The 461,373-nt window shown below is 50.7% G+C and carries 443 protein-coding genes, 1 tRNA gene, 3 rRNA genes, 5 pseudogenes, 1 riboswitch and 1 other annotated feature (2 of these 454 cut by a window edge); of the genes and pseudogenes, 381 read left to right on the forward strand and 71 right to left on the reverse strand.

Annotation, left to right across the window (positions count from 1 at the left end; translation table 11 throughout):
• On the forward strand, positions 1-700 hold the 3' portion of the coding sequence (locus NSQ22_RS05420; RefSeq protein WP_008878778.1) for a quinone oxidoreductase. 275 nt of this gene lie to the left of the window's left edge; 700 of the gene's 975 nt are visible here — the last part of the coding sequence; its start codon lies beyond the left edge, outside the window; it ends in the stop codon at positions 698-700.
• Positions 701-901: 201 nt separating this feature from the next.
• Here the strand turns inward: NSQ22_RS05420 and NSQ22_RS05425 are convergent, their stop codons facing one another.
• Positions 902-2,059: an aminotransferase A gene (locus NSQ22_RS05425; RefSeq protein WP_029760386.1), complete on the reverse strand. Its 1,158-nt coding sequence runs from the start codon at positions 2,057-2,059 to the stop codon at positions 902-904.
• A gap of 156 nt (positions 2,060-2,215) precedes the next feature.
• Entirely contained in the window at positions 2,216-2,443 is a 228-nt protein-coding gene (locus tag NSQ22_RS05430; protein WP_008878776.1) for an IDEAL domain-containing protein, read from the reverse strand.
• A 192-nt stretch (positions 2,444-2,635) separates the two neighbouring features.
• On the opposite strand from NSQ22_RS05430, the gene corA reads away from it, so the two are divergent.
• The 4 genes from corA (at position 2,636) to NSQ22_RS05450 (ending at position 6,212) form a co-directional block, all read left to right on the forward strand.
• Positions 2,636-3,628 (forward strand): magnesium/cobalt transporter CorA, encoded by a 993-nt coding sequence (corA, locus tag NSQ22_RS05435; protein ID WP_011887069.1) that lies wholly within the window; start codon positions 2,636-2,638, stop codon positions 3,626-3,628.
• 68 nt (positions 3,629-3,696) lie between these two features.
• On the forward strand, positions 3,697-4,347 hold the full coding sequence (locus NSQ22_RS05440) for a glycoside hydrolase domain-containing protein (protein ID WP_008878774.1): 651 nt from the start codon (positions 3,697-3,699) through the stop codon (positions 4,345-4,347).
• Positions 4,348-4,638: 291 nt separating this feature from the next.
• Positions 4,639-5,820: a GGDEF domain-containing response regulator gene (locus NSQ22_RS05445; protein WP_008878772.1), complete on the forward strand. Its 1,182-nt coding sequence runs from the start codon at positions 4,639-4,641 to the stop codon at positions 5,818-5,820.
• Between the two features lie 260 nt (positions 5,821-6,080).
• Positions 6,081-6,212, forward strand: coding sequence for a hypothetical protein (locus NSQ22_RS05450; RefSeq protein ID WP_255350167.1), 132 nt, complete (start codon positions 6,081-6,083; stop codon positions 6,210-6,212).
• 229 nt (positions 6,213-6,441) lie between these two features.
• Here NSQ22_RS05450 and NSQ22_RS05455 read toward each other — a convergent pair whose 3' ends face one another.
• Both NSQ22_RS05455 and NSQ22_RS05460 read right to left on the reverse strand, forming a co-directional pair.
• Positions 6,442-6,876, reverse strand: coding sequence for a YkyB family protein (locus NSQ22_RS05455; protein WP_008878771.1), 435 nt, complete (start codon positions 6,874-6,876; stop codon positions 6,442-6,444).
• 57 nt (positions 6,877-6,933) lie between these two features.
• Complete coding sequence (locus NSQ22_RS05460; protein ID WP_008878770.1) at positions 6,934-7,803, reverse strand: metallophosphoesterase; 870 nt, start codon at positions 7,801-7,803, stop codon at positions 6,934-6,936.
• Between the two features lie 260 nt (positions 7,804-8,063).
• Between NSQ22_RS05460 and fadH the strand changes: the two genes are divergently transcribed.
• From fadH to cbpB, 5 genes are all read left to right on the forward strand, one after another.
• Positions 8,064-8,831: a 2,4-dienoyl-CoA reductase gene (gene fadH, locus NSQ22_RS05465; protein ID WP_008878769.1), complete on the forward strand. Its 768-nt coding sequence runs from the start codon at positions 8,064-8,066 to the stop codon at positions 8,829-8,831.
• A gap of 285 nt (positions 8,832-9,116) precedes the next feature.
• A complete protein-coding gene (locus NSQ22_RS05470) occupies positions 9,117-10,334 on the forward strand; it encodes an EAL-associated domain-containing protein (protein WP_029760387.1) in 1,218 nt (405 codons plus the stop codon).
• Between the two features lie 48 nt (positions 10,335-10,382).
• Positions 10,383-10,616 carry a hypothetical protein gene (locus tag NSQ22_RS05475; RefSeq protein ID WP_008878766.1) on the forward strand — a complete coding sequence of 78 codons (234 nt, stop codon included), beginning with the start codon at positions 10,383-10,385 and terminating at the stop codon, positions 10,614-10,616.
• A 119-nt stretch (positions 10,617-10,735) separates the two neighbouring features.
• A complete protein-coding gene (gene abbA, locus NSQ22_RS05480; protein ID WP_008878765.1) occupies positions 10,736-10,933 on the forward strand; it encodes an antirepressor AbbA in 198 nt (65 codons plus the stop codon).
• A gap of 103 nt (positions 10,934-11,036) precedes the next feature.
• Positions 11,037-11,513, forward strand: a complete 477-nt coding sequence (cbpB, locus tag NSQ22_RS05485; protein ID WP_008878764.1) for a cyclic-di-AMP-binding protein CbpB — start codon at positions 11,037-11,039, stop codon at positions 11,511-11,513.
• On the opposite strand, the gene NSQ22_RS05490 is transcribed toward cbpB, so the two are convergent.
• On the reverse strand, positions 11,470-12,213 hold the full coding sequence (locus NSQ22_RS05490) for a sulfite exporter TauE/SafE family protein (RefSeq protein ID WP_011887074.1): 744 nt from the start codon (positions 12,211-12,213) through the stop codon (positions 11,470-11,472). The genes cbpB and NSQ22_RS05490 overlap by 44 nt on opposite strands.
• 118 nt (positions 12,214-12,331) lie before the next feature.
• On the opposite strand from NSQ22_RS05490, the gene NSQ22_RS05495 reads away from it, so the two are divergent.
• The 7 genes from NSQ22_RS05495 to NSQ22_RS05525 all read left to right on the forward strand — a co-directional run bounded on the left by NSQ22_RS05495 (position 12,332) and on the right by NSQ22_RS05525 (position 17,526).
• On the forward strand, positions 12,332-13,204 hold the full coding sequence (locus tag NSQ22_RS05495) for a LysR family transcriptional regulator (RefSeq protein WP_008878762.1): 873 nt from the start codon (positions 12,332-12,334) through the stop codon (positions 13,202-13,204).
• 73 nt (positions 13,205-13,277) lie between these two features.
• Positions 13,278-13,988, forward strand: a complete 711-nt coding sequence (dapD, locus tag NSQ22_RS05500) for a 2,3,4,5-tetrahydropyridine-2,6-dicarboxylate N-acetyltransferase (protein WP_008878761.1) — start codon at positions 13,278-13,280, stop codon at positions 13,986-13,988.
• A gap of 56 nt (positions 13,989-14,044) precedes the next feature.
• Positions 14,045-15,178, forward strand: coding sequence for an N-acetyldiaminopimelate deacetylase (locus tag NSQ22_RS05505; protein ID WP_008878760.1), 1,134 nt, complete (start codon positions 14,045-14,047; stop codon positions 15,176-15,178).
• 54 nt (positions 15,179-15,232) lie between these two features.
• Positions 15,233-15,475, forward strand: coding sequence for a YkuS family protein (locus NSQ22_RS05510; RefSeq protein WP_008878759.1), 243 nt, complete (start codon positions 15,233-15,235; stop codon positions 15,473-15,475).
• 202 nt (positions 15,476-15,677) lie between these two features.
• Entirely contained in the window at positions 15,678-16,241 is a 564-nt protein-coding gene (locus NSQ22_RS05515; protein WP_236934121.1) for a peroxiredoxin, read from the forward strand.
• 59 nt (positions 16,242-16,300) lie between these two features.
• Positions 16,301-16,756, forward strand: a complete 456-nt coding sequence (locus NSQ22_RS05520) for a TlpA disulfide reductase family protein (protein WP_008878757.1) — start codon at positions 16,301-16,303, stop codon at positions 16,754-16,756.
• 107 nt (positions 16,757-16,863) lie between these two features.
• Complete coding sequence (locus tag NSQ22_RS05525; protein ID WP_029760390.1) at positions 16,864-17,526, forward strand: TrkA family potassium uptake protein; 663 nt, start codon at positions 16,864-16,866, stop codon at positions 17,524-17,526.
• A 255-nt stretch (positions 17,527-17,781) separates the two neighbouring features.
• Here the strand turns inward: NSQ22_RS05525 and rnjA are convergent, their stop codons facing one another.
• From rnjA to NSQ22_RS05540, 3 genes are all read right to left on the reverse strand, one after another.
• Positions 17,782-19,449, reverse strand: a complete 1,668-nt coding sequence (rnjA, locus tag NSQ22_RS05530) for a ribonuclease J1 (protein ID WP_011887078.1) — start codon at positions 19,447-19,449, stop codon at positions 17,782-17,784.
• Positions 19,446-19,661, reverse strand: coding sequence for a DNA-dependent RNA polymerase subunit epsilon (locus NSQ22_RS05535; protein ID WP_008878754.1), 216 nt, complete (start codon positions 19,659-19,661; stop codon positions 19,446-19,448). The genes rnjA and NSQ22_RS05535 overlap by 4 nt, the downstream gene beginning before the upstream one ends.
• 140 nt (positions 19,662-19,801) lie before the next feature.
• Positions 19,802-19,942, reverse strand: a complete 141-nt coding sequence (locus NSQ22_RS05540; RefSeq protein WP_165478173.1) for a hypothetical protein — start codon at positions 19,940-19,942, stop codon at positions 19,802-19,804.
• Between the two features lie 183 nt (positions 19,943-20,125).
• Between NSQ22_RS05540 and NSQ22_RS05545 the strand changes: the two genes are divergently transcribed.
• Entirely contained in the window at positions 20,126-20,902 is a 777-nt protein-coding gene (locus tag NSQ22_RS05545; protein WP_008878753.1) for a Cof-type HAD-IIB family hydrolase, read from the forward strand.
• A gap of 184 nt (positions 20,903-21,086) precedes the next feature.
• Here NSQ22_RS05545 and def (NSQ22_RS05550) read toward each other — a convergent pair whose 3' ends face one another.
• Entirely contained in the window at positions 21,087-21,641 is a 555-nt protein-coding gene (gene def, locus NSQ22_RS05550) for a peptide deformylase (protein ID WP_008878752.1), read from the reverse strand.
• A 506-nt stretch (positions 21,642-22,147) separates the two neighbouring features.
• Between def (NSQ22_RS05550) and pdhA the strand changes: the two genes are divergently transcribed.
• The 5 genes from pdhA (at position 22,148) to NSQ22_RS05575 (ending at position 27,517) form a co-directional block, all read left to right on the forward strand.
• Entirely contained in the window at positions 22,148-23,257 is a 1,110-nt protein-coding gene (pdhA, locus tag NSQ22_RS05555; RefSeq protein ID WP_008878751.1) for a pyruvate dehydrogenase (acetyl-transferring) E1 component subunit alpha, read from the forward strand.
• Positions 23,258-23,260: 3 nt separating this feature from the next.
• Positions 23,261-24,238 carry a pyruvate dehydrogenase complex E1 component subunit beta gene (gene pdhB / locus NSQ22_RS05560; RefSeq protein ID WP_008878750.1) on the forward strand — a complete coding sequence of 326 codons (978 nt, stop codon included), beginning with the start codon at positions 23,261-23,263 and terminating at the stop codon, positions 24,236-24,238.
• Between the two features lie 74 nt (positions 24,239-24,312).
• Positions 24,313-25,623 carry a dihydrolipoamide acetyltransferase family protein gene (locus NSQ22_RS05565; RefSeq protein ID WP_008878749.1) on the forward strand — a complete coding sequence of 437 codons (1,311 nt, stop codon included), beginning with the start codon at positions 24,313-24,315 and terminating at the stop codon, positions 25,621-25,623.
• Positions 25,624-25,627: 4 nt separating this feature from the next.
• On the forward strand, positions 25,628-27,040 hold the full coding sequence (gene lpdA, locus NSQ22_RS05570; protein WP_008878748.1) for a dihydrolipoyl dehydrogenase: 1,413 nt from the start codon (positions 25,628-25,630) through the stop codon (positions 27,038-27,040).
• A 234-nt stretch (positions 27,041-27,274) separates the two neighbouring features.
• A complete protein-coding gene (locus tag NSQ22_RS05575; protein WP_008878747.1) occupies positions 27,275-27,517 on the forward strand; it encodes a hypothetical protein in 243 nt (80 codons plus the stop codon).
• Between the two features lie 121 nt (positions 27,518-27,638).
• Here the strand turns inward: NSQ22_RS05575 and NSQ22_RS05580 are convergent, their stop codons facing one another.
• Positions 27,639-28,016 carry a DUF1885 family protein gene (locus NSQ22_RS05580; RefSeq protein ID WP_008878746.1) on the reverse strand — a complete coding sequence of 126 codons (378 nt, stop codon included), beginning with the start codon at positions 28,014-28,016 and terminating at the stop codon, positions 27,639-27,641.
• Between the two features lie 200 nt (positions 28,017-28,216).
• Here NSQ22_RS05580 and NSQ22_RS05585 point away from each other — a divergent pair, with 200 nt between their 5' ends.
• A complete protein-coding gene (locus NSQ22_RS05585) occupies positions 28,217-28,342 on the forward strand; it encodes a GapA-binding peptide SR1P (RefSeq protein WP_008878745.1) in 126 nt (41 codons plus the stop codon).
• A gap of 114 nt (positions 28,343-28,456) precedes the next feature.
• On the opposite strand, the gene NSQ22_RS05590 is transcribed toward NSQ22_RS05585, so the two are convergent.
• A complete protein-coding gene (locus tag NSQ22_RS05590) occupies positions 28,457-29,929 on the reverse strand; it encodes an aminotransferase class I/II-fold pyridoxal phosphate-dependent enzyme (RefSeq protein ID WP_008878744.1) in 1,473 nt (490 codons plus the stop codon).
• A gap of 155 nt (positions 29,930-30,084) precedes the next feature.
• Between NSQ22_RS05590 and NSQ22_RS05595 the strand changes: the two genes are divergently transcribed.
• The 4 genes from NSQ22_RS05595 (at position 30,085) to NSQ22_RS05610 (ending at position 32,564) form a co-directional block, all read left to right on the forward strand.
• Positions 30,085-31,044, forward strand: a complete 960-nt coding sequence (locus tag NSQ22_RS05595) for a nitronate monooxygenase family protein (protein WP_060475714.1) — start codon at positions 30,085-30,087, stop codon at positions 31,042-31,044.
• Between the two features lie 16 nt (positions 31,045-31,060).
• Positions 31,061-31,369 carry a UPF0223 family protein gene (locus tag NSQ22_RS05600; protein WP_011887084.1) on the forward strand — a complete coding sequence of 103 codons (309 nt, stop codon included), beginning with the start codon at positions 31,061-31,063 and terminating at the stop codon, positions 31,367-31,369.
• An 84-nt stretch (positions 31,370-31,453) separates the two neighbouring features.
• Complete coding sequence (locus tag NSQ22_RS05605) at positions 31,454-31,669, forward strand: hypothetical protein (protein ID WP_008878741.1); 216 nt, start codon at positions 31,454-31,456, stop codon at positions 31,667-31,669.
• Between the two features lie 100 nt (positions 31,670-31,769).
• On the forward strand, positions 31,770-32,564 hold the full coding sequence (locus NSQ22_RS05610; RefSeq protein WP_008878740.1) for an inositol monophosphatase family protein: 795 nt from the start codon (positions 31,770-31,772) through the stop codon (positions 32,562-32,564).
• 180 nt (positions 32,565-32,744) lie between these two features.
• Here NSQ22_RS05610 and NSQ22_RS05615 read toward each other — a convergent pair.
• Positions 32,745-34,081, reverse strand: a pseudogene (locus tag NSQ22_RS05615) (IS1182 family transposase); the annotation flags it as partial.
• A gap of 98 nt (positions 34,082-34,179) precedes the next feature.
• Positions 34,180-34,353 (reverse strand): DUF5325 family protein, encoded by a 174-nt coding sequence (locus NSQ22_RS05620; protein ID WP_008878739.1) that lies wholly within the window; start codon positions 34,351-34,353, stop codon positions 34,180-34,182.
• Between the two features lie 118 nt (positions 34,354-34,471).
• On the opposite strand from NSQ22_RS05620, the gene typA reads away from it, so the two are divergent.
• The 3 genes from typA (at position 34,472) to NSQ22_RS05635 (ending at position 37,049) form a co-directional block, all read left to right on the forward strand.
• On the forward strand, positions 34,472-36,316 hold the full coding sequence (gene typA / locus NSQ22_RS05625; RefSeq protein ID WP_008878738.1) for a translational GTPase TypA: 1,845 nt from the start codon (positions 34,472-34,474) through the stop codon (positions 36,314-36,316).
• A gap of 120 nt (positions 36,317-36,436) precedes the next feature.
• A complete protein-coding gene (locus NSQ22_RS05630; protein WP_029760397.1) occupies positions 36,437-36,745 on the forward strand; it encodes a YlaH-like family protein in 309 nt (102 codons plus the stop codon).
• A gap of 19 nt (positions 36,746-36,764) precedes the next feature.
• Positions 36,765-37,049, forward strand: coding sequence for a hypothetical protein (locus NSQ22_RS05635; RefSeq protein WP_008878736.1), 285 nt, complete (start codon positions 36,765-36,767; stop codon positions 37,047-37,049).
• Between the two features lie 52 nt (positions 37,050-37,101).
• Here the strand turns inward: NSQ22_RS05635 and NSQ22_RS05640 are convergent, their stop codons facing one another.
• Entirely contained in the window at positions 37,102-37,302 is a 201-nt protein-coding gene (locus tag NSQ22_RS05640; protein WP_008878735.1) for a YlaI family protein, read from the reverse strand.
• 333 nt (positions 37,303-37,635) lie between these two features.
• Entirely contained in the window at positions 37,636-38,229 is a 594-nt protein-coding gene (locus NSQ22_RS05645; protein WP_008878734.1) for a YhcN/YlaJ family sporulation lipoprotein, read from the reverse strand.
• A gap of 134 nt (positions 38,230-38,363) precedes the next feature.
• Here NSQ22_RS05645 and NSQ22_RS05650 point away from each other — a divergent pair, with 134 nt between their 5' ends.
• Positions 38,364-39,695 carry a PhoH family protein gene (locus NSQ22_RS05650; RefSeq protein WP_008878733.1) on the forward strand — a complete coding sequence of 444 codons (1,332 nt, stop codon included), beginning with the start codon at positions 38,364-38,366 and terminating at the stop codon, positions 39,693-39,695.
• Between the two features lie 93 nt (positions 39,696-39,788).
• Here the strand turns inward: NSQ22_RS05650 and NSQ22_RS05655 are convergent, their stop codons facing one another.
• Positions 39,789-40,295, reverse strand: coding sequence for a hypothetical protein (locus NSQ22_RS05655; RefSeq protein WP_029760398.1), 507 nt, complete (start codon positions 40,293-40,295; stop codon positions 39,789-39,791).
• A 164-nt stretch (positions 40,296-40,459) separates the two neighbouring features.
• Here NSQ22_RS05655 and NSQ22_RS05660 point away from each other — a divergent pair, with 164 nt between their 5' ends.
• The 3 genes from NSQ22_RS05660 to pyc all read left to right on the forward strand — a co-directional run bounded on the left by NSQ22_RS05660 (position 40,460) and on the right by pyc (position 45,586).
• Positions 40,460-40,747, forward strand: a complete 288-nt coding sequence (locus NSQ22_RS05660) for a YlaN family protein (RefSeq protein WP_008878731.1) — start codon at positions 40,460-40,462, stop codon at positions 40,745-40,747.
• 124 nt (positions 40,748-40,871) lie between these two features.
• Entirely contained in the window at positions 40,872-42,083 is a 1,212-nt protein-coding gene (locus NSQ22_RS05665) for an FtsW/RodA/SpoVE family cell cycle protein (protein ID WP_011887087.1), read from the forward strand.
• A 59-nt stretch (positions 42,084-42,142) separates the two neighbouring features.
• Positions 42,143-45,586: a pyruvate carboxylase gene (gene pyc / locus NSQ22_RS05670; RefSeq protein WP_008878728.1), complete on the forward strand. Its 3,444-nt coding sequence runs from the start codon at positions 42,143-42,145 to the stop codon at positions 45,584-45,586.
• 86 nt (positions 45,587-45,672) lie between these two features.
• Here the strand turns inward: pyc and NSQ22_RS05675 are convergent, their stop codons facing one another.
• Positions 45,673-46,626: a heme A synthase gene (locus tag NSQ22_RS05675; protein ID WP_041264307.1), complete on the reverse strand. Its 954-nt coding sequence runs from the start codon at positions 46,624-46,626 to the stop codon at positions 45,673-45,675.
• A gap of 388 nt (positions 46,627-47,014) precedes the next feature.
• On the opposite strand from NSQ22_RS05675, the gene cyoE reads away from it, so the two are divergent.
• The 8 genes from cyoE (at position 47,015) to NSQ22_RS05715 (ending at position 53,813) form a co-directional block, all read left to right on the forward strand.
• Positions 47,015-47,938, forward strand: coding sequence for a heme o synthase (cyoE, locus tag NSQ22_RS05680; RefSeq protein ID WP_008878726.1), 924 nt, complete (start codon positions 47,015-47,017; stop codon positions 47,936-47,938).
• 75 nt (positions 47,939-48,013) lie between these two features.
• Entirely contained in the window at positions 48,014-49,084 is a 1,071-nt protein-coding gene (gene coxB / locus NSQ22_RS05685) for a cytochrome c oxidase subunit II (protein ID WP_008878725.1), read from the forward strand.
• Between the two features lie 22 nt (positions 49,085-49,106).
• Entirely contained in the window at positions 49,107-50,975 is a 1,869-nt protein-coding gene (gene ctaD, locus NSQ22_RS05690) for a cytochrome c oxidase subunit I (RefSeq protein WP_008878724.1), read from the forward strand.
• Positions 50,975-51,595: a cytochrome c oxidase subunit III gene (gene ctaE, locus NSQ22_RS05695; protein WP_008878723.1), complete on the forward strand. Its 621-nt coding sequence runs from the start codon at positions 50,975-50,977 to the stop codon at positions 51,593-51,595. The genes ctaD and ctaE overlap by 1 nt, the downstream gene beginning before the upstream one ends.
• Before the next feature lie 4 nt (positions 51,596-51,599).
• The gene (gene ctaF, locus NSQ22_RS05700; RefSeq protein WP_008878722.1) at positions 51,600-51,932 is read left to right on the forward strand and encodes a cytochrome c oxidase subunit IVB; all 333 of its coding nucleotides are present in this window, start codon (positions 51,600-51,602) and stop codon (positions 51,930-51,932) included.
• A gap of 105 nt (positions 51,933-52,037) precedes the next feature.
• On the forward strand, positions 52,038-52,940 hold the full coding sequence (gene ctaG / locus NSQ22_RS05705; RefSeq protein WP_008878721.1) for a cytochrome c oxidase assembly factor CtaG: 903 nt from the start codon (positions 52,038-52,040) through the stop codon (positions 52,938-52,940).
• A gap of 47 nt (positions 52,941-52,987) precedes the next feature.
• Complete coding sequence (locus NSQ22_RS05710) at positions 52,988-53,443, forward strand: DUF420 domain-containing protein (RefSeq protein WP_008878720.1); 456 nt, start codon at positions 52,988-52,990, stop codon at positions 53,441-53,443.
• A 76-nt stretch (positions 53,444-53,519) separates the two neighbouring features.
• Complete coding sequence (locus NSQ22_RS05715; RefSeq protein WP_008878719.1) at positions 53,520-53,813, forward strand: Asp23/Gls24 family envelope stress response protein; 294 nt, start codon at positions 53,520-53,522, stop codon at positions 53,811-53,813.
• 38 nt (positions 53,814-53,851) lie between these two features.
• On the opposite strand, the gene NSQ22_RS05720 is transcribed toward NSQ22_RS05715, so the two are convergent.
• The gene (locus NSQ22_RS05720) at positions 53,852-54,211 is read right to left on the reverse strand and encodes a YugN family protein (protein ID WP_008878718.1); all 360 of its coding nucleotides are present in this window, start codon (positions 54,209-54,211) and stop codon (positions 53,852-53,854) included.
• Between the two features lie 174 nt (positions 54,212-54,385).
• Here NSQ22_RS05720 and NSQ22_RS05725 point away from each other — a divergent pair, with 174 nt between their 5' ends.
• From NSQ22_RS05725 to NSQ22_RS05755, 7 genes are all read left to right on the forward strand, one after another.
• A complete protein-coding gene (locus NSQ22_RS05725) occupies positions 54,386-54,811 on the forward strand; it encodes a CBS domain-containing protein (RefSeq protein WP_008878717.1) in 426 nt (141 codons plus the stop codon).
• Between the two features lie 127 nt (positions 54,812-54,938).
• On the forward strand, positions 54,939-55,946 hold the full coding sequence (locus NSQ22_RS05730) for a CAP domain-containing protein (protein ID WP_008878716.1): 1,008 nt from the start codon (positions 54,939-54,941) through the stop codon (positions 55,944-55,946).
• A gap of 80 nt (positions 55,947-56,026) precedes the next feature.
• Positions 56,027-56,410 carry a YlbD family protein gene (locus NSQ22_RS05735; protein ID WP_029760406.1) on the forward strand — a complete coding sequence of 128 codons (384 nt, stop codon included), beginning with the start codon at positions 56,027-56,029 and terminating at the stop codon, positions 56,408-56,410.
• A 12-nt stretch (positions 56,411-56,422) separates the two neighbouring features.
• Positions 56,423-56,656, forward strand: a complete 234-nt coding sequence (locus NSQ22_RS05740) for a YlbE-like family protein (RefSeq protein WP_008878714.1) — start codon at positions 56,423-56,425, stop codon at positions 56,654-56,656.
• A gap of 40 nt (positions 56,657-56,696) precedes the next feature.
• Entirely contained in the window at positions 56,697-57,068 is a 372-nt protein-coding gene (locus NSQ22_RS05745; RefSeq protein ID WP_008878713.1) for a hypothetical protein, read from the forward strand.
• A 259-nt stretch (positions 57,069-57,327) separates the two neighbouring features.
• Positions 57,328-57,774, forward strand: a complete 447-nt coding sequence (locus tag NSQ22_RS05750) for a YlbF family regulator (RefSeq protein ID WP_008878712.1) — start codon at positions 57,328-57,330, stop codon at positions 57,772-57,774.
• Between the two features lie 19 nt (positions 57,775-57,793).
• Positions 57,794-58,063, forward strand: coding sequence for a YlbG family protein (locus tag NSQ22_RS05755; RefSeq protein ID WP_008878711.1), 270 nt, complete (start codon positions 57,794-57,796; stop codon positions 58,061-58,063).
• Between the two features lie 52 nt (positions 58,064-58,115).
• Here the strand turns inward: NSQ22_RS05755 and NSQ22_RS05760 are convergent, their stop codons facing one another.
• On the reverse strand, positions 58,116-58,505 hold the full coding sequence (locus tag NSQ22_RS05760) for a hypothetical protein (RefSeq protein ID WP_008878710.1): 390 nt from the start codon (positions 58,503-58,505) through the stop codon (positions 58,116-58,118).
• A gap of 140 nt (positions 58,506-58,645) precedes the next feature.
• Between NSQ22_RS05760 and NSQ22_RS05765 the strand changes: the two genes are divergently transcribed.
• Genes NSQ22_RS05765 through coaD form a run of 3 tightly spaced genes read left to right on the forward strand, consistent with a single transcriptional unit; the run spans position 58,646 to position 59,937 of the window.
• On the forward strand, positions 58,646-58,813 hold the full coding sequence (locus tag NSQ22_RS05765) for a hypothetical protein (protein ID WP_190300625.1): 168 nt from the start codon (positions 58,646-58,648) through the stop codon (positions 58,811-58,813).
• A 55-nt stretch (positions 58,814-58,868) separates the two neighbouring features.
• Positions 58,869-59,477: a 16S rRNA (guanine(966)-N(2))-methyltransferase RsmD gene (gene rsmD, locus NSQ22_RS05770; RefSeq protein ID WP_008878709.1), complete on the forward strand. Its 609-nt coding sequence runs from the start codon at positions 58,869-58,871 to the stop codon at positions 59,475-59,477.
• Positions 59,443-59,937 carry a pantetheine-phosphate adenylyltransferase gene (gene coaD / locus NSQ22_RS05775; RefSeq protein ID WP_008878708.1) on the forward strand — a complete coding sequence of 165 codons (495 nt, stop codon included), beginning with the start codon at positions 59,443-59,445 and terminating at the stop codon, positions 59,935-59,937. Before rsmD ends, coaD begins: the two co-directional genes overlap by 35 nt.
• Before the next feature lie 123 nt (positions 59,938-60,060).
• On the opposite strand, the gene ylbJ is transcribed toward coaD, so the two are convergent.
• Positions 60,061-61,296 carry a sporulation integral membrane protein YlbJ gene (gene ylbJ, locus NSQ22_RS05780; RefSeq protein WP_008878707.1) on the reverse strand — a complete coding sequence of 412 codons (1,236 nt, stop codon included), beginning with the start codon at positions 61,294-61,296 and terminating at the stop codon, positions 60,061-60,063.
• 131 nt (positions 61,297-61,427) lie between these two features.
• Between ylbJ and NSQ22_RS05785 the strand changes: the two genes are divergently transcribed.
• Positions 61,428-62,207, forward strand: coding sequence for a patatin-like phospholipase family protein (locus NSQ22_RS05785; RefSeq protein WP_008878706.1), 780 nt, complete (start codon positions 61,428-61,430; stop codon positions 62,205-62,207).
• Positions 62,208-62,212: 5 nt separating this feature from the next.
• Positions 62,213-63,232: a SepM family pheromone-processing serine protease gene (locus NSQ22_RS05790; RefSeq protein WP_008878705.1), complete on the forward strand. Its 1,020-nt coding sequence runs from the start codon at positions 62,213-62,215 to the stop codon at positions 63,230-63,232.
• Here the strand turns inward: NSQ22_RS05790 and NSQ22_RS05795 are convergent.
• On the reverse strand, positions 63,205-64,425 hold the full coding sequence (locus NSQ22_RS05795; RefSeq protein ID WP_011887093.1) for a nucleotidyltransferase: 1,221 nt from the start codon (positions 64,423-64,425) through the stop codon (positions 63,205-63,207). The genes NSQ22_RS05790 and NSQ22_RS05795 overlap by 28 nt on opposite strands.
• Before the next feature lie 348 nt (positions 64,426-64,773).
• On the opposite strand from NSQ22_RS05795, the gene NSQ22_RS05800 reads away from it, so the two are divergent.
• From NSQ22_RS05800 to pyrE, 54 genes are all read left to right on the forward strand, one after another.
• A complete protein-coding gene (locus tag NSQ22_RS05800; protein ID WP_008878703.1) occupies positions 64,774-65,316 on the forward strand; it encodes a YceD family protein in 543 nt (180 codons plus the stop codon).
• 149 nt (positions 65,317-65,465) lie between these two features.
• Complete coding sequence (gene rpmF / locus NSQ22_RS05805; protein ID WP_011230605.1) at positions 65,466-65,639, forward strand: 50S ribosomal protein L32; 174 nt, start codon at positions 65,466-65,468, stop codon at positions 65,637-65,639.
• Between the two features lie 156 nt (positions 65,640-65,795).
• On the forward strand, positions 65,796-66,551 hold the full coding sequence (locus tag NSQ22_RS05810; RefSeq protein ID WP_008878701.1) for an enoyl-CoA hydratase/isomerase family protein: 756 nt from the start codon (positions 65,796-65,798) through the stop codon (positions 66,549-66,551).
• 70 nt (positions 66,552-66,621) lie between these two features.
• The gene (locus tag NSQ22_RS05815) at positions 66,622-67,200 is read left to right on the forward strand and encodes an RsfA family transcriptional regulator (protein ID WP_008878700.1); all 579 of its coding nucleotides are present in this window, start codon (positions 66,622-66,624) and stop codon (positions 67,198-67,200) included.
• Positions 67,201-67,297: 97 nt separating this feature from the next.
• Positions 67,298-68,188: a 2-dehydropantoate 2-reductase gene (locus NSQ22_RS05820; RefSeq protein WP_008878699.1), complete on the forward strand. Its 891-nt coding sequence runs from the start codon at positions 67,298-67,300 to the stop codon at positions 68,186-68,188.
• Complete coding sequence (locus NSQ22_RS05825; protein ID WP_339264307.1) at positions 68,181-68,567, forward strand: DUF3397 domain-containing protein; 387 nt, start codon at positions 68,181-68,183, stop codon at positions 68,565-68,567. The genes NSQ22_RS05820 and NSQ22_RS05825 overlap by 8 nt, the downstream gene beginning before the upstream one ends.
• Positions 68,568-68,640: 73 nt before the next feature.
• Complete coding sequence (gene bshC / locus NSQ22_RS05830; protein ID WP_081157219.1) at positions 68,641-70,269, forward strand: bacillithiol biosynthesis cysteine-adding enzyme BshC; 1,629 nt, start codon at positions 68,641-68,643, stop codon at positions 70,267-70,269.
• 279 nt (positions 70,270-70,548) lie between these two features.
• Positions 70,549-71,481 (forward strand): 16S rRNA (cytosine(1402)-N(4))-methyltransferase RsmH, encoded by a 933-nt coding sequence (gene rsmH, locus NSQ22_RS05835; protein ID WP_008878696.1) that lies wholly within the window; start codon positions 70,549-70,551, stop codon positions 71,479-71,481.
• Positions 71,482-71,531: 50 nt separating this feature from the next.
• Positions 71,532-71,888 (forward strand): cell division protein FtsL, encoded by a 357-nt coding sequence (gene ftsL, locus NSQ22_RS05840; protein ID WP_008878695.1) that lies wholly within the window; start codon positions 71,532-71,534, stop codon positions 71,886-71,888.
• Between the two features lie 6 nt (positions 71,889-71,894).
• Positions 71,895-74,105 (forward strand): PASTA domain-containing penicillin-binding protein, encoded by a 2,211-nt coding sequence (locus NSQ22_RS05845; RefSeq protein ID WP_011887097.1) that lies wholly within the window; start codon positions 71,895-71,897, stop codon positions 74,103-74,105.
• A gap of 71 nt (positions 74,106-74,176) precedes the next feature.
• The gene (locus tag NSQ22_RS05850; RefSeq protein ID WP_008878692.1) at positions 74,177-76,111 is read left to right on the forward strand and encodes a stage V sporulation protein D; all 1,935 of its coding nucleotides are present in this window, start codon (positions 74,177-74,179) and stop codon (positions 76,109-76,111) included.
• 112 nt (positions 76,112-76,223) lie between these two features.
• Positions 76,224-77,693, forward strand: coding sequence for a UDP-N-acetylmuramoyl-L-alanyl-D-glutamate--2,6-diaminopimelate ligase (locus NSQ22_RS05855; RefSeq protein WP_081157220.1), 1,470 nt, complete (start codon positions 76,224-76,226; stop codon positions 77,691-77,693).
• Positions 77,690-78,157, forward strand: a complete 468-nt coding sequence (locus NSQ22_RS05860; protein WP_008878689.1) for a hypothetical protein — start codon at positions 77,690-77,692, stop codon at positions 78,155-78,157. The genes NSQ22_RS05855 and NSQ22_RS05860 overlap by 4 nt, the downstream gene beginning before the upstream one ends.
• A complete protein-coding gene (gene mraY / locus NSQ22_RS05865; protein WP_008878688.1) occupies positions 78,142-79,116 on the forward strand; it encodes a phospho-N-acetylmuramoyl-pentapeptide-transferase in 975 nt (324 codons plus the stop codon). Before NSQ22_RS05860 ends, mraY begins: the two co-directional genes overlap by 16 nt.
• Positions 79,117-80,472, forward strand: a complete 1,356-nt coding sequence (murD, locus tag NSQ22_RS05870) for a UDP-N-acetylmuramoyl-L-alanine--D-glutamate ligase (protein ID WP_029760420.1) — start codon at positions 79,117-79,119, stop codon at positions 80,470-80,472.
• 52 nt (positions 80,473-80,524) lie between these two features.
• Positions 80,525-81,625, forward strand: a complete 1,101-nt coding sequence (gene spoVE / locus NSQ22_RS05875) for a stage V sporulation protein E (RefSeq protein WP_008878684.1) — start codon at positions 80,525-80,527, stop codon at positions 81,623-81,625.
• 247 nt (positions 81,626-81,872) lie between these two features.
• Positions 81,873-82,658, forward strand: a complete 786-nt coding sequence (divIB, locus tag NSQ22_RS05880; RefSeq protein WP_029760421.1) for a cell division protein DivIB — start codon at positions 81,873-81,875, stop codon at positions 82,656-82,658.
• Positions 82,639-83,343 (forward strand): DUF881 domain-containing protein, encoded by a 705-nt coding sequence (locus NSQ22_RS05885; protein ID WP_008878682.1) that lies wholly within the window; start codon positions 82,639-82,641, stop codon positions 83,341-83,343. Before divIB ends, NSQ22_RS05885 begins: the two co-directional genes overlap by 20 nt.
• Before the next feature lie 26 nt (positions 83,344-83,369).
• Positions 83,370-84,089, forward strand: coding sequence for a DUF881 domain-containing protein (locus NSQ22_RS05890; RefSeq protein WP_008878681.1), 720 nt, complete (start codon positions 83,370-83,372; stop codon positions 84,087-84,089).
• A 1-nt stretch (position 84,090) separates the two neighbouring features.
• A complete protein-coding gene (locus NSQ22_RS05895) occupies positions 84,091-84,453 on the forward strand; it encodes a small basic family protein (RefSeq protein WP_008878680.1) in 363 nt (120 codons plus the stop codon).
• Between the two features lie 190 nt (positions 84,454-84,643).
• Positions 84,644-85,912, forward strand: a complete 1,269-nt coding sequence (gene ftsA, locus NSQ22_RS05900) for a cell division protein FtsA (protein WP_008878678.1) — start codon at positions 84,644-84,646, stop codon at positions 85,910-85,912.
• 26 nt (positions 85,913-85,938) lie between these two features.
• On the forward strand, positions 85,939-87,072 hold the full coding sequence (gene ftsZ / locus NSQ22_RS05905; RefSeq protein WP_008878677.1) for a cell division protein FtsZ: 1,134 nt from the start codon (positions 85,939-85,941) through the stop codon (positions 87,070-87,072).
• Positions 87,073-87,296: 224 nt separating this feature from the next.
• Positions 87,297-88,205: a sigma-E processing peptidase SpoIIGA gene (gene spoIIGA, locus NSQ22_RS05910; RefSeq protein ID WP_008878675.1), complete on the forward strand. Its 909-nt coding sequence runs from the start codon at positions 87,297-87,299 to the stop codon at positions 88,203-88,205.
• Positions 88,206-88,255: 50 nt separating this feature from the next.
• Positions 88,256-88,975 carry an RNA polymerase sporulation sigma factor SigE gene (gene sigE, locus NSQ22_RS05915; protein ID WP_008878674.1) on the forward strand — a complete coding sequence of 240 codons (720 nt, stop codon included), beginning with the start codon at positions 88,256-88,258 and terminating at the stop codon, positions 88,973-88,975.
• 121 nt (positions 88,976-89,096) lie between these two features.
• Entirely contained in the window at positions 89,097-89,876 is a 780-nt protein-coding gene (gene sigG / locus NSQ22_RS05920) for an RNA polymerase sporulation sigma factor SigG (protein WP_008878673.1), read from the forward strand.
• Positions 89,877-89,971: 95 nt separating this feature from the next.
• Complete coding sequence (locus NSQ22_RS05925; protein WP_008878672.1) at positions 89,972-90,214, forward strand: YlmC/YmxH family sporulation protein; 243 nt, start codon at positions 89,972-89,974, stop codon at positions 90,212-90,214.
• A gap of 132 nt (positions 90,215-90,346) precedes the next feature.
• Positions 90,347-91,171, forward strand: a complete 825-nt coding sequence (gene pgeF / locus NSQ22_RS05930) for a peptidoglycan editing factor PgeF (protein ID WP_011887105.1) — start codon at positions 90,347-90,349, stop codon at positions 91,169-91,171.
• Positions 91,168-91,842: a YggS family pyridoxal phosphate-dependent enzyme gene (locus NSQ22_RS05935; RefSeq protein ID WP_008878670.1), complete on the forward strand. Its 675-nt coding sequence runs from the start codon at positions 91,168-91,170 to the stop codon at positions 91,840-91,842. The genes pgeF and NSQ22_RS05935 overlap by 4 nt, the downstream gene beginning before the upstream one ends.
• A gap of 12 nt (positions 91,843-91,854) precedes the next feature.
• The gene (locus NSQ22_RS05940) at positions 91,855-92,286 is read left to right on the forward strand and encodes a cell division protein SepF (RefSeq protein WP_008878669.1); all 432 of its coding nucleotides are present in this window, start codon (positions 91,855-91,857) and stop codon (positions 92,284-92,286) included.
• A gap of 3 nt (positions 92,287-92,289) precedes the next feature.
• On the forward strand, positions 92,290-92,562 hold the full coding sequence (locus NSQ22_RS05945) for a YggT family protein (RefSeq protein ID WP_008878668.1): 273 nt from the start codon (positions 92,290-92,292) through the stop codon (positions 92,560-92,562).
• 120 nt (positions 92,563-92,682) lie between these two features.
• Positions 92,683-93,456 (forward strand): RNA-binding protein, encoded by a 774-nt coding sequence (locus tag NSQ22_RS05950; RefSeq protein ID WP_339264316.1) that lies wholly within the window; start codon positions 92,683-92,685, stop codon positions 93,454-93,456.
• A gap of 76 nt (positions 93,457-93,532) precedes the next feature.
• Complete coding sequence (locus NSQ22_RS05955) at positions 93,533-94,045, forward strand: DivIVA domain-containing protein (RefSeq protein ID WP_008878666.1); 513 nt, start codon at positions 93,533-93,535, stop codon at positions 94,043-94,045.
• Positions 94,046-94,135: 90 nt separating this feature from the next.
• Positions 94,136-94,359 (forward strand) — a binding site (T-box leader).
• A 55-nt stretch (positions 94,360-94,414) separates the two neighbouring features.
• Positions 94,415-97,189, forward strand: a complete 2,775-nt coding sequence (gene ileS / locus NSQ22_RS05960; protein ID WP_060475723.1) for an isoleucine--tRNA ligase — start codon at positions 94,415-94,417, stop codon at positions 97,187-97,189.
• Between the two features lie 30 nt (positions 97,190-97,219).
• Positions 97,220-97,459 (forward strand): hypothetical protein, encoded by a 240-nt coding sequence (locus tag NSQ22_RS05965; protein WP_063192337.1) that lies wholly within the window; start codon positions 97,220-97,222, stop codon positions 97,457-97,459.
• Positions 97,460-97,748: 289 nt separating this feature from the next.
• Entirely contained in the window at positions 97,749-99,617 is a 1,869-nt protein-coding gene (locus NSQ22_RS05970) for a hypothetical protein (protein WP_339264320.1), read from the forward strand.
• Positions 99,618-99,724: 107 nt separating this feature from the next.
• Entirely contained in the window at positions 99,725-100,051 is a 327-nt protein-coding gene (locus NSQ22_RS05975; protein WP_087959979.1) for a transposase, read from the forward strand.
• Positions 100,048-100,920: an IS3 family transposase gene (locus tag NSQ22_RS05980; RefSeq protein WP_157663112.1), complete on the forward strand. Its 873-nt coding sequence runs from the start codon at positions 100,048-100,050 to the stop codon at positions 100,918-100,920. The genes NSQ22_RS05975 and NSQ22_RS05980 overlap by 4 nt, the downstream gene beginning before the upstream one ends.
• Positions 100,921-101,106: 186 nt before the next feature.
• The gene (locus tag NSQ22_RS05985; RefSeq protein ID WP_339264323.1) at positions 101,107-101,661 is read left to right on the forward strand and encodes a hypothetical protein; all 555 of its coding nucleotides are present in this window, start codon (positions 101,107-101,109) and stop codon (positions 101,659-101,661) included.
• 137 nt (positions 101,662-101,798) lie between these two features.
• A complete protein-coding gene (locus NSQ22_RS05990; protein ID WP_025039346.1) occupies positions 101,799-102,194 on the forward strand; it encodes a hypothetical protein in 396 nt (131 codons plus the stop codon).
• 108 nt (positions 102,195-102,302) lie between these two features.
• A complete protein-coding gene (locus NSQ22_RS05995) occupies positions 102,303-104,324 on the forward strand; it encodes an ABC transporter permease (protein WP_327993625.1) in 2,022 nt (673 codons plus the stop codon).
• Positions 104,308-105,174 (forward strand): ATP-binding cassette domain-containing protein, encoded by an 867-nt coding sequence (locus tag NSQ22_RS06000; RefSeq protein WP_014195391.1) that lies wholly within the window; start codon positions 104,308-104,310, stop codon positions 105,172-105,174. The genes NSQ22_RS05995 and NSQ22_RS06000 overlap by 17 nt, the downstream gene beginning before the upstream one ends.
• Positions 105,167-105,799 carry a hypothetical protein gene (locus tag NSQ22_RS06005; RefSeq protein WP_011230643.1) on the forward strand — a complete coding sequence of 211 codons (633 nt, stop codon included), beginning with the start codon at positions 105,167-105,169 and terminating at the stop codon, positions 105,797-105,799. The genes NSQ22_RS06000 and NSQ22_RS06005 overlap by 8 nt, the downstream gene beginning before the upstream one ends.
• A gap of 258 nt (positions 105,800-106,057) precedes the next feature.
• A complete protein-coding gene (gene lspA, locus NSQ22_RS06010) occupies positions 106,058-106,549 on the forward strand; it encodes a signal peptidase II (RefSeq protein ID WP_078172617.1) in 492 nt (163 codons plus the stop codon).
• Positions 106,550-107,464 carry an RluA family pseudouridine synthase gene (locus NSQ22_RS06015; RefSeq protein ID WP_099232893.1) on the forward strand — a complete coding sequence of 305 codons (915 nt, stop codon included), beginning with the start codon at positions 106,550-106,552 and terminating at the stop codon, positions 107,462-107,464. It begins immediately after the preceding gene.
• Between the two features lie 183 nt (positions 107,465-107,647).
• Entirely contained in the window at positions 107,648-108,187 is a 540-nt protein-coding gene (gene pyrR, locus NSQ22_RS06020; RefSeq protein WP_081157225.1) for a bifunctional pyr operon transcriptional regulator/uracil phosphoribosyltransferase PyrR, read from the forward strand.
• A gap of 156 nt (positions 108,188-108,343) precedes the next feature.
• Positions 108,344-109,645: a solute carrier family 23 protein gene (locus NSQ22_RS06025; protein WP_081157226.1), complete on the forward strand. Its 1,302-nt coding sequence runs from the start codon at positions 108,344-108,346 to the stop codon at positions 109,643-109,645.
• Between the two features lie 161 nt (positions 109,646-109,806).
• Complete coding sequence (locus NSQ22_RS06030; RefSeq protein ID WP_008878659.1) at positions 109,807-110,733, forward strand: aspartate carbamoyltransferase catalytic subunit; 927 nt, start codon at positions 109,807-109,809, stop codon at positions 110,731-110,733.
• Positions 110,696-111,982, forward strand: a complete 1,287-nt coding sequence (locus NSQ22_RS06035) for a dihydroorotase (protein WP_008878658.1) — start codon at positions 110,696-110,698, stop codon at positions 111,980-111,982. The genes NSQ22_RS06030 and NSQ22_RS06035 overlap by 38 nt, the downstream gene beginning before the upstream one ends.
• Position 111,983: 1 nt before the next feature.
• Positions 111,984-113,078: a carbamoyl phosphate synthase small subunit gene (locus NSQ22_RS06040; RefSeq protein WP_081157227.1), complete on the forward strand. Its 1,095-nt coding sequence runs from the start codon at positions 111,984-111,986 to the stop codon at positions 113,076-113,078.
• A complete protein-coding gene (carB, locus tag NSQ22_RS06045; protein ID WP_081157228.1) occupies positions 113,071-116,268 on the forward strand; it encodes a carbamoyl-phosphate synthase large subunit in 3,198 nt (1,065 codons plus the stop codon). Before NSQ22_RS06040 ends, carB begins: the two co-directional genes overlap by 8 nt.
• Complete coding sequence (locus NSQ22_RS06050; protein WP_008878655.1) at positions 116,265-117,038, forward strand: dihydroorotate dehydrogenase electron transfer subunit; 774 nt, start codon at positions 116,265-116,267, stop codon at positions 117,036-117,038. Before carB ends, NSQ22_RS06050 begins: the two co-directional genes overlap by 4 nt.
• Positions 117,035-117,976, forward strand: coding sequence for a dihydroorotate dehydrogenase (locus NSQ22_RS06055; RefSeq protein WP_008878654.1), 942 nt, complete (start codon positions 117,035-117,037; stop codon positions 117,974-117,976). Before NSQ22_RS06050 ends, NSQ22_RS06055 begins: the two co-directional genes overlap by 4 nt.
• Entirely contained in the window at positions 117,948-118,667 is a 720-nt protein-coding gene (gene pyrF / locus NSQ22_RS06060; protein WP_008878653.1) for an orotidine-5'-phosphate decarboxylase, read from the forward strand. The genes NSQ22_RS06055 and pyrF overlap by 29 nt, the downstream gene beginning before the upstream one ends.
• Positions 118,664-119,287 (forward strand): orotate phosphoribosyltransferase, encoded by a 624-nt coding sequence (pyrE, locus tag NSQ22_RS06065; protein ID WP_008878652.1) that lies wholly within the window; start codon positions 118,664-118,666, stop codon positions 119,285-119,287. The genes pyrF and pyrE overlap by 4 nt, the downstream gene beginning before the upstream one ends.
• 351 nt (positions 119,288-119,638) lie before the next feature.
• Here pyrE and NSQ22_RS06070 read toward each other — a convergent pair.
• From NSQ22_RS06070 to NSQ22_RS06085, 4 genes and pseudogenes are all read right to left on the reverse strand, one after another.
• Positions 119,639-120,042: pseudogene (locus NSQ22_RS06070) on the reverse strand (immunity 70 family protein).
• A gap of 136 nt (positions 120,043-120,178) precedes the next feature.
• Positions 120,179-120,391 (reverse strand): hypothetical protein, encoded by a 213-nt coding sequence (locus tag NSQ22_RS06075; RefSeq protein ID WP_131261675.1) that lies wholly within the window; start codon positions 120,389-120,391, stop codon positions 120,179-120,181.
• A gap of 2 nt (positions 120,392-120,393) precedes the next feature.
• A pseudogene (locus NSQ22_RS06080) lies at positions 120,394-120,957 on the reverse strand (histidine phosphatase family protein).
• A 106-nt stretch (positions 120,958-121,063) separates the two neighbouring features.
• Positions 121,064-122,803 carry an NFACT RNA binding domain-containing protein gene (locus NSQ22_RS06085; protein WP_008878648.1) on the reverse strand — a complete coding sequence of 580 codons (1,740 nt, stop codon included), beginning with the start codon at positions 122,801-122,803 and terminating at the stop codon, positions 121,064-121,066.
• A gap of 260 nt (positions 122,804-123,063) precedes the next feature.
• Here NSQ22_RS06085 and NSQ22_RS06090 point away from each other — a divergent pair, with 260 nt between their 5' ends.
• From NSQ22_RS06090 to spoVM, 17 genes are all read left to right on the forward strand, one after another.
• On the forward strand, positions 123,064-125,736 hold the full coding sequence (locus tag NSQ22_RS06090) for a calcium-translocating P-type ATPase, SERCA-type (protein WP_339264329.1): 2,673 nt from the start codon (positions 123,064-123,066) through the stop codon (positions 125,734-125,736).
• A gap of 90 nt (positions 125,737-125,826) precedes the next feature.
• Positions 125,827-126,702, forward strand: a complete 876-nt coding sequence (locus NSQ22_RS06095; RefSeq protein ID WP_099232880.1) for a YicC/YloC family endoribonuclease — start codon at positions 125,827-125,829, stop codon at positions 126,700-126,702.
• Positions 126,703-126,758: 56 nt separating this feature from the next.
• Positions 126,759-127,022: a DUF370 domain-containing protein gene (locus NSQ22_RS06100; protein WP_008878645.1), complete on the forward strand. Its 264-nt coding sequence runs from the start codon at positions 126,759-126,761 to the stop codon at positions 127,020-127,022.
• Positions 127,023-127,033: 11 nt separating this feature from the next.
• The gene (gene gmk / locus NSQ22_RS06105) at positions 127,034-127,651 is read left to right on the forward strand and encodes a guanylate kinase (protein ID WP_011887111.1); all 618 of its coding nucleotides are present in this window, start codon (positions 127,034-127,036) and stop codon (positions 127,649-127,651) included.
• A 2-nt stretch (positions 127,652-127,653) separates the two neighbouring features.
• Complete coding sequence (gene rpoZ, locus NSQ22_RS06110) at positions 127,654-127,854, forward strand: DNA-directed RNA polymerase subunit omega (protein ID WP_008878643.1); 201 nt, start codon at positions 127,654-127,656, stop codon at positions 127,852-127,854.
• Positions 127,855-127,903: 49 nt separating this feature from the next.
• Positions 127,904-129,109, forward strand: coding sequence for a bifunctional phosphopantothenoylcysteine decarboxylase/phosphopantothenate--cysteine ligase CoaBC (gene coaBC / locus NSQ22_RS06115; RefSeq protein WP_087959931.1), 1,206 nt, complete (start codon positions 127,904-127,906; stop codon positions 129,107-129,109).
• Positions 129,106-131,511 (forward strand): primosomal protein N', encoded by a 2,406-nt coding sequence (gene priA / locus NSQ22_RS06120; RefSeq protein ID WP_081157089.1) that lies wholly within the window; start codon positions 129,106-129,108, stop codon positions 131,509-131,511. Before coaBC ends, priA begins: the two co-directional genes overlap by 4 nt.
• Positions 131,512-131,527: 16 nt before the next feature.
• On the forward strand, positions 131,528-132,001 hold the full coding sequence (def, locus tag NSQ22_RS06125; protein ID WP_099233553.1) for a peptide deformylase: 474 nt from the start codon (positions 131,528-131,530) through the stop codon (positions 131,999-132,001).
• Positions 132,002-132,007: 6 nt separating this feature from the next.
• Positions 132,008-132,967, forward strand: coding sequence for a methionyl-tRNA formyltransferase (gene fmt, locus NSQ22_RS06130; RefSeq protein WP_011887115.1), 960 nt, complete (start codon positions 132,008-132,010; stop codon positions 132,965-132,967).
• Complete coding sequence (rsmB, locus tag NSQ22_RS06135; RefSeq protein ID WP_029760440.1) at positions 132,954-134,288, forward strand: 16S rRNA (cytosine(967)-C(5))-methyltransferase RsmB; 1,335 nt, start codon at positions 132,954-132,956, stop codon at positions 134,286-134,288. The genes fmt and rsmB overlap by 14 nt, the downstream gene beginning before the upstream one ends.
• A 3-nt stretch (positions 134,289-134,291) precedes the next feature.
• Complete coding sequence (gene rlmN / locus NSQ22_RS06140; RefSeq protein ID WP_008878636.1) at positions 134,292-135,392, forward strand: 23S rRNA (adenine(2503)-C(2))-methyltransferase RlmN; 1,101 nt, start codon at positions 134,292-134,294, stop codon at positions 135,390-135,392.
• Between the two features lie 5 nt (positions 135,393-135,397).
• Positions 135,398-136,147 carry a Stp1/IreP family PP2C-type Ser/Thr phosphatase gene (locus NSQ22_RS06145; RefSeq protein ID WP_008878635.1) on the forward strand — a complete coding sequence of 250 codons (750 nt, stop codon included), beginning with the start codon at positions 135,398-135,400 and terminating at the stop codon, positions 136,145-136,147.
• Between the two features lie 5 nt (positions 136,148-136,152).
• A complete protein-coding gene (pknB, locus tag NSQ22_RS06150) occupies positions 136,153-138,150 on the forward strand; it encodes a Stk1 family PASTA domain-containing Ser/Thr kinase (RefSeq protein WP_081157112.1) in 1,998 nt (665 codons plus the stop codon).
• Between the two features lie 4 nt (positions 138,151-138,154).
• Positions 138,155-139,036 (forward strand): ribosome small subunit-dependent GTPase A, encoded by an 882-nt coding sequence (rsgA, locus tag NSQ22_RS06155; RefSeq protein WP_029760443.1) that lies wholly within the window; start codon positions 138,155-138,157, stop codon positions 139,034-139,036.
• A 3-nt stretch (positions 139,037-139,039) separates the two neighbouring features.
• On the forward strand, positions 139,040-139,696 hold the full coding sequence (rpe, locus tag NSQ22_RS06160) for a ribulose-phosphate 3-epimerase (RefSeq protein WP_029760444.1): 657 nt from the start codon (positions 139,040-139,042) through the stop codon (positions 139,694-139,696).
• A 146-nt stretch (positions 139,697-139,842) separates the two neighbouring features.
• Entirely contained in the window at positions 139,843-140,490 is a 648-nt protein-coding gene (locus NSQ22_RS06165; RefSeq protein WP_008878631.1) for a thiamine diphosphokinase, read from the forward strand.
• Between the two features lie 81 nt (positions 140,491-140,571).
• Positions 140,572-140,652, forward strand: coding sequence for a stage V sporulation protein SpoVM (spoVM, locus tag NSQ22_RS06170; protein WP_035497997.1), 81 nt, complete (start codon positions 140,572-140,574; stop codon positions 140,650-140,652).
• A gap of 39 nt (positions 140,653-140,691) precedes the next feature.
• Here the strand turns inward: spoVM and rpmB are convergent, their stop codons facing one another.
• The gene (rpmB, locus tag NSQ22_RS06175; protein ID WP_008878630.1) at positions 140,692-140,877 is read right to left on the reverse strand and encodes a 50S ribosomal protein L28; all 186 of its coding nucleotides are present in this window, start codon (positions 140,875-140,877) and stop codon (positions 140,692-140,694) included.
• Positions 140,878-141,106: 229 nt separating this feature from the next.
• On the opposite strand from rpmB, the gene NSQ22_RS06180 reads away from it, so the two are divergent.
• The 91 genes from NSQ22_RS06180 to NSQ22_RS06630 all read left to right on the forward strand — a co-directional run bounded on the left by NSQ22_RS06180 (position 141,107) and on the right by NSQ22_RS06630 (position 229,149).
• Positions 141,107-141,469: an Asp23/Gls24 family envelope stress response protein gene (locus tag NSQ22_RS06180; RefSeq protein ID WP_008878629.1), complete on the forward strand. Its 363-nt coding sequence runs from the start codon at positions 141,107-141,109 to the stop codon at positions 141,467-141,469.
• A gap of 17 nt (positions 141,470-141,486) precedes the next feature.
• On the forward strand, positions 141,487-143,157 hold the full coding sequence (locus NSQ22_RS06185; RefSeq protein ID WP_060475736.1) for a DAK2 domain-containing protein: 1,671 nt from the start codon (positions 141,487-141,489) through the stop codon (positions 143,155-143,157).
• Between the two features lie 64 nt (positions 143,158-143,221).
• Positions 143,222-143,884: an L-serine ammonia-lyase, iron-sulfur-dependent subunit beta gene (gene sdaAB / locus NSQ22_RS06190; RefSeq protein WP_011887118.1), complete on the forward strand. Its 663-nt coding sequence runs from the start codon at positions 143,222-143,224 to the stop codon at positions 143,882-143,884.
• Between the two features lie 74 nt (positions 143,885-143,958).
• Complete coding sequence (gene sdaAA, locus NSQ22_RS06195) at positions 143,959-144,840, forward strand: L-serine ammonia-lyase, iron-sulfur-dependent, subunit alpha (protein WP_029760446.1); 882 nt, start codon at positions 143,959-143,961, stop codon at positions 144,838-144,840.
• Positions 144,837-146,885: an ATP-dependent DNA helicase RecG gene (recG, locus tag NSQ22_RS06200; protein ID WP_099232874.1), complete on the forward strand. Its 2,049-nt coding sequence runs from the start codon at positions 144,837-144,839 to the stop codon at positions 146,883-146,885. The genes sdaAA and recG overlap by 4 nt, the downstream gene beginning before the upstream one ends.
• Before the next feature lie 222 nt (positions 146,886-147,107).
• Positions 147,108-147,704 (forward strand): transcription factor FapR, encoded by a 597-nt coding sequence (fapR, locus tag NSQ22_RS06205; RefSeq protein WP_008878624.1) that lies wholly within the window; start codon positions 147,108-147,110, stop codon positions 147,702-147,704.
• On the forward strand, positions 147,688-148,674 hold the full coding sequence (plsX, locus tag NSQ22_RS06210) for a phosphate acyltransferase PlsX (RefSeq protein WP_008878623.1): 987 nt from the start codon (positions 147,688-147,690) through the stop codon (positions 148,672-148,674). The genes fapR and plsX overlap by 17 nt, the downstream gene beginning before the upstream one ends.
• Positions 148,675-148,691: 17 nt before the next feature.
• Positions 148,692-149,636: an ACP S-malonyltransferase gene (gene fabD, locus NSQ22_RS06215; protein ID WP_060475738.1), complete on the forward strand. Its 945-nt coding sequence runs from the start codon at positions 148,692-148,694 to the stop codon at positions 149,634-149,636.
• The gene (gene fabG / locus NSQ22_RS06220) at positions 149,636-150,379 is read left to right on the forward strand and encodes a 3-oxoacyl-[acyl-carrier-protein] reductase (RefSeq protein WP_008878621.1); all 744 of its coding nucleotides are present in this window, start codon (positions 149,636-149,638) and stop codon (positions 150,377-150,379) included. Before fabD ends, fabG begins: the two co-directional genes overlap by 1 nt.
• Before the next feature lie 59 nt (positions 150,380-150,438).
• Positions 150,439-150,672: an acyl carrier protein gene (locus tag NSQ22_RS06225; RefSeq protein ID WP_008878620.1), complete on the forward strand. Its 234-nt coding sequence runs from the start codon at positions 150,439-150,441 to the stop codon at positions 150,670-150,672.
• 179 nt (positions 150,673-150,851) lie between these two features.
• A complete protein-coding gene (gene rnc, locus NSQ22_RS06230) occupies positions 150,852-151,592 on the forward strand; it encodes a ribonuclease III (RefSeq protein ID WP_008878619.1) in 741 nt (246 codons plus the stop codon).
• A gap of 157 nt (positions 151,593-151,749) precedes the next feature.
• The gene (smc, locus tag NSQ22_RS06235) at positions 151,750-155,313 is read left to right on the forward strand and encodes a chromosome segregation protein SMC (protein ID WP_339264335.1); all 3,564 of its coding nucleotides are present in this window, start codon (positions 151,750-151,752) and stop codon (positions 155,311-155,313) included.
• Between the two features lie 18 nt (positions 155,314-155,331).
• Positions 155,332-156,321, forward strand: coding sequence for a signal recognition particle-docking protein FtsY (ftsY, locus tag NSQ22_RS06240; protein WP_029760451.1), 990 nt, complete (start codon positions 155,332-155,334; stop codon positions 156,319-156,321).
• Between the two features lie 218 nt (positions 156,322-156,539).
• The gene (locus NSQ22_RS06245) at positions 156,540-158,108 is read left to right on the forward strand and encodes an IS1182 family transposase (RefSeq protein ID WP_087959916.1); all 1,569 of its coding nucleotides are present in this window, start codon (positions 156,540-156,542) and stop codon (positions 158,106-158,108) included.
• A gap of 228 nt (positions 158,109-158,336) precedes the next feature.
• Positions 158,337-158,669, forward strand: a complete 333-nt coding sequence (locus NSQ22_RS06250) for a putative DNA-binding protein (RefSeq protein WP_008878616.1) — start codon at positions 158,337-158,339, stop codon at positions 158,667-158,669.
• Between the two features lie 13 nt (positions 158,670-158,682).
• Positions 158,683-160,023: a signal recognition particle protein gene (ffh, locus tag NSQ22_RS06255; protein WP_029760452.1), complete on the forward strand. Its 1,341-nt coding sequence runs from the start codon at positions 158,683-158,685 to the stop codon at positions 160,021-160,023.
• A gap of 94 nt (positions 160,024-160,117) precedes the next feature.
• Positions 160,118-160,390 carry a 30S ribosomal protein S16 gene (rpsP, locus tag NSQ22_RS06260; RefSeq protein ID WP_008878614.1) on the forward strand — a complete coding sequence of 91 codons (273 nt, stop codon included), beginning with the start codon at positions 160,118-160,120 and terminating at the stop codon, positions 160,388-160,390.
• Between the two features lie 11 nt (positions 160,391-160,401).
• Complete coding sequence (locus tag NSQ22_RS06265; protein WP_008878613.1) at positions 160,402-160,638, forward strand: KH domain-containing protein; 237 nt, start codon at positions 160,402-160,404, stop codon at positions 160,636-160,638.
• Between the two features lie 47 nt (positions 160,639-160,685).
• A complete protein-coding gene (locus tag NSQ22_RS06270) occupies positions 160,686-161,072 on the forward strand; it encodes a YlqD family protein (RefSeq protein WP_008878612.1) in 387 nt (128 codons plus the stop codon).
• A 15-nt stretch (positions 161,073-161,087) separates the two neighbouring features.
• Positions 161,088-161,606 (forward strand): ribosome maturation factor RimM, encoded by a 519-nt coding sequence (rimM, locus tag NSQ22_RS06275; protein ID WP_035499067.1) that lies wholly within the window; start codon positions 161,088-161,090, stop codon positions 161,604-161,606.
• Positions 161,606-162,340 carry a tRNA (guanosine(37)-N1)-methyltransferase TrmD gene (trmD, locus tag NSQ22_RS06280; protein WP_029760454.1) on the forward strand — a complete coding sequence of 245 codons (735 nt, stop codon included), beginning with the start codon at positions 161,606-161,608 and terminating at the stop codon, positions 162,338-162,340. The genes rimM and trmD overlap by 1 nt, the downstream gene beginning before the upstream one ends.
• Before the next feature lie 136 nt (positions 162,341-162,476).
• Positions 162,477-162,827 carry a 50S ribosomal protein L19 gene (gene rplS, locus NSQ22_RS06285; protein WP_029760455.1) on the forward strand — a complete coding sequence of 117 codons (351 nt, stop codon included), beginning with the start codon at positions 162,477-162,479 and terminating at the stop codon, positions 162,825-162,827.
• Positions 162,828-162,929: 102 nt separating this feature from the next.
• Positions 162,930-163,481, forward strand: coding sequence for a signal peptidase I (lepB, locus tag NSQ22_RS06290; protein ID WP_339264340.1), 552 nt, complete (start codon positions 162,930-162,932; stop codon positions 163,479-163,481).
• Positions 163,482-163,493: 12 nt separating this feature from the next.
• Entirely contained in the window at positions 163,494-164,360 is an 867-nt protein-coding gene (gene ylqF, locus NSQ22_RS06295; protein WP_029760456.1) for a ribosome biogenesis GTPase YlqF, read from the forward strand.
• 92 nt (positions 164,361-164,452) lie between these two features.
• A complete protein-coding gene (locus tag NSQ22_RS06300) occupies positions 164,453-165,232 on the forward strand; it encodes a ribonuclease HII (RefSeq protein WP_108437728.1) in 780 nt (259 codons plus the stop codon).
• Positions 165,233-165,313: 81 nt separating this feature from the next.
• Complete coding sequence (locus tag NSQ22_RS06305; RefSeq protein ID WP_339264342.1) at positions 165,314-166,867, forward strand: flagellar hook-length control protein FliK; 1,554 nt, start codon at positions 165,314-165,316, stop codon at positions 166,865-166,867.
• Positions 166,864-167,151 carry an EscU/YscU/HrcU family type III secretion system export apparatus switch protein gene (locus tag NSQ22_RS06310; protein WP_029760459.1) on the forward strand — a complete coding sequence of 96 codons (288 nt, stop codon included), beginning with the start codon at positions 166,864-166,866 and terminating at the stop codon, positions 167,149-167,151. The genes NSQ22_RS06305 and NSQ22_RS06310 overlap by 4 nt, the downstream gene beginning before the upstream one ends.
• Positions 167,152-167,266: 115 nt before the next feature.
• Positions 167,267-168,427, forward strand: a complete 1,161-nt coding sequence (sucC, locus tag NSQ22_RS06315) for an ADP-forming succinate--CoA ligase subunit beta (protein WP_008878603.1) — start codon at positions 167,267-167,269, stop codon at positions 168,425-168,427.
• A gap of 17 nt (positions 168,428-168,444) precedes the next feature.
• Positions 168,445-169,347 carry a succinate--CoA ligase subunit alpha gene (sucD, locus tag NSQ22_RS06320; protein ID WP_008878602.1) on the forward strand — a complete coding sequence of 301 codons (903 nt, stop codon included), beginning with the start codon at positions 168,445-168,447 and terminating at the stop codon, positions 169,345-169,347.
• 67 nt (positions 169,348-169,414) lie between these two features.
• The gene (gene dprA / locus NSQ22_RS06325) at positions 169,415-170,296 is read left to right on the forward strand and encodes a DNA-processing protein DprA (protein ID WP_029760460.1); all 882 of its coding nucleotides are present in this window, start codon (positions 169,415-169,417) and stop codon (positions 170,294-170,296) included.
• 78 nt (positions 170,297-170,374) lie between these two features.
• Entirely contained in the window at positions 170,375-172,450 is a 2,076-nt protein-coding gene (topA, locus tag NSQ22_RS06330) for a type I DNA topoisomerase (protein ID WP_029760461.1), read from the forward strand.
• Between the two features lie 93 nt (positions 172,451-172,543).
• Complete coding sequence (xerC, locus tag NSQ22_RS06335) at positions 172,544-173,446, forward strand: tyrosine recombinase XerC (protein ID WP_029760462.1); 903 nt, start codon at positions 172,544-172,546, stop codon at positions 173,444-173,446.
• 24 nt (positions 173,447-173,470) lie between these two features.
• Positions 173,471-174,013 (forward strand): ATP-dependent protease subunit HslV, encoded by a 543-nt coding sequence (hslV, locus tag NSQ22_RS06340; protein ID WP_008878596.1) that lies wholly within the window; start codon positions 173,471-173,473, stop codon positions 174,011-174,013.
• Between the two features lie 18 nt (positions 174,014-174,031).
• Positions 174,032-175,426 carry an HslU--HslV peptidase ATPase subunit gene (gene hslU / locus NSQ22_RS06345; RefSeq protein ID WP_011887132.1) on the forward strand — a complete coding sequence of 465 codons (1,395 nt, stop codon included), beginning with the start codon at positions 174,032-174,034 and terminating at the stop codon, positions 175,424-175,426.
• Positions 175,427-175,442: 16 nt separating this feature from the next.
• Positions 175,443-176,222 carry a GTP-sensing pleiotropic transcriptional regulator CodY gene (gene codY / locus NSQ22_RS06350; protein WP_008878594.1) on the forward strand — a complete coding sequence of 260 codons (780 nt, stop codon included), beginning with the start codon at positions 175,443-175,445 and terminating at the stop codon, positions 176,220-176,222.
• A 205-nt stretch (positions 176,223-176,427) separates the two neighbouring features.
• Complete coding sequence (flgB, locus tag NSQ22_RS06355; protein WP_029760463.1) at positions 176,428-176,817, forward strand: flagellar basal body rod protein FlgB; 390 nt, start codon at positions 176,428-176,430, stop codon at positions 176,815-176,817.
• A 3-nt stretch (positions 176,818-176,820) separates the two neighbouring features.
• Positions 176,821-177,273, forward strand: a complete 453-nt coding sequence (gene flgC, locus NSQ22_RS06360) for a flagellar basal body rod protein FlgC (protein ID WP_029760464.1) — start codon at positions 176,821-176,823, stop codon at positions 177,271-177,273.
• Positions 177,274-177,292: 19 nt separating this feature from the next.
• Positions 177,293-177,589, forward strand: a complete 297-nt coding sequence (fliE, locus tag NSQ22_RS06365) for a flagellar hook-basal body complex protein FliE (RefSeq protein ID WP_029760465.1) — start codon at positions 177,293-177,295, stop codon at positions 177,587-177,589.
• A gap of 95 nt (positions 177,590-177,684) precedes the next feature.
• Positions 177,685-179,268 carry a flagellar basal-body MS-ring/collar protein FliF gene (gene fliF / locus NSQ22_RS06370; RefSeq protein ID WP_029760466.1) on the forward strand — a complete coding sequence of 528 codons (1,584 nt, stop codon included), beginning with the start codon at positions 177,685-177,687 and terminating at the stop codon, positions 179,266-179,268.
• A gap of 12 nt (positions 179,269-179,280) precedes the next feature.
• Complete coding sequence (fliG, locus tag NSQ22_RS06375) at positions 179,281-180,300, forward strand: flagellar motor switch protein FliG (RefSeq protein WP_008878589.1); 1,020 nt, start codon at positions 179,281-179,283, stop codon at positions 180,298-180,300.
• Complete coding sequence (gene fliH, locus NSQ22_RS06380; protein WP_008878588.1) at positions 180,284-181,063, forward strand: flagellar assembly protein FliH; 780 nt, start codon at positions 180,284-180,286, stop codon at positions 181,061-181,063. The genes fliG and fliH overlap by 17 nt, the downstream gene beginning before the upstream one ends.
• A 19-nt stretch (positions 181,064-181,082) precedes the next feature.
• Entirely contained in the window at positions 181,083-182,354 is a 1,272-nt protein-coding gene (gene fliI / locus NSQ22_RS06385; RefSeq protein ID WP_008878587.1) for a flagellar protein export ATPase FliI, read from the forward strand.
• A 28-nt stretch (positions 182,355-182,382) separates the two neighbouring features.
• Positions 182,383-182,829, forward strand: coding sequence for a flagellar export protein FliJ (gene fliJ, locus NSQ22_RS06390; RefSeq protein WP_011887136.1), 447 nt, complete (start codon positions 182,383-182,385; stop codon positions 182,827-182,829).
• Entirely contained in the window at positions 182,830-183,441 is a 612-nt protein-coding gene (locus NSQ22_RS06395; protein ID WP_339264349.1) for an MgtE protein, read from the forward strand. It abuts the gene before it with no gap.
• Complete coding sequence (locus NSQ22_RS06400) at positions 183,438-184,820, forward strand: flagellar hook-length control protein FliK (protein ID WP_029760467.1); 1,383 nt, start codon at positions 183,438-183,440, stop codon at positions 184,818-184,820. The genes NSQ22_RS06395 and NSQ22_RS06400 overlap by 4 nt, the downstream gene beginning before the upstream one ends.
• 11 nt (positions 184,821-184,831) lie before the next feature.
• On the forward strand, positions 184,832-185,260 hold the full coding sequence (gene flgD / locus NSQ22_RS06405) for a flagellar hook assembly protein FlgD (protein WP_029760468.1): 429 nt from the start codon (positions 184,832-184,834) through the stop codon (positions 185,258-185,260).
• Positions 185,261-185,276: 16 nt separating this feature from the next.
• Positions 185,277-186,071: a flagellar basal body rod protein FlgG gene (gene flgG / locus NSQ22_RS06410; protein WP_008878581.1), complete on the forward strand. Its 795-nt coding sequence runs from the start codon at positions 185,277-185,279 to the stop codon at positions 186,069-186,071.
• Positions 186,072-186,115: 44 nt separating this feature from the next.
• Positions 186,116-186,340 (forward strand): flagellar FlbD family protein, encoded by a 225-nt coding sequence (locus tag NSQ22_RS06415; RefSeq protein WP_008878580.1) that lies wholly within the window; start codon positions 186,116-186,118, stop codon positions 186,338-186,340.
• The gene (gene fliL, locus NSQ22_RS06420) at positions 186,327-186,755 is read left to right on the forward strand and encodes a flagellar basal body-associated protein FliL (RefSeq protein ID WP_029760469.1); all 429 of its coding nucleotides are present in this window, start codon (positions 186,327-186,329) and stop codon (positions 186,753-186,755) included. Before NSQ22_RS06415 ends, fliL begins: the two co-directional genes overlap by 14 nt.
• A 27-nt stretch (positions 186,756-186,782) precedes the next feature.
• On the forward strand, positions 186,783-187,787 hold the full coding sequence (gene fliM, locus NSQ22_RS06425; protein ID WP_008878578.1) for a flagellar motor switch protein FliM: 1,005 nt from the start codon (positions 186,783-186,785) through the stop codon (positions 187,785-187,787).
• A complete protein-coding gene (gene fliY, locus NSQ22_RS06430) occupies positions 187,777-188,961 on the forward strand; it encodes a flagellar motor switch phosphatase FliY (RefSeq protein ID WP_029760470.1) in 1,185 nt (394 codons plus the stop codon). Before fliM ends, fliY begins: the two co-directional genes overlap by 11 nt.
• Before the next feature lie 25 nt (positions 188,962-188,986).
• Positions 188,987-189,346, forward strand: a complete 360-nt coding sequence (locus NSQ22_RS06435) for a response regulator (protein ID WP_008878576.1) — start codon at positions 188,987-188,989, stop codon at positions 189,344-189,346.
• A gap of 23 nt (positions 189,347-189,369) precedes the next feature.
• On the forward strand, positions 189,370-190,023 hold the full coding sequence (gene fliZ / locus NSQ22_RS06440) for a flagella biosynthesis regulatory protein FliZ (protein WP_339264354.1): 654 nt from the start codon (positions 189,370-189,372) through the stop codon (positions 190,021-190,023).
• The gene (gene fliP, locus NSQ22_RS06445; protein ID WP_008878574.1) at positions 190,016-190,684 is read left to right on the forward strand and encodes a flagellar type III secretion system pore protein FliP; all 669 of its coding nucleotides are present in this window, start codon (positions 190,016-190,018) and stop codon (positions 190,682-190,684) included. The genes fliZ and fliP overlap by 8 nt, the downstream gene beginning before the upstream one ends.
• A gap of 15 nt (positions 190,685-190,699) precedes the next feature.
• The gene (fliQ, locus tag NSQ22_RS06450) at positions 190,700-190,969 is read left to right on the forward strand and encodes a flagellar biosynthesis protein FliQ (RefSeq protein ID WP_008878573.1); all 270 of its coding nucleotides are present in this window, start codon (positions 190,700-190,702) and stop codon (positions 190,967-190,969) included.
• A 6-nt stretch (positions 190,970-190,975) separates the two neighbouring features.
• Complete coding sequence (gene fliR, locus NSQ22_RS06455) at positions 190,976-191,749, forward strand: flagellar biosynthetic protein FliR (RefSeq protein WP_339264356.1); 774 nt, start codon at positions 190,976-190,978, stop codon at positions 191,747-191,749.
• A gap of 1 nt (position 191,750) precedes the next feature.
• The gene (flhB, locus tag NSQ22_RS06460) at positions 191,751-192,833 is read left to right on the forward strand and encodes a flagellar biosynthesis protein FlhB (RefSeq protein ID WP_339264358.1); all 1,083 of its coding nucleotides are present in this window, start codon (positions 191,751-191,753) and stop codon (positions 192,831-192,833) included.
• 18 nt (positions 192,834-192,851) lie between these two features.
• Positions 192,852-194,894, forward strand: a complete 2,043-nt coding sequence (flhA, locus tag NSQ22_RS06465; protein WP_060475752.1) for a flagellar biosynthesis protein FlhA — start codon at positions 192,852-192,854, stop codon at positions 194,892-194,894.
• Entirely contained in the window at positions 194,891-196,006 is a 1,116-nt protein-coding gene (gene flhF / locus NSQ22_RS06470; protein ID WP_087959934.1) for a flagellar biosynthesis protein FlhF, read from the forward strand. Before flhA ends, flhF begins: the two co-directional genes overlap by 4 nt.
• Positions 196,000-196,863, forward strand: a complete 864-nt coding sequence (locus NSQ22_RS06475; protein WP_087959935.1) for a MinD/ParA family protein — start codon at positions 196,000-196,002, stop codon at positions 196,861-196,863. The genes flhF and NSQ22_RS06475 overlap by 7 nt, the downstream gene beginning before the upstream one ends.
• 9 nt (positions 196,864-196,872) lie before the next feature.
• Positions 196,873-197,919 (forward strand): chemotaxis response regulator protein-glutamate methylesterase, encoded by a 1,047-nt coding sequence (locus NSQ22_RS06480; RefSeq protein WP_339264361.1) that lies wholly within the window; start codon positions 196,873-196,875, stop codon positions 197,917-197,919.
• A gap of 13 nt (positions 197,920-197,932) precedes the next feature.
• Entirely contained in the window at positions 197,933-199,939 is a 2,007-nt protein-coding gene (locus NSQ22_RS06485) for a chemotaxis protein CheA (RefSeq protein ID WP_339264362.1), read from the forward strand.
• Positions 199,940-200,132: 193 nt separating this feature from the next.
• Positions 200,133-200,570, forward strand: a complete 438-nt coding sequence (locus NSQ22_RS06490) for a chemotaxis protein CheW (RefSeq protein WP_008878565.1) — start codon at positions 200,133-200,135, stop codon at positions 200,568-200,570.
• Between the two features lie 23 nt (positions 200,571-200,593).
• Positions 200,594-201,226 (forward strand): chemotaxis protein CheC, encoded by a 633-nt coding sequence (locus NSQ22_RS06495; protein WP_029760477.1) that lies wholly within the window; start codon positions 200,594-200,596, stop codon positions 201,224-201,226.
• On the forward strand, positions 201,223-201,720 hold the full coding sequence (locus NSQ22_RS06500) for a chemotaxis protein CheD (RefSeq protein WP_081157103.1): 498 nt from the start codon (positions 201,223-201,225) through the stop codon (positions 201,718-201,720). The genes NSQ22_RS06495 and NSQ22_RS06500 overlap by 4 nt, the downstream gene beginning before the upstream one ends.
• A gap of 30 nt (positions 201,721-201,750) precedes the next feature.
• On the forward strand, positions 201,751-202,512 hold the full coding sequence (locus tag NSQ22_RS06505; RefSeq protein WP_081157104.1) for a FliA/WhiG family RNA polymerase sigma factor: 762 nt from the start codon (positions 201,751-201,753) through the stop codon (positions 202,510-202,512).
• A gap of 19 nt (positions 202,513-202,531) precedes the next feature.
• Positions 202,532-202,777 (forward strand): hypothetical protein, encoded by a 246-nt coding sequence (locus tag NSQ22_RS06510; RefSeq protein ID WP_081157105.1) that lies wholly within the window; start codon positions 202,532-202,534, stop codon positions 202,775-202,777.
• A gap of 8 nt (positions 202,778-202,785) precedes the next feature.
• Positions 202,786-203,367, forward strand: a complete 582-nt coding sequence (locus tag NSQ22_RS06515) for a hypothetical protein (RefSeq protein ID WP_029760478.1) — start codon at positions 202,786-202,788, stop codon at positions 203,365-203,367.
• A 153-nt stretch (positions 203,368-203,520) separates the two neighbouring features.
• Complete coding sequence (gene rpsB, locus NSQ22_RS06520) at positions 203,521-204,228, forward strand: 30S ribosomal protein S2 (RefSeq protein ID WP_011887147.1); 708 nt, start codon at positions 203,521-203,523, stop codon at positions 204,226-204,228.
• Between the two features lie 157 nt (positions 204,229-204,385).
• Positions 204,386-205,270 carry a translation elongation factor Ts gene (gene tsf / locus NSQ22_RS06525; protein WP_029760479.1) on the forward strand — a complete coding sequence of 295 codons (885 nt, stop codon included), beginning with the start codon at positions 204,386-204,388 and terminating at the stop codon, positions 205,268-205,270.
• 71 nt (positions 205,271-205,341) lie between these two features.
• Positions 205,342-206,064, forward strand: coding sequence for a UMP kinase (gene pyrH / locus NSQ22_RS06530; RefSeq protein WP_008878557.1), 723 nt, complete (start codon positions 205,342-205,344; stop codon positions 206,062-206,064).
• 2 nt (positions 206,065-206,066) lie between these two features.
• Positions 206,067-206,624 (forward strand): ribosome recycling factor, encoded by a 558-nt coding sequence (gene frr / locus NSQ22_RS06535; protein WP_008878556.1) that lies wholly within the window; start codon positions 206,067-206,069, stop codon positions 206,622-206,624.
• A gap of 81 nt (positions 206,625-206,705) precedes the next feature.
• Positions 206,706-207,479 (forward strand): isoprenyl transferase, encoded by a 774-nt coding sequence (locus NSQ22_RS06540; RefSeq protein ID WP_008878555.1) that lies wholly within the window; start codon positions 206,706-206,708, stop codon positions 207,477-207,479.
• Positions 207,476-208,270 (forward strand): phosphatidate cytidylyltransferase, encoded by a 795-nt coding sequence (locus NSQ22_RS06545; protein WP_008878554.1) that lies wholly within the window; start codon positions 207,476-207,478, stop codon positions 208,268-208,270. Before NSQ22_RS06540 ends, NSQ22_RS06545 begins: the two co-directional genes overlap by 4 nt.
• A 20-nt stretch (positions 208,271-208,290) precedes the next feature.
• Positions 208,291-209,439, forward strand: a complete 1,149-nt coding sequence (dxr, locus tag NSQ22_RS06550) for a 1-deoxy-D-xylulose-5-phosphate reductoisomerase (RefSeq protein ID WP_029760481.1) — start codon at positions 208,291-208,293, stop codon at positions 209,437-209,439.
• Between the two features lie 2 nt (positions 209,440-209,441).
• On the forward strand, positions 209,442-210,707 hold the full coding sequence (gene rseP / locus NSQ22_RS06555) for an RIP metalloprotease RseP (protein ID WP_171355341.1): 1,266 nt from the start codon (positions 209,442-209,444) through the stop codon (positions 210,705-210,707).
• Positions 210,708-210,735: 28 nt separating this feature from the next.
• Positions 210,736-212,439 (forward strand): proline--tRNA ligase, encoded by a 1,704-nt coding sequence (locus tag NSQ22_RS06560; protein WP_029760482.1) that lies wholly within the window; start codon positions 210,736-210,738, stop codon positions 212,437-212,439.
• A gap of 106 nt (positions 212,440-212,545) precedes the next feature.
• Positions 212,546-216,850, forward strand: coding sequence for a PolC-type DNA polymerase III (locus tag NSQ22_RS06565; RefSeq protein WP_108437947.1), 4,305 nt, complete (start codon positions 212,546-212,548; stop codon positions 216,848-216,850).
• Between the two features lie 198 nt (positions 216,851-217,048).
• The gene (gene rimP / locus NSQ22_RS06570) at positions 217,049-217,522 is read left to right on the forward strand and encodes a ribosome maturation factor RimP (protein WP_008878548.1); all 474 of its coding nucleotides are present in this window, start codon (positions 217,049-217,051) and stop codon (positions 217,520-217,522) included.
• Positions 217,523-217,546: 24 nt separating this feature from the next.
• Positions 217,547-218,698 carry a transcription termination factor NusA gene (gene nusA / locus NSQ22_RS06575; RefSeq protein WP_008878547.1) on the forward strand — a complete coding sequence of 384 codons (1,152 nt, stop codon included), beginning with the start codon at positions 217,547-217,549 and terminating at the stop codon, positions 218,696-218,698.
• A gap of 12 nt (positions 218,699-218,710) precedes the next feature.
• The gene (locus tag NSQ22_RS06580; protein WP_060475757.1) at positions 218,711-219,001 is read left to right on the forward strand and encodes a YlxR family protein; all 291 of its coding nucleotides are present in this window, start codon (positions 218,711-218,713) and stop codon (positions 218,999-219,001) included.
• Positions 218,991-219,293, forward strand: a complete 303-nt coding sequence (locus tag NSQ22_RS06585; RefSeq protein WP_008878545.1) for a YlxQ family RNA-binding protein — start codon at positions 218,991-218,993, stop codon at positions 219,291-219,293. Before NSQ22_RS06580 ends, NSQ22_RS06585 begins: the two co-directional genes overlap by 11 nt.
• 19 nt (positions 219,294-219,312) lie before the next feature.
• Entirely contained in the window at positions 219,313-221,520 is a 2,208-nt protein-coding gene (gene infB, locus NSQ22_RS06590) for a translation initiation factor IF-2 (protein WP_029760485.1), read from the forward strand.
• Positions 221,517-221,795, forward strand: coding sequence for a DUF503 family protein (locus NSQ22_RS06595; protein WP_008878543.1), 279 nt, complete (start codon positions 221,517-221,519; stop codon positions 221,793-221,795). Before infB ends, NSQ22_RS06595 begins: the two co-directional genes overlap by 4 nt.
• A 15-nt stretch (positions 221,796-221,810) precedes the next feature.
• A complete protein-coding gene (rbfA, locus tag NSQ22_RS06600; RefSeq protein ID WP_008878542.1) occupies positions 221,811-222,197 on the forward strand; it encodes a 30S ribosome-binding factor RbfA in 387 nt (128 codons plus the stop codon).
• Positions 222,198-222,250: 53 nt separating this feature from the next.
• The gene (gene truB / locus NSQ22_RS06605; RefSeq protein WP_008878541.1) at positions 222,251-223,159 is read left to right on the forward strand and encodes a tRNA pseudouridine(55) synthase TruB; all 909 of its coding nucleotides are present in this window, start codon (positions 222,251-222,253) and stop codon (positions 223,157-223,159) included.
• Positions 223,160-223,194: 35 nt separating this feature from the next.
• On the forward strand, positions 223,195-224,181 hold the full coding sequence (gene ribF, locus NSQ22_RS06610; protein WP_029760486.1) for a bifunctional riboflavin kinase/FAD synthetase: 987 nt from the start codon (positions 223,195-223,197) through the stop codon (positions 224,179-224,181).
• Positions 224,182-224,268: 87 nt separating this feature from the next.
• Entirely contained in the window at positions 224,269-224,538 is a 270-nt protein-coding gene (gene rpsO / locus NSQ22_RS06615; RefSeq protein WP_008878539.1) for a 30S ribosomal protein S15, read from the forward strand.
• A gap of 137 nt (positions 224,539-224,675) precedes the next feature.
• Complete coding sequence (pnp, locus tag NSQ22_RS06620) at positions 224,676-226,844, forward strand: polyribonucleotide nucleotidyltransferase (protein ID WP_008878538.1); 2,169 nt, start codon at positions 224,676-224,678, stop codon at positions 226,842-226,844.
• A gap of 87 nt (positions 226,845-226,931) precedes the next feature.
• On the forward strand, positions 226,932-227,915 hold the full coding sequence (locus NSQ22_RS06625) for a polysaccharide deacetylase family protein (protein WP_008878537.1): 984 nt from the start codon (positions 226,932-226,934) through the stop codon (positions 227,913-227,915).
• A complete protein-coding gene (locus NSQ22_RS06630) occupies positions 227,902-229,149 on the forward strand; it encodes a pitrilysin family protein (RefSeq protein ID WP_029760487.1) in 1,248 nt (415 codons plus the stop codon). Before NSQ22_RS06625 ends, NSQ22_RS06630 begins: the two co-directional genes overlap by 14 nt.
• An 80-nt stretch (positions 229,150-229,229) precedes the next feature.
• Here NSQ22_RS06630 and NSQ22_RS06635 read toward each other — a convergent pair whose 3' ends face one another.
• Entirely contained in the window at positions 229,230-229,472 is a 243-nt protein-coding gene (locus NSQ22_RS06635; protein ID WP_011887158.1) for a YlmC/YmxH family sporulation protein, read from the reverse strand.
• 193 nt (positions 229,473-229,665) lie between these two features.
• Between NSQ22_RS06635 and dpaA the strand changes: the two genes are divergently transcribed.
• From dpaA to NSQ22_RS06810, 35 genes are all read left to right on the forward strand, one after another.
• Entirely contained in the window at positions 229,666-230,568 is a 903-nt protein-coding gene (dpaA, locus tag NSQ22_RS06640; protein WP_008878534.1) for a dipicolinic acid synthetase subunit A, read from the forward strand.
• A complete protein-coding gene (locus NSQ22_RS06645) occupies positions 230,568-231,176 on the forward strand; it encodes a dipicolinate synthase subunit B (protein ID WP_008878533.1) in 609 nt (202 codons plus the stop codon). The genes dpaA and NSQ22_RS06645 overlap by 1 nt, the downstream gene beginning before the upstream one ends.
• Positions 231,177-231,293: 117 nt before the next feature.
• Complete coding sequence (gene asd / locus NSQ22_RS06650) at positions 231,294-232,340, forward strand: aspartate-semialdehyde dehydrogenase (protein ID WP_223812956.1); 1,047 nt, start codon at positions 231,294-231,296, stop codon at positions 232,338-232,340.
• A 20-nt stretch (positions 232,341-232,360) separates the two neighbouring features.
• Positions 232,361-233,608 (forward strand): aspartate kinase, encoded by a 1,248-nt coding sequence (dapG, locus tag NSQ22_RS06655; protein ID WP_011887160.1) that lies wholly within the window; start codon positions 232,361-232,363, stop codon positions 233,606-233,608.
• A 5-nt stretch (positions 233,609-233,613) separates the two neighbouring features.
• Entirely contained in the window at positions 233,614-234,489 is an 876-nt protein-coding gene (dapA, locus tag NSQ22_RS06660) for a 4-hydroxy-tetrahydrodipicolinate synthase (RefSeq protein WP_008878529.1), read from the forward strand.
• A gap of 181 nt (positions 234,490-234,670) precedes the next feature.
• Positions 234,671-236,341, forward strand: a complete 1,671-nt coding sequence (locus tag NSQ22_RS06665) for a ribonuclease J (RefSeq protein WP_060475759.1) — start codon at positions 234,671-234,673, stop codon at positions 236,339-236,341.
• A 117-nt stretch (positions 236,342-236,458) separates the two neighbouring features.
• A complete protein-coding gene (locus NSQ22_RS06670; RefSeq protein WP_008878527.1) occupies positions 236,459-237,196 on the forward strand; it encodes a ClpP family protease in 738 nt (245 codons plus the stop codon).
• Positions 237,193-237,417 carry a YlzJ-like family protein gene (locus NSQ22_RS06675; protein WP_008878526.1) on the forward strand — a complete coding sequence of 75 codons (225 nt, stop codon included), beginning with the start codon at positions 237,193-237,195 and terminating at the stop codon, positions 237,415-237,417. Before NSQ22_RS06670 ends, NSQ22_RS06675 begins: the two co-directional genes overlap by 4 nt.
• Positions 237,418-237,525: 108 nt before the next feature.
• Positions 237,526-239,862 (forward strand): DNA translocase FtsK, encoded by a 2,337-nt coding sequence (locus tag NSQ22_RS06680; RefSeq protein WP_171355345.1) that lies wholly within the window; start codon positions 237,526-237,528, stop codon positions 239,860-239,862.
• Positions 239,863-240,071: 209 nt separating this feature from the next.
• The gene (locus NSQ22_RS06685) at positions 240,072-240,803 is read left to right on the forward strand and encodes a GntR family transcriptional regulator (protein ID WP_029760491.1); all 732 of its coding nucleotides are present in this window, start codon (positions 240,072-240,074) and stop codon (positions 240,801-240,803) included.
• 79 nt (positions 240,804-240,882) lie between these two features.
• A complete protein-coding gene (locus NSQ22_RS06690; RefSeq protein ID WP_008878522.1) occupies positions 240,883-241,977 on the forward strand; it encodes a BMP family protein in 1,095 nt (364 codons plus the stop codon).
• 309 nt (positions 241,978-242,286) lie between these two features.
• The gene (locus NSQ22_RS06695; RefSeq protein ID WP_008878521.1) at positions 242,287-243,816 is read left to right on the forward strand and encodes an ABC transporter ATP-binding protein; all 1,530 of its coding nucleotides are present in this window, start codon (positions 242,287-242,289) and stop codon (positions 243,814-243,816) included.
• A complete protein-coding gene (locus NSQ22_RS06700) occupies positions 243,813-244,859 on the forward strand; it encodes an ABC transporter permease (protein ID WP_008878520.1) in 1,047 nt (348 codons plus the stop codon). Before NSQ22_RS06695 ends, NSQ22_RS06700 begins: the two co-directional genes overlap by 4 nt.
• Positions 244,860-245,819: an ABC transporter permease gene (locus NSQ22_RS06705; protein ID WP_008878519.1), complete on the forward strand. Its 960-nt coding sequence runs from the start codon at positions 244,860-244,862 to the stop codon at positions 245,817-245,819. It begins immediately after the preceding gene.
• A gap of 164 nt (positions 245,820-245,983) precedes the next feature.
• Complete coding sequence (locus NSQ22_RS06710; protein WP_011887165.1) at positions 245,984-247,282, forward strand: pitrilysin family protein; 1,299 nt, start codon at positions 245,984-245,986, stop codon at positions 247,280-247,282.
• Positions 247,263-248,552 carry a pitrilysin family protein gene (locus NSQ22_RS06715; RefSeq protein ID WP_339264375.1) on the forward strand — a complete coding sequence of 430 codons (1,290 nt, stop codon included), beginning with the start codon at positions 247,263-247,265 and terminating at the stop codon, positions 248,550-248,552. The genes NSQ22_RS06710 and NSQ22_RS06715 overlap by 20 nt, the downstream gene beginning before the upstream one ends.
• Positions 248,553-248,609: 57 nt before the next feature.
• A complete protein-coding gene (locus NSQ22_RS06720; RefSeq protein WP_029760492.1) occupies positions 248,610-249,326 on the forward strand; it encodes an SDR family oxidoreductase in 717 nt (238 codons plus the stop codon).
• A gap of 63 nt (positions 249,327-249,389) precedes the next feature.
• Entirely contained in the window at positions 249,390-249,638 is a 249-nt protein-coding gene (locus NSQ22_RS06725; protein WP_008878514.1) for a DUF3243 domain-containing protein, read from the forward strand.
• A 128-nt stretch (positions 249,639-249,766) separates the two neighbouring features.
• Complete coding sequence (locus NSQ22_RS06730; RefSeq protein ID WP_008878513.1) at positions 249,767-250,558, forward strand: DUF3388 domain-containing protein; 792 nt, start codon at positions 249,767-249,769, stop codon at positions 250,556-250,558.
• Positions 250,559-250,582: 24 nt separating this feature from the next.
• Positions 250,583-251,482: a RodZ family helix-turn-helix domain-containing protein gene (locus NSQ22_RS06735; RefSeq protein ID WP_029760493.1), complete on the forward strand. Its 900-nt coding sequence runs from the start codon at positions 250,583-250,585 to the stop codon at positions 251,480-251,482.
• Positions 251,483-251,562: 80 nt separating this feature from the next.
• Positions 251,563-252,141 (forward strand): CDP-diacylglycerol--glycerol-3-phosphate 3-phosphatidyltransferase, encoded by a 579-nt coding sequence (gene pgsA / locus NSQ22_RS06740; protein WP_008878511.1) that lies wholly within the window; start codon positions 251,563-251,565, stop codon positions 252,139-252,141.
• Between the two features lie 24 nt (positions 252,142-252,165).
• Positions 252,166-253,410, forward strand: a complete 1,245-nt coding sequence (locus NSQ22_RS06745; protein WP_029760494.1) for a competence/damage-inducible protein A — start codon at positions 252,166-252,168, stop codon at positions 253,408-253,410.
• A 180-nt stretch (positions 253,411-253,590) separates the two neighbouring features.
• Entirely contained in the window at positions 253,591-254,631 is a 1,041-nt protein-coding gene (gene recA, locus NSQ22_RS06750; RefSeq protein ID WP_008878509.1) for a recombinase RecA, read from the forward strand.
• 516 nt (positions 254,632-255,147) lie between these two features.
• Positions 255,148-256,704: a ribonuclease Y gene (gene rny / locus NSQ22_RS06755; protein WP_008878508.1), complete on the forward strand. Its 1,557-nt coding sequence runs from the start codon at positions 255,148-255,150 to the stop codon at positions 256,702-256,704.
• Positions 256,705-256,813: 109 nt separating this feature from the next.
• Complete coding sequence (locus tag NSQ22_RS06760; protein ID WP_029760496.1) at positions 256,814-257,608, forward strand: TIGR00282 family metallophosphoesterase; 795 nt, start codon at positions 256,814-256,816, stop codon at positions 257,606-257,608.
• Between the two features lie 130 nt (positions 257,609-257,738).
• Positions 257,739-257,999: a stage V sporulation protein SpoVS gene (gene spoVS, locus NSQ22_RS06765; RefSeq protein ID WP_008878506.1), complete on the forward strand. Its 261-nt coding sequence runs from the start codon at positions 257,739-257,741 to the stop codon at positions 257,997-257,999.
• A gap of 93 nt (positions 258,000-258,092) precedes the next feature.
• Positions 258,093-259,016: a dipeptidase gene (locus NSQ22_RS06770; protein WP_339264380.1), complete on the forward strand. Its 924-nt coding sequence runs from the start codon at positions 258,093-258,095 to the stop codon at positions 259,014-259,016.
• A 171-nt stretch (positions 259,017-259,187) separates the two neighbouring features.
• Positions 259,188-260,960: a 2-oxoacid:acceptor oxidoreductase subunit alpha gene (locus NSQ22_RS06775; RefSeq protein ID WP_008878504.1), complete on the forward strand. Its 1,773-nt coding sequence runs from the start codon at positions 259,188-259,190 to the stop codon at positions 260,958-260,960.
• On the forward strand, positions 260,927-261,793 hold the full coding sequence (locus NSQ22_RS06780) for a 2-oxoacid:ferredoxin oxidoreductase subunit beta (protein ID WP_008878503.1): 867 nt from the start codon (positions 260,927-260,929) through the stop codon (positions 261,791-261,793). Before NSQ22_RS06775 ends, NSQ22_RS06780 begins: the two co-directional genes overlap by 34 nt.
• 234 nt (positions 261,794-262,027) lie before the next feature.
• Positions 262,028-263,599, forward strand: coding sequence for a tRNA (N6-isopentenyl adenosine(37)-C2)-methylthiotransferase MiaB (gene miaB, locus NSQ22_RS06785; RefSeq protein WP_008878502.1), 1,572 nt, complete (start codon positions 262,028-262,030; stop codon positions 263,597-263,599).
• 1 nt (position 263,600) lies between these two features.
• Entirely contained in the window at positions 263,601-264,032 is a 432-nt protein-coding gene (locus NSQ22_RS06790) for a RicAFT regulatory complex protein RicA family protein (RefSeq protein WP_008878501.1), read from the forward strand.
• Positions 264,033-264,377: 345 nt separating this feature from the next.
• Entirely contained in the window at positions 264,378-264,929 is a 552-nt protein-coding gene (locus NSQ22_RS06795; RefSeq protein ID WP_008878500.1) for an outer spore coat protein CotE, read from the forward strand.
• 95 nt (positions 264,930-265,024) lie between these two features.
• Positions 265,025-267,754, forward strand: a complete 2,730-nt coding sequence (mutS, locus tag NSQ22_RS06800; RefSeq protein ID WP_081157110.1) for a DNA mismatch repair protein MutS — start codon at positions 265,025-265,027, stop codon at positions 267,752-267,754.
• Positions 267,755-267,767: 13 nt separating this feature from the next.
• Positions 267,768-269,705, forward strand: a complete 1,938-nt coding sequence (mutL, locus tag NSQ22_RS06805) for a DNA mismatch repair endonuclease MutL (RefSeq protein WP_087959940.1) — start codon at positions 267,768-267,770, stop codon at positions 269,703-269,705.
• Between the two features lie 290 nt (positions 269,706-269,995).
• Complete coding sequence (locus NSQ22_RS06810) at positions 269,996-271,039, forward strand: C40 family peptidase (protein ID WP_008878497.1); 1,044 nt, start codon at positions 269,996-269,998, stop codon at positions 271,037-271,039.
• Positions 271,040-271,277: 238 nt separating this feature from the next.
• On the opposite strand, the gene NSQ22_RS06815 is transcribed toward NSQ22_RS06810, so the two are convergent.
• Positions 271,278-272,798 (reverse strand): BCCT family transporter, encoded by a 1,521-nt coding sequence (locus NSQ22_RS06815; RefSeq protein ID WP_087959941.1) that lies wholly within the window; start codon positions 272,796-272,798, stop codon positions 271,278-271,280.
• 198 nt (positions 272,799-272,996) lie between these two features.
• Between NSQ22_RS06815 and NSQ22_RS06820 the strand changes: the two genes are divergently transcribed.
• From NSQ22_RS06820 to NSQ22_RS06875, 12 genes are all read left to right on the forward strand, one after another.
• On the forward strand, positions 272,997-274,346 hold the full coding sequence (locus NSQ22_RS06820) for an MDR family MFS transporter (RefSeq protein ID WP_087959942.1): 1,350 nt from the start codon (positions 272,997-272,999) through the stop codon (positions 274,344-274,346).
• 113 nt (positions 274,347-274,459) lie between these two features.
• Positions 274,460-276,151 (forward strand): methyl-accepting chemotaxis protein, encoded by a 1,692-nt coding sequence (locus NSQ22_RS06825; protein ID WP_008879548.1) that lies wholly within the window; start codon positions 274,460-274,462, stop codon positions 276,149-276,151.
• A gap of 201 nt (positions 276,152-276,352) precedes the next feature.
• Positions 276,353-277,300, forward strand: coding sequence for a tRNA (adenosine(37)-N6)-dimethylallyltransferase MiaA (gene miaA / locus NSQ22_RS06830; protein ID WP_029760505.1), 948 nt, complete (start codon positions 276,353-276,355; stop codon positions 277,298-277,300).
• 34 nt (positions 277,301-277,334) lie between these two features.
• Positions 277,335-277,562: an RNA chaperone Hfq gene (gene hfq / locus NSQ22_RS06835; protein WP_008879546.1), complete on the forward strand. Its 228-nt coding sequence runs from the start codon at positions 277,335-277,337 to the stop codon at positions 277,560-277,562.
• A 320-nt stretch (positions 277,563-277,882) separates the two neighbouring features.
• Positions 277,883-278,815, forward strand: a complete 933-nt coding sequence (gene spoVK / locus NSQ22_RS06840) for a stage V sporulation protein K (protein ID WP_008879545.1) — start codon at positions 277,883-277,885, stop codon at positions 278,813-278,815.
• Positions 278,816-278,977: 162 nt separating this feature from the next.
• Complete coding sequence (locus NSQ22_RS06845) at positions 278,978-280,552, forward strand: fatty acid--CoA ligase (RefSeq protein ID WP_011887180.1); 1,575 nt, start codon at positions 278,978-278,980, stop codon at positions 280,550-280,552.
• Between the two features lie 24 nt (positions 280,553-280,576).
• Positions 280,577-281,722 (forward strand): acyl-CoA dehydrogenase family protein, encoded by a 1,146-nt coding sequence (locus NSQ22_RS06850; RefSeq protein WP_081157256.1) that lies wholly within the window; start codon positions 280,577-280,579, stop codon positions 281,720-281,722.
• A gap of 15 nt (positions 281,723-281,737) precedes the next feature.
• Positions 281,738-282,811 (forward strand): CaiB/BaiF CoA-transferase family protein, encoded by a 1,074-nt coding sequence (locus NSQ22_RS06855; protein ID WP_011887182.1) that lies wholly within the window; start codon positions 281,738-281,740, stop codon positions 282,809-282,811.
• Between the two features lie 2 nt (positions 282,812-282,813).
• The gene (locus NSQ22_RS06860) at positions 282,814-284,433 is read left to right on the forward strand and encodes a long-chain fatty acid--CoA ligase (protein WP_011887183.1); all 1,620 of its coding nucleotides are present in this window, start codon (positions 282,814-282,816) and stop codon (positions 284,431-284,433) included.
• 13 nt (positions 284,434-284,446) lie between these two features.
• Entirely contained in the window at positions 284,447-285,292 is an 846-nt protein-coding gene (locus NSQ22_RS06865) for a 3-hydroxyacyl-CoA dehydrogenase family protein (RefSeq protein WP_011887184.1), read from the forward strand.
• A 111-nt stretch (positions 285,293-285,403) separates the two neighbouring features.
• Positions 285,404-286,552: a thiolase family protein gene (locus NSQ22_RS06870; RefSeq protein ID WP_008879539.1), complete on the forward strand. Its 1,149-nt coding sequence runs from the start codon at positions 285,404-285,406 to the stop codon at positions 286,550-286,552.
• A gap of 156 nt (positions 286,553-286,708) precedes the next feature.
• Positions 286,709-287,587, forward strand: a complete 879-nt coding sequence (locus tag NSQ22_RS06875) for a DMT family transporter (protein WP_060475767.1) — start codon at positions 286,709-286,711, stop codon at positions 287,585-287,587.
• A 56-nt stretch (positions 287,588-287,643) separates the two neighbouring features.
• On the opposite strand, the gene NSQ22_RS06880 is transcribed toward NSQ22_RS06875, so the two are convergent.
• Together NSQ22_RS06880 and NSQ22_RS06885 are read right to left on the reverse strand one after the other, a co-directional pair.
• The gene (locus NSQ22_RS06880) at positions 287,644-288,105 is read right to left on the reverse strand and encodes a YjdJ family protein (protein ID WP_223812832.1); all 462 of its coding nucleotides are present in this window, start codon (positions 288,103-288,105) and stop codon (positions 287,644-287,646) included.
• Between the two features lie 530 nt (positions 288,106-288,635).
• Positions 288,636-289,241, reverse strand: coding sequence for a trimeric intracellular cation channel family protein (locus NSQ22_RS06885; protein WP_008879536.1), 606 nt, complete (start codon positions 289,239-289,241; stop codon positions 288,636-288,638).
• Positions 289,242-289,393: 152 nt separating this feature from the next.
• Here NSQ22_RS06885 and hflX point away from each other — a divergent pair, with 152 nt between their 5' ends.
• From hflX to glnA, 4 genes are all read left to right on the forward strand, one after another.
• The gene (gene hflX, locus NSQ22_RS06890; RefSeq protein ID WP_008879535.1) at positions 289,394-290,641 is read left to right on the forward strand and encodes a GTPase HflX; all 1,248 of its coding nucleotides are present in this window, start codon (positions 289,394-289,396) and stop codon (positions 290,639-290,641) included.
• A gap of 13 nt (positions 290,642-290,654) precedes the next feature.
• Complete coding sequence (locus NSQ22_RS06895; RefSeq protein ID WP_008879534.1) at positions 290,655-291,926, forward strand: methionine gamma-lyase family protein; 1,272 nt, start codon at positions 290,655-290,657, stop codon at positions 291,924-291,926.
• Positions 291,927-292,002: 76 nt separating this feature from the next.
• Positions 292,003-292,404, forward strand: a complete 402-nt coding sequence (locus NSQ22_RS06900; protein WP_008879533.1) for a MerR family transcriptional regulator — start codon at positions 292,003-292,005, stop codon at positions 292,402-292,404.
• A gap of 39 nt (positions 292,405-292,443) precedes the next feature.
• On the forward strand, positions 292,444-293,778 hold the full coding sequence (glnA, locus tag NSQ22_RS06905) for a type I glutamate--ammonia ligase (protein WP_060475769.1): 1,335 nt from the start codon (positions 292,444-292,446) through the stop codon (positions 293,776-293,778).
• Between the two features lie 63 nt (positions 293,779-293,841).
• Here glnA and lexA read toward each other — a convergent pair whose 3' ends face one another.
• The gene (gene lexA, locus NSQ22_RS06910) at positions 293,842-294,465 is read right to left on the reverse strand and encodes a transcriptional repressor LexA (protein WP_008879531.1); all 624 of its coding nucleotides are present in this window, start codon (positions 294,463-294,465) and stop codon (positions 293,842-293,844) included.
• Positions 294,466-294,622: 157 nt separating this feature from the next.
• Here lexA and yneA point away from each other — a divergent pair, with 157 nt between their 5' ends.
• From yneA to NSQ22_RS06950, 8 genes are all read left to right on the forward strand, one after another.
• Positions 294,623-294,928, forward strand: coding sequence for a cell division suppressor protein YneA (gene yneA, locus NSQ22_RS06915; RefSeq protein WP_008879530.1), 306 nt, complete (start codon positions 294,623-294,625; stop codon positions 294,926-294,928).
• 18 nt (positions 294,929-294,946) lie between these two features.
• On the forward strand, positions 294,947-295,600 hold the full coding sequence (locus NSQ22_RS06920) for a recombinase family protein (RefSeq protein ID WP_008879529.1): 654 nt from the start codon (positions 294,947-294,949) through the stop codon (positions 295,598-295,600).
• Between the two features lie 133 nt (positions 295,601-295,733).
• Positions 295,734-295,964 (forward strand): DUF896 domain-containing protein, encoded by a 231-nt coding sequence (locus NSQ22_RS06925; RefSeq protein WP_008879528.1) that lies wholly within the window; start codon positions 295,734-295,736, stop codon positions 295,962-295,964.
• Positions 295,965-296,083: 119 nt separating this feature from the next.
• On the forward strand, positions 296,084-298,090 hold the full coding sequence (gene tkt, locus NSQ22_RS06930) for a transketolase (protein ID WP_008879527.1): 2,007 nt from the start codon (positions 296,084-296,086) through the stop codon (positions 298,088-298,090).
• Between the two features lie 187 nt (positions 298,091-298,277).
• On the forward strand, positions 298,278-298,715 hold the full coding sequence (sirA, locus tag NSQ22_RS06935; protein ID WP_008879526.1) for a sporulation inhibitor of replication protein SirA: 438 nt from the start codon (positions 298,278-298,280) through the stop codon (positions 298,713-298,715).
• An 88-nt stretch (positions 298,716-298,803) separates the two neighbouring features.
• Positions 298,804-299,016, forward strand: coding sequence for a YneF family protein (locus NSQ22_RS06940; protein ID WP_008879525.1), 213 nt, complete (start codon positions 298,804-298,806; stop codon positions 299,014-299,016).
• A gap of 125 nt (positions 299,017-299,141) precedes the next feature.
• Entirely contained in the window at positions 299,142-300,881 is a 1,740-nt protein-coding gene (locus tag NSQ22_RS06945; protein ID WP_011887192.1) for an ABC transporter transmembrane domain-containing protein, read from the forward strand.
• Between the two features lie 19 nt (positions 300,882-300,900).
• The gene (locus NSQ22_RS06950) at positions 300,901-302,679 is read left to right on the forward strand and encodes an ABC transporter transmembrane domain-containing protein (protein ID WP_081157246.1); all 1,779 of its coding nucleotides are present in this window, start codon (positions 300,901-300,903) and stop codon (positions 302,677-302,679) included.
• Between the two features lie 22 nt (positions 302,680-302,701).
• On the opposite strand, the gene NSQ22_RS06955 is transcribed toward NSQ22_RS06950, so the two are convergent.
• Complete coding sequence (locus NSQ22_RS06955) at positions 302,702-302,881, reverse strand: aspartyl-phosphate phosphatase Spo0E family protein (RefSeq protein WP_008879522.1); 180 nt, start codon at positions 302,879-302,881, stop codon at positions 302,702-302,704.
• Positions 302,882-303,051: 170 nt separating this feature from the next.
• Between NSQ22_RS06955 and NSQ22_RS06960 the strand changes: the two genes are divergently transcribed.
• The 3 genes from NSQ22_RS06960 (at position 303,052) to NSQ22_RS06970 (ending at position 304,842) form a co-directional block, all read left to right on the forward strand.
• Complete coding sequence (locus NSQ22_RS06960) at positions 303,052-303,759, forward strand: cytochrome c biogenesis protein CcdA (RefSeq protein ID WP_011887195.1); 708 nt, start codon at positions 303,052-303,054, stop codon at positions 303,757-303,759.
• A gap of 62 nt (positions 303,760-303,821) precedes the next feature.
• Entirely contained in the window at positions 303,822-304,178 is a 357-nt protein-coding gene (locus tag NSQ22_RS06965; RefSeq protein ID WP_011887196.1) for a response regulator, read from the forward strand.
• Between the two features lie 190 nt (positions 304,179-304,368).
• The gene (locus tag NSQ22_RS06970) at positions 304,369-304,842 is read left to right on the forward strand and encodes a cytochrome c biogenesis protein CcdC (protein ID WP_029760510.1); all 474 of its coding nucleotides are present in this window, start codon (positions 304,369-304,371) and stop codon (positions 304,840-304,842) included.
• Between the two features lie 267 nt (positions 304,843-305,109).
• Here NSQ22_RS06970 and NSQ22_RS06975 read toward each other — a convergent pair whose 3' ends face one another.
• Positions 305,110-305,544 carry a DUF2621 domain-containing protein gene (locus tag NSQ22_RS06975; protein WP_008879518.1) on the reverse strand — a complete coding sequence of 145 codons (435 nt, stop codon included), beginning with the start codon at positions 305,542-305,544 and terminating at the stop codon, positions 305,110-305,112.
• 357 nt (positions 305,545-305,901) lie between these two features.
• Here NSQ22_RS06975 and NSQ22_RS06980 point away from each other — a divergent pair, with 357 nt between their 5' ends.
• The 6 genes and pseudogenes from NSQ22_RS06980 to NSQ22_RS07005 all read left to right on the forward strand — a co-directional run bounded on the left by NSQ22_RS06980 (position 305,902) and on the right by NSQ22_RS07005 (position 312,263).
• Positions 305,902-306,552 (forward strand): cell wall hydrolase, encoded by a 651-nt coding sequence (locus NSQ22_RS06980; protein WP_008879517.1) that lies wholly within the window; start codon positions 305,902-305,904, stop codon positions 306,550-306,552.
• A 29-nt stretch (positions 306,553-306,581) separates the two neighbouring features.
• Positions 306,582-309,356: pseudogene (locus NSQ22_RS06985) on the forward strand (sigma 54-interacting transcriptional regulator).
• Positions 309,357-309,512: 156 nt separating this feature from the next.
• Positions 309,513-309,815, forward strand: coding sequence for a PTS sugar transporter subunit IIB (locus tag NSQ22_RS06990; RefSeq protein WP_008879515.1), 303 nt, complete (start codon positions 309,513-309,515; stop codon positions 309,813-309,815).
• A 16-nt stretch (positions 309,816-309,831) separates the two neighbouring features.
• Positions 309,832-311,187, forward strand: coding sequence for a PTS cellobiose transporter subunit IIC (celB, locus tag NSQ22_RS06995; RefSeq protein WP_029760512.1), 1,356 nt, complete (start codon positions 309,832-309,834; stop codon positions 311,185-311,187).
• A gap of 15 nt (positions 311,188-311,202) precedes the next feature.
• Positions 311,203-311,940, forward strand: a complete 738-nt coding sequence (chbG, locus tag NSQ22_RS07000; protein ID WP_081157247.1) for a chitin disaccharide deacetylase — start codon at positions 311,203-311,205, stop codon at positions 311,938-311,940.
• Between the two features lie 11 nt (positions 311,941-311,951).
• On the forward strand, positions 311,952-312,263 hold the full coding sequence (locus NSQ22_RS07005) for a PTS lactose/cellobiose transporter subunit IIA (protein ID WP_008879512.1): 312 nt from the start codon (positions 311,952-311,954) through the stop codon (positions 312,261-312,263).
• A gap of 236 nt (positions 312,264-312,499) precedes the next feature.
• Here the strand turns inward: NSQ22_RS07005 and NSQ22_RS07010 are convergent, their stop codons facing one another.
• Entirely contained in the window at positions 312,500-312,646 is a 147-nt protein-coding gene (locus NSQ22_RS07010) for a small acid-soluble spore protein P (protein ID WP_080320012.1), read from the reverse strand.
• Positions 312,647-312,773: 127 nt separating this feature from the next.
• Here NSQ22_RS07010 and NSQ22_RS07015 point away from each other — a divergent pair, with 127 nt between their 5' ends.
• Positions 312,774-313,034 (forward strand): hypothetical protein, encoded by a 261-nt coding sequence (locus tag NSQ22_RS07015; RefSeq protein ID WP_011887203.1) that lies wholly within the window; start codon positions 312,774-312,776, stop codon positions 313,032-313,034.
• Between the two features lie 71 nt (positions 313,035-313,105).
• On the opposite strand, the gene sspO is transcribed toward NSQ22_RS07015, so the two are convergent.
• Positions 313,106-313,255 carry a small acid-soluble spore protein O gene (gene sspO, locus NSQ22_RS07020; protein ID WP_008879509.1) on the reverse strand — a complete coding sequence of 50 codons (150 nt, stop codon included), beginning with the start codon at positions 313,253-313,255 and terminating at the stop codon, positions 313,106-313,108.
• 234 nt (positions 313,256-313,489) lie between these two features.
• Here sspO and acnA point away from each other — a divergent pair, with 234 nt between their 5' ends.
• Complete coding sequence (gene acnA / locus NSQ22_RS07025) at positions 313,490-316,210, forward strand: aconitate hydratase AcnA (protein WP_008879508.1); 2,721 nt, start codon at positions 313,490-313,492, stop codon at positions 316,208-316,210.
• A gap of 36 nt (positions 316,211-316,246) precedes the next feature.
• Here acnA and sspL read toward each other — a convergent pair whose 3' ends face one another.
• Positions 316,247-316,384, reverse strand: coding sequence for a small, acid-soluble spore protein L (sspL, locus tag NSQ22_RS07030; protein ID WP_008879507.1), 138 nt, complete (start codon positions 316,382-316,384; stop codon positions 316,247-316,249).
• An 81-nt stretch (positions 316,385-316,465) separates the two neighbouring features.
• On the opposite strand from sspL, the gene NSQ22_RS07035 reads away from it, so the two are divergent.
• Complete coding sequence (locus tag NSQ22_RS07035; protein WP_008879506.1) at positions 316,466-316,942, forward strand: divergent PAP2 family protein; 477 nt, start codon at positions 316,466-316,468, stop codon at positions 316,940-316,942.
• A 96-nt stretch (positions 316,943-317,038) separates the two neighbouring features.
• On the opposite strand, the gene NSQ22_RS07040 is transcribed toward NSQ22_RS07035, so the two are convergent.
• On the reverse strand, positions 317,039-317,965 hold the full coding sequence (locus NSQ22_RS07040; RefSeq protein WP_060475776.1) for a DMT family transporter: 927 nt from the start codon (positions 317,963-317,965) through the stop codon (positions 317,039-317,041).
• 232 nt (positions 317,966-318,197) lie between these two features.
• Here NSQ22_RS07040 and NSQ22_RS07045 point away from each other — a divergent pair, with 232 nt between their 5' ends.
• Entirely contained in the window at positions 318,198-318,863 is a 666-nt protein-coding gene (locus NSQ22_RS07045) for a ribonuclease H family protein (protein WP_008879504.1), read from the forward strand.
• A gap of 6 nt (positions 318,864-318,869) precedes the next feature.
• Positions 318,870-319,085 carry a zinc-finger domain-containing protein gene (locus tag NSQ22_RS07050; RefSeq protein WP_008879503.1) on the forward strand — a complete coding sequence of 72 codons (216 nt, stop codon included), beginning with the start codon at positions 318,870-318,872 and terminating at the stop codon, positions 319,083-319,085.
• A gap of 227 nt (positions 319,086-319,312) precedes the next feature.
• Here the strand turns inward: NSQ22_RS07050 and NSQ22_RS07055 are convergent, their stop codons facing one another.
• A complete protein-coding gene (locus NSQ22_RS07055; protein WP_008879502.1) occupies positions 319,313-319,582 on the reverse strand; it encodes a DUF2564 family protein in 270 nt (89 codons plus the stop codon).
• Between the two features lie 131 nt (positions 319,583-319,713).
• Entirely contained in the window at positions 319,714-319,914 is a 201-nt protein-coding gene (gene cspD / locus NSQ22_RS07060; protein WP_003251474.1) for a cold-shock protein CspD, read from the reverse strand.
• A 322-nt stretch (positions 319,915-320,236) separates the two neighbouring features.
• Between cspD and NSQ22_RS07065 the strand changes: the two genes are divergently transcribed.
• From NSQ22_RS07065 to NSQ22_RS07095, 7 genes are all read left to right on the forward strand, one after another.
• Positions 320,237-320,488, forward strand: coding sequence for a hypothetical protein (locus NSQ22_RS07065; protein ID WP_008879501.1), 252 nt, complete (start codon positions 320,237-320,239; stop codon positions 320,486-320,488).
• Positions 320,489-320,686: 198 nt separating this feature from the next.
• Positions 320,687-321,088 (forward strand): sporulation protein, encoded by a 402-nt coding sequence (locus NSQ22_RS07070; RefSeq protein ID WP_008879500.1) that lies wholly within the window; start codon positions 320,687-320,689, stop codon positions 321,086-321,088.
• A 202-nt stretch (positions 321,089-321,290) separates the two neighbouring features.
• Positions 321,291-322,115 carry an MIP/aquaporin family protein gene (locus NSQ22_RS07075; RefSeq protein ID WP_339264399.1) on the forward strand — a complete coding sequence of 275 codons (825 nt, stop codon included), beginning with the start codon at positions 321,291-321,293 and terminating at the stop codon, positions 322,113-322,115.
• A gap of 66 nt (positions 322,116-322,181) precedes the next feature.
• Positions 322,182-323,675, forward strand: coding sequence for a glycerol kinase GlpK (gene glpK / locus NSQ22_RS07080; protein WP_327054744.1), 1,494 nt, complete (start codon positions 322,182-322,184; stop codon positions 323,673-323,675).
• Positions 323,676-324,029: 354 nt separating this feature from the next.
• A riboswitch (SAM riboswitch) is annotated at positions 324,030-324,134 on the forward strand.
• 72 nt (positions 324,135-324,206) lie between these two features.
• Positions 324,207-324,542: a hypothetical protein gene (locus NSQ22_RS07085; protein ID WP_029760520.1), complete on the forward strand. Its 336-nt coding sequence runs from the start codon at positions 324,207-324,209 to the stop codon at positions 324,540-324,542.
• A gap of 378 nt (positions 324,543-324,920) precedes the next feature.
• The gene (locus NSQ22_RS07090; protein ID WP_328191021.1) at positions 324,921-325,115 is read left to right on the forward strand and encodes a hypothetical protein; all 195 of its coding nucleotides are present in this window, start codon (positions 324,921-324,923) and stop codon (positions 325,113-325,115) included.
• A gap of 69 nt (positions 325,116-325,184) precedes the next feature.
• Positions 325,185-325,667 (forward strand): PaaI family thioesterase, encoded by a 483-nt coding sequence (locus NSQ22_RS07095; RefSeq protein WP_008879496.1) that lies wholly within the window; start codon positions 325,185-325,187, stop codon positions 325,665-325,667.
• Between the two features lie 183 nt (positions 325,668-325,850).
• Here the strand turns inward: NSQ22_RS07095 and NSQ22_RS07100 are convergent, their stop codons facing one another.
• Entirely contained in the window at positions 325,851-326,267 is a 417-nt protein-coding gene (locus tag NSQ22_RS07100; protein WP_008879495.1) for a PaaI family thioesterase, read from the reverse strand.
• A 143-nt stretch (positions 326,268-326,410) separates the two neighbouring features.
• Between NSQ22_RS07100 and hutG the strand changes: the two genes are divergently transcribed.
• The 6 genes from hutG to NSQ22_RS07130 all read left to right on the forward strand — a co-directional run bounded on the left by hutG (position 326,411) and on the right by NSQ22_RS07130 (position 334,140).
• A complete protein-coding gene (gene hutG / locus NSQ22_RS07105) occupies positions 326,411-327,379 on the forward strand; it encodes a formimidoylglutamase (protein WP_327054752.1) in 969 nt (322 codons plus the stop codon).
• Between the two features lie 4 nt (positions 327,380-327,383).
• Complete coding sequence (locus NSQ22_RS07110) at positions 327,384-328,859, forward strand: helix-turn-helix domain-containing protein (RefSeq protein ID WP_008879493.1); 1,476 nt, start codon at positions 327,384-327,386, stop codon at positions 328,857-328,859.
• Between the two features lie 168 nt (positions 328,860-329,027).
• On the forward strand, positions 329,028-330,683 hold the full coding sequence (hutU, locus tag NSQ22_RS07115; protein WP_172437877.1) for a urocanate hydratase: 1,656 nt from the start codon (positions 329,028-329,030) through the stop codon (positions 330,681-330,683).
• A gap of 15 nt (positions 330,684-330,698) precedes the next feature.
• The gene (hutI, locus tag NSQ22_RS07120; protein ID WP_099232856.1) at positions 330,699-331,973 is read left to right on the forward strand and encodes an imidazolonepropionase; all 1,275 of its coding nucleotides are present in this window, start codon (positions 330,699-330,701) and stop codon (positions 331,971-331,973) included.
• Positions 331,974-332,069: 96 nt separating this feature from the next.
• A complete protein-coding gene (locus NSQ22_RS07125; protein ID WP_008879490.1) occupies positions 332,070-333,398 on the forward strand; it encodes a YjiH family protein in 1,329 nt (442 codons plus the stop codon).
• A 238-nt stretch (positions 333,399-333,636) separates the two neighbouring features.
• Complete coding sequence (locus tag NSQ22_RS07130) at positions 333,637-334,140, forward strand: DUF4871 domain-containing protein (RefSeq protein WP_339264611.1); 504 nt, start codon at positions 333,637-333,639, stop codon at positions 334,138-334,140.
• Positions 334,141-334,469: 329 nt separating this feature from the next.
• Here NSQ22_RS07130 and mscL read toward each other — a convergent pair whose 3' ends face one another.
• Positions 334,470-334,865, reverse strand: a complete 396-nt coding sequence (gene mscL / locus NSQ22_RS07135) for a large conductance mechanosensitive channel protein MscL (RefSeq protein ID WP_011887221.1) — start codon at positions 334,863-334,865, stop codon at positions 334,470-334,472.
• Between the two features lie 217 nt (positions 334,866-335,082).
• On the opposite strand from mscL, the gene NSQ22_RS07140 reads away from it, so the two are divergent.
• The 4 genes from NSQ22_RS07140 to NSQ22_RS07155 all read left to right on the forward strand — a co-directional run bounded on the left by NSQ22_RS07140 (position 335,083) and on the right by NSQ22_RS07155 (position 339,458).
• Positions 335,083-336,216 carry an IS4-like element IS5377 family transposase gene (locus tag NSQ22_RS07140; RefSeq protein WP_015374614.1) on the forward strand — a complete coding sequence of 378 codons (1,134 nt, stop codon included), beginning with the start codon at positions 335,083-335,085 and terminating at the stop codon, positions 336,214-336,216.
• A gap of 54 nt (positions 336,217-336,270) precedes the next feature.
• On the forward strand, positions 336,271-337,491 hold the full coding sequence (locus NSQ22_RS07145; protein WP_172437876.1) for a YeeE/YedE family protein: 1,221 nt from the start codon (positions 336,271-336,273) through the stop codon (positions 337,489-337,491).
• A gap of 123 nt (positions 337,492-337,614) precedes the next feature.
• Positions 337,615-338,553, forward strand: coding sequence for a carbohydrate kinase family protein (locus tag NSQ22_RS07150; protein WP_236927506.1), 939 nt, complete (start codon positions 337,615-337,617; stop codon positions 338,551-338,553).
• A complete protein-coding gene (locus tag NSQ22_RS07155) occupies positions 338,553-339,458 on the forward strand; it encodes a pseudouridine-5'-phosphate glycosidase (protein WP_008879485.1) in 906 nt (301 codons plus the stop codon). Before NSQ22_RS07150 ends, NSQ22_RS07155 begins: the two co-directional genes overlap by 1 nt.
• Before the next feature lie 125 nt (positions 339,459-339,583).
• Here NSQ22_RS07155 and NSQ22_RS07160 read toward each other — a convergent pair whose 3' ends face one another.
• Positions 339,584-340,351, reverse strand: a complete 768-nt coding sequence (locus tag NSQ22_RS07160; RefSeq protein ID WP_008879484.1) for a class III extradiol ring-cleavage dioxygenase — start codon at positions 340,349-340,351, stop codon at positions 339,584-339,586.
• A gap of 377 nt (positions 340,352-340,728) precedes the next feature.
• Here NSQ22_RS07160 and NSQ22_RS07165 point away from each other — a divergent pair, with 377 nt between their 5' ends.
• From NSQ22_RS07165 to NSQ22_RS07200, 8 genes and pseudogenes are all read left to right on the forward strand, one after another.
• Positions 340,729-341,268, forward strand: coding sequence for a cupin domain-containing protein (locus NSQ22_RS07165; RefSeq protein WP_008879483.1), 540 nt, complete (start codon positions 340,729-340,731; stop codon positions 341,266-341,268).
• A 306-nt stretch (positions 341,269-341,574) separates the two neighbouring features.
• Positions 341,575-342,837 (forward strand): DUF3578 domain-containing protein, encoded by a 1,263-nt coding sequence (locus NSQ22_RS07170; protein WP_339264406.1) that lies wholly within the window; start codon positions 341,575-341,577, stop codon positions 342,835-342,837.
• The gene (locus NSQ22_RS07175; protein WP_339264407.1) at positions 342,824-343,195 is read left to right on the forward strand and encodes a hypothetical protein; all 372 of its coding nucleotides are present in this window, start codon (positions 342,824-342,826) and stop codon (positions 343,193-343,195) included. The genes NSQ22_RS07170 and NSQ22_RS07175 overlap by 14 nt, the downstream gene beginning before the upstream one ends.
• A gap of 151 nt (positions 343,196-343,346) precedes the next feature.
• Positions 343,347-343,652: pseudogene (locus NSQ22_RS07180) on the forward strand (transposase); the annotation flags it as partial.
• A 215-nt stretch (positions 343,653-343,867) separates the two neighbouring features.
• Positions 343,868-344,497: a M15 family metallopeptidase gene (locus tag NSQ22_RS07185; RefSeq protein ID WP_008879479.1), complete on the forward strand. Its 630-nt coding sequence runs from the start codon at positions 343,868-343,870 to the stop codon at positions 344,495-344,497.
• Positions 344,498-344,545: 48 nt separating this feature from the next.
• Complete coding sequence (locus NSQ22_RS07190; RefSeq protein WP_011887226.1) at positions 344,546-345,874, forward strand: transcriptional regulator; 1,329 nt, start codon at positions 344,546-344,548, stop codon at positions 345,872-345,874.
• 28 nt (positions 345,875-345,902) lie between these two features.
• On the forward strand, positions 345,903-347,120 hold the full coding sequence (locus NSQ22_RS07195) for a DUF819 family protein (protein ID WP_339264409.1): 1,218 nt from the start codon (positions 345,903-345,905) through the stop codon (positions 347,118-347,120).
• 671 nt (positions 347,121-347,791) lie between these two features.
• Positions 347,792-347,867 (forward strand) — tRNA-Arg (locus tag NSQ22_RS07200).
• 805 nt (positions 347,868-348,672) lie between these two features.
• On the opposite strand, the gene NSQ22_RS07205 is transcribed toward NSQ22_RS07200, so the two are convergent.
• Positions 348,673-348,996 carry a hypothetical protein gene (locus tag NSQ22_RS07205; RefSeq protein WP_131261681.1) on the reverse strand — a complete coding sequence of 108 codons (324 nt, stop codon included), beginning with the start codon at positions 348,994-348,996 and terminating at the stop codon, positions 348,673-348,675.
• A gap of 269 nt (positions 348,997-349,265) precedes the next feature.
• On the opposite strand from NSQ22_RS07205, the gene NSQ22_RS07210 reads away from it, so the two are divergent.
• The 12 genes from NSQ22_RS07210 to NSQ22_RS07265 all read left to right on the forward strand — a co-directional run bounded on the left by NSQ22_RS07210 (position 349,266) and on the right by NSQ22_RS07265 (position 365,593).
• Complete coding sequence (locus NSQ22_RS07210) at positions 349,266-349,457, forward strand: hypothetical protein (RefSeq protein WP_008879475.1); 192 nt, start codon at positions 349,266-349,268, stop codon at positions 349,455-349,457.
• Between the two features lie 1,029 nt (positions 349,458-350,486).
• A 16S ribosomal RNA gene (locus NSQ22_RS07215) occupies positions 350,487-352,043 on the forward strand.
• Positions 352,044-352,428: 385 nt separating this feature from the next.
• Positions 352,429-355,357 (forward strand): 23S ribosomal RNA (locus tag NSQ22_RS07220).
• Between the two features lie 289 nt (positions 355,358-355,646).
• Positions 355,647-355,763 (forward strand): 5S ribosomal RNA (gene rrf / locus NSQ22_RS07225).
• Together the 16S, 23S and 5S rRNA genes form the textbook arrangement of a ribosomal RNA operon.
• A 177-nt stretch (positions 355,764-355,940) precedes the next feature.
• Positions 355,941-356,687: a hypothetical protein gene (locus NSQ22_RS07230; RefSeq protein WP_339264413.1), complete on the forward strand. Its 747-nt coding sequence runs from the start codon at positions 355,941-355,943 to the stop codon at positions 356,685-356,687.
• 91 nt (positions 356,688-356,778) lie between these two features.
• Positions 356,779-357,912: an IS4-like element IS5377 family transposase gene (locus tag NSQ22_RS07235; RefSeq protein ID WP_015374614.1), complete on the forward strand. Its 1,134-nt coding sequence runs from the start codon at positions 356,779-356,781 to the stop codon at positions 357,910-357,912.
• A 66-nt stretch (positions 357,913-357,978) separates the two neighbouring features.
• Complete coding sequence (locus NSQ22_RS07240; protein WP_339264415.1) at positions 357,979-359,040, forward strand: sigma 54-interacting transcriptional regulator; 1,062 nt, start codon at positions 357,979-357,981, stop codon at positions 359,038-359,040.
• Between the two features lie 158 nt (positions 359,041-359,198).
• A complete protein-coding gene (locus tag NSQ22_RS07245) occupies positions 359,199-360,191 on the forward strand; it encodes a thiamine pyrophosphate-dependent dehydrogenase E1 component subunit alpha (RefSeq protein WP_029760949.1) in 993 nt (330 codons plus the stop codon).
• Between the two features lie 25 nt (positions 360,192-360,216).
• Entirely contained in the window at positions 360,217-361,251 is a 1,035-nt protein-coding gene (locus tag NSQ22_RS07250) for an alpha-ketoacid dehydrogenase subunit beta (protein ID WP_029760948.1), read from the forward strand.
• Between the two features lie 74 nt (positions 361,252-361,325).
• Positions 361,326-362,585 carry a dihydrolipoamide acetyltransferase family protein gene (locus NSQ22_RS07255; protein WP_327986511.1) on the forward strand — a complete coding sequence of 420 codons (1,260 nt, stop codon included), beginning with the start codon at positions 361,326-361,328 and terminating at the stop codon, positions 362,583-362,585.
• A 611-nt stretch (positions 362,586-363,196) separates the two neighbouring features.
• The gene (locus tag NSQ22_RS07260; protein WP_181372671.1) at positions 363,197-364,711 is read left to right on the forward strand and encodes a malate:quinone oxidoreductase; all 1,515 of its coding nucleotides are present in this window, start codon (positions 363,197-363,199) and stop codon (positions 364,709-364,711) included.
• A 333-nt stretch (positions 364,712-365,044) separates the two neighbouring features.
• Positions 365,045-365,593 (forward strand): YpiB family protein, encoded by a 549-nt coding sequence (locus NSQ22_RS07265; RefSeq protein WP_029760946.1) that lies wholly within the window; start codon positions 365,045-365,047, stop codon positions 365,591-365,593.
• Positions 365,594-365,722: 129 nt separating this feature from the next.
• Here NSQ22_RS07265 and NSQ22_RS07270 read toward each other — a convergent pair whose 3' ends face one another.
• The 3 genes from NSQ22_RS07270 to NSQ22_RS07280 form a co-directional block, all read right to left on the reverse strand.
• Positions 365,723-366,847, reverse strand: a complete 1,125-nt coding sequence (locus tag NSQ22_RS07270) for an FAD-binding oxidoreductase (protein ID WP_008879468.1) — start codon at positions 366,845-366,847, stop codon at positions 365,723-365,725.
• Positions 366,848-366,961: 114 nt separating this feature from the next.
• The gene (speD, locus tag NSQ22_RS07275; protein WP_011887234.1) at positions 366,962-367,756 is read right to left on the reverse strand and encodes an adenosylmethionine decarboxylase; all 795 of its coding nucleotides are present in this window, start codon (positions 367,754-367,756) and stop codon (positions 366,962-366,964) included.
• Between the two features lie 232 nt (positions 367,757-367,988).
• Complete coding sequence (locus NSQ22_RS07280; protein ID WP_087959958.1) at positions 367,989-368,828, reverse strand: MBL fold metallo-hydrolase; 840 nt, start codon at positions 368,826-368,828, stop codon at positions 367,989-367,991.
• Positions 368,829-369,164: 336 nt separating this feature from the next.
• Here NSQ22_RS07280 and NSQ22_RS07285 point away from each other — a divergent pair, with 336 nt between their 5' ends.
• A complete protein-coding gene (locus NSQ22_RS07285; protein WP_011887235.1) occupies positions 369,165-369,923 on the forward strand; it encodes a DUF3784 domain-containing protein in 759 nt (252 codons plus the stop codon).
• Between the two features lie 184 nt (positions 369,924-370,107).
• On the opposite strand, the gene NSQ22_RS07290 is transcribed toward NSQ22_RS07285, so the two are convergent.
• Positions 370,108-370,866, reverse strand: coding sequence for an SDR family oxidoreductase (locus tag NSQ22_RS07290; RefSeq protein WP_087959959.1), 759 nt, complete (start codon positions 370,864-370,866; stop codon positions 370,108-370,110).
• A gap of 582 nt (positions 370,867-371,448) precedes the next feature.
• Between NSQ22_RS07290 and NSQ22_RS07295 the strand changes: the two genes are divergently transcribed.
• The 3 genes from NSQ22_RS07295 (at position 371,449) to NSQ22_RS07305 (ending at position 373,523) form a co-directional block, all read left to right on the forward strand.
• Positions 371,449-371,697, forward strand: coding sequence for a hypothetical protein (locus NSQ22_RS07295; RefSeq protein WP_216367225.1), 249 nt, complete (start codon positions 371,449-371,451; stop codon positions 371,695-371,697).
• A gap of 459 nt (positions 371,698-372,156) precedes the next feature.
• On the forward strand, positions 372,157-372,600 hold the full coding sequence (locus NSQ22_RS07300) for a winged helix DNA-binding protein (protein ID WP_008879462.1): 444 nt from the start codon (positions 372,157-372,159) through the stop codon (positions 372,598-372,600).
• Between the two features lie 98 nt (positions 372,601-372,698).
• Entirely contained in the window at positions 372,699-373,523 is an 825-nt protein-coding gene (locus tag NSQ22_RS07305; RefSeq protein ID WP_008879461.1) for a class I SAM-dependent methyltransferase, read from the forward strand.
• Positions 373,524-373,905: 382 nt separating this feature from the next.
• Here the strand turns inward: NSQ22_RS07305 and NSQ22_RS07310 are convergent, their stop codons facing one another.
• Both NSQ22_RS07310 and NSQ22_RS07315 read right to left on the reverse strand, forming a co-directional pair.
• Complete coding sequence (locus tag NSQ22_RS07310; RefSeq protein WP_060475790.1) at positions 373,906-375,567, reverse strand: sigma-E factor regulatory protein RseB domain-containing protein; 1,662 nt, start codon at positions 375,565-375,567, stop codon at positions 373,906-373,908.
• A 15-nt stretch (positions 375,568-375,582) separates the two neighbouring features.
• Positions 375,583-376,167: an RNA polymerase sigma factor gene (locus NSQ22_RS07315; RefSeq protein WP_223812840.1), complete on the reverse strand. Its 585-nt coding sequence runs from the start codon at positions 376,165-376,167 to the stop codon at positions 375,583-375,585.
• Positions 376,168-376,382: 215 nt separating this feature from the next.
• Between NSQ22_RS07315 and NSQ22_RS07320 the strand changes: the two genes are divergently transcribed.
• From NSQ22_RS07320 to NSQ22_RS07335, 4 genes are all read left to right on the forward strand, one after another.
• Entirely contained in the window at positions 376,383-376,865 is a 483-nt protein-coding gene (locus tag NSQ22_RS07320) for a DUF2935 domain-containing protein (RefSeq protein ID WP_008879457.1), read from the forward strand.
• Positions 376,866-376,920: 55 nt separating this feature from the next.
• Entirely contained in the window at positions 376,921-377,235 is a 315-nt protein-coding gene (locus tag NSQ22_RS07325; RefSeq protein ID WP_029760937.1) for a YbjQ family protein, read from the forward strand.
• A 175-nt stretch (positions 377,236-377,410) separates the two neighbouring features.
• A complete protein-coding gene (locus tag NSQ22_RS07330; RefSeq protein ID WP_008879455.1) occupies positions 377,411-377,725 on the forward strand; it encodes a metalloregulator ArsR/SmtB family transcription factor in 315 nt (104 codons plus the stop codon).
• Between the two features lie 14 nt (positions 377,726-377,739).
• On the forward strand, positions 377,740-378,666 hold the full coding sequence (locus tag NSQ22_RS07335; protein ID WP_029760935.1) for a cation diffusion facilitator family transporter: 927 nt from the start codon (positions 377,740-377,742) through the stop codon (positions 378,664-378,666).
• Between the two features lie 31 nt (positions 378,667-378,697).
• Here NSQ22_RS07335 and NSQ22_RS07340 read toward each other — a convergent pair whose 3' ends face one another.
• Positions 378,698-379,594, reverse strand: a complete 897-nt coding sequence (locus NSQ22_RS07340; protein ID WP_008879453.1) for a LysR family transcriptional regulator — start codon at positions 379,592-379,594, stop codon at positions 378,698-378,700.
• Positions 379,595-379,831: 237 nt separating this feature from the next.
• Here NSQ22_RS07340 and NSQ22_RS07345 point away from each other — a divergent pair, with 237 nt between their 5' ends.
• The 7 genes from NSQ22_RS07345 to NSQ22_RS07375 all read left to right on the forward strand — a co-directional run bounded on the left by NSQ22_RS07345 (position 379,832) and on the right by NSQ22_RS07375 (position 389,523).
• The gene (locus NSQ22_RS07345; RefSeq protein WP_339264425.1) at positions 379,832-381,661 is read left to right on the forward strand and encodes an assimilatory sulfite reductase (NADPH) flavoprotein subunit; all 1,830 of its coding nucleotides are present in this window, start codon (positions 379,832-379,834) and stop codon (positions 381,659-381,661) included.
• Positions 381,662-381,685: 24 nt separating this feature from the next.
• Positions 381,686-383,407 carry an assimilatory sulfite reductase (NADPH) hemoprotein subunit gene (gene cysI, locus NSQ22_RS07350; RefSeq protein ID WP_081157318.1) on the forward strand — a complete coding sequence of 574 codons (1,722 nt, stop codon included), beginning with the start codon at positions 381,686-381,688 and terminating at the stop codon, positions 383,405-383,407.
• A 258-nt stretch (positions 383,408-383,665) separates the two neighbouring features.
• On the forward strand, positions 383,666-385,129 hold the full coding sequence (gene gucD, locus NSQ22_RS07355; RefSeq protein WP_081157317.1) for an alpha-ketoglutaric semialdehyde dehydrogenase GucD: 1,464 nt from the start codon (positions 383,666-383,668) through the stop codon (positions 385,127-385,129).
• A 539-nt stretch (positions 385,130-385,668) separates the two neighbouring features.
• On the forward strand, positions 385,669-386,616 hold the full coding sequence (locus NSQ22_RS07360; protein WP_008879449.1) for an ABC transporter permease: 948 nt from the start codon (positions 385,669-385,671) through the stop codon (positions 386,614-386,616).
• Complete coding sequence (locus NSQ22_RS07365; protein ID WP_008879448.1) at positions 386,609-387,559, forward strand: iron chelate uptake ABC transporter family permease subunit; 951 nt, start codon at positions 386,609-386,611, stop codon at positions 387,557-387,559. Before NSQ22_RS07360 ends, NSQ22_RS07365 begins: the two co-directional genes overlap by 8 nt.
• Entirely contained in the window at positions 387,553-388,308 is a 756-nt protein-coding gene (locus tag NSQ22_RS07370; protein ID WP_008879447.1) for an ABC transporter ATP-binding protein, read from the forward strand. The genes NSQ22_RS07365 and NSQ22_RS07370 overlap by 7 nt, the downstream gene beginning before the upstream one ends.
• 255 nt (positions 388,309-388,563) lie before the next feature.
• Positions 388,564-389,523 carry a siderophore ABC transporter substrate-binding protein gene (locus NSQ22_RS07375; RefSeq protein ID WP_008879446.1) on the forward strand — a complete coding sequence of 320 codons (960 nt, stop codon included), beginning with the start codon at positions 388,564-388,566 and terminating at the stop codon, positions 389,521-389,523.
• Between the two features lie 113 nt (positions 389,524-389,636).
• On the opposite strand, the gene NSQ22_RS07380 is transcribed toward NSQ22_RS07375, so the two are convergent.
• Positions 389,637-391,205: an IS1182 family transposase gene (locus tag NSQ22_RS07380; RefSeq protein ID WP_087959916.1), complete on the reverse strand. Its 1,569-nt coding sequence runs from the start codon at positions 391,203-391,205 to the stop codon at positions 389,637-389,639.
• Between the two features lie 394 nt (positions 391,206-391,599).
• Between NSQ22_RS07380 and NSQ22_RS07385 the strand changes: the two genes are divergently transcribed.
• Positions 391,600-395,370 carry an AAA domain-containing protein gene (locus NSQ22_RS07385; protein ID WP_011887243.1) on the forward strand — a complete coding sequence of 1,257 codons (3,771 nt, stop codon included), beginning with the start codon at positions 391,600-391,602 and terminating at the stop codon, positions 395,368-395,370.
• 572 nt (positions 395,371-395,942) lie between these two features.
• Positions 395,943-397,379: a site-specific DNA-methyltransferase gene (locus NSQ22_RS07390; protein WP_060475794.1), complete on the forward strand. Its 1,437-nt coding sequence runs from the start codon at positions 395,943-395,945 to the stop codon at positions 397,377-397,379.
• Between the two features lie 132 nt (positions 397,380-397,511).
• Here the strand turns inward: NSQ22_RS07390 and NSQ22_RS07395 are convergent, their stop codons facing one another.
• Together NSQ22_RS07395 and gabP are read right to left on the reverse strand one after the other, a co-directional pair.
• The gene (locus tag NSQ22_RS07395) at positions 397,512-397,820 is read right to left on the reverse strand and encodes a hypothetical protein (RefSeq protein WP_029760927.1); all 309 of its coding nucleotides are present in this window, start codon (positions 397,818-397,820) and stop codon (positions 397,512-397,514) included.
• A gap of 216 nt (positions 397,821-398,036) precedes the next feature.
• A complete protein-coding gene (gene gabP / locus NSQ22_RS07400) occupies positions 398,037-399,434 on the reverse strand; it encodes a GABA permease (RefSeq protein ID WP_223812960.1) in 1,398 nt (465 codons plus the stop codon).
• Between the two features lie 216 nt (positions 399,435-399,650).
• Here gabP and NSQ22_RS07405 point away from each other — a divergent pair, with 216 nt between their 5' ends.
• The 6 genes from NSQ22_RS07405 to NSQ22_RS07430 all read left to right on the forward strand — a co-directional run bounded on the left by NSQ22_RS07405 (position 399,651) and on the right by NSQ22_RS07430 (position 409,526).
• A complete protein-coding gene (locus NSQ22_RS07405) occupies positions 399,651-401,267 on the forward strand; it encodes a PucR family transcriptional regulator (RefSeq protein WP_060475795.1) in 1,617 nt (538 codons plus the stop codon).
• A 223-nt stretch (positions 401,268-401,490) separates the two neighbouring features.
• The gene (locus NSQ22_RS07410; protein ID WP_008879436.1) at positions 401,491-402,843 is read left to right on the forward strand and encodes a taurine-pyruvate aminotransferase; all 1,353 of its coding nucleotides are present in this window, start codon (positions 401,491-401,493) and stop codon (positions 402,841-402,843) included.
• 237 nt (positions 402,844-403,080) lie between these two features.
• Positions 403,081-404,067, forward strand: coding sequence for an acryloyl-CoA reductase (locus tag NSQ22_RS07415; protein WP_008879435.1), 987 nt, complete (start codon positions 403,081-403,083; stop codon positions 404,065-404,067).
• A gap of 361 nt (positions 404,068-404,428) precedes the next feature.
• Positions 404,429-406,138, forward strand: a complete 1,710-nt coding sequence (locus tag NSQ22_RS07420; RefSeq protein ID WP_060475796.1) for a serine hydrolase domain-containing protein — start codon at positions 404,429-404,431, stop codon at positions 406,136-406,138.
• Positions 406,139-406,163: 25 nt separating this feature from the next.
• Positions 406,164-408,257: a beta-N-acetylhexosaminidase gene (gene nagZ / locus NSQ22_RS07425; RefSeq protein WP_060475797.1), complete on the forward strand. Its 2,094-nt coding sequence runs from the start codon at positions 406,164-406,166 to the stop codon at positions 408,255-408,257.
• A 15-nt stretch (positions 408,258-408,272) separates the two neighbouring features.
• Positions 408,273-409,526: a DUF1343 domain-containing protein gene (locus tag NSQ22_RS07430; protein ID WP_029760921.1), complete on the forward strand. Its 1,254-nt coding sequence runs from the start codon at positions 408,273-408,275 to the stop codon at positions 409,524-409,526.
• 162 nt (positions 409,527-409,688) lie between these two features.
• On the opposite strand, the gene NSQ22_RS07435 is transcribed toward NSQ22_RS07430, so the two are convergent.
• Complete coding sequence (locus NSQ22_RS07435) at positions 409,689-410,597, reverse strand: LysR family transcriptional regulator (RefSeq protein WP_008879431.1); 909 nt, start codon at positions 410,595-410,597, stop codon at positions 409,689-409,691.
• 122 nt (positions 410,598-410,719) lie between these two features.
• Between NSQ22_RS07435 and gltB the strand changes: the two genes are divergently transcribed.
• From gltB to NSQ22_RS07455, 4 genes are all read left to right on the forward strand, one after another.
• On the forward strand, positions 410,720-415,279 hold the full coding sequence (gltB, locus tag NSQ22_RS07440) for a glutamate synthase large subunit (RefSeq protein WP_081157315.1): 4,560 nt from the start codon (positions 410,720-410,722) through the stop codon (positions 415,277-415,279).
• 143 nt (positions 415,280-415,422) lie between these two features.
• The gene (locus tag NSQ22_RS07445; RefSeq protein WP_029760920.1) at positions 415,423-416,904 is read left to right on the forward strand and encodes a glutamate synthase subunit beta; all 1,482 of its coding nucleotides are present in this window, start codon (positions 415,423-415,425) and stop codon (positions 416,902-416,904) included.
• 115 nt (positions 416,905-417,019) lie between these two features.
• Positions 417,020-417,613 carry a phosphatase PAP2 family protein gene (locus tag NSQ22_RS07450; RefSeq protein ID WP_035498255.1) on the forward strand — a complete coding sequence of 198 codons (594 nt, stop codon included), beginning with the start codon at positions 417,020-417,022 and terminating at the stop codon, positions 417,611-417,613.
• Between the two features lie 218 nt (positions 417,614-417,831).
• Positions 417,832-419,925 carry a GDYXXLXY domain-containing protein gene (locus NSQ22_RS07455; RefSeq protein WP_081157314.1) on the forward strand — a complete coding sequence of 698 codons (2,094 nt, stop codon included), beginning with the start codon at positions 417,832-417,834 and terminating at the stop codon, positions 419,923-419,925.
• Between the two features lie 38 nt (positions 419,926-419,963).
• Here NSQ22_RS07455 and NSQ22_RS07460 read toward each other — a convergent pair whose 3' ends face one another.
• The 3 genes from NSQ22_RS07460 to NSQ22_RS07470 form a co-directional block, all read right to left on the reverse strand.
• Positions 419,964-420,524 (reverse strand): L,D-transpeptidase family protein, encoded by a 561-nt coding sequence (locus NSQ22_RS07460; protein WP_099232832.1) that lies wholly within the window; start codon positions 420,522-420,524, stop codon positions 419,964-419,966.
• A 489-nt stretch (positions 420,525-421,013) separates the two neighbouring features.
• Positions 421,014-421,886: a fructosamine kinase family protein gene (locus NSQ22_RS07465; protein ID WP_008879425.1), complete on the reverse strand. Its 873-nt coding sequence runs from the start codon at positions 421,884-421,886 to the stop codon at positions 421,014-421,016.
• Positions 421,883-422,611: an NAD-dependent deacylase gene (locus NSQ22_RS07470; RefSeq protein ID WP_008879424.1), complete on the reverse strand. Its 729-nt coding sequence runs from the start codon at positions 422,609-422,611 to the stop codon at positions 421,883-421,885. The genes NSQ22_RS07465 and NSQ22_RS07470 overlap by 4 nt, the downstream gene beginning before the upstream one ends.
• A gap of 150 nt (positions 422,612-422,761) precedes the next feature.
• Here NSQ22_RS07470 and NSQ22_RS07475 point away from each other — a divergent pair, with 150 nt between their 5' ends.
• Positions 422,762-423,313 carry a DJ-1/PfpI family protein gene (locus tag NSQ22_RS07475; protein WP_008879423.1) on the forward strand — a complete coding sequence of 184 codons (552 nt, stop codon included), beginning with the start codon at positions 422,762-422,764 and terminating at the stop codon, positions 423,311-423,313.
• A 280-nt stretch (positions 423,314-423,593) separates the two neighbouring features.
• Here the strand turns inward: NSQ22_RS07475 and NSQ22_RS07480 are convergent, their stop codons facing one another.
• Positions 423,594-424,478 (reverse strand): DMT family transporter, encoded by an 885-nt coding sequence (locus tag NSQ22_RS07480; RefSeq protein ID WP_011887259.1) that lies wholly within the window; start codon positions 424,476-424,478, stop codon positions 423,594-423,596.
• A gap of 391 nt (positions 424,479-424,869) precedes the next feature.
• On the opposite strand from NSQ22_RS07480, the gene NSQ22_RS07485 reads away from it, so the two are divergent.
• The 5 genes from NSQ22_RS07485 (at position 424,870) to mngB (ending at position 432,679) form a co-directional block, all read left to right on the forward strand.
• Positions 424,870-426,306: an NAD-dependent malic enzyme gene (locus NSQ22_RS07485; RefSeq protein WP_035499176.1), complete on the forward strand. Its 1,437-nt coding sequence runs from the start codon at positions 424,870-424,872 to the stop codon at positions 426,304-426,306.
• Positions 426,307-426,428: 122 nt separating this feature from the next.
• Positions 426,429-427,178, forward strand: a complete 750-nt coding sequence (locus NSQ22_RS07490; protein ID WP_008879420.1) for an SIS domain-containing protein — start codon at positions 426,429-426,431, stop codon at positions 427,176-427,178.
• 84 nt (positions 427,179-427,262) lie between these two features.
• Positions 427,263-428,000 carry a MurR/RpiR family transcriptional regulator gene (locus NSQ22_RS07495; RefSeq protein ID WP_029760915.1) on the forward strand — a complete coding sequence of 246 codons (738 nt, stop codon included), beginning with the start codon at positions 427,263-427,265 and terminating at the stop codon, positions 427,998-428,000.
• A 121-nt stretch (positions 428,001-428,121) separates the two neighbouring features.
• On the forward strand, positions 428,122-430,020 hold the full coding sequence (gene mngA, locus NSQ22_RS07500) for a PTS 2-O-a-mannosyl-D-glycerate transporter subunit IIABC (protein ID WP_060475802.1): 1,899 nt from the start codon (positions 428,122-428,124) through the stop codon (positions 430,018-430,020).
• Positions 430,021-430,039: 19 nt separating this feature from the next.
• Positions 430,040-432,679, forward strand: a complete 2,640-nt coding sequence (gene mngB, locus NSQ22_RS07505; RefSeq protein WP_081157313.1) for a mannosylglycerate hydrolase — start codon at positions 430,040-430,042, stop codon at positions 432,677-432,679.
• 417 nt (positions 432,680-433,096) lie between these two features.
• On the opposite strand, the gene NSQ22_RS07510 is transcribed toward mngB, so the two are convergent.
• Positions 433,097-434,230 (reverse strand): IS4-like element IS5377 family transposase, encoded by a 1,134-nt coding sequence (locus NSQ22_RS07510; protein ID WP_015374614.1) that lies wholly within the window; start codon positions 434,228-434,230, stop codon positions 433,097-433,099.
• A 154-nt stretch (positions 434,231-434,384) separates the two neighbouring features.
• On the opposite strand from NSQ22_RS07510, the gene NSQ22_RS07515 reads away from it, so the two are divergent.
• The 3 genes from NSQ22_RS07515 (at position 434,385) to NSQ22_RS07525 (ending at position 437,397) form a co-directional block, all read left to right on the forward strand.
• The gene (locus tag NSQ22_RS07515) at positions 434,385-435,122 is read left to right on the forward strand and encodes a CAP domain-containing protein (protein WP_011887263.1); all 738 of its coding nucleotides are present in this window, start codon (positions 434,385-434,387) and stop codon (positions 435,120-435,122) included.
• 142 nt (positions 435,123-435,264) lie between these two features.
• The gene (locus NSQ22_RS07520; protein ID WP_008879417.1) at positions 435,265-436,524 is read left to right on the forward strand and encodes an MFS transporter; all 1,260 of its coding nucleotides are present in this window, start codon (positions 435,265-435,267) and stop codon (positions 436,522-436,524) included.
• A 138-nt stretch (positions 436,525-436,662) separates the two neighbouring features.
• On the forward strand, positions 436,663-437,397 hold the full coding sequence (locus tag NSQ22_RS07525) for a hypothetical protein (protein ID WP_029760912.1): 735 nt from the start codon (positions 436,663-436,665) through the stop codon (positions 437,395-437,397).
• Here the strand turns inward: NSQ22_RS07525 and NSQ22_RS07530 are convergent.
• Positions 437,387-438,040 (reverse strand): SIMPL domain-containing protein, encoded by a 654-nt coding sequence (locus NSQ22_RS07530; RefSeq protein ID WP_081157533.1) that lies wholly within the window; start codon positions 438,038-438,040, stop codon positions 437,387-437,389. The genes NSQ22_RS07525 and NSQ22_RS07530 overlap by 11 nt on opposite strands.
• Before the next feature lie 20 nt (positions 438,041-438,060).
• A complete protein-coding gene (locus NSQ22_RS07535; protein ID WP_008879414.1) occupies positions 438,061-438,189 on the reverse strand; it encodes a hypothetical protein in 129 nt (42 codons plus the stop codon).
• A 155-nt stretch (positions 438,190-438,344) separates the two neighbouring features.
• On the opposite strand from NSQ22_RS07535, the gene NSQ22_RS07540 reads away from it, so the two are divergent.
• A complete protein-coding gene (locus tag NSQ22_RS07540; protein ID WP_008879413.1) occupies positions 438,345-438,989 on the forward strand; it encodes a 5-bromo-4-chloroindolyl phosphate hydrolysis family protein in 645 nt (214 codons plus the stop codon).
• Positions 438,986-440,182, forward strand: a complete 1,197-nt coding sequence (locus tag NSQ22_RS07545) for a toxic anion resistance protein (RefSeq protein ID WP_008879412.1) — start codon at positions 438,986-438,988, stop codon at positions 440,180-440,182. The genes NSQ22_RS07540 and NSQ22_RS07545 overlap by 4 nt, the downstream gene beginning before the upstream one ends.
• A gap of 223 nt (positions 440,183-440,405) precedes the next feature.
• Here NSQ22_RS07545 and NSQ22_RS07550 read toward each other — a convergent pair whose 3' ends face one another.
• A complete protein-coding gene (locus NSQ22_RS07550; RefSeq protein WP_008879411.1) occupies positions 440,406-440,918 on the reverse strand; it encodes a YndM family protein in 513 nt (170 codons plus the stop codon).
• A gap of 15 nt (positions 440,919-440,933) precedes the next feature.
• Entirely contained in the window at positions 440,934-441,062 is a 129-nt protein-coding gene (locus tag NSQ22_RS07555; RefSeq protein WP_008879410.1) for a hypothetical protein, read from the reverse strand.
• Positions 441,063-441,211: 149 nt separating this feature from the next.
• Here NSQ22_RS07555 and NSQ22_RS07560 point away from each other — a divergent pair, with 149 nt between their 5' ends.
• The 5 genes from NSQ22_RS07560 to NSQ22_RS07580 all read left to right on the forward strand — a co-directional run bounded on the left by NSQ22_RS07560 (position 441,212) and on the right by NSQ22_RS07580 (position 445,251).
• Positions 441,212-441,439 carry a YozQ family protein gene (locus NSQ22_RS07560; protein WP_008879409.1) on the forward strand — a complete coding sequence of 76 codons (228 nt, stop codon included), beginning with the start codon at positions 441,212-441,214 and terminating at the stop codon, positions 441,437-441,439.
• Between the two features lie 150 nt (positions 441,440-441,589).
• Positions 441,590-441,997, forward strand: a complete 408-nt coding sequence (locus tag NSQ22_RS07565; RefSeq protein ID WP_081157538.1) for a VWA-like domain-containing protein — start codon at positions 441,590-441,592, stop codon at positions 441,995-441,997.
• A 170-nt stretch (positions 441,998-442,167) separates the two neighbouring features.
• A complete protein-coding gene (locus NSQ22_RS07570) occupies positions 442,168-443,469 on the forward strand; it encodes an ammonium transporter (RefSeq protein ID WP_029760908.1) in 1,302 nt (433 codons plus the stop codon).
• 2 nt (positions 443,470-443,471) lie between these two features.
• Positions 443,472-444,530, forward strand: a complete 1,059-nt coding sequence (locus tag NSQ22_RS07575; protein ID WP_339264439.1) for a DUF294 nucleotidyltransferase-like domain-containing protein — start codon at positions 443,472-443,474, stop codon at positions 444,528-444,530.
• Positions 444,523-445,251, forward strand: a complete 729-nt coding sequence (locus tag NSQ22_RS07580; protein ID WP_011887269.1) for a 3'-5' exonuclease — start codon at positions 444,523-444,525, stop codon at positions 445,249-445,251. The genes NSQ22_RS07575 and NSQ22_RS07580 overlap by 8 nt, the downstream gene beginning before the upstream one ends.
• 96 nt (positions 445,252-445,347) lie before the next feature.
• Here the strand turns inward: NSQ22_RS07580 and NSQ22_RS07585 are convergent, their stop codons facing one another.
• Both NSQ22_RS07585 and NSQ22_RS07590 read right to left on the reverse strand, forming a co-directional pair.
• Positions 445,348-445,836 (reverse strand): PCYCGC motif-containing (lipo)protein, encoded by a 489-nt coding sequence (locus tag NSQ22_RS07585; RefSeq protein ID WP_339264613.1) that lies wholly within the window; start codon positions 445,834-445,836, stop codon positions 445,348-445,350.
• Between the two features lie 196 nt (positions 445,837-446,032).
• On the reverse strand, positions 446,033-447,004 hold the full coding sequence (locus tag NSQ22_RS07590; protein ID WP_008879402.1) for an iron-siderophore ABC transporter substrate-binding protein: 972 nt from the start codon (positions 447,002-447,004) through the stop codon (positions 446,033-446,035).
• 190 nt (positions 447,005-447,194) lie between these two features.
• Between NSQ22_RS07590 and NSQ22_RS07595 the strand changes: the two genes are divergently transcribed.
• The 5 genes from NSQ22_RS07595 to NSQ22_RS07615 all read left to right on the forward strand — a co-directional run bounded on the left by NSQ22_RS07595 (position 447,195) and on the right by NSQ22_RS07615 (position 451,755).
• Positions 447,195-448,196: an iron ABC transporter permease gene (locus NSQ22_RS07595; RefSeq protein WP_008879401.1), complete on the forward strand. Its 1,002-nt coding sequence runs from the start codon at positions 447,195-447,197 to the stop codon at positions 448,194-448,196.
• On the forward strand, positions 448,193-449,245 hold the full coding sequence (locus NSQ22_RS07600; protein ID WP_008879400.1) for an iron ABC transporter permease: 1,053 nt from the start codon (positions 448,193-448,195) through the stop codon (positions 449,243-449,245). The genes NSQ22_RS07595 and NSQ22_RS07600 overlap by 4 nt, the downstream gene beginning before the upstream one ends.
• A 16-nt stretch (positions 449,246-449,261) precedes the next feature.
• Positions 449,262-450,074, forward strand: a complete 813-nt coding sequence (locus tag NSQ22_RS07605; RefSeq protein ID WP_008879399.1) for an ABC transporter ATP-binding protein — start codon at positions 449,262-449,264, stop codon at positions 450,072-450,074.
• Positions 450,074-450,811 (forward strand): IucA/IucC family C-terminal-domain containing protein, encoded by a 738-nt coding sequence (locus NSQ22_RS07610; RefSeq protein WP_008879398.1) that lies wholly within the window; start codon positions 450,074-450,076, stop codon positions 450,809-450,811. Before NSQ22_RS07605 ends, NSQ22_RS07610 begins: the two co-directional genes overlap by 1 nt.
• 275 nt (positions 450,812-451,086) lie before the next feature.
• A complete protein-coding gene (locus NSQ22_RS07615) occupies positions 451,087-451,755 on the forward strand; it encodes an NUDIX hydrolase (protein WP_008879397.1) in 669 nt (222 codons plus the stop codon).
• Between the two features lie 165 nt (positions 451,756-451,920).
• On the opposite strand, the gene NSQ22_RS07620 is transcribed toward NSQ22_RS07615, so the two are convergent.
• Positions 451,921-452,271, reverse strand: coding sequence for a hypothetical protein (locus NSQ22_RS07620; RefSeq protein WP_035499172.1), 351 nt, complete (start codon positions 452,269-452,271; stop codon positions 451,921-451,923).
• 28 nt (positions 452,272-452,299) lie between these two features.
• On the opposite strand from NSQ22_RS07620, the gene NSQ22_RS07625 reads away from it, so the two are divergent.
• The 4 genes from NSQ22_RS07625 to NSQ22_RS07640 all read left to right on the forward strand — a co-directional run bounded on the left by NSQ22_RS07625 (position 452,300) and on the right by NSQ22_RS07640 (position 454,642).
• Entirely contained in the window at positions 452,300-452,449 is a 150-nt protein-coding gene (locus NSQ22_RS07625; RefSeq protein WP_155121003.1) for a hypothetical protein, read from the forward strand.
• Positions 452,450-453,014: 565 nt separating this feature from the next.
• Positions 453,015-453,314 carry a DUF5634 family protein gene (locus tag NSQ22_RS07630; RefSeq protein WP_008879395.1) on the forward strand — a complete coding sequence of 100 codons (300 nt, stop codon included), beginning with the start codon at positions 453,015-453,017 and terminating at the stop codon, positions 453,312-453,314.
• 56 nt (positions 453,315-453,370) lie between these two features.
• Positions 453,371-453,823 (forward strand): GNAT family N-acetyltransferase, encoded by a 453-nt coding sequence (locus NSQ22_RS07635; RefSeq protein WP_008879394.1) that lies wholly within the window; start codon positions 453,371-453,373, stop codon positions 453,821-453,823.
• A gap of 192 nt (positions 453,824-454,015) precedes the next feature.
• Positions 454,016-454,642: a histidine phosphatase family protein gene (locus tag NSQ22_RS07640; RefSeq protein WP_008879393.1), complete on the forward strand. Its 627-nt coding sequence runs from the start codon at positions 454,016-454,018 to the stop codon at positions 454,640-454,642.
• 165 nt (positions 454,643-454,807) lie between these two features.
• Here the strand turns inward: NSQ22_RS07640 and NSQ22_RS07645 are convergent, their stop codons facing one another.
• Genes NSQ22_RS07645 through NSQ22_RS07655 form a run of 3 tightly spaced genes read right to left on the reverse strand, consistent with a single transcriptional unit; the run spans position 454,808 to position 457,152 of the window.
• Positions 454,808-456,202, reverse strand: coding sequence for a nucleoside recognition domain-containing protein (locus NSQ22_RS07645; RefSeq protein WP_008879391.1), 1,395 nt, complete (start codon positions 456,200-456,202; stop codon positions 454,808-454,810).
• Positions 456,171-456,905, reverse strand: a complete 735-nt coding sequence (locus tag NSQ22_RS07650; protein ID WP_008879390.1) for a FeoB small GTPase domain-containing protein — start codon at positions 456,903-456,905, stop codon at positions 456,171-456,173. The genes NSQ22_RS07645 and NSQ22_RS07650 overlap by 32 nt, the downstream gene beginning before the upstream one ends.
• Positions 456,898-457,152, reverse strand: a complete 255-nt coding sequence (locus NSQ22_RS07655; protein ID WP_011887275.1) for a FeoA family protein — start codon at positions 457,150-457,152, stop codon at positions 456,898-456,900. The genes NSQ22_RS07650 and NSQ22_RS07655 overlap by 8 nt, the downstream gene beginning before the upstream one ends.
• Positions 457,153-457,387: 235 nt before the next feature.
• Between NSQ22_RS07655 and NSQ22_RS07660 the strand changes: the two genes are divergently transcribed.
• Positions 457,388-459,388, forward strand: coding sequence for an acetoacetate--CoA ligase (locus NSQ22_RS07660; protein ID WP_035499170.1), 2,001 nt, complete (start codon positions 457,388-457,390; stop codon positions 459,386-459,388).
• 378 nt (positions 459,389-459,766) lie between these two features.
• On the opposite strand, the gene NSQ22_RS07665 is transcribed toward NSQ22_RS07660, so the two are convergent.
• Together NSQ22_RS07665 and NSQ22_RS07670 are read right to left on the reverse strand one after the other, a co-directional pair.
• A complete protein-coding gene (locus NSQ22_RS07665) occupies positions 459,767-460,171 on the reverse strand; it encodes a DUF1259 domain-containing protein (protein ID WP_008879387.1) in 405 nt (134 codons plus the stop codon).
• A gap of 402 nt (positions 460,172-460,573) precedes the next feature.
• Positions 460,574-460,897 (reverse strand): hypothetical protein, encoded by a 324-nt coding sequence (locus tag NSQ22_RS07670; RefSeq protein ID WP_008879386.1) that lies wholly within the window; start codon positions 460,895-460,897, stop codon positions 460,574-460,576.
• A 158-nt stretch (positions 460,898-461,055) separates the two neighbouring features.
• Here NSQ22_RS07670 and NSQ22_RS07675 point away from each other — a divergent pair, with 158 nt between their 5' ends.
• A protein-coding gene (locus NSQ22_RS07675; RefSeq protein ID WP_008879385.1) for an ABC transporter ATP-binding protein crosses the window boundary here: on the forward strand, positions 461,056-461,373 show its 5' end (the start). Its footprint extends 663 nt past the window's final position; only the first 318 of its 981 coding nucleotides appear in the window; it begins with the start codon at positions 461,056-461,058; its stop codon lies off the right edge, out of view.

Genomic DNA, 461,373 nt, shown 5'->3' on the forward strand with positions numbered 1-461,373 from the left:
AGGGTACGCCGAGTTTGTTGCCGTTGATGAGCGGGCGGTCGTGCCGCTGCCGGATGGGATGGATGTCCAACAAGCAGCGGCGCTGCCGGTGCAAGGGTTAAGTGCCTATCATATTTTAAAAACGATGAGCCGTCTGGAGGACGGAGAAACGGTGCTCGTTCACGCGGCAGCCGGCGGCGTCGGCACGCTCGCCGTGCAGCTGGCGAAACGGTTCGGCGCGAAAACCGTTATCGCCACGGCGAGCACCGAAGAAAAGCGGGAGCTTGCTCGGCGTCTTGGTGCTGATGTGACGATCGATTATACGCAAAACGACTGGACCAAGGCTGTGATGGAGGCGACTGATGGCCGCGGCGTTGACGTTGCCTTGGAAATGGTGGGCGGCGGTATTTTCCATCAAACGCTTGATTGCCTCGCCCCGTTCGGTCGCCTTGTTGTTTACGGCATGGCAAGCGGGGAGATGACGCGCCTTAACCCAGCTCGTCTGATGGCGAAAAACTGGTCTGTCGTCGGCTTTTTCTTGCCGCAAATCATGCGGAAGCGGGCGCTGTACGAGCAAAGCTTGCGTGAATTGCTCCATTGGGTGCAAGAAGGAAGCTTAGAGCTGATCATCGGCGGCGTCTATCCGCTTGAGCAGGCGGCTATGGTACACGAGCTGTTGCAAGGGAGGAAAACGAGCGGCAAACTGTTACTTGTGCCGTAAAAAGAGGAATGGAGTTGACCAGAAAGGTCGCCTTTCTTCAAGAGAGACAAGATGCTGTATTGTGGAAGTGTTCAGATCGTATATCGTGATGAAAAAGGGTGTCCCGTTGTCTTTGTGGGACACCCTTTTATATGTGCGTAAACCAATCGGCGGCCACCGCATACGATATCGCGCTGAAAGGAAAACAGCGTTACATTTGTTTTATAGACTGTTTCTCTTTTCGTGAACGTATCGTTCGAGCCGGTCGAGCCCTTCTTTGAGCACATCGAGCGAATAGGCGTATGACAGGCGAACGTAGCCTTCGCCGTATTCAGAAAAGGCGCTTCCGGGAACAAGGGCGACGCCGGCTTTTTCAACGACATCAAGGGCAAAATCGAACGACGGCATACGAAACGCAGCGATCGACGGAAACAAATAAAACGCGCCGTCCGGCTTTTCCACAGGCAGCCCCATGGCCGTGAGGCGATTGTAAGCGTACTCAAGACGTTCAGCGTAGGCAGCGCGCATTGCCTCGGCGTCATTTTTGCCGGCGGTAAGCGCCTCAACCGCTGCTTTTTGGCTGATCGACGACGTGCAGGAGACGCTGTATTGATGCACCTTGACCATCTGTTCGATGACAAAGGACGGAGCGAAAACCAATCCGATGCGCCAGCCGGTCATCGAGTGTGATTTGCTTAGACCGTTGATGACAATAGTCTGCTCTGGCAACCATTCAGCGATTGAGCGGTGGCGCCCGCGATAGACGAGCTCGCTGTAAATTTCGTCAGACACGATCCAAATCGGCCTTCCTTTCATCAGTGCAGCGATGGCTTCCAGCGCTTCACTTGACAGCGTCGTTCCGGTCGGATTGGACGGATACGGAAGGACGAGGCAACGTGTCTTGTCGGTGAGGTAAGGCTTAATCAACTCGGCCGACAGACGAAAGCCGTTTTGTCTTGTATCGATGTACACCGGTTTCGCCCCGCACAAGCGGATGAGCGGCTCATAGCCGGGGTAGACCGGCGCGGGAAGAAGCACCTCCGTCCCTTCTTCTAAAATGGTGCGAAACGTAATGTCGAGCGCCTGGCTGGCGCCAACGGTGGCGATCACTTCATCCGGGCTGTAGCGAAGCCCGTATTTATCAGCGACAAATTGACAAGCAGCTTGGCGCAACTCCAGGAGACCGGCGTTCGCCGTATATGTTGTGAAATCGGCGGCGATCGCTTCTTGGGCTGCCACTTTCACATGATCGGGTGTCGGAAAATCCGGTTGGCCGATCGTCAAGGAAACTAACCCTGGCCGGCCGGAGACAAGGTTGAAAAATTGACGGATGCCAGATAGTTGAATGGCTTGAACGCGTGGCTGAATGAGGTGTTTCACAAGCTGTCCACCTTTCCGTTTTTTCTCTATTGTACCATTGGGCCTGCAAAACGGAAAAACAAAAATGAGCCCCTTTCCGTTCGGATCGTTTTCCGTAGACGGAAATGGGGCTCATCCTGTCATAGATGATTCACACTCCAACGTCGTTCTCTCCTTTTACGCGCCGTATTTTTTCAATAAGTCGTTATATTGGGCGGAAAGCTTGACAAACAACGGTTTGTTGCCAGTAGCAAGCGCCTCGTCGATTTTTTCCATCAGTTTTTTTCTCTGGAACTGGAAGAGTGCTTCTTTCAACACTTGTTCGGCCATTGGACCATAGCTGCTTTTTTCTTCAGGCTGGTTGAACAATATGGCGCCTTCGTTTGGATACTGTTTTTCATACATAGTCAATTCCCTCCCATATGGGAACGAAGGGGTTCCCTTTTTTATATTATCGTCCTTTTTGGTGAAAATGTAAAGAAAATTTAGATAAATATTTTTTGTCAATTTTTTCTCTACACGATTTCTTTACCCGTTTTTTGTTGGTGTGTAACAGCTTTTCGGTTATGATAAGAAGAGAAAAAATGGCAAGGTGAGATGGCGATGATTCGCACGTGTGTCGTAACAAAAGAGTTTGAGGTTATGCATGATGTTGATTTAGCGTTCGTCAACAGTCCAGACGTTTCATGGTATTGGGTTGATTTTCATGAACCGACGGACGAGGAGTCGGACTTACTCGCTTCATTTTTCCGTTTCCATCCGCTAGCGATTGAGGACTGTTTGGAATATGTACAGCGTCCGAAACTTGATTTTTATGACCGCTACTTATTTGTTGTCCTTCATGCGATTGCGGGAACAACCCTCGAGGCTGAGGAAGTTGACTTGTTTGTCGGACAAAATTTTATCGTTTCGTTTCATAAGTCGTCGATTCACGCAGTCGATGACGTATGGGAGCGGCTGAAACGCGAGCAGGATGTGCAGCAGGGGCCGTTTCATGTTATGTATCGGCTGATTGATAAACTCGTCGATGATTACTTCCCGCCACTGTACAATATTGAAGATGTGTTAAATGATCTAGAGGAAAATACGAACAATGAGCCGATTCATGACATTATCGAAAAAGTGTTTGATATTCGTGGCGATTTATCGAAATTGCGCCGGACAATTGTGCCGATGCGCGATTTACTGTATCGCATCATCCACTCCGACCGACTGCAGCGCATGAAAGAACGGCAGTTGTATTTCCATGATATTTACGATCATTTATTGAAGCTGTCGGAAATGATCGAGACGAATCGGGAAATTACCTCCGATATCCGGGATAGCTATTTGTCGCTCAACTCCAACCGAATGAACAACATTATGATGACATTTACAGCCATTACGACGATTTTTATGCCGCTCACCTTTATTGCCGGCATTTACGGGATGAATTTTGATTATATGCCGGAACTGCGCTGGAAATATGGGTACTTTGCTGTATTGGCGATCATGGCAGTCATCGGCATAATGATGTTTGCTTGGTTTAAACGCAACGGTTGGTTTCAGCTGTTAAAAGGCGACTCGTCGAAGGAGGAACGGCGTCGGTAACCGTATAAAACAAGCTGGCCCCCTCATATATATAACTATGGCAATGCGACCGTGAAGGAGGGGGAAGGATGGTACGAGGTGTTTGGGGCGTTGATTCGGCGCAAGTCGTCACAGACCAATTGTTTCAATGTGTACGGACGGAGTTTGGTTACCCGAAATTTTGGGGTCGCTATTTGGTGGAAGTGCCGAACGTCTCGGAAGGGCTGACGCGGGACGAGATCACCCGCATCCGCAACTATGGGATCAAAGTACTGCCAATTTATAATGCCTTTCGTGAGGCGGTTGGCTATGCGAACGGCCAAGTGGCGGCGCGCAATGCGGTGTTCCATGCACGGCGGCTCGGCATTCCGAAAAATAAATTGCTGTTTGCCAACATCGAAGATTTTTTTGCTGTCGATGCGGCTTGGATTACGGCTTGGGTGGAAACGCTCTATCCGACTGGGTATCGTCCGGGGCTGTATGCCGATCCGACGCAGGGGGATTTCGCCGCCGCCTATTGCGAGGCGGTTGGGAACAACAATCAAGTGGCGGTACAGGCCGTTATTTGGAGCGCAGCCCCAAGGCCTGGAACGACGAAAGAACAAAAAGCTCCGCGTTACCAGCCGGCCGCCCCGCCTTGTAGCGCGAACGTTTGGGCGTGGCAGTACGGGCGCGACGCAGAAGGCTGTCCGGTTGATACGAATTTGGCGGATCGCCGCCTGCTTGACTTTTTATATTGAACAGCGCCGTTGCAGCAAGGCAACGGCCTTTTTATTATCTTGATCGAGCAGGCGGCCACTTCTGAGTGAAACGAAAGCGGAGACGAACAGTAACCGAATTTGCTTCAGCGAAAGGAAATGTGAGAATCCCTCGCTTCCGCGGCAGGAGGTGAGGAAGGAAGTCAGAATGTTTTTAGGTCGTGTTGACTATATTAATAAATATATAGGAAAAGATGAGTACGGAAATGAAAGCAGTTCGAGGGCTTTTTATCGGGATTACGGAATGGCTAACATAAAGAAAGGAGAGGGAAGTTGGATTCCTATATCGTCTCGTTACTAGACCGGATGAAAGAGCAGTATGAACAATGGGAGTCTTCATCTTCGCTCGACGGGGCGGAGCTGACTCAGTTTTTCGATGCCATCGGCCGAGCGGCGAAGGTGACCGGCCGCGATGATCTTGCTGCTGAAGTAGAACGGATTCTCCGCCGGATGAACAGGCAAAAGGAACGGCAATGGACGGTGGAGGAGGTGCTAGCGGAGATGTTTCCACTCCTGCGCCGCTGCTATGAAGCCGAGGAAACGGATTCTACAATCGCTTCCTTCTTGCAACAACAAGGGGCGGAAGCTGACATTCTTCTCTGCGGAAACGACCCGTTATTTTTTGCTTATATCCGTCGATCATGGCAAACCGTACCTTGGCGCTTCATCACGCTTCCTTCCCTCGAACAAGCAGCCGCATCCATGTTTCGCCTCAACCCGGACTGCATCATCGTCAACATCGGGGAAGACGATTTAGAAACTCCTCCTTTCGTTGCTCTGCTGAAGACCGCCAGTCAGCCTTCCTACATTCCAGTAGTGATCATTAGCAGAGACGGACGAAAAGCTGTACATCTGAAATGTTATGGGCTTGGCGCCGACGATGTCATCGCGCAGCCGGTGGCAGCTAGTGAGCTATACATTCGTGTTCACCGTCTCGTAGAAAAAAAGCGGAAAATTGATAAATTGGTGCTTATTGATGAGTTAACCGGCGTCTATAACCGTAAATATTTACCGCGAGTGTATGTCCGCCTGCGCAGCGATCTTGAGCGTTTCGGGACACCGAGCTGTTTGGCGCTGCTTGATTTGGACCATTTTAAGCAAGTCAACGACCGCTTCGGACACTTAGTGGGGGATGCGGTGTTAAAAAAACTGGCCGCCTTTTTGCTTCAACATACGCGCGGAATGGACACGGTCATTCGTTTCGGGGGTGAAGAGTTTATCGTTTGGCTGGCAAAAACCTCGACATGCGAGGCGCACCGTGTGCTTGGGCGGCTGCAGCGTCAGTTCGCCTCAGAGGAAATCGAAGCAGCTGGCGTACGCCTATCGTGCACGTTTTCCGCCGGTTTTGTCGAGTGCTCCGACCCGAACGAATCGCTTGATCATTGGCTCAAACTGGCCGATAAAGCGCTATATGCAGCCAAAAAGAGCGGCGGCAGCCGGGTTGAGGGAGTTTAGAAGCAAGCCACTTCCGTCAATGGCAGTCCGGCGGAGGAACAGCATCGCCGAGCGGGCAAACAGAGATAGTCTGTTGCCTTTGTCGACGGCGGTGCACTGGTGTGAACGGTCACCGCTGATCTCGTTCGCAAGCTTGCTGCTGAGCAGGGGTGGGAAGTGGACATTGATGAGTTGGGTGACGGGCTTTCCTTCCTCGAATCGCCACTCTATCAAAAAACGGACGGCACTTCATTGTCATTTTAGACTGGAAAATGTGAGGTGTGACACTATCTCCGCCGCATAAAGTGTTGGTATTGCCGCTGCACCAAGACGAACAGGCAATCGCCCATGCTACCGGCAAGGGGGATGAGTATGTGATAAAGCCACTGAAATGGTGCGAGCTTGGTTGCTAAAAGAGCTAGATGAATAATAAGGCGCGTTTTTGCTACTGAGATGGCGGCTGCTAGGCAAGGAGTGTTTCTTCAATGATAGTGGGCTTCCCTTGTTTCTTATTTTGAACGGAAAATCTCCACTTCCAACCAAAGCGAAACAATAGCTGCTCGGAGTGGGGATCCTTGATTTTATTGTAAGTAAGTGGAGGAAGGACAGAAGCAAGGCGCTGGGAACATTCCAGCGCCTTGTTTAGTAACGGTCACCGAGCCGCTTAAACACAGGCTTTGCCAATCGTCTCGGTTTTCGTTCCGTCGATTCTTTGATTCCGGTATAGGCGATGAGAATGGCTTTTGCCTCCGATAAAGGCATCCGGGCGGAAGGATTTCGGTATGAGTCGCTGAGCGCGCCGAGGTGCGGAAGGGCGGCGAAATCTTGTTTTGTCGGAGGAATGTGGAAATAGTAGTCGCCGACGGCCACGAGCACATCGGATTGCTGCTGACTATATTTCGGATTGCGGGAAAAATGGAGGCCGACTTTTTTCGCCTTGCCTTCTTCAAGCAGTTTTTCGATGGCTTTTTTCTTGAGAAGATACAAAAACGAAGGGTTTAATGCCGTTTTCGCATGGCGGTTAACTGTAAAAATGGCTTTGGCGATATTGTCGACCGTCAACTGCAACGGTTTCATCGACATGTCTCCTTTTTCTTTCTATTATAGCATAGTTGTGATCTGCTTGACCTATTTCTAGCGATGAATGAGCGAAAAGACTGTTAGCTCCGGCGGGGCGAAAAAGCGAAGCGGCACCCTTGTTGTGCCGAGTCCCCGGTTGACATATAGCACAAGCCCGCCGACGTGGTAAAATCCTTCATAATACCGCTCGGACAGCGGCGGCGTAATGAGCGGGCCGATAAATGGAAGTTGAATTTGTCCGCCATGGCTATGGCCAGACAGTTGAACATGAATCGGATAGCGGCATGTCTCAAGAGCGCCATCCGGTTCGTGAACGAGGGCGATTGTATATGTTGACGCCGGAATGCCGGACGTCATTTTCGCCCAATCGGGTTGGCCGAGCATCATATCATCGCCACCGGCCACAGCGATCCTCTCTTGTCCACGGCGAACGAGCGCATGCTCGTTGACAAGGACGCGAAACCCAGCTCGTTCCATCAGCCGGCGATAAATGTCCGTCCCGTAGCCACCGTGGTCGTGGTTGCCATAAACGCTAAATTTCCCAAGTGGAGCACGGATGGAGGCCAACGCATCTGCCACCTCTTCGGTGTGCGGGTATCGGTTCGCCTCATGAAGCAAATCGCCGGTGAAGACAACGATATCGGGTTGCAGCTTGTTTATTTGATTAATGATGCGGTAAAAGCGTTCCAAGCTGTCATAATGACCGAGATGGAGGTCACTGAATTGCAACAGTTTCACGCCGTCAAACGCCTTCGGGATGAGCGGGTGTGACAGTGTATGGTGAGTCACCGTCAAGTGCGACGGTTCAACCCAACGGGCGTAGCCGTAGGCGAGCGATGTTGCCAACGCTGCGGCGAAGCCGGTGCGTGTCAGCTTTTTTAAAAACGTGCGTCGGTTCATTTTGGTTGTTTCAATACGGTGCATCGTTTCGCCGTCCTTTCACAAGTAGCTTTATTATAACGAAAACGAAAAGGGAAGAACAATAGGAGAAAAATAATGTTGTTAAATCAAGAAGGTCATCATTCTTAGAAAGTGAAAGTAGAGAAGAAGCCATTGTGTTTTGATTTTCAAAAAAATCAGTCATTTCTATTGAAAAGAGGGGGAAATTGCCCTATGCTAGAAAAAGAAAGAAAACCAAGCATAAGAAAAAATGAATGAACCATCAGTCATAGGGGGAGAAGTGAATGAACGGAAAAGTGATTATTATTACCGGTGGATCGAGCGGAATGGGGAAATATATGGCGAAGCGGTTTGTTGCCGAAGGGGCAAACGTCGTTATTACCGGACGACGGGCGGAGGCGCTTGAAGAGGCCAAACAGGAAATGGTCGTACCAGGCGGGGGACAGGTGCTCACTGTTCCGATGGATGTGCGCAACCCGGAGCAAGTCGCAGACATGGTCAAACGGGCTGACGCGGAGTTTGGCCGCATCGATGCTCTAGTCAACAACGCGGCTGGCAATTTTATTTGCCCGGCGGAAAAGCTATCGATCAACGGTTGGAACAGCGTCATTAATATCGTATTGAACGGTACGTTTTACTGTAGCCGGGAAGTCGGCAACTATTGGATTCAACGTGGCTTAAAAGGGAATATCGTTAACATCATTGCCACATACGCCTGGCATGCCGGTGCGGGGGTCATCCATTCAGCAAGCGCCAAGGCCGGGGTGCTGGCGATGACGCGTACATTGGCGGTTGAGTGGGGGAAAAAATATGGCTTCCGCGTCAACGCTATCGCTCCAGGACCGATTGAGCGGACAGGTGGGGCGGAGCGTCTTTGGGAATCAGAAGAGGCGGAGCGGATGACGATCGACAGCGTGCCGCTCGGGCGGCTCGGAACACCAGAAGAGATTGCAGCGGTTGCGGCGTTTTTACTTTCAGATGAAGCCGCTTACATCAACGGTGCCTGCATCACGGTTGACGGCGGTCAATGGCTGAATCGGCGACCGTTTTAACGAACGTGCTAGTGAAAAAATCACTGTCCTTTCTTTATTCAGCGATCCTCAATCGCTACGAAGGACAAGGTTCATAAGGTTTCTCCATTTAGCAAATGTCTTTCTTGGCTGTGTTGTTATGAAATCACCGACTTTCTAAGTGGATTTTGCCTTACATTTGTGGAACAACGGCTGCTGTCCAAACGGATTTCCTATGATTAGGAGATCCGTTTTTTCGTTCCGGAAAAGGTTGGTCAATATGGTATAATAAAGTCAAAGATGGTCGACGAGAATGAGGTGAGCATGATGGATGCATTAGACGTGATGGCCAACTTGTCGCAAGCAATCCCGTACTATCAGCCGATTTTTAGCGCCGATGAGCATGGGGTCATCGGGTATGAAGTGCTCGGGCGATTTCAAACGGAAGCGGGGCCAGTCAGCCTCGGGCCGTTTTTTCATGACGACACGATCCCGGAAGAGTTTCGCATTGAAGTGGATGATGTCATTACAAAAAAGGCGCTTGATTATTTTTTGTCGCTGCCCGACCAGACGCTGCTCATCTTTTTAAACCGTGACGCCAATTTGTTAATGCTTGACCGCGGCGAATCGTTTTTGCAATTGCTTCTTGCTTATGAAGCGAAAGGGTTGGCGCTTAGCCGTATCGTATTGGAAATTAACGAGCAACATTTTAAAGGCGACTTGGATCAGTTCAGCCATTTATTGACGTATATCCGCACGTACGGCATTAAGGTGGCGGTCGATAATATCGCCGAACATAGCATTCATCTCGAGCGGATCGGCGTTTTGTCGCCTGATATTTTAAAAATTGATTTGCATGAATTGCGGAAAACGTCTGTCCACCAAGCTTATCAAGAAATCGTTCATTCCATTTCATTGTTGGCGCGCAAAATCGGAGCGACGCTTCTGTATGAAGATATTGAAACATCATTTCAGCTCCAGTACGCTTGGCGGCATGGCGGCCGCTATTACCAAGGGTATTATTTGGCCAAGCCGGCGCCAGAGGTGGTGCCGCGTGATCTGTTGAAAGAGCTTCTCCGCCAAGAATGCCATCGGTTTATCCAACAAGAAAAGAAAAAGCTTGAGACACTGTATCAAATTTCTGAGCAGTTTCAGCAACGGGTTGCCGCGTTGCTTGGCAAATATAAAAAAGTGAGCAGCTTTAATGAGCTCATTTCACTATTGGCTGACGAACTGAATGACGTTTGCTTCCGCATTTACGTTTGTGATGAGGACGGTTTTCAGCAATCAGGCAATATGTTTAAGCGCGGTAGCCGCTGGGAGTTGCAGCAACAATATTACATGAAAAATTGGAGTTGGCGTCCGTATTTTTTGGAAAACATTATTCGCATGCGTTCGCGCCGCAGAGGGATTCTATCGGATTTATATACAGACATTGAAACCGGGGAGACGATTCGGACGTACTCGTACCCGATTGATGAGCATCATTATTTGTTTATCGATTTGTCGTACAGTTATTTATTTGAGCATGACGCCCATTATTGATGGTATAAAATCATCTTATTGCGGCAAAGTAAACATGAGGTGAAACTTATGGCACAGCTGACTTTTGTGTTATCTGCCCTCTCTGTATTGATTGCGATCATCGGGTTCGTCTATACGGTTCGCCTCGGCCGCCAACAGCGTTGGCAAGGGGAGCTTGATGGACCGATTCCGAAAACGGTACAGGAACATGCCTATTTACGTAACCCGGTGTTGCTTGCTTACGTGCTTGCTGTCCTGCTCGCTATTTTTGCCATCGGTTATTTGGCGTTGCGCTATTATTGAAAAAAGGCCATTCATACGGATGGCCTTTTTGCTTGTCCGCGAATGACGCTTTTTTCCACGACTTTTTTCCTTTGCCACTGAATATATATGAAAGCGGAAGAGGCAAAGGAGGAATGAAGATGGCGAAGCGGCTGCCGTTGCGGCTGTCGGGCGAGGAGGCGTCATTGTTGCTTGAGGTGCTGTTCAGCCAGCAATATGCACTCGAACTTGTCCGCTCTGAGCTAGCGGATATTGAAAACGGGGATAAGGAAGCCGATGAACAACGATATCGGCAGCTTTTACGTTTATACGACCGCCTTTTAACGGAGGAAGAGTAAAATGTCGTTCTATGCTATCGCTTGGCAAGAAGCGATAGTCTTTTTTATGATATGATAAAATCGGAGAGGAGAAGACGTAAAAAGAGAAAGGCGGAACATTGGCATGACATGGTTAGAAAATACACAGTTGGCCAACATGACAGTTAAACCATTTCTCATCCCTGCTGATAAAGTTGCGCACGTTCAGCCTGAAAACTATTTGGATCATGCGCTGCTCGTCTTGACAAAAACCGGCTATTCAGCAATTCCAGTTCTTGATACATCGTATAAACTGCACGGGCTAATTGGCATGACGATGATTATGGACGCGCTGTTAGGATTGGAGCGCATCGAGTTTGAACGGCTCGAGACGATGAAGGTCGAGGAAGTGATGAATCGAAACATTCCGCGCCTGCAGCTTGACGACAGCTTGCTGAAGGCTCTCGGACTGATTGTCAACCATCCGTTTGTCTGCGTCGAAAATGAAAACGGTTATTTTGAAGGGATTTTTACTCGCCGTGAAATATTGAAGCAATTCAATAAACAGCTGCGGAGGCTTAATGGCGGCCGGAAACCAGGCCGAAAAGAAGCTGAACAATGAGCAGAAAAGTAATCGTGTGTAAGATTAAGCGCAGCTGGTTTTGTTTCAGTTTTTGTGCGACTCGAACCGATACTTGAGCGCCGATCAACGATCCCATCGCCAAGAACGGAGCGATATGCCAGTTCATAAGGCCGCTGTATAGATAAGACGCCATTGCGCCAAAGCAGCTGATGAACGTTTGGAATCTTGTCAGCGCCATGGCCGATAAGTAATCCATGCCGGCGCGTAAGTAAGCATACATGAGCATGGTGGCTTGGCCGGGGCCAAACATGCCATCATAGACGCTAATGCCATACAAAATCGGATAGAAAATTTTTGGGAGAGCAGGGGCTGTTGCCGCTGATTTGGGCTTTTTTTTGAAAAGTTGCAGGCATAGTGCAAACAACAGCAACATGACCGCGATGATAGTCATTGTTCGTTCGGACAACAGCGAGGCGATGGCCCCTCCTGTGGCTCCCCCGCCGAGGCTGATCGGGATGATCAGAAGCAGTTGTTTCCCACGAATGTTTTGCTGGCGAAACAAGACGAAGAAGCTGGAAAACGAGCTGATGGTATTGGAAAACTTTGCGGAGGAAATGGCCTGATGGATCGGAACACCGAGCGTGAGCAGAACGGGCATGCTGATAAGGCCACCGCCGCCAGCTAATGTACCAACGAATGAAGTAGCAAACCCAATGAGGACAAACAGGATCCAGTCCATGTAGAGATTCTCCTTTCGATAAGGGTTCTACAACTATTTTATTTTTGTTATAACGATAAGAAAATGTGAAAAAAATAGACATAAATGATAAGAAAAACTTATCAAAGGGATGATCGTTTTGAATATTTCAGAGTATGAAATCCTCACTGTTTTGGCGGAAGAATTAAATATGAGAAAAGCCGCTGTCCGGCTGTATGTTACCCAGTCTGCACTATCCCAACGGCTACAGACGATCGAGGCCAGCTGGAATGTGAAAATATTTATCCGGTCTCAGCGCGGATTGCTGCTAACACCAGAGGGGGAAAAGATTGTTCAGCTTGCCAAAGAAATTGTGCAGAAAACGAACAAAGTAAAAGAAGAAATGAAACAACTGGTCGGGCAAATCAGCGGGACATTAACGATAGCGGTGGCTTCCATCGTTGCTCAACATTGGCTGCCTGCCGTGTTAAAAAGGTTTATGAAGTTATACCCCAATGTAAACGTTTCGTTGATGACGGGATGGACAAGTGAAGTCCTAAGTCATATGTATGAAAATCGATGTCAACTTGGGATTGTTCGTGGAAAGCCAAATTGGAGCGGGATGGCGACACGTTTATTTACCGATCAGCTATATTTAGTAGACCAAGAAATTCAATCTTTGGAGCAATTGCGCCATACTGATCGGCCATTTATTCAATTTAAAAGCGATTCAACTTATTCGTTGCATATTCAACAATGGTGGCATGAGCAATTTCAAGCCTTGCCGCCACGAACGGTGATGGTCGATCAAATTGAAACATGCAAACAGCTTGCTTATCATGGCGTTGGTTATGCGATTTTACCGGAAATTGCTTTAGGTGATCGAGAACAACATCTTGTTCACATGATACCGTTAAAAACGAAGCATGGTGAGCCCATGACCAGAGATACATGGCTGATCAGTTCGGAAGTGGCATGGCAACTTCCACAAGTACAAGCCTTCGAGAAGACATTACGGCATTTTGCTCGATGAATTGGTGCTTGTCACAAGGCTCTCTGGTTTGCTAAAGTAAAAAAAGAACACAGGAATAAGGAGGATATTGGCTATGAAGATGATGGACGCCAATGAAATCATTTCGTTTATTCAAAACAGCAAAAAATCAACGCCTGTTAAAGTGTACATAAAAGGGGATCTCGAGGGTATCGATTTCGGCTCAAGCGCGAAAACGTTTATCACTGGCAACGCCGGTGTCGTGTTTGGCGAATGGCAAGACATTCAAGCCGCCATCGAAGCGAATCAAGACAAAATTGAGGACTATGTCGTCGAAAATGATCGTCGCAATTCGGCCATCCCGCTGCTGGATTTAAAAGGAGTGAAAGCGCGCATTGAGCCGGGCGCCATTATTCGTGATCACGTCGAGATCGGCGACAATGCTGTCATTATGATGGGAGCGGTCATTAACATCGGCGCCGTCATCGGCGAAGGGACGATGATCGATATGAACGCCGTGCTCGGCGGTCGGGCAACGGTAGGGAAAAACTGCCATATCGGCGCTGGTGCGGTGTTGGCTGGGGTAATTGAACCGCCATCAGCGAAGCCAGTCGTGATCGAAGATGATGTTCTTATCGGAGCCAATGCTGTCATTTTAGAAGGTGTCACCGTTGGCAAAGGGGCGGTCGTCGCTGCTGGCGCGATTGTCGTTGAAGACGTGCCGCCATATACGGTCGTGGCCGGCGTACCGGCGCGCGTTATTAAACAAATCGATGAACAAACAAGAGCGAAAACGGAAATTAAACAAGAGCTTCGCCAATTATAATCACATCAAAAAGCTGTCCGCTCACAGGACAGCTTTTTTCCGATGGAGGAGAGAGGATGGAAACGATCAGCCCATTTGTCGCCATTCGTCGCGACTTGCATAAAATTCCCGAGCTCGGGTTTCAGGAGTTTAAAACACAGCAATATTTGCTTAATTATATTCAATCTCTGCCGCAAGAGCGGCTTGATGTCCGGACATGGAAAACAGGTATTTTTGTGAAAGTCAGCGGAACAGCACCGCGAAAAACGATCGGCTACCGTGCTGATATCGACGGCTTGCCGATCAGCGAAGAAACTGGTCTGCCGTACCGCTCCGAGCATGCAGGGCAAATGCATGCGTGCGGTCATGATGTCCATATGAGCATTGCCCTTGGCGTGTTGACCCATTTTGCCCACAATCCAATCAGAGACGATTTGCTGTTTATTTTTCAGCCGGCCGAAGAAGGGCCAGGTGGGGCGAAGCCGATGTTAGAAAGCGATATAATGCGCGAGTGGAAGCCGGATATGATTGTTGCTTTGCATATTGCCCCGGAATATCCAGTCGGCACAATTGCAACGAAAGAAGGCCTGTTGTTTGCCAATACGTCGGAGCTGTTTATTGACTTAAAAGGGAAAGGCGGCCATGCGGCGTTTCCGCATCTAGCCAACGATATGGTCGTTGCCGCCTGTGCGCTCGTCACCCAGCTGCAATCGATCGTCGCTCGCAACGTTGATCCGCTTGACAGCGCCGTCATTACGATCGGAAAGATTACCAGTGGGACAGTGCAAAACGTCATCGCCGAACATGCTCGGCTCGAAGGGACGATCCGGACGCTGTCGATCGATGCCATGCAGGCAGTGAAGCGGCGGATTGAAGCGCTCGTCCGTGGGGTGGAAGTGGCCTATGAATGTGAGGCGGTGATTGATTACGGTGCCATGTACCACGAAGTGTACAATAACCCGGCACTGACAACGGAATTTATCCAATTTGCTGAGACACATACTGATATGAATGTTATTCGCTGCAAAGAGGCGATGACCGGTGAGGATTTTGGCTATATGCTGGCAGAAATTCCTGGTTTTATGTTTTGGCTTGGCGTTGATTCCCCGTACGGGCTGCACCATGCGAAGCTAGTCCCGAATGAAGCGGCAATCGATCGGGCCATCGCCTTTTTAATCAGCTATTTTTCATGGAAAGGAAATATGGAGTGAAGTATAGTTCCACCTCGATTAAGACACATTATGTGTGTGAGGAGGTGGAGTGTGATGGCGAAAATCGGTGTCGAGCAATCGCTGACTGACGTGCAGCAGGTGTTGAAGGAAAGAGGATATGACGTTGTTCCGCTGCGCAGTGAACAAGATGCTAGAGGTTGCGATTGCTGTGTCATTACTGGCTTGGATACAAACGTCACCGGCATTCAAAACACAATCACATCCGGTCCGGTCATTGAAGCGAGCGGACTTACTGCGGAAGAAATTTGCCAAAAAATCGAACAAAAGCTTCGGTAACGATTGTCGGGCTGTGTGCGCCAGCAGCCCGTTTTTTATGGGGACGATAGCATGGACAAGCCGACTCGGAAGGTTTGCGTGAACTAATAAAGACGTAGCCGTTGCATCCCCTAAACGATGAAAGAAATGGTTTACGGTGTTGCAATGAATGATGTCAGTGATTGGTATGACATCACTATTTTTAGCAATGGAGGGCTTACATATGGCAGAGCGCTTAGTCGGAAAACAAGCTCCACGTTTTGAAATGGAGGCTGTCCTGCCGAATGGAGAGTTTGGCCGTGTCAGCCTTGAGGAAAACATGAAAAATGGCAAATGGACGGTGCTGTTCTTCTATCCACTCGACTTTACATTCGTTTGCCCGACGGAAATTACAGCGATATCTGACCGCTATCATGAATTTGAAGACTTAAATGCAGTCGTGATCGGTGTATCGACTGACTCTGTTTACTCGCATAAAGCATGGATGAACGTACCGCGAAACCAAAACGGCATCGGTCAAATTAAATACCCGTTCGCTGCTGATCGGACGCAGCAAGTTTCGCGTGATTACGGCGTGCTCATTGAAGAAGAGGGGGTCGCACTGCGCGGTTTGTTCATCATCGATCCGGACGGTGAGTTGAAATATGCCGTCATTCACCATAACAATATCGGCCGCGATGTCGATGAAGTATTGCGCGTGCTGCAAGCGTTGCAAACCGGCGGCCTCTGCCCTGCAAACTGGAAGCCAGGACAACCGACGTTGACGCTGCAAGGAGAGTCGCATTGAGCATGGAAAAGGTCTAACGGGGAGTTAGGCCTTTCTTTTTCCATATGGAGGGATGAGGTGTGAAACTGCGTGAACCAATGCCGGAACTGACCGGAGCAACGGCAACGTTAAATGGAGACGTATCAAGAGATGAATTGATCGGTGAAAAACCAACGCTAATCCATTTTTGGTCGGTCAGCTGTCATTTGTGCAAGGAAGTGATGCCGCAAGTGAACGAATTCCGTGACCGATATAAAGAGAAACTCCATATGGTATCCGTCCATATGCCGCGCTCGGAATACGATTTAGACATTGAACTCGTGAAAAAAATAGCTGAAAAGTACGGCATTACTCAGCCGATTTTCGTCGACAACGAGCATAAAATCGCCGACGCGTTTGAAAACCGATACGTTCCGTCGTATTACGTGTTCGACGTTGAAGGAAAGCTCCGCCATTTCCAAGCAGGCAGCGGCGGCATGAACATGCTCGAAAAACACGTCAACCGCGTGCTCGAAGAAGCAGAAAAGAGAGAGTAGGCGTAATGGTTGTCCGAAAAGGAGCGAAGAATCGTTTTCGTTCCTTTTCTTTTTTTGCTAAAATGAGGGGAAGAAGCGATGATTGACCATTGTTGGAGGAGTCAATGATGAAAAAGAAACAGTTTGCTGTAATCGGTCTTGGGCGATTTGGGGGGAGCATTTGCCGCACGTTGAGCGAACAAGGGATGGAAGTGCTCGCGATTGATATTGATGAAGATCGGGTGAATGAATTTGCGTCGATTGCCGCGCACGCTGTGGTTGGCGACACGACTGACGAAAACGTGCTAAAAAGCTTAGGTATCCGCAACTTTGACCACGTCATTGTTGCGATCGGCGACAACATTCAGGCAAGCATTTTGACGACGCTCATTTTAAAGGAGCTCGGCGTCAATCATATTACCGTCAAGGCGACGAACGATTACCACGAGAAAGTGCTGAAAAAAATCGGCGCTGATCAAATCGTGCATCCGGAGCGGGATATGGGTGAGCGGATCGCTCATAATCTCCTTTCGAACAACGTCTTGGATTATTTGGAGCTGTCCGACAAACATAGCATCGTCGAGATTGTAGCGAGCGAGAGACTCGACGGTCATTCGCTGCTCGAGCTTGACATTCGTGCCCGCTATGGCATTAACATTGTCGCCATTAAGCGAGGGGCGAGTGTCATCGTCTCACCGCTTGCCTCGGAAATCATCCGTAAAGGCGATGTATTGGTCGTTATCGGCGCTGACAGCGACATTGACCGGTTTGAAGAAAAGGTCGTTGGCTAGCGGTGTGATATGAAATGTCTGCGTTCAGATTCGTTCCTAGCCTCCCTGTTTTGGAAATTTGTGTTCTATATTAAAAGGTTGGTGAACAACGATCGTTTCCTGTTGTGCAGCGGTTTTAGGAGGGGAGTGAAATCAAGGTTTCTTTGGTGGGGAAGCGACATGTTTGCGCCGCGTCCCCGTTAGGTGATCACTCCTCTAGAGGCTGGTCATGTTATATAGAAAAGGGTGTCCTTGCGAAAAGGACACCCTTTTTGGTTAAATCTCCATGATGATCGGCAAAATCATCGGCCGCCGCTTCGTTCGTTCATATAAGAACGGAGCGAGCGTTTCCGTAATTTCATTTTTAATTTCCGACCATTGATTCGTTTTTCGCTCGAGCACTTTTTCGAGATGTTTGGTGATGAGCGCCTGTGCCTCGCTGATCAAATCACCTGACTCGCGCATGTAGACGAAGCCGCGGGAGATAATATCAGGACCGGCCGCGATTTTAAATTCTTTCATATTGATGCTGACAACAACGATCACGAGCCCTTCCTCCGACAAAATGCGACGGTCGCGCAAGACAATGTTGCCGATATCGCCGACGCCGCTGCCGTCGATGTAGACAGAGCCGGACGGAATTTTGCCGACGATGCGTGCTTCGCTGTCGCTGATGCCGAGCACTTCACCGTTATCCATAATAAAGCAGTTTTCCTCTGGCACACCGCAGTCGATGGCAAGCTTGGCGTGCATTTTTTGCATGCGGTATTCGCCGTGAATTGGCATAAAATATTTCGGTTTCATCAACCGGATCATTAGTTTTTGTTCTTCCTGCCCGCCGTGTCCCGACGTGTGAATATCGTTGAGCGGACCGTGGATCACTTCGGCGCCGGCCCGGTATAGCATGTTGATCGTTCGGTTGACGCTCACCGTGTTGCCCGGAATCGGCGACGAAGAAAAGACAACCGTGTCGCCCGGGATGATTTGAATTTGCCGGTGCGTACCGTTGGCGATGCGTGATAGGGCCGCCATTGGTTCGCCTTGACTGCCGGTGCATAAAATGGTCACCTGGTTTGCTGGGAGTCGATTGATTTCGTTTGCATCGACGAACGTGCCTTTCGGACATTTAATGTAGCCGAGATCTTGGCCGATTTCAATGGCTGCTTCCATGCTGCGGCCAAAGACGGCAATTTTCCGATTGTTGGCGACTGCAGCTTCCGTCACTTGCTGAAGTCGGTGGATGTTAGAGGCAAACGTCGCGAAAATAATTCGTCCGTCCACTTTACGGAAAATGTCGTGAATGCTTTCACCGACCCGCCGTTCTGACATCGTGAAATGCGGAATTTCGCTGTTTGTGCTGTCCGAAAGCAGACAAAGGACGCCTTCTTTCCCGATTTCCGCCATTTTCGTCAAATTGGCTGGCTCGCCAACCGGCGTAAAGTCAAATTTAAAATCTCCGGTATGGACGATTTGGCCGACCGGTGTTTTGACGACGATGCCGTAGCTGTCTGGAATGCTGTGCGTCGTGCGGAAAAAGGTGACTGCTGTTTTTTGGAAACGAATGACATCGTCCTCACGAATTTCAATGAGTTTAGCTTGACGAAGCAATCCGTGTTCTTCGAGTTTATTGCGAATGAGCCCAAGCGCCAGTTTCCCACCGTAAATAGGGATATTCACTTGCCGAAGCAAATACGGAATGCCGCCAATATGGTCTTCATGCCCGTGGGTAATGAACAAACCTTTCACTTTTTCTGCATGTTTCACTAAATACGAATAATCCGGGATGACGTAGTCGATGCCGAGCAGTTCGTCTTCCGGAAATTTAATGCCCGCGTCAATGACAATGATTTCATCTTGAAATTGTACGCCGTATGTATTTTTCCCGATTTCACCCAGTCCGCCGAGGGCAAAAACGCCAACTTGTTGGTCTGTCAATAGTTTCATGATGAAATCTCCAATACTTGAAAGTTAGGGCTTTGCTTTTCGTACTCCAAATGCGCTCCCTCTAACGGCTGAATATACTCGATATTGATCGAACGATCCTGCAGTTTTCGGCGTACGTCCCGCTCTGATTCTGCTTCAATGTAGAGCGTTTTTGTTTTTTCTCTAACGGGCACTTCGTCCGCATTTTCTTGATAAAACACTTTGAAAATCATCGTGAAATCTCTCCTTATCGTACAATGATTGCTTTTTTATTATATAGGAATTAACCCTCGTTTTCATGTTTTTTATTGCCAAAAGCAAAAAACAGATGGCAGATGTGCCGATGATATGTACCATCTTTGACGAGTTTTGGCTATTTCATTCGCCAAAGTGGGAAAAGAAGCCCTTCGTAAAGAAGGGCTATCATTGCAACGGTTAGGCGATCAATTTTTTTCGGAGCAAATCTTTCCATTGTTGAAGCAGCTTTTTTTTCAGCTTTTTCAACATTTTTCATCACTCCTTACTTTTTATTGTACTCATTTTGCAGCGAAAGTAAATGTTCTATTATATAGGATATGTAGGCGAAGGCTTGTTTTTCATGGGGAAAATTGGAACGAATCGTCGCGTTTCGATTGACATTCAGATCGTTTTTCAGTACGGTAGACAGTGAATACATTTTCGGCAAGGGGAAGAGAATGTGGGTAGAAAAATTGTGTTTTTCGACATCGACGGCACGTTGCTTGATGAGAAAAAACAGTTGCCACCGTCAACTATTGAAGCGATCCGTCAACTGAAACAGGCGGGCGTCTATGTGGCCATCGCTACCGGACGGGCGCCGTTTATGTTTGAACATATACGCCATCGGCTTGGCATTGATTCATTCGTCAGCTTTAACGGGCAATACGTTGTCTTTGAGGGAAGCGTGCTGCATAAACAACCGCTCCGCCGTGAGAAAGTGAGGATGCTGACGGAAGAGGCCCATCAAAACGGTCACCCGCTCGTCTTTATGGACGCAGAGGAAATGAGAGCGAGCGTCGACGACCATCCGCATATTCATGTCAGCATGGAGAGCCTGAAATTCGCCCATCCGCCCGTCGATCCTTTGTATTACGAAAACAAAGACATTTATCAAGCGCTGTTATTTTGCCGCGCTGGAGAAGAAGCGCCATATGTGCGCAACTATCCGGAGTTCCGTTTTGTCCGCTGGCACGATGTGTCAACTGACGTGCTGCCGGCGGGTGGATCTAAGGCGGAAGGCATCCGTCTCATGATCGAGAAGCTTGGGATCGACAAAGAGGATGTGTATGCGTTTGGTGACGGATTAAATGACATCGAAATGCTGTCATTTGTCGGAACCGGGGTGGCGATGGGCAACGCCCATGAAGAAGTAAAACGGGTTGCCGATTTTGTCACGAAACCGGTCGATGAAGAAGGGATATGGCACGGACTGAAACAATTGCAATTACTTCCATAAAAAAAGCGGTCTCCGCTCATCCAGCGGAACCGCTTTTTGCTTGTGAAAATGCCTAGAAGGTAGGAGAAAACAGCTGTTTTCCGTCGCGCAGCAGTTCTTAAACACGGTGAGGAAAAAGAGTTGTCAATTTGAGAAACCGATCTCTTGATTCATAAACCATAGGTTTTCCAGAGCCGAGTCATTTTTAACGCCCGATTGGGACCGCTCCGTCCGGAGCTTTAAAGGGGTCGGATGGATTAATATGGTCGTAAAACATAATGCCGTTTAAATGATCAATTTCATGTTGGAAGACGATAGCTGGCAATCCTTTCAGGCGTAATGTGACTTCTTCGCCGTCAATTGTCGTGCCGGTGACGGTAATGCGGGCATAGCGCGGCACATACCCTGGCACATCGCGGTCAACTGACAGGCAGCCTTCCCCGGTTGTCAAATAACATTGCTGTACGGAATGGCTGACGATTTTTGGGTTGAACAACGCATAGCTGTAGAGCGTTCCGTTTTCGTCAGTGACATGGACGGCGATCATCCGTTTTGATACATTAATTTGCGGAGCAGCCAGTCCAATGCCGGGGCGCAGACCGTACTTCGCCGCCATCTCCGGATCTTGGCTCATTTTGAGATAATCAAGCAAGCTTTGCAAAATGCGCTTATCCTCCTCCGAAGCTGGTAACGGAACTGGCTCGGCGACTTTCCGCAACGTCGGATGCCCTTCTTTAATGATGTCTTTCATCGTAATCATCCACTTTTTCACTCCCTGTCTTTGGCATCGCTGTTTACATTTTAGTCTAACAAAATGCTCAGCTGCCGTAAATGAAAATGTGATAATCTGTCTAATATATTATTGGGGTATAAAGTTTAAATTAGAAAACGCTCTCAACAATAAGAAAGGTGGTCATATGATTTATATTTTTTCAAAATATAACACAGGACTAATACAGGGTGTTGACTATGTGATATAACAGATTCTTTTGAAGTGACTTTTTTTCCTAAATATAACCAGTTTAGTGATGGCGAATCAAAGACATTGACGGCTTTGAAAATAAAGTGTAAACTAAAGCATGTGAATGGGCATTGTACTAATTTGAAAACCAAAAACAATAATACAGATTTTTGAAGCCGCATTCGTTTGCAACTGCGCCAAGCGGTGGCCATTTTTTATTTCTTCTTCATTTTGGGTACATTAATAGTATATGGGTGAATGTAGCCTGATTTCCAAATTTTTGACGAAAGGCAGAGGTGAACAAAATGGGTGTGAAGACCTCCCAGTTTCCGTTTGCGGAGCAGCTCGAGAAAGTGGCCGAGCAGTTTCCGACGTTCCAAATTTTGAATGAAGAAGGCGAAATCGTTAATAAAGAGGCGATGCCGGATTTAAGCGATGAACAACTAAAAGAGCTAATGCGCCGGATGGTATATACGCGCATTCTTGACCAACGCTCCATTTCCTTAAACCGCCAAGGCCGTCTCGGCTTTTACGCGCCGACTGCCGGGCAAGAGGCGAGCCAAATTGCCAGCCATTTCGCGCTTGAAAAAGAGGATTTCATTTTGCCGGGATACCGTGACGTCCCACAACTCGTTTGGCACGGGCTGCCGCTTTATCAAGCATTCTTGTTCTCACGCGGCCATTTCCATGGAAACCAAATTCCAGAAGACGTCAATGCCTTGCCGCCGCAAATCATCATCGGTGCACAATACATTCAAGCAGCCGGTGTGGCGCTCGGCTTGAAAATGCGTGGAAAAAAAGCAGTAGCCATTACATACACGGGCGACGGCGGTACATCGCAAGGTGACTTCTATGAGGGGATCAACTTTGCTGGGGCGTTTAAAGCACCGGCCATCTTTGTTGTGCAAAACAACCGATTTGCTATCTCGACACCGGTCGAAAAGCAAACAGTCGCCAAAACGTTAGCACAAAAGGCAGTTGCTGCCGGTATTCCGGGCATCCAAGTCGACGGCATGGATGCGCTTGCGGTTTATGCAGCGGTGAAGGCAGCTCGCGAGCGTGCCATTAACGGTGAAGGGCCGACGCTCATCGAAACGCTTTGCTTCCGTTACGGTCCGCACACGATGTCCGGTGACGATCCGACTCGCTATCGTTCGAAAGAGCTTGAAAACGAATGGGCGAAAAAAGATCCGCTTGTGCGTTTCCGCAAGTTCTTAGAAGCGAAAGGTTTATGGAGCGAGGAAGAAGAAAACCGCGTCATCGAGCAAGCGAAAGAGGACATCAAAGAGGCGATTAAAAAAGCCGATGAAACGCCGAAACAAAAAGTAACCGACTTAATCAGCATCATGTACGAAGAGTTGCCGGCGAACTTAAAGGAACAGTATGAAATTTACAAAGAGAAGGAGTCGAAGTAAGCCATGGCGCAAATGACAATGGTTCAAGCGATCACCGATGCGCTGCGCATCGAGTTAAAAAATGATCCGAACGTGCTGATTTTTGGGGAAGACGTTGGGGTCAACGGCGGCGTATTCCGGGCGACCGAAGGGCTGCAAGCTGAGTTCGGCGAGGAGCGCGTATTTGACACGCCGCTGGCCGAATCAGGAATCGGCGGCTTGGCAGTCGGCTTGGCGCTGCAAGGGTTTCGTCCGGTGCCGGAAATTCAGTTTTTTGGCTTCGTTTATGAAGTAATGGATTCGATTTCCGGACAAATGGCGCGCATTCGCTATCGTACGGGCGGCCGTTACCATATGCCGATTACGGTTCGCTCACCGTTTGGCGGTGGCGTTCATACACCGGAATTGCACTCGGACAGCTTAGAAGGGCTTGTCGCCCAACAGCCAGGTTTAAAAGTGGTCATTCCGTCGACGCCGTATGATGCGAAAGGGTTGCTCATTTCGGCGATCCGCGACAACGACCCGGTCATTTTCCTTGAACATTTGAAACTGTATCGTTCGTTCCGCCAAGAAGTACCAGAAGGGGAGTACACGATTCCGATCGGCAAAGCGGACATTAAGCGTGAAGGAAAAGACATCACCATCATCGCTTACGGCGCCATGGTGCATGAATCGTTAAAAGCGGCGGCAGAATTAGAGAAGGAAGGCATCTCTGCTGAAGTCGTCGACTTGCGCACCGTGCAGCCGCTCGACATCGAAACGATCATTGGTTCGGTGGAAAAAACAGGCCGCGCCATTGTCGTTCAAGAGGCACAGCGGCAGGCTGGCATCGCTGCCAATGTCGTTGCCGAAATTAACGAACGGGCCATCTTAAGCCTTGAGGCGCCGGTGCTCCGCGTTGCCGCGCCGGATACGGTCTATCCGTTCGCCCAAGCGGAATCGGTTTGGCTGCCGAACTTTAAAGATGTGATTGAAACGGCGAAAAAAGTAATGAACTTCTGATAATGGACAAGTCCCGGGGGAGCAGATCGCATTCCCCCGCCTATTTTCGGCAATCGATAGGAGGTCGACATACAGTGGCATTTGAATTTAAGCTGCCGGACATTGGCGAAGGCATTCATGAAGGCGAGATCGTGAAATGGTTTGTGAAACCAGGCGATGAAGTGAACGAAGATGATGTGTTGTGTGAAGTACAAAACGACAAGGCAGTCGTAGAAATCCCGTCGCCGGTCAAAGGAAAAGTGCTTGAGATTCTTGTCCCGGAAGGAACCGTTGCGACGGTCGGGCAAACGCTTATCACGCTCGACGCACCGGGATATGAAAACATGACGTTTAAAGGACAAGAGCACGAAGAAGAGGCGAAAAAAGAGGAAAAAACGGAAACGGTGTCGAAAGAAGAAAGCGTTGGGGCCACCGCCCCGGCAGCCGCAGCAGAGGCTGCAGCAGAAGCCGATCCAAATCGTCGCGTCATCGCGATGCCGTCTGTGCGCAAATATGCGCGTGAAAAAGGTGTGGACATTCGTCTCGTCCAAGGAACGGGGAAAAATGGCCGCATCTTGAAAGAAGATATCGATGCTTTCCTTGCTGGCGGTGCGAAAGCTGCAGCCCAACCGGCGCCGGCAGCAGAAGCTGAAGAAAAAGCAGCGCCGCAGGCAGCGGCGACACCGGTTGTGCCAGAAGGCGAATTCCCGGAAACGCGCGAGAAAATGAGCGGCATTCGCCGAGCGATCGCCAAAGCGATGGTGAATTCGAAACATACAGCTCCGCACGTGACGCTCATGGACGAAGTCGACGTGACGAAACTAGTTGCCCACCGGAAAAAGTTCAAAGCGATCGCAGCAGAAAAAGGTATCAAGCTGACGTTCTTGCCGTATGTCGTCAAAGCGCTCGTTTCGGCGTTGCGTGAATATCCGACGCTGAATACGTCAATCGATGATCAAACAGAAGAAATCATCCATAAGCACTATTACAACATCGGCATCGCTGCTGACACAGATCGTGGTTTGCTCGTGCCGGTCATTAAGCATGCCGACCGGAAGCCGATTTTCGCGTTGGCGCAAGAAATTAACGAGCTCGCCGTAAAAGCTCGCGACGGCAAGCTAGCGCCAAATGAAATGAAAGGTGCATCGTGCACGATTACAAACATCGGTTCGGCTGGTGGGCAATGGTTCACTCCGGTCATCAATCATCCGGAAGTAGCGATTCTTGGCATCGGTCGCATCGCGGAAAAACCGATTGTCCGCGACGGCGAAATCGTCGCCGCTCCAGTCTTAGCGCTCTCGTTGAGCTTCGATCATCGAATGATCGATGGAGCAACGGCACAAAAAGCACTCAACCATGTGAAACGGCTGTTAAGTGACCCAGAACTATTATTAATGGAGGCGTAAAACGATGGTAGTTGGCGATTTTGCAATTGAAACGGAAACGCTCGTCGTCGGCGCCGGCCCTGGCGGCTATGTAGCCGCCATCCGCGCTGCACAGCTCGGCCAAAAAGTGACGATTGTCGAAAAAGCAAATTTAGGCGGTGTCTGCTTAAACGTTGGTTGTATTCCGTCGAAAGCGCTCATCTCAGCCGGTCATCGCTATGAGCAGGCGAAACATTCCGAAGAGATGGGGATTAAGGCGGAAAACGTCACTGTTGATTTCTCGAAAGTACAGGAATGGAAGGCAAGCGTCGTCAAAAAGTTGACGGGCGGTGTTGAAGGGCTCTTAAAAGGAAACAAAGTGGAGATCGTCAAAGGGGAAGCCTATTTCGTCGATGCGAATACGGTGCGTGTCGTCAACGGCGACAGTGCGCAGACGTACACGTTTAAAAACGCCATTATCGCTACTGGCTCTCGCCCGATTGAACTGCCGAACTTCAAGTTTTCGAACCGTATTCTTGATTCGACCGGCGCGCTCAACCTCGGGGAAATCCCGAAATCGCTCGTTGTCATCGGCGGCGGCTACATCGGCATCGAACTTGGTACAGCGTACGCCAACTTCGGAGCGAAAGTGACGATTTTAGAAGGAGCCGGCGAAATTTTGTCCGGTTTTGAAAAACAAATGGCGGCCATCATTAAACGTCGCTTAAAGAAAAAAGGCGTCGACATTGTGACGAATGCGTTGGCGAAAGGAGCCGAAGAGCGTGAAGATGGCGTCACCGTCACGTATGAAGCCAATGGCGAAACGAAAACCGTTGACGCTGACTACGTGCTTGTGACGGTCGGCCGTCGGCCGAACACCGATGAACTCGGCCTTGAACAAGTCGGTATTAAAATGACGGACCGCGGCTTGATTGAAGTGGATCAACAATGCCGCACAAGCGTCCCGAACATTTTTGCCATCGGTGACATCGTCCCAGGGCCAGCGCTTGCCCATAAGGCGTCGTATGAAGGGAAAGTGGCGGCCGAAGCCATCGCTGGTCATCCATCAGTCGTTGATTATGTCGCCATTCCAGCGGTTGTCTTCTCTGATCCGGAATGCGCTTCGGTTGGCTATTTTGAGCAACAGGCGAAAGACGAAGGCATTGATGTCATCACAGCGAAGTTCCCATTTGCTGCTAACGGCCGCGCCTTAGCGTTGAACGACACAGATGGCTTCCTGAAGCTGGTCGTTCGCAAAGAAGACGGTGTTGTCATCGGGGCGCAAATCATCGGCCCGAACGCATCCGATATGATCGCCGAGCTAGGATTGGCCATTGAAGCCGGCATGACGGCAGAAGATATCGCCTTGACGATCCATGCTCACCCAACGCTTGGCGAAATCGCGATGGAAGGAGCCGAAGTAGCGCTCGGCACACCAATTCATATCATTACGAAGTAACGACATCGCGACCGGATTGAAGTGTTGACTTCATCCGGTCGCTTTTTATTGGGCCAGCTGTTTCAGGGCAAAGGCTGGCAGGAGAGAAGCCGTTTTTGCTTGTTCATATGCCAACCAAAGCGGATCGATCGGACACGACGATCCTCTATACCGATTTCTTGTCCAAATTCTCATACTATTTTCCGCTGTTGTTTCATATCGTTATGGTAAAGAAAAGCGGGAGATGGGTTTGAAATGAAAGCGTATGTGGCTTTTTTATTGCAGATGATGATTTGGAGCAGTTTCTCATTAATCGAGTGGTTGTCAGGGCGAGATCGGCCGTTTTTTCGCGGACTGATGTTGTGCGTCTTTATGTACATAGCGTTTTTGCTGGCGCGTCAACTCGGCTTAGCGACGCGTAAAGCAGCGCTGACGACGATCGTGACGGCGGCTGTTTATTTTACCGGCCAGCATTTCATTTGGCAAGCCGTCCATTGACTTCCCCTGCTCATCTGTCATTGGAGTCGCCGATTTCCGGTGTTTTCCCTTCACGAAGCAAGTTTGGTCGTCGCTGCCCCGGCTTCTGGGCAATAAAAAACAGCGGTGGAACGCCCGCTGTTTACGCACCATTAAATGTCATCGTCCGGCCGCTAAACAAATGCAGTTCGCCGCCAAGCGTTTTCGCTATCCATTTGCTGAATTCGTTCGCTTTTCCTTTATCTCCGTGTGTCGCCCCAGGCGGCAGCGCCACATCAATGAACGTTTCTTCTCCGTCTGTTCGCACAGAAATGGCCATTCCTTTATACAAACGGTTATCCCCTTGTAAGTATAGAACTGAGTCATGTTCGTGCACCGTATACGGGAAAGCGGCCTGTTCGTACGCCCAGCCAAGCTGTTCTCCCGTTTTGCCTAGCGCCGTCCGATAGCGTTCGAGCAGCTGTTTCACTTCCTCGGTTGTAACCGCTTTCCCCGCCGGCAGCTTTAAGTATGCGTTCAATTCTACTCTCCCCTTTCGCCATCCTTTTGTCTCTTTACGTTCATTGTACCATGTTTTTCCGGTTGTTGGCGAAAAAGTTTGTTGATGCAAAAGGCTATTATTATTTTAAATGTGACATACAAATTAAGGCTTGACATTCGAAATGTGATATATTATTATAAAGTCAACAACGAATTTATCATCATAAAGGGGTTTTGGGGATGGGCACGATCGTATGTCAAGCATGTGAAGCGACAATTGCGTATTTTGAAGACGAAAAAGTGACAACGCTTTACGGAAAATGTGATTGTTGCGATCATGACGACGAAGTAGAGGAACGGGAGTAGAACGGTCAAACAAACGGGGGAAGGAATGGATAGGCGCACATGTGAAAGGGGCACATGTGCGCCATTTATTTTGCACAAAAAAAGCACAAGCTAGTAGTTACCTAGCTTGTGCGGTCAGCGAATCGGTTTATATTCTTTAATCACACGCAACGATTGCAGTGTATCATCTTCTGGACCTTGGACAGGGAGGCCAGCGGCCAAATTCGTTTCGATATACTTCAAGTTTTCCTCAGTAATGATCTCGCCAGGGATAAAGATCGGGATGCCCGGCGGGTACACCATCACAAACTCAGCGATAATTCGGCCTACCGACTCGTGAAACGGCACAACTTCCGTTTCGGCGTAAAACGCATCACGCGGCGTCAAGGCAAGCGCCGGGATATCTGGAAGCAGCACTTTCGGTTTTATTCCTTCTTCAGCTTGGTGGCTGAATTGCTCTGATAAGCGGCGGAGCGCCTCGATGAGCAGGCTGGCTTCGCGCTCGCTATCACCCGGAGTGATGATGCACAAAATGTTATATAAATCGGAAAGCTCTACTTCGATGTTGTACGTTTCTCGGAGCCATTGCTCGACGTCATGACCAGTCAATCCGAGCTCTTTGACGGAAATGATCAGCTTCGTTGGATCGTAGTCGTATGTCGCTTCTGTCCCTAAAATTTCTTTGCCAACACAATATAAATACGGAATCTGATTGATTTGCTCCCGCGTCCAGTCGGCAAGGCGGATCGCTTGGTCAATGAGTTCCCGACCTTTCGTCGCCAGCTGTTTGCGGGCAACATCGAGTGATGCGAGCAGCAAATACGATGTCGACGTCGTTGTGAGCATGCTCAAAACAGCTTGCACATGTTTGGCGGAAACGAGCCCTTCGCGCACGTTCAAGATCGAGCTTTGGGTTAGTGATCCACCGAGTTTATGAACGCTGGTCGCCGCCATATCAGCACCGGCTTGCATCGCCGAGAGCGGCAAATCTTCGTGGAAGTGGATGTGCACTCCGTGCGCTTCGTCGACGAGCACTGGGACGTTGTATGAATGAGCAATCTCCACGATTTTTTTCAAATCGCCGGCAATCCCAAAGTATGTCGGGTTGATGACAAGCACCCCTTTGGCATCCGGGTGCTGTTCAAGCGCTTTTTCGACCGCTTGGGGAGTGATACCGTGAGAAATGCCAAGCTCCTTATCGATTTCCGGGTGGATGAAAATCGGTGTGGCCCCGGAAAACACGATCGCCGACATGACGGATTTATGGACATTGCGCGGCACAATAATTTTATCGCCCGGTCCAGCGACCGACATAATCATCGTCATAATCGCGCCACTTGTCCCCTGCACTGAGAAAAATGTATAATCGGCGCCGAACGCTTCAGCAGCGAGCTCTTGCGCCCGCTTAATCATCCCTTTCGGATGGTGCAAGTCATCGAGCGGGCTGATGTTGATTAAATCGATCGCCAAGGCGTTTTCTCCGATGAAGGCGCGAAATTCCGGATCCATACCTGCTCCCTTTTTATGACCGGGAATGTGAAATTGGATTGGATCTTTTTTTACGTGTTCCAACAGCCCGGTAAACAATGGTGTCTCGAGTTGCGACAATGGTTTTTCACACCTCTTTACCTTAAAATAAAACAAGTGCATTATAGCATTTATTTTTTCGTTTGCAAAGAAGAAATGAATGCTATGTGAAAAAGGAAAACAGCGGTGAAAACAAGAAATAAAAGAAGGACAAAACCAAAAGGAGGCATAAGGGGATGGAATGGAAAACGAGAGTGACAGAATTGCTCGGCATTACATACCCGATCATTCAAGGAGGACTTGCCTATTTAGCGTACGCCGATTTAGCCGCTGCTGTCTCGAATGCGGGCGGCCTCGGGCAAATTACAGCGATGTCGCTAGAAAGCCCGGAGCGGTTGCGCGAGGAAATTCGCAAAGTGAAGGAAAAAACCGATCGGCCGTTTGGCGTCAATTTTGCCATCGGTCAGCACGGCCGCGCGTTTTCTCATATGCTTGAAGCCGCGCTTGACGAGGGAGTACCGGTTGTCTCGGTCACCGGCGGCAATCCGGCACCGTTTTTTGAGCAACTGAAGGGAACGGACGTAAAAACATTAGTGCTTGTCGCAGCAGTCCGCCAAGCGGTCAAAGCGGAAGAATTGGGCGCCGATGCGGTAATGGTCGTCGGCCAAGAAGGAGGCGGGCATCTCGGCAAATATGACACCGGCACGTTCGTCCTCATTCCGAAAGTCGTCGAATCGGTATCGATTCCGGTTATCGCCTCTGGCGGTATCGCCGATGGGCGCGGGCTGATGGCGGCGCTGGCTCTTGGGGCAGAAGGCATTGAAATGGGGACGCGGTTTATTGCGACGAAAGAATGTGTCCATGCCCATCCGGTGTATAAAGAAATGATCGTTAACGCCACAGAGCATGACACGGTCGTCATTAAACGGTCGCTTGGGGCGCCGGGGCGGGCGATCGCCAATCAATGGACGGAGAAAATATTGGAAATTGAGCGCCAAGGCGGCACGTACGAAGATTTGAAAGAATATATTAGCGGAGAGGCAAATCGCCGCTTCATTTATGAAGGAAAGGTGGAGGAAGGGTTCGCTTGGGCTGGACAGGCGATCGGGCTCATTCGCGACATTCCGTCCGTTGCTGAGCTGTTTGCCCGCATGATTGGTGAGGCGGAACAAATTCGGCGCCGCTGGGCAAACTAATGGAGGAGGTGAAACAATGGGCTATTCGTACCCATTTTCCTACGATTGGTCAACACAGGAAATCATTGATGTCATTAAGTTTTTTACGGCTATTGAAACGGTGTATGAACGGGGGATGAAGCGCGAAGAGCTAATGGACGTCTACCGCCGGTTCAAAGAGATCGTCCCATCCAAAAGCGAAGAAAACCGGCTGTATGCCGAGTTTGAAAAAGCGAGCGGCTATTCGTCGTATGCGGTCATGAAGCAAGCGAAAGAGGCGAAAAACGGTGACTGGATTCGCATTGAACGAAGCGGACGAAGCACGGTAGGTAAACGCACAAATTAGTTGCATACACCCCTTTTTCCACATAATATAATATAAAACAAAATGAAGCAGCACATTCCGTGAAGAGCGCCGGAAGTTTAGCGGATGATAGGGAAAGGGGTGCGGACGGAGATGAAAAAGACCGCCAATTCGCGGAAACGACCAGACGGAGACAAACGCATGGCGGTGTTGCGACTCGAGCTCGATTACGAATTAGCGACGCTGTATGAAGCCATGATGGAAAATGACGAAGAAAAGAAAAAAGAGTGCAAACGGCGGCTTGAAAAGCTGCGCCAAGAACTGATGCGCCTTCAAGTATGATCATTTTTAAGGCGAACCATCTTTGCGGTTCGTTTTTTTCTTGAACGGTGTCCCCCCCTTTCCGGTTGCTGCATACATAACGAAAGCAGGAGGAATTGACATGGCAGGAAAATGGGAAGAGATCGACCAATATGCCCGGCAATGGATTGAAGAAGCTGGACGGCGCATTCGCGCCTCGTTTGCTGAACAGCTGACCGTAGAAACGAAAGAAAATCGCAACGACTTAGTAACGAATGTTGACCGTGGCATTGAGCAGTTTTTTGCCGAGCACATCCGCCGTCAGTTTCCCGGCCACCATATATTAGGCGAAGAAGGGTTCGGCGATGAACTCGCCGTATTGGACGGCATTGTATGGATTATTGACCCGATTGACGGAACGATGAACTTTATCCACCAGCAGCGCCATTTCGCTGTGTCGGTCGGTATTTTTGAAGACGGGGTCGGCCGGCTTGGCTATGTGTATGACGTTGTCTTTGACGAGCTGTACTCCGCTCAAAAAGGGCGGGGGGTGTTTTTCAACGGCAAGCCGCTTGACCGCCTGCAGCCGGTGCCGATTGCGGAATCAATTATTGCTGTCAATGCAACGTGGCTGATGGAAAACCGCCGCATCGATCACCGCCCGCTCGTCCGGTTGGCCAAAGAAGCGCGCGGTACGCGCTCGTATGGGTCAGCGGCGCTCGAGTTGGCGTATGTCGCCGCCGGCCGCTTGGATGCGTATATTTCACCGCGCCTGTCGCCGTGGGATTTCGCCGGTGGGATGATTTTAATCGAGGAAGCGGGCGGAATCGTGACAAACTTAGATGGCAAGCCGCTCAATCTGCTCAGCCGCAATTCGGTACTCGCTGCCAAACCAGGAGTGCACGAGGAAATTTTGCAGCGCTATTTGCGGCAATGACAGTGCGGGGTGTCGCCGCAAAAAAGGACAAGCTCTTAGAGCTTGTCCTTTCAGACTGTTGACAAAATGGGTTTCAGACGAATGTCTGAAACCCATTTTGTTCCATAAATAGACTATGTTTTCAAAAAAAGTGGGTAGGATGGGAAGCCATGCAAAGGAAAAGAAAGGGCGGTGCTTCGCCTTCCATAGGTAATTCGCCAGTTTTTTTAAATTCATGGCAGCACAAACAAGCATCGCCTGCGCCTCATTTTTTTCCAATCCCCGGTAATGCGTCCAGCGCAGACCATGCTTCTCTTTCATATCGGCGAAATCCCGTTCAATCGTCTCTTTTCGGAGGGCATAGAGTTCCCGGTATTCCGGAACATACCGCAAATGCTCTGCTTCTTCATAGTAGTCCTGCCATACGTGGCGAGTGACTACTTTGGTGTAGCTCTTGCTTTGCGTGCACTGATGAAGATACGGACAGCTTCGGCACACCGCCGGGTCCGATTTGTATTCCCGGTACCCTTCCCGATTCGTAGTAGAGTAAGATAGAACTTGATCATTGGGGCATAGATAACAATCAAAATATTCGTCATACACAAAATCTGATTTCCGAAAGAATCCATCTTTTGTTTTCGGGCGAGTGTACGGCCAAATCGGCTTTACCCCTTGTTCGAGTAAATACTTGGCAATGGCAGGAGTTTTATATCCTGCGTCTACACACACGGCTTCCGGACATGATTGGATTTCCCGTTTCACTCGTTCGAACAGCACAAAAAACGCTTGACTGTCATGGACGTTGGCTGCCGTCACGTAGGTCTGTAGAATCCATCCGTTGCGATCACAAGCTGTATGATACGAATAGGCAAACACTCGCTCCCGTTCATTTTTCACCAACAGTCCGCTCTCCGGATCCGTTTTGCTTACTTTTACTTCCCGTTTTTTTTTTTCTCAGATGGCAACGGCGATTTTCCATGAGCGATCCGATCCCGTTCGATTTCTTTTTCGAGTTCCTGTTGGTAGGCTTTGGCTTCGACTTCTGCCATTTCCGTTGTAAACTTCTTTTTATTGGCGCTTGCTTTGACATGAGTGGAGTCTACGTACAAGACACTCGAATCTACCAATCCGTGTTCAAAGGCTTCTTTTAAAATCCGTGAAAAAATTTGATGGAATACATCCGTTCCAGCGAAACGACGCGCATAGTTTTTACTTGGCGTCGAGTGATGAGGAACGGGATCATGAAGACTAAGTCCTAAAAACCAACGGTAGGCGACGTTGGTTCGGATTTGTTCGACGGTTTCACGCATGGAGCGAATCCCAAATACATACTGAATCAAATACATTTTAAACAACATCACTGGATCAATGCTCGGACGTCCATGATCAGGAGAGTAGAGATCTTTCACCACATCATAGATAAAAGAAAAATCAATGGCCGCATCCAGCTTTCTTACCAAGTGATCCTCTGGAACCAGATCATCCAGTTTCACCGTGGTTTCGGTATAGCGCCCATCTTCTTGGTGTGGCCGAAGCATCGTTCCTTTCCTCCATTTCTCCCTCGTCTTACCTTCATAATAAAACAGCTTGTCGACTTTGTCGACAAGCTGGGACAAGCTCTTAGAGCTTGTCCTTTTTATTCATGCGTCCGTTTTTTGTGAGCAAATCCGGCGCCCATAATGACGATGAGAATGAGTGCTGAAGCAGCGATACCGATTATGTTTTGTTCGGCGATAAAAACGCCGATCGCCATGATGGCGGCAACCGCGAGAATCGCAAACAACAGCGGCACAGCCTTGATGCGTTTCATCCGCTTGACTCCTTTCTGGCAAAATGGGGCATCTTTTTTAAGTTTACCGGAAAATATGCTGATTTTCTATGGTTGTGATATAATAGACAAGCAGTTTGCCTAATGGGAGTGAACGACATTGACGAATAAACGATTGGATCTGCGCAATATTGCGATTATCGCCCACGTCGACCACGGAAAAACAACGCTCGTTGACCAGCTGCTTCGGCAGTCAGGAACGTTTCGCGAAAACGAACAAGTCGAGGAGCGGGCGCTTGACCGCAATGATTTGGAGCGGGAGCGCGGCATTACGATTTTGGCGAAAAACACAGCGGTGTTATATAAAGGAACGCGCATTAACATTTTAGATACGCCGGGGCACGCCGATTTCGGCGGGGAGGTTGAGCGGATTATGCGCCTTGTCGATGGCGTTTTGCTCGTCGTCGACGCATACGAAGGCTGCATGCCGCAAACGCGGTTCGTGCTGAAAAAAGCGCTTGAGCAGCGGCTCGTGCCGATCGTCGTCGTCAACAAAATCGACCGCGAGTTCGCCCGTCCAGCGGAAGTTGTCGATGAAGTAATCGATTTGTTTATCGAGCTTGGCGCTTCTGAGGAGCAGCTCGAGTTTCCGGTTGTATATACATCGGCATTGCACGGAACATCAAGCCTTGATCCGGAACGGCAAGATGGCGACATGACCGCCTTGTTTGAAACGATTATAAACCATATTCCGGCGCCGGCTGACAATCGCGATGAGCCGTTGCAATTCCAAGTGGCGCTGCTCGATTACAATGAATACGTCGGACGTATCGGCATCGGCCGCATTTTTCGCGGCACGATGAGAACTGGCCAGCAAGTCGCCTTGTTAAAGAGAGATGGCGCAGTGAAACTATTCCGTGTCACGAAGCTGTTTGGCTTTATCGGCTTAAAGCGGATTGAGATTGATGAGGCGCACGCCGGCGATATCGTCGCTGTTGCTGGAATGGAAGACATTAATGTCGGCGAGACGGTGTGCCCGCCTGACCACCAAGAGCCGCTACCGCCACTTCACATTGATGAACCGACGCTGAAAATGACGTTTCTCGTCAACAACAGCCCGTTTGCCGGTCGTGAAGGCAAGTATGTCACCGCCCGTAAGTTGGAAGAACGGCTGCGCACCCAGCTCGAGACCGATGTCAGCTTGCGTGTCGAGCCGACCGAGTCGCCGGATGCGTGGGTCGTTTCTGGTCGCGGCGAGCTCCATTTAGCCATCTTAATCGAAAATATGCGCCGCGAAGGATACGAATTGCAAGTATCGAAGCCGGAGGTCATTGTAAAGGAGATCGATGGCGCTCTATGTGAGCCGATTGAGCGGGTTGTTATCGATGTTCCTGAAGAATATACCGGTGCCATTATGGAATCGCTTGGCAGCCGCAAAGGCGAGTTGGCTGATATGGTGCATGGCGGCAACGGGCAAGTGCGCCTCGTCTTTCATGTGCCGTCGCGCGGCTTGATCGGCTACCGGAGCGAGTTTATGTCGCTGACGCGTGGATACGGCATTTTAAATCACTCGTTTGACCATTATGCCCCAGTGCAGCCAGGTATGATTGGCGGACGTCGTCAAGGGGTGCTCGTCTCGATGGAAACCGGTAAGGCGACGGCTTACAGCATCATGCAGCTTGAAGACCGCGGCACAATTTTTGTGGAACCGGGTACGGAAGTGTACGAAGGGATGATTGTCGGCGAACATAACCGTGAAAACGATCTGGTCGTCAACATTTGCCGCGAAAAACATGTGACAAACATGCGCTCGTCGACGAAAGAGCAGACGGTAACGATGAAAAAGCCGCGCCTTTTGACGCTCGAAGAAGCGCTTGAGTATTTGAATGACGATGAATATTGCGAAGTGACGCCGACATCGATCCGCTTGCGCAAAAAAATCTTAAACAAAAGTGAGCGTGAAAAGGCGGAGAAGAAAAAGAAAGCCGCTCAACAGGCAAAATAGCAGGCAGCGGCATTCCCTAGGCGGACAGGCGGATGTATGCTGGCTGTATTGCTTGATGATTGAGAAGTCCGGAATGGTCTAGGTTTTTGCAGGACATTCAGGTGAATGGGGGGGAATCGTGTGAATGTGCTCGAACGGCTGACGTTTTTCGCTTCACTCTATGATGTACACGAAGATCCCGAGCGCGGCATGTGGCTGCTTTATGCCACCGTGTTGTTGCTTTCGGCGCTTGTGTATCGGCTTGGCTTTGCCCGCCGGCTGCCATTGTTAAAAAGCGTCATCATTTATACATTGCTTGCGCTCGGCTGCACCATTTTAACGTTTTTTGCTGTTTTTTTGCCGATAGCAGAAGGATTGACGGTTGCCGCTCTCGTATTGATCATTTACAAAATTCGCCTCAAGGAGGCGAAACAAGAGGAACAGCCATAAATGAAAAGGCGGTGGCGTGATGAAATCGGTTCAAGAGGCTCTTTACAATTGGCTGACGATTCATCTTGTCGCTAATGCCCGCCCGCACGATGCAGCGGCACGCGACACGGCGTCGTTTTTTCTCTCCATCTTGGAAAGCGATTTTGGTGTGACAGCGGTGAACGCCGTGAAAGATGAAGCGAACGGTCAATACGTTGTCGAATATGTGCGTGGCGGAGAAAAACATTCGTCCTATTTCCCTGCGGAGTTGGCTGAAGCGATATGGCGACAAATCGAAGCCGAACCAGAAAAGTACGGTTCCTAGCAATGAAAACGGCACTGAAAAGCGGTTGCTTTTCAGTGCCGTTTTTTTGCGGTTACCAGTTATCTTCAGCACAGACGCCGCGGTAGAAGCGGAATTTTCCGGTTGCCAGTCGCTGCTTTGTTTTTTCGGCAATGCGGTCATGGCATTGGCGGCACATGTACGTATGGATCGGGCGGTTGCGCAGCCGTTTGGCGAGCAACGATTCGTCATCAATGGTATCGATTTGTTCGCAAAGCACGCATTTAACTTTCATTGTTCACCTCACTGAATCTCCCGATGGCGAAAATCGCGAGGGGGTGCGTATAACAGGGGTTCTTCATTACACGTACGTGCACAACTCACCCTTGTTCGGCAAGACGTTCATAGGTAAACACCCTGACGGCGCTTAACGCCCTGTACGCCCGATTCAAGATATGGAATGTTTTCTCTATGCAGGAATAGTATATCATCGTTCACCACAGCAAAGCAATCGGTTCATCCTATATCAAAAGACAAGGTTATATGGAATGGAACCGATTGTCATTTGTAAAAGGGAAGCTGCGGGCTGTCCTCCTATTTACTTGCAGCATGGTCGCACCGGAATCATTTAGCGATTTAAATGTTCGTTCGACTGTTTATCTTGACGCTCATTCAGTTGCCGTTCTTCCTGCTCGTTCAGCTGCCCGTCGTTTTCTTCCGTCGGCTCAGGCGTCGTTTCAAATAAGTCGCTTGGTACTTCCGGCATCACCCGTCCGACGATGTCAGCAATTTCATTCATAAACGCCTGCACCGGTCGTCCATCATCGATTTGTTTGCCGATGTTGCGCACGCGGGTGTAAAGGTCCGGGTCAGCGACAATAATAGCGTTGGCGCCGTATGGATCTTTTTGCAGCGCTTCGGCGACGGAATATTTAATCGTGCCGACGCGCGAGGCATCGACGTTAGCACCGACGTCAATGCCGACGAGGGCATATTTGCCGACGACAATCGCTGCCGCGTCATGAACGTTTGGGACGCGGTTGGCGATCTCTGCTAGTCGGCGGGCGATTTCCTGTCCGGATTTGTTTTCTACCTTTTCATCAACCGTATTTTTTACGCGTACGAGCGAACGGTCGGACTCCTTTGCCTCATTATCATTTCCGATGGCACATGCGCTTAAAAGAAGAACGCATAGAACAGCCAGCCAGTAGTTTTTCTTCATCATCTGCCCACCTCGCCTTTTTTTACTTTATTTTGCAAATATCCTTCTATCTTTATACATTTTTTCATATGCTATACTACAGCCATTCCCATCCGGTGCAGAAGGCGAAAAACGGATATAGGGGGAAGCGGAATTTGGGAAAGAAAATCTATGTGCTCGATACGAACGTGCTCTTGCAAGATCCGTATTCCATCTTTTCATTTGAGGATAACGAGGTCGTCATCCCGGCTGTTGTGCTTGAGGAAGTGGATTCGAAAAAGCGCTATATGGATGAAATCGGAAGAAACGCTCGCCAAGTGTCGAAGTTGATCGACCGCCTTCGTGAAAACGGCAAGCTGCACGAGAAAATTCCGCTAGAAAACGGAGGGGTGCTGCGCATTGAATTGAACCACCGCTCCTTTCAGCAACTTCAAGAAATTTTTGTTGAAAAAACGAATGATAACCGCATTTTGGCAGTCGCAAAAAATTTATCGCTCGAGGAACAGGCGAAAGAAAATGGACGCTCTGTCATTTTAGTGAGCAAAGATGCCCTCGTGCGCGTCAAAGCCGATGCGATTGGGCTGCAGGCTGAGGACTTTTTAAGCGACCGTGTCGTTGACGTCGACCACATTTACACCGGGTTTTTGGAGCTGTACATAGGAAACGACCACTTGCAACGGTTTTACGAGAAGGGAGAGCTTGTGCTGGCCGATATTGCAGACCACCCGTTTTACCCGAATCAGTTCATCATTATGAAAGATGCGTTTGGCAGTTCGACCTCGGCGATTGGGATCGTCGACCAAAACGGAAAAAAGGTAAAAAAGCTCGTCTTCCATCAAGAGCATATATGGGGCATTCGCCCGCGCAATGTGCAGCAAACGATGGCGTTTGAGCTGCTCATGCGCGACGACATTCCACTTGTGACGTTAATCGGTAAAGCCGGTACTGGCAAAACGTTGTTGGCGCTTGCTGCCGGCCTGATGCAAACCGAGGACTTGCGCACGTACAAAAAACTGCTTGTTGCTCGACCAATTGTGCCGATGGGGAAAGATCTCGGCTTTTTGCCGGGGGAAAAAGAAGAAAAGCTGCGTCCATGGATGCAGCCGATTTTTGATAACCTTGAATATTTGTTTAACACGAAAAAAACAGGGGAGCTGGACGCTATTTTAGCCGGTATGAGCTCGATCGAAGTTGAGGCGCTTACCTACATTCGCGGTCGCAGTTTGCCGGAGCAGTTTATCATTATCGATGAGGCACAAAATTTAACGAAGCATGAAGTGAAGACGATTTTAACACGCGTCGGTGAAAAAAGTAAAATTATTCTGATGGGTGATCCGGAGCAAATTGATCATCCGTATTTGGACGAGTATAACAACGGCTTGACGTATGTGGTCGAAAAGTTTAAAGATCAAAAAATCGCCGGCCATATCCGACTCATCAAGGGGGAGCGTTCGGCGCTTGCCCAGCTCGCCGCCGACTTGCTTTAAACCCGCTTCCTGACACGAATGGCTGCCCAAAGTGCGGCTAACAGCTCCCCCAAATGAGGCAAAAACCGGGCGGTCCCTTCATAGGGCGCCCGGTTAGCGGACAATCAACTCACGCACATTCGTAATCGGCATTTCACGGTTTGAGCCGTCGCCAAAATAAATGTGAACGGGTCCGTCATCGCGCAGCGGTTTTCCATTTTTCGAAAAAGCGAAAATCAAGTCGTATGCTTTCTCGAGCGGGATCGCAATCTCCTCATTTTGTGCCACGATAACAAGTTCAGAAGCATCTTCATGCGGTTCGGCATTTCGCAAAAACGGGGCAAACGGCATGCCGAACGAACCGGTGATGATTTTTTCCTTCAAAAAGCGCTGCTCTGTTTTCAACGTCGGTGGAAAAACGGCACCCTCTTGAATTTCCCGGTCCCAAAAAGCCGACCACTTTTTGATTTCCTCTTCCTCTTGGTCCTTTTCTGTTACTTCCGGTTTCGGTTGCGAAAAATACGTGTCCAAATCGATTTTTCGGTCGTCGAAAATCCAGACGCCGGGATCAAGCGTGATCGTAAATTTTACTTTTCCAGTCAGCATAATAATATCGCTCATCAAAGCATCCTCTCCTCTGCATTTTCCCGCTGTTTTTAGTATAATAATAAATAAAAGGTTTGTCATGTTCCAAGCTGTTCGACTGTCAACGGTTTCAACTTGCAAAATGGCTTGTTTCACGTTAACATTTAAAGAAGGATAGGGGAGAGAACGGAGGGATCGATGTGACGGACGAATCGATGAGCTATCAGGAAAAGGCGTACGCGCTTTTACAGGCGGATGCAGAAAAAATTATTCAGCTCATCCGCGTGCAAATGGATCATTTGACGATGCCACAATGTCCGCTATATGAGGAAGTGTTGGATACGCAAATGTTCGGCTTGTCGCGGGAAATTGATTTTGCGGTGCGCCTCGGCCTTATCGAGGCAAAAGAAGGGAAGGCGCTCCTTGACCGGCTCGAGCGTGAGCTCTCCGCGTTGCATGAGGCAGTAACGAAAAAGCGCGTGCGATAACAATACATGGCAACTCAAACGATTGGTCTGCCGTCGTTTGAGTTTTTCTGTTTTTCGGCAGGAAAACGGTGTGCCGCTGCGAATGATTTTATGTACATAACTGTGTAAATGGGGAAGAGGGAAGATGGAACGACAATTGTGGAAGAAAGTATTGAAATGTTACGATTATCCGCTTGTGATTGCGATCATTATGCTATCGTTGTTCGGATTGATTATGGTGTACAGTTCAAGCATGGTTACCGCTGTCATCCGCTTTGAAGTACCGAGCGACTATTTTTACGAACGGCAAAAGCGATGGCTCATCGGCGCGTTGATCGCCTTCGCTGTCATGGCTATGATCCCGTATAAAGTGTGGCGGAAAGAACGATGGGTGAAACTAGTGTTTTTTACTTCCCCGTTGATGCTGATTGCAGTTGCTTTTCTCGGCCATACGGCCAACAACGCCACGAGCTGGTTTCGTGTCGGGGCGCTCTCGGTCCAACCGGCGGAGCTGGCGAAGCTCGGATTGATTTGGTACTTGGCCGCAGCGTTTGCCAACAAGCAGAAACGGTTGGCTGAGCCGGTGAAAAGCAATTTGTTCCCGATTTATTACACGCTGTTTATTTGTTTTTTAATCGCCATTCAGCCGGATTTTGGCACGGCAGCGATCGTGTTTTTCATCGCGATGTGCATCATCGTATCATCTGGGCTGCGCCTCATTTTGCTCCTAAAGCAACTGCTCTTTTTTACCCTCATTGGGGCGATGCTATCGCCATTTTGGCTTCCAGTTGTGGGTGGAAAGATTTTTTCGGATGAACGAATGTCACGCCTTTATAGCTATTTGGATCCGTTTAAATACGCGAGCAGCGACGGCTACCAGCTTGTCAATTCGTACTTAGCGATCGGGCTTGGCGGATTGAAAGGGCTCGGGCTCGGAAAAGGTGTGCAAAAATACGGCTATTTACCGGAATCGCACACGGATTTTATTATGGCGGTCATTGCCGAAGAACTCGGGCTGTTTGGCGTGATGTTCACGCTTGGGTTGCTTTCGTTTATCGTGCTGCGCGGGTTTTGGGTCGCTCGTCGTACCAACGATGCGTTCGGCAGTTTGCTCGCCATCGGCATTTCTGTCATGATCGGCTTTCAAACGTTTATTAATGTCGGTGGAGTCACAGGAATCATTCCGATCACCGGTGTGCCGCTGCCGCTTGTCAGCTACGGGGGAACATCGCTCGTCCTCATGATGGCCTCACTTGGCTTGCTTGTCAATATTTCGATGTTTACGAAATATGAACAACGGTATAAAAAAAGTAAAAAAATGACTGTCGACAGACAGAAAAGAGGTCTGACTTTTTAGAAAGTGTATTTACAAAATAGAAAAAGTTTTATAGTTTAAATTAGAAAGGAGGAAAGACGATGAAGACAAGACGAATTCGCAAAGTGCTCGTAGCTAACCGCGGGGAGATCGCCATCCGCGTTTTCCGCGCCTGCACGGAGCTTGGCATCCGCACCGTGGCCATTTACTCGAAGGAAGATGTCGGCTCATACCACCGCTATAAAGCGGATGAAGCGTATTTAGTCGGTGAAGGAAAAAAGCCGATTGAGGCGTATTTGGATATTGAAGGCATCATTGAGATTGCCAAGGCCCACGATGTCGATGCGATTCACCCAGGATATGGGTTTTTGTCAGAAAATATTCAATTTGCTAAACGGTGCCGTGAAGAAGGAATTATTTTTATTGGCCCGAATGAGAACCATTTGGACATGTTCGGCGACAAGGTGAAAGCGCGCCATGCGGCGGTGAACGCTGGCATTCCGGTCATTCCGGGCAGCGACGGGCCGGTCGACGGCCTTGAGGACGTTGTCCGCTTCGCCGAAGCGCACGGCTATCCGATCATCATTAAAGCAGCACTTGGCGGCGGTGGGCGCGGCATGCGCATCGTCCGTTCGAAGTCGGAAGTCAAAGAAGCGTTTGAGCGTGCCAAATCGGAAGCAAAAGCGGCGTTTGGCAGCGATGAGGTGTATGTTGAAAAGTTGATCGAAAATCCAAAGCACATTGAAGTGCAAATTTTAGGTGACTATGAAGGAAATATTGTTCACCTTTATGAACGCGACTGCTCGGTGCAGCGCCGCCACCAAAAAGTCGTCGAAGTCGCGCCGAGCGTCTCGCTGTCGGACGAGCTGCGCCAACGCATTTGCGAGGCAGCGGTTCAGCTTATGAGAAGCGTCGGTTATGTCAATGCCGGCACGGTCGAATTTCTCGTTTCGGGTGATGAGTTTTATTTCATCGAAGTCAACCCGCGCATTCAAGTCGAGCATACGATCACCGAGATGATTACTGGAATTGATATCGTCCAGTCGCAAATTTTAATTGCTGATGGCTGTTCGCTTCATAGCCATGAAGTCGGCATTCCGAAGCAGGAAGACATCCGCATTAACGGTTATGCCATTCAGTCGCGGGTGACGACGGAAGACCCGCTCAATAACTTTATGCCAGATACTGGGAAAATCATGGCGTATCGCTCCGGTGGGGGCTTTGGTGTACGTTTGGACGCCGGCAACGGTTTCCAAGGGGCAGTCATTACGCCGTATTACGATTCCTTGCTCGTCAAATTGTCGACATGGGCGTTGACGTTTGAGCAGGCAGCAAGAAAAATGCTGCGCAACTTGCGCGAGTTCCGCATTCGCGGTATTAAAACGAACATTCCGTTCTTGGAAAATGTCGTCCAACATCCGAAGTTTTTATCAGGCGAATACGATACGTCGTTCATCGATACGACGCCGGAACTATTCGTGTTCCCACGCCGGAAAGACCGCGGAACGAAAATGCTCACTTACATCGGCACAGTGACGGTCAATGGATTCCCAGGTATCGGCAAAAAGAAAAAGCCGGTGTTTGACAAGCCGCGCTTGCCAAAATTGAGCGAGGCAGAGCCGATCCCGGCCGGAACGAAGCAAATTTTGGACAAGCATGGCCCCGAGGGGCTTGTCCGCTGGATTCAAGAACAGCCGCGGGTGCTCTTGACCGATACGACGTTCCGGGACGCTCATCAGTCACTGTTGGCGACACGAGTCCGCACGGTCGATTTAGTGCGTGCAGCCGAGCCGACGGCGCGCTTATTGCCGAATTTATTCTCGCTTGAAATGTGGGGCGGGGCGACGTTTGATGTGGCGTATCGCTTTTTAAAAGAGGATCCGTGGGATCGGCTTCTGAAGCTGCGCGAGCGCATCCCGAACGTGTTGTTCCAAATGTTGCTCCGTTCTGCCAACGCCGTAGGCTACAAAAACTATCCGGACAACGTCATCCGCGAGTTCGTCGAAAAATCGGCGCATGCTGGCATCGATGTGTTCCGAATTTTCGACAGTTTAAACTGGGTGAAAGGAATGACGGTGGCGATCGACGCCGTCCGGCAGAGCGGCAAAATCGCTGAAGCGGCGATTTGCTATACGGGTGATATTTTAGATCCGAGCCGGTCGAAATACAATTTGGATTACTATAAGGCCCTTGCGAAAGAGCTTGAACAGGCGGGTGCGCACATTTTGGCCATTAAAGATATGGCGGGGCTCTTGAAGCCGCAGGCGGCGCATGTGCTCATTTCCGCGCTCAAGGAAACAGTCGACATTCCGATTCATTTGCATACGCACGACACGAGCGGTAACGGCATTTATACGTACGCGAAAGCGATTGAAGCCGGCGTTGATATTGTTGATGTCGCCATCAGTTCGATGGCCGGCTTAACGTCTCAGCCGAGCGCCAATACGCTTTACTATGCGCTTGAAGGGACCGAGCGGGCGCCGGAAGTCGACATTTACGGTCTTGAGCAGTTAGCGCGCTATTGGGAAGATGTGCGCAAGTTTTATCAAGAATTTGAAAGCGGCATGAACGCGCCGCATACGGAAGTGTACATGCACGAAATGCCAGGCGGTCAATACAGCAACTTGCAGCAGCAGGCGAAAGCGGTCGGTCTCGGCGATCGGTGGGATGAAGTGAAAGAAATGTACCGCCGCGTCAACGACTTGTTCGGCGATATTGTCAAAGTGACGCCGTCATCGAAAGTCGTCGGCGATATGGCGCTTTACATGGTGCAAAACAACTTGACGGAACAAGACATTTTCGAGCGCGGCGAAACGCTGAACTTCCCTGATTCAGTCGTCGAGCTGTTTGAAGGATATTTAGGCCAGCCGCACGGCGGATTCCCGAAAGAGTTGCAGCGCATTATTTTAAAAGGACGCGAGCCGATCACTGTCCGTCCGGGGGAACTGCTCGAGCCGGTTGATTTTGAGCAAATGAAAAAAGAGCTGTATGACAAGCTTGGCCGCGAAGTGACCGACTTTGATGCCATTGCGTACGCCCTTTATCCGAAAGTGTTTCTTGAATATGCAGAAACGGTGGAAAAATACGGCGATGTGTCTGTACTCGATACACCGACGTTCTTGTATGGCATGCGCCTTGGCGAGGAAATTGAAGTGGAAATCGAGCGCGGAAAAACGTTGATCGTTAAGCTTGTGTCGATCGGCCAGCCGCAGGCGGACGGTACACGCGTCGTCTACTTCGAGCTGAACGGTCAACCGCGTGAAGTTGTCATCCGCGATGAAAGCATTAAAACCGCAGTCGTTGAGCACATTAAAGCGGATCGGACGAACCCGAACCATATTGCGGCGACGATGCCGGGTACGGTTGTTAAAGTGCTTGTCGAAAAAGGGGAAAAAGTCGACAAAGGGGACCATTTAATGGTCACGGAAGCAATGAAAATGGAAACGACCGTGCAAGCACCGTTTGCCGGTGTTGTCAAAGACATTTACGTCAAAAGCGGCGATGCGATCCAGGCAGGCGATTTGCTCATCGAGTTGTCCAAATAAAAAAACATTGATCTTGGCACAAGCCGGTTTCCTAAAAAAGGGATGCCCAACATTTGTGGGCATCCCTTTTATGCAACGAGTGAGCGTTATTTTAATGGCGCCGATGCCGTGTCCTCGACCGACCGACCCGCGGCTGTCGCCGGCCGGCGGCGGGTGCGGAGCGCCAAGAGCAGTAAATAGCTGAGCACGCCGAATAGACAGGAGATGAAAAAGGCGTGCGCCAAGGAGATATACAAGTTCAACTCGGTAAAAACGACAAGCGCGCCGGTCACCATTTGCGCAAGAACAAGAAGAAGAGAGATGATCCATCCGTAATAAATGACCGGCTGTTCGCGGTAATAACGGGCGGCATGCACCGTTGCAACAGCGATCCAAATGATGATAACGGCAGCCGCCAGACGATGCCCCATTTGCACCCATTCGTGAAACTGCACGGGGAGGAGGCGTGACTTCGCGCACAGCGGCCAGCTCGGACAGGCAAGACTGGCATTCGTATGGCGGACAAGCGCTCCAGTATAAACGACCAAGTACGAATAGATGATGATGCCATAAATATGGAACCGCATTTGGCCGTCAAGCTGAAGCGAAGTGGCAGAAAACTTTTTGTCAACTTCGAAAATAAGCAATGTCAACAACAGCACAGCAGCAAACGAGATGAGCGAAATACCAAAATGTAACGCCATAACGAAATCGGACTGTCCCCACACAACCGCGGCGGCGCCAATTAATGATTGCAAGACGAGAAAAACAAAAGAGAGAACGGCTAAAGGCTTTGTTTCCCGCACATGCCCCATGACCCGCCATGACCGAATGCAAAGAATGAGCACCATGATGGCGGCAAGCCCGGAAACAAGGCGATGGCTCAGTTCGATCACGAGTTGGGGTGTAATGTCATCCGGTATCCATTGGCCGTGGCACAGCGGCCATGATCGTCCGCAACCCATGCCGGAGTCCGTTTTTGTCACGAGTGCTCCGCCGATCAGCACAAACAGCATCGCCACCGTTGTTGTCGAGGCAAACCATTTTAATGAACGTTGCAAAATCTTCACCTTCTTGTATTGAGAAATTATGATTTTGTCCATATTAGTAAAGTAATGAAGTTTATCGCAATCATCGGCGTATCAAGCCAAGTCTATTTTACACGATGACGCCATGAAACACAAAATGACGTTTGCATATTGAATAAGTCACTTAAGTTTGCTAGAAATATTAATGGGACAAGCGTATGAACCGATTTCTATGTCAGGCATTCAAAAATTTGACACAAATTATTCAAAAAAAGTTCACATGATCTGAAAAAAATGTGATTTAATATAAAGAGAAAACAAATCTTTTTGTTCTTTTTTCGTATTGGATAGAATGTTAAGCAATAAGCAATATGATGGCGCTGTTCTCATCACGGATGGCGCAGCGAGGAGGAACAGGAGAATGGCCGATTTGAAAGCGGTGCAAGAAGCCGATGTTCGGCAGCGCCCGCAGGCAAGCATAAAGCTGTTTTGGAAAGAGTTATCGGCAGTTGTGAAAATCGGAATCGTTAATTCCAACTTGATCACGACATTTGCCGGAATGTGGTTGGCGTTTTATTTTACTGGAGAGCGATTTTTAGAAAACTTGCATATCGTCTTTTTCACGCTGTTCGGGGCGGCGCTTGTCATCGCCGGATCGTGCAGCATTAACAATTTTATAGACCGCGATATTGACCAGCATATGGAGCGGACGAAAACGCGGCCGACGGTGACGGGGACGATGGAGCCGCGGCGGGTGCTTTGGCTTGGGGTGACGCTTGTTGCCATCGGGACGATGAGCCTGCTCATGACAACGGTTACGGCTGCAATTGTCGGGCTGATCGGCGTGGTGACTTACGTTTTCCTGTATACGCTTTGGACGAAGCGCAACTATACGCTTAACACCGTTGTCGGCAGCATCTCTGGTGCTGTACCCCCGGTGATCGGCTGGACAGCGGTCGATTCGGATTTCCATATCGTTCCGCTCATCTTGTTTTTAATCATGTTTTTATGGCAGCCGCCTCACTTTTTGGCTCTAGCGATGAAGCGGTGTGAAGAATACCGGGCTGCCGGCATCCCGATGTTGCCGGTCGTTCATGGCTTTGAGATGACGAAGCGGCAAATCATCGTCTGGGTGGCATGTTTGTTGCCGCTGCCGTTTTATTTGTTTTCGCTCGGCATCCCGTTTTTAATAGTCGCAACGGTGCTGAATGTCGGGTGGTTGTTGTTAGGCCTATGGGGCTTGAAAATGAAAGACGACATCAAGTGGGCCAAGTTGATGTTTGTCTACTCGCTCAACTATTTGACGATTTTGTTCGTGGCGATGGTCATCGCCACGATTTGGTGAACAGGTTAAAATTCTTTCTTCGTGAAAGAATTTATATACATTTATCCATCAAAGAAAGAGGGGTTTGATTAGGCTATGAAGAAAGGGCTACGGAACTGGCGCTTATTTTCCTTGTTTGGGATGATGGCGCTGTTGCTCGCCGGCTGCGGCAAGCCGTTTTTGTCGACGCTTCAGCCTGCCGGTGAAGTAGCGAACATGCAGTATTCGCTCATGTTGTTGAGCACGTCGATTATGGTGCTCGTCATTGTTGTCGTAGCGATTATCTTCGTCTACGTTGTGATCCGCTTCCGGCGGCGGAAAGGGGAAGAAAATAAAATTCCGAAGCAAGTGGAAGGGAACCATAAACTGGAAATTATTTGGACTGTCATTCCGATTATCCTCTTGCTTATTTTAGCGGTGCCGACGGTAGCGGCGACGTTTAAGTTGGCGGATGTAAAGCCGATGAATGACAAAAACCGCGATAAAGACACGGTTGTTGTCAACGTGCGCGCCAATTTGTACTGGTGGGAGTTTGAATACCCGGATTATGGCATCATTACGAGCCAAGATTTAGTCGTGCCGACGAACGAAAAAGTCTACTTTAATTTGGTGGCGTCGGATGTTAAACACTCGTTCTGGATTCCGGCCGTTGGTGGCAAAATCGACACGAACACGGACAATAAAAACCAGTTTTGGCTCGTCTTTGACCAAAAAGCGACAGACAAAGCAGGCGGTGTCTTCTACGGCAAATGTGCTGAGCTTTGTGGTCCGTCTCATGCATTGATGGATTTCAAAGTGCGCCCGCTGCCCCGTGCAGAGTTTGATGCATGGGTAGAAAAAATGCAAAAAGCGGAAAATCCGGTTGTGACCGATCCGGTTGCTAAACAAGGGGAAGAAATCTTCAATAAAAGCTGTATTGGCTGCCATGCGGTGTCGCCGGTAGACAATCGTCCGGAGCAAGCGCGTACAGCGCCGAACTTGGCGGGCTTCGCTGACCGTGAACGGATTGCCGGCATTTTGGAACACAATGAAGAAAACTTAAAAAGATGGCTGAAAGACCCTGAAGGTGTGAAACCTGGAAATAAAATGACGGGTACATATGGCCAGCTGACAGAAGAACAGCTTGATGCATTGACAAAATATTTAATGAGCTTAAAAGTGGAATAAGGCATAAAAGGGAGGTTTCGCTGTGAGTACGATCGCTCGCAAAAAGGGCGTTGGGGCCGTTTTATGGGATTACCTGACGACGGTCGATCATAAAAAGATCGCCCATCTGTATTTGATCTCTGGTGGCATTTTCTTCCTGCTTGGCGGTCTTGAGGCGTTGTTTATCCGCATTCAGCTTGCGAAGCCGAACAACGATTTTCTTGTTGGCGGCTTGTACAACGAAGTGCTGACGATGCACGGGACGACGATGATTTTCTTGGCTGCCATGCCGCTTGTTTTCGCGTTTATGAATGCGGTCGTGCCGCTGCAAATCGGCGCACGCGATGTTGCATTTCCGTTTTTAAACGCGCTTGGTTTTTGGCTCTTTTTCTTCGGTGGGGTGTTTTTAAACTGTTCATGGTTTTTAGGCGGCGCTCCTGACGCAGGTTGGACATCGTATGCGTCGTTGGCGCTCGATTCGAAAGCGCACCATGGTGTTGACTTTTACACCCTTGGGTTGCAAATTTCAGGCTTGGGGACATTAATAGGCGGAATTAACTTTCTTGTTACGATTATTAACATGCGCGCTCCAGGCATGACGTTTATGCGTATGCCGATGTTCACTTGGGCGACATTTGTGACGTCTGCGCTCATCTTGTTCGCGTTTCCGCCGTTGACGGTTGGATTGATTTTCTTGATGATGGACCGATTGTTTGGTGGAAACTTTTTCAATCCGGCTGCTGGCGGTAATACGATTATTTGGGAGCATTTGTTCTGGGTGTTCGGCCATCCGGAAGTATACATTCTTGTATTGCCAGCATTCGGTATTTTCTCGGAAATTTTCGCGACATTCTCTCGTAAACGGCTGTTTGGCTATTCATCAATGGTATTTGCAACGGTGCTCATCGCCTTCTTAGGATTCATGGTGTGGGCGCACCATATGTTTACGGTCGGAATGGGGCCGATTGCGAACGCCATCTTTTCTGTCGCAACGATGACAATTGCGGTGCCGACAGGAATTAAAATTTTCAACTGGCTATTTACAATGTGGGGCGGGAGCATCAAGTTTACGACGCCGATGCATTATGCGGTGGCCTTCATCCCATCGTTCGTTATGGGTGGGGTAACCGGCGTTATGCTGGCAGCGGCAGCGGCTGACTATCAGTATCATGACAGCTATTTCGTTGTTGCCCACTTCCATTACGTCATTGTCGGTGGGGTTGTGTTTGCCTTACTTGCTGGTACGCATTACTGGTGGCCGAAAATGTTTGGCCGCATGCTAAACGAGACACTTGGCAAAATTACGTTCTGGCTGTTCTTTATCGGATTCCATTTAACGTTCTTTATCCAGCATTTCCTTGGCTTAATGGGAATGCCGCGTCGCGTGTTCACATTCTTGCCGGGGCAAGGGTTGGAGACCGGTAACTTCATCAGTACGGTCGGAGCGTTCTTTATGGCGGCCGCAACGGTTGTTTTACTCATTAACATCGTGATTTCGGTAAAAGGTGAAAAAGCGCCGGCTGATGCATGGGGTGACGGCCGCACGCTCGAATGGGCGATCGCTTCGCCGCCACCAGTATACAACTTTGCCCAATTGCCGCTTGTTCGCGGGTTAGATCCTCTCTGGCTTGAAAAAATGGAAGGGAAGAAGGAATTGACGCCAGCTGAGCCACTTGGCGACATTCATATGCCGAACTCGTCATTCCTGCCGTTTATCATGTCGTTCGGCTTGTTTGTGGCGGCATTTGGCTTTACGTACCATCAAGAGACGGCTTGGGGCTTGCCGGTGGGTATTCTCGGCTTGCTCATTACGTTCGGTTCGATGTTCTTGCGCTCAGTGATTGATGATCACGGTTTCCACATTCATAAAGAAGAAGTGCTTGAACTTGAGAAGAAGGGGGCGAACGCCTGATGCACGTAGAGGAAAAACTGACGCCCGAGACGTTCCCGGCGGCGCCGGAACGAGCCACTCTTGAGGGGAAAAATAAATTTCTTGGTTTCTGGCTGTTTTTAGGCGGAGAGACGGTGTTGTTCGCCTCTCTCTTCGCCACCTATTTAGCGCTCAAAGACAAAACGAACGGTGGCCCTTCCGGTGAAGAACTGTTCCAAATGCCGATTGTGTTTATGGCAACGATGCTTCTGTTAACGAGTAGCTTAACGAGCGTTTACGCCATTTACCATATGAAAAACTTTGATTTTCAAAAAATGCAACTTTGGTTTGGCATTACCGTGTTGCTTGGCGCCGGATTTTTGGCCTTGGAAATTTATGAGTTTTATGAGTATGTTCATGAAGGCCATAAGTTTACGTCCAGCGCTTTCGGCTCTGCGTTTTACACACTTGTTGGCACGCACGGTGCTCACGTTGCGTTTGGGTTGCTTTGGATTTTAACGTTGATGATTCGCAACGCCAAGCGCGGGTTAAATTTATACAATGCCCCGAAGTTTTACGTCGCGAGCCTTTATTGGCACTTTATCGACGTCGTCTGGGTGTTCATTTTTACCGTTGTATACTTAATGGGAATGGTGGGGTGAACGTATGACGAACCAAATGAATTCAGGAAATGAGCGCGTCGACTTAGCGTACCGCCGTCGGAAAAATGCGGAAGAAATGCGTCATCAAGTGATTGCTTTCGTGCTGATGATTTTATTGACGCTCATCGCTTTTGCCGCGGTTGGTTACGAAGAGTTTTCCCACTGGTTTGTCATTCCGTTTATTTTGCTTTTAGCTGGTGTACAAGTAGCGTTTCAGCTGTACTATTTCATGCATATGAGCCATAAAGGGCATGAATTTCCAGCCTTGTTTATATATGGCGGCGTGCTTGTCATGTTAGTTCTCGTCTGGGCGTTTTCGACGATCGTTTGGTGGTAGACACAAGGGGGGGAATCGGTATGGATGCCGGTTTCCCTTTTTTAATAGCTGTTATCCTGCCGCATGTAGTATAATGGGAAAAGGACAAAGCAGGAGGAGATTCCTATGTTTCAATCGCTGCAAATGTTTGGCACAGTTGCGCTTTGGAGTCCGTTTTTTCTGTTGGCATTGCTGACTATTGCCGTATTATATCTCGCAGCTACCGGACCGTGGCGGCAGCGGTTTGGTCTTGATGTTCCTGTTTCGAGAAAGCAAAGAGCGTACTTTTTGACAGGAATTGTTCTTCTTTACGTATGCAAAGGCTCCCCGCTCGATTTGATGGGGCATTTAACGTTTACCGCCCATATGGTGCAAATGGCTCTGCTTTATTTACTGGTGCCACAATGTTTTATTTTAGGAATTCCAGCGCCGTTTTATGAGCGGATATTCCGCATTGCAATCGTGCGCCGTTCGTTTCAGCTGTTGACAAAACCGATCGTGTCTTTGTTTTTGTTTAATGGTTTATTTTCGTTGTACCATGTTCCAATGGTGTTTGATGTCGTGAAAACGAATATGTTTTTGCATGCTTTTGTCACAACGGTCATTTTCATTGCAGCTTTTTTCATGTGGTGGGCGCTTGTTAATAAACTTTCGGGCTGGACGACATTATCAGGATTAAAAAAAATGGGATATATTTTTGCTGACGGCATGCTGCTTACACCGGCTTGTGCGCTCATTATCTTTGCAGGCACCCCGCTTTATGAGACGTACACAGATCCAGAAGCATGGATGACCGGGTTGGCGCTTTGCGTGCCGCAAGGAATATTAGCTTCGCTTGATTTGACCGGACCGCAAATGTTTTTGTCGATGTCCCCGCTTCATGATCAGCAGCTTGGTGGGATATTGATGAAAATTATTCAAGAAATTGTGTATGGGACTATGCTGTTCTTTGTTTTTAGAGAGTGGTATCAGAAGGAGCGGGAAAAAGAACCGAGCATGGATATGACGCCACGGCCGACGAAACTGTAACGTGCCGTTCATCGTAAAGAAGAGACGAAGGGAAGGGAAGAGAAGCCATGGAGATGTTACCGACGATCAGCACGAGTTGCATTGTGATCAGCGCCCTGCTTGTCGCTTACGGTTGGTACTTGATCAGCCGCAGGCGGACGGAAGCGCATAAAAAGGTGATGTTGGCCGCTGCTGTCTTTGCGCTTTTGTTTTTTGTCATTTATATGTCGCGGACGTTGTTTATTGGCAATACGAGCTTTGGTGGACCAGAGGACGTCAAGGTGTATTATACCGCATTCCTCTTTTTCCATATTGTTTTAGCGACGATTGGGGCAGTGTTTGGCCTTGTGACGATTTGGAGCGGCTTAAAAGATAATCGGTCCCGCCACCGCCGTCTCGGTCCAGTGACAAGCATCATTTGGTTTGGCAGCGCCTCAACCGGGGTTGTTGTCTACTGGTTGCTTTATGTGCTTTATCCGGGGGGACAGACGACATCGCTCATTAAAGCCGTATTGGGCTTTTAGCTGGCCGAGTAGCGCCGGCTGCCGGCCCCGCATAGCATAAGCATAAGCAGAGAATGCGCAGCGGGAGGGGAGTGCGGTGAATACGTTGCGATACCGGAAGCGGAGCGCCGTGGAAGCGACGCTGCTGACGATTGTCATGATGTGTGTGCGCGAGTGGGAAGAAGTGTTGCCCGATGATTGTGAAGTGCTCGTGACTGTCTCCCAAAGAGGCCGATGCCGCATCACCGTGAAGCTGTCCATCCGGTACGGGGCGCCGGTGCTCGCTGTTTGCCGCGAGCTGCAACAGCAAATTGCTGAGGAGATTGCCGCCATGACACCGTACGTGGCTGAGGCCATTGATGTCACGGTCAAGCGGCTTGTGATGCCGTGAAAAAACGCATGAGAAATCAGCTCTCATGCGTTTTTTCATTACTCCTTGACTTTCTCGAGTTCGCTTTTGATTTGCGATAATAGTTTTTGGCATTGGCTGACAAGGGAAGATGGGAAATGTTCATCCTCGCCATATTCGACGCCGTGCGGATAGTAATGTTTCCCTAAAATCGGCGTGAGCAACTTAATGAGGGCATAGCGCGAATCGACATCTCCCTCGACCGCGTATCCTTGAACGCGCAAATAATATGTCCCTTCCTTAATCACATATTTCCGGTCGTACGTGACCCGCTCATAATCCCATTGCGCCGCGCGTACAAAACCGAGGCTTTTCATGATGTCATCAAGGCGGGACAGTTCAACTGTCTGATTTTCGAGTCCGCTATTTTCAAATTTCATCTGTCTTCCTCCTAACAACGCAGTATGTAGAGCGCCAAAAAGGAAATCATCCCCTCATTTATAATAGTACGAAAACGGTTTGCTTTTCAACGAATTGTTTGCCATTGTTTTTGTTTTAGGTGCATTTTTTCTCGTTTCGGGCACACAATAACAAGCAGAAAGGAGAGACGGACAATGCAAACAGTACGGGACGTTATGTCCACTGATATACAATATTGCACCCCGCTCGACAACATTTATGAAGTAGCCGTGAAAATGCGTGAATTTGATGTTGGGGCCATCCCCATCGTCGATGATGGCCACTTGGTTGGAATGATCACTGACCGCGATTTAGTCGTACGCGGTATAGCGGAAAAGCACCCCGGCTCGACGGCGGTGACGGAAGTGATGAGCCGTGATCTTGTAACGCTATCCCCTGATGATTCGGTGCAAAAGGCGGCAGACATGATGGCGCGCCATCAAATTCGCCGGCTCCCCGTCGTTGAAAATGGCCGTTTAGTCGGCATTGTGGCGCTTGGTGATTTGGCGACGAACCGCTATTCCGACGAAAGCGCCGGCCGTGCGCTGAGCGAGATTTCCGAACAACATAGCGTCCATTAGCCAATCAGACAAGGCATCGCTTCTTTTAACGAGACAAGACGCTCTTTTTGGGCGTCCTCTTTTTTTTGGCTTTGAAAAACGGCTATAATGACAGTAAGGATATTGTGTAGAAAGCGGGAGTTGCTTTGTGAGATGGTTCTTCCTTTTTTTGTTATTCTTGATCGGGTTTTATTACTTTGCACCGAGCCCGCCGCCCCCAAGTCCCGTGGAACAGCCGAAGACAGACGGTCATGTGTTGACAGAGCCGAAGGCGACCGCTGGCATTGTCTCTTTAATCGGTCGACCGGCGCAAGAAGCGAAAAAACAGCTTGGCGAGCCAGAGCGGATCGATCCCTCCGCCTATGGCTATGATTGGTGGGTGTACAGCCGCCATTCGGAATCGTACGTGCAAATCGGCGTGCTTCATGGCAAGGTCGTTACCGCTTTGGTTGGCGGGGAAAAGGTGAACGTCGAGCCGTTTGCAGTCGGTCAGCGCCTGCAGACGATTTTTCAAACGATGCCGGTCTTATCGAACATTGAAATTAAGCTAAGCAGCGGGACGTATCGGTTTGAGCTGTCCGAACAAGATTATTCATCAAGGCCGGTCGTCAAAGTTGGCGATGCTTATGCCCAGCTGTACATCGATCGCTTTACCGGCAGCGTAGCAGCCGTTCGTCTGATGGATGCGGAAACGTTCGTTAAGCTGCAGCCGTACGAGCTTGTTTACCGCGGCCGCCTCCCCACGGTTGCTCCTTTGTCGGAAGAAGAGCAACGAAATGTGGATGCGGCCAATGCGAAACAAATTTTTGACTGGACGAATTTGCTCCGTCACCGCTATGGGCTTTCTTCCCTTATGTGGGATGACCAAGCGGCCACCGCCGCCGCCAAGCATAGCCGGGACATGCATGACAACCAATTTTTCTCCCATGAATCGCCGCAATATGGGGATTTATCCCAACGGTTGGGCGTTCTTAATATTTCTTTCCAATTGGCTGGGGAAAATATCGCTGCTCATCAGGTGGATGGTGTGGAGGCGACCATCGGATGGCTCAACAGCGAGAAACATCGGGAAGTTATGCTAAACGAAGAATTTACTTACCTTGGTGTCGGCGTCTATGAGGATTATTACACGCAAAACTTCTTTACCCCACTGTAAAAATTGGGCGCACGTTCGCTTGCTGGGTGCGATATGATATGGCAGATAGGCATGAGTGGATGAAAGGGATGAGAACCGCCATGGCCAAGCCTCTGCATCCTTCTGTTGAGCAATTCAAACAGTTTGTGAAAAAACATCCGAAACTTGTCCAAGAGGTGCGCAGCGGCAAAAAGACGTGGAAGCAAGTGTATGAGGATTGGTATTTGTTCGGGGAGGACGATGAAATATGGGATCCGTATCGTGAAGCAAGCCGCAAGGAGAAAGAGGAGGAAAAAGGAACAAACACATGGCTTGATAAGCTAGCTGCAATGCTCGGACAGCTCGATGCGGAAGAGGTGCAAAAACATTTAGCGAACGTCCAACAGGCGATCACTGCCATTCAAAGCATTCTTTCTGAATTTCAAGGGGCTGGATCGCAGCGCCCGAACAAAGAGGAGCATCCGTTTTCTTTCCGCAAAGACTAAAGGGTGGTGGCGATGAGAAAGGACGTATGGCAATATATACAGGCAAACCCGATGTTGCGTGCGTTTTTGCGCGAACAGCCCCGATGGTATCGGCTGCTTGCCCGCCGCCCGCATGAGCTGTCGACGCTTCAGTTGGCTGCTTTGCGCCATTACGAGCAAACGATTCCCGATAAGGTAGAAAAAATTGCCCAATCCCTGCAAATGGCATCGCTCATGTGGCAAATGTTCAAAGCGTTGCGTGACTAATTTAACAGCAAACAGCAAAGACTAGCCCTAAAAGGGAGTGATGTCTTTGCCGAAATGGCTTGTATGGCTTGGGTGTGTGATGCTGCTATTGGTGCCTGCCATCGGCGGGCCGGCGGCAACATCAGCCGCCCTTCATGAACCATCCGCGGGCGGCCTATTGGAAGTAAAGCATCAGGTGCAAGGGAATGACGTTCTCATTGAATGTTTTGCCGCTCAGTTTCCGTTTCGCAAAGGAAACGGCGGTGGTCATATTAACGTCTATGTCAACGAACAAAAGGTAACGGAAGTATATACCGCTGCGTTTATCGTGCGCGGTCTGCCGAGTGGAAAGCATGTCATTCGCCTTGAACTCGTTTACAACGATGGAAAGGTGACTGGCATGACGCATGAATTTGATGTGGATATTCCGTAACAAATGGCGGGTGGCGGCTTTGGGCAAGAGTCGCTCCCGCCTCGTTTTTATGCGCTTTTTGGCATATTCACGAAAGGGGCCTTTTGCTCTTAAGCGTGAAGGTGTACGAGCATCAGTGATGTTTATCAACCTTATATTATTTTACTCAATGATTTCCAGTTTTTACATAATCTTTTTTGGCCATCCTCCCCTCTGACATCTCTCCGCTTTCCATTTTTCTTTCATTCATGGTATGATGAATAATGGAGGTGCCAGATTTGTGAGGATTGCTACTCTCGAGCGCATCGAGATTTTGGATAAAGCGGAAGCGTTAGCGAAAATGGTTGTTGAGTCAGATGTGGCGGCCGACTATCGTCGCGCGTTTTGGCGGCTCAAGCAAGACCACCGTGCTCAACAGCTGATTGCCCGCTTCGTTCAGTTGAAGGAACGATACGAGGAAGTGCAGCGATTCGGCAAATATCATCCCGATTACCGCGATGTGATGAAAGAAGTGCGGGAAGCGAAACGGGAGCTCGATTTGCACGGAACGGTTGCCGCCTTTAAAGAAGCGGAAAAGGCGCTGCAGCAACTGCTTGACGATATTAGCGTACTGATTGGCAAGGCCGTATCGGAACATGTGAAAGTGCCGACCGGGAATCCGTATTTTTTGTCGGCCGGCTGTTCCGGCGGTTGCGGGAGCGGTGGGAGCTGCGGTTGCCGCACATAGAAAAAAAGGGGAAGGGACTATGTTTCCAAAACGGCAAGGGATTATCGTTTGGCTTCATTCGCTGAAATATGGGAAACAGCTGCGCAAGTTCGGCAACATTCATTACATTTCCAAGCGGCTGAAGTATGCAGTTCTTTACTGCGATATGGAACAAGTTGACCATGTGATGAAAAAACTTGCCGCACTCCCGTTTGTCAAGCGGGTCGAGCCGTCGTACCGACCGTTTTTAAGGTTAGAGTTTGAATCGAAAGGGGAGAAAGAAAAAGACTCCCCGTATCCGCTTGGATGAGAGAAAAGAGCGGGCCCTAGCTGGTATCAGCAGCGGGCCTGCTCTTTTTTCACTATTGAAGCGGCGGAATGAAGCGATTCATCCGCATAATGCCGATTAAGTGCTGATAGTATAGGTCAAGGTCAGCGAACATTGTCGATGGCTTGACATCGAGATGGATGATGGTTTCGCCAAGCTCTTTCACCGTTTCTTCGAATAGTTCGTACCGTTTGTTCGGCTTGACGGATGGATCGGGAATGCCTTCACGGCAAATATAAAGCGGCTGAAAGTCGCCCGGATCTGTTGGGCGAAGAACAACAACCAAGGAGACGACGGGCTGCTCTTTTTTCACTGTATGGAAAGCAAAAAAGCCGGATAAGCGATGGCGATTAGCCCGCGCCAGCTCAATCAATTCATATATATCGGAATAACCTTCGCCAAGTTCGATAAAACGTTGGATCATATGTTGTCCCCCTTGCAATCATCGTCCATCCTTAACTTTACCGGCCATCGTCAGAAATTGCAATCAAAAAAAACCTTGCGGACAAAACGATCCGCAAGGCTCTTTCCAATTCCTTGTCTCCGCCTAGTGCGGAACAAGGGATGGAAAGAAAAAAAGAAAAGGGAGAGGAGAAACCGGAGGAAGAACTTATGGGGAAACGTAAGTCTTCTCCGTCATTGGCAACAACGCCATTAACGATGTTGCCATTACTCATTATGGACGGTTTGCCGATTCTTATACATCGGCGGATAAAAAATTCTTCGGTTTGACGATGACCAACTTTATGGTAAGATTACGATGAAAACAACGAATTAGGTGAACGCGATGAGAGTCATTTCTGGAATGTGCAAAGGTCGGCATCTGCAAGCGGTTCCAGGGATGTCGACGCGTCCGACGACCGATAAAGTAAAAGAGGCGATTTTCAATATGATCGGGCCGTATTTTACGGACGGCATCGGTCTTGATTTGTTCGCCGGCAGCGGTGGGTTGGGCATCGAAGCGCTCAGTCGAGGGCTCGAGCGTGTCATTTTTGTCGATCATGATACGAAGGCAGTGCAAACGGTTCGAAAAAACGTTGCTGCCTGCGGGCTTGAGAAACGGGCGGAAATTTACCGCAATGATGCCGGGCGGGCATTAAAGGCGGTTGCGAAGCGCGGCTTGCGTTTCTCTGTCATTTTTCTTGATCCGCCCTACAAAGAGAAAAAGTGGCTGACGCTTTTATCATTCATTGTCGAGCATGGCCTGCTGAAGGCGAATGGCGTTGTCGTTGCCGAACATCTGGCTGAGGTCGAGCTGCCGGAAGAAGTCGGCAACTTAAAGCAATGGAAACGGGAAACGTATGGCATTACCGGCATCACCATTTATCGCCGGATAGACGAACAGAAAGGGGACGAAAGCGATGGCGAGCATTGCCGTTTGCCCGGGGAGCTTTGACCCTGTGACATACGGGCATTTGGATATTATTAAGCGGGGGGCGAAAGTGTTTGACCAAGTTTATGTTGCGGTGTTAAACAACTCATCGAAAAAGCCGTTGTTTACCGTCGAGGAGCGGATGGAGTTGCTGCGTGAGGTGACGCGGACGCTCGATAACGTCCATGTGGAATCGTTCCACGGTCTGCTTGTTGATTATGCCCGAAGCAAAAAGGCGAACGCCATTTTGCGCGGCTTGCGTGCCGTGTCTGATTTTGAGTATGAAATGCAAATTACGTCGATGAACCGTGTCCTCGATGAGAACATTGAAACGTTTTTTATGATGACAAACAGTCAGTATGCATTTTTAAGCTCAAGTATCGTCAAAGAGGTTGCGAAATATAATGGCGACATTTCTGAGCTCGTTCCCCCGGTCGTTGAAGCGGCGCTAAAGCGGAAATTTGCGTCTGCAGTTGCCGATTGACAGCCAAGATGGAACAGTGCCCGCTCGGCAACTGAAATACGGCTTTGGAGTTGGCTGATAATGAAAACATAAACAGTGTGGACTTGGCTCACCGGATGGCCCCAAAGACCGGGCGCCTAACGGTTATAAGCGCCCGCGGGTTCCATTGGTCGTTTTGGCGGTCAGCCATATATAAAGGCAAAGAAAGAGCAGTGTTACTAGCGGTCCATATTGTTGCAGCAGTTGCCAGACTTCGTCCCAAGCGTTGTCCGGGGGGATGGGAAGAAACGTCGGAATACTGTCTGGCTCTCCGCTAGCTGTCTGTACATACAGCGGCTTCCAGAGCAAGTATGTAAATAAAGCTGCGAACACCCCGTGCATCAGACGGGCGATGAAAAATGGCTGGAAGCGAATGTTGGCCTCAGCAAGGATGCTGGCGACTTGCGCTTGAACGGAAAAGCCGCCGAAAGCGAGGATGAAGCTTGTCGCCACCGCTTTTTCAAGCAGCGAGGCCTCTTCTGTTTGGCTGATCATTTGACTGCCAAGCGTAATTTCAAATAAGCCGGAAAACACCGGGATGTCAAACTGCTCCGGCAGCTGGGTGAGGCGGAGCAGCTGACGTAGCAGCGGAGCAAACTGTTCAGTCAAGTGCATCATGTACAACAGTTTGTTGACGACAGAAAAGAGAATAATAAAACCGCCGATCATTAACAGCGTTTGAACGGAAGAACGGACAGCGTCGCCGAGCAGTTTGCCAAGCGGCTGTTCGTTTTTTAACCTCGTTTGGTGCAACGTGCGCAACGCGTACGGAAGTGAAAACGGGCGAGGGCTTCGCTTTGGCTTCCCTTTCTCTTTTCGGATGCCGTGAAAGCGCATGATCAATCCAACGCTAATGTTCCCTAAATAATGGGAAATGGCCAACACAAGCCCAAGATGTGGATTATTGAAAAATCCAGCCGAGACAGCACCAAAAATGAACAGCGGGTTCGACGAATTAGTGAAGGAAGCGAGCCGCTCAGCTTCAATGGTCGATAGTTGCTTTTCTTGGTACAGGCGGGCGGTTAATTTGGCTCCGGACGGATAGCCGGACGCCATTCCCATCGCCCAGGCAAACCCGCCAACGCCTGGGACACGAAACAACGGGCGCATCAGCGGTTCAAGCAGGACGCCGAGAAAGCTGACGACGCCAAAGCTAATCAGCAGCTCTGAGATGATGAAAAACGGCAACAGCGATGGAAAAACGACTTCCCACCACATATTCAAACCGCGAATGGACGCTTCAAGCGACTGTTTCGGGTAACAAATGAGCGAAAACGCAAATAGGGTGACAGTGGAAGCGAGCAGTACCGTTTTCAGTTTGGTTCCCCAGTTTCGTTTCAACGTTCTCCCCCCTTTTCTCGCTGTTCGGCTTTTTGCGGTACAACCTCATATAACCTAATATACGAGCATAGGGGGACATTTTAGACCATAAGATGAAAGCGGGGAACACCGCAGCGAAGGAGGGAAGGATTGTGCCGCCGAAAGTCGGATTGGCGCTTGGCTCGGGAGGAGCGCGCGGGTTTGCCCATCTTGGTGTATTGAAAGTATTGGAGCAGGAAGACATTCCGGTGTCCTACTTAGCCGGCAGCAGCATCGGTGCGCTGGTTGCTGTCCTTTATGCGAGCGGCCACGGCCTCAACCGGCTTTATCGGCTCGCTAAATCGTTTCGGCGCAACGATTTTCTTGATTGGACAGTACCGAAAATGGGATTAATTGCCGGCGAACGTATCACTGAGTTCATCCGTTTGTTGACGAAAGGGAAGCGAATCGAGGATCTTTCTCCACCGGTGGCGGTTGTCGCCGCCGATTTGCAGACGGGGGAAAAAGTCGTCTTTCGACAAGGGGAAGCGGCACAGGCGGTGCGGGCAAGCATTTCGATTCCCGGCATTTTTGTGCCGGCTGAGATGGACGGGAGACTGCTTGTCGACGGTGGTGTCGTCGACCGGGTGCCGGTGTCGGTCGCCCGGGCGATGGGGGCGGATATTGTCATCGCCGTCGATGTCGCCCCGCTTAACACGAAAGCGGAAATTACATCGATTGTTGATGTCATCTGGCAGAGCCTCGACGTTTTGCAAGCCGAGCTCGTCACCTACCGCCAGCTTGCCTCAGACGTGATGATCCGGCCGCGCGTTGAGCGGTACAGCTCGCGGGCATTTACACATATTGAGGAAATTATCGCCCACGGTGAGGAAGAAGCGCGGAGACAGATCGGAGCGATCCGCCAAGCGATCGAACAGTGGAAGGAGCCATAGCACGAATGAAAAAACGGACGTATATCGCAGCGTTTTTCTTTGGCGCTGTCCTCGCTTTTTTGCTCTTTTTTGTGAAACTGCCATATTATGTGATGATGCCAGGAAGTGCGCAATATTTAAAGCCGCTCGTTCATGTCGAAAACGGTGACCGTGATGAGGGAACGTTCATGTTGACGACGGTCCGCATGGGGCGCGCGAACGTTGTCGCTTACTTGCTCGCCCATATCCGCCCGTTTTATGAGCTGCATCCGGTGGAGGAGATTAAGCAGGAGGGGGAGAGCGATAAAGAATATACGATGCGCCAGCTCGAGTTGATGGAACAGTCGAAAGAGGCGGCGATCGTCGTGGCTTACCAGCATGCCGGAAAGCCGGTCACGAATGAGGCGAAAGGCGTGTACGTGATGAGTGTCCTTCCTAATATGCCGGCAGCTGGGCGCCTAGAAGCCGGCGACCGCATTGCTGCGATCGACGGCCAGCCGATTAATACGTCAGAACAAATCGTGAGCTACGTTCGAGAAAAACAAGCTGGCGATCGTGTTCGCGTCACGTTTATCCGCGACCGGAAGCAGCATGAAGCCGAGCTTGTGCTGAAGCCGTTTCCGCACCATCCGAATCAAATCGGCCTTGGTGTCACGTTGAGGACAGATTATGACGTCCGCACCGACCCACCGGTGGAAGTCGATTCGGAACAAATCGGCGGCCCGTCGGCTGGACTCATGTTTTCACTCGAAATTTATAATCAGCTTGTCGATGAGGATATTACGAAAGGACGGAAAATCGCCGGCACCGGAACAATTGACATTCATGGAGAAGTGGGTCCGATTGGCGGCATTGCGCAAAAAGTCGTGGCGGCTGACCGTGAAGGGGCAGATGTGTTCTTCGCTCCGAATGAACATGGTGCGCCGTCGTCGAACTATCGCGAAGCAGTACGGACGGCTAAAAAAATCGGGACGAAAATGAAAATCGTCCCGGTGGATACGTTTGACGAAGCGATCCGCTATTTGCGTTCCATGCCGGAGAAGTAAATGGGCGCCGTCGCGTATTCTTCCTTCAGTGCGGCGCTGTATAACGGCTCAGGAAAGGCGGCAGTGTAGACGGCTGTCGCCCTTTTTTCTTGCTCATACAGCGGATCGCCGTTCAGTTTGGCAGCTTTGGCAATGAGCGGCAATGCCAGCTCTTTTTTCACCTGCTGCAAGTAGCGGCGTCCGGTTTCATTCATACCGAGCAGCCGGATGTACGTCGGAGCGGCCGCCTTGTTTTGTTCCTCTTTTGTGAAATTCGTCAACACATGCACGCACAGGCGCTGCAGTCTCGTCCATGTGTACCGTTTCGTTTTTGTTGCGGCGATGAAAGTAGCAAACGTTTCGGCGCTGACAATTTTTTGCTTCAGCCGGTATTCGATGCCTTCCTCCACCCCGGCGATGCGGCGTAGGTCTTCTTCACTGGATGTCAGCAGACGATATTTCAGCAGCGGAAAATACGCCTCCCAATCATGCCAGCGTCCGTACGTCAGCCGGTATTGCTGCAGCTGTTCGGCGGTGGTGGACGGGATGTACGCGGCGATTCGTTCTAGCTGCCCTGTTTGCCTGAGCACTTTCCGCAAGCTGGTCGCGCTGGCGATGGATGAGTGGGAAAACGATTCGTCATGATATCCGGCCGCCAGACGAGGGATGGTACGCGGCACAATTGCCAGCTTGTTTTGCCAAATCGCTTTTACGTACGCAAATCCAAGCACATTGTTCGGTTTGGATAAGTCGAGTGCATCGGAATCGAGCTGCCGCCACGCCTCGGCGTTCGCTTTCGGGAAGCTTTGCCCGCGTGCAAGCTCAGAACGGACAAGGGAGTCAAACTTCTCCTTATGCTGAAACCATGTTTTGGCGGCAGTCAAAAAGGCGGCAATGTCCCCGGATTCGCTACCAAAGCAAAGTTCTTGGCACCCGAGGGCATCAAGCAGCCGCACCGCCCCGTGTGCAAATTGTTCTGCCGCTTGGACAGCGAATACGTACGGCAGCTCGATGACGATATCAACGCCTGCCGCCAGCGCCATTTTCGTCCGCGCCCATTTCGAAACGATGGCCGGTTCGCCGCGTTGCAGGAAATTCCCGCTCATGACGGCAATAAGGCAATCCGCCGCGGTTTTTGCCTTCGTCTCTTGCAAGTGGTGCCAATGGCCGTTATGAAACGGATTGTATTCAACGATGATGCCGACGGCTTTCATGGCCGCTCTCCCCAACAGAATACATGCCGCCCGATATGAAAATGATTGTTGATCAATGGCCACACCTCCTATATGTAATCTAGTATGGAATAAGCAGTAGCAGAGTTCAACTGTGAGTATGGGGAGGAAGTTTACAAAATAACCGTTGACAAGCAGCCGCGCGGTGTCGACTTTTGCACCGTTGCCAACAGACAGGGGCATGCCAACAGTGAAATTTGGAAATGATGGGAGTATGCCTTTCCTTTTGCTTTGTTTCTCTTTTTTGAAGGCTGTATGGTTGTAAAGAAAAAACATTGACAAAAATAGAAACGGAACGTATAATTTTATTCGTTGCCTTGAGGTGATCATATGAAATGGACGGTTCAACAGCTTCGTCGTTTTCAGCATAAGGAAATGACGATTGACGAGACGATCGATGTGTCTGATTTAAAGCAAATCGACACGTTGATCCGCGATATTTCACTGGTCCGTGTCCAAGGAAAAGCGGACATCGGTTCGACAAAGTTTACGTTTCACTTGACGCTGTCAGGGACGATGGTATTGCCGTGTTCCCGGACGCTCGTTGATGTGGAATATCCGTTTTCCATCGAGACAACGGAAGTGTTTTTGGCCGACGGTGGTGACTTTGTCGAAACCGACGACGATATCCATGTCGTAACCGGGGAAACCATTGATTTGAATCCGATTATTCGTGAACTCATTTTGCTTGAAATCCCGTTGCAACTCATTGCTAATGATCCGGACGCTGACGGAGCGCCGCAGCACGGGGAAGGATGGGACGTTCTCTCGGAAGAGCAATGGGAGAAGGCGATGGAAGAACAAGCAGAGAACAAAGTCGATCCTCGTCTAGCAGGGTTGGCCAAGTTTTTTGAAGAGAAAAACAAGGAATGACATTTACCGGCGTTGCCGGTCGATGGCGCCGGCGAAATGCGCACCGTCCGGCAGCTGCCTTGTTTGCCGGCCGACGGGCGGCTCGAACAAGCGGCCGCCCGCTTGCTGGCATCGATAAGCTGAATGTGCCAGACAAGGAGGTGGGAACGATGGCAGTACCTTTTAGAAGAACATCGAAAACGAGAAAAAGACTGCGCCGTACACACTTTAAACTGCAAGTGCCAGGCATGGTTCAATGCCCGAACTGCGGTGAATGGAAGTTGGCGCACCGTGTCTGCAAAGCATGCGGAACGTACAAAGGAAGAGATGTCGTCAACAAATAATCGCCGACATCACGCGAAAGGCTGTCCGAAAATAGGGCAGCCTTTTTATTATATGGAGGAAACAATGCCGTTTTGTCCGTGGACTCGTTTTTTCGTCACGGGGCAGGAAAACGGCGCATGCATGCCCAATTTATCATACGAAAGGGGAGACATGGTATGGAAGCCATAGTGGAGCATTATAACGGTATCGCGCTGTTTACGATTTGCCGCCCCGAAAGGCGCAACGCGATCAACTTTGCTGTGATGCATGCCCTTGAACAGGCAATGGAGCAAGCGGCGGCCGATGACAAAGTGAAAGTGTTTGCCATTACCGGCGCCGGCGACGAGGCCTTTTGTTCCGGCGGCGATTTAAGAGAGTTCGGACATTTGCGCGGCGCGGAGGCAAAACAAATGCTTAGGCGCATGGGGGAGTTGTTGTACAAACTACTGACGTTTCCGAAACCGACAGCAGCGCTTGTCAACGGAACGGCAATGGGAGGGGGCTGCGAGTTGGCGACCGCCTGTGATTTCCGCTTTGTCAAGGAGGGGAGTCGAATTGGGTTCGTTCAAGGCCGGCTTGGTATTACAACCGGCTGGGGCGGCGCGTCCATGCTGTTTGAAAAGCTTCCGTATGCGCGGGCACTCGACTTGTTGTTGCGCGCTGAGCCGATGGCGGCTGAGGAGATGGCAATGTGCGGCTGGGCTGATGCGGTTCTGTCGGCGGATCGTTGGTGTGAACAGTGGCAAGCGCGGCTTGCTCCCTATACAGCGCGGTCGCTTGCTGTCTTGCAAGCCTATAAGGCTGTGGCAGGCGAAAAATGGCGAATGACTTGGTTTCGTGAGCAATTTTTCGCCGAAATCGATCGGTGTGCTGGGCTTTGGGGATCGGCTGAGCATGAACAGGCATTGCGTCCTTTTTTGCGCAAGAAGTAATTTTTTCCTTCTACCGTTTCTATTAGCCGCATACATATAATGACAAAGCGGCAATAAGGAGGGGAAGGAGATGACGGGAGTACGCCAAGACGCATGGACGAAAGAAGAGGATGAACTGCTTGCTAACGTCGTCCTTGAGTATATTCGTACAGGCGGCACCCAACTGGAAGCGTTTGCCGAAGTAGGGCGGCGCTTGTCGCGGACGGCCGCGGCATGCGGATTTCGCTGGAACTCATATGTTCGCAAGCAGTATAAAGAGGAAATTGAGCAGGCGAAACAGGAGAGGAAAACGAGAAAAAAAGAAACGGCATCCGAAAAAGATGGCAGGGGGCAACCGGAAATGGAAGCGGCGGTTGAGAGTAAGCTGTCATGGGCGGAGGTGTTGGCCTTTTTGCAAGCTGAAGGGCAAAAGGCGCGCGAGATCCGACGGACAGCTGATGAAAACCGGGCGTTAAAAAACGATATGGAACAGCTGCAGCAAATGGTTACAAAATTACAAATGGAAAAAGAAGCGCTGCAAAAACAGCTGGCGGCTGTTCAAGAGGAGTATAAAACCCTGCTCACCATTATGGAGCGAGCGCGAAAAATGATGACAGGATCGGAAAAACAAGCGGAACAAACAGCAGCTGAGGGTGTCGGTGAGGGATAAAAAGCTGGCTTTTTAGCCGGCTTTTTTTCTTAACGGACTAAGAAGACATTTGCTAAAATAAGGCTAGCGTGACTGTGCTAGAAAGCGGGGGAGAGGCATGAACATTGGCATTGTCGGCGGCGGGGCGGTTGGACTGCTACTTGCTGCCTATCTCGGGCAGCGCCACGAGGTAACAGTTTATACGAGACGCTTGTCTCAAGCTGAGCAGCTTGCCAAGTGTGGCGTTGCGCTGAAAAAAGATGGGAAAACAGAGGTTGTAGCGGTTCGAGCGCAGCCGTTTGCTGGGGCGGAGCTCGTTGAGCCGCTTGTGTTCGTGACCGTCAAACAATATGATATCGCAGCTGTTTGCGCACAACCCGATTCGTTTCGCTGCGTCCGCACGCTTGTGTTTTTGCAAAACGGCATGGGCCACATTGAAAAGCTATCCGCTTTTGCTGATAAAAACGTCATCGTCGGTGTCGTAGAGCATGGCGCACTGAAGCTTGACGACCGGACGGTAGTACATACAGGGGTTGGCAAGTTAACGCTCGCATCGTTGTACGGAGCTCTTGCTATGGCCGCCGAATTGTCTGGGGACAGTGATTTTCCAATTGAATGGGCGGATGATTGGGAGCGGGTTCTTGTCGACAAGCTCATCGTTAATGCGGTCATCAACCCGCTTACGGCGCTCTTGCAGGTAAAAAACGGGGCACTCCTTGAGGTGGCGCCGTATCGGGACATGATGGCGCAGTTGTTTGATGAAGTGAGACAAGTGTTGCCGCTTCATAGTGCCGAGCAGGCGTGGCAACGCATTGTCCATATATGCCGAAGCACGGCGGACAACTATTCGTCAATGTATATGGATGTGGCAAACGGGCGCCGAACGGAAGTCGATGCGATTTTAGGCTATGTGTTAAGGCAAGGGGAAGCGCGCGGGGTGGCGTTGCCGCTCGTCCGTTTTGTCTTTTGCGCGTTGAAGGGGAAAGAAGGGGGGAACGCGGATGGGTGATTGGCTCGCGTCGATACTGGCGACATTTGTGACGTTGCCGCTTTTCCTGTTTTTGCTCGTCTATTTGGGAGCGCGTTTGTTTGGGGGGCGGAAGCGGGCGGCATTTTACGCCGCGGTCAACGTTGCGACCGCGTTTTTTATTGCTGCCGTCTATGTTTTGCTGACCGTGTTGTTTGGAAAATCGTATTTTATTCATCTCCTTCTCTTTTTGCTTGGACTGCATGCCGCCATCGCGATCGGGTATTGGCGGAAAAAGGCAGATTTTCGCCTAGCAGCGGTGTTCCGTCTATTTTGGCGGGCGTGTTTTCTCATTTTTGCTTTCCTGTACGCCGGACTGCTCGTGTATGGCATGATGGTGCGTGTCGCCGCCAGCCTTTGAGCAATGATTTTTCTTTCTTTGCACCGAACATGCTATACTCATGAAAGAATACATAGGAAAGGGAGTTTTCGTCATGGAAGTTCGAGAAGTTCCGCTGCCGGCGACAACGAAGTTGGCGGCTGATTACATAACCGGTGCATTCCCAGCCGAAAAAGGGTTTGGCTATGCACGGACCGATGATGAGGCGTTTCGCCGGCGTCTGATTCACTTGCAAACAAGGACATATGACCGACATGGGCTGGCCGATTACTTGCAAGCCTATCACCGCCGTTTTTCAGCCAGCGCGGCGACGATGAACAATATCGATAAGCTGCGCGATGAAAACAGTGTTGTCATCGTCGGAGGGCAGCAAGCTGGACTGTTGACCGGCCCGCTTTATACAATTTATAAAATCATTACGATAATCCGGCTTGCCAAAGAGCAGGAGCAAAAACTTGGTGTACCGGTTGTGCCGCTGTTTTGGATTGCCGGTGAAGACCATGACATCGCCGAAGTCGACCATGTATATGTCGTAGAGGACGGCGAAGTAAAAAAAGTGGTGTATCCGCACAAATTGAAAGAAAAGCAGATGGCCGCCGATGTCCCTCTCGATCGCCAGCTTGCTGACGCGTGGATTGAGCGCGTCGTCAAAACATATGGGGAAACGGATGTGACGAATGAACTGCTTTCATTTCTCGCGGCGTGTCTGGACGATTCCCGCACGTTTGTTGACTTTTTTGCCGCTATTGTCCTGCGCTTGTTTGCCGATGACGGCTTAGTCGTTCTCAACGCTGGCGATGCATCGGTGCGCCCGCTTGAGCGCCGTTTTTTTGCTGCGCTCATTGATCGCCATCGCGATGTGACGTCAGCCGTGCTGGCCCAGCAAGAGGCATTGCGCGCGCTTGGATATGCACCGCTCATTGAGATCGCACCGAATGCGGCCAACTTGTTTTATTACGATGGCCGTGAGCGCTCTCTTTTGCACTATGATGAGGAAAGCGGGCTGTTTCGCAATAAAACGGGGAGTGTCGCCTTGACGAAGCAACAGTTGCTCGAGCTCGCTGAAGCGAAGCCGGCCTGTTTAAGCAACAATGTGGTCACCCGCCCGCTCATGCAAGAATATTTGCTGCCGACGCTCGCCTTTATTGCCGGGCCTGGGGAGATTGCCTATTGGGCGGAATTGAAAGAAGTGTTTGCGTTGTTCGGAATGGAAATGCCGCCAGTTGTGCCGCGTTTGCAGGCGACGCTTGTCAGCCGTTCACTGCAAACGGATCTGGTCGATATCGGTCTTGAGGCGGCCGATGTATTGTCCGGGCGCCTCGAGGCGGTAAAGCAGCAATGGCTCAAGGCAACCGCTGAGGCGCCGCTGACGGAGGCGTTTGCCAAAGCGAAAGCTGATATTGAGGCGGCACATCGGCCATTGCGTGAGCTTGGCGTGGCCATTGACCGCGGATTAGAGGGATTAGTGGCGAAAAATGCCGCCATCATTCAGGCACAAATCGAGTTTCTTCAGCAAACGTTGGAGCGGGCGTTGCTACGCAAACATGAGGTTGAATGGCGGAAATTTTGGCGTGTGGAAACGTCGCTGAGGCCGAACGGGGCGCCTCAGGAGCGGGTTTGGAACGTGTTTTACTATGTGAACCGTTACGGATTTGATTTTGTAGAAAAACTTTCAGCGATTAGCAACCCGGGAAACGGGATGCATAAAATTGTATATATATAAGGCTTTTTCAAAGAAAAAGTCGAAAAGAAAAATCCTGTTTCGAGCAGGATTTTTTTTTTCTTGAAATGAATAGTAAAAAAACAACCAAAATCGGATGGGAATAAAAGTAAAGGATCGATTTTTAAATTATGGTTCATATTGGTTTTGTCCGACAAAAATAAACAAAAAGGGACGCTTTTTTACAAAAAAAGCTAAAATTTTGTTCATCTTTGCGATATAATAAGGAAGCGGCCACTGGCCGATGCAAGTGCGTTCGGAAGCAACAAAGGTGGTGGACATATGTTTCAGCATACAACTGTGTTGTTAAAAGAGGCAGTCGATGGGCTGAACGTCCGTCCAGACGGTGTCTATGTTGATTGCACGTTAGGCGGCGGCGGCCATAGTGAATATTTACTCTCCCGTCTTTCAAAACGAGGAAAACTGTTTGCTTTTGATCAAGACGAGACCGCCATTTTGCACGCGAGCGAGCGGCTCGCCCGTTACCGTGAACAAGTGCAGTTCATAAACCGGAACTTCCGGTTTTTGCAGGAGGAGCTTTCAGCCCTTGGCATCCACGCTGTTGACGGGATATTGTTTGACTTAGGCGTTTCGTCGCCGCAGCTCGATGAGCCGGAGCGCGGCTTCAGCTATCAGCATGATGCGCCGCTTGACATGCGGATGGACCGCAAGCAGCGGCTTACAGCGGCGGAGATTGTTAACCGCTGGCCATATGAAGAGCTTGTCCGCATTTTTTTCCGCTACGGCGAAGAAAAGTTTTCAAAACAGGTGGCGCGCAAAATTGAAGAGGTGCGCCGTAAAAGACCGATCGAAACAACCGGAGAGCTCGTTGAAGTGATCAAAGCGGCGATCCCGGCACCAGCGCGCCGCAGCGGTGGACATCCGGCCAAACGCATTTTCCAGGCGCTTCGCATCGCTGTCAACGATGAGCTCGAGGCGTTTCGCGAAGCGCTCGAGCAGGCAATTGAACTGTTGGCGCCGGGTGGTCGAGTGAGCGTCATTACGTTTCATTCGCTCGAAGACCGTATTTGCAAAGAAACGTTTAAAAAAGCAAGCGAAAGCCCGCCATTGCCTCCGGGGCTTCCGGTTCTCCCCGATGATTACCGTCCCGTGCTGAAAATCATTACAAAAAAACCGGTTGTTCCTTCTGCTGAGGAGCTGGAACGAAACAACCGCGCCCGTTCGGCAAAACTTCGTATTGCTGAAAAACAGTAACGTGTGCGAATGATGGAAAAGAACGAGAGGAGAAATAGGAGGGGAAAGCTGTGAACAATTTGGCAGTTAAAGTAGTGCGTGAACAAAAGCGTCCGGCTGCACCGCCGAGCCCGAAGCCGCAGCGAAAACGTCGTTTTCGTCTCACATTGGCCGAGAAGCTGTTGATCGTCTCATTTTTGTTATTTGCCTTTTATGTGGCGGTTCAATTTGTCTCAAGCCAAGTGCAAATTTATGAGCTGAATAAAGACATACAAAAATTGGAGACGGCCATTGATGAACAGAAAAAGGAAAATAATGACTTGTACGTCGAAGTGCAGCAGTTGAGCTCGTACGAGCGCATTTTGCAAAAGGCGAAGGAGCTTGGGCTGTCACTGAACGAAGACCATGTGAAAGTTGTAAAGGAATGATGGAGAATGGAAATGAAAAAACATTCCAACACCCATCGAGGAGCAGGGATTTTGTTTATCGTTTTCAGCCTGCTCTTTTTTCTGCTCTTTGCCCGTTTTATCCAACTGCAATGGACCGGAAAAGCGGACGGTCATGTGTTAGCCGCGAAAGCTGAACAGCAGCATAAACAAAAGCGAGTGATCGAAGCGAAGCGCGGGACGATTTTCGATCGCAACGGCACCATTTTGGCGCAGGATGTACCTTCATATACGGTCGTGGCCATTTTGGATCCAGAGATGACGACCAACCCGGAACGTCCGCGTCATGTTGTCGATCCGGAAACAACGGCGAAAAAGCTTGCGCCGTTGCTTGGTATGGATGTCAAGGACATGGAGCGCATTTTAACGAAAAAGGCCAAGCAGGTCGAGTTCGGCTCCTACGGCCGCAACATCAGCTTTGAACTCAAGCGAAAAATTGAAGCGCTCGATTTGCCGGGCATTGCCTTCATCCGTGATACAAATCGGTTTTATCCGAATGGCACATTTGCTTCGCACGTGATCGGGTACGCACAAAAAAATGCGGAAAACGAAACAGTGGGCAAAATGGGTGTGGAAAAATGGCTTGATCGATATTTGCGCGAAACAGACGGCTATGTGTCATTTGCTGGTGATGTGAACGGCTTTCGCCTGCCGGAGGCAAAAGAACGTATCGTCAAGCCAGACAACGGGGCGAACGTCTATTTGACGATCGATGGAAAAATCCAAACATTTTTAGAAGACGCCATGAATAACGTTGAGAAGCAGTACAAGCCGAAGAAAATGATCGGTATCGTCGCTGATCCGAAAACAGGGAAAATTTTGGCTATGGCGACCCGTCCGAGTTTTGATCCGAATAAGCGCGACATTACGAACTTTTTGAATGATGCCATTTCCTATCCGTACGAGCCAGGGTCGACGATGAAGGTGTTTACGCTCGCGGCGGCTATTAATGAAGGGGTATATAACGGCAAGGAAACGTTTCGTTCCGGAGCGTACAAAGTTGGGCCAAACACTGTTCGCGACCACAACGATGTCGGCTGGGGAACAATTACATTTGACGAAGGAGTGCAGCGTTCATCGAACGTCGCTTTTTCCATTTTAGTGAAAGAAAAGCTCGGTGAAGATCGATTTTTGCAATATTTGCATCGCTTCCGCTTCGACCAGAAAACCGGCATCGATTTGCCGAACGAGTCTGTTGGGCAAATCCGCTATCGCTATCCGATTGAACGAATAACGACAGGATTTGGCCAAGGGACGTCGGTGACGCCGATTCAGCAAATTCAAGCAGCAACGGCAATCGCTAATGATGGAAAAATGATGAAGCCATACATCATTGAAAAAGTGGTTGATCCGGACAACGGCAAAGTCGTTCTTGATCATGAGCCGACTGTAGCCGGTGAACCGATCACTGCGGAGACGGCGCGCCAAGTGCGCGAGATTTTAGAGACGGTTGTCTCGTCGGAACACGGTACCGGCCGTCCGTACCAGATCGATGGCTACCGTGTCGCAGGCAAAACAGGGACGGCGCAAATTCCGTCGGCCGCCGGCGGCTACATGACGGGCCGGGAAAACTATATTTTTTCGTTTTTAGGTATGGCGCCGGCTGACGATCCACGGCTCATCATGTATGTAGCCGTTCAGCAGCCGCGGCTTGATGTAACGGAAACCGGGGCAGCGCCGGTGTCGCAAATTTTTACAACGGTGATGAAAAGCAGTTTGCAATATTTGCATATCGAGCCGGTAGAGAAAAAACAGACAGAGACGAAGAAGGCGGAACGGCGCGCGCTTGACTCGCTGATCGGTCAAACCGCCGTCTCAGCGGCGGAACAGCTGAAAGAAAAAGGATATGTGCCGGTTGTCATCGGCAACGGTAAAAATGTTGAACGGCAGCTTCCGAGCGGTGGGGAGCGCGTTCTTCCAGGGGAGCGAGTCGTGCTGAAAACGGACGGATCAGCAACGATGCCGGATTTGCGCGGCTTTTCGCTGCGGGACGCCATGAAAGTGGCCAACGTGCTCGAGTTGCGTCCGAGTACGAAAGGCACCGGTTATGTCGTCAGCCAAAGCATTCGTCCGGGAGCGGAAGTGCGCAAAGGAGATTATTTGATTGTCGAGCTGGCTTCTCCACGCCAATGGGAAGAAACGATGGCGAAGAAAGAAAAAGAGGCGGCTGAACGGAAGGACAACAAGCCGCACGAATGATTTTTGCCGTTCTATAACGGGGCGTACAAGCATATAGTGGAACGAGCCCATCACGAAGGAGGTTCCGCCATATGCGCGTGTCGTACGTTACCGTGCGCAAGCGGTTGACGATCGTGTTTTTGATCGGTATTTTCATTTTTGCGATTATCGATCTCCGTCTTGGTTACGTCCAATTTTGGCTTAGCGATATGTTAACGGAACGGGCGAAAGGGCTATGGGGCCGGAACATCCCGTTTGAACCGAAGCGCGGTGAAATTTTGGATCGCAACGGCGTCCCGCTGGCGACGAATATGAGCGCGCCGACAGTGTACGTCATCCCCCGGCAAGTGAAAAATCCGGCGGAGGCGGCGGAAAAGCTGTCCGTTGTGTTGGGCGCTTCAGTCGAATCAATCTATAAGCAAATTACGCAAAAAACATCGATCGTCCGTCTAAAGGAAGGGCGAAAAATTTCTGATGAAAAAGCGGCGAGCGTACGCGCACTTGACTTAGATGGGATCTATATCGCTGAAGATACAAAGCGTTACTACCCATTTGGCAGCTATTTGTCGCATGTGCTTGGCTTTAGCGGCATTGACAATCAGGGGCTCACCGGGCTTGAGCTGTATTATGACAAAGAACTAAGCGGCGAACGCGGCTCTGTGCAATTTTATTCCGATGCCAAAGGACGACGCATGCCCGGTATAGCGGACGACTATACGCCGCCGACCGACGGCTTGGATTTAGTGCTGACCATTGACTCGCGCATCCAGACGATTATCGAACGGGAGCTTGATATCGCGGAGGCAAAATACAATCCAGACGGCATCATCGCCATCGCTATGAACCCGAATACGGGCGAAATTTTGGCGATGGCGAGCCGCCCTACTTTCGACCCGGCCAACTACCGGGACGTCCCTCCGGAAATTTACAACCGCAATTTGCCGATTTGGAGCACATATGAGCCAGGGTCAACGTTCAAAATCATTACGCTTGCGGCAGCTCTTGAGGAAGGAAAAGTGAATTTGCTCAAAGACCACTTTTTTGACCCGGGCTATGCCAAAGTAGCCGGTGCTACGCTTCGTTGCTGGAAAAAAGGCGGCCACGGAGAGCAAACGTTTTTGGAAGTCGTGCAAAACTCTTGCAACCCAGGGTTTGTAGAGCTGGGAGAACGACTAGGAAAAGAAACGTTGTTTAAGTACATTAAGCAGTTCGGGTTTGGCGAGAAAACCGGCATCGATTTGCAAGGGGAAGGAACCGGAATTTTGTTTGATTTAAAACGGGTAGGGCCGGTTGAGCTGGCGACGACCGCGTTCGGCCAAGGGGTGTCGGTGACGCCGATCCAGCAAGTCGCTGCCGTATCGGCTGCGGTCAATGGCGGTGTTTTGTACACTCCATACATTGCCAAGGAGTGGATCGACCCAGAAACGGGTGAAATCGTCCGGCGCAATACGCCAAAGGCGAAACGGCGCGTTATTTCCGAGGAAACGTCGAAACAAGTCCGATATGCGCTTGAGAGTGTCGTTGCCCAAGGAACAGGGAAAAAGGCGTATGTCGAAGGATACCGTGTCGGCGGAAAAACCGGAACGGCGCAAAAAGCGCAAGGAGGCCGCTATTTGCAAAACAACCATATCGTATCGTTCATCGGTTTCGCTCCGGCTGACGATCCGCAGCTTGTCGTATACGTCGCCGTTGACAACCCGAAAGGGACGGTTCAGTTTGGCGGTACGGTCGCCGCGCCGATCGTCGGCAAAGTGATGGAAGACAGCCTACGTGTGATGAACGTAAAACCTCGCAAAGATCAACTCGCCAAAGAGCGGGACTGGAACGAGCCGAAAGTGCTGGAAGTACCAAACTTAATCGGATTGACAAAAAAAGATTTGCAAGAACAACTTTTTGACTTAAAATTAGATGTTAGTGGCGAGGGAGATGTGGTCGTTGAACAATCTCCAGAGCCAGGTGCGAAAGTGAAAGAGGGGTCGACAATTCGCATTTATTTGGCGAAAAACGAGACGGCAGAGGAGCAGTAAATGATCGCACAAGGGGCGGCCGATGCGATGATTCATCGGGTTGGTTGTGCCCCTTTTTCCGCTGTCCGCATCGTTGGGCGGGCTATTTATAAGCGAAAGGGATGAAGCAAACATGAAATTACAAACGCTGCTGTCACGCTTGCCCGGCTTTTGGGTGCATCGTGGGGGCAACCCGGATATCGTTGCGCTGGAGATGGACTCGCGCCATGTCACGCCTGGTTCTCTCTTTTTTTGTGTGAAAGGATTTACCGTGGATGGACACGATTTTGCCGAACAGGCGGTGGAGCGCGGGGCGGTGGCGATTGTCGCCGAGCGCCCGCTCTCGGTGAATGTGCCGGTTGTTGTTGTGCCGGACAGCCGGCGAGCGATGGCGATTTTAGCGGATGCGTTTTACGGTCAACCGACTCACCGCCTTCATTTAATCGGAGTGACGGGCACAAACGGTAAAACAACGACGACTCATATCATTGAGCAGGTGGCGAGAAAAGCCGGCAAGAAAACCGGGATCATCGGCACGGTTGGGACGAAAATCGGCGACCGTTCTTACCCGGCAGTGAATACGACACCGGAGTCACTTGTCTTGCAGCGTACGTTTAAACAAATGGTTGACGAAGGTGTGGAGTTTGTAACCATGGAAGTGTCATCACACGCCCTTCACCAAGGACGGGTGCACGGTTGCGATTACGACGTCGCCGTGTTTACGAACTTGACACAAGACCACTTAGACTATCATGGAACAATGGAAGAATATCGGAACGCCAAAGGGCTGCTGTTTGCCCAACTTGGCAACCGTTACGACGAGCGGCGGCCAAAATTTGCCGTTCTCAATCATGACGACCCCGTTTCGCAATATTATAAACATATGACAGCTGCACCGATCATCACATATGGCATAAAGGAAAAAAGCGATGTGATGGCAGAGCAAATCGAAATGACTCCCGGCGGCATGGCATTTCAACTGTGCACTCCGCATGGGACCATGGCGATCGAAACGAAGCTGGTCGGCCTGTTTAACGTCTATAACCTCCTCGCTGCCACAGCCGCTTGCCTTGCGTCCGGCTTTTCGCTTGCGACGATTGCCGAGGCGCTCGCTGATGTCTCGCCGGTGCCGGGGCGGTTTGAAACGGTCGATGAAGGGCAAAATTTTACTGTTATTGTCGATTATGCTCATACGCCGGATAGTGTGGAAAATGCACTGAAAACCGTGCGGCAATTTGCAAAGCGAAACGTGTATGTTGTGATCGGCTGCGGCGGTGACCGCGACCGAACAAAGCGGCCGCTCATGGCGCAAGCGGCGGTGCGCTATGCGGATGTCGCTGTTTTTACCTCCGACAATCCGCGCTCGGAAGACCCGAGGCAAATTTTGCGCGATATGGAGGCCGGCGTTAGTGCTGGGGACGGGACGTATGTGACCATTCCCGACCGGGAAGAGGCGATCCGGTATGCCATTGGGCAGGCGCAAGAAGGTGATGTCGTGTTAATTGCCGGCAAAGGGCATGAAACGTATCAAATCATCGGCGACGATGTGATCGACTTTGACGATCGCGCTGTCGCCCGAGCGGCGGTGAAGGAGAGAAGATGACGATGGTTACGTATAAAATGGTGCAATCCATTGCGGTGGAGGCGCGCGGCATTATCGATGAGACGATTCGTTTTCACGCCGTGTTTGTCGACCCCGCGAAGCAAGTGAAAAAAGGGCTGTTCGTTCCGCTCAAAAATGCGGCGGAAACGTTGAAAACAGCCATTGATCATGGGGCGATCGCTTCATTTTGGCCGATCGGCGAGCCGCTGCCCCGCTATATTCCCAACCAGTTTCCGCTCTTTTTTGTTCCGTCGCCGCTTGAAGCGGCTGCCAGGTTGCTTGAGCGGTACTTAGGGCAAAGCGAGGGCGACGGGGGCACGGAATTTTCTTTTACGTTCTCGGAAAAAGGCGGAACATACGCTCCAGCTGATACTGAAGCTCGCCTGCAGCTCGCTGAATTGCAGAGAAGGTGGCTGAGCGTGCGGCCGGCAAAAGGATGTGACGATTCATGCCAGAGCAAATAATCGTCATTGCGATGGCGGTCTCCTTTTTAATCACAGTCATTTTGTCCCCGCTATTTATCCCGTTTTTGCGACGGTTAAAATTTGGGCAAAGTATTCGCGAGGAAGGACCGAAGTCGCACCAAAAAAAATCGGGCACTCCGACAATGGGCGGCATAATGATTTTGCTTTCCATCATTGCGACGACCGTATGGGTGACGGCCAAGTTTTCCGTTCTTTCGGCGGGGACATATTTATTGTTGTTTGTAACGATCGGTTATGGGGTGCTCGGCTTTTTAGACGACATGATTAAAGTTGTGATGAAGCGAAATCTTGGACTGACAAGCCGGCAAAAATTTATCGGCCAGCTCATCATTGCGGTCATTTTCTTTTTTGTCTATCGGCAAAGCGGTTTTTCGACAGCGCTACATATTCCCGGCACTGACTGGTCGTTTGACCTTGGTTGGGCATACGGGGTGTTGCTGTTGTTCATGCTCGTTGGCGGTTCGAACGCTGTCAATTTGACCGATGGGCTTGACGGGCTGCTCGCCGGAACGGCGGCCATCGCCTTTGGCGCTTACGCCGTCTTGGCTTGGAATCAAGGCCAGTACGACGTGGCTGTGTTTTGTGTGGCTGTTGTCGGCGCCGTGCTCGGCTTTTTAGTGTTTAACGCTCATCCGGCGAAAGTGTTTATGGGCGATACCGGTTCGCTTGCGCTCGGCGGAGCGATTGCCGCCGTCGCTGTCTTAACGAAGCTTGAGCTGCTGCTTGTTGTGATCGGCGGCGTGTTTGTCATTGAGACGCTGTCGGTCATTATTCAAGTTGCCTCATTCAAAATGACCGGTAAGCGCGTCTTTCGTATGAGTCCGCTCCATCATCATTATGAGCTCGTCGGCTGGTCGGAATGGCGCATTGTCGTCACGTTTTGGGCTGTCGGCCTTTTATTCGCAATGCTAGGAATTTATATCGAGGTGTGGATTTAATTGAAACCGACTCCTTTTTATCAACATCGTCGTGTGCTTGTCATTGGATTGGCTAAAAGTGGGGCGGCGGCGGCTCGGTTGCTTGCTGAATTAGGTGTTGAAGTCGTCGCCAACGACCAAAAACCGTTGGAGGAAAATGCGGAGGCGAAGAAGCTGGAGCAGCTCGGTATCCGCGTCGTTTGTGGTGGTCATCCGCTCGAGCTGCTCGATGAGCCATTTGATCTTGTTGTGAAAAATCCAGGAATTCCGTATACAAACCCGTTGGTCGAAAAGGCGCTCGAAAAAGGGCTTCCGATTGTGACAGAAGTGGAGCTTGCCTATCGTATTTCTGAGGCGCCGTTTATCGGTATTACCGGGTCGAACGGAAAAACGACGACAACGACGCTCATTTATGAGATGTTAAAGGCGGACGGCCAAGACCCGCTGCTTGCTGGCAATATTGGTCTTGTGGCCTGCGAGGTGGCAAAGGAAGCGAAACCGGATCAATGGCTTGTCACCGAGCTGTCTTCGTTCCAACTGGCCGGCATTGACGAGTTTCGTCCGAGGATCGCGGTCTTGCTCAACATTTTTGACGCCCACTTGGATTACCACGGGACGAAAGAAGCATATGCAGCGGCGAAGGCGAACATTTTCCGCAACCAAACAGCACACGATTACGCCGTCGTCAATGCGGATGATCCGCTTGTGATGGACATCGTCTCGTCCGTTCGGGCGCAAAAGGTGCTGTTTTCGGTGACAAAGCCGCTTGGTGAAGGGGCGTACGTCCAAGATGGCACTGTTTATTGGAACGGTGAGTCGGTCATCCAGATCGCCGACATCGTTCTCCCCGGTCAGCACAATTTGGAAAATATTTTAGCTGCAGTAGCAGCTGCTAAACTAGCTGGCGCTAGCAATGAGGCCATCCGTCGGGTGTTGACGACGTTTACGGGCGTGAAGCACCGACTTCAATATGTGGCTGAAGTCGACGGACGGCGATTTTACAATGATTCGAAGGCGACGAACATATTGGCGACGCAAAAGGCGCTCGCGGCGTTTGCTGATGAGCCGGTCATTTTGCTGGCCGGTGGGCTTGATCGCGGCAATGAATTTGATGCCCTTCTCCCATACTTGCAACAGGTCAAAGCCATGGTGCTGTTTGGCCAAACGGCGGCCAAGATTGGCCGCGTGGCTCGGGAGGCGGGAATAGAAACGGTAGAATATGTCGATAATGTGGAAAAGGCCGTCCCGGTTGCCTTTCGGCTTTCAGAGCCGGGCGATGTCATTTTGCTCTCTCCGGCATGTGCTAGTTGGGATCAATATAAAACTTTCGAGGAGAGAGGGGACATTTTTATTAACGCCGTGCATAAGTTGAAATAGAGGGAAAGGGACAGCCCTTTCCCTCTAGTTTACAAAATAGAGGTGTTGGGCATTGCCGCGAAAAAAGTCTGCACCGGATTTTTTGCTCATTATTTTAACGTTTTCGCTCTTAGCGATCGGGCTTATTATGGTGTACAGTGCGAGCGCCATCTGGGCAGAATACAAGTTTAACGATTCGTTTTTCTTCGCCAAGCGTCAGCTTTTGTTTGCCGGCGTTGGCGTGATCGCCATGTTTTTTATGATGAACATCGATTATTGGACGTGGCGCGATTGGTCGAAAGTGCTGCTCGGTGTTTGTTTTGTGCTGCTCATCCTTGTGCTTATTCCGGGAATCGGCATGGTGCGCAATGGATCGCGAAGCTGGATCGGCGTCGGGGCGTTTTCCATTCAGCCGTCTGAGTTTATGAAGCTTGCTATGATCGCCTTTTTAGCCAAATATTTATCTGAAAACCAAAAAAAGATTACGTCGTTTAAACAAGGGTTGCTGCCGGCGCTTTTGCTCGTGTTTGCTGCTTTCGGCATGATTATGCTGCAACCGGATTTAGGGACGGGCACCGTCATGGTCGGAACATGTGTGACGATGATTTTCGTTGCCGGCGCCCGCCTCAGCCATTTTATTGGTCTTGGTGTATTGGGGCTCGCCGGGTTTGTGGCCCTCATCTTATCAGCTCCATACCGGATTAAGCGGATTACGTCGTTTTTAAACCCGTGGGAAGACCCGCTCGGGAGCGGATTTCAAATCATTCAGTCGCTGTACGCCATTGGGCCGGGCGGCTTGTTCGGTCTTGGGCTCGGGCAAAGCCGGCAAAAGTTTTTTTATTTGCCGGAGCCGCAAACGGATTTTATTTTCGCGATTTTAGCTGAAGAGCTTGGTTTTATTGGTGGTTCGCTCGTCCTTCTTTTGTTTAGCCTTCTTCTCTGGCGCGGCGTGCGCATCGCCCTTGGCGCTCCTGATTTGTATGGCAGCTTTTTGGCGCTTGGCATCATTTCGATGATCGCTATTCAAGTGATGATCAATATCGGCGTTGTTACCGGACTGATGCCTGTCACCGGTATTACCCTTCCGTTTTTAAGCTACGGCGGTTCATCGCTGACGTTGATGCTGATGGCTATCGGTGTGCTGCTCAATATTAGCAGGCATGCCCGCTACTAGACCTAGGCAGGCGGCGGCTGTCCGCCGCTTTTGTTTGCCTTGATTGGGCCGGTGGCGCTCTCGTCGAATAGTGGCGGCAAATGCGATAAAAAACAGGCTCTCTCTCGCAGTCTATTTGTGATATAATGAAAACAAGTGCAAAGGACAAAGAAACGGCAGCGGATGCCGTTTGTTTTTATTCAAATGCGGCAATGTGTTTTGTCCATGGGCAAGAATGTGGGCGTTGGACAAGAAAGCGGTGAATGCGATGGAAAAAGGAAAGGTCGTCGTTCTAGAGGATCGTGTGCCGAAGCTGAAAGAGCGGCGCCGTCAAAAAGCGAACCGTCGGCTCATTTTGTATCTGTTCTTCTTTTTTCTGTTTATCTTATGTGTCCTTTATTTTCAATCGCCGCTCAGTGCAGTGAGGCATGTGGAAGTGAGCGGCAACCGTCATCTGCCGGCGGAGCGGATCATCAGTTTGAGCGGCATTACAAAGCGGACAAGCTTTTGGAAAGTGAATGAACAAAACGTGGAGGCGAAAATTGCTCGTCATCCGGAAATTAAGGAAGCCACTGTGAAGAAGCGGCTGCCGAATACGATCGTCATCGACGTTCGTGAATGGCGGCGGGTCGCCTACGTATATAACCGGCAAACGTTTTTTCCACTGCTTGAGAACGGGCAGCTGCTAAAGCAGGAAGCGGTGAAAACGGCTCCGAGCGATGCGCCGGTATTAGTCGGCTGGAAAAGTGGTGAAGCCATTGCGGAAATGACCGGGCAGCTTGCTGAACTGCCAGCGGCGGTGCTTGGTGCCATATCGGAAATTCACTACAAGCCAACCGGTGAATACAAAGACCGGGTCGTTGTCTATATGAATGATGGCTATGAGGTGAGTGCGACGATTCATAACTTTGCTGATAAGCTGTCGCATTATCCGTCGATTATCGCCGAGCTCGACCGGAATGTCAAAGGAGTCATTCACCTGGAAGTAGGCAGCTATTTTGTTCCGTATGAACCGACGAAAAAGGAGGATGACGATGAGACGAAAAGTCCGTAGCCGCGTCCTCCTTACTTTTATTTGTTTTATCTTTGGGACTATGCTTGGGTTTTCGTACCAGCATACGAAAGAGGAGGAGCCACGTCGCCAATGGAGCGACAGTGAGTGGAAAAAGGAGTACGAGTATCGTTCGGCGCTTATCGCTTTGCAAAAAGAAAACCGGTCGCTAAAGCAGCAGCTTGTCAAAAAGCAAGCTGAATTGACCGAATGGGAAAAAAAATTGGCCGAGCAACAGTCGAATGAGGTCGGGTTGGCGAAAGAGGCAGAACAGCTGCGCATGCATGTTGGAAAGGCGAGGGTCAAAGGGAAAGGCGTAGCAGTCACGCTTTCCGATTCCTCTTATATCCCCTCTGAAGCGAGTGCTACTGATTACATCGTTCATGAACAGCACGTATGGAAAGTTGTTCACGAGATGCTTATTTCCGGTGCTGAGGCCGTTGCTATTAATGGGCAGCGTATTTCCCATCGCTCTTACATTGTCTGTAATGGTCCGGTCATTGAAGTGGACGGGACACAACATGCGGCTCCGTTTGTCATTTCGGCGATCGGCGACCCGGATGTGCTATCATCCGCGCTTGAGTTAGCCGGCGGTGTCGTCGACCAGCTAGTCGAAGACCATATCGATGTGAAAGTGGAAAAGCAAAAGAACATCGTTCTCGATCCGGTATTTGCGCCCAAACCGTAAAAAAGGGCGGGAAGGAGCGTTGAAGCATGTTGGAGTGGAAAAAACGGTTATCTTTTGTCATCGTCGCCGCCGTGTTTGGCGTGATGCTCGCGGTTGAGCTGCGGACGACGATGCCTTCAGAAGAGCGTGACACACGCGACATTTGGGAACTGCGCGCTGATTTAACGAAAGAACAACAGCTCGAGCAGCAGCTGCTTGAGGAGCTCGAAGATTATGAAGAGAAATTGCGCCATTATCAGGAGAAGGAGGCGGCAGGCGGCGGGGCGGCGCTCGAGGCGACTGTCGCTGAGCTGCGGGAGGAAGCCGGACTGACTAAAGTGAAAGGGAGCGGCATTGTGCTGATGATTGCACCATTCTCGACGGCCGACTATGTTGGGCCAGTCACTGCGACCGTTTCCCCGGAGCTGCTGCAACGGTTAGTGAATGAGTTGAACAAATATGGGGCAAGGGAAATTGCTATCGGCGGCGAGCGGCTGACGAACCGGACGGCGATTCGCGATATCAACGGTATAACGAACGTTGGCCGCCGCCCAATCAGGCTGCCGGTTGAGGTGAAGGCGATTGCGGATGACGTGGACAAGCTGTATAGCGGATTAGCTGTTTCGCCGATTCGCGACGATTTCATCGTCGAAAACCTGGAGCTTTCGATTTCCAAACCGAAGTCGGTGATCGTCATTCCACCATCAACTGAACGGCCGGACGTAAAATACATGGAGACGGCGAGCGCCGGCAAGGAGGAGAAGTAGCATGTGGCTCCCGCTTCTCGGGATGTTGCTCGGGTTTGCTGTCGGCGTTCTCGCCGGCTGGGAAATTCCCGATGAGTATTCTAATTATTTGTCAATTGCTATTTTGGCGGCCTTTGATACATTAATCGGAGGATGGCGCGCCCATTTACAGCGGACATACGACGAACTTGTATTTATAACCGGGTTTTTTTTCAACATTATCCTTGCCACAACTTTAACTTTTCTTGGGATACATCTTGGTGTAGACTTGTATTTAGCGGCTGTGTTTGCGTTTGGTGTCCGCCTTTTTCAAAACATTGCCATCATCCGCCGCCTTTGGCTTGCCGAATGGGCGGAGCGGCGGCAAAATCGTGAAAAAAGTTAAGCAAAAGACAGGGAAAGCCTTTTGGCATGTTGAATTATATGGAGTAAAACAAAATATGGTGTTTTTGCGGAATTTATAAACTAGACATAGACAAAGAGATGGATAGAGAAATTTCAGCCGAAAAAGGAGGTGTCGCTGCTTACTGAAACGCCGGCCGATAGGTGCGTTTTTAGTAGGCAGATGCCAAAAGATGAGCAGCAATGAGATCGTCGTTAGCCTCGATGTCGGGACATCGAGCATTAAAGTGATCATTGGGGAAATGTTAGGCAGCTCGATTAACATTATCGGGGTAGGCAATGTGAAATCCGAAGGGCTCAAAAAAGGGGCGATTGTTGATATAGATAAAACGGTGCACTCGATCAAGCGGGCGGTCGAACAAGCAGAGCGGATGGTCGGCCTGTCAATCCGCCGCGTGATTGTTGGGGTGGCAGGCAGCCATGTTCAGCTGCAAGATTGTCACGGCATTGTCGCCGTTGCGAGTGAAAATCGTGAAATTAGTGACGAGGATGTCGCTCGCGTCATCGATGCTGCGCAAGTCGTTTCCATCCCTCCGGATCGGGAAATTATCGGGATCGTTCCGCGCCAGTTTATTGTTGACGGATTAGACGGCATCCATGATCCGCGCGGCATGCTTGGTGTCCGTCTAGAAATGGAAGGGACAATGATCACGGGAGCGAAGACAATTTTACATAATCTCCTTCGTTGTGTGGAACGGGCTGGCTTGGAAATTAGCGATATTTGCCTCCAGCCGTTGGCGGCCGGCTCGCTTGCGTTATCCGATGACGAACGGCATTTAGGTGTTGCACTCGTCGACCTAGGGGGCGGTTCGACAACGGTCGCCGTCTTTGAGCAAGGCGGGTTGCAGGCTGTATCTTCGCTTCCGGTCGGCGGGGAACATATTACAAAAGATCTGGCCATCGGGCTGCGCACAACAACAGAAGACGCCGAAAAAATTAAACTGAAGCATGGGCATGCATTTTATGACTATGCCTCGGAAGAAGAGGTATTCACCGTGCCAATCATGGGTACCGATCAGCACCAGCAGTTCAGCCAGCTTGAGATCGCCGACATTATTGAAGCAAGGTTGGAGGAAATTTTGCAAATGGTTCAGCATGAAGTGCGCCGTCTCGGGTTTCGCGACCTTCCTGGCGGCTATGTGCTGACAGGTGGTGTGGCGAATATGCCAGGGGTGCTGGAACTGGCTCACGTCGTCTTAGGGACGAGCGTCCGCGTCGCCCTGCCGGATTATATCGGTGTGCGTGACCCGCAATATACGATCGGCGTCGGCTTGCTCAAATTCGCCTACCGGCAAGCGCAGCTGCAAGGAAAAACGGTTCCGGTTGCTGCGGCGGCGGAGCCGATTGAGCGCCCCGCACCAAAACAGCAGCCGAAACCAAAAAAGAAAGAAGACCATTTTGGGAAAAAGGTCAAGAAATTTTTCGGATCTTTCTTTGAATAGAGACTGAAATTTAGGAGGATTTGGTTATGTTGGAGTTTGATACGACAATCGATCAGTTGGCAACAATCAAGGTGATTGGGGTCGGGGGCGGCGGCAACAACGCCGTCAATCGGATGATTGAACACGGAGTGCAAGGTGTGGAGTTTATTGCAGTTAACACGGATGCACAGGCACTCAAATTATCGAAGGCGCCGACGAAGTTGCAAATTGGGGCGAAACTGACGCGCGGTTTGGGCGCAGGCGCAAACCCGGAAGTCGGAAAAAAAGCCGCGGAAGAAAGCAAAGAGCAAATTGAAGAAGCGCTCCGCGGTGCGGATATGGTGTTTGTTACCGCCGGGATGGGCGGTGGCACAGGAACAGGCGCGGCGCCAGTCATCGCCCAAATCGCACGCGAATTAGGAGCGCTGACGGTCGGCGTCGTTACGCGCCCGTTCACTTTTGAAGGGCGGAAACGGGCGACGCAAGCCGCAAGCGGCATCGCCGCCATGAAAGAAGCGGTCGATACGCTGATCGTCATTCCGAACGACCGGTTGCTTGAAATTGTCGATAAAAATACGCCGATGCTTGAGGCGTTCCGCGAAGCGGACAACGTGCTGCGCCAAGGGGTGCAAGGCATCTCTGACTTGATCGCCGTGCCGGGGCTCATCAACCTCGATTTCGCTGACGTGAAAACGATCATGTCAAACAAAGGTTCGGCGTTGATGGGCATCGGAGTGGCCAGCGGTGAAAACCGGGCTGCAGAGGCAGCGAAGAAGGCGATTTCCAGCCCGCTGTTGGAAACATCCATTGACGGAGCGCAAGGTGTGCTAATGAACATCACTGGCGGGATGAATTTAAGCTTGTACGAAGTACAGGAAGCGGCTGATATCGTCGCTTCAGCAGCCGACCAAGAAGTGAACATGATTTTTGGCTCGGTCATCAACGAAAACTTAAAAGATGAAATTGTCGTCACTGTCATCGCGACCGGCTTTAACGAAAACGTTGCTTCGCAACCACGGCCATCGCGCGTCGGCATCAGTACAGCGCCGAAAGTGACGCCGGCGCCGAAGCGGGAAAAGCGCGAAGAGCCGACACAAGACTATGCGGCGCTTCGTTCAGGGCAAGCGGAAGATCCGCTTGACATTCCAGCTTTCTTGCGTAATCGCAACCGTCGTCGTTAAGATGAAACCAGGCATGAACAACTTGTTGTTCATGCCTATTTTTATTGAAATCAAGTTTTTCGCCTTGCTTAAGTTGCAGACGGCTTGTTTCATCCGCCGTGATTCCCCTCACTTTGACAAAACATCCTTTTTTTCACCATCACCGATTGACAGACTTTCCCTCATGATGTGCTATATACTTGTTTCAGACAAAGCTAATGTGGGCGGGGGGAGGGGCTAGCTGTTTGATCGTTTACGTCGATGTGATTTGGCTGCTCAATGTTTGTTTTGACGCCTTGCTTCTTTGGCTGGCAGCGCTCATGCTCAAGCGACCGGTCATTTGGTGGCGCCTGTTGGCTGGGGCGTTGATCGGTTCACTGCTTGTCGTGTTGTTGTTCACCCCGTTTTCTGCCATCGCCCAGCACCCACTTGTGAAAGTGGCGGTTTCGATCTTAATTGTGCTTGCTGCTTTCGGCTTTAAGCGGCCGCGCTATATGATCGAGAACATGATGGCATTTTACTTTGCGACGTTCGCTATCGGCGGCGGCATGCTGGCTGTCCATTATTTGTTCGTGCCGCAGCTGTCCGTTCAGCAAGAATGGTTGATCATGCCCCCCGGAGCGGGCGACCCGGTCAGCTGGTTGTTTGTCGTGATTGGTTTTCCGGTGCTATGGCTTTTTTCCCGCCGCCGTGTGGAAAACATTCGTGAGAAAAAACTGCGTTTTGAACATATTATTGACGTCATCGTTGTTTGGGATGGCCGGCCGCTGGCGCTGCGTGGGCTCATTGACAGCGGCAATCAGCTGTTCGATCCAGTGACGAAAACGCCGGTGATGGTTGTTGATAGGGAAAAAGCAAAGGAAGTGCTGCCTGAGGAGCTGACGATGCATATGGCGACCATGACGTTTGACGATCTACCAGAGCAGTGGGCTCATCGCCTCCGTCTCATTCCGTACCGCGCGGTTGGGAGCGGCCCGCAAATGATGATGGCGATCAAGCCGGACCGCATCATGCTTTTGTATGAAGATCAATGGCTTGAGGTGAAGCAAGGGCTTGTTGCCTTAAGTGCCGACTCGCTATCGACCGATGGGGAGTATAGCTGCATCGTTCATCCGAAAATGGTGCAGTCGGGAAGAAAGCTGACCGCTTCGTAGTTCGTTACTATATCATACTCGCTTTTTATCCGTTTAGAAGGGGGATTTTTATGAAAAAGTGGAAACTTCGCTTCATGTATTGGGTGTATAAGCTTCTGGCGAAACTCGGTTTGAAGACGGATGAGATTTATTATATCGGCGGCAGTGAAGCGCTCCCTCCGCCGCTGACGAAAGAGGAAGAGGAACGGCTGATCGAGCGGTTGGCGGTCGGTGATAAGACAGCGCGGTCGCTTCTCATCGAGCGCAACTTACGCCTTGTCGTTTACATCGCGCGCAAATTTGAAAACACCGGCATTCATATCGAGGACTTGATCAGCATTGGAACGATCGGACTGATTAAGGCGGTCAACACGTTCAATCCAGAGAAAAAAATCAAGCTGGCGACGTATGCTTCACGCTGCATTGAAAATGAAATTTTAATGTATTTGCGCCGCAATAATAAAGTGCGGGCGGAAGTGTCATTTGATGAGCCGTTGAATATTGACTGGGACGGCAATGAGTTGCTGCTGTCTGATGTGCTCGGCACGGAAGATGATGTGATTACGAAAGACTTGGAAGCGGATGTCGATCGGCGCCTGTTGCTGAACGCCTTGCGCCAGCTGAGCGACCGTGAAAAGCAAATTATGGAACTGCGTTTTGGTCTTTCGGGTGGTGAGGAAAAAACGCAAAAAGATGTTGCTGATTTGCTCGGTATTTCGCAATCGTACATATCGCGGCTTGAGAAGCGGATCATTAAACGGTTGCGTAAAGAATTCAATAAGATGATGTAGCCGGCGGCAGGGGCAGATGCTCTGCCGCTTTTTTTCAGCCCGGACAGGCTGTGCATATTTTTCCCTCCTAAGGAGATACTGAAAACTGACGACTTAGCATCTCCTGATGGGAGGGAACAACTTGACGAGGAACAAAGTCGAGATTTGCGGTGTGGATACTTCAAAGCTTCCCGTCCTCAAAAATGAGGAAATGCGTGAACTGTTTCAACGGATGCATGAAGGGGATTTAGAGGCGAGAGAAAAATTAGTAAACGGCAATTTGCGCCTTGTGTTGAGCGTCATCCAACGCTTTAACAACCGTGGCGAATTTGTTGATGATTTGTTTCAAGTCGGTTGCATCGGACTTATGAAATCGATTGATAATTTTGATTTAAATCAAAATGTTAAGTTTTCCACGTATGCGGTGCCGATGATTATCGGCGAAATCCGCCGCTATTTGCGTGACAACAATCCGATCCGCGTTTCGCGCTCGCTGCGCGATATTGCCTACAAAGCGTTGCAAGTGCGAGAACGGCTTATGGGTGAGACAGCGAAAGAGCCGTCGACGGAAGAGATTGCGAAAGAACTTGGTGTCGCCCATGAAGAAGTCGTTTTGGCCCTCGATGCCATTCAAGATCCGGTTTCGCTATTTGAACCGATTTACAATGACGGCGGCGATCCGATTTACGTGATGGATCAGCTGAGCGATGAGCGCAACCGCGACAGTCAATGGATTGAAGAAATCGCATTGAAAGAAGGGTTGCGGCGGTTAAATGAGCGGGAAAAAATGATCATCCGCAAACGATTTTTCCAAGGGAAAACACAAATGGAGGTCGCTGAGGAAATCGGTATTTCCCAAGCGCAAGTATCGCGGTTGGAAAAAGCAGCGATCCGGCAAATGAATAAAAACATCCAAGTGTGAGCGGCTGCTAGAGCAGCCTTTTTTCTTTGTTACATAACCTGTTTGGCGGCGTCATATAGATGAAAAAGAGGAGAGGAAAGGCGGGGGAATGAACCGTGATGAGAATTTCAGAGTTTCAGACAAAAGATGTTGTCAATGTAGCCAATGGGAAAAAGCTCGGCAATATTGGGGATATTGACATCGATCTCGATACAGGCAAAATTCGTTCATTGATTATTTTAGGAGCTGGAAAGATGCTCGGGCTGTTTGGGCGTGAGGAAGCGGTCGTCATTCCGTGGCAAAACATTGTCAAAATCGGAGCTGATGTCATTCTAGTCCGTTTGCACGATACGGAGTGATGCTATGATACTATGTTGGGACACTAATGTTTCAACAAAATTGTAAATAAAGATTATCACGTTTAAGCAAACTATGATAAAATAGGAAAAAAAGTGATAAAAATCTACAAAAAAAGCGTGAGGTTGACACGAATGCCGGACATTTTTCAACAAACGGCTTATGAATGGCTTCTCTGCGGGGCGCCCCCATTCGCCGGGGCCGTCGCAGGGATAACGACGAAACAAGGCGGGGAAAGCAAAGGATCGTTCGCTTCCTTGAATATGGGACTGCATGTTGGCGACGACCGCACTGCCGTCGTCAATAATCGGCGCCGTCTAGCCGCATCGCTTGTTTTTCCCCTTGATGATTGGGTGTGCTGTGAGCAAGTGCACGGCGCCGTGATCCAGAAAGTGACGAAAAGCGATCGGGGAAGCGGGGCACAAGATTTCGCTACAGCAGTTCGGGGCGCTGACGGGTTGTATACGGATGAGTCGGGAGTATTGCTCGCCCTTTGTTTTGCTGATTGTGTGCCTGTCTATTTTATGGCTCCATCCGTCGGCTTGGTCGGTCTTGCTCATGCTGGTTGGCGAGGAACGGCCGGCGGCATCGCTCAAAACATGGTACGGCTTTGGCAAGAACGCGAGCATGTTGCACCCGCTGATGTGTACGCTGCCATTGGACCAGCCATCGGCCCGTGCTGCTACACGGTCGATGACCGGGTGATCGAAGGTTTGCGTTCGACTGTTCCTGCGGGCAGCCCTTTGCCATGGCGTGAAACAAGCCCAGGGCAATATGCGCTTGACTTAAAGGAGGCGAATCGGTTGCAGCTTATTGCTGCCGGTGTTCCTGATAGCCATATTTACGTGTCCGAACGCTGTACAAGCTGTGAGGAGACACTGTTTTTTTCTCACCGCCGCGACCGCGGGACAACGGGACGGATGTTGGCGTTCATCGGCCGAAGGGAGGAGACGACATGACGGTACGTGACAACTTAGCTGCCATTCGCCGGCAAATTGAGGGAGCTTGCGCCCGCGTTGGCCGTGATCCGGCCGACGTACGCATCGTAGCAGTAACGAAATATATTAATGCGGCAAGAGCGCAGGAGGTGCTTGATGCCGGCATTGTCGACCTCGGCGAAAACCGTTCCGACCAACTGCTGCAAAAATATGAGGTTATCGGGAAACAAGCGACGTGGCATTTTATTGGGACGCTCCAGTCGCGCAAGGTGAAGGAGATTATCGATAAAGTCGATTACATTCATTCGCTTGACCGCCTTTCGCTTGCTAAGGAGATTGAGAAGCGGGCGGTGCGTCCAGTGAAATGTTTTGTGCAGGTGAACGTATCAGGTGAGGCGACGAAGCACGGGCTCGCCCCTGACGAAACAGTCCCGTTTATCGAACAGCTTCGCTCGTTTCCATGCATTGAAGTGATCGGATTGATGACGATGGCGCCGCATACGGAGGACAAAAGTGTATTGCGCGCTTGTTTCCGTCAATTGCGAATGCTCAAAGAACGCGTCCAGGCGTTAAATTTGCCTTATGCACCATGCACCGAGCTGTCGATGGGCATGTCAAACGACTATGAGATCGCCATCGAGGAAGGAGCGACGTTTGTACGCATCGGCAGTGCGCTTGTCGGATCATTGTAGGAGGTGAGACCGGTGGGATTGATGAAAAAATTTCGCGATTATTTTTTAGAGGAAGACTACGAAGACTATGAAGAAGAATATGAAGCGCCGCAGCAGGAAGAGGAGGCGCTGCCGCTGAAGACGGCCAACAAGACGAATGTTGTCAGCTTGCAAAGCGTGCAAAAATCAGCGAAGGTCGTGCTTGCCGAGCCGCGGGTGTACGCCGAGGCGCAAGAGATTGCCGACCATTTGAAAAGCCGGCGGGCGGTCATCGTCAATTTGCAGCGTATCCAGCATGAGCAGGCGAAACGGATCGTCGACTTTTTAAGCGGAACCGTGTACGCCATTGGCGGCGACATTCAGCAAGTCGGCACGAAAATTTTTTTATGCACGCCGGAAAACGTTGACGTCAGCGGCGCGATTTCGCTTGATGGCGAGGATGACAGACCGATGAAGAGGTGGTAGCCGTTGGATTATGTGCTCACGTTTTTGACGACGCTCATTCAAGTATATTCGTATGCGTTGATCATTTATATTTTAATGTCATGGTTTCCGAACGCCCGTGAGACGCGGTTCGGCCAGTTGCTCGCTACCATTTGCGAGCCGTATCTAGAGCCATTTCGGCGCGTTATCCCGCCGCTTGGCATCATTGACATCTCCCCGATCGTCGCCTTTATTGTCCTTGAGTTTGCGACAAGAGGGCTATATGCATTGTTTGATATCCTTAAAGCGCAGTTTTAGCCGCCGTTTTGCGCTGTTGGCGGCATTTGCTGCAGCCTGATGATGAAGGTCAATGGGCAGCGCTCATGGAGAGGAATCCATTGCGGGTTCCTTTCTTTAATGAATACGGAGTGAACGGGAATGGAACTGTATCAGCACTTTCGTAAAGAGGAACACCCATTCATTGATCAAGTGCTCGAGTGGAAGGACACGGTGAGCCGCCAATACGCACCTAAGCTGACGGATTTTCTTGACCCGCGTGAGCAGCAAATCGTCCAAAGCATTGTCGGCAGCGATGAAGACGTGCGTGTGTCCTTTTTTGGCGGCGTCCCGTTCGCCGAGCGGAAGCGGGCGTTTCTTTATCCGCCGTATATCGAGCCGGATGAAGGCGAATATGACATCGTCTTGTTTGCTGTCCGCTATCCGGATAAATTCATTTCCCTTGAACACCGCGACGTCTTAGGTGCACTCATGTCGCTCGGTTTGCGGCGCGGCAAGTTCGGTGATATTCTCGTCCAAGGAGGAGAGATCCAATTTTTCGCCGCCGCGGAGGTGGCCGATTACATTCGTCTTCATGTCGAGACGATCGGCAAAGCTCGAGTTACACTTGAGCCGTTGCCGCTGTCGGCTGCCATGCCGATTGAAGAAACATGGCAAGAAGGGACGGTGACCGTCTCTTCGCTGCGGCTTGATGCTGTGCTTGCCCAAGCATTCCGTCTCGCGCGTGATAAGGCGCGAACGCTTGTTGAAAGCGGGCTTGTCAAAGTGAACTGGAGAGTGGTGGACAAGCCGGATTTCGTCTGCGGACCGGGTGATGTGTTGTCAGCGCGTGGTTTTGGTCGCTGCAAGCTGTTTTCTGTGGAAGGGCCGACGAAAAAAGAGCACTGGCTCGTGCGTATCGGCCGACAAAAATAATCAAACAGCAGCAGGAAATGGGCAAATCGTGTCGAATTAAGCAAGAAAAGGAAAGATGGAGACGGAGGTGGCCATTGTGCCGTTAACGCCATTAGATATTCACAACAAGGAATTCAGCCGCGGATTTCGCGGGTATGACGAAGATGAAGTGAACGAGTTTCTTGATCAAATCATTAAAGACTACGAAATGCTCATTCGCGAAAAGCGGCAGCTCGAAGAAAAAGTTGCGGAGCTGACGGAAAAACTGAACTATTTTTCTAATATTGAGGAAACATTGAACAAGTCGATTCTTGTCGCCCAAGAAACGGCGGAGGAAGTGAAGCGCAATGCGCAAAAAGAGGCGAAGCTGATCATTAAAGAAGCGGAGAAAAACGCTGAACGCATTATCAGCGATGCGTTGGCGAAATCGCGAAAAATCGCGATGGAAATTGAAGAATTGAAGCGGCAATCGAAAGTGTTCCGCACCCGCTTCCGCATGCTCGTCGAAGCACAGCTGGACATGATTAACAACCGCGATTGGGATGACTTGATGGAATACGAGATGCCTGACTTGGAGGAAGAGATGAAAGAACCGCTGTCCCAGCCTTGACGAACGCCATTTGTCTCATTTATAATAAATGGCAAAAATCGTTGTGCTGACCGCCATTGGTGCGGTTGGCTTTTGAGCGAAGAAAACATGCGATCGACGATGATAGGGACAGTAGCTCTTGAATAGCTGGTTGCAGCGAGCCGGGGATGGTGGGAGCCCGGTATCGGCGCAAGAGTGAACATCACCCTGGAGTTCCATGCCGAACGTCAAAGTAGGCCATGGCGCGTCATTCCCGTTACGAATGAAAAGTGGGCTATGCGTTGATTTGTCATGGCCAAAAAGGGTGGTACCGCGAGACCGTTCTCGTCCCTTGCCGGGAGAGAACGGTTTTTTATTTTGATTTGATTCTTGGAGGAGGAGCAAAGAGAGATGGACTACAAAGAGACGCTGCTCATGCCGCAAACGGAGTTCCCGATGCGTGGCAACTTGCCGAAGCGGGAGCCGGAAATGCAAAAAAAATGGGAGGAAATGGACATTTACCGGAAAGTGCAGGAGCGGACGAAAGGACGGCCGCTGTTTGTGCTGCACGACGGCCCGCCATACGCCAACGGTGATATTCATATGGGCCATGCATTAAATAAAATTTTAAAAGATATTATCGTCCGCTACAAGTCGATGAGCGGCTTTTGTGCGCCGTATGTGCCTGGCTGGGATACACATGGCTTACCGATTGAAACGGCACTGACGAAGCAAGGTGTCGACCGCAAATCGATGAGTGTCGCTGAGTTCCGCAAGCTGTGCGAACAATACGCGTATGAGCAAATCGACAACCAGCGCCAACAGTTTAAACGGCTCGGGGTGCGGGGCGATTGGGACAACCCGTACATTACGCTCAAGCCGGAATATGAAGCCCAGCAAATTAAAGTGTTCGGTGAAATGGCGAAAAAAGGGCTCATTTATAAAGGGCTGAAGCCGGTGTATTGGTCGCCGTCGAGCGAATCGGCGCTCGCCGAAGCGGAAATCGAATATAAAGACAAACGGTCGCCGTCGATTTATGTCGCGTTCCCAGTTAAAGATGGTAAAGGTGTGCTTCAAGGGGATGAACGAATCGTCATTTGGACGACGACACCGTGGACGATTCCAGCGAACTTGGCGATCGCCGTTCACCCGGATTTGGACTACTATATTGTCGAAGCAAACGGGCAAAAATACGTTGTTGCTGCGGCCTTGGCGGAATCGGTAGCGAAAGAAGTCGGCTGGGAGGCATGGTCTGTCGTCAAAACGATAAAAGGAAAAGAACTTGAGTACGTAGTCGCCAAACATCCGTTTTACGAGCGCGACTCGCTTGTCGTCTGCGGCGAGCACGTCACGACCGACGCCGGTACCGGCTGCGTTCATACGGCACCAGGACACGGGGAAGACGACTTTATCGTCGGACAAAAATACGGGCTTCCGGTTCTTTGCCCGGTTGATGAGCGCGGCTATATGACAGAAGAAGCGCCTGGATTTGCAGGGATGTTTTACGACGAGGCGAACAAAGCGATTACACAAAAGCTCGAGGAAGTTGGAGCGCTCCTTAAGCTCAGCTTCATTACCCACTCGTATCCGCATGATTGGCGGACGAAGCAACCGACAATTTTCCGAGCGACGACACAATGGTTTGCCTCCATTGATAAAATTCGTGATCAACTTCTTGATGCCATCAAGGAAACGAAATGGGTGCCAGAATGGGGAGAAATCCGCATCCATAACATGGTGCGCGACCGCGGTGACTGGTGCATCTCCCGCCAACGCGCTTGGGGCGTGCCAATTCCGGTCTTTTACGGCGAAAACGGCGAGCCGATCATCACAGATGAGACGATCGAGCACGTGTCAAACCTATTCCGCCAGTACGGCTCGAATGTTTGGTTTGAGCGTGAGGCGAAAGACTTATTGCCGGAAGGATTCACCCATCCGTCCAGCCCGAACGGCCTCTTTACGAAAGAGACGGATATTATGGACGTCTGGTTTGACTCCGGTTCGTCGCATCAAGCCGTGCTTGTTGAACGCGATGACCTAGAGCGTCCGGCTGATTTATACTTAGAAGGATCTGACCAATATCGCGGCTGGTTTAACTCGTCGCTGTCTACAGCCGTTGCCGTCACCGGAAAAGCACCGTATAAAGGGGTGTTAAGCCATGGCTTCGTTTTAGACGGCGAAGGGCGAAAAATGAGCAAATCGCTCGGCAACGTCGTCGTGCCGGCCAAAGTCATGGAACAGCTCGGTGCCGACATTTTACGCCTTTGGGTCGCCTCGGTTGACTATCAGGCGGATGTACGCATTTCCGATAACATTTTAAAACAAGTGTCCGAAGTGTATCGGAAAATCCGCAATACGTTCCGCTTTATGCTCGGCAACTTGTTTGATTTTGACCCGAATCAAAACGCTGTGCCGGTTGGGGAGCTTGGCGAACTCGATCGCTACATGTTAGCGAAATTAAATAAACTCATCGCTAAAGTGAAAAAGGCGTATGACAGCTATGATTTTGCTGCTGTTTATCATGAGATGAACCATTTCTGCACCGTCGAGTTAAGCGCATTTTATTTGGATATGGCGAAAGACATTTTGTACATCGAAGCGGCCGATTGTCGTGCCCGCCGTGCGGTGCAGACGGTGCTGTATGAAACGGTTGTCGCCTTGGCGAAGCTCATTGCGCCGATTTTGCCGCACACGGCCGATGAAGTGTGGGAGCATATCCCGAACCGGAAAGAGCAAGTGGAAAGCGTCCAGCTCACCGACATGCCGGAGCCAATGGCCATCGATGGTGAAGAAGCGCTGCTCGCGAAATGGGATGCGTTTATGGATGTACGAGATGACATTTTAAAAGCGCTCGAGAATGCGCGTAATGAAAAAGTGATCGGTAAGTCGCTCACGGCGAGCGTCACTGTTTACCCGAAAGACGAAGTGCGGGCGCTTTTGGCTTCGATCAACGAGGACTTGCGCCAACTTCTCATCGTTTCCGCGTTTTCGGTCGCCGATGAATCGTATGACGCCGCGCCAGCCGAAGCAGAACGGCTCAACCATGTGGCCGTCATCGTTCGCCCGGCGGAAGGTGAGACGTGCGAACGTTGCTGGACGGTGACACCGGACGTCGGACGCGATGAGTCCCACCCGACGCTTTGTCCGCGCTGCGCACATATTGTGAACGAACATTATTCGGCATAACAAAAGCGGCAGGCTGCCTTCCTGGCGGCCTTGCCGCTTGCTTTTGGTGGAGGAAAAAACCAAAACGATGGTGTAAAAAGCGCAAAGGGATCAGGGGGTTGTCAAGAAAAAGTGCAGAATGTTGCAGTGTATAAATTTATATACATGCTCATTGAAAACTTAACATTTGACTTCTCCTGCAACGAGCTTCCTCCCCCATGGCGCAGCCTGCGGGTTGAGCCTACAAGATTTTTAGAGGAAATGATGCAGCGCTTAGGGTGTGCAGGATAACGGAGAGGTTAACTCTTCATGTTGCATGTATATAGTTGTGTAGTTGAATCAATTCTATAGTTGAACGAATTCTGTCAAACTCCGTGTCTCATGAGCCTCCGTCGCATTTACTCCATTATCTTCGACCACACGTTTGCTTAAAATTATAAGGTTTATAGCGCAATTTTCCTATTATTTGTGAATATACTGTTAATTTCCATGTAAAAGGTTGACATCTTCTTCTTCTTTTTTTATAATGCCATTGAATTTTACAAACATTTCAAATTCATGATTAGAGAGGGCATTCCATATGAAATGGGTGTTCATTTCAAGAATGGCGTCCCGCTTAAAAGCAGAAGCTAGTTTCATATTCGTATTTTCTGGGGTTTTGATGTTTGTTTGCCTCAATCCCCATACCACCAATCCAGCGGAATGGATCTTATATACGAAATATTTGGTTCCGATTGGAATGGCTGTCTGGCTGCTCTTCAGCTTCCGTTTGCATGTTTCGTTGTTCACTTCGACTCCAATTCACTGGATCGCGATGAATGACATCATGCCAACCTCGCAAAAGATCGTCTTCTGCCAAACTTTGATCGCATTTATTTATTTTTTCGCTTGGCAACTGGCCTTGGCCGGGATCATCGCCGGTGCGGTGGTGGCCAACTATGCAGCGGGTTGGGATCTTTTCACTTTTCTGTTTCCATTGTATTTGATTCATTTTCTTCTACCATTTCTATGGGCGTGGATGATCGGATTGTCCACAGGCGCTGTTTACGCCTATCATTCTTCGAAAAAAGCGATGTTGCTCGTTGGTGTGTTTGTTTTGTGGATCATCGTGCTGTTTTCTTTGGAATATCGCAATCCATCCTTCTCCTTGTGGGGAAACCATCGTTGGCCTTACATTGACCCGTTATTCAGCCTAACCTTCCAAAAAGAACGCGTGCTGATCAAATTGGCGTATATTCTTTCTTCCATCGCCGTTTATGGCGTTTTTCGAAGCATGCGGCGATCCTTCGCGGGGCTTGCGGCTAGTGTGACTCTCGTTATTTTCGTAACATTTTTCCTTCAACATGCACAATCAAAATTCCAGTTGGATGACATTCTGTTGGCAAACGACGTCAAACTCTATCAACAAATTAAACATCAGGCTCAGCCCAAGAACATCCCGTTGCATGGATATTGGAAAATCAAGGAGATCGAGGTGAATCCGAAATCCACGTATCCGATCAAAGCCACACTCTCTCTGCATCCGAAAGAACACACCGTTCGTTTTTCGATCAACGAGCAATTTCAAATCGATCACATCCAAGGCGGAGGGAAGCGTTTCCCCTTTCAACAACAAGGAAACGTTGTTCAGGTGCAGACCAACGGCGCCCCATCCATGACGATCTATTATCGGCATACGTTCGGCTCAACCTTTTATCCGTTGATATCGGGCGTCACGTTGTTGCCATTTGAAGCCAACTGGTATCCGCAGTCCATGGATTCAACGCTTTACGATATCGACTCATCCGGAACGCTTCACTCCAATGTAGAAACGAAAACATGCACACGAGTCAACGTGATTGTCGGAAAGGAAAAGTACCATTGGCATGGGGACCATCTCCCTTGTCTCTCCGTGATCAACGGTCCTTACAAACAAATTCAAGTGCAACATACTCGTTTCCTTGTTTATAAACCATTTCTCACTACAACAAGAAATTATATGGAATTGAAGCATCAACTCGTTTCCATCCGCAATGAGCTATGCCACTTGTTTCCGAATCTTGCAAATACAGATTATTGCACAAAAGAAGTCAAGATCATCTCAATCATCCCAAAAAGCATCAACACCACAAACCTTTCGCTCTACGACAGCACGGTGGCTGACGGAACCTACACGTTTTATGTTGATCCGTTCTTGGACGTCAATGGCATCCCGGCAACCAAACATATTCAGGAGTTGGCTGCGTTTTTCATCCCATACCGATTGTTCGAAAACGAACAGATCAGTCTCTTTGCCGGCTTATATTTAATGGAAAAACTACATATTCCATCTATCGGATATGGAAACAGGATAGCGGAAAAATCCTCCATCGACTCAACAACGTGGGAGCACTACATGGCACTATCCATAAAAGAAAAAGAAAACATATTGATTCAACTAGCGCAAGAAAGGGGGAAAGGAGACAAATGATGGAATTGAAAAATGTGACCCTCAAGCACCGTTGATATTATCCCTCTAGTGTAGACAGTTGGGAAAAAGCCCATACTGTAAACAAAAACACTGGAGGGATTATTTTTATGTTCGAAATGAAAAAAACACGAAAAGGAAAAACCACGTATTCACCGGAATTTAAGCTAAAGGCTGTCAAGATGTACATAGAAGAGGGATACGGATATAAGCGTGTATGCAAAGAATTAGGAATTCCTAGCACCAAAACTATCAGGCTTTGGGTGAAAAATTACGATGAGACAGGTCTTGACGGACTGGAAGAACGGCGCGGAAAATCCAAGTCCCCGCTAAAGAGAGGACCAAGAAAAAAGAAGTTAAGTCTGGAAGAAGAAAATCGGAGACTGAAAGCAGAGAATGAATATTTAAAAAAGTTGCGATCCCTCGCAAGGAGGTGAAACCGGAAGAACGATTTCAGATCATCCAAGAGTTATCCGTGACATACCCCATTTCCTTACTATGTGAAATGGCAGGAGTCACAAGGGGCGGTTACTATAAATGGTTAAACCGACGGGGAATGATGACGGAGAAGCAAAAAGAAGATGAGATGGTAAAGCGAATGATCTTGGAATGCCATCAAGAGGTCAACGGGATCTACGGGTATTATCGTGTGAAAGCGTGGCTTCAACGGAAATATGGGAAGGTAGTGAATCATAAAAGAGTCTACCGACTAATGAAAGAATTGGGGATTAGAGCAAAAATCCGGCAAAAAAAGAGAAAGTATAAAAAAGGCACGGAGAATATCGTTGTTTCGAACGTGTTAAACCGCGATTTTACAGCGACCGAGGCCAATCAAAAATGGGTGACGGATATTACGTATTTGCCGTTTCAAGGAAAATATTTATATCTTTCGGCCATTAAAGATTTGTACAACAATGAAATCATTGCGTATCGCATCAGTCATTCTAATAATTTGGAATTAGTGGTTGATACCGTAAAAGAGGCCATAAAAAAACGAGATGTGCGAGGAGTCATTCTCCACAGTGACCAAGGCTCGCCATACACATCTCGTCAATACCATAAACTGCTTAAGGATCATCACATTATCCCTAGTATGTCCAGAAAAGGGAATTGTTTAGACAATGCTTGTATGGAAAACTTTTTTGGACATTTGAAATCTGAAGTGATGGACCTTCGCACCTTTCGAACGGACGAGGAAGTGATTCTGGCCATAGACCGGTATATGCATTTTTATAATCATGAGCGTTTTCAAAAAAAATTAGGCTACCTCAGTCCTGTCGAATATCGAACCACCAAGGTAGCTTAGCAGACGAACGGATGATATGGACTCCTTCTTCAGCTTACCAACCGTTAAAGTTGAATGAAGGGGAAGTTGTCAAGTGCTTTCCTTGACAGCTTCCCCTCATTCAACTATCCTGCAAGCAGCTGAAGAAGGTGGGCGTTTTTCATACTGTCTACTTGACAGGGATATGTTCACCGTCGCCAACTGATTTTGCATCATTGTTCTGTCAATCTTCCTTCCCAATCCATCATTCTAGCCAAAAATCACATTCGCACAGATATTGTCGCCAAAGCGCTTGCCGGCTTTCATCCTATCGATGAAGGGGAAATCCATTTCGATGAACAGGAAGCAAGAGGAAAAACGAATAAAAGCGTATTTTTCGTGATTCCTGAGAACTACCACCAACTGTGGAGAAACTATCGTTTGCAAGATATTTCGATATGGCTGAATCGTCCTTTTCAGCAATCGACGCTATGGAAAAAATATCGCCTCCCTTCCCATGCATCCATCGATTCATTGACGATGTTTCAACGGCTGATTTATTTTGTTTCCCTTGGACAGTCGCTAAATCGCACCGTTTTCATTTTCGATCAGCCGACGAAACACTTTGACTTCGAAGACTTAGAACGCTTTTACCATTTTTTACGTCATGATTTTGCGGATGCAAACTATATGATCTTGAGCAACCGAATCGAGAATGGATTTACTGATCTTTCAATTTATCAAATTCATAATGCAAAATTAGTTGCCTTTGAAAGGAGGTGAAAAAGAATGTTAGGAAACAACAATGAAAAATGGAAAAGCTCATCGTTATTGGTTCCATAGCCTCTTACGAAATGGAACTGGAACTGCAGTAAAGACGAGAACAAGTAATATAATATTTGGAGAGGAGAAGGGATAACATGATCGTGAACCGAAAAAAGAAATGGAAATCAAAATGGGCATCTTTATCACTGGCAGCAGCAGTAATAGCCACTGCCGGTGCAGCGGGAGCAGCATCAGCAACAGCCTTTTTAGACGGCTCAAGTACTTATAAGAATACATCACCTCTTACTGCAAGCCGTAATGATACAGGAAATATTAAAGCTGTGAATAACGGTGCCAATACCCAAACGAGAGGCTATGCTTACAAATTGATCAATTGGTGGCCCGACAGCGTCGTCGCTTCCACCAACTGGCTCAATCCCGGTCAAGAAGAAACGCGCAGTTTTCCACAAACCAAAGACGATAAGTATTATGGCCAAATTGTTGGTCAAACGGTTGGCTCAAGAGGATACGTGACCATTACCGTCAAATAACCCGAATCCGGATGATGAGGGAGTCAGGGATACGCCTAAAAAGATGGGGCGATCCCTGACCGCATTTTTCTTTTGTCAACTTCTTGGAAAGAAAGCGGTTGATCGGTGATGAGATGGAAATGGCTGTTTGTTTTTTATTGGAAACGATTGTTGAAAAGCAAGTTATATGTTGGCGCCAGCATCCTATTTTTTGTTTTGCTGCTTGTCAGGTTCGTTTTATTCTTTTCAGACGATATGAATGCAGGCATGGAATACTCTGGAGATTTGCCTTCTGAAGTGTTCATGCTTGTCCAAATCGTTTCGCTCTTTTACATCGTATGGTTCTACTTTCTCTACTCCAACGAGCTTCGTTACGGCGTTTCGTCATGGTTCGCCGACGGCTACCGGATTTTGCTGGAGAAAATGAGCGCCTTGCTGGCGGTTCATGCGCTGTGCCAAGGGATCATGCTGATGATGAGCTACGGCGTTTTTTCACTCGTGTATCTCTTCGTTGGGGTGGAGCCTTCGGATCTGTATTGGTCGCTGCTTCGGTTTCTCGCCGTCTACCAGTTTGGACCGCTCGTGCTCACCGTTCTGTACGGCATCATCATTGCACTGCTGTTGGAAACGAAAAAGGTCAGTTTTTTCGCTATGTTGCTTGTATGGATCCTGACCGGCCCGATGACGACTGAGCTGTTCATCGATTTGTCCCAAACCGTTCATGCCCGCGACTGGACGTCGCTGCTGTTTATCGGAAAACACGCCATTCAACAGGCGTATGATTCCTACATCGGGTTTGAGGTCGACCGCGGCGGGGAATGGAAATGGGCCGCATGGTTTCTTTCCCTTGTCGGATTGGCGTTGTTGTCGTCGATCCGCTTTACGCAGACGAGAAAGGAGCGAAACGCCGTCCTGAAAGCGCTGCTCATCTTCCCGTTTCTGATCGTCCTAACCGCCTGCCACTCCTTGCAAACAAACACCAAGGCGTTCACCCGGGCCGATCAGACGACCGAACTCGAGGAGTACCGTCGAATGCCGCAAACCATCAAAGCCGATTTGCGCTACCGTATCCAGTCGTATGACATTTCCTTGCATGGATCGCGCGCGGTCGTGCGCGTGGCCTTGTCCCAGTTGGACACGAACCGGCCTACGTTTCAACTGTACCATTTGTATCCGCTCCACTCGATTGAAGCGGACCATCAGCCCGTCACGTTTACGAGAAACGGCGATCTCGTGACCGTGCGGCTGCCGAAACGCGCCTCGACGCTCACCTTTTCCTATGAGATCGTCGACACGGCGCTCATTCCGTACACGAACGGCCGCATCGTCCTGCTGGCGGACCGGGCGTGGTATCCGAAAAGGAGAGCTTCGCACATGTATCAGGCTTATGAATATCAGGTGGCGGGAACGAGAGCTTGGGATGGGGCGTTCACCGATCAATTCGTTCCGAATGAAACGTACACCTTTACCTTGAACGTGGACGGCGATGTGCTGTTTTGCAATGTGCCAAAGCGGGGGACGGTTTACCGAGGGAAAGCGCAGGCGGTCACCTTGATCAAAGGGCAAGGGCATCAACTCGTCGATCAAGGATATGAGATCACCTACCCGGCTGACTGGCCGCACATGGCGGAACGGGCGCCGACGGTCATCCGCCAGTTGGAAAAAACGTTTCATCATGTCCAACAAATCGCATCCACGGCGGTTTCAGCGCTGCCGAACAAGATTGTGTTCTCCAGCTCGGGGCTATCCTCGTTTATGGCCCATGACCATCTTGTCTATAACACGAATTTTTTTTCGATTGGCACCTATCATATGGAACGAGATTATTATGAAAAAATGCTCCGTCTTTCGGTTCCGCCGAAAGGATCGCGGATCATGTACAACGAGTGGATTTCGCTGGCCACCCGCTGGCTGATGCAAAAACAAGGCCTTTCGGTGATCGACTGGAGCTCCAAAAGCGAGTGGTTCGAGTCGCAGCCGTCATCCGTAAAGAAGCAAATTGAAGCCATTTATCAGGCGTTTCAGCCGCTGGATGTCGACCAAAAGCAACGATGTTTGCGGACATGGTATGCGAACATGGACGACGGTTGGACATGGGACCGCATCTTGGAGATGATGCAGGAGGTGAACGGCGTTGGCGGTCGTCATTGAAGGATTGACGAAAATCGTGAAAAAGAAGCCGATTTTATCCGATGTCTCCCTCACCCTCTCCGGCGTGTACGGCTTGCTGGGGCCAAACGGCGCCGGCAAGACGACGTTGATGCGCATTGTGGCCGGACTGTTGGAGTTCAATGCCGGACGGGTGTCGCTCGGAGACGAGCCGATCAGCACGGGCACGAGAGTGAAGCGGGTAAACGAGATCGGCTATTTGCCGCAAGAGTTTATGATGTACCCGGAGCTGACGATGTATGAAGTGCTTGAGCATCTCGCTGTCTTGCAAGGTGAACATCCCGCCGCCTGCCGATCCAAAATCGAGAAGGTCATCGAACAAGTCAACTTGTCTTCGCACATCAACAAAAAAATGCGCGAGCTGTCCGGCGGCATGCGGCGGCGGGTGGGCATTGCCATGCTGCTGCTTCGGGAGCCGTCCATCCTCCTGTTTGACGAGCCGACGGCCGGGCTTGACATCCGTGAGCGCGTACGGTTTCGCAATTTGTTGAAGCGGCTGGGGCACGATCATACGATCGTCATCTCTTCGCATCTTGTCGAGGACATTGAATTTCTGTGCACCAAAATCGGGGTGTTGGACCGCGGCACGGTGCTGTTTGAAGGCAGCCCGGACGAGCTCAAGCAAAAAGCCGCCCCTTATACGTATGAGTTGGAGGTGCCGTTTGCGGAACTCGACTCGATCATGGCCACCAACGAAGTCGTGCAAATGAGCGAAGAGCCTTCCCACGTCGTCGTGCGCGTCTTGTCCGAAGAGCCGATCGGTCGGCGCGTCGCCCCGCGGCTGATGGACGGATATTTGGCGTTGTTGAAAGAGGCGGAAGCGCATGGATAAAAAGACGATCGCCCATCATTTTTCTTTTGACCGCCGCTTGCTCGGCCGATTGTACTGGTTTCCGTTTCTCGTCTATGGGCTGTGCGTCGGGTTGATGGGGATCTTGTCCGCCCGCTCCGACGAACCGTTTTTGCCGTACACCGTCATCCAAGGCATCGCCGTGCCGATCGCCGGATGGCATCTCGTCTTTTTGTACCGCCATTTGTACGACGAAGGGGCGAAAGAAGCGCTGTTATGGCATTACCGAAAAACGGTCGTCTTCGACTTGGTTCGCTATGCTGTTTTGCATGGGGGATGCATCGTTCTTCTTGTCGCGGCGGTCATATGGATTCATGGAACGATGTTTCTCACCGCACCCGTGTTGGTGCACCTGTTTCTGCTGTTTTCGTTTTACCAGTTGATTGGGCTTGCCTTGTTAGGCGTCTTTGGCAGCCTAGATATCGCCTTATCGGTCATCGCGGTCTATACCTTTATGGAAGTCGCAACGCAAGGAACGTTCATGCCGTGGCCACATCTGTTTTTGTTTCAAGCGCCGGCCGATTCGCTGCCCCTCCTTCTCCCCATGATGTGGCTGGGGGCGGGCATCGTGATCGCCGCCATTTTGATTGGACGGGAGTTTTGGTAAACGAATTGGAAGCCATCGGCTGAATGTGGGAATGAGGAGCTTCTATGGAACGATGTCCGTTCGTTTAGTGCACCCGGCCGCATACTCCTCTTGTCGCTTCCATGGTCAGGAAGTGGGAAGTCGTTTCTCCTTTTTATCATGGCTAATTGAGATGGCCGCCGTAAATCGAAAAAAGCTCTCTATAAAGTCTTGACTGATTCCTTTTTGTCGCTTCATTTGTTTGCCATGGCGAATTATGCTACAATGCAAAAAGGATGAATGAGAAGGACAGGGGGATTTGGCACGGTGGCATACTATTGGCTCGCGGCGGCGGTCATCATCCTCGATCAATGGACGAAATGGCTTGTCGTCCGCTATATGCGACTTGGGGAAAGCATCCCGATCATCGACAACGTGCTCTACATTACGTCGCACCGCAATCGCGGGGCGGCGTGGGGCATGCTGGAAGGGCAGTTTTGGCTCTTTTATTTAATTACGGTGATCGTCGTGGCGGCGATCGTGATTTACATCCGCCGCCTGAAGCCTTCCGAGCGCCTGGCCGGCGTGGGGCTTGGGCTGATGCTCGGCGGGGCGATCGGCAATTTTATCGACCGCGTATTCCGGAAAGAAGTGGTCGACTTTATTCATACGTACATCGGCACGTACAGCTTTCCGGTGTTCAATATCGCCGACTCGGCGCTGACCGTCGGCGTCATCTTGCTGTTTATTCATCTATTTTTTTTCGCGACACCAGAGAAAGGGAATGAGTAGATGGACACGATCACGTTTCACATCGAAGACGAATATGACGGCGAGCGGATCGATAAAGTGATCGCGGCGCTCAATGAGGAATGGTCGCGTTCGCAAGTGCAGCAATGGATCAAAAGCGGGCTTGTGACCGTCAATGGCGAGACGGTCAAGGCGAACTACAAATGCGAGGCAGGCGACGCGGTCGCCGTTTCACCGCCGGAACCGGAGCCGCTTCATGTGGAACCTGAGCCGATCCCGCTTGACATTTATTATGAAGATGAAGACGTGCTTGTTGTCAACAAGCCGCGCGGCATGGTCGTCCACCCGGCGCCCGGGCATATGCGCGGCACGCTTGTCAACGCGCTTCTCGCCCATTGCCGCGACCTCTCCGGCATCAACGGCGTGCTGCGCCCCGGCATTGTCCATCGGATTGACAAAGATACATCGGGGCTTCTGATGGTGGCGAAAAATGACGCCGCCCACCGCTCGCTTGTGGAGCAGCTTGTCAACAAAACCGTGACGCGCCGCTACAAGGCGATCGTCCACGGCGTTATTCCGCACGATTACGGCACGATCGATGCCCCGATCGGCCGCGACAAACGCGACCGAAAAAAAATGGCGGTTACCGATGAAAACGGAAAGGAAGCAGTCACCCATTTCCGCGTGCTCGAGCGGTTTCGCCATTATACGTATGTCGAATGCCAGCTTGAGACGGGGAGGACGCACCAAATTCGCGTCCATATGAAATACATCGGCTACCCGCTTGCTGGCGATCCGCAATACGGGCCGAAAAAAACGCTCTCGATCGAGGGCCAAGCATTGCACGCCGGGGTGCTCGGCTTCCGTCATCCGCGAAGCGGCGACTATTTGGAATTTGAAGCACCGCTGCCGCCGGAGTTTGCCGAACTGCTCGAATGGTTGCGAAAAAACAATTGACAAACGGAGGCGGCCGCTTTACAATGAAAGCAAGTGAACAGGAACCTTTAAATTCAGTCCTGTGAGGCTGAGAAGGGGTCGGATGTAAAAATAGGTGGCGTATGCCCATTTTGTCTGCTGGCAATCAGCCATGCCCCCGCTTCACAGGCGGGGGATTTTTTTGTGTCGACGGAGGTGGTTCGCATGCAAAAAGCTGTTGTGATGGATGAACAAGCGATTCGCCGCGCTTTAACGCGCATCGCTCACGAAATTATCGAACGGAACAAAGGAATCGATGGCTGCGTATTGGTAGGGATTAAAACGCGCGGCATTTATTTGGCGCACCGCTTGGCTGAGCGGATCGAACAAATTGAAGGAACATCGGTTCCGGTCGGTGAACTCGATATTACGCTGTACCGCGATGATTTGACGATGAAAACAGAAGACCATGAGCCGCTCGTCAAGGGAACGAACGTACCGTTTCCGGTGAGCGAACAGAAAGTCATTTTAGTCGATGATGTGCTGTTTACTGGTCGGACGGTGCGAGCGGCGATGGATGCCGTCATGGATTTGGGCCGCCCAGCGCGCATCCAACTGGCGGTGCTCGTTGACCGCGGCCACAGGGAACTTCCGATTCGCGCCGATTTCGTTGGTAAAAACGTGCCAACGTCCAGCGCCGAAGTGATTGTCGTCGAACTTGCCGAAGTGGATGGGGTTGATCAAGTATCGATTCATGAAAAATAAAGCAGCTCCCTTTTAAGCGCAGTCCCGCGAGGCTGCAAAAGGGGCGGAATGGTTTCGGCTGTTTCTGCACCCTCTTTGTGCCTTCGCGGGCCAAGAGGGTTTTTTTGTGCACATTAAAAGATAAATTCGCTTAGATAGCGAAAGGAGTGAAGGAAAGTGAACAAACCGATACTGGATATTCAAGACCGCCCGACAGTTGGGCAATGGGTGACGTTAAGCTTGCAGCATTTATTCGCCATGTTTGGGGCAACGATTTTAGTGCCGTATTTGGTTGGGTTAGACCCCTCGATCGCCCTGCTCACAAGCGGGCTTGGGACGCTCGCGTTTTTGCTTATCACGAAATGGCAAGTACCGGCCTATCTCGGCTCATCGTTCGCCTACATCGCGCCGATCATTGCGGCGAAAACAGCCGGTGGCCCGGGTGCGGCCATGATCGGCAGCTTCCTTGCTGGGCTCGTGTACGGCATCGTCGCTCTCATCATTAAAAAGGCCGGATATCGTTGGGTGATGAAACTGTTGCCACCGGTCGTCGTCGGTCCGGTCATCATTGTCATCGGTCTCGGTTTAGCCGGCACGGCGGTGGGAATGGCGATGAACGGCCCGGACGGCAACTACAGTCTGCTCCATTTTTCGGTCGCGTTAGTGACGCTTGCCGCCACGGTCATTTGCTCGGTACTGGCGCGCGGCATGTTGAGCTTAATCCCAGTGCTTGTCGGCATCGTCGTCGGTTACGTCTATGCCCTCGCAGTCGGGCTCGTTGACTTATCGAACGTAGCGAAAGCAAAGTGGATGGAAATGCCGGATTTCCTTCTCCCGTTCGCTGACTATCCGGTGCGCATCACCGCGGAGATTGTCATGCTCATGGTGCCAGTCGCCATTGTCACCTTGTCGGAGCATATCGGCCATCAGCTCGTGTTAAGCAAAGTCGTCGGCCGCGACTTAATCCAGAAGCCAGGATTGCACCGGTCGATTTTAGGGGACGGAACAGCGACGATGATTTCTGCTTTGCTTGGCGGCCCGCCGAAAACGACGTACGGGGAAAACATTGGTGTGCTGGCGATCACGCGTGTCTACAGCGTCTACGTGCTTGCCGGCGCAGCGGTAATTGCTATCGTGTTCGGTTTTGTCGGCAAAGTGACGGCGCTGATTGGCTCGATTCCGACACCGGTCATGGGCGGCGTCTCGATTTTACTGTTCGGTATTATCGCCTCGTCCGGTTTGCGTATGCTTGTGGATAGCCGCGTGGATTTTGGCCAGACGCGCAACTTAATCATCGCCTCGGTCATTTTAGTCATCGGGATTGGCGGGGCGGTGCTAAAAATTAGTGAGAGCTTTCAAATCACTGGAATGGCGTTGTCAGCCATTGTCGGTGTCCTGCTCAACTTAGTGTTGCCAGGACGGCCGCAAGTAGCGGAAAACTTATTTGAAGAAGAAAAAAGCAACGACCATGTCGCCTAAATCAAGTAAAAACACCTTTTAATTAAGTCCAGCGAGGCTTAAAAAGGTGGGAACGAAGCGCATGGGGCGGAGTCTACCCTCTGCTCCGCCATGCCTCAATCGTCACACCTTGCCTTGCCGGCAAGGTGTTTTTTTATCAAAAAGAAAAGGGAGAGAGACTGATGGCCCATCTACTCACGTTAAGTGAACTGTCGCTTTCCGAAATCAACCGTTTGCTCGATGAAGCGGAGACGTTCCGCAACGGGCGTCCGTGGCATCCAGCGACGCCGATGTATGTAGCGAACTTGTTTTTTGAACCGAGCACGCGCACGAAATGCAGCTTCGAGATGGCGGAGCGGAAACTGGGGCTTCATGTCATTCCATTTGACCCGGAACGCTCAAGTGTGCAAAAAGGAGAGACGCTGTACGATACGGTCAAGACGCTTGAAGCGATCGGGGTTGACGCTGTGGTTATCCGCCATCACGAAGATGCCTATTTCGAAGCGCTCCGTCATTCGGTTGGTGTTTCGATCATTAACGCCGGCGACGGCTGTGGACACCATCCGACCCAATCGCTGCTTGACTTGCTGACAATTCGTCAAGAGTTTGGAACGTTTGCTGGGTTGACGGTCGTGATCATCGGTGACATTCGCCATAGCCGCGTCGCCCGCTCCAATGCGGAAGTGTTGACAAGATTGGGGGCAAACGTCTTGTTTTCCGGACCGCCGGAATGGGAAGATGACATGAACCTGCACGGGACTTATGTCGAGATCGATGAAGCCATCGCTCGCGCTGATGTCGTCATGCTTTTGCGCATCCAGCACGAACGTCACGCTGAAAAAATGGGATTAACCAAAGAAGAGTACCACCAACAATACGGGCTGACGCTCGAGCGGGCACAGTTGATGAAACCGGGCGCCATCATTCTGCACCCGGCGCCGGTCAATCGTGGGGTCGAAATCGCGAGTCAGCTTGTCGAAGCGAAACCGTCACGCATTTTTAAACAAATGGAAAATGGCGTCTATGTGCGGATGGCGGTCTTAAAACGGGCAATAGAAGGGAGAATGCAGCATGGCCATGTGGTTGAAAAATGGCATGTCGTTCAATGAAAACGGGCAATTGGTGCGAACTCATATCAAAATAGAGCACGGAAACATTGCAGCGATCCATCATGAACAGCTGTTTGAAGCAAATGGAGAAGACGTGATCGACGTTGGGGGCAAACTCATCGCTCCCGGCTTGATTGATGTGCATGTCCATTTGCGCGAGCCGGGTGGAGAAGCGAAAGAAACGATTGAAACCGGCACGCTCGCCGCTGCGAAAGGTGGCTTTACGACAGTGGCGGCGATGCCAAACACAAACCCGGTGCCGGACCGGAAAGAGCAGATGGAATGGCTTGCGCGACGCATCCAAGAAACGGCGCATGTCCGTGTGTTGCCGTATGCTTCGATCACGCTCGGGCAAAAAGGGGAGGAGCTGACCGATTTTGCCGCGTTAAAAGAAGCGGGAGCGTTCGCCTTTACTGATGACGGCGTCGGAGTGCAATCAGCGGGGATGATGTTTGAAGCGATGAAACGGGCCGCCGCCCTCGATATGGCGATCGTTGCCCACTGCGAGGACGATACGTTAAAAAACGGCGGTGCGGTGCATGACGGCGATTTTGCGCGCCGATACGGGATCGCTGGCATCCCGTCGGTCTGTGAAGCGGTGCACATCGCCCGCGATGTTTTGCTCGCCGAAGCGACCGGGTGCCACTATCATGTCTGCCATATTAGCACGAAAGAATCGGTGCGCGTCGTCCGTGACGCAAAGCGGGCTGGTATCTGCGTCACCGCGGAAGTGACGCCGCATCATCTCCTCCTATGCGATGAGGACATTCCGAGGCTTGATGCGAACTATAAAATGAATCCGCCGCTGCGCAGCCGCGCTGACCGTGAAGCGTTAATTGAAGGGCTGCTCGACGGCACGATCGATTTCATTGCCACCGACCACGCGCCGCATACAGCAGCGGAAAAAGCGAAAGGAATGGAGGCGGCGCCGTTTGGCATCGTCGGATTGGAAACGGCATTCCCGCTTTTGTACACCCATTTTGTCAAAAAGAACGTGTTTACGTTAAAACAGCTTGTCGATTGGTTGACGATCAAACCAGCGCAATGTTTCGGCTTGCAAACAGGGCGACTCGAGGTCGGAGCACCGGCGGATATCACGGTCATTGATTTAGAAACAGAAGAACCGATTGATCCAGAGACATTTGCCTCCAAAGGAAACAATACGCCGTTTGCCGGATGGAGATGTCAAGGATGGCCGGTGATGACGTTTGTTGGTGGAACACTCGTATGGGAGAAAGGAAGGGCATAACATGAAGCGGCAGCTTATTTTAGAAGATGGTTCGTTTTTTGTTGGGGAAGCATTTGGTAGTTTGAAAGAGACGACGGGTGAAGTCGTCTTTAACACCGGCATGACCGGTTATCAAGAAATTTTGACTGACCCGTCGTACTGCGGGCAAATCGTGACGATGACGTATCCGTTGATCGGCAACTACGGCATTAACCGCGACGATTTTGAAGCGATCTACCCGTATGTGCACGGATTCATCGTTAAAGAGGCATGCTCAATTCCGTCGAATTGGCGCGGTGAAATGACGCTCGATGCCTATTTAAAAGAAAAAGACATTCCGGGGCTTGCCGGCGTTGATACGCGCAAACTGACGCGTCTCATTCGCCAGCACGGGACGTTAAAAGGAATGATTTGCGGCTTGGATGTCCACCCAGCGGAAGCGGCGGCGAAACTGCGGGCGATGGAGTGGCCGCGAGACCAAGTAAAACGCGTTTCGACGAAAAGTGCTTACCCGAGCCCGGGGCGCGGTGAACGCGTCGTGCTCATCGATTTTGGGATGAAGCATGGTATTTTGCGTGAGTTGAACAAACGGCATTGCGATGTCATCGTGTTACCGTACAATGCGACAGCAGAAGACGTGCTCAGCTGGCATCCGGATGGGGTGATGCTCTCAAACGGACCGGGCGATCCGAAAGATGTGCCGGAAGCGATTGAGATGATTCGTGGGATTTTGGGCAAAGTGCCGCTCTTTGGGATTTGCCTCGGCCATCAGTTGTTCGCTTTGGCGTGTGGTGCGAATACGGAAAAATTGAAATTTGGCCATCGCGGATCGAACCATCCGGTGAAAGATTTGCGCACCGGCAAAGTGGCTATCACATCGCAAAATCATGGCTATGCCGTGACGCATGAGTCGCTCGTTGGCACTCGTCTCGAAGTGACACATGTTGCCTTGAATGATGGGACGATCGAAGGGCTCCGTCATCTCGATTTCCCGGCGTTTACAGTGCAATATCACCCGGAAGCATCGCCGGGGCCGGAAGATGCGAATTCACTGTTTGACGAGTTTTTGACACTCATCCGCGAGTTCAGCAAGAAAGGAGAAGTCATCCATGCCTAAACGCCGTGACATCGAAACGATTTTAGTGATCGGCTCAGGGCCGATCGTCATCGGCCAAGCGGCCGAGTTTGACTACGCTGGGACGCAGGCATGCTTAGCTTTAAAAGAAGAAGGATACAAAGTCATTCTCGTAAACTCAAACCCGGCGACGATCATGACCGATACGGAAATCGCCGATAAAGTATATATGGAGCCGTTGACGTTCGAGTTTGTCGCCCGCATTATCCGAAAAGAGCGGCCAGACGCGATTTTGCCGACGCTGGGTGGCCAAACCGGGCTCAACTTGGCCGTCCAGCTTGCGAAAGCCGGCGTGCTTGAGGAATGCGGAGTTGAAATTCTCGGCACGAAACTGGAGGCGATCGAAAAGGCGGAAGATCGCGAGCAGTTTCGCGCCTTGATGAACGAGCTTGGAGAACCGGTGCCGGAAAGCGCCATTGTTCACAGCTTGGAGGAAGCGTACGAGTTCGTCCAACAGATCGGTTATCCGGTCATCGTCCGCCCGGCGTTTACGCTTGGCGGTACGGGCGGCGGTATTTGTACGAATGAAGAGGAGCTCATTGACATCGTCTCGACCGGTTTAAAAATGAGTCCGGTGCATCAATGTCTGCTCGAGCGGAGCATCGCTGGCTACAAAGAAATCGAGTATGAAGTGATGCGCGATGCCAACGACAATGCGATCGTCGTCTGCAACATGGAAAACATCGATCCGGTCGGCATTCACACGGGCGATTCGATCGTTGTTGCTCCGAGCCAAACGTTAAGCGACCGCGAGTACCAGCTGTTGCGCAACGCGTCGCTTAACATCATCCGCGCCCTCGGCATCGAAGGTGGCTGCAACGTCCAGCTGGCGCTCGACCCGGACAGTTTCCGCTATTACGTCATTGAAGTGAACCCGCGCGTCAGCCGCTCGTCGGCGCTCGCTTCGAAAGCAACCGGGTATCCAATCGCGAAACTGGCAGCGAAAATTGCTGTCGGACTAACACTTGATGAAATGATCAACCCGGTCACCGGAAAAACGTATGCCTGCTTTGAACCGACACTTGATTATGTGGTGACGAAAATTCCACGCTTCCCATTTGACAAATTTGAATCGGCGAACCGCCGCCTCGGTACGCAAATGAAAGCGACGGGAGAAGTGATGGCGATCGGCCGAACGTTTGAAGAATCGCTGTTAAAGGCGGTTCGTTCGCTTGAGATTGGCGTTCACCATCTCGAGTTGAAAGATGTGAACACGGCTGCAGACGACGTGATCGAAAAACGGATCCGCAAGGCGGGCGATGAGCGTCTCTTTTACATCGCTGAAGCGCTCCGCCGCGGGGTATCGGTCGAAACGCTGCATGAGTGGAGCCAAATTGATCGCTTTTTCTTGCATAAGCTTGAGAACATCATCAAGATGGAAACGGTCGTCCAAAGCCATCCAGGAGATCTTGAAGTGCTAAAGAAAGCGAAAGCGCTCGGTTTCTCGGACGCCGCGGTGGCGAACTTATGGAACAAAACGGAACGCGACATTTACGAGCTGCGCCGTCAGGAGGGCATCGTGCCAGTTTACAAAATGGTCGATACGTGCGCGGCCGAGTTCACGTCAGAAACGCCGTACTACTATAGCACATATGAAGAAGAAAACGAATCGATCGTGACCGAGAAACAGAGCGTCATCGTACTCGGCTCAGGCCCGATCCGCATCGGCCAAGGGATCGAATTTGATTATGCGACCGTCCATTGCGTCTGGGCCATTAAACAAGCGGGCTATGAAGCGATCATCATCAACAACAACCCTGAAACCGTGTCGACCGACTTCAGCACGTCGGACAAACTGTACTTTGAACCGCTGACAGCGGAAGATGTCATGCATGTCATCGAGCTCGAACAGCCGGTCGGCGTCATCGTCCAGTTCGGAGGCCAGACAGCCATCAACTTAGCGGCAGAACTCGAAGCGCGCGGCGTCCGCTTGCTCGGGACGACGCTTGAAGATTTAGACCGCGCCGAAGACCGCGACAAATTTGAACAGGTGCTCTCCGAACTCGGCATTCCAAAACCGGCCGGCAAAACGGCCGTTTCGGTGGAGGAAGCGGTCGCTATCGCCGAAGAGATCGGCTATCCGGTGCTTGTTCGTCCGTCGTACGTGCTCGGCGGCCGGGCGATGGAAATCGTGTACGGGCAGGAGGAACTGCTCCATTACATGGAACACGCCGTGCGCGTCAACCCGCAACACCCGGTGTTGATCGACCGCTACATCACCGGCAAGGAAGTTGAAGTCGATGCCATCTCGGACGGTGAGACGGTCGTCATTCCAGGGATTATGGAGCATATCGAACGGGCCGGCGTCCATTCTGGCGACTCGATTGCTGTCTACCCACCGCAAACATTAAGTGCCGATGTCATCGAAAAGATTGTTGATTATACAGTCAAATTGGCACGCGGGCTACGCATCGTTGGGCTTTTAAACATCCAGTTCGTTATCTCTGACAGCGATGTATACGTGCTTGAAGTGAACCCGCGTTCAAGCCGCACCGTGCCGTTTTTAAGCAAAATTACCGGTGTGCCGATGGCCAACCTCGCCACAAAGGCCATTTTAGGGGCGAAGCTCGCTGAAATGGGCTATGAAACTGGCGTCTGTCCAACGCGCGAGGGTGTCTTTGTGAAAGTACCCGTGTTTTCGTTTGCGAAACTGCGCAACGTCGATATTTCGCTCGGGCCGGAAATGAAGTCGACCGGTGAAGTGATCGGCAAAGACATGACGTTTGAAAAAGCGCTCTACAAAGGGCTTGTGGCGTCCGGCATTCACATTCAGCCGCATGGGGCGGTGCTGTTGACGGTGGCGGACAAAGATAAAGCGGAAGCCATCGACCTTGCCCGTCGCTTTGTCGAAATCGGCTATCAAATTTTGGCGACGAATGGCACAGCTGCGACATTGAAAGCGGCCGGCCTTCCGGTGACGGTTGTCAATAAAATCCATTCGGCGTCGCCGAATATTTTAGATGTCATCCGCCAAGGGAAGGCGCAAGTCGTCATCAATACGTTGACAAAAGGAAAGCAACCAGAAAGCGACGGCTTCCGCATCCGCCGCGAAGCGGTCGAAAACGGCATTCCGTGCTTGACGTCGTTGGATACCGCACGTGCGATGCTCCAGGTCGTTGAATCGATGACGTTTTCAACGACGGCGATGACGGAAGGGCTGGTGCGTTCATGATCGGCCGTGAACGAATGACGGTAGTCAGCCAACGGATGATTGCTGAGCGCACGTATGAATTGACACTGAGCGGCCAACTCGTTGCCCAAATGAATGAGCCGGGACAGTTCGTTCATATCAAAGTGGCAGAAGCGGCCGATCCGCTTTTGCGCCGTCCGTTGAGCCTTTGTCAGATCGACCACAAGCAGGGGCAATGCATCATCATTTACCGCCAGGAAGGGAAAGGCACTGCGTTGTTAACACAAAAACAGCCGGGCGACAGAGTTGATGTGCTCGGTCCGCTCGGCCACGGCTTTCCGCTAGATGCCGCGCCAGCGGGCGGTCGGGCGCTGTTGGTTGGCGGCGGCATCGGCGTCCCGCCACTGTACGAATTGGCAAAACAGCTGGCGAACCGGGGGGTAAACGTCGTGAGCGTACTTGGCTTCGCGACCAAAGCCGCCGTTTTTTACGAAGCGGAATTTGCTGCGTTCGGTGAGACGTATATCGCCACCGATGACGGATCATACGGGATGGCAGGGCGCGTCACTGATGTGATCGAGCAACAGGGCCTTTCGTTTGACGTGTTGTACGCCTGCGGCCCGAAGCCGATGTTAAAGGCGTTGGATGAACGATTCCGCGGCCGACCGGTCTATTTGTCGCTAGAGGAGCGGATGGGTTGCGGCGTCGGAGCGTGTTTTGCCTGCGTCTGCCATGTGCCGGGGAGCGAGACGGCGTATAAAAAAGTATGCAGCGACGGTCCGGTATTTCGGGCCGGGGAGGTGGTGTTATGAACCGGCTTGCGGTCGAACTGCCAGGTCTTTCGCTCAAAAACCCGATCATGCCGGCGTCCGGATGTTTCGGGTTTGGCCGCGAGTACGCCCAGTTTTACGATTTAAGCGTGTTAGGGGCCATAATGATTAAAGCGACGACAAAAGAGCCTCGCTTCGGCAATTCGACGCCACGGGTGGCGGAAACGCCTAGCGGGATGTTAAACGCTATTGGCTTGCAAAATCCAGGGCTTGATAAGGTGCTTGCGGAAGAATTGCCGTGGCTTGAACAGTTTGATGTGCCGATCATCGCGAACATCGCCGGCTCAACGATGGAAGAATACGTCGAGGTAGCCGCCGCGATTTCCAAAGCACCGAACGTCCATGCCTTGGAGCTCAACATTTCCTGCCCGAACGTGAAAAAAGGAGGCATTGCGTTCGGCACCGTGCCGGAGGTGGCCGCCGAGCTGACGCGGCTTGTCAAGGAAGTGTCGGCTGTTCCGGTGTATGTGAAGCTATCGCCTAACGTTACGGACATCGTCGCGATGGCGAAAGCAATTGAACAAGCGGGCGCCGACGGCTTGACAATGATCAATACGCTCGTCGGTATGCGCATCGATGTGAAAACAGGCCGGCCGATTTTAGCAAATGGCACCGGCGGTTTATCCGGCCCGGCAGTGAAACCGATCGCTGTCCGCATGATTTATGAAGTGAGCCAAGCGGTATCCATTCCGATTATCGGCATGGGCGGCGTGCAAACAGCGGAAGATGTGCTCGAATTTTTCTACGCCGGCGCGAGCGCGGTCGCCGTTGGGACGGCCAATTTCATCGACCCGTTTGTCTGCCCGACGATCATCAATGAACTGCCGGTGCTGCTTGACGAGCTTGGGATTCGACATATCTCGGAATGTACGGGAAGGAGCTGGAAAACCGGTGCACACGCCGTTCATTGTCGCTCTTGATTTTCCATCTAAACATGACGTACAGCAGTTTTTACGCCCGTTTAGCGGCACGCCGCTGTTTGTGAAAGTCGGCATGGAGCTGTATTATCAGGAGGGTCCAGCCATCATCGCCATGTTCAAAGAACAAGGACATGCCGTGTTTTTAGATTTAAAACTGCACGACATCCCGAATACGGTGAAACAGGCGATGAAAGGGCTCGCTCGCTTAGGTGTCGATTTAGTGAACGTTCACGCCGCCGGCGGCCGGCGCATGATGGAAGCGGCCATAGAGGGGCTTGACGCTGGAACGCCAAGCGGCGCTGCTCGGCCGCGCTGCATCGCCGTCACCCAGCTGACCAGCACGGATGAGCGGATGCTTCATGAAGAGCTGTGGATTTCCCAGCCGCTTGAGGAAACGGTCAGCCATTACGCAGCGTTGGCGCAAGCGAGCGGAATGGACGGTGTCGTCTGCTCGGCGAACGAAGCGACGCTCATCAAAGAACGGTGCGGTGCTTCGTTTCTCGCGGTCACACCGGGGATTCGCTTTGCCGACGATTCAGTGCATGACCAAGTGCGCGTCGTGACGCCAAGGAAAGCACGCGCGCTCGGCGCCGACTACATCGTCATCGGCCGCAGCATCACCCGCGCCGCTGACCCGCTCGCGGCCTACTCCCGCTTGCAACACGAATGGAACGGAGGAGAAACAGAATGAAACACGACATCGCTGCCAAACTGCTTCAGATCGGGGCCGTCGCCCTGCAGCCAAGCGAACCGTTTACGTGGTCGTCTGGCTTGAAATCGCCCATTTATTGTGACAATCGCCTAACGCTTGCCTATCCAGAAGTGCGCCGCATGATCGCTGACGGTCTCGCGGACCTCATCCGCACCCATTTCCCGGAAGCAGTTCTCATCGCTGGCACAGCGACCGCCGGCATCCCACACGCCGCCTGGGTAAGCGAACGGCTTGACCTGCCGATGTGCTATGTCCGCAGCCAAGCGAAAGCGCACGGAAAAGGGAAACAAATTGAAGGAAAAGCCGAAGCGGGCCAACGCGTTGTCGTCATCGAGGATTTAATCTCCACCGGCGGCAGCTCGCTCAATGCCGTTCGCGCCTTGAAAGAGGCGGGCTGCGACGTGCTTGGCGTCGCCGCCATCTTCACGTACGGACTTGAAAAAGCGAAGCAGGCGTTTGCCGAAGCGAATGTGCCTGCCTACACCCTCACCGACTACGACACACTCATCGAAACGGCCGTCCGCCTTGGCGCCGTCAGCGAACACGACCTGGCGACATTGCGGCAATGGCGGGAAAATCCGGAAGAGTGGGGAAAATAGATAGAGAAGAGAGAAGCGCGGACCAAAGGATGGTTCGCGCTTTTGTCATGTGTTGTTAGCGAACGGGACTTCCGTCGCCTCCGATGATGACGGAAATGGCGATAGAACGGCCAAAGTCAATCGAACTAGCGATGACTTGATGACTATGGGAGGTACCCTGTTTGTCTCTTAGGGTATGGAAATTACTGTAATGAAAAATGCTCATCTACAGTACTATATATACTCTCGCCATCAAGTTCAAACACACTATAATCTGAATTCTCTAAGTTTAATGCATCAACAACATTCAAAATGTTAGCTACCGAAAAACCTTTTAAAATTTTGTTTTCACTACATTTAGTTGAAAGTTTCTTAAATACTTTCTATTTCAATGTCTGACTTTACTTTTAAAGCCTTATTTAAGGCTTTTTTTAAAATAGTTATTAAATCTTCTCCATCACTTGTAACAAAATAGTTAGATAAGTCTGTAATTTCATCACTTATATTATCTCCCCATGGTGGTGTTTTGGAAATGTCTTCAATATCCCAAATGACCTGTGATGGACTGTAATTTTTTAAACTTTCTTTAATTTCATCTATTTCTTTAATAGCATCTTTAATATATTTATACTTAAGTTTGCCATTATATAGTTTGTTTAATAAAAGAGGATACTTTGTTCCCCAACCATTTGGCTCTAAATGATAGCTTATTGTTGTAAAAATTCACCATGCCCAATTGGATACCAATAATATTTTACTTTAAAACCTACAGCCATTCTGTCACCTCACTCATTAGTTTTAAATCTCATATTTACTTTACCATTTGTTTTTTTTCATTATTTTATCATACAAATCATCTAATGTTTCTTCCAATATGATGACGTCCGCCCTTTCGTGTTTGGTCATCAGTGTTTACTGCTCAGCAAGGGGCGGCTGTTTTTGTTTAGCCTGCTTTGTTCCCATCCTGATGGCGAGTGCTGTTTCAAGAAGGCGTTCGATGATGTGGGTGGATGGGCATGAAAATGTACATGAGCTTACAACAAAAGGGCAGACATATCCGTTAAGAAGTTTTCCGCTCATAACACTGCAAGTGCGCTCACAAACGGCATCATCGCCTTTTTTCAAGATCATTCAATCTCTTTCCAAATGCGCTCAATCGCCATAAGCTCGTTGCTGCGAAACGACAATTGGTAAATGTCGGGCATCGCAAGGCGCTGCCAAAAACGAAAATCGTACTGCTTATCGAAATAGTTCATGATTAATACCATGATGTTGCCGTGCGTACCGATCACGACGTTTTTTCCTTTATGCTTTTCCAATATGCGAAATACAGCACGCACGCCTCGTTGTTGTGCGAGGCGGTTCGACTCGCCACCTTCCTAACAAAAAGCTTCGTCTTCCCACACTTTTTGGACCGCCGCAAGAAAATCGTCGACTGCCGTTGCAGCCAACTTCCGCTCTTTGAAATCGTCTTCGATTTCGATCCTGCTTCCGACATGCTTCGCAATGCCTTCCACCGTCTGGATCACGCGTTGATATGGACTTGAATACACGATATCGATCCGTTCATGCTTCAGCAATTCTGTCACCACCTCGGCATCGCGCATGCCGCGTTCCGACAGCGGTCGACCGAGCTCGTCCGACGTATAAACCGAGTGAGCGTGTCTTACGAAATACAAATTCGTCAACATTTCCCTCTTCTCCATTAACTCCTATCATTTACGGTAGATGAACCATTTTCGTAACAATAATTACCATATCAAAAAAGACAACCATGGCTATAGGGACATTCTTTGTTTACGGCTGTTTCGCCGCGTGTTCTTTTTGCCGCTGTTTCATGGCGCGGACGAGCTCTTCGTCCGGTGTGACGTAGAGTGTTTGTTCGTTTTCGTAAATGACAAACCCTGGCTTGGCGCCGCTCGGTTTTTTCACGTAGCGGACGCGCGTGTAATCGACCGGCACGGAGCCGGAGTGGCGGGCTTTGCTGAAGTAGGCGGCTAAGTTCGCCGCTTCAAGCAGGGTTTGTTCTGACGGCTGTTTGTTCCGGATGACGACGTGCGAGCCGGGAATGTTTTTCACATGCAGCCAAACGTCGTCTTTATGGGCGAGCTTTGTTGTGAGATAGTCGTTTTGTTTATTGTTTTTGCCGACGAGTATGTCCGTGCCGTCGCTGGCCATGTAGCGGTCAAGCTCAGGCGCAGTTGGCTTCCGCTTTTTCGCTCCTTTAGCGGCGCGCGGACGCAAGTAGCCTTGTTCGATGAGCTCGTCGCGAATTTCCTCGATGTCTTTTGGCGAAGCGGTTTCGAGCTGGCTTAAAATCGTATCACAATAAGCGATGTCTTCTTTCGTCCGCTCAATTTGTTCACGGACGACAGCGAGTGAGTTTTTCGCTTTTTGGTATTTTTGAAAATAGTGTTGCGCGTTGTCAGACGGCGATTTTTGCGGGTCAAGCAGGATCGTGACCGTTCCACCGCGTTCGTCGTAGTAGTTTGTGACCTCGATTTCTGTCATGCCGCGCTTGACAGCATACAAATGGGCGGTGAGCAGTTCGCCGTACAGCCGGTACATATCGGCTTGTTTCGCTTCCGCAAGCGTCTGTTCGAGCTTGAGGAGCTTTTTCTCGTTTTTCGCTTTTTCGTTCGCCATGAGCCGCTCGATGTCATGGGCTTGCTGTTTGACGCGGTCGCGCTCCGCTTTGCCGAAATAAAAGCGATCCAACAGCTCGCTCGCGCTCGCAAACGGCTTTCCTTCCGCTTGGATATGGGTCAGCGGCAAAATGTAAAACCATTCTTTTTCTCCGTTGGTATACATCGTCGGCGCAAAACGACGATTGCGCACGTCGTTCATCAACGTGACGAAGCTTTTTGGCAGCGTTGCCCGGTTGGCGAGCCCAGCTCGAAATACAGCTTCATTGGCGAACAGTGGCGAAATGCCACTGAAGGCGGAGACGAGCTGATGGGCGAGCTTGCCAGCGTGAAAGTCGATTTTTTTCAGCATTGTTTCTTCGGTGGCTTCCAGTGGATTCAGCTTGCCGTGCGTCGGCGGGGCGATGTATGGATGCCCAGGGAGCACGGTCCGGTAGCGATTGACCGATGGCGGCAAATGTTTCAAGCTGTCGATGATCGTGTTGGTGGATGCATCGACTAAGATGATGTTGCTATGGCGGCCCATTACTTCAATGATGAGCTGTTTCGTCTGCACATCGCCAAGTTCATCGCGCCCTTTTGTATCGATGACGATAATGCGGTCAAACTCGACTTGGCGGATGGCTTCGACGATGCTTCCTTCTAAATGTTTGCGCAGCCGCATGCAAAACATCGGCGGCTCGGGCGGGTTATCGTACGTTTCGTTTGTCAAATGGACGCGGGCGTACGTCGGATGCGCCGATAGCATCACTTTATGATTATGGCCGCGGGCGCGCACGAGCATGACGATCTCATACGCTGACGGCTGGTGGATTTTCGTGATCCGCCCTCCCGCGAGCGCTTCTTGCAATTCGCCGACAATGGCATAAGTAAACACTCCATCAAACGACATGGGAAACACCTTTCTATTTGTTTCTTTTGCTACTCCGATCTTACCATACGATTTGCCATTTTGAACATTTTTGCGAACATTTTGTGGAGACGGATCGCGGCGTGGAGCAAAACGGTTATATAAAAATGAAAAGGAAATGGCGCGGCCAAGCGATCATTCGTTTATACCGCTAAACATATCATTTTTTCGGACATGTGTGAATAAGCATAGAAGAGCGAGAGCAGTGTGCCGAAAAGACGGAAGAACGGAGGGGAAACGGGATGCAGTGGCATATGCTGGCTGCCAACGATGTCGCACACGAGACAAAGACGAATGTGACGGCCGGGCTGACCGCGACGGAGGCAGAAAAACGGTTGCGGCAGTTTGGTTATAATGAGTTGGCAGAAGGGAAAGCAACACCGGCAATTGCTGTCTTTTTCCGCCAGTTTCAAGATTTTATGGTGCTCGTTTTGCTGTTGGCGACCATCATTTCGGCATTTTTAGGCGAATATGTCGATGCGGTTGCCATTGTCGTCATCGTCATTATGAACGCCGTGCTTGGTTTTATCCAAGAGCGGCGGGCAGAAAAGTCGCTTGCTGCTTTAAAACAGCTGTCTGCTCCGCAAGCGATGGTGTTGCGCGACGGCGAGTGGGTGAAAATTCAAGCGCGGGAGTTGGTCGTTGGCGATATTGTTAAATTGACAAGCGGCGATCGGGTCGGGGCTGATATCCGGCTCATTGAGGCGAACGGGTTGGAGATTGAGGAATCGGCGTTAACGGGTGAATCGGTGCCGGTAGCGAAATCAGCTGCCCCGCTTCTTACTGAGCAGGCGTCATTAGGCGATTTGCATAATATGGCGTTTATGGGGACGTTAGTAACAAGGGGAATCGGCGTTGGCATCGTCATTGCTACCGGAATGAAAACGGCGATGGGGCAAATCGCGACGATGCTTGAAGAGGCGGATGCTGGCCTGACGCCGCTGCAGCGCCGCTTAGAGCAGCTCGGGAAAATTTTGCTTATCGTGGCGCTGGCACTGACGGCAGCGGTGGTGGCGGTTGGGGTCGTGCAAGGGCATGATCTGTATGAAATGTTCTTGGCTGGTGTATCGCTTGCGGTGGCAGCCATTCCAGAAGGATTGCCGGCAATTGTGACAGTTGTACTGGCGCTTGGCGTGCAACGAATGATCAAACGAAACGCCATTGTCCGCAAACTTCCGGCAGTGGAGACGCTTGGTTGCGCCTCGGTTATTTGTTCCGACAAAACGGGGACAATGACGGAAAACATGATGACCGTCACGCAACTATGGGCAGGAGGGCGGACGTTTTCAGTAAGCGGCGTTGGCTTGGAAACGGACGGAGAGTTTTCGGAACGCAACCGGACGGTCGATCCGCATCGGGCTCCGGCGCTCGGTCGTCTATTGACGATGGCGGTGCTTTGCAATAGTTCGGAGCTGAAAGAGCAAAACGGCCGCCGCTATGTGGACGGCGATCCGACGGAAGGAGCGTTGCTTGTCGCTGCGGAAAAAGCGGGCATGAAAAAAGGCGAACTCCTTCGTGACTATGTCATTGAACGGGAGTTTCCGTTTGATTCCGAGCGGAAAATGATGACAGTCATCGTTCGCGACCGAAACGGCCGTCGGTTTTCGGTGACGAAAGGCGCTCCGGACGTGTTGCTTGAACGGGCGACACGCCTTGAATGGAACGGACGCGAGCAGGCGCTGACTCCGGCATGGAAAGAAGCGGTCGAGAAGGCGGTTCACCAGATGGCGGCCTCAGCCTTGCGCACGATCGCCGTTGCTTACCGGCCGCTTACCGACAATGAGAAAATCCAGTCGGAAGAAGAGGCAGAAACACGCTTCATTTTTCTTGGTGTCGCCGGCATGATCGACCCGCCGCGCCCTGAGGTGAAAGAAGCAGTGGCGCGCTGTAAAGAGGCAGGCATGAAAACGGTGATGATTACCGGCGATCATGTGTTGACGGCCAAGGCGATCGCCAAACAACTTGGCGTATTGCCGCCTGACGGCAAAGTGATGGATGGAGCGACGTTATCACGCCTGTCGGTCGACGAGCTTGAGCGTGAGATTGATGATATTTACGTGTTTGCCCGTGTCGCGCCGGAACATAAGTTGAAAATCGTCAACGCCTTCAAGCGGCGCGGTCATATTGTCGCCATGACCGGCGACGGGGTGAACGATGCGCCGGCGATTAAAGCGGCTGACATCGGTGTTGCGATGGGACGGTCAGGAACGGACGTGGCGAAAGAAGCTGCATCGCTCGTATTGCTTGATGACAACTTTGCGACGATTCAAGCAGCGATTGAAGAAGGGCGCAACATATATGAAAATATCCGTAAGTTTATTCGTTATTTGCTCGCCTCAAACGTCGGGGAAATTTTAGTGATGTTGTTTGCGATGTTGCTCGCGCTGCCGTTGCCGCTCGTGCCGATCCAAATTTTATGGGTCAATCTTGTTACGGACGGCTTGCCAGCTATGGCGCTCGGACTTGACCGGCCGGAGGAAAACGTAATGAAGAGGCCGCCGCGACGCCCTGATGAAGGGGTGTTCGCCCGCGGACTTGGTTGGAAGATCATCAGCCGCGGCTTTTTGATCGGTCTTGTTACGCTGGCGGCGTTTATGACCGCCTACGAACGAAGCGGCCATGAGCTTGCTTACGCCCAGACGGCAGCGTTTGCGACGCTTGTGCTCGCCCAATTAGTCCATGTGTTTGACTGCCGATGCGAACGTTCAATTTTTGACCGCAATCCGTTAGGGAACGGTTATCTTGTTGCGGCGGTCATCGTGTCGCTGCTGCTCCTGTTCGTCGTCATTTACTATCCGCCGCTGCAGACGGTGTTCCATACTGAACCGCTCGCTGCGCTCGATTGGTTGCTCATTGTTGGGCTGTCCGCTTTGCCGACGTTTTTGTTTGCCGGTTCGCTTTTTACGAGAAAATAAATAACGTATATGGTATAATGAAAAAGGTGATAGAGGTATGCTCTATGGCCTTTTCTTTTTTTCATCAATGACAGCAACGGGTGTGATGGCATGGTTTACAGCATGACTGGTTTTGGCACGAGCACGAAAAAAACGGATCGCTTAATGGTGACGGTGGAAATGAAATCGGTCAACCACCGGTTTTGCGAAATTTCCATACGCCTACCTAGACAATGGCTCGTGTTTGAAGATAAAATAAAAAAAGCGATTTCGCCGTATGTGCGGCGCGGGAAAGTCGAAGTGTTCGTCACGATCGCCGGCGAAGGGCTCGTAAAGCGGAAAATACATATCGATTGGGATTTGCTCGCCCAATATTGGGCTGGACTGCAGGAAGCAGCCAAGCGGTTTTCCCTTGACGGCAATGTGACGACAGCCGAGTTGCTTCGGCTTAACGGGGCAGTCGAAGTCGTCGAAGAGGAAGGCGGCAATGAGGAGATCGAGCCGCTTCTCCTCGCCGCTGTCGATGAGGCGGCAAGGGCGCTGATGGCCATGCGTCAACAAGAAGGGAAGGCGCTCGTCGCCGATTTGCGCGCCCGTCTGCACGAGATCGAGGCTGGTGTTACTGCCATTGAACAGCGGGCGCCACTTGTTGTGGAACAGTACCGTGAGCGGCTGGCACGCCGACTCCGTGAATGGGTGCCCGCTGCGGTCGACGAGGCACGTTTGCTCACGGAAGTGGCGGTGTTTGCCGAAAAAGCAGACATTAATGAAGAATTGAAACGCATCCGCAGCCATTTGATGCAAATGGCAGATGCGCTCGAAACAGACGAACCAGTCGGGCGGAAGCTGGACTTTTTAGTGCAGGAGTTGAACCGCGAAGTGAACACGATCGGCGCCAAGGCAAATGACAGCGTCATTGCTGCGCAAGTCGTCGAGATGAAAAGCGCGCTCGAGAAAATGCGCGAGCAAGTGCAAAACGTGGAATAGCCGTTTAAAACGGCTTGCTAGCGGCAACAATAACGAATATGGCAGGTGGGCGTGTCATGATGATGAAGTTTATTAATATCGGATACGGAAACATGGTGTCGGCCGCCCGTATCATTACGATTGTCAGCCCCGATTCGGCGCCGATTAAACGAATCATCCAAGATGCGCGCGAAAAAGGTAAGCTCGTCGATGCGACGCACGGTCGAAGAACGCGCGCAGTGATCATTACAGATAGTGATCATGTCATTTTATCATCCGTGCAACCGGAAACGGTGGCGAACCGCTTGTACGGAAGCGATGATTTCTCCGAGGAAGGGTAGGGTTTTCAACGTTGAGGAACGAACGAGGGTTGTTAATCGTCATGTCAGGGCCGTCCGGTGTCGGCAAGGGAACGGTGCGCAAAGCGCTGTTTTCGCGACCAGACATCGAGCTTCATTATTCGGTGTCAGTTACGACGCGCAAGCCGCGGGAAGGTGAAGTGGAAGGCGTTGATTATTTCTTCCGGACCCGCGAGCAGTTTGAGCAAATGATCCGTGAAAATAAGCTGCTTGAATGGGCGGAATACGTCGGCAACTATTACGGGACGCCGATCGACTATGTGGAAAAAACGCTCGCGGAAGGGAAAGACGTATTTTTGGAAATCGAGGTGCAAGGCGCGATGAAAGTGCGCCAAGCGTTCCCGGAAGCGCTCTTTATTTTCCTTGCCCCACCAAGCTTATCGGAGCTTGAGAAGCGGATCATCGGGCGCGGCACCGAATCGAAAGATTTGATCGAAAATCGGCTGCAAGCAGCCAAAGAGGAATTGGAAATGATGGACGCATACGACTATGTCGTTGAAAACGATGAGATCGAGCTCGCATGCGAGCGAATCAAGGCGATCGTCATGGCCGAACATTGTCGGCGTGAGCGCGTCGCCGAGCGATATAAACGGATGTTGGAGGTGGAATGACGATGTTGTATCCTTCCATCGATTTGCTTATGAAAAAAGTGGATTCGAAATATAAGCTTGTTACGGTTGTCGCGAAACGGGCGCGTCAGCTTCAAGACGGCTCGGAGCTGATGGTGAACAAGCCAGTGTCGAAAAAATTTGTCGGCCAGGCATTAGAGGAAATTGCCGGCGACAAGGTTGAATTAGTGGAAGAAGAAAAATAACAACCTAGCTGTTAGGTTGTTATTTTTTTCAATATCGGGGGTGGCGAAGATGATGAAGGGGAAACATATTTTGCTCTGCGTCACCGGAGGGGTGGCCGCCTATAAGGCGGCGGCGTTGACAAGCCAGTTAACCCAGCGCGGCGCGGAAGTGAAAGTGATCATGACCGAAGGGGCGTGCCAGTTTATTACTCCGCTTACGTTCCAAGCGTTGTCGCGCCAAGAAGTATATATCGACACGTTTGCCGAAAACAACCCGGCCGTTATCGCTCATATCGATTTGGCTGACTGGGCTGACCTTGTCCTTGTTGCCCCGGCGACAGCCAATACGATCGCCAAGCTGGCTGCCGGCATCGCCGACAATATGGTGACGACGACGATTTTGGCGACGAAAGCGCCGGTGTGGATCGCCCCGGCGATGAACGTTCATATGTACGAGCATCCGGCCGTCCGAGCAAATATCGAGCAGTTGTACCGGTTCGGTTACCGGTTCATTGAGCCGTCGGAAGGCTATTTGGCGTGCGGCTATATCGGCAAAGGGAGGCTGGAGGAACCGGAAAAAATTATCGCCCATATCGAGCGCTTTTTCGCAGACGATCCGCCGTTGTTCTGTGGGAAGCACGTCCTTGTCACTGCCGGGCCGACGCGGGAAAAGCTCGATCCGGTTCGCTATTTTTCCAACTATTCGAGCGGCAAAATGGGCTATGCGATTGCCGAAGCAGCAGCCCGCTTCGGCGCTTCGGTGACGCTTGTCTCCGGCCCGACGGCGCTTGCGGCACCCGATGGCGTCGAGATAGTGCCGGTTGAGTCGGCTGCTGAAATGTATGAAGCGGTGATGGCTCGCTTTGCGGAAACGGACATTGTCATTAAGGCAGCGGCAGTTGCTGATTATCGGCCGAAATACGTCGCGGCGGAAAAAATTAAAAAGCAGCCCGGCGATTATGTTGTGGAGATGGAGCGGACGATCGACATTTTAAAAACACTTGGCGAGCAGAAAACAAGGCAAATTCTAGTCGGATTTGCGGCCGAAACGGACAACCTCGAACAGTATGCGTTGAAAAAGCTTGAAGAAAAGCGGCTTGACCTTGTCATTGCCAACAATGTGACTGAAGAAGGGGCGGGGTTTGCCGGTGATACAAACATCGTCACGATTTTCCGCCGCGACGGCGCCACTCGTCCGTTGCCGCTCATGACGAAACGAGAGGCCGCTGAGGAAATTTTAAAAGAAATTCACGCGTATACCGAGGGGATTCGATGAAGGTTGCATCGGTCATTGTCGATGTCCCGACGCGGCAAACAGACCGCCCGTTCGACTATTTGATTCCTGAGCGCTGGCGCGGCATCATCCAGCCGGGAATGCGGGTGACGGTGCCGTTCGGAGCGCGACGCCTGCAAGGGTTTGTCATTGGAGTAAAAGATCACTCTGAGATCAAGCAGTTAAAGCCGATTGAACATGTACTTGATGTCGTGCCGGTATTAAATGAAGAACTGCTTGACCTCGGCCGCTATTTAACGGAAACGACGCTCTGTTTTGCCATTTCGGCGTATCAAGCGATGTTGCCGGCGGCGATGCGGGCGAAGTATGAAAAGCTGCTCCGCCTAACGGATGAACGAAAGCGCGAGATGCTGCCGGACGACTTAAAGCCGCTGTTTGCCAACCGAGTAGAAGTCGCTTGGAAAGACGTCGAGACGGCCGGCTTATGGCGGGCGGCACAAAGGGCAGTGCAGCAAGGCGTGCTTGAAGCGGTCTACGAAGTGAAAGAAAAAGCTGGGAAGAAAACGGTGAAGCATGTTGTTCTTGCTGTTCCAGCAGAGCAGGCGAAAGACGCGCTGGCAGCGCTTCCGGCAAGGCAAAAAGACGTGCTTTCGTTTTTGCTTGAAAAAGAGGAAGCGGTGCCGGTCGCCAAGCTACAAGCGGCGCTTGGTGTTTCCTCTGCACCGCTTAAAGCGCTCGTCGGCAAAGGGCTGATTGCGATGAGCGATGTTGAAGTTTATCGCGATCCGTACGAACATCGTACGTTTCAGCCAAGCGAACCGCCGACGCTCACCCAAGCGCAGACCAAGGCGTTGGCGGCAATTACCGCTTCGGTGCGCGCTAGGGAGCACCGTACGTTTTTGCTTTACGGCGTCACCGGCAGTGGGAAAACGGAAGTGTATATGCAGGCGATTGAAGAAGTGTTGCGCCAAGGGAAAGAGGCGATCGTTCTCGTGCCGGAAATCTCGCTGACGCCGCAAATGGTCGAGCGCTTTAAAGGCCGGTTCGGCCCGAAAGTAGCGGTGCTCCACAGCGGGCTGTCAGTCGGCGAAAAATATGATGAATGGCGGAAAATCCATCGGAAAGAGGTACAGCTTGTTGTCGGTGCGCGTTCCGCAGTATTTGCCCCGTTTGAAGACTTAGGGATGATCATTATCGACGAGGAACATGAGACGAGCTATAAGCAAGAAGAAATGCCGCGCTACCATGCGCGGGATGTTGCCATTTACCGCGCCCGCCGCCACCGCTGTCCGGTCGTGCTCGGCAGCGCCACTCCATCGCTTGAAACGTTCGCACGTGCCGTCAAAGGGGTGTATGAGCTGCTTGAACTGCCGGAGCGGATTGCTGATCGCGGCATGCCGGATGTCCATATTGTCGATATGCGCGAGGAATTGCGCAGCGGCAATCGTTCGATGTTTTCACGGCGATTGCTTGATGAGCTGCGTCTTCGACTGGAACGCGGCGAGCAGGCGGTATTGTTTTTAAATCGACGCGGCTATTCGACGTTTGTCATGTGCCGCGGCTGTGGCTATGTCATCTGTTGCCCGCATTGCGACATTTCGCTTACGTATCATCGCGCGGGAGAGAGGATGAAATGCCATTATTGCGGTTACGAAGAGCCGCTAGTTCCTCGCTGTCCATCGTGCGGAAGCGAACATATCCGCTTTTTCGGCACCGGCACGCAAAAAGTGGAAGAAGAGTTGGTCAAGCTGTTGCCGAAGGCGCGCATCATCCGCATGGATGTCGATACGACGGGGCGGAAAGGGGCGCATGAAGAGTTGCTCTCCCGCTTTGCTGCCAAAGAGGCGGATATTTTGCTCGGCACGCAAATGATCGCCAAGGGGCTTGATTTTCCTGACGTGACGCTCGTCGGTGTGCTTGCGGCCGATACGATGCTTCATCTGCCCGATTTTCGCGCCGCAGAGAAAACATTTCAGCTGCTGACGCAAGTGAGCGGGCGCGCCGGACGGCATGAGCTTCCCGGTGAAGTCGTCATCCAGACGTATACGCCGGATCACTACAGCATTGAGCTCGCCGCCCGCCACGATTATCGCGCCTTTTACCGACGGGAGATGACGCTGCGCAAAGCGCATGGCTATCCGCCATACTACTATTTGACGCTCATTACCGTCGCTCACGAGGAAGCGCCGGCCGCCGCCAAAGCGGCCGAAAAAATCGCTGCCTATTTGCGCAAACAACTGTCGAATGAAGCGGTCGTCCTCGGCCCGGTCGCCTCACCGATCGCTCGCCTTCATGATAGATATCGTTACCAATGCATGATAAAATACAAACGGGAACCGAACATAACGGCGGCGCTGAAAGCGGTCATCGATCGTTATCAAGCGGATGCCACCCACGGTGGGGTGGCGATTACCGTCGATACGAACCCGTATATGATGATGTGAAAATGGAGGAATGACGTTGTCTGTATTGCCGATTGTCACCTATCCTGCTCCAGTTTTGGAACAACCGTGCGCGCGGGTGACGGTCTTTGACCGCCAGCTCGGCCGGTTGCTTGACGATATGTATGAGACGATGATTGCCGCTGATGGAGTTGGCTTGGCCGCCCCGCAAGTTGGCATTGCCAAACAGGTTGCTGTCGTCGATATCGGCGATGAGCATGGCCGGATTGAGCTTATCAATCCAGTTATCATCGAAGCGCGCGGTGAACAAATTGATGTTGAAGGCTGCTTGAGCTTTCCTGGTCTGTTTGGCGAAGTGCCGCGCGCCAATTATGTGAAAGTGCGGGCGCAAAACCGGCGCGACCGTCTGTTTACACTCTCTGCGACCGGCTTTTTAGCGCGCGCCTTGCAGCACGAAATCGATCACTTGCACGGCGTGTTGTTTACATCGAAAGTGATCCGTTACTGCGATCTTGAAGAATTGGAAGGGTAGATGCTGATGACGAACATTGTCTTTATGGGAACGCCTGATTTTGCGGTGCCGGTTTTACGGCAGCTGCTTGATGACGGGTATCGGGTTGTTGCCGTTGTTACGCAGCCGGACAAGCCGAAAGGGCGAAAGCGCGAGCTTGTTCCGCCCCCCGTTAAGGTCGAGGCGCAAAAACACGGCATCCCGGTATTGCAACCGACGAAAATTCGTGAACCGGAACAATACGAACAAGTGCTGGCGTTTGCGCCTGACTTGATCGTGACCGCGGCATTTGGACAAATTTTGCCTAAGGCTCTGCTTGACGCTCCCAAATATGGCTGCATTAATGTTCACGCCTCGCTTCTTCCCGAGCTGCGCGGCGGTGCGCCGATCCATTATGCCATTTGGCAAGGGAAAACGAAAACAGGTGTCACGATTATGTATATGGCGGAAAAGTTGGATGCCGGCGACATGTTGACGCAAGTCGAAGTGCCGATTGAAGAAACCGATACCGTCGGCACACTGCATGATAAATTGAGCGCTGCCGGGGCTAAACTATTATCAGAAACGCTCCCGCTTTTATTGGAAGGTAACCTTGCGCCTATTCCGCAAGAGGAAGAGAAAGCGACATATGCTCCGAATATCCGGCGTGAACAAGAGCGGATTGACTGGGCGCAGCCTGGTGAGGCGATTTACAACCATATCCGTGCTTTTCATCCGTGGCCGGTTACGTATACGACATACGACGGGAACGTTTGGAAAATCTGGTGGGGCGAAAAAGTGCCGGCGCCAAGCTTAGCGTCGCCAGGCACGATTTTATCGCTTGAGGAAGACGGCATCGTCGTCGCCACCGGCAGTGAGACGGCCATTAAAATTACTGAATTGCAGCCGGCCGGCAAAAAGCGAATGGCGGCCAGCGAGTTTTTGCGCGGTGCTGGCAGCCGGCTTGCGGTCGGCACGAAGCTAGGAGAGAACAATGAACGTACGTGAACTTGCTTTAGACACGCTGTTGGCCATCGAACAAAAAGGGGCTTACAGCCATTTGCAACTGAACAACGCCATTCAAAAAGGGCGTCTTGACGGGCGCGATGCGGCGTTGCTGACAGAAATCGTGTACGGCACCATACAGCGGCGCGATACGCTCGATTATTATTTGACACCGTTTTTGCGCAAGGCGCGCCGGCTTGAGCAATGGGTGCGCGTGCTTCTGCGGCTGACGCTGTACCAAATGGTATATTTAGATCGCGTTCCGGATCACGCCGCCATCTTTGAAGCGGTGGAAATCGCCAAACGGCGCGGCCATCGCGGCATCGCTTCGCTTGTGAACGGTGTCTTGCGCACCATTGGCCGCGAGGGGCTGCCGTCGCTTGATGCCATTAACGATTCTGCAAAGCGGCTCGCCGTCGCCACAAGCCATCCGGAATGGCTTGTCCGTCGCTGGATCGAGCAATACGGTCCTGAGGAGACGGCGCGCATGTGCGAGACGAATTTGCGTCCGCCACAATCGACCGCCCGCGTCAATCGGATGCGGGCGACGGTGGAGGAAGCGCTTGAGCGGCTTGGCAGCGAAGGAGTGAAGGCTGTTCGAGGTCTTCTTGCTCCGGAGGCCATCCGAGCCGAAAACGGGAATTTCGCTCATACGGAGGCATTTCACTCCGGTTGGCTGACGATCCAAGATGAAAGCTCGATGCTCGTCGCCCGCGCTCTCGACCCGGCGGCAGGGGAACGGGTGCTCGACTGCTGTGCGGCGCCGGGGGGGAAAACGACCCATATCGCTGAACGGATGGACGGCCGCGGCGAAGTGGTTGCTGTTGATGTTCACGAGCATAAAGTGAAGCTCATTGAACAACAAGCGCAAAGGCTCGGCCTTGACAATATCAGGACGCTCGCCCTTGATAGCCGCCGGCTCGGCGAGCGGTTCGCTCCTGAGTCGTTTGACCGTATTTTAGTCGATGCACCGTGCACCGGGTTTGGCGTCATCCGCCGCAAACCGGAGATCAAGTACACAAAAGGGAACGATGATGTCGCGGCGCTTGTTGAGATTCAACAAGCCATTTTGCGGGCGGCTGCCCCACTCTTGAAAAAAGGGGGCACGCTTGTCTACAGCACGTGTACGATCGAGCGTGAAGAAAATGAAGAAGCCATCGCCCGCTTTTTGGCCGATCATCCGGATTTTTCGCTCGACGACCGTCTCGTCGAGCGGCTGCCGGATGCGGTGCGGCCGTATGTTCAAAAAGGCATGCTGCAATTGCTGCCGCATTATTTTGATTCCGACGGGTTTTTTATCGCCCGGTTACGAAAGAAGGGGTAGTAAGTGGAAATGACGAATACGGCTGCCCGCCGGTCCACCGGCGAAGCGCAGCTGCTACCGTTGCCGTCGATTTATTCACTGACGCTTGATGAATTGAAGGAATGGCTCGTTGCTCACGGTGAAAAACCGTTTCGTGCCACGCAAATTTATGAGTGGCTGTATGGAAAGCGTGTTACCGATTTTGCTGAGATGACGAACTTGCCCAAACGACTGCGCGAACAGCTCGCCTCGGCGTTTTCGATCACCACGTTAAAAACGATCGTGAAGCAAACATCGAAAGACGGGACGATCAAATTTTTGTTCGAGCTGCACGATGGTTATTCGATCGAGACGGTGCTCATGCGCCATAACTACGGCAATTCTGTGTGCGTCACGACACAAGTTGGATGTCGCATCGGTTGTACGTTTTGCGCTTCGACGCTCGGTGGGCTGAAGCGCCATTTGGAAGCAGGGGAAATCGTCGCTCAAGTCGTGCAAGTGCAAAAGGCACTCGATGAAACGGAAGAGCGTGTCAGCAGCATTGTCGTGATGGGCATCGGTGAGCCGTTTGACAACTACGATGCGCTCATCAAGTTTTTGCGTATTGTCAACCATTCGAAAGGGCTGAACATCGGCGCTCGCCATATTACCGTTTCTACGAGCGGCATCATCCCGAAAATTTATCAATTTGCCGATGAAGGGATGCAAATTAATTTCGCCATTTCGTTGCATGCGCCGACGACCGAGCTGCGGACGAAGCTCATGCCGATCAATAAGGCGTACCCGTTGCCAAAGCTGATGGAGGCGGTTCGGTATTACATTGAAAAAACGGGGCGGCGCGTGACATTTGAATATGGGCTGTTTGGTGGGGTGAATGACCAGCTTGAGCATGCCGAGCAGCTCGCTGAGCTGCTGAAAGGGTTGAAATGCCATGTGAACCTCATTCCGGTCAACTATGTGCCGGAACGCAACTATGTGCGCACGCCGCGCAACCAAATTTTCGCCTTTGAACGGGCGTTGAAAAAACATGGAATTAATGTCACCATTCGCCGCGAACACGGACATGACATCGATGCCGCCTGCGGACAGCTTCGCGCGAAGGAGCGAAAAGAAGAGACGAGGTGAATCGGATGCAAGCCGTTTTCCGAACCGATATCGGGCAAATTCGCGAGTATAACGAAGACAGTGGCGGCGTATTTGCCAATCAAAGCGGCCAATATTTAGCGGTCGTCGCTGATGGGATGGGTGGTCACCGTGCTGGCGATGTAGCGAGCGCGATGGCTGTCGCATATTTGCAACAACAATGGGAGCAAGAGCGTCATCTCTCCTCTCCAACTGAGGCTGAACAGTGGTTGAAATCGCATATTGCGGTTGCGAACGAACGATTGCTTCGCCATGCGCTTTCTCACCCGGAGTGCCAAGGGATGGGGACGACGGTCGTCGTTGCGATTTGCACCAGCTCGTTTGTCACAATTGCTCATATCGGCGACAGCCGCTGTTACTTGTTGAACCAAAACGGAATCCAGCAGCTGACCGATGACCATTCCCTTGTCAATGAGCTTGTCAAAAGCGGACAAATTTCCAAGGAAGATGCCGAGCATCACCCGCGCAAAAATGTGCTCTTGCGGGCGCTCGGCACCGAGCCAGCGGTGAAGATTGATGTCAAAACCGTCTCGATTGACGAGGACGATATGCTTCTTTTATGTTCGGACGGGTTGTCCAATAAAGTGCCAGAAGCGGACATCGTACATATTTTGACAAGCGGCGGCACGCTCGAGGAAAAGGCCGAGGCGCTCATTGATTTAGCGAACGAGCGGGGTGGGGAAGATAACATTTCGCTGGCGGTCATCGATTTTTCATCGGAACGTGAAGGTGGGTGATCGGCGTGCTCATCGGAAAACGATTGAATGACCGCTATAAAATCATCAGCCTCATCGGCGGCGGCGGCATGGCGAACGTTTATTTAGCGCGAGACATCATTTTGGAGCGCGATGTCGCTGTCAAAGTGCTCCGGCTTGACTTTGCCAACGATGAACAGTTTATTAAACGGTTTCGCCGTGAAGCGCAGGCAGCAACGAGCTTAAATCATGAGCATATCGTCTCCATTTATGACATTGGTGAAGAAGAAGGCGTCTATTATATTGTCATGGAGTATGTGCGTGGCGCAACGCTTAAGCAATACATTCAACAGTACGCTCCGCTTCCGGTCGAACAAGCACTCCGCATCATGGATCAGCTGACCTCAGCGATCGCTCATGCCCATGAGAATGGCATCATCCACCGTGACATTAAACCACAAAACATTTTGCTCGATGAGGACGGCAATGTGAAAGTGACGGACTTTGGCATCGCCGTGGCGATGAGCGGAACGACGATCACACAAACGAATTCGGTGCTTGGTTCGGTTCATTATTTGTCACCGGAACAGGCTCGTGGTGGCATTGCCACTGAAAAGTCGGATATTTATTCGCTCGGCGTTGTCATGTTTGAACTTGTCACCGGTCGTCTGCCGTTTTCTGGAGAATCAGCTGTTTCGATTGTGTTAAAGCATTTGCAGGAGGAAACGCCATCACCAAAGGATTGGAATCCGGAGATTCCGCAAAGCGTGGAGAACATTATTTTAAAAGCGATGGCGAAAGACCCATTTTATCGCTACCCATCTGCCCAGGAAATGAATGAGGATATCCGGACAGCGCTTGACCCAAGGCGGCGCAATGAGGCAAAATTTACGATCCCTGATGATGATGAGGCGACGAAAGTCATTCCGGTTATGAAACGACCAGAAAGCGCGGCGTTAGAGCAGGAGACGATCATTGATGAAGAAAAAGTGAACGAATCGGCAAAAACAGCCGACGAGCCAAAGCAGAAACCGAAACCAAAACCAAAGCCAAAATCAAAACGAAAACGGATGTGGATCACCTGGCTTGCGGCAGCCCTATTGTTGTTAGGTGTAGTAGGCGTGAGTGCGCTCACTTGGATTCCAGATCTTGTTTTTCCGAAGGACGTGACAATACCCGATGTCACCAATAAAGAGTACGATGAAGCCGTTGAAGAGCTATCGGCGCTCGGTTTGGAAATTAAGGATACGATCGATGTGGAAGATGATACAATAGAAGAAGGAAAAGTTGTGCGCACTGATCCGGAAGCTGGCATGACGGTGAAGCCAGGGGCTGGCGTTATCATTTATAAAAGTGTCGGAAAGAAGAAAATCGAGTTTCCGAGCTTTATTGGTGATGAGATTTCGGTGGCTGAGAAGGAGCTGCGCGCTGAAGGGTTTACACGCATCACGCGCAACGGCCGCTATAGCGACAAACCGGAAGGAACGATTTTGGATCAATATCCGTATGCTGGCGATGAAGTCGTACCTGATGAAACGGAAGTCATCTTTACCGTCAGCTTGGGGCCGGAAAAAGTGAGGCTCAAAGATTTGACCGGCTATACCGAAAAGAGTGTGCGCGACTACGTCGAAGACCAAGGGCTCCGCATTGAGGTGACATATGAGCATTCTGATGACGTGCCGGAAGGGCTTGTTATTTCACAAACGCCGGCGGCGGGCGAACAGGTGGAAAAAGGAAAGACGATCACAGTTGTTATTTCCCGGGGTCCGGAGCCGAAGCCGTCAAAAACGGTGGTGAAAGAAATCACAATACCGTATGAACCGGCGGAAGAGGGGCAAATAGTCAAAGCTCAACTGTACATTCAAGACGCCAACCATAATATGACAACACCGTATAAAACATATCAGTTAACACAGTCAGTGACAGAGACGGTCGAGTTTGAAATTCCGTACGGGGAGACGGCCTATTACCGCGTCATTGTCAACAATGTCGTCAAAGATGAAGGGACGATTCCGTATCCAGAAAACGGCGGAAAAAAGGAGTGAAGCTATGGCAGAAGGGCAAATTATTAAAGCGTTAAGTGGGTTTTATTATGTCCTCTCTGAAGGCAAGGTGTTTCAATGCCGGGGACGGGGCGTGTTTCGTAAGCAAAAAGTGACGCCGCTTGTCGGCGACCGGGTCGTCTTTACAGCGACGGGTGAGGCGGAAGGATATATTTTGGAGATTTGTGAACGCCAAAATGAATTAGTGCGGCCGCCGGTTGCCAACGTTGAACAGGCGATTTTAGTTTTTTCGGCCGTAAGCCCTGATTTCAGCGCCAAGCTGCTAGATCGCTTTCTTGTTTTAGTCGAATCAAAGAACATTACCCCCGTCATTGTCATTAGCAAAATCGACTTGCTTGATGGGGGAATGAAAGAGACGATCGCTCAATATGTGCGTGATTACCGGCGCATCGGCTATGAGGTGATTGAGACATCAACGGTGACAAAAGAAGGTCTCGACGAGCTGATGTCGCACCTTTGTGGCCGCGTTTCTGTCGTTGCCGGGCAGTCGGGCGTCGGCAAGTCATCGTTGCTCAACGCTCTCCGTCCGGACTTGCAATTGAAAACGGGCGATATTTCGACCCATTTAGGGCGCGGTAAACATACGACCCGCCATGTCGAGCTGCTTGCGATCGCCGGTGGGCTCGTTGCCGATACCCCGGGGTTTAGCGCGCTGGAGTTTGACCATATTGAGCTTGATGAGTTGCCGTATTACTTTCCAGAATTTCGGGCGTACGGAGAAGGGTGCAAGTTCCGTGGCTGCCTCCACGTCGCTGAACCAAAATGTGCGGTGCGCGAAGCGGCGGAGGCCGGGGACATCGCACCGTACCGCTATGGCCATTATTTAAGTTTTGTCGCTGAAATGAAAGAACGAAAGCCGAGGTATTAAACAATGATTCGGATTGCGCCATCGATTTTATCGGCCGACTTTGCCCGTTTGGCCGAAGAGATTCGTTCTGTTGAAGAAGGTGGGGCCGACTGGATTCATGTTGATGTAATGGACGGACATTTTGTGCCGAACTTGACGCTCGGTCCGCCGATTGTGGCTGCCATTCGTCCAGTGACGAAGCTGCCGTTGGACGTCCATTTAATGATCACTGATCCGGACCGATATATTCCAGCATTTGTCGAGGCGGGGGCTGATCTCATTTCCGTCCATGTCGAGGCGTGTGTGCATTTGCATCGGACGATCCATTTTATTAAAGAACAAGGCGTCAAAGCAGGAGTCGTGTTAAACCCGCATACGCCGGTTGACATGATCCGACATGTAATTGCCGATGTTGATCTCGTTTTATTGATGTCGGTCAACCCAGGGTTTGGAGGACAGGCGTTTATTCCGGCTGTGGTGCCGAAAATCCGCGAGGTTGCTCGGCTGGCTAATGAGCAGAACAAGAAGATCGATATTGAGGTGGATGGCGGTGTCAACGCGAAAACGGCGCCGCTTTGCGTCGAAGCAGGTGCCAACGTGCTTGTTGCTGGATCAGCCATTTACAATAATCCCGACAGGGCGGCCGCCATTCGCGCTCTCCGTGAAGTATGCACCAGATAGCGTTAGAGGCGGCGCTCAACGTTCTAAATATACTTCACATTTGCCATTCTAAGGAGGGCAATGGTCAGTCAAACATCGATTTACAGGATGAAAAAGGCACATAACCAACCAGTCATTGCCCTTGCAAAAGGCAAAGGGGGGAGAGAATGATCATCCATATCGTCGGCGGCGGACCACGCGAGCTTCTCCCTGACTTGCGCTTTTATGATGGTGAAGATGTGTGCTGGGTCGGCGTCGATCGCGGTACAATGACGTTGCTTGAGGCAGGTTTTCGGCCGGTGCGGGCGTTTGGCGACTTCGATTCGCTGCCGGCCGAGGACGTTGTCAAGCTGCAGCAGGCATTTCCAGACCTTGACGTATGGCCGGCAGAAAAAGACAAAACCGATATGGAGATCGCCCTGGATTGGGCGGTTGAACAAACGGCTCGCTGCATTCGCCTGTTCGGTGCGACCGGCGGGCGGCTTGATCATTTGTTTGGGAACGTCGAGCTGTTGCTGAAATACGCTGACCGTCCGATTGAAATCGTCGACCGGCAAAACGTGTTGACCGTTCATTTGCCTGGTACGTATACGGTCATGTATGACGCGCGGTACTGCTACGTATCGTACATCCCGGTTTCCGAAACAGTGGCTGAATTCACGCTCACCGGATTTAAATATCCGTTAACTAACTGTCATATTTCCCGTGGCTCCACACTATGTATTAGTAACGAACTTATCCAGTCTTCCGGTACTTTTTCGTTTTCCGAAGGCATATTAATGATGATAAGGAGCAGCGACTCCAGCTGCCTGTAGTTGCGATTGGTCAATTCGGGAATATACTGAATAAGGAAATGATGGGAAGCTCGTTACGATGGGTGTGAGGAGGGAATCGGGATGAAGTTTTATACCATTAAGCTGCCGAAGTTTTTAGGTGGGATTGTGCGGGCGATGTTGAACGCATTCAGAAAAGGATAAGAAAAAAGCACCATTTTTGGTGCTTTTTTTGTTGGATGGTTAGACGCGTTTAATTTTCCCGGATTTCAGTGCGCGCGCCGAAACCCAAACACGTTTCGGTTTGCCATCGACTAAAATGCGCACTTTTTGTAAGTTGGCTTTCCACGTGCGGCGGTTAGCATTCATAGCGTGCGAACGCGTGTTGCCGAACGATTTTTTCTTGCCGGTGACAAAGCATTTTGCCATTCGTTTTCCCTCCTTGCTTTAACATCCCTCTAAAAACACTATTATAATTTATCACACAACCGACGGGATTGCAATAGACGCGCCTTTTCCCTTTCAAGAAAATATCCTTGACATATATTTCAGTTTTCGGCTAAATAATACTAGTGGGTGGCCGGAGCGCTTTGAAAACGGTAAGCATTATAGTACAATAAGAGTAGCTGTGCGATGATACGAAAAAGGGGGAACGAGCATGTCGATCGAATGGCAAACAAAACATGGGCGCATTGAAATCTCCAATGAAGTCATTGCCATGATTGCGGGGGGAGCGGCCGTCGATTGCTACGGCATTGTTGGAATGGCGTCCAAAAACCAAATTCGCGATGGGTTGTCGGAAATTTTGCGCCGTGAAAACTTCTCCAAAGGGGTCATCGTCCGGGAGGAAAACGGCGAAGTACATATCGATATGTACATCATCGTCAGCTACGGGACGAAAATTTCCGAAGTCGCCCATAACGTGCAATCAAAAGTAAAGTATACGCTCGACCAAACGCTCGGGTTGGCGGTTCAGTCAATCAACATTTACGTTCAAGGGGTTCGGGTGACGAATCCGTAGTAAGGAGGAATTAGTCGGTGACAATGAGGACGCTTGACGGAAGACGGTTTGCCGATATGGTGCAGCAAGGGGCCGCACACTTAGCGAACAACGCCAAAGCGGTCGATGCGCTGAACGTCTTTCCGGTTCCAGATGGCGATACGGGCACAAATATGAACTTGTCAATGACGTCCGGGGCGAAAGAAGTGAAGGCGAACGTCTCCGACCATATCGGCAATGTCGCCGCGGCGTTGGCAAAAGGATTGTTGATGGGGGCGCGCGGTAATTCCGGCGTCATTTTGTCGCAGTTGTTCCGCGGGTTTGCCAAGGCAGTCGAAGGCAAACAACAAGTGAATGCCTTCGAATTCGCCGCTGCTTTGCAAGCGGGGGTCGACACGGCCTACAAGGCGGTCATGAAACCGGTCGAAGGGACGATTCTCACCGTTGCAAAAGAGGCGGCACGCCAAGCGATTGATGTAGCGAAAAAAGAGCGCGATGTCGTCGCGGTAATGGAAGCGGCACTTGCCAAAGCAAAAGCAGCATTGCAACGCACGCCGGAGTTGCTGCCTGTCCTAAAGGAAGTCGGGGTTGTTGACAGCGGCGGCCAAGGGCTCGTGTATGTGTACGAAGGGTTTCTCGCCGCTTTGAAAGGGGAAACGATAACGACGACGCGCACCGAAGTGTCGATGGATGATTTGGTGAAAATGGCGCACCATCAAAGCGCGCAAAGCCATATTCACACCGATGAGATCGAGTTTGGCTATTGTACGGAATTTATGGTTCGCTTTGAGGAGGACAAGCTCGCGCGGCATCCGTTTTCCGAAGAAACGTTTCGTCGCGAGCTAAGCCGGTTTGGCGATTCATTGCTTGTTGTCGCTGACGAAGAGTTAGTCAAAGTGCACATCCATTCGGAAACGCCGGGTGAGGTATTGACTTACGGCCAGCGCTACGGAAGCCTAATCAATATTAAAATTGAAAACATGCGCGAACAGCATGCCAACATCGTCGGCAAAGAGGCGGAAGCTCCGTCCCGGGCTGACGTGGAGGAAGTAAAGCCATATGGTATCGTCACCGTGGCGATGGGCGCCGGCGTGGCTGAACTGTTTCGAAGCATCGGTGCGCACGCGGTGATTGAAGGTGGGCAAACGATGAATCCGAGCACGGAAGAAATCGCTGATGCCATCCGCAGCGCCAACGCGGAAACGGTGTTTGTGCTGCCGAACAACAAAAACGTTGTGATGGCGGCCAAGCAGGCTGCAGAACTTTCGGAACGGCGCGTGATTGTCATCCCATCGAAAACGGTTCCGCAAGGCATGGCCGCGCTTTTAGCCTTCAATCCAGCGCAATCGGCTGAGCAAAATGAGCAGTCGATGACGGCAGCGCTGTCGCGGGTGAAAACGGGGCAAGTAACGGTTTCCGTGCGCGATACGACGATCGAAGGCATCGAGATTCAAAAAGGCGATTACATGGGGCTGGCTGATGACCGCATCATCGTCGCTGATAAGGACAAAATCGCGGTCACGAAGCAGTTGCTTGATGCGCTTATCGATGAGGAAAGCGAAATCGTCACCATCTTGTACGGTGAAGATGCGACTGAAGTGGAAGTAGAAACGATTGTTGCTTATCTTGAAACGGAACATGATGAAGTGGAAGTGGAAATACATAACGGTCAACAGCCGTTATACCCGTTTGTCATTTCTGTTGAGTAATATGTTAAGATAATAGAAGGGAGAGTTCCCTTCTATTTTTTCTGTACGAACGGGGGTCGCAACGATGAAATACAAAAGTGTCTTTGATATTATCGGTCCAGTAATGGTGGGGCCGTCGAGTTCGCATACAGCTGGGGCAGCGCGCATTGGTCTTGTTGCGCGCAAACTGTTTGGCAGAAAACCGGAGTGGGCGCACATCTCATTTTACGGATCGTTTGCTGAGACGTACCGCGGGCATGGCACCGATGTCGCCATCGTCGCTGGGTTGCTCGGTTTTGATACGTTTGATGACCGTCTTCCGAATGCGCTCGAAATTGCTCGCATCGAAGGGCTCGATGTATCTTTTTTCACGGAAGAAGCGATTCCGCATCATCCGAATACAGCGCGTCTGCGGATTGGCGATGATAAAGGAAAACTCGAGCTTGTCGGTGTTTCCATCGGCGGAGGGAAAATCGAAATTATCGAGTTAAATGGCTTTGACTTGAAGTTATCCGGCCATCATCCGGCGCTACTAATCATGCATAATGATCGATATGGGACGATTGGAGCAGTAGCCAGCACATTGGCAAAGCATGCGATTAATATCGGTCATATGGAAGTGTCGCGCAAGGAAAAAGGAAAAGAAGCGTTGATGACGATCGAGGTCGACCAGCCGCTGTCAGATGATCTTATCCAAGAGTTGGAACAGTTACCAAATATCATTCAGGTCACGAAGCTTGTCGATTAAAAAAGAAAGCGGTTGCGAACGGGCATGGAAGTGAAACAGCAGCGGTGCTTTGTCAAGAAAGGATGGGATAATGAATGTTTCGCAATGTCGCTGAACTTGTAGAGTTAGCTGAAAAAGAGCAAATCAAAATCGCGGAAGTAATGATTCGACAAGAAATAGAAGTGAGTGGGCGAAGCCGGGAAGAGATTGTTGCGCAAATGGATCGTCATCTTGAGGTGATGGAGCGGGCAGTCGAGAGAGGGCTGCAAGGGGTTGTGTCCCGATCTGGGTTGACTGGCGGCGATGCAATGCGAATGCAGCGCTATATTGAAGCGGGGCGATTTTTGTCTGGGGAAACGATTTTGGACGCCGTCAGCAAAGCGATGGCAACAAACGAAGTGAACGCATCGATGGGTGTCATTTGCGCCACACCGACAGCGGGCTCGGCCGGTGTCGTCCCGGGGACGCTGTTCGCGGTAAAGGAGAAATTGCAGCCGACAAGAATAGAAATGATTGAATTTTTGTTTACAGCCGGAGCGTTTGGCTATGTTGTTGCCAATAATGCGTCCATTTCCGGCGCTGCCGGCGGTTGCCAGGCGGAAGTTGGTTCAGCGGCCGGCATGGCTGCCGCCGCGCTCGTTGAGTTGGCCGGCGGTACGCCCAGCCAAGCAGCTGAAGCGATGGCCATCGCGTTAAAAAATATGCTTGGATTAGTCTGTGACCCCGTTGCTGGTCTTGTTGAAGTGCCGTGTGTGAAGCGAAATGCCATGGGAGCGGCGAATGCCATGATCGCCGCTGATATGGCGTTAGCTGGCGTCAAAAGCCGCATTCCATGCGACGAAGTGATTGAAGCGATGTATCGTATCGGTGCGGCAATGCCAGTCGCACTCAAAGAAACTGCGCAAGGGGGGCTGGCCGCTACGCCGGCAGGCCGCGCCATTGCGGCCCGTATTTTCGGTGCGGCGGCGACAAAGTGAATGAAACGATGCTGCAACCAGTGACGGCGGTGAAAGGCATCGGTGCAGAAACGGCGGCCGCGCTCGCTGACCTCGGCATTACGACGGTCGGCGAGTTGCTTAACTATGCACCGTACCGGTATGACGATTACGAACAAAAAGATTTGGCCGCTGTCCGCCATGAGGAAAAGGTGACGGTTGAAGGGAAAGTGCATAGCGCCCCGCTCCTGACGTATTACGGAAAAAAAAAGTCGCGCCTTTCTTTTCGGTTGTTGACTGGCCGCTATTTAATCACCGTCGTTTGCTTTAACCGCCCGTATTTGAAGGGGAAAATCACCTTAAACGAAACGGTGACGGTAATCGGCAAATGGGATCGGCATCGGCAGACCATCAACGCGTATGAGCTTCGGTTCGGGGCTGCTCCGGAGGCGACCGGCATTGAGCCGGTGTATTCGGTACGCAGCCCGCTGACAGTTAAGACGATGCGCCGGTTGATCAAGGCAGCGTTCGCCCAGTTCGGCATGCACATTCCTGACTTGCTGCCGCCTGCCTTGCGCCGCGCTTATCGCCTTATCGACAAACAAGAAGCGGTTCGTGCTCTTCACTTTCCTCGTTCTCGCGAAGAGCTGCATCAGGCGCGGCGCCGGCTCGTCTACGAAGAGTTTTTGCTTTATCAGCTGAAAATGCAGGCACTAAGAAAGGTTATGCGCGACGAACGGCGCGGTATCATCCATTCATTCCCAGAAGAACAGCTTGCGTCGTTTCTTTCCGGGTTGCCGTTTTCGTTAACAAACGCCCAGCGGCGCGTCATCAGGGAAATTTTAGATGATATGCGTGCACCGAGGCAAATGAACCGGCTTTTGCAAGGAGATGTCGGCTCTGGCAAGACAGTTGTTGCCGCAGTTGCGCTCTATGCCGCCGTGTTATCCGGGTTTCAAGGGGCGCTGATGGTGCCGACGGAAATTTTGGCTGAACAGCACGCCCGCTCGCTTGCAGAGTTGTTTGCTGATACAGGCGTGACAGTCGAGCTGTTGACAAGTTCGGTGAAAGGAAAACGGCGCAAAGAGCTGCTTGCGAAATTGGAGGACGGGACGGTGGATATTGTCATCGGTACACACGCCTTAATTCAAGAGGGAGTGCAGTTCCGCCAGCTCGGTCTCGTCATTACCGATGAACAGCACCGATTCGGCGTCGAGCAGCGCCGTGTTTTGCGTGAGAAAGGACACGCGCCGGATGTGTTGATGATGACGGCGACGCCCATCCCACGCACACTCGCCATCACAGCGTTTGGCGATATGGATGTTTCAGTGCTCGATGAAATGCCGGCCGGACGAAAAAAAGTGGAGACGTATTGGGTGAAGCATAACCAGTTTGCTCGTGTGCTTGATTTTATTGAAAAAGAACTGCGGCGCGGTCATCAAGCATATGTGATTTGCCCGCTCATTGAAGAGTCGGAAAAATTGGATGTGCAAAACGCCATTGATGTCCATAGTCAGCTCGTCTATTACTACCGTGGAAAATATGAAGTCGGCCTCATGCACGGCCGGTTGTCGGCCGATGAAAAAGAAGCCGTCATGCGAGCGTTCAGCGAAAACCGCATCCACGTACTCGTTTCAACGACCGTCGTTGAAGTTGGAGTGAACGTTCCGAACGCGACAGTGATGGTCATTTATGATGCTGAGCGATTTGGACTTGCCCAACTTCACCAATTGCGCGGCCGGGTCGGGCGCGGTGATGCCCAGTCGTACTGTATTTTAATCGCGGATCCGAAGTCGGAAATCGGCAAAGAACGAATGCACATTATGACGGAAACGACGGACGGGTTCGTGCTTGCGGAGAAAGACCTAGAGCTGCGCGGACCGGGTGATTTTTTTGGCACGAAACAAAGCGGACTCCCGGAATTCCAATTCGGCGACCCGGTGCATGATTACCGCATTTTAGAAGTCGCCCGCCGCGATGCGGCCAAGCTCGTTTCGTCCGCTGCGTTTTGGCGCGATGAGGCGTACGCCGGGTTGCGAGCCGAACTGGAAGCGTCCGGCGTGCTTGATGGGGAAAAACTAGATTGATAGACGAACGGTGAGGCGGTCGGGGTGCATGCGCGCCCCTCTGTTTTTTATGGGCGTCTTTTTTTTTCGGAGCATCGATTTGGGCTTCACGGCGGACTAAGCATGAATAACGGTTTTCGGCAAAATGTGGACGCTTTTCACTTTTTCTGCTTGCATTCCGGTTTTTGATATTATATATTACTTTTAGTACCTAGTCATAAAATCGGACGGTGTAACGAATCGATGAGAAAAAGCAAACGCGAACGGCAACGGTTGCTGCAGGAGACGATCCGGGAAAACCCGTTTGTGACTGACGAAGAGTTGGCGGAGAAATTTTCCGTCAGCGTGCAGACGATCCGCCTTGACCGGCTTGAGCTGTCGATTCCCGAGCTGCGCGAGCGCATCAAACACGTCGCCCGTCAGTCGTTCGCTGATAAAGTGCGAGCGTTGCCGCTTGAAGAAGTGATTGGAGATATCATTGACATCGAGCCAGATGCGAGTGCCATTTCGATTTTTGATGTCAAAGAAGAACACGTTTTTCGGCGCACCCGCATTGCCCGCGGCCATCATTTGTTCGCCCAAGCGAATTCGCTCGCTGTCGCCGTCATTCATGATGAATTGGCACTGACGGCGAAGGCGACGATCCGTTTCGTGCGCCAAGTGAAAGCAGGCGAGCGGGTCGTGGCGAAGGCGAAAGTAACGGGCAAAACGAAGAGCGGGCGCACGGTCGTTGATGTGAACAGCTATGTCGGCCAAGAGCTCGTGTTTTCAGGAACGTTCGAAATGTATCGCTCAAACATGGAAAAAAAGGATGGCGACAGCAATGAATATCGCGATTGACGCTATGGGGGGAGATCACGCCCCGCAAGAAATCGTGCGCGGGGCGGCAAGAGCCGCCGCGCATTTTTCTGATATTCGCATTACCTTAATTGGCGATGAAGCAAAAATTCGCCCGTACTTGCAGAATGAGGAGCGCATTTCGATCATTCATGCTGATGAAGTGATTGAAGCGACCGATGAGCCGGTGCGGGCGGTGCGGCGCAAAAAAAATTCGTCGATGGTGCGCATGGCAGAAGAGGTGAGGGAAGGGCGTGCGGACGCCTGCATTTCCGCCGGCAATACCGGGGCGCTTATGGCTGCCGGGCTGTTTGTCGTCGGGCGGATTGCGGGCATCGACCGGCCGGCGCTTGCGCCGACGTTGCCGACGTTAGACGGAAAAGGGTTTGTCTTTTTAGATGTCGGAGCGAACGTTGATGCCCGCCCTGAGCATTTGCAGCAATATGCGCTCATGGGTCATGTATACGCCAAACAAGTGCGAGGCATCGCGAACCCGCGCATCGGTTTGCTCAATGTCGGCACAGAAGACCAGAAAGGGAATGAAACGACGAAGCGGGCATTTGCCTTGCTGAAAGAAACGAATCTTCATTTTATCGGCAACGTTGAAGCGCGCGACTTGTTGCAAGGGGTAGCTGATGTCGTCGTTGCTGATGGCTTTTCCGGCAATGTTGCCTTAAAAACGATCGAGGGAACGGCCATGGCGCTCTTTTCCTTGCTCAAACAGACGCTGACAAGCAGTGTGACGGCCAAACTTGCCGCTGCAGCCCTCAAGCCGAAGCTTTCTGGGCTGAAAAAGATGATGGACTACTCCGAATACGGCGGCGCAGCACTGTTTGGCTTGAACGCCCCAGTCATTAAAGCGCACGGTTCATCTGATGCGAACGCTATTTTCCACGCCGTCCGCCAGGCGCGCGAAATGGTAGCGAATGATGTGATCGGCACGATCAAAGCGGAGCTTGAACGGACATCATAAACCAAGGAGGAACGGGAATGGGGAAAATCGCCTTTTTATTTCCAGGTCAAGGATCTCAAACGGTCGGCATGGCGAAAGACGCCGCTGACCATGATGCCCGCGCCCGGGCGGTTATCGAAGCGGCCGACGAACGGCTCGGCTTTCCGCTTTCAGCGCTCATGTTTAATGGGCCGCAAGAGGAGCTGACGCTGACATACAACGCCCAGCCGGCACTTTTGACTGCGAGCATCGCTTTGTTGGAGCTTGTCAAAGCTGCTGGTCTTAAGGCTGATTATGTCGCCGGCCATAGTTTAGGTGAATATACGGCACTTGTCGCTGCCGGTGCGATGTCGTTTGCCGACGCTGTCTATGCAGTGCGCCGCCGCGGCGAGCTGATGGACGAAGCAGTGCCAGCCGGTGAAGGCACGATGGCTGCCGTGTTAGGGATGGAAGCGGAGGTGCTTGAGGCGGTGACGAATGAAATTACTGCCCAAGGCGATCCGGTCGAGCCGGCTAACTTCAACTGTCCAGGGCAAATCGTCATCTCCGGTTCGAAAGCGGGGGTGGAAAAAGCGGGGCAGCTGGCGAAAGAGCGCGGTGCCAAACGCGTCATTCCGCTTGAGGTGAGCGGCCCGTTCCATTCAGCGCTGATGAAACCGGCGGCAGAACAGTTGCAAGAAGTCCTTTCCGGCTTGGTCATCCGCGATGCTGACATTCCGGTTATCGCCAATGTGACTGCTGAACCGGTGATGAACAAAGAAGACATCGCTCGCCTGCTCATTGAGCAGCTGTACTCGCCGGTGCGTTGGGAGCAGTCGGTACGCACGCTTTTGGCGCTTGGTGTCGACACGTTTTTGGAAATTGGGCCTGGGAAAGTATTGTCCGGCCTCGTGAAAAAAATTGACCGCAACGCCCGCATTTATGCGGTAAACGATCTCGCTTCCTTAGAAGCGACCGTTGCGGCGTTGAAAGGAGAATCATGATGCTCGAAGGAAAAATCGCTCTCGTCACTGGAGCATCGCGCGGCATCGGGCGGGCAGTCGCTCTTGAGTTGGCCCGCCAAGGGGCAAATGTTGCCGTCAACTATGCCGGCAGTGAAGCAAAGGCGAATGAAGTCGTCGACATGATCCGCTCGCTCGGCCGCGAAGCGTTCGCCGTACAGGCGGATGTCGCCCGCGCCGAGGATGTGGAGCGCATGGTAAAAACGGTGCTTGATCAATTCGGACGCCTCGACATTTTAGTTAATAACGCCGGCATTACGCGCGACAATTTATTGATGCGGATGAAAGAAGAAGAATGGGATGCCGTGATTAACACGAACTTAAAAGGGGTATTTCTTTGTACGAAGGCCGTCACACGGCCGATGATGAAGCAGCGTTACGGGCGGATCATCAACGTTGCTTCGGTCGTTGGCGTGATTGGAAACCCTGGCCAGGCGAATTACGTCGCCGCCAAAGCCGGCGTCATCGGGTTGACGAAGACGGCGGCGCGCGAATTGGCCAGCCGGAACATTACGGTTAACGCCATCGCGCCGGGATTTATTACGACCGACATGACGGAAGCGCTCAGCGCGGAGCTGAAAGAAGAAATGTTAAAGCAGATTCCGCTCGCCCGCTTCGGCGAGCCGGATGATGTGGCCCGTGTTGTCGCGTTTCTCGCTTCGGACGCGGCTGGCTATATGACAGGCCAGACGCTTCATGTCGATGGCGGCATGGTGATGCCGTAATAAACGCCTCTAGTATTTTTTTGACGAATCGACTATAATCATGAAGGGAGGTGAACGCAATGGCAGACGTATTGGAGCGTGTAACGAAAATTATTGTCGATCGCTTGGGTGTTGACGAATCGCAAGTCACGCTTGAAGCATCGTTCAAAGATGATTTGGGCGCCGACTCGCTCGACATCGTCGAACTAGTTATGGAGCTCGAAGACGAATTCAACATGGAAATTTCCGATGAAGAAGCGGAAAAAATCGTCACAGTCGGAGATGCTGTGAACTACATAAAAAGCCAACTGTAATGCCGCTTTTTTGCAAAGTCCCGTTGCTCCGAACGGGGCTTTCTCTGCTTTTTAAGGAACGCTTGGCGAGCCTTGCGGCAAAAGTGAACTGTTCTCGTTGGCGTAGCGGGTCAGTGAACGGATATAATAAAAGATAGTATACGGCCAGTTTGTCTGGAATGAAGTCGGAGGGCATTTTTATGTCAAAACAAAGAGATAAAGGGCGCATTTACGAAAAAAGGCGGGCGAAGTTTCAAGAACTGCAGAAGAAAATCGGCATCACCTTCCAAAATGAAAAGCTATTGATACAAGCGTTCACCCATTCATCGTATGTGAATGAGCATCGGCGGCGGTTCCATGAGGACAACGAGCGGCTTGAGTTTTTAGGCGACGCCGTGTTGGAGCTGACCGTTTCCCAATATTTATTTCAAAAGTTTCCGCATATGAGTGAAGGGCAATTGACGAAACTGCGGGCGGCCATTGTCTGTGAGCCGTCGCTTGTGAAATTTGCCAACGCCTTGTCGTTCGGCGAGCTTGTTTTGCTCGGCAAAGGCGAAGAGCTGACTGGGGGGCGGACGCGCCCGGCGTTGCTCGCCGACGTGTTCGAGGCGTTTATTGGCGCCCTTTATTTGGACCAAGGAATGGACGTGGTCCTTCGTTTTTTAGGACAAACGATGTTCCCGAAGATTGACGAAGGTGCTTTTTCTCATGTGATGGATTTTAAAAGCCAGTTGCAAGAATTGGTGCAACGCGATGGCAGCGGAACGCTTGAATACGCCATTTTGGAAGAAAAAGGACCGGCTCACAATAAAGAATTTGTCGCCCGTGTGGCATTGAACGGGCAAGAGCTCGGCGTCGGTGTCGGCCGCTCGAAAAAAGAGGCTGAGCAACATGCGGCGCAAATGGCGCTCGAAACGTTGCGGGCCGCCGACAAGCAATAAAAGGCTGGCGCTTGACGTCAGTCTTTTTCTATCGGCGTTTTTCTGCCTTTGTATGGTATATTGATAAAAGATAGAACATCCTTGTCCGCCGTTCAGTCCGACGGATGGGGATGTTTCCGATGGATTATACAGCGGAAAGATGGTGAGGCACCAGATCATGTTCCTCAAACGGTTAGATGTGATCGGCTTCAAATCGTTTGCCGATCGCGTATCAATTGACTTCGTTCCCGGCGTGACGGCGGTCGTCGGCCCGAACGGAAGCGGAAAAAGCAACATTACGGATGCGATTCGTTGGGTGCTCGGGGAACAGTCAGTGAAATCACTGCGCGGTGCGAAAATGGAAGATGTCATTTTCGCCGGCAGTGACTCGCGCAAACCGCTCAATGTGGCCGAGGTGACGATCACGCTCGATAACGAAGATGGCTTTTTGCCGTTAGAGTACCAGGAAGTCAGTGTAACCCGACGCGTCTATCGTTCGGGGGAAAGCGAATTTTTCATCAACCGCCAACCGTGCCGCCTAAAAGATATTGTCGACTTGTTTCTCGATTCCGGGCTTGGCAAGGAGGCGTTTTCGATCATTGGCCAAGGCCGGGTCGAAGAAATTTTAAGCAGTAAGCCGGAAGAGCGGCGTACGATTTTTGAAGAGGCAGCCGGGGTTTTGAAATACAAATTGCGCAAAAAAAAGGCAGAGACGAAACTAGCGGAAACGCAAGACAACTTGCAGCGGGTCAACGACATTTTGCATGAGCTCGGGCAACAGCTTGAGCCGCTCCGGATGCAGGCGTCGATCGCTAAAGAGTATTTGGAAAAACGGGAAGAGCTCGAGCGGTTTGAAGTAGCGCTTATGGTGCATGATATCGAGCAGCTGCATCGGCAATGGAGCGAGCTAAATGAGGCGCTTAATGAGCATCAACAAGAAGAAGGGAGATTGGCGGCGGAGCTGCAAAAAACGGAAGCCCATATCGAGCAGCTGCGCGACCAAATCACCGCCATTGATGAATCGGTCGACGGTTTGCAGCAAGTGCTTCTTTTAGCGAGCGAAGAGCTGGAGAAGCTCGAGGGGCGGAAAGAAGTGCTGAAAGAGCGGAAAAAACACGCCTCCCAGCGCATCGAACAGCTTGACGAAACAGTCATTGCGTTGACGGAAAAGTGGCGCCGCCTGACAGAGCAGCTCCGTTCGGAAAAAGCCGCCCTCACCCAACTTGAAGCAGGTGCGGCCGCACTGGAGAAGGAATTGAAAGAACAACAAGCGCTGCTTTCAGCCCACGAAGTCGACATCGAAGAAGAAATCGAACGACGAAAGGGCGATTACATTGATCTTGTCCATGAACAGGCGGCATTGAAAAATGAGCGCTTGCATGTGGAACAAGCCATCCATAAGCTTCGTGCGAAGCAAGCGGCGTTAAATGAAGCGAACAGCGACCATTTAAAACAGCGCAACCAGCTCGAGCAGCAGCGTGCAGCTTTATTGGCTGAGCTATCCCGTCTGGAACAGGCGATCACCGAAGCGAGCAGCAAACTGGCAGCTCTCGAATCGGCGCTCAAAGAACAACAAGTGGAGCTCGAACAGAAAGAGACGTCGCTTCATCAGGCACGCCAATATCGGCAACAAGCAAAAGCGCGCCAGCAGTGGCTTGAGGAGATGCAACACGAGTATGCCGGCTTTTTCCAAGGAGTAAAAGAAGTGCTCAAGGCTCGCAATCGGCTGCCCGGCATCCGTGGGGCGATCGTTGAGCTCATCCGCGTTCCGGGTCGCTACGAAATCGCGATTGAAACGGCGCTTGGCGGCGCGATGCAGCATATCGTTGTTGACAGCGAACAAGCAGCGCGGCAAGCCATTCATTTTTTGAAAACGAACGGCTACGGGCGAGCGACGTTTTTGCCGCTTGATGTCATTCAGGCGCGCTCCCTTTCCGAGCGGGAACGTGCGGCGATTAGCGGTCATCCGGCGTTTGTTGGCATCGCTAGTGAGCTTATTGAGTATGATGACATTTATGCAGCGGCGATTGCCCATTTGCTCGGTCATGTGATTGTGACGGCCGATTTAAAAGGGGCGAATGAGTTAGCGAAGCTCCTTCACTATCGATATCGGCTCGTGACGCTCGATGGCGATGTCGTCAGCCCTGGCGGGGCGATGACAGGCGGCGGGGCGGCGAAAAAAACCGCTTCATTGCTAGGTCGAAATCGTGAGCTTGAGACGATCGCCGCCAAACTGCGGGAAATGGATGATGTCATCGCCCGTTTGGAGCGCGACATGGCTGCAAAACGACGCGAACGGGCAGAATGGGAAGCGGAGGCGGCGATGCTCAAAGAGGAGATTGCTAGGCTGCAACAGTCGCTGCAAGAAGAGAAAGAGGAGCAGCGCGAACTTGAGTGGCAGAAAAAGCGAATCGATGAGCGACTCGCCTTATATGATGAAGAAAAAGCGAACGATGAACGCGAAATAGCGGAGCTGAACAACCGCTTGGGCGCCATTGATGGGCAACTTCAACAGCTTGCAGAGAAGCTTCAGGCGATCGATGAGGACATCAACCGGCTGCAGGTGCAAAAACAGACGGAGCAAACAACGAAAGAAGCGCTGCAAGTGGCGATCACTGAGAAAAAAATCGCGTTGGCGGAAACGAAAGAGCGAGTGAAGCACGCACGTCGGAAAGCCGAGGAGATCGAAGCGGAGCTTGCCGAAACTGCCCGCGGACTCCAGCAAGCAGAGCGTGAACGGGCTGCCTTGCAAGCGGAAATGGAAGCGCCGGAATGGAATGAAGAAGAACTTGAGCAGCTGCGGCAGCAAAAGCTCGAGGACAAGCAAAAAACGCTTGAACTGATCACGAGCCGCCGCGAACAGCGGCTCGACTGCCAACGGCGGCTTGAGCATTTGGAGCAGGAATGGAAAGAAGCGAAGCGGCAACATAAACAGCTTGTTGAGGTCGTCAAAGATGAGGAAGTGAAGCTGAACCGGCTCGACGTGGAACTTGCCAATTTGCTCTCCCGTCTCAGCGAAGAGTACGGGCTATCGTTTGAAGCAGCTCGTTCCGGGTATCCGCTCGAAATTGGCGCCGATGAGGCGCGCAAGCGGGTGAAGCTCATCAAGCGAGCCATTGAGGAGCTTGGCACCGTTAACTTGGGAGCGATCGACGAGTATGAGCGCGTTTCCGAGCGACATCGCTTTTTGAGCGAGCAAAAGGCCGATTTGGAAGAAGCGAAAGCGACACTTCACCAAGTCATTGAGGAAATGGACGAGGAAATGAAGAAACGGTTTTTCACGACCTTCGAACAAATCCGCGCCCATTTCAGCGAGGTGTTCCGCGAGCTGTTCGGCGGCGGGCGCGCCGATTTACGGCTGACCGATCCGAACAATTTGTTAGAGACAGGTGTGGACATCGTCGCTCAACCGCCCGGGAAAAAGCTGCAGCATTTAAGCTTGCTCTCTGGCGGCGAGCGGGCGCTGACTGCGATCGCTCTGTTGTTCTCGATTTTAAAAGTGCGCCCAGTGCCGTTTTGCGTCCTTGATGAAGTCGAAGCGGCGCTTGATGAGGCAAATGTGCAGCGCTATGCCCAATATTTGAAGCGGTTCAGCCGCGACACTCAGTTTATTGTGATCACCCATCGAAAAGGGACGATGGAAGAGGCGGACGTGCTTTATGGCGTCACAATGCAGGAATCCGGCGTCTCGAAGCTCGTTTCCGTTCGTCTCGAAGATTCGAAGCAGCTCGTGCAGTCATAGTGGAAAGGAGGAGCCTCAATGGGCTTTTTTCAAAAGTTGAAAGAAAAATGGACGAAACAAGCCGATGCCGTTACTGAGAAGTTTAAAGAAGGGTTGTCAAAAACGCGCGATTCACTTGCTGGGAAGGTGAACGATCTCATCGCCCGCTACCGGAAAGTGGATGAAGAGTTTTTTGAAGAGCTCGAAGAAATTTTAATCGCGGCCGATGTCGGCGTGACGACCGTCATGGAGTTGGTTGACGAGCTGAAAATGGAAGTGAAGCGCCGCAATATTCAAGACTCAGCGCAAATGCGCGACGTCATCGCCGAGAAGCTCATTGACATTTACCGCGCTGGTGCCGATGACAGCGAGCTTTCTGCTTTGAATATCCAAACGAGCGGACTGACGGTCATTTTGTTTGTCGGTGTCAACGGCGTCGGCAAAACGACAACGATCGGCAAACTCGCCCATAAGCTGAAATCGGAAGGGAAATCGGTGCTCTTAGCCGCAGGCGATACGTTCCGCGCTGGGGCGATCGAGCAGCTCGAGGTATGGGGCGAGCGCGTCGGGGTCGACGTCATTAAACAAACGGCCGGTTCTGACCCGGCAGCCGTCATGTATGATGCGATTCAAGCGGCGAAAGCGCGCGGCGTCGATGTGCTGCTGTGCGACACAGCCGGGCGGCTGCAAAACAAAGTGAATTTAATGAAAGAGCTCGAGAAAGTAAAACGTGTCATCAGCCGCGAAATTCCGGGTGCGCCGCATGAAGTGCTGCTTGTGCTGGATGCGACGACTGGGCAAAATGCCATGAGCCAGGCGAAGCTATTTAAAGAAGCAACCGATGTCACTGGCATCGTGTTGACGAAACTTGATGGCACGGCGAAAGGCGGCATCGTGCTCGCCATTCGCAACGAGCTTGCCATTCCAGTTAAATTTGTCGGCCTCGGTGAAAAAATGGACGACTTGCAGCCATTTGACGCGGAAAAATATGTTTACGGTTTGTTTGCTGGGTTGTTTGATGAACAATAACGTTGTTTTGTTCGTAAGTTATGGCGCAAGCGCCTAATTCGAGGCGGGGCGTTGCTTGTCGGGGAGGCCCGTGTGCTCATGCTTACAGGAGGATGTCCCAAAAGTGTTCGCATAGCGTTCGCTTTTGGGACACTTTTTTGGATAAAAAAGAAGAAAACCGTTCCTCTTTTGGTATAATAGAGTCACCACAACCCTACCAAAGAAAGGACGGTTTTCTTATGTACATTTATTATAACCGAGATCAACTCATTTTGCCAATGGATCTTGAAATTTTCATTCCCAAACATCATCTTTGCCGGATTGTGGATCTGGCAGTGGAAAAAATGGATCCGGCTCTGTTCGTTTCCCTCTATCTTGGCGGAGGGCGTCCAGCCTATCATCCGAAAATGATGTTGAAAGTCATCCTGTATGCCTACGCCAATCGGATCTACTCCTCTCGCCAAATCGCCAAGCAGTTGAAAGAAAACATTTACTTTATGTGGCTATCCGGCCATCAAACACCGGATTTTCGCACGATCAACCGATTTCGGTCGGAACGGATGAAGGACATCATTTACGAAACGTTTTTCTCCATTGTCGATCTTCTGCGTCAAGAAGGGCTGGTCAAGTTAGAGGATTATTTTCTGGATGGAACGAAAATCGAAGCCAATGCCAACCGATATACATTCGTTTGGCGCAAATCAACGGAAAAGTACGATCAGAAACTGGAGGAGAAATTCCGGAAAATCGTTGCCTCGATCGAACAGGTGACGAAAGAAGATGAAGAGGCGGAACAAGAGGGGGATTTTCAAGAAAAGCTGGAAGCTTCACCGATCACGTCCGAAAGGATCGAAGCCGTCATCGAACAAGTGGAAGAGCGCCTAAAGAAAGAGCCGAAGAATCGTACGTTAAAGAAAGCCAAACGGCAATTGGAACAAGATCTTCTCCCCCGTAAGAAAAAATATGAAGAATACAAAGAAAGATTAGGCGAACGGAACAGTTTTTCGAAAACGGATCCGGATGCCACGTTTATGCGGATGAAGGACGACCATATGAAAAACGGCCAGCTCAAACCGGGGTACAATGTGCAGATTGGGACAGAGAACCAATTCATCACTGGATTTAGCGTGCATCAACGGGCAGGGGATGCCGGATGTTTCATTCCGCATTTGGAGCAATTGGCCGCCTATGGGCGTCCAATGCCTAAACAAGCCATTGCGGATTCCGCCTATGGGAGTGAGGAGAACTACACGTACTGTGAGAAAAAGGAGATAGTCGCCCTGATCAAGTACAACACGTTGGATCGGGAACAAACGAAAGCGTGGGCGAAGGAGATCGGCCGAATCGAGAACATGACGTATGATGAGGAGCTGGATGAGTGGATTTGCGTCAAAGGGGAACGGTTGGTGTTTGTGTATGAACGGAAGGAAACGACCGACAACGGGTACGTTACCGTCAAACGGACGTATCGTTGTACGGCTTGTGCCGGATGCCCGTTTCAGGCGACATGCGCCAAAGGCAAAGACACGAAAACCATCCGCGTTTCCTTGAGAAATCAACAACAACGGCAAGAGATCCGTAAACGGCTGTCCACGGAAGAAGGGGCGGCGACGTACCGAAAACGACAAATCGAAAACGAGCCGGTGTTTGGGCAAATCAAGCACAACCAGCAATTTCAGCGCTTTTTGTTAAGAGGGCTCCCAAAAATTACCTTGGAATGGGGGCTTATTTGTGCTGCTCACAATTTGAGAAAGTGGGCGGCCACAACCGATCCAACAAAGAAAAAACAGGATAAAATTCAGAAATAAGGAGAAATTCTCGTTTCAAAAAAGGAATAAATAACCAAATAGTAAAGAAAAGAAACAGAGGCTGTCCCCAAAAGGTCGGTTTAACGACCTTTTGAGTCAGCCTCCTGTTTTTGTTATGCCACGGAAGCGAAACAAAACGAATGGCCTTTATCTTGACAACGGCCGGTAAACAAAGTACACTCACTTTTGTAAAGGATTTTCACTTAACAATGAGGGAGGGAGAGTCCGGTGCTGGAAAAAACGATGCGCATGAACTATTTGTACGATTTTTACCAAGCGCTGCTGACACCGAAACAGCGCAATTACATGACGCTCTACTACTTGGACGACTACTCCCTCGGGGAAATTGCCGAACAATATAAGGTGAGCCGCCAGGCGGTGTACGATAATATCCGGCGCACAGAAGCGATGCTGGAACAATATGAAGAAAAGCTCGGACTGCTGCAAAAATATGAGCGACGACAGCAGCTCATCGGGCGATTGAAAGACTACGTTCGCCAACATTATAGCGCCGATGCTGAATTGGCAGCGCTAGTCAACGAGCTTGATGAGCTCGATTAAGGGGGTGAACGCGATGGCGTTTGAAGGGTTATCCGAACGCTTGCAACATGTCATGAATCGAATCCGCGGCAAAGGAAAAGTGACCGAGGCCGATGTAAAAGAGATGATGCGAGAAGTGCGTCTGGCTTTGTTAGAAGCGGACGTCAACTTTAAAGTCGTGAAGGATTTTATTAAACGGGTGAGCGAGCGGGCCGTCGGTCAGGAAGTGCTGAAAAGCTTAACACCAGGCCAGCAAGTTATTAAGGTCGTAAAAGAAGAACTGACAGCGCTCATGGGCGGCGAGCAGAGCAAAATCGCCGTCGCCAAGAAGCCGCCAACGGTCGTCATGATGGTCGGGCTGCAAGGGGCCGGGAAAACGACGACGACCGGAAAGCTCGCCAACTTGTTGCGTAAACGGCATAACCGCAAGCCGCTGCTTGTGGCTGCTGACGTCTATCGTCCGGCAGCGATCAAGCAACTTGAGACGCTCGGCAAACAGTTAAATATGCCCGTTTTTTCGTTAGGCGAGCACGCCAATCCCGTTGAGATCGCCAAACAGGCGCTCGAGCGGGCGAAAGAGGAGCATCATGACTACGTGCTCATCGATACGGCCGGCCGCCTTCATGTCGACGAGGCGCTCATGGATGAGCTGAAGCAAATGAGAGAGGCCGTCAAACCGGATGAAATTTTCCTCGTCGTTGACGCCATGACTGGACAAGATGCCGTCAATGTCGCTCAAAGCTTCCACGAACAGCTCGGCATTACCGGTGTGATTTTAACGAAACTTGACGGCGATACGCGTGGAGGAGCAGCGTTGTCGATTCGCGCCGTCACTGGGGCGCCGATCAAGTTTGTCGGGATGGGCGAAAAGCTTGACGCCTTGGAGCCGTTCCATCCGGAGCGAATGGCGTCACGCATTTTAGGAATGGGCGACGTCCTGACGCTCATTGAAAAAGCTCAAGCCGCCGTTGATGAGGAGAAGGCGAAAGAGCTTGAGCAAAAAATGCGCACGGCAACGTTTACGTTCGATGACTTTTTGGATCAGCTCGGTCAAGTGCGCAAGCTTGGCCCGCTCGATGAAATTTTGAAAATGTTGCCAGGTGCTAATAAAATCAAAGGGCTGGATAACATCCAAGTCGATGAAAAGCAAATTGCCCGCGTTGAAGCGATCATTCGCTCGATGACCAAAGAAGAAAAAATGCATCCGGAAATCATTAACGGCAGCCGGAAAAAGCGGATCGCCAAAGGAAGCGGTACGACTGTGCAAGAAGTAAACCGGCTTTTGAAGCAGTTTGACGACATGAAAAAAATGATGAAAATGATGACGAATATGCCAAAAGGGAAGAAAAAAGGATTTCGCTTCCCATTTATGTAAATGATGTTCTGTTAAGCGAAAAACCTTTACAAACGGAAAAAGAATTGTTAATATACTATCTTGTGTGAACTATATACGGAGGTGCGTACAAACTATGGCAGTAAAAATTCGTTTAAAACGCATGGGTGCAAAGAAAAACCCATTCTACCGCATTGTTGTTGCAGACTCGCGTTCGCCGCGCGACGGTCGTTTCATTGAAACGATCGGCACGTACAACCCGGTTGCTGAGCCGGCGGAAATTAAAATCAATGAAGAGCTAGCGCTCAAATGGTTGCAAAACGGCGCCAAACCGTCGGATACAGTGCGCAGCTTGCTGTCGAAACAAGGTATTTTAGAGAAGTTCCATAACTTAAAATACGGCAAATAAGAGAGACAAGCATGAAACCGCTCATTGAAACGATCGTTAAGGCACTTGTCGATTATCCGGAAGCGGTGGCGGTTGAAAGCCGTGAGGAAGAACAGGCAGTCATCTACGAGCTGTCGGTGCATGCCGAGGATGTCGGCAAAGTGATCGGCAAGCAAGGACGGACGATCCATGCGATTCGTACAGTCGTCTACGCTGCCGCGGCCGGGTCGCCAAAGCGGGTTATCGTGCAAGTGAAAGAAAAAGGGTGAGGACATTCCTCTCCCTTTTTTGATATTGTTGTAAAAGGGGGAAAGGAATGAAGCTGATTCAAACGGTCGAGGTGCGTCAAATTGTCACCGAGCGAAGCAAACAGATGCTCGCTGCCACGTTTGTGGCACGTAAGCAACAACTTGAGCGCGAGTGCGACCAACTTCGTTTCGAACAAAAGAAGATGGAGAAAAGCGGAAAATACTCACCTGCTTTAGTGAAACAATATTTTGCGAAACAAATTGATGACCGCATGGAGAAAATAAAACTGCTGGAGTTTCAGCTTGAACAATTACATATGCTACCGTTAGGCAGTGAGTTGAAGGAGCGGGAAGTCGAGGCGCTTATCGAGGTGAACGTCGGCGACCGCTGGGAAGAGGTGACAAAGGCGCGTGCCATCATCGTTGAAGATGGCGTCGTCAAAGAGATTCGTTAAGAGGGGATGAAGGTGATGGAACGATGGTTTAATGTTGGCAAGATCGTCAACACACACGGTATTCGCGGTGAAGTGCGCGTCATTTCGCGAACCGATTTTCCGGAAGAGCGGTACAAAAAAGGAAACAAACTGTACATTTTCCGTGAATGCGACACTGAGCCGATTGAAGTGACTGTAAAGAGCCACCGCGTTCATAAGTCGTTCGATTTGCTATCGTTTGAAGGGTATGACAGCATTAATGACGTCGAGCCGTTTAAAGGGGCAATGCTGAAGGTGCCGGAGAGCCAGCTTGGCGAGCTGAACGAAGGAGAATATTATTTCCATGAAATTATCGATTGTACGGTTGTGACGGAAGCGGGCGAAACGATCGGTAAAGTAAAAGAAATTTTAACGCCGGGTGCGAATGACGTTTGGGTCGTCCGGCGCCAAGACGGCACCGACGCACTCATTCCGTATATTGACGATGTCGTCATGCACGTCGACCCTGAACGGAAGATAATCATCATCCGGCCGATGGAAGGACTGCTTGAATGATGCGGATCGATATTTTAACGCTGTTTCCCGACATGTTTCCCGGCGTGCTGAATGAGTCGATTTTAAAGAAGGCGCAAGAAAAGGGAGCAGTGAACATCCGTCTCGTTAACTTCCGCGAATTTGCCGACAACAAGCATAAAACGGTCGATGATTATCCATACGGCGGCGGTGCCGGCATGGTATTGAAGCCGCAGCCGATTTTTGATGCGGTGGAACATGTGACGGCGGAGTCGCCAGGCGCGCGCATCATTTTGCTTTGCCCGCAAGGTGAGCGCTACACGCAAAAAAAGGCGGAGGAGCTCGCCAAAGAAGAACACTTGGTGCTTATTTGCGGCCATTATGAGGGTTATGACGAACGAATTCGCCAATATTTAGTGACCGACGAAATTTCAATTGGTGATTACATTTTAACCGGTGGAGAGCTCGGCGCCATGGTGATTGTCGACAGCGTTGTTCGCCTCCTTCCTGGCGTTCTCGGCAACGAGGCATCACCGGTTGATGACTCATTTAGTTCTGGACTGCTTGAGTACCCACAATATACAAGGCCGGCTGATTTTCGCGGCATGAAAGTGCCGGATGTGTTGCTGTCAGGAAACCATCAGCTCATCGCCGAATGGCGCGAGAAGGAATCGCTTCGCCGGACGGTGCAAAAACGTCCGGATTTGCTTGTCGATTATCCGCTCACCGAGAAGCAAAAGCAATGGCTGAAAGAGTGGGAGCAAGAGCGAGAATAACTATTGCTTGCAGTCGATGTTTATGCTATCATATTCTTTGTGTTGCTTAAGCGGTATGCTTAAGGATGGAAAACGATGTTCCGCTGCAATGAATGAGACGCATTGGCATGAACATCTGTGGAAGGAGTGGAAAATGATGCATCATTTAATCCAAGAAATTACAAAAGAACAACTGCGGACAGATTTACCGGATTTCCGTCCGGGTGACACGGTGCGCGTCCACGTAAAAGTTGTGGAAGGTAGCCGTGAGCGCATCCAAGTGTTTGAAGGTGTCGTCATTAAACGGCGCGGGGCGGGCATCAGCGAAACGTTCACTGTTCGCAAAGTGTCCTATGGCGTCGGTGTTGAGCGCACGTTCCCAGTGCATACGCCGAAAATCGCCAAGCTGGAAGTTGTCCGTCGCGGGAAAGTACGCCGCGCGAAATTGTACTACTTGCGTGCACTTCGCGGCAAAGCGGCGCGCATTAAAGAAAAAACGGCTCAATAATGGACATCAGTGGGTCGTAGCGAAAAAGGAGCTTGCTTTCAAGCTCCTTTTTTCACTATCCGTCGGCGAAGCGGGTAAATTATGATTTGGGTGGGAGAAAAGATGGAACAGAAGAAAAGCGAATGGCGTGAGTGGTTGAAAGCCATTGTCGTCGCGGTCTTGTTGACTGGGGGCATCCGCTATTTTATTTTCGCCCCGATTATTGTCGACGGCTATTCAATGATGCCAACATTACATAACCATGAGCGGATGATCGTCAATAAATTGGCCTATAAAATCGGCATGCCAAACCGCTTCGATATTATTGTTTTTCACGCTGAAGAAGGGAGAGACTATATCAAGCGGGTCATCGGCCTGCCCGGCGACCGGATCGAATATAAAAACGACACACTCTATGTCAACGGCAAGCCGTATGACGAGCCGTATTTGGGCGAATATAAAAAGCAGGTAGCCGACGGGCCGCTGACCGAGCCGTTTACGTTAGAGGAGTTGACCGGACAGAGCACCGTGCCGGAAGGACATTTGTTCGTCATGGGTGACAATCGCCGTTTCAGCAAAGATAGCCGTCATATCGGTTTCATTCCGATGGAGAAAGTTGTCGGCAAGGCGAATATTGTCTACTGGCCGCTTGGTGGCGTCCGGATTGCGAAATAAACGAGGCAGGTGATGCCAATGACGATGATTCAATGGTTTCCCGGCCATATGGCGAAAGCGAAGCGGGAAGTACAAGAAAAACTAAAACTGATTGATGTGGCGTTCGAACTGCTTGACGCCCGCGTGCCGATGTCGTCACGCAACCCGATGATTGACGATATTCTCGGCCAAAAAACGCGCCTCATTTTACTCAATAAAGCCGATATGGCCGATGAGGCAGTAACGGAACAATGGATCCGCTATTTCCGTGACCAAGGGAGAACAGCCATAGCCATCGATGCGCAAAGCGGAACCGGAGTAAAACAAATCGTCGCTGCGGCGAAAGAGATGGTGAAAGACAAGTTCGACAAAATGAGGGCGAAAGGAATTAAAAATCCGCGTCCGGTGCGGGCGCTTATTGTCGGCATTCCGAACGTCGGCAAATCAACGCTTATCAATCGGCTTGCCGGCCGCCATATCGCCAAAACCGGCGATAAGCCGGGGGTGACAAAAGCGCAGCAATGGATTAAAGTCGGAAAAGAGATGGAGCTGCTCGATACGCCCGGCATTTTATGGCCGAAGTTTGAAGATGAGGATGTCGGTTACAGGCTGGCAGTCACGGGCGCGATTAAGGACGAAATTTTAAATTTGCAGGACGTTGCGGTGTACGCGCTTCGCTTTTTATCCAGCCATTATCCCGAGCGGATTACGGAGCGCTATGGCCTTGACCGCATTCCCGATGACATTGTTGCTTTGTTTGATGCCATCGGCCGACGGCGCGGCTGCCTGACAGGGGGCGGCGGCATCGATTACGATAAAGTGGCTGACATCGTCTTGTATGACATTCGCACAGAAAAATTAGGACGGCTCAGCTTTGAAACGCCCGCTTTATGGACGTAATGCGTCTGGCGGGCGTTTTTCCTTTGAATGAATGTTTCGCTTCACAACGCGCGGAATGCGTCCGATAGTATAAGTAGAAAAGGGAGAGGGTTATGAAACAGTATACGGTCAAAGAAATTGAAGCGCTGCTACCAGAGCTCGAAGGAGAAAGCGACCCACGCTGGGAGATGCTGCGGTGCGATGAGCGGAAAAGCGTGCAGGCGCTTCTTGCCCGCTTTGTTAAGCAAAAGGAGCGGGAGAAAGCGGCACGGCAGCGGTGGGAAGAGCTGATGCGCTATGAGCGTGAACTATATGCCGCTGGCATCGAGCGAATTGCCGGCATTGATGAAGCCGGGCGCGGACCGCTGGCCGGCCCGGTCGTCGCTGCGGCAGTCATTTTGCCGAAAGACGCCTATTTGCCCGGGCTTGACGACTCGAAACGGCTGACGCCAGCCAAGCGCGAGGCGCTATTTGCGCAAATTGAGGAGTGCGCCGTCGCGATCGGTGTCGGCATTGTAAGCGCGGCCGAAATCGATGAATGGAACATTTATGAAGCGACGAAGCAGGCAATGGCCAAAGCGGTTGCCGCGCTCTCGCCGTCGCCAGAGCATTTGCTTGTCGATGCGATGACCGTGCCGTGTGCACTGCCGCAGCAACGTCTCATAAAAGGCGATGCCAACAGCGCCTCGATCGCTGCTGCGTCAATCATTGCCAAAGTGACACGTGACCGATGGATGCATGAGCTTGATCGCCGCTATCCGCAATATGGATTTGCCCGTCATATGGGCTACGGGACGCCGGAGCATCTTGCAGCGATTCGCCGCTATGGCGTGACGGATGAACATCGTCGTTCGTTCGCGCCGGTAAGGGAAGCGCTCGGCGTTCAATCATAGCCAACAAGGTGCGTTGTAGCAATGCAGATCGAAGGGGGATGCGCTCTCTAAGCTAGGCCGGAATGAAAGGATGGGAAGCGAATGGTAGAGCGGATGGAACGAACTTTTCCGGTGACAGCTGTCCGTGATGCAACGTCAAATCAGCGGTTTCGGCCCGGACAGGCGGTCGTTGGCCGGGTTGAGCGGGTGGAGGAAACGAAAGGTGGAGAACGGGTGGCGCTTGTTCGTGTCGGCAGCCAGCTTGTGAGCGCTCGGCTTGAGGCATCGCTTATCCTCGGACGCACGTACTTGTTTGAAATCAAACAACAAGGGGGAACGCTCTATTGGAAAGCCACCCCCTTTCCCGAGCGGACGTTTATTTTATCTGATGAGGAGGCCGCGCGTCAATGGCAACAGACGTGGAAGCTGCCAGCTGCCGCTTTGCCGGTGCTCCGCCAAGCGTTAAAAGCAGGGGCGGTCGTAACGAAGAGGGAAATCGTAGAGCTGGCTGAGGCAGTGAGAGAAACAGGTCGTTCGGCCGATGCTGAAGATGTGATCGCTTACTTGTTCCGCCGCCGGCTGCCGCCGTCTTCGGCTGTGTTTCGGGCGTTATGGGCGGCAAAAACCGGTGCTCCACTTGCTTTCGGGCTAGGTAGACTGAAAGCGGCGCTAGCTGCACTTTCCACCCATCCAGCTGCGCTCAATCTTGGTCGAGCGGTCGATCGGCTTCTTTCGCCGCCGCTGTTCGTTTACGAGACGGTTGTGCATGTGCTCCTTTCGGCCGAAGGACAAGAAGCGGAACCGGCGCGCTCACTCCTCGCTCGTCTTGGATTAACCCCGTTGCCGGAGAAACGGCGTTTAGCGCTTCAAGAGGCGGTGCGGCAGCGACAGTTTGCGGAGGCGGGCAGGCAGCTTGGTTTAGCCGATGAGGAAGCGCTTTTCGCACGGTTTGCCGCTGTAGATGCTGCTTACAAAAACGAGGAACTTTCTGAAGCGGAAGCAAAGCTGTGGGCGGCTGCTAGAGCCACCGGTGATTCTGCGCTGTCGTTATTTCATTGGCTGCGGCGGATGGCCAAGCGTCTCGGACTTGGAGATGAGGCAGCGCTCGCTTGTGCGGTGAAAACCGGAGCTTTGCCAGCAGGTCCCCCATCGTTGAAAAGGTTGCTTCTTTACTTTCTTCGCGAGCCGGGGGACAGGGAAGCGAAACAGGCGGCTGAAGCGCTCCTTGACCAGATCGATGGGATGACCATCGCTGCTGGCGGCGATGGAACGCCCGAACACGTATGGATCGCGTTTCCGCTGTCGCTTGGCTCCCGTTTGAGCGATTTTGCCGTGTGCTGGCAAGGGAAACGGAAACCTAGCGGTCGACTTGATGAAGATTATAGTCGCATTGTTTGTTGCTTAACGCTCGAGACGTTAAACGAGATCGTTGTCGATATGCGCATTCAGCGGCGGATTGTTCACATCTCTATATTTCATGATGATCCGCAGCTGCCAGCGCTCACAGCCCGTTTTGCCCCGCTCGTGAAAGAACGATTGCAGGCGCACGGCTATACACTCTCAGGCATTGATGTGAAAACAACGGACACTGCGCCGCCGCCACCATCTAGTTTTCCGTTTTCCGGCCAGTATAGAGAGGTGGATTGGCGCATATGAACGAAGAGCGGAAAAAAGCAGTCGCCTTGTCGTACGAGGCGGCAGTCGATGAGGCGCCGGTTGTTAAAGCGAAAGGAAGCGGAGAGGTCGCCGAGGCAATCATCGCTGTAGCTGAGCAGTACGGCGTGCCGGTGCGAAAGGACCCATCGCTTGTTGAGCTGTTAAGTGAAGTAGAGATCAATGAGGCGATTCCGGAGGGACTGTACGCACTTGTAGCTGAGTTGTTTGCCTTTCTTTATCAGCTTGATCGGGCGATGAAAGAGGAGAGATTGGGGAAGGGATAATTTTCCTATTCCTCAATTTCTTAATTTTGCGGCGAAACGGTGGACAACCAGGAAACGTTAGGTATAAAATGAAAGCGCTAAGACTTTTTTTAGTTTATACATAGGAGGTTGGCGCATGAACATTCATGAATACCAAGCAAAAGAAATTTTGCGAAGCTATGGCGTAAGTGTGCCGAACGGTCGTGTTGCGTTCACGGTCGATGAAGCAGTTGAAGCGGCGAAAGCACTCGGCACGTCGGTGTGCGTCGTTAAGGCTCAAATTCATGCCGGCGGACGCGGCAAAGCAGGCGGGGTGAAAGTGGCCAAAAGCTTAGAGGAAGTCCGTACATACGCCAGCGAATTGCTTGGCAAAGTGCTCGTCACCCATCAAACCGGTCCGGAAGGAAAAGAAGTCAAACGGCTTCTTATTGAAGAAGGATGCGACATCCAAAAAGAATATTACATCGGCCTTGTCGTCGACCGCGCCACCTCGCGCGTCGTCTTAATGGGCTCGGAAGAAGGCGGCACGGAAATCGAAGAAGTAGCGGCGAAGACACCGGAGAAAATTTTTAAAGAATACGTTGATCCGGCGGTCGGATTGCAAGCGTTCCAAGCACGCCGCCTGGCGTTCAACATCAACATCCCGAAAAAACTTGTCAACCAAGCCGTAAAATTTATGATGGGCTTGTATCAAGTGTTTGTCGATAAAGACTGCTCGATCGCTGAAATCAATCCGCTTGTCGTTACCGGCGACGGCAAAGTGATGGCGCTCGATGCGAAATTGAACTTCGATTCAAACGCCTTGTATCGCCATCCGGATATTATGGAATACCGTGATTTGGATGAGGAAGATCCAAAAGAAGTCGAAGCGTCGAAATATGATTTGAACTACATCGCCCTTGATGGTAACATCGGCTGCATGGTCAACGGTGCTGGCTTGGCCATGGCGACGATGGACATCATCAAATATTACGGCGGCGAGCCGGCTAACTTCCTCGATGTTGGCGGCGGCGCTAGCGAGGAAAAAGTGACGGAAGCATTCAAAATCATTTTGTCTGACCCGAATGTTAAAGGCATTTTTGTCAATATTTTCGGTGGCATTATGAAATGTGATGTCATCGCCAGCGGCATTGTCGCAGCGACGAAGCAAGTCGGCTTGACACTTCCGCTCGTCGTCCGGCTTGAAGGAACGAACGTCGAACTCGGGAAAAAGATTTTGCAAGAGTCGGGCTTGAACATTACGGCAGCTGAATCGATGGCAGATGGCGCGCAAAAAATCGTCGAGCTAGTACGTTAAGAAAGCGAGGGAGACATGTGAGCGTTTTTGTCAATAAAGACACGAAAGTGATTGTACAAGGAATTACCGGTTCGCAAGGGCTGTTCCATACAAAACAGATGATTGAATACGGAACGAACATTGTCGGTGGTGTCACGCCGGGCAAAGGTGGCACAGAAGTCGAAGGCGTGCCGGTGTTTGACACTGTTTCGGAAGCGGTGGAAAAAACAGGAGCGAATGCTTCGGTTATTTACGTTCCGCCGGCGTTCGCTGCGGATGCCATCATGGAGGCAGTCGACGCCGAACTCGATCTTGTCGTCTGCATTACTGAAGGCATTCCGGTGCTCGATATGGTAAAAGTGAAACGGTACATGGAAGGCAAAAAGACACGCCTTATCGGGCCAAACTGCCCGGGTGTCATTACGCCGGAAGAGTGCAAAATCGGCATTATGCCGGGCTATATCCATAAAAAAGGGCATGTCGGCATCGTCTCGCGCTCTGGAACGCTGACGTATGAGGCGGTTCACCAATTGACACAAGCCGGCATCGGCCAATCGACAGCGGTCGGCATCGGTGGCGACCCGGTCAACGGCACCAACTTTATCGACGTGTTGAAGGCGTTCAATGAAGACGATGAGACGTATGCGGTCATTATGATCGGTGAAATCGGCGGTACGGCTGAAGAAGAAGCGGCGGAATGGGTGAAAGCAAACATGACGAAGCCGGTCGTCGGCTTTATCGGCGGACAAACAGCTCCTCCGGGCAAACGGATGGGACATGCCGGCGCCATCATTTCCGGCGGCAAAGGTACGGCTGCGGAAAAAATTAAAAAAATGAACGAATGCGGCATCAAAGTGGCGGAAACACCGGCCGTCATTGGGGAAACGCTCATTTCCGTCCTGAAAGAGCGCGGATTGTACGAAAAATGCAAAACGCATTAATGGTTCTACCCCGCACGATCATCACGTGCGGGGTGCTGTTTATCATGTTGCGAGAAAGGAGAATACGATGTACGATACGGTCCGTGACCGGCTCATCCATCTTCACCACTGCCGCGGAGCAGGATGGAAGACGATCCACGATTTGCTTGAGGTTGACCCGACATTGTCCGCTCCATTTTCTTTACCTCCCGCTGTTCTCCGTTCGCTCGTTCCACTCTCCGACGCTCAATGGGCTGCTTTTTTTCATGATTTGCATTCTATCGACGTGAAAAATGTGGTAAAAACATATAAGGAGCGGGGCATTCGCATCATCACCATGTTCGATCTAGACTATCCCCCGCTGCTTAAGCATATATACGATCCGCCGTGGGTGCTGTATGCGAAAGGAAATATTGCCTTACTTCAAGAAACAAAGTTGATTAGCATCGTCGGCACGAGACGTCCGACAAAAGAAGGAATCGAAGCGCTCGAAAAACTTGTGCCGCCGCTTGTGGCTGCCGGTTGGACGATTGTGAGCGGGCTTGCCTTTGGTATTGACGTTTGCGCCCACCAACTCGCCGTTAGTTATGGCGGAACGACGATCGCAGTCATCGCTGGCGGACTTGACCACATTTATCCGAAAGAACACCGCTCCTTCGCCCAGCAGCTTATGAACGAGCAGCTCGTCGTCGCCGAACATCCGCCGGCAACGAAACCACAAGCGTGGCAGTTTCCGGCGCGCAACCGCATCATTAGCGGGCTGTCGCTTGGCACGCTCGTTGTGCAGGCAAAAATGAAAAGCGGTTCGCTCATTACAGCGTCGTATGCGCTTGAACAAGGACGGGAAGTGTTTGCCGTCCCTGGCTCGATCAACTTGGCGGAGGCTGCCGGACCGAATACGCTCATTCAACACGGAGCAAAACTAGTGCAGGAGGCAGCGGACATTATCGCTGAATTCCCGTACGTATAATGATCATGTTTGACAAATACGGCAATAATCATTAATAATAATGAAGATTTCAATTTACTTCCTAGGGGTGGAAGATGGATGTCAGACTACTTGGTTATCGTCGAATCGCCAACGAAAGCGAAGACGATCGAACGATACTTAGGGAAAAAATATACGGTCAAAGCTTCGATGGGCCATGTTCGCGATTTGCCAAAAAGCCAAATGGGCGTTGACATAAATGACGGCTATACGCCGAAATATATTACGATCCGCGGCAAAGGCCAAGTGATTAAAGAGTTGAAAACGGCAGCCAAAAAGGCGAAAAAAGTGTTTCTCGCTGCCGACCCGGACCGTGAAGGGGAAGCAATCGCCTGGCATTTGGCCAACATGCTCGATCTCGATATTCACTCTGATTGCCGCGTCGTCTTTCATGAGATTACAAAAGACGCCATTAAACAATCATTCCAGCAACCGCGCTCAATCAATATGAATCTCGTCGATGCCCAGCAAGCGCGGCGCGTGCTTGACCGTCTCGTCGGCTATAACATCAGCCCCCTCTTGTGGAAAAAAGTGAAAAAAGGGCTGAGTGCCGGCCGCGTCCAATCAGTCGCGCTGCGTCTCATTATCGATCGGGAAAAAGAAATCCGCCAATTTCAACCGGAAGAATATTGGACGATTCAAGCGAAATTTCAAAAAGGGAAAGAGACGTTTGCCGCCTCGTTTTACGGCGTTGACGGGGAAAAGCTGGAATTAAAAACGGAAGCGGACGTAAAAGAAGTGCTCGCCCGTTTAAACGGGCGAGCGTTTACGGTGAAAACGGTGACAAAGCGCGAGCGCCGGCGCAGCCCGGTGCCACCGTTTACAACGTCATCGCTTCAGCAGGAAGCAGCGCGCAAGTTGAATTTCCGCACAAAAAAGACGATGATGGTCGCCCAGCAGCTGTACGAAGGGATTGATCTCGGCGGAGAAGGGACAGTCGGGTTGATAACGTATATGCGTACCGACTCGACGCGCATTGCCGAAACAGCGCAACAGGAAGCAGCGGCGTATATCGAAGCGACGTTCGGCGCCCAGTACGTCCATCAAGAAAAGCGGAAGGAAAAGAAAAGCACGAACGCCCAAGATGCTCACGAAGCCATTCGCCCGACCTCGGCATTTCGCGATCCGGATAAAGTGAAGCCATATTTGACGCGCGACCAGTTCCGGTTGTATAAACTCATTTGGGAACGGTTTATCGCCAGCCAAATGGCGGCGGCTGTACTGGACACGATGAGTGTTGAACTTGAAAATAATGGGGTGCTGTTCCGCGCCAGCGGTTCGAAGGTAAAGTTCCCAGGGTTTATGAAAGTATACATCGAGGGGACGGACGACCAAACGGAAGAACAAGATCGTCTGCTTCCTGATCTTGAGGAAGGAGAGGCGGTCGAAAGTGAAATGATCGAGCCGAAGCAGCATTTCACCCAGCCGCCGCCGCGCTATACAGAAGCGCGCCTTGTTAAAACGTTAGAAGAGCTCGGCATCGGCCGTCCGTCCACCTACGCGCCGACGCTTGATACGATTCAGAAACGCAACTACGTTGTTCTTGAAAACAAGCGGTTCGTCCCGACAGAGCTTGGTGAAATCGTCGTCGAGCTTATTTTAGAATTTTTTCCAGAAATTATTGATGTCGAGTTTACGGCTAAAATGGAAAAAGAGCTTGATGAAATAGAAGAAGGAAAAGTAGAGTGGATCAAGGTTGTGGATGAATTTTACCGCGAGTTTGAGAAGCGGCTAAAAGTGGCCGAAAAAGAAATGCGCGAAGTGGAAATTAAAGATGAGCCAGCCGGCATTGACTGCGACGTGTGCGGCAGTCCGATGGTGTACAAAATGGGTCGCTTTGGTAAATTTATCGCTTGCTCGAACTTTCCGGAATGCCGCCATACGAAACCGATTGTGAAAGAAATCGGCGTCAAATGCCCGAAATGCCATGAAGGGAATATTGTCGAGCGCAACAGCAAGCGAAAACGGGTGTTTTACGGCTGCGATCGCTTCCCGGAATGCGACTTTGTTTCGTGGGATAAACCGCTTGCGCGCCCGTGTCCAAAGTGCGGAGGGCTGCTTGTCGAGAAAAAGCTGAAAAAGGGTGTGCAAGTCCAATGCACGGCGTGCGACTATGAGGAACAACCAGAAGCTTGACCACGCATCGGATACAATTCAGAATTTTATAAAAAATAGTTGCGCGATGCAGAGTCATATGGTACGATGAAGGAGCCGTTGCGAGGTGAGGCGATGAAAAATGCGAAACTTGCGTTACAATTGTTCCTGGAATATTTACAAATCGAGAAAAATTATTCACAATATACTATTGTGTGCTACCGGCGCGACATTGAGCAGTTTCTCCAGTTCATGAACGAAGAAGGGATCGATGAGCTCAATGAAGTAGCCTACAGCGACGTTCGCTTATATTTGACGAAACTATACGGACAGCAGCTGGCCAGCCGTTCGGTCGCCCGTAAAATTTCCAGTTTGCGAAGCTTTTATAAGTTTTTGCTGCGTGAAGGATGGGCGGCCGAAAATCCGTTTGCACTTGCCGCGTTGCCGAAAAAAGAGCAAAAAATTCCCAACTTTTTATATCATGAGGAATTAGAAGCGCTGTTTCGTGTCAATGATGGAAATACAGCTGTCGGCCAGCGCAACGCAGCACTTCTTGAGCTGCTGTACGCGACTGGTGCACGGGTTAGTGAATGCTGTCACATTCGGCTGTCCGATCTTGATTTCGCTGCATCTACCGTTCTCATTCATGGAAAAGGAAATAAGCAGCGTTATGTTCCGTTTGGCCGTCCGGCTAGGGAGGCGCTTGAACGGTACATCGGTGGCGGACGCCGCGAGCTCGTAGGAAAGCTGCCGGCAGACCACCGCTATTTGTTTGTCAATGCCCGTGGCAATCCGCTTACGCCTCGGGGAGTGCGCTACATTTTGGATCGCATCGTCGAAACGGCGGCGCTGACGCAAAACATCAGCCCGCATGTGCTGCGCCATACGTTTGCGACCCATTTGCTCAACGAAGGAGCCGATCTCCGCTCCGTGCAAGAGCTGCTAGGCCATGCGCACTTATCATCAACGCAAGTGTATACCCATGTGACGAAAGATCGACTGCGGCGTATTTATTTGCAGGCGCATCCGCGTGCATAGCCTGCGGGCAAGGAGGGAAGAACCATGGACGGTTTTCATGCGACGACGATTTTCGCCATCCGTCATAATGGGGCGGCAGCGATGGCAGGCGATGGCCAAGTGACGTTCGGTAACGCAGTCGTCATGAAACATACCGCGAAGAAAGTGCGACGCCTGTTTCATGGCAAAGTGCTCGCCGGTTTTGCCGGCTCGGTCGCCGATGCGTTTACGCTGTTTGAGATGTTTGAAGGCAAGCTCGAACAATTCAACGGCAATTTGCCGCGTGCGGCCGTCGAGCTAGCGAAAGAGTGGCGGAGCAACAAAGTGTTGCGCCGCCTCGAGGCGATGTTGATTGTCATGGACGGGCAGCATTTATTGCTGGTTTCCGGTACTGGTGAAGTCATTGAGCCGGATGACGGCATGCTCGCCATCGGTTCAGGCGGCCATTACGCGCTCGCCGCTGGACGCGCCTTAAAGCAGTATGCCGGCGCCTCGATGACCGCCAAAGAGATTGCGAAAGCCGCGTTGGAGATTGCCGCTGACATTTGTGTCTATACGAACGGCCATATTATTGTCGAAGAGTTGTAAAAAAGGAGGAGGCCGAAGATGGCGGAAACACTGACTCCACGGCAAATTGTCGAGAGGCTCGATCAGTTTATTATCGGGCAAAAAGAGGCGAAAAAGGCGGTGGCGATTGCGCTCCGCAACCGGTATCGCCGCAGTTTGCTCGATGAAAAATTGCGTGATGAAGTGATGCCGAAAAACATCTTAATGATTGGTCCGACCGGGGTCGGGAAGACGGAGATCGCCCGTCGGCTAGCTAAACTTGTCGGCGCGCCGTTTATCAAAGTTGAGGCGACGAAATTTACCGAAGTCGGCTACGTTGGGCGAGACGTCGAATCGATGGTGCGCGATTTAGTGGAGACATCGGTTAGGCTCGTGAAAGAACGAAAAATGAGCGAGGTGAAAGACCGGGCTGAGCAGCAAGCGAATAAGCGGCTTGTCGAATTGCTCGTTCCCGGTAAGCAAAAGCAAACGATCAAAAATCCGCTCGAGCTCCTATTTGGCGGTCAAGCTAGCCAACCGGACAACGGCCATAGCCACGACGATGAACAGGTGGAGAAAAAGCGGCGCCAAGTCGCTTGGCAGCTAGCCAATGGCCAACTCGAAGATGAGATGGTGACGATTGAAATCGAGGAGCAGCCGCCCATGCTATTTGACTTTTTGCAAGGGGCGGGCATTGAGCAGATGGGTGTCAACATGCAAGATGCGTTAGGCAGCCTCATGCCGAAACGGCGTAAAAAGCGGCGCCTGAAGGTGAGCGAAGCGCGCAAGGTGCTCATCAATGAAGAAGCGCAAAAACTGATTGATATGGATGAAGTGACGCAAGAGGCAATCCGCCTTGCTGAGCAGTCCGGCATCATTTTTATTGACGAAATTGATAAAATCGCCCGCGGCAAAGAGGTGTCCGGTTCGGCCGACGTCTCTCGCGAAGGGGTGCAGCGCGATATTTTGCCGATCGTCGAAGGTTCAACCGTCATGACGAAATACGGGCCGGTCAAAACAGACCATATTTTATTTATCGCTGCCGGCGCGTTCCATATGGCGAAGCCATCGGATTTGATCCCTGAGCTGCAAGGTCGTTTTCCGATCCGTGTCGAACTGGCGAAACTTTCGGTTGACGATTTCGTAAGTATATTAGTCGAGCCGAATAACGCGCTCATTAAACAATATCAGGCACTTTTGGCGACGGAAGGTATAAATCTCGAATTTTCTGACGATGCTATTCGTAAGATCGCTGAAGTGGCGTTTGAAGTGAACCAGACGACCGACAATATCGGCGCGCGCCGGCTCCATACGATTTTAGAGAAGCTGCTCGAAGATTTGCTGTTTGAGGCGCCGGATATCGGGCTTAACCGAGTCGTCATCACACCGCAATACGTCGAACAAAAACTCGGCAACATTGTTAAAAACAAAGATTTAAGTGAGTTCATTTTATGAGGAGGAGATGGAAAAGATGAATTTGCTAGAGAAAACGCGAAAAATTAACGCCATGCTGCAAAAAGCAGCCGGGCGGCCGGTCAATTTCAAAGAAATGGCGGAAACGCTTTGCGACGTCATCGAAGCAAATGTGTTCGTTGTTAGCCGTCGCGGCAAACTGCTCGGATTTGCCATTAAACAATCGATTGAAAACGAGCGAATGAAACGGATGCTTGAGGAGCGGCAGTTTCCGGAAGAATATACGCGAAACTTGTTCAACATTACAGAAACGTCTCCTAACATCGATATTAATAGCGAATATACGGCATTTCCAGTGGAAAATCGTGACTTATTTAAAACAGGCTTGACGACGATCGTCCCGATCAACGGTGGGGGCGAACGGCTCGGCACGCTCATTTTGTCGCGCCTTGACCGCGAGTTTGATAACGACGACCTGATTTTGGCCGAATACGGAGCGACGGTTGTCGGCATGGAGATTTTGCGTGAAAAAGCAGAGGAAATCGAAGAGGAAGCACGCAGCAAGGCGGTCGTGCAAATGGCGATCAGCTCGCTTTCCTACAGCGAACTCGAGGCGATCGAACATATTTTTGAAGAGCTTGATGGAACGGAAGGGTTGCTTGTCGCCAGCAAAATCGCTGACCGTGTTGGCATCACCCGCTCGGTGATCGTCAATGCCCTGCGCAAACTTGAAAGCGCTGGAGTCATTGAATCGCGTTCGCTTGGCATGAAAGGGACGTACATTAAAGTGTTGAACGACAAGTTTTTAACTGAACTTGAAAAACTGAAATCAAACTAATCTAATAAGCCTTTGGCGCCCGCTAGGCATCTTTGCTTAGCGGGTGTTTTCTGTTTTCTGGCGGTGTTTGCACACAACACTGATTCTATGGTCTTATCGTTGGTATAAAAATAGTACTAAGTTCCGTCTATACATTAGGTTTTTCTTCCCGTAAAATGAAATCTAGCAGAAATTGTCGAAAAATAGGATAAAAGAGGGGATTCCATTGTCGCTGTTTTCATCGACGATCCACTGGATTGAACAAGGACTCCGTTATGCGTCGCTCCGCCAGCAGGCGATTGCCGACAACATCGCCAATGTTGATACGCCGGGCTATAAGGCAAAAGACGTACGCTTTCAAGCCGAACTCGATCGGGCGCTTCAGCTTGAGGCCAAACGGACGAATCCGAACCATTTTCCATTTCGAAGCGAACAAAATGGAAAAATCATCGTGACGGCGAATGCGAGTATAAGTTACAATCATAATAGCAACAGTGTCGACATTGATCAAGAAATGTCGAAGTTAGCAGAAAACCAAATTTATTACAATGCGCTCATTGAGCAGTTAAATGGCAAATTCAATACGTTAAAAACAGTGATTAAAGGAGGAAAATAGTCCGTGTCTATGTTTCAAAGCTTAAACATCTCAGCCTCGGCCCTGACTGCTCAACGGTTGCGTATGGACGTGATTTCGTCCAACATCGCCAACGTCGATACGACGCGAGCGCGTTTGGTTAATGGGGAGTGGGAGCCGTATCGCCGCAAAGTTGTTGTTGTTGAACCGCGCGGCGAACAGTTTTCAAGTTATTTGCAGGCTGCTCTCGGCCGTACCGATGCGGTCGGCAGCGGGGTGCGGGTGCGTGAAATCGTCGACGATCCAGCACCGTTTAAGCTCGTGTACGATCCGGATCATCCGGATGCGGGGGACGATGGCTATGTTCGTTTGCCCAACGTTGATCCGCTCAAAGAAATGGTTGACTTGATCGGTGCCACGCGTTCCTATGAGGCGAACGTCACTGCGTTGAACGCCTCAAAAGGGATGTTGATGAAGGCGCTCGAAATAGGAAAATAGTACGTAAGGAGGATGCATCATGCTTGACGGAGTAAGTCGTGTTGGGCTGAAACCGGTGTCCACCGTCCCGAACCCGGTAAAGCCAGCCGAGGTGCAAAAACAGTTTGCCGCCTTTTTAAAAGAGGCGCTCAACAACGTAAACGACAAACAAATTCAAGCGGACGCGCTAACGGAAAAACTCGTCCGCGGGGAGAACGTCCAATTGCATGATGTGATGATCGCCGCGCAAAAGGCGAGCGTTGCGCTGCAGCTGACGATTGAGATCCGCAACAAGGCGATTGAGGCGTATCAAGAAATGATGCGCATGCCGTTGTAGCATTCATAAGCTGCAATACATTACATATAGAGGCTGTCGTCATTGACGGGCGATGGCAGCAAATGGTTGTATGGCTGGATGATCGGGGGAATTGTATGAACAGCAAATGGAAAGAGTGGTGGGGCCGCGCTCGTTCGTTTTGGCAAGAGCGGACGAAAAAACAGAAATGGCTCGCTATAGGCGGGATAGCGGTGGTTCTTTTTTCCATCGGCATCGGAGTGTTTTTCGCCACGAGGACGGAAATGGTGCCGCTATACAGTAATTTAACACCGCAAGAAGCTGGGCAAATTAAAGCGACGCTTGATGGACGCGGTGTTTCGGCAGAAGTGGCCGATGGCGGCACAACGATCAAAGTGCCGAAAGAGCAAGTCGATGCGCTGAAAGTGGAGCTAGCCGCCGAAGGCATTCCGAACAGCGGAGTCATCGATTATTCGTTTTTTGGCCAAAACGCGAGCTTCGGCATGACTGATAATGAGTTTAATATGGTAAAGCTGAAGGCGATGCAAACTGAACTCGCCAATTTAATGAAAACGATCGACGGCGTCGAGGATGCGAAAGTGATGATCAACCTTCCGCAGCCGAGCGTATTTGTTTCTGATGAAAAAGGGGAAGCCTCGGCTTCGATTGTGCTGAGAACGAAGCCAGGCTACCAGTTTAGCGACGAGCAAATTCGGGCGTTGTATCACCTCGTCGCCAAAAGTGTTCCCAACCTCTCTACAGATAATATCGTCATTATGAATCAGTTTTTTGAGTATTTTGACTTAAAAAATGATAGTGGAAATTCGACAGGGGCGACATTTGCTTCGCAGCAACAAATCAAAAAACAAATCGAACGCGATATCCAGCGTCAAGTGCAGCAAATGCTCGGCACGATGATGGGGCAGGACAAAGTCGTCGTTTCCGTCACGGCTGATGTCGACTTTACGCAAGAAAAACGGGAAGAAAATTTAGTCGCTCCTGTTGGTGAAGAGAACGACGAAGGAATCGCCGTCAGCGTCCAACGCATTAAAGAAACGTATGCGGGAAGCGGAGCGCCGCCGGGCGGCACTGCCGGGACAGGCACGAACGAAACGCCGGGCTACCAAGGAGCAAGCGGCGCAACGAACGGCAATTACGAGCGGACCGAAGAAACCATCAACAATGAAGTCAATAAAATAAAAAAACAAATTGTGGAAAGTCCGTATAAAATTCGTGACTTAGGCATTCAGGTGATGGTTGAGCCGCCCGACCCAGACGACCCGAACTCACTGACAACAGAGGCGGTCAATGATATTCAAAAAATATTAGGAACGATTGTCCGAACATCGATTGACAAAGGTGAAGCACAAACATTGACTGATGAAGACATTAACAGCCGCATTGTCGTCTCGGTACAAAAGTTTAACGGTAAGCCGACATTCACGGAACCGGATCCGGTTCGGCCGGCATGGTGGTGGTATGCGGCTGGCGCGGGAGCGTTATTGTTGATCGCTCTGCTGTTATTCTTCTGGCTGCGTCGCCGCGAAGACGAAGAAGAGGACGAAGAATTCGTATTCGCTCCGCCGCTTCCGGCAGAGCCGGAATTGCCAGAGCCGCCGGAGACGGAGGAGAGAATGCGCCGCCGTCAGCTTGAACGGCTGGCGAAAGAAAAGCCGGATGAGTTTGCCAAACTATTGAAAACGTGGCTATCAGAAGAGTAGGAGGAACGACGTATGGCAAAGCGCGAACGGAAAGGCGGGCTGTCGGGCAGACAAAAAGCGGCCATCCTGCTCATTTCCCTCGGCCCAGACGTGTCGGCCTCCGTCTATAAACATTTGTCGGAAGAAGAGATCGAAAAGCTGACGCTCGAAATTTCCAACGTCCGCCAAGTGACGGTCGAACAAAAAGAAGAGGTGCTCGAAGAGTTTCACCAGCTTGCTTTGGCGCAAGACTACATCGCGCAAGGAGGCATCGCCTACGCGAAAGAAGTGCTTGAAAAGGCGCTTGGTCCGGACAAAGCGATGCATATTATTAACCGACTGACATCAGCGCTCATGGTGCGGCCGTTTGATTTCGCCCGCAAGGCGGATCCGATGCAGCTGTTAAACTTTATTCAAAACGAACATCCACAAACGATCGCTCTTATTCTTTCGTATTTAGATCCGGAGCAGGCAGGACAAATTTTATCGGCCTTGCCGCAGGAGATGCAGGCGGACGTCGCTCGGCGCATTGCGCTGATGGATAGCACGTCGCCGGAAATTATTAGCGAAGTCGAGCAAATTCTTGAACGGCGGCTGTCGGCGACTGTTGTGCAAGACTACACACAAGCTGGCGGCATTGAGGCGGTCGTTGAAGTGTTAAACCAAGTTGACCGGAGCACAGAGCGGACGATATTGGACGCTTTGGAAATTCAAGACCCGGAACTGGCTGAAGAAATTAAAAAGCGGATGTTTGTCTTTGAAGATATCGTAACGCTTGATAACCGCGCCATTCAGCGGGTCATCCGCGAAGTGGACAACGACGATCTCATGCTGGCGCTGAAAGTAGCAAGCGATGAAGTGAAAGATATCGTCTTCCGCAACATGTCAACAAGAATGGCAGAGACGTTCAAAGAAGAGATGGAATATATGGGGCCGGTTCGACTGCGCGATGTTGAAGAAGCGCAGTCGCGCATCGTCGCGGTGATCCGCCGTCTCGAGGAGATAGGGGAAATCATCATCGCCCGCGGAGGAGGAGATGATATTATTGTCTAACGTCATTAAAGCACCCGCAGTGACAGCCCGTACTGGCAAAAAAACGATCGCCGTGCAGCGCTATGTTCTAGATGCTCCATCATCTGCAGCTGATCGGCAACAGGAATGGGAGGCGATCGCTGCTGCCAAAGAGGAGGTAGCTGAGCTTCGCCGTCAAGCGGAGCAATATTATGCGGCAGTGCGTGAGCAGTTGGCCCAAGAACAAGAGCAATGGCGACACGAGAAAGAGCGGCTCATGCAGGAAGCGCGCACCCAAGGATATGAAGATGGCTATGCCGCCGGGCGCGACGAGGCGCTAAGCGAGCACCGCGAGTGGATTGAACAAGCCCGCCGCGTAGCAGAACGGGCAAATGATGAGTTTTATGCTCGGCTCGAATCGGCCACTGATATGATGCTTGAGGTGGCGTTAAAAGCAGCCGAACGCATCATCGGAGTTACGCTCGAGAATGACCGAAACGCGTTTTTGCCGCTCGTGCGCCAAGTGCTGCAAGAAGTGCGCCGGCAAACGGAGGTCATCGTTTATGTGCACCCGCACTGTTATGAAGCGGTGATAGGTCAGCAGGAATTACTGAAGTCCGTTTTTCCGCATCACGTCGAATTATTTGTTTACCCCGACGATGCACTGCCGGAATACGGTTGCCTCGTCGAAACGCCGTTTGGGCGCATCGATGCCAGTGTAGATACGCAGCTTGAACAGCTGCGCGAGGCGCTCTACAGGCGGCTGAAGGAGGGAATGTCCGCTGAACTGGCAGGCGCTTCTTGATGAAATTGTCGTTGCTGATTTGTATAAACGGTTCGGCAAAGTATCGCGTGTCATCGGATTAATGACCGAATCGAAAGGACCGGAAAGCTCGATCGGCGACCTTTGCTACATTCACGAAACGAGCGGCGGTCGAAAAATCCCTGCGGAAGTCGTCGGCTTTCATGAGCAGCACGTCTTGCTTATGCCCTTTTCCTCTATGGCGCATATTGCCCCTGGTTGTCTTGTTGAAGCGACCGGCAAGCCGCTTGAAGTATACGTCGGCGATGCGCTCATCGGCACGGTTCTTGACCCGATCGGTCGACCGCTTGACGGAAGCGCGCTGCCGCTTGGGCTGAAGCCGGTATCGGTCGAACGTGATCCGCCCAACCCGCTCGCCCGGCCGCCGATTGCCGAACCGCTCGAAGTCGGTGTGCGCGTTATCGACAGCTTGCTGGCAGTCGGCAAGGGTCAGCGCGTTGGCATTTTTGCCGGCTCCGGTGTCGGCAAGAGCACGCTTATGGGAATGATCGCCCGCCGTACGTCGGCTGATGTAAACGTCATTGCCTTAATTGGCGAACGCGGCCGCGAAGTGCGTGAATTTTTGGAGCGTGATCTCGGTCCGGAAGGTTTGGCTCGTTCGGTTGTCGTCGTCGCCACTTCAGATCAGCCGGCGCTCATGCGCGTCAAAGGAGCGTACACTGCGACAGCAATTGCTGAATATTTCCGCGACCAAGGGGCGGATGTCATGTTGATGATGGACTCGGTCACCCGCGTTGCTATGGCGCAGCGGGAGATCGGCCTTGCTGTCGGCGAGCCTCCGACAACGAAAGGTTATACGCCGTCGGTATTCGCCTTGTTGCCGAAGTTGCTTGAGCGGGCGGGGACAAACGCTTCAGGCACGATCACCGCTTTTTATACGGTGCTTGTCGATGGCGATGATATGAATGAACCGATTGCCGATGCGGTACGCGGCATTTTGGACGGCCATTTTGTGCTCGAACGTCAGTTAGCCAATAAAGGGCAATACCCAGCGATTAATGTGCTCAAAAGCGTCAGCCGCGTCATGCCCCATATCATTAGTGCAGAGCACCGCGAAGCGGCAAATCGGGTCCGGCGTCTCCTTTCTACTTATATCGATTCGGAGGACTTGATTCAAATAGGGGCGTACAAACACGGATCTTCTCGAGAAATTGATGAGGCGATTCAATTTTATCCTCAAATTATGGCGTTTTGTCGTCAAGAGATTGACGAAAAAACGACGCGCGCCGAAAGCATTGATGCCCTTTTCCGCCTAGTGTCATCGCGGTTGTAGCTTTCGGGCGCTGAAAGGGTGAGCAGGCGTGACGCCAACATTTCGACTGCACAAAGTATTGACAATGAAAGAAAAAGAAAAAGAGAAGGCGCTCAGCGAGTACGAAGAGGCGGTTCGCCGGTTTGAACAAGCGGCCGAGGCGTTGTATAACTTGCTCAAGGAAAAAGAAAAATGCGAAGCGGAACGCGATGAACAGCTGCAGACAGGCTTATCGATCGGGGCGATCCGCCATATGTTGCAATATATCGGGAATTTACAGCGGGCCATCGACCATTATCAGCTCATCGTCATGCAAGCACGCGAGCAGATGCAGCGCCGGCAGCAGCGCCTGACCGAATTGAATATTGAAGTAAAAAAATATGAAAAAATGCGTGAGCGTGTGCAGCAGTGGATCGAGCAACGCGAGAAAGAGGCAGAAAGCCGCTTTCTCGACGAATTGGCTGTTCAACGCTTTGCACGGCAAGGGGAGTTATAGATGACAAGCAGCAAAGTCCAACAAGAAGAAAAGCCAAACCGATGGCAATGGGTTTTGTTCGTCATTGTCACCCCAAGTTTATTTGCCGCTTTCTTCCTCTTGTTAATCGTAAAGGTGGCTGGCATCGATGTGGCGCCAGAAACAAAACAATGGACGGCGAACGTGCCCTTGATCTCTGAATGGATTGACTGGAAGAAGAAGGAGAGAGCACTAGAGAAAACGATCGCGACACAGCAACAGACGATTGAACAGCAACAAGAGACGATTGCTAGGCAGAAAAAACAAATTAGACAGCTACAAAACGAGCGGACTGTCAAAGAGCATGAAATCGCCCGGCTATCGGCGCCAGATGAGGAGCCAAACGAACAAGCCAATCACGCTGCCAAGCCAACTGTGACGGCGGACGATATTGCGGCTATGTATGGAGCGATGTCGGAGAAGCAGGCGGCCGCCATTTTAGCCGAGCTGCCGAACCGTGAAGCGCTCGATGTGCTAAGTCGGCTTGACGGCGACAAAGCAGCCGCCATTTTGGAGCAAATGCCGATTGAACAGGCGGCGAACTTGCTTTCGTCGTTGAGTAAATGGGAAACGGGAGAGGAGGCGGTCGAATGAAGACGGTGATCGCAGCAAGCTTGTCGCGATCTATGAGCATTGAAGTGACGCCGCCGACGACAAAAAAGGAAACGGGAATGGCTGACGCATTCGCGGCGCTGCTCGCGAGCAAGCAGGCTGAAGCACAACCGGTTGAAACAGAGGAGGATCGACTGCCCTCTTTGTCGGAAAACAAAACGGGAAGGATAGATGAGCAGGACGAATCAGCTGAGTTGCCCGTTTTGTCCATGCAAGTGGGGGGAACTTTTTCTGATCAAAGTGTTGCACAAGGAAGCGATGATCGTTTGTTGGCGGGGATGAGTGAAAAAGGCCGAGGCATGCAAGGTGACGGCATGTTCGAAGAGTACGGCAAAGGAAAGCAGAGCGGCGGGGAGAGGGCAATGAACGCCGATTCCCAACAGGCAGTCTGGTTCGCTCTGCAAGAGGAAGGGACATCTCCTGCCCAAAGCATTGCACAAGGAAGCGACGGTCGTTTACTGACAGCGGTCAAGGGGGAAAAGGGACATAATGACTCTTTCATCGTTGCGGAAGTAAAGGGCAGGGACATAAGAAACATGATGTTGCTGCTTGATCATGGAGAAACCCGACCGACCGCCGAGAGAATTGAAAACATACAATCTTCTGCGATCCAACGTTTGTTCCAAGCGGTTGATGATAGCAACGCACTGGACAGTGTGGGGCGACGAAACGGGTGGGCATATAGGAATCTCGGCGAAGAGGCTATAAGGCTAAACGGCGCAAACACATCAATCGAACCTTTCTTTCCACCGGTAGCTCAGAAAGCGGAGTACGAAGCAGCTCGTCTTGCGCCGCTCTCCGTTTCGTTTGCTCGTGAACAACGATTTGGACCGCATAGAGAGAATCATTTTGTGCCGGACGGTCATATGACTTTTTCAGCAAACATGGCCTCACTGTTGTCTGTTGACGCTAGTTCGGACAGTCAGGCAAGCAGAACAGAAGCTGGTAACGGCAGCTCTCTGATTGATCAAGTCGCCCGTACCTTGCGGTTGGGGCGATGGATGAAGTTGCCAAACGGTGCAACGCAGCTCGTTATTCGCCTCCATCCGGAACATCTCGGGACGGTTACAGTGAAAATGGTGCACGAAGGCGGCAAGCTCGCTACCAAACTGCTTGTGGCGAACGACGCGGTGAAAGAGCTGCTTCAAGCTCATCTGCCGCAGCTCGCCCAGCTGCTTGATGCGAGCCACATCACCGTCGAAAAATGGACGGTTTGGACCGATTTTGAAGGTTCTGCGATGCCGCCGTATTCCGAGAAGCGCCAAGGCGGCCGTCAACATGGCGAATCACGGCAAGAACAAAAGCGGGAGCCATCGCCTTCTTCTCCGTTTGCATTAGACGGGATCGAGGCGGATGTATAGGAGGGGTGGAAATGGCAACGAACGCAATTGACTCAAATTTATGGTTGGCCAACGCTGTTCAGCCGGAACGAAAAACGGGAGAGCAAATTTTAGGGAAAGACGATTTTTTAAAAATTTTGCTCGCCCAGTTGCAAAATCAAGACCCGCTCAACCCGATGGAAGATAGAGAGTTTATTGCGCAAATGGCGAGTTTTTCGTCGCTCGAGCAAATGATGAATATCGCCAATCTCATGCAGCAATGGATGCAAGCAAGTGGGCGTGACGCACTTTTGCGCTACAGCGAGTGGATCGGGAAAACGGTGCATTGGCAAGAGGATGATTCAACAATGAGCGCGGTCGTTCAATCGGTCATGCAAAAAGACGGAAAAATTGTCCTTGAGCTGAATAACGGAACGACGATTGCCGCTGATGTGGTGACAAAAGTCGAACAAAAAGGATAAAGGGGAGAGAAAATCGATGCTTCGTTCCATGTATTCCGGTATTGGTGCTATGCGCAATTTCCAAACGAAGTTGGATGTGATTGGCAACAATATTGCCAATGTCAATACATATGGATTTAAGAAAGGAAGAACGATTTTTCAAGATTTAATGAGTCAAACGATCTCTGGTGCGAGTGGGCCGAGCGCTGCGAGTGGTGGAACCAACCCGCGCCAAGTTGGTCTTGGCTCACAGCTTGCTGCTATTGATACGATTCATACGCAAGGCAGCTTGCAGACGACAGGGCGTGTTCTTGATTTGGCGATTTCCGGGGATGGGTTTTTCATTGTTGGTGATGCTAACGGCAACAATCAAATGTATACGCGAGCTGGAAACTTTTATCTTGATTCGGAAGGTTATATTGTGAATGCCAATGGTCTATATTTGCTTGGTGATGGAGGGCCACTGAAAATTGATTCCAATGCGAAAAGTTTGAGCATAGGGGCTGATGGCAATGTTACCATTGTGGATGATACAGGCAATTTACAACTTGTAGGGACAATTCAATTGGCGAAGTTCGCCAATCCGGATGGCTTGGAAAAGGAAGGGAATAACTTATTCCGTGAGACAGTGAACTCCGGCGATCCGCAGATAGGAGTGCCGGGAGCCAACGGAACCGGAAAACTCGTCTCCGGTGCTCTTGAAATGTCCAACGTCGACCTTGCTGAAGAATTTACTGAAATGATTGTTGCCCAACGCGGTTTCCAAGCGAATACGCGCATCATTACGACGTCGGATGAAATTTTGCAAGAGTTGGTCAACTTGAAAAAATAGAATAGGAGGGAGGGCGTTAGCGGTCTCCTAACGCCCGCTCACCGATGATTTCGTTAACGAAGCTCAACGGTAAACGGTTTATGATCAACGCGCTTTACATCGAGCAAATCGAAGCGTTTCCCGACACGACCGTGACGCTGACGAATGGGAAAAAGTTCGTCGTTCGCGAAACGGTTGAGCAAGTGGCGGCACTCGCAAGCGAATTTTACCGGCAGATCGGCGTGTTTCGCTTACCAGAAGCAGGAGGATTGGACAGTGAAAGGGAATAAAGTAATCCAAACGATGGTCATTATGCTGGCGATCATCGCTTTAGCTGGCACCGTGGCGCTTGTGATGGTCATGAAAATGGCGGGTGGTGAAAAACAAGGGGAGCCAAGCGCTGATGAGCTCGCTGAAAGCTCCATCGACATCCCAGAAATGACGACGAATTTGGCTGATGGGCGTTATATTAAAATATCATTTAAAATCCAGACTGACAGCGACAAAGGAAAAGAAGAGGCGGAGAAACGCGATTTTCAAATTAAAGATGTGATCATTGAGCGGCTTTCGGAAATGAAGGCAGCCGACTTTAAAGGCAAGGAAGGAATGGCGGCACTGAAAGAGCGGCTCAAGCAAGACATTAACGCATTGATGCAGGAAGGGAAAGTGGAGAACGTCTACATTACCTCCTTTATCCTCCAGTAGCCTGCCATCTAGAGAGGGGAAGGTGACATGACAGCCGGGGAAGTATTGTCGCAAAGTGAAATTGACGCACTGCTTGCCGCGCTTTCTGCTGGGGAAATGAGTGCGGAAGAACTAAAAAAGGAAGAGGAAGGGCGGCGCGTCAAAACATATGATTTCCGGCGGGCGCTTCGATTTTCCAAAGACCAAATTCGCAGCTTGACGCGCATTCACGAAAACTTTGCCCGTCTGTTGACAACATTTTTTTCCGCCCAGCTGCGTACATATGTGCAAATCTCGGTCGCGTCGGCTGATCAAATTCCTTACGAAGAGTTCGTCCGTTCCATTCCAAAGATGACGATCATTAACGTTTTTGAAGTGCCGCCGCTAGACGGGCATGTGCTGCTTGAGGTGAACCCGAACATCGCGTACGCCATGCTCGATCGGGTGATGGGCGGACGCGGTGCAAGCATGGACAAAGTGGAGCATCTAACCGAAATTGAAACGCGTATCATGTCGAGCCTGTTTGACAAAGCGTTTGCCCATTGGCGCGATGCATGGGAGTCGGTAGCCGAGGTCGATCCGCTGTTCGTTGATTTTGAAGTCAATCCGCAATTTTTGCGCATGATCGCGCCGAACGATACGGTCGTCGTCATTTCACTCAACACGCAAATTGGCGAAGCGCGCGGCATGATGAACGTTTGTATTCCACACGTCGTTTTAGAGCCGATTATGCCGCGGCTATCGGTGCACTACTGGATGCAGGCGCAAAAAAAGGAACGTTCCCCTGAGGAAGCGGGACGAATTGAACGTCGCATCCGCGCAGCCCAATTGCCGATTGTCGCTGAGCTTGGCACAGCGGTCGTCACCGTCGGCGAATTTCTTCAGCTCGAGGTGGGAGACGTTATTCAGCTCAAGCAGTCGATTCATGAACCGCTTGTTGTCAAAATCGGCCATATCCCGAAATTTATCGGCCAGCCGGGGAAGCGGAACAAGAAGCTGGCGGTGCAAATTTTAGCGATGATCGAGGGGGGCGAAGAAAGTTATGATGAATGATGGAATGTTGTCGCAAGATGAAATCGATGCCTTATTGCGCGGAATGGACGATAGCGATCATGTTCCGGCGCTCCATGATATTTTCACCCCGCTCGAGCAGGATGCTATTGGGGAAATCGGCAATATTTCCTTCGGTAGTTCGGCGACGGCGCTGTCAACGTTATTGAACCAAAAAGTGGAAATTACGACACCGAGCGTGTCTGTCGTTGAGCGGAAACGGGTTGCTGACGAGTTTCCACGGCCGTATGTCGCCATCCAAGTCAACTATACCGAAGGGTTTCTCGGGACGAATTTGCTTGTCATAGAGCAACAAGATGCGGCCGTTATTGCTGATTTAATGCTTGGCGGTGACGGAACGACAGCTGACAGTTCGCTCGGCGAGATTCAGCTAAGCGCGGTTCAAGAGGCCATGAATCAAATGATGGGCTCAGCAGCAACATCGATGTCAACCATTTTTAACAAACGAGTTGATATTTCTCCGCCAACGCTCCATCTTCTTGATTTGACCGAAGGAAAAGGATTGGAATATTTGCCGGATGAGGATTTTTTCATTAAAGTGTCGTTCCGGCTGAAAATCGGGGCTTTAGTTGACTCGAACATTATGCAGCTGTTGCCCATCGATTTTGCCAAAGAGCTCGTCACTCATCTGCTCGGTTCGTCGGCGGAGGCGGCCGGAACATTAGAAAAAGAGGAAAACATTGACCCATCGTCCGCGGGCGCGGTGCCACGCGAAGAGCCACAACCGGCGCCTGCTTATGCCCATGCGAGCGATGGCGAGTTCTCCTCGGCTGCGAGCCGCTTCACAAATGAGCCGGTCGGGGGGCGTTCTAAGGAAGAAGAAAGCGTGGCTGAGCGACATATTCAAGCGGCTGATTTTGCCGAGTTTGACGATCCACCGCTTGCTGCAACGGAGGCGCGCAATTTAGAGCTGTTGTTTGATGTGCCTTTGCAAGTGACGGTCGAACTTGGGCGAACGAAGCGTTCAGTGCAAGAAATTTTGCAGCTGTCGGCCGGATCGATCATTGAACTCGATAAGCTGGCCGGCGAGCCGGTTGATATTTTTGTCAACAACAAGTTGATCGCCAAAGGCGAGGTTGTCGTGATCGACGAAAACTTCGGTGTGCGCATCACTGATATTGTCAGTCAAAACGATCGGTTAAAACGGCTAAAATAATAGTCATTATAGGAGGTAGGCGTACATGGCACGAATACTTGTCGTTGATGATGCTGCGTTTATGCGGATGATGATTAAAGACATTTTGACCAAAAACGGGCATGAGGTCGTTGCCGAAGCGGCTGACGGGCGGCAGGCGATCGAGAAATATAAAGAGACGCGCCCCGACATTGTGACGATGGACATTACGATGCCGGAGATGGATGGGATTACGGCGCTGAAAGAAATCAAAAAAATCGACAGCAACGCCAAAGTCATTATGTGCTCAGCGATGGGGCAACAGGCGATGGTGATTGACGCCATCCAAGCGGGGGCGAAAGATTTCGTTGTCAAGCCATTTCAGGCAGATCGCGTCATTGAAGCGATTAACAAAACGCTCGGATAAGCGATAAGAGGTGGATGGTATTGATGGCAATATGGCGATGGGCGGCAGCTTTGTTTATGACAGCTATTGTGTTGAGTGCATCGCCGGCATCGGCCGCCCAAAGCCCGACGGTTGCCGACTGCTTGCAGCAACCGGATGCGTGCGGGCCGTCAACGCCGGCCGGGCAACAGACACAATCGGCCAGTAAAACAGCTGATGCCGTTTCTGCTTCCGATGTGCTCCGGCTCATTGGAGCGACCGCCTTTGTTCTCATTCTTCTTTATGTGCTGCTGAAATGGCTTTCCCGCCGCCAGCCATTCGGTTCTGGTCAAAAAGGTGTCATCGAGCACCTTGGCGGGACGAGTGTTGGAACGAACCGTTCCGTCCAGCTCATTAAAGTCGGCAACCGGCTGCTTGTCATCGGCGTCGGCGATTCGATTCAACTATTGCGAGAAATTAGCGATGAAAACGAGATTAATGAGCTGCTGGCGCAACATAACGAACGGCTTGAACGGATGGCTGATTTCAGCCGCTTCCGCTTCCGGCTTCGTGAGTATTGGGCGGCAAAATCAAAATCGGAAGGGAGCACGGCTCCCTCGTTTTCGGCGCTGCTTGCCGAGGAAATGAAACAAATGGCCGAAAAGCGCAATGAGTGGCTAAAGCGGCTGAAAGAGGAAGGTACAGCGGGCGATGAATGAATTTGTCCATATGTTTAATTCAATGGCTCCCGAGCATGTGTCGACATCGGTGAAATTGCTGCTGTTGCTCACTGTCTTGTCGATTGCTCCTGGCATTTTAATTATGATGACGTGTTTTACACGCATTGTCATCGTTCTGTCGTTCGTGCGTACGTCGCTCGGCACGCAGCAAATGCCGCCGAACCAAGTGTTGATTGGGTTGGCGTTGTTTTTGACATTTTTCATTATGGCGCCGACATGGAAAGACATCAATGATCAGGCGTTGCAGCCGTTATTTGCCGAAAAAATTGATTTGGATGAGGCGTACGAACGTGCTGCCATTCCGCTTAAGCAGTTTATGAGCAAGCACACACGGCAGCAAGATTTGGCGCTGTTTTTATCATACAGCGGCGCTGAACAGCCGAAAACGGTCAACGACATCCCGTTGACTGCGCTCGTGCCAGCGTTTGCGATTAGCGAGCTGAAGACGGCGTTTCAAATGGGCTTTATGATTTTTATTCCGTTTTTAGTCATCGACATGATTGTCGCCAGCGTCTTAATGTCAATGGGGATGATGATGCTGCCGCCGGTGATGATTTCGCTGCCGTTTAAAATTTTGTTGTTTGTTCTTGTTGACGGCTGGTACTTAGTCGTCAAATCATTGTTGCAAAGTTTTCAATAAAGATAGGTGGCGTCCATGAGTGCCGATTTGATTATCCGCCTTGCTGAGCAAGGTGTCTATATTGTGTTGATTGTCTGTGGTCCGCTCTTGTTGCTGTCGCTTATTGTCGGTCTTGTCGTCAGCATTTTTCAAGCGGCGACGCAAATTCAAGAGCAGACGCTCACTTTTGTGCCGAAAATTATCGCTGTCTTGCTCGGGCTTGTGTTGTTCGGGCCGTGGATGCTCTCGAAAATGGTGTCATACGCCCATGATATTTTCAACAATTTGGCTTCATTTATAGGCTGATCGATCATGGAACAATTATGGACTCACTTTCCGGCATTTTTGCTTATCTTTGCCCGCATCGCTTCTTTTTTTGCTGCGATGCCGCTTTTTTCGTACCGGACGGTGCCGGCTTCATATAAAATCGGGTTGGCGTTTTTTTTCAGTTGGATTTTGTTTTTGGCGGTGCCCAAACCGACACTGTCATTGAACGATGTGTATATGTTGCTTGTCTTCAAAGAGGTGCTCGTCGGGCTGGCGCTTGGGCTGCTTGCGGCAACCATTATGGCAGCGGTGCAAATTGCCGGTGGGTTGATTGACTTTCAAATCGGCTTTGCCATCGCCAATGTCATCGATCCGCAAACCGGGGCGCAAAGCCCGTTGTTAGGCCAGTATCTTCACTCGTTAGCACTCTTGCTTTTGCTGGCGCTTGACGGACACCATTTGCTGCTTGATGGCATGTTTTACAGCTATCAGTGGCTGCCGCTTGACGGGTGGCCGCATATTGCCGATGGGCGGGCTGTCGAATATGCTGTTCGCGCCTTCGCCGCGATGTTTGTCGTAGCCGTACAAATGGCTGCCCCGCTTGTCGGATCGCTCTTTTTAGTCGATGTGGCGCTTGGCATCATCGCTCGTGCAGTGCCGCAAATGAACATTTTTGCCGTTGGTTTTTCGCTCAAAACGGTGACGGCATTTTTGTTGTTGTTTGCAGCGATCGGAGGAATTTTGTTTTCCGCCCGTGAACTGTTTCAACTCATGTTTGCGTCGCTGCGCGAGTTTATGCGGTTGTTAGGAGGCGCGTAAGATGGGCTGCTGGCGGCTTGATTTGCAATTTTTTGCGGGAGAAAAAACGGAAAAGGCGACGCCGCGCAAACGGCAAGAAGTGCGGGAAAAAGGGCAGGTGGCAAAAAGCGGTGACGCGGTTGCCGCCGCCGTTTTGCTTGCTACGTTTCTTGCCTTGTTTTTGGCGGGGGCATACGAGCGCGATGGCTTGCTGCGTTTGTTCACCCGCGCGCTGTCCGATTACGCGTCTGTCCCGCTGACGATCGATTCGCTTCATTTGCTGTTTCTCGACTGGCTCCGCCATGCGGCGTTCCTTTTGGCTCCGTTTTTTGCTGCCGCTGTGCTGGCGGCCGGACTGGCCAACTTTTTGCAAATCGGCGCCCTTTTTACCGTTGAACCGCTGAAAATGGATTGGAATCGGCTCAACCCGGTGAAAGGAATGAAGCGGTTCTTTTCGCTGCGCGCCATTGTCGAACTGTTGAAGTCGGTGTTAAAAGCTGGAATCATCGGCACAGTTGTCTTTACGCTGCTGTTTTTCGAACGAAACGAGCTACTGGCGCTTGTTTCCAAACCGCCGGGCGCCATGCTCGCTGTCATTGGCGGCTTGACGGTGAAAATGGGGCTGTATGCCGCGGCATCGCTCTTATTTTTAGCGTTGTTTGACTATTTGTACCAACGGTTTGAATTTGAAAAAAATATTCGCATGTCGAAGCAAGACATTAAAGACGAGTATAAAAAGACGGAAGGCGATCCACTTATTAAGTCACGCATCAAACAGAAACAGCGCGAAATGGCGATGAAACGGATGATGCAAGAAGTGCCGAACGCGGACGTTGTGATTACAAATCCGACCCATTATGCTGTCGCGCTCAAATATGAAGATGGAAAAATGGAAGCGCCGGTTGTCGTGGCGAAAGGGGCGGACTATGTCGCCCTAAGAATTAAGGAAATTGCCAAAGCGAACGGTGTCGTCACCGTCGAGAACCGTCCGCTCGCCCAAGCGCTTTATCGGCAGACGGAGGTCGGCGATATGATTCCAGAGGCGTTTTTTAAGGCAGTGGCGGAAATTTTGGCGTACGTTTACCGGCTCAAACGAAATGTGTAGCAACAAGGAGAGAAAAACATGCAAGCGCAATGGAAAGATTTATCAGTTTTGCTTATGGTCGTGCTCATCGTTGCCATGCTCGTCATCCCGTTGCCGACATGGCTGCTCAGCATCTTGATCATCATCAATATTTCTCTCGCCTTACTTGTTTTGCTGACGGCGATGAACACGAAAGAACCGCTTGAATTTTCCATTTTTCCGTCATTGCTTTTAGTGCTGACTTTGTTTCGATTAGGATTGAACGTCTCAACAACCCGCGCGATTTTAAGTAAAGGAGAAGCGGGGGGAGTCGTCGAAACGTTCGGGACGTTCGTCGTTGGTGGCGATGTCGTCGTTGGATTTGTCGTATTCTTAATTTTGATCATCATTCAGTTTATCGTCATTACGAAGGGGGCCGAACGTGTCTCCGAAGTGGCGGCCCGCTTTACGCTCGATGCGATGCCGGGAAAACAAATGAGCATTGACGCCGATTTAAACGCCGGCATGATTTCGGAGCAGGAAGCGCGGCAGCGGCGGGAAAAGATTGCTCGAGAGGCCGACTTTTACGGTGCTATGGATGGGGCGAGCAAGTTCGTCAAAGGCGACGCCATCGCCGGGATGATTATCGTCATTATCAATATGTTATTTGGCATGATCATCGGCGTCGTTGGACAAGGGATGGAGATGGCCGAGGCGGCGAAACGTTACACATTATTGACGGTCGGTGACGGGATTGTAAGCCAAATTCCAGCGTTATTGATTTCGACCGCGACCGGTATTATTGTCACCCGAGCGGCGTCCGACAGCAATTTAAGCGGCGATATTATGCGTCAGCTGTTTGCTTTTCCGAAAATGTTGTACGTCACTGCTGGAACGATTTTCTTGCTCGGCTTGCTTACACCGATTAGTGACGTATTGACGATGCCGATCGCTGGGCTGTTGGCGCTCGGCGGCTACCGGTTTGCTCGGGGACAACAGCACGAGGAAGCAGTCGGGGCCGAACCGGAAGAGGAAACGGCGGCGGACGAATTGAAAAGCCCGGAAAGCGTCATTCAACTGTTGCATGTCGACCCGATTGAGTTTGAGTTTGGTTATGCGCTCATTCCGCTTGCTGATGCGGCTCAAGGTGGAGATTTGCTCGACCGGATCGTCATGATCCGCCGCCAGCTTGCACTCGAGCTCGGCATCGTCGTCCCAGTTGTGCGCATTCGTGATAACATTCAGCTTCAGCCAAACGAATATCGGGTAAAAATTAAAGGTGAAGAAGTGGCGCGTGGCGAGCTGCTGCTAGACCATTATTTAGCGATGAGCCCTGGCGTCGACGATGGTTCGATCGACGGCATTGAAACGGTCGAGCCGGCGTTTGGCCTGCCGGCGAAGTGGATTTCTGAGGCGATGAAAGACCGCGCTGAAATGCTCGGTTATACGGTTGTTGACCCTCCATCGGTCGTCTCGACACATTTGACGGAAGTGCTTAAGTCCCACGCCCATGAATTGCTTGGCCGCCAAGAAACGAAGCAGCTGATCGATCATTTGAAAGAATCGTACCCAGTGCTTGTCGATGATGTGACCCCGAATCCGTTGTCGATCGGCGATGTTCAAAAAGTGCTTGCCAAGCTGTTGAAAGAGAAAGTGTCGATCCGCAACTTGCCGCTGATTTTTGAGGCGCTTGCTGATTTTGCCCGCCTGACCGGAGACACCGATTTGTTGACCGAATATGTCCGCCAAGCGCTGGCGCGGCAAATTACTGGGCAATACGCCGTGCCGGGCGAGCCGTTGCGGGTCATTACGTTATCCGGCAAAGTGGAAAAAATCATTGCTGATGCTGTGCAGCAAACAGAGCACGGCCGCTATTTGGCGCTTGATCCGACGCGGGCGCAGGCGTTCGTTGAGTCGGTGTCCCAAGCGCTTGACCGCTATCCGTTTGCCGGTCAAACGCCGATTTTGCTCTGTTCTCCGGCGGTGCGCATGTACGTCCGCCAGCTGACCGAGCGCCATTTTCCAACGATCCCGGTGCTGTCGTATAACGAGCTTGAAGCGGATGTCGAAGTCCAAAGTGTGGGGATGGTGGAAATGGAATGAAAGTGAAAAAATTTATCGCCCCGTCCATGAATGAAGCGATGAAAATGGTTCGCGCCGAGCTCGGTCGCGATGCGGTCATTTTACACTCGAAAGAGACCCGTACCGGCGGATTTTTCGGTTTGTTTGCGAAAAAGAAGATCGAAGTGTTAGCGGGCGTTGACCCTGATCCATTGCCGCCGCGTTCGCCGGATGTGGCAGCACCCACTAATGGGCCATTAGCAGCTGGGCGGGAAAAGACAAATGACTTGCTTGCGGGAGAACTGCAGGAAGTGAAAGCGCTCGTCCGTCAGTTGGCTAGCGGCTCGCCTTCGTTGGTGTTCCCCCCGCCGCTAGCTGAGGTGGAGCGACGGCTTGTGCGGCAAGGAATGGCGGAAAGTTACGTTCGCGAAGTGATGGACCGCTTACTTGAACGGTGGTACACCGACAAGGGGGAGCGCTCGGCGGCTGTCGTCTCTGAATGGGCGAAAGAGGTAGTGCGTGACATGTTGTCGTCGCTTCCGTTTGCCGAAGCCGCAAGGCAAAAAAAATATGTGATTTTGCTCGGCCCGACCGGGGTTGGAAAGACGACGACGCTTGCCAAAATGGCGGGGCGCGCTGTTCTCGAACAAGGAAAAAAAGTCGGTTTCATTACGACGGATACGTACCGAATTGCAGCCATCGATCAGTTGAAGACGTATGCGCACATTTTACATGCTCCGTTTGCAGTATGTTACAATGCCGATGATTTCCGGGCAGCGAAGCGAAACCTAGCCGATTGCGACCTCGTGTTTGTAGATACAGCCGGACGCAATTTCCGCAACCCACAATATGTTGCTGAATTGCAGCAAACGATCGAGTTTGACAGCGAGACGGAAACGTTGCTTGTGCTTGCCGCCACCGGAAAATATGACGACATGAAAGCTGTCTATGACCGCTTTTCCGGTCTTCCGCTCGATCGGCTAATCATCACCAAACTCGATGAGACCGACTCGTACGGAGCTGTATTCAACTTGCTGCTCGACAGCCGGCTTGGCGCCGCCTATTTTACGAACGGGCAAAACGTGCCGGACGACATGATGAAAGCATCGGCCGACCGGCTTGTTCAGCTGTTGTTTGGAGCGGAGCGATGGTGAAAGATCAAGCAGAACAGCTTCGTCTCAAGCTGAACCGTCTCCGGCAGCAGCCGTCGCCGCGGACAATCGCGGTGACGAGCGGAAAAGGCGGGGTGGGCAAGTCGAACGTTTCGCTCAATTTCTCGCTGTCGCTTTCTAAGCTCGGGTTTCGCGTCTTGCTGCTCGATATGGACATCGGCATGGGCAACATCGATATTTTGCTCGGCGAGTCATCGTCGTTGGCATTGGCCGATTGGTTTTCGGCCCGACTGCCGCTCTCAGAGCTAGTAAAAAGCGGTCCGGAACATCTATCGTACATTGCCGGGGGAACGGGAGCGGCACAATGGCAGGGGCTTGATACGGCTAGCATCGACCGCTTTTTGACCGAACTGCAGGCCGTGGCGTCACAGTATGATTACCTCATCTTTGACATGGGGGCGGGGGCGTCAGGGGAACGGTTGTATTTTCTAAAGTCGGTTGACGACGTATTTGTGGTGACAACACCGGAGCCGACCGCCATGACCGACGCGTATGCCATGATGAAATATATGCACGCTGCCGGCAGCGAGGCGCCGTTTTCCGTCATTGTCAACCGCGCCGGCAAGGAGCGGGAAGGGTATGAAGTTTTTGAGCGGCTGAAGTACGTCACCGGTCGGTTTTTAAACAAAGATATTGCGTTGCTTGGCATCATTCCGGAAGATCGGACGGTCGCTCGCGCGGTTGTCAGCCAAACGCCGTTTGTATTGCTTGATCCAGCAGCGAAAGCGAGCAAGGCGGTGCGCCAAATGGCATTCCGTTATGCGCCGCAGCGGGAGGAAGGGACGGAGCGGGCGAGTCGCTTTTTTGCCAAACTGCGCCAACTTTTCCTAGAAAGGTAGAGACGGACAATGAAGACGATCAAGGTGCTTGTTGTCGATGACTCGGCGTTTATGCGCAAATGGATCAGCGATTTTTTGTCCGAACACCCGCGCCTTGAAGTCATCGGAACGGCCCGCAATGGTCAAGAGGCGCTTGAGAAAATCGCTGTTCTTCACCCTGATGTTGTGACGCTCGACGTCGAAATGCCAGTGATGGACGGACTGGAAACATTGCGGCATATCATGGAGAAGAAGCCGTTGCCGGTCGTCATGGTATCAAGCACGACGAAGGAAGGGGCGGAAAATACGGTAACCGCCATGCAATATGGGGCCGTTGATTTTGTGGCGAAACCGTCTAGTTCGCTTTCGCTTGATTTATACAAAGTGAGGGATGAACTAGTCCGAAAAGTGTTGCATGCAAGCGAAGCGAACATAAGGGCGCTCACCGTCCGGCGCTCGAAAGTCGGACCTTGGCGTTCACTCGACAAAACGGCGCACGTCGAAAAAGCGATCGTCGCCATCGGCACCTCAACCGGCGGCCCACGAGCCTTAGAAACCGTGCTGACGCAGTTGCCGCCCGATTTGGCCGCTCCAGTTGTCATCGTCCAGCATATGCCGAAAGGATTTACGAAATCGCTTGCCAACCGGCTGGACGCACTATCCGCCATAACTGTCAAAGAGGCAGAAGATGGGGAGGTGCTGCGAAATGGCACTGCTTATATCGCCCCAGGCGGTGTTCATCTTGCCGTCAGGGAGGAAAACGGTGTGCTGAAAGCCCATTTTGATGCGTCGCCGCCGCGCGCCGGCCACCGCCCAGCCGTTGACGTGTTGTTCGAATCACTTGCCGCCATTCACCACTGCCGGAAAGTGGTGGTAATCATGACCGGAATGGGAGCAGACGGGACGAAGGGACTGAAAAAGTTGAAAGAAAGCGGAGACGTGGAAGCGATCGCCGAAGCGCGCGAGACAGCAGTCATTTATGGGATGCCGAGGGCGGCGATCGAGGCCGGTGTCATCGATGTCATTACTCCGCTTGACGGCATTGCCGCCGCCATCGTCCAATCGATCGGGGAATGAGGGGGAACATGGGATGGATATGAGTCAATACTTAGACATCTTTATTGATGAAAGCAAGGAACATCTGCAAACGATCAACGAACGGCTGCTTGAACTCGAACAAACCCCGGGTGATATGGCTCTTGTTAATGAAATTTTCCGCTCGGCCCATACGCTAAAAGGAATGTCAGCCACGATGGGATTTGAAGATTTGGCCAATTTGACGCACCAACTAGAGAATGTGCTTGATGGCATCCGCAATCAGCGGCTCATCGTTACCCCGGAACTGCTTGATGTTGTTTTTCAAGCTGTCGACCATTTGGAAGCGATGATTATATCGATCGCCTCAGGCGGCGATGGGAAGCGCGATGTGGGCGAGACGGTCGAACAGTTGAAACGAATTGAGCAAGGGGAGATGCCGAACAAACCGACAGCAGGCGAACAATTGCCCCTCGAGCATACATACGGGGAGTTTGAATACCATGTGTTGCAACAGGCAAAAGATCAAGGATTTTCTATCTATGAAATTCGCGTTCGCCTTCGTAAAGACTGCATGTTGAAAGCTGCACGCGTGTACATGGTGTTTGAGCAGCTCAATGAAGCAGGGGAAATTGTAAAATCGACACCCCCGGCTGACATGCTCGAGGAAGAGAAGTTTGATCAAGAGTTTCTCGTCACCGTTGTATCGAAAACGCCGGCTGATGAACTGCGAATGCGGCTGATGAGCATTTCTGAAATCGACGAGGTCGAGATCTCCGCGGTGACGGTCGATGAGCCATCTGCTAAAAGCGGAGAACAGGACGACCCTGAACCGCCGGTGTCGACCGCCATTGGACAAGTTGCAGCGGCGCAGGCTAAAGCAGAGGCGGCGGAAAAACTGGCGGCGAAACAGACAGGGAAGACAATCCGCGTCAATATTGAACGGCTTGATATGTTAATGAACTTGTTCGAAGAACTAGTTGTCGATCGCGGACGGCTTGAGCAAATTTCCCGCGATTTGAACCACCCTGAACTAACCGAAACGGTGGAACGGATGTCGCGCATTTCAAGCGATTTACAAACGATTATTTTAAACATGCGCATGGTGCCGGTCGAAACTGTGTTCAATCGCTTTCCGCGCATGGTGCGTCAACTTGCCCGTGAACTTGGCAAAAAAGTGCGCCTTGATATTATCGGAGCGGAAACGGAACTTGACCGAACGGTCATCGATGAAATTGGCGATCCGCTCGTCCATTTGATTCGTAACGCGCTTGACCACGGCATTGAAGCGCCAGACATTCGGGTGGCGTGCGGAAAACCGGAGGAAGGGACGGTCAAATTGCGCGCCTACCATAGCGGCAACCATGTATTTATTGAGATTGAGGACGACGGTGCCGGCATTTCCCGGGAGAAAGTGTTGCAAAAGGCGATCGACCGCGGCATCGTTTCAGCGGAGGAAGCGGCCCACCTGACCGACCAACAAGTGTATGGGTTGATTTTTTCTCCAGGATTTTCCACCGCTGACCGCATTTCCGATATTTCCGGGCGCGGCGTCGGATTGGATGTAGTCAAAAGCACGATCCAATCGCTCGGCGGCACGGTCACCGTCGATTCGCAGCCTGGAAAAGGATCGCTTTTTTCCATCCAGCTGCCATTGACGTTGTCGATCATTTCCGTGCTGCTCGTTCAAATCGCTGCTGAGACGTATGCCATCCCGCTGTCATCGATTATGGAGACAGCGTTAGTAAAGAAAGAAGATATTTTCTCTGCTCATAACCAGCCGGTCATTGACTTCCGCGGTAAAGTCGTGCCACTCGTCCGGCTGAAAGACGTGTTTTCCGTACCGAACGCATCCGATGAGGGGGATGCGGTGGCGGCTGTCATTGTCCGGAAAGGGGAAAAACTGGCAGCATTGGCGGTCGACTCATTTATCGGACAGCAGGAAGTTGTACTAAAATCGCTTGGAAACTATTTATCTTCTGTCTTCGCCATTTCTGGTGCGACAATTTTAGGAGACGGTCGGGTGGCGCTGATTATCGATTGCAATGCGCTTGTAAAATAACAGGCAGCGTACTCACGCCACGGTGGGCAATGGAAAAAGCATGTTGATAGTCTACTAAAAAGCTCTGCAGCGACGTGTTAGTGAGGAATATGGATGTGCCACTATCGTTGGCCGAAAAAATATGAACAAAAGCGGTGCGCCTAATGATGGTTTATTCCATCTACATCTCAATAGAAAAAGGGGGGAGTGGCCAATGAACACCAATGTTCAAACAGACTGGAAAGTGATTGCTTTTCGCTTGAAAGAAGAAGAGTACGCCCTGCCGGTGCAGCACGTCCGTTCGATTGAAAAAATGCAGCCGATTACGCGCGTACCGGGAACGGCCCACTATGTGAAAGGAGTCATCAATTTGCGCGGGGTCGTGACGCCGATTATCGATTTGCGCGAGCGGTTTGGGTTTGCTCCTGAACCGTATGGAGAACAGACACGGATGATTATTGTCACCCTTGGGGATGTCGAAGTGGGGCTGATCGTCGATGCGGCGAACGATGTTATCGATATTCCGGGAGCGAGCATCGAGCCGCCTCCGGAGGCGATCGGAGCCATCGAAGCGAGCTACATTTACGGGGTGGCGAAAATAGAGAAACGGCTCCTCATTTTGCTGGATTTAGCGAAAGTGCTTGGTCAATAAATCGCAGAGAGGGGCGTTGTCGGTTGGATGACATTTGCAATTTGACAGGGATGCATATCGACGTTTTACGCGAAATCGGAAACATCGGGGCTGGCAATGCGGCAACCGCCTTGTCGACGCTATTAAACAAAAAAATTACAATGGCCGTACCGCGCGTCCAAGTTGCAACGTTTGCCGAGATGATGGAGCTGATCGGCGGGCCGGAACAAGTTGTCGCGTGTGTTTATTTGCGCATCGAGGGGGAAGCGCCAGGGAATATGTTTTTCGTGCTGCCGCCGGAACAGGCGGAGCGGTTTGTCCGCCGGATGATCGGCGACGACTCGTTTTCGTTTCAAGGGGAGGCCCATGAGCTCGGATGTTCGGCGCTTCAGGAGCTTGGCAATATTTTAGCCGGTTCGTATTTATCAGCGCTCGCCGATTTTACCCAGCTTACTTTGCAGCCATCCGTGCCGGCGCTGGCGGTGGATATGATCGGAGCTGTGCTGTCGTTTGGTTTGCTTGAGCTGTCTTGTGTCGGCGATTACGCCATTTTGATCGATACGGCCATTTACGATGAGCGACAGCCGAATGAAAGCATCGACGGCCATTTCTTTCTCCTCCCCGATCCGGAGTCGTTTTCCACCATCTTTCGGGCATTAGGTGTGGATGGCGGATGAGGGCGATCGAAACGGTCAAAGTCGGCATCGCGGAGATGAAAGTCGTTGTAGCCCCAACCGTCATTCGCACATGTGGACTTGGATCGTGCGTAGGTGTCGTCATTTATGACAGCGGAAAAGCGATCGCCGGCATGGCGCATGTTATGCTTCCACATTCTTCGATGGCGCGCGGAGGGGTCGTCAATGAAGCCAAATATGCTGACACGGCGGTTGAAGCGCTTTGTAAACTCGTCATCGCCGCCGGTGGGCGAAAAGCGATGCTCAAAGCGAAGCTGGCTGGAGGGGCGCAAATGTTCTCGTTTTCTTCAACTAGTGGAGATATGATGCGCATTGGCGCCCGCAACGTCGAAGAAGTGAAAAGGCAGCTCGAGCGGTTGCACATTCCTGTTGTTGCTGAGGATGTCGGAGGCCATAGCGGCCGGACGATCGAGTTTAATCCACAAACGGGCATGCTGTCCATTCGCACGGCTAGTCAAGAAATCAAAGAAATATAATGCCGTTTCCATAAGGCGAGGGGGAGAACGATGGGGAGCGCGCTAACGCTAAAAGGAGACGAACAGAAATATTGGGACGACTGGGTCAACGGCCGCGACCGGCATGCGGCCGAGGAGCTCGTACAGCGCTATATGCCGCTCGTTTCTTACCATGTGCAGCGGCTTTCCGCCACGCTGCCGAGTTCCGTGCCGAAGGAAGAGCTGGTCAGCCTTGGGCTTGTCGGTTTGTACGATGCGCTTGAAAAGTTTGACCCATCGCGCGATTTGAAATTTGACACATATGCATCGTTTCGCATCCGCGGCGCCATCCTCGACGGTTTGCGCAAAGAAGATTGGCTGCCGCGCAGTGTGCGCGACAAAGTAAAAAAAATTGAAGAGACGGCTGAGCGGCTTGAGCAACGGTACATGCGGTCGGTGACGGCGAAAGAAGTTGCCGCCGAGCTCGGAATGACGGAAGAAGAAGTGCAGGCAGCGGTCAATGAAACGTTTTTTTCCAATTGGCTTTCGCTCGGGCAGACAGCCTGTGAAGAGGACGATGAGCCGCTTGCGATCCGCGACGACCGCGCCGTACTTCCGGAAGAACAAGTCGTCAAGCAAGAAATGGTCGAAAAGCTGGCCGTGGGTATCGGACAGTTGAATGAAAAAGAGCAGCTTGTCATTAGCTTGTTTTACAAAGAGGAACTCACGTTTACGGAAATTGGGAGCATCCTGCAGCTGTCCACATCAAGAATTTCCCAAATTCATGCCAAAGCGCTGTGGAAATTGCGCCGTTTTTTTGCTGAGGAGCAATGAGGGGAAAGGAAGTGGAAAGGTGGATATTCAGCTGCCTGCGTTGCAAAGTGTGATGCCAAAAGTGCCGGAAGCGGGAGGTATGCATGCTGCTGCGCAGCACTATCCTTATACTGTGCAGGCGCAAATGGCGGAGGCCAGCGAAAAACGGACAGAGCGGGCACGCCGCCAAGTGACGGACAAGCGGACAGGCACCCGTGCAAGGTGGGAGGCGTCGCGGTTCGGAGGCCATCCTTATAAAGGAAAAACGATTGACATTAAAGGATAGTGAACATCATGGGAGCATTTTGGCTAGCTATCAGCTTGCTGTTACATGCGTTTTCCTTTTTGCTCATCATTTTGCTTTACATGCGTCTGTCGCGGCTTGGCGAGGCGGAACAGCGCGCAGCAAAGCGGGCGGAAGAGCTCGAGGAGGCGATGGCGGCTCACCTTGTCGCCTGGAAAGAAGAGAACGAGCGTTTTTTGGGCGAGCTTGACGCGTTGCTTCGGACGAAAACAACCGCCGGGGCTGCCAAGCAGCCACTGGCTTCAAAACTAGCAGCACCTGCACCGCGCTCAGCAAGCGACGGCAGCGGATCGGCATCGCCTACATCGCCCACGGATGAAAGCGGGGCGGAAGAAAAAAACGGAGAAATCGCGCAAACGGGACAGAACGACCGTGACGTGGCGCTCGATTATTTTCCGGACATTGAAGCGATCGAAGATGTGCTAGACCTTTCACCGTCCGCCAGCGCGGCTGATGCCGCTCGCCGTTTACATGAAGAGGGGGCGACGATTGAGGAGATTGCCAAAAAACTGCAAAAAGGAAAAACGGAAGTGGAGCTGCTGTTGAAATTTGACCGAAAAACGAGTGAATAACAGCTTGATTTACCACCGGCGATTATGATATATTTTTACATGGTGTGAATACACACGCCTGATGATTTCAGCAACGGTGCTGGCGAGGCCAGTCTTGCTGAAAGATGAGACAGGCGGAGGTACAAAAACCACAAGGAAACAGGAGGAGCATACATGTCAGTGATTTCGATGAAACAACTGCTTGAAGCTGGCGTCCATTTCGGACATCAGACTCGCCGTTGGAATCCGAAAATGAAAAAATACATTTTCACGGAGCGCAACGGTATTTATATTATCGACTTGCAAAAAACGGTTAAAAAAGTCGAGGAAGCATATAACTTTGTGCGCGAATTAGCGGGCAACGGCGGCAAAATTTTGTTCGTCGGCACGAAAAAACAAGCGCAAGAATCAGTGAAAGAGGAAGCGGAACGCTGCGGCATGTTTTATGTCAACCAACGTTGGCTTGGCGGTACGCTGACGAACTTCGCGACGATCCAAAAACGGATTAAACGTTTGCGTGAAATTGAAAAAATGGAAGAAGACGGCGTATTTGACGTGCTTCCGAAAAAAGAAGTCATCGGCTTGAAAAAAGAAAAAGAGCGGCTCGAGAAATTTTTAGGCGGCATTAAAGACATGAAAGAGCTGCCGGATGCGTTGTTCGTCATCGACCCGCGCAAAGAGCGGATCGCGGTGGCGGAAGCGCGCAAGTTGAACATCCCGATCATCGGTATCGTCGACACGAACTGCGATCCGGATGAAATCGACTACGTCATCCCGGCAAACGATGACGCCATCCGCGCCGTTAAACTGTTGACGTCGAAAATCGCCGATGCAGTGCTTGAAGCAAAACAAGGCGAAGAGGCAGCCGTCGCAGCGGAGTAAGACAGCTTAGGAAAGGTGATAAGAGGGGAAAGCCTTTTATCACCTTTTTTTGAGACAGAAATCAGCAACTTTTGGCTATACTAACGAATAAGGGCAAAACAGGCACCCGCTGCCGACATCGATACATATATGGGATAAAGAGAAGGAGGAGCTTTTTATGGCGATTACAGCACAAATGGTAAAAGAGCTGCGCGAAAAAACGGGCGCAGGCATGATGGACTGCAAAAAAGCGCTCACCGAAACGAACGGTGACATGGAAAAAGCGATCGACTGGCTGCGTGAAAAAGGAATTGCTAAAGCAGCGAAAAAAGCAGATCGCATCGCAGCGGAAGGAATGACATACATCGCGACGGAAGGCAATGCGGCTGTCATTTTGGAAGTAAACTCGGAAACGGACTTCGTTGCCAAAAACGAAGCGTTCCAAACGCTCGTTAAGGAGCTGGCTGCACATCTGCTGAAACAAAAGCCAGCCACGCTTGATGAAGCGCTCGGACAAACGATGAGCAGTGGTTCCACTGTTCAAGATTACATTAACGAAGCAGTTGCTAAAATCGGTGAAAAAATTACGCTCCGCCGCTTTGCTGTTGTCAACAAAGCGGATGATGAAACGTTTGGCGCGTACTTGCACATGGGCGGGCGCATCGGCGTATTAACATTATTAGCCGGCAACGCAACTGAAGAGGTCGCTAAAGATGTGGCGATGCATATTGCTGCGCTCCATCCGAAATACGTTTCGCGCGATGAAGTGCCGCAAGAAGAGATTGCGCGCGAACGTGAAGTGTTGAAACAACAAGCGTTGAACGAAGGTAAGCCGGAAAACATCGTTGAAAAAATGGTTGAAGGCCGTCTGAAAAAGTTTTACGAAGATGTTTGCCTGCTTGAGCAAGCGTTCGTGAAAAACCCGGATGTGACGGTACGCCAATACGTCGAATCGAGCGGAGCAACCGTGAAGCAGTTCATCCGCTACGAAGTTGGTGAAGGGCTCGAAAAACGTCAAGATAATTTCGCTGAAGAAGTCATGAGCCAAGTAAGAAAACAATGACGGACCGCAACAGGGAACACGCTCGTGTTCCCTGTTTTTCAAAGCGACTCGCATCATCACGGAGGTTTGACATGGAACAACCAAAATACAAACGCGTTGTTTTAAAGCTAAGCGGAGAAGCGCTCGCCGGAAAACAAGGATTTGGCATCCAGCCGGCAGTGATCCAGTCGATCGCCAAACAAGTAAAAGAAGTGGCTGAACTCGATGTGGAAATCGCCATCGTTGTCGGCGGCGGCAACATTTGGCGCGGAAAAACAGGAAGCGAAATGGGAATGGACCGGGCGACAGCTGACTACATGGGGATGTTAGCGACGGTAATGAACGCGCTCGCCTTGCAGGATAGCCTCGAGCAGCTCGGCGTCGAAACGCGGGTGCAGACATCGATTGAAATGAGACAAGTGGCCGAACCGTACATCCGTCGGCGGGCGATTCGCCATCTCGAGAAAAAGCGGGTCGTCATTTTCGCCGCTGGTACGGGCAACCCATATTTTTCAACCGATACGACTGCCGCGCTGCGGGCAGCAGAAATTGAAGCGGACGTCATTTTGATGGCGAAAAACAACGTTGACGGCGTCTATAGTGCCGATCCGAATATCGATGCCAGTGCGGTCAAATACGATGAACTGTCGTACTTGGATGTCATTCAGCAAGGGCTCGGTGTCATGGACTCTACCGCTTCCTCGCTTTGCATGGACAACAATATTCCACTCATCGTCTTTTCGATTACGGAAGAGGGTAACATTAAACGTGCTGTATTAGGAGAAAATATCGGAACGATCGTAAGGGGGAAATAACGATGGCAAAGCAAGTGATCCAACAGGCGAAAGAAAAAATGGATAAAGCTGTGCAAGCGTTCAGCCGCGAGTTGGCGACCGTCCGTGCCGGTCGGGCGAACGCGGGGTTGCTTGAGAAAGTAACCGTTGACTATTACGGTGTCGCAACGCCGATCAACCAGCTCGCTACGATCAGCGTGCCGGAAGCGCGTATGCTTGTCATTCAGCCGTATGACAAATCGGTCATTAAAGAAATGGAAAAAGCGATTTTAGCGTCGGACTTAGGAGTGACGCCGTCGAATGACGGATCGGTTATCCGCCTTGTCATTCCGCCGCTTACTGAAGAACGTCGCCGTGAACTGGCGAAGCTCGTCAAAAAATATTCGGAAGAAGCGAAAGTTGCGGTGCGCAACATCCGTCGCGATGCAAACGATGAGCTGAAAAAACTCGAGAAAAATAGCGAGATTACGGAAGATGAGCTGCGCAGCTATACCGACGAAGTGCAAAAGCTGACCGACAGCCATATCGCCAAAATTGACGCCATCACAAAAGAGAAAGAAAAAGAAGTGATGGAAGTATAGGAAAACGATGCAAACCCTCTATGTTGATGGAGGGTTTTTTTGCTATAATGGAAAGGCAAAACACGTTTGCGGAGGACACGTATGTTCAATAAAATGTGGAAAAATAAAGAGAAAGACGCCCTGTTGACGAAAGAGGATGTGCTTAGTCATCCGATTCCGAACCACGTCGCCATCATCATGGACGGGAACGGAAGATGGGCGAAAAAGCGGGCTTTGCCGAGGGTGGCCGGCCATTATGAAGGGATGCAAGTTGTGCGCAAAATTACCCGTTTTGCTAACGAGCTTGGGGTGCGCGTTTTGTCGCTTTATGCGTTTTCAACAGAAAATTGGAAACGTCCGAAAAGCGAAGTCGACTATTTAATGAAACTGCCAGAACAGTTTTTGACGACATTTCTTCCCGAGCTTGTCGCAGAGAATGTGAAAGTGCAAGTGATCGGCCGTACAGACGAGCTCCCGGATCATACACGTCAAGCCGTCAGGAGAGCCATTCACGAAACGAGTGGCAACACCGGCCTAATTTTAAACTTTGCGCTCAATTATGGAAGCCGGGCGGAAATTACCGCTGCTGTTCAGCAAATCGCCAAAGACGTCCAACGTGGGGCACTCGCGCCGGGGGACATTACCGAGTCACTCATTTCCTCCTATTTGATGACGGGTGGGCTTGACGATCCGGATTTGCTCATTCGTACGAGCGGAGAAATTCGTTTAAGCAATTTTATGCTTTGGCAGTTGGCGTATACGGAGTTTTGGTTTACTGATGTATTATGGCCGGATTTTACTGAACAACATTTCTTGCAGGCGATTGCCGCTTACCAGCAGCGCGACCGCCGATTTGGAGGAGTGTCAGCACGATGAAACAGCGAATCATTACCGGAGTCATAGCGGCGGCGCTCTTTTTGCCGATTGTTATTTTAGGTGGATTTCCGTTTATAATAGTAACATATATATTGGCTACGGTTGGGTTGTTTGAACTGCTGCGGATGAAAGGGATGTCCCCGCTGTCATTCGCCGGGGGAGCCGGGTTCGCGGCTCTTTGGCTGTTGCTTGTTCCCGCCAGCTATGGTGACGAGTGGGTGGCGTCTGGGTCTGCCAAGTTTGGCGTGCTTGCTGCCCTCGCCTTTTTGTTGCTTGTTGGCACCGTTTTGACAAAAAATACGCTGACGTTCGATGAAGCGGCATTTATCGTGTTGGCGGTCCTTTATGTCGGCGTTGGATTTTTCTGCTTCGGTGCCGTCCGTTTAGCTGGTTTGTCGTACTTGATTTATGCGCTGTTTGTCATTTGGGCGACCGACATCGGGGCATATTTTTTCGGCCGCGCGTTCGGTCGGCGTAAGCTATGGCCGGAAATCAGTCCAAACAAAACAATCGAAGGTGCCATCGGCGGCATCGGCTCCGCTGTTGCCATCGCTGCCGTTTACGAATGGACGGCTGGTCTGTTCGACAGCCTCGGTGCGGCGATTGGGCTCGCGCTCTTGCTTTCGATGTTCGGCCAGCTCGGCGACTTGGTCGAGTCGGCGTTCAAGCGCCATTACGGCGTGAAGGATTCGGGAGCGATTTTGCCGGGGCATGGCGGCATTTTGGATCGGTTTGATAGTCTATTGTTTGTGTTGCCGCTCTTATACATATTTATCGAAGTGGTACGATAAGAGGATGAGGAGTGAAAGGATTGAAATATATTAGTATATTAGGGGCGAGCGGATCGATCGGCACGCAAACGCTCGATGTCATCCGCGCCCATCCGGACAAATTCCGCTTAGCCGCGGCATCGGTCGGGAAAAATGTTGAAGCGGCCAGACGTCTTATCTCCGAATTTTCTCCTCGCCTTGTCGCCGTCGCCGACCGCGGTGCTTATGAGACGCTCTACAGTGAATACGGCGGGCGGCTGGCGATTGTGTACGGAGAGGAAGGGCTGGTTGAGGCGGCCGTTTGCTCAGAAGCCGATATTGTCGTCACCGCTGTCGTCGGCAGCATCGGCCTTGTGCCGACGCTAAAAGCGATCGAGGCGGGAAAAACGATCGCCCTTGCCAATAAAGAAACGCTTGTTGTCGCTGGGCATCTTGTCACAGCCGCGGCGGAAAAGCACAATGTGCCCCTGCTGCCGGTCGATAGCGAACATTCCGCCATTTTTCAATGTTTGCAAGGAGAAAAGCACGAGCACGTCGAGAAGCTCATTCTCACGGCATCCGGCGGCAGTTTCCGCGACAAGACGCGCGAGGAGCTTGCCCATGTGACGGTCGAGGAAGCGCTTTGTCATCCGAACTGGTCAATGGGAGCAAAAATTACGATTGATTCGGCGACGATGATGAACAAAGGATTTGAAGTCATTGAAGCCCATTGGCTGTTTCGGTTGCCGTATGAGCGGATCGAAGTCGTCCTGCACCGTGAGAGCGTCATCCATTCGCTTGTCGAGTTTCGCGACACAAGCGTTCTCGCTCAGCTTGGCACGCCGGATATGCGCGTTCCGATCCAATATGCGTTGACTTATCCGGAGCGGCTGCCGCTTTCTGTCGCGAAGCCGCTGAATTTAGCAACGCTAGGGACGCTCCATTTCGCTCCGGTTGATTTTGACCGCTACCGCTGTCTGCGGTTTGCCTATGAAGCTGGAAAACGCGGTGGCTCGCTGCCGGTGGTCTTAAACGCGGCCAATGAGGAAGCGGTTGCTGCGTTTTTAGCCGGCCGCATTCCGTTTTTGGCCATCGAAGAGTGGATCGAGCGCGCTCTTGAGCGCCATCGCCTAGTGAGCGATCCGCAGCTTGAGGAGATTCGCGAAATCGACGCAGATACGCGCGCTTATGTTCGCTCACTACTATCGTAAAGGTGGTTGAAACTTTGGAAACGATCATTTCGTTTATTGTCGTCTTTGGCGCCCTCGTCTTTTTTCACGAACTCGGTCACTTGCTGTTAGCGAAGCGGGCCGGCATTCTTTGCCGCGAATTTGCCATCGGTTTCGGACCGAAAATGTTTTCGTTTAAGAAAAACGAAACGGTATATACGGTCCGGCTTCTCCCGCTTGGCGGCTTCGTACGCATGGCGGGTGAAGACCCGGAAATGATTGAACTGAAGCGCGGGCAAGTCGTCGGCCTGTTGCTTGATGACGAAGGGCAAGTAGAAAAAATCGTCATCAATCATAAGGACGATTACCCGAACATCCGGGTAATCGAGGTGGAAGACGCCGATTTGGAGCATGGCATGTATGTGACGGGCTATACTGACGGGGAGCGGCTTGAGCGATTTGCTGTCAAAGAGCCGGCGTTTTTTGTCGCCGATCGCCAAGAAATTCAGATTGCTCCATACCACCGTCAGTTTGCTGCGAAAACGCTCGGACAACGGACGATGGCGATTTTGGCTGGACCGCTCGCCAATTTTGTCTTGGCCCTTGTCGTCTTTATTTTGATCGGTCTCTTGCAAGGATACCCGGTCGACAAGCCGATCATCGGCGAGCTGACGCCGGAAGGGGCGGCGCGTGCGGCTGGCTTGAAGCAAGGGGACGAAGTGATCGCGATCAACGGCGAACGTATGGAAACATGGACAGAAATTGTCAATACGATTCGCGCTCATCCGAACGAACCGCTCCAATTTCAAATTGAACGGGGCGGAAACGAAATGAATGTGACCGTCACCCCAGAAGAGAAAACGATTCAGGGGGAGACGATCGGCTTAATCGGCGTCTATCAGCCCATGGAAAAATCGGTGTTCGGTTCAGTGAAACAAGGGCTTATGGAGACGTACTATTGGACACGGCAAATTTTAGTCGGGCTCGGTCAATTGATCACCGGCCAGTTCCAACTTGACATGTTGTCCGGTCCGGTTGGCATTGCCGTATCGACCGGTAAAGTTGCTGAGTCTGGCATTTATTACTTGATGAAATGGGGAGCGATTTTGAGCATTAACCTCGGGATTGTCAACTTGTTGCCATTGCCGGCATTAGACGGTGGACGGCTCCTCTTTTTCGCCATTGAGGCGGTGCGTGGCAAGCCGGTCGACCGCCAAAAAGAAGGAATGGTCCATTTTATCGGCTTCGCCTTGCTTATGTTACTTATGCTTGTCGTGACATGGAATGACATTCAAAAATTCTTCCTATAATGAAAGAGAGAAAACGAGGTGGCTATTGATGAGACAAAGTCAAGGGTTTATTCCGACATTGCGCGAAGTGCCGGCGGACGCGGAAGTGAAAAGCCATCAGCTCCTGTTGCGGGCCGGCTTCGTCCGCCAAAGCGCAAGCGGCGTCTACACGTTTTTGCCGCTCGGGCAACGTGTTTTGCAAAAAGTGGAAGCGATTATTCGTGAGGAGATGAATCGCGCCGGAGCATTGGAGCTTCTCATGCCTGCTTTGCAGCCGGCTGAGCTTTGGCAGCAGTCCGGGCGCTGGTATTCGTATGGACCGGAGCTCATGCGCCTGAAAGACCGTCACGAGCGCGATTTCGTTCTCGGACCGACACACGAAGAGATGATTACTACGATCGTTCGCGATGAAGTGAAAACGTATAAGCGGCTGCCGCTTATCTTGTATCAAATTCAAACGAAATTCCGTGATGAAAAACGTCCGCGTTTCGGGCTGTTGCGCGGACGCGAGTTCATCATGAAAGATGCGTATTCATTCCACACATCGCAGGAAAGTTTGGACGAAACGTACAATAAAATGTATGAAGCGTACGCGAACATTTTCCGCCGCTGCGGCTTAAATTTCCGCGCTGTCATTGCTGACTCCGGAGCGATGGGCGGCAAAGATACGCACGAGTTTATGGTGCTGTCTGATATTGGCGAGGATACGATCGCTTATTCCGATGCGTCCGACTATGCGGCCAACATTGAAATGGCACCGGTCGTCACTACGTATGAAAAAAGCAGTGAGCCGCTGGTGGAACTGAAAAAAGTGGCGACCCCGGAGCAAAAAACGATTGCTGAAGTTGCTTCGTATTTGCAAGTAGCACCGGAACGTTGCATTAAATCGCTTTTATTTAACGTTGATGGCCGCTACGTGCTCGTTCTGGTGCGCGGCGATCATGAAGCGAATGATGTGAAAGTGAAAAATGTGCTTGATGCGACTGTCGTGGAGCTGGCGACACCGGAAGAAACAGCACGAGTGATGAACTGCCCGGTTGGTTCGCTCGGCCCGATTGGCGTCAGCGAAGAGGTGACGATTATCGCCGATCATGCTGTCGCGGCGATCGTAAACGGCGTCTGCGGCGCCAATGAGGAAGGATACCATTATACGGGTGTCAATCCAGACCGCGATTTTGCCGTCAGTCAATATGCGGATTTGCGTTTCGTCCAAGAAGGCGACCCTTCTCCGGATGGCAACGGGACGATCCGCTTCGCTCGTGGCATTGAAGTTGGACATGTGTTTAAGCTCGGTACGAAATATAGCGAGGCGATGAACGCCGTTTACCTCGACGAAAATGGTCGGACACAGACGATGATTATGGGTTGCTACGGCATTGGCGTCTCTAGGCTCGTTGCGGCGATCGCCGAGCAGTTCGCCGATGAGAACGGGCTTGTATGGCCGGTTTCGGTCGCACCGTTTCACGTTCATTTGCTGACGGCGAACGCGAAAAGCGATGAACAGCGCATGCTGGCTGAAGAGTGGTACGAAAAACTCGGACAGGCCGGATTTGACGTGTTGTATGATGACCGTCCGGAACGGGCCGGGGTGAAGTTTGCCGACAGCGATTTGATCGGCATCCCGCTCCGCGTCACCGTTGGCAAGCGGGCAAGTGAAGGTGTGGTCGAAGTAAAAGTTCGGAAAACAGGCGAGACGTTTGACGTGCCGGTCGGTGAGCTGATCGAAACAGTGCGCCGTCTTTTGCAAGGATAAACGAACGGCGCCGGCGAAAAAGAACCCGCTTCTTTTTTCGCCGGCGCTGTTGCCGTTTGTATGGTATGATAGAGAAAGAGAAATGATTTCGTTGAGAGGGGAAGTCATGGTTACGAAAGAACAAAAAGAGCGGTTTCTCGTATTGCTCGAGCAGCTGAAGATGACGTCGGATGAATGGATGCCGTACTTTCGAGAGGCGGCCATTCGGAAAGTCGTGATTGATAAAGAGGAAAAAAGCTGGCATTTTCATTTTCAATTGGCGAACGTGCTGCCGGTTGATGTGTACAAGTCGTTTACGGACCGATTGGCAGCCGCATTCCGTCATATCGCTGCTGTCCGTCATACGATTTATGTCGAAGAGCCGCATGTGACCGAAACGGATGTGCAGGCGTATTGGCCGCTTTGCCTTGAACAGCTGCAAGAAGGCGTGTCGCCGCTCGTCGATTTGCTTAGCCGGCAGACGCCGGCGGTGAAAGGAAACAAGCTCTTTGTCACCGCCCGTCATGATGCAGAAGCGTTGGCCGTCAAGCGGCGATTCGCCAAAAAAATCGCGGATGTCTACGCTTCGTTTGGGTTTCCGCTCCTTCACCTCGAAGTCGGCATTCAACCGGCCGAGCAGGAAATGGAGCGGTTTTTGGCGCAAAAACAGCAAGAAGATGAAGAACGAGCGCTCGCCGTGCTGACGGATTTGGCGAAAGAAGAAGAAAAAGCGGAAGCGGCTTCTCCGTCCGGCCCGCTTGTCATCGGCTATCCGATCCGCGACGAGGAGCCGGTGCGTCCGCTTGAGACGATCGTCGAGGAAGAGCGACGTGTCGTTGTGCAAGGGTATGTGTTTGACGCTGAAGTGACCGAACTCAAAAGTGGCCGTACGCTGCTGACGATGAAAATCACGGATTATACGAACTCTATTGTTATCAAAATGTTCTCGCGTGACAAAGAAGACGCTGCACTGATGTCCAGCGTGAAAAAAAGCATGTGGGTGAAAGTGCGCGGCAGTGTGCAAAACGATACGTTCGTCCGCGATTTAGTCATTATCGCTAATGACTTAAACGAAGTGGCGGCGAACGAACGGCGCGATACGGCACCGGAAGGCGAAAAACGAGTCGAACTCCATTTACACACACCGATGAGCCAAATGGATGCGGTCACTTCAGTGGCGAAGCTCATTGAACAGGCGAAAAAATGGGGGCACCCGGCGGTGGCCATCACCGACCATGCCGTCGTTCAATCGTTTCCGGAAGCGTATAGTGCGGCGAAAAAACACGGCATGAAAGTGTTGTATGGGATGGAAGCGAACATCGTTGATGACGGAGTGCCGATCGCCTACAACGAGGCGCACCGCCGCCTTTCCGACGAGACGTATGTTGTCTTTGACGTCGAAACGACCGGATTGTCGGCTGTATACAACACGATCATCGAGTTGGCGGCGGTGAAAGTCAAAGACGGTGAAATCATCGATCGGTTTATGTCGTTTGCCAATCCGCACCATCCGTTATCGGTGACGACGATGGAATTGACGGGCATTACCGATGAGATGGTGAAAGACGCCCCGGATGTCGAAGAGGTGCTTCGCCGCTTTATCGATTGGGTCGGTGATTCGACGCTTGCCGCCCATAACGCTAGCTTTGACATCGGCTTTTTAAACGCAGGGCTCGCCAAAATGGGGCTTGGCAAAGTCATAAACCCGGTCATCGATACACTTGAACTCGCCCGTTTTTTATATCCGGATTTGAAAAACCATCGTCTCAATACGCTTTGTAAAAAGTTTGACATTGAATTGACACAACACCACCGCGCCATTTATGACGCCGAGGCGACCGGGCATTTGCTGATGCGGCTGCTGAAAGAAGCAGAGGAACGAGGCATTTTGTATCACGATGAGTTGAACAGCCGCACTCATAGCGAAGCATCATATCGGCTATCGCGCCCGTTTCATGTGACGTTGTTGGCTCAAAACGAGACGGGGTTGAAAAATTTGTTTAAGCTCGTTTCGCTGTCACACGTTCAATATTTTCACCGTGTGCCGCGCATTCCGCGCTCGGTGCTTGTTAAGCATCGCGATGGCTTGCTTGTCGGTTCAGGTTGCGACAAAGGGGAGCTGTTTGACAACTTGATCCAAAAGGCGCCGGAGGAAGTGGAAGAGATCGCCCGTTTTTACGATTTCCTTGAGGTGCATCCGCCAGCGGTATACAAGCCGCTGATTGAGATGGACTATGTCAAAGATGAGGAAATGATCAAAGATATTATTCGCAGCATCGTCGCCCTCGGCGAGAAGCTTGATATCCCGGTTGTCGCCACCGGCAACGTTCATTACTTGAATCCGGAAGATAAAATTTACCGGAAAATTTTAATTCACTCGCAAGGTGGAGCGAACCCGCTCAACCGGCACGAGCTGCCGGACGTGTATTTCCGCACAACGGATGAAATGCTTGACTGTTTTTCGTTTTTAGGGGCGGAAAAAGCGAAAGAAATCGTCGTCGACAATACACAAAAAATCGCCTCGTTAATCGGCGAGGTGAAGCCGATTAAAGACGATTTGTATACGCCGCGCATCGAGGGAGCGGACGACGAAATCCGGGAAATGAGCTATCGGCGCGCGAAAGACATTTATGGCGATCCGCTGCCGAAGATCGTCGAAGAGCGGCTCGAAAAAGAGTTGAAAAGCATCATCGGCCACGGTTTTGCTGTTATTTATTTAATTTCTCATAAACTGGTGAAAAAATCGCTTGATGACGGCTATCTCGTCGGTTCGCGCGGGTCGGTCGGCTCGTCGTTTGTCGCGACGATGACGGAAATTACCGAAGTGAACCCGCTGCCGCCGCATTACGTCTGCCCGAACTGCAAACACTCCGAGTTTTTTAATGACGGCTCAGTCGGCTCGGGCTTTGACTTGCCGGATAAAAACTGCCCGCAATGTGGGACGAAGTACAAAAAAGACGGGCACGACATTCCGTTTGAGACGTTCCTCGGCTTTAAGGGTGACAAAGTACCAGATATTGACTTGAACTTCTCGGGTGAGTACCAGCCGCGAGCCCACAACTATACGAAAGTGTTGTTTGGTGAAGACAATGTCTATCGAGCCGGGACGATTGGCACAGTTGCTGACAAAACGGCATACGGATTTGTCAAAGGCTATGCGAGCGACCATAACTTAGAGCTGCGCGGCGCAGAAATCGACCGGCTTGCGGCCGGCTGCACCGGGGTGAAACGGACGACCGGGCAGCATCCGGGCGGCATTATTGTCGTTCCAGATTACATGGAAATTTATGACTTTACGCCGATTCAATATCCAGCCGATGACACGTCATCAGAGTGGCGAACAACCCACTTTGACTTTCATTCGATTCACGATAACTTGTTGAAGTTAGACATTCTTGGGCACGATGATCCGACGGTCATTCGCATGTTGCAAGATTTAAGCGGTATTGATCCGAAGACCATTCCGACCGACGACCCGGATGTGATGGGTATTTTCAGCAGCACTGAGCCGCTTGGTGTCACGCCGGAGCAAATTATGTGCAACGTCGGCACGATTGGTATTCCGGAGTTTGGCACGCGCTTTGTTCGACAAATGTTGGAAGAAACGAAACCAAAAACGTTTTCCGAGCTCGTGCAAATTTCCGGTTTGTCGCACGGCACCGATGTCTGGCTCGGCAATGCACAAGAGCTCATCCAAAACGGGACGTGCACGTTGTCGGAAGTGATCGGCTGCCGCGACGACATTATGGTATATCTCATTTATCGCGGGCTTGAACCGTCGCTGGCGTTTAAAATTATGGAATCGGTGCGCAAGGGGAAAGGGTTGACGCCGGAATTTGAAGAAGAAATGCGCAAGCATGACGTACCGGAGTGGTACATCGATTCGTGCAAAAAAATCAAATACATGTTCCCGAAAGCGCACGCCGCCGCCTACGTTCTTATGGCGGTGCGCATCGCCTATTTCAAAGTGCACCATCCGCTCTTGTATTACGCGTCATACTTTACGGTGCGGGCGGAAGATTTCGATCTTGATGCCATGATCAAAGGCTCAGCCGCCATCCGCAAGCGGATTGAGGAAATTAATGCTAAAGGCATCCAGGCTACCGCGAAGGAGAAGAGCTTGCTCACTGTGCTTGAAGTAGCGCTAGAAATGTGCGAGCGCGGCTTTACCTTTAAAAATATTGACTTGTATCGTTCGCAGGCGACCGAATTTGTCATTGATGGCCATTCACTCATTCCGCCGTTTAATGCCATCCCGGGGCTCGGGACGAACGTGGCACAAAACATTGTGCGCGCCCGCGAAGAAGGGGAGTTTTTGTCGAAAGAAGATTTGCAGCAGCGTGGGAAAGTATCGAAAACACTTCTTGAGTATCTCGAAAGTCGTGGCTGCCTCGACTCACTTCCGGATCATAACCAACTGTCTCTGTTCTGACGGAAGGTTTTTCGTTGCAATATATTTCCGAATGTGTTATAGTTTTAGTGGAATTGGCAAAGATAATGACAAGCAAAGAGTGGGGAAACCCACTCTTTCGTCTTGAATTGGCATCTGTCTTTCGTTCATTCCCCGCCCTGTGCAGGGGATTTTCTCATTATGCCACACGCCCATGTTTGCTCGATAAGGAGGAAAACGATGAGCAAAAAAGTGACAGAAACGGTCGAACAGCTTGTCACGCCCATTTTAAACGAGATGGGATTAGAATTAGTAGACATTGAATATGTGAAAGAGGGAAAAAACTGGTTTTTGCGTGTTTTTATTGATTCAGACGATGGGGTCGATATTGAACAATGCGGCGTCGTCAGTGAAAAGTTGAGCGAAAAGCTGGATGAGGTTGATCCGATTCCGCACAACTACTTTTTGGAAGTCTCGTCGCCAGGGGCGGAGCGACCGTTAAAAAATGAAAAAGACTTTGTCAAAGCCATTGGAAAACATGTATATATCAAGACGTATGAACCCATTGCAGGAGAAAAGCAGTTTGAAGGTGAGTTAACCGCTTTCGATGGAACGACCGTCACGCTGTCGGTCAAAGACCGCGGGCGGCAAAAAACAGTCGCCATTCCGTATGAAAAAGTGGCGAGCGCAAGACTAGCCGTCATCTTCTTCTAATAATAAAAGGGGGATTTTCGTTTCATGAACACGCAGTTGCTTGAGGCGTTAGCCGATCTGATGCGGGAAAAGGGCATCAGCAAAGAAGTCATCATGGAAGCGATTGAAGCAGCGCTCGTTTCAGCGTATAAACGCAACTTCGGCCAGGCGCAAAACGTGCGCGTCGATTTAAACATGGATACAGGAACGATCCGGGTGCTCGCTCGCAAGGATGTCGTTGAAGAGGTAACCGACCCGCGCCTTGAAATTTCTCTTGAGGAGGCGCAGCGGCTCAATCCGAACTATCAAATCGGCGATGTCGTCGAACTGGAAGTGACGCCGCGTGATTTCGGCCGCATCGCGGCGCAGACGGCGAAACAAGTCGTTACCCAGCGCGTGCGCGAAGCGGAGCGGAGCATTATTTACGCTGAATTCGTCGACCGTGAAGAAGACATTATGACCGGCATCGTCCAGCGCATTGACCCTCGCTTTGTCTATGTCAGCCTCGGCAAAGCGGAAGCGCTCTTGCCGGCGAATGAGCAAATGCCGAACGAAACGTACAAACCGCACGATCGGCTGAAAGTATACATTACGAAAGTGGAAAAAACGACAAAAGGGCCGCAAATTTTCGTCTCCCGCACTCATCCGGGTTTGTTAAAGCGGCTGTTTGAGCTTGAAGTGCCGGAAATTTACGATGGCACGGTTGAAATTAAATCGATTGCCCGTGAAGCCGGCGACCGTTCGAAAATTTCCGTTCATTCCGACAATCCGGAAGTCGATCCGGTTGGTGCCTGCGTCGGGCCGAAGGGGCAGCGTGTACAGGCGATCGTCGATGAGCTGCACGGCGAAAAAATCGATATCGTCCGTTGGTCGGCTGATCCGGTCGAATTTGTCGCCAACGCGCTAAGTCCGGCCAAAGTGCTGCGCGTCATCGTGAATGAAGAACAAAAGGCGACGACCGTCATTGTCCCGGACTACCAGCTGTCGCTTGCCATCGGCAAGCGAGGCCAAAACGCCCGGCTGGCCGCGAAATTGACTGGCTGGAAAATTGACATTAAAAGCGAATCAGAAGCGCGGGAAATGGGCATCGACCCGCATGCGCCATCCACTTCGCTTGATTTCGACGGCGTGACGGCCGATAATGAAAATAGTGATGAGAGCGGTCAACCATTTGATGCAACGGCGGAAATCGAGTGAGGGGGAATGAAGATGGCAGCGCAAAAGAAAATTCCGTTGCGCAAATGCGTCGTCACCGGAGAGATGAAGCCGAAAAGGGAAATGGTGCGCATCGTCCGCTCGAAAGAAGGAGACGTATCGATTGACCCGACTGGCAAAAAGGCGGGGCGAGGTGCGTATATTACACTCGATCCGGAATGTATTTTGCAGGCGAAAAAGAAAAATATTTTGGCCCGCCATTTAAAAACTGATATCGCCGACGCGCTGTATGATGAACTGCTTGCCTTGGCGGAAAAGGAGAAGCAGGCAGGATATGAAAAATAGCCGCTGGGCATCGCTGTTAGGGTTGGCGCAGCGGGCCGGAAAAGTCGTTTCCGGCGAGGGGCTTGTCGTGAAGGAAGTGCAACGGGGCAAGGCGCGGCTCGTCTTGCTCTCGGAAGACGCGTCGGCCAATACGGAAAAAAAAGTGACCGATAAATGTACGTTTTATGGTGTCCCGCTTTGCAAAGTGCCGGACCGGTATACGCTCGGCGGCGCGATCGGCAAAGACGCCCGCGTCGTTGTCGCCGTCACCGACGAAGGGTTCGCGCGCCAATTGCAAACGATGCTCGACTGATCTTTATGGGGGTGAATGTATGTCGAAAATGCGTGTGTACGAATACGCCAAAAAACATAATGTGCCAAGCAAGGACGTTATTCATAAATTGAAAGAAATGAATATTGAAGTGAACAACCATATGACTATGCTCGAAGCCGATGTCGTCGAAAAGCTCGATCATCAATACCGCGTGAACTCAGAGAAAAAAGCGGAAAAGAAAACGGAGAAACCGAAGCGGCCGACGCCGGCGAAAGCCGCCGATTTTGCCGACGAGGAAATGTTTGAGGACAAGAAAGAAACGGCAAAGACGAAGCCGGCGAAGAAAAAGGGAGCAGTGAAAGGAAAGGAAACGAAAAAAACAGAAGCACAGCAGCAAGAAAAGAAACTGTTCCAAGCGGCGAAGAAAAAAGGAAAAGGACCGATGAAAGGCAAAAAACAAGCTGCCCCAGCCTCAAAGCAGGCGCAGCAGCCGGCGAAAAAAGAAAAAGAGCTCCCGAAAAAAATTACGTTCGAAGGTTCGCTCACGGTAGCCGAATTGGCGAAAAAACTTGGCCGCGAGCCGTCGGAAATCATTAAAAAACTGTTTATGCTCGGCGTCATGGCGACGATTAACCAAGATTTAGACAAAGATGCGATCGAGCTCATTTGCTCTGATTACGGAGTTGAAGTCGAAGAAAAAGTGACGATCGATGAAACGAATTTTGAAACGATCGAAATTGTCGATGCACCGGAAGATTTGGTGGAACGGCCGCCGGTCGTCACGATTATGGGGCACGTTGACCACGGGAAAACAACGCTGCTTGACGCAATCCGCCACTCGAAAGTGACCGAGCAAGAGGCGGGCGGTATTACACAGCATATCGGTGCTTATCAAGTCACGGTCAACGGCAAGAAAATTACGTTCCTCGATACGCCGGGGCATGAAGCGTTTACGACGATGCGGGCGCGCGGTGCGCAAGTGACGGATATCGTCATCCTTGTTGTTGCTGCTGATGATGGGGTCATGCCGCAGACGGTCGAGGCGATTAACCACGCCAAAGCGGCGAACGTACCGATTATCGTCGCCATTAACAAAATGGATAAGCCGGAAGCAAACCCGGATCGCGTTATGCAAGAGTTGATGGAGTACAACCTCGTTCCGGAAGAATGGGGTGGCGATACGATTTTCTGCAAGCTGTCGGCGAAAACCCAAGACGGTATTGACCATCTGTTGGAAATGATTTTGCTTGTCAGCGAAATGGAAGAACTAAAAGCGAACCCGAACCGCCGCGCGCTCGGTACGGTGATCGAAGCGAAGCTCGATAAAGGGCGCGGTCCGGTAGCGACGTTGCTCGTCCAAGCCGGTACGCTAAAAGTCGGTGATCCGATTGTTGTCGGAACAACGTACGGACGCGTGCGCGCGATGGTCAATGACAGCGGTCGGCGTGTCAAAGAAGCGGGTCCGTCGATGCCGGTCGAAATCACAGGGCTTCATGATGTGCCGCAAGCCGGGGATCGCTTTATGGTATTTGAAGATGAGAAGAAAGCGCGACAAATCGGAGAAGCGCGGGCACAGCGGCAGCTGCAAGAGCAGCGGAGCGTGAAAACGCGCGTCAGCTTGGACGATTTGTTTGAACAAATTAAGCAAGGTGAAATGAAAGAGCTGAACTTGATCGTTAAGGCCGACGTCCAAGGATCGGTCGAAGCGCTTGTCGCCGCCTTGCAAAAAATCGATATCGAAGGCGTGCGTGTGAAAATTATCCACGCGGCGGTCGGCGCCATTACGGAGTCAGACATCTTGTTGGCAACGACCTCGAACGCGATCGTCATCGGTTTTAACGTCCGTCCGGACACCAATGCGAAGCGGGCTGCCGAATCAGAAAACGTCGACATCCGCCTCCACCGCATTATTTACAATGTCATCGAAGAAATTGAAGCGGCGATGAAAGGGATGCTCGACCCAGAATATGAAGAAAAAGTGATCGGTCAGGCGGAAGTGCGGCAAACGTTCAAAGTGTCGAAAGTCGGCACGATCGCCGGGTGCTACGTCACCGACGGCAAAATTACCCGCGACAGCAAAGTGCGCCTTATCCGTCAAGGCATCGTCGTGTACGAAGGCGAAATCGACTCACTCAAACGGTATAAAGATGATGTGCGTGAGGTGGCGCAAGGATACGAATGCGGCGTGACCATCAAAAACTTCAACGATATTAAAGAAGGGGACGTCATCGAGGCGTACATCATGCAGGAAGTGGCTCGCGCATGATCGGCTTCGCCTCATGCGAATGCATCATCTACAACGCCCAGTCGCTAAAAGACAAACGGGCTGTCCTTCAACGGGTGATGACAAGAATCCGGCAAAAATATAATGTTTCTGTAGCCGAAATCGATTATCAAGATGCATGGCAGCGGGCGAAAATCGGCCTCGTTGCCATTGCGTCAAGTCGGCTCGCGACCGAGCGGGAACTTGAGCGGGCGCTGGCTTTGATCGACTCGTTTCCCGAATTGGAGCGGGCGGTGACATCATTTGAGTGGTTGTAATCGAGGTGATGGGTGATGAACATACGGGCAACTCGCGTTGGTGAGCAAATGAAAAAAGAGTTAAGCGATATTATCGGCCGCAAGCTGAAAGATCCGCGCATCGGCTTTGTCACCGTAACCGATGTGCGCGTCACCGGCGATTTGCAGCAAGCAAAAGTGTATATTAGCGTTTTCGGTGACGACGAGCAACGGGAAAACACCCTAAAGGCGCTTGAGAAAGCAAAAGGGTTTATCCGCTCGGAAATCGGTCAGCGCATCCGTCTGCGCAAAACGCCGGAAATTTTGTTCGAAATCGATGAAACAATCGAATACGGCAGCCGGATCGAGCGGCTGATCCGGCAAATTTCCGACGAGGACGGCCGCGATTCCGAAGAGGTGAACGATGAACCGAAAAATGGATAGACGAATCGTCTATCCATTGCCATTAGTGAGTATGACACGGAAAGGGTGCGCCGATGGACGGGGTATTGCTACTCAATAAACCGAAAGGGATGACGTCGCACGATTGTGTGGCGAAAGTACGACGCCTGCTGGGCATAAAAAAAGTCGGTCATACCGGCACGCTCGACCCAAACGTGTCTGGTGTGCTGCCGATTTGCCTTGGCAAGGCGACGCGCATCGCCGAATTTTTAACCGGAGCGACAAAAACATATGAAGGGGAAGTGACACTTGGCGCAGCGACGTCGACCGAAGACGCCGATGGTGACATCATCGCCGTCCAGACGGTTGACCGGACGATTGCGCGTGCGGAGATCGAAGCGGTATTCCGCAGCCTCACTGGGGATATCGAACAAACGCCACCGATGTATTCGGCGGTGAAAGTAAACGGCAAAAAACTGTATGAATATGCGCGTGCTGGCATCGAAGTCGAACGCCCAACGCGGCGTGTGACCATTTACGAGCTTGAGCTGCTTGATGAACGCGAGCAATTCGTCGGGGAAACAGTGTCGTTTCGCTTCCGTGTCATGTGCAGCAAAGGCACGTACGTCCGCACGCTCGCTGTCACCATTGGCGAGCGGCTCGGCTATCCGGCTCATATGTCCGATCTCATCCGCACAGCGTCTGGGCCGTTTCAGCTGGCTGATTGTGTGACGCTTGAAGAGGTCGAGCGCCGGGCGGCTGACGGGACGGTCGATGCCTTGCTAATTCCAATCGAGCAAGCGCTTTTTCATTTGCCGAAATACGAAATCAGTGATAAAGTAGCAGAGAAAGTGAAAAACGGGGCGCTGCTTCGTCTCCCCGCCTTTTTGCAGGAGCTTGACGGGCCGGTTCTGCTCGTGACGCCCGAGCGGGAGGCGATGGCCCTGTACGTGAAGCATCCGGCCCGCCCCGGTGTGATGAAGCCGTTGAAAGTGTTTCGTTAATGCCGGGCGAAATGCGGAAATAAAGAAGGTGGATCATGGACATGGAAACAATATTTATTTCGCATCCGCACCACTTTGAACGCCAAGCGCTTCCCCCAACGGTGATGGCGCTCGGTTATTTTGATGGCATTCATCTTGGTCATCAAAAAGTGATCACTACCGCGGTCGAGATTGCCAAACAACGCGGGTATGAAAGCGCAGTGATGACGTTTCATCCTCATCCATCCGTTGTGCTTGGCAAACAGCCGGAGCTTCGCCTGATCACCCCGCTCGGCAAAAAAGAGCAGCTGATCGCAGCGCTTGGGGTGAATCGGCTATATATCGTCGAATTTACGCCCGCATTCGCTGGGCTGCTGCCGGAACAATTTGTCGACCAATATTTGGACGAATTCCATGTAAAACATATTGTCGCCGGCTTTGATTTCACTTACGGGCGGTTTGGAAAAGGAACGATGGAGACGATGCCGCTTCATGCGCGCGGCCGCTTTGAGCAGACCATCATTCCAAAGATGACCGTCGACGGTGAGAAAGTGAGTTCCACACGCGTGCGGAAGCTGATTGAAGAAGGAGCGGTCGAACAGCTTCCCCGCCTGCTTGGTCGCTTTTACGACATCGAAGGAACGGTCGTCACCGGAGAACGGCGCGGGCGGACGATCGGGTTTCCGACGGCGAACATCGCTTTAAACGGCGATTATTTATTGCCGGCCATCGGCGTCTATGCTGTCAAGGCGACGATCGGCGGGCAAGTATATGAAGGAGTGGCCAACATCGGTTACAAACCGACGTTCCATGAGACGCGTGAAGGGTTGCCGAGCATCGAAGTGCACTTGTTCGAATTTGCCCGCGACATTTACGGGGAAACGGTAACGATTGAGTGGCACCGCCGCCTGCGGGGCGAGCAGAAGTTTGCGAGCGTCGCTGAGTTGACTGCGCAAATCGCCCGTGATAAAGAAGAAGCGAAGAAGTATTTCCACAGCTTAGGCGAAAAGACTTGCATTTTGCCGGAAAAAGAGGTATTCTAATCAATGTATGCGAACCGTTGCTTGGCTAGGCGATTCACCGACGCCCGCTCGGCAATCGGGGATTTCGAATTAGGGAGGTGAACAAGGATGGCATTAACGCAAGAGCGCAAACGTGAAATTATCGAGCAATTTAAAGTCCATGAGAACGACACTGGTTCTCCGGAAGTGCAAATTGCTATCCTGACGGAGCAAATCAACAACTTGAACGAGCATTTGCGCGTTCATAAAAAAGATCATCATTCACGGCGCGGCCTGCTGAAAATGGTCGGGAAACGCCGCAACTTATTGGCCTACTTGCGCAATAAAGACGTGGCGCGCTACCGTGAATTGATTGAGAAACTTGGATTACGTCGATAAAAAAGCGGGAGCATTCCCGCTTTTTTGCTAGTTTATAGGCGCAGTTTGCGCGGCAAATGATACAATGGCGCCAATTCGTCTATACTAATCATCAGCGATACCCATATTTTTATACATAGAGAGGAGTACTCGTTTGTATGGAACAAGAGAAACGCGTGTTTTCCATCGATGTGGCCGGGCGTCCACTCGTCATTGAAACCGGCGAGTTGGCGAAGCAGGCGAACGGCGCGGCGCTCGTCCGCTACGGTGATACCGTTGTGCTTAGCACGGCCACCGCATCGCGGGAAGCGAAAGACGTTGACTTTTTCCCGCTGACCGTCAACTACGAGGAGCGGTTGTACGCCGTCGGGAAAATTCCAGGTGGATTTATTAAGCGCGAGGGCCGTCCAAGCGAGAAAGCGATTTTGGCGAGCCGGCTCATCGACCGCCCGATTCGTCCGCTGTTTGCTGAAGGGTTCCGCAATGAAGTGCAAGTCGTGTCCATGGTCATGAGCGTCGATCAAGACTGTTCCCCGGAAGTGGCAGCGTTAATCGGCTCGTCGGTAGCGTTGACCATTTCTGACATTCCGTTTGAAGGGCCGATCGCTGGTGTCATTGTCGGTCGTATCGATGGCCAGTTTGTCATCAACCCGACGGTTGAACAAATGGAAAAAAGCGATATGCATCTCATTGTGGCAGGTACGAAAGATGCCATCAACATGGTCGAGGCCGGCGCGGACGAAGTGCCGGAAGAAGTGATGCTTGAAGCCATTATGTTCGGCCATGAAGAAGTGAAACGGCTTATCGCTTTCCAAGAGGAAATCGCTGCTCAAGTTGGCAAAGAAAAGATGGAAGTGGTTCTATACGAGCCAGACCCGGAACTAGAAGCGGAAATTCGCCAGCTTGCGGAAGCTGATATTAAGAAGGCCGTGCAAGTGCCGGAGAAACTGGCGCGCGATGCCGCCATTGAAGACGTAAAAGCTGGCGTTATTGCGAAATATGAAGCGGAAGAAGCTGATGAAGAGAAACTGAAGCAAGTGCAAGAAATTTTGCATAAGCTTGTGAAAGAGGAAGTGCGCCGCTTAATTACGGTCGAGAAAATTCGTCCCGATGGGCGCAAAGTTGATGAAATCCGCCCGCTGTCGTCAGCAGTTGGTATCTTGCCGCGCACGCATGGTTCCGGTCTGTTTACACGTGGGCAAACACAAGTATTAAGCGTCTGCACGCTCGGAGCACTCGGTGATGTGCAAATTTTGGACGGGCTTGATCTTGAAGAATCGAAACGGTTTATGCACCATTACAATTTCCCGCCGTTTTCCGTTGGCGAAACGGGGCCGATGCGTGGGCCGGGGCGGCGTGAAATTGGGCACGGGGCGCTAGGCGAGCGGGCGTTAGAGCCGGTCGTGCCGTCAGAGCGCGAGTTTCCGTACACGATCCGCCTCGTTTCCGAAGTGCTGGAGTCGAACGGCTCGACGTCGCAAGCCAGCATTTGTGCGAGTACGCTGGCGATGATGGACGCCGGGGTGCCAATTAAAGCGCCGGTTGCCGGCATTGCCATGGGGCTTGTGAAAAACGAGGACCATTATACGATTTTGACCGATATTCAAGGCATTGAAGACCATCTTGGCGATATGGACTTTAAAGTCGCCGGCACGAGAAAAGGCGTCACGGCGCTGCAAATGGACATTAAAATTAAAGGGCTGACGCGCGACATTTTGGAGGAGGCGCTACAGCAGGCACGCAAAGGTCGGCTCGAAATTTTAGACCATATGATGCAGACGCTCAGCGAGCCGCGTAAAGAGCTGTCTAAATATGCGCCGAAAATTTTGATCATGCACATCAATCCGGATAAAATTCGCGAAGTCATCGGACCGAGCGGCAAACAAATCAACAAAATCATCGATGAAACCGGCGTGAAAATCGACATCGAACAAGATGGCACGATTTTCATCTCGTCTGTCGATGAAGAAGCCAACCAAAAAGCGAAGCAAATTATCGAAGATATCGTCCGTGAAGTCGAAGTTGGACAAGTGTATTTAGGCAAAGTGAAACGGATCGAAAAATTCGGCGCGTTCGTCGAACTATTTAACGGCAAAGACGGGCTTGTCCACATTTCCGAACTTGCTGAAGAACGGATCGGCAAAGTGGAAGACATCGTCTCGATCGGTGATGAAATTTTAGTGAAAGTGACGGAAATCGATAAGCAAGGACGTGTCAACTTGTCGCGCAAAGCGGTGTTGCGCGAGCAGCGCGGTGCCGGAGAGTTGCCGAAAGAGACGCGGGAAAAACGAGGAAGACGGCCGGAGCGCCACCGCATGAAGCCTTAGGAATTTGTTTCTTAAGGCTCTTTTGTTATGTTCTAACCTGTCCCTCTGCTACATAATTTGTAGTAGTAAAAAAGAGGGGGGACAAGGGTGAACAACGGTTATGCTCGTTATATGGCGTTAGCAGTCATGTTCCTCACCGTCTGGATGGTCGTCCATTGGTCGCCGGTCGGCGACTATATTGAGAGCTGGCGCCCCGCAGAAACAGCGGCTGTGAAGGAACGTGATAAGTTATACGAAACGATTGCCAAACAAGCAAAGCAATACGAAATTCCCGCCCAAGATGCGGTTATCGATAAAGTATGGAAGGCGACGCCCGGTTACAATGGTCTTGCCGTCGATATTGACGCTTCTTATAAAAACATGAAAAAAACAGGGACGTTCGATGAGCGAAAACTCGTGTTCCGCCAAGTGTCTCCGCGCATCCATTTGGACGATTTGCCGCCGGCGCCGATTTACCGCGGTCATCCCGACAAGCCGATGGTCTCGTTTTTGATCAATGTAGCCTGGGGAGAAGAGTATATTCCTGACATGCTTGAGACGTTGAAAAAGCACGATGTCAAGGCGACGTTCTTTTTGGAAGGACGATGGGTAAAAAATCATCCGGAGATGGCAAAAATGATAGCAGACGCCGGCCATGAAATCGGCAACCATTCTTACAGCCATAAAGATTTAAAAACGCTTAGCAATGCCGACATCCGCCGCGAACTCGAGAAAACGAATGAAGTGATCGAAGCAGTGACCGCGGTCAAATGCAAGTGGTTCGCCCCGCCAGGCGGCAGCTATCGTGATGAGGTTGTCGAAATTGCTGCCAAGCTTCGCATGAAGACGATTATGTGGAGTGTCGATACAATAGATTGGCAAAAACCATCGCCATCTGTTATAGTGAAACGGGTAACATCCAAAGTCCATCCCGGTGCCATGATTTTGATGCATCCAACGATGCCGACGGCGGCCGCGCTTGATGAGCTGATCGTTTCGATTCAGCGCCAAGGGTACGCCATCGGCAGCTTGACGGCCTTATTCGACGAGAAAAGACTGGCAAAAAAACAGGAGGAACATGGAGTTGATTAACAAATATACGTGCAAAAACGGTGTACGAATCGTGCTGGAGCAAATTCCGACCGTGCGCTCGGTGGCCATTGGCGTATGGATCGGTACAGGCTCGCGCAACGAGACGGAACAAAACAACGGCATTTCCCATTTTTTGGAACACATGTTTTTTAAAGGGACAACTACACGCACGGCTCGGGATATTGCGGAAGCGTTCGACAGCATCGGCGGACAAGTGAACGCCTTTACATCTAAGGAGTATACGTGCTATTACGCGAAAGTGTTGGATGAACACGCACCGCTGGCGCTGGAAATGCTCGCCGATATGTTTTTCCATTCAACGTTTGTTGAGGATGAGCTACAAAAAGAGCGCAACGTCGTGCTTGAAGAAATCAAAATGTATGAAGATACGCCAGATGACATCGTCCATGACTTGCTCGGCAAGGCATGCTATGCGAACCATCCGCTAGGCTACCCGATTTTAGGCACGGAAGAGACGTTGCGCACGTTTACTGGCGACACGCTGCGTCAATATATGGCTGACTATTATACACCGGACCGCGTCGTTGTTTCGGTTGCTGGCAATGTCGATGAGCGGTTTATTGGGGAGATTGAACGCTATTTCGGTTCGTTTACGGCCGCCAATAAGCCGGCCTTCCCCGGAAAGCCGTCGTTCGTACCGCAAAAACTTGCGCGCAAAAAAGACACCGAGCAAGCGCACGTATGCATCGGATTTAACGGGTTGCCGATCGGTCACCCGGACGCGTACCCGCTCCTTATTTTAAACAATATTTTAGGCGGCAGCATGAGCAGCCGGCTGTTCCAGGAGGTGCGCGAACAGCGCGGATTGGCCTATTCGGTCTTCTCGTACCATTCCGCCTACCAAGACAGCGGTTTGCTCGCTATTTATGCCGGTACGGGAAGCGGTCAGCTCGACATTTTGTTTGAAACGATCCAACGGACGCTTTGCCATTTGAAAGAAGACGGCATTACGGAAAAAGAGCTGCATAACAGCAAAGAGCAAATGAAAGGAAGTTTAATGCTCGGACTTGAAAGCACAAATAGCCGCATGAGCCGCAATGGCAAAAACGAGCTTCTTCTCGGCCGCCATCGGTCGCTTGATGAAATTATCGAAGAGATCGAAAGTGTCACCGTCGAAAAAGTGAACGAGTTGGCGCGCACAGTTTTCGCGGAAGATTATGCCCTTGCTCTCATCAGTCCCGACGGCGTTTTGCCGCAGCCGCTTCGTTCCTAGCGAACATCGGCGCATAAAAAAAAGCTAACGACCTTCGTGAGGTTGTTAGCTTTTTCACTTTGTACGGCCGAGCCCCCCTATCATCCCTCTTCAGGTACGTCGATCATCACCATATCGGCGCCGATTTTGCGGATATATTTCCACGGCACGCGAATTTCTTGCCCCTCTTTACGAAACCCGAACCATTTTCCGGTCGGAATGAGCAGCGCCTCGACTTGGCCGGTTTGCTCGTTGATTTCCAAATCGGTCTGCCCGAGCACCCCGAGCCGCTCTGCCCGCCTCACATCGACGATTTCTTTGCCGCTTAACTCACTCAGCCTCACGCCTGGCTTCCCCCTCTTCGTGTCTTTATTTCTATTGTAAGGAACAAAACAGAAAAAAATGACTGTCGCCCGTCCGAGAACGAAACATATTGCCCATTTTTCCCGCCGAGGATATTCACCTATATTTTCTCCCCGACATAAGATGGGAAAAGAAACGGAGCAGTTTGCTAATAAAAGAAGGTGAGCGTACAACATGATGCTGACAGGAATGCATGTCGCCATTATCGGTGGTGATGCGCGGCAGCTTGAAGTTATCCGCAAACTTGTCGAACTCGATGCAAAGTTATCACTCGTCGGCTTTGACCAGCTCGCCCACCATTTTACTGGGGCAGTGAAGCTGCCGATCGATGAAGTCGATTTTGCCGACTTGGATGCGATCATTTTGCCGGTCCACGGTACGACGTTGGACGGAAACGTAAACAGTGTCTTTTCCCAAGAACCGATTCCGTTTACGGAAGAGATGGTGCAAAAGACCATGAAACGGTGCACGATCTACTCCGGCATTAGCAACTCGTATTTAGATGACTTGGTGAGAAAGACAGGGCGCAAGCATGTGCAACTGTTTGAGCGCGATGATGTCGCCATTTATAACTCCATTCCGACCGCTGAAGGAACGATCATGATGGTCATTCAGCATACTGATTTTACCATTCACGGTTCACACGTCGCTGTCTTAGGATTGGGGCGCGTCGGCATGACGGTTGCTCGGACATTTGCTGCCCTTGGGGCGAAAGTAAAAGTCGGGGCGCGCCGGTCAGAGCATCTCGCACGCATTACAGAAATGGGGCTTGTGCCGTTTCACTTGAACGATTTGGAAAAAGAAGTACGCGATATTGACATCTGCATTAACACCATCCCCCATTTGATCGTGACAGCGAGTGTTATCGCCAAAATGCCGGCCCATACGCTGATCATCGATTTGGCGTCAAAGCCGGGCGGTACCGACTTCCGCTACGCGGAAAAACGCGGAGTCAAAGCTATCTTGGCGCCAGGGCTTCCAGGAGTGGTAGCGCCGAAAACGGCCGGGCAAATTATCGCCAACGTTCTCGCGCAGCTGTTATATCAAGATTTACAAAAACGGGAGGAGAATAAGTAATGAGCGGAAATAGCTTAAAAGGGAAGCGAATCGGTTTTGGCCTCACCGGGTCGCATTGTACGTATGATGCTGTGTTTCCGGAAATTGAAAAACTCGTCAAAGAAGGGGCGGAGGTACTTCCAATTGTTACCTATACGGTAAAGACGACAAACACTCGTTTTGGCGAAGGGGAAGAATGGGTGAAAAAACTCGAGCAATTGACCGGGAACGAGGTGATTGACACGATTGTCAAAGCTGAACCGCTCGGGCCGAAACTTCCACTTGATTGCATGGTCATCGCCCCACTGACTGGCAATTCGATGAGCAAACTGGCGAACGCCATGACCGATTCCCCAGTGCTGATGGCCGCCAAGGCGACAATGCGCAACCACCGCCCGGTCGTGCTCGGCATTTCGACAAACGATGCGCTCGGTTTAAACGGTGTCAACTTGATGCGGCTGATGGCGGCGAAAAATATTTATTTCATTCCGTTCGGTCAAGACGCTCCACACGCGAAGCCGAACTCGATGGTGGCGCACATGCCGCTCCTTCGTGATACAGTGCTTGCCGCCCTCGAAGGGAAACAGCTGCAGCCGGTCGTGATCGAGCGGTTTCGTTACAACGATTGAAGGTCATTCGTGGAAAATCGGCATCGCACTCAAAAATTTTCTCTCGTCCGCAGTGGAATGTGATAAAATAAAAATTATGAATTCACTTCTAACAGTGACGATGTGGAAGGAGAATGGCTGATGACTCAAAAACAATATCATGTTGCTGTTGTCGGAGCAACGGGGGCAGTTGGGCAACAAATGGTGCGGACGCTTGAAGACCGGAACTTTCCGGTCGGAAAATTAACGCTGTTATCATCGGAACGTTCGGCAGGCAAAAAAATGCGCTTCCGCGGCGAGGAAATTGAGGTGCAAGTGGCAACACCGGAGCGTTTCGACGGGGTGGATATCGCCTTATTCAGCGCCGGCGGGTCAGTATCGAAAGCATTGGCGCCGGAAGCGGTTCGGCGCGGGGCGATCGTTATCGACAATACGAGCGCATTTCGGATGGACGAAAAGGTGCCGCTTGTCGTCCCAGAAGTAAATGAAAGCGACTTGACATGGCATAACGGCATCATTGCCAATCCGAACTGCTCGACGATTCAAATGGTCGTGGCGCTAGAGCCGATCCGGAAAGCGTTTGGTTTAGAGCGCGTCATTGTTTCGACGTACCAAGCTGTTTCTGGGGCTGGGGCGCAGGCTATCGAGGAATTGCATGCACAGACGAAAGCTGTGCTCGAAAATAAGCCGGTTGAAGCTAACATTTTGCCAGTGAAATCGGATCGGAAACATTACCAAATTGCATTCAACGCCATTCCGCAAATCGATAAATTTCAAGACAATGGCTTTACATTTGAAGAGATGAAAATGATTAATGAAACGAAAAAAATTATGCATATGCCTGAGCTAAAAGTCGCAGCAACGTGCGTACGCATCCCGGTGGCGAGCGGCCACTCGGAATCGGTGTACGTCGAAATCGAACAAGACGGCGTCACCGCTGCCGATCTGCAGTCGGTACTGAGCGAGGCACCGGGCGTCGTGTTGCAAGATGACCCGAACGAGCAGTTGTATCCGATGCCGGCGGATTGCGTCGGAAAGTATGACGTCTTTGTCGGCCGCATCCGCCGCGACTTGGACAATAGCCGTGCTTTCCATCTATGGATCGTTGCTGACAATCTATTAAAAGGAGCAGCCTCAAACTCCGTACAAATTGCAGAAAGCTTATTGAAGCTTGGGCTGATTTGAATAAGCATCGGGGTGTTAGCATGAAAATCATTGTCCAAAAGTTTGGCGGCACGTCCGTCCGCGATGAGCGCGGACGGAACTTGGCACGCCGCCATATTGAAAAGGCGCTTGAAGACGGCTACAAAGTCGTCGTTGTCGTCTCGGCCATGGGCCGTAATGGCGATCCGTACGCGACCGATACGCTTCTTCACTTGATCGGCGGCACCGGCCATCATGTGACCAAGCGCGAACAAGATATGTTAATGGCGTGCGGGGAAATCATTTCGAGCGTCGTATTTAGCAATTTGCTGAATGAACACGGCATTAAGGCGACGGCGTTTACCGGCGCGCAAGCCGGATTCCGCACGAACGGCGATCATACGAATGCGAAGATTCTCGAAATGCGCTGCGATCGCCTTCTTGAGGCGCTCGAACAATACGATGTCATCGTCGTCGCCGGTTTTCAAGGGGTGGCAGAAAACGGCGATATCACAACGCTTGGCCGCGGTGGAAGCGATACATCCGCTGCAGCGCTCGGCGCTGCCTTAAATGCCGAGTGGGTCGACATTTTTACCGATGTCGACGGCGTTATGACCGCCGACCCGCGAATTGTCGAAAGTGCCCGGCCACTGGAAGTCGTCACATACACGGAAATTTGTAATATGGCGTACCAAGGAGCGAAAGTCATTCATCCGCGCGCAGTGGAAATCGCTATGCAAGCGAAAGTGCCGTTGCGCGTTCGTTCGACGTATTCCGATGCGCCTGGAACGCTTGTCACTTCATCGGTTCGTGGTCAAAAAGGAAGTGATGTGAAGGAGCGGCTTGTCACGGGCATTGCATATGTCGCCAATGTCACGCAAATTAAAGTGCTGGCGAAAGAGGGACACTATGAACTGCAGTCTGATGTGTTCCAAGCGATGGCTCGCGAAGGGATCAGCGTCGACTTTATTAACATTTCGCCATACGGCGTCGTTTACACAGTAAGCGGCGACATGACAGAAAAAGCGATTGCTGCTTTGCGTCGTGTTGGTTATGAGCCGGCGGTGACGCCTCGCTGTGCCAAAGTGTCGGTTGTCGGTGCTGGCATTGCTGGCGTGCCGGGGGTGACGGCGAAAATCGTCACTGCTTTATCGGAACAAGGCATTCAAATTTTGCAGTCGGCTGACAGCCATACGACGATTTGGGTGCTTGTGAAACAGGATGATATGGAAAAAGCGGTTAACGCCTTGCATGACGCCTTTTGTCTGTCTGAGGAAGGCGGATATGAAGCGATTTGGAACGAGGAGTGAAAACAGTGGCTCAGTTCGGAAACATTGTAACGGCGATGGTGACACCATTTGACCGGAAAGGAAATCTCGATTTAGCGAAAACGACGGAGCTCGTCAACTATTTGCTCGATAACGGCACTGATGCGCTCGTTGTCGCCGGCACGACCGGCGAATCGCCGACCTTAACGGCAGAGGAAAAAGTCGCGTTGTTCCGTCACGTCGTTAATGTCGTCAACGGCCGTGTGCCGGTCATTGCCGGGACGGGAACGAACGATACGCGCGCGTCGATCGAACTGACGAAGCGGGCAGAAGAGACGGGGGTTGACGCCGTCATGCTCGTTGCGCCGTATTATAATAAGCCAAACCAAGAAGGGCTGTATCAGCATTTTAAAGCAATTGCCGAAAGTACGTCGCTGCCGGTCATGCTTTATAATGTGCCGGGACGTACGTCGGTCAATCTCGCTCCTGAGACCGTTATTCGGCTCGCTGCGATTCCAAACATTGTCGCTGTCAAAGAAGCGGGCGGCAACTTGGATGCGATGGCGGAAATCATTGAGCAAACTCCGGACGATTTCCTGCTGTATAGTGGAGATGACAGCTTGACGCTTCCGGTGTTGGCGATCGGCGGCGCCGGCGTCGTCTCGGTCGCTTCGCACATCATCGGAAATGAGATGCAGCAAATGATCCGCGCCTTCCAAGCGGGTGATCACCAAAAAGCGGCGGCGCTGCACCGGAAATGGGTGCCGCTTATGAAAGGGCTGTTTGCTGCACCAAGTCCGGTGCCGGTGAAAACTGCGCTTCAGTTGCGCGGATTGGATGTCGGTCCGGTGCGTCTTCCGCTCGTTCCGCTCACTGAGCAAGAACGGAGCGAGCTCAGCCGTCTGCTCAGTGCGTTGTCATAACATCGACACTGTAGGAACAGCTCACCCCCAACGCTGCTGTTTGCGCGTTGGGGCGTTTTTTTGCCTTCGTGGCAAAATCGTCTGCCCGATTATAACAATCTTGTGTTTTTCAGCGCCGATTCGTTATAATAAAGGCAAGTGACTTTGAGCGGGTTAGCATCATGATTGGGAGGACGCAGCCTTGAAATCAAAAATAAAGCCGGTAGAGAAAATACGTATTTTTGCCCTTGGGGGAGTCGGAGAAATCGGCAAAAACATGTATGTCGTTGAATTAGACGAGGACATTTTCGTCCTTGATGCCGGGGTCATGTATCCGGAAGATGAAATGCTTGGCATCGACAAGGTGATTCCGGACATTACGTATTTAATTGAACGGCAACATCGCATTCAGGCGATTTTTCTCACCCATGGGCATGAGGAACATATGGGAGCGATCGCCTATGTGCTCAAGCAGCTGTCTGCGCCAGTATACGGTACGAAGTTGACGCTCGGTTTGGCAGAAGCGATTTTAAAAGAACAAGGCATCACGAACGCCAATCTGAACGAAATTCACCCCGATGCCGAATTATTGTTTGACAAGGCGAAAGTGACGTTTTTCCGCACGATCCACAGCATCCCCGATTCCGTCGGCATAAGCCTGCATACATCGCAAGGGGCGATTGTGTACACGAGTGATTTTAAATTTGACCAAACACCGTACGGAAACAGCCGCGCTGACTTGGGGAAAATGGCACAGATCGGCGAACAAGGGGTGCTATGCTTGCTTTCGGACAGCACGAATGCTGAGCGCCCTGGATACAGTGGTTCTGACGCGGTGGTCGCCCATGAAATTGCCGATGTGATCGGCCATGCGAAGGGACGCGTGTTCGTCGCCTGCTACGCCTCGAACATTATGCGCATCCAGCAAGTGCTTTATGCCGCCCACCAATACGGGCGCAAAGTGGCGGTGATCGGCAAAACGCTGCATAAAGTGATGGATATCGCGGTGCGCCTTGGTTATTTGCACCTTCCGGACAAGGTGACGATCTCCGCTCATGACCTCGACCGTTATCGCGATCAAGAACTCATCATTTTAACGACCGGCGGGCATGGCGAGCCGATAAGTGCGCTTTGGCGCATGGCACGACAGACCAATAAACAGGTGAACATCAAGGAAGGAGACACCGTCATCGTTGCTGCTTCTGTCATGCCGGGCTATGAACTTGGGTTCGCCAAAACGATCGACGCTTTGTACCGCGCCGGGGCGAATGTGATTTACCGCGATCGGCAAGTGCACGTGTCCGGACACGGTTGCCAGGAAGAATTAAAGTTAATGCTCAATTTAATGAAGCCGAAATATTTCATTCCGGTGCACGGGGAGTATCGAATGCAAAAGGCGCACGCACGCTTGGCGAAAGCAGTCGGCATCTCGGAAGAGCGGACGTTTTTGCTCGATAAAGGCGAAGTGATCGAATTCCGAAGCGGAACTGCCCGCCCTGGCGGCAAAGTGCCGTACGGCAACATTTTAATTGACGGTCTTGGCATCGGCGATGTCGGCAACATCGTGTTGCGCGACCGGCGCCTATTGTCACAGGACGGCATTTTAATCGCGGTCGTTACACTCAACAAAGAAGCGAAAACGATTGCGGCCGGTCCGCAGATCATTTCACGCGGCTTCGTTTACATGCGCGAGGCCGAAACGCTGCTTGAGGAAGCGGAACAAATGGTAGCGGCGATCATTGAACGTTGCCTTGAGTCGTACATGCTTGAATGGTCGTCATTAAAGGCGAACATTCGCGAGGCGTTAAGCCAGTTTTTATTTGAAAAAACGAAGCGAAAACCGATGATTTTACCTATTATTATGGAAGTATAATGCAATCATGCTCAAAGTCCACGGGGGAAATGCTGGAAACGGTTGGCCGTTGCCGGCATTTTTCTTTTCCTTTCGGCCATACTAAACGTATGACCAACAGAAAGGAGAAGAATAAGGATGGAGAAGGAGCGTTACTTCCAAGCAGAGACGGAAGAAAATGCAGAAACGAAAACGGACGAAGCCACCGCGGCCATTACCCAGCTTGGGCAAACGAATATCCCACAAATGGAGCCGGATACGAACATCCACTGTTTGACGATCGTCGGCCAAATTGAAGGCCATGTTCAGTTGCCCCCGCAAAATAAGACGACAAAATATGAACATGTCATTCCACAAATCGTCGCCATTGAGCAAAATCCGAAAATTGAGGGGCTGCTCGTCATTTTAAACACGGTCGGCGGCGATGTCGAAGCCGGGCTCGCCATCGCGGAAATGCTCGCTTCTCTCTCGAAACCGACCGTTTCCGTTGTGCTTGGCGGCGGCCATTCGATCGGCGTGCCGATCGCCGTGTCGTGCAATTACTCATTTATCACCGAGACAGCGACGATGACGATTCATCCGATTCGTCTAACCGGGCTTGTCATCGGTGTGCCGCAAACGTTCGAGTATTTGGATAAAATGCAAGAGCGTGTTGTCCGTTTCGTGACGAAACATTCCAATATTAGCGAAGAAAAATTTAAAGAGCTCATGTTTTCGAAAGGAAATTTAACGCGTGATATCGGAACGAACGTTATCGGGCCTGACGCCGTCCAGTATGGGCTGATTGATGAAGTCGGCGGCGTGTCGCAGGCAATGGCGAAGCTGCGGCAGTTGATCGAGATGAAAAAAGGGGGCGAAGGGAAGATGATCCAATGATTTTATATACGGTCATGCCCGAACATTTGTTGTTCCCAGTAGATGCGGCCGAATATGAAAAGAAAAAAATGGTCTATTATGACGGCATTCCGTTTCTTGTCCAAATCGTGGAAAATGGTGAATATGAAATCGTGCAAAATTTAAGCACAAACCCCTACCACTTTTTAAACGCCAAATATGCACCAGGAGCGCGGTTTCCGATTTCCGCGGCAACATCGTAATGAATTGTTCAGCGGTTCATGATATAATAATAGGGAAGCAGAAAAAAGCAGCCATTGTTGGCTGCTTTTTTCCAGCTTGCCAATTCATTCATGCTGGAGTGAGCGATGATGGCGAAACGAAAGCGAAAAAAAAGGGGAAAGCCGTCAAGGAAGCAGCCGTGGGCGGAGGCGATTCGCTTTGAACTGATCGGCCTTGGGCTATTGACCGTTGCTGTTGTTGCGATGGCTCGCCTCGGGCTCGTCGGCGAAACGCTTGTGTTGATCAGCCGCTTTTTTTTCGGCGAATGGTACATGCTATTAGTAGGCGGTTTATTCATTTTATCGTTCATCTTGATATGGAAACGGGAGTGGCCGTCATGGGCGAGCCGACCGTTTGTTGGTGCTTCGATTATTGCTGCGGCGTTTTTGTTATTAAGCCATGGCAAGTTGTTTGAACTCATGTCGCGGCGCGGTGAACTCGATCCAAGCGTTATTCGCACGACATGGGAACTGTTTTGGAACGAAGCAAACGGCAAGGAGACCGCTATCGATTTAGGAGGCGGGATGGTCGGCGCGTTGTTGTTTGCCGCCAGCTATCAGCTGTTTGATGCGCTCGGGACGAAATGGATTTGCTTCATTTTGTTCGTCGTCGGCTTCATCGTGCTGACCGGAAAATCGTTGCGTGAGACGGCTGGCAGACTGATCGTCTTAGTAGCAACGTTTCTGCGCCAAGAATGGTTAGCGTTTGTTGAGGATATGAAGCAATGGGTGACGGGACGAAAAAGGCGGGCTAATAACGGACGGAAACGACGCAAGCTGCAGGACAAGGCGGCTGCCCAGCCGGAAGATGAGCCTGCCGAAGCCGGCACCGCTGAACCGGAGGACGAGCTCCTTTCCCCACCGCCGATCATATCCGATTTTGCCGCTGTCCGGTCGGCAGTCGAGCTCGAAGAAGAAAAGCAGCCGCCAACTGAAGGCGATGACGGCGGAAACGGGGATGCATCGACGCCACCGTTGGCGTTTTCCGAGCATGAAAACACCAACTATGATTTGCCGCCGCTTGAACTTCTTCGCCTGCCGAAACCGGCCGGGCAATCGGCCGATCATGCCAACATTTACGCCAATGCGCGCAAATTAGAGAAAACGTTCCAAAGCTTCGGTGTTAAGGCGAAAGTGACGCAAGTGCATCTTGGCCCGGCCGTGACGAAATACGAAGTATACCCAGATGTCGGGGTGAAAGTGAGTAAAATCGTCAACTTAAGCGATGATCTGGCGCTCGCTCTAGCGGCGAAAGATATTCGCATTGAAGCGCCGATTCCCGGCAAATCTGCGATCGGTATTGAGGTGCCGAACGAAGAAATCGCCACCGTGTCGCTGCGCGAAGTGTTGGAAGCCGTCGAACATACGCGGCCTGAGGCCAAGCTCTTAATCCCGCTTGGACGCGACATTTCTGGAGAAGTCGTCGCCGCCGAATTGAACAAAATGCCGCATTTATTGATCGCTGGCGCCACTGGCAGCGGCAAAAGCGTCTGCATTAACGGCATTATCGTTAGCCTGCTTATGCGCACGAAGCCACATGAGGTCAAGTTGATGATGATTGACCCGAAAATGGTCGAGTTAAGCGTGTATAATGGCATCCCTCATTTGTTGACGCCGGTTGTCACCGATGCGAAAAAAGCGGCCCAGGCGCTGAAAAAAGTTGTCCAAGAAATGGAGCGGCGCTATGAGCTGTTTTCCCATACCGGCACACGCAACATTGAAGGGTATAACGAACATATTCGCCAACAGAACGAAACGGTACCAGAACAGCAGCCGCTCTTACCGTATATCGTCGTCATCATTGACGAGCTGGCTGATTTGATGATGGTGGCGTCTTCGGATGTCGAAGAAGCGATCACCCGCTTAGCGCAAATGGCGCGCGCTGCCGGCATCCATTTAATCATTGCCACTCAACGCCCATCGGTCGATGTCATTACCGGCGTCATCAAAGCGAACATCCCGTCTCGTATCGCTTTTAGCGTCTCGTCGCAAATCGATTCACGCACCATTTTGGATATGGGCGGAGCGGAAAAATTGCTTGGCCGTGGCGACATGCTATTTTTACCAATGGGAGCGTCAAAACCAGTGCGTGTCCAAGGAGCGTTTGTATCCGATCAGGAAGTGGAAGAGGTTGTTCAGTTTGTCATCGGCCAGCAGCAGGCGCAATACTATGAGGAAATGATCGTCCAAGATGGAGAAGCGAACTCCTCAGCAGTCGAAGATGATCTGTACGAAGAAGCTGTCCGTCTTGTCGTGGAAATGCAAAGCGCCTCTGTTTCAATGTTGCAGCGCCGCTTCCGCATCGGTTATAATCGCGCCGCCCGGCTCATCGATGCCATGGAGGAGCGCGGCGTTGTCGGTCCTTATGAAGGCAGCAAGCCGCGCGCTGTTCTTTGGTCAAAAGAAGATTTAAAAAAGACGTCATAAACAGGGAAGCAGGCAGGTTCATTTCACCTGCCTGCTCAAAGGTGTATCATATTGGAAGCGCTACCAACCATATTTCTTTTTTTTCGACAAAATTTGATTACACCTATTTATTTGGTCTGTAAAAAATGTTATAGTAATGTCAAAAAGGTTATATGTCTAATGTCAGAGGTCTGATCTTAAAGGAAATGCGTAACGTGGAGGACGTTGTCATGTCAATCAAATCAGACAACCGCCATCTTTACTTGCAAGTCATTGATCGTATTAAACACGATATTGAAACTGGGGTATACAAAGAGCGGCAAAAATTGCCATCTGAGTTTGAGCTCGCCAAACAGCTCGGCGTCAGCCGGGCGACGTTGCGGGAGGCGCTTCGGGTGCTTGAGGAAGAAAACATCATCATCCGCCGTCATGGCGTCGGAACGTTTGTTAATGCCCGCCCGCTGTTTACATCCGGCATTGAGCAGCTCTCAAGCGTGACCGACATGATCCGTCAAGCTGGGCGCAAACCGGGGACGATTTTTTTGTCTTCCTCCATCCAACAGCCGACGGAAGATGATATGCGCCGCTTTCAATGCCAGCCGGATGACGAGATTTTGCTCATCGAGCGAGTGCGTACGGCCAATGGGGAGCCAGTCGTCTATTGCCTTGATAAAATTTTGTGCAAATATTTGCCAAAAGGCATTTCGTATGAGCATGAGTCGCTGTTTGAAAACTTGCACAATCAAGCGCACCGTGATATTGCTTATGCAGTCGCGCGCATTGAGCCGCTCGGCTATCATGAGAAAGTGTCGCCGATTTTGCAATGTGATCCAGAAACAGCCTTGCTCGTGCTCAAACAAATGCATTTTGACAAAAATGATGAACCGATTTTTTATTCAACGAACTACTTCCGCTCCGACAAGTTCAGCTTTCACGTAATGAGGAAGCGCTTCGGGTTTTAAAGGGGGTGAAATCGGTACATAGAAAGAGAGCGGAAGTTTCATACTAATTTAGGAACAAATTTTTAATAGGGGGTAATGGATGGTGAAAAAGCGATTCGGATGGGCGCTCTCCGTTCTGTTCGCTGCCGGTACGCTGCTTTCTGCCTGTGGCGGCCAAGGAGGAGACAATGCGGGAGGCAAGAAAGAAGATACGTTCAGCGTTGCCATGGTCACGGACGTAGGTGGCGTTGACGACAGATCGTTCAACCAGTCGGCTTGGGAAGGGTTGCAAAAGTTCGGTAAAGATAACGGCCTTGAGAAAGGGCGCGGCGGTTATGACTATTTGCAATCCACGAGCGATGCCGATTATCCGACAAACTTAAACAAGCTCGTGCGCAACGACTTTGACTTGATTTACGGTATCGGTTATTTGATGGGCGATGCGATGAAAGAAGTGGCCGAGCAAAATCCGAAAAAGCATTTTGCCATTGTTGATACGGTCGTTGATGCACCGAATGTCGCGAGCATTACGTTTAAAGAGCACGAAGGCTCGTTCCTTGTCGGTGTTGTCGCCGGATTGATGACGAAAACAAATAAAGTCGGCTTTGTCGGCGGGATGGAAATTCCGTTGATTGAGAAATTCGAAAGCGGATTCCGGGCCGGCGTCAAAGCGGTCAATCCGAAAGCGACTGTCGAAGTGCAATATGCTGGAGCGTTTGACCAAGCGGATAAAGGGAAGGCGATCGCCTCAAGCATGTACGCTTCCGGTATTGATATTATTTACCATGCAGCCGGAGGAACTGGAAACGGCGTTTTCTCGGAAGCAAAAGACTTAAAGAAAAAAGATCCGAACCGTGAAATTTGGGTCATCGGCGTCGATAAAGACCAAGCTCCGGAAGGCGAGGTTAAGATCGGCGACAAAACATACAATGTGACGCTCACGTCGATGGTTAAACGGGTCGATGTAGCTGTTTATGACGTTGCCAAACGGGCGCAAGCCGGCGACTTCCCAGGCGGTCAAGCGATTGAGTACGGCTTGCCGGAAAACGGAGTCGGTATTGCCCCGACGCAAGACAACATTCCGGATGATGTGCTAAAAGCGGTTGATGAATGGAAAGAAAAAATCGCTAACGGTGAAGTGAAAGTGCCGACGAACCGAAAAGAGTACGAACAATTTGCTGCAACGTTGAAATAATGAAATGAAAAAGGCTAGTGCGCGCCGCTAGCCTTTTTCAAAATCATGAAATGAAGGGCGGCCTATATAGATGCCATTTGGTGCTTTACCATTCGCCGTTTTTACGGAATGATTGGACCAACTGTTGGGAGACCGAACAGCGCCGTTTGAGACCAATGGATAAGTCTATGAGATGGGCTGTTCGCTCTTCCGTCATGCCGCGACGCAGCGTAGACAAGCCTTTAGCTTGCGTCGGGCAGCCGCTGCATCTATAGTGTTGCCGCCTCTCATTTTGTGATTTTGACCTTGCCAAAGTGGGGAGTGAATTGCTTGGAATACGTAATTGAAATGCTTAACATTCGCAAAGTGTTCGGCACCTTCGTCGCCAACGACAACATTACGCTGCAGGTGAAAAAAGGGGAAATTCACGCCCTCCTTGGTGAAAACGGTGCCGGCAAGTCGACGCTGATGAACGTGCTGTTTGGCCTCTATCAGCCAGATGGCGGCGAAATCCGCGTCAAAGGGAAGCCAGTGCGCATCACCGACCCGAATGTCGCCAACGACCTCGGCATCGGAATGGTGCATCAGCACTTTATGCTCGTCGATACGTTTACAGTGACGGAAAACATCATTTTAGGCAGCGAACCGGCACGAGCGGGAACGATCGACATGAAGCGGGCTGAACAGGAAGTGCGCGAACTGTCCGAGCGGTATGGACTAGCAGTTGACCCGACAGCGAAAATCGCCGATATTTCCGTCGGCATGCAGCAGCGCGTCGAAATTTTAAAGACGCTTTATCGCGGTGCGGACATTTTAATTTTTGACGAGCCGACCGCCGTCTTGACGCCGCAGGAAATCCGCGAGCTCATCGAAATTATGCGTACGCTCGTCCGCGAAGGAAAATCGATCATTTTAATTACGCACAAGCTCAAAGAAATTATGGAAGTGTGCGACCGTGTTACCGTTATCCGCCGCGGCAAAGGAATCGCAACGCTTAACGTCGCTGAAACGAATCCGAACGAGCTGGCGGCGCTCATGGTCGGCCGCGAGGTGCAGTTTACGACTGAAAAACGGCCAGCTGAACCGGGGAAACCAGTGCTCGAAATTGAAAACTTAGTCGTCAAAGACGCCCGCGGTGTCACGGCTGTCAACGGCCTGAACTTGACGGTGCGCGCCGGTGAGGTTGTGGGCATCGCCGGGGTTGACGGCAACGGGCAAACCGAGCTGATTGAAGCGTTAACCGGCTTGGTTAAGGCGGAATCAGGGACGATTAAGCTGAACGGCCAGGAGATAACGAACTTGCCGCCGCGCAAAATCGTCGAAGCCGGCGTCGGCCATATTCCGCAGGACCGGCATAAGCACGGGCTTGTGCTTGATTTTCCGATCGGCGAAAACATGGTGCTGCAAACATACTATAAACCGCCTTACTCGAAACGGGGCATGTTGAACTTTAAAGCGATTTATGACAAAGCGCGCCAGCTCATCCGCGAGTTTGACGTGCGCACGCCAGACGAGTACACGAAAGCGCGGGCGCTATCCGGCGGGAACCAGCAAAAAGCGATCATCGGCCGCGAAGTCGACCGCAATCCAGACTTATTGATCGCCGCTCAGCCGACGAGGGGGCTGGATGTCGGGGCGATTGAGTTTATCCATAAGCGGCTCATCGAGCAGCGCGACCAAGGAAAAGCGGTGTTGCTCGTGTCGTTCGAACTCGATGAGGTGATGAACGTCAGCGACCGGATCGCCGTTATTTATGAAGGGAAAATTATCGCCATCGTTGATCCGAAAGAAACAACGGAACAAGAACTCGGGCTGCTGATGGCTGGAAGTAAACGGAAGGAAGCAGGTGTGTCGTCATGAGGTCGAATCGTCATCAGCAATTTTTGATTCCATTGTTGGCCGTTTTGCTCGGCATGATCGCCGGCTCGATCGTCATGCTCGTAAGCGGCTATAATCCGGTCGCGGGCTTCAGCTCTCTGATTTACGGAGCGTTCGGCGATGCGTATTACATCGGGGAAACGATCCGCCAGACGACTCCCTACATTTTAACAGGGCTAGCGGTAGCCTTCGCCTTTCGCACCGGTTTATTTAACATCGGGGTCGAAGGGCAACTCATCGTCGGCTGGCTTGCCGCCGTTTGGGTTGGGGTGTCTTTCGACTTGCCGAAGATCATCCACTTGCCGCTTGCCATTTTGGCCGCCGCTGCAGCCGGGGCACTGTGGGGATTGATCCCGGGGGTATTAAAGGCGTACGTAAAAGTGCATGAAGTCATTATTACGATTATGATGAACTATATCGCTTTACACGTGACGAATGCCATCATCCGTTCTGTGCTGTCGGATGAGGGATTTAAATCGGAGCCGATCAAACAAAGCGCCTCTCTCCAATCGGAGTTTTTGGAGGCCATGACGTACCACTCGACGATGCACTATGGCATTTTGATCGCCATTGCTGCCGCATTTGTCATGTGGTTTTTGCTTGAGCGGACGACGAAAGGATTTGAGTTGCGGGCGGTTGGATTCAACCAACATGCCTCACAGTATGCCGGCATGAACGTGCGCGCCAATATTATTTTAGCCATGGTCATTTCCGGTGCCTTTGCCGGTGTGGCCGGGGCGATGGAAGGGCTCGGCACGTTCGGCAACATTTCGACGAAAGCCGGGTTTACCGGACTTGGATTTGACGGCATCGCTGTTGCCTTAATTGGCGGCAACAACGCGTTTGGCATTTTGCTTTCTGCGTTGCTATTTGGCGCCTTGAAAGTCGGGGCGCTTGAGATGCCATCGGGCGCCGGCGTACCAACGGAACTTGTCGATATTATTATCGCACTCATTATTTTCTTTGTCGCATCCAGCTATATGATTCGTTGGCTGTTATCTCGTGGGCAAAAGGGGGCGGAGTAAGTGAACGTATATGATGTATTGCAAACGATTATCCCAACAGCCATTTTCTTTGCTGCTCCCCTTATTTTCACCGCGCTTGGTGGCGTGTTTAGCGAACGATCCGGCGTTGTCAACATCGGTCTTGAAGGGTTAATGGTCATCGGTGCATTTACCGGTATTGTCTTTAATCTAACGTTTGCCGACCAGTTTGGTTCGCTGACGCCGTGGCTCGCCCTAGTGGCAGCCATCGTAGTTGGCGCGCTGTTTTCTTTGCTCCATGCAGTCGCCTCGGTAACGTTCCGCGCCGACCAAGTCGTCAGCGGGGTGGCAATCAACTTTTTAGCCCTCGGTTTGTCGTTGTTTTTAGTGAAGAAGATGTACGGCAAAGGGCAAACTGATCAAATTCAAGTCGGATTTGACAAAATTGATGTACCGGTATTAAGTGATATTCCGGTCATTGGCCCGCTGTTGTTTTCTAATGCGTATGTGACTTCGTATATAGCGATTATTTTGGCGTTTGTTTCTTGGTATATCATTTATAAAACCCCATTCGGCCTCCGGTTGCGCGCCGTTGGTGAGCATCCGATGGCAGCTGATACGATGGGGATTCACGTCGCTCAAATGCGTTATATCGCTGTCATGATCAGCGGGGCGCTCGGCGGCTTAGGCGGTGCAGTGTATGCGACAATCATTTCCCGCGACTTCAGCCATGCAACGATTTCCGGGCATGGATTTATGGCGCTCGCGGCAATGATTTTTGGCAAATGGCATCCGATCGGCGCGATGGGGGCGGCGCTGTTTTTCGGACTGGCGCAAAGTTTAAGCATCGTTGGACAAACCATTCCATTTTTGAAAAACGTACCGACTGTCTACTTGCTCATTGCCCCTTATGTGCTCACGATTTTAGCGCTTGCTGGCTTTATCGGCCGTGCGGAAGCGCCGAAAGCAGCCGGCACGCCATATGTGAAAGGAAAACGGTAAGAAAACGGGCTGTCCGAACAAAAACGGGCAGCCGTTTTTTATTGTTTCATCAGATAGGGAAGGTGGATTTATTTGCATTTTCCGCTAGGCAACAGGTATATTGTTGATAAGACATCTCACAATAAAGATATCGCCCACTTTACGAAGGAAAAGGAGGAGTTTGATTGGTCGATGAAAAAATAACAACGGTTGGGCCGGTTCGTGTCCATATGATTTCGACTAATAAGTATAAAACGAATACACTTGTTTGGAAAATGAAAGCGCCGCTTGCCAAAGAAACGGTAACGCTGCGTGCGCTGCTTCCGTACGTTTTGCAAAGCGGCACGGCCGATTATCCGAGCGTCAAGGCGTTGCGCACCTACCTAGATGAGCTGTACGGAGCGACGTTGAACGTCGATTTAACAAAAAAAGGCGAAGACCATATCATGACGATCCGCATTGATGTTGCGAATGAACGGTTTTTGCCAGAGCAAACGCCGCTCCTGGAGAAAGCGCTTCAATTGCTCGCCGATCTCTTGTTCCGCCCAGCGCTTGAAGGCGGCCGGTTTGTTGAGGATATCGTCGCTCGGGAAAAACAGGCGCTAAGCCAGCGTATTCAAGCGGTATATGATGATAAAATGCGCTATGCAAACATGCGCCTCGTGCAAGAAATGTGCAAAGGTGAGCCGTACGCCCTCTCACCAAACGGCGAGCTCGAGGACATTGACGCCATCACAGCGGAACGGCTGTATCGCTATTACGAGCAGTCGTTGGCTGAAGATGAGCTTGATTTGTATGTCATCGGCGACGTCGACGAAGAAGCAGTGCTCGCTGCTGTCAAGCGTCGCTTCTCTTTGCCGGACCGTCCGCAGCCGTCGCGTGCGCCGCTCGCTTCGGCAAAAGCGCGAGGAGAAATAAATGAAGTCATCGAGCGGCAAGACGTGAAGCAAGGAAAATTAAACATCGGCTACCGGACGAATGTGACGTACGAAGATGATGATTATTACGCCTTGCAGCTGTTTAACGGCATTTTCGGCGGCTTTTCTCATTCAAAGCTGTTTATCAACGTTCGCGAGAAGGCGAGCCTCGCCTACTATGCTGCATCCCGGCTTGAAAGCCATAAGGGGCTTTTGCTGGTCATGTCCGGTATTGAGCCGGCCAATTATGAAAAGGCGCGCCGCATTATTGATGAACAAATGCAGGCGATGAAAAACGGCGATTTTACGGATGAAGAAATGGAACAAACGAAAGCGGTCATCCGCAATCAGCTGCTTGAGACGCTTGATACGCCGCGCGGGCTTGTCGAGGTGCTGTACCATAACGTCGTCTCAACGCGGAAACGCCCGTTAAACGAATGGCTTGCCGGCACGGATGGTGTGACGCGCGAGGATGTCGTGCGCGTCGCCGAAAAGGTGGCGCTCGATACGGTGTACTTTTTGACCGGAATGGAGGGGGCGACGGAAAATGGAAAAGCGGGTGTATGAAACGCTGCAAGAAACGTTGTTTTATGAAAAAATGGACAACGGTCTTGATGTCTACATTTTACCGAAAAAAGGGTTTCACAAAACGTATGCGACGTTTACGACGAACTACGGTTCTGTCGACAACCAGTTCGTCCCGCTCGGAAAAACGGAAATGAAACGCGTCCCGGACGGCATCGCTCATTTTTTGGAGCATAAGCTGTTTGAAAAAGAGGACGGCGACGTGTTTCAGCAGTTTAGCAAACAAGGCGCTTCGGCGAACGCTTTTACGACGTTCACCCGTACTGCCTACTTGTTCTCAAGCACCGACAACGTGGAGAAAAACTTGGAGACGTTAATGGATTTTGTACAAACGCCGTATTTTTCCGACAAGACCGTCGAAAAAGAAAAAGGCATCATCGGCCAGGAAATCCGCATGTACGATGACAACCCGGACTGGCGCGTTTACTTCGGTGCCATCGAAAGCATGTACCATCACCATCCGGTCAAAATCGACATCGCCGGCACAATCGAATCGATTGCTGAGATTACAAAAGAGTTGCTGTATGAATGTTACGAAATATTTTATCACCCGAGCAACATGCTGTTGTTTGTTGTCGGTCCGGTCGATGAGCAACAAATTATGCAGCAAATCCGAGACAATCAGGCGAAAAAGTCATTCCCGCAAGCGCCTGAGGTGAAACGGTTCACGTACGAAGAGCCAAGCGGTGTGGCGGAAAAGAAAAAAGTCATTCCGATGCATGTGCAGACGAATAAATGTTTTGTCGGTATTAAAGCGCCGTCCGTGCCGAATATCGGCGAACAGAAACTCCGCCATGAGCTCGCGTTTCACGTGCTGCTTGACTACTTGTTCGGCAAAAGCTCGCCGCATTACGAACGGTTGTATCGCGAAGGATTGATTGACGATACGTTTATGTACGACTATACGGAAGAGCGCGAATTTGGCTTTGCCCTTGTCGGCGGCGACACGAGAGATGCGGAGCGGCTGGCGGCAGAGGTGCAGAAGGTGCTGCAGTCGTTTTCAGCTGACGCGGTACAAAAAGACGAGATCGAACGAGTGAAAAAGAAAAAAATGGGTGCCTTTTTGCGCGCGCTCAACTCGCCGGAATACATCGCCAACCAGTTTACACGCTATGCTTTTTATGGCGCTAGCTTGTTTGATATTTTGCCGGCGCTCTCGTCGCTTACGCTTGATGATATTGCCGCTGTCGCCGACTCGTGTTTCCGCGACTCGCAAATCGCTGTTTGTGAAGTTGTGCCAAAAGGGCAATGATGGCATCCTTCATGAGAAGGATGCTTTTTTACGGCAAAAGGAAGGGGAGAATGTTTGATGAACTACGCGTTAATCACCGGCGCTTCAGGCGGCATCGGGCAAAGCATTGCCCGCGAGCTTGCTAAAGCCGGCTACGGGCTGCTGCTTCATTACTATCGGCGGCGGGCACCGGTCGAAGCGTTACAAGAAGAGCTTCCTGATACACACATCGTCCCGCTCGAAGCCGACTTGTCCGCGCCCGGTGGAGTCGAGGCGCTCCTTTCGCAAATCGACCGCCCGGTCGACGCCATCATTTATAACAGCGGGGCGAGCTATTACGGATTGTTGACCGATATGAACGATGAATTGATCGAGCGGATGGTGCGCCTTCATGTGACAAGTCCGGCGCAGCTCGTGAAAAAACTGCTTCCACCGATGATTTCGAAAAAACGTGGCCATATTGTGTTGATTTCATCGATTTGGGGGCTTTGCGGCGCATCGTGTGAAGTGGTTTATTCGATGGTAAAAGGCGGGCAAAATGCATTTGCCAAAGCGCTCGCCAAAGAGCTCGCCCCGAGCGGCATCCGCGTCAACGCTGTCGCGCCTGGAGCGATTGCTACCGATATGTTGCGAGCATTCAGCGCCGAGGAGCTCGAAGCGCTGGCTGACGAAATCCCAGTCGGCCGGCTCGGCACTCCTGAAGAAGTAGCAAAAACAGTGGCGTTTCTTTTATCGGACGCCGCTTCGTACATTACTGGCCAAGTCATTTCTGTCAACGGCGGTTGGCATTGCTAAACGTATATTTTCTGCGCGGGCAGGCAAACTATCCTTGAAACGTTCATCAAGGAGGGAATGCACATGTCGGTATTGGATAACTTTGAACAATGGAAACACTTTTTGGCTGATCGGCTCGAACAAGCGCAACAACAAGGATTGAGCGAGCAAGTGATCTCGGACGTCGCCTATCAAATCGGGGACTATTTAGCGAAAAACGTCGATCCGAAAAACCCGGAAGAGCGGGTGCTGTCCGATCTTTGGAAAGTGGCTGATGAAAAAGAACAGCACGTCCTTGCCAACATGATGGTAAAGCTTGTCCAACAAAAATAACAATCGATAGAGAGGGGAATCCCTCTCTTTTTTCTTCTCCCCTTTTCGGTTGCTTTTCCGCTCATGATTATAGTAGTATGAATTTAGCATAAGGCGTTCGTGCGGACAACGATAAGGGAGGAGACGGGATGGGCAAGCAGGAATGGTATTTGGAGTATGAAATTCATGTCAACCGCCCAGGGTTGTTAGGCGACGTCGCATCGCTGCTTGGGATGTTGTCAATCAATATCGTGACAATCAACGGCGTTCGGGATTCGCGCCGCGGCATGCTGCTTCTTTGCGACAACAATGAGCAAATTGAGCGGCTGGCGACGATTTTGCGGACGATGGACAACATTACGGTAACGAAGTTGCGCCAGCCGAAGCTGCTTGACCGTCTAGCCGTCCGCCATGGCCGCTACATCCGGCGCGATGCCGACGATAAAAAAACGTTTCGTTTTGTCCGCGACGAACTCGGGCTGCTTGTCGATTTTATGGCAGAAATTTTTAAAGAAAAAGGGCACAAGCTTGTCGGCATTCGTGGAATGCCGCGCGTCGGTAAGACGGAGTCGATCGTTGCTGCCAGCGTTTGCGCCAATAAGCGGTGGCTGTTTGTATCATCGACATTGATTAAGCAGACCATCCGCACCCAGTTGATGGAAGACGAATATAGCGAAGATAACATTTTTATCATTGATGGGATCGTCTCGACACGCCGAGCAAATGAGCAGCACTGGCAACTCATTCGTGAACTGATGCGCCTTGAGTCGACGAAAGTCGTGGAACATCCGGATATTTTTGTTCGCCATACGGAATATACGCTCGATGATTTTGATTATATTATCGAGTTGCGCCATGAGCCGGGCGAAGATATTTCCTACGAAGCGATCGAGCGCCCGTCCTTGTTGGGCGGTGACGGTTTTTCTGAATTTGGTTTTTAATAAAAAAATGGAAGGTGTTGGGTGTTGACGGAATTGGGAAAACGTCTGCGGGAAGCGCGAGAGGAAAAACAAATTAGCTTGGACGAGCTGCAAGAGATGACGAAAATCCAGAAGCGGTATTTGATCGGCATTGAGGAAGGAAATTATGCGATTATGCCGGGTAACTTTTACGTACGTGCCTTCATCAGGCAATACGCTGAGGCGGTCGGTCTTGACCCGGACGAGCTGTTTGAACAATATAAACAAGATATTCCGCAGTCTTATCAAGAGGATATTCCGCAGCCACTGTCGCGTGTGAAAACGCGCCAGCAGCTTTCCGCCGAAGGGACGAAATGGCTCGACTGGTTGCCGAAGCTGATTGCTGCGGCATTTGTCATCGGGGTGGCTGTTCTCGTTTGGGTGTTGCTCCAACACAACACGGCGGGCGAGCCGTCGACACGGACAAGCCCGGAGACGGCGGAAGTCGAAAGCTCGAAAAACTCGCCGCTTGAGCAGGCGAAAGAAAAGCAGTCAGCAAAGGAATCGGATGAGAAGGCAAAGGATGAAAACGCAAAGGGTGAAAACGAACAATCGGTTACCGATGATGAGAAGCCGACTACCCCAACCGCTGCGTTGAACGTGACGACAAAGCAAGGCAATACGGCGACCATTGAGGTGGAAAATGCTAGTTCTTTTACTGTTGAATTGTCGTCTAAAGGGGCGTCATGGGTCGAAGTGTACAACACGAAAGGCCATTCATTTTACCGTGGCAACTTAACGAAAGGGCAAACGAAAACGTTTGACTTGTCAGCGGAAAGCGAAGTGTGGGTGAAAATCGGGCGCACGCTCGATGTCGATGTGAAAGTAAATGGCCAGCCGTTTGCCTATCCGTTTGCCCCGCAAGACGAAGTGTACCAAAAGCTGCGTTTCATCTTGAAAAAATAATGGTAAAAAGCGGCTTTTTTTTCAGAAAGGAAGCCGCTTCTTTGTCCGGATAGATGTTGAATTAGCGGAGGTAATTTGTTGTGAACTTGCCGAATAAAATTACGGTAGCGCGCATTATGCTCATCCCATTTTTCTTGATCGTAATGCTTGTTCCGTTTGGATGGGGGAGCGTCCAAATCGGTAGGACGGAGCTCCCGATCGCTCATCTTGTCGGCGCGCTCATTTTCATCATCGCTTCAACGACAGACTGGATTGACGGCTATTACGCCCGTAAATACGGATTGGTGACAAATTTAGGGAAGTTTTTAGATCCGCTCGCCGATAAACTGCTTGTATCGGCAGCACTTATCGTGCTCGTCGAGCTTGGTTTGGCTCCGGCTTGGATGGTGATCGTCATCATCAGTCGTGAGTTTGCCGTTACCGGGCTGCGGTTGGTGCTCGCTGGCGAAGGGGAAGTTGTCGCGGCCAATATGCTAGGAAAAATTAAGACGTGGACACAAATTGTGGCGATTGCTGCCTTGTTGCTACATAATTTTCCGTTTTCGCTCATCCCGTTCCCGTTCGCCGATTTGGCGCTTTGGGTGGCAGTGGTGTTCACCATTTGGTCTGGCTGGGACTACTTTGCGAAAAATAAACATGCTTTTGCCCATTCGAAATAGCCGGCGGGAAAGGGGGAACGTCCGTTGAATGCGGAAATCATTGCTGTTGGCTCCGAGCTGTTGCTCGGACAAATTGCCAATACGAACGCCCAGTTTTTGTCGCAGCAGCTCGCTGAACTTGGGATTAACGTTTATTTCCATACAGTCGTCGGCGACAATGCAGCCCGTCTCGAACAAGCCGTCAATGTTGCCCAGACGAGGGCTGACTTGATCATTTTTACAGGTGGACTTGGACCGACAAAGGACGATTTGACGAAAGAGACGATCGCCCGTCTGCTCGGCCGCCGGCTTGTCACTGATGAGGAAGCACTACGGGCGATTGAAGCATATTTTGTCCGCACGAACCGGCCAATGACAGAAAACAACAAAAAGCAGGCGCTCATCTTGGAAGGATCGACAGTGCTGAAAAACGAGCACGGCATGGCGCCAGGGATGGCGCTTTCGGTCAATGGCATTACATATATGCTGCTGCCTGGGCCGCCGAAAGAAATGCGTCCGATGTTTACAAAATACGGAACCGCCTTTTTGCGTGGGGCGTTTTCGCTTGCGGAGCGCATCGAATCGCGCGTGCTTCGTTTTTTTGGCATCGGCGAATCGGCGCTTGAGACAGCGGTTGCTGATTTGATTGACGCCCAGTCCAATCCGACGATCGCCCCGCTGGCTGGCGACGGCGAAGTGACGCTTCGTCTGACGGCAAAACATCGGGATCAGGCGGAGGCGAAGCGGCTGCTTGATGAAACGGAAGCGGCCATTTTGGCGCGCGTCGGCCGCTATTGTTACGGATATAACAACGAAACGCTGTTTACGAAAACGATCGAACGGTTAAAAGAAAGAGGGTGGACGATCGCTGCGGCTGAGAGCCTGACCGGCGGGCTGTTTCTCGAACAGCTGACAGCCATCCCGGGCGCATCGGCAGTGGTGCAAGGCGGCGTCGTCTGCTACACAAACGACGTGAAAGAAAGGATGCTTGGCGTGCCGCGGGCGCTGTTAGAGACGGACGGGGCGGTCAGCGAATCGTGCGCTCGCTTGCTTGCCGAAAACGTCCGGACGATGTGCAGCGCTGATGTTGGCATCAGCTTTACCGGCGTTGCTGGTCCTGATCCGCTTGAAGACCATCCACCCGGCACCGTTTATGTTGGCGTCGCTGTCCGCGGGCGCGACACAACTGTCCACCGCCTCACTTTATCCGGCACGCGCGATAACATTCGTGTCCGCACCGCCAAATACGGTTGTTTCTTTTTGCTCCAGATGCTTGCGGCCAGCGATTGACCGGCCGCTTCCTTCCTTAAACATATTCCACCGCACATTGCTCTCTTCCACTGCATCAGTATGGTGATTGTTGCTAGTTTCCCCATTGAAAAAACGAATAAATGTTCGACTTTTTGCTTGGCAATGGTCGCAAAACGCGGTATAGTATAAGTAGCTCGAGAATTAAGGAGGAGTAGGTTAGTGAACCAAGATCGTCAAGCTGCATTAGAGCAGGCGTTAAAACAAATTGAACGACAGTTTGGCAAAGGGGCCATTATGAAGCTCGGCGAACAGGCAGAGCGGCAAATCTCGACCGTTCCGAGCGGTTCGCTGGCGCTCGACATCGCATTAGGTGTCGGTGGTTATCCGCGCGGGAGAATCATCGAAATTTATGGTCCGGAATCATCCGGGAAGACAACTGTTGCCCTTCACGCGATCGCTGAAGTGCAAAAACAAGGAGGACAAGCAGCTTTCATCGATGCCGAGCATGCGCTTGATCCGATTTATGCACAAAAATTAGGGGTCAACATCGATGAATTGTTGCTTTCCCAACCCGATACGGGCGAGCAGGCGCTCGAAATTGCCGAAGCGCTCGTACGAAGCGGTGCGGTCGATATTATTGTCATCGACTCAGTGGCGGCGCTCGTACCGAAAGCGGAAATTGAAGGGGAGATGGGTGACGCCCACGTCGGCTTGCAAGCCCGCCTCATGTCGCAGGCGCTCCGTAAGCTGTCTGGCGCCATTAACAAATCGAAAACGATCGCCATCTTCATCAACCAGATCCGTGAAAAAGTCGGAGTCATGTTCGGCAATCCAGAAACGACGCCGGGTGGACGGGCTCTTAAGTTTTACGCTTCCGTCCGTTTAGAGGTGCGCCGCGCTGAACAAATTAAACAAGGCAATGACATGGTTGGCAACAAAACGAAAATCAAAGTCGTCAAAAACAAAGTTGCTCCGCCATTTAAAACGGCCGACGTCGACATTATGTACGGCGAAGGCATTTCCCGCGAAGGGGAAATCATCGATATGGCGGCCGAGCTTGACATTGTGCAAAAAAGCGGTTCATGGTATTCCTACAAAGATGAACGGCTCGGTCAAGGGCGTGAGAATGCGAAGCAGTTTCTGAAAGAAAACCCGCATATTGCTGAAGAGATCGCCCGCGCTATCCGCAAACATTACGGCATCGATGCCGGCGAGGCGGGCGAACCGCTGCAAGACGAGTTCGGGCTGCTTGAGGAGTAATGGCACGAAGGCGTCCTAGCTACTGCTAGGGCGCCTTTTTCCTAGGAGACAGGTAATGTCATAACAAGCGTGGCCAAGAAGACCATTTCTTAAGTTGAGAAACCTATGAATCTTGCCCTTCGTTGCCATCGAGAACAGTTGAGTGAACGGAACCAGCTGTTGTTCACCGGCCGTCTATCCGTTCGCCCGACGGAACCGTCAACGTGCCTTTTTCACTGAGGACAGGGTGCACCGTAGCGGCTGGAGCAGTGGCTGAGACACACTTGTGTAATATCTTGACAATTCATGTTGCCACCTTTACAATGAACATGTATATTTGTCCAAATATATAGCAGGGCTAGCCTGCTTGAAAAGGCGAACCGCCTTCGTGCGGTGAAAGCCGCACGGGAAACGCCAAACAAAACGACCGAGCTAACGTTTTGAAAACGGGAATGTCCACTTGCGCCGGACGATTGGGGGCAACAGTGGCGCGAAGAAAGAGCGAAAGTAAATTGAACAGCAAGAGGAGGTGAAACGATGGGTTCGATCATCATCTCCGCTTTGCTTGCCTTAGTCATTGGTGCCGTTGTTGGCTTTTTTGTTCGCAAATCGATTGCCGAAGCAAAAATCGGTGGGGCGAAAGCAGCTGCCGAGCAGCTGATTGAAGAGGCGAAACGCGCGGCGGACGCCTTGAAAAAAGAGGCGCTTCTCGAAGCGAAAGACGAGATTCATAAATTGCGTACGGAAGCGGAACACGATATCCGCGACCGGAGAAGCGAACTCCAAAAACAAGAAAACCGCTTGATGCAAAAGGAGGAAAACCTCGACCGCAAAGATGAGGCGCTCAATAAACGCGAGGCGCTGCTCGAAGCGAAAGAAGAAGCGTTAAATGAAAGACAACAGCATATTGAACAAATGGAAAGCAAAGTGGAAACGCTCATCAAACAGCAACAAACCGAACTCGAACGCATTTCCGGATTAACGCGCGACGATGCGCGCCATCTCATTTTAGAGCGCGTCGAAAAGGAACTGTCGCATGAGATTGCGATGATGGTCAAAGAAGCGGAAACGCGGGCGAAAGAGGAGGCAGACAAGCGAGCAAAGGCGATTTTGTCACTCGCCATCCAGCGCTGCGCCGCCGATCATGTCGCCGAAACGACTGTCTCTGTCGTGAACTTGCCAAACGATGAAATGAAAGGGCGGATCATCGGACGCGAAGGGCGGAACATCCGTACGCTCGAGACGCTCACCGGCATTGATTTAATTATTGACGATACACCGGAGGCGGTCATTTTATCCGGATTTGACCCGATTCGTCGCGAAACAGCGCGCATTGCGCTAGATAAGCTCGTGCAGGACGGCCGAATCCATCCAGCGCGCATTGAAGAAATGGTCGAAAAGGCGCGCCGCGAAGTGGATGAACACATCCGCGAAGTCGGTGAACAGACGACGTTTGAAGTCGGCGTCCACGGCTTGCATCCGGATTTGATTAAAATTTTAGGGCGGCTTAAGTTCCGGACGAGCTACGGGCAAAACGTCCTAAAACATTCGGTGGAAGTGGCGTTTTTAGCCGGGCTGATGGCGGCCGAGCTCGGGGAAGACGAAATGTTGGCGCGTCGGGCCGGCTTGCTTCATGACATCGGCAAGGCGATCGACCATGAAGTGGAAGGAAGCCATGTGGAAATCGGCGTTGAGTTGGCGACGAAGTATAAAGAACATCCCGTTGTCATCAACAGCATCGCCTCCCACCATGGCGATACCGAGCCGACATCAGTCATCGCCGTGCTCGTTGCGGCAGCGGACGCCCTGTCGGCGGCACGGCCGGGGGCGCGCAGCGAAACGCTGGAAAACTATATCCGCCGCTTAGAGAAGCTCGAAGAAATTGCGGAATCGTACGAAGGGGTGGAAAAATCGTACGCCATCCAAGCTGGCCGCGAAGTGCGCATCATGGTCAAACCAGATATGATCGACGATTTGGAAGCGCATCGGTTGGCGCGCGATATCCGCAAGCGAATCGAAGAAGAGCTCGATTATCCGGGTCATATTAAAGTGACAGTCATCCGCGAAACGCGGGCGGTCGAATATGCGAAATAAAGTGGCAGCCTATTGCCACTTTATTTTTTTGTCCGTAAAATAAGAGAGTATACCGATCGCCTGATGATCTTTACAGTGGCGATACTTTTGATTTAGAAAGGGATTGATGATGAGAATTTTATTTATCGGCGATGTCGTCGGTTCGCCGGGGCAAAAAATGGTCGAGCACTATTTGCCAAAATTAAAGGAGAAGCACCGGCCGGATATCGTCATCATTAACGGGGAGAACGCCGCCAGAGGGAAAGGAATCACTGAGGAGATTTATCGTTCATTGCTTGCGCAAGGGGTCCACGCCGTTACCCTCGGCAATCATGCTTGGGATAAGCGGGATATTTTTGAATTTATCGATCAGGCGAAAGCATTGATCCGCCCGGCGAACTATCCGCCCGGCACACCGGGAAAAGGCATCGTCTACGTGCCGACCGAGCATGGCGAGGTAGCGGTGATCAACTTGCAAGGGCGAGCGTTTTTGCCAGCGATTGACTGCCCGTTCCAAAAGGCAGATGAATTGATTGCCGCTGCTTCCGAGCGAACGTCGGTCATCATTGTCGATTTTCATGCTGAGGCGACGAGCGAAAAACAGGCGATGGGCTGGTATTTGGACGGCCGTGTATCTGCGGTCATTGGCACGCATACGCACGTCCAGACGGCTGATAACCGGATTTTGCCGAAAGGAACGGCGTATATTACCGATGTCGGTATGACAGGTCCGTATGACGGCATTTTAGGGGTCGACCGAGAGGCGGTATTGCGTAAGTTTTTAACCGGCCTGCCGGTTCGTTTCGACATCAAGGAAGGAAGAAGCCAGTTAAACGCTGTGCTTGTCGATGTTGATGCCAAAAGTGGGCGGGCGCTTCGCATTGAGCGCTTAATCATTAACGATGACCACCCTTATTTTGAATAGTTTATTTTTTTATAAATTTTTAAAAACATACTCCTCCCGTGCAGGAATAGTTGTCAAAGCAGTGAATATAGTTACAGTGAAGACTTTTTATCGAAATCCATTTTCCAAGGAAACGAGGGAGGAGCTAGAGATGGAGATATTAAAAGTTTCAGCAAAATCGAATCCGAACTCTGTAGCTGGTGCACTTGCCGGGGTGTTGCGCGAGCGCGGCGCAGCGGAAATTCAGGCGATCGGCGCAGGTGCATTGAACCAAGCCGTTAAGGCAGTAGCGATCGCACGAGGGTTTGTGGCACCAAGCGGTATGGACTTAATTTGTATTCCGGCATTTACGGATATTATGATTGATGGAGAAGAACGGACAGCTATTAAATTAATCGTCGAGCCTCGTTAACTGGATGACTGGTAAATGGTAAAATATAACCTGTTGGCGCCTTCAGCTTCGAAGGCAGGCAGGTTATTTTTGCTTTTTTAAGGGGGAAAATGAATGATTTTTGATGCCCATTGTGACGCGCTGATGAAACTATGGCAAGACCGTTCATTATCGTTTCAGGACGAGCCATCGCTTCATGTCACGCTTTCGGGAATGGCAGAAGCCGGGGTGAAAGTGCAATGTTTTGCCATCTACGTACCAGAAATAGTGCCGGAAGAAGCTCGGTTCACGGTGGCGCTCGAGATGGTGGATATGTTTTTCACCCGCATTGTGGATCTGTTTCCGTCTGTGAAGGTTGTGCGGACGAAACAAGACATCGCCACCCTCAAAGAAGGGGAGATCGGAGCGATGTTGACGCTCGAAGGATGCGATGCGATTGGCGCCAACCTTGTCAAGTTGAAGACGCTCCTTCGCCTCGGTGTTGCTTCCGTTGGTTTGACATGGAATTTTCCAAACGCTGTCGCTGACGGGGCGTGGGAGAAGCGCGGGGCCGGGTTGACTGCGTTCGGCCGACAAGTTGTCGAGCTGCTCAATGAAACGAAACGGTGGGTCGATGTATCCCATTTATCGGAAAAAGCGTTTTGGGATGTGATGGAGACGGCCTGTTTTCCGATCGCTTCCCATTCCAACGTCTATCGCCTCTGTCGGCACCCACGCAACTTGACAGACGAGCAAATCAAGGCGCTGATCGAAAAAGATGGGATGATCGGCATTAATTTTGTACCGGATTTTTTGACAAACGACAAACGGAGAGCGACGGTCGCTGATGTTCTCCGTCACCTTGATTACGTATGCGCGCTTGGGGGAGCAAACAACGTCGGGTTTGGCTCCGATTTTGACGGCATTGAGGAGACGGTGTCCGGCCTTGAAGCGGTGAAGGAATACCCTCGACTTGTCAATGAGTTGTACAAGCATTACTCCGCTGAGCAAGTGGAGCGTTTTTTGTTTCGTAATTTTTACGAGCATTTGCCCGAGTGATAAATATCATTGAATATATACCTCTATTAAGCTTAAAATAAAAGGCGGAATGTCGACTATGTTGACAAAATACAATTGTCGCGTGGAAGGCGCCCAAAAGTGTAGTCGCTTTGTCAGAAAAATGATACAATAATAGCGAGAGGCTGTAGTGAACATAAAGGGGTGTAAAACATGATCGAACAGCTGTCATGGAAAGTAGGCGGCCAGCAAGGGGAAGGGATTGAAAGTACAGGGGAAATTTTCTCCGCGGCGCTGAACCGCCTCGGGTACTATTTATATGGGTACCGCCATTTTTCTTCCCGCATTAAGGGGGGGCATACGAACAATAAAATCCGCGTCAGCACGAAACCGGTGCGGGCGGTCGCAGATGATTTAGACATTTTGGTGGCATTCGACCAAGAGACGATCGATTTCAACTTTCACGAGCTGCACCGCGGCGGCATCGTCATTGCAGACGCCAAATTCAATCCAGTAATTCCCGAACAAGAAGGGGTGTCGCTTTACGTCGTTCCGTTCACTGAGATTGCGACGGAACTTGGCAACTCGCTGATGAAAAACATGGTTGCCATCGGCGCGACGAGTGCGGTGCTCGGCTTAGATGCCAGCGTTTTCGAAAGCGTTGTCGCGGACACGTTCGCCCGCAAAGGGACGCAAGTCGTTGAGAAAAACATGGAGGCCATCCGTGCTGGGGCGCAGTATATGAAAAAGCAGCTTGACGGTCGCGCCGAGCCTATGAAGCTCGCAAAAGCCGATGGCAAACAGCGGATGTTTATGATCGGCAACGATGCCATCGCCTTGGGAGCTCTTGCTGGTGGGGCGCGCTTTATGGCCGCGTATCCGATTACTCCGGCTTCCGAGATCATGGAATATTTAATTAAGAAACTGCCTGAGTTCGGGGGAGCAGTCATTCAAACGGAAGACGAAATCGCTGCTTGCACGATGGCGATTGGCGCCAACTATGCCGGTGCACGGGCGTTTACAGCCTCTGCCGGGCCGGGGCTATCGCTCATGGCTGAAGCGATCGGCTTAGCTGGAATGACGGAAACACCGCTCGTTGTCGTCGATACGCAGCGGGGCGGTCCGAGTACCGGCTTGCCGACGAAGCAAGAACAATCAGACTTGCTTGCCATGATTTACGGTACGCACGGGGAAATTCCAAAAATCGTTATGGCACCGAGCACAGTTGAGGAAGCGTTTTACGACATGGCGGAGGCGTTAAACTTAGCCGAGGAATATCAATGTCCGGTCATTTTCTTGTCGGATTTGCAGCTGTCGCTCGGCAAACAGACGGTCGAACCGCTTGACTATGATCGGATCGACATTCGCCGCGGCAAGCTCGTGACCGGGGAGTTACCGCCGCTTGCCGGCAAGGAAAACTTTAAACGGTATGAGCTGACACCAGATGGCATTTCGCCGCGGGTGCTTCCGGGGACGAAACACGGCATCCATCACGTCACTGGGGTTGAGCATGCAGAAACCGGCCGCCCGTCCGAAACAGCGGCAAACCGCCAGGCGCAAATGGAGAAGCGGATGCGCAAACTCGAGCACGTCCATTTCCCGACGCCGGTGCATAAGTACATCCGTCACGAAGAGCCAGATTTGCTTCTCGTCGGCTTTTTATCAACACGTGGAGCGATTGAGGAAGCGATTGAGCGCCTCGAGCAAGACGGTGTCAAAGTTAACCACGCGCACATCCGTCTGTTGCACCCGTTCCCGGTTGACGAGATGCGGCCGCTTGTCGAAAAAGCGAAACGGGTTGTTGTTATCGAGCAAAATGCGACCGGGCAATTGGCGAGCCTGTTGAAAATGAACGTCGGTCATGCCGATAAAATGGCAAGCGTCTTGAAATTTGACGGCAATCCATTCTTACCAGGCGATGTTTACAACAAATGTAAGGAGTTGTTAGCACAATGGCCACCTTTAAAGATTTCCGCAATGATGTGAAGCCAAACTGGTGTCCGGGCTGCGGCGATTTTTCTGTTCAAGCCGCCATCCAGCGCGCAGCAGCCAACCTTGGGTTGGAGCCGCACCAGCTGGCTGTCATTTCCGGAATCGGCTGCTCAGGTCGGATTTCCGGCTATATTCATGCCTACGGGTTTCACGGCACGCACGGCCGCGCTTTGCCGCTTGCCCAGGGAGTGAAAATGGCGAATCGTGACTTGACGGTTATTGCCGCCGGTGGTGACGGTGACGGATTTGCAATCGGCATGGGGCACACGGTTCACGCCATTCGCCGCAACATTGACATTACGTACATCGTCATGGACAACCAAATTTACGGGCTGACGAAAGGGCAAACATCGCCGCGCAGCGCCGCCGGATTTAAAACAAAAAGCACGCCGCAAGGATCGATTGAACCGGCGCTGTCGCCGCTTGAAATTGCCTTGAGCGCGGGGGCGACGTTTGTCGCACAAAGCTTCTCGAGCGACTTAAAAGAGCTAACCAGCTTGATTGAAGAAGGAGTCAAACATAAAGGCTTTTCGCTCATCAACGTCTTTAGCCCGTGCGTCACATACAATAAAGTGAACACGTACGAATGGTTTAAAGAGCATTTAGTGAAAGTGAGCGACATCGAAGGGTACGATCCGTCTAATCGGGAGATGGCGATGCAAACGGTGATGAAATATAACGGTCTTGTTACCGGGCTCATCTATCAAAATAAAGAACAAAAGTCGTACCAAGAGCTTGTTCCGGGCTATAGCGCAACGCCGCTTTCGGAAGCTGATTTGAAACTAAGCAAAGAAAAATTCGCCGAGTTAGTAGCGGAGTTTATGTAAAAATGGAAATGATTCACACCCGATGTGGACTTGCCTCATCGGGTGTTTTTTTGCTATCATAACATGTTCCGGACATCCGGAACAAAAACCATTGTGTTTCATTGTCACCCGCGATATACTATGATAGTGTGTGTGATGGAAGAATTTTGCCGGAAAAAGGTTGACGGCAACGAAAACAACAGCTACCTAACTGGATGTAATCGAAAGTTGGACCAAGAAAGAAAGGAGATTGTTATGAACGAAAAGCAACGTTTAGAACAAACAGGTCAAATTCAAACAGCTAGCCATCCAGCGGACAGAAAATCCGACTTGGAGCGGCTCAAAGCAAAAACGACGAAAGACTATGAGAAGTATTTCACGAGCGTCTTTCTTCCGCCGAACTTAAAAGAGGCGAAAAAACGTGGCAAGGAAGAAGTACAATATGTGAAAGACTTTACGATTCCGGATGAATTCCGCGGCATGGGGCGTGGGCGGAAGTTTTACATCCGCACGTACGGCTGTCAAATGAACGAGCATGATACGGAAGTGATGGCCGGCATTTTCATGGCGCTCGGTTATGAACCGACCGACCGTCCGGAAGATGCAAATGTCATTTTGCTTAACACGTGTGCGATCCGCGAAAACGCGGAAAACAAAGTGTTTGGCGAACTCGGCTACTTAAAGCCGTTGAAAACGACGAACCCTGATTTACTACTTGGCGTGTGCGGCTGTATGTCGCAAGAAGAAGCGGTTGTCAATAAAATTTTAAAACAATACCAGTATGTTGACTTGATTTTCGGCACGCACAACATCCATCGCCTCCCGTACATTTTGCATGAGGCGTACATGTCGAAAGAGATGGTTGTCGAAGTATGGTCGAAAGAGGGCGATGTCGTCGAAAACTTGCCGAAAGTGCGCAAAGGCAACATTAAAGCATGGGTCAACATTATGTATGGCTGCGATAAGTTTTGTACGTACTGCATCGTTCCGTACACGCGCGGCAAAGAGCGGAGCCGTCGTCCGGAAGACATCATTCAAGAAGTGCGCCAGCTCGCCGCCCAAGGCTATAAGGAAATTACGCTTCTTGGGCAAAACGTCAACGCCTACGGGAAAGATTTCAACGATATTCAATACGGTCTTGGCGATTTGATGGATGAGCTGCGCAAAATTGATATCGCGCGCATCCGCTTTACGACAAGCCATCCGCGTGACTTTGACGACCGACTCATCGAAGTGCTTGCCAAACGAGGCAATTTAGTCGAACATATTCATTTGCCGGTGCAATCGGGCAGCACGGAAATTTTGAAAATGATGGGTCGGAAATATACACGTGAAGAGTATTTGGAACTCGTCCGCAAAATTAAAGCGGCCATTCCGGATGTCGCTTTGACGACCGACATTATCGTCGGCTTCCCGAACGAAACGGATGAGCAGTTTGAAGAAACGTTGTCGCTTTACCGTGAAGTCGAGTTTGATTCGGCGTATACGTTCATTTACTCGCCACGTGAAGGCACCCCAGCGGCGAAAATGAATGATAACGTGCCGATGGAAGTGAAAAAAGAACGGCTTCAGCGCTTGAACGCCCTCGTTCAAGAGATTGCAGCGAAGAAAATGAAACAATACGAGGGCCAAGTCGTCGAGGTGCTCGTTGAAGGCGAAAGCAAAACGAACCCGGATGTGTTAGCAGGGTATACGCGTAAAAACAAGCTTGTCCATTTCGTCGGCCCGAAATCGCTCATTGGTCAATTGGTCAATGTGCGCATTACGCAGGCGAAAACGTGGACATTGACAGGCGAGTTAGCGAATGAAGCGATCGAGGTGAACTAAGATGGCAAAATATACGCGGGATGAGATTTTGACGCAGGCAAAGCAGTTGGCGAAAATGATCGCCGAAACAGAGGAAGTTGACTTTTTCAAGCGAGCCGAAGAAAAAATCCATCAAAACGAAAAAGTACGCACGTTAATTAATGAGTTAAAATCGCTGCAAAAACAAGCAGTCAACTTCCAACATTACGGCAAACATGAAGCGCTAAAGCGGGTCGAGGAGAAAATTGACGCCATTTACGAGCAGTTGGAGCAAATTCCGATCGTCAGTGAATTCCAGCAGTCGCAGGCCGATGTGAACGATTTGCTTCAGCTTGTCGCTTCGACGATTTCCAATACAGTGACCGATGAAATTCTTGCGTCGACTGGCGGCGATGTGCTGCGCGGAGAAACGGGTGCGGCGCTTCGCTACGGCAAGCAGGGTGGTTGCCATTAACGCGTTTATGGCGTCTGTTTGTCATGAACGAACAAAAAAGCGTCCTTTCGGGCGCTTTTTTCATTTGTCATAAGCAACGGGGCTGCATTGAGAGGAGGAGCGGAGCTTTTTTAAGAAAGCGCCGTACAGCGGCGCACTAGACGACGGGCTCTTTTTCTTTTTTGATTGGCAGGTGGTCTGAACCTCGTCCGATCAGTGCGAATGTTTGGCGGTGAAAAAGCAGGAACATTGAACGGAACGCGTGCATACAATGAACTATACGGAATAATGATTCATTTGTTGTGCACATTAGCGGAGATCACGCATAGGATGAAATGAAGATTCATTTGAGGAGGGTTCCGTTCGATGTCTGAATACAGAGAAATTATTACGAAAGCCGTTGTCGGTAAAGGCCGCAAATTTACGCAATCGACCCACACGGTGACGGCGCCGAACCGCCCGTCAAGCATTCTTGGCTGCTGGATCATCAACCACCGCTATGAAGCGAAAAAATGCGATAAAACGGTCGAAATTCACGGCCACTACGACATTAACGTGTGGTATTCATACCACAATAATACAAAAACAGAAGTTGTCACTGAAACCGTCTCATACACTGATGTTGTCAAGTTAAAATATCGGGATAAAGACAATTTAATTAGCGATGATACCGATATTATCGTTCGCGTCATTCAGCAGCCGAACTGCCTAGAATGCACTATCTCGCCGAACGGCAACAAAATCGTCGTCGATGTCGAGCGGGAGTTTATCGCCGAAGTGATCGGTGAAACAAAAGTGTGTGTCGCCATCAATCCGGAAGGGTGCGGCAACAAAGACGATGATTTTTATGACGACGACGATCTTGACGAAGAATTAGAAGATTTAAGCCCGGATTTGTTGCTCGGCGAAGAAGAGTAAAACTAGGAAATTTCTTTCCTAGTTTTTTCTTTTGTCGCTTGTTATAATAGTAGCGCAATCAACGGCCGACTGGCCAAAAAGGTTGGGGAGAAATGATGCCATCGTATACACCGATGATTCAGCAATATTTGCACATTAAAGCGCAATATCCAGATGCATTTTTGTTTTTTCGTCTTGGTGACTTTTACGAAATGTTTTTTGATGACGCCATAAAGGCGGCGCAAGAATTAGAAATTACACTGACAAGCCGCGATGGAGGCGGCGATGAACGGGTGCCGATGTGCGGGGTTCCGTACCATTCGGCGCAAGGCTATATTGAACAACTTGTGGAAAAAGGCTATAAAGTTGCTATTTGCGAACAAGTCGAAGATCCGAAAACGGCAAAGGGCGTCGTGCGCCGCGAAGTCGTTCAGTTGGTTACCCCTGGCACGCTCATGGAGGGCAAAGGGCTCACCGAGAAAGAAAACCATTATTTAGCGACACTGACGCCGTTTGCTGACAGTACATACGGATTGGCTTACGCTGATTTGTCGACTGGCGAAGTTCGGTTGACACTCCTTTCTTCATGGGAGGAGACAGGAAACGAACTGCATGCTATCGGGGCGCGAGAAATCGTCATCAGCTCCGACAGCGCGGAAGAGTGGGTGCGTGAGCTGAAAGAACGGTACGGAGCGGCGATCTCGTATGAAGATGAAACATGGCTGCGGGATGAATGGAGCAGCGTGGCTGGTCACGTGACGCAAGAAAAGCTGCGGGTGACTGTCGCCCGCTTGCTTCATTATCTCGTCCGCACGCAAAAACGGCAGCTTGATCATTTACAGCCGGCCGAGCTGTATCAGGTCGATCAGTATATGAAAATGGATCGGCATTCGAAGCTGCACTTAGAGTTAGTTGAAACGGTGCGGTCAAAAGGAAGAAAAGGGTCGCTTTTATGGCTGTTAGACGAAACAGTGACGGCGATGGGCGGTCGGCTCTTAAAACAATGGCTTGACCGTCCGCTCATTGACCAGCGTGCAATCGAACGACGCCTCGATTTCGTGGAGACGTTGAAAACTTCTTATTTTGAACGGCACGAGCTGCGTGATCGGTTGCGCGACGTCTACGACATCGAGCGGCTCGTTGGCCGCATCGCCTACGGCAATGCCAACGCCCGCGATCTCGTGCAGCTGAAAAAATCGCTTTCCCAAGTGCCATCTCTTCGGCAGACGGTGAGCGGCTTGCCGCTTGCCGAAGTGGACGAGCTGGTTGGGCGCCTTGATCCGTGCGAAGAGCTTGTCGATTTGCTCGAGCGTGCCATTCAAGAACAGCCGCCGCTTTCCATTAAGGAAGGAAACATCATTAAAGACGGGTATGACGAGCGGCTTGACCGCTATCGTGACGCAAGCCGCAACGGCAAAGCGTGGATCGCCGAACTGGAGGCGAAAGAGCGGGAAGTCACCGGCATTAAATCGCTCAAAGTCGGTTACAATCGTGTATTCGGCTACTATATTGAAGTGACGAAGCCGAACCTTCCCCTCATCCCGGAAGGACGCTATGAACGGAAGCAGACACTCGCCAACGCTGAGCGCTTTATTACTGCGGAATTGAAAGAAAAAGAGGCGCTCATTTTAGAAGCGGAGGAAAAAAGCGTTGAACTCGAATATGAGCTGTTTGTCGCCATTCGCGAGCAGGTGAAGGAATACATTCCGCGCTTACAGACGCTGGCTAAAGCAATCGCTGAGCTCGATGTGCTTCAGGCATTGGCGACGGTGAGCGATGAGCGGCGTTATGTGCGCCCGCAGTTTTCCACCGAGCGCGTCTTAGCGATCGAAGGAGGCCGACACCCGGTCGTGGAAAAAGTGCTCGGTGCGCAAACATACGTGCCGAACGACTGCTACATGAATCGTGAGCGGGAAATGCTGCTCATCACCGGACCAAACATGGCCGGGAAAAGCACGTACATGCGGCAAGTGGCGCTCACCGCCATCATGGCGCAAATTGGTTGCTTCGTCCCGGCTGAGCGGGCGGTGCTGCCGATTTTTGATCAAGTGTTCACTCGTATCGGCGCTGCTGACGATTTGTCAGCCGGGCAAAGCACGTTTATGGTCGAAATGCTTGAGGCGCGCCGAGCCATCACTCACGCGACGCAAAACAGCCTCATTTTGTTCGATGAAATCGGGCGCGGCACATCGACATATGACGGTATGGCACTCGCCCAGGCGATGATCGAATACATTCACGACCATATCGGCGCGAAAACGTTGTTTAGCACACACTATCATGAGCTGACCGCGTTGGAAAGCTCGCTCGAACGGCTATGCAACGTTCATGCCCGTGCTGTCGAGGAAAACGGCAAAGTCGTCTTTTTGCATCAAATCGCCGACGGACCAGCCGACCGCAGTTACGGCATTCATGTTGCTGAGCTGGCCGGGTTGCCTATTTCACTCATTGAGCGCGCCCGGGACATTTTAGCCAAGCTCGAGCAATCGTCTGGAAACGGCTCCCTTGAACAAGGCATTGGAGAGGAAGCTGGGCGAGAGAATGGCTCGTTAATGGAAGCCGCTTCTCAGCAGCAAAGCGAGTTGGAGTTGACCGTGGGCTCGGCTGCTGATCGCGTGGTCGAACAGAGCGTTGAGCGGCAGGCCGAACATAGAGCAAGCGCGGGAAACGAAGCGACCTTTGAACAGTTGAGCATGTTTCCTGATTTAGCTCCGGCGCCTGTGGAGCTGCACTTGTCCAGCAAAGAGAAAAAGGCGCTCGCAGCATTGAAGGAGGTCAACTTGCTTGAGATGACGCCGCTTGAGGCGTTAAACAAGCTATATGAACTGCAAAAACTCCTTAAGTAACGGAGGTGGGGGGATGGGACGCATTCATAAGCTCGACGATCAGCTAGCAAACAAAATCGCCGCTGGCGAAGTTGTCGAACGGCCGGCTTCGGTGGTAAAAGAGCTCGTCGAGAACGCCATCGATGCCCACAGTACGGCGGTCGAAATTGAACTCGAGGAAGCTGGGATGACGAAAATCCGCGTCATCGACAACGGCGACGGAATGGAAGAAGAGGATTGCCTTCTTGCTTTTGAACGGCATGCGACAAGCAAAATTCAAGACGAGCACGACTTGTTCCGCATTCGCACGCTCGGCTTTCGCGGTGAGGCGTTGCCGAGCATTGCTTCAGTGTCCGAAGTGGAGCTTGTGACAAGCACCGGCAGCGGCCCGGGGACGAAGCTCGTGTTAAAAGGCGGTGCGCTCGTGGCCCGCGAGCGGGCGGCCGGGCGCAAAGGAACCGATATCACGGTATCCAACTTATTTTTCAACACCCCGGCGAGGTTGAAATATATGAAAACGATCCATACCGAGCTCGGTCATGCGGCTGATGTCGTCAACCGGCTGGCGCTCGCTCACCCGGATGTGTCATTCCGGCTTCGCCATCACGGCAAAACGTTGCTTGCGACAAACGGCAGCGGCGATGTCCGGCATGTGCTCGCTGCCATTTACGGTATGGAAACGGCAAAACAAATGATCCCGATTGAGGCGGAATCGCTCGATTTTACTGTCCGTGGCTATATTTCACTGCCGGAAGTGACGCGCGCTTCGCGCAATTATATGTCGCTCATTGTCAACGGGCGCTATGTGCGCAATATACCGCTGATGAAGGCCATTGAAGCCGGCTATCATACGCTCTTGCCGATCGGTCGCTATCCGATTGTATTTCTGGCGATTGAAATGGACCCGGTGCTCGTTGATGTGAACGTTCACCCGGCGAAACTGGAAGTCCGTTTCAGCAAAGAAGCGGAGTTAAACGAGCTCATTACCGCGACAATCCGCCAAGCGTTCCGCCAGCGGACGCTCATTCCATCCGTATCTGCCGACAGCAAAACGGTCAAAGCGAAGGCGGAGCAAGCATCTTGGACGTTTGCCCATCGCGTTCATGAACCGCCCGCCCAGCCCGACGGAAAGGCAGGGGGAACTAGCGATGTGACCGCAGCAGCGTCCCTGGCCAGTGAAGGATCGCTTTCCCCGTTGCCTGCAGCCGCCCAGGCTGATGCGCCTGCCGTTTCGGAAGAAGCCGAAGCGTCGGTGTTTTCGGAAAGAAGGACAGGCGTTGTCAACGATTTGCCTGCTGCTGAGTTGAAGCGGGATGCCGAGGTGGAGGAGGAACCGACCGAGGCGTGCCTGCCGGCTGATGAGCAAGCAGAGGAGAAACGAGCAGTCGACCGCCTCCCGCCGCTTTATCCGATCGGGCAGTTGCACGGCACTTATATTTTGGCGGAGAACGAACACGGACTCTATATGATCGACCAACATGCGGCGCAAGAACGGATCAACTACGAATATTTCCGGGAAAAACTTGGCGAAGTCACCAATGAGGTGCAAGAGCTGCTCGTCCCGCTAACGTTTGAATATCCGGCCGACGAATATGAGCGAATCGCCGCTTGCCGCGACGAGCTCGCCCGTTGCGGCGTGTTTCTTGAACCGTTCGGCCCGCGGGCGTTTCTCGTTCGTTCCCACCCTGTGTGGTTTCCAAAAGGGAAAGAAAAAGAGATCATCGAGGAAATGATCGAACACGTACTGACCGCCAAAACGGTCGATATAAAGCAGCTGCGCGAGCAAGCCGCTATCGTCATGAGCTGTAAGCGCGCCATTAAAGCGAATCAACATTTGCGCACCGACGAAATCTTCGCCTTGCTCGAAACGCTGCGGCAAACGACCGATCCGTTCACTTGCCCGCACGGCCGGCCGATCATCGTCCATTTTTCAACATATGAAATTGAAAAGTTATTTAAACGAGTAATGTAAATGGCGAGGGTGTCTTAACAGCAACGAGACCCCCTTTCTTCACTTGTATATGGGCGGCGAATGAATTCACCATTCTATTGTTTTACTAAAGGACAGGCTCTTTTTGAGTCAGTCCTGTTTTTTTGTAATCATTTTGTAATCTACTTTTATTCTTTCTGTTACAGACGAGTTGTTTTTATTTTACTATAATGGCTCATGTGCGGGAATACATGGCGATTTTTGTAGAGTGATAGCGAAATTTACCTAAGGAAATAGATAAATGTCAAATTGATGTCATAGGGGGATATAAAATGAAAAAAGCACTTGTATTTACCGGGACATTGATCGGATCATTATTAGCCAGCCATGCGGCCTCAGCAGCAAGCCACACGGTGCAAAAAGGCGATACGCTCTGGGGAATTTCGAAGAAATATAATACGACCGTCGATCGATTAAAACAACAAAACAATTTATCTTCCGATCTCATTTTTCCAGGCCAAGTATTGCAAGTAAATGGACAAAGCGGAAGTGGACAAGCAGCTTCCCATACATACACTGTCCAGCTCGGTGACACATTAAGCGGGATTGCTAAGAAGTTTGGCACAACGGTAGAAGCGTTGGTCAAACTAAACCCAAGCATTACGAATCCGGACTTCATCCGCGACGGCCAAGTGCTCAAAGTAACAGGCGGACAAGAAAACACCAATACATATACTGTTCGGCCGGCGGCCACGGCTGTGAACGGTCAGTACATCGCCCAAAAAGGGGATACATTATCGGAGATTGCGAACAAGTTTCAAACGACCGTTGACCGCTTGTTGTCGCTCAATCCGCAAATTACGAACCCGAATATGATTCGCGTTGGCCAAGCCATTAAAGTAACGGGTGGAACAACCGCTGTTCGCACCGAGCAACAAGGATCGACCGCCCAACAAACGAAACCGGCCGCTAAACCGGCTGCGTCTGAATCGTCTGCTTCACTTGCCGACAAAATCATCAAAATCGGCGAAAAATATTTAGGGGCGAGATATTTGTACGGAGCAGATCCATCGCGCACCGATGTGTTCGACTGCTCTTCGTTTACAATGCGTGTTTTTAGCGAAGCAGGCATTTCGCTGCCGCGTACATCGTCAGCCCAAGCACAAGCCGGCAAAGCGGTGTCGTTCAACCAATTGCAAAAAGGTGATCTTGTCTTTTTTGACACTGACTCGAACGGCACGATCAACCATGTTGGCATTTACGCTGGCAATGGGCAAATGATTAATGCGACTGTTTCGTTGGGCGTTACGTATTCGTCGCTCACTTCATCGTATTGGAAAACGCGGTTTGTAAAGGCGGTTCGCGTGCTTAACTAACGGGATGCTTACGGACATTTTGCCTGTTGCTTAAACATAGCCGAATGCGACAGAAGGCTGCTCGCATAAAGCACATGTGAGGCTTTAGCGGGCAGCTTTTTTCTTATGCATCCTGTGCACAGATTTCGCTTCAGCTACTGATCGACAGAACTGAGGGAATCATAAGGCCTGTCAATCATTTCATCCATCCCATCATAAGAAAAGGTGTCCCGTTGCTTGAGGGACACCTTTGGTCATTTTATTGGATAGGTTTTTTCGCTTTTCGCGTCACTTCTTGCTGGAATGAACGGATAAGAGATAGAACGATCAAGATCATGATGATCGCAAACGGAAACGCAGCGATGATGGACGCTGTCTGCAGCGATTCAAGGCCACCTACAAAAAGGAGGATGGTCGCGGTCGCTGATTGGATAACGCCCCAGATGAATTTGACCGAGTTTGGCGGGTTTAGGCTGCCGTTGGTCGTCTGCATGCCGAGCACAAACGTTGCCGAGTCCGCCGATGTGACAAAAAACGTACAAATGAGCAAAATAGCGATTCCTGAAAGCAGCGTTGAGAGCGGGAAATGTTCGAATGTAAAGAACAAGGCTGTCTCCATTCCTTTTTCATTCATTACCTCGCCAATGCCGGCATGTTGGAACTGCTCCAAATAAAGAGCTGAGCCGCCAAACACGGAAAACCAAAGGGCGCTGAAAATCGTTGGAACCACCAAGACACCGATCATAAATTCACGGATCGTGCGCCCACGGGAAATGCGAGCAATAAACGTCCCCACAAACGGCGCCCACGCGATCCACCATGCCCAATAAAAAACGGTCCATACTTTCGGCCAATCATTTTGTTCAAACGGATTGAGCCGGAAACTCATCGAGGGAAGGTTTTGTAAGTACGTTCCGATCGTCGCTGTGAACACATCCATAATAAAATTCGTTGGGCCGGCAAACAGCATGAAAAACATGAGCAGCAATGCGAGTGCAATATTGATGTTGCTCAGCCATTTTATGCCTTTGTTTAGGCCGGTTTGCGCCGAGAGCATAAACAGCACAGTGACGACCGCAATGATGAGCAATTGCGTCGAAAAGCTGTTCGGAACGCCAGGAAACAGCTGATGCAACCCCCCGCCGATTTGAATGGCTCCCAATCCTAATGAAGTGGCGACGCCAAAAACCGTTGCATATACGGCTAATGTATCAACAGCGATGCCGAGGCCACCCTCTGTCCGCGCGCCAAACAGCGGGCGCAGTGTGCGGCTAATGATGCCGGCTTCCTGCTTGCGAAACTGGAAGTAAGCGAGCGCCAAGGCAAGGATGCCGTAGATCGCCCATGGATGTAGCCCCCAATGAAAAAATGAGTAGCGCATCGCCAAACGGGCCGCTTCCGCCGTTGCCCCTTCCCCTGTTGGCGGCGTGTAATAGTGGGACACCGGTTCAGCCACTCCCCAAAACACTAACCCGATTCCCATTCCGGCGCTAAACAGCATAGCAAACCATGTCATATAGCTGTATTCCGGTTCTTCTCCGTCACGGCCGAGACGGATATTCCCATAGCGGGAAAAAATGAGAAACAAACAAAACGCTAAAAACAACGAAGCGCTAAGCAAATAAAACCAGCCGAATTTATCGATCAGAAACGAGTGCACCGCGCTGCTGACCGCCTTTAAATTGTAGCGTGGCAGCAAAGACTCCGGAACGACTCCCCAAATAATAAACACAATGGCAATCACAATCGAGATCCAAAAGATGGCTGTTGTTTTCTTCATTTCTCTCCTCCTTATTCTTATTATGTGCTGATATGATGGGAACCATGTTAGCGGTTTTGGGGGGGCCGCTTCTTAGAGTAACAAAATTCGACAACGAATACAAATGATCCAAATTTTTGACGCATATCATTTTGTGCCATGATTTTTTATCGTGTAAAATAAAATACTTGTAGTTTACTAAAAAAGGAGGTTATTTGCATGAACAGCCGTCTGTCGGTCATGGTCAGCATCGTGCTGGCGATGCTCGTCGCATCGATGGATACGACGATCATGAACACGACCATGCCGATCATCGCTAAGGAACTGGAGGGATTTTCCCTTTATGCGTGGACGTTTGCGTCGTACATGATTACGACAACCGTTCTGTCGCCGATTGCCGGTCGCCTGTCGGACTTATTCGGCCGCAAAAAAGTTTTCAGCTTTGGCATTATTTTATTTTTAATCGGTTCGCTTCTTTGCGGATTGTCGCAAAACATGGTGCAGCTCGTTTTGTTCCGCGCCTTGCAAGGGGTGGGGGCGGGATTTATGATGCCGTTTCCTGCGATTATTGCCGGTGATTTGTTCCCCGTAGAAAAGCGCGGAAAAATCCAAGCATTTTTTACTGCCATGTGGGGTCTTTCCGCTGTTTTAGCGCCGCTTTTGGGCTCGCTGTTTGTCGAGTATGCGACATGGCGCTGGATTTTTTATGTCAACATTCCGATTTGTGTGCTCTCGCTTTTAATGTTGCTTCCGTATAAAGAAGTGTATGAACCGAAGAGAGCGGCGATTGACTATGTGGGTGCAGCGCTGTTTGCGACGGCGATCAGCCTGCTTTTGCTCGTCACGGTCGTTGAACAGGGTCAATGGTGGTATGGTGCGGCTGGGGTGTTGTTGCTTGTCATCTTTTATTATTTCGAAAAACGGCAGCCATCGCCGCTCGTCCCGTTGTCGCTTGTTCATCACCGGACGCTCAAATGGATGAACATTAACGGGTTTGTCAGCTGCGTCGCCTTGTTTGGGACGTCAAGCTACATTCCGCTCTTTTTGCAAAATGTTGCCCACTTGTCGGTGTTTATGAGCGGGGTCGCTTTGCTCGGCTCGTCTGTCGGCTGGATGATCGCCGCTGTGCCGGCGGGGAAATGGATTTTGCGCTATGGTTACCGTTCTCTTCTCATCATCGGTAACGTGCTACTTGTCGCTTCCGGCCTTTTTCTCGCCTTACTCAACGAGAGCCATGGGTTTTGGTATGTCTTTTTCATCATGTTCTTACAAGGGCTGTCGTTTGGCTTGACATCGACCGTTGGCGTCATTGGCTCGCAACAGCTTGCGGATGCTCATGAAAAGGGGATTGCGACTTCCTTTTTTATGTTTTGCCGCAATATCGGCACAGCGATTGGCGTCACGGTGATGGGAGCGTTTTTGGCGCAGGCGTCGACATTTATGGCCGGTATTCGTCACCTGTTTTTATTTGGCTTAATCGGCAGCATCATCGCCATGATTACCTCACTTTTTATTCGTGATGAAACGGAAGCCGACCGGAACAACCAGCAGTCAGAAGGGATGGCATAAAGTCGGGCGGCATGCCACCGCATGGCCGCCAAAAAAACGGTTAAACATTGGCGGCCATCATCCGATACTATAAGTGGAACGACCGATTTCTTTTAAAAACGGGGGATGTATTAATGAAGATGACGGTTCGCAAAAAATTGTTGGCTGGCTTCGGTCTCGTCTACGTGTTAATCGCACTGCTGGTCGGTTTTGCCTGTTATGAGATGTCGACGCTTGACCGTACATACACAGACGTCATCGATAATCGGATGCCAAAACTTGTTGATGCGAAACAGCTCGAAGTGCTCATCCGCCGCCAAGTCGGCAGCATGCGCGGCTATTTGTTGAGCGGCGATGAGACCGAGCGGGAGAATTTTGAAAAGGCACATGAGGAGTATAAAAAAACAAGTGAAACGCTCGATGCTTCGCTAACACAAGAGAAAACGAAACAGTTGCTTGCCGAGCTCGATTTGCTTGAGCAACAGTTTTACGAGCTCTCCCAAAGAGCGTTTGAGTTAAAGGAGCAAAACAAACCGGAGCAATATAATGCGCTTGTCATAACAACAGGGCGCGATATAACGGCTCAATTTGATGTGAAAATGAACGAATTTGTCGCCCTGCAGCAACGAGAATTAGATCGGGCAAGCCATAACGCGAGCGCCTCAGCCGAACGTGTTCTTCGGCTTGTTCTTATCGTCAGTGTGTTGGCGGTGGCGGCTGGAGCGATCGTCAGCTACTACATCAGTCGTTCGCTTTCTCTCCCGTTGCTTGCGCTGTCAGAAGCGGCGAAGCGGATTGCTGCCGGCGACTTGACCGAGACGAAAACCGGCGTGCGCAACCGTGATGAAATCGGCGAGCTTGCCGCTTCGTTTGAACAAATGGCGAAAAATTTGCGCGGCGTGTTGCATGAAGTGGCGCAAAACGCCGAACAAGTCGCCGCTTCCTCGGAAGAGCTAGCGGCGAGCGCCGAACAGACGAGCAAGGCGACTGAGCAAATCGCCATGACGATCCAAGGTGTTGCTTCCGGTGTGGACAAACAAATGCAAAGCGTCGAAGAAACGTCCGCCGCTGTCAACACCATGTCTGAACAAATCGGGCAAATCTCCGAGCGGGCGCAAAGCGTAGCGGCCATCGCTGCCGAAACATCAAAACAGGCAGCGGATGGTGGGCAAACGATCGAGGCGAGCGTCGCACAAATGAACAAGGTGAACGGCACGGTTGAACAGCTGGCCGAAGTGATTAAAGGGCTTGGCCGCCGTTCCGAGCAAATCGGCTCGATTATTGAGGCGATCCGCAATATTGCGGCGCAGACGAACTTGCTCGCTTTAAACGCTGCCATTGAGGCTGCACGTGCCGGCGAGCACGGACGCGGCTTTGCGGTCGTCGCCGATGAGGTGCGGAAGCTGGCTGAGCAATCGGCCGAATCAGCGCGGCAAATCGCTGAATTGATCGCTGCCATTCAAGAAGAAACGGCTCACGCCGTCCAATCGATGGAGTCAGTCGTCAACGAAGTGACAGCCGGAACGGGAGTCATCCGCACTTCGGGCGAAACGTTCAGCCAGATCCGTGCTGCCGTTGACGAAGTGGCCAAGCAAATTCGCGACGTATCCGCTTCGGTTAGCGAGATGGCTGCCTCCTCGGAACAAATTGTGCGTTCCGTTCAGCTTGTCGCTGATGTCGCAGAATCGACATCCGCCGGCACGCAGGAAGTATCGGCGGCGACCGAAGAGCAGCTGGCGTCAATGGAAGAAATTTCGGCTTCTGCCGCATCGCTATCGAAAATGGCTGATGATTTGCAGGCGATTGTTAGAAAATTTTCGCTCTGATGAGGAACGCCTTTTACGGCGTTCATTTTTTTTTGGGACAGTTCAGGGGGGTGAAAGGAAAGAACGGCGATTTTTCGTGTTGCTATGTATAAAACGGAGGGGGGATGGCGAAAACGTAGGAAAGAAATTGTTTCATGTGTTGCCGTTTTTATGTATAATGGTGTTTGATACGAGTTCAGCAACAGAAAGCAGTGGCACACCATGACAGAAAAAATTGTTGTCATTGTCGGACCGACAGCAGTCGGCAAAACGAAGCTCGGCATTGCATTGGCGAAGAAGCTAGGCGGGGAGATCATCAGCGGCGACTCGATGCAAATTTATAAAGGGATGGACATTGGCACCGCGAAAGTCAAGCCCGATGAAATGGAAGGAGTTCCACACCATTTGCTTGACATTAAAGAGCCGTGCGAACCGTTTTCCGTCGTCGAATTTCAGCGGCTCGCCCGCGCGCTCATCACCGATATTTCCGCCCGCGGCCGACTGCCGATCATCGTCGGCGGCACTGGGCTGTACATTCAAGCTGCCATTTACGATTACCGATTTTCCGACGCCCCTTCCGATGAAGCATACCGTCGGGCGCTTAGGCAGTTGGCGGCTGAACAAGGAGCCGAGGCACTTCACGAGCAGCTTAAGGCCGTCGACCCGGAAAGCGCGGCGCGCATTCATCCGAACAATGTCCGCCGTGTCATTCGTGCGCTCGAAGTGTACCATTGCACGGGGAAACCGTTCAGTGAATGGCAGCGCGGACAGCAACGGCAACTGTTATACGAAACGGCCCTCATCGGGCTGACAGCGGAGCGGAGCGTGCTTTACCGACGCATTAATGAACGGGTTGATGAGATGATCGCTGAAGGGCTGATTGAAGAGGTAAGGTCGCTATACGATCGCGGCCTGCGTGATTGTCAGGCAGTGCAGGCGATCGGCTACAAAGAGCTGTACGACTATTTTGATGGCCGCGTCTCCCTCGACGAAGCGATCGAGCAGCTGAAGCAAAATTCGCGCCGCTACGCGAAGCGGCAGCTGACGTGGTTTCGCAACCAAATGCCGGTAGAATGGTTTGACATGACGGATCCCGAAAAGTTTGCCGTCAAGGTGGAGGAAATTTTTCGCTACATAGCAGGAAAGCTTCGACTTGAAGCGAATATATAACCATATCCTTAGAGAGAAAAGAGGAGGACGTTCCATGAAAAATACGATCAACATTCAAGACCAGTTTTTAAACCAGTTGCGCAAAGAAGGTATCCAAGTAACGGTGTTCTTATTGAACGGCTTCCAGCTGCGCGGATACATTAAAGGATTTGATAACTTCACCGTGTTGCTTGAAGTGCAAGGAAAACAGCAGCTCATCTACAAACATGCCATTTCGACGTTTGCGCCGGAACGGAACATCCAGTTTGAAACCGAGCAATGATGCCGCTGGTACATAAGCCGCGACAAAAAAGACGCCTCCTTTGGGGCGTCTTTTTCCGTATTTCTCGACTTGCACCGCCCTCTCTCCTGCTTTTTTGCCCCGACTCGCGTCGCTTTTTCATTTCCGATGCGTAAACGACCGCTGATCTGAATAAAAATATACAAACTTTCCCTTGCTACAATTGACCGACCGGCTGATCGTTTGGGTGATTGTCACGGATTGGCGGCGGCGTACGTATACTAATAAAGAAAAGGCGAGGCGTCGACAGCCAGGTCGGAATGGGTGCGGATGGCAGAAAACGGGAAGCGAGGTGACGCCCCTTGTCAGAATTGACGATGAACAAAGCGAAAGGGCAAATTAATATTGTGTTGAATTCGAAAACAGTGAATCATTTAGTGAAAGAAGAGCGAAACGACTGGCTTGATGGGGAAGAGCATCAGGCGCTTCGCAATATTCAAAAAGAACTAGACCAATTGATCGGGCTTGATCATGTCAAAAAAATCGTCAAGGAAATTTACGCCTGGCTGTACATTAGCCGGAGGCGCAAAGAAAACGGCTTAAAAGCAAACCGTCAAGCGCTCCATATGATTTTCAAAGGAAATCCCGGAACGGGAAAAACGACAGTGGCGCGTCTGCTTGGCAAACTGTTTTTTGAGATGAACGTGCTGTCGAAAGGACATTTCATTGAGGCCGAGCGGGCTGATTTAGTAGGGGAATATATTGGGCATACAGCAAACAAAACGCGCGACTTGATCAAAAAAGCGCGCGGTGGCGTTTTGTTTATCGATGAAGCGTATTCGCTCGCCCGCGGCGGTGAAAAAGATTTCGGTAAAGAGGCGATTGATACCCTCGTCAAAGGGATGGAAGACTACTGTGATGACTTGGTCGTCATTTTAGCCGGCTATCCGAGGGAAATGGATTATTTTTTGTCATTAAATCCCGGCTTGCCGTCGCGTTTTCCGTTGACGATTGAGTTTCCGGATTATACGGTCGAGGAGCTTGTGCAAATCGCCAAGCAAATGTTGCGTGAGCGCGAATATGAAATGACGCCAGAGGCGGAGCGGAAGCTGTACGTCCATTTAGAGGGGACGCTCGAGGCAGCAGGTCGGATGAAGTTCAGCAATGGTCGCTACGTCCGCAATTTAATTGAGAAAGCGATTCGCAAGCAGGCGGTTCGTCTTCTTCATGAAGGACGCTACGACAAAAAAGAGCTGATGACGATCCGCGATCGAGATTTAGTCATTTACTCTTAAAAAGAAAGGGAGATCTCCCTTTCTTTTTTTGGCTGCAAAAGAGGAATGTCGTTAAAAAGGGCGAATACATAAACAACGAGGGCTAATGTACTAATTAATCTGAATTATCTGTCTAGTGAACCTGCCTGCCCTATGTCCATTTGGAAAAAGGGGGAAAGGCGCTTGTACGTAACGATTGGGGACATGTTTTCCCAGACGGTAAGGAAATTTCCGATGCGCGAGGCGGTCGTAGAGGTGGCGACCGGACGCCGTTACACGTACGCAGAATGGGAGGTGGAAGTGAACCGATGGGCGAACGCCTTTCTTGAAGCCGGCGTCCGCAAAGGAGATCGCGTCTCGACAGTGCTATACAACACGCTCGAGCTCGCCACCGCCTTGTTTGCCTGCGCAAAAATTGGCGCGGTGTTCAACCCGATCAATTTTCGGTTGAAAGCGGAGGAAATCGCCTATATTTTGATGGACGCCGAACCGAAAATCGTCATATTTGAGCGGTCGGTCGAGCCGCAGCTTGCCGCAATCAGCAGCCGTTTTCCGCACGTGTCATTTTGGTCGATCGATGGCGATCCGCCGCCGTTTGCCAAAAACGCCTATGAGCAGGTAGTTCAGGCTACGGATGAAGCGCCGCACGTTCATGTGGAAGAAAGCGACCTTTACGCCATTATGTACACAAGCGGCACAACCGGGCGGCCAAAAGGGGTGATGCACCGGCATCGTGACATGATCGAACAAAGTGTCGTTTGCCAAGGCGTGATGCGCATCCGGGAAACGGACCGCGGGTTGGCGGCAGCGCCGCTGTTCCATTGTGCCGAGCTGCATTGTTGCTTGCTGCCGCGCGTGCATGCCGGAGCAGCGAGTGTCATTTTGCATCATTTTGACGCCAAGCTCGTTCTCGAAACAATCGAACGCGAACGAATTACCCTCATGTTCGGCGCCCCAACAATGTGGAATATGATATTGCAGGAGAATGTAAGCGGTTACGACATCTCTTCGCTCCGCCTCGGATTGTACGGCGCCGCTCCGATGGCTCCGGCGCTTGTAAGGCAATGTCAAGAGCGGCTCGGCATCGGGCTCATTCAAGCGTACGGTATGACGGAAATGGGGCCGGCAGTCACGTTTTTGTTGGAAGACGAGCAGCTGAAAAAAGCCGGTTCTGCTGGCCGTGCTTGCGTGAATCATGAAATTCGCGTCGTCCGCGCGCGGGAAGACGGACCGTCCGACCCGGACGATGTGCTGCCGCCAGGTGAAGTCGGTGAGATCGTCATGCGCGGGCCGTGCATGATGGCGGGGTACTACAAGCGCGAAGAGGCGACGGAAAAGGCATTGTACAAAGGTTGGTACCATTCTGGCGACCTCGGCTACGTTGACGAAGACGGCTACTTGTACGTCGCTGACCGGGTTGATGATATGATCATCAGCGGTGGAGAAAACGTCTATCCGCGCGAGGTGGAGGATGTGCTGTATGAGCATCCCGGCGTGCTTGACGTTGCCGTGCTCGGTGAGCCGGATGAGCTGTGGGGGGAAAAAGTCGTCGCCTTTGTTGTCAAAAAAGACGCTCTCCTCACTGCTGACGAACTTGAGCAGTTTTGCAAAACGAGCGATCGTCTCGCTCCGTACAAGCGGCCGCGCGCCTATTATTTCATCGACGTCCTGCCGCGCAACGCGAGCGGCAAAATTCAAAAGTTTTTGCTGCGCGAGCGGCTGAAACAGCAGGCGGCGGGCGGGACAAACAAGCAGTGACAGAACGGAAAAGAGGGATACATGGTGACAGCCCGCTATTTGCGAGAAGAGCACCACATCTTCCGCGAGGCATTCCGCAAGTTTTTGGAGAAAGAGGCATATCCGTATTATGACGAATGGGAACAACGCGGCATCATTCCGCGGTCGTTTTGGGCGAAAATGGGAGAAAACGGTTTTCTTTGCCCATGGGTGGATGAGAAGTATGGGGGGTTAAACGCCGATTTTGCCTATTCGGTCGTCATCAATGAAGAGTTGGAAAAAGTCGGTTCAAGCCTTGTCGGCATTGGACTGCATAACGATATTGTGACACCGTATATCGCGTCGTATGGAACCGAAGAGCAAAAGCAAAAATGGCTGCCGAAATGCATAAGCGGCGAGCTCATTACAGCGATCGCCATGACTGAGCCGGGAGCTGGGTCGGATTTAGCGAACATTTCGACAACGGCGGTCAAAGACGGTGACTACTACATCGTCAACGGGCAAAAAACGTTTATTACAAACGGCATTCATGCCGATTTGATCGTCGTCGCTTGCAAAACTGATCCGCACGCGAAACCGCCGCATCGCGGCATTAGTCTGTTGGTCGTTGAACGTGACACGCCGGGGTTTACGCGCGGGCGGAAGCTCGAGAAAGTCGGGCTGCACGCCCAAGATACGGCGGAGCTGTTTTTCCAAGATGCGAAAGTGCCGAAAGAAAACTTGCTTGGGGAGGAAGGAAAAGGGTTTTACTATTTGATGGAAAAGCTCCAGCAGGAGCGGCTCGTGGTCGCCATCGCCGCTCAAACGGCGGCCGAAGTGATGTTTTCGTTGGCGAAGCACTATGTAAAGCAGCGTTCAGCGTTCGGCAGGCGGGTGAGCGAGTTTCAAACCGTTCAGTTCCGCCTTGCCGAAATGGCGACTGACATCGCCATCGGGCGTACGTTTGTCGATCGTGTCATCGAGGAGCATATGGCCGGAAAACAAATTGTGACGGAAGTATCGATGGCGAAATGGTGGATCACGGAGATGGCGAAACGTGTCGCGGCTGAAGCCATGCAGCTCCACGGCGGCTACGGCTATATGGAAGAATACGAGATCGCTCGGCGCTATCGCGATATTCCAGTGAGCGCCATTTACGCCGGAACGAACGAGATGATGAAAACGATCATCGCCCGGCAGCTAGACTTATAGAAAGAGGGACACACCATGCTGAATGGCGTTGTTGTGCTTGACTTTTCTCATTACTTGCCCGGCCCGTTTGCGAGCTGGCGTCTTGCCCAGCTTGGAGCCGAAGTCATTAAGATCGAGCCCCCATCTGGTGACCGGCTGCGTCCGTTCGCTGGTGGGAAGTTGTTTGCCTCGTACAATACCGGCAAAAAAAGCGTCGCCTTGGACTTAAAGACGGACGGGGGGCGCGAACAAGCCAGGCGTCTCGCCGCTCGTGCCGATGTGTTGATCGAGAGCTTCCGTCCCGGAGTGATGGCGCGGCTCGGGCTTGGTTATAACGACATTTGCTGCATAAACGAGCGCATCATCTACTGTTCGATCAGCGGTTTCGGTCAACAGAGTGATCGCTCGTTGCTTGGAAGCCATGACGTAAATTATATGGCGCTTTCGGGAGTACTTGCGCAGTTGGTGGATAAAAGTGGCCGCCCGGTTCATCCAAAAGTGACGTTCGCTGATTTTATTGGTGGCATGGCGGCGGCCGAGCGCATTTTAGCTGCACTGTTTGCCCGCGAGCGAACCGGCAAAGGCGCACATTTGGATGTCTCGCTTGTCGACGGCTTAACAGCAATGATGGCCGGCCATTTTGCCATCGAGCATGGCGGAGGGCCAAAAAACGGCCTTATGGAGCTTGCCGGGGAGGTCGTCTGTTACCAGTTATACGAGACAAAAGATGGCCGCTATATGAGCTTGGCCGCGCTTGAACCGCACTTTTGGCGCCAGTTTTGTGAAGCGGTTGGCCGCCCGGAGTGGACCGAAGCGCAGTGGGCGCCGGCTCGTCCGGGAGAGGCGGTATATGACGGGCTGGTCGCTTTGTTTCGCGAAAAAACGTTTTCTGAATGGAGCGCCTTTGCTGAAACGGTTGACGCTTGCCTCGCCCCAGTGCTCGAAACGGATGAAGCGAAGCAGCTGTTTGCCGACGACCGGCTTCGTCATCTTGTTCGGCTGCAGCCAGATGGCGTGTGGGCGGCCGCGCATGGGCCGGATGGGCAGTGGGGCGGCGGAGTGTCGCCACAAGTGAACGAACACGCATATTTATTGGTGGGGGAGGAATGACCATGATGAAAACACCGTTAAACATTTCGATGATGCTTGAGCGGGCGGAAATGTTTTTTCCGAAAAAGCAAGTCGTCTCCCGCATGAAAGGCGGCATCGTCCGCCATACATATAAGGAGATTGGCGAGCGGACGCGCAGACTCTCAAGCGTGTTGAAGCGGCTTGGGGTGGAAGTTGGCGACCGCGTTGGCACGTTTGCTTGGAACCATCACCGCCATTTGGAAGCATATTTTGCTATTCCAGGCATCGGAGCGGTGCTTCATACGATCAATATCCGCCTCTCCGCGCAGCATATCGCTTATATCATCAACCATGCCGACGACCGCGTCTTATTGATTGACGACGATTTGCTGCCGGTCATTGAAGCGGTGAAAGATGAGATTCCAAATGTTCGTGCCTTCATTGTTATGACAGACGCCGACGAACTGCCGGAGACGACGCTGTCGCCGGTGTATCATTATGAGAAACTGCTCGCTGAAGGCGATCCGTCGTTCCCATTCTTAAAAGACCTCGATGAATACCAACCGGCTGGTATGTGCTATACGTCGGCGACAACGGGAAATCCAAAAGGGGTCGTCTACACGCATCGGAGCACCGTCTTACACGCGATGGCGTTAGGATTAGCCGATACACAAGGGCTTTGCGAGCGCGATGTCATTATGCCAGTCGTGCCGATGTTTCACGTCAACGCCTGGGGGCTGCCGTTTGCCGCTACGTGGTTCGGTTCGACAATCGTTATGCCGGGGCCGGCGTTTACGCCGAAAGTGCTTGCCGAGCTGATTGAGGCTGAGCGGGTGACAATAACCGCCGGTGTGCCGACAATTTGGCTTGGGCTGCTGCAAGAATTGGAGAAAGGAAGCTATGATGTGACAAGCCTAACGCGCGTCGTTTGCGGCGGTTCGGCCGCGCCAAAAGGAGTGATCCGCGCCTTTGAAGAAAAATACGGCATTCCGTTCATTCACGCCTATGGGATGACGGAAACGAGCCCGCTTGTGCTCGTCTCGCGCCCGAAAAGTTATCAAGACGCATTGCCATATGAAGAGAAACTTGACATCCGCGCCAAGCAAGGGTTGCTTGCTCCAGGGCTGGAGATGAAAGTCATCGGCCAAAATGGACCGGTTCGTTGGGACGGCCAAGAAATGGGCGAACTTTGCTTGCGTGGGCCGTGGATTGCCGCTGAATATTATAACGACGAGCGGACGAAAGAGGCGTTTCGTGACGGCTGGCTCCATACCGGCGACGTCGTCACCGTTGACGAAGAAGGGTTCGTCAAAATCGTCGACCGGACGAAAGATGTTATTAAAAGCGGCGGCGAATGGATTTCTTCCGTTGATTTGGAAAATGCGCTCATGGCCCATGAGGCGGTGTTTGAAGCCGCGGTCGTCGCCGTTCCGCATCCAAAATGGCAGGAGCGCCCGATCGCCTGCGTTGTGTTGAAAGAAGGAAAGAGTGTCACGAAAGAAGAGCTGTACGACTTTTTGCGCCCGCAGTTTACGAAATGGTGGCTGCCGGATGACATCGTCTTTCTTGACGAAATTCCAAAAACGAGCGTTGGCAAGTTTTTGAAGAGGAAACTACGCGATGAGATGGCGGCGCGCTACGCCGATGCGGCAACAGAATAAAGGGGGAGACGTTATGGCTGAAACGATCGCAGTGATCGGATCTGGGGTGATGGGAAGCGGCATCGCGCAAACAGCGGCGATGGCGGGAAAAACGGTGTATCTATATGATGTGTCCGAAGCGGCCTTGCAAAACGGGCTCACTTCGGCTGAAAAAAGCTTGCGCCGCTTTGTCCAATCCGGCCGCATGTCCGAACAAGAAGCACAGGCGGCGCGTGGCCGTCTCCGTCCTACGACGGATTTGGCAGAAGCGGTCCGTGAAGCGGACGTTGTCATTGAAGCGGTGCCGGAAAACTTGGCATTGAAAAAAGAGGTGTTTCAAAAGCTTGATGAATTGGCAAAGCCAAGCGCCATTTTGGCGACGAACACATCAGAGTTGAGCGTTACCGCGCTTGCGGCCGCGACCAATCGGCCGGAGAACGTCATCGGTATGCATTGGTTCAATCCAGCACCGGTGATGAAGCTAATTGAAATTGTTAAAGGTGAAACGACGGCTGACGAAACGGTCGACGCCATCCGCCGCCTGTCCACAGAGCTTGGCAAAGAGACGGTTGTTGTCAAAGACCGTCAAGGATTTGTGACGACGCGGGCGATCGCCGCCCACATGATTGAATGCATCCGCATGTACGAAGAAGGAATCGCTTCTGCCGAGGATATCGATAAAGCGGTGCGGCTCGGTCTCAATTACCCGATGGGGCCGTTGGAGCTCGCCGACATGGTCGGGCTTGATACGCTCTTGTTTGTGAGTGAAAACATGACCGAGGCGTACGGCGACCGCTTCCGGGCACCGCAGCTGCTGCGCAAGCTCGTCGAAGCCGGACATTTAGGACGGAAGACCGGGAAAGGCTTTTATACGTATTGACACCCATTCGTCGCCTTGAAGGGCGGCGTTTAACGAAAGGGATAGTTGTTGTGAGGCGGATAACGGGAAAAGGAGCAATGACGAAGCGAAGCAGAAGGAGGAAATGGCATCATGCGTGAAGCGGTGATTGTTGAAGCCGTCAGAACACCGGTCGGTAAACGGAACGGCGTTTTTCGCGACGTTCATCCGGTCCATTTGGCCGCTACGGTGCTTGATGAAGTCGTGCGTCGGGCCGGCATTGAAAAAGGGCAGGTGGAAGATATCGTCATGGGCTGCGTGACGCCAATCGCCGAACAAGGATACAACATCGGCCGGCTTGCGGCGTTGGAGGCTGGATTTCCGATCGAAGTGCCAGCCGTGCAAATCAATCGAATGTGCGGCTCAGGACAGCAGGCGATCCATTTTGCTGCACAGGAAATCCGTTCAGGCGATATGGATGTCACCATTGCTGCAGGAGTCGAAAGTATGACGAAAGTTCCGATTTTAAGCGATGGCAACGAGCGGACCATTCCGCCGTCGCTTCATGAAAAGTACGAATTCATCCATCAAGGCGTCTCGGCGGAGCGAATCGCCAAAAAGTACGGCTTAACGCGCGAGCAGCTTGACGCTTACGCCTACGAAAGCCATCAGCGCGCTTTGGCCGCCTTGCGTGAAGGGAAGTTTCGCGCCGAAATCGTTCCGGTCAAAGGGCTGGACCGCGATGGTCGTGAAATCCTTGTCACCGATGACGAAGGGCCTCGTCCCGATACATCGCCGGAAGCGCTCGCCACGCTTAAGCCGGTGTTTCAAGAAGACGGCGTCATTACCGCCGGCAATGCGAGTCAAATGAGCGATGGGGCGGCCGCCATTTTGCTGATGGAGCAAGAGGTGGCGCGCCGATTCGGACTGAAACCGAGAGCGCGAATTATCGCGCAAACGGTCGTCGGCTCCGACCCGACGTATATGCTGGATGGTGTCATCCCCGCGACAAGGCAAGTGCTGAAAAAAGCCGGGCTCACGATCGAGGACATCGATCTCATTGAAATTAACGAAGCGTTCGCCCCAGTTGTGCTCGCCTGGCAAAAAGAAATCGGTGCTCCGCTGGAGAAAGTGAATGTCAACGGCGGCGCCATCGCACTCGGCCATCCGCTCGGCGCAACCGGCGTGAAGCTGATGACATCGCTCGTTCATGAGCTCGAACGGAGGAAGGGGCGCTACGGGCTGCTGACGATTTGCATCGGCCACGGCATGGCGACAGCAACAATCATCGAGCGTGAGTAAGGCGTGACAATACACATTGAGCTCGCACCATCAGCAGCGGGAGCGGCCAACAAGCCGCCAAGCCCGCTGCTTTTTTGCTTATGAAAAACCGTAGGACGGAGGGCGGGGATGTGATAAGATGAAGAAAAGCAGATAAAAAGGGGGGCGCTGCGCAAGATGAAGCAGCCCGTTCTTGCTTCCGTCTATTTGTCACTCGCTGCCAGCATTTGGGGCGGGATGTATGTCGTGAGCAAATACGTGTTGGACTACATCCCGCCGTTTACGCTCGTCTGGCTGCGTTATGCCATTGCCTTGGTTGTGCTTGTCGCGATTGTTGCGGCAAAACGGGAGCCCCTCCCAAAACATGGGCGCGACTGGGGGATGGTAATCGCAATCGGTGTCATCGGTTATATCGTTTCCATTTCGCTGCAATTTGTTGGCACGAAATGGTCGAATGCCCATACTGCTTCCCTCATTACCGCTTCAACACCGGCGTTTGTCGTTTTATTTGCCCGTTGGCTTCTTGGCGAAGCGCTCACATGGCGGAAGCTTGCCGCATTGTTGTTGGCGACAGCGGGGGTCATCGTCATCGTCGGCCTCGGGGGCGGTGGGGAGTCGACATTTGCCGGAAATATGGCGTTAGTTGGCGCAGCGGTCACTTGGGCGCTGTTGTCGGTGCTGGTGAAAATGGCATCGGCTCGCTTATCCGTCCTTTCCATCACGACATTCGCCATCTTGGTGGCGTTTATCGGCATGACGCCGATGCTGATGGTGGAAAGTCCAGAGCTGACCGCTGTTCACTGGAATGCACTCGTCGTGTTGGGCGTGTTGTACCTTGGCATCGTGTCAACAGCAGGCGCGTTTTTCTTGTGGAACAAAGGGTTGGAAATGATCGACGCCGGCATCGGCTCGCTCTTTTTCTTTTTCCAACCACTCGTCGGTTCGCTCTTTGGCTGGCTGTTTTTGCATGAGCAGCTTGACGTTAGCTTTTGGATAGGCGGGGTGCTGATTGTTGCTGGGGTCGTAGTGGCCGTGCGAAGCGAGCAAAGCGCGTAAGAAGGAATACGAAACAAAAAGCGAAGCGCCTGCGTTGGGCGTCTTCGCCTTCATGCTTACGATTTTGCTTGTCGAACGGAATGGTTTTTGATGGTCATTGCTCCGAGTGCCGCGCATACGAGGGCGCATCCGGACAAAACGATCGCTAGCCATGTTCCGCCCGCTGTCGTCGCATCCATGAAAGGAAGTGCAAGCCCAGGAAGCGTTGCACTGAAGACAAACAACACATAGGCAAATGTGCGTTGATTCAAATAAGATGCAGCGAGAATAAGCAAATAGACGGTGCAAACGATGAGCAAACTTGGAAAAACAGGGCGGAATTTGGCGGCATATACGAAATAGTCAAGCTGAGAAATGTCGTGCTCATGAACTACTGGGCCGGCGAGCCAGTGTGAAAATGGCGTTGAGTATTTCCATTCCCAAGGATCGTCGAGAATCGCGCTTCCTTCATACCAAGATACTAAAGCAGAAAAGAACCAAATCATCGCAACGACGCCGAATTGGATGAGTCGATACATATCGATGGTCTCCTCCTTTTCATATAAGCCATTTTGCTTCCATGCGCCTTTATTACGATGAACGCGCAGGGAGAAGACATGTGTCCGATTCGCCGAAATAATCATCCCTGCTGGATGTCCTAGAAACGATCGGATTGTGTCAAGATGGATGGGAGAACGATGAACCGACATCCAACAAGCGCTCTTGGAAGATCGTGCTTATGTGAAAGTCGAATGCACCGATGCCATTCGTCGGGCAAAGCCAGCCCGTTGTCATAAAGAAAAAGTTGCTTGTTGCTTGGAGTTATGCGGAGGTGTCCCAAAAGGCGCGGGACACCTTTTCTTGTTACCGCATGCAACACAATCAAGAAAGAACAGATGTTGTGTTTTGTTGAAAAAACATGACCGTTTCGGATCCGCCTTTTCTTTGGGCGTTGGTATGATTTTACGAGAATCGTATATCGTCATCACTAAGTGAAGGGGATGTTCGAATAAGGATTACAAAAATTGAAAAATGGAAGACAATATTGAAAGAACGGTCATGTTTTCAATCACTCTCCTCCAACCGCTCGGCGCGGCAGTTTCCAGCCATATGTGTACGACAAAATACGAAGGGCGGCGACGACAGTAAACAGTACATACAGTTCCACTGGCGACTCTGTCCATTTCAACCCGATAGCGAGACCGGCTAAAATCGCCCAGACGGCGTAGATTTCCGAGCGCAACACAAGCGGCTTTCTTCCCGCCAACACATCGCGGATGATGCCGCCGCCGCTACCGGTCAACACAGCGGCGACGATGACTGCGCTTAACGGATGTCCCATGTTCACGGCATACAGTGCTCCTTGAATGGAAAATGCTGACAGGCCGAGAGCATCAAAAAAGTTGCCCCATCGCTTCCACGGCGGGAGCATTTGTTTTGGGAACAAATACACAACAGTCATCGAAGCTAAGGCGACAAGAAAAAGCGGACCTTGTTGCCATAACGCGGATACAGGAATCCCGATCAACAAATTGCGCACTGCCCCTCCGCCAAAGGCGGTGACGATCCCTAAAATGTACACCCCAAGCAAATCGTACTCTTCTTCCATCGCAACGATCGCCCCGCTGATGGCAAAGGCAATGGTTCCGATGATGCTTAACACTTCCCACGTCATTCTCGCTGTTCCTTTCCATGCTGTTTTCCTGTATCATTGTAGGGGCAAAAACGGCGGGAAATCAATCATTTTTTGAACGAACTGGCAGGGTGGCAGCTGGATTTGGTATGATGAGAGCAGAGAAAAAGGACCGTTAGAAAGGAAGGGATGTCATGGGCCGAGAACAAGCGATCGTCGTCGGCTGTCAACTCGCCGGTGTTGATGACGAACGGTTCCGCTATTCAATGGAGGAGCTCGCTTCACTCGTTGCGACAGCGAGCGGCGAAGTGGTGGCGGAACTTGTGCAAAAACGCGAATCGCCGCATCCGGCAACGTATATCGGCAAAGGGAAAACAGAAGAGCTTGCCGCCATCGTCAAGCAGCTGGAGCCGGATCTCGTCGTCTTCAACAGCGAGCTGTCGCCAAGCCAAGCCCGCAATTTGACGAACATGCTTGGTGAGGTGAAAGTCATTGACCGGACGCAGCTCATTTTAGATATCTTTGCTCAGCGTGCCCGTTCGAAAGAAGGAAAGCTGCAAGTTGAGCTCGCCCAGCTCGAGTATATGCTGCCGCGCCTTAGCGGCCAAGGGGCGGCGTTATCTCGCCTTGGTGGCGGCATCGGCACGCGCGGCCCGGGGGAGACGAAGCTTGAAACGGATCGCCGTCACATTCGCCGCCGCATCGATGACATTAAAGGCGAGCTGCGGCGCGTCGCCGAGCATCGCGGGCGATATCGGGAGCGTCGGCAAAAAAACCGCGCATTTCAAGTAGCGCTTGTCGGTTATACAAACGCTGGCAAATCGACGCTCTTTAACCGGTTGACCGCTGCCGACTCGTTGGAAGAAAACTTGCTGTTTGCCACGCTCGATCCGCTGACGCGCAAGTGCATTTTGCCGTGCGGGTATACGGTGCTTCTCACCGATACGGTCGGATTTATTCAAGATTTGCCGACGACGCTTGTCGCCGCGTTTCGCTCAACGCTTGAAGAAGTGAAAGAAGCGGATTTACTGCTTCATGTCGTCGACTCGTCGCATCCGGATTACGCTGAACATGAGCGTACCGTATTGCAGCTTTTGGCGGAACTAGGAGCTTCTTCGATTCCGACCGTCACCGTTTACAATAAAAGCGACCGGCAAGCGCCACAATTTCTCCCGACAACAACTGATGCAATCGTGATGAGCGCACTCTCGGCCACCGATGTTGACCGGCTCCGCCGCTTTATCGAAGAAGCGGTGAAACAGCAAATGAGTCGTTACGACGTATCAATTCCGAGCGGAAAAGGAAAATTGCTTGCTCAGTTAAAAACGGACACAATTTTGCAGGAATGGCATTATAATGAACAAGGGGGCACGTACGAGTGCCAAGGGTACGTGCTGCCGACGCACCCGCTATATGGGGAGCTTCAATTATTTCAACGATAGAAAGGGTTTATCTATGTTTTGGACACAGTGGAGATACGGAGAAACAATCGCTGCTCTCATCGAGGAAGTTGAAGCACAAATTGCGCCGATCCACCGCTCCATCGATGAACGTGTCGAGGCGAACCAATATCGCGTGCTCGACAGTTTTCGCCGCCATCAAGTGAGCGACGGCCATTTCATCCCGACGACTGGCTACGGTTATGACGATACAGGGCGCGATACGCTTGATCGCATTTACGCGGATGTATTTGGCGCAGAAGCGGGCCTTGTCCGTCCGCAAATCATTTCTGGCACGCACGCGATCGCCATCGCGCTGTTTGGCGTGCTGCGCCCGGGCGATGAACTGCTTTACATCACCGGGGCTCCGTACGACACGCTTGAAGAGATCGTCGGCGTTCGCGGCAGCGGCGTCGGCTCACTGAAAGAGTTTGGGATTCGTTATCGGAGCGTACCGCTTACGGCGGACGGAGCGGTTGATTTTCCAGCGGTGCGTGAAGCGATGAACGAACGGACGAAAATGATTGGCATTCAGCGCTCGCGCGGCTACGCGACACGTCCATCGTTTACGGTCGACGAAATCGCCGAGATGATCGCTTTTGTCAAGGCAATCAAGCCAGATGTCGTCGTGTTTGTCGACAACTGCTATGGCGAGTTTGTCGAGGAGAAAGAGCCATGCCATGTCGGCGCTGATCTCATGGCCGGCTCGCTCATTAAAAACCCAGGAGGGGGACTGGCAAAAACGGGTGGCTATCTTGTCGGAAAGCGGAAGTATGTCGAAGCGTGCGCCTATCGGATGACTTCACCGGGCATCGGCGCCGAAGTCGGCCCGTCGCTGTACAGCCTGCCTGATATGTACCAAGGATTTTTCCTGGCTCCACATGTTGTCGGACAGGCGCTCAAAGGAGCGGTGTTCACCGCCGCAATGCTTGAGCGGGTGGGACTCGAGACATCGCCGGCATGGGACGCCAAGCGCACCGATCTTGTACAGTCAGTTCGTTTTGACGATCCAGAGCAAATGGTTGCTTTTTGTCAAGCCATCCAAGCTTCTTCCCCGGTGAACGCCCATTTTACTCCATACCCGAGCGAGATGCCCGGCTATGAGGACAAAGTCATCATGGCCGCTGGTACGTTCGTGCAAGGAGCGAGCATTGAGTTGACGGCAGACGGGCCACTGCGCCCGCCATATGTCGCATACGTTCAAGGCGGTCTTACGTATTCACACGTGAAAATCGCTGTTTGTTCGGCGGTTCACCGCTTGCTTGAACAGCAGTTGATTTGTTTGTGAGAAAATGTAACATCTCATTGACTCATTTCTTAACATTATGGTAAAATAAAGGTATCAAAAGCGAGGAGGAATTGGCATGAGCAGCCACATTCGTCGTTCCATGCCATTGTTTCCGATTGGGATCGTGATGCAGCTGACGGACTTATCAGCGCGCCAAATCCGCTATTATGAAGAGCACGGCCTCGTTATGCCAGCGCGCACCGAGGGCAACCGGCGGCTGTTTTCGCTCAATGATATCGACCGTTTGCTTGAAATTAAAGATTTAATTGACCAAGGTGTCAACCTTGCCGGCATTAAGCGAATTTTTGCCGCTCAGCAAGAGGGGCACCATGAACCGTCAGAAAAAGTTGGAAAAGCAGAAAAACCGAAGCTGTCGGACGAGGAGTTGCGCGAAATGTTGCGGACGGAGTTGCTGCAGGCCGGACGGTTTCAGCGCGCATCGCTTCGCCAAGGAGATCTCGCTCGCTTCTTTCATTAATGATGGAAAATGATTTCGGAGCCGGGGAGGAGTTTAGATATGGCAAAATATACGCGCGAAGACATTATGCGCATCGTCAAAGAAGAAAACGTCAAGTACATTCGCCTGCAATTCACCGATATTTTGGGTACGATCAAAAACGTCGAAATTCCGATCAGTCAGCTTGAGAAGGCGCTTAACAATAAAATGATGTTTGACGGATCATCGATCGAGGGATTTGTCCGCATCGAAGAATCGGACATGTATTTATACCCTGATTTAGATACATTTGTCATCTTTCCGTGGACCGCGGAAAAAGGGAAAGTCGCCCGCTTTATTTGTGACATTTACAATGCGGATGGCACACCGTTTGAAGGCTGCCCGCGCTACAATTTAAAACGCGTGCTGAAGGAAATGGAAGCGCTCGGCTTTACGGCGTTCAACTTAGGGGCGGAGCCGGAATTTTTCCTCTTTAAGCTCGATGAAAATGGGCGTCCGACGATGGAATTGAATGACCGCGGCGGCTATTTCGATTTGGCGCCGACCGACTTGGGAGAAAACTGCCGGCGCGACATCGTGCTTGAGCTTGAGGAAATGGGGTTTGAAATTGAAGCATCGCACCACGAAGTCGCCCCGGGGCAGCACGAGATCGATTTTAAATATGCCCATGCTATCAAAGCATGCGACGACATTCAAACGTTTAAGCTTGTCGTCAAGACGATCGCTCGCAAACATGGGCTGCACGCGACGTTTATGCCGAAGCCGATTTTCGGCATTAACGGTTCGGGAATGCACTGCAACTTATCGTTGTTCCGCAATAACGAAAACGCCTTTTTTGATCCGAACAGCGATTTGCAGTTGAGCGATACGGCGCGGCAGTTTATCGCCGGTGTGCTGAAACATGCGCCAAACTTTACGGCGGTGACGAACCCGACGGTCAACTCGTATAAGCGGCTTGTTCCAGGCTATGAGGCTCCATGTTATGTTGCTTGGTCGGCGCACAACCGCAGCCCGCTCATCCGTATTCCGTCTTCGCGCGGCATGAGCACCCGCATTGAAGTGCGCAGTGTCGACCCGGCGGCGAACCCGTACTTGGCGATGGCCGTGCTGTTGGCGGCTGGGCTTGACGGTATTCGCAACAAGCTCACTCCTCCGGCGCCGGTTGACCGAAATATTTACGTCATGACAAAAGAAGAACGGCTTGAAGAAGGGATTGTCGATTTGCCGGCGACGCTGATCGAAGCGCTCGACAATTTAAAATCGGATGAGGTGATCATCCAAGCGCTTGGCAAACATTTATTCGAGCATTTCGTCGAAGCGAAAGAAATCGAGTGGGATATGTATCGGACAACGGTCCATCAATGGGAATTGGACCAATATATGGAGCTGTACTAATCATAAAAGCTGCCCCGACAAACGGGGCAGCTTTTGTTATGGAGCACGGCGCTGAACGGACTTTTAGTTGATCAGACGATAGACGCCAATCACTTTACCGAGAATCGTGCAGTCACGGACGATGATCGGTTCGAGATGGACGTTTTCCGGCTGCAGGCGGATATGGTCTTTTTCTTTGAAAAATCGTTTCACCGTTGCTTCGTTTTCCTCCGTCATGGCAACGACGATGTCACCGTTGTTAGCGGACGACTGCTGGCGGACGATCACGTAGTCGCCGTCCAAAATGCCGGCCTCGATCATGCTGTCGCCCATCACTTCAAGCATAAACAGCTGTTCTTCGCCGGCAGCAAGCCGTTTCGGCAGCGGGAAATAGTCCTCAATATTTTCAACGGCGGTGATCGGCTGGCCGGCTGTCACCTTGCCGATCATCGGCACGGAAATGACCTCCTCTTTTTCCCTTTCTTTTGTCAGATCGCTGTCCAAAATTTCAATGGCGCGCGGCTTCGTTGGGTCGCGACGGATGTACCCTTTGCTTTCTAGACGCGCAAGGTGGCCGTGGACGGTTGAACTCGATGCCAAACCGACTGCTTCCCCGATTTCCCTTACCGACGGAGGATAGCCTTTCGTTTTCACTTCTTGCTTGATAAACTCTAAAATTTGTTGCTGCCGTTTGGACAGTTTCGTCATCCTTTTTCACACCCTCTTGCCACATCATTTGTTTTCATTATAGCACGGGCGAAATGGAAAAACAAACATAAGTTCGAGTTTTTATTGACGAGAACAAACGTTCTTGATTATAATGAAAGAAAAGGCGAACACACATTCTAGAAAAAGGGTGGGGGAAATGAAGAAAACGTTGCTGCATTACCTCATTTTTTCGTGTTTGCTCGCACTCGTCTTGGTAGGATTCGTCTACGCCAGCAGCCCGATTGACAAAAAACAATACATGACGGTAACGGTCGCCTCCGGCGATACGCTTTGGGGGCTCGCGAAGCAATACGAGCCGGCGCACGGCTTGTCGCCGGACGAATTTATTCGTTGGGTGGTCGATGTCAATCGTTTGCCGAGCTCGCGCCTCACCGCCGGTGAACAAATCGTCATCCCTGTGTTAAAATCAAAGCAGGACGGCTCATTGGCCGTCAAGCGGTGATAGAAAGAAGGGATGGTCATGAAGGCGGTCATTTACTGCCGTGTCAGCACGGATAAAACGGAGCAGGAAACATCGCTTGCACGGCAGCGCACCGAACTGGAGAAGCTGGCGAAAGAGTGCGGCTTTGACGTCATCAAAGTGATCGCCGAGCAGGCGAGCGGCTACGAAGCCGACCGTGACGGAGTACTCGAGCTGCTTGCGCTTTGTGAAGAAGAGGAGGTCGACGCCTTACTCATTCAAGATGAAACACGACTCGGGCGTGGCCATGCGCGCATGGCAGTGTTGCACTGCTTGAAAAAAAGAGGGGTGAAAATATACAGCGCCAGCCACCATGGAGAGATGCCGCTGTCAGAGGCTGATGAGATGGTGCTGTCGATTATTGCCATCGTCGAGGAGTATCAACGGAAAATACATAATGCGAAGATTAAGCGCGGGATGCAGCGGGCCATTGCCCGTGGTTACCGGCCGGAGCGGAACTTAACGCGCCGTGGGGAAAACGCTGGGCGCGATCGGATTGAGCTGCCAGTCGAAGAGATCGTTCGCCTGCGCGAGCGCGGCTTGACGTTTGCGGACATCGCTGCGACGCTCCGGAGCTTTGGTTACGAGGCGTCCAAAGCGACCGTCCATCGCCGCTATCAAGAGTATATGGATGAACAGCAAGGGCGGCATTGACTGCGTGTTGTCCTTGGCTCTGAAGGTGCGGATCGGCAAAGAAAGAAGGTCAAGATGTCATCGTTGCCATCTCCCCGTGTCATCGGATAAGATAAAACAGAACGATAATATGGTAGATAGGAGAAGATGCTCAATGCTTGCCAAACATAAATTGGCCCGCATCAATGAGCTGGCCAAAAAGGCAAAAACGGTCGGCTTGTCGCCGGAAGAAGTGATGGAGCAGGCAAAGCTGCGCCGCGAATACATTCAGGCGTTTCGCAAAGCGATGACCGATATGCTTCACACGGTGAAGGTCATCGACCCGAACGGCAATGACGTGACGCCTAAAAAATTAAAGGAAAGCCAGCGCCATCGCCTCCATTAACCGGCAGTTAAGAAAGGCGAAGGCTCCTTGTTTTTTGACAGCGAAAATAACGTTGTACAAAGAAGTCAATTTTCTATATGATAGTAAATGACACCATATTGACGAAGGGGAGGAAAATGATGGCGCATTCGATTGAACAACTAGCGATTACGACGATTCGAACGCTGTCGATTGACGCGATCGAAAAGGCGAAATCCGGGCATCCGGGCATGCCGATGGGCGCGGCGCCGATGGCGTACACCCTTTGGACGAAATTCATGAATCATAATCCGGCGAATCCAAACTGGTTCAACCGCGACCGGTTTGTCTTGTCAGCTGGGCACGGGTCGATGCTGCTTTACAGCCTGCTTCATTTAAGCGGCTACGACGTATCGATGGACGACTTGAAACAGTTCCGCCAATGGGGAAGCAAAACGCCAGGGCATCCGGAATACGGCCATACGCCGGGAGTGGAAGCGACGACCGGCCCGCTCGGCCAAGGAATTGCGATGGCAGTCGGTATGGCGATGGCTGAGCGGCATTTGGCGGCTACATACAATCGTGACGGGTTTGATATGATTGACCATTATACGTACGCGATTTGCGGCGATGGTGATTTAATGGAAGGAGTAGCGAGCGAAGCTGCATCACTCGCTGGTCATTTGCAGTTGGGCCGCTTGATCGTTCTGTATGATTCGAACGACATTTCCCTGGACGGAGAGCTTAACCTATCGTTCTCGGAAAACGTCGCTCAACGGTTCCAAGCGTACGGTTGGCAATATTTGCGCGTCGAAGATGGCAACAACATCGAGGAAATCGCCAAAGCGCTTGAAGAGGCGCGGGCTGACCTCAACCGGCCGACGCTCATTGAAGTGAAAACGACGATCGGCTACGGCTCGCCGACGAAAGCAGGCACATCGAGTGTTCACGGCGCTCCGCTCGGTGCAGAAGAGGCGAAATTGACAAAAGAAGCGTATCGCTGGACGTTTGCCGAAGATTTCTATGTGCCGGAAGAAGTGTATGCCCATTTCCGGGAAACGGTACAAGAAGTCGGGGCGAAAAAAGAAGCCGAATGGAATGAACGATTGGCCGCTTACGAGCAGGCGTATCCAGAATTGGCCGCCCAGCTGAAGCAGGCGATCGAAGGGAAACTTCCAGACGGTTGGGAAGCTGCGCTGCCGGTGTACGAAGCTGGAAAAAGTTTGGCGACCCGGTCGTCGTCCGGGGAAGTCATCAACGCCATTGCCAAAGCGGTGCCGCAGTTGTTGGGCGGTTCAGCGGACTTGGCAAGCTCGAACAAAACGCTTATTAAAGAAGGCGGCAATTTCTTGCCGGGCAGCTATGAAGGGCGCAACATTTGGTTTGGTGTGCGCGAATTTGCCATGGGAGCGGCGTTAAACGGCATGGCGCTCCATGGTGGGGTGAAAGTATTTGGTGGCACGTTCTTCGTGTTCTCCGACTATTTGCGTCCGGCGATTCGATTAGCAGCGCTCATGGGGCTGCCGGTTACCTATGTTTTGACGCATGACAGCGTTGCTGTCGGTGAAGACGGCCCGACGCACGAGCCGATTGAACAGCTCGCTTCCTTAAGAGCGATGCCGAATTTGTCAGTCATCCGACCGGCTGACGCGAACGAAACGGCGGCGGCATGGCGTCTGGCGGTTGAATCGACGGACAAGCCGACCGCGCTCGTTCTGACGCGTCAAAACATACCGACGTTGCCGACAACGGCTGATTTGGCATATGAAGGCGTGAAAAAAGGTGCGTACGTCGTCTCGCCGGCGAAAAACGGTGCTCCGGAGGCGCTGCTTTTGGCAACCGGTTCGGAAGTCAGCTTGGCGGTGCAAGCACAAGAAGCGCTCGCTGCCGAAGGGATTCACGTCTCGGTCGTCAGCATGCCATCGTGGGATCGCTTTGAAGCGCAGCCAAAAGCGTACCGTGATGAAGTGATTCCGCCGGCGGTGACGAAGCGGCTGGCCATTGAAATGGGCGCCTCGCTCGGTTGGGAACGCTATGTTGGTGCGGATGGCGACATTTTAGCCATCGATCGGTTTGGCGCCTCCGCTCCGGGAGAAAAAATTATGGCGGAATACGGCTTTACCGTCGATAACGTCGTTCATCGCGTGAAAGCGTTGCTTGGCAAGTAATTCAATGACCGTGAGAACAGGTTGCCCTTGTGCTGTTGCAAGGGCAACTTTTTTGCCCTATTTGCGGCCGCTGGTCACTATAAACAAAAATCGACAATGTTAGTGAAAAAAATTGCCGTTAATAGACATATTTTTCTCCCCTTCTTTTCTATAATAGAGATAGATGAGATGAAATGGGGGATGGGGCATGGTTCGGTATTGGATTTATTTATTAAATGACGAAGTGGCGGCGCACTATCGCCATCGGACGGAAAAAGTTGTCGAATTGCTTCGGGAACATCAATATGCCAAAGCGCCGTTAAAAACGATTTGCCGCAAACAAGTCGAATTTATTACCGAACGGTTGTCGTTTTCACGTCTTGAGTTAGGCTTAAAGCAATATTTTAGCGGGCATGTCGGCAAAAATTTAGAGCGCAACATGTTCATTTTGCGAAATGACGTCGGTGAGGAAGCGCTGCTTGTCGTGCAAAAGCGCCGCCTGCTCCTTGTTGCTGATAGCGCGTCGCTGGCGGCTGACATCGGACAGGCGCTCGCACAATTAGCGCCGTCGTTTTTGGCGGTTGCTGCTGATTTTGCCGACTACCATTGGTTATCTGCGCCGGCGCAAGGAAGAAAATTCGCGTAACGTGAAGATTTTTGGCGCGAAATATTGTCTAATGGCACATCGTTTAGTACACTGTTAGGGAGACAACAAGAAGGAGGAAAATCGCTGTATGTGGGACACGATTCTCGTTGGTGTACTAGCGCTTATCGCTGGTATGGCGCTCGGGTTTTTCATCGCCCGCAAAACGATGATCAATTATTTGAAAAAAAATCCGCCGATCAATGAACAAATGATTCGCATGATGATGATGCAAATGGGCATGACCCCGTCGCAAAAGAAAATCAACCAAATGATGAAAATGATGAACAACCAGCTGAAATAAACGAAACAGACACTCGATCGAGAGTGTCTTTTTATTTTAGAAAAATGTTCTTTCTAAATTTTCCTAGTTTTGCTACAATGGTATAGCGGTTGTTCATTAGCGAAAATGAAAGGGGGGATGGCCGCATGAGCGTGTTCCGCGATTTGTTTTGGTTTTTTCGCCAAGAGAAAAAGGCGTATATCACCGGTATTCTATTACTCGTGATCGTTGCCTTTTTGGAAACGATCCCGCCGAAAGTGATCGGTATTTTAGTTGACCATATGAAAAACGGCACGATGACGAAAGAGGTGCTCATTCGTTGGATGGTTGCCCTTGCTGCCATCGCGGGGGCGCTCTATGTGCTCCGCTACGTTTGGCGTATTTGCATTTTCGGATCAGCCGTCAAGCTTGCCCGCCAGCTGCGCAACGAGCTGTACGCCCATTTTACGAAAATGGCGCCGTCGTTTTACCAGCGGAAGCGGATCGGTGATTTGATGGCCCATGCGACCAATGATTTGCAGGCGATTCAGCAAACGGCCGGAAGCGGCATTTTAACGCTTGTTGATTCGTTGACGCTCGGCGGGGTTGTGCTGGCGACGATGGCGTTTTCGATCAGCTGGAAGCTGACGTTGATCAGCCTGCTGCCGCTGCCGGTGATGGCTATAGCGACAAGCCGCTATGGAACGATGCTTCACCGGCGATTTTTAACAGCGCAAGAAGCGTTTTCGGCGCTAAATGATAAAGTGCAAGAAAGCATGAGCGGCGTCCGCGTCATCAAAGCGTTCGGCTATGAAGAAAAGGATGTCGAAGCGTTCCGCCGCCAATCGGAAGACGTCGTAGCGAAGAACATTGCGGTTGCTAAAGTGGATGCGCTCTTTGATCCGACGATCGGGTTGCTTGTTGGGCTGTCGTTTTTCCTCTCCGTTGCGTTCGGCAGTCAGATGGTCATTGCCGGCGAGTTGACAATCGGAGAGCTCGTGTCGTTTACGACGTATCTTGGCTTGCTCATTTGGCCAATGCTGGCGTTTGGCTGGCTGTTTAACATTGTCGAGCGCGGGCGCGCTTCATACGACCGCGTGCGGGCGCTGCTTGCCGAAGACGATGAAATCAAGGAAATGCCAGGCGCGCTTGCCGTTCCGCCGCAAGGGAGCATCGAGTATGATATCCGCCGGTTTGTCTATCCGGGCGAGACAAAACCGGCGCTTGTCGATGTTCGTTTCCGGCTTGAACGCGGGGCGACGCTCGGTGTCGTCGGCAAAACTGGATCCGGGAAAACGACGCTGCTGCGCCTATTGTTGCGCGAGTTTGACAACTATGATGGTGACATTCGCTTCGATAACCATGACATTCGACACTATACGCTTTCTGCCTTGCGGATGGCGATCGGCTATGTGCCGCAAGACCATTTCCTTTTTTCCGCCTCTGTCCGCGACAATATCGCTTTTGCTAAGCCGGAGGCGAATGAGAAGGAAATTGTCAAAGCAGCAAAGCTGGCTGACATTCATGATGACATTCTCCAATTTCCGGACGGTTATGAGACGGTCATCGGTGAGCGCGGCGTCTCGCTGTCAGGGGGGCAAAAACAACGGCTGTCGATCGCCCGCGCCTTGCTCATGGAACCAGAGCTGCTCATTTTAGATGATGCGTTGTCGGCGGTCGATGCAAAAACAGAGGAACGGATTTTAACGACGCTGAAGCGCGAGAGGCGTGGGAAAACGACGATTATTGCCGCTCATCGTTTAAGTGCGGTCGAACATGCTGATTGGATTCTTGTCCTTGATGGCGGCCGCGTCATACAAGCGGGGACGCACGAAGACTTGATGGCTGAAGACGGCTGGTATCGTGAAATGTATCGGCGCCAACAGCTTGAGGAGCTTATGGAATGACATGGATAGGAGGGAGCGTATGAACGAACAAATATTGACGTCCAAAGAGCAACGGCGCATCTTGTGGCGGTTGCTCGCTTATATGGGGCGATACAAAAAAGAAGCTGTGCTCGCTTTTGCGCTCCTTCTATTGGCGACCGCGGGGGAGTTGGCCGGCCCGTATTTAGTGAAAGTGTTTATCGACGACTATTTGATGCCGAATCATCTCGCTCCGGGCCCGGTGGCGGCGCTAGCTGCCGCCTATATCGGCGTGCTCGTCGGAAAAACGATCATCGGGTATTTCCAGCTGATCGGGTTTCAGAGGCTCGCTTTATATATTATCCAAGCGTTGCGGATGGACGTCTTTTCCAAGGTACACCGGCTCGGGATGAGCTACTTTGACCGGACGCCGGGCGGAAGCATTGTCTCGCGGGTGACGAATGATACGGAAGCGATCAAAGACATGTTTATCAGCGTTTTAGCGGTGTTTGTGCAAAACGGTCTGTTTGTCATCGGCGTTTATATTGCTATGTTTTCACTCAACGCTCAGCTTGCGCTGTTTTGCCTGTTCATTATTCCGGCCATCGGATTGATTATGAAAACATACCGCCGTTACAGTTCGGTATTTTACCAACAGATGCGTGAACGGCTGAGCGAGCTGAACGCCAAATTGAATGAATCGTTGCAAGGGATGGCCATCATACAAGCATTCCGCCAACAGCATCGCTTATACCAAGAGTTTGCCGCCGTGAATGAGGCGCATTACGAAGCGGGAATGAAAAACATTCGGCTTGACGGGCTGTTGCTCCGGCCGGCGCTCGATGTAGTCTATCTATTGTCGATCATGGCCGTGCTCAGCTTTTTCGGTATCTCGGCGCTTGAGAGTCCGGTCGAGATCGGAGTGCTGTACGCATTTGTCAACTATTTGGAACGTTTTTTTGAACCGGTGACGCAAATGATGATGCGGTTGTCGCTCTATCAGCAAGCGATCGTTTCCGCTTCCCGTGTCTTTGCGCTCCTTGACCATGATGAAGAGGCGCCGTTCAATCCGGAACAAGCACCGTATACGATTGAGCGCGGAGAAATTGAGTTCCGCGATGTCAGTTTTTCATATGACGGCAAGCGTGATGTGCTAAAACGGTTGTCATTTACCATCCGTCCGGGGCAGACGGTGGCGTTTGTCGGCCATACGGGCAGCGGTAAAAGCTCCATCATCAACTTGCTAATGCGGTTTTATGAATTTGATCGCGGCGACATTTTGCTTGACGGCCGGTCGATCCGCGATTATTCGCGCGCCGAGCTGCGGCGATGTTTCGGTCTCGTTTTGCAAGATCCGTTCTTGTTTTACGGAACAGTGAAAGAGAACATTCGCATGTATAACGAGCAATTAAGTGACGAGGAGATTGAGACTGCCGCTCGCCTCGTGCAGGCGGACGCGTTCATCCAACAGCTGCCCGGCGGCTATGACCATCTGCTCGCTGAGCGGGGAGCCACGTTATCGAGCGGGCAGCGCCAGCTTCTTTCGTTCGCTCGCACCATTGCTGCCAAACCGAAAATATTAGTTCTTGATGAGGCAACCGCCCATATTGACACCGAAACGGAGGAGGCTATTCAAACGGCGCTCACGCAAATGCGAAAAGGGCGAACGACGATCGCTATTGCCCATCGTCTGTCGACGATTCAAGACGCCGACCAAATTTTTGTCCTCCACCGCGGTGAAATTGTGGAGCGTGGTACACATCAACAGCTGTTGGCACAAAAAGGGCTATACTACCAAATGTACTTATTGCAAAATGGGTTAGTCGACGCTCATGCATAAAGAAAAAAGCGCCTTTTCTCGCTTAGCGGGAGGCGCTTTGTTTTTGTTGTTTCCCTTGTTCACGCTGATAGGCGTTCAGCAGCGTATCGAGCTCTCTGCTCACTTTCATCGCTGCTGCGGAGTTTAATCCAGTCTTCGCTACGGTGTCGACAAGTTCCATTCGTTTCTGTTCAATCAAGATTAAAAGATTACGTTTCGGCACGAATAAACCGTCCTTTTCATCAATGTGGTGTATAGTATTTTATACTATTTTACCAATGAATGCAAAAATGGAAAATAGAAAAATTGACCAATGAAAACGAGAAATACGTTACGGAAAAGCGGATTTTTGCTAAAATAAAAGTAAAAAATGAGGCAGGGGCTGATTTAGTGATGAATGATTTAAATATATTTTTAGCGTTTGGCGCCGGATTTTTGTCGTTTATTTCTCCGTGCTGTCTCCCTCTTTACCCGGCGTTTTTGTCCTATATTACCGGGGTGTCGGTCAGTGAGTTGAAAGAGGAAAATGCGATGATGAATCGTCGCAGCTTATGGCATACGCTCTGTTTTTTGCTCGGTTTTTCACTCATTTTTATTTCGCTCGGTTTCGGCACATCGTTTCTCGGCCGATTGTTTGCTGACTATCAAGATGTGATCCGTCAAATCGGCGCGATTGTGATCGTCGCTTTTGGCCTTGTCGTCGCCGGGCTGTGGAAGCCGGCATTTCTATTAAAAGACCGACGCATTTCGTTCCGTGAACGGCCGTCAGGTTATGCTGGTTCGGTGCTGATTGGGATGGCGTTTGCTGCCGGTTGGACGCCGTGCATGGGGCCGATTTTAGTGGCGGTTATCGCCTTGGCGGCAGCCAATCCGGGTTCAGGGATGATGTACATGCTCGCTTATACGCTCGGTTTTGCTGTTCCGTTTTTCATTCTGTCGTTTTTTATCGGCAAACTGCAATGGATTCGGCGCCATAGTGCATCCATTATGAAAGCAGGCGGATATGTCATGATGGCGATGGGGGTCGTCCTTTATTTTGACTGGATGACGAAGATCATTGCCTATACCACAAGCATATTTGGTGGATTTACCGGCTTTTAGCGCAGCTGAAGCCGCCTTTTGTGCTGCCGGAATAGAAAACCGTTCAGGGGGACGTTGGAAAGATGGCTGCCATTTTGGTTGTCGATGATGCGAATTTTATGAGGGTGACGTTAGCGCGCATATTGCAAAAAGCGAACCATACCGTAGCCGGTGAGGCGAAAAACGGTAAAGAGGCGGTCGAACTGTATCGCCGGCTGCATCCGGAACTGGTCATCATGGATATTACCATGCCAGTCATGAACGGAATCGAAGCTGTACGGGCGATCAAGGAAATCGATCCAGGGGCGAAAATCATTATTTGTTCGGCGTTAGGGCAGCAGCGCATGATCGTTGAGGCGATTGAAGCTGGCGCTGCTGACTTTATTGTCAAGCCGTTTGAAGAAAGCGATGTGCTCGAGGCGGTAGCACGCCTTTTATAGACGGCTGTCGGCGTAAGGGGGAGACCATAGATCGAAAGTTCACTTTTGTTCTTTCCTTACCGATAGGAGGAGGGAGCAAGAACTTCCCGGCGCAGCTGGAGCGTTTGAAGAGGCGGTAGGCAACCAGAGCAGTTTTTGCTATAATAACAGTATTGTCCGTGAATTTTATGTGAAGAAGGTGATGGCTTTGTTGGCGCTTATTACATCGCTCATCGCCGTTGTGATGACTTTGTTCGTCTTTTTTGTGCGCATGAAAGCGGCAGAAAAGCCGACGAACGCCAAAAAAATCATTTTACCGCCGTTGTTTATGAGCACAGGGGCGCTCATGTTCATCGATCCGGTTTTTCGTGTTACGCGTGGGGAACTCATCGAAGCGGTTGTTCTCGGTTTGTTTTTCTCGCTGTTTCTCATTAAAACATCGAAATTTGAAATCCGCGGCCATGATATTTACTTAAAACGTTCGAAAGCGTTTGTTTGGATTTTGCTCAGTTTGATCGTCATTCGCTTTGGCTTAAAGACGTATTTGGGACGGACGATCGATTATGGCCAACTAAGCGGCATGTTTTATTTGCTCGCGTTTTCCATGATTGTCCCATGGCGGATCGCCATGTATGTGTCGTATAAAAAACTGGCCGCGCAGCTGAAGCCGCCGATGCTCACCTGATCTTCTCCTTCACTTGTGTCTACGGCGTCAAAACGAGAGGGTTCCGGTCGAGGGAAGAGGAGATAGAAGATAAAGAAAAAGCAACGCGATACCCCTTTTTTCATACAAATCGGACAACTTCGCGGTCTTGTACTTTGTTTTTCGCTGGAGGGCAAACGACCTTTTTGGTCAGCCCTCTTATTTTTTGCCGTCTAGCGTTCTTTTTGCCGAAGATTGTGCGGCCAAACAGGCGAAAGCCGCTGACATCCGACTGAAAGTGCGGAACGGTCAGCGGCTTTCTAATAAATGTTGATACGGAGCGAGATCGATGTTTTTCGCCTGCAATGTGCGAATTAAAAACTTATGGTCGCGTTTTGGCGTAGCGATAATATAACCGCGGATGAGCAAATCGCGCGTAATGCGGGGGGCTTGTTCCTTCAGGGCAAGCTCGCCAATTTTGCCGGCGATCTTTTGCCGTGCGACATCGCGGAACAGTTCCGGTACCGGGCGTACGAGTTCCTCAAGCAATGCCCTTTCTTCTTCTCCCCATAAATGACGTGTCTGTTCGATGTAATACTCCTGCCAGTCAAGCTCCGATTTTCCGTCTTCTTTCGGCAGCCGTTTTAAAAACTTACGGAACATAAAAAAGCCGCCAATCGACATCATGACGAGCAAAAAGACGACCCAAAACAAAATAAACCAAAGAAACCATCCGGTCAGCACGATGCCCACCTCAACGATCATCGGTAGTTTGTGCCGCCCAGCCTTCTCAAGCAGCTAGGCGGTTCATACAAGGTTCGTCTATTATTATGTCGAAAAGCGCACAGTTTGGCAAGTTTCAAGACGCAACTCTTGGAGCCTAAAAAACGGGGGGAAAACAGCCATTTTGACCTGTCATCAATTGTCACGCAACTGTAATGCAACTGTAAAAAATCTTGTCCCATCTTAGAATATCAAGCGCTTGAGCGATGGCAGACAGCGTCAATGGAAATGATAGACAGTGACCTTCCTTTTGCCCCCTGTTAATCTAGTAGACAAAGGAAGCAGGCTGAAACATCGCAATCAGGAGGGATGGAAGGAATGAAAAAAACGATTGTCGCTCTTGCTGCTGCCTGCTGCATGGCGTTCGGCTGGCAGGCGTCGTCAACAGAAGCAGCCAGTTCGTATACATACTATCAAGTGAAAAAAGGCGATACCTTATGGAAGATCGCCAAACAATATCACACAACTGTTGCAAAGCTAAAGTCGCTAAATAAGTTAAAAAGCGACATGGTTCATATTGGCAAGAAACTGAAAGTGCCGACTGTGGCGAAAACGACAACTAAAGCGTCTGCGAACAAAAAAGCGATTTCGTTAAGCGCCGTCGACCGGAAGCTGCTCGCCCAGCTTGTGCAGGCGGAAACGGGTTCGAGCGAGCCGTTTGCCGGCAAAGTGGAAGTAGCGCTCGTCATTTTTAACCGTGTTAAACATAAGGAGTTTCCGAATACGGTGCGCGGCGTCATTTATCAAAAAACAAAATCCGGCTATGCGTTTGCACCGGTCAAAACGGGAAAATTGACTCGCATTCAGCCGACGAAGAAAGATTACGAGGCGGTGGACAAGGCGCTTGCCCTCTTCCCAAACGACCGCCGCGGCTCGCTTTACTTCTATAATCCGAAAATCACGAAAGACAAATGGATGCTGTCGCGTCCGGTGACGATTCGCATCGGGAATCATGCCTTTGCAAAGTAACGGGGCCAACGAGGCCTCGTTTTTTTTGGATGTGTTGCTGTTGCCGAGCGGTTTTCCCACCAAATTGGCAGGAGTTTTCGGCCGCTGCTGCGAATGTGTTTAGCAAGGGGGGAGCGGCCGTGAAGAGAGTGGATCTTGTTTATGAAACGCTGCGAGAGTGGGAGCGAAGCGGAAAGCGGTGGGTGAGTGCCGAGGAACTGGCCAGTGTCCTTGGGCTTGACCGAGCCAACGTCAGTCGCGATTTAAACCGCCTTTGGCGGGAAGGAAAAGTGCAAAAGCAAACCGGGAGGCCGGTTCGATTTGCGTTGGCGTGCGGCTCGACCGCCGAGACGCGCCTCGATCGGATTGCCAAGCAGCAGCCGAGCTTGGCGGCCGCTGTTGAACAAGGGAAGGCTGCCGTCTTATATCCGCCCAAGGGGCTGCCGATGTTGATTGTTGGAGAGACGGGAACTGGGAAGTCGATGTTCGCTGAGCTGCTTCACGAATTTGCCGTTGCGGTTGGCCGTTTTCCGCGGTCCGCCCCGTTTGTGACGTTTAACTGAGCTGATTATGCCAACAACCCGCAGTTGCTGCTTGGGCAGTTGTTTGGCATCCGCAAAGGGGCCTATACGGGGGCGAATGAGCAAAAAGGGCTGATTGAAAAGGCAGACGGCGGCGTTTTGTTCTTAGATGAGGTGCATCGTCTGCCGGCGGAAGGGCAGGAAATGTTGTTTACGTTTATTGACCGCGGCGTTTACCGTCGGCTTGGCGAGACGGATGTGGAGAGAACGGCTAATGTGCTGCTGATTTGCGCAACAACAGAAGATCCGGAATCGAATTTGTTGAAAACGTTCCGGCGCCGCATTCCCATGCATATTTTGTTGCCGCCGCTTGAGAAGCGGACGCTTGATGAACGCTGCCGGCTTGTAATGCAGTTTTTTCAGGAAGAGGCGGTGCGGCTCGGGAAGGAAATTTGTGTCTCCGCTAATGCCATCCGTGCTTTTTTGTTTTATGCGTGTCCGAACAACGTCGGGCAGCTGAAGGCGGATATTCAGCTCGTTTGTGCCAAAGCATACGCCGATTATGTCACTGGAAAGAAACAAGCGGTGAGCGTCCATCGCGCGGATCTGCCCCTTCAAGTGCAAACCGGACTTTTGCTTGAGAAAAAACATCCGCGCTCCGCTTCCTATTCGCTGCCGCATCGATGGTATGCTTTCTCGCCGCATGGGGGCGAAGCGGATGTTGGCGGCGGACCAGTCGAATCTGAGTCGGTTTACGGCGCCATTGAGCGCAAATACGGCGAACTAAAAGAGCGGGGCATCGCCGGCGATGAGCTCGATTTATTGTTGGAAATGGACATTAAGCATTATTTCTCGCAATACATGAAAGGGGTGGATCGGCGCATCCGCAATCGCCGCGACCTCGAGAAAATGGTCACTCCGGATGTCCTAGCATTAACGGAAGCCATGGTCGTCTATGTGGAGAAGAAACTCGGGCGACGCCTTGCCAAGAAGGTGACGTATGCGCTTGCTTTGCATATTCAAACCGCAATCAATCGCCTGCGGGCCGGGACAATTGTTTCCCATCCAAAGCTGAATGAGGTTCGAGCGGCCTATAAGCATGAATTCGCGGTTGCGCTCGACTGTCTCCATCTGATGGAAGAGAAGATGCACATTGATCTCCCGATTGATGAGGCGGGGTTTTTGACGATGTTTTTTGCGCTCCATGAGGAACGTACTGAAGAGCGCGAGGAACGGGTGGCGGTCGTTGTGGTTATGCATGGCAACGGCGTTGCTTCGGCGATGGCCGATGTCGTAAATCAGTTGTTGACCGCTGCGTGTGTGTATGCGGTCGATATGCCGCTTGATGCCGACCCGAAACATATTTATGAACAGGTGAAAGCGGTATTGCAGCCTGTCGTATCGCAAAAAGGGGTGTTGTTGCTTGTTGACATGGGCTCGCTTGTATCATTTGCTAGCTTTTTGGAAAAGGAGCTCGCCGTTCCGGTAAAAGTAGTTTCTGCCGCCAGTACGCCGCATGTGCTCGAAGCAGCCCGCAAAGCGATGCTCGGCTATGCGCTCAATGACATCTACGAAGAAGTGAAAGCAGCGGCGCCGTTTTACGTCCGCGAACCGCTTTGGGAAGAGGAAACAGCGGATCAGGACATGCTGGCGATCGTTACTGCTTGTTTTACTGGAAAAGGAAGCGCATTGGCACTAAAACATATATTGGAAACGTATTTACAGCTAGATGAACACATGTGGCGCATCATCCCGATTCAAATGGCGGATGTCAAAGAAGCGCGCCAAACATTATCGAGTATCGCGAAACACTTTCGCATCGTCTGTGTTGTCAGTCATATTTGCCTCGATGAGCGAATCCCGCACTTCCCGCTTGAGGAGGTGCTTAGCTTGAGAGCGATGAAAGAAATACAGGCATTAGCTGATGTTGAAGAAATTCATGTGCATATGGCAAGAGAGTTGGCCGGCCACCTTCGCCATCTCTCACCAACGAAGGCCATTCACGCCATTCGCGCTGCGCTGGCAGCGATTGGCCGGGAACTTGGCTTAGATCCGGATGGTCGGGATATGGTGGGGCTTGTGCTCCATCTTTGCTGCTTGCTTGACCGTCTGCTTTCTGGAGAGAAGACGAGCAGTGGCCAAGGGACAGCGATCGAATGCAGGCATGAAGATGAGACGCTTTACAGGGTAGTCAAAGAGGGGCTGTTTCCGCTTGAACAGCGATACGGCGTTTGCATCGGTGAAGATGAACTGTGTCATATCGTTCATTTTTTTCGTTCGCTGCAAGGGAAACAAGACACGTAATGCGTAAGATTTAACGAGATTTGAAAACGCTTCCATTACACAGTTTCCGGCTGTTGACACACAACTGTTCCATCCGCTTCACTGCTGCTTTTTTCGACGTTGGCATGGAATTTGCTTAAACGATAATGAACGATTGCTAAAAAGGAGGAGAAAGTGATGAACATTTTGCTCATTTGCGCTGCCGGCATGTCAACCAGTTTGCTTGTGACAAAAATGCAAGAGGCGGCAAAAGAAAGAGGAATTGAAGCGAATATTTGGGCCGTCTCCGCGGACGAAGCGAAAAGCCATTTCGACCAGGCGGATGTCGTGCTCATCGGCCCACAAATTCGTTACAAGTTTGCCGCGTTTAAGAAGGAAGGCGAGGCGCGCGGCATCCCGGTCGATGTCATCAACCCGGCTGACTACGGGCGTGTCAACGGCGCCGGCGTGTTGGATTTTGCGCTGCGGTTAAAAAAATAAACGGGGGGAGAGGCGGATGGATCGGTTTATTCGGGTGTTGGAAGAACACGTGATGCCAGTGGCCGGCAGAATAGCTGAACAGCGCCATTTGCAGGCGATTCGTGACGGGATTATTTTATCGATGCCATTGTTGATCATTGGGTCTTTATTTTTAATCATTGGTTTTTTGCCGATTCCCGGTTATAACGAATGGATGGCGAAATGGTTTGGCGAGCATTGGCTTGATAAGCTGCTGTATCCGGTTGGGGCGACGTTCGATATTATGGCGCTTGTCGTCAGCTTTGGGGTTGCCTACCGGCTAGCGGAAAAGTATAAAGTGGACGCGCTTTCTGCTGGCGCGATTTCGCTGGCTGCCTTTTTGCTGGCAACCCCCTATCAAGTGCCGTTTACACCGGAAGGAGCAAAAGAGACGATCATGGTCAGCGGCGGCATCCCGGTGCAATGGGTCGGCAGCAAAGGCTTGTTTGTCGCCATGATTTTAGCGATCGTATCAACCGAAATTTATCGAAAAATTATCCAAAAAAATATTGTGATTCAGTTGCCGGATGGGGTGCCGCCGGCAGTAGCACGCTCGTTTGTCGCCTTGATTCCGGGAGCGGCCGTTCTTGGCGTCGTTTGGGTAGTCCGTCTTATTTTAGAAGTTACGCCGTTTGAAAGCTTTCATAATATTGTATCGATGCTGCTCAACAAACCGCTAAGCGCGCTCGGCGGCAGCTTGTTCGGGGCGATTGTCGCTGTGCTCCTCGTTCAGCTGCTATGGTCGACCGGGTTGCACGGAGCGGCAATCGTTGGCGGGGTCATGGGACCCATCTGGCTGTCGCTGATGGATGAAAACCGGATGGTGTTCCAGCAAAACCCGAATGCCGAGCTACCGAATATTATTACCGCACAGTTTTTTGATCTTTGGATTTATATTGGCGGCTCAGGGGCGACGCTGGCATTGGCGTTAACGATGATGCTAAGGGCTCGCAGTCGACAGCTGAAAAATTTAGGGAGGCTGGCCATCGCGCCTGGTATTTTCAATATTAATGAACCGATCACGTTTGGCATGCCGATCGTCATGAATCCGCTTCTGATTATTCCATTCATTTTAGTGCCGATTGTGTTGGTCATTGTGTCTTATGTGGCCATGGCGACCGGACTTGTCGCCAAACCGAGCGGGGTGGCGGTGCCGTGGACGACGCCGTTCATTATCAGTGGTTATTTGGCGACAGGAGGCAAAATTTCCGGCAGCATTTTGCAAATCGTGAACTTTTTCATTGCCTTTGCCATTTATTATCCATTTTTGATGATCTGGGATAAACAAAAAGCGGCTGAAGAGCAAGCCGATGCGACGATATCCGGCGGAGCTGGAACGACTCATTCGATGTAAAGGAGATGGAGCGAGATGCCGCGCTATTGCATTGTCAATGCCGATGACTTTGGCTACTCGAAAGGGGTCAACTACGGGATTTTGGAAGCGTTTCAACACGGTGTCGTTACATCGGCGACTTTGATGACTAACATGCCAGCGGCAGAGCACGCCGCCCGACTGGCGAAAGATCATCCGGAGCTTGGCGTCGGTATTCATTTCGTGCTGACGTGCGGCCGTCCGTTGACTGATGTTCCAACCCTTGTGAACGAACACGGGGAGTTTCCACGGCGTGGGGAGGCGCTTGACAGTGCCGAACGCAGCGACATCGAGCGGGAGCTTCGCGCCCAATTGGAGCGGTTTTTCTCGTTTGGGCTCACCCCGACGCATATGGACAGCCACCATCACGTCCATGAGCATCCAAACGTGTTTCCGGTGATCGAGCAGCTGGCTGAATGCTATCGGTTGCCGATCCGCCCGGTACGAACCGCGCGGCCGCACCGGCTGGCCACCGTCGATGTCTTTTTTCCGGATTTCTACGGCGATGGGTTGACGAAAGACCGCTTTTTAGCCCTGATCGACCGGATTGACGATGGCCAGACGGCGGAAGTGATGTGCCACCCAGCGTACATCGATGTTCCGCTTGCGCAAGGAAGTTCCTATTGCCAGCAACGGGTTGAAGAGTTGGCTGTGCTGACCGACCCGGCGCTCGTTGAGGAGCTCGCAAAGCGTGGCGTTCAGCTGATTACGTACCGTGAATTTTACAAATTATAGGAGAGGGGCTTATGCAGACACAAGAACAGACGATCTTTCAACTCATTCTTCACGGCGGCAATGGCCGCAGCTATGCCATGGAGGCGATCGCTGCCGCGAAACAAGGGGAATTTGCCGAGGCGCACCGGCTGCTTGAGCGGGCTGGGGCGGAGCTGCAAGCCGCCCATGAGCTGCAAACCGCGCTGTTGCAGCAAGAGGCTGGGGGGCAATCGACTGTTGTGACGCTGCTTATGGTGCATGCCCAAGACCATTTGATGACAGCGATGACAGTGAAAGAGCTAGCATCTGAATTCATCGAACTGTATGAACGAATCACTCCGTAAAGACAACCTTCACCGGAGGACGAGTAAGAGGGGAGGTAATGAGTAAACCATAAAATAATTATGTAAATTTATCAGTTCAAATCGAGAAACCCGGCTTTCAAGCAGGGATGGAAGCAAAGTGTGCTCCAACGCGCGAATGTGGTCTTTCGTTTCATTGCGGTGTGTAACATATGCCCCAAAGAGGGAGGAGCGGCGCTCAAGATCAAGAAGAAGCGCTAAGCGCCGCTCTGAGGCGTCTACATGTCATGGCTTGTGTTATGCTTTTGCCGGGTATGATTGCGGTTTTTCACTTTTTTCGAGCCGTCAAGCGGTTCCGGCTGCCCGGGATTGTCACCTTTTGGCGCGTTTTTGCGCATGTCTTTGCTGTCGTTTTTATTCGTCATTGCCTTGTCCCTCCTTTTGTTGATTATCATGCCGACGATGGTTGCCGCTTATTCGGTGTATAATTTGCCGGCCGTTTGAAACGATAAGTAATGAATAATGGGCATGATCGCAAAGGAGGAACGAGCCATGGTGTATCATAAAGCGAAGCAAGACGCGTTTCAGGCGGCGCAAAAAGCGACGATGGAGGCTAAAGAATGGCACGATCATTTAGTGCGTGACCAGGCGGACTACGGCCACCAGTTAGCCCATTTGCGGCAAGAAGTGAATGAGGCGTTTGCACAAATTGAAAACGCGCTCGAGGTCGCTTCAGAAAAGCAGCGTGTTCAGCTAGAGAAATTTCGCAACGATTTGCAAGGAATTGTGGCAGAAATCAATCAAGACGAGTAAGGGAATGTCGGCGGCGGACATTCCCTTTTCTGATGGCTATGGCAAGCCGGGATGGCGGAACGGCCGCCACGCTATTGGTTCTTTTTTCTTTTTTTGTTGTTTTGACGCTGGGCTTCTGTCAGCGGTTCATTGGAGAATTCTTCGTTGTATCCGGCGCCCATCCCTTGTGCTTTGGCGGCGTTCATACCGGGGATGACATGATTCGCTTTCCGCTTCGCCATTTGTTTCACCTCCGTTTCTAGTTTGTGACGAAACGGGCGCCTTATTCTTTTTTCGACCGCTGTTAGAAATGAAAATGGCGAAATGATGGAAATCATTATTTACAACTTGTCCTGTTATATAATAAGATAAAAGCGTGCCGAACTTTATGGGGATTGGGAGAATTCATGCTATTTTTTCGACTTTTGCGCGAAAAAATAGTATAGTATTATTGTGAAGTGAAGGGGGTTATACATATGGCGAAACATGATGTATTTAACGCCCGTTCTTCATTCGAAGTAAACGGTAAAAAGTACAACTATTACCGTTTGCAAGCGCTTGAAGAAGCGGGAATCGGTCGGGTAAGCCGCCTGCCGTACTCGATCAAAGTATTGCTTGAATCGGTGCTCCGCCAAGTTGACGGCCGCGTGATTACGAAAGAACACGTGGAGAACTTGGCGAAATGGGGAACGCCGGAAATGAAAGACATTGACGTGCCGTTTAAACCGTCGCGCGTCATTTTGCAAGACTTCACCGGCGTGCCGGCCGTCGTCGATTTGGCGTCCATGCGCAAAGCGATGGCGGATTTGGGCGGCGATCCGTACGAAATTAATCCGGAAATTCCAGTCGATCTCGTCATCGACCACTCGGTGCAAGTTGACCGCTACGGATCGGACGATGCGCTTGAGTACAACATGGACTTGGAATTCCAACGGAACGCTGAACGGTACAAGTTTTTGAAATGGGCGCAAAAAGCGTTTGACAACTACCGTGCCGTTCCGCCGGCGACCGGGATTGTCCACCAAGTGAACTTGGAATATTTGGCCAGTGTCGTTCATGCGGTCGAAGGAGAAAACGGCGAATACGAAGCGTTCCCGGATACGCTTGTCGGTACGGACTCGCATACGACGATGATCAACGGCATCGGCGTCCTCGGTTGGGGGGTTGGCGGAATTGAAGCGGAAGCAGGCATGCTCGGCCAACCGTCATACTTCCCGGTTCCAGAAGTGGTCGGAGTCCGTTTGACGGGCAAGCTGCCGGACGGCTCAACGGCTACTGACTTGGCACTGAAAGTAACGCAAGTGCTGCGGAAAAAAGGCGTTGTCGGCAAATTCGTCGAATTCTTCGGTCCAGGGGTGGCGACCTTGCCGTTGGCTGACCGGGCGACGATCGCCAATATGGCGCCGGAGTACGGAGCAACGTGCGGTTTCTTCCCGGTTGACGCCGAAGCGCTCGACTATTTGCGCTTGACCGGCCGTGATGAACATCATATTCAAGTCGTTGAAGCGTACTGCAAAGCAAACGGCTTGTTCTACACGCCGGATGCACCGGAACCGACGTTTACGGACGTCGTCGAAATCAACTTGTCGGAAATCGAAACGAACTTGTCCGGCCCGAAACGGCCACAAGATTTAATCCCGCTCTCGAAAATGAAACAATCGTTCCGCGAAGCGGTAAAAGCGCCGCAAGGCAACCAAGGCTTCGGTCTGACGGAAGCGGATTTGGAACGGGAAATTACGGTGACGTTAAACGGCGAACAAGTGAGCATGAAAACGGGTGCCGTCGTCATCGCAGCGATCACAAGCTGTACGAACACATCGAACCCATACGTGCTTGTCGCCGCAGGTTTAGTGGCGAAAAAAGCGGTGGAAAAAGGCTTGCAAGTACCGAAGTATGTCAAAACGTCGCTGGCACCGGGATCGAAAGTTGTCACCGGCTATTTGCGCGATTCGGGCTTGCTCCCGTATCTCCAACAGCTCGGGTTCAACGTTGTCGGTTACGGCTGCACGACATGTATCGGCAACTCCGGCCCGCTTGCTCCAGAGTTGGAAAAAGCGCTTGCTGAAAGCGATTTGCTTGTGACAAGCGTCCTGTCCGGCAACCGGAACTTTGAAGGCCGCATCCATCCGCTGGTAAAAGGTAACTATTTGGCGTCGCCGCCGCTTGTCGTCGCTTATGCGCTCGCCGGCACGGTCGACATTGATTTGTTGAACGAACCGATCGGTAAAGACAAAGACGGCAACGATGTCTACTTCCGCGACATTTGGCCGTCGATGGAAGAAGTGAAAGAGGTCGTCAAACGGGCGGTCGATCCAGAATTGTTCCGCAAAGAATATGAGCGCGTGTTCGACGGCAATCCGCGTTGGAACGCCATCGAAACGACGGACGAGCCGCTTTATCAATGGGATGAACAGTCGACGTACATCCAAAATCCGCCGTTCTTTGAAGGGTTGTCTCCGGATGTGCGCAAAGTCGAGCCGCTCACTGGCTTGCGCGTCGTTGGCAAGTTCGGCGACTCGGTTACGACTGACCATATTTCACCAGCTGGTTCGATCGGCAAAAGCACGCCGGCAGGCCAATATTTAATCTCGAAAGGCGTCGAGCCGAAAGACTTCAACTCGTACGGTTCGCGGCGCGGTAACCATGAAGTGATGATGCGCGGCACGTTCGCCAACATTCGCATCCGCAACCAAATCGCGCCGGGTACAGAAGGCGGTTATACGACGTACTGGCCGACGGGTGAAGTGATGTCGATTTATGATGCGTGCATGAAATATAAACAAGATGGCACCGGACTTGTCGTCGTTGCCGGCAAAGACTACGGTATGGGTAGTTCGCGTGACTGGGCGGCGAAAGGAACGTTCTTGCTCGGCATCAAGACGGTCATCGCCGAAAGCTTTGAACGCATCCATCGTTCGAACCTCGTCTTGATGGGTGTCTTGCCGCTTCAATTCAAAGAAGGCGAAAACGCAGAAACGCTCGGTTTAACAGGCAAAGAAGTGTTCGAAGTCCAGATTGATGAGAGCGTCAAACCGCGCGATCTTGTCAAAGTGACAGCGACGAACCCAGACACGGGCGAGAAAAAAGAGTTTGAAGTCATTGTCCGCTTTGACAGTGAAGTGGAAATCGATTATTATCGCCATGGCGGCATTTTGCAAATGGTATTGCGCGAAAAATTGGCGAAAGTGAAACAATAATAGCAAAAAGCAGGCTTCCGCACCGGGAAGCCTGCTTTATTTTGTATTGAGCTTTTTCGCAGCATTTTCGAGCTTGCTTTTCGGGTCAGGGGTAAGCGTCCCGTCTTGGCCAAAGCCTTGCGGATTGACGCCCGGCGCCTTCGTGCCGCGGTTTTTGCCGCCGTTTTTCGCCATCGTTTTCACCTCCACTCGGATAGTATGGCCGCTTCGGGTGAAAATATAAGCAAAGCGCGGTCGGCAAAGGAGGGAAGAACGATGAACAAAGGGTTAAAAACGGCGCTCGCGACGATCGCGCTGGCGCAGTTTTTAAAAATTCCGATTAAGCAGCTGGAGACAGGCCGATGGGACTGGCGGCTCTTTTTTGAAACGGGCGGAATGCCAAGCTCCCACTCGGCAGGTGTTTCTGCTTTAGCGACATTTATCGCCCTTGAGCGAGGCGTGCGCACGATCGATTTTGCCTTGGCTGCGTTATTTGGATTGATCGTTATGTATGATGCACAAGGGGTGCGGCGCCAAGCGGGGGAACTCGCCCTGCGCCTCAACGAACTGGCCGAGGAAGTGAAAAAGCTGGAAGACGATCCGAAACAAGACGTATACAAAAAACGACAGCAACAGCTCCGCGCCCGTCTTGGCCATCAGCCGATCGAAGTTGTTGGTGGAGCGTTCCTCGGGATCATGACTGGTGCTGTTTCGCATTGGCTGTGTCGCCGCAGACGAAGGGGTAGGGAGTGAAGCGAATGGAGCGCTTGCTTCAGAGGATCATGACAGCGAAACGCCCAACGTGACGAAAAAAGCTGTCCCACTGTTCACGCAGGACAGCTTTTGCTGCTACGAGGAGATATTCCGCTTTTCCCGCCACCGTTTCCCCCATGAGCGCGCACTTGGAAGTTCGGAGAGGATCATGCCGGCCAAAATTGCGATGCCGCCGAGCCAAGCAGATGGCGACAGCCGTTCGCCAGCCCAAAGATAGGCGGTCAAAGCAGCAAATACCGGCTCCATAGCGAAAATGAGTGCTACACGAGTTGGCGTCGTATATTTTTGCACCCCTGTTTGGATTAAAAAAGCGGCTGTCGTCGCCAGTAGCGAAGTGATCGTGAGCGCTCCCCACACTTCCGGACGGCGGAGCACCGTCGTATCCCACATGTTCGTTGCCTCTTCAAGACAAAAGGCGAAGATGAAGCAAAGGATGGCGACGGTAAAAATTTGCACCATCGTTAACAGCAATGTTGAATAACGCGACGAATATTGACCCGTCACGATAATGTGCATGGCAAAGGAAATGGCGCAAAAAAAGACGAATACGTCACCGCGGTTGAATGACAACTCGGCTCCGCCTGTCAGCCAATATAAACCGAAGGCGGCAAGCACCGCTCCGATGGCCGCATTCGTGGTCGGGTTTTGCTTTAAAATCAAAAACGAAAACAGCGGCACGAGAACAACGCTCAGCCCGGTAATAAAGCCCGCTTTCGATGAAGTTGTATACAAAAGCCCGACCGTTTGAAGCGCATAGCCGCCAAACAACCATAGCCCCATCCAAGCACCTGCACCGATGACCCGCCACGATAACTGCCTGAGCAGCGGGCGGGAAACGATGGCGATCCATGCGAAAAGGAACAAGCCAGCAAAACTGAAGCGGATGGCGTTAAACGACAGCGGTTCTAAAAAGGAAATGGCATTTTGGACGACGACGAACGTCGCCCCCCAGACGAACGCGACTGCCAGCAAACTAAGATCAGCGACGGTTTGCTGCTTCAATTCAATTCCCCCTTGTTTGTCTGTTCACATCTAGTCATTTGATACGCTGCTAGCCGCTAGTGTATCATAAATCAACCGAAAAAAGACATATTTTTTTGAAAAAAAGTGGGGGATGTAAGAAAACGGTTGATACAACCGTTCGTCGTGCATAAAAATAAGTAATGAACAAGGGGGAAAGTGTGGTAAAATAAAAACCAGCTCTGATCATTGCGACACGGAAGGGTGACAACAGTTGGATGTGCAAATCCAATGGACATATATCACACCGAAAAAACAAGAAGCCGTTCTCGTGTCAGATTGGACCGATGCCAACGAGGCGCTGGTGTTGGCCGACGATTTTGAAAAAACCGGGCGCACGAAGGCGCTTGAGTTCATCGACCGAAACGGAATCTCGTGGTCAAAAAAAGAACTTCAGAAGCTATTGAAAGAAATCGAAAGCGAGCCGCATGACGTCGTTGCGTATTTTGATGGCGGCTTTGACCATGAGACGACCCAAGGCGGCGTCGGTGCGGTCATATATTATAAGCAAAACGACCATCGCTATCGGCTGCGTGCTAACCGCCAGCTTGGCGAAATCAGATCGAACAACGAAGCGGAGTATGCGGCGTTTTGGTTTGTGATGCAGATGCTTGAGGAGCTTGGCGTCCGCCATTTGCCAGTGACGTTTCGCGGCGACTCCCATGTTGTGTTAAAGCAGCTGTCGGGCGACTGGCCGTGTTTTGAAGAAGATCATAACGCCTGGCTTGACCGCATTGAGGCTAAAATGCGCGATCTCGACATTCAGCCGACGTATGAGCCGATTTCACGAAAGCAAAATAAAGAGGCTGATTCCCTTGCGCGCCAAGCGCTCGACGGGCAACTAATCACAAGCCAAATGGAATTGACGGAGAAAGGGTAAGGTTGTATGGGAAAAAAGCGAAACCGACGCAAAGAAATATTGGAACAAATCGCCTGGCTTGAAGAAACGTACTGTGACGGCTGTTTTTTAAAAAGCACATTCCGGAAAGAGTACGGCAAGACGTACGCCCAGTCGTTTTGCATCCAGCAATGCACGGTTGGGGAACAAATGCGGCAGTACGGGGAGATGCTGCTTTCCGCATCGCCGCGCCCGCGCCAGTGACAGGCGGCAAAGGGCGACAGCGTTTTTCTCAGGGGCGGTTTGTGCGGGTGATAAGGCGCCAAACGGCGTTTCACGCGCTTAGAGACAACAAGGCTGCAGCGCGTATCACACGGTGAGCAACGATAACGAAAAGCGCTTCGTCCGGCGTGTAAAACGGGGGAACGGGTACGTCCGAAGATGCGGACAGCAAAAAGAGCTTCGCGTGGCGAAGCTCCGTCTGATTCGGATTATTGTTGCGCCTCGCGAAGCTGGTGTTCAGCGCGGGTCAATTTTTGTTCGCACCGGGCAAGAAAGTCACCGTCTACGCCAGTCGCTTCCTGCCGGGCACGGGCGAGTTGGCGGCGGGCATTTTCGACCGCTTGTTCTGCATGGTTAAGCATCTCCGGATCAAGTTGCATTGTCGCTTGACCGACCATTTTTTCCGCCGTCTCGACGAACATTTCGACTTGCTTCAAGTCGTTGTATCCTGTATGTACGTCGGCATCGCGTTTTGCCATATGAACACCTCCCTTTTGTTATTGTTTGCCGCCTTGTCGGAACTATGCAAAAGGAAAACGAAAAAGGCATCCTTGCTTATGCAGGATGCCTTTTGTTCCGCTGCCGTTCTTTCGTCTATGTCAACGAAGCATTATAATTTGACAACGTTCGCTGCTTGCGGTCCGCGGTTTCCTTGTACGATTTCAAACGAAACTTCTTGGCCTTCTTCTAACGTTTTGAACCCTTCACCTTGGATTGCCGTGAAGTGAACGAATACGTCCGAACCGCCTTCCACTTCGATAAAACCGTAGCCTTTTTCGTTGTTAAACCATTTTACTTTACCACGTTGCATAATACTGAATTCCTCCTAATACCTTTAGCCAGCCTGGCTAACCTCAAGATTTTTTATCAAATAACAAAATATACTCCACAGCAACCCAAGATGAGTATTCGTGTTGAATGCCTGAAATATATTCTGTTATGTGATGACTTTACTATACACTACCAAAGGTCGCTGCGTCAAGCAAAAGAAAGGAAATTTCCGAAAAAGAGGCTTGCTCTTCGAAAAAGCGCCACAAAGAAAAGGAAAACGGGCCACCGAAGGAGAAAAAAGTCATGAACGACCGAAAAAAACCATACATTGGAATAGGAACGACGAAAAGGGGGAGAAGCGGATGTACCGCGGAAAAATCGCGGGTCAAGAAGTGATTGTCCGGCTGGGCAACCGAGTCAGCCGCCGCTATTTCAGCAACAATAAAATTTACCACATGGTTCTTTCGTATGGCGAATCGGCGTTTCGTAAAGGACAGGACACGTTTTGCATCTATAATGATCGCGTCGGTCTGATCGTCGCGGAAGTCGAGCAGCAGGATGTCCCGGTCATCCGGATCGACTACATTATTGAAAATGAAAATGTATACGAATAACTGATTGACAAGAGAAGGCGAATGCGGTAATCTCTGGTGTAAGCGGTAACAAAAAATGCATTCGTCTGTTTCATCCCGAGACAGACTTTTGCCGTGCAGGCAATCGTCTGTTTATTTTTTGGCTTTGGTTGAAACGGGCGGCGGCTGTTTTTCGTATATTGGAATGACAAGAGTGACAGACTAAAGAGGTGACAATTAGTGTTGCTGCGTAAAATGATGTCAAAGGTCGGGGTCGGGTCGGCGCGTGTCGACTTGATTTTAAATAAATCGTTATGGCGACAGGGTGAAACGATTCAAGGGGTCGTTCATATTTATGGTGGAACGGTCGAGCAGACGATCGAGCGGCTCGATGTTGAGCTTGTACAAAAAACGATTGAAAACGGCAAGGAGCGCGATGCGGTCGTAGCTGTCATCCCGGCGGCTGGAGCGTTTGCGATCAAGCCGGGGGAGAAAAAGGAAATCCCGTTTGCTTACACGATCCCAGAGACGTTGCCGATGTCGCGTCCAGGCCGATCATACCGGTTCATCACCCGCCTCGATATCGAGGATGCGGTCGATACGCTCGACTTCGACTACGTGCAAATTTTACCGAAAAAATAGGTTGACAACGCTTACAAACTTGCGCTATCCTAAAGACAAGTTAATCATTTTGTGGCGGAGAAACGGAGACCCACACATGTTTCCTTTGAATAGGGGAAGTGTGTGGGTCTTTGTTTTTTTGCCCAACGTGCAACCTTCCGGAAGGAGCACTGAAGCAGGAAATGGCAGAGGAAATCACGAATGAAAAGGGGGAAGAGACCAAATGTCACCATTTTTAGGAGAACTCGTCGGAACGGCGCTGCTCATCATTTTCGGATCCGGGGTGTGCGCCGGCGTGAACTTAAAGAAATCGTATGCCGCGAATTCCGGTTGGATCGTGATTACGATGGGGTGGGGGCTAGCAGTCGCGATCGCAGCGTATGCCGTCGGCCAATATAGCGGCGCTCATCTCAATCCGGCCTTAACCGTGGCGTTGGCCATAAGCGGCGACTTCCCATGGGACGATGTACTGATGTATGTCATTGCTCAGGTACTTGGGGCGATGATTGGGGCGGCTGTTGTTTATCTCCACTATTGGCCGCATTGGAAAGAAACAGATGATCCTAGTATTAAGCTCGGTGTATTTGCTACTAGTCCGGCCGTGCCGAATGTGTCTGCTAACTTGCTGAGCGAAATGATCGGTACGTTTGTGCTCGTCCTAGGGATTTTAGCCATTGGTGCCAACCGATTCGCCGATGGCCTCAACCCGTTTATTGTCGGCTTTCTCATTATCGCCATCGGCTTGTCGCTCGGCGGTACGACCGGGTATGCCATCAACCCGGCACGTGATTTCGGACCGCGCCTCGCCCACTTTTTGTTGCCGATCCCGGGAAAAGGACCATCAAATTGGTCGTACGCCTGGGTGCCGATTATCGGGCCGCTGCTTGGCGGTGCGCTTGGCAGTCTAGTATATAAAGCGTTGTTTTTAGGAAAGACAAGTGCGGCGCTATGGGGCGTGCTCATTGCCGCGGCGGCGGTGCTGGCTGGAGCTGGCATGATGAAAGGAAAAGGGGCGGGCTCGGCGGTAGCGGATCGCCGTTCAGTTTGATAGGAGGCCCGGTGTTTGCGGCGGTGTCATTGAGCTGAAAAAATCAAGTAGGAGAGGAGAATGTTCATGACAGATCAATATATTTTAGCGATTGACCAAGGCACAACAAGCTCGCGCGCCATTTTGTTCAACCGTGGTGGAGAAATTGTTCATATGGCGCAAAAAGAATTTACGCAATATTTCCCACAGCCCGGCTGGGTTGAGCATAATGCGAACGAAATTTGGGGCTCGGTGCTTGCGGTCATTGCCAGTGTCTTGTCTGAGGCGCAAGTGAAGCCGGAACAAGTGGCGGCGATCGGCATTACGAACCAGCGGGAAACGACCGTTGTCTGGGAAAAAGAGAGCGGCAATCCGATTTACAACGCCATCGTTTGGCAATCGCGGCAAACGGCTGATATTTGCGACGAGTTGAAAGCGAAAGGGTATGATCCGCTGTTTCGCGAAAAAACGGGGCTGCTCATTGACGCTTATTTTTCGGGAACGAAAGTGAAATGGATTTTAGATCATGTCGACGGAGCGCGTGAACGGGCGGAGCGCGGCGAGCTGCTGTTTGGCACGATCGACACGTGGCTTATTTGGAAGCTGTCCGGCGGCCGCGCTCATGTGACTGATTACTCGAATGCGTCGCGTACATTGATGTTTAACATTCATACGCTTGAATGGGACGATGAGTTGCTTGCAATTTTAAACGTGCCAAAGGCGATGCTCCCTGAGGTGCGGCCGTCCTCGGAAGTATATGCGAAAACCGTTCCGCATCATTTCTTCGGCGTGGAAGTGCCGATCGCTGGGGCGGCGGGTGACCAGCAGGCAGCCTTGTTCGGACAGGCGTGCTTTGCTGAAGGGATGGCGAAGAATACATACGGCACCGGCTGCTTTATGCTCATGAACACCGGAGAAAAAGCGGTGCAGTCAAAACACGGGCTGTTGACAACAATTGCTTGGGGCATCGATGGCAAAGTCGAATATGCGCTTGAAGGCAGCATCTTCGTCGCCGGTTCGGCCATTCAATGGCTGCGCGACGGCTTGCGGATGATCAAAACGGCGGCTGACAGCGAAACGTACGCCGAAAAAGTCGAGTCAACGGACGGGGTGTACGTTGTCCCGGCGTTCGTCGGTCTCGGCACGCCGTATTGGGACAGCGAGGTGCGTGGAGCGGTGTTTGGCCTCACACGTGGCACGACGAAAGAACATTTCATCCGTGCGACATTGGAATCGCTCGCCTACCAGACAAGGGACGTGCTCGCCGCTATGGAAGCGGATGCCGGCTTGCCGCTGACGACATTGCGCGTCGACGGAGGAGCGGTGAAAAACAACTTGCTCATGCAGTTTCAAAGCGATTTGCTCGCTGTGCCGGTCGAGCGGCCGATGATTAGCGAGACGACCGCGCTTGGAGCGGCGTACTTAGCTGGGCTGGCGGTCGGCTATTGGGGCAGTCGTGAAGATATTGCTGCCCAGTGGCAGCTTGAGCGCCGCTTTGAGCCGCAGATGACTGACGATAAGCGAACGGCACTCTATGAAGGCTGGAAAAAAGCAGTGCGGGCGGCGATGATGTTTAAATAACGGGAAGAAAACGGATACCCTTGGCTGAGGGTGTCCGTTTTTTGGTGGTTCAAAACAGGAGCAAAGCTGATGGTAGCGAAGGGCAGGGATGTCAGCGCACGCCCTGACAAGCCTTTACTTGTTCGCAACCCGTCTGGAAAAGAGAAAGACAACCGCTATCTTATTTTATAAAACTATGTGCTAAATATTCAACAACCATAAAAAAGCAACAGCTGGCAAAAACCAAAACAACCTATCATCTCGCTTGCGTTGCAACATCAAGCAGCCAGCGCCTCAAAGTAACTAAAATAGGCAGAAGAAACAAAAAGTTTGCACTTTTGTTTCCCCATGGTAATATAAGAGTAAATTGCATATGTCTTATCAAGAGTGGGCGAGAGAACGGGCTTGATGACCCCACAGCAACCTGCCGCTGGCAAGGTGCTAAAACCCGCAAAGCGAGTTCGCTTTGGATGATAAGAACGGTTCCACCCCTTTTCGCATCATTCCGAGGCGAAAGGGGTTTTTTGATGGATGGGAGGTGAGGAAGAAACAATGGCGGAACGATTTTCGATCCGCGCTTGCATGGCGGCACATTTGCCGGCTGCGGCGTTTGCGGTTCACGTTATGCGTTGCGTGCGGGCGGAACTCATTCAGTTTGATTCACAGGCGGTCGTGCATGTCGACCGTGAGGACGGGTATGTCCATTTGTATGGGGAAGCACAAGGAACGATATTTTCTATCTTGCTAACGAACGCTGAGGTGGATGAATGGAAAGCGGAAGATCCGTATGCCCTTGACCGCTATATATGGATGGAGCTAGGAAAAAAAGAAATTTTGCCTACGCGAATGACACCGTATTTGCGAGCAGTGTTTTCCATTGAGTCCTAAAGAAGAACAACGAATGACCGCAAAAAAATGGGCATATGCCATCATCCAAGTATCGCAGCACCAAAAGCATGTTATCAAAACGCCGTCGGTCTGGAACGGTTAAGATACATACAAACGAGACGCCTGAGACGCCGAAATGAACGTTTTTACAACTTGACGAGTCGGTTATCGGCGAGCTGATTGAAAGGATACAACACAAATTTGCCCGCTGAAGGGAAATGACATCACTTCGCATAAGGCAAGGCATTGAGCAAAAGAAAGAGAGGCTCGTGTCGGTTGGTGGTTCCGTTTGTCCGAGGAAGAGATGACGAGCCGAAAGAAAGCAAGAATCCTCATCGTCTGGGCCGCCTGTTGCCATCGATCTTTGGGCGTTAGGGCATGGCTAACGCCCTTCCATTTTCTTGTCTCGACCGCATGCCGATCGGTGGCATGAGTTTATCAGCTTTGTTTTATACAGGGGGGAGTTGGGCTGAATCAGGAACGATTCCCGGTGAGGGGTCAACTCCTTGTTTGCAACGCGCGTTCGGGTTATTAAACGAAGGGCGGTGTGGACGGAAAGGGACGTTGATGTAAAAAGAGCTCTTTGGGGGTCGTGGTCTTTTCGATCCGATGATATACTAGAAAAAGAGGGGAGGAGATTTAGTGGAAGAAACGATCGTTCACGCCATTCAAGATGACTATCCGGATGAATTTGCTTGGTGCTATGGCTGTGGCCGACTGAATGAACATGGCCACCATTTCCGCACTGGATGGCAGGGAGACAAGACGGTAACCGTATACACTCCGCGCCCAGAACATACGGCCATCCCTGGATTTGTGTACGGTGGACTGATCGCCTCGCTGATCGACTGCCACGGCACCGGCTCAGCAGCGCTTGCGTTGCACCGGAAAAATGGCCATGAGCCGGGCAGTGGGGAAGCGCCGCCGCGCTTTGTCACCGCTTCACTGCATGTCGATTTTCTCAAACCGACGCCGCACGGTGTGCCGCTTGTGGCCATCGGCACGGTGACGGAAATTCATCCGAAAAAATGGCAAGTCGACGCCGAAGTGTTTGCGAACGGCGAATTGTGTGCCCGCGGACAAGTCGTAGCTGTCGTCATGCCAAAAACATTTGTCCGTCCTTAACAGACAGCGAAAAGCGCCGGAGAGCCGCCGTTTTTTGACAGCGCTTTCTTCGGCGCTTTGCAGCTGGAGTTCGACTAAGGACGGCAATGTTGCTTTCGCGTTTAGTTTCTCTATTGGAGAAATCACGTTGTTGTATATTATCAACCTTCTAGCGTCCAAGAACGTTTAGTAGACATTGTTCTTTCATCGTTTGTCCATAATCAGCACCGATGACGTAGCGCTTGCTACCTCTTTGCCGTTTTGCCGTACGGTGGCGGTCACATAGGCGATAGTCCGGCCGAATTTTTCCACTTGTGCCTCGATTTCTGCTTCTCCGGCTTCCATCGGACGATGAAATGTCGTTTGCAAGTTGATTGACGCATGGAGTTGATCATCGCGAAGCAAGGTCGTCACCGCATAAGCCATCATAATGTCTGCCGCCGCTCCGACAAATCCGCCCATGATCACCCCATTGCCGTTAAGCAATGATTCGCTTACCGTCCATACACCTTTCGCATAGCCGTCCCGAGCTTCCGTCAAGTGAACGCCAAGTGTTACGTCGCATGGCGGCGGCGCGCTTTGACCAGTGATCACCTCGTGCAAGTTCGTCAATTGCTTCATCTCTAACACCCTTTCTGTTATGAATCATGGTGGTTGTATTCGCCAAACAGCGACGATTTCCTCTTTTCTCGTTGGGAGGAAGGAGAATGGAAAAGAGAAAGCGAAAAAGTCCAATCGAGGAAAACCGAAAGGAGGAAGAGTGGATGTACCAACCACCAGAGGCGAGCTGCTGGACGGGGCGGGTGGACAGTGTGAGCGATGAACGGGCGTTTCGTCTCCATCAGCGCATTCGCCTATTAGATTTATCGGGGCCATTAACGCCGTTGGAACAAGCAGCGGCTTTTATTGGATTTGTGTGCGACGAAGGAGTGCGCCACAATCAAGGACGCCAAGGAGCGAAAGAGGCGCCAGCCGCCGTGAAAGCAGCGTTGGCGCGGTTGCCATGGCATCTTCCATCAGGAGCGTCGATCTACGATGCAGGCGATATCGTTTGTGCTGACGGACGTCTCGAACAAAGCCAGGCCGAACTCGGAAAAGCCATCGCCCGCCTGTTGCAGAGCGGGGTGGCGCCGGTGGTGATCGGCGGCGGCCATGAGACGGCGTATGGCCATTACTTGGGCGTCCGTGCAGCGCTTGGGCCGAACGCTCGATTGGGCATCATCAATATTGACGCTCATTTCGATTTGCGTCCGTACGACAACGGGCCGACGTCAGGGACGATGTTTCGACAAATATTAGATGAAGATAAACAGGTGGGGTATTGCTGCTTAGGGATTCAGCGGCTTGGGAACACGGCAGCGCTGTTTGCGGACGCGGAGAGGTACGGATGCGAATACATACTCGAAGAACAGCTAACGGCGGGAGCGATCGAGGCGGCTTATGAACGAATTGAACAATTTGCCTTGAGGCATGACAGCATAATATTGACCATTTGCATGGACGCGATCAGTGCGGCTGCAGCGCCAGGAGTGAGCGCGCCGTCGCCGTTTGGACTCTCTCCATCATTGGCACGTGCGCTCATTCGCCGAATCGTTTCCCACCCAAAAACAATCAGTGTGGATCTTTGCGAAGTCAATCCGCTCGTTGATGAAGGCGGAAAAACAGTGGCGTTAGCCGCCGCCTTCTGCATGGAAGCGCTTCTTCATTTTCGACGTTTGCAACCGAGGCGGTGAGAAGATGAAATTGGTCATTGCCGAACGGGATCACAACGAACGGGAGGCGATCCGCTGGCTTGTGTCTGCGTATTCACTGCCGATTGAGCAAGTGTACACGGCGGCCACGGTGGAGGAGATGAGGGCGCTTCTAGAGCGGGAGGCGCCGGAGCTATTGTATGTCGAATTAGATATGATTCCGTATGAACAATGGGGGAAAGCGACGTCTTGCATCCGTTTGTTTTGCCAGCGGGTGATTGCGGTGACCGCCGAGGCGACATTCGCGCGGGCAAAACAAGCCATCGATTTACAATGCGTCGATTTGCTTGTGAAGCCGCTTGAGCCCGCCAAACTGAAACAAGCGTTGAGAACGGCGGCTTCGCTTTCCGCTGGCGGTGAACGCCCCCGTCTTGATGCCCATTTTGACGATTATCGCCCGTTATTTTACGAGGACTTTGCTGATGTCTCCTTCCATGTATGGCTGGTGCAAGCGGAACAGCCTTCCCTATCTGCTGAGGTGGTTCGCTTTTTAACGAGCTATCCGTTTCGCCGGCGTGCGCGCGTATTACCGTTGACTCATATGGCGGTGTGCCTTTTTCCCGAGCTGCCGGGCAATGGAAAGGAAGAAGCATGGAAGATGATGCGCGATTGGGAGGAGGAACATCATGAACCGTTGGCGGTGGTCATCATGCCACCGGATGGTCAGCAATCGGTGCGTATGCGCTATCAAGCTGCCCGCCGGCTGCTCGAGACGACATTTTTTATCGGCTACCAGCAAGTGATTGCTCCAGCGCCTGAATATGAACAGTGGCGTGAGTTGGATCCGTTTTTGACGCCGGAAGAGCAACGACAATGGGTTGAAATGCTTGAGCAGTTTGACCACGAGGCGGTCAAACGATGGTTGCAGAATGAATTTTCCCATTGGACGCCGCCGTTTCCGAGCCCAGAGATGGTACGCACGCGGCTGACGAGTATCTTGGCGCAAATCCGGCGATTCATGAAAACATACCGTCTTGACCACGGCACGATGGAATGTGAGTACATGCGTCTATTTCAAGACATTTTGTACAATCCTGTGCTGTATCGTATCGTCCAAGAATTGATTTTGTTTTTATACCGGCTGCTCCACGAAGCGAGGAGGGCTGAGGAAGGTGCGCGTGTCGACGCCATCGAACGGGGGCTTCGCTATATGGAAACGCATTTTCGCGATCCGTCGCTCACGCTGGAGCGGACCGCGGCAGCAGCCGGACGCAGCCCTGCGTATTTCAGCCATTTGTTGTCGACAAAGCGCGGTGTGACGTTTCGCCAATGGCTGACGAAACGGCGACTCGAGGAGGCAAAGCGGTTGCTTCGACAAACCGACTTGTCTGTGAAAGAAATCGCCGAACAGACTGGGTTTCGGACAGCTCATTATTTGACGCGCGTCTTTAAAGCCGAACTGAACCGGACGCCGACCGCCTACCGTGATGAACAACGGCTCCATCGGTCATCACCGCAGTAGACAGTTTTTCGAAAGAAATGAACATATATCAAAAGAAATGGACGGATGTGGTATAAAGAAATATGAAATTTCTAAAAAAACGGATCAACTTTAAAAGAAGAGCATCTATCTCCCTCCTCTTGGCTTCCTTCATAATAAAAAGCAAAGAGGAAAAAGAGGGGGATGACGATGGGAAACAAACGGACGGTTCAAGCGCTTTCAGGAACAACGCGGCAAGCGAAAGGGTGGATTCAGGAAGCAGCGCTCCGCATGTTAAACAACAACTTGCATCCGGATGTCGCCGAGCGGCCGGATGAATTGATCGTCTACGGCGGCATCGGTAAAGCGGCGCGCAACTGGGAATGTTATGAGGCGATTGTGGACACTCTTCTTCGTTTAGAAAACGATGAGACATTGCTCATTCAATCGGGGAAGCCGGTCGCGGTGTTTCGCACCCATCCGAACGCGCCGCGCGTGCTCATCGCCAACTCTAACCTCGTGCCGGCATGGGCGACGTGGGACCATTTCCATGAACTCGACAAAAAAGGATTGATCATGTACGGGCAAATGACGGCCGGCAGCTGGATTTACATCGGAAGCCAAGGCATCGTTCAAGGGACGTACGAAACGTTCGCCGAAGTGGCGCGCCAGCACTTTGGCGGCACACTGGCGGGAACGATCACGGTCACGGCTGGCCTTGGCGGCATGGGTGGGGCGCAGCCGTTGGCAGTGACGATGAACGGCGGCGTCTGTATTGCTATCGAAGTCGACCCGGCTCGCATCCAGCGCCGTCTTGACACGAAATATCTTGACACGATGACTGACAGCCTAGACGTCGCGCTTCAAATGGCAAAACAAGCGAAAGAAGAGAAAAAAGCGCTGTCGATCGGTCTTGTCGGCAATGCGGCCGAAGTGCTGCCGCAGCTCGTTGACATAGGCTTTATTCCTGACGTTTTGACCGATCAAACGTCCGCTCATGATCCGTTAAATGGCTATATTCCTGCTCGTTTGACACTCGAGGAAGCCGCCGAGCTGCGGGTGCGCGATCCGAAGCAGTATGTTGCTCGTGCCAAACAATCGATCGCTGAGCACGTAAGGGCGATGCTTGTGATGCAAAAACAAGGGGCAGTGACGTTTGATTACGGTAACAACATTCGTCAAGTGGCGAAAGACGAAGGAGTCGAGGATGCCTTCTCCTTCCCGGGGTTTGTGCCAGCTTACATCCGCCCGCTCTTTTGCGAAGGAAAAGGCCCGTTCCGTTGGGTGGCGCTCTCCGGCGACCCGGAAGACATTTATAAGACGGATGAAGTCATTTTGCGCGAATTCAGCGATAATGAACGCCTTTGCCATTGGATTCGCATGGCGCAAAAACAAATCAAGTTTCAAGGGCTGCCGGCGCGCATTTGCTGGCTCGGCTACGGCGAACGGGCGAAGTTCGGGAAAATCATTAACGACATGGTCGCTCGCGGCGAATTGAAGGCGCCGATCGTCATCGGACGCGATCATTTAGATTCGGGATCTGTCGCCTCGCCGAACCGAGAAACGGAAGGAATGAAAGATGGAAGTGACGCCATTGCCGACTGGCCGATTTTAAACGCGTTATTGAATGCGGTCGGCGGTGCGAGCTGGGTGTCGGTTCACCATGGCGGTGGCGTCGGTATGGGCTATTCGCTTCATGCTGGCATGGTTATTGTCGCCGATGGCACGAAAGAGGCGGAAGAACGGTTGGCGCGTGTGTTGACGACCGATCCGGGACTTGGTGTCGTCCGCCACGCTGATGCGGGGTATGAGCTCGCCATTCGCACGGCGAAAGAAAAAGGTATTGATATGCCAATGCTGAAGTAGAAAAGGGGAGATAAGATGCGCCCACTCTTTATCCGCCGCGCTCGCCAACTCGTCACGCTGGCGGGAAGCTCCGCGGCTCCGCTTGTCAGAGAAAAGATGAACGACCTTCAAATCATTGAAAACGGAAGCGTCTGGATCGAGCGGGGGGTGATCATTGCCGTTGGTCCGGACGATGAACTGGCTCACCGATTTGCCGATCGGATCGGTGAGGCGGATGTGATCGACGCCCGCGGCAAAACGGTCACTCCCGGACTCATCGACCCCCACACTCATCTCGTGTACGCCGGCAGCCGTGAACATGAATGGACGATGCGTCTCCGTGGGGCGACGTATATGGAGATCATGAACGCTGGCGGCGGCATTCATGCGACGACAAAAGCGACACGCGAGGCGTCGGAAGAAATGCTGTATGAGGAAAGCAAGCGGCGGCTGGATCTGTTTTTGCTTCATGGTGTCACAACCGTTGAGGCGAAAAGCGGCTACGGTTTAAGCTTTGAAGGCGAAATCAAGCAGCTCGAAGTTGCCAAGAGGCTTCATGACACCCACCCGGTTGATGTCGTTTCCACTTTTCTTGGTGCTCATGCCGTCCCGCCGGAGTGGAAGGACGATCGGGATGGATACATCCGCTTGATCATGGAAGCAATGATTCCTGAGGTTAGTCGTCGAGGCTTGGCCGAGTTCAACGATGTTTTCTGTGAGCGTGGTGTATTTACCCCTGATGAGGCGCGCCGCATCCTCGAAGCGGGCAAGGCGCACGGCTTGACGCCGAAAATCCACGCCGATGAAATCGAACCGTACGGCGGTGCCGAACTGGCTGCTGAGGTTGGGGCGATTTCGGCCGACCACTTGCTCCGTGCGTCTGATGAAGGCCTCCGCCGCATGGCGGAGCGCGGCGTGATCGGCGTTCTTTTGCCAGGTACGGCATTTTTCTTAATGACCCAGGCCGCTGACGCCCGCCGCTTGATCGACAACGGCGTTCCTGTCGCCCTAGCGACTGACTGCAATCCTGGTTCATCGCCGACCGTTTCACTGCCGCTTGTCATGAGCCTTGCCTGTTTGCATATGCGCATGACCCCGGCTGAGGCGCTCGCCGCCGCCACAATCAACGCCGCCCACGCCATCGGCCGCTCTCACGTGATCGGCAGCCTTGAACCGGGCAAGAAAGCGGATTTGGCCATTTTCAACGCCGCAAACTATATGCAAATCATGTACTATTACGGCGTCAACCATACGGAGATGGTGATTAAGGGTGGGAAGATCGTGGTGAATGAAGGCAAGGTATGCATCTGAAGGGGAATAGTCTTCCGTGGAGGTGTTTGGCGACCGGGAGCGGGATGCTTCCGGTTGCATCGTCTTGTGTAAGAAGAACAATGGGGGTGGAGGAAAATGAAAACGGATACAAATGTACCGCCATCCGTACCGACACCAACGCCAACAAGCGGTGCATGGAAGTTTTTCGTCTTTAGTGCCATCGGTATTTTCGTATTTTTTGTCCCGGTGTCCATCGGAGGCACATCATCGATTTTACTCGATCATATTGTTACATGGATTCGCGCGCAGTTCCCGGGACTCGTACCGTATTATGCGCTTATTGTTATTGCTCTTGGAGCGATCCATCCATTCTATAATAAGACATGGAACAAAGACGCGGTCACTGCTGTTTTTTCCATTTTCAAAGTACTTGGCTTGATCGTGGCTGTCATGCTTGTGTTTCAGATTGGTCCGGCATGGCTGTTTCAGCCGGATATGGGGCCGTTTTTGTACGATAAGCTCGTCATTTCCGTCGGCTTGCTTGTGCCGATTGGTTCCGTTTTTCTCGCTCTGCTTGTTGGTTACGGGCTTCTTGAATTCGTCGGTGTTTGGATGCAGCCGATCATGCGGCCGATTTGGAAAACACCGGGCCGCTCGGCCATCGATGCTGTTGCCTCCTTTGTCGGTAGCTACTCCATTGGCCTTTTGATCACGAACAAAGTGTTCAAAGAGGGCAAATATACGGTGAAAGAGGCGGCAATCATCGCTACCGGTTTTTCCACCGTATCCGTCACATTTATGGTGGTTGTCGCCAAAACGTTAGGGCTCATGTCGATATGGAACACGTATTTTTGGGTGACATTTCTTGTCACATTTGCCGTTACAGCCATCACCGCACGGATTTGGCCGCTAAGTCGCATGAGCGATGAGTATTACGACGGCAAGGGGGACCCCGAGCAAAGAGTGACGGGGAACTATATGAAACAAGCTTGGTCTGAGGCGATGAAAGCGGTAGCGCAGTCAAAAGGAATCGGGACGAACATATGGGAAAACTTGCGCGATGGCTTTATGATGACGATGGGCATTTTGCCTTCGATTATGTCGGTCGGACTGATCGGGCTGCTGCTCGCTGAATATACGCCGTTGTTTGATTGGCTGGGGTATTTGTTTTATCCGTTTACTCTTCTCTTGCAAATTCCAGAGCCGTTGTTGGCAGCGAAAGCCTCCGCTATCGAGATTGCCGAAATGTTTTTGCCGGCCTTGCTTGTCACCGAAGCTCCGCTCGTAACGAAATTTATTATTGCCGTTGTATCAATTTCCGCCATCTTGTTCTTTTCCGCTGTCATCCCATGCATTGTATCGACCGAAATTCCACTTAGCTTGCCGAAATTGCTCGTCATTTGGTTTGAGCGGACGGTGTTGACGCTCATCCTCACCGCACCGCTGGCATACTGGCTTCTTTGACAACCGGTTGATGCTGAAGAGAGTGTTCAGATGCTTTTCCTACAACAAGAACAATTGTCAGTGAAGGTAGCGACCGTTTGCTCATCATGTTTGTTGGAGCGGTCAAATGAAGCGCACTGAAGATGAAAATTCATCCAGGCCCAAAGACTCTTTCCTTTTTATAATAGTGATTAGCGAAAACAAACAGGAACTAGGAAGGAGAGGGTGTATGGTGTATTTACTCAAGCCCTTGCTCGTGATGGTCATCCTTTTTTCCTTATCCGCATGCAGTATATGGGAAAAGAATGAAAGACAAGTTCATTCCCCTCCGTCTACCGTTAGTGATATTGAAAAACTACCTATAAAAATAGATCAGAACATCATTGAGCGCATCAATTGGGAAGTAAGTCCGGTTTTTCAATCTGGAAATTGTTTGATGCGCGGAGTGCCGAATAAAGTGGGGTTCATTGATGCACCGTTTACAGCCAATCAAGGGAACAAATACATGTGGCATTTCTGGGGGGATTCCATTCCAGAAGGAAAGCTGACAATCGTGGCCGTGAAAAAAGGAAGCAACGATGTCGCCCCTGCGTTAACCGTAGACGGAAAAAGTGTTTGGACAACGTCAGTTCCAGGGAGTCCGAACAATGGGGCGGACGCCCATATTCCATCAAATATGAAACTGAGAGAATCCGGAACATGGGCCTTGCTTATTTATCTCGGAAACACGTACTGGGACTACGTTGTCATCGACGTCCATTGAACGGCGAGAAACTCCTTGATACAAACTGACCCACATAATCAGTGAAGCTAAAGGTGTTACCGCCTCTTTGACCTGGCTATAGACCGTTGGTGTAAAGGTGGTCAGTGCAAGTGGAAGACAATCATCCACCCCAACGCTTCGTTCGCTTGAGGGTGGATGATTTCGTTTGATCGTACCAGTATGGAAACTCCAAAACTTGTAAAGCGATCGTAACCATCAATGCTTCAAATATCGTCATTAGCACCACTCTTCAATCGACTATGTCATGTATCGTCAAGAGAATCGATGAACATCGGTTTTGAGAGCCCGTCCACATCATAGACAACCGCTCACATCGTTTCTCGTTGTTGCTTTAACAAATCGCGGATTTCAGTGAGCAGCTCTTCTTCTTTTGTCAAAGTCGGTTCTGTTTCCTCCATCTCTTCTTGTTTTTTCACACGCTCATATAGTTTGTTAATCAGTTTGACAAACAGGAAAATCGAGAAGGCAATGATCAAAAAATCAACGACCGTTTGAATAAATGCGCCGTATTTGACTACCGCCTTGCCGACTTTCCATGATAAGTTGCTAAAATCGATGCCGCCTAAAAGCAACCCGACAAGTGGCATGATGATGTCATTGACGAGCGAGGAAACGATTTTGCCAAACGCTCCACCGATGATCACCCCAACGGCTAAATCGATGACATTGCCGCGGATGGCAAATTTTTTAAATTCGTTCCACATACGAATCCCCTTCCTTAGAATGGTGTTCTTCCGCATTATATCATAAATCGCCACGTGGCATTTCTCCAGCCCAAATCATAGAAAATCCATCATATTTATAGTATTATAAAATATCAGGCGTGTTGATTATCCAATAAAATCCAAAGGGTATAGAAAAAAGAGCACCTTTCCTGTAGAATGTGAGTAGCGACACAAACAAACCCAGGAGGTGCTCTCTATGAACAAGCATACCACACTCCCGAATTTGATGCAAAAACTTGTTTCGGATGAAGAGATTCAACTGATTGCCGAAGCGGTTGGGTATCGTGATTCGTCTCGAACCTTTACGTTGCGCGAGTTGATTCACTTCTTCCTGCTGGCCGCCATGCATCAATGGAAAAGCTTTCGCCACGGAGCCGATGTGGGGCCTCTGTATGGATTGCCGCGATTCCATTATTCAACTGTATCCAAGAAAGCGAAAGAAGTTCCCTATGACATCATGAAACGCTTGTTGGCGTTGATCATTTCCAAGTGCAACCGCCAAACCCGCCGCTCGCTTCGGTTTCCCAAACCGCTTCGGGTGGTGGATTCGACGACCGTCACGGTCGGGAAAAACCGCCTGCCATGGGCGCCGTATCACGGCGAACGCGCCGGAGTGAAGCTGCACGTCGCGTATTCGCCGGAATCCTCGTTGCCGGCAGACGTGGTGGAAACCATCGGACTGCGTCATGATGGCCCGGTGGGAGAACAGTTGACGAACGCTCAACAAGTGCTGGTGGAAGACCGGGCGTATTTCAAAATCGAACGCCTCGATCGATTTGTGGAGCAGCATCAGCTCTTTGTCATTCGGATGAAGGACAACATCGAACTTCATCAGAAAAAAAGCTTGAAACGCCTTTCCAGCACATCCTCATCGGTTCAAGCCGACTTCACGTGCCAGTTGGGGACGAAACAATGCCGCTCCACCAAGCGTCACCGGGTGGTGATCTTTCGAGATGCGAATGGCCGCGACATTCGGGTCGTGACGAACCTCTTCCATGCGTCTGCGGAAACCATTGCCGACATGTACCAACAACGTTGGACTGTTGAGGTCTTTTTCCGTTGGGTGAAGCAATATCTGAATGTCCCGACCTTGTTTGGCACGACGGAAAATGCGGTATACAACCAACTGTTTGCGGCGTTCATCGCGTATGTGTTGCTGCGATGGCTGTATGATCAAACCAAAAAACAGACGAACGTCTCTCTTTCCTTCATTTCGTTCGTTCGCCGTTTTTTCTCTGGGCAGCTTCCTCTCGATTGGAAATCCGGGATGGCCGCTGCTTTGTTTGAGTATGCCCAAATTTATGGAAGGCGTATGTCTAATTTTGGATAATCAACACTCGTGATAAAATATATTAAATTAACGAATAAAAGGGGGATATGCACCGTGGAAATGACTGCGCAGCGAGATGTTCGCGCGAAACAGGCAGCAAACGCCCCGAAAAATCCAACCGCATGGATCATTGCGGTCTCCTGTTTTGTGTTAATCGGCGGAGCACTGTTCTTATATAGCCGCGTGTCTTGGCAACAGGCGCTTTTGTACGTGCTGGGTGCGTTTGGCGGCTTTGTGCTTTATCAAGCCCATTTCGGTTTTACTTCGGCCTGGCGGAAATTCATTTTGTACCGTCAAGGGGAAGGCATTCGAGCACAGATGGTCATGATGGCGGTGGCAAGTGCGTTGTTTTTGCCGTTGCTGATAAAAGGATCGATATTCGGCCATTCCGTTGCTGGGAATGTGCATGAAGTCGGCATTGCTGTCATGATTGGTGCCTTTATTTTCGGGATCGGCATGCAGCTGGGTGACGGCTGCGCGTCCGGAACGCTGTACCATATTGGCGGCGGTGATACGAACGGTGTCGTCACCTTGATCGGGTTTATCGCTGGATCGGTCATTGCGACGACGCATTTTGATGTTTGGATGCGTATGCCGCACGTCGATCCGATTTCGCTTATTGCTTCGTTTGGTGCATGGGGCGGCTTTCTGCTGCAACTTGTTTTGCTGGCGGTTGTCTATTATGTCGTGACGGTGATGGAAAAGCGGCGCCACGGCAAGCTGTTGACGGCACCGCTTGAACACCGCCACGGATGGAAAACCATTTACAAAGGCCCATGGTCATTGTTGGTTGGCGCGTTATTATTGGCGCTGATGAACGTGCTTGTTCTCATGTTCAAAGGTTCGCCGTGGGGCATCACATCCGCATTCGCCTTGTGGGGAGCGAAGTTTGTCCAGCTGTTTGGTGTCGATCCGACGGCTTGGGCGTATTGGCAAGATGAGGCGAAACGGCAGGCGCTCGCCAATCCGCTCTACTACGATACAACGACGGTCATGGACATTAGCTTAATGTTCGGCGCCTTATTGGCCGCAGCGCTCGCTGGCCGCTATGCGAAACCCGTGCAATGGAAGCGGCCGACGCGCATGACAATCGGTGCACTCATCGGTGGATTGATGATGGGATACGGTGCCCGGTTGGCGTTCGGCTGCAACATCGGCGCGTATTTCAGCGGCATCGCTTCCTTCAGCGTCCATGGTTGGATTTGGTTTGTGTTTGCTTTCCTTGGCAGCTTGATCGGTGTCAAGTTGCGTCCGTATTGCGCATATAAAAACTAGCAATCTTGCATCCCGCTTATACGCGGGATGCGTTTTTCATTTGTAGGGGCTGTATGATACAATAGTAAAGATTGGAAGCAGAGGCGTCATTTTCGAATGGATGCGATGGAAAGGATGAGAGACATGCGAACGAAAGGTTCCATCGTCTGCATCGGCGGGGTGAACGTCGATCGGAAAGCGCGGCTGCTTGTGCCGTTTGAGCTCGGCACGTCCCATCCTGTTGTGAGCACGCAAACAGCAGGTGGGGTGGCGAGAAACATCGCCGAAAATATCGGTAGGCTCGGGCAAAACGTTGCGCTCCTCAGCGTAGTCGGTGGCGACCATGACGGTCAATGGCTCATTGATGCCACGAGTCCATATGTTGACACAAGGATGGTCACACGAATACCGGAAGCGAACACCGGCGCATATACGGCGGTGCTCGATGAGCGTGGCGAGATGGTACTCGCCTTGGCCGATATGGCGATTTATGATACAGTAAGGAACGAATGGCTGAAGCAGCGATGGTTGAAATTCGGTCCGATTTCTGCTGTCGTGCTCGATACGAATTTTCCGACTGATGTCATCTCATGGGTGATCGAGCAGTGCCGCCAAGACCGCCTTCCGCTTTGCGTCGTGACTGTGTCCGTGCCCAAAGTGAAGCGGTTGCCGACGGTTCTTTCCGGTGTCACTTGGCTTGTCACGAATCAGGCGGAAGCCATGGCGCTTGCGGGGAAACGCCGCCTTGATGATGCGATCGAATCGCTTTTTCGTTTGGGAGTGGAAAATATCGTCATCACGCGCGGGGCTGAGGGCGTCGTGTACGCGACAAGGAAAGGGGAGAGGGGAGCGATTGCAGCTCCTGTGGTCAAGGTTGCCGATGCTACCGGGGCGGGCGATGCGTTCGCAGCTGGATTTTTGTATGGCGTCTTGAACGGACATATGGTGGAAGACGCCTGCCGCCTCGGGATAAGCAACGCGGCTTTGACGCTGCAAACCGCCGAAACGGTAAATCCCGCTTTGACGGAACAACGGTTGCGAGCGGCGTATGAACAGTATTTTCACGAGGGAGGAGAATCATAATGAACGACATCCTTGTTTTTTCTGAAGAAGTGGCCGCAGCGAAAGCGGAACGCAAGCCAATCGTCGCTTTGGAGTCAACGATCATTTCCCACGGCATGCCGTACCCGGAAAACGTCCAAACAGCGAAAGAGGTTGAACAACTGATCCGCAGCCGCGGTGCTGTGCCGGCGACGATCGCCATCATCGATGGAAAGATGAAAATCGGGCTAACGGATGACGAGCTTGAATTTTTAGGCACAAGCCGTGACATTGAAAAAGTGAGCCGCCGCGATTTGCCATATGTCGTCGCGAAAAAGAAACATGGGGCGACCACCGTGGCAGCGACGATGATTTGTGCGGCGATGGCGGGCATTAACGTGTTTGCGACCGGCGGCATCGGCGGGGTACACCGTGGGGCCGAGCGGACGATGGACATCTCAGCTGACTTGCAAGAACTCGCGCAAACAAACGTCGCCGTCGTCTGTGCAGGGGCGAAATCGATTTTGGATTTAGGCTTGACGCTCGAGTATCTAGAGACGCACGGTGTTCCGGTCCTTGGCTATCAGACGGACATCCTGCCAGCCTTTTACTCACGGACAAGCCCGTTTCGCGTCGACTACCGTTTAGACAGCGCAGAAGAAATCGCCCAGTTCATTGAAACGAAATGGGCGCTCGGCTTAGACGGCGGCATCGTCGTCGCCAATCCGGTTCCGCAAGAAGACGAGCTCGAGGAATCGTACATTACTTCCATCATTGAACAAGCGCTTAAGGAGGCAGAAGAAAAGCACATCACCGGCAAAGCGGTCACCCCGTTTTTGCTAGATCGGGTGAAAACATTAACTGAAGGGAAAAGTTTAAAAGCGAACATCGCCCTAGTGAAAAACAATGCTGTTTTAGCGGCGGATATTGCCCGGGCGCTTTCGTAAGGAGTGCTGTGACCAGCAATTCTCCCTGATTTTCGTGATCGCTTCACAGTCGGGGGCTCCTCGCTGATTTCTCAGAGGAAAAGACGGCCCGCCCTGCATGTTTCAAGCAAGGTCGGGCCACCTCGTTAAAAGGCTACCGCCATGAGGCTTAAGTTTCCATACTGATAGTCGCGGAACAAGACGCGCGGTGCTTGGTTGTGATCACCTGCGCCGTAAGCGATCCAGTATGGTGCGAGGTGCTCGGGGGTCGGTACGGCCTGCTTGGCGTAAGGTGCTTTTTCTTCATAATGGAATACATCCTCACTGCGGGCGGCTGACTCGCGCAGCAGCCAGTCATCAAAAGCAGTCGCCCATCTTTCTGCCTCTACATGCCCTTCCCAGCGAAGCGCCATCAAGTTGTGCACCGTCCCGCCACTTCCGATGATCATCACCCCTTCATCGCGCAACGGGCGCAGCGCTTCGCCGAGCTGGAACAATTGCTTTGGCGTCCACCACGGCACGACCGATGCTTGCACGACCGGGATGTCCGCCCTTGGAAACATGCGGTGGAGCACCACCCATGAACCGTGATCAAGCCCGCGCGTTTGATCGACGGCTACTTCCGCCACACGAGCGAGGTGCTCCCGCACGCGTTCCGCCCACTCGACCGATCCGTGTGCCGGATAAACGATTTCATACAAGTCGTGCGGAAATCCGGAAAAATCATAAATCATTCCATACGTCCCTTCCACTGCTGAAACCGTCGGTTTGCGCGTCATCCAATGCGCCGTAAAGACGACGAGCGCCTTGGGGGACATTCCTTCCCCGAGCTTCTCCAAAAAGGAGGTATACGCATGATCCTCGATCGCCAACATCGGCGACCCATGAGCGAGAAACAAAGCAGGAGCTTTCATTGTCCATTCCTCCTCAAATAAGAGAACTTGACAGCGTCCCGTCGTGCACGCCTGAGTTGATTGCCTTATCCCCATTGTAGCACATCCCTCTCTCGTCATCATCTCGAGTTCTAGACATGAGCGAAATGGAAAATCGGTATTTTCCATCAACGATCTTTTGAACCAGCGGAACCGTCGGATATACCCTGATGTCTTGGCCCATCACTCGCCATCGGGCAGGCCTCCAATCGTAGATGGGAGAACATTGCGCATTTACCGCCGATGGCAGCCTTTTTGTGAGCAGGAGGAGGCACAGAAAAGATATGCCTAAAACACGAGTCAACTTCTTTGTGGTTGTGCATAAGATGACGGTGACTAATCAGTGAAGAGGTGGAGCGATGTATACCGTGTCTTTTTTACCTTCCTATCCTTCTGTCTACCCGTATATGCATCCGTATCCAGCTTATGTTTATCCACCGGTGCACAATTACGGCGGGTTGCCTTACGGTTCGGTTCCGTACAAAGAGAATATCAAGCTGAAAGATTACGGGCCGGAGCCGTTTGTCATTTCGATTAGCGAGGCGGCAAAACAAAACAATACGTACCGCACCGCTTTATGGACCGGACCGCATTTGCAAGTGACGTTAATGAGCTTGAATGTCGGGGAAGATATCGGATTGGAAATTCACCCCTATGTCGATCAATTTTTGCGCATTGAACAAGGAGAAGGAATCGTCCGAATGGGCAGAAGGAAAGACAAGTTGACGTTTGAGAGAAACGTACGTGCCGGTTCCGCGATCATGGTTCCAGCCGGAACATGGCATAATGTTATCAACACCGGAACGATCCCGCTCAAGCTCTATTCCATCTATGCACCCCCGCAGCACCCGCACGGCACTGTGCACCGAACAAAGGCCGATGCCCTCGCAGCTGAATAGAAAACAAGCGGCTTGAGAAATGAGCGCTATATCTCAAGCCGTTTTTTTTGTCCCACATTCTCCGATTGCCTGTCCTCGTGCGTTGGGGAGTTCGGAGCCCAATTAATCATTGGGCGATGAAACCATCCGTCTTGTTCGAACGGACGCAAAGAAGGGAGGTATCGTTGGCAAGTGAAGGGCAGCGACGTTCTGTGCATTGATGCATAAAGCGGCTCTCCTGCTAATGGGAGAAGCCGCTTTTTTAGTAGAATAGAAGAAAAAGTAGAAAAGAAGAAAGGGGAATTTTGCGAGAAGGAGACGTTTCTGATGGCATTGCACGATTTTTTCCGCCAAGTCATGGCCATTGATGAAGAAGAAAAACGCGAAAAACTGTCAAAAGAGCGGTGGGCGTTTCAACTCGTGACAAAAGCGATTCCGAAAAAGATAAAAGCGCTGCCGTTTGTTGAGCCCGACCGATATATCGTCAAAGGTTCAGTCGGCCAAGGAGTGTGGACCGATGCGCCGTGGGTGGCGGTGATGGACAAAAAGGTGACGGATTCTACACAGCGCGGCTATTATATCGTCTACTTGTTCAGCGAGGATATGTGTCGGCTCTATTTGACACTCGCCCAAGGAGTGACAGAAACGAAGCGAGATGAAATGGAGCGGGTGAAGCGGGATATCCGTCAGCAGATTCCTGTTGGGGGTCGCGTGCAAACTGATAACGCCATCCGTCTCAGTGCAAGCAAACGGGCGAAAGAATATGAGCGGTCAGTGGCGGTGTATATTGCCTATTCGTTTGACAATCTGCCGTCCGATGAACAACTCGTGAGCGACTTGAAAACGATGATCGGCTATTACCGACAATACGTGGAACGAACAGAAAAGATGACGCCGTTTAAGCAATCGCTCTCCGATCGGTCAGTCGTCGAACATATTCATTTCTACATAACCGCTAAAGGATTTTACTATACGCAAGAAGAAGTGATGAATCTTTTTCTTTCACTAAAAACAAAACCGTTTGTCATTTTGTCCGGCATTTCTGGAACAGGGAAAACGAAAATCGCCCAATGGCTGGCTGAAAGCGTCGGTGCGACGGAAGACAACGGGCAGTTCATCTTAATTCCCGTTTGCCCAGATTGGAACGATGGCTCTGACTTGCTTGGCTATGTCGACATTAAGGGCGATTTCAAGCCTGGGCCGCTCACCAATGTCATTACCGAAGCCGAGAACCATCCGGACAAGCCGTATTTCGTTGTGCTGGATGAAATGAACCTCGCTCGCGTCGAGCATTATTTCAGCGACGTCTTAAGCGTGATGGAAAGCCGCCGTTGGGAAAATGGCCGCATTACCTCGTCGCGGCTACTGCCGAAAGAAACGGCGGGGCGTGATCTCTTTCTCCCGCCAAACGTCTATATCATCGGCACCGTCAACATGGACGAAACAACCCACCCCTTCAGCAAAAAAGTGCTTGATCGGGCGAATACGATCGAGTTCAATCGCATCCGGCTCGACCATCTTGACTTTTTGCGCGACTTGCCAACCGTCGCACCGCTGTCAGGCGGACAAGAATGGTTTGCGGCTCGGTAGTCGGGTCGGCTACGGCATCGCCGTCTATGCGATGACGACGCTTAATACAATCAAACAAGCAAAAGAGCTGCCCGAGCTGTTCATGAAATCAAGCGAGGAAATTGCCCTTTGGCGCTTGCTGCGGCGGCTGTCTGATCGTGTCCGATTCGACCTTGACGCCCGTTACTTGGATCAGGCGTCAAAAATCACGGCATACTGTGTCAAAAACTTGCTCATCCACCTTGAAGACGGCCTACTCACAATCATGGACGGCACGAAGCAAAAAACGATTGCCGCTAAACTGCTTCGCAAACAGCCATCAACCGTGTTTCGAGAAGTTGTGGGGATGATGGGAGAGGGGAATATAGAGACATTCTAAAATACTAACCCGTGGTGCTAGATAAAATCAGACAAGCATAAAAAATAACTTTTGTATGAGAGGTTCTTCTTAAAATGAAAGTGCAACCAAACATCAAAAGGAGAAGTTCCCATGCAAGAGCACTTTCATTTTACAGCAGATCAAACCAAACACCGCCGTGACGCAACTTCTACATCCGCATAACTTCGGTGACAAAGGGGATATCAGCCAAAAGCTGCAAAAGAAGCTGTACGAAGAGCACCGAATCGCTTTTTAGGCGCCCGTTCGAGAAAATCTGCGAATTCGCCAATCGGATGTATGGAAACAGTGGACGAAGCGAAAACGTAAAGTGGTGGAAACCGCGATTTTAGTGGATTGCATCGGATTACCGAGATTCGAGCGAAATCGGTTTCTGGATTTGAAACGGCACTGGAGGATATTTTACTGGCTTGTTGTTCTCGGGCTAGTTGAACGTTAAGGCTTAACTAGCACCACGGGTGATTTTTAATTTCGGTCTATTTAAGGACGTTGACTATAAAAATTAATTCTGGAAATATAATTTTATATAAATGAAAATTCTTAAATTAACGAAAAAGATGGAGTAGATTTATCAATAAGTTTTTAAAAGAGGGGTGACGAACAATTTATCTAACGAAGGAACAGATTCCTATTCATGAGAATCATGAAAAACTCATGTCGCTAACAGGGATTTCAGAAAAAATAGTTGTCGAACCGTATTATTTTCAAAACAATATTCCTGGTGCGCCGAACGATTGCTATCTTAGGGAAGGTGCTGTCAAACGTCTTTTGAAAGCGGTTCACTTCCTACCTGTGGATCATTATTTTATCGTTTTTGACGCCTGGCGACCTTATAAAGTTCAGTTAGCACTGTATCGACAATTCGAAAAGCAATTACAGTTAAAAGGTTTAGCAGGGAATGAACTGAAAAAAGAATTGACGAAGTATGTGGACAGACCGTCGGAGGATCCGATGCGACCATCCAATCATTTAACTGGTGGTGCGATTGATTTAACCATTGCGAATAAACAAGGTCCGCTGAATATGGGGTCCAAATTTGATGAATTTACGGAGATGTCAAGAACGGACTATTTTGAACAAATTAAAAATCCAAGTCCATTAGATAGGGAGATTAAAGAGAATCGCAAGCTATTAAAAAGCATTATGGAAAAGGCCGGATTTACAAATTACGACGAAGAATGGTGGCACTATGACTACGGCAATCAAAATTGGGCACTGAAAACGGGAAATGAAGCCATTTATGGTGGTGTATTGGAATTGGCTGGGCATCGAATCACTTACTAATTCCTGCGCCTTCAGGTTTGAAAAAGTGCCGAAAGGGTGCTTACTGAAATGCAAATTCGAGTACTCGCGATCGGACCTCGCGATATTGAAAAAATGATTATGAATGTGGAGAAGGAATATCCGGAATTATCCATCCATTATGCTACCTACCATAACGAAGAGGAAGTCATTGAAATCGTGAAAAAGTATGGAGCGGGTTTTCAAATCATTTTGTTTGCCGGCTCGCTGCCTTACAAAATCGCTAAAAATAATTTAAAACTTGATCAATCGATATTCTTTATCCCTTTTGAAGGAACCGCTTTATACCGGGCCTTATTTCAATTAGCCTTAAATGGGAAGTACGATTTGCAAAATGGAACACTGAACATAAGTATTGATAATCTACAAAAATATGAAGTAGAAGAAAGTTTGGAAGAATTGGAGATCAGAGTACAAAACATCTATTATGATACACATTCAGAAGAATTTCATATTGAAAAAACGACTCGATTTCATTATGAATTGTGGAAAAACGGTCAAATCGATACCGCTATTACATGTGTGGGGTTAATATATGAACGATTAATAGAACTCGGTGTACCTGCAGTAAGGGTCCTTCCGACAAGGAATGCGGTAAGAAATACATTACAGATCGTGTTAATGGAAGCACAGAAACTGAAAAAGCAAAATTCACACATTGCGATAGGGATCGTCGATTTAAAAGAGATTTTCGAACAAGATGATTTAACGGAATATCAATTGCAACGAAGATTACTAGCTTTGCAGCAAAGTTTAGTAGATTACGGGGAAAAGACACAGGCCATTATCAAATGGATTGATCGCCGTGAATTAAGATTTATCACCACCCGCGAAGCCTTACAATTAGATGATCAGCAACATTCCAACGAGCTTACATTGATCCATGATATTTTTCAAAAAACAGAAAGAAAAGTTCAGCTCGGTATCGGAATCGGAAGATCAACAAATGAGGCGGAAATGTATGCGTTGGAAGCGCTAAAAAAAGCGAAAGCGTCCAATACAGATTATATCATTTATGATGCAAACGGCAAAATTTATGGTCCGGTTATGCAATCAGGAATTTTAAGCTATTCGCTGCGGAATGATAATGAAAAAGTTTTAGAAATTGCTCAAAAAGCAAATGTGAGTAGTTCGACCATCAACCGTATTCTCTCTTTTTTCAAAATTCATGGCAAAAATTCGGTAACTGCCATAGAATTAGCGAAGGGCTTAAGAATTACGCCAAGAAGTGCGCGGCGGCTATTAAGTCGATTAGAACAAGCTGGGGTGGTATCAGTTACAGGTGAGGAGCAGCCAGTCAATCGAGGAAGACCGCGGCAAATTTATTCACTTCTTTTGGATCAATGGTCAATGCACTGAGGTTTGATAAAAAATGGAGGGTTGGGAAATGACGAATACATTGATTCAATCGGATGATACATGGATTCTTTGGGCGATTCTAGTGGGCTGGGCAGCGATCAGTATTTATTTAGAGCAAAAATATCAATGGGCTGCCAAAATATCCGGAGCGATCATTGCGCTTGTTGGTGCGATGATTTTGGCCAACTTGAATATCATTCCTACTGAATCACCGGTGTATGATACGGTCTGGTCGTATGTCATCCCGCTAGCAATCCCGTTACTCCTTTTTCAAACGAATATAATGAAAATCTGGCGTGAAAGTGGTAGATTAGTGGTAATTTTCTTGATTAGTTCAGTCGGAACTGTGGCAGGCGCTATTATCTCCTTCTTTTTACTCAAAGACCATATTCCTTTACTATATAAGATTTCTGCGATGATGACAGGTTCTTATATTGGTGGTGGCGTAAACTTTGTTGCGATGGCCGCAAAATTCGAAACACCAAGTGAGCTCGTATCCGCGACGGTCGTTGCCGATAATATGGTGATGGCACTTTATTTCTTGGGGTTGATCTTGATTCCAGCATTAACGTTTTTCCGGAAATATTTTAAGACCCCGTACATCGATGAGTTGGAAAGCAATGTGAAAGGAGATGAAAACCACGCGGCATCCTACTGGAAGAGAAAAGATATCTCCTTGCTCGATATCGCAAAAGCCGTCGGGACGACATTTGTCATTGTCGCCATCTCATTTACAATTGCCGGTTTTTTGGATGAATTGATTCCATCTGGTGAGGATGCGAACGTATTTTTAAATATTTTAAATGGAATATTAGGTGATAACTACTTAATGTTAACGACGATTACACTGCTTGCGGTCACTCTGTTCCCGCGTTACTTTGAAAATATCCATGGAACTCAGGAAATCGGTACATTTTTAATTTATATTTTCTTCGTCGTGATCGGTGTACCGGCTTCCATTCAAGTCATCTTACAAAATGCACCGCTCATCTTCGTATTATGTGCTTTGATGGTGATTATCAACATGATCATTTCCTTCGGTATTGGGAAAATCTTTAAATTTTCACTGGAAGAAATTATTCTGGCGAGCAATGCAAATATCGGTGGACCAACAACGGCCGCAGCTATGGCGATTTCAAAAGGCTGGATCAAATTAGTCGGACCGATTATGCTTGTGGGTACTTTAGGTTATATTATCGGAAACTATATAGGATCGGCAGTTGGGGCTTGGTTAAGTACTTTATAAATGAACAACGGGTAATACGTAGAGGGAATTCTACGCGATTACCCGTATTTTTGTTATAACCACATGTTTGAACTTATATTTTGCAGCATCAGCTTCTCATTTCACGTGATCTGACGTCGGCTAGGAGTGATCATTGTTTTTCACCCGCCTTCTAGGTGAACGGTGATTTTTATCCTCGGATGGAGGGCAAAATGTTGCCCGTGGATCTTTTCTGTTCAAAACAGTCCTTTTTCTTCTGCTGACTGTTCTTTCGTCAAAAAGTGTCGATCATGCAGTTTCTCGAAATGAGAATGCTGCGCGATCGACTCTATGGCTTGCTTTGATTACAAGCTGGCCGGTACGGACAAGCGAATGAGTAGCACCGGACAAAGAAGAAGATGGAAGAATAAAAGAGAGCTTGCCACCATAGCAAAAAACCGTTATAATACAGGCTGTACGTCTCATAGACGGTATGTCGGCAGCCAGATGCGGTTTTCCCTCGCCGTAAACGAGAGAGCAACGAATGGAGTGAGGGCGCGTGGAGTCGCGCTGACGTTGATCGCACAACACGTTGTCAAAAGGGGAAAAACGTGTCGCTCGTGTTCTCTGTCGGAGCTATGGTTTTTGACTTTTATTCATGCTCTTATCGCAATGCTTCAGGAGCCGCCTAATGCCGAATGGAGAATCAACACGGCCCCGTAGCTCAGTGGATAGAGCGTCGGTTTCCTAAACCGTGCGTCGGAGGTTCGAATCCTCTCGGGGCCGCCACTTACATACGATTCATTTGGATTAACATCCCCGAAACCCCTGATACGACCGCGTTTGCGGTCGTTTTTCATCTTTTAGGAATCCCGAAAAAAACGATAGAATCCAAAAAAAATTTTGCATGAATTTTGCACGGTGGGGAAGTGAATAGCTGTTAAACCTTGAAGTACCAATGTTTCTTACGATATGGTTTTCCTCTCACCGTCTTCATACATATTTCATCAAATGTTTTCATCAAGTGTCTGTGACAGGAACCACTTCCCCTCCTTCGAATGTTGTGTTGTCTAGATAACTACCTCCTAAGCGAGAGGAGTAAAAAATGGCCCACTTATTTTCAAAGGCTTTTTACACAACGATATAGACTGAACAATATATAGAATGCTTCCAGTGAAAAAACAATGGAAATATTTGTGATATAGTTCAATTATTCGGTGGTAGTCAAGTAGCAATCGGATAGATATCTATGAGAGTGTTTAATTCGCTTTAAGAATTGCAACACAGTCTGTTCATCTGCGGGATTATCTTCCAAATGGACAATCTCAATAATTTTTTGGCTGAACTCCTCGAACCTTGGTGGTTGGCTCCCATTTTCATTCGCTATCTTAATGGCTTGATTGAACTCTCTTGCTGTCTTCATTAAGCGATCAACCTGACTTTTGTTTAGTTTACGAGAAATGACCCAATCCCAAATAGCAAATGTTTCGGGATCAACGGCAAAATCTCGTAATAAGTCAATGTAAAGTTCGAGCCGTTCTACTCTCTACTCCAAGGACTCCTGTCTCAAGAATATCACTCCTTACTCCGGCTTTTAATGACATGAAAACACTACCGACACGAAAAAGTAAACAATGGTTCGAGCAGCCGAAAGCGCAACACCACTATCATATAAAGCCCCGGCAATTTGGTCTCTTACCTGCTCTTCTAATAATTTCGCTTTTTTAGCTGGATTTTCCTCATTCTTCACAGTGTATAGCTTTTGATATAAACCAAATAGAGGAAGTCCCATTAAGTTTTCAAATTCATTATATCTCAATTCAACGGATAGGATATATGGAGAGTGAATATTTGGTATAATTTCAATATATGTTTTATTATGGATTGTAAATGTAAATTTGTTTGGTTTAATGCGCACAGCATGGTATCGTTATATGCGCTTTAGAATAATAAAGACAAAGTTATTTTATATATCCGTCCCTGTGATGAAAGACGTCCGGTGATCCAACCATGACTGTTTGTGATTTATAATTTTTTCACTATTCATCTGCTCCTTTATTGTACTCATGTAGGAGTGTAGCACAGACAAGTTTTTGATTTTTGAATGATTCATACAATCTTATACTTTTTTAGGGAGTGACTAAGACAGCTTGTAGCTATGAGAATGAAGGGTAAGGGGGAAACATGATGTCAAAATATTATTTGTTCCATATTCTCATCACATCGATATTTGGAGTTTTATTAGTGTATGGTTTGGTTGTTAGAACTCCGAAAGGATTTGCCGTGACTGTTATTGGAGGAGCGATTTACATTGTGTTAATGTTGATTAATTACATCAAAAATAAGCGTCCCAAAAAAGATGAAATAAAAGAAAAATAAGTATATTCATCATGAAAATGGAACGTCGCTAAATGTCAGCGACTGAAGCAATTGATATTTTTACTCTTTCTAACCCACTTTGTGACTTTTTTAATATAAATTTCTAGAAGAAAAAGGCGGATCACTCCGCTTTTTTTGTATGAGATAGCGGCCGAAAATAATGTTGCACAAATTTTGCATGGGATAAACGAGCAGGCTTATTTATCCTTGAAATATCAATCATTTTATACTGTGGTTGTTATTCTCTCGGGTCAGCCCTTTACATACGATTTATTTGGATTAACATTTCCGAGGTTCTTAATACGTCCGAGTTTGCGGTCGTTTTTCATTTTTGGGGAATCTCGAAAAAACGATAGAATCCAAAACAATTTTGCACAGTGATTGACCTAGTACAGCTCTGTTATCAAGACAGAAAGTGAAAATTGTGCGAGACAGATGGCAATTGGCTGAGTCGGTAGCGGCGGTTGATTTGAACTGTTTCAGATCAGCCTCGTGCCGAATCGATCGAACAGAGCGTACGATGTCTTTTTGTTTATAAAACAAACATGAAAGAGCGTATTCCTTATAATAAGGAAATATTGCAGAAAAAGGACAGGTGATAGGAAGAGGGGGGATGTATAAATTGTTTTACAGCTAATATGAATTAGTGTTTTGGATAAAATTGGATGGATTATAACTATTGACTTAGATTCGATGAAGTAGTAATATATAAAGCGTCGCTTCGATGAATGAGAACGAAGTAAGATAAAAATGAATAAATGCTTTCAACAAAGAAAGCTGCAATAAAAAATTGGTTCTTGACAGAGCAAAAACTTTTTTGATATAGTTAAATTTGCTTGGTTGTTCAACATGATTTTTTGTAATGATTAATTCGTGATTAAAAAATTTGACATCTACCAAACAAGTATAGTATAGTAAAAAAGTGACTGTTATTCTTCGAGGAAGTTGAGTTCCTCTAGGAAGCTGATACAGAGAAGTTAATTCGTTCCTTGAAAACTGAACGAAACGAAGCGCAAGCCAATCAACTTTCTTTTGGAGAGTTTGATCCTGGCTCAGGACGAACGCTGGCGGCGTGCCTAATACATGCAAGTCGAGCGGACCGAACGAGAGCTTGCTCTTGTTCGGTCAGCGGCGGACGGGTGAGTAACACGTGGGCAACCTGCCCGCAAGACCGGGATAACTCCGGGAAACCGGAGCTAATACCGGATAACACCAAAGACCGCATGGTCTTTGGTTGAAAGGCGGCTTCGGCTGTCACTTGCGGATGGGCCCGCGGCGCATTAGCTAGTTGGTGAGGTAACGGCTCACCAAGGCGACGATGCGTAGCCGGCCTGAGAGGGTGACCGGCCACACTGGGACTGAGACACGGCCCAGACTCCTACGGGAGGCAGCAGTAGGGAATCTTCCGCAATGGACGAAAGTCTGACGGAGCGACGCCGCGTGAGCGAAGAAGGCCTTCGGGTCGTAAAGCTCTGTTGTGAGGGACGAAGGAGCGCCGTTTGAATAAGGCGGCGCGGTGACGGTACCTCACGAGAAAGCCCCGGCTAACTACGTGCCAGCAGCCGCGGTAATACGTAGGGGGCGAGCGTTGTCCGGAATTATTGGGCGTAAAGCGCGCGCAGGCGGTCCTTTAAGTCTGATGTGAAAGCCCACGGCTCAACCGTGGAGGGTCATTGGAAACTGGGGGACTTGAGTGCAGGAGAGGAGAGCGGAATTCCACGTGTAGCGGTGAAATGCGTAGAGATGTGGAGGAACACCAGTGGCGAAGGCGGCTCTCTGGCCTGTAACTGACGCTGAGGCGCGAAAGCGTGGGGAGCAAACAGGATTAGATACCCTGGTAGTCCACGCCGTAAACGATGAGTGCTAAGTGTTAGAGGGGTCACACCCTTTAGTGCTGCAGCTAACGCGATAAGCACTCCGCCTGGGGAGTACGGCCGCAAGGCTGAAACTCAAAGGAATTGACGGGGGCCCGCACAAGCGGTGGAGCATGTGGTTTAATTCGAAGCAACGCGAAGAACCTTACCAGGTCTTGACATCCCCTGACAACCCAAGAGATTGGGCGTTCCCCCTTCGGGGGGACAGGGTGACAGGTGGTGCATGGTTGTCGTCAGCTCGTGTCGTGAGATGTTGGGTTAAGTCCCGCAACGAGCGCAACCCTTGCCTCTAGTTGCCAGCATTCAGTTGGGCACTCTAGAGGGACTGCCGGCTAAAAGTCGGAGGAAGGTGGGGATGACGTCAAATCATCATGCCCCTTATGACCTGGGCTACACACGTGCTACAATGGGCGGTACAAAGGGCTGCGAACCCGCGAGGGGGAGCGAATCCCAAAAAGCCGCTCTCAGTTCGGATTGCAGGCTGCAACTCGCCTGCATGAAGCCGGAATCGCTAGTAATCGCGGATCAGCATGCCGCGGTGAATACGTTCCCGGGCCTTGTACACACCGCCCGTCACACCACGAGAGCTTGCAACACCCGAAGTCGGTGAGGTAACCCTTACGGGAGCCAGCCGCCGAAGGTGGGGCAAGTGATTGGGGTGAAGTCGTAACAAGGTAGCCGTACCGGAAGGTGCGGCTGGATCACCTCCTTTCTAAGGACGAAAAGCGGAAGCGCCGCGGTCGGCTCTCGAAGCCAAATGTTCTTCACCCGTAGGGGTGCTTGCACCCCGAGGGGGAAGGTTATTTGGCAGAAGAGAGCCAGGCGCTGGAGCTAGACATCATGAAAAGCGGAGGCCGTTAACGGCCAACCATTAACAAATCGCGCTTTCGTTTCGTTCAGTTTTGAAGGAATGAGAATTCCTTCAAATCGTTCCTTGAAAACTAGATAACCGGAAAAGCTGAGGTGCCGCGGTCAGTTCTCGAAGCCAAATGTTCTTCACCCGCAGGGGTGCTTGCACCCCAAGGGGGAAGGTTATTTGGCGGAAGAGAGCTAGGCGCCGAAGCTAGACAATAAGGAAGAAGCCGAAACGCGCTGTAGGTTAAGCTAGAAAGGGCGCACGGTGGATGCCTTGGCACTAGGAGCCGATGAAGGACGGGGCAAACGCCGAAACGCTTCGGGGAGCTGTAAGCAAGCGTTGATCCGGAGATGTCCGAATGGGGAAACCCCCTGCCCGTAATGGGGCAGGATCCATGCCTGAATCCATAGGGCATGGAGGGCACACCCGGGGAACTGAAACATCTTAGTACCCGGAGGAGAAGAAAGCAAATGCGATTCCCTGAGTAGCGGCGAGCGAAACGGGAACAGCCCAAACCAAGAGGCGTGCCTCTTGGGGTTGTAGGACCGCTCAGATGGGAGTGAGAAAGGAACGGGGTAGACGAACCGGTCTGGAACGGCCGGCCAGAGAAGGTGACAGCCCTGTAGTCGAAACTTCGTTCCCTCCCGAGCGGCTCCTGAGTACGGCGGGACACGGGAAATCCCGTCGGAAGCAGGGAGGACCATCTCCCAAGGCTAAATACTCCCTAGTGACCGATAGTGAACCAGTACCGTGAGGGAAAGGTGAAAAGCACCCCGGAAGGGGAGTGAAAGAGAACCTGAAACCGTGTGCCTACAAGTAGTCAGAGCCCGTTCATGGGTGATGGCGTGCCTTTTGTAGAATGAACCGGCGAGTGACGATGGCGTGCGAGGTTAAGCCGAAGAGGCGGAGCCGCAGCGAAAGCGAGTCTGAATAGGGCGTTTGAGTACGTCGTCGTCGACCCGAAACCAGGTGATCTACCCATGTCCAGGGTGAAGGCCGGGTAACACCGGCTGGAGGCCCGAACCCACGTACGTTGAAAAGTGCGGGGATGAGGTGTGGGTAGGGGTGAAATGCCAATCGAACTTGGAGATAGCTGGTTCTCCCCGAAATAGCTTTAGGGCTAGCCTCAAGGTGAGAGTCTTGGAGGTAGAGCACTGATTGGGCTAGGGGCCCTCATCGGGTTACCGAACCCAGTCAAACTCCGAATGCCAATGACTTATCCTTGGGAGTCAGACTACGAGTGATAAGATCCGTGGTCAAGAGGGAAACAGCCCAGATCGCCAGCTAAGGCCCCCAAGTGCACGTTCAGTGGAAAAGGATGTGGAGTTGCGAAGACAACCAGGATGTTGGCTTAGAAGCAGCCACCATTTAAAGAGTGCGTAATAGCTCACTGGTCGAGTGACTCTGCGCCGAAAATGTACCGGGGCTAAACGTGCCGCCGAAGCTGCGGGATGACCGTTGGTCATCGGTAGGGGAGCGTTCTAAGGGCATCGAAGCCAGACCGGAAGGACTGGTGGAGCGCTTAGAAGTGAGAATGCCGGTATGAGTAGCGAAAACAGAGGTGAGAATCCTCTGCGCCGAAAGCCTAAGGGTTCCTGAGGAAGGTTCGTCCGCTCAGGGTTAGTCGGGACCTAAGCCGAGGCCGAAAGGCGTAGGTGATGGACAACAGGTTGAGATTCCTGTACCACCTCCTTCCCGTTTGAGCGATGGGGGGACGCAGGAGGATAGGGTGAGCAGGCGGCTGGAAGAGCCTGTCCAAGCAGTAAGGCTGGCCAGTAGGCAAATCCGCTGGCCGTAAAGGCTGAGCTGTGATGGCGACGGATTTGATCCGGAAGTCCCTGATTCCACACTGCCAAGAAAAGCCTCTAGCGAGGGAAGAGGTGCCCGTACCGCAAACCGACACAGGTAGGCGAGGAGAGAATCCTAAGGCGCGCGGGAGAACTCTCGTTAAGGAACTCGGCAAAATGACCCCGTAACTTCGGGAGAAGGGGTGCTCTTTGGGGTGATGAGCCCCGAAGAGCCGCAGTGAAAAGGCCCAAGCGACTGTTTATCAAAAACACAGGTCTCTGCGAAGCCGAAAGGCGAAGTATAGGGGCTGACACCTGCCCGGTGCTGGAAGGTTAAGGGGAGCGCTTAGCGCAAGCGAAGGTGCGAACCGAAGCCCCAGTAAACGGCGGCCGTAACTATAACGGTCCTAAGGTAGCGAAATTCCTTGTCGGGTAAGTTCCGACCCGCACGAAAGGTGTAACGACTTGGGCACTGTCTCAACGAGAGACCCGGTGAAATTATACTACCTGTGAAGATGCAGGTTACCCGCGACAGGACGGAAAGACCCCGTGGAGCTTTACTGCAGCCTGATATGGAATTTTGGTATCGCTTGTACAGGATAGGTGGGAGCCAGGGAAGCCGGAGCGCCAGCTTCGGTGGAGGCGTCGGTGGGATACCACCCTGGCGGTATTGAAATTCTAACCCGCACCCCTTATCGGGGTGGGAGACAGTGTCAGGTGGGCAGTTTGACTGGGGCGGTCGCCTCCCAAAAGGTAACGGAGGCGCCCAAAGGTTCCCTCAGAATGGTTGGAAATCATTCGGAGAGTGCAAAGGCACAAGGGAGCTTGACTGCGAGACGGACAGGTCGAGCAGGGACGAAAGTCGGGCTTAGTGATCCGGTGGTTCCGCATGGAAGGGCCATCGCTCAACGGATAAAAGCTACCCCGGGGATAACAGGCTGATCTCCCCCAAGAGTCCACATCGACGGGGAGGTTTGGCACCTCGATGTCGGCTCATCGCATCCTGGGGCTGTAGTCGGTCCCAAGGGTTGGGCTGTTCGCCCATTAAAGCGGTACGCGAGCTGGGTTCAGAACGTCGTGAGACAGTTCGGTCCCTATCCGTCGTGGGCGTAGGAAATTTGAGAGGAGCTGTCCTTAGTACGAGAGGACCGGGATGGACGCACCGCTGGTGTACCAGTTGTCCCGCCAGGGGCACCGCTGGGTAGCTATGTGCGGAAGGGATAAGCGCTGAAAGCATCTAAGCGTGAAGCCCCCCTCAAGATGAGATTTCCCATCGCGTTAGGCGAGTAAGATCCCTCGAAGATGACGAGGTTGATAGGTCCGAGGTGGAAGCGTGGCGACACGTGGAGCTGACGGATACTAATCGATCGAGGGCTTAACCTAGAAAAGCGGAGGCCGCCCGCCTATCGGCGAGACGCGCTGGAGGGCCTGCGAGGAGGCTCGAACCAAGCAAAGCTTGGTTCTGCGTGGGTGGTGCCACAGGAGCGTATGCAATGTGTCGCCGCCACAGCAGGACCGAAGCGTCGCGAGCCGATGGCGGCCGGAGCTAGACAGTACGAAAAGCGGAGGCTTCTTCCCCCAAAAACGGTTATCTAGTTTTGAGGGAATGAATTTCCTGTTGACATTATTTATTTTTTCAGTATAATAAATGGTGTCAAAACTAAATCGCTTGCCTAGTGGTGATAGCGGAGAGGAAACACCCGTTCCCATCCCGAACACGGAAGTTAAGCTCTCCAGCGCCGATGGTAGTTGGGGCCAGCGCCCCTGCAAGAGTAGGTCGCTGCTAGGCAATCAACAGGCAGCCAATCGTGTATGGTGCACGGTTGGCTGTTTTTGTTTTTATCTTCTTGGTCGGGAAAATTTCTATTTTTAAGAAGGAGTTTTTTGCAATGTAGGGAATGCAAGTATTAAACGGGCAGTTATAAATATAAGGGATACAGGATCAATCCTGTTGGAGGTGATTGCCATGGGTATTGTGGATCTGTCTAAACGGGAAGTTTGGCGTCGATTTGTCCAAGAGGGAACATTCGATCAAGGGAGAATAAATCGAAGAATTGAAGAATCATGGCATCTTTGCCGCCAGAAAAACGTGGATCCTTATGATGGGAAAGGAAAAGTATTTTTGACCGACCATCTATTGGTCGAAAAAAGAGAAAGAAATCAACGGTTATTCCGCTGTGCTGTTCCTGTTTTAGAGCGGCTGCAACAATTATTTCAACAAATTCCCGCGCTTTTTCTCCTTATCGATAAAGAAGGGTACGTGTTGTATGCGAAAGGACATCCACAGGCGATGAAAAAGGCAAAAGAAATCAACTTTTTAGAGGGAGTCAAATGGACGGAGGAGGAAGTCGGAACGAATGCCATTGGCATGGCTTTAAGAACGAGAGAACCGATTACGGTTGTTGGATTTGATCACTATGCGATAGCTTCCCATCAATGGGTTTGTTCCGCTGCGCCGATTTACGATGAAAACAAAGAGCTCCTCGGTATCATTGATATGTCCTACCCGATCCATCACGGTCTATCCGAAGCACAAGACCATGTACTCGCCACGATTGTCGCTGCCTCCTACACCATCGAACAGCAGTTGCGATTCCAACAAAAAGAAGATCTATTGGAACTTTTCCGGCACGGTTTTCAAATAGAAGATTCGACTTCTTACTCCGTTATATGTGATGAACAGGAAAACATTGTGTGGGCCCAGGCGTGTTGATTATCCAATAAAATCCAAAGGGTATAGAAAAAAGAGCACCTTTCCTGTAGAATGTGAGTAGCGACACAAACAAACCCAGGAGGTGCTCTCTATGAACAAGCATACCACACTCCCGAATTTGATGCAAAAACTTGTTTCGGATGAAGAGATTCAACTGATTGCCGAAGCGGTTGGGTATCGTGATTCGTCTCGAACCTTTACGTTGCGCGAGTTGATTCACTTCTTCCTGCTGGCCGCCATGCATCAATGGAAAAGCTTTCGCCACGGAGCCGATGTGGGGCCTCTGTATGGATTGCCGCGATTCCATTATTCAACTGTATCCAAGAAAGCGAAAGAAGTTCCCTATGACATCATGAAACGCTTGTTGGCGTTGATCATTTCCAAGTGCAACCGCCAAACCCGCCGTTCGCTTCGGTTTCCCAAACCGCTTCGGGTGGTGGATTCGACGACCGTCACGGTCGGGAAAAACCGCCTGCCATGGGCGCCGTATCACGGCGAACGCGCCGGAGTGAAGCTGCACGTCGCGTATTCGCCGGAATCCTCGTTGCCGGCAGACGTGGTGGAAACCATCGGACTGCGTCATGATGGCCCGGTGGGAGAACAGTTGACGAACGCTCAACAAGTGCTGGTGGAAGACCGGGCGTATTTCAAAATCGAACGCCTCGATCGATTTGTGGAGCAGCATCAGCTCTTTGTCATTCGGATGAAGGACAACATCGAACTTCATCAGAAAAAAAGCTTGAAACGCCTTTCCAGCACATCCTCATCGGTTCAAGCCGACTTCACGTGCCAGTTGGGGACGAAACAATGCCGCTCCACCAAGCGTCACCGGGTGGTGATCTTTCGAGATGCGAATGGCCGCGACATTCGGGTCGTGACGAACCTCTTCCATGCGTCTGCGGAAACCATTGCCGACATGTACCAACAACGTTGGACTGTTGAGGTCTTTTTCCGTTGGGTGAAGCAATATCTGAATGTCCCGACCTTGTTTGGCACGACGGAAAATGCGGTATACAACCAACTGTTTGCGGCGTTCATCGCGTATGTGTTGCTGCGATGGCTGTATGATCAAACCAAAAAACAGACGAACGTCTCTCTTTCCTTCATTTCGTTCGTTCGCCGTTTTTTCTCTGGGCAGCTTCCTCTCGATTGGAAATCCGGGATGGCCGCTGCTTTGTTTGAGTATGCCCAAATTTATGGAAGGCGTATGTCTAATTTTGGATAATCAACACTCGTGGTGTGGGCCAATGATCGCTTGCGTTCATTTTGCTCGAGCACCATTGAACAGCCGTTGCAACAATTTTGCCAACGAATGTGGAAAGTCTCCTCTAAAGTTCCTATTTTTTCCTCCGTTTACGGTCATCTGATCGGCTATAAAATCACTTTGCAAAAAGCCCAAGATGAGAAGTCTTTGTCTTACTCTCTACCGTCATTTCGCTTTGACGGAGTGATTGGAACAAGTTCGTCTTTTGCTGCTGTGTTACAAAGTTGCTCTAAAGTTGCTAAAACGGATGTAACGGTTTATATTGCAGGGGAAACCGGGACAGGGAAGGAGTTGGTTGCTCGAGCGATTCATCAAAATAGTTTACGGAAAGATGGTCCATTTGTCGCTATCAATTGTGGAGCTATTCCGAAAGAATTAATCGGTAGTGAATTGTTTGGATATGCAGAAGGAGCGTTTACCGGGGCAAAACGCACAGGTTATGCGGGAAAATTCGTCCAAGCTCATGGCGGAACTATTTTTCTCGACGAAATCGGTGAGATCCCTCAAGAAATGCAAATCGCGCTGTTAAGAGTGCTCCAAGAAAGAGAAGTTGTGCCGATTGGTGGAGCAAAATCGATCCCTGTTGATGTTCGAGTCATCACAGCAACGCATCGCGATTTGTACGAGCTAGTCAAAGAAGGGAAGTTACGAGAGGATCTATTTTATCGTCTTTATGTGTATCCGATCCAACTCCCCGCGTTAAGGGAACGGAAGGAAGACATACCGTTTTTTGTCGATTACTATTGCCGGAAGAACGGTTGGAATGTTTGTTTGCCTCATTCAATCATGAACTTGTTGATGGACTATCATTGGCCCGGAAATATTAGGGAGCTGTTTAACGTATTAGAACGAATGAGAATCGAGTATGGAGACGAAGTCCCTACAATCTCTAAAGTAAAGTCAATGCTAATTGGATTGGAAGACAGCCGTAAAAAGGGAGAGGAGTTGTCATATCGAGAACAAACCGAAAGAGAGCAGATGATGAACGTACTAAGAGAAACAAAAGGAAATATTAGCAAGATGGCCGAACAGTTAGGCATTTCCCGCAGCACGTGTTACCGCAAGCTCAAAAAGTACAAGTTGATTTAGAATGAAACAAAATAGTACAAATTGATACAAGGCTAAGAAATACGTGTGTGCTTTGGTTGTAAAACGCTTACAAATAAAGGTTTTGTAAGCGTTTTTTTGTTGGCATGGAATTTGCTTTAAATAAACATGACACTACTTAAATAAAGGGAGGTTTATGTATGACTGTTGCTCGATCGCAGTCTATTGCCCTTACGAAGGAAAAAGCTAGGTGGATGTATCAGAAAATGAACGAGATTCGCCAGTTTGAGGACAAAGTCCATGAAATTTTCAGCAAGGGAGTATTGCCTGGTTTTGTTCATTTATATGCGGGTGAGGAAGCCGTAGCGGTAGGAGTTTGTGCCCATTTGACGGACAAGGATTATATTACAAGCACTCATCGGGGCCATGGGCATTGTATCGCCAAAGATTGTGATTTAAATGGGATGATGGCTGAAATTTATGGGAAAGCAACAGGGTTGTGCAAAGGGAAAGGGGGATCGATGCACATCGCTGACGTATCCAAAGGAATGCTTGGCGCGAACGGGATTGTCGGCGGGGGGTTCCCGCTCGCAGTCGGTGCTGGATTAACAGCAAAATTAAAGAAAACGGGTGCTGTAACTGTCTGCTTTTTCGGAGACGGTGCCAATAACCATGGCACCTTCCATGAAGGGATTAATTTGGCGGCTATTTGGAAATTGCCGGTGATTTTTGTGGCGGAAAACAACGGCTATGCGGAGTCAACACCGTTTGAATATGCATCCAGCTGTCGAAATATTGCTGACCGTGCTGGGGCATATAACATTCCGGGGGAAGTCGTTGATGGCAAGGATGTTATTGCCGTATACGAGGCGGCAAAAAGAGCAATTGAACGGGCTCGCAACGGCGAAGGACCGACCTTGATTGAATGTAAAACGTATCGGAACTATGGACATTTTGAAGGCGATGCGCAAACATATAAAACTCCGGAAGAAAAACGGAGACACTTACAAGAATTAGATGCTATTGAAAAGTTCCGCAATTATCTCCTTGCTAGCCAGTTATGTTCAGAACAAGAGTTGGTGGAAATCGAGCAAAATGTCGCCAAGGCGATTGAAAAGGCGGTAACATTTGCCGAAAACAGCCCATTTCCGACAGAAGAAGACTTGTTGCGAGATGTATATGTTTCTTATTAAAACGAAAGGTTAGGAGGGGAAAAGAATGGCGAGAACGATTTCCTTCTCAACGGCATTGAACGAAGCGATGAGACTAGCGATGCAAAAAGATGAAAATGTCATTTTGTTGGGGGAAGATGTCGCTGGCGGTGCAACGGTTGATCATTTGCAAGACGATGAAGCTTGGGGAGGGGTCATGGGGGTTACGAAAGGGCTCGTACAAGAATTTGGGAGAGACAGAGTGTTGGATACGCCGATTGCTGAAGCCGGATATATCGGGGCTGCTGTGAGTGCCGCAGCGACAGGGTTAAGGCCGATTGCCGAATTAATGTTTAACGATTTTATTGGGAGTTGTTTAGATGAAGTGATGAACCAAGCGGCTAAACTCCGCTATATGTTCGGTGGAAAGGCGAAAGTGCCCTTAACGATTCGCACGATGCACGGCGCAGGGTTTCGGGCAGCAGCACAACACTCGCAAAGTCTATATGCGCTTTTCACCCATATCCCAGGGTTAAAAGTTGTCGTTCCCTCTACCCCAGCGGATGCGAAAGGGCTGTTGCTCGCTTCTATTTTTGATGACGACCCGGTTATCTTTTTTGAAGATAAAACGCTTTATAACATAAGAGGGGAAGTAGAAGAGGGGTTTTATACTATTCCTTTCGGAAAAGCGGACATTAAAAGGGAGGGAGATGATTTAACGATTGTCGCCATCGGCAAGCAGGTGCATACAGCTTTACAGGCAGCTAAGATGTTACAAGAAAAGGGGATTGAAACAGAAGTGATCGATCCGCGAACGCTGTCTCCGCTTGATGAGGAAACGATTTTGTTATCTGTAGCGAAGACAGGACGGCTCATTGTCGTTGATGAGGCAAATCCGCGCTGCAGTGTAGCTACTGATATCTCGGCACTTGTAGCAGATAAAGGATTTGATTATTTAGATGCCCCCATTAAAATGATCACTGCCCCACATTGTCCTGTTCCGTTTTCACCGGCGTTAGAGGACCTCTATTTGCCGACGCCGGAAAAAGTGTTGCGTGCGGCAGCGGAGATTATAGGAGACGAAACGATTGTACCAGTATAAATGATATTAGCGTGTTGCCGACAGGACGTGGCAACACGCGCTCCTTGTATTTATTGGAAAAGGGGAGAGGAAATGTGGCTGTGGAAATTATTATGCCAAAGCTAGGAATGAGCATGGAAGAGGGAACGGTCGTCGAGTGGCTGAAGAAAAAGGGGGATCCGGTGAAAAAAGGCGAATCGGTCGTTGTGATCAGCTCTGATAAAATTGAAAAAGATATTGAAGCACCGCAAGACGGGGTGCTATTAGAGATTGTCGTTCAACAAGATGAAACAGCAAAAGTGGGAAATGTGATCGGCTATATCGGGGAACGAGGAGAAGATATGAATAGAGCTGCTGAAGAGGCAGCAACCAAGGTGGTGAAAGAGGAAGCCGAAGTTTCATCAAAACATATGTTGCGGGTTTCTCCGGCGGCAAGGAAGTTGGCGCGCGAAGCCGGGATCGATTTGCGTGACATTGTAGGAACAGGGCCAAAAGGAAGGGTGACGAGGGCGGATGTCGAAAAGGCGATTCAATCCAAACAAGCATCGTTATCCCACAATGATCAGACAGCCCCAAGTCGCCTACATGCGATCAACCATCGGAAAAATGTAGGCAGTGAACAACAAGGACTTCTCCAACTAGATGTCACTTCGCTTCAACATGAGAAGGTGACAATCAAACCCGTGACAGGAATGCGGAAAGTGATTGCTTCAAGAATGTTTGCCAGCCTGCAGCAAACCGCTCAACTCACTATTCATATGAAAGCAGATGTCACTAAGTTGGTTAACTTGCAAGAACAGCTGAAAAATGACTGGCAAGACGATCCGAATATCAAATGGACTATTACTGATTTTATCGCCCGGGCAACGATTTTAGCTTTGCAGGCACATAAACAAATGAACAGTCTCTATCAGGATGGACGCATCTACACGTATGAGTCCATTCATTTAGGAATCGCAGTAGCATTGGAAAACGGTCTTGTTGTCCCAGTCATACGATATGCAGAGAAGCTTTCGCTAAAGGAACTGTCGCAAAAAATTAAGGAATGTAGCACCAAGGCAAGGAATGGAGAATTGAGCAGTGAAGAAATGACAGGGTCTACATTCACGATCACTAGTTTAGGAGCGTATGGCGTAGAATTTTTCACTCCTGTGTTGAATCCGCCTGAGGTAGGAATTCTTGGTGTTGGAACTGTGACAGATATGGCCGTGTTTGTAGGAGATGCTGTTCAAAAAAGAAAGAGTTTACCGTTGAGCTTAACATTTGACCATCAAGTGATGGATGGGGCACCTGCGAGCCAGTTTCTTGGGATGATCAAATATTATTTGGAGAACCCTTATAAATTATTATGGTGACAGGGATGCAAGCGTAAAGATGCAGAAAGAATATAGACGCAAAAATATTACTTATCTGTTTCGTTTGCCGCAAATCTATGGCTTGTCTTTCAAATTCGATTCAATCGCCCTGCAAAGACCAGAATAGGTCATTGTTAGGCAACCAATCGTGATGCACGGTTGGTTGCTTTTATTTTTTGGGATTCATGCTGTTGGATTGAACGGAAAGACATCGAGGATGCACACAAGTGGGGAAGAAGCAATACAATACGATAGGCGGTGATCAATATTGGACTGATGGACTCTTGGCTGTAGTGGCAGACATGTACTGCTTCTGGATGGAGTTCCATTGCCTGGTGAAAAATTTTTTCTTTAGAGTAGTAGCGAAATATTCAGCTATTTTGTAAAATTAATATAAAAGGAAACTACTAGCTTCTACTATTGAAAGATTTATCATGTAGTGAATATTTAATTATACTAATATATTTTCATGTTTATTAATAATAGTGACATACTATTAGTAAAATGTGTTATAATAAATTGTGTAACCGCCCTCAACAAGGTAAACGGGGGTATCAGTGGAATCATTTCGAGCGGTCGCTCACCGCTTTTGTAAATATTAGTAGATAGGGATGGTAAACATGGGCAACAAACAAACCAAAACTGATGTGATCTTAATCGGCGCCGGCATTATGAGCGCCACGTTGGGAACGTTGTTAAAAGAGTTGGCACCGGAGTGGGACATCACTGTATTTGAAAGACTGGAAGAAGCAGGAGTGGAAAGCTCCAACGAGTGGAACAATGCCGGAACAGGGCATGCGGCTCTTTGCGAGCTGAACTATACCGTTGAGAAGCCCGATGGGTCCATTGACATCAGCAAAGCCATCAAAATCAATGAGCAATTTTACGTTTCCTTGCAGTTTTGGGCTTATTTAGTGAACAGCGGGGTGCTTCGTGATCCAAAAGAGTTCATTCGTCCGTTGCCTCATATGAGCTTCGTGCAAGGGGAAGACAATGTCGCATTTTTGAAAAAGCGGTATGAAACAATGGTGAATAACCCGCTGTTTAAAGGCATGGAATTTTCTGATGATCCGAAAAAGTTGGCCGAATGGATACCGCTCATGATGGAAAATCGCGTTGTGAACGAGCCGATCGCAGCTACGCGGATCGAATCAGGAACAGATGTGAACTTTGGGGCACTGACGCGCAAACTGTTTGAGCATTTAAAACGGAAAAATGTCGAGATTCATTACCGTCATCATGTTGATGACATCAAGCGGACAAGCGACGGTCTATGGGAGTTAAAAGTGCGCGATTTAGATAGCGGCGCTGTTGAACGTCATGTGGCCAAATTTGTCTTCATTGGTGCTGGGGGAGGAAGCCTCCATCTGTTGCAAAAATCCGGTATTCCGGAAGGAAGAGGGATTGGCGGATTCCCGGTCAGTGGATTGTTTATGGTGTGCAACAATCCGGATGTGGTTGAGCAGCACCATGCGAAAGTGTACGGCAAAGCGAAAGTCGGCGCGCCGCCGATGTCGGTTCCGCATTTGGATACGCGGTTTATCAACAATCAAAAAATGTTGTTGTTTGGACCGTTTGCCGGCTTCTCGCCGAAGTTTTTGAAAAACGGGTCGATGCTCGATTTATTTACATCGGTCAAACCGCATAACCTTTTGACGATGTTGGCGGCAGGCGTGAAAAATATGGCGCTTACCAATTACTTAATCCAGCAAGTGATGTTGTCGAAAGAACAACGCATGGAAGAGTTGCGCGAGTTTGTTCCGACAGCCAAAAGCGAGGAATGGGATGTCATTGTTGCTGGCCAGCGCGTGCAAGTGATCAAAGATACGGAAGCTGGCGGCAAAGGAACGTTGCAATTCGGTACAGAAGTCGTCCATGCGGCTGATGGTTCGATTGCGGCGTTGCTTGGCGCCTCGCCAGGCGCTTCGACCGCGGTTCATGTCATGCTAGAAGTAATCACGAAATGTTTCCCGGAACGAATGAAAGAGTGGGAGCCGAAGGTGAGAGAAATGATTCCTTCCTACGGTGTATCGCTCATGAAAAACGAACGACTTTTGCACGACATTCAAGCCGCAACAGCGGAGATGCTCGGTTTAAGAGAAGGACTGGCATTGCAGCTCGTTTGAATGTGTGTGATTCAGTAGATTGCCGGCCTGTGGCGCTCAGCGCCCATAAACAACAAGCTGCCCGAAGACGAAGGGCAGCTTTTTTTTAGCAGAACTTTCCTGTTGTTGGCCGTTGCTGCATGGAAGGCTGAAATGAGCTATACTGTATAGACAAACAGATCAAATCAAACAGGTCGGCTTTTGTCTATATTGGCCTGATTGGTGCCGCGGTTTGGAACGGCATTGGTCAAGTTATCAGACAATGTTGTAGCGGTAAACGAATAGATTAGGATACAATGTCCCCGTGCTTAAAGGCAGAGGGGCCTTGCGCAGGTTTCGTAAGGGGGTGATGTAATGAGGTGGGTGTCGTCATTAGAAAAGCGTCACTTTTTAACTTCGTTTTTGCAAAATTATCGCTTAAAGCATCCGGATGCCCGGTTTGTGCTCAATTATTTGCTTCAACATCCGCATTTGCTTGAAAACGTCCATTTTACCGAAAACGGGCAAAAACAAGCACGGTGGCTGATTATTTCGGCTGCGACGGCGGAGGAAGAAGGGCTTGTTTTTTATCGCGGTGGCCAGAAAAGCACGGGGTTGGCGGCGATTATGGGCGATTTGGCGCTGCGCCCGAATGAACCGTTGTATTTGACGCTTTACTTTCCGGGGAAGGCCAGAAATTTTTCGTATCTTCGGCTGATTGATCATCGGGCATTTGAGAACGTTCGTCGGCATGAGCGCCATGAAAAAATGGCGAAAGAAGCCGAGCAAGTGTTGGATGAAGCGTTAAAGCGTCATGAAATATCAAGGTTAAGACTGCAAATTGACCAGGCGCTCGACCGTAAAGATATGGATTTGTTTCAGAAGCTGACCGAACAATTAAAAAAATACGAAGGACAAAGCTGACGAGCAGCTATCAGCTTTGTCCAAGCGGCGCAACGCTCTATCGAATTCGCAGTCGATAAGACCTTTGTTTGACGAGTGTGATGGCAATCGGCTCGGTCGGCGGCCGTTTATTTCGAACACGGCGCGGCGTTAGGCAAGCGGGGCGATGGCGCTCGTGACGTCATAGTCATGAGGGTCGAGTTCGGTCGGGATGCCGAGCACGAGCTTGGCTAGTTCCGCCCCTAAATAAGGGCCGACGGTGAGCCCTGAGGAGCCGAGGCCGTTGGCGATGTAAAGGCCGGTAAAGCCGGGAAGTACCCCAAAGATCGGGAGAAACCCAGGTGTGCGCGGACGGAATCCAACCCGCGTTTCGATGTATGTGCAAACGGAGAGCCCTGGCGCAACGGTGAGCGCTTTGTCCAATAATTCGTGCATTCCTCCGGCGGTAGGGCGGACGTCCAAGCCTGCTTCATCTTCGTGTGTTGTTCCGATCACCATTCTACCTCTTGGAAAGGCGAGCATATACTGATTGCTCGGTGGCATGACAACAGGCCAATGGGACGTGTCGTGGTTCGGATGTTCTAAGTGAATGAGTTGTCCTTTTTGCGGTGTGACGAGCAGCTCGATGCCTAGAGGGCGAAGCAACTCGCCGGCCCAAGCGCCCGCCGTGATGATGACAGCTTCAGCGGCATAAGTCGTTCCATCCGCTTCCACGCCGATGATGCGCGTTCCCTGATGGAGAAGGCGAGCATTTCCACGAACATGAATGGCCCCGAGCTTTTGGGCCGCATTGAGAAGTGCAGTGCGCAGCGCTCGGCCGTTGACGCGAGCTCCCCCGCTTACATAAATGGCCTGATACCCATCAGCTAGTAGCGGAAACAACTCTTTTGCTTCCTTCGGATCAAGTTGCACGATGTCCCCGATTTCCGGTGCATCTTCGCGCCGTTTGAGAGCGCGCGCTTTCATCTGCTCAAGCTTTTGTTCATCCGTATGCAAGCAGAGCGTCCCGACGCGCGCATAGCCGGTTTCCGTTTCTCCATATGATTGCAGTTCTTCAATGAGGGAAGGATAAAACTTCGCCCCGCCTTTCGCCAATCGGTACCATTTTTGGTTGCGGCGCTGCGACAACCAAGGGCAAACGATCCCCGCCGCCGCATCGGTCGCCTGTCCTTTGTCACCGCGGTCGATGATCGTCACGGCAGCCCCTTCTTTCGCTAAGTGGTAGGCCACCGCCGCTCCTAAAATGCCAGCTCCGACAACGATGTACGATCCCATACTAACACCTTTTCCTTTTTTCTACTAGCATACCATACATAGTGCAAACGGAGAAGCTGCAGGGGAAGCTTGAATGGCTGATCGGTGAGCACAGTGCCGAAAAGCTTCCTTTTCTTAAAAGCCGCTAGGCATATTTTTTCCGTAAAAAATTTCGTCCATTTCTCTCTTCAGTTTGGCGGTCGTTTCCTCTACTTCTTGTTTAGATAAGGCATCTTTCGTATGTCCGAATAGATAGTTGTCTAAATCAAACTGCCGCAGCTTGCATTTTGTATGGAAAATGTTCTCTTGATAAATGTTCACGTCAATCATATCGTACTTCTCACGAATATCTTCTGGAATATAATTTTGAATCGATGTAATATCATGGTCAATAAACAATTTGTATCCGTGAATGTCACGTGTAAACCCGCGCACGCGGTAATCGATTATCATAATGTCGGCTTCAAACGACTGAATCAAATAATCGAGCGCTTTTAACGGCGAAATTTCTCCGCAGGTGACGACGTCAATATCGGCACGGAACGTACTAATTCCATCACTCGGATGGTATTCTGGGTATGTATGAACGGTAATATGGCTTTTATCAAGCGAAAGCACGACTGCCTCAGGCAACGGCGCCTCGGCTTGCGGCACTTCTACAACCGGCCCTTCGGAAACGAGCATCGTCACACTTGCGCCTTGCGGAACGTAATCTTGTTTGGCGATGTTTAACACATGGGCGCCGATGATGTCGGCGACGTGTTTCAAAATGTTTGTCAGCCGCTCGGCGTTGTAAACATCGTCGATATAGGAAATATACGCTTCCCGCTCCTTGGGTGTTTTCGTATAGCAAATATCGTACATATTGAAGCTGAGCGACTTCGTCAAATTGTTAAACCCGTGCAATTTCACGTGCGGTGTGTCGTTCATGGCTTAGATCATCCCTTTCGTTTTTTCTTAATTTGTCCGATTTGCACCCAATATAGTTGCTGTTTTGTGTAGAAAGGAATGGAGGCCAACTTCTCACTGCTAGATGGGCTCGATGGTTCTGTAAACAATCGGGTCTCTAGGCCAAAGTCGGCAAGAGCGGTGGACAAACACAATTATATAGAAAAAAGGACACCCCTTAGGCCGTTTCATGGCCGTTTGGGGTCGTCCCGCTTCAACTTGCTTGTTTTGCTTCATAGTCCCGAATCACCGAACGGACGATATGCAGCGAATCCCACTCGCCGCCGGAAAAAAAGATGATCGGGTACTTTTTCGGAAACAGGAGCGCCTGAATTTGTTTTGGCGGCGTTCCTTTTTCGTATAGGTCGATGATCGTGCCTTGGAGTTCAAGCAAATAGTCGAGCTTTCGCTGCAACGCCTCACGCCCGTTCGGGAGATAGCCGGCATGGGCGCAAAAGACGTCACCGAAATCGTACGTCAACACGTGTTGCAAGGAGGCGATGATCGTCGGAATGTCCTCCTCACGCAAGATGACTTTCGTTTTCTCTTGGCAGTATAAGTCGCCGCTAAACAGCTGCCCCGTTTCGCGGTTCAAAAAGACGACATGATCGATCGCATGGCCGGGCGTTGGGATCACATCCCACGTTGCGTTCCGGGAGGAAAACGTGGCGCCGATGGGTTTGGCGGCAAACGGGTCACGCTTTCCCCAAAAGATTTTCCGATACAATGGATAGTCCGCCTTTTGCCGGCAATACTCGATCATCGGCTCATTCATATAGATGGGCAATCCCATCGTTCGCTGCAAAAACGCCGCACAACCGGTATGGTCTTCGTGAAAATGAGTGATCACGACTTGGTCGATGTCTTGCTGTTGGAAAAACGAGGTGAATTCGTTTTCCATCGATTTTGCGCCGGTGTCAATCAAGACGCCGTCAACGACGAAGCAACGGACGGCAAGCCGAACACCTTGAAACATGGCCGTTCCTTTGGCGATATGCACATGTTGGACTATGTCCGTTTCAAACCGTTTTTTGATCACTTTATTGATCCACATGGTGAACGTCCCTCCTTTTATGCGGAGATGCTGGCACCATTATACCACAAAGAATGAATGTTCATTCATTTTTTGTTGTCAAATGGATCGATCAATCATCGTGTATGTCTGGGCGATATCAAAACAAAGCCTACGATAGTTCAACTGATTTCAATGATAAGCTGGTGAATATTCCTTATTTTTGGGGGAGTAGACGTTTGGTCAAGATGAACCATTAGAAAAAAGAAAGGGATGTTTCCTAGTACAGGAAGTATGGTAACATAATAGAAAATGATTTACATAGAAGAAGACACTCCATTTCGGCTTAACTAAACGAAAAAGGGAGAGGAAGAGGCGATGGATGCAGGGATGATAGCCTTTTTCGTGGCCATGGGATTTGCGCTTATTGTGCATGGCGGGCTTTGGTATTTGATTGTGAAGAAAAAGCGATATGAACTTATTTCCGGATTTGCGCTCCGTCCAAAGGAAGAGCAGGAGCTATTAATGGAAAACGGCTATGTGGAAGCAACGGGGAAATTGCTTTTCTATTCATGGTGGCTGCTGTTTATTGCCGTGTTAGCATACATATTTCGTTTACCGTATGTATTTGAGATTGGGTTAGCTGTTTTTCTCGTTTTTTTGCTTGGCGGCACTATTTACATTCAACGTTATGAAGTGAAACGGAAACGAAAAAAATATATTTGGCTTACAAGTGGAATTGCAGTAGCGGTCATCGCTTTGATTGTCGTGCTAGGATATTATGGGTTCCGGGAAAACGAAGTAGTCGTCCAGCCCGGGAAGTTGATTGTCATGGGAGAATATGGGGAAGAGTGGTCGACTCGCGACATTGAAGAGGTTCAATTATTAAAAGAGCTGCCAGAGGTCGTCTTTAAGGCCAACGGATTTGCGGCATATGGCCGATTGAAAGGGGAGTTTGTTCTTGAAAAACCGTACGGCAGGGGCAAGTTGTTTATCGTTAAGTCATCTTCACCGTATTTGTATGTGAAGCGGAGAGACGGGGCATACATCATGCTTAATCGCCGCACACCGGAAGAGACAAAGGAATTGTTCCAAGCGTTACAACAGCAGATAGATGATGAGCGTTCCTCCCAGTAAACGTCGGGCGATAGCAAGGGGAAGGAGGTCAGGATTGCATCCGTCCCATGAACGGTTGGTTATATCATCAGAAACGATGTCGGCACGATCATCGAAAACGAATTCGCCGCTTTTAGGGAAATGAAGAAAAGCCATTCCGAAAAGGCATGAGTGCGTTCGGAATGGCCTTTTTTCGATTTGGACGTCAGTAGGCTGTCCAGCCGGAATCGGCGACAATGACGGCACCGTTGATGAAGCTCGAGTCATCAGAAGCTAGAAACAGGGCGATTTTTGCGATTTCCTCCGGCTCGCCGATGCGTGGATTCAAATGGGCACCAGCTGTGGCCCGCTCCATTCCGAACGGATGGGGAGCGGTGATCGTTGCGCCGATGTTGGTGCTCACGCCGCCGGGAGCGATGGCGTTGCAGCGAATCCCTTCTTTCGCGTATTGGAAGCCAACGTTTTTTGTCAATCCGATGACGGCGTGTTTTGAAGCGGTGTAGGCGGCGCCGGCCCGCGATCCGTTAAGCCCGCCGACAGAAGCGATGTTGATGATCACTCCGCTTTTTTTGGAAAGAAAAATCGACAATGCTTTCCGGGTTGCTCGCATTACACTTGTGGTGTTAACGGCAAACACTTTCTCCCACCATTCATCGGTCACATCAGCGGCAGGTACAAAGTTGTCCATTATTCCGGCATTGTTGACTAAAATGTCGAGTGAACCAAACGTTTGCACTGTCTCATCGATCAACCGTTCCACATGTTCCTTATTAGCGACATCGGCGGTGATGCCGATCGCCGTGCCTCCATTTTCCGTAATTTCTTTGACAACCGCCTGTTGTCCTTCTTCATGAATATCCGAGACAACAACTTTCGCCCCCTCTTTGGCGAACAGCTGGGCGATGGCTTTTCCCATACCCGAGGCAGCACCTGTGACGATGGCAACTTTTCCTTCTAACTTCATGTTTTCTCCCCCTTATTGAAAACGATCCATCCGTCTGTATTTACCCGCTATGTACGCTAGGAATCACATTTTTGTTTGTCAAATTTGTGATCATACGATACTAATCGTTGGTGATCGTACACGTTTTTCATAATCATAGAAACAAGACAGGGAATTTTCAGTGTATGGTTCCTTTGAACATCATCCATTCCATCAGTCGATTCATGAACGATCAGGACGGGGAGCGGTTTGTGAAGGCGGACGGCCTCTTCATTTTTCGTCAAAGGAGAGACAATCCTAGCCGCTCATGAAAGATGGAGATGAAACAGCTCAAGCGTAGAATTTGTGAATGAGCGTTATGACATCCTTGAAGGGACGGGGGACGTGTGGGAACACTTCGAAGAATAGCTCCTCAAAAAGCTCCCGCAAAGTATTCATTCACTCTGAAGGAGGATCGGTTTTGCCTATTGACTCATCGGCATGGTAAAATAGAAGGAAATGATGGGAAAATTTTGGCAAAACCAATGGAGCAGCATTTGAGCCGCTGTGTTCGAGAGTGGAACGGCTTACTTTTGATCGTTGGAGGGATGTTCGGTGAAAACGATGATCCAGGCTTTCGCGATTTCGCTCGTTGCCCATGTCGTGTATATTGCGGCAACGATCAGTCTTGGGTACTGGAAAACAAAGATGTATCAACCTGACATCGCCAGCGCCTGGGAGAGCGTCGATCAGTTGTCGAACGAAGTGGTGTTCGGTCAAGCGGGACCACCGATTGTTTATGTATGGTCATTGATCGGAGTGACGATGATTAGTGCAGTAGTGCTGTATGTGTACAAAGCGGCTCGAAGATAAAGGAGAAGGTGACACAAAGGAGGCGGACAACGCCTTTTTCGCGGATCGGCCTCATACATGCGAGTAGCGCTTGGCATTTGTAGTTGTATTGCTTTATGGGGATGGGTTTCTTTCATACAACGAATGGATTCGCGCACGGGAATATAAAGAAGAAAAAGGAGAACAGGAGATGACTGTTCTCCTTTTTTCATGGTGCAGGCAGTGAAGGTGCCGCTTCCCCTCTCTGTGGAAACCTTTTATCCATGAGACGTGATATTCGTATTCGTTCCCCTTAGCGAGGGGAAAGGGCATCTGTTCATGGACAATGTCAAGTTTCCTTTTCATGAGGAAACGCTGTTAGAAAAGCGAAGCTTTGTAGTATATAACAAAATGGTAAATATAATTTTACTAAACAAGACTTTATTAGTTGGATAAAATTGATAATAGTAATAAAATGTTTACTAAGTGAGGTGTCTGCTTATGACCATGATGAAAGAAATCGCTGAAGAGTTTGTTGCTTTAATATCCAACTTGTTTGGCAGGTTTAGCGAGTTAAATAAAGGGGCAACCGAATTATCACATATGCAGAATCATGTCATGGAATTTATGTATATGCAACAAAGGGCAATGAATCTTAAGGAGATCAGTAAGGGGTTAAATGTAGCAAAGCAACAGTTAACAATCATCATTAGGAACTTAGAGGCTAGAGGCTATTTGACCAAAATGCCGGATCCGAAAGATAAACGGGCTGTTTTAGTTTCTTTGACCCCTAAGGGAAAAGAAGTGATCGAAAAAAAATGGACGTATATATACGAGAGATTTTTGGAAAAGTTCATCCGATTGGATGAGGAAGAGCAGCTGGATTTTCATTTTGCTCTTCATAAACTGAATGTGTTGCTGAAAAAAATGGAGGACGAAGCATGAGTATTCAAGGATAAGATCTAAGTCAGGAATGTTTGCCGCTGAAACGAGATGGGCTCATATCATGATTCTACGTGAAAAGTATGCGGAGGGATTTAACTATGGAGATAAGAGCTGATGGGGTTCACAACATTCATTTGGAAAACGAAAAAGAAACGTTGCTGATTACTCTGTATGCAAAAGCTTTGGATTATCACTCTAAGCATTCCATTCTGAATGATAAAAAATCGGCCGAGTTAGTGAATGCCATTGATTATGACTTTGAGAAGCTCAATCGCTTTCCAAATGGCAATCTCATGGTTGTGAGAGCCAAACAATTCGATACATGGTTGGCCGACTTTCTTCAAATTCACCCGAATGCCACTGTATTGAATCTCGGTTGTGGCCTTGACACGAGAGTATCAAGAATAAATCCTTCATCGAATGTGAGTTGGTTCGATGTCGATTATCCCGAAGTGATCAAAATACGCAAACAGTTTTATTCAAATCGCGACGGATATGAAATGATTGCCTCTTCGGTTACAGAAGAGGGATGGTTAGAAAAGATTCCTAGCGATAAACCAGTAATGATTATCGCTGAAGGACTGTTGGAATATTTTACAGTTGAAGAAGTAAAAACATTGTTGAATCGACTCACGAATCATTTTGTTCATGGACAGATTGCATTTGATGTGATGAACTCATTTGCTATAGAATCTGGGAAGGAATCTTTAAAAGAGGTGATAGGCGCCGAACATCGATGGGCTGTTGATGATACGAATGAAGTTGATCAGTTGAATGGAAAGATGAAAAAAATAGCGGACTTATCGATTTTTGAATCAACATTTATTAGTCAACTCCCGTTAAAATATCGTTTCATTTATGCTTTAATGTATAGAATTTCAAATTTTAGAAATATGATACGGTTGCTTTTGTATCGATTTTGATATATAGACTCTCATGGGGCAAAAAATCATCATCAACGGAAGGATGAAAATATATCCCTGTCGAATGATGTCGTCTGAGATTTTATTTTGGAACCCGGATATGTTTGTAGACGTTTGAGACGGACCGTAGTTACATGACACGAATGGCAAATCGGTTGTGAAAAAGCTGAACGCAATATGGTACAGGTTAAGGGAAAGGGGGATGCCTTTAAAATGGAGAAGAGCCGCATTCGGCCCTCTCTCATAGTTCTCCTCTTATAGGCTTGTTCGTTGTCGGAATGGACAGCGGGAACATTGGAGGTTGATGTCAGAAAGAAAGGTGTTTGTCCCCCATCTTGATCAAAAACAAAACCCCACTTTCAAGCGAAAGTGGGGGAGAAGGTTAAGAAGCAGGGTCGTAGCCCACCACTGTCCATATGCCTGTCGCGTCTTGCCGGATCAGCCGTTTCAAGTATACGCGCTTGATAGGCGCGTTGTCGGCGTTCACTTCCACGACGGCTTCCTTGCCATTGTTTTGAACGATGCGCAAGTCTTCATAGCGAATCGGGTAGTCTCCGGTAATCCCTTCAGGAGACATTTGCAGGCTTACAAATACTTGGGCTACAAACACAGGATCTAGTTTCCACGGCGAGCTGCCCGCATCCACACTTTTTTGATCGTTCTTTTCCTGCTCCAAGTCAACAGGAACGTTCACTTTTGGTTTGGACGAGGATGGCTCCTCTTTTGCAGGCATTTCAAAAGCACCGTTTGTCAGCTCTTTCGTGAATGCGACTAAATCCTCCAAATCGGCATGGCCGATGACGGCGTATTCGAACCCGTTTTGCCGCCAGCGAATCGAATGGAGGTCCGTCAGGCCGGCATACGATCCTCCTGCCCCGAGCACGCCTGCCTCTTCCACAACCGGTGATTGAATTTCAGCGGTCTGTTGATGGATTTTCCCGACCATCGCGTTTGGGGCCAGTTTCCATTTGCCGGTGGCTTTTCCTTGGATGATGACGATCTCTTTGTTCGATGCCCGGTAATAGATTTTGACAAGTTTTTTGTCGGGTACGATCGCGATGCGATCTTGGACATAACCGGCTGGAATTTGGTTGATTACGTCAGGCAGAAATCCGATGATCTCATTGACTTCACCGATGTTGGCGACAATTTGTTCTGGGTTTTGGTTGATTTCTTGAAATCCTTTTGGCACATGATAAGCTAGTAGTTTTTCAGGGATCGCATCATTCCATTCGATTTTTGTGTACGTAATTTTATATTGGATTCCATGATGCATCGCATATTGTTTTTGCAACGGAAGATGTGTTTCCTTATCAATCCAGATCCGATAAGGCTCTCCTCCTTGCGGGGTGACTTCAACAACCCAAGATGGACGGTTGGCTGCCTTCTCTTCCCCGATGGTCTTTGTTGATACGGCTTGTTTAATTTCCTTGATTTCGTTCCCAAGTTCAAAGGCAAAACGGTACGGATCCGGAAAGGCAGAAAATCGATGAACTTGTTTTTCCGAATGATGGATCTGCCATTTCGTTTGCCCGTTATTGACGGTAATCAATCCTTTATTTGAACCCTCTAGTTCTTGTATATAATAGCGACCTTGTTTGTCGGCCCAAATTTCCAATTTGGCTTGTGTAGTAGTCTTGCCTTGGGCATTCGTTTCGACAATTTCCAAAAATCCATGGTAGGCGTTGACGTCTTGAAAGGCTTTTTCCATCGCCTTTACGATGTTGGGTTGGTCAAAAAGTGAAACGATATGCATCAGCAGCGATAGGGCCAGCACAGCAGCGATGCCGACGATGCTGGCCATCCAGGCCCGTTTTTTCTTTTTCGGTTTTGTCGGCACTAGCTGATCAGTAACTGTACGAACCAGTTTGGCCGGAAAATTCCGCTCCGGCATGGCAGGCTCCCTGAGACTGCGAACGAGCCTGACGGTATGAAACAGCTCTTGCAACTCGGGATCTGCCGCTGAATGTTCATGCTCTTTTGGTTTTTTCTCGGCGTTCAACTGGTCAATATAATCGGATAAGCGGCGTTCGTTGTCGTGCATCGATAGACTCCTCCTTCACTTCGTCTCGTCATGTAAAATGCGGTTAAGCGCTTGCAATGCCCGATGTTGCATCACGCGAATGGTTGTTTCTTTTTTATTCATGATTCGGGCGGTTTCAGCGACAGAATATCCTTTTATGATTCTCAGTTCGATCACGGTGCGTTGCTCTTTGCTGAGTTGATTTAATGCTTTTTCGATCGCTATGCGCTGTACACTCCATTCCGCAGGATCCTCGGAGGCCACTTCTTTTGGAGCGATGGCTTCCAAATCGGCTGTCGTTCCTCGGCGTTGGTGCTGCCGCCAGCGATCCCGGATGATATTCAAGGCCACTGTTTTTAGAAAGGCCATCTGTTTATCAGGCGGGACGCGGTTTTTTTGTAAATATGGGATGGCTCTGACATACGTTTCCTGTGTGATATCTTCGGCTTCTTCGCGGTTTTGGACCTTAAAATAGATCAATCGGTAAACCGATTCCCAAGTCGAAAGGCATAGCTGTTCAATCCAATTGACGTAGCTGTCTTCATTTATATGAACCATACATCGTAACTCCTTTTTTCCGGCCGGAATATTTACACTAATAAAAACGATAAAGTTGTTCAAAACGTTACCGGCATTCAATGTTTTTGAATCTATGGGCTTTCGCGTGCTTGGCGGCGTTTCCTTAACATGAACGGTTCACTAGCTGTCCTGTATGGGTGCTGCTGAGCTCGTTTTAGTAGTGAACAGGAAGGCGTCATTGTTTTGATCATTGCGCATATCCCTGCCGCTTTGCCCATACACTGAAAAAAGAGAGAAAGCAAGGGAGGGGAGAGAGTATGCAATTTTATTATGGTCCACATATGCCGCTGCGTATTTTGGATGAAATTGAATTTTGGAAGCACCAAGAGGAGGAACATACAGTAGTGATTCGCGAGCTTGTGTCCGGATTGGAAGCACGATATGTAGATGCGTTGAAGAAGTGGGAAGAGGCCTTATCGGTTACGCACCAACAAGCGGTCCGCTATATCGAATCGGTGATCCGGGTCGGTTATTATGTTCCGGAACAACTGTATCAGCAAGTGCTCCATTTCGTTTCATTCTGCTTGCAACAAAGTCTTCAATTCATCGAATTGTGCCGACAAGTGAAAACGAAAAGTGCGGCCGTCGCCCAAAATCCGACGGCGAAAGTCGTGTTAGACCATATTATTCGCGAATCGGAGTATTTTATCGGCATCGCCCAGCTGTTGTTGTACGGAACCCAAACAGCGCCGGCTGCGCCGCGGACAAATTCGCAGGCGACGCCTGACGGCGAAAAGTAGTATAATAGAATCACGCGCTTTATCTATTTATGACGAAAGGCAAGGGGGCATTGTTGTGATTGTTACGACCACCAATACGATTGAAGGAAAAGAAATTGAAGCGTATTTAGGCATTGTGGCGGCGGAAGTCATTTTAGGTGCCAATGTCGTTCGCGATTTTCTCGCCAGCATTACCGATATCATCGGCGGGCGGAGTGGGACGTATGAAAGTAAGCTCGCCGAGGGAAGAGAATTGGCCATTCGCGAAATGGTGAATAAAGCAACGAAGCTCGGGGCGAACGCGGTCATTGGCGTTGATCTCGATTTTGAAACATTGCGTGATGGCATGATGATGTGCATTGCGACCGGGACGGCAGTGAAGGTGAAATAACGGCGTAGCGGATTCCCGTGCCATGGCTGCATGCAAAATAGAAATCGCAATGATAAGCGGCGGATGATGTCCCCCGCTTTTTTTCATGGTCCATCATTGACAAAGAGCACAAATGAGGCATATAATGCATATATATGAACATATGCTCATATATTAATTTGTGTGGAGCGAGGGAATGGCAGTGAAAACGGAAGATCATCTGTTTTTAGAAGCGGAAACAGTCGATGAAGTGTCGCGTCTATTTAAAGCATTAGCGGATCCGACTCGGATTAAAATGTTGTATTTGTTATCGCAGGAAGAGTGTCATGTCGGCCATATCGCGGAAGTGCTCGGCATGTCGCAATCGGCCGTTTCCCACCAGTTGGCGTTGCTTCGGACGTTGCGGCTCGTCAAATACCGCCGCGAAGGGAAGACATTGGTGTATTCTTGCGATGATGACCATGTGATTTCGTTGTTAAAGCAGGCGATTGACCATGCACAACACCGGTGAGGGGGAGTCGATTTATGCACCACCATGCGCACGGCCATTGCGACCATCATCATGGCCATCATCACCATGGCAGAGAAGGAAATCGAAAAGGGTTAGCGATCGCCCTTGGCATAACGACGAGTATTATGGTTCTTGAATTTGTCGGCGGGCTTGTAACGAATAGCCTTGCTCTTCTCTCGGATTCGGGGCATATGCTTAGCGATGCCGCTTCGCTTCTGTTGAGTCTAATGGCAGTATGGTTAGCGGCGAAGCCTGCCTCTCCAAAGAAAACGTACGGATTGTATCGGTTCGAGATTTTAGCCGCACTCGTCAATGGGGTAACATTGGTGGTGATTGCCGCCTGGATTATTTGGGAAGCGGTTGGGAGGTTCGTGAATCCGCCTGACGTAGCGAGCGGGCCGATGATGGCGGTGGCTGCCGTTGGGTTGTTGGCGAATCTCGTGAGCGCTTGGGTGTTAATGCGCAAAGCCGATGTCAAGGGGAATGTCAATGTCCGCAGCGCGTATCTGCATGTGCTCGGTGATGCGTTAGGTTCGGTCGGCGCGATCGGGGCCGGGCTTATCATGTGGCTGTTTGACTGGTATTTGGCCGATCCGCTTATTTCCGTGTTGGTAGCCATTTTGATTTTAAAAGGTGCGTTCGCTGTCGTTCGGCAGACGGTGCACATTTTGATGGAAGGAACGCCTGTCGCCATTGACCAGACAGAAGTGAAAACGGCGCTTTCAGGCATTGAGGGGGTGCTAGATGTCCACGATTTGCATATTTGGACGATCACCTCAGGTCTCGATTCGTTAAGCTGCCATCTGCTCATTGAAGATGGCCGAGATGCCCAAGCGATTTTGCAGCAGGCGATTGATCTGGTGGAAGCCCGCTTCCACATTCGCCATGCAACCATTCAAATCGAAATGCCACACATCCGCCATGGGGAGATGGAAGTGTGAAGGGCGGGTCATCAATGACCACGCCCTTCTGTTATTTGTTGGCGCCAGTCCAGTTGGTTTGCAACGTTTCAAGGAAAATGCGAACGTTTTGCTTGTTTTCCATGATCGGCGAATAAATATAGGAAAACATCCGGTAAAACGGTGGGTTTTTTAGACGGATAATCGACAGGTGACCGTGCTCGATGTCGCGGGCGACGACGCTGCGTGACAGGAGGGACAAGGCATTGCCGTTGATTAACGTTTCTTTAATGCCTTGGTTGCTGCTGATGATCATCAGCGACTTCACCTTTAGCCCGTTTGAACGGATAAAGTGATTGAAATATTCGCGTGTGCCGGAACCGATTTCGCGTGCTACCCATGTTTCGTTTTGCAAATCGGTGATCGTCACTTCCTCTTTTTGTGCCAATTCGTGGCAGTTTGAAGCAACGATGACAAGTTCGTCCTGCATGAACGGGTGAACGGACAGTTCTTTATCGTTCGTTTGTCCTTCGATCAAACCGATATCCACTTGGTATGAGCGGACGAGCTCGACGATTTCTTTTGTGTTGCCGATCATGACTTCAAGTTCAAGTTCCGGATAGCGCTGTTGGAAGTCGAGCAAAAACAGCGGCAAAATATACTCCCCGATCGTAAAGCTGGCCCCGATTTTTAATTCGCCTTTCACCGAGTGGTGATGCTCTAAAATGTCTTGTTTCGTCTGTTCGTAGAGTGCCATCATTTGTTTGGCGCGGTCATACAGAAGTTCGCCGGTTGGCGTCATGCGCAGCCGTTTCGGGGAACGGATGAACAGTTTTGTTTGAAACTCTTTTTCTAAATTTTTGATGTGCAAACTGACACTTGGCTGGGAGAGATGAAGGATTTCAGCTGTTTTTGTGAAATTTTTCACTTCTGCCAACGTAATAAACGTTTTTAATTCGTCATAGTACATACTCATTCCCCCTGCCCGCGATGGCACCATCTAGGTGTAGAAGTTGATTAGAAATATTAATAGTCTTAATAATTTATATTTATTTTACTAATGTTTTGTTTTGCGGTAAAGTGTAAATATAATATAGCATTTAAAGTCTACTTGTTTTATAGGAATAATGGATGTTTGGCGGCCACACCGATAAAAGTCAGGAAGGAATTCCGCCATCATTCTATTTTATATTGAGGGGTGGACACGTTGCAGCTGCAAGTAACTAACAGTCCGTTTAGTCAGGAGCAGATCGAGCTCCTGAACCGTTTGTTGCCGACATTGACGCCGTCGCAAAAGTTTTGGCTGAGCGGGTATTTGGCCGCTGCCGAGACCGCGGTGGGCGTTCTCGATGCCGAGGCGCCGGCGCTGTTTGCCGGGGGCGGCAAGCCGGTTTCGAAAGAAGTGACCGTTCTTTACGGTTCACAAACCGGCAATGCGCAAAAGTTGGCTGAAAAAGCCGGCAAGGCGCTCAAAGAGCGCGGTTTTGAGGCGAAAGTATTGTCCATGCTTAATTTTAAGCCGAACGAATTAAAGAAAGTGGAGACGTTGCTCATTGTCGTGAGCACGCATGGGGAAGGCGATCCGCCGGATAATGCCGTATCATTTTACGAGTTTCTCCACAGTAAGCGGGCGCCAAAACTAAATCATCTTCGTTTCTCCGTCTTAGCGCTCGGCGATACGTCATATGAGCATTTTTGCCAGACGGGGAAAGATTTTGATAAGCGACTGGAGGAGCTTGGAGGAGAGCGTTTTTATCCGCGCGTCGACTGTGATGTCGACTACGAAGAAGCGGCGGCGAAATGGCTCGATGGTGTTCTTGGTGAGTTAAGCAAACAAGCAAATGACAACGGTGGAGCAGCTCCGCTCTTGTCGGCTGTGGCTGCGGCGCCGAAAGCGGAGCCGGCTGTCGTCTATTCGCGGAAAAACCCGTTCCTAGCTGAGGTGTTGGAAAACATTAACTTAAACGGTCGCGGATCGAATAAAGAAACGCGCCATCTCGAATTGTCGCTTGAAGGATCGGGTTTGAAATATGAGCCGGGCGATGCGCTTGGCATTTTCCCGAAAAACGATCCAGAGCTTGTTGACCTTGTCATCCAAGAAATGAAATGGAACCCGGAAGAAACAGTGACGATTGACAAGGACGGAGAAGTGCGTTCGCTGAAAGAAGCGCTCACGTCCCATTTTGAAATTACCGTTTTGACGAAAGCGCTGCTGCAAAAGCTGGCGCCGCTATCGAAAAACAGCGCGCTTCAAGAGCTTGTTGCCCCGGGCAATGAGACAAAATTAAAAGAATATGCCAAAGGCCGCGACTTGCTCGATGCACTGCGCGATTTTGGTCCGTGGGACGCTGCGCCGCAACAAGTCATTTCCATCTTGCGGAAAATGCCGCCACGCCTGTATTCGATCGCGAGCAGCTTAGCCGCATATCCGGATGAAGTGCATTTGACGATCGGTGCGGTTCGTTATAAGTCTTACGGCCGTCTGCGCAAAGGGGTATGCTCGACGTTCTGTGCCGAACGTATTCAAATCGGCGATACGCTGCCGGTCTTTATTCAGCCAAATCCGAACTTCAAGCTGCCGAAAGATCCGTCGACGCCGATCATTATGATCGGACCGGGCACGGGGGTGGCTCCGTTCCGCGCCTTTATGCAAGAACGTGAAGCAACGGGAGCGAACGGAAAATCATGGCTTTTCTTCGGCGATCAGCATTTTGTGACTGACTTCCTGTATCAAACCGAATGGCAAGCGTGGCTGAAAAGCGGCGTGCTCACAAGAATGGATGTCGCCTTCTCACGCGATACGGAGAACAAAGTATACGTCCAACATCGGATGCTTGAACGAAGCAAAGAGCTGTTCGGTTGGCTCGAGGAAGGCGCTGTCGTCTACATTTGCGGTGACAAGCAGCACATGGCGCGCGACGTCCATCAGACGCTCATCGATATTATTGAAAAAGAAGGCGGTATGAGCCGCGAGCAAGCGGAAGCTTATTTGACCGAAATGCAAAAACAAAAACGGTACCAACGTGACGTCTATTAATCTCAAAGAAGGAGTGGAATCGAAATGGCGAAAGTCGTGTTAAAAGCGCCGGATGGACCGCCAAGCGATGTCGAGCGCATTAAACGGGAAAGCCGTTATTTGCGCGGCACGCTCGCCGAAACGATGGAAGACCCGATCAGCGCGGGCATTCCGGACGATGACAACCGGCTGATGAAGTTCCATGGCAGCTACTTGCAAGACGACCGTGACGTGCGTACCGAGCGGCAAAAACAAAAGCTCGAGCCGGCATACCAATTCATGATTCGCGTTCGCACACCAGGTGGGGTAGCAACGCCGGAGCAATGGCTTGTCATGGACGAAATCGCCCGCAAATACGCAAACGGTACGTTGAAGTTAACGACGCGCCAAGCGTTCCAATTGCACGGCGTCTTGAAATGGAACGTGAAAAAAACGATGCAAGCCATTAACGGCGCGCTCATGACAACGCTCGCCGCCTGCGGCGACGTCAACCGGAACGTCATGTGCAATCCGAACCCATACCAATCGGAAGTGCATGCGGAAGTGTACGAATGGGCGAAACTGTTAAGCGACCATTTGTTGCCGAAGACACGGGCGTATTATGAAATTTGGTTGGATGACGAAAAAGTGGCCGGCACGCCGCAAGTCGACGGTGAGGAAGAACCGATTTACGGCCCGACGTACTTGCCGCGGAAATTTAAAATCGGAATCGCTGTCCCGCCGTCCAACGACGTCGACGTATTCTCGCAAGATATCGGGTTGATCGCCATCGTGGAAGACGGCAAACTCGCCGGTTTTAACGTCGCCATCGGCGGCGGCATGGGGATGACCCACGGCGACAAAACGACGTACCCACAGCTCGCTAAAGTGATCGGTTTCTGCACGCCGGATCAAGTTGTTGAAGTGGCAGAAAAAATTATGACGGTTCAACGCGACTATGGCAACCGCTCGGTGCGTAAAAACGCCCGCTTCAAATACACGATCGACCGGCTTGGCCTTGAAGTAGTGAAAGAGGAAATTGAACGCCGTCTCGGCTGGAAGCTCGGCGAAGCGCGCCCGTACCATTTCGAGCATAATGGCGACCGTTACGGCTGGGTTGAAGGCGTCAATGGAACATGGCATTTTACGCTTTATGTTGAAGGCGGCCGCGTCAAAGACGATGACGATTACAAGCTGATGACCGGCCTGCGCGAAATTGCCAAAGTCCATACCGGCGATTTCCGACTGACGGCGAACCAAAACTTAGTGATCGCCAATGTCACAAGCGAGAAAAAAGCAGAAATTGAAGCGCTAATCGCTAAGTATGGCTTAACCGATGGCAAACGGTACACCGCTTTGCGCCGCAACGCGCTCGCCTGTGTCGCGCTGCCGACATGCGGCCTGGCGATGGCGGAAGCGGAGCGGTATTTGCCGAAACTGCTTGATAAAATCGAGGAAATCATCGATGAAAACGGCTTGCGCGACGAAGAAATCACGATCCGCATGACGGGCTGTCCGAACGGTTGCGCCCGCCACGTGCTCGCCGAAATCGCCTTCGTCGGCAAAGCGGTCGGCAAATACAACATGTACCTCGGCGCCGCATTCAATGGTACGCGCCTTGGCAAACTGTACCGAGAAAATATCGGTGAAGAAGAAATTTTGCGCGAACTGCGCGTCCTTTTGGCCCGCTATGCAAAAGAACGACTTGACGGTGAACACTTCGGCGATTTTGTCATCCGCGCCGGCATCGTCAAAGAAGTCACAGACGGAACGAATTTCCACGATTAAGATGACACGGATTCATCCTGACCGGCCTCCCTTGTTTTGAGGAGGCCGGTTTTTTGTCGTTAACCCAGATGATGATTTGTCGCTTTCTCTGTCAAGATGGTAAATGCCATTGAATAAATCTGAATTTAAAAAACATTTTGGTCATAGTAGTATGATAGTGAAATCATGAACTCTTATTTTTTTAGGTGATGTCAAAGGAAACGTGTTTTCGGGGGTTGCTAGTAGTTGCGATAACGTTAGTGGAAAGGAGAATGTACAATGACAGCGGGAACGGAAAGAATCTATTTGAATTATATTAACGGCAAATGGACTCCTTCTTCCACAAATCAAATTGAAGCGAGCATCAACCCAGCCAATATTCGCGATATTGTCGGCTACGTTCAGCAGTCCAATATCGAGGACCTGAACGCTGCGGTGGAAGCAGCGAGACGAGCCCAAGCGGCGTGGCGGAAGTTGTCCGGCCCAAAACGCGGGGAGTATTTGTTCCGCACGGCTGACATTCTTGAACAACGACTTGATGAGATTGCGGAAACGATGACAAGGGAAATGGGAAAAACGCTCCCGGAAGCGAAAGGAGAAGTGCAGCGGGGAGTGAACATTTTGCGCTATTATGCCGGGGAAGGGATGCGGCACATTGGTGAGGTCATTCCATCCACTAACAGCGAAACACTCATGTTTACGACGCGTGTGCCGCTCGGAGTGGTTGGGGTGATCACACCGTGGAACTTTCCAGTCGCCATTCCGATTTGGAAAATCGCCCCTGCCCTCATTTATGGCAATACGGTTGTATTTAAACCGGCGCAAGAAACGGCTGTCACCGCGGCGAAGGTGGTCGAGTGCTTTGATCAGGCAGGGGTGCCAGCCGGCGTGTTGAATTTCGTGGCCGGCAAAGGGTCGGTCATCGGCAACGCCATTGCTGAGCATCCGCATATTCACGCGATCACGTTCACTGGCTCTAACGAAGTGGGCAAAACGATCGCCCAAAAGGCCGTAGCGAGAGGGGCAAAGTATCAGTTGGAAATGGGAGGCAAAAACCCGGTTATCGTGCTTGAGGATGCTGACCTTGACCGCGCAGTCGAAGCGACGATTAGCGGAGGACTGCGTTCGACGGGACAAAAATGTACAGCGACAAGCCGTATCTTCGTTCAGAGCTCCATATATGAACCGTTTAAAGAACAACTATTAGCGAAGATCAAACAGCTGAAAATCGGCAACGGACTGGAAGAAGGCGTGTGGATGGGGCCATGCGCCAGCCAAAAGCAATTGGAGACGGTTCTTTATTATATCGAAAAAGGGATCGAAGAGGGAGCGACATTGCTTTATGGCGGCCGCCGATTGGATGGCGGGGAGTTGGGCAACGGATTTTATGTGGAGCCGACGGTGTTTGAGAACGTATCTCCGAACATGACGATCGCCCGCGAGGAAATTTTCGGGCCGGTGCTTGCTTTGATCAAAGTGGATACGTTTGAAGAAGCGGTAGCCTTAGCAAATGATACGTCATTTGGTCTCAGCGCCTCAATTTTTACCCAAAATATTGCGAAGATGTTAACGTTCATTCAAGAGATTGAGGCCGGGCTCGTGCGGATTAACGAAGAAAGCGCCGGCGTCGAACTTCAGGCGCCATTTGGCGGCATGAAGCAATCCAGTTCCCATTCACGGGAACAAGGACGGGCGGCCATTGAATTTTTCACTGCCATCAAAACCGTCTTTGTCAAAGGGTAAGAAAGTAGTCAAAGGGGTGTCTCTAGTTAACGGGGCACCCTTTTATCATATGCGCATGGAGAAAATGTGGCGTTTCTCTTGAAGAAAACCGTCTTTCCGAATAGCAGTTGTTTGCTTTACGGAAGTTTCGTAGCATGCGCTTTGGTTCGGCCATTACTGGTGCGCTAATCTGTTGCGTACCATCCTAAAGCACGGCACGCAATAAACGGTTGATCAAACAACATTATGATGAGAAGGAAATGAAAAACAATGAAACCTATTGACAATGATAATTTTTATCAATTAAAATGATGTTGTGGTATTGATAATCATTCTCTATGATAAAAGGTTTGTGAGCCGATTCGTTCTCACATTCTAGTAAAATATGTTGGCTAGGAAGCGGAATGGTGGCCGGATGCTTCAGCAAGGGGTTGTACGACAGAAAGAAAAAGGATACATAGTTAGGTTGCGCTCGGTTGTCACTTGATTGAGTTTTTATGAGGCGGTTGAACGAGTGGGATGAGCGCAGATAAAAGAAGACAAACGGTAGGATGAGGACAATGAAAAAATGGGTGTTGTTGCTTTTTGGATTATCGCTTCTTTCCTTATTTGTCGGGGTGCATGATTTATCCCCCCGTGCGCTATGGGAGGGAGACCGTGATGCGTGGGAAATTTTCTTGATCAGCCGGTTGCCGCGGCTCGTCAGCATCATCATCGCTGGGGCGAGCGTCAGCATTTGCGGCTTGATTATGCAACAGCTTAGTCAAAACAAATTCGTGTCGCCGACAACGGCGGGAACGATGGACTGGGCGCGGCTCGGGCTATTAGTGTCAATGATTTTGTTTGCCTCGGCCTCGCCGATCGTAAAGGCCGCCATTGCTGTGTTGTTTGCGTTCACCGGAACATTGTTGTTTATGACGGTATTGGACCGTGTCAAGTATAAAGATTCGGTGTTCATTCCGCTCGTCGGTCTCATGTTTGGTAATATCATCGGCTCGGTGACGACGTTTTTAGCGTATAAATATGATTTGATCCAATCGGTTTCCGCTTGGCTGCAAGGCGATTTTTCGGTCATGATGCAAGGACGCTATGAGATGTTATACATTAGCGTCCCACTTATGGCGATCGCTTACGCGTACGCCAACCGATTTACCATCGCGGGCATGGGAGAAGAGATGGCCACGAATTTAGGGCTTCGTTACCGGTCGATTGTGTATACAGGACTGATCATTGTCGCGGTCACTTCATCGATTGAAGTGTTGACAGTCGGCTCCTTGCCGTTTTTAGGGTTGATCGTTCCGAATATTGTGACGATGTATTACGGTGATCATTTACGCAAAGTGCTGCCGGTCACTGCGCTTGCTGGGGCTTTGTTCGTGCTTGTTTGCGATCTGTTTGGTCGGATCGTCATTTATCCATACGAGATTCCGATCGGCTTAACGGTCGGGGTGATCGGGAGCGGCGTCTTTTTATATTTGCTTATAAGGAGAACGAAGCAATATGTCTAACCGGATGAAAACAGCAGCGCTCGTTGTACTGGCCTTAGCTTTTATTGCGTTGTTCTTATTTACGGAGTTGCGCGGCAACATTGAGTATGTTTTACGCTCCCGCGGTGAAAAAGTGACGGCGATGGTGCTCGTTGGCTGGGCGGGAGCGATTTCAACCGTTTTGTTTCAAACGATAACGAACAACCGTATTTTAACGCCAAGCATTATTGGACTTGATTCCGTGTACATGTTAATTCAGACGGCGGTTGTGTTTTTGTTCGGATCGACGACATTGACGATGATGAACGATACGGTGCATTTTCTTCTTTCCGCCGGGGGCATGATCGGCTTTTCGGTTTTTCTGTATTCTTTCCTCTTTCGACGGGAAGGACAGACGGTGTATTTCATCCTGCTTGTCGGGATGATTCTTGGAACGTTTTTTCAAAGCGTGACATCGTTTATGCAATATTTGATCGATCCGAATGAGTTTTCGATTATCCAAGACCGAATGTTTGCTAGTTTCAACAATATGAAAACCGAGTTGCTTTGGCCTGCCGGTATTGTCATTGTGGTGGCTATATGGTACACGTACCGGCATCTTCATGAACTGGATGTGTTATCGCTTGGCAAAGACCATGCGATCAACTTAGGCGTCTCCTATGAGACTGTCGTTAGGCGGATGCTAATGGTTATCGCGGTGCTTGTTTCTGTATCGACGGCGCTCGTTGGGCCGATCATGTTTTTCGGTTTGATTGTTGCCAATGTCGCTTACGCGTTTTTCCAAACATATGAACATCGCTATTTGTTGGTGGGAGCGGCCCTGTTTGGCATAATCGCTCTTGTCAGCGGTCAATTCGTTGTTGAGCGGGTGTTCACCTTTTCGACGACATTGTCCGTCATTATCAATATGGTAGGCGGGGTATATTTCCTATATCTTTTGTTAAAGGAGCGAAAAGCATGGTAGAAGTAAAGCAAGTATCGAAACGATATGGCGGAAAAAAAGTCGTTGATGAAGTGTCGCTTTCGATTCCCCGGCGCCAACTGACATCGCTTATTGGTCCAAACGGGGCGGGGAAAAGCACATTGCTGTCCATCATGAGCCGCCTCATTCCGAAAGATAGCGGCGAAGTATGGATCGATGGGAAAGAAATCAGCCGTTATCGGACAGAGGAACTGGCGAAAAAAATTTCGATTTTAAAGCAGTCAAACCATATTGCTGCTCGGCTGACAGTGAAGGAACTCGTTTCATTCGGCCGATTTCCGTACTCGCGCGGCCGATTGACGCGCCAAGATAACGAATATGTGCGCGAAGCCATTCACTACATGGAGCTCGATGACCTGCAACACCGCTATCTTGATGAATTGAGCGGCGGGCAGCGGCAGCGGGCGTATATTGCCATGGTGCTTGCACAAGATACCGATTATATCTTTTTGGATGAACCACTAAACAACTTAGATATGAAACATTCCGTGCAAATGATGAAAGTATTGCGCAACTTAGTGGATCAGCTGGATAAGACGATTGTTATCGTCATGCATGATATCAATTTCGCTTCCTGTTATTCCGATTACATCGTTGCCTTAAAGGATGGAAAAGTCGTTTCCGAAGGCGATGTATCCACTATGATGCGCAGCCAAGTACTGCGTGGCATTTACGATATGGATGTTCATATCCAAACGATTGAGAACAGACGCATTTGTGTATATTTTTAAGATCGATCATGCCAATGGTGAATATGGCTCGACGGCTTGTTCCGACGAGACGAAGCTTGCGTGACCCATAACGTGGCGGATTGTGCGCTCGTTTCATTGTCGGCACGAAACGCATGGTTTTTTAGATTCCTATGGTTGATTCAGCTTTTGCGTTCGCTCAGGCAAGATTGGGCGCCCCTTGCCAAGCAGGCGGAAAAGCTGTCAACATATACATTTCGCTTATGTCGATCATCATACAAATGGGGGTACAAGCAGATGAAAAAGTGGTGGTTATCGGTTGTTGCTGCATTGCTTCTTGTTGTATTAGCCGCTTGCGGAAACAGTGAAAATACAAGCAGCAATACAAGCAATGACAACAACGAGAAAAAAGCAGCTCAAGTCGAAGAAATCACCGTTAAGCATGAACTTGGCGAAGTGAAAGTAAAGAAAAATCCAGAAAAAGTCGTTGTGTTTGATTTTGGTGTGCTCGATACTCTCGATCGCTTAGGGACGAACGTGACGGGCTTGCCGCAAATGAACGTGCCATCGTATTTGGAAAAATACAAAAGCGGTGACTATGAAAACGTCGGTAGTTTACAGGAGCCGGATTTTGAAAAGTTAAGTGAAATTCAGCCGGATGTCATCTTTATTTCCGGACGTCAAGCTAAGCTGTATGATAAGTTCAGTGAAATCGCACCGACGGTGTACATGGCTGTTGACACGAAAAACTACCTTGATTCTTTTTCTAACAACATGAAATTATTGGGGCAAATCTTTGATAAGGAAGACGAAGTCGAAGCAGAATTGGAGAATATCCAAAAACAAATTGACTCTGTAAAAGCGAAAGCGGGCGACAAAAAAGCGTTGATCATTTTAACGACCGGTGGAAAAGTGAGTGCATACGGAAAAGGGTCGCGCTTTGGTCTCATTCATGATGTTCTTGGTGTCCAAGCAGTTGACCCGAATTTAAAAGCGGATACGCCGCACGGGCAAAACGTATCGTTTGAATACATTGCGGAGCAAAATCCGGACTACTTGTTTGTCATTGACCGTGACGCTGTTGTCGAAGGAAAACCGACGGCGAAACAAACGATTGAAAACGCGCTCGTGAAAAAGACGAAAGCGTATCAAAACGGCCATATTGTGTACCTGGATCCGAACTATTGGTATCTATCGGGCGGTGGGTTAACGTCCGTATCGGAAATGATCAAACAAGTGGAGCAAGGTCTTGAATAATGAGAGCTAGAGGCTGACTCAAAAGGTCGTTAAACCGACCTTTTGGGGACAGCCTCTGTTTCTTTTCTTTACTATTTGGTTATTTATTCCTTTTTTGAAACGAGAATTTCTCCTTATTTCTGAATTTTATCCTGTTTTTTCTTTGTTGGATCGGTTGTGGCCGCCCACTTTCTCAAATTGTGAGCAGCACAAATAAGCCCCCATTCCAAGGTAATTTTTGGGAGCCCTCTTAACAAAAAGCGCTGAAATTGCTGGTTGTGCTTGATTTGCCCAAACACCGGCTCGTTTTCGATTTGTCGTTTTCGGTACGTCGCCGCCCCTTCTTCCGTGGACAGCCGTTTACGGATCTCTTGCCGTTGTTGTTGATTTCTCAAGGAAACGCGGATGGTTTTCGTGTCTTTGCCTTTGGCGCATGTCGCCTGAAACGGGCATCCGGCACAAGCCGTACAACGATACGTCCGTTTGACGGTAACGTACCCGTTGTCGGTCGTTTCCTTCCGTTCATACACAAACACCAACCGTTCCCCTTTGACGCAAATCCACTCATCCAGCTCCTCATCATACGTCATGTTCTCGATTCGGCCGATCTCCTTCGCCCACGCTTTCGTTTGTTCCCGATCCAACGTGTTGTACTTGATCAGGGCGACTATCTCCTTTTTCTCACAGTACGTGTAGTTCTCCTCACTCCCATAGGCGGAATCCGCAATGGCTTGTTTAGGCATTGGACGCCCATAGGCGGCCAATTGCTCCAAATGCGGAATGAAACATCCGGCATCCCCTGCCCGTTGATGCACGCTAAATCCAGTGATGAATTGGTTCTCTGTCCCAATCTGCACATTGTACCCCGGTTTGAGCTGGCCGTTTTTCATATGGTCGTCCTTCATCCGCATAAACGTGGCATCCGGATCCGTTTTCGAAAAACTGTTCCGTTCGCCTAATCTTTCTTTGTATTCTTCATATTTTTTCTTACGGGGGAGAAGATCTTGTTCCAATTGCCGTTTGGCTTTCTTTAACGTACGATTCTTCGGCTCTTTCTTTAGGCGCTCTTCCACTTGTTCGATGACGGCTTCGATCCTTTCGGACGTGATCGGTGAAGCTTCCAGCTTTTCTTGAAAATCCCCCTCTTGTTCCGCCTCTTCATCTTCTTTCGTCACCTGTTCGATCGAGGCAACGATTTTCCGGAATTTCTCCTCCAGTTTCTGATCGTACTTTTCCGTTGATTTGCGCCAAACGAATGTATATCGGTTGGCATTGGCTTCGATTTTCGTTCCATCCAGAAAATAATCCTCTAACTTGACCAGCCCTTCTTGACGCAGAAGATCGACAATGGAGAAAAACGTTTCGTAAATGATGTCCTTCATCCGTTCCGACCGAAATCGGTTGATCGTGCGAAAATCCGGTGTTTGATGGCCGGATAGCCACATAAAGTAAATGTTTTCTTTCAACTGCTTGGCGATTTGGCGAGAGGAGTAGATCCGATTGGCGTAGGCATACAGGATGACTTTCAACATCATTTTCGGATGATAGGCTGGACGCCCTCCGCCAAGATAGAGGGAAACGAACAGAGCCGGATCCATTTTTTCCACTGCCAGATCCACAATCCGGCAAAGATGATGTTTGGGAATGAAAATTTCAAGATCCATTGGCAAAATGAGTTGATCTCGGTTATAATAAATGTACATAAGAAAACCGTCCTTTCTTTGGTAGGGTTGTGGTGACTCTATTATACCAAAAGAGGAACGGTTTTCTTCTTTTTTATCCAAAAAAGTGTCCCAAAAGCGAACGCTATGCGAACACTTTTGGGACATCCTCTTCTTTCATGGAAGCGTCGCACAATAACGTTTTTGAATGTTCTTTCTCATGTATGGTCAAGCTGGTCGAACAGTAGTGAGAGCATGCCCTTGCTGAGCATGCCGTCTCATTTCCCCAATTTCCAACATACAATCTGTAAAACAGACTTATTCGTGCCTACCGCTTGGCATGGAGGAGGAAATGGGGCCGTATGATATAATAAACAATTGCTGTACGCAGCGATCGGTTTGGGACGAAAATACATAGAAAGAAAGGAATCGGTGCATGTTTTACGTTTCTCCGGCGAAAATTGCCAGCTATTTTTACCATGAGTGTGAGCGAAACTTGTATTTTCGATCATTGGCGAAAGAGCGGCGCGGCGAGCTCGATGTGCCTGAAGAACTGTTTAGACGGCCGGCGAGCCATGAAAACGTGTTGCGCCGTGGGGTGGAGTGGGAGAAGACGGTAATTTCCACCTATTTGGCCGATGAAGTGAAGATGGGCAAGCAGGTGTCTGACTTGCCACTTTCACATTGTTATTTGGATAGCGAAGAGACGATCCGGGAGCTGAAGGAGCCGAGCAAGCGATATTTGTATCAGCCCACCTTGATTGTGCCGCCCCGTTTTTACGAACGGTACGGATTGAATCCGGGAACCGTCCGTTTTGCGGCGTGCCGTCCGGATGTTATTGAATGTGTGCGGGGGCAAGACGGTTGGACGTTTCGCATCATTGATATAAAATCGTCCGACGCATTGCAATTTTCTCACCGTGTGCAAACAGCGCTGTACGCACTGATTTTATCTTTCGTTTTAGAAGAGCATGGAATCAAAGGGAAGGTTGATTTGGACGAAACGAGGATATGGACGTACGGGGCTGAGCAGCCGCAAACGACCAACATTCGCCAGCTGATTCCATATATTGAACATTTTTTATCCAGTGAGCTGACGATACTGACGGAAAAACAGGCGGATGACTTGTTTTGGCATTTGGATTACCGTTGCGAATGGTGTCCATTTTATAGCTACTGTTTGGACAAGGCGCGGCAACAGGCGCACATTTCCCTTGTCCCGTACTTATCCAGCTACACCTCCCGCTTCGTCCGCGAACAGCAATTGCCTGAAACTATTCGAGCGTTTCACCAATTTCTTCAGCGTGAAGAAAACGGATCCGTGCTGAAACAAAACGCCACATTGGCCCGCCAGCGCCGGCGGCTTGAAACCCAGCTTATGGCCATCGCTAAAGAAAAAGTCATTCCGCACGATCGCGTTGTAGCGGATATGCCCAAGTGGGAGGATATCCGTTTGATTTTCACCGCCCAGCGCGATCAGGCGACGGGGAAAATCGCGGCCGCATCGTTGTACCGCGTTGGCGGAATAGACGTGTTTGGAACGGGATCGGAAATGCATCATTTTGTCGCCCGCTGTTTGGAAGAATGCGATGCGGTCATTCGGAAGTTTGTCGACGCGCTCGATCGCTTGCTTCAGACGGTGCATGATTACAACAAAACGCGCGAATGGCAGGCGCAAAAATCCGTGCAGGCGTATGTCGTTGACAACTATGAATGGGACAACTTGCAACATATGCTTTCTGAGCTTCTGCTTGATCGCGAATACCAAGAAAAAGCGGTTCGTCTATTATTTTATTTTCATAGTGGTGTGCTATCGAGCGCCCATCAGCACCCGAAGGAGATGGTTCCGCTTCCAGTTGTCGTTTTGACGACCGTAGCGAGCCAACTGTTTGCTTTGCCGGTGCATGTTGCTTACCGTCTTGAGGACTTGTCGGCGTATATCGCCGCTTACAGCGATCGTCCGTTTACGTATCGAGCGAACGAGCGCTTTTCGTTTCGCTTGACAAACGCCATGAAAATGGATGTATTGCATGACGCGTGGCAAACCGGGGACGAAGAAAAAAGGAAAGAGGTTGAGGGGGAACTGAGACGCCGCCTTTGGGCTGCTCACAGTATCATCCGAGGTATCCGTGCTTGGGCTGCTCGTATCCAGCCTTCTCCGCTCGCCGTTTGGCCGGAAAAATTCCGTTTTCCCGATTCGGCTCATTACCGTGATCCGCTCATTTCGAAGTTGGCGTTTATGGCGCGCTACGAGGCGCTATTAAACTACTTGGATGTTCGTCAGCGCCGCTCGCTTCCGCTTGCCGATCGGCTTGAAACGGGAGTTACGCTTCATATAACGTACCTTGGCGCCAAGCGGTTTCGATTGAACAATCGACATGCACTTGAAGCAATCGACCAAAAAGCCAACTGGCTGTTGACGGAATGTGATGAGGAAGGGGAGAAAGCGCAACAGACGTTTCCCGATATGAAATACGCAGGCGACCGGTCGGCGCCGAGATGGGCCAACTTGTACTTTGCCCGTATTCGCACGATCGATGATGATGGCAAGACGGCTGAACTTGAACTCGAGCTGCCTCGATTGCTTGACCGTTTCCCGCTTGTCAAAGGCGAGAATTATTTGCTGTCGCTGCGCTATGCCGATTTGACCACAGTGCGCGTCTTGCGGGCGCTGCAAGCGTTGGATCAGGAAAATCATCGCATTCTGGATTTGATCCGCGACCCGATCCGCTATCGAAAAACGTTCCGGCCGAAGTGGGAAGCGGACGAAGTCAAGGCGCTTCTCCGTGAAAGCAGGCTGACGAAAAGCCAGCGTCAAGCGTTTCTCCATCTTCTTCGTTATACATTGACGCTCGTTTGGGGACCGCCGGGCACGGGGAAAACACACTTTATCGCCGCGGCGCTTCGTTTGCTGATGGCGATTTATGAGAAGCGGGGGCGGAGGCTCGCCATTCTTATTTCTGGCTTCACCCACGCGGCGATCGAAAACTGCCTGAACAAAATCAAGGAACTTGCGCCGCAAGGGAAGGTAAGCATTGCGAAGCTCGGCGCGGTTCAGACGGAAAACGCCAAAGGGATCATCGAACTGGCGGACGGCGAAGTTTGGGAATGGCTTGACAGCGGCCGTCATTGCGTGCTTGGCGCCACGCTGTACGGCATCCAACGAGCGCATGAAAAAGGATTGCTAGCTGGCGGATTTGACGTCGTCGTGCTCGATGAAGCGTCGCAAATTCGGGTGGCTGATTCGTTGCTCGCGCTCCGTCATGTGAAAAAGGCAGGAAGGCTGCTCATTGTTGGCGACCATTTTCAGCTGCCGCCGATTATTCAAGGAGCGTACAAGACCGTCGAAGGGGAGCCGCCTTTGTTCGAATCGATTTTCCGCCTGCTGTTTGACGCAGACGTGGAGAAGCGGCTCACTTGCCAGTTGACGGATAATTTCCGCATGAATGAGACGCTCTGCCGCTATCCGGCTGAGCAGATTTACGGACGGGATTATACGGCGTTCAACCGTCGAATTGCCGAGCAAACGCTGACGCTCGCCGCCGCTCCAACTGCCGATGAATGGGTGGAAGCGGCGATCGATCCCGACTATCCGCTTGTCGTCTGCACGTATGATGGCGTGTACGGCGCACAAGAAAACGAAGCGGAAGCGCGTTGGGTGGCGAGCGTAACGAAAACGCTTCGGGAGCGGCTGCTTGATGGCGATGGAAAACGATATCATGATACGCCAGACGGCGACAAGGCGTTTTGGCGCAACGGACTGTTTATCATCTCGCCGCATCGCGCGCAAATCCGCGCCATTCGCCGCGCGCTTGAACGCGAGGGGCTGCGTCCGCCGTTTTTCGTCGATACGGTCGACAAAATGCAAGGTCAGGAGGCGGAAGCGGCCATCATCAGCTACGGCGTCGCCGACCCGGAACTGGCCGCGATGGAAGGGGAGTTCATCTACAGCCTCAACCGATTGAACGTCTCGCTCACACGCGCGCGGAAAAAGACGATTCTTTTCCTTTCCCGCCATCTTCTATCCCCATCGCTGCACGTCTTAGGAAACGACGACTATCGCGAAGGGGTGAACTTTATGATCGGTCTCGAGCACTATGCGTCGAGGCACGGAGAAGCCCAAACGTTCGTTGTCGACGGTGCCGTCCTGCACATGTATCGAGTCGGGTGCCGCGTGTTCGATCAGGTGGCTTCCCGCCACCATTAAGATGGAAAAAGGAATAGCGCCGCTGCTGGCTGCTTCAGCTGCCATGCCGCCTTCCCCGCCAATTCGGTTCGTTCCCGTGCATATGGCGCGGTGTACGGTCCAAAAACAGCCAAAAAACGGGGGAGGTGTGCATGGCGATTTTTCTTTCGTAAAACGAAACATGATCTTGATTTATCAATGGGTTGGATGGTTGACGTTTTTGGTCAGTCGTACAAGTTGACATAACCACATTTTATTTTTTGAGGGGGTGGAAGGGGTGTGCAAAATGGCCCCTTGCCGCCTTAGAAAATCAATGGTAAAATGAAGGATCTGTTGAAAGAGAAAGGCCTCGTTTAGAGGATTGAAACTATTCTTCCGCAGATAGACCCTCTGGAAGATTGAAGTGTTGAAAGAGGAAGGCCTCGTTTAAAGGATTCTACTCCCCCGCTTCCGTTCGCAGGAGGCGGGGGGTGTTTTTTGGCTAAGAATTGAGGCAGGAAAACCGTTTGCCATGGCGAAATATTGGAAATACGATCTCTTGTTGGTGGATAAGAAGCGCCGCCGACAGGGTGGTGTGGGAGAGGGGGCGTGCTATGGCAAACGGTGGCAGGAGAACAAAAGGGGCAGTGAGCGCGAGGCTGGAGCGGGTCAAAGAGCTTTTTCCGGAAGTGGTGGCAGGCGAAGCGATCGATTGGGAGCGGTTGAAAAAAGAGCTTGGTTACGAAGAGCAAGACGAAGTGTACGGATTCACATGGCCGGGGAAGGCGGGAGCGAAGCAGTTGGCGGAAACGCCCGCCATCGGAGCGCTGCGGCCCGACCGAGCGGCAAGTAAGCGGTGGGAGACGACGAACAACTGGTATATTGAAGGGGACAATTTGGAAGCGCTCAAGCTGCTGCGAGCGTCACATGAAGGAAGCGTGCAAATGATTTACATTGACCCGCCGTACAATACAGGCAAAGCGTTCACGTACAAAGACAATTGGCGCAAAAGGAAGCGCGCCGCTTCACATATAGAGCAGGAGGAAGCGCGCGTTCATGCCGGCTGGCTTAACATGATGTATCCGCGCCTTTGGGTGGCGAAGGCGTTGTTGGCTGAGACGGGAGCCATTTTTATCTCTATTGACGATACGGAACAGGCCAATTTGAAAAAAATGTGCGATGAAATTTTCGGTGAGCGTAATTTCGTCGCGACGTTCATTTGGCAGCGGGCGTTTTCGCCGGTCAACATGAACAAGTTCGCCTCCCGCAACCATGACTTCATTTTGTGCTATGCGAAAAACATCGACCGTCTCGCTTGGTACGGCTTGCCGCGCGACTCGGAGGCAAATGGGCGGTATGCAAATCCAGACAACGACCCGCGCGGGCCGTGGATGTCAGGCGATTTGTCGGTCGGTCCGCCCATTCCGGAAAAAATTTATGACATCGTGACGCCGGGCGGCCGGGTCGTTTCCCCGCCGAGCGGGTATTGCTGGCGGGTGACGAAAGAACGTTTCGCCGAGCTGGCAGCGGACAATCGCATTTGGTTTGGCAAGGACGGAAACGGGGTGCCGCGCCTGAAGCGGTTTTTGCGTGAAGTGAAACCGACGATGACGCCGCTTACGATCTGGACGCATGATGAAGTGTCTCACTCGCAAGAGGCGAAAAAAGAGCTGAAGGAGCTGTTTGACGGGATGGCGGTGATGGACTACCCGAAGCCGGTCAAGCTCATTCAGCGCATGGTGGCATTGACAACGAAGGATGATGACGTCATCCTCGACTTTTTTTCCGGTTCGGCGACAACGGCTCATGCGGTCATGCAGCAAAACGCCGAAGACGGGGGACAGCGGTCGTTCATCATGGTGCAGCTCCCTGAACGGATGGTGAAAACATCTGCGGCGTATCAAGCTGGGTTTCGGACGATTTGTGACATCGGTCGTGAACGCATCTGCCGTGCAGGGGAGAAAATCATTCGTGAAACGGGAAAGATTGATCTTGATATCGGCTTTAAAGTGTTTCAAATTGAACGGAAATCAAAACAGCCCGCTCGCTAAGCGAACGGGCTGTCTCTTGGCTAATCATTTCCGTACAGTGTTTTCGTCTTTGTTTCAGCTGTGCTCATGGCGGTGTGTGTGGTTGCCGGAATGTACGCAGATTCTCCTATGGCGGCTGCTTAGGGGCGGGGATTATAAGGATGCCGCGTGATCGTTGTTGACAAACACATCATATTCAGCAGCAATCGTCTCTTTCAGCTCAGTTAAGGACGGCATGTCGCCGGCAAACGTGTACGTATCAAGACAAAGGAGTGAATATTCATTGCCCGGGTCGAACAAGATGGTGACGACTTCTTCGGTTCCGGCATCCACTTGCCGGACGGCGTCACCGTCTTCTGGTTCAACGAGCACGTTTTGGTACGTTTCGTGGATGATGTAGTAACCTTCCTGCAATTGCTCTACAAATAAATGTTCCATGTCCATCAGTTCATGGACAATCATTGTTTCGTCCTCCTAGTTTTTGTGAAATTCTTCTCAATGTCAGTATACAACGCGGAGCGACCCATGTATATAGATACCGGTGGAAGTTTGAAAAGTTGTCACTTTTGTATGTCCATAAAAACATAAGGTGGATAAGTCGCGGGGGAACAAAAGAGTCGATTCAAAAGAAATCGCGCCCTTATTGGTGGGCGCGATTCTCCTTCGTCTTGATGGATATTAATCTTTCGCCGGCGTCGGCGTGGCTGGCTGGTAGTTTGGATTGAGGTGGCGCCGGGCAAAGACGAAGTAGTAAACGATGACGACGGCGGTAATGAGCAATGTTAACAGCAGCTGTGAGATCATTGATTCAATAAACAGCATGGAGGCAAGGATGACGAGCAAGGCGAGAATCGTAAAATAGGTTAAGTATGGGAACAGCCACATTTTGATTTTTAAGGCGGTGCTGTTTTCGCGTTCAAGTTTTTGTCGCATGCGCAGTTGTGAGACAGCAATCACTAAATAGACGAGCAATGCGATCGCTCCGGAAGAGTTGACAAGAAAGAGAAACACTTTATCTGGCGAGACGTAGTTCATGATGACGGCAATATAGGCAAACAACGTGCTGGCGATGACCGCCCGAACCGGAACACCGTTTTTGTTGAGCCGTAAAAATGACTTTGGCGCTTCTCCTTTTTCAGCGAGAGAGTAAAGCATGCGCGACGTTGTGTACAGTCCGGAATTGAGGCAGGACAAAACGGCAGTCAATACAATAAAGTTCATAATTTGGGCGGCCGCAGGGACGCCAACATGTTCCAAAACGGCAACAAACGGGCTTTTCAAGACACTTGCGGAGTTCCACGGCAGCAAGGTTACGACAACGGCAATGGATCCGATATAGAAGACTAAAATTCGCCATGTTACCGATTTGGTCGCCTTCGATACTGCTTCCTGTGGTTCGGCTGATTCTCCGGCAGCGATCGTGACGATTTCGGTTCCGAAGAAGGAGAAAATGACGATCACAATGCCAACAAGGATGGAGCCGATGCCATGCGGCATAAATCCGCCGTGGCCGGTTAAGTTTTTCAGCCCGACAGGTTCGCTGCCTGGAGCGAGGCCAAAGATGAACGCCAAGCCGAGAATGAGGAAAAGAACGATGCTCGCCACTTTGATGAAGGCGAACCAATATTCAAACTCCCCGTAAGATTTTACAGACCAAATGTTTGTCAGTGTCATCAAAATGGTGAGAACGAGGCTAAGGAGCCATAACGGAATGGAAGGAAACCAATATTGGATGATTGCCGCTCCTGCGTTGGCTTCAATGGCAATGACAATCACCCAGAAAAACCAATACAGCCACCCAACGGTAAATCCTGCCCATGGGCCGATCGCTTCATGAGCATAGGCGGCAAACGATCCACTCGTCGGGCGGGCGGCCGCCATTTCCCCGAGCATCCGCATGACAAGCACGACGAGTGCGCCTGCTAGAGCGTAAGAAACAATGGCTCCTGGTCCTGTCGAGTGAATGACAGCTCCGCTTCCGACAAACAACCCGGCACCGATAACCCCGGCGATGGCAATCATCGTCATATGGCGCTCTTTTAACCCTTTTTGCAGACCGGAATGATTCATCCCAATTCCTCCTTTCAAAGGAAGTGAAATTAACTAAATAGTCTGACTATGCTGCTGTTTTTTTAGTGTATAGGGAAAAGCCATGATGCACATTAGACAAAGTGCCAATAAAAAATAGGTAGCTATTGGACAATTTGTCAATAGACGTTATCTTATTAGCAGGATTTTGGTTGTAAAGTTCCGAATATTTTTGACAGTAGTCAAGCAAAGGGGGAGGAAAGGATGGGGTACGGCTTTCCTCTGACAGTCGCCGATGTTTTACAGAGGAAGTATTTCCAAAAGGCGGTCGTTATTGCTGGAAAAGAAGGACTGTCAAGGACGGTCAAATGGGTGCATGTTGTTGAGGTCACGAAAATCAGCAATTTGTTGCGCGGCAAAGAGCTCATTTTGTCTACCGGTGTCGGGTGGCGGGAAGATGACTCATTGTTTTTATCGCTGCTTCGGCAGCTGATCGAATGTGATGCTTCCGGGCTATGCATCGAATTGGGAACGTATGCCTCCTCCATTCCAAAGGAGGCACTGGAACTGGCTAACCGTCATCATTTCCCGCTCATTCTTTTTCTTGAGGAAGTTCCTTTCGTCGAGATTACTCACGATATTCACACGTATTTAATTAATCAGCAGTATCAAATGATCGCTCAGCTCGAGTCGTATTCTCAAGAGTTGAACAAAAAGCTGTTGACGGTTCATCATTATCGGGAGATTTTAACATTTTTGCACAGCTGCCTAGGCCATCAGGTTGTTTTCCACATGCACGGCGGGGATGTGGAATACATACCGAGCCGGCCAAGGGGGAATTTGGGGGCAGGTGTTGGGCTTGGAGGAGAAAGCGACTGGCCATCAGCTGCGGTCGTCAAGCCGATTTCGTTATTTGGTGCTGAATACGCGGAGTTGGCCCTTCTTCCTGTCGGACGGGACATCAACGAGTTTGATTTGCTCATTTTGGATCGCACCGCAACAGCGCTGGCCCAGCACTTGTTGCGGAACCTTTACGTCGAGGAGAGGCGGCGCACAGAAGAAAATGAGTGGCTAAAGGGCTGGATTGAAGGAGAGTACTCCGATCAAGAGATTTCTTCCTATTTATTAGACCATCATCCTTCCCTTCATAGCCGCGGGGGCGTGGTATGGGTTTGTAAAGTGGGGACGGCGGGTCAAAAAGGAAACTTTGATTCAACATATTTTAAGCTGTTATGCCGTTCGCTGTTTGAGCAACGCGGGTTTCTCTTATTTTCGGTAGAGATGGGGCGCCACCTTGCGTTTATTGCCATCAATCTTCGGGATGAGGAGACGTGGAAGAGCCGGATCGAGGAAGGAATCAAATGTCTCATGGCATCGGACTTTATGCAAACACGACTTTCCGCCTTGCCGGTCGGCGTCGGAACATTTGCCCCATCTCTTTCTTCCATCAATCAAAGCTACCGCGCTGCGCTAGAGGCACTGAAAATTCGCAGTCGGTTGGACGAACAGGGAGCTAGCCTGTTTTACGATGATTTGCATTTATACCGGATGATTATGGTGTTAGACAAATATAGCGATTTGCGTGAGGCCATCAACCGATATTTAGGGCCGATTATTGAGTATGACCGGAAATATAATGGAAAGCTGCTTGAAACGCTCAAAGTGTATCTGCAGTGCAACGGTTCGAAGCAAGAGGCGGCAAAACGGCTGTTTATCGTCCGGCAAACGTTGTATCACCGCATCGAGAAGCTGGAAAGCTTCCTTGGGGATAATTTCATGGAGGCGAACAAACGATTGGCTATTGAGCTGATGATCAAAGCGTATGACTACTTGATGGGTGATGGAGAGGCGCTATACGCGCAAAGAAATGCGCAACTTTAGTGAATGGAAACGGAAAGCCTGTTTGCGGGAGCAGCTAGGAAGCCCGCTTCCATGGGGAAGAGCGCAACAGGGGAATGGATGGCGGTTTAGATAGAACAAGGTAGTCAAACTGTGGAACAGATTCAATGACTGTTTTTACATTGTGTCTAATGAATGGCGTAGGAAGTTGCGCGATAATGACTATAGCATGAGGCGATTCTAAATAGAGAGGAGCCAAGCGGTGATGAAAACTGAACAAAGCCATCAATTATGGCTCGACAAAGACGATCGATACATTTGGCATTCGATGAAGCCGTACAATCCAAACGCGACGGTTGTTGTGACCGAAGCCAAAGGATGCTGGGTGACCGATGTCGCTGGAAACAAATATTTGGACGCCATGGCCGGGCTTTGGTGCGTCAATGTCGGCTACGGGCGCGAGGAGCTCGCTGAAGCGGCGTACGAGCAACTGAAAACGCTGCCATATTTCCCGCTGACGCAAAGTCACTTGCCTGCCATTCAGCTTGGGGAAAAACTCAATGAGCTGTTAGGCGATGAGTATGTCATCTTCTTTTCCAACAGCGGGTCGGAGGCGAATGAAACAGCGTTTAAAATTGCCCGTCAATATCATCAGCAACGTGGCGAACCCCACCGATACAAAATCATCTCCCGCTACCGGGCATATCACGGCAATTCGATGGGAGCGCTCGCGGCGACCGGACAGGCACAACGAAAATACAAATATGAGCCGCTCGCTCCGGGCTTCATCCATGTGCCGCCGCCTGATCGATACCGCGATCCTGATGCAGCGGACGATCCGCGCCAGCTGCGAGCCGTGAAAGCTGTTGACGATGTGATGACGTGGGAACTGAGTGAGACGATCGCCGCCATGATCATGGAGCCGATCATCACGGGCGGCGGAGTGCTCATGCCGCCAGATGGATACATGAAGGCGGTCAAGGAAGTATGTGAAAAACACGGAGCACTACTCATTGTCGATGAAGTCATCTGCGGTTTCGGCCGAACAGGGAAGCCGTTTGGGTTCATGCATGAGGGGATTAAGCCGGATATCATTACGATGGCGAAAGGCATTACAAGCGCCTACTTGCCGCTGGCAGCAACGGCGGTGCGGAAGGAAATTTACGAGGCGTTTAAAGGAACGGATGAATACGACTATTTCCGTCATGTTAATACGTTTGGCGGCCATCCGGCTTCGTGCGCTCTGGCGCTGAAAAATATTGAAATCATGGAGACAGAGCATTTGTTTGACCGTTCACGTGAGGCGGGCGAATGGCTGCTTTCAGCACTGAAAACGAAACTGGCTGACCATCCGTATGTTGGCGATGTGCGCGGAAGAGGGCTGCTTGTCGGCATTGAGCTTGTTGCTGACCAAACGACGAAAGAGCCGCTGGATGTATCGCTCGTCAATCAAGTAATCAGCCGCTGCAAAGAGCATGGTGTCATTATCGGCAAAAACGGAGCGACGGTCGCCGGGTACAACAACGTGCTTACCTTATCGCCGCCGCTGTGCATCAGTGATGATGAGCTTTCATTCCTTGTCCGTGTCTTGACGGAGGCATTAGCACAAATCAAATAGAAAAGGAATGCCAGCCGGGTGGTTGCCTTGGCTGGCATTTTTATAGAGTTTTAGCTGCTGTATGGGAAAACGCGGCAGTGAAGAGGGGGAAGCGAAGGAAGGAACATAAAGGATGACTGCCGCCCAACAGCGAAGAGTGGGATGATGATAGCACCGACGTTTTGGGAAAAGGAATCGTCTGCTAGTATGTCGAACATAGACTAGCGGAATAAACAAAATGAAGAAGGAGGGGGAACCGTGCCGACATTCCAAGCGTTTGTCGTCAACAAAACCGAAGCGGAGTTTACAGCCGGAGTTGAAACGCTCTCGATGGATGATTTGCCAGAAGGAGATGTCGTCGTCCGCGTCCACTATTCAAGTGTCAACTACAAAGACGGATTGGCATCGATTCCGGATGGTAAAATTGTGAAAACGTATCCGTTTGTGCCAGGGATTGATTTGGCTGGGATTGTTGTCTCCTCAAACGACGCGCGATTTCGCGAAGGGGATGAGGTGATTGCGACCGGCTATGAAATCGGTGTTACTCACTTTGGGGGGTACAGTGAGTATGCGCGTTTACATGGCGATTGGCTCGTACCATTGCCGAAAGGGTTGACGTTACGAGAAGCGATGGCGATCGGTACGGCTGGCTTTACAGCGGCGTTGTCCATTCACCGTCTTGAGGAGCTCGGACTTGTTCCGGAACGCGGACCTGTGCTCGTCACGGGGGCAACGGGTGGTGTTGGCAGTCTAGCAGTGTCGATGCTTGCCAAGCGCGGCTACACGGTGGCAGCGAGCACAGGCAAAGCGACAGAGCACGACTATTTGCGTGCTTTAGGAGCAAAAGAAGTGTTGACGCGCGAGGATGTCACGGCCGAGCGCATCCGCCCGCTTGATAAGCAGCGTTGGGCGGCGGCGGTCGATCCGGTTGGCGGACGGACGCTAGCAACCGTGTTGAGCCGTATCCGCTACGGCGGAGCGGTGGCAGTGAGTGGATTAACAGGAGGCGTCGAGGTGCCGACAACCGTCCACCCGTTTATTTTGCGCGGTGTCAGCCTGCTTGGCATCGATTCCGTCTATTGCCCGATGGACTTGCGCCTTCGCATTTGGGAGCAATTGGCTAGCGATTTAAAGCCGGATTTGGAGCAAATTGTCCATGAAATTTCGCTTCATGAACTGCCGGGGGCGCTTGCGCGTATTTTGCGCGGCGAACTACGCGGCCGGACAGTTGTACGGTTGGTCTAACGGAGAAGAGACGAACGAGATCCCCTGCCGAATAGAGGCAGGGGAGTTTCTTCATTAATATAAAGGCATGATATTTATCATTTGGTCTTGAGTGATCAAGAATCACCATAGTTACTTCACGACAAAATCCTTCCACGTTCTTCTAAGTGTTTTATCGGATGTGGTGACAAAGATATGTGCCATCATACCTATACAGGGAAGCATTTCAATAGATGAAAAAGAGCTATTTGAAGAAGCGAAATATGGAGGTAATTGGTAATAAAGTGGTATATACAACTATACCAAAAAACTTGTATGATAACGATAGAAAGCGCTATCATTGTTTTGCGGGAGATCTTAATCGGATAAAGGGGGCTATTTTATGGATAAGCGGCCTGTTTTTATGATCTTGTCGTCGATTTTGTTCGGCTCCGTTCTTTTTTGTTCACCGGTCGCCGCCACATCCCACCATGATCCAACCCCTACAATCGAGTCAGCCGAAATAAAAGCGTATAAAACGAGTCAGTCTCACAGGAAAGCCTCTTTTTCTTGGGATCAGAAAGGATCGATTTCCGCGGTTATTCATCCTGGAACACCTCAAGCTGCTGGCATGAGAGAAGCTCCTTTACGAAAAATTGATGAAGTCATAACGCAAGCCATGCGCGACAACGTCATTTCGGGGGCGGTCGTTTACATTGTGCGGCGCGGAATGATTGTGAAACAGAAAGCGTATGGATATGCCAAACAGTATGAGGACGATACGTTTACACAATCTAAACAGCCGATTCCGATGCGAATGGACACAATGTTTGATTTGGCATCCATCAGCAAACTGTTCACAACAACAGCGGCGATGAAGCTATACGAACAAGGAAAATTTTCGCTAGACGATCCTGTTGCGAAGTACATACCGGAATTTGCCCAAAACGGAAAAGAAAATGTAACGATCCGTCAACTGATGACCCATACGTCTGGGCTGGCGGCGTGGATCCCCCTGTATACAATGGGAACGAATCGCGACGATCGTTTGCAAATTGTATTTGCCCAGCCGCTTGAGCATCCCCCGGGAACAACGTATGTATACAGTGATTTGAACATGATTACTTTAGGTGCATTGGTCGAACGTTTATCGGGCGTACGTCTTGATCAGTTTGTGTATCGGTATATTACGAAGCCGTTAGGCATGAACAATACGATGTATAATCCCCCGTTGCTAAAAAAGAGGAGAATCGCTGCTACGGAATATCAGCCATGGACGGGAAGAGGAATGGTTTGGGGGGAAGTGCATGATGAAAACGCATGGGCGCTAGATGGGGTGGCCGGACATGCGGGATTGTTTTCAACTGCTAGGGATTTGGCTATTTTTGCTTCCATGTTTTTGCAAAATGGAACATATGGCGGCAAGCGGATTTTACAGCCGGAAACGGTTCAGCTGCTCATGGAAAATCAAATTCCGCAGTTTCCTGGATACGATCATGGGCTCGGGTGGGAACTCGCACAAGGATGGTATATGGATGCATTGTCTGAACATACATCGTTTGGCCATACAGGGTATACGGGAACATCCATCGTTGTAAACCCGAACAATAATGTGATCGCTATTTTATTAACTAATCGCGTTCACCCTACACGCAATACGCCATCCATCAATCCGTTGCGCAGGCAAGTTTCCCGTCTAACGGCAGACGCCATTCCCGTGGCCATTCCCGGGAAAAAAGCAGCTTGGTTTGCGGGATATGGAGATCATTTGAATGCGATACTGTCGACAAAGGTAGTGGCCCGTAAACAGCTCACATTAACGTTTGATACATGGTACCGAATGGAGCCGGATGTTGATTTCGGTGTTGTCGAAGTATCACAAGATGGAGAACATTGGAGGCAAGTTGGGGAACAGCTGACAGGCAGCAGTGACTGGACAACGAAAACGGTGCCTATTCCGGCTCATACGGTTGCCATTCGGTTTCGCTACTGTACCGATTCGTCCGTTAACGGGCGTGGCTGGTATGTCACAAATATTCGCCTTGTCGACGATGATGGGAAAGAGTTAGAGGCATTATGGGAAAGCCATGATTGGGAACGGCGCACGTTTTAAACAAACCATATAAGGGGGAACGAGGATGTCATTTTATTGGAAAACAGCTGTTTTCATGACTGTGATCACCTTTTTCATTTCGTGGGCCTCGCCACAGGTTGGAGCCAAAGAGAAAGTGGGAGTCGATTTGATTATCTACCAGAATATCCCTGAGGTTGACGTAACCATCGATGGGAATACTGTCGCATTGCGGGCATTGAAAGTTTATCCAAAAGGAAATTTTTCTGAAGTGACAACAGGGGTTCAATGGAAATCATCCAATCGACAAGTCGCTTCTGTCAGCCGCAACGGTACCGTAGTTTTCAGCGGGAAAAGTGGAAAAACGTTCATCACCGTTACCGATGGCGTCCGCAAAGATCGAATCGGATTTACTGTAAAACCCGTTTCTGCAGCAAAAAAAGGAGGAAAATCAGACATCAAAGTGTCTGTTTCTAAGGAAAAAGGAAGCCGTTATGACGTGATTTCACGAGCGGTTAAAGGGTTGACACTAGAAGAAAAAATCGGCCAGATGCTAATGCCGGATTTCCGATATTTCAACGGAGCACCTGTCACGGCGATGCGTCCGGAAATCAAAGAGCTCATACAAAAATATCATATTGGCGGCATTATTTTATTCCGAGAAAACGTTGTAACGACCGAGCAGACAGCACGGCTTGTGATGGATTATCAACAAGCAGCGGAAAAGTTCGGTTTGCTGATCTCCATCGATCAGGAAGGCGGCATTGTGACGAGGTTGCAGTCAGGGACGAATATGCCAGGGAATATGGCGCTCGGAGCTACGCGTTCGGAGTCACTCGCTTACAAAGTAGGACATGCGATTGGCGAAGAGTTATACGCGTTAGGCATAAATATGAATTTAGCACCTGTTTTGGACGTAAACAACAATCCGGATAATCCGGTTATCGGGGTTCGTTCATTCGGTGAAAATCCAGAATTGGTCGCCCAACTAGGGACAGCATATATGAAAGGGCTGCAAGATAGCGGTGTTGCCGCTACCGCCAAGCATTTTCCAGGTCATGGGGATACTGCGGTCGACTCTCATCTCGGACTTCCCGAGGTGCCACACGACCGAAGCCGTCTTGAAACGGTGGAATGGTATCCGTTTCAAAAGGCAATGGAAGCTGGGATTGACGCGGTGATGACCGCCCATGTCACATTCCCGAAAATCGATGATACGAAAGTCATTTCCCAAAAAGACGGGACAGAAATTTCGCTTCCTGCCACATTGTCACATAAAGTGCTTACGGAATTAATGCGTCAAGAAATGGGATTTCAAGGCGTGATTATTACGGATGCTATGAACATGAAAGCCATCAGCGATCATTTCGGACCGGTCGATGCAGCAGTTAGAGCGGTGCAAGCGGGTGCGGATATTGTGCTGATGCCGATCGGATTGGAAGAAGTTGCTACCGGTTTGAAGAAGGCGGTGGAAAACGGTGAGATCTCACAAGAGAGGATCGATCAATCCGTGAAACGGATTTTGACGTTGAAAGTGAAACGGGGTATTTTTAAGCAAGAGACGCCGCCGAATGAACAGGAAGTGATCGATCGCGCGTTGCGTGTTGTCGGTTCAGAGGAGCATAAACAAATCGAGCGCGAAGCGGCAGCCAAATCGATCACATTGGTGAAAAATGAACAAGTATTGCCGCTATCGCCAAGCAAAATCGATCATCTCGTCGTTGTCGGCAATACGATGATTGAATCATTGGCTGAAGCGGTACGGGCATATGTGTCCAATGTGAATGTGATTCAAGGTGCAGCTCCGTTAAACGAGGAGCAGTTACAAAGCGTAAAAAAAGCCGATGCCGTTATTGTCGGCACTTATACGTCAAACGCCTCAGAGCGGCTGCCGTCCAATCCACAAATGAAAATGGTGCGACAAATGATTGATAATACGGATGCTCCTGTTATTGCTATCGGGATTCGCAACCCGTATGATATGATGTCCTACCCGGACGTTAAGGCATATTTGGCCCAGTATAGTTTTCAACCGGCAAGTTTTCAGGCGGTGGTAGATGTGATTTTTGGAATCAACATGCCAACCGGCCGGCTTCCGGTAACGATTCCACGTTATGATGGCGGTATATTGTACGAATATGGTCATGGCCTTAGTTACTAAAACGGGAGGAACGTTATGAAAAAGAAATGGTGGATGATGTTTTCTTTGATCTTGCTAAGTTTATTTATGTTTACCGATGCCTTGGCCAAAGCCCCGAAGAAAAAAGAGCATCCACAGCTAGAGTTGGGCATTGAGGTATTACTCAAAGAGCAGAAGAAGTTAATAAAAGGGAAACGGATCGGCCTCATTACGAACCCAACGGGAGTTGATCGGGATCTAAATAGCTCAGTAGACCTTCTTTACAATGATCGTGATGTTGAACTCGTCGCTTTATATGGACCGGAACATGGAGTGCGCGGCAGCGCCCAGGCTGGCGAATACGTTCCTTTTTACATTGATGAAAAGACTGGCCTTCCCGTATATAGTTTGTACGGGCCAACGAAAAAACCGACACCAGAAATGTTAAAGGGAGTAGATATCCTTCTTTTTGATATTCAAGATGTCGGCGCTCGGTTTTACACGTATATTTATACGATGGCGTATGCAATGGAAGCAGCAAAGGAAAACAACATCCCATTTATTGTGCTAGATCGCCCGAATCCGTTGGGCGGCGTGAAAGTCGAAGGACCTGTTCTAGAAACGGACTATTCCTCTTTTGTTGGAATGTATCCCATCCCGTTGCGACATGGAATGACTGTCGGTGAATTGGCGTTGCTTATTAATAAAGAGTTCGGTATTGATGCGGATGTCACCGTCGTGAAAATGAAAGGTTGGAAACGTTCAATGTATTATGATGATACGGGATGGCAATGGGTGTTACCATCTCCGAACATGCCAACATTGGATACTGCCTTGGTATACCCCGGAACGGCACTGTTTGAAGGAACAAATGTATCGGAAGGCCGCGGGACAACAAAGCCATTTGAACTGATTGGCGCTCCGTTTATCGATGGGTTGCAGTTAGCTGAAAAATTAAACGCTCTTCGCCTTCCGGGCGTACGTTTCCGTCCAGCAAGTTTTCAGCCAACGTTCTCGAAATATAGCGGAACACTCGTACATGGTGTACAAATTCATGTCACCGATCGCCAAGTGTTCCGACCGGTCGAAACAGGAGTAGCAATGGTAAAGACGATTCATGATTTGTATCCAGATCAATTTGCTTTTCGCGCTGAAGATAGTCAAGGAATCTCTTATTTTGATCAACTGATCGGAAATGGATGGGTTCGAAAGGCGATTGAAGAGGGAATGACGATGGAACAAATGAAAAAGCGTTGGGAAAAGGATGTGGAAGCCTTTCACAAGAAACGTGAGCGATATCTCCTTTATTAAGTAGCATTTTATTGTGAAAAGGAGTATATATCGCTGCCGTTGAAGCCAGCGCAGGGCGAACCATGAAGAAGAAATGATGCGTGCTTGTGAAGCGATGGCCAAAATCGCGAGATAAGGAGGAAGGGGAAGAATCGTCTCCCCTTCTTTTTTCTTTCATGCTTTCTACCCAAGCTGATACCGCTCCAGCTCGGAGAAAAAGTCTTTTACAAACTGGTAGAATACTTTCACCGACGGGGCAAGCTCATGATGGTCGGAAATGATGATGCCGACGTTTCGTTTCACTTGCGGCATTTCCAGCGGTACTTTGGCGGCATAACGGAGAAGGCTTTCCGATAAGGCGCTCTCTGGCAGGAGAGTGACGCCGATGCCGGCGGAGACGAGTCCTTTAATGGCGTCGAGGTCCTCGCCTTCCGATGAGACATTTGGGACAAACCCCGCTTGGTGACAGGCCTCAATTAAAATTTGATGCAAAATATATCCTTTTGGAAATGTCACAAACGGATCGTTACGGAGTTCGTTTAACACGATCCGGTCGCGACGGGCGAGCGGATGGCTGTTTGGCAAAAGGACGAAAAACGGCTCGGAAAATAAAATTTCCCCTTTAATACCGATTTCGCGCGCTGGAATCGGCCCGAGAAATGCCAAATCAATTTCTCGCTTTTTCACCGCCTCAATCAAATAACGGTATGCTCCTTGGCGAAGATGGAACGAGACATTTGGGTGCTCCGCTTTAAAGGCGGAAATGACCATCGGCATCATCTGGCTGGCGAGACTGGTCGGGAAGCCGATTTTAATTGTTCCGCGTTCCGGATCCAAATACTCCTCAATTTGTTGCTTGGCATCGTCGATCGCTTTCAGCACCGCTTCCGCATGAGGCAAAAAATGGCGGCCAATGGGGGTGAGTTTGACATTCCGCCCTTCCCGTTCAAAGAGTTGGACGCCGAGTTCGGTTTCAAGGTTGGCGATTTGCCGGCTGATCGCCGATTGGGCGACATGAAGGGCATCGGCCGCTTCGGATACGTGCTCGCGCTTGGCAACTTCGACGAAGTATAGCAGTTGTCTTAATTCCATTTTCTCCCTCCCTTTTTTATCGAAAAATGAGATTGATTTCATCTAAATTATATATTGTTTATATAAATTTTGAAAACTACAATAAATATTACAGACAATTCGGAACGGGAGGGGAAGGCAGCATGAAGCACTACGGATTGCCAGAAGCACAAGGATTGTATCGACCGGAATTTGAACATGATGCATGCGGGATCGGGTTTTATGCTCATTTAAAAGGAAAACCGTCACATGACATTATTGAAAAAGCGCTCCATATGCTTCGCCGGCTCGAACACCGGGGCGGTCAAGGCAGCGATCCGGAAACTGGCGACGGCGCGGGCATTATGATGCAAATTCCGCACGAGTACTTTCAAATCGTGTGCGGCGAAATGAACTTACCGGAAAAAGGTCGCTACGGGGTCGGGATGCTCTTTTTGCCGGAAAATGAAGAAAAACGAGCGTACTATGAAGCAAAATTCAATGAAATGATTGCTCAGGAAGGGCAGCAGTTGCTCGGCTGGCGAACGGTGCCGGTTGACAACAGCAAGCTTGGCAAACTGGCGCAGCAAAGCAAACCGTTCATTCGCCAAGTGTTTGTCGCTGCTAGCGATGACATTTCCGATGAGTTGGCGTTTGAACGAAAATTGTATGTCATTCGCAAGCAATTTGAAAAGTGCGTCGAAAACAATGAGTGCTACGTAGCGAGTTTCTCAAGCCGGACGATCGTTTATAAAGGGCTTTTGACTCCGGAACAAATCGACGCATTTTACTTGGATTTGCAAGATGAACGGTTCCGCTCGGCGTTTGCGCTTGTGCACTCGCGTTTTAGCACGAACACGTTTCCGAGCTGGGAGCGGGCTCATCCCAACCGCTATTTGATCCATAACGGTGAGATTAATACGCTTCGCGGCAACGTCAACTGGATGGCAGCGCGTGAAAAGCAGTTTGTTTCAGAAGCGTTCGGTGCCGATTTGGAAAAAGTGACACCGATTTTGGATACAAACGGAAGTGACTCGTCGATTTTGGACAATGCGTTTGAATTTTTTGTCTTGGCAGGCCGCGATCCAGCTCATGTGGCAATGATGCTCATTCCGGAACCGTGGTTTTGGGATGAACAAATGGATGACATGAAAAAGGCGTTTTACGAGTATCATAGCTGTTTGATGGAGCCATGGGACGGCCCGACGGCGATTTCATTCACTGACGGCAAGCGGATCGGCGCCATTTTGGACCGGAACGGATTGCGCCCGGCGCGCTACTATGTGACGAAAGACGACTACATTATTTTCTCATCCGAAGTCGGCGTCATCGAGGTTGACCCGAACAACGTTTTGTATAAAGAGCGGCTGAGCCCTGGAAAAATGTTGCTTGTTGATCTGGAACAAGGCCGGATCATTTCTGATCAGGAAATTAAGGAAGAAATGGCGAGCCAACAACCGTATCGTCAATGGATTGATGAGCACATGGTGACGCTTGATGATTTCAACGTTCCGGAAACGGTTGAAGCGCCGAAATCGCTCATTAAGCTGCAAAAAGCATTCGGCTACACGTTTGAAGATGTAGAAAAAATGATTTTACCGATGGCGAGGGAGGGCAAAGACCCGACAGGTGCGATGGGGATGGACGCGCCACTGGCGGTGCTGTCGGAGCGGCCGCAAAGCTTGTTTAACTACTTCAAGCAACTGTTTGCTCAAGTAACGAACCCGCCGATTGACGCGATTCGCGAGTATGTCGTTACCTCGACAATGACGCTGCTTGGCAAAGAGGGGAACATTTTGCATCCGGATGCTAAAGCGGCGCGCCGCATTCGCCTTGAGACGCCGTTGTTGACGAATGAGCAATTAGCCGCGTTAAAAGCGAATCCGTATCCAGAATTTTCGTGTGCCGTGTTGCCAACGCTGTTTACGGATGACTTGAAACAAGCGCTTGACGAGTTGTTTGCCAAGGCGGATGAAGCGGTTGAAAACGGGGCGACGCTTCTTGTTCTCTCGGATCGCGGCGTTGATGAAATGCATGTGGCAATTCCGGTGTTGCTTGCGGTGAGCGGGCTTCATCAGCACCTGATTCGAAAAGGGACGCGGACGAACGTCAGCCTGCTTGTCGAAAGCGGCGAAGCGCGCGAAGTGCACCATTTTGCGGCGCTCATCGGTTACGGTGCTGACGCCATCAACCCGTATTTGGCGCTTGAGACGATCCGCCAGGCGTCAGAAAACGGCACGATCGCCCTGTCGTATCGTGAAGCGGTAAAAACATATATGAAAGCGGCAGTCGACGGTGTCGTCAAGGTGATGTCGAAAATGGGAATTTCGACCGTGCAAAGCTACCGTGGCGCACAAATTTTTGAAGCGGTTGGTATTGGCACGGATGTCATCGATCAATATTTCACTGGTACGGCGTCGCAAATTAGCGGCATCGGGCTTGACGAAATCGCCAAGGAAGCAAAATTGCGCCATGAAGCGGCATTTGGCGCCCGGCACGAAGACAACGTGCTTGAGGCTGGCAGCGAGCTGCAATGGCGACGCAACGGCGAGCACCATGCGTTCAATCCGCAGACGATTCACTTGCTGCAATGGGCATGCCGGAAAAATGATTACAATCTCTATAAACAATATTCGAAACTAGCCAATGAAGAACAGCTGACATTCTTGCGCAACTTGTTCGACTTCGATCTGAACCGGAAACCGGTGCCGATTGACGAGGTCGAGCCGGTCGAGTCGATCGTCCGCCGCTTCAAAACAGGGGCGATGTCGTTTGGCTCGATCAGCCAAGAAGCGCACGAGGCGCTCGCCATCGCCATGAACCGGATCGGTGGAAAAAGCAACAGTGGTGAGGGGGGCGAAGACCCGGCCCGCTATGTGAAAGACGAAAACGGTGACTGGCGCCGCAGCGCGATTAAACAGGTCGCTTCCGGGCGTTTTGGCGTGAAAAGCCATTACTTAGTCAACGCTGACGAATTGCAAATTAAAATGGCTCAAGGAGCAAAGCCGGGTGAAGGCGGCCAGCTTCCGGCCAATAAAGTGTACCCGTGGGTCGGCAAAGTGCGCGGCTCGACGCCGGGAGTGGAGCTCATTTCTCCGCCGCCGCATCATGACATTTACTCGATCGAAGATTTGGCTCAGCTCATTTATGACTTGAAAAACGCAAACAAACACGCGCGCATTAGTGTCAAGCTTGTCGCCAAAGCAGGCGTCGGCACGATCGCCGCTGGCGTAGCGAAAGGGAATGCTGATGTTATCGTCATCAGCGGTTATGACGGCGGCACGGGCGCTTCCCCGAAAACGAGCATTAAACATGCCGGCTTGCCGTGGGAGCTTGGCTTGGCGGAAACGCATCAAACGTTGATGCTTAACGGCTTGCGTGATCGTGTCATCTTGGAAACTGATGGAAAACTCATGACGGGACGCGATGTCGTGATGGCTGCGCTGTTTGGCGCCGAAGAGTTCGGATTTGCGACGGCACCGCTCGTTGTTTTAGGCTGTGTCATGATGCGTGTCTGCCATTTAGATACATGTCCGGTCGGTGTAGCGACACAAAATCCGGAGCTGCGCAAAAAGTTTATGGGTGATCCGGACCATGTTGTCAACTTCATGTACTTTGTCGCCCAGGAAGTGCGTGAAATTATGGCTGAACTTGGCTTCCGTACGATCGACGAAATGGTTGGCCGCGTCGATGTCCTGAAAGTGAGCGAGCGGGCGAAAGCGCATTGGAAAGCGAAACATCTCGATTTGTCTCGCCTTCTGTACCAAGTGGACGGTCCGCGCACTTGTGGTAAGGGGCAAAACCATCGTTTGGAAACGACGCTTGACTATAAAGAAATTTTGCCAGCAGTACAGCCAGCACTCGAGCGACAAGAGCCGGTTGAACTCAAGCTCGCGATCCACAACGTCCACCGCACGGTCGGGGCGATGACGGGGGGCGAAATCTCGAAGCGCTACGGTGAAGAAGGGTTGCCGGAAGATACGATCCGCCTCCATTTCACGGGATCAGCCGGACAAAGCTTTGCGGCGTTTGCGCCGAAAGGAATGACGCTCGAGCTTGTCGGTGACGCAAATGACTACGTCGGCAAAGGGCTCTCCGGCGGAAAAGTGATCGTCCGTCCGCCGCATGAGGCGTCGTTTGCGGCGGCAGATAACGTCATTATCGGTAACGTCGCCTTCTACGGCGCAACAGGTGGCGAGGCGTATATTCGCGGCCGCGCCGGCGAGCGGTTTGCGGTGCGCAACAGTGGCGTCCATGCTGTTGTCGAAGGCGTTGGTGACCATGGTTGTGAATATATGACCGGCGGCCGTGTTGTTATCCTCGGCTCGGTCGGCAAAAACTTCGCTGCCGGTATGTCAGGGGGGATCGCCTACGTCCTCGCTGATGAAGACAGCTGGCAACAAACAGCCAACCGAGAGCTCGTGGCGTTTGAACGGCTCGAAGACGAGCAAGAAATTTTGGAAGTGAGCCGGATGATCGAAAACCATTACCGCTATACAGGAAGCCCGCGGGCGGCGTTGGTACTTGACGAGTGGAACGCCTATGTGAAGCGGTTTGTCAAAGTGATCCCGCGCAACTACAAACTGATGATTGAAACAATTCAAATGCTTGAACGGTCTGGGCTTTCGTATGAAGAAGCGGCCATGGCGGCGTTTGAAACGGTGGCGAAACAGAAAAAAGCGGCTGCCGCCAGCCCCCATGTATTGCAAGTGGCCGCAAAATAAGGCCATCCTTTTGGGCGGCAGCAGCCATGGCGCCGCCTTGGCCCCGCGGCCCGCGCGGGGCTCGCTTTTTGACTGGCCAAACAGGCGGGGAAGGTCGCATGAGAGAAGAAAGGCCGTATACGGAGAGAAGGAGGGGAACCATCGTGGGAAAAACAACAGGGTTTATGGAATACGCTCGTGAGGAAGAGAAAAAGCGCGATCCGCTTTCCCGTCTTGAAGATTGGAAAGAGTATGCACAACCGTTTTCCGAGGATGTACTAGCGCGCCAAGGCGCTCGCTGTATGGATTGCGGTACGCCGTTTTGTCATATGGGGTTGGAACTCAACGGCCTCACCTCCGGGTGCCCAGTGCACAACTTAATTCCGGAATGGAACGATTTAGTATACCGCGGCCGTTGGAAAGAAGCGCTTGACCGGCTTTTGAAAACGAACAACTTCCCGGAATTTACGGGGCGCGTCTGTCCGGCACCGTGTGAAGGATCGTGTACGGTTGCCATCTCCGATCCGGCGGTCGCTATTAAAGGAATCGAACGAGCCATTATTGATAAAGGGTTTGCAGAAGGGTGGGTGAAACCTCGCATCCCAAAAACGCGCACTGGAAAAAAGGTAGCCATTGTCGGCTCCGGTCCGGCCGGTCTCGCCTGTGCCGACCAGCTCAACCAAGCCGGCCACTCGGTGACGGTGTACGAGCGGGCGGATCGTGTCGGCGGCTTGCTGATGTATGGCATTCCGAACATGAAATTGGAAAAAGAAGTGGTCGAGCGGCGGGTGCGCTTGCTTGAAGAGGAAGGTGTTACATTTGTTGTGAACACCGAGGTTGGCAAAGATGTCACCGCCGATGAGTTGCGCGCTGAATATGATGCGGTTGTGCTGTGTGTCGGGGCACAAAAGCAGCGTGACTTGGTCATTGAAGGCCGGGAGCTGGAAGGCGTTCATTTTGCTATGGATTATTTAACCGGTGTGACGAAAAGCTTAATGGATTCGAACTTTGCCGATGGTCAGTTTATCGATGCGAAAGATAAACATGTTATCGTGATTGGCGGTGGTGATACGGGGGCTGACTGTGTAGCGACCGCGCTGCGCCAAGGCTGCAAAAGCGTTGTCCAGTTTGGCAAACATCCGGCCCTGCCAGACAAACGCGCAGACCATAACCCGTGGCCGCAATACCCGCTCGTCTTTACGCTTGACTACGCATATGAAGAAGCGAAAGCGAAGTTCGGTGTGGATCCACGGCAATATTGCATTCAGACGAAAAAAATCGTCGGCGATGAATATGGACGGGTAAAAGAACTGCATACAATTCAAATGGAAAAAATCATCGACGAAAACGGCAAAGCCATCTTTAAAGAAATTCCGGGGACAGAACAAGTATGGCCGTGTGATCTTGTTTTCATCGCTATCGGTTTCGAAGGTCCGGAACAGCCGGTGTTGAAGCAGTTTGGCGTGGAAACGGCCAACAATAAGGTAAAAGCCCCGTACGGAAAATATACGACAAACATCGAAGGGGTGTTTGCGGCCGGCGATGCTCGCCGCGGCCAAAGCTTGATCGTTTGGGCGATTCACGAAGGCCGGGGGGCGGCTCGTGAAGTTGATCGCTTTTTGATGGGAGAGACGAAATTGCCGTGACCATAGCTTCCTCCTTAAAAAGTACTGCTTTTTAAGGAGGATTTTTTGTTTTTCCGGAAAAATATTTATAGGAAAAACAAACAAGGAGTGAACCGAAGTGAATCGGCGATTATGGATGATATCGGCTGCCGGTGCGGTCCTTTTTTCGCTTGTTTGGATCAGCATGGAGGTCGGGTTGACAAAAGCAATGGACGAAGGTGGGCTGCGGGTGTTTGACCCATGGCACTGGCTCGATTCTTTTACTTTTTTTGGAAGTAAAGGGGCAATTGGTATAATTAGTGTGATGCTCGTCATCGGTTTATGGTTTTTCCGCCGTGATGTGTATGGGATGGTGCTAGTTCTCGTCGCTGTTGGCGGAGGGTATGGCATCAATGAGTGGGTCAAGCACGTTGCCGGACGGGAGCGTCCGCCGCATGCTGGAATTGAAGGGTTCAGTTTTCCGAGCGGACACGCAATGGTCGGGACGATTTATTTGCTGCTTTTGGCGTATTTTTTGGCGCAAACACGTACAAAGCGCGAAGAACGGGCAGCCATTTACGGTGTTTTTGCGCTGCTGGCACTCTTGACTGGTTTGAGCCGATTGAGCTTGCAAGCGCATTATCCGTCCGATGTGCTCGGCGGGTTTTTGCTTGGAGGAGCTTATCTTGCTTTTTGTCTCGCTTGTTACCGGACATTGGCAAGACGGATTGAGCAGAAACGGAAGAGCTAGAATGCTCGCTCCAATATGAAGATGATTCTAAAAAATGATCTTCAATTATGTAAGATTTATACGGCAAAGGAATCGGCGATTCACCAATGTTTTTTCTTCCGGCAAGACTTTAGAAGGATAGTGTCCCGTGACGAAGAACGAATGGACGTCCCGGTGGTCTTTTGGACAGTTTTTCAAGCATATGTTAGTAGCAAAACGCCACAAGGAGAGAGAGGAATATGTCAGTTCGCGTTGTGAAAGCAGGGTATGCGTTGGCGCTGTTGTGCTTCATTGCCAGCATAGTTTATTTTTTTGCTGCCAACTGGCCTGAGATGGGACGTGAGGAGAAAGCCGGAATCAGCATCGCCGTCATGGCTGGATTTTATGTCGTTAGTGCAGTGTTAATGAGATTTCATCATTTTTTAGGGCGTTGGATGTTGATTGGCGGGGCGCTGTCGTTTGGCATTGCCTTGGCATTGCTTGGGCAAATCTATAATTCCCACGCTGATAGTTATTGGTTGTTTCTCATTTGGCTTGTGCCGACCGCCTTGCTGGCGCGGCTGACCAAAGACCAAGCGCTTTCAGTTCTCGCTGTGGTGTTGCTACAACTCGCCTGCTGGTTTTATTATTTCCCTTCTGCTTACCATATCGAGTGGACGGAATGGTCATCGTTTGGCTGGCTATTGTTGTTTGCTGCTGTCAACGGAGCCCTCTTTGGCGTGAGCCGTTCGCTGTGGGCAGCCCGTCTCGCCTATGCGGCCATGCATGGCTGGCTGCTGATGATCGGTATCACTGGTTTTTCGTACGGACGCGATGTCTGGTGGCCATACGTATATGCAGCGCTGTTAGCCGGATTGCTGTATTACTTTCTTGCGATCTCAAAACAGCGGTCGTACACGTTACTGACAAGTTTGTTTGCCGGCTTGTTTTTGCTGATTCAATACATTCGTCTGCTCGTGGATCATTTTGAAACATGGCTGCTTCTCATTGGGCTTGCAGTGGCAGCGGCTGTTCTGTATGGCGGAATCGTGCTTCTGCAGCGGGCGGGACTGTTTTCGTCGGGGACGCGGGCTGGAAAATGGTTTTTGACGGCGTTTCAGGCTGTGATTACGCTTGCGGCTTCGGCGTTGGCGACGGCAAGTTTGCTCGGCTTGTATCTCCTTTGGACGGAATCATGGTCGCCGTATGTGCTCTTTTTCGTCTCGATCTTCGGATTTGTTCTTCCTGCCTCGCTTGGCCGACGGTGGAATTCTGTTGTTCGCTATACGTTGCTTGCAGTCGGTTACGGGCTTGGATTGGCGATGGCGCCGGAAGTGTCGACGGTCGTGTTGTTTCTTTATGCTGCTGTATTGGCGTTCGCACTGATCCGTTCCTTCGAGCACGGGGTGCGCCGGTTGACGACGGTGGCGTTGACGCTCTATTTGTTTGTGGCACTTGAATTGACCATTGAAGATGGGCGGCTTGTGCTGCTGGCGCTTGCCGTGTTGAACGGCGGTTTGTACGCATACGACCGGTGGAGAGGGAAGACAGCTCTCACCCCGCTCGTGTTGGCGCTAGGCGCGCTCGGGATCGCGACAAGCGTTGACATGTTTACCGCCGATGGACTATATATTGTTTCTAATATCGCCATGGTTGCTGTGCTCGGCTTTTTCTTGTTTCAACAGCGGCGCCAGGAGCGAGCTGTTGCTTGGGGGTATACAGCACTTTATCTTGTGTTGAAATATTACGAACTAGCATGGAACTTGCTTCATAAATCGATCAGTTTGCTAGCTGCTGGGATCGTGCTGCTTGTCTGGGCGGTCTGGTTGGAAAAGCGAAATCAGCTCGTGTTATCTGAAGGAGTGCGTTGGCGTCGGCGCGTTTCACTTTTCGTAGCGATTGTTGTCGCCGCCCAATTTGTTTTTGTAGGGGTTACGATATGGCAAAAGGAACGCTTGTTGCGGTATGGTGATGTGGTAAAGTTAGAACTTGAGCCGGTGGATCCGCGTTCGGTGCTGCAAGGGGATTATATTCAGTTGCGTTATGACATTTCCACGATCCGGTCATTGGCCGGAAGTGGTAAGGTGCAAGTTTTGTTGCGAAAAGGGCCGGATGGGGTGCACCGCTTTGCCGGCGTGTATGCTGTCAATGGTGAAAAACGGCCCGGATTTACGCGACAACAAGGGGACATTGTGATCAGCGGCACCTTCTATGATACCCGAGTCGTATACGGAATTGAGTCGTATTTCGTGCCGGAAAAAACAGGAGTGCGATGGCAGGAAAACGCCCGTTTCGCTTATGTGCGCGTCAGCAAAAACGGCGATGCGTTGCTTGAGGAGATCAGCACAAAATGAGCCCACTGTCTCCCGTGAGCTCATTTGGCGAATCCGATTCATAATTTTTTCTGTTCGCTAATGAGAATGATGGGCTTCTTTTTGGCGTCAAGCCGCTTGATGACGGATAAGAGATCTTTTTCAGCCATGGCGATGCAGCCGAGCGTATAACTGGAAGGGCGTGGCCAAATGTGCAGAAAGATGGCGCTTCCTTTTCCTTTCACGATCGGGCTGTCGTTGTAACGAACGACGACGGCATATTTGTAAAGTGGGTGAGTGAGGCGTTCAAACGATTTCCAGCGCCGATGCGGGTTGCCGCGGTAATAAATCCAGCGGTTGTAGTCTTTGGATGTCGGATCGTCCACCCAATAATCGTAAGCGGTTGTTTGCCGGTAGGGGATTTTCAGCCCCGCCGGCTTTTTGGCGGTGCCGAACGCTGTACCTAATGGGTAAACGCCAGCGGGCGTCTTTCCATCTCCCTCTTTTTGTTTGCCAATGCCGTTTTTACCGACAACAACGCGGATGTTCGCGAGCACTTTCCGCCATGTTCCGTTTTGTTTTTCGTAAAGGTATAATGTCCCGCTTCGTGCCTTGGCATGACTGGTAACTACAACTAACACCTGCCCGTTTGGCAACTTGTTCAGCCGATTGAGAATCTTTTTTCTACTGATAGCGCCGAAGCGTCTGCTCGCCCGGCTGATAGGGCAAGCACGAAGCTACAAAGCAGCCAAAACCAGCGCCGCATAGTCATCCCCCTTTGTTGATAACTATCGCTCTATGAAATGTTGTACGGTCATCATCTCAACTGGTTAGACATCGGAACTGACGAAACATGGAAACGTTGGTTAGTGCTAGATTTATAGTAATAAATCAACTGGTTGGTTTTCAATCCATTTCTGTTTTTTAGCATCATACTTCCGTGAGAGTATTTTCCATAATTGATTGGAAAAAGAGGAAAGGTCGTTAGTTTATGACAAGTTCGTGTATCGAAGTCGCAAGATACCGAAACGATCAAAGTGGAAACATGCGCATGATGCGGTCAAAAAATGGCGTTGATCGGAAAGACAGGACATTGTACGCGGTATGTCAACATCGAGGAACGGGGGAATTTACTCCCCCGCATAGCGTTCGAGCACGCGGTCGACCGCCGTGCCATACGCCTCACCAAACAAATTCAAGTGCACGAGTAAATAAAACAGCTGGTAAAGCGGCTTTCGTTCATGGTACTCCGAAGAGAGCGGCATAAGCTCTTGATAGCTCGCATAAAACTGGGGCGGAAAGCCGCCAAACAGCTCAGTGAACGCGATTTCCAACTCGTAATGGCCATAAAAAACGGACGGATCGATCAAATACGGGACGCCGCCCGGACCCGGAAGCCAGTTGCCGCCCCATAAGTCACCGTGCAACAACGATGGAAAGCAATCGTTTGGAATCCACTGGTCAAGTCGCTCGAGCAAACGTTCAAAACGTGTTTGCCGCTTGGCGGACAGAAGGCCGTTCGCTGCCGCCCGTTTCATTTGCGGGACGAGGCGGACATCGCGGTAATAGTCGAGCCAACGGCCGTACCATCCGTTTCGTTGCGGCAGCATCCCGATATAGGTATTGCGGTCAAGCCCGAACGCCGGTCCGCGGCAATGATGAAGGCGGGCGAGGCCGCGCCCAAGCTGTTCAGCCGTCTGCGCTGTTTCTGTTCCTTCCACCCACTCGAGGACAAGCCAGCCGTATCCGTCCGCCTCCCCAGTGCCGAAGACGCCTGGGACACGGATCGCATTCGCCTGCTTGATCAGCTCCAATCCTACCTGTTCGGCGGCGAAAAAGCCAGCTGGCGGGAAGCGTTGCATTTTGATGAAATACGTTTGTTTGTCGCTTTGAACGCGGTAGGCGTCATTGATGTCGCCGCCTGATACTCGGCGCCAATGACGGATTCGCGAATCGTCGCCGATTGAGCGAAGCGCCTCTTGCAAAATCGTTTCCCTGTTCATGGTGCTCCCTCCGTCAGCTGTTGGTCAATTTCTTTGAGCACTTCGCCAATTTTCCGTTGATGAATGACGGCATCAGCCAGATGATCGAGTTCCGTCGGTTCCCAGTTGATGATGACCAATTTGGCTCCATTTTGTTTGGCGACAAACGGCAGCTGATTCGCCGGCGATACTTGCAAGGATGAGCCGAGCACAAGGAATAAGTCCGCTTGGCGGGCCTCCTCCCACGCTTGGGTGATGGTTCTCTCTGGCAGAGGTTCGCCAAACAACACGACCGATGGGCGTAAAACACCGCCGCATTCGCACGTCAATACGCCGTGTAAATAAACATGGCTCGGCTGTTTCTGCCCGCACTGCTGGCAATGGACGGTGCGCAGCGAGCCATGCAGTTCGATGACGCATTGACTGCCGGCTTGTTGGTGAAAACCATCGACGTTTTGGGTCACGATCGTCCGTACGATTCCGCGTTGCTCCCAATCAGCCAACAGGCGATGCCCGTTATGTGGCTGACACTGTTGCAAGGTGCGGATGCGATATTGGTAAAACTCAACAAATGACTCGTGGCGGTGGTGTAAGGCATCGACGGTGGCCAATTCGCTCGGATTGAAGCGCGCCCACAGCCCCGTGCGCGGCGAGCGGAAATCAGGCAGCCCGCTTTCGGTTGACATGCCGGCGCCAGTAAGCACAACCGTCTTTCGCGAGTTGGTAAGCCAGGAGGCAATGGTCACTGTTTTTCCTCCTTTACCTTTTTCTCTCCCCATTTTACAGTTCAATGGGTCATTCATATATGTTCGACAATCATTTTGCTTTCCCTGTCCGTCTATTTCGATTATGATAGAAGAAGGGGAAAGAAAAAAATGGGCAAGGAGGAAAGAAATATGGGAAAACGTGTATTGATCATTACCGGTGACGCTGTTGAGGCGCTTGAAGTGTATTACCCGTATTATCGTTTGTTGGAAGAAGGGCATGAGGCAACGATTGCCGCACCGAAGAAAAAGAAACTGCACACCGTTGTCCATGATTTTACCGACTGGGATACGTATGTGGAAAAACAAGGATACTTGATTGATGCTCATGCGTCGTTCGCCGAGATCGATCCGACGCAATACGATGCGTTAATTATTCCGGGTGGACGCGCGCCGGAATACATTCGTCTTGATGAAAACGTACAGCGCATCGTTCGCCATTTCTTTGAGGCAAATAAGCCGATTGCCGCGATTTGTCATGCTTCGCTTATTTTTGAAACGATGCCTGATGTGCTGAAAGGACGGAGCTTGACAGCATATATCGCCTGCAAACCGGGGGTCGAAGCGCTCGGAGCGACATATGTGTCCGACCAAACCGTGCATGTCGACGGCAACCTCGTTTCCGCCCATGCTTGGCCGGATTTGCCGGCGTTTATGCGCGAGTTTCTCCGTTTGCTTCAATAGTGGAAAAACAGCGGTCTCCCTTCAAAACAGGGAGGCCGCTTTTTCTCATGTGAAAAGGTTGATGCTGTACTGTTTGCGACCGACCTCGGTTTCTTTGATTGCAAAGGGAGATGACAGCGCGTGTTGGCCCGCTCTGTCTTTTCCCATTTTTGTTTCCGTGAATGGTGAGGAATCTTTTGGTCATGAACGGAGGGGACATTTTTTCATTATGTCGCCAGTCGGTGAGGCAGAAAGGAGCCGGGCAAGCATCCCGGTCTGCGGAGAAACAGCTAGAGAATCATCAGCCGGTGATGTCCGTTTGTTTCGACTTCGCTTTCGTCGCCAAATAGACGCCAAACAAGACGAAAGCGCCGCCTGCAAGCTGCGAGACGGATAGAGTGCCGCCAAGCAAAAACGTGATCAAAGCGGTAAACACGGCAATCAAGTTTAAATATACGCCGGCATGACTGGGGCCAACTTTTTGCACCGAGACGTTCCAAAATAAAAAGGAAAGAACGGACGGAAACAAGCAAATATAGGTAATCCCAGCGAACCCAGCTGCGCTCAATTGATCGGATGGGAACGGATACAACATAGCGAACGGCCATAATATGATCAAACTGAAAAAGACGGAACACGCCGTCGCTGTTATCGGCGGAACAGGGAGTTTTTTGCCAATGATCGAATAAAGTGCCCAGACGACGCCGGCTGCGAGCATCATCAAATCGCCGCGGTTGTAGTTTGTTTGGAAGATATGACCGATATGCCCGTCTGTCAAAATAAACAGCACGCCAATGAGCGATAATAAAAACCCGATGATATTCACTGTTGACAGTCGTTCTCGTAGCAACATATACGACAACACGACGATGATGGCCGGATTGAGTGAGTTGACGATCGCTGCATTCATCGATGACGTATAGGCGAGCGCGCCGTACAAAAGTAAGTTATAGCCGATAATGCCGAGCGCCCCAGACGCAACGAGCGGCAGCCAATATTGTTTCATTACATCCCAGTAGCGCGGCCGCTCAAGCCAATAGGACACAGGAACTAGGATGATGAAGGCGGCGCACCAGCGAATCAAAGTCAGCCAAAACGGGCCAGTTTCCGTGATGACCGCTTTGCCGACCACGTAATTGCCGGCCCAAAACAAGTTGGCCAAGACTAGAAATAGTTTTTCTTTCATCTTTCTTCGCCCCTGTTTTGTTTCTCCTATCCTTTACGTTTACTTCACCTCTTCCGTAGTTTCCTCTTTTTTCGTTTTCCTTTTATTTTATTTCAAGCCTCCGTTTCCCAATGCAGGCGTAAGTACGGAGCGTTTCGTGTAGCTTATTTCTTTGAGTTTGTTAAGGGCAAGAAAATCATGCCTTCCCGCCTTGTTTTCGATGAACACAGACAATAGACGGTAGCTTGTAATGCGGACAGCGACAATGGTCATGTTGCCGATCAAAGCACATCCTGATAATATTCGCTCGTTTGTCCTGCTCAAACAATAAGGGTTGTCTTTTTTTTACTCATAAGATAACATGTGTACCGTAAGGCTGTTTATAAAATAGAGAAAAGGAAGGACGATTGTTATGGCATTACCAGGCGGGGCAGCGATGAACATTACGATTCGTCTCCAGTTTGAAAAAGATATCGTCTCATTTAGCGATATCGCCGCAGCCATTGGCAAAGCAGGTGGAGACATCGTCGGGATTGACGTCATCTCATCGAGTAAAGTTCATACAGTGCGTGACATTACCGTCAGCGCGCTCGATACGAAGCAATGCGATTTGATCATCGAGGCGCTGAAAAAAATTCGAGGCGTCAAAATTGTGAACGTTTCCGACCGCACGTTTTTAATGCACATCGGGGGGAAAATTGAAACGAATTCGAAAATTCCGGTGAAAACACGTGATGATTTGTCGCGAGTGTATACGCCGGGCGTGGCACGCGTTTGCACGGCTATCGCTGAAGATCCGCGCAAAGCGTATTCGTTAACGATTAAACGCAACACCGTCGCGGTCGTGTCCGACGGTACGGCAGTGCTCGGGCTTGGGGACATCGGCCCGTATGCAGCGATGCCGGTCATGGAAGGGAAAGCGATGCTGTTTAAACAGTTTGCGGGAGTCGATGCGTTCCCAGTTTGCTTGGACACGAAAGATACGGAAGAAATCATTCAAATTGTGAAAGCGATTGCCCCGGCGTTTGGCGGCATTAATTTGGAAGACATTTCGGCGCCGCGTTGCTTTGAAATTGAGGCGCGTTTGAAAGAAGAACTTGACATCCCGGTGTTCCACGACGACCAACATGGCACAGCGGTCGTGTTGCTTGCTGGATTGCTGAATGCGTTGAAAATTGTCGATAAAAAGCTTGAGGATATCAAAGTCGTCTTAACTGGTATTGGCGCGGCCGGCATCGCTTGCACGAAAATTTTGCTTGCTGCCGGTGTGCGCAACATTATCGGGGTCGACCGTTATGGCGCCATCCACCGCGATGAAACGTACGAAAATCCGTATTGGCAAGAATATGCACAAATCACCAATCCTGATAATCTCAAAGGAAGCTTGTCGGATGTGATCGTTGGTGCGGACGTATTTATCGGCGTTTCCGCCCCAGGCATTTTGAAAGTCGAAGACGTGAAAAAAATGGCCCGCGATCCGATCGTGTTTGCGATGGCCAACCCGGTGCCGGAAATCGATCCGGAGCTGGCCGAACCGTACGTGCGCGTGATGGCGACCGGACGTTCTGACTATCCGAACCAAATTAACAACGTTCTTTGCTTCCCGGGCATTTTCCGCGGTGCATTGGACTGCCGAGCGAAAGAAATTAATGAAGAAATGAAGCTTGCTGCCGCAAAAGCGATTGCTTCGGTTGTCACCGAAGATGAATTGAACGAAACGTATATCATCCCAAGTGTATTTAACAGTAAAGTAGTAGAACGCGTTCGCCAGGCGGTCATTGAAGCAGCTTACCGCACCGGGGTCGCTCGGAAGGACAACATTCCGGTTGGTGGGTACACAGGACAGTAAACAAGCAACCCAATCGAACCGATGGACGGCTTCCTTTGTAAAGGGAAGCCGTTTTTTCGTTGCAGGAGCGTCTTATTGCGGGCGAATCACGTTTAGAAATAAGGTTAAGGAGCGAAGGGGCAGTGATCGATCAATATTTTCAAAAAATCAACGAACGTCTAAACCTCGTTTTAAAACACGAAAAGGACAATCTGAAAAAGGCCGCCCATGCAGTGAGTAAGGCGGTTCAGAACGGCGGGATCATTCAACTATTCGGATGCGGTCATTCTCATATTATGGCGGAGGAAGTGTTTTACCGTGCGGGTGGACTTGTCCCGGTGAAACCCATTTTTGTGGAACCGTTGATGCTGCATGAAGGAGCGGTTCGGTCTTCGATGTTAGAGCGAATGAATGATTTCGCACCGAGTTTTATAGATCGCGAAGATATTCGTTCCGGAGACGTTTTCTTTATTTTGTCCACATCAGGGCGCAATCCGGTTCCGATTGATGTGGCGCTGGCGGCGAAAGCGAAAGGCGCTTATACCATTGCCATAACATCCTTGGAATATTCAAAAAGCCAGCCCTCGCGGCATAAGAGCGGCCGGTTGTTATATGAGGTCGTCGACCTTGTGATTGACAACCATTCCGTGAAAGGCGATGCGATTTTAACCCATCAGAACGTTTCAGTCCCATTTGCTCCCACTTCGACAGTGGTCGGCAGTGCGATTTTAAACGCCGTTTTGGCTGAGGCAATTGCGCTTATGGCAGAAAACGGAGTTGAGCCGCCTGTCTTTTTAAGCGGCAACATCGAGGGGGCAGACGAACATAACCGCCGCTGGATTGAGAAGTATAAAGAACGCATTCCGGTATTGATTGAAGGGTGTCAGCCATAGCGTCAGAACCAGGCTCTGTAGCCAACTGCCATCGGTTCTTGCTAAAATTGTAGTAAACGATGAGACGGTGGGAGATGGAGACGGATGCGTTTTGACGAACGGGTGCGACTGTATGCCGATAAGCTGAACGATACGGATGACCAAATTGTTGATTACATTATGGAGTACCGCAAAGAGATCGCTGACATTTCGATTCAGAAAATGGCGGCAGCGCTTTATACAGTGCCGAACACGATCGTCCGGTTTGCCAAAAAATTAGGATATAAAGGGTTTGCTGAACTGAAGGCGGCGTTGGCACTCGAGCAGCGGGGCGGGACGGCCATACGGGCGGACGGAACAACGATCATTGAAAAAACGAAAGAGCTGATTGATGATCAGCTCATTGAAGAAGCTGTGCGCAAGATGCATGAGGCCAAGCACGTCTTTTTTTACGGCGTCGGCGATTCTGCTTATTTTTGCGAGATGATGGCTAAACATTTGCGGTGCGTCGGCAAACAGGCCGACTTTTTTGTCCAACGCCACGATATGCTATATAATGCGGATCATTGCGGGGAAAAGGATGTTGTCTTTGTCATTAGCGTATCCGGAGAAACGAAGCAAGTGCTTGAGGCGGTCGCGGCCGCGAAGCAGAACGGGGCGTTTGTCATCAGTTTGACGCATTTTTGTCCAAATTCACTCGCTGATCTTGCCGATTTTCATTTGTATTGCTGGGCGCCCAAACAGTTTTTAAACAAATATGATGTTACCGACCGTACATCGCTCTATCTTGTGTTGCGGGTGTTAAGTGAACGATATTGGCAAAAGCAGAGTGGATGTGTATAAATACACAAACAAACTGAATCACAGCGAGAGAATAGTGAAAAAGTAAGAAGATTTCAGTCTTCTTGCTTTTTTTCTTTTATAATGAAGTCGACAAACGGCATGGAAAGAGAGGATGAGAGAGATGGAACTAAAACAGCTGACGAACGTTCGGCTGATCGATGTAGAATTGTCGTTGTCTACAAAAGAAGAAGTCATTCGCCATCTCATTAGCAAGTTGGACGAGGAGGGGAAATTGTATTCGGCTGAATTGTTTTATCAAGCGGTGATGGAGCGGGAAGCGCTTTCTCCGACGGGGCTCGAAGCGGGCCTAGCCATTCCGCACGGGAAATCGAAAGCAGTAAAATCGGCAGCCTTTGCGGTGGCGAAGCTGGTTCGGCCGATTCGTGATTGGGAGAGCATCGACCCGTCCAATGAAGTAGAACTCGTTTTTTTATTAGCGATTCCGGAACAGGAAGCGGGATCGACGCATTTGGATTTGCTCGCGGAGTTTGCCAAACGGCTGGCACGCGTTGAATATCGTAAACGGTTGCAGCAATGCCGCACGGCGGAAGAGATGTATCGAGCTCTTGATGAAGAAACGAGAGAGGCCATTGACGCAGCGGCAGCAAAAAAAACGATTGTCGCCGTGACAGCCTGCCCGGCTGGCATCGCCCATACGTATATGGCAGCTGAAGCTTTAGAGCAAGCCGGACGGGAGGTCGGGGTTGCTGTATACGTTGAAAAGCAAGGGGCGAACGGCATTGAAGATCGTCACACAGAGGAGCGACTGCGAAAAGCCGAAGCAGCGATTTTTGCTGCGGATGTGGCGGTGAAAAACGAGGAGCGGTTTGCCCATTTGCCCGTGTACCGAACGACAGTTGCGGCGCCATTGAAAGATGCGAAAGGCGTCATTTTGAAAGCGCTTGAGAAAGCGGGGAAGGAAGGAAAGCGGGAATATGAGCCGGCAAAGGAAACGGAACCTGAGCGCGTTTCATGGCAAACAGAAGTGAAAAATGCCATTTTGACCGGCATTTCTCATATTATTCCGATTATCGTTGCCGGCGGGATGATTTTGGCGTGTGCGGTGCTCATCGCCCAAGCGTTCGGATTACAGCAAGTGTACGATACGGAAAATTCGTGGCTTTGGATGTTGCGTAAACTAGGCGGCAATATGCTTGGTACGCTCATGATTCCAGTGCTGTCAGCTTACATGGCGTATGCGATTGCCGACAAACCAGCGCTTGGTCCGGGATTTGCAGCTGGGATTGCTGCGACGATGATCAACAGTGGCTTTTTAGGAGGCATGCTCGGCGGCTTTTTGGCGGGCTACTTTATGAAGTGGTTGAAAAAGCAGCTTCCGCCAAAAGGTGCGTTCTCTGGATTCATCAGCTTTTGGTTGTATCCGGTCATCGGTTCGCTTGTTGTCGGAGCGCTTATGCTGTTTGTGTTCGGCAAGCCAGTCGCCGGTTTGAACAATGCGCTGCTTGAGTGGCTGGACAACTTGTCGGGCAGTAACGCCATTGTGCTCGGCGCGATTTTAGGAGTTATGGTGTCATTCGATTTAGGTGGGCCTGTCAATAAAGCGGCGTATACGTTTTGCATTGGTGCGATGGCAAGCGGCAACTTTATTCCGTATGCGGCGTTTGCCTCGGTGAAAATGGTGTCGGCGTTTTCAGTTACTGCAGCGACGCTGTTGTTCAAACGGTATTTTGAAGAATATGAGCGAGAAGTCGGCAAATCAACATGGATTCTTGGGCTAGCTGGTATTACCGAAGGAGCCATTCCGTTTATGATTAACGATCCGCTACGCGTCATTCCGTCGCTTTGCATCGGATCGGCAGTCACCGGAGCGATTGTCACGGCTTCACAAATTGGACTGAACGTTCCCGGAGCCGGTATTTTCTCGCTATTTGTCCTACAAGGCGCCTCGTTATGGAAAGCAGGATTCATCTGGCTCGGCGCTGCACTAATTGGGGCATTTATTTCCATGGTGCTGTTAGTTGCCACGCGCGTGCAAAAGTTAAAGATGCAACAACGATAAGGCAAATGAGGTGAAATCATTGAAACGATACGTTCACATTGTTCCTCATGTGCATTGGGACCGCGAGTGGTATTTTTCCGCGGAAGAATCGCGCATTTTGTTAGTGAACGATATGGAAGAAATATTAGAGATGTTGGAAACGAATCGTGATTACCCGTACTTTGTTCTCGATGGGCAGACGGTTGTATTAGAAGACTATTTGTCCGTCAAGCCGGAGCAAAAAGAGCGCATTCGCCGCCTTGTCCAAGAAGGAAAGCTGATCATCGGTCCGTGGTATACGCAAACGGATGAAATGGTCGTCGGCGGGGAGTCGATTGTCCGCAACTTACTCTATGGGCTGAAAGATTGCCAGGAGTTCGGCGAGCCAATGCAAATCGGCTATCTTCCTGACTCGTTCGGACAATCAGCGCAGATGCCGCAAATTTTGAATGGCTTCGGTATTAAGCGGGCCATTTTTTGGCGCGGTGTGTCGGAACGACACGGCACAGACAAAACCGAGTTTTACTGGGTGAGTAATGACGGTTCTAAAGTGCTTGTGCAGCTATTCCCGCTCGGTTATGCCATCGGCAAGTATCTTCCGACTGATGAAGCAAAACTGAAGGAGCGGATGGACAAATACTTTTCCGTTTTGGACCGCGGGGCAACCACCGAGCATATTCTCATTCCGAACGGCCATGACCAAATGCCGATTCAAAAAAATATTTTTGACGTGATCAACAAGCTGCAAACGCTCTATCCAGAGCGGACCTTTTTCTTAAGCCGTTATGAACATGTGTTTGAACAGTTGGAAAAAGAAGAGCAGCTTCCAGTTATACGCGGCGAGTTTTTGGACGGCAAATATATGCGCGTTCATCGCAGCATTTACTCGACTCGCATGGACATTAAAGCGGCGAACGCCCGCATTGAAAACAAAGTAACGAACGTGCTTGAGCCGCTGGCTGCCATCGCCTCGACTCTTGGGTTTCCGTACGAGCATCGGCTGATGGAGCTCATTTGGAAAGAGATGATGAAAAACCATGCGCATGACAGCATTGGTTGCTGCTGCTCAGACCTCGTTCATCGCGACATTTTGGGGCGCTTTGCGCTAGCGGAAGAGCGGACCGACCGACTCATAACGTTTTATATGCGCAAAATTGCCGATGCGATGCCGTCGGATCGGTCGATTGACAAGTTGGTTGTGTACAACACACTCCCATACGAACGGAATGAGCCGATCGAAGCGGAAATTACGACGAAATGGAAAGCATTCCGCCTCGTGGATGAGCACGGGGAACCGGTAGAATTTGAAGTGGTCGATGAAACGATTGTTGACCCGGGGCTCATTGACCGGCAAATTGTCCATTACGGCAACTACGATCCGTTTATCCGCTACACGATCCATTTCCGCGATCGCATCCCGGCGATGGGGTATAAGGCGTACGTTGTGCAAGAGGCGGAACAGATGAAAACACAGACACCAACGGCTGTTGAGCAAATTGATACGCCTTTTTACACAATCACTGTTAACGAGAATGGAACGATTAACGTTTATGACAAACAGCTGCAGCGAACCTTCCGTGATGTGCTCTTGCTTGAAGATGTCGGTGATGATGGGGACGAATACGACTTTTCCCCTTTGCCGGGCGATGAACCGATTGATAATAAGGAAGTGAAGGCGACATATTCGCTCCGTCAAAACAGCTATTTTGCTTATGCCGATATTGCTTACCGGTTGCCGTTGCCGGCCGACCTTGAAGGCAGAAAAGCAAAACGGCACGATTGTATTCTGGATGTCTCCATTCGGTTGACTGTTCCGATGGATCAACCACTCATCGATGTCCGGGTGCTCATCAACAACGAAGCAAAAGATCACCGTGTTCGCATGTATGTACCAACCGGTATTGCTTCGTCCCATTCGGTCGCTGACAACCAATTCGGCGTCATTCGGCGGCCGGTCGTCGATCCGGCAATTGATGTATGGGAGCAAGAAGGATGGGACGAACGTCCAGATGCGATCTACCCGATGCTTACGTATGTCGGATTGTCGGATGAAACAGGCGGTGTAGCCGTGCTGACGAACAGCACGAGAGAGTATGAGATTGTCGGGAAACAGCATGATACGATCGCGGTGACACTTTTGCGCAGCGTCGGTTATCTTGGTAAAGAAGAGCTCGTGCGTCGGCCGGGTCGTCCTTCCGGAATTAAAATGGAAACGCCGAATTCACAAATGTTCGGTACAAGTGAGCTGCACTTCGCGTTGACAACGCATCGTGGAACGACGGAAGAAGCAAATGTCGCCAAACGGGCGAAACAGTTTTTGACGCCGCTTTATACGTACAACAAACTGCCGTACGATGCCATGAAAATGAATCCGGTGGCGTTTTCAGTACCGTATGAATATAGCTTGTTTTCACAGCAGGAAGGTGAGACGGTGCTAAGCACGGTGAAGCGAAGTGAAGACAACCGCGGCGTAGTTATTCGTTTCTTTAACCCAACAGTGCAGAAGACGATGGCGTCATTCCAATGGCACGGGTCGTTATCGACGGTATGGCGCACGAACTTAAATGAAACACCGCTCGCGCCGTTGTCGATGGATGCACAACAACGATTTACTGTGCAGGTAAAACCGAACGAAGTACAAACCGTGCTTGTTGTTGATCAAGAGGGAAACGGTGAATAAACAAAAAAGCTGGGGCTCATCGCCGCCAGCTTCTTTTTTATAACAAAACGATGTGTTTCTCTGTCTATTTTGTAACGCAGATGTAACAATTGTTAAGTGAAATGTCTGAATAAGAGACTGTCAACTCTTTTTTTGCAAGAAAAATATAGAACATTAGAGTAATAGAGGAAAAAAAGGAGTCAACATTAGTGAAAGGATGTGTCTTCCAATTGTTGTAGCCATCGGCAATCAGTGTTTCTCTGGCAATGAAAACAATCGTGTTTTTAACCAGAGGTTGCCAACATGTTCCTTTTTCCATTTTGGACCAAAAATATTACAAAAACCCCGTGGTATAATGGGGATGCGGTTGAGAGGACATCGGAACGGTCCTTATCGAACAACGCGAGCCTCATTGACAGACGCAACCACGAGTGTTGATTATCCAAAATTAGACATACGCCTTCCATAAATTTGGGCATACTCAAACAAAGCAGCGGCCATCCCGGATTTCCAATCGAGAGGAAGCTGCCCAGAGAAAAAACGGCGAACGAACGAAATGAAGGAAAGAGAGACGTTCGTCTGTTTTTTGGTTTGATCATACAGCCATCGCAGCAACACATACGCGATGAACGCCGCAAACAGTTGGTTGTATACCGCATTTTCCGTCGTGCCAAACAAGGTCGGGACATTCAGATATTGCTTCACCCAACGGAAAAAGACCTCAACAGTCCAACGTTGTTGGTACATGTCGGCAATGGTTTCCGCAGACGCATGGAAGAGGTTCGTCACGACCCGAATGTCGCGGCCATTCGCATCTCGAAAGATCACCACCCGGTGACGCTTGGTGGAGCGGCATTGTTTCGTCCCCAACTGGCACGTGAAGTCGGCTTGAACCGATGAGGATGTGCTGGAAAGGCGTTTCAAGCTTTTTTTCTGATGAAGTTCGATGTTGTCCTTCATCCGAATGACAAAGAGCTGATGCTGCTCCACAAATCGATCGAGGCGTTCGATTTTGAAATACGCCCGGTCTTCCACCAGCACTTGTTGAGCGTTCGTCAACTGTTCTCCCACCGGGCCATCATGACGCAGTCCGATGGTTTCCACCACGTCTGCCGGCAACGAGGATTCCGGCGAATACGCGACGTGCAGCTTCACTCCGGCGCGTTCGCCGTGATACGGCGCCCATGGCAGGCGGTTTTTCCCGACCGTGACGGTCGTCGAATCCACCACCCGAAGCGGTTTGGGAAACCGAAGCGAACGGCGGGTTTGGCGGTTGCACTTGGAAATGATCAACGCCAACAAGCGTTTCATGATGTCATAGGGAACTTCTTTCGCTTTCTTGGATACAGTTGAATAATGGAATCGCGGCAATCCATACAGAGGCCCCACATCGGCTCCGTGGCGAAAGCTTTTCCATTGATGCATGGCGGCCAGCAGGAAGAAGTGAATCAACTCGCGCAACGTAAAGGTTCGAGACGAATCACGATACCCAACCGCTTCGGCAATCAGTTGAATCTCTTCATCCGAAACAAGTTTTTGCATCAAATTCGGGAGTGTGGTATGCTTGTTCATAGAGAGCACCTCCTGGGTTTGTTTGTGTCGCTACTCACATTCTACAGGAAAGGTGCTCTTTTTTCTATACCCTTTGGATTTTATTGGATAATCAACACGCCTGAGACGCAACAATCTTTGAAACTTTGAAAATAGAAACCAAGGAGGAATTCCAATGAAAAAGAAAATGGTAGCCACGATCGCCGCTTCGGTTGCACTCATCGGTGCTTCGTTTGCGGCAACGACGAAAACGGAAGCAGCAGGGACGACATGCCCGACGACGAACGTGTATCAAGTAAAATATACGAATACAAACGTTCAAGATTTGGAAAAATGGTTGAAACAATACTTCCCGTTTGTGTCGATCCAACCGGCTAAACAGGCACAACAACCAACGGTAAAACAGCCGACAGAGGCGAAGCCGCAAGCGCCGGCAACGGTCAAACAGCCAGAGAAGAAACCGGCAGCTAATACGCAAGCGCCAGCAAAAACGCCAGCAACGGCACCAAAGTCTACAACACAAGAAACAACGGGCTTAAATGCGTATGAGCAGCAAGTCGTTGAATTGACGAACAAAGAACGGGCAAAACATGGTCTGCCAGCGCTTCAAGTCGACTTAGCCCTCAGCAAAGTCGCCCGTGAAAAATCACGCGATATGGCGGTTAACAACTACTTCTCGCACAACAGCCCGACGTACGGCTCCCCGTTTGAGATGATGAAAAAATTCGGCATCTCGTACACAGCTGCTGGGGAAAACATTGCTAAAGGCCAACGCACACCGCAAGAAGTGGTTAATGCGTGGATGAACAGTGAAGGTCACCGGGCCAACATTTTGAACAAAAACTTTACACATATCGGCGTTGGTTTTGAAGAAAACGGCTATATTTGGACGCAGCAATTTATCCGCAAGTAAGAACGGCGTCTTTCCCCATCCTGTCCATCTGTCTGATGGACAGGATTTTTTTTGCTAGCATAGTTCTCTAACAAAAAATAGAAAACTATGTTATAATGTTCAGCAGGTTGAAATGAGTCTGTAGATCACGGAGGACGCGACGATGCGAATACGCGACTGGGATCGCAACTTGAAAGTTCGGCTGTTTGGCGAGGCGCTGATGAATACAACCTTTTGGATGTTTTTTCCGTTTATGGCCATTTATTTTGCCGAATCATTTGGCAAGGAAACCGCAAGTGTGCTATTGATCGTTTCACAGGTATTTTCTGTTGTTGCCAATTTGCTAGGCGGTTATTGCGCCGATATGTTCGGGCGCAAGCGGATGATGGTGTTATCCGCTTACGGACAGGGGGCGGCGTTTTTTATTTTTGCCTTGGCTAGTTCCCCATGGTGGTCGTCGCCGCTCGTCGGCTTTTTATGTTTTACGTTTGCCGGCATTTGTGGGGCGTTTTACTGGCCGGCGAGCCAGGCGATGGTGGCGGATGTTGTGCCCGAAAAAGATCGAAGTCATGTATTTGCTGTGTTTTATACATCTGTCAACGTCTCGGTTGTCATCGGTCCGACGATCGGCGGGCTATTTTATGCGAATCACCGGTTTGCGTTGTTGCTTGCCGCGGCCTGCTCATGCTTCGCGATGGCGACACTGTTGGCTAAACAGTTGCGTGAAACGGCTTCGTTGGCGGCAGGCAGGAAGAAGGTGGAGGAGTGGCCGCAGTTTTGGCGCGAACAACTAAGGCAATACGCCGTCATTGTTCGCGACCGCACCTTTTTCTTGTTTATCGCCGCTGGGGTGCTGGTGGCGCAAACGTTCATGCAGCTGGATTTGTTAATTCCTGTGTATACAAAAGAAACAATCGAAGGGGAAACATTATGGGGGCGTTTTACGATAGATGGGACTAGTGCGTTTGGGCTCCTGATTGCAGAAAACGGGCTGCTTGTCGTGCTTGGCACAGTGATGGTGGCGCGCTATATGGAGCGCTACGACGAACGATGGGCGTTTATCGGTTCGTCGATTTTATACGGCGTCACAATGTGGCTGTTTAGCCATACGACATCGATCGTTGGGTTGATGTTAGTAATGGGACTGTTTACGCTGGCCGAGCTGATGACGGCCGGTTTGCAGCAGTCGTTTGTGTCGAAGTTGGCGCCTGAGGATATGCGTGGCCAATATTTTGCTGCGGCGAGCCTTCGTTTTACGATCGGCCGGATGTTGGCACCGTTTTCTCTTGCCGCAGTGACTTGGATCGGCTATACGTGGACATTTGCATTTCTCGGCATACTCGCATTGGCAAGCGCAGGGCTGTATGCGTGGATGTTCCAGCAAGCAGGACGGGCGCAGCGATCCGATATTTCTCTTTCCTGATGACAGGGTAGTGCAAACGGCTACCCGTTTTTTTTATGCATCATTATAATAAAAAGCGCGTCGACGCTCGTGTAACATATATTCCCTATCTCTAACATAAAGTGGAACTAGATAAAGAGAAGGAGAGGGGAAGCGATCATGAAACCGCACACGTCTGAACCGGATATGATTCAGGGGGGGAGCGGACAAGACGGTGCTGCAGCGATGGCGCGCTACGAGAAGCGCCAACAAGCACGTGTTTTGTCCAGGGAAAAGAGAAAAAAACAATACCGTTTCATCGGTTGGTTGCTTTTTGCTTTCGCTGTCCTATGGGGGATGGGTGCGCTGATTTGGAGTGGATACGGCGCGTTGAAAACGACGGCAGGGCGTGAGATCGCCATCATGAGGTTAAAAGGGGCCATCGAAGATCGCAATGCCGCTGCCTTGCAGGTGATGTTGCGGGTGACGGATGAAACGGTACCGCTCAATGACCAAACGCTAACGCCTTTGTTTGCCTATTTCGACCAGCATCCGGAGGCGTATAAAATGCTTGATGAGGAGTTTGCTCGTCAGAGCGAAGGCAAGCAAGTGTATATTAAAGGATTGACGTCCCATCCGCCGGTGTTTACGATTCATGTGTTTGAAAATCGATATGTGTTTGAACCGGCTCTATATTTCATCCACGCCCGTGTCGCTGATTCCGAAGCGACGCTCGTCGTCAACGGGGTAAAAGTGAAGGAGGAGGAGACAAAAGACCCGTTCGTCAAAAAAATCGGCCCGTATCTGCCAGGCGCATACACAGTGACGGCTGTTCATCCGGATGGCAAAAAGAAGACAGCCCGCGTTGAGCTGTTCGGCGGCGCCCGCGTTCGTGAAGTCGATATCACGAAATGAACGAATAGGCGAATACAGCTTCGACGATGGCGGTAATGGTGACATCTTGCGTCTGCACAGGCGACGATGATGAGGAAGCGCTAAGAACGATAGGGCTGTATGGTGCCGGCGGGCTTGTCGGCCGTTCCTTCAGCTCGACGGGTATGTCGTGAAGCGGCAAGCCAAGAGTGCGGGCGATGGCCAGGGCTTTTTCTTTTGCGTTTTTCACCGCTAGCGTCAGTGCTTGTTGATAGTAAGTTTGTTCGTTGGCTAGGCGGAACTCTAAGCCGCGGGCAAGATTCGCCCCGTGGGCGACAGCTGTTTCGTAAATGGAGCCGGCTGTTTTTGGATCGCGGACGGTGATGTTGAGCCAATGCTCGACCTCATATCCGGATAAGACGGCTGCGCCGTCGGGATGTTCGTACGTTGGAATGATCGAAAAGGCGGTCGTCTCGAAATCTTCCGGGCGGACGCCGACTGCTTTTAATGCCTCAATGACATCGTTGGTGCGCCGGGCGTTGTCGGCTAGTGCTTCTTGAACGTTCTGATGCGCGGTGCGGACGCCAAGCGCAATCATAACGGTATCCGGCTTTGCAGTGACCGTTCCTTGGCCGATGACAGTCATCGTTGCACGGGATGGGGCGGGACGGTGCCATGGCTGCATCATATCCCCTCCTTCAGCCGCTAGGCGGCTTTTTGATCATCATCGGCTGCCCTCCAGTAATAGACGCGCGGCAGGCCGACATAGCACCAGTACTCTTTGAGCAATGAGACGGCGACAAACGAGAAAAGTTGCCAATCGATCGCCTTCATAGCCATCCCCCTTTCGCTTGCCTCGTTTAATATAGCCTATTCAAAACGGCCATTGTCCTATACGTGCCGGTTGGCGATGAAACTTCTCGAGGCGATTGTACGTATATAAAATGGACGTGCTATAATAGAAAAAAAGATGAAGAAAGGGATGGACAATGAAGCAACTGCTTCGCACGATATGGCGTTGGTTTGTTTCATGGAACGTTGGAATCATCGTTGCGGTCACTGTATTTATCGCCGCTGATTTTCGCTTTTTGCCCTCACTCTTATCAGGGATGGGAGCGATGTGGGGGGTATCTGCTGTGATGAAAAGACGGCAGCGCCGTTTGGTAGCCGACGTGTCGGCTGAGGAGCAGGCATATGTCCGCAGCCAGCTTCGCGAGGCACGCGCGTTATGGAAACGGGTGCGCCGCGCCCGTTTCCGGCTTCGCTCGGTGGCCATGTGGCAAACCGTTTCCCGGTTGAGCGCGGTCGTCGACCGGATCATTCGTGCGGTTGAACAAAAACCGCATCAGCTCCGCCTTGTCCAACCGTTTTTCCTCAACGAGTGGCCGACAGCGGTGGAGATGGTTGAAAAATACGTATACTTGTCGCAACAACCTGTGCAAAACGCCGACATGGCAGAAGCGCTGCGGAGGACGGAACGGCTGCTCGGCGAGCTGACCCAAGCGGCAGAGCGGCAGTTGCTTGAAGTGTTATCAAGCGATGTTTGGTCGCTTCAGACGGAAGCGAAAGTACTTGAGCAATCGCTCCAACAACCGGATCGTCTTCATTTGCTGCCGTCAAGGAAAGGGGAATGACAATGGATGAACGGAATCGTGAGATAGAACCAATCGACTTGTTTCGCGAACAGGAACGGACAAGCACGCTCGATGAACTGTTGGCTCAGCCGTTTTCCTCACCGGCTGTGTCGCGGGCTGAAGAAGCAGATAAGCCGACCAGCGTGCTTGAGACGTTAAAGCCAGAACATCGGGAAAAAGCGCTGGCGCTCGCCAAGCAAATCGACCCAGCCAACCAACAGGCCATTTTACAGTACGGCGTGGCCGCACAAGCAGAACTATCGAAGTTTTCTCATACGATTTTGCATCATGTGCAGACGAAAGATGCAGGTCCGGTCGGTGAAGTGATTAGTGAGCTAATGGCAAAAATTAAAGAAGTTAATCCGGATGATCTCATGCCGGCAAAAAAAGGATGGTTGTCCCGTCTGTTTGGTACGGTGGCCAAACCGCTGCAAGGAATCGTGGCGAAATACCAAAAAATCGGCGTCGAAATTGACAAAATCGCCGACCAGCTTGAGAAACACCGGCATGGACTGCTTCGCGATGTGATGATGCTTGAGACGCTTTATGAGAAAAATAAAGACTATTTTGAAGCGCTCAATATTTATATTGCGGCGGCCGAATATAAGCTTGAGGAGCTACGGACGAAAATGATCCCGGAAAAGCAGGCCGCTGCCGAGCGTTCCGGAGACCAAATGGCATGGCAGGAGGTTCAGGACTTGCGGCAGTTCGCTGATCGGCTTGAAAAGCGGGTGCACGACTTAAAGCTTAGCCGGCAAGTGACGATCCAAACGGCGCCGCAAATCCGCATGATCCAGCATATGAACGAAACGCTTGTTGAGCGTATCCAGTCATCGATTTTAAATGCGATTCCGCTTTGGAAAAATCAAGTTGTGATTGCTTTAACGCTCTTCCGCCAGCAAAAGGCGGCTGAAGCGCAAAAGCGGGTTGCCGAAACGACAAACGAACTCTTGTTGCGCAACTCGGAAATGTTAAAAACGAATAGCATCGAAATTGCGAAGGAAAATGAGCGCGGCCTCATCGATATGGAGACGTTGAAGCGAACGCAAGAAAATTTGATTACCACGCTCGAAGAAACGTTAAAAATTCAAGCTGAGGGCCGCTTGAAACGGCAGCAGGCTGAACGTGAGCTAGCGGCGATGGAGGCGGAACTGAAACAGACGCTGCTCTCGTTGAAGCGGCCGGAACAATAAAGAGGGACGGCAGTGTTTTGAGCATTGCCGGAGGACGAAAAGATAGTGTCTAGTCCGTACAAGCAGAATAAAGCGAATTTCGTCGTATAAAACGGGTGTCTTGCAGACGACAAGACACCCGTTTTTTACTGTTATAAGGTTCCTGTTGATGAGGGAACAGGTGGAGCAGCGAGTGTTTAATTCGTCACTGATGAGCATTGGCCATTTGATGCTTATCCGCTGCTTACAAAATGGGGGGATTGGGAGGTTCTTGTTCCTGTCGGTTGCTTTCTTGCCCCAGCTGTTTGCTTTCCCGATCGTCGGAACGGGTGGCGCGGACGTCAAACTCTTCCGCTGTCTCCGTTTGCCATTGGCTGCCGATGAGCGGCACGTCTTCTTTTTCATGTTGGCCGATGACAAACCGCAATACGTAAGCGTGAAACAACAATTCCCCGAATGCAACGAGCAAAGCAGAGAAAAACGCCGCGCTTAAGATGGCGCCGCCGGCGGTATCATAAAACGCACCGATGCCAATCCATGTGGCGACAAATACGAGGCCAAAATCAGCGATCGTCGCCGAAACGTTGCCGAGGCGCGGCAAAACGTATAAGTCGCCGAGCGCATAGGCGACAAGCGTCAGCCAAAGGCTGAACCATAATATTTCCGCCGACGAAACGCGCAAAAACAGCGGCAAAATGGCGAACATGACGGTCGTTGTAAGCAAATATTTTAGCACTAACGCCAGCAAATGTCTCATCTTATCCTGCCGCCTTTATTCCGCCGGGGAGTTCGGCCCTTCTAGTTTTTTATCCCCGTATCCCGGCTGTTTTTCCCTCTCTTTTTCCGGCTGTTGCTTTTTTCGTTGTTGTTCAAGGCTGTCATTTTGTTTTGGCTGCCTCATTGGCCATCATCCTCTCTTTTCGGTGTTTATCGTTAGTTTGCCGCGTTTGCCGCAGTGTATGCATGCATAATCCAAAAACTTCCTCTTTTTATTTTCTACACCTGTTCCACATTAATAAGTGAATTGGGAATGAATAAGGAGGAATAACGATGACGGAGAACAAACAAGCGCTCGAGATCGCCGGACGGCAATATGCCCCGTCTGATTATAAATCAGATTCGTTTCTTGGAGCGGCGTTGGCTGAAACGCATGAACAAGTAAGCGATGCGTATATGGAAGGAACCGTTGAGGCAGCAGTTGACCAAGAAAACGGACCGGACATTCCCCTCTCCGGTCAGAGTAAAGCGCCAAAGGACGCGGAAAACGCCAAGGAATGAGTCCTTGGCGTTTTTTGTGCTAACGAAATCTCTGACTTGTTTGTGAAAAGGAAGGGGAAAAAGGAAAGAAAAACAGTTCGTACTTTCTGCCATTGCCGTCTATACTAGTAGTGCGCACGACGATTCACCGATACAAGGGGGATGATCATCGTGAGATGGCAGCGGGCTTTGTTAGCGTTGCTCAAAGAACGGAAAGACCAATCGATCGCATTGGCGATCGATACGTCGAACCGGCCGTCCCGTCCGGTGCTGATTCAAAACATCATCAAGCTGTTTGAGAAATTGCGTCCGGACACGTTGCTCGTCCAAGCGGATTTTAAAATTCGCGATGTATCTCCAGTTGGTATAGCTACACTTAAATATTTCAAGCATGGAAAATCGTCGTACACTGAAGTGCTCGAATGGGCCGCTACGCAAAAAATCGATACGTTATTTTATATCACCGATGTGACTGGATATTTTTACGAAGAATTGGAAGTGAACTATGAGGTATTTTGGCTTGTCCCGGATGATTATATGCCGCGTGTACCGTTTGGCAAGCTCATTCGCGTTGCGTAACATGGCAGGAATGCCCTTCATGATGAGGGGCATTCCTTTTTGTTAGAAAACTTAACAAAGTTTTTATTTATGAAAGCGGATTCTATAAAAATATACGTTGTATTCGTCTTAACCATGTTATATATTATAACATATAAAAGTAACAACAAATAACAAAAAGGGGGATGTACATGGGTGAGAAAACATTGATGTTTGGTCTTGATGCTCTTTGGGTGATGCTCGCGGCGGTGCTCGTCATTGGCATGCAAGCGGGGTTTGCCTTGCTTGAGGCAGGATCGACACGCATGAAAAACTCCGGGCATGTGGCCGGTAAACAAATTTTAAGCTTTGCGCTCGCATCTTTAGCGTTTTGGGCATTTGGCTTTGCTATTACGTTTGGAGCAGGAAACGGCTTCATCGGAACGGAAGGGTGGTTTTTACAAGAAGGGGAAGGGACGTTTGATTCGCTGTCGTGGGCGAATGTGCCATTGGCACTTAAATTTTTATTTCAGCTCGGTTTTGCCGGTGTGTCGCTTGCCATCGCCTGGGGCGGCTTTGCAGAACGGGCGAAACTGTCTGTCTATTTCGTTTTCGGAACGATTTTTACGATCGTTATTTATCCAGTCATCGGCCACTGGGTGTGGGGCGGTGGCTGGCTCGGACAAATGGGAATGCAAGACTTCGCTGGTTCAACAGTTGTCCATTTGCAAGGGGCCATCGCGGCGCTTGTAGCCACTGTATTGCTTGGACCGCGCATCGGCAAGTTCAATAAAGACAAAACACCGAATGTCATTCCTGGGCATAACCAAGTTTATACCGTGATTGGCGGTTTGATTTTATGGATTGGTTGGTTCGGCTTTAACGCTGGGAGTACGATGGCAGTTGGTGATGGGTTTTTCGGCTATGTCGCGCTGACAACGAATTTGGCTGCTGCGGCAGGAGCGATTGCCGCGATCTTGACAGCAAAAGTGTTAGTCGGCAAAGCGGACATCCCGGCGATGGTCAACGGCGTGTTAGCGGCATTGGTTGCGATTACGGCAGCATGCGCGTTCGTTGAACCGTGGGCAGCGGTCATTATCGGGGCTGTCGCGGGATCGTTCACGTTCTGGACGTCCGTTTACTTCGAACGTAAAGGGATTGACGACCCGATTTACGCTTTTTCCGTCCATGGTATTGCTGGCATCATCGGCACCATTTCAACCGGATTTTTCGCTTCGCCACGCTTAGTGGAAATCACCGGTGTCGGCAAAGCCGGTTTAGTATACGGTGGTGGATTCGATCAGTTGATTGTACAAACGGTTGGTGTGGTGGGTGCAGCGATATATGTGGCCGTCGTCTCGTTTGCCATCTTATATGTCATGAAGAAAACGATCGGGCTGCGCGTCACAGCGGAGCAAGAAATTTCCGGGCTTGATATTAGCGAACACGGCGCTTACGGCTATCCGGAACAGCTTGATCCGGCCTATCAGCCGAAGACAGCCGCTCAGCGATAAAGATGGAGAAGAAAGCGATGTTGGCAGCGGTAACCGACCGGCTGAAAACGGCCGAGTCGGTTACCGATCTTCGTTTCTGCCATGACGAGTTGGTGCGCGAATTGCGGCGATGGCTGGCGCTTGAGCATATCGAACAGCTGGCGGAAGAGGTGGTCGGCGTGCATGAAGCCATGTTTCGTCGCGTATTTTTCCTTGCCGAACAGGAGACAGTGAAAGGGGCTGTTGGCATCCGGCCGTCGGCCTGGTGTTGGTATGTGATGGGGAGCATCGGCCGACGCGAGCCGACGGTGTGGACGGATCAAGATCATGGCATCTTATTTACTTGCGTTCGAGAAGAGGAGAAGGGCTGTTACGAGTTTATTCGCCATATGGCGGCCATCGGGACGAAGATGCTGTATGAGATCGGTTATCCGTATTGTTCTGGCTATGTGATGGCAACTAATAAGCGTTGGGCGCAATCGATGAGCGACTGGGAACGGCAGCTATCTTCCTATTTAGATGGCGGATGGCCAAACGACCTTCGCTTTTTGTACATCGCGATGGATATGCGGCCGCTTTATGGTGACGTCGAATTGGCTGATGCAGGGAGGAGGGCGTTGTTTGCGGAGGTTGCTGACCGGCCGCTGCTGTTGGCGCGCATGGGGGAACATGTTCAATTTCCTCGTGTTCCGCTCGGTTGGTTTGGCAATGTGCAAACAGAACGATGGGGTCCGCACAGTGGGGCGATTCATATGAAACAAAGTGGTTATGTGCAGATCGCTAACGCTTTGAAATGGCTTGCTTGTCTAACGCGCGTGCCAGCGGTGACGACGTTAGAGCGGCAGCGGATGCTAGCAGAGTCCGGGGCATTGCCGTCAGCGCTTTCTATTGATGTTCAAGAGGCGCTTGCGGTTTACTATTATATTCGCCTTAAATACAGCACCGAGGTGGAAGACGGGCGGGAATATGTATTATGGCAGACGCTCAACCGGGCGGAGCAAAAGCAGCTGAAGCAGGCGATGCGCACCGCGAAGCGGTTGCAGCGCTTCGTTGCTCGCCGGGTGGTCGGGATGTATGAATGACCGGCACCGTTTTTGGCAGCGGGCGCTTCGCTTATTGGCCCTGGGCGTTCCGCGCGGAGCATCGCCCGCCTTATTGGGCAACGATCAGTCACTGCAGCACGAAAGCTGGCTTCGCTCGCTGCAAAAAGAGAAAGACCGTTTCATTGATTGGCATGACCGTTTGACCGATATTCCGTTCGTCATCATCGATATGGAAACGACCGGTTTTTCGCCGCAGCAAGGTGACGAAATTTTAGCCATGGCAGCGGCGAAAACGGTCAATGGTCTCGTCACCGGCACATATATGACGCTCGTCAAACCGGAAAAACCGATTCCGGAACATATTTCTGATTTGACCGGCATTGAAGCGAAAGACGTTGTGTTCGCCCCACCGCTTGCTGAGGCGTTGCGCACGTTTGTTCCATTTATTTCCGCAGGTGTCTTGGTCGGCTACCATATTGGCCATGATTTATCATTTTTGCGCCATGTGCTTTGGCGTCATTATCGGCAAAAATGGAGCTGGCGCTTTGTCGATATGCAACCAATAGTCAGCCTTGTCCGCCATCCGTGCCCGACGCTTGACGATGCCCTCGCTTGCTATGGCATTGACTGTCCGCGGCGCCATACAGCGGACGGAGATGTGGAAGCGATGGTGAAGCTCTGGGCGATTTTGCTCGGTGAACTGCGTGAGCTCGGCATTGAAACATTGCATGATTTGTATGCCGCCCTCAGCCGCCATTGATCTTCCTCGCAGCATTGGAGGAGCCGACTCTATCAGAATGAAGAAGAGTCCGGTCTTAATAGAAAAAGCGCCGAAGTCGGCGCTTTTTTGTCGATATTAAAGTGGCTTTGTCGGCGTTGGATCGGCATAGCCTTCTTTATATTTTTCATCGATCATGTGACGGATGTCTTTCACCGATTTTCCGGCTTCATAAGCGGCGATCGACTCAGCGGCGATCTCTAGGCAGACGCCGCATTTCGTCCCATGGTCATCCCAAACGATTGATCCATCTTGTTTATTTTCATAGACGAAGCAGTCGTAGTTGTTTTTATGCCCCGCTGCTTCGCCGCAGCCGCAATAGCACGGGATGTTCTCAAGCAGTTCGCGGTGCTCGGCGGCTTGTTGGTACAACACAGCCATGTCTTCCTCAAACACGCTTAAAAAGCTTGGCAAATGCTCAATCGATTTCGTTGTTTCACGAATATCGCCGTTGGCGGTTTTCGTTATATGCGAATGGTTTTGTTCTTGGCTGCTGTCATCGGCACAGCCTGACAGCAGAACGCTGAACGACAACATGCATGCTGCGATCCACGTCGGACGTTTCAACCTTCTTCTTCCTTTCTCTTCGATTCGTTTCATAGTTTGAATGTACCATACTTTGCGCCAGGCGGCAACGGACTTGCCGTCAGGCAGGCGCGCTGCTGTTTCCTTAAAATGGAGTGGGAGGCGGCAAAAGCGAACAAAAAAGCTGCACAAAGGAGCGAGGGGAGTGCTCCGTTTTGTACAGCTTCATGTTGTATCTTTATTGTTGTTCCAAGAAGTATTTCTCAATATCATCCAACATCAAATGAGCCGCGAGCACACCGCCAGCGGTGTTCCAAATTGTGTCGCTCACTTTGTACACTTTGCCTTGTTTCGCAACGTTTAAGTTTTGAAAGAGCGGATCGTTGATCCAGTCTTTTTCTATTTCGTTCGCTTTGCCGTCCCCCGTTTCATATGTAAAGTAGAACAAGATGTCGCCGTCCATAGCCGGGATGCGTTCTTTCGTCACGCCTGTTTCCGCGAAGTCGTTCACGTTTTGCGATTCCGGACGGGCGAAGCCGAGTTGGTCCAAAATGACACCGGAGAACGAGTCTTTATGGTAAATGCGGACGTCGCCGGCTAGAAAGCGGACGATCGATACTTCCATCTTCAGTTTGTCGCCAAGTTTCGCTTTTAAGTCTTCAACGCGCTTGTCGTATTCGGCAATGACTTGCTTCCCTTTCTCTTCTTGGTTCACCGCTTTCGCATACAGCATAAAGTTGTCTTTCCAGTTGCCGCGCAGCGTCTCTGCGAACACGGTCGGTGCGATTTGTTTTAACTGCTCATAAATTTTTTCATGACGCATTTTGTTGCCGATGATTAAGTCCGGTTTTAAAGCGGCAATGGCTTCAACGCTCGGTTCCGATTCCAATCCAAGCTCTTTGACGCCGTCCATTTTGTCTTTGATGTGGTCATACCAAGGATCGCCAGTCCACGATTTGACAGCGCCGACCGGTTTTACGCCTAACGCAAGAAGCGCTTCTGTTCCTTCGTTCGTTAAAATGACGACCCGTTTTGGAGTTCCTTTGATTTCTGTCGTGCCCATGGCGTGTTCGATCGTGTAGCTCTCTTCTGCTTTCGGTTCGTTATCTTTCGCTGATTGGCCCGCTTCTTCCTGTTTTCCGCCGCAGCCTGCGAGAAGAAGGAGAGAAAGGATGAAAACGGAAAGAAGAGAGCGATGTTTCAATTTCACAGTTACGTCCCCCTTTGGTGTTGATAATGAATTTCATTTACGATAGTATAATAAATAAAAGCGATAATCATTGTCAATATAAAATTAAAAAATATGAGAACATCACAAAAAATTATTGACGATGAGAGTCATTATCAAATAGACTTAACGATAGATATATAATTAATGAAGCAAGGGAGACCTCAGGAGAATGTTAGCAACAAACCGGCAAAAAGCGCTTGGCCTCATTGGGCTATTCATCTTGCTTCTTACTGCGATGTGGATGAGCATTGTATACGGATATACTGATACGAACTGGCGACAGGCGATAACAGCATTGATCGACAATAACGGCTCGAACGCCCATTTAGTTGTGGCGACGGTCCGGTTGCCGCGGGCGCTCATTGCCGCAGCGGTCGGTGCAAGCTTAGCGATGGCCGGGGCGCTCATGCAAGCGCTGACGAGAAATCCGCTCGCTTCGCCGGGCATTTTCGGGATTAATGCAGGGGCCGGTTTTTTCATTGTTGTTATGGTCACGTTTTTTTCCATCTCTTCCATGCAAATGTTGTCATGGGTCGCATTTATTGGGGCGGCAATGGCGGCGGCAATCGTGTTTGTGATCAGCGCCGCAGGAAAAGAAGGACTGACACCGCTGAAGATGACGCTTGCGGGCACAGCCGTCGCTGCCTTATTTGCCTCGCTGACGCAAGGGATGTTGGCGATGAACGAAAAAGCGCTCGAAGAAGTGCTCTTTTGGCTGGCCGGATCGGTCGCCGGCCGGAAGTTGGAATTGTTGGCAACCGTCTTTCCGTATTTGGCAGCGGCCTGGCTCGGAGCCATGTTGTTGGCGCGCCATGTCAACATCTTAATGATGGGAGACGATGTAGCGAAAGGACTCGGACAGCGGACGAATGTGATCAAAGCCGCCGCTGCTCTGTTAGTAGTGCTGCTCGCTGGCGGATCGGTTGCTGTCGCTGGTCCGATCGGCTTTATTGGCATCATGGTGCCGCATATGGCGCGGGCGCTGGCCGGTATTGACCATCGCTGGCTGCTTCCGTACTGCGCTTTGCTTGGTGGGATTTTGCTGTTGGCTGCTGATATTGGGGCTCGCTACGTGCTCATGCCGCGTGAAGTGCCCGTCGGCATTGTCACCGCGTTGATCGGTGTTCCGTTTTTCGTCTACATTGCCCGCAGGGGGATCACCACGAAATGAAAAAATACATCACTGTCCGAATGGGAAACTATGTATCATTTTTCTATGACAAAAAAGCTGCTGTTGTGATCGCTGCGCTTGGGGCAGCTGCAGTTTTGCTTTTTCTCGTCAGCGTCGGCAGCGGGGAGATGAGCATTTCGCCAGTCGAAGCTGCCACTGCGCTACTTGGCTATGGTGAGGAAATTCACCAGACGGTCATTTTAACGTTCCGTCTGCCGCGCGTGTTGGTCGCTTGGCTGGCTGGAATGGCGCTTGCGGCAGCAGGTGCGATTTTGCAAGGAATGGTGCGCAATCCGCTCGCTTCACCGGATGTGCTCGGGATCACCGGAGGGGCGGCCGCTGCGGTCGTCGCCTTTTTGGCGCTGTTTAGCGACGAAAACAACTCTCTCACCGTCAGCATTCACTGGTTGCCGCTTGCCGCTTTTCTCGGCGCTACGGCTGCCGCTTGGGTTGTGTATATGTTGGCGTGGAAAAATGGTCTCGTTCCGCTTCGGCTTGTGCTTGTTGGCATTGGCATTTCCGCCTTGATGCAGGCGTTGACAACACTATTGATGATCGTCGGGCCGATTTACCGAGCGAATCAGGCGAACGTTTGGATCACCGGCAGCGTATATGGTGCCTCTTGGCAACATGTCTCGTTCATGGCGCCATTGGTCGTTGGACTGCTTCTTGTGGTTATGCTCGCGGCCCGGCATGTTAATGTGCAGGAATTAGGAGATGAGCTGGCAATCGGGCTTGGCAGCGCGGTTGAACGGCAACGTCTAGGGCTTGTTTTGCTGAGCACAGCGCTTACTGGGGGAGCGGTCGCCTTCGCCGGCGGCATCGGATTTGTTGGGCTGATGGCGCCGCATATGGCGCGCCGGCTTGTTGGTTCAGCGTTTGGTGCGCTGCTTCCGACGGCCGCGCTGTTGGGCGGCGTGTTAGTCATGGGAGCAGATCTCGCCGGGCGAATGCTTTTAGCGCCGACAGAAATTCCGGCGGGTGTATTTACAGCTGCACTCGGTGCGCCATATTTTATTTATTTGTTGTATCGAAGCCGGAAAACATAATGAGGGAGGGGCAAGCATGGAAGCGCTGCAGGCGAAAGAGTTGACTTTAGCGTACGGGGAAGCGCTCATTATTGATCGCTTGCATTTAACGATTCCAAAAGGAAAAGTGACGGTGTTGATCGGCGCGAACGGCTGTGGCAAATCGACGCTGCTGCGCGCTTTGGCCCGACTGTTAAAGCCGACAGGCGGCGCCGTTTTGCTCGATGGAAAAGAGATTGCCAAACAGCCGACCAAAGAAATCGCCCGCCGGCTCGCCATTTTGCCGCAGTCGCCTACAGCTCCGGAAGGGCTGACTGTGTTGCAGCTCGTCAAGCAAGGGCGTTACCCATACCAAACGTGGCTAAAGCAATGGAGCGAAGAAGATGAGCGTGCCGTTGCGCGCGCCTTAGCGGCGACCGGGCTTACGGAGCTCGCCGAGCGGCCGGTTGATTCACTTTCCGGCGGACAGCGTCAACGCGCGTGGATCGCCATGACACTGGCGCAAGAAACGGACATTATCTTGCTTGACGAGCCGACGACGTATTTGGATCTGGCACATCAAATTGACATTTTAGATTTATTGTTTGAGTTAAATGAAAAAGAACAACGGACGATCGTCATGGTGCTCCACGATTTAAACTTGGCTTGTCGATATGCGCATCATCTCGTCGCCATTCGCGACAAAACAGTGTATGCAGAAGGGAAGCCAGAACATGTCATTTCTCGCCAACTGGTGAAAGATGTATTTCAGATGGACTGCCAAATTACGTACGACCCGCTCTTTGGCACCCCGCTTTGCATCCCATACGGAAAAGGGCGGCACATTCTACAGAAAGAAGGCGTATCGTGATGAGGTTAAGCGAAGCAGAAATCAAAGCATTGGAAACGTACCGTTTCTCAAGCGGGACCGCTAATGTCTCGTCATCGATGTTGTTTGCTCAGCTGCTTCATGATGACGAGCAGCTCGCTAAGTATGTTGCGCACGTGCGCAACGAGATGGGGGCGGCGAATGACGCCGTCGCGGCATCGATGCTTGTCAAGCGGTTAAGCTTTTTGGCGCCGATGGCCTTATACGCCATGTCGATATGGAACAAGCGGCTTGTGCTCGATCCTAGACGAATTTGGCTGGATACGGATGACGAAGGGGAAATGTGGATGCCGCGTTTTCGCCTTGAGCCGCCGGAAGCGGAAGTGTGCGACATTGAGCGCAGCCGCTGGCGTGAGCAAGCTGTTCATGACGTGTTCGCCAGTTTGTTCGCGCCGCTCATCGCCCAATTGCGGCACCTGACGCGCATATCGCCGCTTGTCTTATGGGAAAATGTCGCGATTTACGTGTACTGGGTATATGAACGTTGGTTGGAGGACGAGTCGCTTGCCCCGGTTGCCGACCGGCTGCGGGACGATTTCCGCTTCCTCATTTATGAAGCTGATGGCCGCCTGTTTGGCCAAAAAGACAACCCGCTCCGCCGCTTCTTTAAAGGAGCGAGCGGTATGCAACGGACGACGTGCTGCTTGTACGTGCAAACAAAAGGAGGAACGTGTTGCCAAACGTGTCCGCTTAAAGCCCGCCAGCGGCAAACTGGATGACCAGTCGGCCGCTAGTGGGCGTTTTTCATTGGATGGAATTGGTTGATTTTTAAAAACGGAAGTGACGGTCATAGTGTATATTTCGATCTATGCCGAGGTAACGATGGTATGAAAAGATTGTAAACACAAGACGTGGCTTCTTACATAAGCTAAGTTGGTCGGTGAGAATCGAGCGGTTTGTCTAGAGGACCAAGCCAAGAACAAACATGGTTAAGAATCGTAATCTAGCCAAATGCCGTGGGATCGTATTGGTAAGTAAAGGAGTTGAAAAATCGATGGGAACACTCTCTTTACATATCGGGGAAATCACCAACAACCAGCCCTTTTGTGCAGGAGTTGTTCTCACTCGTGAAAATTGTCTGCCTGTGACATTGAACATAGATGGATTACCAAAGGATATGGAAAATACCTGCTGGAGAGTGGGCGGAGTTGGAGGAGGACAGGAGCTAGGCGAGTCAGTCTGGGATTGTGCATTACGCGAAGCCAAAGAAGAACTTAGCACAGGAGTAAACCTTCTTCATTCACCAGTTACCTATTTTCACGATAAAGATACTAAACGTCTCTATCAAGTATCCGTCATGGACCGTCCTGCCCCTCTATTATTGGAAAGAGTTGCAAATCCAAATCCTTGTCAACCGTACGCTCCAGGTCTTCCAACAGGCCCGTATATCTATTTTGCTTTGTTTCTGGCTGAACTGGAAGATTGGAGCAAACGTTGTCCAGGAGACGATGTAAAGGGCTTGTTGCTCTGTCCGATCGATCAATGGCATAAGGTGGAAAGTGGAATCGAGTTATCAAAACTGATTGAAGTTGGCGCCCCCGGTTTGGATCTAAATCGCCAACTTTGGTTGCCAAAGGACGAGTCTTTCTCCACAATAACTCGTATATTGAAAGAGAACAAGGAAATCAGAAAAATGAATGAGGAGAATAGACCTCTTGAATGAATTTCGTGATTGGATGAAATCGAATATCAGCCATCGATCGTGTCCAGTTTCAAGTGACAGACAGTTTGCAAATATTTTGGCTTCCGAAGGGAGATTTTTTAAATCGATGTATTTAGCAGTCTATCATGTTTGTTGTGATGTTTTTAAAAAATATTGGATATGTTTTTACTCTATCCAGTCAACATCTCCCTTTTTCCAAACATCTCCGTTTTTTCTTAGGGTAATGCAACAGTACGGGCATGTAAACTTCGTGACTTCTGGCTCAACTTTCAGTTTTCGATCACAATGCAGGCAAGTCATTTTGATAACGGGGTAGCGGGAGTTGCGAACCCATGCGATCATTGCCGCTATGAGAAAGAAAATAGGGGCAATCACAATGCCTACCATCGTGATTGTAAAAAAGATGCCTAAGGATGCAAAGCCGGAGACGAAAGAGTTCCATTTGGCACGTTTCGGTTGTCGTTCACCGATAAAATGATCCACATCAAACATGTTCTCCACTCCAAGTTCATGCATGACAGAGAAATTGACAAAAAAGTGATTTATGCTCCATTATGATAATAACAAAAAAGGCGAGGGAAGGGCAGAACAAATTGTGATTGATTTGCCGCCAATTGAACAACAGCTTAAAAAGATTGATGCTGGCTTAAAGATGATTCAGTTTGATGTTGATAAAAAATACGTCATCCCCTAAGAAACATCGAACAACCTATCAATCCTACGATGCAAGATGCTATGTCTGTTTATTGGAGATTTATGTTATTAACATCTAAGGATGTCCATAAAAAATCAACAGTTTTTTGCCGAAAGAGAAAATAACAATCTTCAAAAGGAAAGCATGACAATGTTCACCGCTGGATAGGGGGGGAGTTAGCCAGCATCCTGTCCATATAGACGGGAGTTTCCAACGATTCCACGGCTTTAGCGGTGTGGCTTGTGTCAATAGTGGCATTGTTGAAAATTCAAACGACGCGGACGATCGTGGAGACAACTATTCATTTGGCGAAAAAGCTTGGATATGGAAGTGTTAGCCGAAGAGATAGAGACCGAGCCGCAAGTGTCGCTTCTTTCGAAAATGGATTGCCACTATGGAGTGACTTGAATCCTTCGCATGAGGCGAGAAAGCTGCAGCAATGGCTCGAACCGTACAACCGCGCTGTCTGTGGTGACCGGCCATTGTCACCTTGTCATTTCTGCACATGATTTTCCTCCGCTTATCGCACACTAAAATCGATCACTGTGCAAGAGGAGGAAAAAAGATGGAGTTTGCGCCAAGAAGAGTGATTCTCGAAGAATTTATCGACACACTCGAGCCGATGATGGAGACGTACGGACTTGATCAAGTCGGCATTTTCGAGGAGCGCGGTGAAGGAAACCGTTATTATGTCGGCTATACGATCAATAAAGATGGTGAGATGATCACGATCCATATGCCGTTTATTCAGAACGAACGCGGCGAATTGGCGCTCGAAAAGCAGGAATGGACGGTCAGAAAAGACGGCCAAGAGAAAAAAGGTTACCGTTCGCTGCCGGAAGCGATGGACGAGGTGATTCATTGATGGAACCGCAGGCGGCCTCACTAGGCCGCTTGTTGGGCTAATGGGAGGGGAAAAAGATGATCATGGAACTCAACGTGACGGATCGCGAAACGGCTGTTCAGGTGTTGCGCTTGCAGCAGCGTGCGTACGCGGTCGAAGCGCAAATCATTGGCAACACGGCGCTCCCGCCGCTTCGCGACACCGTTGGTACGCTGCAGCAGTGCACCGAACGTTTTTTCGGCTATTTTCGCGACGGACAGTTAGTGGGGGCGATCGCTTACGAGCGGGGTGGACAGACGCTTTTCCTTTGCCGGCTGATGGTTGACCCGGATTGTTTCCGTCAAGGGATCGCGAGCGCATTGCTCGATTTTGCCATCAAGCAAGAGCCATCGGCAAGTAACATCATCGTGACGACCGGAAGCAGCAACGCGCCAGCCATTCGCTTTTATGAGCGACATGGATTTTACGCGACAGAGCGGATACAAACACCGGAAGAGATCGAGTTGATAACATTGGTGAAAGAAATTTGATCATGCGGTGTTTCTATCACTCTTCAAAACTAGCGAAAAAAGGATGCATCGTTCAAGCAGGTCATTTGCGTAGAAACGGAGAAATAACCATAGGGTGCTTTTGGGCTTAAGAGTATGGAGGCAAAACCGTATGCCGAATTACTCGCTTCTTCATATGTAATTGAAATGATGAATAGAGGGACGGAGAGAAGGATGACGACAACGCTGTATTTAACAAGACATGGGGAAACGCAGTGGAACGTGGAAAAGCGGATGCAAGGATGGCAAGACTCGCCGCTTACCGAAAAAGGGCGGCAAGACGCCAAACGGCTTGGGCAACGGCTTGAAGCGGTCGAGTTGACAGCGATTTATGCGAGCACGAGCGGTCGGGCGTTCGAAACAGCGGAACTCGTCCGTGGTGAGCGGCCCATTCCGATTTATCAAGACGAGCAGTTGCGTGAAATGCATCTTGGCGACTGGGAAGGAAAGACGCATGATGAAATTCAGCAAATGGATCCGGTTTTGTTCGACCATTTTTGGAACGCCCCCCATTTGTATGTGCCACAGCGCGGTGAACGATTTTGGGACGTGCAACAGCGGGCGCTTGAAGCGGTGCAGCGCATCATTGCGCGGCATCAAGGGAAGACGGTCTTGGTCGTCACTCACGGTGTCGTGCTGAAAACGCTCATAGCGGCATTCAAAGGTGTGCCGCTCGATGATCTTTGGGCGCCTCCGTATATGTACGGCACGAGCGTGACAATCGTTGAGGCGCATCATGATGAATTTCGTGTTATCGTTGAAGGTGACGCTTCTCATATCAAAGAAATAAAAAAAGTATAGACACATAGCTAGCCCCACTTCCCGTGATTGGAAGCGGGGCTTTGCTGTTTGCAAGATCGTGCGGGAACGCCTCTGTCCCTAAAAATAGAGGGAGCGAACGATCTTCATGGCAGAAGTATATCGTTTCCTTTGTAGCGTGATAGTTTGATTTCTTCGTCACAATAGTCATACGAGTCCAAGCCATCTCGCTAGCCGAGCGGTCGTAAAGGTGACGGCAACAGCAATTGCTGTCGGCAAGGCAAAGGCAACGAACGTCCATTTCGTGCTTTTCGTTTCTTTGTAAATGTTGACAAGCGTCGTGCCGCACGGGTAGTGGAGAAGTGAAAACAGCATCATATTGAGTGCCGTCAGCCACGTCCATCCATGAGCGAGAAAAATATGTTTGAGCGAATGGAGGCTATCGATTTCCGTTAACGCTCCGGCCGATAAATACCCCATCAACAAAACCGGCAAGACGATTTCGTTGGCTGGAAGCCCTAAGAGAAAAGCCATCAAAATATAGCCGTCAAGTCCGATGGTCTTCGCAAACGGATCGAGCCAACCAGCGAAAGCGGAAAGCGCGGTTGTGTCGCCGATGGGGACGTTGCCGAGCACCCAAGTGATGACACCAGCTGGGGCGGCAACGGTGACGGCGCGTTTGAGTACGTACCACGTTTTATCCAGTGTGGCGCGAATGACGGTCTCAGCGATTTTCGGGCGCCGATATGGCGGCAGTTCCAAAGTGTAATGGGTTGGGATGCCGCGCAAGGCTGTCTTGGATAAGACCCATGAAACGGTTAACGTGACGATGATGCCAAACAGTACCATGGCGACGACCACCGCGGCAGTGACGAGTGTGTTCCAGCTCCCTGTATAACCAGCTGCCATAAATAAGGAAGAGAGCAAAATCAACGTCGGCCATCGCCCGTTGCAAGGAACGAAACTGTTCGTCAAAATGGCGAGCGTCCGCTCACGCGGCGATTCGATAATGCGTGTTGAGATGACGGCGGCGGCGTTGCATCCAAAGCCCATAGCCATCGTCAGCGCCTGTTTGCCGTGTGCGCCCGCCTTTTTAAACAGGCGGTCAAGATTGAAGGCGACGCGTGGCAAATAGCCATAATTCTCGAGCAAGGCGAACACTGGAAAGAAAATGGCCATCGGCGGCAACATCACGCTGACGACCCACGCGGTGCCGCGGTATAAGCCAAGCACAAGGAGGCCGTACAACCAGTGAGGTGCATGAACGGCTTGAAACAACAGGGTCAAATATTGTTCTACCCATCCGAACAGGTGGGCAAGCGATTCAGACAATACGTTTGCTCCAGCGATCGTCATGTAAAGGACAGCGGCGAGCATCGCCAGCATGATGACGAATCCCCAGCGCCGCGATGTGACGATCCGATCGATTTGCAAAGTGTGGTCTTTTGCGGCCTTAGGCGCATTTGTGACCGTTTCCCGGCAAAGCGCGGCTGATGTTTGAAAGATGGCGGTGACGATTTGTTCGCGCGTATCGGCTGGTGCCAACGATTGTGCTTCTTCCATTAAACGATCAAACAGATTTGACCGATCCGCAACATGCATACGGAGCTTCCTCCTTTGTGAGCCGTGGCGGCTGCTGGTTCAAAGCGCTAAGAAGTGAGGTATCACCGTCAAGCAGCCGGAGTGCGACCCAGCGAGCCGGATAGTCATCCCCCACGATTTCTTTGACGAGCGGAAGCAGTTTGGCAATGCTTTGTTCAATTTCTACGCTGTATGGAACGGCGATCGGAGTAGGGTGAAGCTGGCCATGGACGAAAGCATCTACGGTTTTTAACAGCTCATCGATTCCTTCCTTGTTGCGGGCAGACATCGGCACAACCGGCACGCCAAGTTTGGTTGCCAGTTTTTTGGTGTTGATGCGAATGCCTTTCTTTTTTGCTTCATCTATGAGATTGATAGCGACAATAACGCGGTCGGTCATTTCCAATACTTGAAGCACCAAGTTCAAGTTGCGCTCGAGTGCTGTGGCATCAACAACAACGATTGTTATATTAGGACGTTCAAACAGAAGGAAATCGCGTGCCACTTCTTCATCGGCCGAATTGGAATAGAGAGAGTATGTGCCCGGCAAATCCACGATCCGATACGCTATGCCGCGATAGACAAATTCTCCTTCTGCATGGGTGACGGTTTTTCCAGGCCAGTTGCCAGTATGTTGGCGCAGTCCCGTCAGAACGTTAAACAACGTGCTTTTTCCGGTATTCGGATTCCCCATCAAGGCAATCGTGTATGTCGCATTAATCATGACCGATCTTCTCCCCATAAATGTAATTACTTTCTTCTTTTCTTAATGCAATCGTTGTTCCACATACATAATAAGCGGTCGGGTCGCCAAGTGGGCTTCTCTGCCCGACTTCGACTTCCCCGCCGGGTACAAAACCTAAATCAAGCAGTCTTCGTCTTAGCACAGCGTCAGGAATGGCCACTTTCTCAATGCGGAATCGCTCCCCCGGTTTCATCTCGGAGAGACACCGATTATTTCGTTTAGCCATAAAAGTTTCCCTCCCGTCAACATTTTTGACAAGGGACATTTTTTTTACCAAGACCAACTTTTGTGTTTATCTTATTCCAGTGTCGGCTTTTTGTCAATGGATTTGTTCCGTTCTTTTCCGACAAGGATGTCGAAGAAACATATATTCAAAATAATATGAAAGAATGTTATCATATAAATAGTCTGAATAAAAAACAGAAGGAAGGCGGTGACGGCGTCCATTGACGCACGACAAAATGAAAGCGATTACGGAAGGGACAATCCTTTGGCAACCGACGGACGAACAAATCAAACATTCCAATATACAGCGGTATATGGACTGGCTGAAAGAAAACAAGGGGCTATCGTTCGCCTCGTACCGCCAATTGTGGACATGGTCGGTCGAACAGCTTGAACAGTTTTGGGAAACGGTTTGGGAATACACTGGTGTGCAGGCAGAGACACCGTATGAATGTGTGCTGCGGGAGCGAAAGATGCCAGGGGCGGAGTGGTTTCCAGGCGCGACGCTCAACTATGCGAAACATATTTTCCGCCATGCGCGTGCTGACCGCCCGGCGCTGATTTTCCGTTCCGAACGTGTCCCATACCGGGAAGTATCATGGCAAGAGCTGACCGAAAAGACAGCAGCGATCGCTCAGGCACTGCGGGAAATGGGAGTGAAGCGCGGCGATCGTGTGGTAGCTTATATGCCGAATATTCCCGAGACGGTGATGGCGTTTTTGGCTTGCGCCTCGATTGGCGCCATTTGGTCAAGCTGTTCGCCGGACTTTGGCGCCGGCAGCGTCATCGACCGGTTCGTGCAAATCGAGCCGACCGTATTGTTTGCCGTCGACGGTTGCCAATACAACGGCAAAGAGTTTGATAAAATGCCCGTCGTTTCTGAGTTGCGCGCCAAGCTGCCGTCATTGAAAAAGACGGTGCTGCTTCCGTATTGGCGTGAACAAATGGAGGCACCTGATGACGGGGTGGTGCTGTGGGACGATGTGGTGGCCAATAAGGCGGAGCTTGTTTATGAAAACGTTCCGTTTAATCATCCGCTCTGGATTTTGTATTCTTCGGGAACGACTGGTTTGCCAAAGCCAATTGTCCAAGGGCATGGCGGCATTTTGCTTGAACATTTGAAAGCGCTGTCGATCTCTGATAATTTGACGCCGGAGAGCACGTTTTTCTGGTTTACGACGACCGGATGGATGATGTGGAATTATTTAGTCGGTGGATTGCTTACTGGGGCGACCGTAGTTCTTTATGATGGCAGTCCGACATATCCGGACGGCAACGTTTTATGGGAGCTCGCGGAGAAAGCGGGAATCACCCATTTTGGCACGAGCGCGGCGTTTATTAACGTCTGCATGAAGCACGGTCTCAAACCGAAGGAGCACTATGATTTATCAAAGCTTGAGGAGGTGCTTTCGACCGGCTCGCCGCTGACGGTCGAAGGGTTCGCCTGGGTGTATGAAAACGTGAAGGACGACATTTGTCTGGCATCGTGCAGCGGTGGAACAGATGTGTGCACCGCGTTTGTCGTCGGTTCGCCGATTTTGCCGGTGCGTGCCGGTGTCCTCTCATGCCGTGCGCTAGGAGCCGATGTGCAGGCGTTTGATGAAAACGGCCAACCGCTTGTCAATGAAGTCGGTGAGCTCGTCATTACGAAGCCGATGCCGTCGATGCCGCTCTTTTTCTGGAATGACCCGGACGGGGAGAGGTACCGGAACAGCTATTTCGACACGTATCCGGGTGTCTGGAAGCACGGTGATTGGATTAAAATTGACGAACAAGGCGGCTGCGTCATTTACGGCCGCTCCGACTCAACGATCAACCGCGCCGGCGTCCGCATGGGCACGAGTGAAATTTACCGCGCCGTTGAAGCGGTTGACGGGGTGCTCGAGAGCCTTGTTGTTGACTTGGAAATGATGGGCAAGCAATCGTTCATGCCGCTATTTGTCGTTCTTAAGTCGGGCGTGGAGCTCGATGATGAGCTGAAAGACCGCATTCGCCAGTCGATCCGGCAACATGTCTCGCCGCGCTTCGTTCCGGATGACATTTATGAGGTGAAGCAAATTCCAAAGACGTTAAACGGAAAGAAAATGGAAATCCCGATTCGCAAACTACTCTTAGGCTTCCCTCTCGAAAAAGCGGTCAACCCAGGTTCAATGGCCAATCCGGAGGCACTCGACTTTTTCCTTGAGCTGGCGAAGACGATGGCGGTGAAATGGAAAACGAGTGAACATTTTTCCTAAAGCAAGAGAAAGACTGGTAGGACGAATGGGATAACCAAGTCAAAAACAAGTGTTTGCTGTTGAGTTCTTATTACTAATCGCTAGAAGACCGGCAAAAACATCCCCGCGAGGCATAGGCTCGGGGGGATGTTTTCAAAAAGAGCATGGAATGGACTGTAAGTGTTCCTGAAAGCTTCGACCTTCGTCTGATTTCCAATCGTCTACTCGACAAAGGGGAGTGCTCTGCTATCTCCACAAACGGATGGAAAACTTCTAGACAGGAGAAATGTTCTGCGGCGACACTTTTTCCTAGCGGGAGTCGCTAGACCCGTTTTGGCGACGCTAGGGCGATGAAGGCGGCTCATCTTAGACAATAAAAGGGCGCTCCATCCCGCTCCGCTAGTCTTTTAACACCCGAAACGCTTCCCGCACTTTACGGGCAAACTCAAGCGGGGGCTCGATCGACTGAAAGTGCATATACATCGCCCGCGGCCGTTCGAATAACCAATGGTTGTGGACCGCGGTGACGGTAATGCCCCGTTTTTTCAACTCCCGCAGCAGCGGGTTGACTTCTTCTTGAAGCAACACTGTTTCCCCAAGATTTAAGGCGTTTCCTTGACTGTCTAAACTTTCAAAGGAAAATAGTTGCGGGTTGACGAGCGGAGAATTTGTTCGTCTGCCCATGATGGTAAACGGAATATCCCGAAACTTCTGCACAAAACAGACCCCGTTTATCAAGCTCCCTGTTCCACCGAGAATACTAGCAAACTCCCGGCATAAATCTCTTCTCGATTCCCAATTCATCCTATCCTCTTCCCTTCGTTCAAAATGAAAGGGGTGCTTTGTCCCCTTGTTCTTATTGTATGGTCGGGGATGGAGAAGGAGAGGGACAGGCATCCACGGTGGGAGCGGAATTTGCGGCAGACGCCAATCAAACGGGATAGGCTCATGAAGCCATGGACATGTGTCCAGCGTGTTTCGCTATGTGCTAGAAAGGCTGTAAAAAACAACCCTTTTCATTAAACCGTTTTTAGATGCGTTAGAAGTTGGAGTTCGAAAGGTTCTTTTGAGAAATGCGTCTTTTCCACCGTAGTTGTAGCTCAATTGCCGGTCTTTTAGCCAAAAAGAAAAACTCCGTTCGATGAGTGAAGCGAAGATGAGAAATCAATCGAGGGGAACCTGTTGAAATGGTGAACAGCGCCGGCTTTAATACAGATTGAACGCCGTTTTGACGCGCTTCATCTCTTTTTTGTTTTCAAACAGTTCTTCAACCAAAATGTTTTGGCCGTTGGCGACATCGGTGAGCCGTTCGTTCATATCGGACACTTGCTCGCTTAATTGGTTGAGTTGTTCATTCGTTTGTTGCGTTTGTTGGGAGAGTTGCTGTACTTGTTTGCCGATCCGCTGTACTTGCTCATTCGTTTGCAGCACTTGTTTGCCGAGTTGCTCGACTTGCCTGTTTGTTTGTTGAAGCTGACCGGCAAGTTCTTTGATGGCTTGCCAAATCATTTCATTCGTAATGTTCGCCATTCGACAATCTCCTTTCTCGTTCGCTTCTTTTTTCATTATACAAGACGAAAGAAGGGAACCATAGAGGAAAGATGCCGAAACATTTTTCTTTGCAGCATATCCTTCGAATGTGATATAACAAAAGAATGTCAACAGCATGCGCATATTGGGGGATGAACATGGTAATCCGTGTCAGCCATTTGCATAAATCGTTCCGTGTCCATCGCCGCGAAGCCGGATGGCTCGAGGCGGTGCGCAGTTTATGGCGCCGTGACTACCGGATTGTCGAGGCGGTCAAAGATGTTTCGTTTACGATCGAAAAAGGGGAGATCGTCGGTTTTTTAGGCCCGAACGGAGCGGGGAAAACGACGACGATGAAGATGCTTGCCGGCCTGTTGCACCCGACGTCAGGGGAAATCACGGTCGGCGGTTTTGTGCCGTTTGAACAAAAGGCGGAGTTTAAAAAGATGATGAGCTTGGTGATGGGGCAAAAAAGC

This window comes from Geobacillus sp. FSL K6-3411, assembly GCF_037965715.1.
Classification (GTDB): Bacteria; Bacillota; Bacilli; order Bacillales; family Anoxybacillaceae; genus Geobacillus; species Geobacillus thermodenitrificans.

Bases quoted from the DNA above. Each gene is read 5' to 3' on its own strand.
- NSQ22_RS05430 (WP_008878776.1), bottom strand. From the start codon at position 2,443: ATGTATGAAAAACAGTATCCAAACGAAGGCGCCATATTGTTCAACCAG.
- corA (WP_011887069.1), top strand. From the start codon at position 2,636: ATGGCGATGATTCGCACGTGTGTCGTAACAAAAGAGTTTGAGGTTATG.
- NSQ22_RS05440 (WP_008878774.1), top strand. From the start codon at position 3,697: ATGGTACGAGGTGTTTGGGGCGTTGATTCGGCGCAAGTCGTCACAGAC.
- NSQ22_RS05455 (WP_008878771.1), bottom strand. From the start codon at position 6,876: ATGAAACCGTTGCAGTTGACGGTCGACAATATCGCCAAAGCCATTTTT.
- NSQ22_RS05460 (WP_008878770.1), bottom strand. From the start codon at position 7,803: ATGCACCGTATTGAAACAACCAAAATGAACCGACGCACGTTTTTAAAA.
- fadH (WP_008878769.1), top strand. From the start codon at position 8,064: ATGAACGGAAAAGTGATTATTATTACCGGTGGATCGAGCGGAATGGGG.
- NSQ22_RS05470 (WP_029760387.1), top strand. From the start codon at position 9,117: ATGGATGCATTAGACGTGATGGCCAACTTGTCGCAAGCAATCCCGTAC.
- NSQ22_RS05475 (WP_008878766.1), top strand. From the start codon at position 10,383: ATGGCACAGCTGACTTTTGTGTTATCTGCCCTCTCTGTATTGATTGCG.
- abbA (WP_008878765.1), top strand. From the start codon at position 10,736: ATGGCGAAGCGGCTGCCGTTGCGGCTGTCGGGCGAGGAGGCGTCATTG.
- cbpB (WP_008878764.1), top strand. From the start codon at position 11,037: ATGACATGGTTAGAAAATACACAGTTGGCCAACATGACAGTTAAACCA.
- NSQ22_RS05490 (WP_011887074.1), bottom strand. From the start codon at position 12,213: ATGGACTGGATCCTGTTTGTCCTCATTGGGTTTGCTACTTCATTCGTT.
- dapD (WP_008878761.1), top strand. From the start codon at position 13,278: ATGAAGATGATGGACGCCAATGAAATCATTTCGTTTATTCAAAACAGC.
- NSQ22_RS05505 (WP_008878760.1), top strand. From the start codon at position 14,045: ATGGAAACGATCAGCCCATTTGTCGCCATTCGTCGCGACTTGCATAAA.
- NSQ22_RS05510 (WP_008878759.1), top strand. From the start codon at position 15,233: ATGGCGAAAATCGGTGTCGAGCAATCGCTGACTGACGTGCAGCAGGTG.
- NSQ22_RS05515 (WP_236934121.1), top strand. From the start codon at position 15,678: ATGGCAGAGCGCTTAGTCGGAAAACAAGCTCCACGTTTTGAAATGGAG.
- NSQ22_RS05525 (WP_029760390.1), top strand. From the start codon at position 16,864: ATGAAAAAGAAACAGTTTGCTGTAATCGGTCTTGGGCGATTTGGGGGG.
- rnjA (WP_011887078.1), bottom strand. From the start codon at position 19,449: ATGAAACTATTGACAGACCAACAAGTTGGCGTTTTTGCCCTCGGCGGA.
- NSQ22_RS05535 (WP_008878754.1), bottom strand. From the start codon at position 19,661: ATGATTTTCAAAGTGTTTTATCAAGAAAATGCGGACGAAGTGCCCGTT.
- NSQ22_RS05540 (WP_165478173.1), bottom strand. From the start codon at position 19,942: ATGAAAAATGTTGAAAAAGCTGAAAAAAAAGCTGCTTCAACAATGGAA.
- def (WP_008878752.1), bottom strand. From the start codon at position 21,641: ATGATTACGATGAAAGACATCATTAAAGAAGGGCATCCGACGTTGCGG.
- pdhA (WP_008878751.1), top strand. From the start codon at position 22,148: ATGGGTGTGAAGACCTCCCAGTTTCCGTTTGCGGAGCAGCTCGAGAAA.
- pdhB (WP_008878750.1), top strand. From the start codon at position 23,261: ATGGCGCAAATGACAATGGTTCAAGCGATCACCGATGCGCTGCGCATC.
- lpdA (WP_008878748.1), top strand. From the start codon at position 25,628: ATGGTAGTTGGCGATTTTGCAATTGAAACGGAAACGCTCGTCGTCGGC.
- NSQ22_RS05575 (WP_008878747.1), top strand. From the start codon at position 27,275: ATGAAAGCGTATGTGGCTTTTTTATTGCAGATGATGATTTGGAGCAGT.
- NSQ22_RS05585 (WP_008878745.1), top strand. From the start codon at position 28,217: ATGGGCACGATCGTATGTCAAGCATGTGAAGCGACAATTGCGTATTTT.
- NSQ22_RS05595 (WP_060475714.1), top strand. From the start codon at position 30,085: ATGGAATGGAAAACGAGAGTGACAGAATTGCTCGGCATTACATACCCG.
- NSQ22_RS05600 (WP_011887084.1), top strand. From the start codon at position 31,061: ATGGGCTATTCGTACCCATTTTCCTACGATTGGTCAACACAGGAAATC.
- NSQ22_RS05605 (WP_008878741.1), top strand. From the start codon at position 31,454: ATGATAGGGAAAGGGGTGCGGACGGAGATGAAAAAGACCGCCAATTCG.
- NSQ22_RS05610 (WP_008878740.1), top strand. From the start codon at position 31,770: ATGGCAGGAAAATGGGAAGAGATCGACCAATATGCCCGGCAATGGATT.
- NSQ22_RS05620 (WP_008878739.1), bottom strand. From the start codon at position 34,353: ATGAAACGCATCAAGGCTGTGCCGCTGTTGTTTGCGATTCTCGCGGTT.
- NSQ22_RS05635 (WP_008878736.1), top strand. From the start codon at position 36,765: ATGAAATCGGTTCAAGAGGCTCTTTACAATTGGCTGACGATTCATCTT.
- NSQ22_RS05640 (WP_008878735.1), bottom strand. From the start codon at position 37,302: ATGAAAGTTAAATGCGTGCTTTGCGAACAAATCGATACCATTGATGAC.
- NSQ22_RS05645 (WP_008878734.1), bottom strand. From the start codon at position 38,229: ATGAAGAAAAACTACTGGCTGGCTGTTCTATGCGTTCTTCTTTTAAGC.
- NSQ22_RS05655 (WP_029760398.1), bottom strand. From the start codon at position 40,295: ATGAGCGATATTATTATGCTGACTGGAAAAGTAAAATTTACGATCACG.
- NSQ22_RS05665 (WP_011887087.1), top strand. From the start codon at position 40,872: ATGGAACGACAATTGTGGAAGAAAGTATTGAAATGTTACGATTATCCG.
- pyc (WP_008878728.1), top strand. From the start codon at position 42,143: ATGAAGACAAGACGAATTCGCAAAGTGCTCGTAGCTAACCGCGGGGAG.
- cyoE (WP_008878726.1), top strand. From the start codon at position 47,015: ATGGCCGATTTGAAAGCGGTGCAAGAAGCCGATGTTCGGCAGCGCCCG.
- coxB (WP_008878725.1), top strand. From the start codon at position 48,014: ATGAAGAAAGGGCTACGGAACTGGCGCTTATTTTCCTTGTTTGGGATG.
- ctaE (WP_008878723.1), top strand. From the start codon at position 50,975: ATGCACGTAGAGGAAAAACTGACGCCCGAGACGTTCCCGGCGGCGCCG.
- ctaF (WP_008878722.1), top strand. From the start codon at position 51,600: ATGACGAACCAAATGAATTCAGGAAATGAGCGCGTCGACTTAGCGTAC.
- ctaG (WP_008878721.1), top strand. From the start codon at position 52,038: ATGTTTCAATCGCTGCAAATGTTTGGCACAGTTGCGCTTTGGAGTCCG.
- NSQ22_RS05710 (WP_008878720.1), top strand. From the start codon at position 52,988: ATGGAGATGTTACCGACGATCAGCACGAGTTGCATTGTGATCAGCGCC.
- NSQ22_RS05720 (WP_008878718.1), bottom strand. From the start codon at position 54,211: ATGAAATTTGAAAATAGCGGACTCGAAAATCAGACAGTTGAACTGTCC.
- NSQ22_RS05725 (WP_008878717.1), top strand. From the start codon at position 54,386: ATGCAAACAGTACGGGACGTTATGTCCACTGATATACAATATTGCACC.
- NSQ22_RS05735 (WP_029760406.1), top strand. From the start codon at position 56,027: ATGGCCAAGCCTCTGCATCCTTCTGTTGAGCAATTCAAACAGTTTGTG.
- NSQ22_RS05740 (WP_008878714.1), top strand. From the start codon at position 56,423: ATGAGAAAGGACGTATGGCAATATATACAGGCAAACCCGATGTTGCGT.
- NSQ22_RS05745 (WP_008878713.1), top strand. From the start codon at position 56,697: ATGTCTTTGCCGAAATGGCTTGTATGGCTTGGGTGTGTGATGCTGCTA.
- NSQ22_RS05755 (WP_008878711.1), top strand. From the start codon at position 57,794: ATGTTTCCAAAACGGCAAGGGATTATCGTTTGGCTTCATTCGCTGAAA.
- NSQ22_RS05760 (WP_008878710.1), bottom strand. From the start codon at position 58,505: ATGATCCAACGTTTTATCGAACTTGGCGAAGGTTATTCCGATATATAT.
- NSQ22_RS05765 (WP_190300625.1), top strand. From the start codon at position 58,646: ATGGAAAGAAAAAAAGAAAAGGGAGAGGAGAAACCGGAGGAAGAACTT.
- rsmD (WP_008878709.1), top strand. From the start codon at position 58,869: ATGAGAGTCATTTCTGGAATGTGCAAAGGTCGGCATCTGCAAGCGGTT.
- coaD (WP_008878708.1), top strand. From the start codon at position 59,443: ATGGCGAGCATTGCCGTTTGCCCGGGGAGCTTTGACCCTGTGACATAC.
- NSQ22_RS05790 (WP_008878705.1), top strand. From the start codon at position 62,213: ATGAAAAAACGGACGTATATCGCAGCGTTTTTCTTTGGCGCTGTCCTC.
- NSQ22_RS05795 (WP_011887093.1), bottom strand. From the start codon at position 64,425: ATGAAAGCCGTCGGCATCATCGTTGAATACAATCCGTTTCATAACGGC.
- NSQ22_RS05800 (WP_008878703.1), top strand. From the start codon at position 64,774: ATGAAATGGACGGTTCAACAGCTTCGTCGTTTTCAGCATAAGGAAATG.
- rpmF (WP_011230605.1), top strand. From the start codon at position 65,466: ATGGCAGTACCTTTTAGAAGAACATCGAAAACGAGAAAAAGACTGCGC.
- NSQ22_RS05810 (WP_008878701.1), top strand. From the start codon at position 65,796: ATGGAAGCCATAGTGGAGCATTATAACGGTATCGCGCTGTTTACGATT.
- NSQ22_RS05815 (WP_008878700.1), top strand. From the start codon at position 66,622: ATGACGGGAGTACGCCAAGACGCATGGACGAAAGAAGAGGATGAACTG.
- NSQ22_RS05820 (WP_008878699.1), top strand. From the start codon at position 67,298: ATGAACATTGGCATTGTCGGCGGCGGGGCGGTTGGACTGCTACTTGCT.
- NSQ22_RS05825 (WP_339264307.1), top strand. From the start codon at position 68,181: ATGGGTGATTGGCTCGCGTCGATACTGGCGACATTTGTGACGTTGCCG.
- bshC (WP_081157219.1), top strand. From the start codon at position 68,641: ATGGAAGTTCGAGAAGTTCCGCTGCCGGCGACAACGAAGTTGGCGGCT.
- rsmH (WP_008878696.1), top strand. From the start codon at position 70,549: ATGTTTCAGCATACAACTGTGTTGTTAAAAGAGGCAGTCGATGGGCTG.
- NSQ22_RS05845 (WP_011887097.1), top strand. From the start codon at position 71,895: ATGGAAATGAAAAAACATTCCAACACCCATCGAGGAGCAGGGATTTTG.
- NSQ22_RS05850 (WP_008878692.1), top strand. From the start codon at position 74,177: ATGCGCGTGTCGTACGTTACCGTGCGCAAGCGGTTGACGATCGTGTTT.
- NSQ22_RS05855 (WP_081157220.1), top strand. From the start codon at position 76,224: ATGAAATTACAAACGCTGCTGTCACGCTTGCCCGGCTTTTGGGTGCAT.
- NSQ22_RS05860 (WP_008878689.1), top strand. From the start codon at position 77,690: ATGACGATGGTTACGTATAAAATGGTGCAATCCATTGCGGTGGAGGCG.
- mraY (WP_008878688.1), top strand. From the start codon at position 78,142: ATGCCAGAGCAAATAATCGTCATTGCGATGGCGGTCTCCTTTTTAATC.
- divIB (WP_029760421.1), top strand. From the start codon at position 81,873: ATGGAAAAAGGAAAGGTCGTCGTTCTAGAGGATCGTGTGCCGAAGCTG.
- NSQ22_RS05885 (WP_008878682.1), top strand. From the start codon at position 82,639: ATGAGACGAAAAGTCCGTAGCCGCGTCCTCCTTACTTTTATTTGTTTT.
- NSQ22_RS05890 (WP_008878681.1), top strand. From the start codon at position 83,370: ATGTTGGAGTGGAAAAAACGGTTATCTTTTGTCATCGTCGCCGCCGTG.
- NSQ22_RS05895 (WP_008878680.1), top strand. From the start codon at position 84,091: ATGTGGCTCCCGCTTCTCGGGATGTTGCTCGGGTTTGCTGTCGGCGTT.
- ftsA (WP_008878678.1), top strand. From the start codon at position 84,644: ATGAGCAGCAATGAGATCGTCGTTAGCCTCGATGTCGGGACATCGAGC.
- ftsZ (WP_008878677.1), top strand. From the start codon at position 85,939: ATGTTGGAGTTTGATACGACAATCGATCAGTTGGCAACAATCAAGGTG.
- sigE (WP_008878674.1), top strand. From the start codon at position 88,256: ATGAAAAAGTGGAAACTTCGCTTCATGTATTGGGTGTATAAGCTTCTG.
- pgeF (WP_011887105.1), top strand. From the start codon at position 90,347: ATGCCGGACATTTTTCAACAAACGGCTTATGAATGGCTTCTCTGCGGG.
- NSQ22_RS05935 (WP_008878670.1), top strand. From the start codon at position 91,168: ATGACGGTACGTGACAACTTAGCTGCCATTCGCCGGCAAATTGAGGGA.
- NSQ22_RS05950 (WP_339264316.1), top strand. From the start codon at position 92,683: ATGGAACTGTATCAGCACTTTCGTAAAGAGGAACACCCATTCATTGAT.
- ileS (WP_060475723.1), top strand. From the start codon at position 94,415: ATGGACTACAAAGAGACGCTGCTCATGCCGCAAACGGAGTTCCCGATG.
- NSQ22_RS05970 (WP_339264320.1), top strand. From the start codon at position 97,749: ATGAAATGGGTGTTCATTTCAAGAATGGCGTCCCGCTTAAAAGCAGAA.
- NSQ22_RS05975 (WP_087959979.1), top strand. From the start codon at position 99,725: ATGTTCGAAATGAAAAAAACACGAAAAGGAAAAACCACGTATTCACCG.
- NSQ22_RS05990 (WP_025039346.1), top strand. From the start codon at position 101,799: ATGATCGTGAACCGAAAAAAGAAATGGAAATCAAAATGGGCATCTTTA.
- NSQ22_RS05995 (WP_327993625.1), top strand. From the start codon at position 102,303: ATGAGATGGAAATGGCTGTTTGTTTTTTATTGGAAACGATTGTTGAAA.
- NSQ22_RS06005 (WP_011230643.1), top strand. From the start codon at position 105,167: ATGGATAAAAAGACGATCGCCCATCATTTTTCTTTTGACCGCCGCTTG.
- lspA (WP_078172617.1), top strand. From the start codon at position 106,058: ATGAGAAGGACAGGGGGATTTGGCACGGTGGCATACTATTGGCTCGCG.
- NSQ22_RS06015 (WP_099232893.1), top strand. From the start codon at position 106,550: ATGGACACGATCACGTTTCACATCGAAGACGAATATGACGGCGAGCGG.
- pyrR (WP_081157225.1), top strand. From the start codon at position 107,648: ATGCAAAAAGCTGTTGTGATGGATGAACAAGCGATTCGCCGCGCTTTA.
- NSQ22_RS06030 (WP_008878659.1), top strand. From the start codon at position 109,807: ATGGCCCATCTACTCACGTTAAGTGAACTGTCGCTTTCCGAAATCAAC.
- NSQ22_RS06035 (WP_008878658.1), top strand. From the start codon at position 110,696: ATGGCCATGTGGTTGAAAAATGGCATGTCGTTCAATGAAAACGGGCAA.
- NSQ22_RS06040 (WP_081157227.1), top strand. From the start codon at position 111,984: ATGAAGCGGCAGCTTATTTTAGAAGATGGTTCGTTTTTTGTTGGGGAA.
- carB (WP_081157228.1), top strand. From the start codon at position 113,071: ATGCCTAAACGCCGTGACATCGAAACGATTTTAGTGATCGGCTCAGGG.
- NSQ22_RS06050 (WP_008878655.1), top strand. From the start codon at position 116,265: ATGATCGGCCGTGAACGAATGACGGTAGTCAGCCAACGGATGATTGCT.
- NSQ22_RS06055 (WP_008878654.1), top strand. From the start codon at position 117,035: ATGAACCGGCTTGCGGTCGAACTGCCAGGTCTTTCGCTCAAAAACCCG.
- pyrE (WP_008878652.1), top strand. From the start codon at position 118,664: ATGAAACACGACATCGCTGCCAAACTGCTTCAGATCGGGGCCGTCGCC.
- NSQ22_RS06085 (WP_008878648.1), bottom strand. From the start codon at position 122,803: ATGTCGTTTGATGGAGTGTTTACTTATGCCATTGTCGGCGAATTGCAA.
- NSQ22_RS06090 (WP_339264329.1), top strand. From the start codon at position 123,064: ATGCAGTGGCATATGCTGGCTGCCAACGATGTCGCACACGAGACAAAG.
- NSQ22_RS06095 (WP_099232880.1), top strand. From the start codon at position 125,827: ATGGTTTACAGCATGACTGGTTTTGGCACGAGCACGAAAAAAACGGAT.
- NSQ22_RS06100 (WP_008878645.1), top strand. From the start codon at position 126,759: ATGATGATGAAGTTTATTAATATCGGATACGGAAACATGGTGTCGGCC.
- rpoZ (WP_008878643.1), top strand. From the start codon at position 127,654: ATGTTGTATCCTTCCATCGATTTGCTTATGAAAAAAGTGGATTCGAAA.
- coaBC (WP_087959931.1), top strand. From the start codon at position 127,904: ATGATGAAGGGGAAACATATTTTGCTCTGCGTCACCGGAGGGGTGGCC.
- priA (WP_081157089.1), top strand. From the start codon at position 129,106: ATGAAGGTTGCATCGGTCATTGTCGATGTCCCGACGCGGCAAACAGAC.
- fmt (WP_011887115.1), top strand. From the start codon at position 132,008: ATGACGAACATTGTCTTTATGGGAACGCCTGATTTTGCGGTGCCGGTT.
- rsmB (WP_029760440.1), top strand. From the start codon at position 132,954: ATGAACGTACGTGAACTTGCTTTAGACACGCTGTTGGCCATCGAACAA.
- NSQ22_RS06145 (WP_008878635.1), top strand. From the start codon at position 135,398: ATGCAAGCCGTTTTCCGAACCGATATCGGGCAAATTCGCGAGTATAAC.
- rsgA (WP_029760443.1), top strand. From the start codon at position 138,155: ATGGCAGAAGGGCAAATTATTAAAGCGTTAAGTGGGTTTTATTATGTC.
- rpe (WP_029760444.1), top strand. From the start codon at position 139,040: ATGATTCGGATTGCGCCATCGATTTTATCGGCCGACTTTGCCCGTTTG.
- NSQ22_RS06165 (WP_008878631.1), top strand. From the start codon at position 139,843: ATGATCATCCATATCGTCGGCGGCGGACCACGCGAGCTTCTCCCTGAC.
- spoVM (WP_035497997.1), top strand. From the start codon at position 140,572: ATGAAGTTTTATACCATTAAGCTGCCGAAGTTTTTAGGTGGGATTGTG.
- rpmB (WP_008878630.1), bottom strand. From the start codon at position 140,877: ATGGCAAAATGCTTTGTCACCGGCAAGAAAAAATCGTTCGGCAACACG.
- NSQ22_RS06180 (WP_008878629.1), top strand. From the start codon at position 141,107: ATGTCGATCGAATGGCAAACAAAACATGGGCGCATTGAAATCTCCAAT.
- sdaAB (WP_011887118.1), top strand. From the start codon at position 143,222: ATGAAATACAAAAGTGTCTTTGATATTATCGGTCCAGTAATGGTGGGG.
- sdaAA (WP_029760446.1), top strand. From the start codon at position 143,959: ATGTTTCGCAATGTCGCTGAACTTGTAGAGTTAGCTGAAAAAGAGCAA.
- fapR (WP_008878624.1), top strand. From the start codon at position 147,108: ATGAGAAAAAGCAAACGCGAACGGCAACGGTTGCTGCAGGAGACGATC.
- plsX (WP_008878623.1), top strand. From the start codon at position 147,688: ATGAATATCGCGATTGACGCTATGGGGGGAGATCACGCCCCGCAAGAA.
- fabD (WP_060475738.1), top strand. From the start codon at position 148,692: ATGGGGAAAATCGCCTTTTTATTTCCAGGTCAAGGATCTCAAACGGTC.
- fabG (WP_008878621.1), top strand. From the start codon at position 149,636: ATGCTCGAAGGAAAAATCGCTCTCGTCACTGGAGCATCGCGCGGCATC.
- NSQ22_RS06225 (WP_008878620.1), top strand. From the start codon at position 150,439: ATGGCAGACGTATTGGAGCGTGTAACGAAAATTATTGTCGATCGCTTG.
- rnc (WP_008878619.1), top strand. From the start codon at position 150,852: ATGTCAAAACAAAGAGATAAAGGGCGCATTTACGAAAAAAGGCGGGCG.
- smc (WP_339264335.1), top strand. From the start codon at position 151,750: ATGTTCCTCAAACGGTTAGATGTGATCGGCTTCAAATCGTTTGCCGAT.
- ftsY (WP_029760451.1), top strand. From the start codon at position 155,332: ATGGGCTTTTTTCAAAAGTTGAAAGAAAAATGGACGAAACAAGCCGAT.
- NSQ22_RS06245 (WP_087959916.1), top strand. From the start codon at position 156,540: ATGTACATTTATTATAACCGAGATCAACTCATTTTGCCAATGGATCTT.
- ffh (WP_029760452.1), top strand. From the start codon at position 158,683: ATGGCGTTTGAAGGGTTATCCGAACGCTTGCAACATGTCATGAATCGA.
- rpsP (WP_008878614.1), top strand. From the start codon at position 160,118: ATGGCAGTAAAAATTCGTTTAAAACGCATGGGTGCAAAGAAAAACCCA.
- NSQ22_RS06265 (WP_008878613.1), top strand. From the start codon at position 160,402: ATGAAACCGCTCATTGAAACGATCGTTAAGGCACTTGTCGATTATCCG.
- NSQ22_RS06270 (WP_008878612.1), top strand. From the start codon at position 160,686: ATGAAGCTGATTCAAACGGTCGAGGTGCGTCAAATTGTCACCGAGCGA.
- rimM (WP_035499067.1), top strand. From the start codon at position 161,088: ATGGAACGATGGTTTAATGTTGGCAAGATCGTCAACACACACGGTATT.
- trmD (WP_029760454.1), top strand. From the start codon at position 161,606: ATGCGGATCGATATTTTAACGCTGTTTCCCGACATGTTTCCCGGCGTG.
- rplS (WP_029760455.1), top strand. From the start codon at position 162,477: ATGCATCATTTAATCCAAGAAATTACAAAAGAACAACTGCGGACAGAT.
- lepB (WP_339264340.1), top strand. From the start codon at position 162,930: ATGGAACAGAAGAAAAGCGAATGGCGTGAGTGGTTGAAAGCCATTGTC.
- ylqF (WP_029760456.1), top strand. From the start codon at position 163,494: ATGCCAATGACGATGATTCAATGGTTTCCCGGCCATATGGCGAAAGCG.
- NSQ22_RS06300 (WP_108437728.1), top strand. From the start codon at position 164,453: ATGAAACAGTATACGGTCAAAGAAATTGAAGCGCTGCTACCAGAGCTC.
- NSQ22_RS06305 (WP_339264342.1), top strand. From the start codon at position 165,314: ATGGTAGAGCGGATGGAACGAACTTTTCCGGTGACAGCTGTCCGTGAT.
- NSQ22_RS06310 (WP_029760459.1), top strand. From the start codon at position 166,864: ATGAACGAAGAGCGGAAAAAAGCAGTCGCCTTGTCGTACGAGGCGGCA.
- sucC (WP_008878603.1), top strand. From the start codon at position 167,267: ATGAACATTCATGAATACCAAGCAAAAGAAATTTTGCGAAGCTATGGC.
- dprA (WP_029760460.1), top strand. From the start codon at position 169,415: ATGTACGATACGGTCCGTGACCGGCTCATCCATCTTCACCACTGCCGC.
- topA (WP_029760461.1), top strand. From the start codon at position 170,375: ATGTCAGACTACTTGGTTATCGTCGAATCGCCAACGAAAGCGAAGACG.
- xerC (WP_029760462.1), top strand. From the start codon at position 172,544: ATGAAAAATGCGAAACTTGCGTTACAATTGTTCCTGGAATATTTACAA.
- hslV (WP_008878596.1), top strand. From the start codon at position 173,471: ATGGACGGTTTTCATGCGACGACGATTTTCGCCATCCGTCATAATGGG.
- hslU (WP_011887132.1), top strand. From the start codon at position 174,032: ATGGCGGAAACACTGACTCCACGGCAAATTGTCGAGAGGCTCGATCAG.
- codY (WP_008878594.1), top strand. From the start codon at position 175,443: ATGAATTTGCTAGAGAAAACGCGAAAAATTAACGCCATGCTGCAAAAA.
- fliE (WP_029760465.1), top strand. From the start codon at position 177,293: ATGCTTGACGGAGTAAGTCGTGTTGGGCTGAAACCGGTGTCCACCGTC.
- fliF (WP_029760466.1), top strand. From the start codon at position 177,685: ATGAACAGCAAATGGAAAGAGTGGTGGGGCCGCGCTCGTTCGTTTTGG.
- fliG (WP_008878589.1), top strand. From the start codon at position 179,281: ATGGCAAAGCGCGAACGGAAAGGCGGGCTGTCGGGCAGACAAAAAGCG.
- fliH (WP_008878588.1), top strand. From the start codon at position 180,284: ATGATATTATTGTCTAACGTCATTAAAGCACCCGCAGTGACAGCCCGT.
- NSQ22_RS06395 (WP_339264349.1), top strand. From the start codon at position 182,830: ATGACAAGCAGCAAAGTCCAACAAGAAGAAAAGCCAAACCGATGGCAA.
- NSQ22_RS06400 (WP_029760467.1), top strand. From the start codon at position 183,438: ATGAAGACGGTGATCGCAGCAAGCTTGTCGCGATCTATGAGCATTGAA.
- flgD (WP_029760468.1), top strand. From the start codon at position 184,832: ATGGCAACGAACGCAATTGACTCAAATTTATGGTTGGCCAACGCTGTT.
- flgG (WP_008878581.1), top strand. From the start codon at position 185,277: ATGCTTCGTTCCATGTATTCCGGTATTGGTGCTATGCGCAATTTCCAA.
- NSQ22_RS06415 (WP_008878580.1), top strand. From the start codon at position 186,116: ATGATTTCGTTAACGAAGCTCAACGGTAAACGGTTTATGATCAACGCG.
- fliM (WP_008878578.1), top strand. From the start codon at position 186,783: ATGACAGCCGGGGAAGTATTGTCGCAAAGTGAAATTGACGCACTGCTT.
- fliY (WP_029760470.1), top strand. From the start codon at position 187,777: ATGATGAATGATGGAATGTTGTCGCAAGATGAAATCGATGCCTTATTG.
- NSQ22_RS06435 (WP_008878576.1), top strand. From the start codon at position 188,987: ATGGCACGAATACTTGTCGTTGATGATGCTGCGTTTATGCGGATGATG.
- fliZ (WP_339264354.1), top strand. From the start codon at position 189,370: ATGGCAATATGGCGATGGGCGGCAGCTTTGTTTATGACAGCTATTGTG.
- fliP (WP_008878574.1), top strand. From the start codon at position 190,016: ATGAATGAATTTGTCCATATGTTTAATTCAATGGCTCCCGAGCATGTG.
- fliQ (WP_008878573.1), top strand. From the start codon at position 190,700: ATGAGTGCCGATTTGATTATCCGCCTTGCTGAGCAAGGTGTCTATATT.
- fliR (WP_339264356.1), top strand. From the start codon at position 190,976: ATGGAACAATTATGGACTCACTTTCCGGCATTTTTGCTTATCTTTGCC.
- flhB (WP_339264358.1), top strand. From the start codon at position 191,751: ATGGGCTGCTGGCGGCTTGATTTGCAATTTTTTGCGGGAGAAAAAACG.
- flhA (WP_060475752.1), top strand. From the start codon at position 192,852: ATGCAAGCGCAATGGAAAGATTTATCAGTTTTGCTTATGGTCGTGCTC.
- flhF (WP_087959934.1), top strand. From the start codon at position 194,891: ATGAAAGTGAAAAAATTTATCGCCCCGTCCATGAATGAAGCGATGAAA.
- NSQ22_RS06475 (WP_087959935.1), top strand. From the start codon at position 196,000: ATGGTGAAAGATCAAGCAGAACAGCTTCGTCTCAAGCTGAACCGTCTC.
- NSQ22_RS06480 (WP_339264361.1), top strand. From the start codon at position 196,873: ATGAAGACGATCAAGGTGCTTGTTGTCGATGACTCGGCGTTTATGCGC.
- NSQ22_RS06485 (WP_339264362.1), top strand. From the start codon at position 197,933: ATGGATATGAGTCAATACTTAGACATCTTTATTGATGAAAGCAAGGAA.
- NSQ22_RS06490 (WP_008878565.1), top strand. From the start codon at position 200,133: ATGAACACCAATGTTCAAACAGACTGGAAAGTGATTGCTTTTCGCTTG.
- NSQ22_RS06500 (WP_081157103.1), top strand. From the start codon at position 201,223: ATGAGGGCGATCGAAACGGTCAAAGTCGGCATCGCGGAGATGAAAGTC.
- NSQ22_RS06505 (WP_081157104.1), top strand. From the start codon at position 201,751: ATGGGGAGCGCGCTAACGCTAAAAGGAGACGAACAGAAATATTGGGAC.
- NSQ22_RS06515 (WP_029760478.1), top strand. From the start codon at position 202,786: ATGGGAGCATTTTGGCTAGCTATCAGCTTGCTGTTACATGCGTTTTCC.
- rpsB (WP_011887147.1), top strand. From the start codon at position 203,521: ATGTCAGTGATTTCGATGAAACAACTGCTTGAAGCTGGCGTCCATTTC.
- tsf (WP_029760479.1), top strand. From the start codon at position 204,386: ATGGCGATTACAGCACAAATGGTAAAAGAGCTGCGCGAAAAAACGGGC.
- pyrH (WP_008878557.1), top strand. From the start codon at position 205,342: ATGGAACAACCAAAATACAAACGCGTTGTTTTAAAGCTAAGCGGAGAA.
- frr (WP_008878556.1), top strand. From the start codon at position 206,067: ATGGCAAAGCAAGTGATCCAACAGGCGAAAGAAAAAATGGATAAAGCT.
- NSQ22_RS06540 (WP_008878555.1), top strand. From the start codon at position 206,706: ATGTTCAATAAAATGTGGAAAAATAAAGAGAAAGACGCCCTGTTGACG.
- NSQ22_RS06545 (WP_008878554.1), top strand. From the start codon at position 207,476: ATGAAACAGCGAATCATTACCGGAGTCATAGCGGCGGCGCTCTTTTTG.
- NSQ22_RS06560 (WP_029760482.1), top strand. From the start codon at position 210,736: ATGAGACAAAGTCAAGGGTTTATTCCGACATTGCGCGAAGTGCCGGCG.
- NSQ22_RS06565 (WP_108437947.1), top strand. From the start codon at position 212,546: ATGGTTACGAAAGAACAAAAAGAGCGGTTTCTCGTATTGCTCGAGCAG.
- rimP (WP_008878548.1), top strand. From the start codon at position 217,049: ATGAGCAAAAAAGTGACAGAAACGGTCGAACAGCTTGTCACGCCCATT.
- nusA (WP_008878547.1), top strand. From the start codon at position 217,547: ATGAACACGCAGTTGCTTGAGGCGTTAGCCGATCTGATGCGGGAAAAG.
- NSQ22_RS06580 (WP_060475757.1), top strand. From the start codon at position 218,711: ATGGCAGCGCAAAAGAAAATTCCGTTGCGCAAATGCGTCGTCACCGGA.
- NSQ22_RS06585 (WP_008878545.1), top strand. From the start codon at position 218,991: ATGAAAAATAGCCGCTGGGCATCGCTGTTAGGGTTGGCGCAGCGGGCC.
- infB (WP_029760485.1), top strand. From the start codon at position 219,313: ATGTCGAAAATGCGTGTGTACGAATACGCCAAAAAACATAATGTGCCA.
- NSQ22_RS06595 (WP_008878543.1), top strand. From the start codon at position 221,517: ATGATCGGCTTCGCCTCATGCGAATGCATCATCTACAACGCCCAGTCG.
- rbfA (WP_008878542.1), top strand. From the start codon at position 221,811: ATGAACATACGGGCAACTCGCGTTGGTGAGCAAATGAAAAAAGAGTTA.
- truB (WP_008878541.1), top strand. From the start codon at position 222,251: ATGGACGGGGTATTGCTACTCAATAAACCGAAAGGGATGACGTCGCAC.
- ribF (WP_029760486.1), top strand. From the start codon at position 223,195: ATGGACATGGAAACAATATTTATTTCGCATCCGCACCACTTTGAACGC.
- rpsO (WP_008878539.1), top strand. From the start codon at position 224,269: ATGGCATTAACGCAAGAGCGCAAACGTGAAATTATCGAGCAATTTAAA.
- pnp (WP_008878538.1), top strand. From the start codon at position 224,676: ATGGAACAAGAGAAACGCGTGTTTTCCATCGATGTGGCCGGGCGTCCA.
- NSQ22_RS06630 (WP_029760487.1), top strand. From the start codon at position 227,902: ATGGAGTTGATTAACAAATATACGTGCAAAAACGGTGTACGAATCGTG.
- dpaA (WP_008878534.1), top strand. From the start codon at position 229,666: ATGATGCTGACAGGAATGCATGTCGCCATTATCGGTGGTGATGCGCGG.
- NSQ22_RS06645 (WP_008878533.1), top strand. From the start codon at position 230,568: ATGAGCGGAAATAGCTTAAAAGGGAAGCGAATCGGTTTTGGCCTCACC.
- dapG (WP_011887160.1), top strand. From the start codon at position 232,361: ATGAAAATCATTGTCCAAAAGTTTGGCGGCACGTCCGTCCGCGATGAG.
- NSQ22_RS06670 (WP_008878527.1), top strand. From the start codon at position 236,459: ATGGAGAAGGAGCGTTACTTCCAAGCAGAGACGGAAGAAAATGCAGAA.
- NSQ22_RS06675 (WP_008878526.1), top strand. From the start codon at position 237,193: ATGATTTTATATACGGTCATGCCCGAACATTTGTTGTTCCCAGTAGAT.
- NSQ22_RS06680 (WP_171355345.1), top strand. From the start codon at position 237,526: ATGGCGAAACGAAAGCGAAAAAAAAGGGGAAAGCCGTCAAGGAAGCAG.
- NSQ22_RS06685 (WP_029760491.1), top strand. From the start codon at position 240,072: ATGTCAATCAAATCAGACAACCGCCATCTTTACTTGCAAGTCATTGAT.
- NSQ22_RS06690 (WP_008878522.1), top strand. From the start codon at position 240,883: ATGGTGAAAAAGCGATTCGGATGGGCGCTCTCCGTTCTGTTCGCTGCC.
- NSQ22_RS06700 (WP_008878520.1), top strand. From the start codon at position 243,813: ATGAGGTCGAATCGTCATCAGCAATTTTTGATTCCATTGTTGGCCGTT.
- NSQ22_RS06715 (WP_339264375.1), top strand. From the start codon at position 247,263: ATGGAAAAGCGGGTGTATGAAACGCTGCAAGAAACGTTGTTTTATGAA.
- NSQ22_RS06720 (WP_029760492.1), top strand. From the start codon at position 248,610: ATGAACTACGCGTTAATCACCGGCGCTTCAGGCGGCATCGGGCAAAGC.
- NSQ22_RS06725 (WP_008878514.1), top strand. From the start codon at position 249,390: ATGTCGGTATTGGATAACTTTGAACAATGGAAACACTTTTTGGCTGAT.
- NSQ22_RS06730 (WP_008878513.1), top strand. From the start codon at position 249,767: ATGGGCAAGCAGGAATGGTATTTGGAGTATGAAATTCATGTCAACCGC.
- rny (WP_008878508.1), top strand. From the start codon at position 255,148: ATGGGTTCGATCATCATCTCCGCTTTGCTTGCCTTAGTCATTGGTGCC.
- NSQ22_RS06760 (WP_029760496.1), top strand. From the start codon at position 256,814: ATGAGAATTTTATTTATCGGCGATGTCGTCGGTTCGCCGGGGCAAAAA.
- spoVS (WP_008878506.1), top strand. From the start codon at position 257,739: ATGGAGATATTAAAAGTTTCAGCAAAATCGAATCCGAACTCTGTAGCT.
- NSQ22_RS06770 (WP_339264380.1), top strand. From the start codon at position 258,093: ATGATTTTTGATGCCCATTGTGACGCGCTGATGAAACTATGGCAAGAC.
- NSQ22_RS06775 (WP_008878504.1), top strand. From the start codon at position 259,188: ATGATCGAACAGCTGTCATGGAAAGTAGGCGGCCAGCAAGGGGAAGGG.
- NSQ22_RS06780 (WP_008878503.1), top strand. From the start codon at position 260,927: ATGGCCACCTTTAAAGATTTCCGCAATGATGTGAAGCCAAACTGGTGT.
- miaB (WP_008878502.1), top strand. From the start codon at position 262,028: ATGAACGAAAAGCAACGTTTAGAACAAACAGGTCAAATTCAAACAGCT.
- NSQ22_RS06790 (WP_008878501.1), top strand. From the start codon at position 263,601: ATGGCAAAATATACGCGGGATGAGATTTTGACGCAGGCAAAGCAGTTG.
- NSQ22_RS06795 (WP_008878500.1), top strand. From the start codon at position 264,378: ATGTCTGAATACAGAGAAATTATTACGAAAGCCGTTGTCGGTAAAGGC.
- mutS (WP_081157110.1), top strand. From the start codon at position 265,025: ATGCCATCGTATACACCGATGATTCAGCAATATTTGCACATTAAAGCG.
- mutL (WP_087959940.1), top strand. From the start codon at position 267,768: ATGGGACGCATTCATAAGCTCGACGATCAGCTAGCAAACAAAATCGCC.
- NSQ22_RS06810 (WP_008878497.1), top strand. From the start codon at position 269,996: ATGAAAAAAGCACTTGTATTTACCGGGACATTGATCGGATCATTATTA.
- NSQ22_RS06815 (WP_087959941.1), bottom strand. From the start codon at position 272,798: ATGAAGAAAACAACAGCCATCTTTTGGATCTCGATTGTGATTGCCATT.
- NSQ22_RS06820 (WP_087959942.1), top strand. From the start codon at position 272,997: ATGAACAGCCGTCTGTCGGTCATGGTCAGCATCGTGCTGGCGATGCTC.
- NSQ22_RS06825 (WP_008879548.1), top strand. From the start codon at position 274,460: ATGAAGATGACGGTTCGCAAAAAATTGTTGGCTGGCTTCGGTCTCGTC.
- miaA (WP_029760505.1), top strand. From the start codon at position 276,353: ATGACAGAAAAAATTGTTGTCATTGTCGGACCGACAGCAGTCGGCAAA.
- hfq (WP_008879546.1), top strand. From the start codon at position 277,335: ATGAAAAATACGATCAACATTCAAGACCAGTTTTTAAACCAGTTGCGC.
- NSQ22_RS06855 (WP_011887182.1), top strand. From the start codon at position 281,738: ATGCTGAATGGCGTTGTTGTGCTTGACTTTTCTCATTACTTGCCCGGC.
- NSQ22_RS06860 (WP_011887183.1), top strand. From the start codon at position 282,814: ATGATGAAAACACCGTTAAACATTTCGATGATGCTTGAGCGGGCGGAA.
- NSQ22_RS06865 (WP_011887184.1), top strand. From the start codon at position 284,447: ATGGCTGAAACGATCGCAGTGATCGGATCTGGGGTGATGGGAAGCGGC.
- NSQ22_RS06870 (WP_008879539.1), top strand. From the start codon at position 285,404: ATGCGTGAAGCGGTGATTGTTGAAGCCGTCAGAACACCGGTCGGTAAA.
- NSQ22_RS06875 (WP_060475767.1), top strand. From the start codon at position 286,709: ATGAAGCAGCCCGTTCTTGCTTCCGTCTATTTGTCACTCGCTGCCAGC.
- NSQ22_RS06880 (WP_223812832.1), bottom strand. From the start codon at position 288,105: ATGTATCGACTCATCCAATTCGGCGTCGTTGCGATGATTTGGTTCTTT.
- NSQ22_RS06885 (WP_008879536.1), bottom strand. From the start codon at position 289,241: ATGACGTGGGAAGTGTTAAGCATCATCGGAACCATTGCCTTTGCCATC.
- hflX (WP_008879535.1), top strand. From the start codon at position 289,394: ATGGGCCGAGAACAAGCGATCGTCGTCGGCTGTCAACTCGCCGGTGTT.
- NSQ22_RS06895 (WP_008879534.1), top strand. From the start codon at position 290,655: ATGTTTTGGACACAGTGGAGATACGGAGAAACAATCGCTGCTCTCATC.
- NSQ22_RS06900 (WP_008879533.1), top strand. From the start codon at position 292,003: ATGAGCAGCCACATTCGTCGTTCCATGCCATTGTTTCCGATTGGGATC.
- glnA (WP_060475769.1), top strand. From the start codon at position 292,444: ATGGCAAAATATACGCGCGAAGACATTATGCGCATCGTCAAAGAAGAA.
- lexA (WP_008879531.1), bottom strand. From the start codon at position 294,465: ATGACGAAACTGTCCAAACGGCAGCAACAAATTTTAGAGTTTATCAAG.
- yneA (WP_008879530.1), top strand. From the start codon at position 294,623: ATGAAGAAAACGTTGCTGCATTACCTCATTTTTTCGTGTTTGCTCGCA.
- NSQ22_RS06920 (WP_008879529.1), top strand. From the start codon at position 294,947: ATGAAGGCGGTCATTTACTGCCGTGTCAGCACGGATAAAACGGAGCAG.
- NSQ22_RS06925 (WP_008879528.1), top strand. From the start codon at position 295,734: ATGCTTGCCAAACATAAATTGGCCCGCATCAATGAGCTGGCCAAAAAG.
- tkt (WP_008879527.1), top strand. From the start codon at position 296,084: ATGGCGCATTCGATTGAACAACTAGCGATTACGACGATTCGAACGCTG.
- sirA (WP_008879526.1), top strand. From the start codon at position 298,278: ATGGTTCGGTATTGGATTTATTTATTAAATGACGAAGTGGCGGCGCAC.
- NSQ22_RS06940 (WP_008879525.1), top strand. From the start codon at position 298,804: ATGTGGGACACGATTCTCGTTGGTGTACTAGCGCTTATCGCTGGTATG.
- NSQ22_RS06945 (WP_011887192.1), top strand. From the start codon at position 299,142: ATGAGCGTGTTCCGCGATTTGTTTTGGTTTTTTCGCCAAGAGAAAAAG.
- NSQ22_RS06950 (WP_081157246.1), top strand. From the start codon at position 300,901: ATGAACGAACAAATATTGACGTCCAAAGAGCAACGGCGCATCTTGTGG.
- NSQ22_RS06960 (WP_011887195.1), top strand. From the start codon at position 303,052: ATGAATGATTTAAATATATTTTTAGCGTTTGGCGCCGGATTTTTGTCG.
- NSQ22_RS06965 (WP_011887196.1), top strand. From the start codon at position 303,822: ATGGCTGCCATTTTGGTTGTCGATGATGCGAATTTTATGAGGGTGACG.
- NSQ22_RS06980 (WP_008879517.1), top strand. From the start codon at position 305,902: ATGAAAAAAACGATTGTCGCTCTTGCTGCTGCCTGCTGCATGGCGTTC.
- NSQ22_RS06990 (WP_008879515.1), top strand. From the start codon at position 309,513: ATGAACATTTTGCTCATTTGCGCTGCCGGCATGTCAACCAGTTTGCTT.
- celB (WP_029760512.1), top strand. From the start codon at position 309,832: ATGGATCGGTTTATTCGGGTGTTGGAAGAACACGTGATGCCAGTGGCC.
- chbG (WP_081157247.1), top strand. From the start codon at position 311,203: ATGCCGCGCTATTGCATTGTCAATGCCGATGACTTTGGCTACTCGAAA.
- NSQ22_RS07005 (WP_008879512.1), top strand. From the start codon at position 311,952: ATGCAGACACAAGAACAGACGATCTTTCAACTCATTCTTCACGGCGGC.
- NSQ22_RS07010 (WP_080320012.1), bottom strand. From the start codon at position 312,646: ATGACGAATAAAAACGACAGCAAAGACATGCGCAAAAACGCGCCAAAA.
- NSQ22_RS07015 (WP_011887203.1), top strand. From the start codon at position 312,774: ATGGTGTATCATAAAGCGAAGCAAGACGCGTTTCAGGCGGCGCAAAAA.
- sspO (WP_008879509.1), bottom strand. From the start codon at position 313,255: ATGGCGAAGCGGAAAGCGAATCATGTCATCCCCGGTATGAACGCCGCC.
- acnA (WP_008879508.1), top strand. From the start codon at position 313,490: ATGGCGAAACATGATGTATTTAACGCCCGTTCTTCATTCGAAGTAAAC.
- sspL (WP_008879507.1), bottom strand. From the start codon at position 316,384: ATGGCGAAAAACGGCGGCAAAAACCGCGGCACGAAGGCGCCGGGCGTC.
- NSQ22_RS07035 (WP_008879506.1), top strand. From the start codon at position 316,466: ATGAACAAAGGGTTAAAAACGGCGCTCGCGACGATCGCGCTGGCGCAG.
- NSQ22_RS07050 (WP_008879503.1), top strand. From the start codon at position 318,870: ATGGGAAAAAAGCGAAACCGACGCAAAGAAATATTGGAACAAATCGCC.
- NSQ22_RS07055 (WP_008879502.1), bottom strand. From the start codon at position 319,582: ATGGCAAAACGCGATGCCGACGTACATACAGGATACAACGACTTGAAG.
- cspD (WP_003251474.1), bottom strand. From the start codon at position 319,914: ATGCAACGTGGTAAAGTAAAATGGTTTAACAACGAAAAAGGCTACGGT.
- NSQ22_RS07065 (WP_008879501.1), top strand. From the start codon at position 320,237: ATGTACCGCGGAAAAATCGCGGGTCAAGAAGTGATTGTCCGGCTGGGC.
- NSQ22_RS07075 (WP_339264399.1), top strand. From the start codon at position 321,291: ATGTCACCATTTTTAGGAGAACTCGTCGGAACGGCGCTGCTCATCATT.
- glpK (WP_327054744.1), top strand. From the start codon at position 322,182: ATGACAGATCAATATATTTTAGCGATTGACCAAGGCACAACAAGCTCG.
- NSQ22_RS07085 (WP_029760520.1), top strand. From the start codon at position 324,207: ATGGCGGAACGATTTTCGATCCGCGCTTGCATGGCGGCACATTTGCCG.
- NSQ22_RS07090 (WP_328191021.1), top strand. From the start codon at position 324,921: ATGGCTAACGCCCTTCCATTTTCTTGTCTCGACCGCATGCCGATCGGT.
- NSQ22_RS07100 (WP_008879495.1), bottom strand. From the start codon at position 326,267: ATGAAGCAATTGACGAACTTGCACGAGGTGATCACTGGTCAAAGCGCG.
- hutG (WP_327054752.1), top strand. From the start codon at position 326,411: ATGTACCAACCACCAGAGGCGAGCTGCTGGACGGGGCGGGTGGACAGT.
- NSQ22_RS07110 (WP_008879493.1), top strand. From the start codon at position 327,384: ATGAAATTGGTCATTGCCGAACGGGATCACAACGAACGGGAGGCGATC.
- hutU (WP_172437877.1), top strand. From the start codon at position 329,028: ATGGGAAACAAACGGACGGTTCAAGCGCTTTCAGGAACAACGCGGCAA.
- hutI (WP_099232856.1), top strand. From the start codon at position 330,699: ATGCGCCCACTCTTTATCCGCCGCGCTCGCCAACTCGTCACGCTGGCG.
- NSQ22_RS07125 (WP_008879490.1), top strand. From the start codon at position 332,070: ATGAAAACGGATACAAATGTACCGCCATCCGTACCGACACCAACGCCA.
- NSQ22_RS07130 (WP_339264611.1), top strand. From the start codon at position 333,637: ATGGTCATCCTTTTTTCCTTATCCGCATGCAGTATATGGGAAAAGAAT.
- mscL (WP_011887221.1), bottom strand. From the start codon at position 334,865: ATGTGGAACGAATTTAAAAAATTTGCCATCCGCGGCAATGTCATCGAT.
- NSQ22_RS07140 (WP_015374614.1), top strand. From the start codon at position 335,083: ATGAACAAGCATACCACACTCCCGAATTTGATGCAAAAACTTGTTTCG.
- NSQ22_RS07150 (WP_236927506.1), top strand. From the start codon at position 337,615: ATGCGAACGAAAGGTTCCATCGTCTGCATCGGCGGGGTGAACGTCGAT.
- NSQ22_RS07155 (WP_008879485.1), top strand. From the start codon at position 338,553: ATGAACGACATCCTTGTTTTTTCTGAAGAAGTGGCCGCAGCGAAAGCG.
- NSQ22_RS07160 (WP_008879484.1), bottom strand. From the start codon at position 340,351: ATGAAAGCTCCTGCTTTGTTTCTCGCTCATGGGTCGCCGATGTTGGCG.
- NSQ22_RS07165 (WP_008879483.1), top strand. From the start codon at position 340,729: ATGTATACCGTGTCTTTTTTACCTTCCTATCCTTCTGTCTACCCGTAT.
- NSQ22_RS07170 (WP_339264406.1), top strand. From the start codon at position 341,575: ATGGCATTGCACGATTTTTTCCGCCAAGTCATGGCCATTGATGAAGAA.
- NSQ22_RS07185 (WP_008879479.1), top strand. From the start codon at position 343,868: ATGTCGCTAACAGGGATTTCAGAAAAAATAGTTGTCGAACCGTATTAT.
- NSQ22_RS07190 (WP_011887226.1), top strand. From the start codon at position 344,546: ATGCAAATTCGAGTACTCGCGATCGGACCTCGCGATATTGAAAAAATG.
- NSQ22_RS07195 (WP_339264409.1), top strand. From the start codon at position 345,903: ATGACGAATACATTGATTCAATCGGATGATACATGGATTCTTTGGGCG.
- NSQ22_RS07210 (WP_008879475.1), top strand. From the start codon at position 349,266: ATGTCAAAATATTATTTGTTCCATATTCTCATCACATCGATATTTGGA.
- NSQ22_RS07230 (WP_339264413.1), top strand. From the start codon at position 355,941: ATGGGTATTGTGGATCTGTCTAAACGGGAAGTTTGGCGTCGATTTGTC.
- NSQ22_RS07235 (WP_015374614.1), top strand. From the start codon at position 356,779: ATGAACAAGCATACCACACTCCCGAATTTGATGCAAAAACTTGTTTCG.
- NSQ22_RS07245 (WP_029760949.1), top strand. From the start codon at position 359,199: ATGACTGTTGCTCGATCGCAGTCTATTGCCCTTACGAAGGAAAAAGCT.
- NSQ22_RS07250 (WP_029760948.1), top strand. From the start codon at position 360,217: ATGGCGAGAACGATTTCCTTCTCAACGGCATTGAACGAAGCGATGAGA.
- NSQ22_RS07260 (WP_181372671.1), top strand. From the start codon at position 363,197: ATGGTAAACATGGGCAACAAACAAACCAAAACTGATGTGATCTTAATC.
- NSQ22_RS07265 (WP_029760946.1), top strand. From the start codon at position 365,045: ATGAGGTGGGTGTCGTCATTAGAAAAGCGTCACTTTTTAACTTCGTTT.
- NSQ22_RS07270 (WP_008879468.1), bottom strand. From the start codon at position 366,847: ATGGGATCGTACATCGTTGTCGGAGCTGGCATTTTAGGAGCGGCGGTG.
- speD (WP_011887234.1), bottom strand. From the start codon at position 367,756: ATGAACGACACACCGCACGTGAAATTGCACGGGTTTAACAATTTGACG.
- NSQ22_RS07280 (WP_087959958.1), bottom strand. From the start codon at position 368,828: ATGTGGATCAATAAAGTGATCAAAAAACGGTTTGAAACGGACATAGTC.
- NSQ22_RS07285 (WP_011887235.1), top strand. From the start codon at position 369,165: ATGGATGCAGGGATGATAGCCTTTTTCGTGGCCATGGGATTTGCGCTT.
- NSQ22_RS07290 (WP_087959959.1), bottom strand. From the start codon at position 370,866: ATGAAGTTAGAAGGAAAAGTTGCCATCGTCACAGGTGCTGCCTCGGGT.
- NSQ22_RS07295 (WP_216367225.1), top strand. From the start codon at position 371,449: ATGATCCAGGCTTTCGCGATTTCGCTCGTTGCCCATGTCGTGTATATT.
- NSQ22_RS07300 (WP_008879462.1), top strand. From the start codon at position 372,157: ATGACCATGATGAAAGAAATCGCTGAAGAGTTTGTTGCTTTAATATCC.
- NSQ22_RS07305 (WP_008879461.1), top strand. From the start codon at position 372,699: ATGGAGATAAGAGCTGATGGGGTTCACAACATTCATTTGGAAAACGAA.
- NSQ22_RS07310 (WP_060475790.1), bottom strand. From the start codon at position 375,567: ATGCACGACAACGAACGCCGCTTATCCGATTATATTGACCAGTTGAAC.
- NSQ22_RS07320 (WP_008879457.1), top strand. From the start codon at position 376,383: ATGCAATTTTATTATGGTCCACATATGCCGCTGCGTATTTTGGATGAA.
- NSQ22_RS07330 (WP_008879455.1), top strand. From the start codon at position 377,411: ATGGCAGTGAAAACGGAAGATCATCTGTTTTTAGAAGCGGAAACAGTC.
- NSQ22_RS07335 (WP_029760935.1), top strand. From the start codon at position 377,740: ATGCACCACCATGCGCACGGCCATTGCGACCATCATCATGGCCATCAT.
- NSQ22_RS07340 (WP_008879453.1), bottom strand. From the start codon at position 379,594: ATGTACTATGACGAATTAAAAACGTTTATTACGTTGGCAGAAGTGAAA.
- cysI (WP_081157318.1), top strand. From the start codon at position 381,686: ATGGCGAAAGTCGTGTTAAAAGCGCCGGATGGACCGCCAAGCGATGTC.
- gucD (WP_081157317.1), top strand. From the start codon at position 383,666: ATGACAGCGGGAACGGAAAGAATCTATTTGAATTATATTAACGGCAAA.
- NSQ22_RS07360 (WP_008879449.1), top strand. From the start codon at position 385,669: ATGAAAAAATGGGTGTTGTTGCTTTTTGGATTATCGCTTCTTTCCTTA.
- NSQ22_RS07365 (WP_008879448.1), top strand. From the start codon at position 386,609: ATGTCTAACCGGATGAAAACAGCAGCGCTCGTTGTACTGGCCTTAGCT.
- NSQ22_RS07370 (WP_008879447.1), top strand. From the start codon at position 387,553: ATGGTAGAAGTAAAGCAAGTATCGAAACGATATGGCGGAAAAAAAGTC.
- NSQ22_RS07375 (WP_008879446.1), top strand. From the start codon at position 388,564: ATGAAAAAGTGGTGGTTATCGGTTGTTGCTGCATTGCTTCTTGTTGTA.
- NSQ22_RS07380 (WP_087959916.1), bottom strand. From the start codon at position 391,205: ATGTACATTTATTATAACCGAGATCAACTCATTTTGCCAATGGATCTT.
- NSQ22_RS07385 (WP_011887243.1), top strand. From the start codon at position 391,600: ATGTTTTACGTTTCTCCGGCGAAAATTGCCAGCTATTTTTACCATGAG.
- NSQ22_RS07390 (WP_060475794.1), top strand. From the start codon at position 395,943: ATGGCAAACGGTGGCAGGAGAACAAAAGGGGCAGTGAGCGCGAGGCTG.
- NSQ22_RS07395 (WP_029760927.1), bottom strand. From the start codon at position 397,820: ATGATTGTCCATGAACTGATGGACATGGAACATTTATTTGTAGAGCAA.
- NSQ22_RS07405 (WP_060475795.1), top strand. From the start codon at position 399,651: ATGGGGTACGGCTTTCCTCTGACAGTCGCCGATGTTTTACAGAGGAAG.
- NSQ22_RS07410 (WP_008879436.1), top strand. From the start codon at position 401,491: ATGAAAACTGAACAAAGCCATCAATTATGGCTCGACAAAGACGATCGA.
- NSQ22_RS07420 (WP_060475796.1), top strand. From the start codon at position 404,429: ATGGATAAGCGGCCTGTTTTTATGATCTTGTCGTCGATTTTGTTCGGC.
- nagZ (WP_060475797.1), top strand. From the start codon at position 406,164: ATGTCATTTTATTGGAAAACAGCTGTTTTCATGACTGTGATCACCTTT.
- NSQ22_RS07430 (WP_029760921.1), top strand. From the start codon at position 408,273: ATGAAAAAGAAATGGTGGATGATGTTTTCTTTGATCTTGCTAAGTTTA.
- NSQ22_RS07435 (WP_008879431.1), bottom strand. From the start codon at position 410,597: ATGGAATTAAGACAACTGCTATACTTCGTCGAAGTTGCCAAGCGCGAG.
- gltB (WP_081157315.1), top strand. From the start codon at position 410,720: ATGAAGCACTACGGATTGCCAGAAGCACAAGGATTGTATCGACCGGAA.
- NSQ22_RS07450 (WP_035498255.1), top strand. From the start codon at position 417,020: ATGATATCGGCTGCCGGTGCGGTCCTTTTTTCGCTTGTTTGGATCAGC.
- NSQ22_RS07455 (WP_081157314.1), top strand. From the start codon at position 417,832: ATGTCAGTTCGCGTTGTGAAAGCAGGGTATGCGTTGGCGCTGTTGTGC.
- NSQ22_RS07465 (WP_008879425.1), bottom strand. From the start codon at position 421,886: ATGAACAGGGAAACGATTTTGCAAGAGGCGCTTCGCTCAATCGGCGAC.
- NSQ22_RS07475 (WP_008879423.1), top strand. From the start codon at position 422,762: ATGGGAAAACGTGTATTGATCATTACCGGTGACGCTGTTGAGGCGCTT.
- NSQ22_RS07480 (WP_011887259.1), bottom strand. From the start codon at position 424,478: ATGAAAGAAAAACTATTTCTAGTCTTGGCCAACTTGTTTTGGGCCGGC.
- NSQ22_RS07485 (WP_035499176.1), top strand. From the start codon at position 424,870: ATGGCATTACCAGGCGGGGCAGCGATGAACATTACGATTCGTCTCCAG.
- NSQ22_RS07495 (WP_029760915.1), top strand. From the start codon at position 427,263: ATGCGTTTTGACGAACGGGTGCGACTGTATGCCGATAAGCTGAACGAT.
- mngA (WP_060475802.1), top strand. From the start codon at position 428,122: ATGGAACTAAAACAGCTGACGAACGTTCGGCTGATCGATGTAGAATTG.
- NSQ22_RS07510 (WP_015374614.1), bottom strand. From the start codon at position 434,230: ATGAACAAGCATACCACACTCCCGAATTTGATGCAAAAACTTGTTTCG.
- NSQ22_RS07515 (WP_011887263.1), top strand. From the start codon at position 434,385: ATGAAAAAGAAAATGGTAGCCACGATCGCCGCTTCGGTTGCACTCATC.
- NSQ22_RS07520 (WP_008879417.1), top strand. From the start codon at position 435,265: ATGCGAATACGCGACTGGGATCGCAACTTGAAAGTTCGGCTGTTTGGC.
- NSQ22_RS07525 (WP_029760912.1), top strand. From the start codon at position 436,663: ATGAAACCGCACACGTCTGAACCGGATATGATTCAGGGGGGGAGCGGA.
- NSQ22_RS07530 (WP_081157533.1), bottom strand. From the start codon at position 438,040: ATGCAGCCATGGCACCGTCCCGCCCCATCCCGTGCAACGATGACTGTC.
- NSQ22_RS07535 (WP_008879414.1), bottom strand. From the start codon at position 438,189: ATGAAGGCGATCGATTGGCAACTTTTCTCGTTTGTCGCCGTCTCATTG.
- NSQ22_RS07540 (WP_008879413.1), top strand. From the start codon at position 438,345: ATGAAGCAACTGCTTCGCACGATATGGCGTTGGTTTGTTTCATGGAAC.
- NSQ22_RS07545 (WP_008879412.1), top strand. From the start codon at position 438,986: ATGACAATGGATGAACGGAATCGTGAGATAGAACCAATCGACTTGTTT.
- NSQ22_RS07550 (WP_008879411.1), bottom strand. From the start codon at position 440,918: ATGAGACATTTGCTGGCGTTAGTGCTAAAATATTTGCTTACAACGACC.
- NSQ22_RS07555 (WP_008879410.1), bottom strand. From the start codon at position 441,062: ATGAGGCAGCCAAAACAAAATGACAGCCTTGAACAACAACGAAAAAAG.
- NSQ22_RS07560 (WP_008879409.1), top strand. From the start codon at position 441,212: ATGACGGAGAACAAACAAGCGCTCGAGATCGCCGGACGGCAATATGCC.
- NSQ22_RS07570 (WP_029760908.1), top strand. From the start codon at position 442,168: ATGGGTGAGAAAACATTGATGTTTGGTCTTGATGCTCTTTGGGTGATG.
- NSQ22_RS07575 (WP_339264439.1), top strand. From the start codon at position 443,472: ATGGAGAAGAAAGCGATGTTGGCAGCGGTAACCGACCGGCTGAAAACG.
- NSQ22_RS07580 (WP_011887269.1), top strand. From the start codon at position 444,523: ATGAATGACCGGCACCGTTTTTGGCAGCGGGCGCTTCGCTTATTGGCC.
- NSQ22_RS07595 (WP_008879401.1), top strand. From the start codon at position 447,195: ATGTTAGCAACAAACCGGCAAAAAGCGCTTGGCCTCATTGGGCTATTC.
- NSQ22_RS07600 (WP_008879400.1), top strand. From the start codon at position 448,193: ATGAAAAAATACATCACTGTCCGAATGGGAAACTATGTATCATTTTTC.
- NSQ22_RS07605 (WP_008879399.1), top strand. From the start codon at position 449,262: ATGGAAGCGCTGCAGGCGAAAGAGTTGACTTTAGCGTACGGGGAAGCG.
- NSQ22_RS07610 (WP_008879398.1), top strand. From the start codon at position 450,074: ATGAGGTTAAGCGAAGCAGAAATCAAAGCATTGGAAACGTACCGTTTC.
- NSQ22_RS07615 (WP_008879397.1), top strand. From the start codon at position 451,087: ATGGGAACACTCTCTTTACATATCGGGGAAATCACCAACAACCAGCCC.
- NSQ22_RS07620 (WP_035499172.1), bottom strand. From the start codon at position 452,271: ATGCATGAACTTGGAGTGGAGAACATGTTTGATGTGGATCATTTTATC.
- NSQ22_RS07625 (WP_155121003.1), top strand. From the start codon at position 452,300: ATGCTCCATTATGATAATAACAAAAAAGGCGAGGGAAGGGCAGAACAA.
- NSQ22_RS07630 (WP_008879395.1), top strand. From the start codon at position 453,015: ATGGAGTTTGCGCCAAGAAGAGTGATTCTCGAAGAATTTATCGACACA.
- NSQ22_RS07635 (WP_008879394.1), top strand. From the start codon at position 453,371: ATGATCATGGAACTCAACGTGACGGATCGCGAAACGGCTGTTCAGGTG.
- NSQ22_RS07640 (WP_008879393.1), top strand. From the start codon at position 454,016: ATGACGACAACGCTGTATTTAACAAGACATGGGGAAACGCAGTGGAAC.
- NSQ22_RS07645 (WP_008879391.1), bottom strand. From the start codon at position 456,202: ATGCATGTTGCGGATCGGTCAAATCTGTTTGATCGTTTAATGGAAGAA.
- NSQ22_RS07650 (WP_008879390.1), bottom strand. From the start codon at position 456,905: ATGATTAATGCGACATACACGATTGCCTTGATGGGGAATCCGAATACC.
- NSQ22_RS07655 (WP_011887275.1), bottom strand. From the start codon at position 457,152: ATGGCTAAACGAAATAATCGGTGTCTCTCCGAGATGAAACCGGGGGAG.
- NSQ22_RS07660 (WP_035499170.1), top strand. From the start codon at position 457,388: ATGAAAGCGATTACGGAAGGGACAATCCTTTGGCAACCGACGGACGAA.
- NSQ22_RS07665 (WP_008879387.1), bottom strand. From the start codon at position 460,171: ATGAATTGGGAATCGAGAAGAGATTTATGCCGGGAGTTTGCTAGTATT.
- NSQ22_RS07670 (WP_008879386.1), bottom strand. From the start codon at position 460,897: ATGGCGAACATTACGAATGAAATGATTTGGCAAGCCATCAAAGAACTT.